This is a genomic window from Desulfotomaculum defluvii (genome assembly GCF_054657375.1).
On the sequence record NZ_BAAHYV010000008.1, the window covers coordinates 169531 to 601729 of the forward strand.

At 40.7% G+C, this 432199-nt stretch carries 430 protein-coding genes, 1 tRNA gene, 2 rRNA genes, 1 other RNA gene, 5 riboswitches and 4 other annotated features (1 of these 443 cut by a window edge); of the genes, 345 read left to right on the forward strand and 89 right to left on the reverse strand.

Annotation, left to right across the window (positions count from 1 at the left end; genetic code table 11):
• The 3 genes from ACYQ03_RS16225 to ACYQ03_RS16235 form a co-directional block, all read left to right on the forward strand.
• Positions 1–354: the final stretch of a hypothetical protein gene (locus tag ACYQ03_RS16225; protein WP_459911001.1), read on the forward strand. The gene continues 360 nt to the left of window position 1, outside the view; only the last 354 of its 714 coding nucleotides appear in the window; its start codon lies off the left edge, out of view; its stop codon occupies positions 352–354.
• A gap of 146 nt (positions 355–500) precedes the next feature.
• Positions 501–1172 carry a response regulator transcription factor gene (locus ACYQ03_RS16230; protein WP_459911002.1) on the forward strand — a complete coding sequence of 224 codons (672 nt, stop codon included), beginning with the start codon at positions 501–503 and terminating at the stop codon, positions 1170–1172.
• The gene (locus ACYQ03_RS16235) at positions 1169–2497 is read left to right on the forward strand and encodes a sensor histidine kinase (protein WP_459911003.1); all 1329 of its coding nucleotides are present in this window, start codon (positions 1169–1171) and stop codon (positions 2495–2497) included. The genes ACYQ03_RS16230 and ACYQ03_RS16235 overlap by 4 nt, the downstream gene beginning before the upstream one ends.
• A 102-nt stretch (positions 2498–2599) precedes the next feature.
• On the opposite strand, the gene ACYQ03_RS16240 is transcribed toward ACYQ03_RS16235, so the two are convergent.
• Positions 2600–3370: a DUF6544 family protein gene (locus ACYQ03_RS16240; RefSeq protein ID WP_459911004.1), complete on the reverse strand. Its 771-nt coding sequence runs from the start codon at positions 3368–3370 to the stop codon at positions 2600–2602.
• Between the two features lie 63 nt (positions 3371–3433).
• Positions 3434–5227, reverse strand: a complete 1794-nt coding sequence (locus tag ACYQ03_RS16245; protein ID WP_459911005.1) for a MutS family DNA mismatch repair protein — start codon at positions 5225–5227, stop codon at positions 3434–3436.
• A 188-nt stretch (positions 5228–5415) separates the two neighbouring features.
• Between ACYQ03_RS16245 and ACYQ03_RS16250 the strand changes: the two genes are divergently transcribed.
• From ACYQ03_RS16250 to ACYQ03_RS16280, 7 genes are all read left to right on the forward strand, one after another.
• Positions 5416–7068 (forward strand): putative bifunctional diguanylate cyclase/phosphodiesterase, encoded by a 1653-nt coding sequence (locus tag ACYQ03_RS16250; RefSeq protein WP_459911006.1) that lies wholly within the window; start codon positions 5416–5418, stop codon positions 7066–7068.
• Between the two features lie 418 nt (positions 7069–7486).
• Positions 7487–8149: a helix-turn-helix transcriptional regulator gene (locus ACYQ03_RS16255; protein ID WP_459911007.1), complete on the forward strand. Its 663-nt coding sequence runs from the start codon at positions 7487–7489 to the stop codon at positions 8147–8149.
• A 19-nt stretch (positions 8150–8168) separates the two neighbouring features.
• Entirely contained in the window at positions 8169–8552 is a 384-nt protein-coding gene (locus ACYQ03_RS16260; protein ID WP_459911008.1) for a RidA family protein, read from the forward strand.
• 26 nt (positions 8553–8578) lie between these two features.
• A complete protein-coding gene (locus tag ACYQ03_RS16265; protein WP_459911009.1) occupies positions 8579–9784 on the forward strand; it encodes a threonine synthase in 1206 nt (401 codons plus the stop codon).
• A 159-nt stretch (positions 9785–9943) separates the two neighbouring features.
• On the forward strand, positions 9944–11188 hold the full coding sequence (locus ACYQ03_RS16270; protein WP_459911010.1) for a dicarboxylate/amino acid:cation symporter: 1245 nt from the start codon (positions 9944–9946) through the stop codon (positions 11186–11188).
• Between the two features lie 142 nt (positions 11189–11330).
• Positions 11331–12710 (forward strand): N-acetylmuramoyl-L-alanine amidase family protein, encoded by a 1380-nt coding sequence (locus ACYQ03_RS16275; protein WP_459911011.1) that lies wholly within the window; start codon positions 11331–11333, stop codon positions 12708–12710.
• Positions 12711–12915: 205 nt separating this feature from the next.
• Positions 12916–13527, forward strand: a complete 612-nt coding sequence (locus tag ACYQ03_RS16280) for a LysE/ArgO family amino acid transporter (RefSeq protein ID WP_459911012.1) — start codon at positions 12916–12918, stop codon at positions 13525–13527.
• A 280-nt stretch (positions 13528–13807) separates the two neighbouring features.
• Here the strand turns inward: ACYQ03_RS16280 and rarD are convergent, their stop codons facing one another.
• The 3 genes from rarD to ACYQ03_RS16295 all read right to left on the reverse strand — a co-directional run bounded on the left by rarD (position 13808) and on the right by ACYQ03_RS16295 (position 17055).
• Entirely contained in the window at positions 13808–14770 is a 963-nt protein-coding gene (gene rarD, locus ACYQ03_RS16285) for an EamA family transporter RarD (RefSeq protein WP_459911013.1), read from the reverse strand.
• A gap of 22 nt (positions 14771–14792) precedes the next feature.
• On the reverse strand, positions 14793–15422 hold the full coding sequence (locus tag ACYQ03_RS16290) for a trimeric intracellular cation channel family protein (protein ID WP_459911014.1): 630 nt from the start codon (positions 15420–15422) through the stop codon (positions 14793–14795).
• Between the two features lie 142 nt (positions 15423–15564).
• Entirely contained in the window at positions 15565–17055 is a 1491-nt protein-coding gene (locus ACYQ03_RS16295; RefSeq protein ID WP_459911015.1) for an oligopeptide:H+ symporter, read from the reverse strand.
• 253 nt (positions 17056–17308) lie between these two features.
• On the opposite strand from ACYQ03_RS16295, the gene ACYQ03_RS16300 reads away from it, so the two are divergent.
• The 4 genes from ACYQ03_RS16300 to ACYQ03_RS16315 all read left to right on the forward strand — a co-directional run bounded on the left by ACYQ03_RS16300 (position 17309) and on the right by ACYQ03_RS16315 (position 20402).
• A complete protein-coding gene (locus ACYQ03_RS16300) occupies positions 17309–17713 on the forward strand; it encodes a hypothetical protein (protein ID WP_459911016.1) in 405 nt (134 codons plus the stop codon).
• A 96-nt stretch (positions 17714–17809) separates the two neighbouring features.
• Positions 17810–18271 (forward strand): stalk domain-containing protein, encoded by a 462-nt coding sequence (locus ACYQ03_RS16305; protein WP_459911017.1) that lies wholly within the window; start codon positions 17810–17812, stop codon positions 18269–18271.
• Between the two features lie 135 nt (positions 18272–18406).
• Entirely contained in the window at positions 18407–19129 is a 723-nt protein-coding gene (locus tag ACYQ03_RS16310; protein WP_459911018.1) for a YwiC-like family protein, read from the forward strand.
• 574 nt (positions 19130–19703) lie between these two features.
• Positions 19704–20402, forward strand: coding sequence for a response regulator transcription factor (locus tag ACYQ03_RS16315; RefSeq protein WP_459911019.1), 699 nt, complete (start codon positions 19704–19706; stop codon positions 20400–20402).
• A gap of 58 nt (positions 20403–20460) precedes the next feature.
• Here ACYQ03_RS16315 and ACYQ03_RS16320 read toward each other — a convergent pair whose 3' ends face one another.
• Both ACYQ03_RS16320 and ACYQ03_RS16325 read right to left on the reverse strand, forming a co-directional pair.
• A complete protein-coding gene (locus ACYQ03_RS16320; protein WP_459911020.1) occupies positions 20461–20838 on the reverse strand; it encodes a YlbF/YmcA family competence regulator in 378 nt (125 codons plus the stop codon).
• Positions 20839–20934: 96 nt separating this feature from the next.
• Positions 20935–21669 (reverse strand): YkgJ family cysteine cluster protein, encoded by a 735-nt coding sequence (locus ACYQ03_RS16325; protein ID WP_459911021.1) that lies wholly within the window; start codon positions 21667–21669, stop codon positions 20935–20937.
• Between the two features lie 548 nt (positions 21670–22217).
• On the opposite strand from ACYQ03_RS16325, the gene ACYQ03_RS16330 reads away from it, so the two are divergent.
• The 7 genes from ACYQ03_RS16330 (at position 22218) to ACYQ03_RS16360 (ending at position 31697) form a co-directional block, all read left to right on the forward strand.
• Positions 22218–22820 carry a 4Fe-4S dicluster domain-containing protein gene (locus ACYQ03_RS16330; RefSeq protein WP_459911022.1) on the forward strand — a complete coding sequence of 201 codons (603 nt, stop codon included), beginning with the start codon at positions 22218–22220 and terminating at the stop codon, positions 22818–22820.
• A 1-nt stretch (position 22821) separates the two neighbouring features.
• Positions 22822–23694, forward strand: coding sequence for a CoB--CoM heterodisulfide reductase iron-sulfur subunit B family protein (locus tag ACYQ03_RS16335; protein ID WP_459911023.1), 873 nt, complete (start codon positions 22822–22824; stop codon positions 23692–23694).
• Positions 23695–24110: 416 nt separating this feature from the next.
• The gene (gene sat, locus ACYQ03_RS16340; protein WP_459911024.1) at positions 24111–25286 is read left to right on the forward strand and encodes a sulfate adenylyltransferase; all 1176 of its coding nucleotides are present in this window, start codon (positions 24111–24113) and stop codon (positions 25284–25286) included.
• A 344-nt stretch (positions 25287–25630) separates the two neighbouring features.
• Complete coding sequence (aprB, locus tag ACYQ03_RS16345) at positions 25631–26074, forward strand: adenylyl-sulfate reductase subunit beta (protein ID WP_459911025.1); 444 nt, start codon at positions 25631–25633, stop codon at positions 26072–26074.
• Positions 26075–26110: 36 nt separating this feature from the next.
• On the forward strand, positions 26111–27985 hold the full coding sequence (gene aprA, locus ACYQ03_RS16350; RefSeq protein ID WP_459911026.1) for an adenylyl-sulfate reductase subunit alpha: 1875 nt from the start codon (positions 26111–26113) through the stop codon (positions 27983–27985).
• 315 nt (positions 27986–28300) lie between these two features.
• Positions 28301–29545, forward strand: a complete 1245-nt coding sequence (locus tag ACYQ03_RS16355; protein WP_459911027.1) for an FAD-dependent oxidoreductase — start codon at positions 28301–28303, stop codon at positions 29543–29545.
• Between the two features lie 4 nt (positions 29546–29549).
• Positions 29550–31697, forward strand: a complete 2148-nt coding sequence (locus tag ACYQ03_RS16360) for a hydrogenase iron-sulfur subunit (protein ID WP_459911028.1) — start codon at positions 29550–29552, stop codon at positions 31695–31697.
• Positions 31698–31831: 134 nt separating this feature from the next.
• Here the strand turns inward: ACYQ03_RS16360 and ACYQ03_RS16365 are convergent, their stop codons facing one another.
• Together ACYQ03_RS16365 and ACYQ03_RS16370 are read right to left on the reverse strand one after the other, a co-directional pair.
• Entirely contained in the window at positions 31832–33454 is a 1623-nt protein-coding gene (locus ACYQ03_RS16365) for a methyl-accepting chemotaxis protein (protein ID WP_459911029.1), read from the reverse strand.
• Positions 33455–33794: 340 nt separating this feature from the next.
• Positions 33795–33956 carry a hypothetical protein gene (locus ACYQ03_RS16370; protein WP_459911030.1) on the reverse strand — a complete coding sequence of 54 codons (162 nt, stop codon included), beginning with the start codon at positions 33954–33956 and terminating at the stop codon, positions 33795–33797.
• 623 nt (positions 33957–34579) lie between these two features.
• On the opposite strand from ACYQ03_RS16370, the gene ACYQ03_RS16375 reads away from it, so the two are divergent.
• From ACYQ03_RS16375 to larAH6, 3 genes are all read left to right on the forward strand, one after another.
• On the forward strand, positions 34580–35698 hold the full coding sequence (locus tag ACYQ03_RS16375; protein WP_459911031.1) for an HD-GYP domain-containing protein: 1119 nt from the start codon (positions 34580–34582) through the stop codon (positions 35696–35698).
• Positions 35699–35805: 107 nt separating this feature from the next.
• Complete coding sequence (locus ACYQ03_RS16380) at positions 35806–36948, forward strand: S1C family serine protease (RefSeq protein ID WP_459911032.1); 1143 nt, start codon at positions 35806–35808, stop codon at positions 36946–36948.
• Positions 36949–37223: 275 nt separating this feature from the next.
• Entirely contained in the window at positions 37224–38474 is a 1251-nt protein-coding gene (gene larAH6, locus ACYQ03_RS16385) for a nickel-dependent malate racemase, LarAH6 family (protein WP_459911033.1), read from the forward strand.
• A 45-nt stretch (positions 38475–38519) separates the two neighbouring features.
• Here larAH6 and ACYQ03_RS16390 read toward each other — a convergent pair whose 3' ends face one another.
• From ACYQ03_RS16390 to ACYQ03_RS16400, 3 genes are read right to left on the reverse strand one after another with little or no spacing between them, the layout of a single operon-like run.
• Positions 38520–39803 (reverse strand): polysaccharide deacetylase family protein, encoded by a 1284-nt coding sequence (locus ACYQ03_RS16390; protein ID WP_459911034.1) that lies wholly within the window; start codon positions 39801–39803, stop codon positions 38520–38522.
• 2 nt (positions 39804–39805) lie between these two features.
• A complete protein-coding gene (locus ACYQ03_RS16395; RefSeq protein WP_459911035.1) occupies positions 39806–40987 on the reverse strand; it encodes an MFS transporter in 1182 nt (393 codons plus the stop codon).
• Between the two features lie 15 nt (positions 40988–41002).
• Positions 41003–41461 (reverse strand): divergent PAP2 family protein, encoded by a 459-nt coding sequence (locus tag ACYQ03_RS16400; RefSeq protein WP_459911036.1) that lies wholly within the window; start codon positions 41459–41461, stop codon positions 41003–41005.
• Between the two features lie 229 nt (positions 41462–41690).
• On the opposite strand from ACYQ03_RS16400, the gene ACYQ03_RS16405 reads away from it, so the two are divergent.
• A complete protein-coding gene (locus ACYQ03_RS16405; RefSeq protein WP_459911037.1) occupies positions 41691–42740 on the forward strand; it encodes a glycosyl hydrolase family 18 protein in 1050 nt (349 codons plus the stop codon).
• 24 nt (positions 42741–42764) lie between these two features.
• Here the strand turns inward: ACYQ03_RS16405 and ACYQ03_RS16410 are convergent, their stop codons facing one another.
• Positions 42765–42920, reverse strand: coding sequence for a hypothetical protein (locus ACYQ03_RS16410; RefSeq protein WP_459911038.1), 156 nt, complete (start codon positions 42918–42920; stop codon positions 42765–42767).
• 248 nt (positions 42921–43168) lie between these two features.
• Here ACYQ03_RS16410 and ACYQ03_RS16415 point away from each other — a divergent pair, with 248 nt between their 5' ends.
• The 5 genes from ACYQ03_RS16415 to ACYQ03_RS16435 all read left to right on the forward strand — a co-directional run bounded on the left by ACYQ03_RS16415 (position 43169) and on the right by ACYQ03_RS16435 (position 48064).
• Complete coding sequence (locus ACYQ03_RS16415) at positions 43169–43393, forward strand: FeoA domain-containing protein (RefSeq protein ID WP_459911039.1); 225 nt, start codon at positions 43169–43171, stop codon at positions 43391–43393.
• A gap of 21 nt (positions 43394–43414) precedes the next feature.
• Positions 43415–45367 carry a ferrous iron transport protein B gene (gene feoB / locus ACYQ03_RS16420; protein ID WP_459911040.1) on the forward strand — a complete coding sequence of 651 codons (1953 nt, stop codon included), beginning with the start codon at positions 43415–43417 and terminating at the stop codon, positions 45365–45367.
• Entirely contained in the window at positions 45364–46605 is a 1242-nt protein-coding gene (locus ACYQ03_RS16425) for a D-alanyl-D-alanine carboxypeptidase family protein (protein ID WP_459911041.1), read from the forward strand. The genes feoB (ACYQ03_RS16420) and ACYQ03_RS16425 overlap by 4 nt, the downstream gene beginning before the upstream one ends.
• 68 nt (positions 46606–46673) lie before the next feature.
• Positions 46674–47123 carry a Fur family transcriptional regulator gene (locus ACYQ03_RS16430; RefSeq protein WP_459911042.1) on the forward strand — a complete coding sequence of 150 codons (450 nt, stop codon included), beginning with the start codon at positions 46674–46676 and terminating at the stop codon, positions 47121–47123.
• Between the two features lie 230 nt (positions 47124–47353).
• The gene (locus ACYQ03_RS16435) at positions 47354–48064 is read left to right on the forward strand and encodes a YetF domain-containing protein (protein WP_459911043.1); all 711 of its coding nucleotides are present in this window, start codon (positions 47354–47356) and stop codon (positions 48062–48064) included.
• Positions 48065–48215: 151 nt separating this feature from the next.
• Here the strand turns inward: ACYQ03_RS16435 and ACYQ03_RS16440 are convergent, their stop codons facing one another.
• The 6 genes from ACYQ03_RS16440 to ACYQ03_RS16465 all read right to left on the reverse strand — a co-directional run bounded on the left by ACYQ03_RS16440 (position 48216) and on the right by ACYQ03_RS16465 (position 53064).
• The gene (locus tag ACYQ03_RS16440; protein WP_459911044.1) at positions 48216–48584 is read right to left on the reverse strand and encodes a MerR family transcriptional regulator; all 369 of its coding nucleotides are present in this window, start codon (positions 48582–48584) and stop codon (positions 48216–48218) included.
• A 487-nt stretch (positions 48585–49071) separates the two neighbouring features.
• Positions 49072–49914 (reverse strand): Mrp/NBP35 family ATP-binding protein, encoded by an 843-nt coding sequence (locus ACYQ03_RS16445; protein ID WP_459911045.1) that lies wholly within the window; start codon positions 49912–49914, stop codon positions 49072–49074.
• A 217-nt stretch (positions 49915–50131) separates the two neighbouring features.
• Positions 50132–50284, reverse strand: a complete 153-nt coding sequence (locus ACYQ03_RS16450) for a hypothetical protein (RefSeq protein ID WP_459911046.1) — start codon at positions 50282–50284, stop codon at positions 50132–50134.
• Positions 50284–52269: a ferrous iron transport protein B gene (gene feoB / locus ACYQ03_RS16455; RefSeq protein ID WP_459911047.1), complete on the reverse strand. Its 1986-nt coding sequence runs from the start codon at positions 52267–52269 to the stop codon at positions 50284–50286. Before feoB (ACYQ03_RS16455) ends, ACYQ03_RS16450 begins: the two co-directional genes overlap by 1 nt.
• A 225-nt stretch (positions 52270–52494) precedes the next feature.
• Positions 52495–52713 (reverse strand): FeoA family protein, encoded by a 219-nt coding sequence (locus tag ACYQ03_RS16460; protein WP_459911048.1) that lies wholly within the window; start codon positions 52711–52713, stop codon positions 52495–52497.
• Between the two features lie 207 nt (positions 52714–52920).
• Positions 52921–53064, reverse strand: a complete 144-nt coding sequence (locus ACYQ03_RS16465) for a hypothetical protein (protein ID WP_459911049.1) — start codon at positions 53062–53064, stop codon at positions 52921–52923.
• Between the two features lie 180 nt (positions 53065–53244).
• On the opposite strand from ACYQ03_RS16465, the gene ACYQ03_RS16470 reads away from it, so the two are divergent.
• From ACYQ03_RS16470 to ACYQ03_RS16610, 29 genes are all read left to right on the forward strand, one after another.
• Positions 53245–54147 (forward strand): patatin-like phospholipase family protein, encoded by a 903-nt coding sequence (locus tag ACYQ03_RS16470; RefSeq protein ID WP_459911050.1) that lies wholly within the window; start codon positions 53245–53247, stop codon positions 54145–54147.
• A 133-nt stretch (positions 54148–54280) separates the two neighbouring features.
• A complete protein-coding gene (locus ACYQ03_RS16475) occupies positions 54281–55087 on the forward strand; it encodes a histidinol-phosphatase (protein WP_459911051.1) in 807 nt (268 codons plus the stop codon).
• A 255-nt stretch (positions 55088–55342) separates the two neighbouring features.
• Positions 55343–55771 (forward strand): division/cell wall cluster transcriptional repressor MraZ, encoded by a 429-nt coding sequence (gene mraZ / locus ACYQ03_RS16480; RefSeq protein WP_459911421.1) that lies wholly within the window; start codon positions 55343–55345, stop codon positions 55769–55771.
• A 75-nt stretch (positions 55772–55846) separates the two neighbouring features.
• Positions 55847–56788 carry a 16S rRNA (cytosine(1402)-N(4))-methyltransferase RsmH gene (rsmH, locus tag ACYQ03_RS16485; protein WP_459911052.1) on the forward strand — a complete coding sequence of 314 codons (942 nt, stop codon included), beginning with the start codon at positions 55847–55849 and terminating at the stop codon, positions 56786–56788.
• A 37-nt stretch (positions 56789–56825) separates the two neighbouring features.
• Positions 56826–57353: a cell division protein FtsL gene (gene ftsL, locus ACYQ03_RS16490; RefSeq protein WP_459911053.1), complete on the forward strand. Its 528-nt coding sequence runs from the start codon at positions 56826–56828 to the stop codon at positions 57351–57353.
• Between the two features lie 42 nt (positions 57354–57395).
• Entirely contained in the window at positions 57396–59534 is a 2139-nt protein-coding gene (locus ACYQ03_RS16495; protein ID WP_459911054.1) for a stage V sporulation protein D, read from the forward strand.
• A 124-nt stretch (positions 59535–59658) separates the two neighbouring features.
• The gene (locus ACYQ03_RS16500; RefSeq protein ID WP_459911055.1) at positions 59659–61128 is read left to right on the forward strand and encodes a UDP-N-acetylmuramoyl-L-alanyl-D-glutamate--2,6-diaminopimelate ligase; all 1470 of its coding nucleotides are present in this window, start codon (positions 59659–59661) and stop codon (positions 61126–61128) included.
• 191 nt (positions 61129–61319) lie between these two features.
• A complete protein-coding gene (locus ACYQ03_RS16505; RefSeq protein ID WP_459911056.1) occupies positions 61320–62696 on the forward strand; it encodes a UDP-N-acetylmuramoyl-tripeptide--D-alanyl-D-alanine ligase in 1377 nt (458 codons plus the stop codon).
• A 60-nt stretch (positions 62697–62756) separates the two neighbouring features.
• The gene (mraY, locus tag ACYQ03_RS16510; RefSeq protein WP_459911057.1) at positions 62757–63761 is read left to right on the forward strand and encodes a phospho-N-acetylmuramoyl-pentapeptide-transferase; all 1005 of its coding nucleotides are present in this window, start codon (positions 62757–62759) and stop codon (positions 63759–63761) included.
• A gap of 60 nt (positions 63762–63821) precedes the next feature.
• On the forward strand, positions 63822–65186 hold the full coding sequence (gene murD / locus ACYQ03_RS16515; RefSeq protein WP_459911058.1) for a UDP-N-acetylmuramoyl-L-alanine--D-glutamate ligase: 1365 nt from the start codon (positions 63822–63824) through the stop codon (positions 65184–65186).
• 35 nt (positions 65187–65221) lie between these two features.
• On the forward strand, positions 65222–66325 hold the full coding sequence (spoVE, locus tag ACYQ03_RS16520) for a stage V sporulation protein E (protein ID WP_459911059.1): 1104 nt from the start codon (positions 65222–65224) through the stop codon (positions 66323–66325).
• A 107-nt stretch (positions 66326–66432) separates the two neighbouring features.
• Positions 66433–67551, forward strand: a complete 1119-nt coding sequence (gene murG, locus ACYQ03_RS16525) for an undecaprenyldiphospho-muramoylpentapeptide beta-N-acetylglucosaminyltransferase (protein WP_459911060.1) — start codon at positions 66433–66435, stop codon at positions 67549–67551.
• A 409-nt stretch (positions 67552–67960) separates the two neighbouring features.
• Complete coding sequence (gene murC, locus ACYQ03_RS16530) at positions 67961–69343, forward strand: UDP-N-acetylmuramate--L-alanine ligase (protein WP_459911422.1); 1383 nt, start codon at positions 67961–67963, stop codon at positions 69341–69343.
• Positions 69344–69345: 2 nt separating this feature from the next.
• Positions 69346–70257, forward strand: a complete 912-nt coding sequence (gene murB, locus ACYQ03_RS16535; protein WP_459911061.1) for a UDP-N-acetylmuramate dehydrogenase — start codon at positions 69346–69348, stop codon at positions 70255–70257.
• A 15-nt stretch (positions 70258–70272) separates the two neighbouring features.
• Positions 70273–71526, forward strand: a complete 1254-nt coding sequence (murA, locus tag ACYQ03_RS16540) for a UDP-N-acetylglucosamine 1-carboxyvinyltransferase (protein WP_459911062.1) — start codon at positions 70273–70275, stop codon at positions 71524–71526.
• 93 nt (positions 71527–71619) lie between these two features.
• Positions 71620–72375: a cell division protein FtsQ/DivIB gene (locus ACYQ03_RS16545; protein ID WP_459911063.1), complete on the forward strand. Its 756-nt coding sequence runs from the start codon at positions 71620–71622 to the stop codon at positions 72373–72375.
• On the forward strand, positions 72372–73073 hold the full coding sequence (locus ACYQ03_RS16550) for a DUF881 domain-containing protein (RefSeq protein WP_459911064.1): 702 nt from the start codon (positions 72372–72374) through the stop codon (positions 73071–73073). The genes ACYQ03_RS16545 and ACYQ03_RS16550 overlap by 4 nt, the downstream gene beginning before the upstream one ends.
• Positions 73074–73080: 7 nt before the next feature.
• The gene (locus tag ACYQ03_RS16555; protein ID WP_459911065.1) at positions 73081–73785 is read left to right on the forward strand and encodes a DUF881 domain-containing protein; all 705 of its coding nucleotides are present in this window, start codon (positions 73081–73083) and stop codon (positions 73783–73785) included.
• Positions 73786–73787: 2 nt separating this feature from the next.
• Positions 73788–74129 (forward strand): small basic family protein, encoded by a 342-nt coding sequence (locus tag ACYQ03_RS16560; protein ID WP_459911066.1) that lies wholly within the window; start codon positions 73788–73790, stop codon positions 74127–74129.
• Positions 74130–74297: 168 nt separating this feature from the next.
• Complete coding sequence (locus ACYQ03_RS16565; protein WP_459911067.1) at positions 74298–75284, forward strand: cell division protein FtsA; 987 nt, start codon at positions 74298–74300, stop codon at positions 75282–75284.
• Positions 75285–75333: 49 nt separating this feature from the next.
• Positions 75334–76392 (forward strand): cell division protein FtsZ, encoded by a 1059-nt coding sequence (gene ftsZ / locus ACYQ03_RS16570; protein WP_459911068.1) that lies wholly within the window; start codon positions 75334–75336, stop codon positions 76390–76392.
• Between the two features lie 228 nt (positions 76393–76620).
• Positions 76621–76773 carry a hypothetical protein gene (locus tag ACYQ03_RS16575; protein ID WP_459911069.1) on the forward strand — a complete coding sequence of 51 codons (153 nt, stop codon included), beginning with the start codon at positions 76621–76623 and terminating at the stop codon, positions 76771–76773.
• 232 nt (positions 76774–77005) lie between these two features.
• A complete protein-coding gene (gene spoIIGA / locus ACYQ03_RS16580; protein ID WP_459911070.1) occupies positions 77006–77914 on the forward strand; it encodes a sigma-E processing peptidase SpoIIGA in 909 nt (302 codons plus the stop codon).
• A 33-nt stretch (positions 77915–77947) separates the two neighbouring features.
• The gene (gene sigE / locus ACYQ03_RS16585) at positions 77948–78673 is read left to right on the forward strand and encodes an RNA polymerase sporulation sigma factor SigE (RefSeq protein ID WP_459911071.1); all 726 of its coding nucleotides are present in this window, start codon (positions 77948–77950) and stop codon (positions 78671–78673) included.
• Between the two features lie 191 nt (positions 78674–78864).
• On the forward strand, positions 78865–79638 hold the full coding sequence (gene sigG / locus ACYQ03_RS16590) for an RNA polymerase sporulation sigma factor SigG (protein WP_459911072.1): 774 nt from the start codon (positions 78865–78867) through the stop codon (positions 79636–79638).
• Between the two features lie 105 nt (positions 79639–79743).
• Positions 79744–80013 (forward strand): YlmC/YmxH family sporulation protein, encoded by a 270-nt coding sequence (locus ACYQ03_RS16595; protein WP_459911073.1) that lies wholly within the window; start codon positions 79744–79746, stop codon positions 80011–80013.
• A gap of 271 nt (positions 80014–80284) precedes the next feature.
• On the forward strand, positions 80285–80848 hold the full coding sequence (locus tag ACYQ03_RS16600) for a LutC/YkgG family protein (protein WP_459911074.1): 564 nt from the start codon (positions 80285–80287) through the stop codon (positions 80846–80848).
• Positions 80849–80861: 13 nt separating this feature from the next.
• Positions 80862–83009, forward strand: coding sequence for an L-lactate dehydrogenase (quinone) large subunit LdhH (gene ldhH / locus ACYQ03_RS16605; RefSeq protein ID WP_459911075.1), 2148 nt, complete (start codon positions 80862–80864; stop codon positions 83007–83009).
• A gap of 278 nt (positions 83010–83287) precedes the next feature.
• A complete protein-coding gene (locus ACYQ03_RS16610) occupies positions 83288–83869 on the forward strand; it encodes a class I SAM-dependent methyltransferase (RefSeq protein ID WP_459911423.1) in 582 nt (193 codons plus the stop codon).
• 40 nt (positions 83870–83909) lie between these two features.
• On the opposite strand, the gene ACYQ03_RS16615 is transcribed toward ACYQ03_RS16610, so the two are convergent.
• Positions 83910–84044: a hypothetical protein gene (locus ACYQ03_RS16615; RefSeq protein WP_459911076.1), complete on the reverse strand. Its 135-nt coding sequence runs from the start codon at positions 84042–84044 to the stop codon at positions 83910–83912.
• Between the two features lie 107 nt (positions 84045–84151).
• Positions 84152–85210 (reverse strand): spore photoproduct lyase, encoded by a 1059-nt coding sequence (gene splB / locus ACYQ03_RS16620; RefSeq protein ID WP_459911077.1) that lies wholly within the window; start codon positions 85208–85210, stop codon positions 84152–84154.
• A 603-nt stretch (positions 85211–85813) separates the two neighbouring features.
• On the opposite strand from splB, the gene ACYQ03_RS16625 reads away from it, so the two are divergent.
• The 14 genes from ACYQ03_RS16625 to ACYQ03_RS16690 all read left to right on the forward strand — a co-directional run bounded on the left by ACYQ03_RS16625 (position 85814) and on the right by ACYQ03_RS16690 (position 101135).
• Complete coding sequence (locus ACYQ03_RS16625) at positions 85814–86593, forward strand: enoyl-CoA hydratase/isomerase family protein (RefSeq protein WP_459911078.1); 780 nt, start codon at positions 85814–85816, stop codon at positions 86591–86593.
• Between the two features lie 36 nt (positions 86594–86629).
• A complete protein-coding gene (locus ACYQ03_RS16630; RefSeq protein WP_459911079.1) occupies positions 86630–87838 on the forward strand; it encodes a thiolase family protein in 1209 nt (402 codons plus the stop codon).
• A gap of 384 nt (positions 87839–88222) precedes the next feature.
• The gene (locus ACYQ03_RS16635; RefSeq protein WP_459911080.1) at positions 88223–89596 is read left to right on the forward strand and encodes a sigma-54 interaction domain-containing protein; all 1374 of its coding nucleotides are present in this window, start codon (positions 88223–88225) and stop codon (positions 89594–89596) included.
• 427 nt (positions 89597–90023) lie between these two features.
• Complete coding sequence (locus ACYQ03_RS16640) at positions 90024–91166, forward strand: acyl-CoA dehydrogenase family protein (RefSeq protein ID WP_459911081.1); 1143 nt, start codon at positions 90024–90026, stop codon at positions 91164–91166.
• A 249-nt stretch (positions 91167–91415) separates the two neighbouring features.
• The gene (locus ACYQ03_RS16645; protein WP_459911082.1) at positions 91416–92372 is read left to right on the forward strand and encodes a CoA transferase subunit A; all 957 of its coding nucleotides are present in this window, start codon (positions 91416–91418) and stop codon (positions 92370–92372) included.
• A 5-nt stretch (positions 92373–92377) separates the two neighbouring features.
• On the forward strand, positions 92378–93253 hold the full coding sequence (locus ACYQ03_RS16650) for a CoA-transferase subunit beta (RefSeq protein ID WP_459911083.1): 876 nt from the start codon (positions 92378–92380) through the stop codon (positions 93251–93253).
• Between the two features lie 169 nt (positions 93254–93422).
• Positions 93423–94280, forward strand: a complete 858-nt coding sequence (locus tag ACYQ03_RS16655) for a 3-hydroxyacyl-CoA dehydrogenase family protein (RefSeq protein WP_459911084.1) — start codon at positions 93423–93425, stop codon at positions 94278–94280.
• A 480-nt stretch (positions 94281–94760) separates the two neighbouring features.
• Positions 94761–95252 (forward strand): transcriptional regulator NrdR, encoded by a 492-nt coding sequence (nrdR, locus tag ACYQ03_RS16660; RefSeq protein ID WP_459911424.1) that lies wholly within the window; start codon positions 94761–94763, stop codon positions 95250–95252.
• Complete coding sequence (gene nrdD, locus ACYQ03_RS16665; protein ID WP_459911085.1) at positions 95236–97266, forward strand: anaerobic ribonucleoside-triphosphate reductase; 2031 nt, start codon at positions 95236–95238, stop codon at positions 97264–97266. Before nrdR ends, nrdD begins: the two co-directional genes overlap by 17 nt.
• A 199-nt stretch (positions 97267–97465) precedes the next feature.
• The gene (gene nrdG, locus ACYQ03_RS16670; RefSeq protein WP_459911086.1) at positions 97466–97972 is read left to right on the forward strand and encodes an anaerobic ribonucleoside-triphosphate reductase activating protein; all 507 of its coding nucleotides are present in this window, start codon (positions 97466–97468) and stop codon (positions 97970–97972) included.
• Positions 97973–98212: 240 nt separating this feature from the next.
• Positions 98213–98902, forward strand: coding sequence for a GntR family transcriptional regulator (locus ACYQ03_RS16675; RefSeq protein WP_459911087.1), 690 nt, complete (start codon positions 98213–98215; stop codon positions 98900–98902).
• A gap of 220 nt (positions 98903–99122) precedes the next feature.
• Positions 99123–99905: a sulfite exporter TauE/SafE family protein gene (locus ACYQ03_RS16680; RefSeq protein ID WP_459911088.1), complete on the forward strand. Its 783-nt coding sequence runs from the start codon at positions 99123–99125 to the stop codon at positions 99903–99905.
• A gap of 222 nt (positions 99906–100127) precedes the next feature.
• Positions 100128–100820 (forward strand): spore coat protein, encoded by a 693-nt coding sequence (locus ACYQ03_RS16685; protein ID WP_459911089.1) that lies wholly within the window; start codon positions 100128–100130, stop codon positions 100818–100820.
• Between the two features lie 66 nt (positions 100821–100886).
• Positions 100887–101135, forward strand: coding sequence for a DUF1540 domain-containing protein (locus ACYQ03_RS16690; RefSeq protein WP_459911090.1), 249 nt, complete (start codon positions 100887–100889; stop codon positions 101133–101135).
• Positions 101136–101270: 135 nt separating this feature from the next.
• Here the strand turns inward: ACYQ03_RS16690 and ACYQ03_RS16695 are convergent, their stop codons facing one another.
• A complete protein-coding gene (locus tag ACYQ03_RS16695; protein WP_459911091.1) occupies positions 101271–102110 on the reverse strand; it encodes an MBL fold metallo-hydrolase in 840 nt (279 codons plus the stop codon).
• Between the two features lie 238 nt (positions 102111–102348).
• Between ACYQ03_RS16695 and ACYQ03_RS16700 the strand changes: the two genes are divergently transcribed.
• The 6 genes from ACYQ03_RS16700 (at position 102349) to ACYQ03_RS16725 (ending at position 107910) form a co-directional block, all read left to right on the forward strand.
• Complete coding sequence (locus ACYQ03_RS16700; protein ID WP_459911092.1) at positions 102349–103551, forward strand: MFS transporter; 1203 nt, start codon at positions 102349–102351, stop codon at positions 103549–103551.
• 136 nt (positions 103552–103687) lie between these two features.
• Positions 103688–103927 (forward strand): thioredoxin family protein, encoded by a 240-nt coding sequence (locus tag ACYQ03_RS16705; RefSeq protein WP_459911093.1) that lies wholly within the window; start codon positions 103688–103690, stop codon positions 103925–103927.
• A 146-nt stretch (positions 103928–104073) separates the two neighbouring features.
• Positions 104074–104646, forward strand: a complete 573-nt coding sequence (locus tag ACYQ03_RS16710) for a DUF2238 domain-containing protein (protein WP_459911094.1) — start codon at positions 104074–104076, stop codon at positions 104644–104646.
• A 380-nt stretch (positions 104647–105026) separates the two neighbouring features.
• A complete protein-coding gene (locus ACYQ03_RS16715) occupies positions 105027–105488 on the forward strand; it encodes a DUF4342 domain-containing protein (RefSeq protein WP_459911095.1) in 462 nt (153 codons plus the stop codon).
• A gap of 219 nt (positions 105489–105707) precedes the next feature.
• Entirely contained in the window at positions 105708–106391 is a 684-nt protein-coding gene (locus ACYQ03_RS16720; protein WP_459911096.1) for a response regulator transcription factor, read from the forward strand.
• Positions 106381–107910, forward strand: a complete 1530-nt coding sequence (locus ACYQ03_RS16725; protein ID WP_459911097.1) for a sensor histidine kinase — start codon at positions 106381–106383, stop codon at positions 107908–107910. The genes ACYQ03_RS16720 and ACYQ03_RS16725 overlap by 11 nt, the downstream gene beginning before the upstream one ends.
• Positions 107911–107952: 42 nt before the next feature.
• Here ACYQ03_RS16725 and rsgA read toward each other — a convergent pair whose 3' ends face one another.
• Positions 107953–109035 (reverse strand): ribosome small subunit-dependent GTPase A, encoded by a 1083-nt coding sequence (rsgA, locus tag ACYQ03_RS16730; RefSeq protein ID WP_459911098.1) that lies wholly within the window; start codon positions 109033–109035, stop codon positions 107953–107955.
• Positions 109036–109457: 422 nt separating this feature from the next.
• Here rsgA and ACYQ03_RS16735 point away from each other — a divergent pair, with 422 nt between their 5' ends.
• The 6 genes from ACYQ03_RS16735 (at position 109458) to ACYQ03_RS16760 (ending at position 114777) form a co-directional block, all read left to right on the forward strand.
• Positions 109458–109937, forward strand: coding sequence for a DUF4358 domain-containing protein (locus ACYQ03_RS16735; protein ID WP_459911099.1), 480 nt, complete (start codon positions 109458–109460; stop codon positions 109935–109937).
• A 30-nt stretch (positions 109938–109967) separates the two neighbouring features.
• Positions 109968–111374, forward strand: coding sequence for an MBOAT family O-acyltransferase (locus ACYQ03_RS16740; protein ID WP_459911100.1), 1407 nt, complete (start codon positions 109968–109970; stop codon positions 111372–111374).
• 19 nt (positions 111375–111393) lie between these two features.
• Positions 111394–113121, forward strand: coding sequence for a DHHW family protein (locus ACYQ03_RS16745; RefSeq protein ID WP_459911101.1), 1728 nt, complete (start codon positions 111394–111396; stop codon positions 113119–113121).
• A gap of 287 nt (positions 113122–113408) precedes the next feature.
• Positions 113409–113606, forward strand: coding sequence for a DUF1858 domain-containing protein (locus ACYQ03_RS16750; protein WP_459911102.1), 198 nt, complete (start codon positions 113409–113411; stop codon positions 113604–113606).
• Positions 113607–113619: 13 nt separating this feature from the next.
• Entirely contained in the window at positions 113620–114102 is a 483-nt protein-coding gene (locus ACYQ03_RS16755; protein WP_459911103.1) for a CopD family protein, read from the forward strand.
• A 21-nt stretch (positions 114103–114123) separates the two neighbouring features.
• On the forward strand, positions 114124–114777 hold the full coding sequence (locus tag ACYQ03_RS16760; protein WP_459911104.1) for a 4Fe-4S binding protein: 654 nt from the start codon (positions 114124–114126) through the stop codon (positions 114775–114777).
• A 339-nt stretch (positions 114778–115116) separates the two neighbouring features.
• On the opposite strand, the gene ACYQ03_RS16765 is transcribed toward ACYQ03_RS16760, so the two are convergent.
• The gene (locus ACYQ03_RS16765; protein WP_459911105.1) at positions 115117–116535 is read right to left on the reverse strand and encodes an aldehyde dehydrogenase family protein; all 1419 of its coding nucleotides are present in this window, start codon (positions 116533–116535) and stop codon (positions 115117–115119) included.
• Between the two features lie 221 nt (positions 116536–116756).
• Entirely contained in the window at positions 116757–117095 is a 339-nt protein-coding gene (locus ACYQ03_RS16770) for a DUF3870 domain-containing protein (RefSeq protein WP_459911106.1), read from the reverse strand.
• 183 nt (positions 117096–117278) lie between these two features.
• Positions 117279–117396, reverse strand: a riboswitch (molybdenum cofactor riboswitch).
• A 33-nt stretch (positions 117397–117429) separates the two neighbouring features.
• Positions 117430–117548, reverse strand: a riboswitch (molybdenum cofactor riboswitch).
• Between the two features lie 206 nt (positions 117549–117754).
• Between ACYQ03_RS16770 and ACYQ03_RS16775 the strand changes: the two genes are divergently transcribed.
• Positions 117755–119503: a DUF2339 domain-containing protein gene (locus ACYQ03_RS16775; RefSeq protein ID WP_459911107.1), complete on the forward strand. Its 1749-nt coding sequence runs from the start codon at positions 117755–117757 to the stop codon at positions 119501–119503.
• Positions 119500–120732, forward strand: a complete 1233-nt coding sequence (locus tag ACYQ03_RS16780; protein ID WP_459911108.1) for a hypothetical protein — start codon at positions 119500–119502, stop codon at positions 120730–120732. The genes ACYQ03_RS16775 and ACYQ03_RS16780 overlap by 4 nt, the downstream gene beginning before the upstream one ends.
• A gap of 30 nt (positions 120733–120762) precedes the next feature.
• Here ACYQ03_RS16780 and ACYQ03_RS16785 read toward each other — a convergent pair whose 3' ends face one another.
• A complete protein-coding gene (locus tag ACYQ03_RS16785) occupies positions 120763–121446 on the reverse strand; it encodes a Crp/Fnr family transcriptional regulator (RefSeq protein ID WP_459911109.1) in 684 nt (227 codons plus the stop codon).
• 20 nt (positions 121447–121466) lie between these two features.
• Complete coding sequence (locus tag ACYQ03_RS16790; protein ID WP_459911110.1) at positions 121467–122219, reverse strand: class I SAM-dependent methyltransferase; 753 nt, start codon at positions 122217–122219, stop codon at positions 121467–121469.
• A gap of 199 nt (positions 122220–122418) precedes the next feature.
• On the opposite strand from ACYQ03_RS16790, the gene ACYQ03_RS16795 reads away from it, so the two are divergent.
• The 5 genes from ACYQ03_RS16795 to ACYQ03_RS16815 all read left to right on the forward strand — a co-directional run bounded on the left by ACYQ03_RS16795 (position 122419) and on the right by ACYQ03_RS16815 (position 127611).
• Entirely contained in the window at positions 122419–122880 is a 462-nt protein-coding gene (locus tag ACYQ03_RS16795) for a NapC/NirT family cytochrome c (RefSeq protein WP_459911111.1), read from the forward strand.
• Between the two features lie 6 nt (positions 122881–122886).
• Entirely contained in the window at positions 122887–124170 is a 1284-nt protein-coding gene (locus tag ACYQ03_RS16800) for an ammonia-forming cytochrome c nitrite reductase subunit c552 (RefSeq protein ID WP_459911112.1), read from the forward strand.
• On the forward strand, positions 124170–125360 hold the full coding sequence (locus ACYQ03_RS16805) for a cytochrome c biogenesis ResB family protein (protein ID WP_459911113.1): 1191 nt from the start codon (positions 124170–124172) through the stop codon (positions 125358–125360). The genes ACYQ03_RS16800 and ACYQ03_RS16805 overlap by 1 nt, the downstream gene beginning before the upstream one ends.
• On the forward strand, positions 125357–126208 hold the full coding sequence (ccsB, locus tag ACYQ03_RS16810; protein ID WP_459911114.1) for a c-type cytochrome biogenesis protein CcsB: 852 nt from the start codon (positions 125357–125359) through the stop codon (positions 126206–126208). The genes ACYQ03_RS16805 and ccsB overlap by 4 nt, the downstream gene beginning before the upstream one ends.
• Before the next feature lie 170 nt (positions 126209–126378).
• Positions 126379–127611: a BsuPI-related putative proteinase inhibitor gene (locus tag ACYQ03_RS16815; RefSeq protein WP_459911115.1), complete on the forward strand. Its 1233-nt coding sequence runs from the start codon at positions 126379–126381 to the stop codon at positions 127609–127611.
• A 35-nt stretch (positions 127612–127646) separates the two neighbouring features.
• Here the strand turns inward: ACYQ03_RS16815 and ACYQ03_RS16820 are convergent, their stop codons facing one another.
• The gene (locus ACYQ03_RS16820) at positions 127647–127871 is read right to left on the reverse strand and encodes an FmdB family zinc ribbon protein (protein ID WP_459911116.1); all 225 of its coding nucleotides are present in this window, start codon (positions 127869–127871) and stop codon (positions 127647–127649) included.
• Positions 127872–128077: 206 nt separating this feature from the next.
• Between ACYQ03_RS16820 and ACYQ03_RS16825 the strand changes: the two genes are divergently transcribed.
• The 12 genes from ACYQ03_RS16825 to ileS all read left to right on the forward strand — a co-directional run bounded on the left by ACYQ03_RS16825 (position 128078) and on the right by ileS (position 140177).
• The gene (locus ACYQ03_RS16825; RefSeq protein ID WP_459911117.1) at positions 128078–129658 is read left to right on the forward strand and encodes an MBL fold metallo-hydrolase RNA specificity domain-containing protein; all 1581 of its coding nucleotides are present in this window, start codon (positions 128078–128080) and stop codon (positions 129656–129658) included.
• Positions 129659–129674: 16 nt separating this feature from the next.
• On the forward strand, positions 129675–130493 hold the full coding sequence (pgeF, locus tag ACYQ03_RS16830) for a peptidoglycan editing factor PgeF (RefSeq protein WP_459911118.1): 819 nt from the start codon (positions 129675–129677) through the stop codon (positions 130491–130493).
• A 21-nt stretch (positions 130494–130514) separates the two neighbouring features.
• Positions 130515–131225, forward strand: coding sequence for a winged helix-turn-helix domain-containing protein (locus ACYQ03_RS16835; protein WP_459911119.1), 711 nt, complete (start codon positions 130515–130517; stop codon positions 131223–131225).
• Positions 131219–132574, forward strand: a complete 1356-nt coding sequence (pnpS, locus tag ACYQ03_RS16840) for a two-component system histidine kinase PnpS (RefSeq protein ID WP_459911120.1) — start codon at positions 131219–131221, stop codon at positions 132572–132574. The genes ACYQ03_RS16835 and pnpS overlap by 7 nt, the downstream gene beginning before the upstream one ends.
• A gap of 132 nt (positions 132575–132706) precedes the next feature.
• The gene (locus ACYQ03_RS16845; protein WP_459911121.1) at positions 132707–133684 is read left to right on the forward strand and encodes a biotin/lipoyl attachment domain-containing protein; all 978 of its coding nucleotides are present in this window, start codon (positions 132707–132709) and stop codon (positions 133682–133684) included.
• A 17-nt stretch (positions 133685–133701) separates the two neighbouring features.
• Positions 133702–134379 (forward strand): YggS family pyridoxal phosphate-dependent enzyme, encoded by a 678-nt coding sequence (locus ACYQ03_RS16850; RefSeq protein ID WP_459911122.1) that lies wholly within the window; start codon positions 133702–133704, stop codon positions 134377–134379.
• A 13-nt stretch (positions 134380–134392) separates the two neighbouring features.
• Positions 134393–134830, forward strand: a complete 438-nt coding sequence (locus ACYQ03_RS16855; protein WP_459911123.1) for a cell division protein SepF — start codon at positions 134393–134395, stop codon at positions 134828–134830.
• 26 nt (positions 134831–134856) lie between these two features.
• Positions 134857–135111, forward strand: coding sequence for a YggT family protein (locus ACYQ03_RS16860; RefSeq protein ID WP_459911124.1), 255 nt, complete (start codon positions 134857–134859; stop codon positions 135109–135111).
• Entirely contained in the window at positions 135112–135903 is a 792-nt protein-coding gene (locus ACYQ03_RS16865; RefSeq protein ID WP_459911125.1) for a YlmH family RNA-binding protein, read from the forward strand.
• Between the two features lie 46 nt (positions 135904–135949).
• The gene (locus ACYQ03_RS16870) at positions 135950–136489 is read left to right on the forward strand and encodes a DivIVA domain-containing protein (RefSeq protein ID WP_459911126.1); all 540 of its coding nucleotides are present in this window, start codon (positions 135950–135952) and stop codon (positions 136487–136489) included.
• A 191-nt stretch (positions 136490–136680) separates the two neighbouring features.
• Positions 136681–136968 (forward strand): DUF167 domain-containing protein, encoded by a 288-nt coding sequence (locus ACYQ03_RS16875; RefSeq protein WP_459911127.1) that lies wholly within the window; start codon positions 136681–136683, stop codon positions 136966–136968.
• Positions 136969–137090: 122 nt separating this feature from the next.
• Positions 137091–137320 (forward strand) — a binding site (T-box leader).
• A gap of 55 nt (positions 137321–137375) precedes the next feature.
• Entirely contained in the window at positions 137376–140177 is a 2802-nt protein-coding gene (ileS, locus tag ACYQ03_RS16880; protein WP_459911128.1) for an isoleucine--tRNA ligase, read from the forward strand.
• A 242-nt stretch (positions 140178–140419) separates the two neighbouring features.
• On the opposite strand, the gene ACYQ03_RS16885 is transcribed toward ileS, so the two are convergent.
• The gene (locus ACYQ03_RS16885; RefSeq protein ID WP_459911129.1) at positions 140420–140689 is read right to left on the reverse strand and encodes an alpha/beta-type small acid-soluble spore protein; all 270 of its coding nucleotides are present in this window, start codon (positions 140687–140689) and stop codon (positions 140420–140422) included.
• Positions 140690–140874: 185 nt separating this feature from the next.
• The gene (locus ACYQ03_RS16890) at positions 140875–141360 is read right to left on the reverse strand and encodes a YhcN/YlaJ family sporulation lipoprotein (protein ID WP_459911130.1); all 486 of its coding nucleotides are present in this window, start codon (positions 141358–141360) and stop codon (positions 140875–140877) included.
• 195 nt (positions 141361–141555) lie between these two features.
• Positions 141556–141657: riboswitch (glycine riboswitch) on the forward strand.
• Positions 141658–141828: 171 nt separating this feature from the next.
• Between ACYQ03_RS16890 and gcvT the strand changes: the two genes are divergently transcribed.
• From gcvT to ACYQ03_RS16915, 5 genes are all read left to right on the forward strand, one after another.
• Positions 141829–142923, forward strand: a complete 1095-nt coding sequence (gene gcvT / locus ACYQ03_RS16895; RefSeq protein ID WP_459911131.1) for a glycine cleavage system aminomethyltransferase GcvT — start codon at positions 141829–141831, stop codon at positions 142921–142923.
• Positions 142924–142926: 3 nt separating this feature from the next.
• A complete protein-coding gene (gene gcvH, locus ACYQ03_RS16900; RefSeq protein WP_459911132.1) occupies positions 142927–143310 on the forward strand; it encodes a glycine cleavage system protein GcvH in 384 nt (127 codons plus the stop codon).
• 21 nt (positions 143311–143331) lie between these two features.
• Positions 143332–144672: an aminomethyl-transferring glycine dehydrogenase subunit GcvPA gene (gene gcvPA / locus ACYQ03_RS16905; protein WP_459911133.1), complete on the forward strand. Its 1341-nt coding sequence runs from the start codon at positions 143332–143334 to the stop codon at positions 144670–144672.
• A complete protein-coding gene (gene gcvPB, locus ACYQ03_RS16910; RefSeq protein ID WP_459911134.1) occupies positions 144669–146123 on the forward strand; it encodes an aminomethyl-transferring glycine dehydrogenase subunit GcvPB in 1455 nt (484 codons plus the stop codon). The genes gcvPA and gcvPB overlap by 4 nt, the downstream gene beginning before the upstream one ends.
• A gap of 216 nt (positions 146124–146339) precedes the next feature.
• Positions 146340–147305, forward strand: coding sequence for a cation diffusion facilitator family transporter (locus ACYQ03_RS16915; RefSeq protein ID WP_459911135.1), 966 nt, complete (start codon positions 146340–146342; stop codon positions 147303–147305).
• 39 nt (positions 147306–147344) lie between these two features.
• Here the strand turns inward: ACYQ03_RS16915 and ACYQ03_RS16920 are convergent, their stop codons facing one another.
• A complete protein-coding gene (locus ACYQ03_RS16920; RefSeq protein WP_459911136.1) occupies positions 147345–147719 on the reverse strand; it encodes a hypothetical protein in 375 nt (124 codons plus the stop codon).
• Between the two features lie 222 nt (positions 147720–147941).
• On the reverse strand, positions 147942–148841 hold the full coding sequence (locus ACYQ03_RS16925; protein ID WP_459911137.1) for a DMT family transporter: 900 nt from the start codon (positions 148839–148841) through the stop codon (positions 147942–147944).
• A gap of 203 nt (positions 148842–149044) precedes the next feature.
• Between ACYQ03_RS16925 and ACYQ03_RS16930 the strand changes: the two genes are divergently transcribed.
• The 3 genes from ACYQ03_RS16930 (at position 149045) to ACYQ03_RS16940 (ending at position 151307) form a co-directional block, all read left to right on the forward strand.
• Complete coding sequence (locus ACYQ03_RS16930) at positions 149045–149836, forward strand: basic amino acid ABC transporter substrate-binding protein (protein ID WP_459911138.1); 792 nt, start codon at positions 149045–149047, stop codon at positions 149834–149836.
• A gap of 96 nt (positions 149837–149932) precedes the next feature.
• Positions 149933–150598 (forward strand): amino acid ABC transporter permease, encoded by a 666-nt coding sequence (locus tag ACYQ03_RS16935; RefSeq protein ID WP_459911139.1) that lies wholly within the window; start codon positions 149933–149935, stop codon positions 150596–150598.
• On the forward strand, positions 150585–151307 hold the full coding sequence (locus ACYQ03_RS16940; RefSeq protein ID WP_459911140.1) for an amino acid ABC transporter ATP-binding protein: 723 nt from the start codon (positions 150585–150587) through the stop codon (positions 151305–151307). Before ACYQ03_RS16935 ends, ACYQ03_RS16940 begins: the two co-directional genes overlap by 14 nt.
• A 77-nt stretch (positions 151308–151384) precedes the next feature.
• Here the strand turns inward: ACYQ03_RS16940 and ACYQ03_RS16945 are convergent, their stop codons facing one another.
• The gene (locus ACYQ03_RS16945) at positions 151385–151660 is read right to left on the reverse strand and encodes a transcriptional regulator (RefSeq protein ID WP_459911141.1); all 276 of its coding nucleotides are present in this window, start codon (positions 151658–151660) and stop codon (positions 151385–151387) included.
• A gap of 198 nt (positions 151661–151858) precedes the next feature.
• Between ACYQ03_RS16945 and recJ the strand changes: the two genes are divergently transcribed.
• The 6 genes from recJ to ACYQ03_RS16975 all read left to right on the forward strand — a co-directional run bounded on the left by recJ (position 151859) and on the right by ACYQ03_RS16975 (position 159571).
• Entirely contained in the window at positions 151859–154522 is a 2664-nt protein-coding gene (gene recJ, locus ACYQ03_RS16950; RefSeq protein WP_459911142.1) for a single-stranded-DNA-specific exonuclease RecJ, read from the forward strand.
• A gap of 15 nt (positions 154523–154537) precedes the next feature.
• Positions 154538–155056 carry an adenine phosphoribosyltransferase gene (locus tag ACYQ03_RS16955; RefSeq protein ID WP_459911143.1) on the forward strand — a complete coding sequence of 173 codons (519 nt, stop codon included), beginning with the start codon at positions 154538–154540 and terminating at the stop codon, positions 155054–155056.
• A gap of 25 nt (positions 155057–155081) precedes the next feature.
• Positions 155082–157253, forward strand: coding sequence for a RelA/SpoT family protein (locus ACYQ03_RS16960; RefSeq protein WP_459911144.1), 2172 nt, complete (start codon positions 155082–155084; stop codon positions 157251–157253).
• A gap of 30 nt (positions 157254–157283) precedes the next feature.
• Entirely contained in the window at positions 157284–157733 is a 450-nt protein-coding gene (gene dtd / locus ACYQ03_RS16965) for a D-aminoacyl-tRNA deacylase (RefSeq protein WP_459911145.1), read from the forward strand.
• Between the two features lie 30 nt (positions 157734–157763).
• Positions 157764–158381, forward strand: coding sequence for an MBL fold metallo-hydrolase (locus tag ACYQ03_RS16970; RefSeq protein ID WP_459911146.1), 618 nt, complete (start codon positions 157764–157766; stop codon positions 158379–158381).
• Between the two features lie 275 nt (positions 158382–158656).
• Positions 158657–159571, forward strand: a complete 915-nt coding sequence (locus tag ACYQ03_RS16975) for a TIGR01777 family oxidoreductase (RefSeq protein WP_459911147.1) — start codon at positions 158657–158659, stop codon at positions 159569–159571.
• 137 nt (positions 159572–159708) lie between these two features.
• Here the strand turns inward: ACYQ03_RS16975 and ACYQ03_RS16980 are convergent, their stop codons facing one another.
• The 4 genes from ACYQ03_RS16980 to ACYQ03_RS16995 all read right to left on the reverse strand — a co-directional run bounded on the left by ACYQ03_RS16980 (position 159709) and on the right by ACYQ03_RS16995 (position 163630).
• Entirely contained in the window at positions 159709–159852 is a 144-nt protein-coding gene (locus ACYQ03_RS16980; RefSeq protein ID WP_459911148.1) for a hypothetical protein, read from the reverse strand.
• 107 nt (positions 159853–159959) lie between these two features.
• Positions 159960–160814: a putative beta-lysine N-acetyltransferase gene (gene ablB, locus ACYQ03_RS16985; RefSeq protein ID WP_459911149.1), complete on the reverse strand. Its 855-nt coding sequence runs from the start codon at positions 160812–160814 to the stop codon at positions 159960–159962.
• Positions 160815–160817: 3 nt separating this feature from the next.
• On the reverse strand, positions 160818–162041 hold the full coding sequence (kamA, locus tag ACYQ03_RS16990) for a lysine 2,3-aminomutase (protein ID WP_459911150.1): 1224 nt from the start codon (positions 162039–162041) through the stop codon (positions 160818–160820).
• A 320-nt stretch (positions 162042–162361) separates the two neighbouring features.
• Positions 162362–163630, reverse strand: coding sequence for a stalk domain-containing protein (locus tag ACYQ03_RS16995; protein WP_459911151.1), 1269 nt, complete (start codon positions 163628–163630; stop codon positions 162362–162364).
• Between the two features lie 659 nt (positions 163631–164289).
• Between ACYQ03_RS16995 and ACYQ03_RS17000 the strand changes: the two genes are divergently transcribed.
• Together ACYQ03_RS17000 and ACYQ03_RS17005 are read left to right on the forward strand one after the other, a co-directional pair.
• Positions 164290–165156 (forward strand): efflux RND transporter periplasmic adaptor subunit, encoded by an 867-nt coding sequence (locus tag ACYQ03_RS17000; protein WP_459911152.1) that lies wholly within the window; start codon positions 164290–164292, stop codon positions 165154–165156.
• Positions 165157–165197: 41 nt separating this feature from the next.
• Positions 165198–165851, forward strand: coding sequence for an HlyD family secretion protein (locus ACYQ03_RS17005; RefSeq protein WP_459911153.1), 654 nt, complete (start codon positions 165198–165200; stop codon positions 165849–165851).
• A gap of 82 nt (positions 165852–165933) precedes the next feature.
• Here the strand turns inward: ACYQ03_RS17005 and ACYQ03_RS17010 are convergent, their stop codons facing one another.
• The 7 genes from ACYQ03_RS17010 to ACYQ03_RS17040 are packed head-to-tail and all read right to left on the reverse strand — an operon-like array spanning position 165934 to position 172910.
• Positions 165934–167076 (reverse strand): bifunctional chorismate mutase/prephenate dehydratase, encoded by a 1143-nt coding sequence (locus tag ACYQ03_RS17010; protein WP_459911154.1) that lies wholly within the window; start codon positions 167074–167076, stop codon positions 165934–165936.
• Between the two features lie 21 nt (positions 167077–167097).
• Complete coding sequence (gene aroC / locus ACYQ03_RS17015) at positions 167098–168174, reverse strand: chorismate synthase (RefSeq protein ID WP_459911155.1); 1077 nt, start codon at positions 168172–168174, stop codon at positions 167098–167100.
• Positions 168164–169429: a 3-phosphoshikimate 1-carboxyvinyltransferase gene (aroA, locus tag ACYQ03_RS17020; protein WP_459911156.1), complete on the reverse strand. Its 1266-nt coding sequence runs from the start codon at positions 169427–169429 to the stop codon at positions 168164–168166. The genes aroC and aroA overlap by 11 nt, the downstream gene beginning before the upstream one ends.
• A gap of 1 nt (position 169430) precedes the next feature.
• Positions 169431–170495 (reverse strand): 3-dehydroquinate synthase, encoded by a 1065-nt coding sequence (gene aroB, locus ACYQ03_RS17025; protein WP_459911157.1) that lies wholly within the window; start codon positions 170493–170495, stop codon positions 169431–169433.
• Between the two features lie 20 nt (positions 170496–170515).
• Positions 170516–171349, reverse strand: a complete 834-nt coding sequence (locus tag ACYQ03_RS17030; RefSeq protein ID WP_459911158.1) for a prephenate dehydrogenase — start codon at positions 171347–171349, stop codon at positions 170516–170518.
• Positions 171346–172362 (reverse strand): 3-deoxy-7-phosphoheptulonate synthase, encoded by a 1017-nt coding sequence (gene aroF, locus ACYQ03_RS17035; RefSeq protein WP_459911159.1) that lies wholly within the window; start codon positions 172360–172362, stop codon positions 171346–171348. The genes ACYQ03_RS17030 and aroF (ACYQ03_RS17035) overlap by 4 nt, the downstream gene beginning before the upstream one ends.
• 35 nt (positions 172363–172397) lie before the next feature.
• On the reverse strand, positions 172398–172910 hold the full coding sequence (locus ACYQ03_RS17040) for a shikimate kinase (RefSeq protein ID WP_459911160.1): 513 nt from the start codon (positions 172908–172910) through the stop codon (positions 172398–172400).
• Positions 172911–173065: 155 nt separating this feature from the next.
• Positions 173066–173312, reverse strand: a binding site (T-box leader).
• A gap of 181 nt (positions 173313–173493) precedes the next feature.
• Between ACYQ03_RS17040 and ACYQ03_RS17045 the strand changes: the two genes are divergently transcribed.
• From ACYQ03_RS17045 to ACYQ03_RS17060, 4 genes are read left to right on the forward strand one after another with little or no spacing between them, the layout of a single operon-like run.
• Positions 173494–173973: a DUF6530 family protein gene (locus tag ACYQ03_RS17045; RefSeq protein WP_459911161.1), complete on the forward strand. Its 480-nt coding sequence runs from the start codon at positions 173494–173496 to the stop codon at positions 173971–173973.
• Between the two features lie 2 nt (positions 173974–173975).
• On the forward strand, positions 173976–174278 hold the full coding sequence (locus ACYQ03_RS17050; RefSeq protein ID WP_459911162.1) for a DUF2087 domain-containing protein: 303 nt from the start codon (positions 173976–173978) through the stop codon (positions 174276–174278).
• Complete coding sequence (locus ACYQ03_RS17055; protein ID WP_459911163.1) at positions 174278–174628, forward strand: GIY-YIG nuclease family protein; 351 nt, start codon at positions 174278–174280, stop codon at positions 174626–174628. The genes ACYQ03_RS17050 and ACYQ03_RS17055 overlap by 1 nt, the downstream gene beginning before the upstream one ends.
• Positions 174629–174659: 31 nt before the next feature.
• The gene (locus tag ACYQ03_RS17060; protein ID WP_459911164.1) at positions 174660–176102 is read left to right on the forward strand and encodes an MATE family efflux transporter; all 1443 of its coding nucleotides are present in this window, start codon (positions 174660–174662) and stop codon (positions 176100–176102) included.
• A gap of 105 nt (positions 176103–176207) precedes the next feature.
• On the opposite strand, the gene ACYQ03_RS17065 is transcribed toward ACYQ03_RS17060, so the two are convergent.
• Entirely contained in the window at positions 176208–176924 is a 717-nt protein-coding gene (locus ACYQ03_RS17065; protein WP_459911165.1) for an HAD family hydrolase, read from the reverse strand.
• Positions 176925–176944: 20 nt separating this feature from the next.
• The gene (locus tag ACYQ03_RS17070) at positions 176945–177310 is read right to left on the reverse strand and encodes a DUF896 domain-containing protein (RefSeq protein ID WP_459911166.1); all 366 of its coding nucleotides are present in this window, start codon (positions 177308–177310) and stop codon (positions 176945–176947) included.
• Positions 177311–177443: 133 nt separating this feature from the next.
• Positions 177444–177665: a binding site (T-box leader), on the forward strand.
• A 64-nt stretch (positions 177666–177729) separates the two neighbouring features.
• Between ACYQ03_RS17070 and hisS the strand changes: the two genes are divergently transcribed.
• From hisS to mnmA, 11 genes are all read left to right on the forward strand, one after another.
• On the forward strand, positions 177730–178989 hold the full coding sequence (gene hisS, locus ACYQ03_RS17075) for a histidine--tRNA ligase (protein WP_459911167.1): 1260 nt from the start codon (positions 177730–177732) through the stop codon (positions 178987–178989).
• Positions 178990–179123: 134 nt separating this feature from the next.
• Positions 179124–180926, forward strand: a complete 1803-nt coding sequence (gene aspS, locus ACYQ03_RS17080; RefSeq protein ID WP_459911168.1) for an aspartate--tRNA ligase — start codon at positions 179124–179126, stop codon at positions 180924–180926.
• Positions 180927–181228: 302 nt separating this feature from the next.
• Positions 181229–181418, forward strand: a non-coding RNA gene (gene ssrS / locus ACYQ03_RS17085) — 6S RNA.
• A 122-nt stretch (positions 181419–181540) separates the two neighbouring features.
• Positions 181541–182665: a S1C family serine protease gene (locus ACYQ03_RS17090; protein ID WP_459911169.1), complete on the forward strand. Its 1125-nt coding sequence runs from the start codon at positions 181541–181543 to the stop codon at positions 182663–182665.
• A 35-nt stretch (positions 182666–182700) separates the two neighbouring features.
• Positions 182701–183372, forward strand: a complete 672-nt coding sequence (locus ACYQ03_RS17095) for a response regulator transcription factor (RefSeq protein WP_459911170.1) — start codon at positions 182701–182703, stop codon at positions 183370–183372.
• Positions 183372–184823, forward strand: a complete 1452-nt coding sequence (locus tag ACYQ03_RS17100) for a sensor histidine kinase (RefSeq protein WP_459911171.1) — start codon at positions 183372–183374, stop codon at positions 184821–184823. The genes ACYQ03_RS17095 and ACYQ03_RS17100 overlap by 1 nt, the downstream gene beginning before the upstream one ends.
• Complete coding sequence (locus ACYQ03_RS17105) at positions 184810–185547, forward strand: tRNA threonylcarbamoyladenosine dehydratase (protein WP_459911172.1); 738 nt, start codon at positions 184810–184812, stop codon at positions 185545–185547. Before ACYQ03_RS17100 ends, ACYQ03_RS17105 begins: the two co-directional genes overlap by 14 nt.
• 352 nt (positions 185548–185899) lie before the next feature.
• On the forward strand, positions 185900–186340 hold the full coding sequence (locus ACYQ03_RS17110) for an RrF2 family transcriptional regulator (protein WP_459911173.1): 441 nt from the start codon (positions 185900–185902) through the stop codon (positions 186338–186340).
• A 31-nt stretch (positions 186341–186371) separates the two neighbouring features.
• Positions 186372–187616: a cysteine desulfurase NifS gene (gene nifS, locus ACYQ03_RS17115; protein WP_459911174.1), complete on the forward strand. Its 1245-nt coding sequence runs from the start codon at positions 186372–186374 to the stop codon at positions 187614–187616.
• A gap of 34 nt (positions 187617–187650) precedes the next feature.
• Positions 187651–188022 carry a Fe-S cluster assembly scaffold protein NifU gene (gene nifU, locus ACYQ03_RS17120; protein ID WP_459911175.1) on the forward strand — a complete coding sequence of 124 codons (372 nt, stop codon included), beginning with the start codon at positions 187651–187653 and terminating at the stop codon, positions 188020–188022.
• Positions 188023–188031: 9 nt separating this feature from the next.
• The gene (gene mnmA, locus ACYQ03_RS17125) at positions 188032–189126 is read left to right on the forward strand and encodes a tRNA 2-thiouridine(34) synthase MnmA (RefSeq protein ID WP_459911176.1); all 1095 of its coding nucleotides are present in this window, start codon (positions 188032–188034) and stop codon (positions 189124–189126) included.
• A 57-nt stretch (positions 189127–189183) separates the two neighbouring features.
• On the opposite strand, the gene ACYQ03_RS17130 is transcribed toward mnmA, so the two are convergent.
• Positions 189184–190308 carry a stalk domain-containing protein gene (locus ACYQ03_RS17130; protein ID WP_459911177.1) on the reverse strand — a complete coding sequence of 375 codons (1125 nt, stop codon included), beginning with the start codon at positions 190306–190308 and terminating at the stop codon, positions 189184–189186.
• 63 nt (positions 190309–190371) lie between these two features.
• Positions 190372–191061, reverse strand: a complete 690-nt coding sequence (locus tag ACYQ03_RS17135) for a phosphatase PAP2 family protein (protein ID WP_459911178.1) — start codon at positions 191059–191061, stop codon at positions 190372–190374.
• Positions 191062–191252: 191 nt separating this feature from the next.
• Here ACYQ03_RS17135 and ACYQ03_RS17140 point away from each other — a divergent pair, with 191 nt between their 5' ends.
• From ACYQ03_RS17140 to thiE, 17 genes are all read left to right on the forward strand, one after another.
• The gene (locus ACYQ03_RS17140; protein ID WP_459911179.1) at positions 191253–191426 is read left to right on the forward strand and encodes a hypothetical protein; all 174 of its coding nucleotides are present in this window, start codon (positions 191253–191255) and stop codon (positions 191424–191426) included.
• A 21-nt stretch (positions 191427–191447) separates the two neighbouring features.
• Positions 191448–191624, forward strand: a complete 177-nt coding sequence (locus tag ACYQ03_RS17145) for a YtxH domain-containing protein (RefSeq protein WP_459911180.1) — start codon at positions 191448–191450, stop codon at positions 191622–191624.
• 72 nt (positions 191625–191696) lie between these two features.
• Positions 191697–192728, forward strand: a complete 1032-nt coding sequence (locus ACYQ03_RS17150; protein ID WP_459911181.1) for an AI-2E family transporter — start codon at positions 191697–191699, stop codon at positions 192726–192728.
• 152 nt (positions 192729–192880) lie between these two features.
• Positions 192881–195514 carry an alanine--tRNA ligase gene (gene alaS, locus ACYQ03_RS17155; RefSeq protein WP_459911425.1) on the forward strand — a complete coding sequence of 878 codons (2634 nt, stop codon included), beginning with the start codon at positions 192881–192883 and terminating at the stop codon, positions 195512–195514.
• A gap of 149 nt (positions 195515–195663) precedes the next feature.
• Positions 195664–196458, forward strand: coding sequence for a basic amino acid ABC transporter substrate-binding protein (locus ACYQ03_RS17160; RefSeq protein ID WP_459911182.1), 795 nt, complete (start codon positions 195664–195666; stop codon positions 196456–196458).
• A gap of 226 nt (positions 196459–196684) precedes the next feature.
• Positions 196685–197053 carry a hypothetical protein gene (locus ACYQ03_RS17165; RefSeq protein ID WP_459911183.1) on the forward strand — a complete coding sequence of 123 codons (369 nt, stop codon included), beginning with the start codon at positions 196685–196687 and terminating at the stop codon, positions 197051–197053.
• Positions 197054–197243: 190 nt separating this feature from the next.
• Positions 197244–197504, forward strand: coding sequence for an IreB family regulatory phosphoprotein (locus ACYQ03_RS17170; RefSeq protein ID WP_459911184.1), 261 nt, complete (start codon positions 197244–197246; stop codon positions 197502–197504).
• 39 nt (positions 197505–197543) lie between these two features.
• Positions 197544–198491, forward strand: a complete 948-nt coding sequence (locus ACYQ03_RS17175; RefSeq protein ID WP_459911185.1) for an aldo/keto reductase — start codon at positions 197544–197546, stop codon at positions 198489–198491.
• A 17-nt stretch (positions 198492–198508) separates the two neighbouring features.
• Positions 198509–198922 (forward strand): Holliday junction resolvase RuvX, encoded by a 414-nt coding sequence (gene ruvX / locus ACYQ03_RS17180; protein WP_459911186.1) that lies wholly within the window; start codon positions 198509–198511, stop codon positions 198920–198922.
• Positions 198923–199004: 82 nt separating this feature from the next.
• Positions 199005–199268, forward strand: coding sequence for a DUF1292 domain-containing protein (locus ACYQ03_RS17185; protein WP_459911187.1), 264 nt, complete (start codon positions 199005–199007; stop codon positions 199266–199268).
• 162 nt (positions 199269–199430) lie between these two features.
• Positions 199431–200852: a VanW family protein gene (locus tag ACYQ03_RS17190; protein ID WP_459911188.1), complete on the forward strand. Its 1422-nt coding sequence runs from the start codon at positions 199431–199433 to the stop codon at positions 200850–200852.
• A gap of 439 nt (positions 200853–201291) precedes the next feature.
• A complete protein-coding gene (locus ACYQ03_RS17195) occupies positions 201292–202134 on the forward strand; it encodes a transporter substrate-binding domain-containing protein (RefSeq protein WP_459911189.1) in 843 nt (280 codons plus the stop codon).
• A 68-nt stretch (positions 202135–202202) separates the two neighbouring features.
• Positions 202203–202970, forward strand: a complete 768-nt coding sequence (locus ACYQ03_RS17200) for an amino acid ABC transporter permease (RefSeq protein WP_459911190.1) — start codon at positions 202203–202205, stop codon at positions 202968–202970.
• Positions 202971–202986: 16 nt separating this feature from the next.
• Positions 202987–203727 carry an amino acid ABC transporter ATP-binding protein gene (locus tag ACYQ03_RS17205; protein WP_459911191.1) on the forward strand — a complete coding sequence of 247 codons (741 nt, stop codon included), beginning with the start codon at positions 202987–202989 and terminating at the stop codon, positions 203725–203727.
• Positions 203728–203790: 63 nt separating this feature from the next.
• A riboswitch (TPP riboswitch) is annotated at positions 203791–203900 on the forward strand.
• A complete protein-coding gene (gene thiM / locus ACYQ03_RS17210) occupies positions 203887–204795 on the forward strand; it encodes a hydroxyethylthiazole kinase (protein ID WP_459911192.1) in 909 nt (302 codons plus the stop codon). It overlaps the preceding riboswitch by 14 nt.
• 13 nt (positions 204796–204808) lie before the next feature.
• Positions 204809–205612, forward strand: coding sequence for a bifunctional hydroxymethylpyrimidine kinase/phosphomethylpyrimidine kinase (gene thiD / locus ACYQ03_RS17215; RefSeq protein ID WP_459911193.1), 804 nt, complete (start codon positions 204809–204811; stop codon positions 205610–205612).
• A gap of 22 nt (positions 205613–205634) precedes the next feature.
• Positions 205635–206288 (forward strand): thiamine phosphate synthase, encoded by a 654-nt coding sequence (thiE, locus tag ACYQ03_RS17220; protein ID WP_459911194.1) that lies wholly within the window; start codon positions 205635–205637, stop codon positions 206286–206288.
• An 83-nt stretch (positions 206289–206371) separates the two neighbouring features.
• Here the strand turns inward: thiE and ACYQ03_RS17225 are convergent, their stop codons facing one another.
• Positions 206372–207466 (reverse strand): CotH kinase family protein, encoded by a 1095-nt coding sequence (locus tag ACYQ03_RS17225; RefSeq protein WP_459911195.1) that lies wholly within the window; start codon positions 207464–207466, stop codon positions 206372–206374.
• Positions 207467–207794: 328 nt separating this feature from the next.
• On the opposite strand from ACYQ03_RS17225, the gene ACYQ03_RS17230 reads away from it, so the two are divergent.
• Complete coding sequence (locus tag ACYQ03_RS17230; RefSeq protein WP_459911196.1) at positions 207795–208388, forward strand: hypothetical protein; 594 nt, start codon at positions 207795–207797, stop codon at positions 208386–208388.
• Between the two features lie 282 nt (positions 208389–208670).
• Here ACYQ03_RS17230 and ACYQ03_RS17235 read toward each other — a convergent pair whose 3' ends face one another.
• Positions 208671–209264, reverse strand: a complete 594-nt coding sequence (locus ACYQ03_RS17235) for a hypothetical protein (protein ID WP_459911197.1) — start codon at positions 209262–209264, stop codon at positions 208671–208673.
• Between the two features lie 244 nt (positions 209265–209508).
• Here ACYQ03_RS17235 and ACYQ03_RS17240 point away from each other — a divergent pair, with 244 nt between their 5' ends.
• The 11 genes from ACYQ03_RS17240 (at position 209509) to ACYQ03_RS17290 (ending at position 219424) form a co-directional block, all read left to right on the forward strand.
• Positions 209509–209688 (forward strand): hypothetical protein, encoded by a 180-nt coding sequence (locus ACYQ03_RS17240; protein WP_459911198.1) that lies wholly within the window; start codon positions 209509–209511, stop codon positions 209686–209688.
• Entirely contained in the window at positions 209658–211019 is a 1362-nt protein-coding gene (locus ACYQ03_RS17245) for an arsenic transporter (RefSeq protein WP_459911199.1), read from the forward strand. Before ACYQ03_RS17240 ends, ACYQ03_RS17245 begins: the two co-directional genes overlap by 31 nt.
• A 28-nt stretch (positions 211020–211047) precedes the next feature.
• Positions 211048–211707 (forward strand): hypothetical protein, encoded by a 660-nt coding sequence (locus ACYQ03_RS17250; protein WP_459911200.1) that lies wholly within the window; start codon positions 211048–211050, stop codon positions 211705–211707.
• 89 nt (positions 211708–211796) lie between these two features.
• Positions 211797–212537, forward strand: coding sequence for a P-loop NTPase family protein (locus ACYQ03_RS17255; RefSeq protein ID WP_459911201.1), 741 nt, complete (start codon positions 211797–211799; stop codon positions 212535–212537).
• A gap of 115 nt (positions 212538–212652) precedes the next feature.
• Positions 212653–213672: an endolytic transglycosylase MltG gene (gene mltG / locus ACYQ03_RS17260; protein WP_459911202.1), complete on the forward strand. Its 1020-nt coding sequence runs from the start codon at positions 212653–212655 to the stop codon at positions 213670–213672.
• Between the two features lie 30 nt (positions 213673–213702).
• Positions 213703–214926 carry a peptidase U32 family protein gene (locus ACYQ03_RS17265; protein WP_459911203.1) on the forward strand — a complete coding sequence of 408 codons (1224 nt, stop codon included), beginning with the start codon at positions 213703–213705 and terminating at the stop codon, positions 214924–214926.
• Positions 214927–214994: 68 nt separating this feature from the next.
• Positions 214995–216695, forward strand: a complete 1701-nt coding sequence (locus tag ACYQ03_RS17270) for a peptidoglycan D,D-transpeptidase FtsI family protein (RefSeq protein WP_459911204.1) — start codon at positions 214995–214997, stop codon at positions 216693–216695.
• Positions 216696–216755: 60 nt separating this feature from the next.
• Positions 216756–217523 (forward strand): helix-turn-helix domain-containing protein, encoded by a 768-nt coding sequence (locus tag ACYQ03_RS17275; RefSeq protein ID WP_459911205.1) that lies wholly within the window; start codon positions 216756–216758, stop codon positions 217521–217523.
• A gap of 107 nt (positions 217524–217630) precedes the next feature.
• On the forward strand, positions 217631–217948 hold the full coding sequence (trxA, locus tag ACYQ03_RS17280) for a thioredoxin (protein WP_459911206.1): 318 nt from the start codon (positions 217631–217633) through the stop codon (positions 217946–217948).
• 264 nt (positions 217949–218212) lie between these two features.
• Positions 218213–219001: a prolipoprotein diacylglyceryl transferase gene (gene lgt, locus ACYQ03_RS17285; protein ID WP_459911207.1), complete on the forward strand. Its 789-nt coding sequence runs from the start codon at positions 218213–218215 to the stop codon at positions 218999–219001.
• A gap of 159 nt (positions 219002–219160) precedes the next feature.
• On the forward strand, positions 219161–219424 hold the full coding sequence (locus ACYQ03_RS17290) for a DUF3243 domain-containing protein (RefSeq protein WP_459911208.1): 264 nt from the start codon (positions 219161–219163) through the stop codon (positions 219422–219424).
• A 54-nt stretch (positions 219425–219478) separates the two neighbouring features.
• Here ACYQ03_RS17290 and ACYQ03_RS17295 read toward each other — a convergent pair whose 3' ends face one another.
• Positions 219479–219685, reverse strand: coding sequence for a DUF3892 domain-containing protein (locus ACYQ03_RS17295; protein ID WP_459911209.1), 207 nt, complete (start codon positions 219683–219685; stop codon positions 219479–219481).
• 128 nt (positions 219686–219813) lie between these two features.
• A complete protein-coding gene (locus ACYQ03_RS17300) occupies positions 219814–221013 on the reverse strand; it encodes a dicarboxylate/amino acid:cation symporter (RefSeq protein WP_459911210.1) in 1200 nt (399 codons plus the stop codon).
• A 763-nt stretch (positions 221014–221776) separates the two neighbouring features.
• On the opposite strand from ACYQ03_RS17300, the gene ACYQ03_RS17305 reads away from it, so the two are divergent.
• The 4 genes from ACYQ03_RS17305 to ACYQ03_RS17320 all read left to right on the forward strand — a co-directional run bounded on the left by ACYQ03_RS17305 (position 221777) and on the right by ACYQ03_RS17320 (position 225035).
• Positions 221777–222403: an accessory gene regulator B family protein gene (locus tag ACYQ03_RS17305; protein ID WP_459911211.1), complete on the forward strand. Its 627-nt coding sequence runs from the start codon at positions 221777–221779 to the stop codon at positions 222401–222403.
• Between the two features lie 5 nt (positions 222404–222408).
• Positions 222409–222540: a cyclic lactone autoinducer peptide gene (locus ACYQ03_RS17310; RefSeq protein ID WP_459911212.1), complete on the forward strand. Its 132-nt coding sequence runs from the start codon at positions 222409–222411 to the stop codon at positions 222538–222540.
• Between the two features lie 74 nt (positions 222541–222614).
• Positions 222615–224297, forward strand: coding sequence for a diguanylate cyclase (locus ACYQ03_RS17315; protein ID WP_459911213.1), 1683 nt, complete (start codon positions 222615–222617; stop codon positions 224295–224297).
• A gap of 96 nt (positions 224298–224393) precedes the next feature.
• On the forward strand, positions 224394–225035 hold the full coding sequence (locus ACYQ03_RS17320) for a lactate utilization protein (RefSeq protein WP_459911214.1): 642 nt from the start codon (positions 224394–224396) through the stop codon (positions 225033–225035).
• Between the two features lie 13 nt (positions 225036–225048).
• Here ACYQ03_RS17320 and sigK read toward each other — a convergent pair whose 3' ends face one another.
• Positions 225049–225756 carry an RNA polymerase sporulation sigma factor SigK gene (sigK, locus tag ACYQ03_RS17325; protein ID WP_459911215.1) on the reverse strand — a complete coding sequence of 236 codons (708 nt, stop codon included), beginning with the start codon at positions 225754–225756 and terminating at the stop codon, positions 225049–225051.
• A 293-nt stretch (positions 225757–226049) separates the two neighbouring features.
• Between sigK and ACYQ03_RS17330 the strand changes: the two genes are divergently transcribed.
• The 35 genes from ACYQ03_RS17330 to ACYQ03_RS17500 all read left to right on the forward strand — a co-directional run bounded on the left by ACYQ03_RS17330 (position 226050) and on the right by ACYQ03_RS17500 (position 260662).
• A complete protein-coding gene (locus ACYQ03_RS17330) occupies positions 226050–227201 on the forward strand; it encodes an isochorismate synthase (protein ID WP_459911216.1) in 1152 nt (383 codons plus the stop codon).
• Between the two features lie 10 nt (positions 227202–227211).
• A complete protein-coding gene (menD, locus tag ACYQ03_RS17335) occupies positions 227212–228888 on the forward strand; it encodes a 2-succinyl-5-enolpyruvyl-6-hydroxy-3-cyclohexene-1-carboxylic-acid synthase (protein WP_459911217.1) in 1677 nt (558 codons plus the stop codon).
• Positions 228872–229663 carry a 2-succinyl-6-hydroxy-2,4-cyclohexadiene-1-carboxylate synthase gene (gene menH, locus ACYQ03_RS17340; protein WP_459911218.1) on the forward strand — a complete coding sequence of 264 codons (792 nt, stop codon included), beginning with the start codon at positions 228872–228874 and terminating at the stop codon, positions 229661–229663. Before menD ends, menH begins: the two co-directional genes overlap by 17 nt.
• Positions 229664–229717: 54 nt before the next feature.
• Positions 229718–230764: a 3-deoxy-7-phosphoheptulonate synthase gene (aroF, locus tag ACYQ03_RS17345; protein ID WP_459911219.1), complete on the forward strand. Its 1047-nt coding sequence runs from the start codon at positions 229718–229720 to the stop codon at positions 230762–230764.
• A gap of 39 nt (positions 230765–230803) precedes the next feature.
• Positions 230804–231646, forward strand: coding sequence for a 1,4-dihydroxy-2-naphthoyl-CoA synthase (gene menB / locus ACYQ03_RS17350; RefSeq protein ID WP_459911220.1), 843 nt, complete (start codon positions 230804–230806; stop codon positions 231644–231646).
• 40 nt (positions 231647–231686) lie between these two features.
• Positions 231687–233039: an o-succinylbenzoate--CoA ligase gene (menE, locus tag ACYQ03_RS17355; protein WP_459911221.1), complete on the forward strand. Its 1353-nt coding sequence runs from the start codon at positions 231687–231689 to the stop codon at positions 233037–233039.
• Positions 233040–234149 (forward strand): o-succinylbenzoate synthase, encoded by a 1110-nt coding sequence (gene menC, locus ACYQ03_RS17360; RefSeq protein WP_459911222.1) that lies wholly within the window; start codon positions 233040–233042, stop codon positions 234147–234149.
• 1 nt (position 234150) lies between these two features.
• The gene (locus ACYQ03_RS17365; RefSeq protein WP_459911223.1) at positions 234151–234534 is read left to right on the forward strand and encodes a PaaI family thioesterase; all 384 of its coding nucleotides are present in this window, start codon (positions 234151–234153) and stop codon (positions 234532–234534) included.
• Between the two features lie 211 nt (positions 234535–234745).
• Positions 234746–235249 carry a YqeG family HAD IIIA-type phosphatase gene (locus tag ACYQ03_RS17370; RefSeq protein ID WP_459911224.1) on the forward strand — a complete coding sequence of 168 codons (504 nt, stop codon included), beginning with the start codon at positions 234746–234748 and terminating at the stop codon, positions 235247–235249.
• Between the two features lie 46 nt (positions 235250–235295).
• Positions 235296–236171 carry a shikimate dehydrogenase gene (aroE, locus tag ACYQ03_RS17375; RefSeq protein WP_459911225.1) on the forward strand — a complete coding sequence of 292 codons (876 nt, stop codon included), beginning with the start codon at positions 235296–235298 and terminating at the stop codon, positions 236169–236171.
• A 79-nt stretch (positions 236172–236250) separates the two neighbouring features.
• On the forward strand, positions 236251–236778 hold the full coding sequence (locus ACYQ03_RS17380; RefSeq protein ID WP_459911226.1) for a shikimate kinase: 528 nt from the start codon (positions 236251–236253) through the stop codon (positions 236776–236778).
• Positions 236779–236905: 127 nt separating this feature from the next.
• Complete coding sequence (locus ACYQ03_RS17385) at positions 236906–238576, forward strand: GspE/PulE family protein (protein ID WP_459911227.1); 1671 nt, start codon at positions 236906–236908, stop codon at positions 238574–238576.
• A 133-nt stretch (positions 238577–238709) separates the two neighbouring features.
• Positions 238710–239930, forward strand: a complete 1221-nt coding sequence (locus ACYQ03_RS17390) for a type II secretion system F family protein (protein WP_459911228.1) — start codon at positions 238710–238712, stop codon at positions 239928–239930.
• A gap of 26 nt (positions 239931–239956) precedes the next feature.
• Positions 239957–240415, forward strand: coding sequence for a type II secretion system protein GspG (locus tag ACYQ03_RS17395; protein WP_459911229.1), 459 nt, complete (start codon positions 239957–239959; stop codon positions 240413–240415).
• Positions 240408–240929, forward strand: coding sequence for a hypothetical protein (locus ACYQ03_RS17400; RefSeq protein WP_459911230.1), 522 nt, complete (start codon positions 240408–240410; stop codon positions 240927–240929). The genes ACYQ03_RS17395 and ACYQ03_RS17400 overlap by 8 nt, the downstream gene beginning before the upstream one ends.
• Before the next feature lie 10 nt (positions 240930–240939).
• Positions 240940–241368 (forward strand): type IV pilus modification PilV family protein, encoded by a 429-nt coding sequence (locus ACYQ03_RS17405; protein ID WP_459911231.1) that lies wholly within the window; start codon positions 240940–240942, stop codon positions 241366–241368.
• Positions 241332–241967 (forward strand): PulJ/GspJ family protein, encoded by a 636-nt coding sequence (locus tag ACYQ03_RS17410; protein ID WP_459911232.1) that lies wholly within the window; start codon positions 241332–241334, stop codon positions 241965–241967. The genes ACYQ03_RS17405 and ACYQ03_RS17410 overlap by 37 nt, the downstream gene beginning before the upstream one ends.
• Entirely contained in the window at positions 241961–243451 is a 1491-nt protein-coding gene (locus ACYQ03_RS17415) for a bactofilin family protein (RefSeq protein WP_459911233.1), read from the forward strand. Before ACYQ03_RS17410 ends, ACYQ03_RS17415 begins: the two co-directional genes overlap by 7 nt.
• A 29-nt stretch (positions 243452–243480) precedes the next feature.
• Positions 243481–244443 (forward strand): type IV pilus biogenesis protein PilM, encoded by a 963-nt coding sequence (gene pilM, locus ACYQ03_RS17420; RefSeq protein ID WP_459911234.1) that lies wholly within the window; start codon positions 243481–243483, stop codon positions 244441–244443.
• The gene (locus ACYQ03_RS17425; RefSeq protein WP_459911235.1) at positions 244444–245118 is read left to right on the forward strand and encodes a hypothetical protein; all 675 of its coding nucleotides are present in this window, start codon (positions 244444–244446) and stop codon (positions 245116–245118) included.
• Positions 245081–245815 carry a type 4a pilus biogenesis protein PilO gene (pilO, locus tag ACYQ03_RS17430; RefSeq protein ID WP_459911236.1) on the forward strand — a complete coding sequence of 245 codons (735 nt, stop codon included), beginning with the start codon at positions 245081–245083 and terminating at the stop codon, positions 245813–245815. Before ACYQ03_RS17425 ends, pilO begins: the two co-directional genes overlap by 38 nt.
• An 88-nt stretch (positions 245816–245903) precedes the next feature.
• Positions 245904–247355, forward strand: a complete 1452-nt coding sequence (locus ACYQ03_RS17435; protein ID WP_459911426.1) for a TldD/PmbA family protein — start codon at positions 245904–245906, stop codon at positions 247353–247355.
• A 125-nt stretch (positions 247356–247480) separates the two neighbouring features.
• Positions 247481–247566: riboswitch (cyclic di-GMP riboswitch) on the forward strand.
• Positions 247567–247640: 74 nt separating this feature from the next.
• Positions 247641–249314, forward strand: a complete 1674-nt coding sequence (locus tag ACYQ03_RS17440; protein ID WP_459911237.1) for a GspE/PulE family protein — start codon at positions 247641–247643, stop codon at positions 249312–249314.
• Position 249315: 1 nt separating this feature from the next.
• On the forward strand, positions 249316–250398 hold the full coding sequence (locus tag ACYQ03_RS17445) for a type IV pilus twitching motility protein PilT (protein WP_459911238.1): 1083 nt from the start codon (positions 249316–249318) through the stop codon (positions 250396–250398).
• A 279-nt stretch (positions 250399–250677) separates the two neighbouring features.
• Entirely contained in the window at positions 250678–251883 is a 1206-nt protein-coding gene (locus tag ACYQ03_RS17450) for a type II secretion system F family protein (protein WP_459911239.1), read from the forward strand.
• A 184-nt stretch (positions 251884–252067) separates the two neighbouring features.
• Positions 252068–253114: a type IV pilus assembly protein PilM gene (gene pilM / locus ACYQ03_RS17455; protein ID WP_459911240.1), complete on the forward strand. Its 1047-nt coding sequence runs from the start codon at positions 252068–252070 to the stop codon at positions 253112–253114.
• Between the two features lie 4 nt (positions 253115–253118).
• Positions 253119–253838, forward strand: a complete 720-nt coding sequence (locus ACYQ03_RS17460) for a PilN domain-containing protein (protein ID WP_459911241.1) — start codon at positions 253119–253121, stop codon at positions 253836–253838.
• A 6-nt stretch (positions 253839–253844) separates the two neighbouring features.
• Positions 253845–254375, forward strand: a complete 531-nt coding sequence (locus tag ACYQ03_RS17465) for a type IV pilus inner membrane component PilO (RefSeq protein WP_459911242.1) — start codon at positions 253845–253847, stop codon at positions 254373–254375.
• A gap of 64 nt (positions 254376–254439) precedes the next feature.
• The gene (locus ACYQ03_RS17470) at positions 254440–255102 is read left to right on the forward strand and encodes a hypothetical protein (RefSeq protein WP_459911243.1); all 663 of its coding nucleotides are present in this window, start codon (positions 254440–254442) and stop codon (positions 255100–255102) included.
• A gap of 18 nt (positions 255103–255120) precedes the next feature.
• A complete protein-coding gene (locus ACYQ03_RS17475; RefSeq protein WP_459911244.1) occupies positions 255121–256224 on the forward strand; it encodes a hypothetical protein in 1104 nt (367 codons plus the stop codon).
• A 27-nt stretch (positions 256225–256251) separates the two neighbouring features.
• Positions 256252–256659 carry a type II secretion system protein gene (locus ACYQ03_RS17480; RefSeq protein WP_459911245.1) on the forward strand — a complete coding sequence of 136 codons (408 nt, stop codon included), beginning with the start codon at positions 256252–256254 and terminating at the stop codon, positions 256657–256659.
• A gap of 560 nt (positions 256660–257219) precedes the next feature.
• Complete coding sequence (locus ACYQ03_RS17485; protein ID WP_459911246.1) at positions 257220–257570, forward strand: GLUG motif-containing protein; 351 nt, start codon at positions 257220–257222, stop codon at positions 257568–257570.
• A 643-nt stretch (positions 257571–258213) separates the two neighbouring features.
• The gene (locus tag ACYQ03_RS17490; protein ID WP_459911247.1) at positions 258214–259620 is read left to right on the forward strand and encodes a pilus assembly PilX N-terminal domain-containing protein; all 1407 of its coding nucleotides are present in this window, start codon (positions 258214–258216) and stop codon (positions 259618–259620) included.
• A 111-nt stretch (positions 259621–259731) separates the two neighbouring features.
• On the forward strand, positions 259732–260145 hold the full coding sequence (locus ACYQ03_RS17495; protein ID WP_459911248.1) for a type IV pilus modification PilV family protein: 414 nt from the start codon (positions 259732–259734) through the stop codon (positions 260143–260145).
• Complete coding sequence (locus ACYQ03_RS17500) at positions 260138–260662, forward strand: PilW family protein (protein ID WP_459911249.1); 525 nt, start codon at positions 260138–260140, stop codon at positions 260660–260662. Before ACYQ03_RS17495 ends, ACYQ03_RS17500 begins: the two co-directional genes overlap by 8 nt.
• Before the next feature lie 372 nt (positions 260663–261034).
• Here the strand turns inward: ACYQ03_RS17500 and ACYQ03_RS17505 are convergent, their stop codons facing one another.
• The gene (locus ACYQ03_RS17505) at positions 261035–261496 is read right to left on the reverse strand and encodes an aspartyl protease family protein (RefSeq protein ID WP_459911250.1); all 462 of its coding nucleotides are present in this window, start codon (positions 261494–261496) and stop codon (positions 261035–261037) included.
• Positions 261496–261741, reverse strand: a complete 246-nt coding sequence (locus tag ACYQ03_RS17510) for a hypothetical protein (RefSeq protein WP_459911251.1) — start codon at positions 261739–261741, stop codon at positions 261496–261498. Before ACYQ03_RS17510 ends, ACYQ03_RS17505 begins: the two co-directional genes overlap by 1 nt.
• 534 nt (positions 261742–262275) lie before the next feature.
• On the opposite strand from ACYQ03_RS17510, the gene ACYQ03_RS17515 reads away from it, so the two are divergent.
• The 3 genes from ACYQ03_RS17515 to ACYQ03_RS17525 are packed head-to-tail and all read left to right on the forward strand — an operon-like array spanning position 262276 to position 264171.
• Positions 262276–263271, forward strand: coding sequence for a hypothetical protein (locus ACYQ03_RS17515; protein WP_459911252.1), 996 nt, complete (start codon positions 262276–262278; stop codon positions 263269–263271).
• Between the two features lie 19 nt (positions 263272–263290).
• Entirely contained in the window at positions 263291–263641 is a 351-nt protein-coding gene (locus ACYQ03_RS17520; protein ID WP_459911253.1) for a prepilin-type N-terminal cleavage/methylation domain-containing protein, read from the forward strand.
• An 11-nt stretch (positions 263642–263652) separates the two neighbouring features.
• Positions 263653–264171, forward strand: a complete 519-nt coding sequence (locus ACYQ03_RS17525; protein WP_459911254.1) for a PilW family protein — start codon at positions 263653–263655, stop codon at positions 264169–264171.
• Between the two features lie 242 nt (positions 264172–264413).
• On the opposite strand, the gene ACYQ03_RS17530 is transcribed toward ACYQ03_RS17525, so the two are convergent.
• The 4 genes from ACYQ03_RS17530 to ACYQ03_RS17545 all read right to left on the reverse strand — a co-directional run bounded on the left by ACYQ03_RS17530 (position 264414) and on the right by ACYQ03_RS17545 (position 268459).
• The gene (locus ACYQ03_RS17530) at positions 264414–265400 is read right to left on the reverse strand and encodes an ABC transporter substrate-binding protein (protein ID WP_459911255.1); all 987 of its coding nucleotides are present in this window, start codon (positions 265398–265400) and stop codon (positions 264414–264416) included.
• 18 nt (positions 265401–265418) lie between these two features.
• Positions 265419–266162 (reverse strand): ABC transporter ATP-binding protein, encoded by a 744-nt coding sequence (locus ACYQ03_RS17535; protein WP_459911256.1) that lies wholly within the window; start codon positions 266160–266162, stop codon positions 265419–265421.
• Entirely contained in the window at positions 266149–266913 is a 765-nt protein-coding gene (locus tag ACYQ03_RS17540) for an ABC transporter permease (protein ID WP_459911257.1), read from the reverse strand. The genes ACYQ03_RS17535 and ACYQ03_RS17540 overlap by 14 nt, the downstream gene beginning before the upstream one ends.
• 331 nt (positions 266914–267244) lie before the next feature.
• Positions 267245–268459 carry a hypothetical protein gene (locus tag ACYQ03_RS17545; RefSeq protein ID WP_459911258.1) on the reverse strand — a complete coding sequence of 405 codons (1215 nt, stop codon included), beginning with the start codon at positions 268457–268459 and terminating at the stop codon, positions 267245–267247.
• Between the two features lie 226 nt (positions 268460–268685).
• Here ACYQ03_RS17545 and ACYQ03_RS17550 point away from each other — a divergent pair, with 226 nt between their 5' ends.
• The 41 genes from ACYQ03_RS17550 (at position 268686) to ACYQ03_RS17750 (ending at position 307528) form a co-directional block, all read left to right on the forward strand.
• Positions 268686–269435 (forward strand): prepilin peptidase, encoded by a 750-nt coding sequence (locus ACYQ03_RS17550; RefSeq protein ID WP_459911259.1) that lies wholly within the window; start codon positions 268686–268688, stop codon positions 269433–269435.
• A gap of 123 nt (positions 269436–269558) precedes the next feature.
• Complete coding sequence (locus tag ACYQ03_RS17555) at positions 269559–269771, forward strand: sporulation peptidase YabG (protein ID WP_011877409.1); 213 nt, start codon at positions 269559–269561, stop codon at positions 269769–269771.
• 446 nt (positions 269772–270217) lie between these two features.
• Positions 270218–271588 carry a TldD/PmbA family protein gene (locus tag ACYQ03_RS17560; RefSeq protein WP_459911260.1) on the forward strand — a complete coding sequence of 457 codons (1371 nt, stop codon included), beginning with the start codon at positions 270218–270220 and terminating at the stop codon, positions 271586–271588.
• Positions 271589–271719: 131 nt separating this feature from the next.
• A complete protein-coding gene (gene aroQ / locus ACYQ03_RS17565; RefSeq protein WP_459911261.1) occupies positions 271720–272169 on the forward strand; it encodes a type II 3-dehydroquinate dehydratase in 450 nt (149 codons plus the stop codon).
• On the forward strand, positions 272166–273239 hold the full coding sequence (locus ACYQ03_RS17570) for a M24 family metallopeptidase (RefSeq protein ID WP_459911262.1): 1074 nt from the start codon (positions 272166–272168) through the stop codon (positions 273237–273239). The genes aroQ and ACYQ03_RS17570 overlap by 4 nt, the downstream gene beginning before the upstream one ends.
• A gap of 25 nt (positions 273240–273264) precedes the next feature.
• On the forward strand, positions 273265–273822 hold the full coding sequence (gene efp, locus ACYQ03_RS17575; protein ID WP_459911263.1) for an elongation factor P: 558 nt from the start codon (positions 273265–273267) through the stop codon (positions 273820–273822).
• Positions 273823–273905: 83 nt separating this feature from the next.
• On the forward strand, positions 273906–274322 hold the full coding sequence (locus ACYQ03_RS17580) for a CD1247 N-terminal domain-containing protein (RefSeq protein WP_459911264.1): 417 nt from the start codon (positions 273906–273908) through the stop codon (positions 274320–274322).
• Positions 274323–274568: 246 nt separating this feature from the next.
• On the forward strand, positions 274569–276278 hold the full coding sequence (locus ACYQ03_RS17585; RefSeq protein WP_459911265.1) for an FAD-dependent oxidoreductase: 1710 nt from the start codon (positions 274569–274571) through the stop codon (positions 276276–276278).
• Between the two features lie 276 nt (positions 276279–276554).
• Positions 276555–278183: a copper amine oxidase N-terminal domain-containing protein gene (locus ACYQ03_RS17590; RefSeq protein ID WP_459911266.1), complete on the forward strand. Its 1629-nt coding sequence runs from the start codon at positions 276555–276557 to the stop codon at positions 278181–278183.
• A gap of 458 nt (positions 278184–278641) precedes the next feature.
• Entirely contained in the window at positions 278642–279652 is a 1011-nt protein-coding gene (spoIIIAA, locus tag ACYQ03_RS17595) for a stage III sporulation protein AA (protein WP_459911267.1), read from the forward strand.
• Positions 279646–280164: a stage III sporulation protein SpoIIIAB gene (gene spoIIIAB, locus ACYQ03_RS17600; protein WP_459911268.1), complete on the forward strand. Its 519-nt coding sequence runs from the start codon at positions 279646–279648 to the stop codon at positions 280162–280164. The genes spoIIIAA and spoIIIAB overlap by 7 nt, the downstream gene beginning before the upstream one ends.
• Positions 280165–280181: 17 nt before the next feature.
• Complete coding sequence (gene spoIIIAC, locus ACYQ03_RS17605; protein WP_011877419.1) at positions 280182–280382, forward strand: stage III sporulation protein AC; 201 nt, start codon at positions 280182–280184, stop codon at positions 280380–280382.
• A 16-nt stretch (positions 280383–280398) separates the two neighbouring features.
• Entirely contained in the window at positions 280399–280785 is a 387-nt protein-coding gene (spoIIIAD, locus tag ACYQ03_RS17610) for a stage III sporulation protein AD (protein WP_459911269.1), read from the forward strand.
• 13 nt (positions 280786–280798) lie between these two features.
• Positions 280799–281968, forward strand: a complete 1170-nt coding sequence (spoIIIAE, locus tag ACYQ03_RS17615; RefSeq protein WP_459911270.1) for a stage III sporulation protein AE — start codon at positions 280799–280801, stop codon at positions 281966–281968.
• 11 nt (positions 281969–281979) lie between these two features.
• Positions 281980–282609, forward strand: coding sequence for a stage III sporulation protein AF (locus tag ACYQ03_RS17620; protein WP_459911271.1), 630 nt, complete (start codon positions 281980–281982; stop codon positions 282607–282609).
• A 41-nt stretch (positions 282610–282650) separates the two neighbouring features.
• On the forward strand, positions 282651–283274 hold the full coding sequence (locus tag ACYQ03_RS17625) for a hypothetical protein (protein ID WP_459911272.1): 624 nt from the start codon (positions 282651–282653) through the stop codon (positions 283272–283274).
• Between the two features lies 1 nt (position 283275).
• Positions 283276–283866: a SpoIIIAH-like family protein gene (locus ACYQ03_RS17630; RefSeq protein ID WP_459911273.1), complete on the forward strand. Its 591-nt coding sequence runs from the start codon at positions 283276–283278 to the stop codon at positions 283864–283866.
• Between the two features lie 468 nt (positions 283867–284334).
• Entirely contained in the window at positions 284335–286230 is a 1896-nt protein-coding gene (gene accB / locus ACYQ03_RS17635; RefSeq protein WP_459911274.1) for an acetyl-CoA carboxylase biotin carboxyl carrier protein, read from the forward strand.
• Positions 286231–286239: 9 nt separating this feature from the next.
• A complete protein-coding gene (accC, locus tag ACYQ03_RS17640) occupies positions 286240–287586 on the forward strand; it encodes an acetyl-CoA carboxylase biotin carboxylase subunit (RefSeq protein ID WP_459911275.1) in 1347 nt (448 codons plus the stop codon).
• A gap of 72 nt (positions 287587–287658) precedes the next feature.
• Entirely contained in the window at positions 287659–288072 is a 414-nt protein-coding gene (locus tag ACYQ03_RS17645; RefSeq protein ID WP_459911276.1) for an Asp23/Gls24 family envelope stress response protein, read from the forward strand.
• A gap of 173 nt (positions 288073–288245) precedes the next feature.
• Positions 288246–288782: an alkaline shock response membrane anchor protein AmaP gene (gene amaP, locus ACYQ03_RS17650; protein WP_459911277.1), complete on the forward strand. Its 537-nt coding sequence runs from the start codon at positions 288246–288248 to the stop codon at positions 288780–288782.
• Between the two features lie 24 nt (positions 288783–288806).
• Positions 288807–289028: a DUF2273 domain-containing protein gene (locus tag ACYQ03_RS17655; protein ID WP_459911278.1), complete on the forward strand. Its 222-nt coding sequence runs from the start codon at positions 288807–288809 to the stop codon at positions 289026–289028.
• Between the two features lie 74 nt (positions 289029–289102).
• The gene (gene nusB, locus ACYQ03_RS17660; RefSeq protein ID WP_459911279.1) at positions 289103–289537 is read left to right on the forward strand and encodes a transcription antitermination factor NusB; all 435 of its coding nucleotides are present in this window, start codon (positions 289103–289105) and stop codon (positions 289535–289537) included.
• Positions 289538–289616: 79 nt separating this feature from the next.
• The gene (locus ACYQ03_RS17665) at positions 289617–290468 is read left to right on the forward strand and encodes a sulfide/dihydroorotate dehydrogenase-like FAD/NAD-binding protein (protein WP_459911280.1); all 852 of its coding nucleotides are present in this window, start codon (positions 289617–289619) and stop codon (positions 290466–290468) included.
• On the forward strand, positions 290461–291867 hold the full coding sequence (gene gltA / locus ACYQ03_RS17670; RefSeq protein WP_459911281.1) for an NADPH-dependent glutamate synthase: 1407 nt from the start codon (positions 290461–290463) through the stop codon (positions 291865–291867). The genes ACYQ03_RS17665 and gltA overlap by 8 nt, the downstream gene beginning before the upstream one ends.
• Positions 291868–292187: 320 nt before the next feature.
• Positions 292188–293396, forward strand: coding sequence for an exodeoxyribonuclease VII large subunit (gene xseA, locus ACYQ03_RS17675; RefSeq protein WP_459911282.1), 1209 nt, complete (start codon positions 292188–292190; stop codon positions 293394–293396).
• A 27-nt stretch (positions 293397–293423) separates the two neighbouring features.
• Entirely contained in the window at positions 293424–294296 is an 873-nt protein-coding gene (locus ACYQ03_RS17680) for a bifunctional 5,10-methylenetetrahydrofolate dehydrogenase/5,10-methenyltetrahydrofolate cyclohydrolase (RefSeq protein ID WP_459911283.1), read from the forward strand.
• Positions 294290–294919, forward strand: coding sequence for a cyclodeaminase/cyclohydrolase family protein (locus ACYQ03_RS17685; protein ID WP_459911284.1), 630 nt, complete (start codon positions 294290–294292; stop codon positions 294917–294919). The genes ACYQ03_RS17680 and ACYQ03_RS17685 overlap by 7 nt, the downstream gene beginning before the upstream one ends.
• Positions 294920–294934: 15 nt before the next feature.
• Positions 294935–295180: an exodeoxyribonuclease VII small subunit gene (xseB, locus tag ACYQ03_RS17690; RefSeq protein WP_459911285.1), complete on the forward strand. Its 246-nt coding sequence runs from the start codon at positions 294935–294937 to the stop codon at positions 295178–295180.
• Positions 295170–296054: a polyprenyl synthetase family protein gene (locus ACYQ03_RS17695; protein ID WP_459911286.1), complete on the forward strand. Its 885-nt coding sequence runs from the start codon at positions 295170–295172 to the stop codon at positions 296052–296054. Before xseB ends, ACYQ03_RS17695 begins: the two co-directional genes overlap by 11 nt.
• Positions 296055–296817: 763 nt before the next feature.
• A complete protein-coding gene (locus ACYQ03_RS17700) occupies positions 296818–297381 on the forward strand; it encodes a hypothetical protein (RefSeq protein ID WP_459911287.1) in 564 nt (187 codons plus the stop codon).
• 27 nt (positions 297382–297408) lie between these two features.
• Positions 297409–299319, forward strand: coding sequence for a 1-deoxy-D-xylulose-5-phosphate synthase (gene dxs / locus ACYQ03_RS17705; RefSeq protein WP_459911288.1), 1911 nt, complete (start codon positions 297409–297411; stop codon positions 299317–299319).
• Positions 299320–299383: 64 nt separating this feature from the next.
• Entirely contained in the window at positions 299384–300187 is an 804-nt protein-coding gene (locus ACYQ03_RS17710) for a TlyA family RNA methyltransferase (protein ID WP_459911289.1), read from the forward strand.
• 30 nt (positions 300188–300217) lie between these two features.
• Positions 300218–300745: a hypothetical protein gene (locus ACYQ03_RS17715; RefSeq protein ID WP_459911290.1), complete on the forward strand. Its 528-nt coding sequence runs from the start codon at positions 300218–300220 to the stop codon at positions 300743–300745.
• Positions 300742–301608, forward strand: a complete 867-nt coding sequence (locus tag ACYQ03_RS17720) for an NAD(+)/NADH kinase (protein ID WP_459911291.1) — start codon at positions 300742–300744, stop codon at positions 301606–301608. The genes ACYQ03_RS17715 and ACYQ03_RS17720 overlap by 4 nt, the downstream gene beginning before the upstream one ends.
• Positions 301601–302185, forward strand: a complete 585-nt coding sequence (mnmM, locus tag ACYQ03_RS17725) for a tRNA 5-(aminomethyl)-2-thiouridylate-methyltransferase MnmM (RefSeq protein WP_459911292.1) — start codon at positions 301601–301603, stop codon at positions 302183–302185. Before ACYQ03_RS17720 ends, mnmM begins: the two co-directional genes overlap by 8 nt.
• Positions 302175–302633 carry an arginine repressor gene (argR, locus tag ACYQ03_RS17730; RefSeq protein WP_459911293.1) on the forward strand — a complete coding sequence of 153 codons (459 nt, stop codon included), beginning with the start codon at positions 302175–302177 and terminating at the stop codon, positions 302631–302633. Before mnmM ends, argR begins: the two co-directional genes overlap by 11 nt.
• Positions 302634–302639: 6 nt before the next feature.
• The gene (recN, locus tag ACYQ03_RS17735) at positions 302640–304334 is read left to right on the forward strand and encodes a DNA repair protein RecN (RefSeq protein WP_459911294.1); all 1695 of its coding nucleotides are present in this window, start codon (positions 302640–302642) and stop codon (positions 304332–304334) included.
• Positions 304335–304616: 282 nt separating this feature from the next.
• Positions 304617–305969, forward strand: a complete 1353-nt coding sequence (gene spoIVB / locus ACYQ03_RS17740) for a SpoIVB peptidase (RefSeq protein WP_459911295.1) — start codon at positions 304617–304619, stop codon at positions 305967–305969.
• A gap of 169 nt (positions 305970–306138) precedes the next feature.
• Entirely contained in the window at positions 306139–306909 is a 771-nt protein-coding gene (spo0A, locus tag ACYQ03_RS17745; protein WP_459911296.1) for a sporulation transcription factor Spo0A, read from the forward strand.
• Between the two features lie 259 nt (positions 306910–307168).
• Complete coding sequence (locus ACYQ03_RS17750) at positions 307169–307528, forward strand: hypothetical protein (RefSeq protein WP_459911297.1); 360 nt, start codon at positions 307169–307171, stop codon at positions 307526–307528.
• Between the two features lie 128 nt (positions 307529–307656).
• Here the strand turns inward: ACYQ03_RS17750 and ACYQ03_RS17755 are convergent, their stop codons facing one another.
• Complete coding sequence (locus ACYQ03_RS17755) at positions 307657–308181, reverse strand: CBO0543 family protein (protein ID WP_459911298.1); 525 nt, start codon at positions 308179–308181, stop codon at positions 307657–307659.
• A 303-nt stretch (positions 308182–308484) separates the two neighbouring features.
• Here ACYQ03_RS17755 and steA point away from each other — a divergent pair, with 303 nt between their 5' ends.
• From steA to ACYQ03_RS17790, 7 genes are all read left to right on the forward strand, one after another.
• The gene (steA, locus tag ACYQ03_RS17760) at positions 308485–309606 is read left to right on the forward strand and encodes a putative cytokinetic ring protein SteA (protein ID WP_459911427.1); all 1122 of its coding nucleotides are present in this window, start codon (positions 308485–308487) and stop codon (positions 309604–309606) included.
• Between the two features lie 11 nt (positions 309607–309617).
• Entirely contained in the window at positions 309618–310547 is a 930-nt protein-coding gene (locus tag ACYQ03_RS17765) for a copper transporter (RefSeq protein ID WP_459911299.1), read from the forward strand.
• Complete coding sequence (locus ACYQ03_RS17770; RefSeq protein WP_459911300.1) at positions 310504–311208, forward strand: glycosyltransferase family 2 protein; 705 nt, start codon at positions 310504–310506, stop codon at positions 311206–311208. The genes ACYQ03_RS17765 and ACYQ03_RS17770 overlap by 44 nt, the downstream gene beginning before the upstream one ends.
• 380 nt (positions 311209–311588) lie before the next feature.
• Positions 311589–312425 (forward strand): hypothetical protein, encoded by an 837-nt coding sequence (locus ACYQ03_RS17775; protein WP_459911301.1) that lies wholly within the window; start codon positions 311589–311591, stop codon positions 312423–312425.
• Between the two features lie 135 nt (positions 312426–312560).
• The gene (locus tag ACYQ03_RS17780) at positions 312561–313691 is read left to right on the forward strand and encodes a M20/M25/M40 family metallo-hydrolase (RefSeq protein WP_459911302.1); all 1131 of its coding nucleotides are present in this window, start codon (positions 312561–312563) and stop codon (positions 313689–313691) included.
• Positions 313692–313755: 64 nt separating this feature from the next.
• Positions 313756–313977, forward strand: a complete 222-nt coding sequence (locus ACYQ03_RS17785) for an ATP synthase subunit B family protein (protein WP_459911303.1) — start codon at positions 313756–313758, stop codon at positions 313975–313977.
• A 231-nt stretch (positions 313978–314208) separates the two neighbouring features.
• Positions 314209–315303 (forward strand): DUF3866 family protein, encoded by a 1095-nt coding sequence (locus tag ACYQ03_RS17790; RefSeq protein ID WP_459911304.1) that lies wholly within the window; start codon positions 314209–314211, stop codon positions 315301–315303.
• Positions 315304–315527: 224 nt separating this feature from the next.
• Here the strand turns inward: ACYQ03_RS17790 and ACYQ03_RS17795 are convergent, their stop codons facing one another.
• Positions 315528–315659, reverse strand: coding sequence for a hypothetical protein (locus tag ACYQ03_RS17795; protein ID WP_459911305.1), 132 nt, complete (start codon positions 315657–315659; stop codon positions 315528–315530).
• Positions 315660–315758: 99 nt separating this feature from the next.
• On the opposite strand from ACYQ03_RS17795, the gene ACYQ03_RS17800 reads away from it, so the two are divergent.
• The 3 genes from ACYQ03_RS17800 (at position 315759) to ACYQ03_RS17810 (ending at position 317586) form a co-directional block, all read left to right on the forward strand.
• Positions 315759–316427 carry a hypothetical protein gene (locus ACYQ03_RS17800; protein WP_459911306.1) on the forward strand — a complete coding sequence of 223 codons (669 nt, stop codon included), beginning with the start codon at positions 315759–315761 and terminating at the stop codon, positions 316425–316427.
• Between the two features lie 116 nt (positions 316428–316543).
• Positions 316544–317176 (forward strand): stage II sporulation protein M, encoded by a 633-nt coding sequence (gene spoIIM / locus ACYQ03_RS17805; protein WP_459911307.1) that lies wholly within the window; start codon positions 316544–316546, stop codon positions 317174–317176.
• Between the two features lie 119 nt (positions 317177–317295).
• On the forward strand, positions 317296–317586 hold the full coding sequence (locus ACYQ03_RS17810; RefSeq protein ID WP_459911308.1) for an alpha/beta-type small acid-soluble spore protein: 291 nt from the start codon (positions 317296–317298) through the stop codon (positions 317584–317586).
• Between the two features lie 53 nt (positions 317587–317639).
• Here ACYQ03_RS17810 and ACYQ03_RS17815 read toward each other — a convergent pair whose 3' ends face one another.
• Positions 317640–318095: a DUF441 domain-containing protein gene (locus ACYQ03_RS17815; protein WP_459911309.1), complete on the reverse strand. Its 456-nt coding sequence runs from the start codon at positions 318093–318095 to the stop codon at positions 317640–317642.
• 138 nt (positions 318096–318233) lie between these two features.
• Positions 318234–318464, reverse strand: a complete 231-nt coding sequence (locus tag ACYQ03_RS17820) for a hypothetical protein (RefSeq protein WP_459911310.1) — start codon at positions 318462–318464, stop codon at positions 318234–318236.
• Between the two features lie 197 nt (positions 318465–318661).
• On the opposite strand from ACYQ03_RS17820, the gene ACYQ03_RS17825 reads away from it, so the two are divergent.
• The 13 genes from ACYQ03_RS17825 to ACYQ03_RS17885 all read left to right on the forward strand — a co-directional run bounded on the left by ACYQ03_RS17825 (position 318662) and on the right by ACYQ03_RS17885 (position 329675).
• On the forward strand, positions 318662–318928 hold the full coding sequence (locus ACYQ03_RS17825; RefSeq protein ID WP_459911311.1) for a hypothetical protein: 267 nt from the start codon (positions 318662–318664) through the stop codon (positions 318926–318928).
• A gap of 72 nt (positions 318929–319000) precedes the next feature.
• Complete coding sequence (gene xerD / locus ACYQ03_RS17830; protein WP_459911312.1) at positions 319001–319891, forward strand: site-specific tyrosine recombinase XerD; 891 nt, start codon at positions 319001–319003, stop codon at positions 319889–319891.
• Between the two features lie 21 nt (positions 319892–319912).
• Positions 319913–321115, forward strand: coding sequence for a phosphopentomutase (locus ACYQ03_RS17835; RefSeq protein WP_459911313.1), 1203 nt, complete (start codon positions 319913–319915; stop codon positions 321113–321115).
• Between the two features lie 7 nt (positions 321116–321122).
• Entirely contained in the window at positions 321123–322439 is a 1317-nt protein-coding gene (locus ACYQ03_RS17840; RefSeq protein ID WP_459911314.1) for a pyrimidine-nucleoside phosphorylase, read from the forward strand.
• A gap of 153 nt (positions 322440–322592) precedes the next feature.
• A complete protein-coding gene (locus ACYQ03_RS17845) occupies positions 322593–323801 on the forward strand; it encodes a D-alanyl-D-alanine carboxypeptidase family protein (RefSeq protein ID WP_459911315.1) in 1209 nt (402 codons plus the stop codon).
• Between the two features lie 134 nt (positions 323802–323935).
• The gene (gene spoIIAA / locus ACYQ03_RS17850) at positions 323936–324274 is read left to right on the forward strand and encodes an anti-sigma F factor antagonist (RefSeq protein WP_459911316.1); all 339 of its coding nucleotides are present in this window, start codon (positions 323936–323938) and stop codon (positions 324272–324274) included.
• A 14-nt stretch (positions 324275–324288) separates the two neighbouring features.
• Positions 324289–324735 carry an anti-sigma F factor gene (spoIIAB, locus tag ACYQ03_RS17855; RefSeq protein WP_459911317.1) on the forward strand — a complete coding sequence of 149 codons (447 nt, stop codon included), beginning with the start codon at positions 324289–324291 and terminating at the stop codon, positions 324733–324735.
• Positions 324736–324751: 16 nt separating this feature from the next.
• On the forward strand, positions 324752–325534 hold the full coding sequence (sigF, locus tag ACYQ03_RS17860; RefSeq protein ID WP_459911318.1) for an RNA polymerase sporulation sigma factor SigF: 783 nt from the start codon (positions 324752–324754) through the stop codon (positions 325532–325534).
• A 194-nt stretch (positions 325535–325728) separates the two neighbouring features.
• Positions 325729–326181, forward strand: a complete 453-nt coding sequence (gene spoVAC, locus ACYQ03_RS17865) for a stage V sporulation protein AC (RefSeq protein WP_459911319.1) — start codon at positions 325729–325731, stop codon at positions 326179–326181.
• 22 nt (positions 326182–326203) lie between these two features.
• On the forward strand, positions 326204–327214 hold the full coding sequence (spoVAD, locus tag ACYQ03_RS17870; RefSeq protein ID WP_459911428.1) for a stage V sporulation protein AD: 1011 nt from the start codon (positions 326204–326206) through the stop codon (positions 327212–327214).
• 8 nt (positions 327215–327222) lie between these two features.
• Positions 327223–327579: a stage V sporulation protein AE gene (spoVAE, locus tag ACYQ03_RS17875; RefSeq protein ID WP_459911320.1), complete on the forward strand. Its 357-nt coding sequence runs from the start codon at positions 327223–327225 to the stop codon at positions 327577–327579.
• A 9-nt stretch (positions 327580–327588) separates the two neighbouring features.
• Positions 327589–328167 carry a stage V sporulation protein SpoVABEA gene (spoVAEA, locus tag ACYQ03_RS17880; protein ID WP_459911321.1) on the forward strand — a complete coding sequence of 193 codons (579 nt, stop codon included), beginning with the start codon at positions 327589–327591 and terminating at the stop codon, positions 328165–328167.
• Positions 328149–329675, forward strand: coding sequence for a spore germination protein (locus ACYQ03_RS17885; protein ID WP_459911322.1), 1527 nt, complete (start codon positions 328149–328151; stop codon positions 329673–329675). Before spoVAEA ends, ACYQ03_RS17885 begins: the two co-directional genes overlap by 19 nt.
• 159 nt (positions 329676–329834) lie before the next feature.
• On the opposite strand, the gene mobA is transcribed toward ACYQ03_RS17885, so the two are convergent.
• Positions 329835–330434, reverse strand: a complete 600-nt coding sequence (gene mobA, locus ACYQ03_RS17890; RefSeq protein WP_459911429.1) for a molybdenum cofactor guanylyltransferase — start codon at positions 330432–330434, stop codon at positions 329835–329837.
• A gap of 433 nt (positions 330435–330867) precedes the next feature.
• Between mobA and tatA the strand changes: the two genes are divergently transcribed.
• From tatA to ACYQ03_RS17930, 8 genes are all read left to right on the forward strand, one after another.
• Positions 330868–331074 (forward strand): twin-arginine translocase TatA/TatE family subunit, encoded by a 207-nt coding sequence (gene tatA, locus ACYQ03_RS17895; protein ID WP_459911323.1) that lies wholly within the window; start codon positions 330868–330870, stop codon positions 331072–331074.
• A 60-nt stretch (positions 331075–331134) separates the two neighbouring features.
• Complete coding sequence (gene fdnG / locus ACYQ03_RS17900) at positions 331135–334245, forward strand: formate dehydrogenase-N subunit alpha (protein WP_459911324.1); 3111 nt, start codon at positions 331135–331137, stop codon at positions 334243–334245.
• 29 nt (positions 334246–334274) lie between these two features.
• Positions 334275–335084, forward strand: coding sequence for a 4Fe-4S dicluster domain-containing protein (locus ACYQ03_RS17905; protein WP_459911325.1), 810 nt, complete (start codon positions 334275–334277; stop codon positions 335082–335084).
• Between the two features lie 44 nt (positions 335085–335128).
• A complete protein-coding gene (nrfD, locus tag ACYQ03_RS17910; RefSeq protein WP_459911326.1) occupies positions 335129–336295 on the forward strand; it encodes an NrfD/PsrC family molybdoenzyme membrane anchor subunit in 1167 nt (388 codons plus the stop codon).
• 22 nt (positions 336296–336317) lie between these two features.
• On the forward strand, positions 336318–337130 hold the full coding sequence (locus ACYQ03_RS17915) for a formate dehydrogenase accessory protein FdhE (protein ID WP_459911327.1): 813 nt from the start codon (positions 336318–336320) through the stop codon (positions 337128–337130).
• 37 nt (positions 337131–337167) lie between these two features.
• Entirely contained in the window at positions 337168–337917 is a 750-nt protein-coding gene (tatC, locus tag ACYQ03_RS17920; protein WP_459911328.1) for a twin-arginine translocase subunit TatC, read from the forward strand.
• Positions 337918–338190: 273 nt separating this feature from the next.
• Positions 338191–338364, forward strand: coding sequence for a hypothetical protein (locus ACYQ03_RS17925; protein ID WP_459911329.1), 174 nt, complete (start codon positions 338191–338193; stop codon positions 338362–338364).
• Positions 338365–338366: 2 nt separating this feature from the next.
• The gene (locus tag ACYQ03_RS17930) at positions 338367–338495 is read left to right on the forward strand and encodes a hypothetical protein (protein WP_459911330.1); all 129 of its coding nucleotides are present in this window, start codon (positions 338367–338369) and stop codon (positions 338493–338495) included.
• Between the two features lie 116 nt (positions 338496–338611).
• Here ACYQ03_RS17930 and ACYQ03_RS17935 read toward each other — a convergent pair whose 3' ends face one another.
• Positions 338612–338851, reverse strand: coding sequence for a hypothetical protein (locus ACYQ03_RS17935; protein ID WP_459911331.1), 240 nt, complete (start codon positions 338849–338851; stop codon positions 338612–338614).
• Positions 338852–338997: 146 nt separating this feature from the next.
• On the opposite strand from ACYQ03_RS17935, the gene ACYQ03_RS17940 reads away from it, so the two are divergent.
• Genes ACYQ03_RS17940 through ACYQ03_RS17950 form a run of 3 tightly spaced genes read left to right on the forward strand, consistent with a single transcriptional unit; the run spans position 338998 to position 342061 of the window.
• Positions 338998–339978: an acyl-CoA dehydratase activase-related protein gene (locus ACYQ03_RS17940; RefSeq protein ID WP_459911332.1), complete on the forward strand. Its 981-nt coding sequence runs from the start codon at positions 338998–339000 to the stop codon at positions 339976–339978.
• Positions 339975–341075: a CoA protein activase gene (locus ACYQ03_RS17945; protein ID WP_459911333.1), complete on the forward strand. Its 1101-nt coding sequence runs from the start codon at positions 339975–339977 to the stop codon at positions 341073–341075. The genes ACYQ03_RS17940 and ACYQ03_RS17945 overlap by 4 nt, the downstream gene beginning before the upstream one ends.
• On the forward strand, positions 341075–342061 hold the full coding sequence (locus ACYQ03_RS17950; protein ID WP_459911334.1) for an acyl-CoA dehydratase activase: 987 nt from the start codon (positions 341075–341077) through the stop codon (positions 342059–342061). The genes ACYQ03_RS17945 and ACYQ03_RS17950 overlap by 1 nt, the downstream gene beginning before the upstream one ends.
• Positions 342062–342119: 58 nt before the next feature.
• On the opposite strand, the gene ACYQ03_RS17955 is transcribed toward ACYQ03_RS17950, so the two are convergent.
• Positions 342120–342611, reverse strand: coding sequence for a DUF2935 domain-containing protein (locus tag ACYQ03_RS17955; RefSeq protein WP_459911335.1), 492 nt, complete (start codon positions 342609–342611; stop codon positions 342120–342122).
• Between the two features lie 130 nt (positions 342612–342741).
• Between ACYQ03_RS17955 and ACYQ03_RS17960 the strand changes: the two genes are divergently transcribed.
• The 19 genes from ACYQ03_RS17960 to ACYQ03_RS18050 all read left to right on the forward strand — a co-directional run bounded on the left by ACYQ03_RS17960 (position 342742) and on the right by ACYQ03_RS18050 (position 361247).
• A complete protein-coding gene (locus tag ACYQ03_RS17960; RefSeq protein ID WP_459911336.1) occupies positions 342742–344907 on the forward strand; it encodes a Tex family protein in 2166 nt (721 codons plus the stop codon).
• A 125-nt stretch (positions 344908–345032) separates the two neighbouring features.
• Positions 345033–345311, forward strand: coding sequence for a hypothetical protein (locus ACYQ03_RS17965; protein ID WP_459911337.1), 279 nt, complete (start codon positions 345033–345035; stop codon positions 345309–345311).
• A 156-nt stretch (positions 345312–345467) separates the two neighbouring features.
• On the forward strand, positions 345468–345635 hold the full coding sequence (locus tag ACYQ03_RS17970) for a spore protein P (protein WP_459911338.1): 168 nt from the start codon (positions 345468–345470) through the stop codon (positions 345633–345635).
• A gap of 349 nt (positions 345636–345984) precedes the next feature.
• Positions 345985–347319, forward strand: a complete 1335-nt coding sequence (gene lysA, locus ACYQ03_RS17975; protein ID WP_459911339.1) for a diaminopimelate decarboxylase — start codon at positions 345985–345987, stop codon at positions 347317–347319.
• 250 nt (positions 347320–347569) lie between these two features.
• Complete coding sequence (locus ACYQ03_RS17980; RefSeq protein WP_459911340.1) at positions 347570–350293, forward strand: CBS domain-containing protein; 2724 nt, start codon at positions 347570–347572, stop codon at positions 350291–350293.
• 28 nt (positions 350294–350321) lie between these two features.
• Positions 350322–350909 carry a site-2 protease family protein gene (locus tag ACYQ03_RS17985; protein ID WP_459911341.1) on the forward strand — a complete coding sequence of 196 codons (588 nt, stop codon included), beginning with the start codon at positions 350322–350324 and terminating at the stop codon, positions 350907–350909.
• A 17-nt stretch (positions 350910–350926) separates the two neighbouring features.
• Positions 350927–351916, forward strand: coding sequence for a tryptophan--tRNA ligase (gene trpS, locus ACYQ03_RS17990; RefSeq protein WP_459911342.1), 990 nt, complete (start codon positions 350927–350929; stop codon positions 351914–351916).
• Positions 351917–352029: 113 nt separating this feature from the next.
• Complete coding sequence (locus ACYQ03_RS17995; protein WP_459911430.1) at positions 352030–352794, forward strand: segregation and condensation protein A; 765 nt, start codon at positions 352030–352032, stop codon at positions 352792–352794.
• A 2-nt stretch (positions 352795–352796) separates the two neighbouring features.
• Positions 352797–353327, forward strand: a complete 531-nt coding sequence (gene scpB / locus ACYQ03_RS18000; RefSeq protein WP_459911343.1) for an SMC-Scp complex subunit ScpB — start codon at positions 352797–352799, stop codon at positions 353325–353327.
• A 141-nt stretch (positions 353328–353468) separates the two neighbouring features.
• Complete coding sequence (locus tag ACYQ03_RS18005; RefSeq protein ID WP_459911344.1) at positions 353469–354338, forward strand: Gmad2 immunoglobulin-like domain-containing protein; 870 nt, start codon at positions 353469–353471, stop codon at positions 354336–354338.
• A 215-nt stretch (positions 354339–354553) separates the two neighbouring features.
• The gene (locus ACYQ03_RS18010; RefSeq protein WP_459911345.1) at positions 354554–355219 is read left to right on the forward strand and encodes a DUF2953 domain-containing protein; all 666 of its coding nucleotides are present in this window, start codon (positions 354554–354556) and stop codon (positions 355217–355219) included.
• Complete coding sequence (ytfJ, locus tag ACYQ03_RS18015; RefSeq protein WP_459911346.1) at positions 355194–355646, forward strand: GerW family sporulation protein; 453 nt, start codon at positions 355194–355196, stop codon at positions 355644–355646. The genes ACYQ03_RS18010 and ytfJ overlap by 26 nt, the downstream gene beginning before the upstream one ends.
• Before the next feature lie 148 nt (positions 355647–355794).
• Positions 355795–357531: an ATP-binding protein gene (locus tag ACYQ03_RS18020; protein ID WP_459911347.1), complete on the forward strand. Its 1737-nt coding sequence runs from the start codon at positions 355795–355797 to the stop codon at positions 357529–357531.
• Between the two features lie 51 nt (positions 357532–357582).
• Positions 357583–358173: a nucleoside recognition domain-containing protein gene (locus tag ACYQ03_RS18025; RefSeq protein WP_459911348.1), complete on the forward strand. Its 591-nt coding sequence runs from the start codon at positions 357583–357585 to the stop codon at positions 358171–358173.
• Between the two features lie 5 nt (positions 358174–358178).
• Positions 358179–358709 carry a spore maturation protein gene (locus tag ACYQ03_RS18030; protein WP_459911349.1) on the forward strand — a complete coding sequence of 177 codons (531 nt, stop codon included), beginning with the start codon at positions 358179–358181 and terminating at the stop codon, positions 358707–358709.
• Positions 358710–358774: 65 nt separating this feature from the next.
• The gene (locus ACYQ03_RS18035; RefSeq protein ID WP_459911350.1) at positions 358775–359767 is read left to right on the forward strand and encodes a pseudouridine synthase; all 993 of its coding nucleotides are present in this window, start codon (positions 358775–358777) and stop codon (positions 359765–359767) included.
• A gap of 182 nt (positions 359768–359949) precedes the next feature.
• Entirely contained in the window at positions 359950–360189 is a 240-nt protein-coding gene (locus ACYQ03_RS18040) for a hypothetical protein (RefSeq protein WP_459911351.1), read from the forward strand.
• A gap of 65 nt (positions 360190–360254) precedes the next feature.
• On the forward strand, positions 360255–360710 hold the full coding sequence (locus ACYQ03_RS18045) for a hypothetical protein (protein ID WP_459911352.1): 456 nt from the start codon (positions 360255–360257) through the stop codon (positions 360708–360710).
• Between the two features lie 114 nt (positions 360711–360824).
• A complete protein-coding gene (locus ACYQ03_RS18050; RefSeq protein ID WP_459911353.1) occupies positions 360825–361247 on the forward strand; it encodes a HutP family protein in 423 nt (140 codons plus the stop codon).
• 480 nt (positions 361248–361727) lie between these two features.
• On the opposite strand, the gene ACYQ03_RS18055 is transcribed toward ACYQ03_RS18050, so the two are convergent.
• On the reverse strand, positions 361728–362921 hold the full coding sequence (locus ACYQ03_RS18055; protein ID WP_459911354.1) for a pyridoxal phosphate-dependent aminotransferase: 1194 nt from the start codon (positions 362919–362921) through the stop codon (positions 361728–361730).
• 220 nt (positions 362922–363141) lie between these two features.
• Here ACYQ03_RS18055 and aroF (ACYQ03_RS18060) point away from each other — a divergent pair, with 220 nt between their 5' ends.
• From aroF (ACYQ03_RS18060) to ACYQ03_RS18115, 12 genes are all read left to right on the forward strand, one after another.
• Positions 363142–364158: a 3-deoxy-7-phosphoheptulonate synthase gene (gene aroF / locus ACYQ03_RS18060; protein WP_459911355.1), complete on the forward strand. Its 1017-nt coding sequence runs from the start codon at positions 363142–363144 to the stop codon at positions 364156–364158.
• A gap of 227 nt (positions 364159–364385) precedes the next feature.
• On the forward strand, positions 364386–365054 hold the full coding sequence (gene cmk, locus ACYQ03_RS18065; RefSeq protein ID WP_459911356.1) for a (d)CMP kinase: 669 nt from the start codon (positions 364386–364388) through the stop codon (positions 365052–365054).
• 2 nt (positions 365055–365056) lie between these two features.
• Entirely contained in the window at positions 365057–365650 is a 594-nt protein-coding gene (locus tag ACYQ03_RS18070) for a lysophospholipid acyltransferase family protein (protein ID WP_459911357.1), read from the forward strand.
• A 23-nt stretch (positions 365651–365673) separates the two neighbouring features.
• Positions 365674–367692, forward strand: coding sequence for a bifunctional 4-hydroxy-3-methylbut-2-enyl diphosphate reductase/30S ribosomal protein S1 (locus ACYQ03_RS18075; RefSeq protein WP_459911358.1), 2019 nt, complete (start codon positions 365674–365676; stop codon positions 367690–367692).
• 331 nt (positions 367693–368023) lie between these two features.
• The gene (locus ACYQ03_RS18080) at positions 368024–368803 is read left to right on the forward strand and encodes a DUF1614 domain-containing protein (protein ID WP_459911359.1); all 780 of its coding nucleotides are present in this window, start codon (positions 368024–368026) and stop codon (positions 368801–368803) included.
• Positions 368793–370070 carry a stage II sporulation protein P gene (spoIIP, locus tag ACYQ03_RS18085; RefSeq protein WP_459911360.1) on the forward strand — a complete coding sequence of 426 codons (1278 nt, stop codon included), beginning with the start codon at positions 368793–368795 and terminating at the stop codon, positions 370068–370070. Before ACYQ03_RS18080 ends, spoIIP begins: the two co-directional genes overlap by 11 nt.
• A gap of 181 nt (positions 370071–370251) precedes the next feature.
• Positions 370252–371142 carry a YIEGIA family protein gene (locus ACYQ03_RS18090; protein WP_459911361.1) on the forward strand — a complete coding sequence of 297 codons (891 nt, stop codon included), beginning with the start codon at positions 370252–370254 and terminating at the stop codon, positions 371140–371142.
• A gap of 18 nt (positions 371143–371160) precedes the next feature.
• On the forward strand, positions 371161–371343 hold the full coding sequence (locus ACYQ03_RS18095) for a capping complex subunit for YIEGIA (RefSeq protein WP_459911362.1): 183 nt from the start codon (positions 371161–371163) through the stop codon (positions 371341–371343).
• Between the two features lie 61 nt (positions 371344–371404).
• Positions 371405–372733 carry a DUF512 domain-containing protein gene (locus ACYQ03_RS18100; protein WP_459911363.1) on the forward strand — a complete coding sequence of 443 codons (1329 nt, stop codon included), beginning with the start codon at positions 371405–371407 and terminating at the stop codon, positions 372731–372733.
• 268 nt (positions 372734–373001) lie between these two features.
• Entirely contained in the window at positions 373002–374321 is a 1320-nt protein-coding gene (gene der / locus ACYQ03_RS18105; protein ID WP_459911364.1) for a ribosome biogenesis GTPase Der, read from the forward strand.
• Between the two features lie 40 nt (positions 374322–374361).
• Positions 374362–374964, forward strand: a complete 603-nt coding sequence (gene plsY, locus ACYQ03_RS18110; protein ID WP_459911365.1) for a glycerol-3-phosphate 1-O-acyltransferase PlsY — start codon at positions 374362–374364, stop codon at positions 374962–374964.
• Positions 374965–374981: 17 nt separating this feature from the next.
• Positions 374982–376001: an NAD(P)H-dependent glycerol-3-phosphate dehydrogenase gene (locus tag ACYQ03_RS18115; protein WP_459911366.1), complete on the forward strand. Its 1020-nt coding sequence runs from the start codon at positions 374982–374984 to the stop codon at positions 375999–376001.
• A 168-nt stretch (positions 376002–376169) separates the two neighbouring features.
• Here ACYQ03_RS18115 and ACYQ03_RS18120 read toward each other — a convergent pair.
• Both ACYQ03_RS18120 and ACYQ03_RS18125 read right to left on the reverse strand, forming a co-directional pair.
• A protein-coding gene (locus ACYQ03_RS18120; protein ID WP_459911367.1) for an IS3 family transposase occupies positions 376170–377497 on the reverse strand; the annotation gives its coding sequence in 2 pieces (ribosomal slippage) (positions 376170–376859 and positions 376862–377497; 1326 coding nt in all).
• 126 nt (positions 377498–377623) lie between these two features.
• The gene (locus ACYQ03_RS18125; RefSeq protein ID WP_459911368.1) at positions 377624–377803 is read right to left on the reverse strand and encodes a hypothetical protein; all 180 of its coding nucleotides are present in this window, start codon (positions 377801–377803) and stop codon (positions 377624–377626) included.
• 378 nt (positions 377804–378181) lie between these two features.
• On the opposite strand from ACYQ03_RS18125, the gene spoIVA reads away from it, so the two are divergent.
• The 5 genes from spoIVA to ACYQ03_RS18150 all read left to right on the forward strand — a co-directional run bounded on the left by spoIVA (position 378182) and on the right by ACYQ03_RS18150 (position 383913).
• Entirely contained in the window at positions 378182–379660 is a 1479-nt protein-coding gene (spoIVA, locus tag ACYQ03_RS18130; RefSeq protein WP_459911369.1) for a stage IV sporulation protein A, read from the forward strand.
• Between the two features lie 295 nt (positions 379661–379955).
• A complete protein-coding gene (locus ACYQ03_RS18135; protein ID WP_459911370.1) occupies positions 379956–380402 on the forward strand; it encodes an ACT domain-containing protein in 447 nt (148 codons plus the stop codon).
• Positions 380403–380422: 20 nt separating this feature from the next.
• Positions 380423–381715 carry a homoserine dehydrogenase gene (locus ACYQ03_RS18140; protein WP_459911371.1) on the forward strand — a complete coding sequence of 431 codons (1293 nt, stop codon included), beginning with the start codon at positions 380423–380425 and terminating at the stop codon, positions 381713–381715.
• Between the two features lie 4 nt (positions 381716–381719).
• Positions 381720–382625, forward strand: a complete 906-nt coding sequence (gene thrB / locus ACYQ03_RS18145; protein ID WP_459911431.1) for a homoserine kinase — start codon at positions 381720–381722, stop codon at positions 382623–382625.
• A 52-nt stretch (positions 382626–382677) separates the two neighbouring features.
• On the forward strand, positions 382678–383913 hold the full coding sequence (locus tag ACYQ03_RS18150; protein WP_459911372.1) for an aspartate kinase: 1236 nt from the start codon (positions 382678–382680) through the stop codon (positions 383911–383913).
• Between the two features lie 40 nt (positions 383914–383953).
• On the opposite strand, the gene ACYQ03_RS18155 is transcribed toward ACYQ03_RS18150, so the two are convergent.
• From ACYQ03_RS18155 to proB, 4 genes are all read right to left on the reverse strand, one after another.
• Positions 383954–384082 (reverse strand): hypothetical protein, encoded by a 129-nt coding sequence (locus ACYQ03_RS18155; RefSeq protein WP_459911373.1) that lies wholly within the window; start codon positions 384080–384082, stop codon positions 383954–383956.
• 259 nt (positions 384083–384341) lie between these two features.
• Positions 384342–385187 carry a pyrroline-5-carboxylate reductase gene (gene proC / locus ACYQ03_RS18160; RefSeq protein ID WP_459911374.1) on the reverse strand — a complete coding sequence of 282 codons (846 nt, stop codon included), beginning with the start codon at positions 385185–385187 and terminating at the stop codon, positions 384342–384344.
• A 17-nt stretch (positions 385188–385204) separates the two neighbouring features.
• A complete protein-coding gene (locus ACYQ03_RS18165; RefSeq protein WP_459911375.1) occupies positions 385205–386452 on the reverse strand; it encodes a glutamate-5-semialdehyde dehydrogenase in 1248 nt (415 codons plus the stop codon).
• A complete protein-coding gene (proB, locus tag ACYQ03_RS18170; protein ID WP_459911376.1) occupies positions 386440–387540 on the reverse strand; it encodes a glutamate 5-kinase in 1101 nt (366 codons plus the stop codon). The genes ACYQ03_RS18165 and proB overlap by 13 nt, the downstream gene beginning before the upstream one ends.
• Before the next feature lie 38 nt (positions 387541–387578).
• Positions 387579–387788 (reverse strand) — a binding site (T-box leader).
• A gap of 160 nt (positions 387789–387948) precedes the next feature.
• On the opposite strand from proB, the gene ACYQ03_RS18175 reads away from it, so the two are divergent.
• The 6 genes from ACYQ03_RS18175 (at position 387949) to bshC (ending at position 395240) form a co-directional block, all read left to right on the forward strand.
• Complete coding sequence (locus ACYQ03_RS18175; RefSeq protein ID WP_459911377.1) at positions 387949–389067, forward strand: GNAT family N-acetyltransferase; 1119 nt, start codon at positions 387949–387951, stop codon at positions 389065–389067.
• Positions 389064–389567: a hypothetical protein gene (locus tag ACYQ03_RS18180; RefSeq protein WP_459911378.1), complete on the forward strand. Its 504-nt coding sequence runs from the start codon at positions 389064–389066 to the stop codon at positions 389565–389567. Before ACYQ03_RS18175 ends, ACYQ03_RS18180 begins: the two co-directional genes overlap by 4 nt.
• A gap of 217 nt (positions 389568–389784) precedes the next feature.
• On the forward strand, positions 389785–392106 hold the full coding sequence (locus ACYQ03_RS18185) for an EAL domain-containing protein (RefSeq protein ID WP_459911379.1): 2322 nt from the start codon (positions 389785–389787) through the stop codon (positions 392104–392106).
• A gap of 214 nt (positions 392107–392320) precedes the next feature.
• Positions 392321–392536: an FmdB family zinc ribbon protein gene (locus ACYQ03_RS18190; protein WP_459911380.1), complete on the forward strand. Its 216-nt coding sequence runs from the start codon at positions 392321–392323 to the stop codon at positions 392534–392536.
• Positions 392537–392950: 414 nt separating this feature from the next.
• The gene (locus ACYQ03_RS18195; protein ID WP_459911381.1) at positions 392951–393559 is read left to right on the forward strand and encodes an ion channel; all 609 of its coding nucleotides are present in this window, start codon (positions 392951–392953) and stop codon (positions 393557–393559) included.
• 58 nt (positions 393560–393617) lie between these two features.
• Positions 393618–395240: a bacillithiol biosynthesis cysteine-adding enzyme BshC gene (gene bshC, locus ACYQ03_RS18200; protein ID WP_459911382.1), complete on the forward strand. Its 1623-nt coding sequence runs from the start codon at positions 393618–393620 to the stop codon at positions 395238–395240.
• Between the two features lie 286 nt (positions 395241–395526).
• Here the strand turns inward: bshC and ACYQ03_RS18205 are convergent, their stop codons facing one another.
• On the reverse strand, positions 395527–396285 hold the full coding sequence (locus tag ACYQ03_RS18205; RefSeq protein ID WP_459911383.1) for an LCP family protein: 759 nt from the start codon (positions 396283–396285) through the stop codon (positions 395527–395529).
• A 160-nt stretch (positions 396286–396445) separates the two neighbouring features.
• Positions 396446–396568 carry a hypothetical protein gene (locus ACYQ03_RS18210; protein WP_459911384.1) on the reverse strand — a complete coding sequence of 41 codons (123 nt, stop codon included), beginning with the start codon at positions 396566–396568 and terminating at the stop codon, positions 396446–396448.
• A 210-nt stretch (positions 396569–396778) separates the two neighbouring features.
• Between ACYQ03_RS18210 and ACYQ03_RS18215 the strand changes: the two genes are divergently transcribed.
• The 3 genes from ACYQ03_RS18215 to ACYQ03_RS18225 all read left to right on the forward strand — a co-directional run bounded on the left by ACYQ03_RS18215 (position 396779) and on the right by ACYQ03_RS18225 (position 399632).
• Positions 396779–398302: a Ppx/GppA phosphatase family protein gene (locus tag ACYQ03_RS18215; protein WP_459911385.1), complete on the forward strand. Its 1524-nt coding sequence runs from the start codon at positions 396779–396781 to the stop codon at positions 398300–398302.
• Positions 398303–398673: 371 nt separating this feature from the next.
• Positions 398674–399471 (forward strand): exodeoxyribonuclease III, encoded by a 798-nt coding sequence (gene xth, locus ACYQ03_RS18220; RefSeq protein WP_459911386.1) that lies wholly within the window; start codon positions 398674–398676, stop codon positions 399469–399471.
• A gap of 84 nt (positions 399472–399555) precedes the next feature.
• Positions 399556–399632 (forward strand) — tRNA-Pro (locus tag ACYQ03_RS18225).
• Between the two features lie 105 nt (positions 399633–399737).
• On the opposite strand, the gene ACYQ03_RS18230 is transcribed toward ACYQ03_RS18225, so the two are convergent.
• On the reverse strand, positions 399738–400430 hold the full coding sequence (locus ACYQ03_RS18230; protein WP_459911387.1) for an aspartate/glutamate racemase family protein: 693 nt from the start codon (positions 400428–400430) through the stop codon (positions 399738–399740).
• A gap of 247 nt (positions 400431–400677) precedes the next feature.
• Positions 400678–401859 carry a CaiB/BaiF CoA transferase family protein gene (locus ACYQ03_RS18235; protein ID WP_459911388.1) on the reverse strand — a complete coding sequence of 394 codons (1182 nt, stop codon included), beginning with the start codon at positions 401857–401859 and terminating at the stop codon, positions 400678–400680.
• A 335-nt stretch (positions 401860–402194) separates the two neighbouring features.
• Between ACYQ03_RS18235 and ACYQ03_RS18240 the strand changes: the two genes are divergently transcribed.
• From ACYQ03_RS18240 to ACYQ03_RS18250, 3 genes are all read left to right on the forward strand, one after another.
• Positions 402195–403472 carry a stalk domain-containing protein gene (locus ACYQ03_RS18240; RefSeq protein WP_459911389.1) on the forward strand — a complete coding sequence of 426 codons (1278 nt, stop codon included), beginning with the start codon at positions 402195–402197 and terminating at the stop codon, positions 403470–403472.
• Positions 403473–403735: 263 nt separating this feature from the next.
• Positions 403736–404926: a DNA polymerase IV gene (gene dinB / locus ACYQ03_RS18245; RefSeq protein WP_459911390.1), complete on the forward strand. Its 1191-nt coding sequence runs from the start codon at positions 403736–403738 to the stop codon at positions 404924–404926.
• A complete protein-coding gene (locus tag ACYQ03_RS18250; RefSeq protein WP_459911391.1) occupies positions 404913–405233 on the forward strand; it encodes a hypothetical protein in 321 nt (106 codons plus the stop codon). The genes dinB and ACYQ03_RS18250 overlap by 14 nt, the downstream gene beginning before the upstream one ends.
• A gap of 25 nt (positions 405234–405258) precedes the next feature.
• Here the strand turns inward: ACYQ03_RS18250 and ACYQ03_RS18255 are convergent, their stop codons facing one another.
• Positions 405259–405996 (reverse strand): sulfite exporter TauE/SafE family protein, encoded by a 738-nt coding sequence (locus ACYQ03_RS18255; protein WP_459911392.1) that lies wholly within the window; start codon positions 405994–405996, stop codon positions 405259–405261.
• Positions 405997–406198: 202 nt separating this feature from the next.
• Positions 406199–406402: a DUF1653 domain-containing protein gene (locus ACYQ03_RS18260; protein ID WP_459911393.1), complete on the reverse strand. Its 204-nt coding sequence runs from the start codon at positions 406400–406402 to the stop codon at positions 406199–406201.
• 132 nt (positions 406403–406534) lie between these two features.
• Between ACYQ03_RS18260 and ACYQ03_RS18265 the strand changes: the two genes are divergently transcribed.
• Both ACYQ03_RS18265 and ACYQ03_RS18270 read left to right on the forward strand, forming a co-directional pair.
• Positions 406535–407836 carry a uracil-xanthine permease family protein gene (locus ACYQ03_RS18265; protein WP_459911394.1) on the forward strand — a complete coding sequence of 434 codons (1302 nt, stop codon included), beginning with the start codon at positions 406535–406537 and terminating at the stop codon, positions 407834–407836.
• Positions 407837–407939: 103 nt separating this feature from the next.
• Positions 407940–408380 carry a hypothetical protein gene (locus ACYQ03_RS18270; RefSeq protein WP_459911395.1) on the forward strand — a complete coding sequence of 147 codons (441 nt, stop codon included), beginning with the start codon at positions 407940–407942 and terminating at the stop codon, positions 408378–408380.
• 47 nt (positions 408381–408427) lie between these two features.
• Here ACYQ03_RS18270 and ACYQ03_RS18275 read toward each other — a convergent pair whose 3' ends face one another.
• The gene (locus ACYQ03_RS18275; RefSeq protein WP_459911396.1) at positions 408428–408952 is read right to left on the reverse strand and encodes a hypothetical protein; all 525 of its coding nucleotides are present in this window, start codon (positions 408950–408952) and stop codon (positions 408428–408430) included.
• A 244-nt stretch (positions 408953–409196) separates the two neighbouring features.
• On the opposite strand from ACYQ03_RS18275, the gene ACYQ03_RS18280 reads away from it, so the two are divergent.
• Positions 409197–409793, forward strand: coding sequence for a superoxide dismutase (locus ACYQ03_RS18280; RefSeq protein WP_459911397.1), 597 nt, complete (start codon positions 409197–409199; stop codon positions 409791–409793).
• A 133-nt stretch (positions 409794–409926) separates the two neighbouring features.
• Here ACYQ03_RS18280 and murI read toward each other — a convergent pair whose 3' ends face one another.
• Positions 409927–410727, reverse strand: coding sequence for a glutamate racemase (gene murI / locus ACYQ03_RS18285; RefSeq protein WP_459911398.1), 801 nt, complete (start codon positions 410725–410727; stop codon positions 409927–409929).
• Between the two features lie 251 nt (positions 410728–410978).
• Here murI and selD point away from each other — a divergent pair, with 251 nt between their 5' ends.
• Both selD and yedF read left to right on the forward strand, forming a co-directional pair.
• Positions 410979–412019 (forward strand): selenide, water dikinase SelD, encoded by a 1041-nt coding sequence (gene selD, locus ACYQ03_RS18290; protein ID WP_459911432.1) that lies wholly within the window; start codon positions 410979–410981, stop codon positions 412017–412019.
• Positions 412003–412593: a sulfurtransferase-like selenium metabolism protein YedF gene (gene yedF / locus ACYQ03_RS18295; RefSeq protein WP_459911399.1), complete on the forward strand. Its 591-nt coding sequence runs from the start codon at positions 412003–412005 to the stop codon at positions 412591–412593. The genes selD and yedF overlap by 17 nt, the downstream gene beginning before the upstream one ends.
• A 71-nt stretch (positions 412594–412664) precedes the next feature.
• On the opposite strand, the gene ACYQ03_RS18300 is transcribed toward yedF, so the two are convergent.
• Positions 412665–413816 (reverse strand): hypothetical protein, encoded by a 1152-nt coding sequence (locus ACYQ03_RS18300; protein WP_459911400.1) that lies wholly within the window; start codon positions 413814–413816, stop codon positions 412665–412667.
• Positions 413817–414035: 219 nt separating this feature from the next.
• Positions 414036–415103: an NAD(P)/FAD-dependent oxidoreductase gene (locus tag ACYQ03_RS18305; RefSeq protein ID WP_459911401.1), complete on the reverse strand. Its 1068-nt coding sequence runs from the start codon at positions 415101–415103 to the stop codon at positions 414036–414038.
• Between the two features lie 109 nt (positions 415104–415212).
• Between ACYQ03_RS18305 and ACYQ03_RS18310 the strand changes: the two genes are divergently transcribed.
• The 3 genes from ACYQ03_RS18310 to ACYQ03_RS18320 all read left to right on the forward strand — a co-directional run bounded on the left by ACYQ03_RS18310 (position 415213) and on the right by ACYQ03_RS18320 (position 416671).
• Entirely contained in the window at positions 415213–415419 is a 207-nt protein-coding gene (locus ACYQ03_RS18310) for a hypothetical protein (RefSeq protein WP_459911402.1), read from the forward strand.
• A 10-nt stretch (positions 415420–415429) separates the two neighbouring features.
• Positions 415430–415657 carry a hypothetical protein gene (locus tag ACYQ03_RS18315; RefSeq protein WP_459911403.1) on the forward strand — a complete coding sequence of 76 codons (228 nt, stop codon included), beginning with the start codon at positions 415430–415432 and terminating at the stop codon, positions 415655–415657.
• A 267-nt stretch (positions 415658–415924) separates the two neighbouring features.
• Positions 415925–416671 carry a hypothetical protein gene (locus tag ACYQ03_RS18320; RefSeq protein WP_459911404.1) on the forward strand — a complete coding sequence of 249 codons (747 nt, stop codon included), beginning with the start codon at positions 415925–415927 and terminating at the stop codon, positions 416669–416671.
• A gap of 44 nt (positions 416672–416715) precedes the next feature.
• On the opposite strand, the gene ACYQ03_RS18325 is transcribed toward ACYQ03_RS18320, so the two are convergent.
• Positions 416716–418029, reverse strand: coding sequence for a PhoH family protein (locus tag ACYQ03_RS18325; protein ID WP_459911405.1), 1314 nt, complete (start codon positions 418027–418029; stop codon positions 416716–416718).
• Positions 418030–418261: 232 nt separating this feature from the next.
• The gene (locus ACYQ03_RS18330; RefSeq protein ID WP_459911406.1) at positions 418262–418738 is read right to left on the reverse strand and encodes a MarR family winged helix-turn-helix transcriptional regulator; all 477 of its coding nucleotides are present in this window, start codon (positions 418736–418738) and stop codon (positions 418262–418264) included.
• Positions 418739–418945: 207 nt separating this feature from the next.
• Here ACYQ03_RS18330 and sdaAB point away from each other — a divergent pair, with 207 nt between their 5' ends.
• Both sdaAB and sdaAA read left to right on the forward strand, forming a co-directional pair.
• Complete coding sequence (sdaAB, locus tag ACYQ03_RS18335; RefSeq protein WP_459911407.1) at positions 418946–419611, forward strand: L-serine ammonia-lyase, iron-sulfur-dependent subunit beta; 666 nt, start codon at positions 418946–418948, stop codon at positions 419609–419611.
• Positions 419612–419630: 19 nt separating this feature from the next.
• Positions 419631–420509 carry an L-serine ammonia-lyase, iron-sulfur-dependent, subunit alpha gene (gene sdaAA, locus ACYQ03_RS18340; protein WP_459911408.1) on the forward strand — a complete coding sequence of 293 codons (879 nt, stop codon included), beginning with the start codon at positions 419631–419633 and terminating at the stop codon, positions 420507–420509.
• Between the two features lie 52 nt (positions 420510–420561).
• Here sdaAA and ACYQ03_RS18345 read toward each other — a convergent pair whose 3' ends face one another.
• The gene (locus ACYQ03_RS18345; RefSeq protein WP_459911409.1) at positions 420562–420771 is read right to left on the reverse strand and encodes a hypothetical protein; all 210 of its coding nucleotides are present in this window, start codon (positions 420769–420771) and stop codon (positions 420562–420564) included.
• 177 nt (positions 420772–420948) lie between these two features.
• Here ACYQ03_RS18345 and ACYQ03_RS18350 point away from each other — a divergent pair, with 177 nt between their 5' ends.
• Positions 420949–421665, forward strand: coding sequence for a class I SAM-dependent methyltransferase (locus tag ACYQ03_RS18350; protein ID WP_459911410.1), 717 nt, complete (start codon positions 420949–420951; stop codon positions 421663–421665).
• A gap of 184 nt (positions 421666–421849) precedes the next feature.
• On the opposite strand, the gene ACYQ03_RS18355 is transcribed toward ACYQ03_RS18350, so the two are convergent.
• Positions 421850–421996 carry a hypothetical protein gene (locus ACYQ03_RS18355; RefSeq protein WP_459911411.1) on the reverse strand — a complete coding sequence of 49 codons (147 nt, stop codon included), beginning with the start codon at positions 421994–421996 and terminating at the stop codon, positions 421850–421852.
• A gap of 109 nt (positions 421997–422105) precedes the next feature.
• Between ACYQ03_RS18355 and ACYQ03_RS18360 the strand changes: the two genes are divergently transcribed.
• Both ACYQ03_RS18360 and ACYQ03_RS18365 read left to right on the forward strand, forming a co-directional pair.
• The gene (locus ACYQ03_RS18360; protein WP_459911412.1) at positions 422106–422738 is read left to right on the forward strand and encodes a flavin reductase family protein; all 633 of its coding nucleotides are present in this window, start codon (positions 422106–422108) and stop codon (positions 422736–422738) included.
• Between the two features lie 97 nt (positions 422739–422835).
• Positions 422836–423468 (forward strand): CBS and ACT domain-containing protein, encoded by a 633-nt coding sequence (locus ACYQ03_RS18365; RefSeq protein WP_459911413.1) that lies wholly within the window; start codon positions 422836–422838, stop codon positions 423466–423468.
• A 55-nt stretch (positions 423469–423523) separates the two neighbouring features.
• Here the strand turns inward: ACYQ03_RS18365 and ACYQ03_RS18370 are convergent, their stop codons facing one another.
• Entirely contained in the window at positions 423524–424543 is a 1020-nt protein-coding gene (locus tag ACYQ03_RS18370; protein WP_459911414.1) for an alpha-hydroxy-acid oxidizing protein, read from the reverse strand.
• Positions 424544–424619: 76 nt separating this feature from the next.
• Positions 424620–425465 carry a L,D-transpeptidase family protein gene (locus ACYQ03_RS18375; protein WP_459911415.1) on the reverse strand — a complete coding sequence of 282 codons (846 nt, stop codon included), beginning with the start codon at positions 425463–425465 and terminating at the stop codon, positions 424620–424622.
• A 207-nt stretch (positions 425466–425672) separates the two neighbouring features.
• Here ACYQ03_RS18375 and hflX point away from each other — a divergent pair, with 207 nt between their 5' ends.
• The 3 genes from hflX to ACYQ03_RS18390 all read left to right on the forward strand — a co-directional run bounded on the left by hflX (position 425673) and on the right by ACYQ03_RS18390 (position 432071).
• A complete protein-coding gene (gene hflX, locus ACYQ03_RS18380; protein WP_459911416.1) occupies positions 425673–426926 on the forward strand; it encodes a GTPase HflX in 1254 nt (417 codons plus the stop codon).
• 421 nt (positions 426927–427347) lie between these two features.
• A 16S ribosomal RNA gene (locus ACYQ03_RS18385) occupies positions 427348–428877 on the forward strand.
• Positions 428878–429134: 257 nt separating this feature from the next.
• A 23S ribosomal RNA gene (locus ACYQ03_RS18390) occupies positions 429135–432071 on the forward strand.
• Together the 16S and 23S rRNA genes form the textbook arrangement of a ribosomal RNA operon.
• Positions 432072–432199: the final 128 nt, after the last annotated feature.

Consider the following 432199-nt stretch of genomic DNA (forward strand, 5'->3'; position numbering starts at 1 on the left):
TTGACCCGTGAACAGGCCCAGGAACAAATCAACAGCCTAGGTATTGAAAATTTTGGTGATAGAAAAGAATTTAACGGCCAACCTAAGTTATCAGATGAAGCAAAAGAAAAACTTAAAGCTATCCAGGAAGATGTTAAAAGCAGTAAGCTAACTAAAGAACAAGCCATAGAGGAAATGCAAAAATTAGGTCTTAACCCCAGAGTAGATGATCAGAAAAACAACTCCATGGCCCAGTTTAATATAGCACTATCAGCCAATGATGGAGCTAAAATCAAGGAATTATTGCCTCAGATGTTAGAACAATTAAAGGAAAAAAATCTGCAGTTGTCAAATAAAATAACAGAATCAAAATAAAGGAACAAACCAGACTCCCTCTTTACAGGGGGTCTGGGCTTTTTCATATAAACACAATTTGGTCACAAAAACCCAAGCTTCATGGCTCATACTCTCATGGCTCCTAAAGCTAAAGGCTAATTTATTACAGGCAGGATGTGTTAGATATGTATCAAATTTTTTTGGTGGAAGATGAACTTAACTTAAACCAAATCCTAACCTCCTATTTGCATAGGGAAGGATGGGAAGTACGACCATTTACAAATGGAGAATCTGCTTTGAAAGCTATGGATGAACGACCGCATCTCTGGGTTCTTGATATTATGCTGCCGGATATTGATGGTTACCAACTGCTGCGACGTATCAAAGTTGATTATCCCGAGATACCTGTGATCTTTATCTCTGCGCGGGATGCTGATATCGATCGAATTATGGGTCTGGAAATGGGCAGCGATGACTATTTAGCCAAACCGTTCCTGCCCAGGGAATTGGTTATTCGAGTCCGTAGAATTCTGGAACGCGTATATAACAAGTCTGTAGAGTTTAAAAAACCTATAATTATTTTGGAACCATACCTGCTGGATGAGGGTAAGCGTGAAATTAGTAAAGATGGACAGGTAATTGAGTTAACATCAAAGGAATATGATTTAGCAATGTTTTTTGCAAAACATAAGGGACAGGCTCTTTCGCGGGAGCAAATTATTAACTGTGTTTGGGGAGAGGACTATGTAGGGACTGACCGTTCGGTGGATGACTTGGTACGGCGGTTAAGGAAAAAGCTACCAGAGATGCGTATTGAAACTGTTTATGGTTATGGATACAGGGGGATGGCGGAATGAAAAGCTTATCGCTGACTGTTAGAATATGGCTAGCAATTTCAATGGTAAGCTTGCTGTTATATCTGACTGTATTAATTATCATGCCTTCTCTCATCCGAGGTTTTTTTACTGACAATATGATGGAACCACCACCCCCCGAACCCTTTAAGAATCAGGTAGAACCACTTAATGAACGGGGTTTTCATATACGTAGTTTTATTTTGCTGGAGGATGGATCAACCCTACCTTCACAGGCACGTCAGTCTTTACAACCGTCCTTTTTGCAAGAAATTAAACAAAAAGCCGAAACTCAGGAGTTATCCAAAAAACTCTATGAAAGCAAAAATGGTCCAATTGCCATTCGTTACGTTATAACCAAAGACATGGCCTACGAACGTCCTATGTATCAGGTTATGTTTTTAAGAAAGCCAGAAGAAGATAGATTTGTAAAGGACTTTTTATTTAACTTTATGCTTTACGTGGGACTTGCCCTGGTGGCCAGTTGGTTTGTCTCACTTTTTATCGTACGTTATTTAACCCGACCCCTTACGCTGATGGAACAACATGTAAAGCGCATTGCCAATCGGAATTGGCATGAGCCTTTGGATATAAAAAGAAATGATGAAATCGGTAACCTGGCTATGTCCATTGATAGTATGCGAAAGCAGCTTATTAAACAGGATGAAACGCAACAAACGATGTTGCAAAATATATCCCATGAACTAAAAACACCTGTTATGGTTATTCGTAGTTATGCCCAAGCTATTCAAGATGGAGTATATCCGAAGGGTGATTTGAATGGTAGTATCGAGGTTATAGATGAGGAAGGGGCAAGACTGGAAAAACTAATTAAACAACTGCTTTATTTGACACGTCTGGATTATCTGTCTAATAAGAATTCGCTACAGAAAGAGGTTCAACTTAAAAAGTTAATTGAAAAGATTGTTCAGCGACTAAGTCTCCAACGACCAGAAATATCTTTGCGGTTAAATTTGCAAGAAATAAGCATAATGGGCGATGAAGATACTCTGCAGGTGATGATAGAAAACCTATTGGATAACCATTTACGTTACGCAAAATCACTGGTTGAGATAAATCTGTGGTCTAGTAGTGATAAAAAGGAAGTAATGCTTACCCTCTGGAATGACAGTTCCCGGATCGAACCCCATATTCTACAGGAGATATTAAAACCTTTTCAGAAAGGGCATGAAGGTAAACATGGTCTAGGGCTAACTATCGTACGGCGGATCCTAAAACTTTATAATGGTGAGATTAGCCTAAGGAATGAAAAGGATGGGGTTTTGAGTATTGTAACAATGAACATAGTTGATAGCACCCCTTACTGATGCACTATCCTATAACAGGGCCCATGACTTGCTGTATTTTTGTCAGTGGTTTGTGACTGAGGGTCATGGACTTTAATATGAAAACCGATACTTGACTAGTTGTTAGGTTATGTTATATCGAATAGCCACAATTTTCCCTTTAAAATACTCATAATCTCCCTGTTCCGTATGCCATATTGACTTTAAGGAAGAGGGGAATCTTATACCATCCTTTTCAATATAATTTTCGGCAATGGCAGACCATTTCATCTTTTTGTATTCAGTACCCTTTTCTGAATAGTATCGATCATCTGTTTCAAAGCGAGTGAACTCTCCACGATCATTAAAGTAAAATAAACCACTAGCCTCTTGATTATTATATTTAATCACGGCTTTGGCTGTATTGGTGTCCATTGAGGTCCATGAAATATAATCCTGTAAGGCATAGGTAGGAACTAGAAAGCATTCAGCTAGGACGGTTACTAGGGCTGATTGATCTAGTTCCTTACTTTTTGCATTGGCAACTGGTATAAATTTCAAAAACTTAAATAACATATTTCCTTGGCCATCCTGGTATTTGTCTCTTCCTTCTAAGGGCAATAATCCCATTAATTTACCCTTCATATAAGCTATGCGGTTTGGTTCAGGGACAGAATTAAATTGATAACAGGTTAAACTCATCCAATTTTTATGGGGAGACATTTTAAAATATACATCTTTCCATATAACTTCAGCATTATTCATCTTTGGTTTACCAATGTAACCACAATGGCTAAAGAATCGTTTTACAGGTTTTGGCAACAAGGTAATGTCATTTTCTGTAAGGATATCAATTGTAGTATTTGCATACTTGGCCAACTCTTTTTTTATCTCTGACTCATAAAGATTTTTCATGACTCTACCTCATTTCTTTATATCTGTAACCGCCATTGGCTTATGCACAAGGCCTTTATAAAATTACACCTTAATGCCAACCATTTTCATTAGAGCAATGGCATTGGTGGTTTGAGAAACCCCTTTCTTAAGGTGATAATCAAAGATCATTTCGTTATCCACGATATTGTCTGTAAAATGGTAATTCCTGATATGTTGCAGGCTTTCAGATTCTAGTGTACTAAGTTCCAGGTCATGGGTGGTAACAAAGCCAATGACCGATTGTTCTGCCAGGTTTTTAATAATTGTTCTGGCACCTGCTATCCGATCCCGGGAGTTGGTTCCTCTAAATATTTCATCCAATAGGAAAATAATTGGTTTGCCTTGTTGAGCAGCTTCTATGACCATTTTTATTCGTTTTAGTTCAGCATAAAAAGATGAAATGTTTTGCTCTAGGTTATCATGAATGCGCATACTGGTGTAAATTTCCATTAGACAGCAACTCATTCCACTGGCACATACCGGTGCTCCTGAATAGGCCAATACTAGATTAATACCGACAGTGCGAAGTAGGGTGCTTTTTCCAGACATGTTGGAACCGGTAATAATATGGATAGTACCGGGGTGCGGCAAAGAGACGTTGTTGGCGACCCGAGATGCTTCATTAATTAATGGGTGTCCCAATTCAGTGGCTGAAAATGAGGGTTCGCCCTCAAAAACATTGGGAAAGACCCAATGCGGATTGTCATGGGCTAAAGTAGCCAGGCTAGAAAGGGCTTCAAATTGGCCGATAACTTGAAACCATTGTATCAAAGACTCACCATACTCAGATTTCCATTGGTCCATCGCCCGAATGGTATACAGATCACAAAAGATCAGAGCGTTAATAAAGTGATAGACTACAGAATTGCGTAGATTAATTATAGCTGCAATTTTTGCCAGGGCTTTGACTTGCTGCGAGGCCCTTTGATCTATCTGTATTAGATTTTTTTGGAGTTTCACCAGTAGTGGGGCTTGAAAATTCTCTTCCTCAATATGTCTTAAGAGCAGGGATAGACGTTCCAATTCTTCTGAAGCTTTTTCGGTGTCCTGCAAAGATTTGGCGATAAAAACTTGACCTACAATTGCCAATAGTACTTGCAGGATTAAAAAGGCCAAAGGAACGGAGGTAGAAACTATGCGATTAGACATTAAAATTAAAAAAATCAGGGTTGTTAATGGCAGTAGCCACAGTAGATAAATGTATTTTTTATTGGCCAACAGGGGTTTTTGTTGCACCCAATCCCAGAATTTAGCTAAGTCACTTTTTTGGTATTGGGTAATCATACCAAGGGCTTGTAATTGTTGTCGCCAGGATAAAAGGGGGGCTAGTTCTTGAATTGCCCTTTGACGAGAATTTATTTCCTCATAACTGGTCTTCTCAAGAAGTAACTTTGCCAGTGCTTGTTCCCCAGTGACCAGATTGGCGGCATTGATATATTGGAACAGGGAAGCTTGGCCAAAGATATTCAAATCTTCAGAATAGGGGTGTTCCGGTACCATGAATGACTGGCCCTGTGAAGAAAAACTTGTCCACTGACCCGAGAGTCTAGCCAAAGCCCAACTATTAATTTGAATTAAGTGTTCTAAATTAAGTATTTTTTTTCTGATTTTTTTATGCTTTTGTACCAATACTACAAACATGAAAATAAATGGAATAACATAATAATAAAAATACAATAAATCTTTTAGATAACCATAGGTACCTAAGCCTACTATGGTTAGGACTGTCAGACTACGGTATAGAACAAAAGAATTATCTTTCTTCCTTATCCTGGCAAGCTCATGATTGTAACGTTCCTTGCCTCTTTGATATATTTCCTCTATATCACTCTTCATGTAATTACCCCTAAAAAATTAAATTTCCACTTTATTCTATCATAAAAATGTAAACTCACAAAAATTCTTAAAAGCCTAGCTATAACTGTTATTTTTTTCATAATTTATAAAGGTTTTTTTGGAAAATTAATGGAATTAACATAATTAGTTTTGTTATTTCTGCAAAACGCAGAGAGGTGAAAATAACAGTGAAAGATCAACAGATTGGGCCATTGCAACTGACTAATGAAGATTTTCAAACCATCTTTAAAAAGGCTGCCATAGGTATTGTAATGACAGATACTCAAGGTAAAGTAATCAATAGCAATCCAGCACTGCAGCAAATGTTGGGGTATAGTGCAGAAGAACTAATTAATAAATCCTATAAAGATATTACCCATGCTGATGATTTAGAAGCTTGTATTAATTTATATCAACAAATATTAACAGGAAAATGTGACTCCTCTGAAATGATTAAACGATATATTCATAAGAATGGAAAAATTATATGGGTCCGACTTGTTGTATCTACTATTAGAAATAAATTCTATCTTAGTATGGTGGAGGATATTACCGAGCATAAAATGTTTGAAAAACAAATGGAATATCTAGCCACCCATGATTATTTAACTAAAATACCAAACCGTTATTTACTAGAAAAAAGATTAAAAACAGCAATTGAGAAGTCTAAGGATGGACGGGAAGTAGCTTTATTGCTCTTAGATGTAGATAATTTCACTTTGGTAAACGATGTACTGGGCCATGCAGGGGGAGATGAACTTTTAATATCGCTTGTGTCTACTTTACAATGCCATCTTGGGCAAGATGATTTTATTGCTCGATTATCGGGTGATGAATTTGCTTTGTTGCTAGAAGGAGTAGATATTAAGCAAGTTAATGAAAAAGCAGAAAAAATACGGATGTCCATTGAACAAGAAGAGATTTGTATTGTCAAACAAAGGGTTTGCTACTACTTAACAGTTAGTATCGGTGTTGTAGTGGTAGACGGAACCCTGGACATCAAAGAACTCTTGACCCATGCTGATATTGCTCTGCGTATGGCTAAAGAAAGGGGAAAAAATCGGGTCGTACTTATTTCTAATAATGAAACAGAGGTTGCCAATATTTCTAGGACAACTGAATTGGTTGATATTATCCGTACAGGAATTAGAGAAAACCGCTTTATCTTATATTTTCAACCCGTGCTTAATAATGATGAACAGCAAATTGTTCACCATGAAGTCTTGTTAAGACTAAAGGACACACAGGGACAGTTATTATCACCTGGTGAATTTATTCCCATTGCTGAAAAGTTTGGACTAATGCCCCAAATCGATCGGCTAGTGGTAGAAAGTACTATTAAAATTCTAAAAAGTCATCCAGAATTAAAACTATTTGTCAACCTTTCCGGTGTAAGTCTAGGAGATAAGAAACTGCTGCAAACCATAGAGGGAGAGATTTTTGTCAGTGGCATCAATGCCTCCCATCTGGGATTTGAGATAACAGAAACTGTAGCAGTAAAGGACTTTGTTCAGGCAGGGCACTGGATCAATAGATTAAGGGAACTGGGTTGTCCCTTTGCCCTAGATGATTTTGGTATTGGTTTCTCATCCTTTAATTATCTTCGTGAACTACCAGTGGATTATATTAAAATTGATGGGTCTTACGTTCGTAATATAGATCAAGACCCTACTCAACTGGCCTTTGTGCAGGCTATTCAAACTGTTGCCAAATCCCTTGGCAAGAAGACAGTAGCAGAGTTTGTTGAAAATGAACAAATTATCAATGAACTAAAGAAACTGGGAGTCAATTATTCGCAGGGCTATTATATTGGAAAACCTTTCGGGGAACCACAAATTTAAAGCAATCAACCAAAGGTATGGAGTTTAAGGACTAGCCATACCTTTTTTATTGTGTTGAAACAATATGGTAAGTATTATATTAAAAAAATATAGTAAGTTTACAAAAAATTAAAATAGCAGAAGGTTTTAATCTAGTCATGTAGAAGACATATACTCACTTAAATATTTCTTTGGGATATTAAAATTTTTTAAAGTGAAAAAAGTATTTTAGCAAGCATCTTTCAAGTGGTCAAAAAAATAATAAAAAACTAAAAATTTTTTCATAAACTTATTAAAATATTTTAAAAGAGCAGCAGGATTTTGTTGAAAAGAATAGAATTAATTTAGATATTGTAATCACAATCGCAAGGAAATGGGGATAGAAAAGCAGAGTTTTAGACGAAATTTGAAAGAGGGGTGAATCATAATAGATAGTCAATTGACAGACATTCATCCTCAGTTGCAGATTTTGATACCCATTGCTACGGGGTTGGTACAAACCTTTGGTAAGTATTGTGAAGTGGCGGTTCATGATTTGCGTACACCGGAAACTTCCTTGATTTATGTAGCAGGTACTATCACTAGGCGTGAAAAAGGTGCTCCCATTACAAACGTAGTATTGGAGGGTATAAGGAAATACGGTGATAGTTGTCCAGACCTAATTGGTTATAAAAACGTCACTAAGGATGGCCGAATACTAAAATCATCAACTATTTTTGCTAGGAATGAAGAAGGGAAAATTATCGGTTGTCTTTGCCTAAATTATGACATTAGTGATCTTTTAACCCATAGGGCACATATTGAAGATTTTGCAGGATTTGGGGATAAAGAGCAGCCCAGTGACAGTGGTGAAGACTTTGCATCTGATGTTACTGAAGTTTTAGGAAATATGATTGATCAGGTTATCAAAAATGTGAACATACCAGTCCAAAATATGCAAAAAGAGGACAAGATGCAAATTGTTCGTGAGCTGGATTTAAAAGGTGTCTTTATGATTAAAGGAGCAGTGGACAAAGTAGCAGCAGTTCTGGGTGTTTCTAGGTATACGGTATACAACTACCTTGAAGAGGATCGGTCCAACAGGACCAATAACATAATTTAGTTGAAAGGTGATGTGTTTTATGAACAAAGAAATTATCAGCACAGAAAAGGCACCGGCTGCAATTGGGCCTTATTCTCAAGGGGTCAAGGTTGGAAACTTATTGTTTATCTCCGGGCAAATCCCCATTGACCCTGCAACTGGCAATGTGGTTGAAGGAGATGTACAGGCACAAACCAAACAAAGCATTAAGAACCTACAGGGTATTTGTGAAGCAGCAGGAGCCAGTTTGAAAGATATTGTTAAAACAACCGTGTTTGTAAATGATATGAATCAGTTTGCCAAAGTAAATGAAACTTATGGTGAGTTTTTTAAAGAAGAGGCTCCTGCCCGGGCATGTGTAGAGGTTTCCTGCCTTCCTAAAAATGTGATGGTAGAAATCGAAGCCATTGTACTGGTTAAATAATAATTTCATCTTAGGAGGTCATTTCATTGAGTTACGTAACTTGTCTAGAGTGTGCTAAATGTGGCAAACACTACAACAGTGAAGAAGTACATCAGCTTTGCGAATGCGGTGGACCTTTAGTTGTTCAATATGATCTGGAAGCTGTTAAAGCAAACTTCCATAAGGAAGATCTTAAAGATCGAGAACCTAGCCTTTGGCGTTATTGGGAACTGCTTCCTATGAAGGATAAAAAGAATTTAGTTTCTTTGGGTGAAGGTATGACACCCATGATAAAAATGGAAAAAGCAGGTCCTGCCATTGGCTTAAATAACCTCTATTTAAAAGATGAAGGTATTATTCCTTCTGGTACCTTTAAATCCAGAGGAGCCACAGTTGGGGTTTCCAGAGCAAAGGAATTGGGAATTAAAACTTTAGCGATGCCCACCAACGGCAACGCTGGTGCTTCTTGGTCTACCTATGGTGCTAGAGCAGGTATCAAGTCCGTAATTGTAATGCCTCAGGATGCCCCAGAAATTACCCGTAACGAATGTGCCATTACTGGAGCTGATCTCTACCTAGTAGATGGACTGATTAGTGATGCTGGTAAAATTGTAGCCCGTGCTGTAGCTAAATACGGTTGGTTTGATGTTTCCACCCTAAAAGAGCCCTATCGCATTGAAGGCAAAAAGACCATGGGCCTGGAAATCGCTGAGCAATTTAACTGGGAGGTTCCTGATGTTATCCTTTATCCCACCGGTGGTGGTGTAGGTATTATTGGTATTTATAAAGCACTGAAGGAACTGCAGGCCATTGGCTGGATTGGTGAAAAGATGCCTCGCTTGGTGGCTGTACAAGCTGCTGGTTGCGCACCTATTGTTAAAGCATGGCAGGAAGGCAAAAAAGAATCTGAGTTCTGGAACAACGCACATACCTGTGCCTTTGGTATCACTGTACCCAAAGCCCTGGGTGACTTCATGGTACTTGATGCAATTTATAAAACAGATGGTTGTGCCATTGCCATTGAAGATGAAGATCTTCTTAAAGCCCAAGCAACATTGGCAGCACAAGAGGGTGCCTTTGTTTGCCCAGAAGGTGCTTCTCTGTACACTGCAGCACAAAAACTAAGGGAACAGGGTTGGATTAAAGAAGATGAGAAGGTTGTTCTATTGAATACTGGTACTGGTTTAAAGTACCCAGAGACTGTTAAAGTAGATGTTCCTCTGTTAAAACCTGAAGAGGATATTGAAGGCTAGGCTGGATTTAATTTATAACAACCCCTGACAAAACTAATTTGTCAGGGGTAATCAAAAAAGCTACTTGTAATTTTTATAACAATTATTGGGTGCTTTGCCTAAAGACTTTAGTTTCCCCCAACCAAATATAAATATAACAATATGATTGGAGGACGAAAAATGTCACAAGAGAAGAAAATGGGCTTACCAGCTAAGATGGGTATTGGTTTAATTGCGGGTGTAGTTGCGGGTGTTATTTTTCAAAAGGCAGGTTGGAGTGTTGATTATGTAAAACCAATAGGTGATTTATTTATTCGTTTAATACGCATGATCGTTATTCCTCTTGTATTTGCTTCGCTGGTGGCTGGGGCAGCCAGTATTGGTGATTCCCGAAAACTGGGAAGCATTGCAACCAAAAGTATCGCCTGGATGTTTGGTACCACTGCTGTAGCTGTAGGTTTAGGGCTCTTCTTTGCTAATTTAATAAAACCAGGTGTTGGCTTAACTCTTTCCACTGAAGGACTAAAAGCTAACGAAATAGCACCCCCCAGTGTAATAGATACCCTGCTTAATATTGTTCCCATTAACCCCTTACAGGCCTTTGCAGAAGGAAACCTATTGCAAATTATTTTCTTTGCCGTATTCTTTGGTTTTGCCCTCAATGCCCTCGGTGAAAGAGGCAAGCCCCTTTTGAATATCTTTGAAATGATCACCGATGTTATGATCAAATTAACTGGTACTGTTATGAATTTTGCTCCCTATGGCGTTTTTGCATTAATCACCTTTACAGTGGCTAAAAACGGTATCTCTGTATTACTTCCTTTAATTAAGTTAATAGCTGCAATGTATCTGGTCGCCCTTATTCATATCTTCCTAGTATACCTACTGCCTGTAAAATTCATTGCCGGTAAGAGTTGGTCAGAGTACTTTAAGGCCACTGCAGAGCCCCTGATGGTAGCCTTTACTACCTGCTCCAGTGCGGCTGCTTTGGCTCTGAATCTCAAGTCTGCTCAAAGATTAGGTGCATCTAAAAACGTTTCCAGCTTTACCATTCCCTTAGGGAATACCATTAATATGGACGGTGCCGCCATCTACCTTGGTTTAGCAGCTGTATTTGTATCTCAGGTTTATAATATTCCCTTAACTGGTGCAGAACAGTTAACCATTCTGTTGATGGCAGTATTGGCTTCCATTGGTTCCGTAGGTGTTCCGTCAATGGCACTGGTAGTTATGACCATGGTATTTACCTCTGTTGGCTTGCCATTGGAAGGTATAGCACTGGTGGCTGGTGTGGATCGTATTCTGGACATGGCCAGAACCACTCTGAACGTATTTGGTGACAATACCACTGCTCTGATTGTTTCTAAATGGGAAGGTGAACTTGGCGAAACCAACCTAGAAATGGAAGAGCAAGTAGCTGCATAATAAGTAAGGGTGAGGTTCTTGGAGCCTCACCCTTTTAGCTGTTTGGTTGGTCAACTACAGTAAACCCAATTTCCTAAAAAAATGTAAATTGCCCCCCTAAACTACTATATTTTACAGTATAATTTGATAGGGGAGGAGAGACATGAAAAGACTATATAGCATTATCATCGTTATTTGCTTCTTATTGGCGGCAACACCGGCCCTGGCAAAAACTCCAGAGTTGATAGTTAATAATCAATTGGTTAGAACAGACGTGTCACCACAAATTATTAACGGCCGAGTACTGGTTCCCTTAAGAGTGATCTCTGAATCGCTGGGTACCTATGTTGATTGGGAACAGAGTTCCCAAACTATAACTATTAATGACCAGAAAACTATATTAAAATTAAAACTCAATAATAAAACTTCATATATTAATGAGCAACCAATCCAACTGGATGTGGCACCGCAGTTGCTGGCCAATCGGACTATGGTACCCTTACGGTTTATCAGTGAACAACTGGGCGCCACGGTGAATTGGTTAGGCAGTGAAAAAAGAGTCGTTATCGAAAGGATTTTGCATACTGATCCCGATGAAGACGAAGATAATCCGAACGATGAGACTGTACCAGAAACTGCTAACAGAGAACTAACTGGCGTAACTCTAGTGGAAACTGAAGACCGAGCGGTGATAGAAGTAACGGTAGGGCAAGGCACTAACAAAGTCTTTGAATTAAAGAATCCTGATCGGATTGTATTTGACCTAACAGATACAGCCCAAAGGGTTACTGCGGACCCAGAGATAGAAAGTCAGTTCTTAGATGCCATTAAATTAGGTATCCATCCTAATAATGTAGCCAGGGTAGTACTTCAATTGAAGGATCGCAGTACCACTGCCTATGAAGCGAAGCAGGAAGAGGATAAGCTGATTATAACCTTAACTAAACGGGAGGCACCTCTCCCAGCAGTAGGGTACACTCATAAAGTGGTGAACGGTCAGAGTAATGTAGTTGTCATTGATCCCGGCCACGGAGGCAAAGATGTGGGGACCATCGGGGCCAGCGGTAGATGGGAAAAAACCGTTAACTTAGGCATTTCTCAGAAATTAAAAAGTATTCTTGAAAGCCACGGCTTTACTGTGGTAATGACCAGAGAAGATGATGGTTCATTCCTCTCACTGGATGAGAGGGTTCAATTGGCCAATAAGACAGATCCCCTTTGTTTCATCAGTATACATGCCAATGCTGCGGCTAACTCATCAGTAACAGGATTAGAAACCTACTCTTTTTATGGTAGTGATAAAACCCTGGCAAATTTAGTCCAGAGTGCTATTTTGGTTAGAACCAATCAAGTGAACCGTAAGGTAAAAGAAGCAGGGTTCTATGTTATTAAGTATACTAAGATGCCTTCGGTTCTAGTAGAGACAGGATTTATCTCTAATCAGCAGGAAGACAGTTTCTTATTCGATGCAAACAACCAAATGCTGATAGCTGAGGCCATTGCCGATGCAGTTGTTCAGTTTAAGGGTCTTTATAACAAATAGTTTTATAAGATCAGCCGGGGCTTTGTTACCCCGGCTGATCTTTATCATCATACTTAGTCTAATATACCACTGAAAATATAGGTCCTGTGTCTTGGGCCATGAGCTTTAGGCCCTTAGGTAAACAGGCATTAAAGAGCCCAAGGCCATCTCCCAAGGTCCTAAAGCTGATGGCAAAGTTTATACTTTCATTGTTAGGAGGATTCATATGGATGCCTTTATCCACGGGTTTTTGCTGGCCTTTGGTCTAATATTGCCCCTTGGTGTACAAAACGTCTTTGTTTTTAATCAGGGTGCCAATCAGCCTACCCTATGGAGGGCAGCGCCTGTCATTATTACAGCCGCAGTTTGCGATACATTACTAATAACTATGGCTGTTTTGGGCGTGTCAATTCTTGTTCTAAATATGCTCTGGTTAAAAACTGTATTGTTTGGTGTGGGGATTATATTTTTAATCTACATGGGCTGGAACACATGGCAAAGTACAACTGGAAGTAATGAACAGGAACAGCAAGAAGCTATGACGCCTAAAAGACAGATACTATTTGCGGCATCAGTATCTTTGCTCAACCCCCATGCCATTCTTGATACAGTAGGTGTGATTGGCACCAGTTCACTTCATTATACTGGTAGCAGCAAGTGGGTGTTTGCCTTAGCGGCAATTATTGTTTCCTGGCTTTGGTTTTTTGGCCTAGCAGTGGCAGGTAGATTGGTAGAGGAGATAGACAGGGATGGGAAGTGGCTGAAGGGATTAAATAAAATATCCGCATTAATTATTTGGGCAACAGCGGTTTACCTTATAATTACTTTCATTAGATAGACATTCATTACTCTGGAACGTGTATTAATAACCGATATTTGAGAAGGTGTGTAAGATGTTGTATCAGCGGGGGGAATAAAAACAAGATGCCGTCCCACATGCTATTACGCTGCAGGGCGGCATAGAAGACTCCTCAAATTTATTATGTACCTTGGTTTAAAAAAAATCAATAATAATGAAGTGTAATAACAATAAATGTTTCAAATCAGAAAGCACGATAATTTACCATATCATAATGCTTTCGCCATATCCTAAAGGGGTCTTATGACTTAGCGGTAGCTTAGTTTTTATAAGTAGCCTGTCGCTTTTTATCGGAAAACTTCCTGAAAAGGATATTTTCCAGTTGAACAAAGGGCATAGTTTTGGCTAGAGAAAAAATAAGTAAGGCAAACCAGATAATAGAAAATGAAAGTAAATGTGCACTGTTAAAGGGTTCATGGTAAATATAAACTCCCAAAATTAATGCCATTGTGGGAGAAATGTACTGTAAAAAACCTACTAAGGAGAGAGGCAGGTGTTTTGCTCCACTGGAAAACAGAATCAGTGGTACCGCTGTAACTACACCGGCTCCCATTAAGAGCAATGATATATGAGGAACATCCAAACCAAAGGAACTGACACCATTATTATGAGCATAATACAAATATAATAGGGCAAAGGGTGTCATCAACAGCGTTTCAACGGTTATGCCAGTGATGGCACTTACATTGACCATTTTTTTAATTAACCCATATAAGGCAAAGCTTGAAGCCAAGGTAATCACAATCCAGGGCATAGCACCGGAGTGCAAGGCCATATTCAAAACTCCGATGGCAGCTAAAAAGAAAGATAGCATTTGCCAAAAGGATAGTTTTTCTTTTAAAATAATGATCCCTAGCAAAACACTAAGCAAAGGGTTTAAATAATAACCTAGACTTGTTTCTATGATGTGATTATGATTAACAGCCCAAATATAGGTGAACCAGTTTACACTAATTAAAGCCGAGGCTAAAAACATGGTAAAAAGCACTTTAGGATGTATGACAATGTGGTGAAGTTCACTGATGAAGGATCGAAACTTGCCAATAACTAACAATAGTAAAAGGCCAAAAACAAAGGACCATAGAAAACGGTGGGCCAAAATTTCATGGGAGGGGACACTTTGTACCAGTTTCCAATAAACAGGTAAGATACCCCAAAGCAGATATGAACCTCCTACGGTTAGTATGCCATGGGAGTGACTGTTTGATTTTTTAATATCCATAGTAATTACCTCATTAGGTTGTTTAGAATTTAGATTGAAGTAGGGATGATCGTGGAGCCTTAACAAAGTTCCATTTTAACTTAATAGCAGCTAAGCGCAACACGAAGATAACACTTGCACTTACCAGAAGGTTTATATCCTCGGGGATCTTTAACTGATAGAGATAAACGTACAGGATTCCACCAACTACACAGATAAGAGCATAGAAATCCCTAACCAGGACAGTAGGTATTTGGCCAGCCAACAAATCACGAATAATACCGCCAACAGTTCCTGTGACCACCCCTAAAATGACTGCCCCAGTAAAAGAGGTATTGGTGGTTAAGGCTTTGGAAATACCTACACATACAAAGAGCCCTAAGCCTAAAGCATCAAAGATTAAAACTATAGAGTTAATCTTAAACAATTCCCGGTGGAAAAGGAAAACACACAAGGCGGCTGCCAGGGAGATATAAAAATAGGAGGGCTGGTATAAAAAGAATACTGGCGTATTGCCCAGTAGTACATCACGGGTTGTTCCACCACCAATGGCCGTGACGAAGGAAAGAACAATTATACCAAATAAGTCCATGTCTTTTCTTACTGCCACCAGAGCTCCTGTAGTTGCAAAGGCAAAGGTACCAATCATATCAAGTAATGCCAATAATGTCATGTTCATCCCTCTGTAAAATTAATACCCAGAATACATTTTATCAATAAGTAAGATATTTTCAACAAAAAGATTTTTTGCACATACTTATTTAATGATTTATAAAAAGATAAATCCCGGGATCAACCCCGGGATTTAGGTGGTCTTAGGCAACTTGCTGAATATTCATTTCATCTTCTTTGGGTTTACCTTCAATCATGCGACGAAGAATAGGTACTGTTAAAATCATTATCACTGCCACTACAGCGGTAACTTCACCAATTTGCAGAAATACCTTGGAGTAAATAGGCAAGGTTTGTAAAGGATCGGTGACACCTTCGGGAGCTGCAGTGAGAGAGGCCACCCAACCACCAATAACACCAGCGGCTGCGGTGGTAAGGAACCAGGCACCCATAACAAAGCCTACCATACGCTGGGGAACCAGCTTGGCTACCATAGCTAGACCTAAACCACTGATTAATAGTTCACCGATACTTTGAAATCCGTAACTGGCCACCAACCACCAAACGGAAACGATGCCCTGGGAATTTGCAAAGTTGGCACCCAGAGGCAGGATTAAAAAGCTAATGGCACATAGGACCATACCCAGAGCAAATTTACCCGGCATGGATAAGTCACGGCCTTGCTTACCCAAGACGGAGTAGAGGTAAGCAATAATTGGGCTGGCTAGAACAATCCAGAAGGGGTTTAGGGACTGGAATACTTCTGGGTTGGGAATGTTGATACCTAACAGGGAATGCTCCACGTTTTTGATAGCAAAAAAGTTTAGTGATGTAGGCATTTGTTGGTACAGGGTAAAAAACACAACCGCCTGGACCATCAGGATAACGGCAGCAATCATTTTACTGCGCTCATGTTCTTGGCTCTTGAAGATTTCTTTAAAAAAGATAGCGAATACAGTAATACCAACCAATAATAACAACCAATGTGCCACAGTTAAGTTTTGCAGCATATAGGTAGAGAAACCGATTAGGGCTACTTCACCTACTAAAACCAATGCAAGATTTCGTATATTTAAAGGAGCTAAGCCTGCAGGGGAATCAATACCATCAACTAACTTGCGGAAAAAGAAAAAGCTGGACAGAGAAAGGAATAAGCCAGCAGCACAGACATAAAAGCCTACGCTTAAACCATATTTTCCGCCCAAAACAGGAACCAAAATCATAGAAATAAAAGAGCCGATGTTTACCGACATATAATACAAAGTAAAGGCCCCGTCCAAGCGTGGATCGTCCTTAGCATACAATTTGGACAGTAAACTTGAAGGGTTTGCTTTAAACAATCCGTTACCCACAGCTACAAGGGCTAGGGAAATATAAACCAGACTTTTATCGAAGGTGGCCATACCAATTAAGATATAACCAAGCATCATAGTAATGGCACCCAATACAATGGTACGTTTAGTACCTAGTACCTTATCCCCAATAAAGCCTCCAATGGCCACAAAACCATATACCATTGCACTAAATGCACCGAAAATGGTAAAGGATTCTGCATCGCTCATACCGAGGGATTTAACAAAAAAGGTTGCTAATACAGCCTGAAGACCGTAGTAACCAAAGCGTTCCCACATCTCTAAAAAGAATATCATATAAAAGGGACGTGGTTGTTTTAAACTAGTATTGCTGTTAGACATATTTCTCCTCCTCAAAAAATATACAGGCCAAGACCATTGTCAAATAAATGTGCATATATTTGCACAGTGAATCAGACACAGAATATTTTACTATTATTACATTCGTTAGTCGATGTTATTTTTTATGTAATTTTCTTCCTACATTAAGGGATTAATTATAATAAATAACAGCAAATCCAGGCCTTGCTAATAATGTCCTAAATTGTGTTATAATAAATTCCTACTAGCTTAGCCACAATAAAGGAGGATATTTATGAAACATTTGTTGTCTTTTACGTTGCTAATTTGTCTTTTGCTTACAGGTTGTACCGTCAGTCAGGAAGATAGTCAAGCTATTAAAAAACAGCTAACTGAGCAGGATGTTCGTAAAGCAGTTAGTGAATTAGTTGAGGGTATTAACAAAGGTGATATGGAGGTTGTAAAGAAATATGTCGGAAATGCTACTCCTGTTGCTGAAAAACTAGTCAATAAATTAAAAAACAACGTTAAATTATCCGATATTCGAGACATATCAATAGAAGGTACTACTGCTCAAGCCACTGTGACTCTAGAAGTGGTTCCCTTGGATATGAAAAAAGATATTACCTTGAACTTTGATGTTACTGACGTCTTGTTATTAAATAATCCCTTAGGACTTTTGGCTGTTCTAATGAAGTGATAAAGTTATCTTTAGGGGGTTGGCAAGGATTGACATGAACCATCAAGTAGAAAGCTTCGTCTAATGAAGTAGGAGTAATCTTGAAAGGTGGTTTTTATGAAAAAGTTCTTGTCAGCATTGTTTACAATAGCCTTAACATTTAGCACTGTAACGACTGTTCCGGCATCTTTCAGTAAGAGTAATGCTACTTTTTACCTCAATATAAGTAAGTACATGATTGGCAGCACTCAATACGAAATGGATGCTGCACCATTTATCGAGGATGGACGAATATTTGTACCAATTCGCTTTCTGGCCTATGCCTGTGGTGTTTCAGACCAAGGTGTTCAGTGGAATGATGTTTTTCAAACGGTAACTTTGAAAAAGGGCAATACTACTCTGCAATTACAACTTGGCATTGACCAAGCTATTAAGAATGACTATGTAGAGGAACTGGATGTTGGTCCTATAATGAAAAATGGTCGCACCTTTTTACCCGCCCGTTGGATCGCTGAGGCGTTAGCTTATAAAGTGCAATGGAATGAGGCCAGTAAGACCGTGTTAATATCACAGACCTAGTAAAATTCAGTTGAAAGGTCATAGCATAAAATTACTCTTGTCAGTGATTTAGTCAAAATTACCGGTCTCCAATGTAATGTTTAGCACATACTTTTCATTCGCAATTAGCTATACTTACATCAGAGGTGAATGGAAATGACTATTGTTTTGCCAAAGGAACATGGGGCATGGGCTATGCTAGTTGTACCTTTCGTCGTGGGAGTAGTCACCAACGGACCAACCTGGTTGCATTTGCCCCTTTTTATAGGTGGGTTTTTCTTTTATTTATCTTCATACCCACTACTAATGATTATAAGGAATTCCAATAAGACTAATATTTTTGGCAAATGGTTAGCTATTTATGCTATTACCGGGGCTGTTTTCCTATTGATTCCATTATATTTTCATTGGGAGTTGTTGGCTTTAGGTTTACTTCTTATTCCTTTATCAGTGTTAAACCTATATTTTACGAAAGCTAAACGGGAACGTGAATTTGTAAATAATTTAAGTGCCATTGCATCTCTAGCGTTGGGAGCTGTGGCCAGTATGTATGTTTCTGTAGGTGCGTGGACATGGGAAGCCTTCTGGGCTTGGATTTATTGTGTTTTGTTTTTTGCTGGAAGTGTGTTTTTTGTTAAATCTAAAATTAGGGAAAAGAGCAATAGGTCATTTCTCTATTGCTCATGGTTTTACCATTGTCTGTTAGTGTTTATTCCTATGATCAATGCCCAATGGTTGCTTTCTTTGGCTTTTGTACCTAGTTTATACAGGTCCTTAGCATTTTGTAAAAGAGAAATGACCCCGTTGCAAATAGGTAAAGTTGAGATATTAAATTCAATATTTTTTACGATAGGTATAATTAGTTATTTAAGGTTGTAAAAACGTCTCATAATAAAATGTTGGCGGCTGTTCATTAACAAAGGAGAGAAATTTATTTAAATCATACCAGCGATTTTTTTGTTGCAAAATGGGCAATAAATTTTTGGCGCAAAGTAACGGTAATAAATGGGGTAAATTGGTATCAGGGCTAGGAACCAAGCCCATGACCATTTTTTAACCGGGGTAACATTTTTTTTACAGTTTGAACAATATTTTTTCTCACTCATTGGATCACCCAATTTCAATTCTTTCATAATTATATTTAATATTTTGCCCTAAAACCTAAAGGGTATGCCCCTCTGACCAACGTATTTTGTCACATCTTAGTGGATAAATTGTGTATAACTCTGTGGACAAGGGAATTTTTATGTGGATAAGTTGAAAAAAAAGAAAAACCCACAAAATATGGGTCTGGAAAAAGTGGCTATTTTATATTAACCTAATTTAAGGAAGAGTTTTACTAGACTATTGTACTGGATGGGATCTGCATATAAAAAAATAATTGTTAGTATAGAAGGATTTTATCCTGAATCTGTCCAAATTATTAGTAAAATGCTTCTGCTGGAGGTTAATCATGAGCAATGGGACCATATTAATTGCAGACGATGATCATAGAATTGTTAAAATTGTTTCTCATAGTCTGGAACAAGAGGGGTATAGGGTTATTACCGCTAAAAATGGTGAAGAAGCTGTTCAGTTAGCTACAACCATGAAACCAGATCTTGTCATTATGGATATTATGATGCCTCACCTTGACGGTTTAGAGGCTTCCCAGAAAATTAAAATGAAAGTTGATGTACCCATCATTATTTTATCTGCTAAAGATGATGTCGTGGATAAGATTGTAGGTTTCAAAATGGGTGTAGACGATTATCAGACCAAACCATTTAGTCCTGCGGAGCTAGCCCTAAGAGTAAAGGCTGTGCTCAGAAGAAGCAAGTTAGTACCGGAGGTAAAAAACAAAGAAGTATTAGAGTATCCAAATTTCTACATAGAATACGCCACACGTCTAGTTCGGATATGGGGACAGGAAATCACCTTAACGGCAAAGGAATTTGACATGCTATGGTTGATGGCATCCCATCCTAACCAAATATTTTCCAGATTGCAACTTTTAGAACAGATATGGGAAAGCCACTTTGAGGGTGATGAAGATACAGTTACGGTACATATTCGGAGACTCAGGAGAAAAATTGAGAGGGATGCGGCAAAACCAGAATTAATTAAAACAGTATGGGGAGTTGGCTATAAATTTGAAGCGGCCAAAGAATAGAAATTAAAAAACAATGACCTGCGTCACCGCAAGCCATTGTTTTTTATTTATCAATGGTTTAGTCAACATTGTCATCTTCGACAAATTGGGGCTGTTCTTTAGCACGGATACCTTCCCGTATCTTTGCACTTACTAAGGACATAATACCTTGGAATTTTTCATGTGCTTCAAAGGAAGCTTTGACTAAGGGGTTTTGGATGGCTTGAGCCTCTGCATCTTGCATTTTTTTCTTGTCATTCTCAGTTATCTCTAGGCCAGCCAATTTCTTTTTTTGAATCTCCATTTGCAGTTTTTGTAAACCCTCAACTAAATTACGAGCATCTTTGTCGTGCAAAAGACCAACTTCTGCCTTCTTCACATTTAAATATTCTTCAGTTTCTGACAGGAACTTTCCTAATTCCACACACATATCGAGAGCTGCATTGATTTTTGTCATTGTATCTACCTCCTAAATGATAGGTTCTTCACATGTAGAGTAAATCCTTCTGGGCATATCTAAGGAAATCCTAAATAAGACGAGAATAGGTAATCGCTAAAATTGGAAATCCAGAGCCTTGTTCAATATACCATCCAATAATTCCCTGCTGCCCTCGGTATATTGTTTCATGATCTTTATTTTACGGGCTCTGGCACCTGTACTTAGAACGGTATTAGCTAGGTGTATCGGATAGGGCAGTAGTGAGCCCTCTTGGTCAACTAAATCTTGAGGAAAATAATAACAGTCTAGAGTCCCAATCTGAGCAGCATAACCTGCCAAAGTTGATTTTGCCATGTACGAACCAACATCAGAAGTGACTTTGTCACACCAGGGAATTTCGTAATCAATAATTTCTTGAGGGATAACCAGATCATAGTCTTCTTTAAGTTTTTTTGCCAGTTGCTGCAAACCACGGTTACCTGTTTCGAAATCTTTTTTTGACAATAATCCGTAGGAACGACAAGAAAAGGGACGCACCTCATAAACCGAGCATTTCTTGTCATCATTTAAGAAAGGGCATTTTTGATTAGGATCTACCAATTCTAAGTAAAAATATTCGGCAGACTTTTTAACAATGCCCTGCCACTCTGACCTTTGGTTGTCTCTAATATATTTATATAAATTTAAATATTCGATAAAAAAGGCCGGAGGACTACCCCAATTGCAGCATGTAGCACAGCCGGTGCAGGATGTATTAGGGAGCGCTTCATAGACTTCGGCGAGTTTGGTAAATAAGTTGTTTTGTTCAGCTTTACTTAGAGCAGTATACAATTCTACCTGTTGCAGCATAGATCCATCTCCTTAATGTTTTTTCCTGACTATGTACTAATTATAACAAATAACTACCTAACTGGCGATGCTCGAATTTAAAAGAAGGAGTTAATTTTTATAAAGTTACTTGTGAATAAAAACAGGGTTGGAATATTTTTTGCCAAAACTTAAAGGAAAATGTCTTAATACCTAGAATATAGTTATTTAAAGCACAATCAAACGTCTAGTAAACGACAATTTTTTGCAGTAATTTCAAGCAAGTGGAGTAATTAACGAAATTTCTTTAAAATTAGAGGATAATTTCTGCTTGTCATAAAAATATAGTGGTGATATATTATGAAACATAATACATCAAATACTGCTTATTTTATTCAAAAAAATCCATTTTCCCAAAAGTAACTATATTTATTATAGTAATATACTAAGGAGGTGTCTCAGGGCATAACTGCGTTACTTCGTGTTCGGATATTCACAAGTTCAGAGGGCTAATCTTTCGAATATCCAATTTCAGATCGCTTTTGGCCAAGCTAACAGAAAAGAATGCCCGAAGGGAAGTGAGGGAATTCATGTCAGAAGCTATTGCAAAAGATAGAGGCGTGGTGAAGTATGATACCAAATTTACCAAAAGAGTTTATGAAATGGAAAATGGTAAATGGGTTAAGATGTGTATGCAATGTGGAATTTGCCCCACAACCTGCGCTCTCAAAGAAAAAATGGATCTTTCCCCAAGACGGATAATTCAGCTGATTCGGGCAGGTCGCAAAGATGAAGTGTTAAAAGCCAATACTATGTGGTTATGTACTTCATGTTATACATGTGCCTGTCGTTGTCCCCGCGGAGTTCCAATGATGGATGTAATGCACGATCTACGGCATCTGGCTGTGGAGAGTGGGTACATGCATAATTCCCAAGCAATGGCTGAGGTTTATGCAAAGGATGTTTCTAAGCGCGGACGCATTTGGGAAGGTGGACTCACCTTAAACTATGGACTTAAAATTGGTCTTAAAAGTTTTATTAAAATGGCCTTGGATATGCAGGATGTTGGTAAGAATATGATGCTTCATCGAAGGTTGACGTTATTACCTCCAAAGGGCGTCAAAAACCCTAATAAGTTACGGGATGTATTGAACCGAGCTTTAGAAATAGCCCAGAAGGAGGGTGGACACTAGTATGAAGTATACTTTTTACCCGGGCTGTGCCAGTGAAGGAACGGCTATTAGTTACCATCACTCTACTATTGCTGTGGCAAAGGTATTAGGGTTGGAAATGAAGGAAATCGAGGATTGGAATTGCTGTGGCTCAACTGTGACATCTAGTGTAATTGGTCAGTTTGCTGCTGATGTGTTAGCTTCTCGAAATTTGGCCCTAGCGGAAAAAGATGGTCGAGAAGATGTTGTGGCAACTTGTAGTTCCTGTTATGCTATATTAGGGAACGTCAATAAAAAGTTTAAGGATGAACAGTTTAAAGCCAAGGCTAATGATGCCCTTAGTAAAGATGGTCTAAACTACAACGGTGGGTTAAATGTACGTTTGTTGTTGGATGTAATGGTATCTGAAGTAGGTTTAGAAACTATTGCATCTAAAGTGGTCAAGCCTTTAAAGGGTCTAAAGGTAGCTGGTTATGTTGGCTGCCAAACAGTAAGGGCCCTTAGGGAATTTGACAACTGGGAAAATCCCACTTTTTTAGACAATATTATTGACTCCCTAGGGGCAGAACCTGTTGATTTCTCTCACAAACTAAAATGCTGCACCGGAGCAATGGCCTTAAGCTCTCCCGAGGTTACAGTTTCCGCACTATATCCGATTTTAAAAAGTGCCTATGATGCGGGAGCAGATTTAATTGTTACCCCATGTCCTCTGTGTCAAATGAACCTAGATGCCTATCAAATTAAGGTTAATAAAGTGTATGGGACCAACTATAACATACCAATTTTATTCTTCACCCAGCTAATGGCTCTTGCCTTTGGTTTAGATAATCATAAAGCAGCACTGGATTATTGCATTGTATCCCCTAATAAGGCTTTGCAAAGTATTGGTGCATAATGTGGAAGAATAGAAAAAAAGATAATTATTTTTTGCACAAAATCTTATAAAATTTATGAAAGTTAGCAGGAATATCGAAATATAGATAGAATAAGAAAGTAAAGAAAATCACAAACAAAAAGAAAGTACCTAATGGAACCCATTGCTAGATAGATAAGAATGGGGATGTTGAGAATGTAACGGGTTCACAATTGAAAGTCACATAACTCGTTCTATTGATTGCAGACTAAAAGTGGCGAAATTGACCTTAGCCAATTTTCAGTAATAAGCAATCCTGGCAGGTTAATTGATTGGAAAATTGGTTAATTGCTCGTTACGGAAAGAAACATCGACCAAGGGTGCATCTCCATAAGTGTTTGTATTCACAAAATAAGGACAAAGTCCAAGTATTACATCTAATAAGGGAGGCGTTGTTAATGGCATTAGTTCAACCCCATGGTGGCAAACTGACCCCGGTACTAGTACCTAGGGAGCAGCGTGCTGAATGGCAAGCAAAGGCTGAAAAACTGCCCGTAATTCGTATGAGTTCTCGTGAAGCTTCTGACTGCTTAATGCTCGGTATGGGTGCATTCTCTCCTCTGACTGGTTTCATGAAAAAAGCAGACTATGAGGGTGTAATTGATAACATGCACTTAGCCAATGGTTTGGCTTGGCCCCTACCTGTAACCCTAGCAGTTACTAAAGAACAAGCTGCTACCATCGAAATTGGCAGCGAACAAGCTCTGGTTGACGACGAGAGTGGCATCTATGTTGGTATTATCACTGTAGCTGAAAAATATGAATATGACAAAGTTAAAGAATGCAAAGCTGCTTTCTTTACCGATGACGCTGAACACCCCGGCGTACAAAAGGTTATGGAACAAGGCGAAGTATACATCGGTGGCGACATCGTAACCTTCTCCGAAATGGGCTATGCTACCAAATATGCTGGATATTATGCTCACCCAGCTGAAACCCGTGCATTGTTTGAATCCAAAGGCTGGAACACTGTTTGTGCATTCCAAACCCGTAACCCACTGCACCGCTCCCACGAGTTTCTGTGCAAAATCGGTAACGAAGTTTGCGACGGCCTGTTCCTACATCCCATCGTTGGTAAATTGAAGAAGGGTGACATTCCCGCGGAAGTACGTTTTGAAGCTTATAAAGCTCACATGAAGTATTACTTCAACGAAAAAACCATTGAAATGCGTGTATATCCAATGGAAATGCGTTATGCTGGTCCTAAAGAAGCTATCCTGCACGCTATCTTCCGTCAAAACTTTGGCTGCAGCCACATCCTTGTTGGTCGTGACCACGCTGGTGTAGGCAGCTACTACACTTCTTATCAAGCTCAGGAAATCTTTGATGCCTTTAAACCCGGCGAAATTCTTTGCCAGCCCATCAAAGTTACCTCCGCTTACTATTGCAAGAAGTGCATGGGAATGGCTACTGAAAAGTCTTGCCCACACGGACCAGAAGATCGTATCGCCATCAGTGGTACCAAAGTTCGTGAAATGTTTGGCCGCGGCGAACTGCCTCCGTTGGAATTCGGTCGTAAAGAAGTTCTGGAGATCCTCACTAAGTACTATCAAAGCTTAGATAATAATAAGTAATTCTTACTTGAGTTCCTTGCTAATTTGTAGGATGTAAATAAAACTAAATATGTTAAGAGTACACTTATATTCTACAATATACGACATATCGTTGTTGTCGGTAGCTTGACATAATTTGTCGAAATACAATGTATTGTCGAAGTTTGATATAGTGGCAGCCTCTAATAGGCCCTACTATATCAATAAGACAATATTGAAAATGTTCTACCTACAAACCCATCGGAGTTTTCCGAAAACGAGTTTATCGCAGGTGGTAAGGAGACAAGTATTTTAGACAAGGTATATTTATATTTAGTAATTAAAGACGTAAAGTCTTTAAATTTAAGCAATAGGGAGGTAAAAAAATGCCTAGCTTTGTAATTGCTGAAAAGTGCGATGGTTGCAAAGGTCAAGACAAAACCGCTTGCATGTACATCTGCCCCAACGATCTGATGGTTCTGGACAAAGGAAAAATGAAAGCCTATAACCGTGACGTATCCCAATGCTGGGAGTGCTACTGCTGCGTTAAGATTTGCCCTCAACAGGCTATCGACGTTCGTGGTTATGCTGACTTCGTTCCCATGGGCGCCAGCTGTGTACCTCTGAGAAGCTCCGACAGCATTATGTGGACTGTTAAGTTCCGTAATGGCATGCTGAAGCGCTTTAAGTTCCCCATCCGTACCACTGAAGAAGGTTCTGCTATTATCGACGGTGGCTATGCTTTAGATCAAGAAGATCTGAACAGCCCTGTTCTCTTTACTGAGCCCTATTCTATCGGTACTGCTGAACTTCCTGGCCTGAAGAAGTAATTGAGATAACTAACTATCGGAGGAGGTTAAAATATAATGCCGAACTTTGAAACTGTAGTAGTTAATACCGACATTCTTATTCTTGGTGGCGGTATGGCAGCTTGCGGTGCAGCCGTTGAAGCATCCTACTGGGCTAAGAAACAAGGTTTAAAAGTAACTTTGGTTGACAAAGCTGCTATGGACCGTTCTGGTGCTGTTGCAATGGGTCTGTCCGCTATCAACCAATACCTAGGTATTGCTAAAGGCGAAAACACCGTTGAAGATTATGTTAAGTATGTTAAGAATGACTTAATGGGTATTGCTCGTGATGACCAAGTCGCTGACATCGCTCGTCACGTTGACTCTTCCGTTCACCTGTTTGAAAAATGGGGTCTCCCCATCTGGACCAACGACGAAGGTAACTACGTTCGTGGTGGCCGTTGGCAAATCATGTTAAACGGTGAATCCTACAAGATTATCGTTGCTGAAGCTGCTAAGAAAGCTCTGGGTAGCGACAACATTTATGAGCGTGTTTACATCTGTGAACCCATCATGGATGGCGACAGAATTGCTGGTGCTATTGGTTTCAGTACCCGTGAAGAAAAAATTTATGTATTCAAGGCTAAAGCTGTTCTGGCTTCCATGGGTGGTGCAGTAGGCGTATTCAAGCCTCGTTCCACTGGTGAAGGTTTAGGACGTTCCTGGTATCCTCCTTTTAGCTCTGGTTCCTCTGCTTACTTCACAATGGCTGCTGGTGCTGAAATGACCTGTCAAGAAGTTCGTTTCATCCCTGTACGCTTTAAAGATGCTTACGGCCCTGTAGGCGCTTGGTTCCTACTCTTCAAATCCCGTGCTGTTAACGGTTTTGGTGAAGAGTATATGGTTACCCGTCGCAGTGAATTAGATAACTGGGGTCCCTATGGCAAAGTTAAGCCAATCCCTGCTAACCTGCGTAACTACCTCGGTATGCTGGATGTAAGCGATGGCAAAGGCCCCTTGTTCATGGAGACTGACGAAGCTATTAGAAACTTAGCTAAGAAATACGAAGACGATCCCAAGGCCTTCAAGAAGAAAATGAAGGAACTGGAAAGCGAAGCTTGGGAAGATTTCTTAGATATGACCATTGCACAAGCTCTGCTGTGGGCTGCTTCCAACATTGCTCCCGAAGAGAAACACTCTGAAATCGCTGCTGCTGAACCTTACTTCATCGGTTCTCACTCCGGTGCTTCCGGTGCTTGGGTTTCCGGTCCTGCTGACATTGCTCCTGCTGAATATCAGTGGGGTTACACCAACATGACCACCGTTAAAGGTCTGTTCGCTGCTGGCGATGCTTCTGGTGCTTCCAGCCACAAGTTCTCCTCCGGCTCCCATGCTGAAGGACGTATTGCTGGTAAATCAATCGTTCGTTTCGTAGTAGAAAACAACCAAGAGCCTAACATTGATGATGCTAAGGTTGAAGAATTAAAAGCTAAAATCCTTAAGCCTATGGCTGTTTGGGAAGAGTTCAGTGGCTTCTCCACCGATCCCGATGTTAACCCCAACTACATCCTGCCTAAGATGTACATGTTCCGTCTTCAGAAGATGATGGACGAGTACGCTGGCGGTGTTGTTGCTAACTTTACCACCTCCAAGACTCTGCTGGAAGTTGGCTTAGAGCTTTTAGGTATGCTGAAAGAAGATAGTCAAAAGCTTGCTGCCCGTGACCTGCACGAATTAATGAGAGCTTGGGAAAACATTCATAGAACCCTACAGGCTGAATCTCACATTCGCACTATGCTGTTCCGTGAAGAAACCCGTTTCCCCGGCTACTACTTCCGTGCTGACCTTCCCAAGTTAGATCCAGAGTGGGAAGTATTCTGCAACTGCAAGTATGATGCAGCTACCGGTGCTTGGGAAATGATTAAACGCCCCATCATCCGTCTGGTTGACTAATTAAGCACCTTATTATAGTTAAATAGATAGCTGAATAGTTATAAGGCCCGTGGCCCTACGGCCACGGGCTATTAAAAAAAGAAGGCCTGGGTGCAAAGCGCTTGTTGGGCCCTTTACTCCAGGTGGCCTAGAGGGTGCCTGGCTTTTTTGCATTTGTATTTTATATTAAATGGCTTCCGTGTGGCTAATATCAGGAAATACCTAATATTAGCCAGGCGGGAGCCGAGTGTTACTAAAAACCTGGCATGGCCTTAATTTTTACGTTTTAAGCACCTATCCAATGCATTGTTAACAACTGGACTAGGGAGTGAGAAAATGGCAAATAAAAGCATATTAGTAGTGGGTGGCGGTATAAGTGGTATTACCGCTGCTGTGGAAGCCGCCGAAGTAGGTTATGAAGTATTCTTAATTGAAAAGAATGCTTACCTGGGCGGTAAAGTATCCCAAATAAACGAATATTTCCCAAAATTATGCCCGCCAAACTGCGGTTTGGAAATTAATTATCAAAGAATTAAGAAGAATCCCAAGATTCATGTTATTACATTAGCTGAAGTTGAGGGTATTGCTGGTCAAGAAGGTAACTTCGATGTTTCTATTAAACTGAATCCTCGTTACGTGAACGAGGGTTGTACAGGCTGTGGTAAATGTTCCGAAGTATGTCCAGTTGAGAGAGCCAATGCCTTTAACTTCGGTCTTGATAAGACCAAAGCTATATTCCTGCCTCAACCCTTTGCTTACCCAATGAAATATATCATTGATAACACAGCCTGCACCGGTGCTTCCTGTGGTAAATGTGTTGAAGCATGTGAAGTAAAGGCCATAGACCTAAACATGGTTGCTAAGACCATGAATATCAATGTAGGTGCTATTATTTGGGCCACTGGTTGGGATTCCTACCCAGTAGAAAAAATAGCAAACTATGGCAGTGGCACTGTTACCAATGCTGTTTCCAATATTATGATGGAAAGATTTGCTTCCGTTACAGGACCTAGCCAAGGTAAAATTCTCCGTCCATCAGATGGTAATGAACCTAAGAACATTGCCTTCGTACAATGTGCTGGTTCCCGCGATGAGAACCATCAGAAGACTTGCTCATCAGTTTGTTGCATGGCAACTCTGAAGCAAATTGATTACGTTAAGAGACAATACCCAGATGCTAAGGTTACCATTTATTATATGGATATTCGCGCAATGGGTAAGCATGAGGACTTCTACAATAGGATTAAAGAGTATGATATTAACATGATTAAAGGTAAGCCTTCTGAAATTTTGGAAGATGCTGCTAAAGATGTTATCGTTATTGCAGAAAATCAAAATACCCAAGAGATTACCCAACTGAAGTATGACATGGTAGTATTGGCCACTGGTATGGCACCTGCCACAGTTGCTGCTAAAGTACCCGCGGCAGTGGCTTATGATGTAGACGGCTTTGTTCAAAGTGGTTCTGTACCTGGTATTTATGCTGCTGGTTGTGTAGCAAAACCGGGAGATGTAGCTTCTTCCGTTCAAAGTGCGACCGCTGCTGTTCTTAAAGCCATCCAATCTACGGTAAGGGGGTAAGACAATGGCTAAAAAACTAGGATTTTTCATGTGTACTGGTTGCGGCATTGGCGAAGCCCTCGATACAGCGGCTTTAACCAAAGTGGCAGCTAAAGAATATAAGGTTCCTGTATGCAAAGAACATGGATACCTCTGTTCTGCAGAAGGTGTTGAATTAATCAAGGCTGAAATTGAAGCTCAGGGTATAGATGGTGCTATAATCGCTGCCTGCTCTAGCCGTGTCAATGGTGATGTATTTAATTTCCCCGGTATCTTTGTGGAACGAGTAAACCTGCGTGAACAGGTTATTTGGAGTCACGAGGCAGACGATGAAGATACTCAAATGCTGGCTGAAGACCAGATTCGTATGGGATGTGAAAAGACAAAATCAGCTGAGGCTCCTACTCCATATATTGGAGAAAACCTTTCCAAGACCGTGTTGGTTGTTGGTGGCGGTTTAGCTGGCATGACCGCAGCTTTAGAAGCTGGTAAGGCTGGTTATCCTGTAGTTCTAGTTGAAAAAGAAGCAGCACTGGGTGGTTGGTTAAATAAAGTTTACAAAACAACTCCTATGGCTGCTCCCTTCACAGAGCCAGAAGACCCCAATGTTGCTGGTCGTGTGGCTGAAATTGAAGCAAACCCCAACATTAAAGTTTATACTGGTGCTGTAATTGAAAAAATTGCTGGTGGCCCAGGAATGTTCGATGCTGAAATTAATCAGGGCGGTACCATAGCTGCTGAGCGTGTCGGTGCCATTGTTTTGGCAACTGGAGCTAAGCCCAATGTAGACAGCCTCGATTATCTGGGTTATGGTAAATACCCTAATGTTATTACTCAGGTAGAATTTGAAGAACTTGCTAAGTCTGGTAGTATAGATGCCCAAAAAGTAGTCTTTATCCAGTGCGCTGGATCTAGGGATGTAGAACGTCTGCCTTACTGCTCTGCAGCCTGCTGCGTGGAAACCCTGAAACAAACTATGATTCTTAAGGAATTAGCACCTGAAGCTATGACCTATGTGTTCTATAAGGATGTTCGTAGTTCTGGTCAATACGAACATTTCTATAAGGCAGCCCAAGAAAACGGTGCAGTTTTTATCAAGGGTGAAATTAAAGAAGTCAGCGAAGCTGATGGTAAGTTAGTGGTTGAAGCCGAAGATATGTTGCTGGGCGGAGATGCAATGGTGGATGAGGTTGATTATGTTGTACTGGCAAACGGTATGATTCCTTCCACTAAAGCTGCTGAAGATGCTGCTGCTGCTCAGGAAGTTGCAGAAAACATCCTTAATCTGCAATACAGACAAGGTCCCGAATTACCTAACTTGAAATATGGCTTCCCTGATTCCCACTTTATTTGTTTCCCCTATGAAACCCGTCGTACTGGTATCTATGCCTGCGGAAGTGTTAGGGCACCTATGGATATGGCGAAGGCTGTCAGCGATGCAGCTGGTGCTGCCCTTAAGGCCATCCAATGTGTAGAAGTCACAGCTGGTGGAGCAGCTGTCCATCCGAGAAGTGGCGATCTGTCCTATCCTGAATTTGCATTACAGCGTTGCACTCAGTGCAAGAGATGTACTGAAGAATGTCCCTTTGGTGCAATTAACGAAGATGAAAAGGGTAACCCACTACCCAACCCTACCCGCTGCAGAAGGTGCGGTACCTGTATGGGTGCTTGCCCAGAACGGATTATCTCCTTTAAGAACTACTCGGTGGGTATGATTGGTAATATGGTTAAGGCAGTTGAGGTTCCCGAAGAGGATGAAGAAAAACCAAGAATTCTTATCTTGGCTTGCGAAAATGATGCTATCCCTGCCCTTGATATGGCTGGTATCAACCGCTTGAAGTATAACTCTTGGGTACGTATCATTCCCGTAAGATGTCTTGGTTCTCTGAACTTAGTATGGATTGCCGATTCCATGTCTAAAGGCTTTGATGGTGTAATGTTATTAGGATGTAAACATGGTGATGACTATCAATGCCACTTTATGAAGGGCTCTGAATTAGCAGAAATTCGTTTGTCCAAGGTTTCTGAGACATTGGATCGCCTTGGCTTAGAGTCTGACCGTGTTCGCATGGTACAGATTAACATTATGGATTATGCTGAACTTCCTAAGATCATTGATAAGTTCGCTGAAGACTTAGAAGAATTTGGACCCAACCCAATGAAAGGCTTCTAAATTAAATAGAATACTGACTGACGTCAACTCTTAAATATTTTAGGGTATGGCGTCAGTCTTAGTTTGCTTTAATTTATGTCAAAAAAGTTATGCTTTCTTTTGGACGCAAAATATAAAACCCCGCTAGCGGGGTTTTATATTTTGAATTTACTTACTACGTTGGTAAGTTGATCTGAAAGACCGGATAAATATTCGGCTGTAGATGCAACTTCTTCTATGGTGGCAGTTTGTTCTTGCGTAGTAGCAGCCACATTTTCAATGCTTGAAGTCAACTGTTGTATAGCTGATGCGACATCATTAATTTGTTCATTTAATCCTTGGATTGATGCTATAATTTCTTGGAAGCTGTACCCTACACCTTCAATGACCTGATGACCAAGTTTTACTTCACGGTTAGTTTTTCTAATATCTTCAGTAACTATTTCATTTTCCTTAACAATGGATAGGATTAAGTTGCTAATTTCCTTAGTAGCTTGGGCTGACTTCTCTGCTAATTTGCGTACTTCTTCTGCAACCACTGAAAATCCCCTGCCATGATCACCAGCTCGGGCGGCCTCAATGGCAGCATTTAATGCAAGTAAGTTTGTTTGATCTGCAATGTTGGTTATAAGCTCTACGATACCACGAATCTCCTGGGTTTTTATATTAAGCTCGTTAATAGACTGGAATACATTTTCGGATGAGGTTGTGATGACTTGCATTTGTTTTGTAAACTCTGTAAGTTCAGTATTTCCCTTAGTAGCATGATCTGAAACAATTTTGGAAGTAGAAGAAATAACTTGCATATTTTGATTAACCTTTTCTACAGTGGTAGCCATTTCAGACATAGCTGAAGCTGTTTCTATTGCACTGGCTGAGGTATGTTGAGAATGGCTGCTTAGATTAGATGCTGTATTATATAAATTTATTGTACTAAGGTTAATATTATTTATTAAAGTTCTTATGTTTTGTTTCATATGGTCAAAGGTCTTAGCCAGTTGACCTAATTCATCTTTCGCAGGATTAGAAGAATTAGAACCAGTAAAGTCACCCTCAGACATTTTGCCAGTAGCAGTAGCAAGTTGAAAAATAGGTTTGTTGATACCGACTGTTAGGAGTTTTGACATAGCTAAAGCAATAATAAATGCCACTATGTTTATGACAATTGCAGTCCTTTTTATGTCTTCGGTAAGATTATGAACAGAAAGAATTTCAGTATTCAATTCTTCATCATTGGTTTCTACAAATTGCTTTAATGTTTTATTAATTTCATCAGTATAGGGTAATAGCTTTTCAAGGGCTGCTGTTACAATTAAATCTGCTTCCTTTTGTTGTTCAAGGTTATCTGATTCCCAAGCAACATAATATAATTCTGTGGCAGGAATAAATTCACTTTCTACAATTTTTGCATATTCTTCAGAGCTACTAATTATTTGTCTAAGCTGCTCTTGTTTTGATGTTTCAATTATTGTCATTAACTTTTTTCCGTTAGCAAGCATTTGCTGCATATCATTTAGGTAATTTTGTTTTAACTGTTCATCGCCAAATCCATAAAAACCTCTTATATTAGAATTAGCACTTAAGAAATTAGCTTCGATGTTATGGGCCAGAGTAGCTTTAAGGTTAACTTCTTCAATTTCGTAAATCCTTCTATCAATATCTCTTGTTGCTAGAATACAGTTTAAGCCAATGGCCAGTAAAAGGATTTGGATCATAACAAAACTAAGGAGAATTTTCATACCCAACTTTAAATTCCGAAAAAAAGTTAATACCATCATTCGCCCACCTTTATTAAAGATTAAAATCCTGCATTAAAACTCAAAGCTTTCACAAGTATATAAGATAGAGCTTTACATGGTTTTTATGCTAGTGTACTATTTCAATGGTTTACTAAATTTTTCCTCTAAAATTTGAAGGGTAAATATAAAAACATATAATAAAAATCAAAACTATAAGAAGGATTATTATTTTTTTGTCAAAAACATTTAATTCATGCTAGAATAAATGTATTGCTGTTTTTACAAGTTGATTAACAACGGTAAGGAACTAAAATAAAAAAGGTCAGAGGCTACTACAGCCGTTGACCTTAATTAAAGATATAGAAAGAGTCTATACTAACTAATTTTTATCAGTAGCTATTGAATCCTCGCGACCAACTGCAAAAAACTTTTTCATAATCTCTACCATCTTCTTACTGGTTTCTATTTCATTATGAATATTGCAACGATCCATTTCAGCCTGCGCCCAGTTTATAAAATCGTTCATTGTCATATTTGTCATATAAATCCCTCCATGGTTATTATAGTTTTAGAATTCCGAAATGGAGACACATTAGAACACCAAAAATATGAGGTAACCCCGTTGGGAAATAACAAGAAAGTAAGTGACAACAATTCTTGAGTATTTTCTGTAAAGGGCAGCACCTCCTAAATATTTTTTTAAAATTCCGTTGCAACCTATTGCTAATGTGCCCTTGAAGTGCTACAATAACCATAAGGTAGTGACAACTTAGTTGTTGTCGTAATGATTATTGTAGTATATGAGTATTTTTTTACCAGGGCTGTCGCCTTGGCTGTCTTTGTTTCCGGAATTTGATTTGATACTAGCATAAATAAATAATCAATACAAGATTCATGTTTAAAAAACTCCCTTTAAAATGTTAAAGGGAGTTTTTTATCATGTAAGAACAAATAATTTTGACTGATATTGCAAAAAAATTTAATGTTTATACACAGGTTTATTCAATTTTGAACATGTGGTAGCCCAAAAATTGCACAAAACGACAACTGTAAGATCCTCCAAGCTTAAAATATTAGCAAGAACTCTGAAAAAAATGTGTTTTTTCAGAGGAATTTAATGTTAATAGTAGAATAGTTTACTGAGCATTTTTGTGGAGGTACATTATGCGACGGCTATCAATGGATTTCATTAAACCTGGCATGAAGGTTGGACGGCCAATTCGAAACAGCAGTGGTCAAATACTCTTAAATGCTGGGGTGGTACTGAGCGAGAAATATATATCGCGTTTAAAATTATTAGGTTTACATTCGTTATATATCGATGATGGTCTCTTACCAGATATTCAGGTGGATGATGTAATTCCCGAAGAGACAAGGGTAAAGGCAATACAACAGGTAAAAAGTTTACTGCAGGCACATTCAAAATCAATGGGTGGTGACATTTCAGATACAAGCAAAATTTATCCCACGATAAATGATATCATAGACCAGTTGCTGGATAATACAAAACTTATTGTAGAACTAGTTGATATACGAACGATGGATGATTATGTTTTCGCACATTCTGTGAATGTGTGTGTATTGGCATTAATGACAGGTATCTCTCTTGGTTTTGAGCGTCCAAAGTTATTTCATCTTGGTATGGGGGCTTTATTGCATGATATCGGGAAAATATTTGTGCCTAAAAATATCTTGGATAAGCCTGGCCGATTAACAGAGGAGGAATATGCTGAGGTAAAAAAGCACCCAGCCTATGGTTTGGATATTCTTAGCAAAAATCCCCATGTTAGCAGTCTTTCTCGTATGGTCGTATACCAACACCATGAAAGGTATAATGGAGAAGGGTACCCTCAGAACTTAAAGGATTCAGAGATTCATCAATTTGCTCAAATTACTGGTATGGTGGATATGTATGATGCTTTAACGGCAAATCGGGTGTACAGAGGGGCGTTTCCCCCCCACGAAGCCTATGAGATGATTGCTGGGTCTGGTAATTACTTATTTGATTTTAATATTATTCAACCTTTTTTATCAAACATTGCTGCATATCCCGCAGGAACAATTGTTGAATTGAGTTCTGGTGAAATTGCAGTGGTTGTTAGTACGAAAAAGGGCTTTTCCTTATATCCAAAAGTAAGGCTTTTGATAAATAGGGATAAAAACTCCTTTCAGGAAACAGTAGAGATAGATCTGCTTGAATGTAGAAATGTAACAATTTGTAAAGTTGTCAATGATATTGATTTTTCTAAGCTTGGACAGGAATTAAAAAACAAAAGTTTGTGAAAATCCTGGCCTAGTCAGGATTTTTAAATTTTCCAATAACTTCTCCAAAATTGATAAATTTATGAACAGATCAGATAATACTATAATATAACAGGGAGGTTGATTATATGTCCAAGTGGAGGAACATAGCGTTTTATACCTTGATTATAGCATTTCTATCAGGCATCATGTTTGCTGCAGGTTGTACCTTAATTAAGGATATTACTCCTAAGGAAGAAACAAGTCAGCGTCAGGAAGGAATAGCGGATGCTAGCCTTCCCGGAGTAGGGCCTGATACCATAGCTAATATTGTTGATAAGGTTAGTCCTGCTGTAGTTAAAATTACCACAGTGGTTGAAGTAGCAGGATATAACAATAATCCCTTCCAGAACGACCCATTTTTTCGACAATTTTTTGGAATAAGTCCACAGCCTCAATACCAGAGTGGTTTAGGTTCAGGTTTTATCATTTCAAAGGACGGCTACATCTTGACTAATGAACATGTTATTGATGCAGCTCAAGAAATAAGTGTACTTGTAAAAGGGCATCAAAAGCCCTTTGAGGCCAAGTTGGTAGGGGCAGATCCATCAATGGACTTGGCTGTGTTGAAGATAGAAGGAAATAATTTTCCTACCTTAAACTTGGGAGATTCAAACAAAATCAGGGTAGGTAATTGGGTTATTGCCATTGGCAGTCCCTTTGGCTTGGAAGATACTGTCACAATCGGTGTAATAAGTGCTAAAGAACGACCTCTAGAGATAGATAACCGCACCTTTGAGCATCTATTGCAAACAGATGCTTCTATCAATCCCGGAAACAGTGGAGGTCCCTTGCTAAACTTAAATGGTGAAGTCATTGGAATTAATACAGCCATTAATGCTCAGGCCCAGGGCATCGGATTTGCAATACCCACCAGCACCGTAAAAGAGATTATCGATGACTTGATTAAACAGGGCAAAGTACAAAGGCCTTGGCTGGGAGTACAAATTCAACAGGTTACACCAGACATTGCAAATTATTTAGGTTATGAAGGATCAACTGGAGCAGTGATCTTTGGAGTTGTACCGGGAGGACCAGCGGATAAAGCCGGTATTAAGGAAGGTGACATTGTTTTAACCATAGATGGCACTAAGATAGAAGACCCTAATACGCTGATTAAAACCTTGCAGAAGACGAAAATAGGTGCCAAGGTAGAAGTAGAAGTATTCCGCAAGGGAAAGACTATAAACATAAGTGTTGAAGCTGCAGAAAGACCAGCTAATATTAAATAAACATTGCTGTCAGTTATAAAATCTTAAGACACTACAGGTTACTGTAGTGTTTTTTATATTATGGCATCCAATATCTGAGATATTAAGGGCAAACTAAGGATAAAACCAATTATTCTTATAACAATCCATAACATATTCGACAAAAACATCAAATAAAATACAGTGGAATATAAGCAAATACACAAGGATTCAGGGTTTATGGTATACGACAAAAGCTGAAGGCTGATGGCTGAAGGCTAAAATACTGGGTACACTAACAAAGGCGGAGGTGTGCAATGGAAATAAATTTTGCTTACGGACGTAATATAATGACGGTTGCTATTGAGAAGACAAATATTGTCGACATTTTAGCCCCGGAACTACCTCTTTCTGTTGACCCAGTTCAAGAAATTTCAAGGGCCCTAAGAAATCCCATAGGCAGCCCCAGATTAAAGGAAATTATAAAAGATAAGCAGCCTGTTAACATTGCTATCCTTGTTACGGATATCTCCAGACCAATACCTTATCAAGATCTTCTTGATGCCCTTATGGAGGAAATACAGATAAACGTAACCCTAAAACAGCGAATAAAATTCATCATAGCAACCGGGGCTCACAGACCCAATACGGAGCAAGAAATTGAAACAGTTTTCGGTCAGCTGGCTAAAAATCACATCTTTATTAACCATGATTGTGATAACAATCTGGTAGAGGTTGGTTACTTAGCCGATGGCACAGAACTATGGATAAATAAAGAAGTGGTAGAAGCGGACCTGGTTATTGTTATTGGCTGTATAATGCCGCATAATCTGGCTGGTTTTTCTGGGGGACCAAAGTTGATTTTACCTGGCGTGGCCGGTAGAAAGACCATTGAGGAAAACCATAGCATGATGACACGATCCCAGGTGGGGCCTGGAAAAATTAAGAACAATCCCATACATAAACAAATGTTAGAAGCGGCAAAAATGGTGGGGGTGGACTTCAGCATACATGTAGTGTTAAATGATCAGAACAAAATTGTTAAATGTCTAACCGGTGACCTAGAAAAAGCCTGGTATGAAGGATGTCAGTACTGCAACAGTATCTATAGTTTACAGTTACCCGAACCAGTGGAGGTGGTAATTGCGGGGGCTGGAGGATATCCTCGGGATCTCAACCTCTATCAAGCTATAAAGGCACTGGTCAATGGTGCTAGGTTGCTGAAGCCAGGTGGGACTCTAGTTTTAATTGGAGAATGTACAGAGGGTATGGGTGAACCACTATTTGAGGAGTGGCTGAATAAGGGTAACAATCCAGAAGAGATAGTCAGTAGATTTGAACAAAAAGGATTCGTTTTAGGTGGACATAAAGCCTATGTACTGTGTCAGGAGCTAAAAAAGATAGAAGTTATTGTCATCTCTGAGTTTGCTAGAAACCAAAACCCTGTACCACATATGAAAAATGCTCAAGATTGGCATGAAGCCGAAAGGATGCTTGTTCAAAAACATGGTCCAGATTACCAAGCCATACTTCTTCCACAGGCAGGATTGGTATTTCCGCTCCCTTAGCTATTAGCTTTTAAAAACTCAAGGCTAATAGCTAAGGACTAAAAGCTAACGACTTAAATACCTATTCAAGAGCTCTTGCCGAGAAATAACTACCTTTTTTGGGACCAACTTGTTCCACTGGCGGTGAATATGGGATAGCCCACCAGGATGTAGTAAAAAAAGCAACCATCTCTGATACCAAGCTACAATAGTGCCAATAACTGGGGGCAAGTCGTAAACCGTAAAACCCAATTGTCTTGTTCCTCTGTGAATCATAGTAACACCTATCAGAGCCTTTGTCCCTTGACAGGCTGGATCTTGGTAAACAGCTTGGGCAAGTAGTGGTAAGGAACGGCGGGTTTCTCTTAATAGGCCAATGGCTGTTGCTTCCAGCGAACGGGCGCTTGTAGTAATTTTTTGTAGAAAATCATTATTTAAATGAAGCTCAATTACTTTATCACCGGGAGATAATAATGTACCATCTGGTAGCCTCATTTCTTTTCCTCGATAGTTTCGTATAGCCAGACGAAATAACACATGCTTATCATTACCTACCAACTTTAGACCCGCCATGCGAGCAAAGCAAAACTCCCAAATTTGCCATAACCTACGTAAGTTCTTCTTGATTATGCCAACGCTTCCATATCCTATAAAATCCTCCATATTGACGGCTTGAAGATTTTTTTCTTTAAGTTTTTGTAATATAAAGGGCAAGGCTTGTACCATTTGAGAAGGTCCCTTTGCTGATGCACCAAACCCTTCACTATGATCATGAAAGACAATAATTGATCCAGGCTTAACTTTGCGCGACACGATGTTCTGAATGCTTTCTGGCGAAGCCTTATGGTCCCAATCCCAGGTCATAAAACTCCACAGTATTGTCTTGTCTTTTGTACATAGGACATAAAGGTAGGTTACAAGGTTAAAGACACCCCAGGAAGGGCGAAAAAACTGTGGTGAATGATTAGTAATGGACTGAATAGATTTTCGTCCTAAATAAATTTCCCGCAGTGCTGCTAAAGGCCCTTGAAACCAGGCAAAACAGTGGTTATAACCATGGGTTCCCAGACTATGACCTTCAGATTTGATTCGATTAATTAAATCTGGATGTTTTTCAGCATGTTTGCCTACCAAGAAAAATGTTGCCTTAGCATTGTAAAGTCTAAGTATATCTAGTACTTGGGATGTATAGTAAGGATCGGGGCCATCATCAAAGGTTAGGGCCACTTTATCCCAGTTTTTACTTCCTTTGCAATAGGTCCCCACCTTAAGAATTCTACCAAAGAATGTTGGTAATAACATATAGAGCAAAATGACAATGCCAGCAAGTTCAAAGAGGTTAAAGGACATCTTTATTCACTCCTGGTTTTCATTATGTTTTCTAAGGGATAAAATACATAAAACAGCCCCATACTTGCAAGAACAAAGGCACTCATATAGATAGTTCCTGCTGGATAAAGAATAGAGGCAATGGCCCCACCCAGAGAAGGACCTAATGCAATACCCAGTCCCTCTAGGGTTGTAAAAATGCCCCAACCCGTAGCCTGTTGCTCCTCAGGAATTGCCCTTGCCAAAAGAGAATTCCAGGCTGGGAGGATTATGGCATAGGAAAATCCAACTAGGATTACCAAGAGAACAATGACTTTTAAATCTCGAATACTGGGAAAAAGAATTAGTAAAAAGGAACAGGAAAGAAAGCCTAATGACAAAAGCTTTGGTAATGGGAAACGATCAACCAATTTACCCATAGGAACCAGAAAGAGGACAGCCGTTGCACCACCTGCGCTTAGAAGTAAGCCATACTGTTGGGAGGTTAGTTCTAGTGTCTTGGTAGCATAGATGGGCAATATAGGTAGTAATAAACTGACGGCTAAAGTTTGTAAAAACATTCCCGGCAGTAAGATCTGAATCACCATGGGGTTTGCGGTTAGTTTTTTAATTTGATCCATTATTGTAAAATTTATACTGGTAGTCTTGGCAACAAAGGGAATAAGAAAACCAATAAATAGGCTGAAGCCCCATAAAATAATGCAACCGAGAAAAGTATTGCGGTAGCCTGCTGACAACACAAAATTAACTCCCACAGGACCCACACCCATTCCCAGAAGCCAGGCAGAAAAAACAAGCCCCATTCTGGCGGCCCGATCAGAACAACCGGTAGGAGCAACATTGCTGATAACTGCAAGCCATACAGGAGTAAAGCCAAGCCCAAAGAGACCAGATAGCAATAAAGCGGGCCAAACAGATTCAACGTAATATAGACCCAGCAAAGAAAGAAAGCTGATAAATAGTCCTAGTATTAATATAGGACGTCCTTGTTTATCCAATAGGGACCCTGCCAGGGATTTTAAAAGTGTTTCAGTAAGGTAATGTCCTGTCACTACAAGACCCGTAGTAAAAACTGAAAAACCTAAATAGTTAACAGAATAAAGGGGCCAAAAAGTTAGGAAAAAAGCACTTCTAGCTAATTCTGTAATAAATAACAAAACAATAAAGCCATAGTCCCTAGGTCGTAAATTTAATGAACTAAGCAAAATTCTATCTCCTTATTAAAAAACCACAGTTGCCATGATAACCCCGAGTATTGCCCCAGCCACTACTTCCGAAGGGGTATGGCCAATCAATTCCTTGAGGGCCTTTAGATTTTGTTTCCCATCCTGACGTCCCATTTCCTCAAGCATTTGGTTTAAAATCTTAGCATGAATACCAGCTGCCCGTCTGACACCCATAGCGTCGTACATTACAATAATGGCAAAAATAGCGGTAATGGTAAATAGAGAAGAAGACCAACCATATTGAAGACCTGCAGCGGTAGCCAGTGCCGTTACCATTGCCGAGTGGGAGCTGGGCATACCTCCGGCTTCAAAAAATCTGTTCAAGTTCCATTTTTTACTTTGGATGCTTGCTAGAATTCCTTTGGTTAACTGGGCAATCAGGAAGGCGGATAAAGGTGCAAATAGTATTTTATTTAGCCAGAGCCAGTAATAAATTTCTGACAATAGTTTCACCTCAAAACATACTTTACAGACAAATATAAATAATATATTCTCTAAGCTTTTTTGTAAATCCTTGCTGATTATGAATAATACCATAGAATAAGAAAACAACATCTATAAGAGGAACCAATAAGAGGAACCAATTGTCAGAACTGACAATATTATAGGGGTTCATCAAAGATTTGCTTCCTGTTAAGATTTAATATAGGGCTTAAGCCCAATAAATCTGACAGGAGGAATTATGACAAAAAGAAAGTGGACAACCTACGGACTGCTATTTCTGTACCTGTTAGCCTTTAATATTATGGTCTTCCCAGCTCCGGTTGAGGCAGGTCAGTCAAAACCAGTTGTCATGGGTTATTATGCAAAGGATTGGTATACAGACAAAGATTCATATAATTCCCTGGCCAAATATGCAAGCAATATGGATTATGTAGCAACTTTTTCTGCCAGAATAGATAGTAATGGTGATTTAATCACTGATTTTATGCCCACAGAGGGTGTAACTCTAGCAAAACAAAAAAACGTAAAACCTTTATTAGTCATACATAACATGTATAGCGGCGGAATGGATTCTGGCTCTGCAGCTGCGGTCTTGGGGGACCCTAATAAGAGATGGAAATTAGCCAATAATATTCTTTCGTTAGTTAAAAAATATGGTTATGCTGGCGTAAATATTGACTTGGAAGCGGTTCCTAGTCGGTATAGAAACGATTATAGTAAATTCCTATGGGAATTGAAGGGGCTACTAAAACCTGGAGGTTATACTCTTACAGCAGCAGTACCTGCTAAGAATAGTGATCTGCCTAATAATCAATGGTCTGGCGCCTACAACTATAAAGAACTGGGACAAGTATGTGATTACGTGATGCTAATGACCTATGACGAGCACTGGTTTGGTGGTGCACCTGGCTCAGTTGCTTCTTTGCCCTGGGTGCAAAGTGTATTAGACTATGCAGTCAGCCAAATGCCTGCACAAAAAGTTCTGTTGGGTTTGGCTGGCTATGGCTATGATTGGTCTTCGGCCAAAACGCGAACCGTTAAGTGGAAAGATATAAACAGCCTAGTTTATCAAAAAGGTGCCCAGGTTCGTTGGGACAATGCCAGCAATACACCCTATTTTTATTATTGGAATGGTACCGAACAGCATGAAGTATGGTTCGAAAATAAATACAGTCTTGGTATAAAATTGGGCTTGGTAAAATCTTATAAATTGGGTGGCGTTGGTTTTTGGCGATTGGGTTTTGAAGACGCAAGTTTTTGGCAAACAATTAGTCAAAAAATACGTTAACTATTAGGGAGGCATTATGCCTCCCTAAGCTTTATCCCGAATTACGGGCAAAAGAATAATTTTTTGGTTGTCGTCGTCGTTAACTATATTATTCAATTCGGCTTGGGCTGCACCTAACAGGCTCAATTGAGCCTCGGACAACGATGCAATTTTTAGACCTTCCAAATTTGCTTTAACCATATAAAAATGCCTCCTTTTCAGAACTATTGTTCCCAGTGAAACATAAACTAAACCAAGAAATTTTATCTCCAGTGGCGGTGCCAAGTCCACTAATGCAGGTGTATTGTACTGTAGTGTGTAAGCCTTAAGAAGGCCTTATGTCATGAGCCATTACAACAAAAAAACCTTGCCTTGTACTAAGGGTACAATTATAATTAAATTGACACTGATAACCATTATCTATTACATAAAGCTTTGGAGGGAATACCATGACACTGGATAAATGCAAAAGAGGGCAAAAAATTAGAATTATGAATATTCCTAATGAAATTATCCGGTCGCAGGCAATTCGGTTCGGTATTTCCGAAGGGGCCATTGTGACTTGCGAAGAGGTTGTTCCTGCAGGTCCTGTGGTGGTGGGTATGTTTAAACAGCAAATTGCCATAGGTCGTGAATTGGCCCGTAGCATTGCTGTTCAACCAGTTAATTCGTAAGATACAGATGAGGTTGAAATAATGCAAAATAAACAAACACCTACCAATGGGGTAATCGGAAAAAATATTATTCTGGTGGGTAACCCCAATGTGGGGAAATCACTATTTTTTAATTACCTTACGGGAAGCTATGTAGATGTTGCGAACTTTCCGGGTACAACAACCAATGTCATATGTGGACGCTGCGGTCTAGATGCAGTAACTGATACCCCGGGGATTTATGGGATTTCCTCATTCAATGAGGAAGAAAAAATTACCCGGGATATTGTTTTGCATGGGGATGTTCTAATTAATGTTGTAGATGCCCTGCATTTGGAAAGGGACTTATTCCTAACTCAGCAACTTATTGATACAGGTCGTCCGATGTTAGTTGCTTTAAATATGATGGATGAGGCTGAAAATCAAGGTATCAAAATCGACATTAAGGTGCTTAAGGAACTTTTAGGGGTCCCGGTTATTGCCACGGTTGCTGTGGAGGGAAAAGGACTGGATCAGGTATTAGAAGCCATTAAAGGAGCTAAACCTGGTAGGGTGTTACCTGTTGTAGAAGAAAAGTTAGCAGAACTGCCGGATACAATTCCTCGTGCCGAAAAATTGTTAGTACTGGAAGGGGACCCGATTGTTTCAGAAAGGAATGGTGTTGCACCTGGTCACTATCGAGCACTCTTTTACACTGAAAGACGTCACTGGATTAATAAACTGATATCAATGTCAATCAGAGAAACAAATACACGTGAGGTCTGGGGTTCTAGACTCAGTCGTTGGATGATCCAGCCAGTTACTGGCATTCCTTTGTTAATTATAACTTTGTGGCTACTCTATCAACTTATTGGTGTTTTTGTGGCCCAAACTGTGGTAGGATTTACGGAAGAGTTTATTATGGGTGAGTATTTTCAACCAATTGCCAAGGCACTGGTTGGAAAGTTTTTGACACCAGGTACACCTATGAGCGAAATTTTAGTAGGGCAGTTTGGTGTCATCACCATGACTGTTACTTATTTAATTGGTCTGTTGTTACCGTTGGTTTTAGGGTTTAATTTGGTCCTTGCCCTGTTAGAAGATACTGGTTATTTACCTAGGATTGCAACATTGTTGGACCGCATCTTAACCTTCTTTGGCTTAAATGGCCAAGCGGTAATTCCTTTGGTATTGGGCTTTGGTTGTGTGACTATGGCTTTAATGTCCACACGTTTACTGGGATCAGAACGGGAAAGGCTAATAGCTACCATTATTCTGGCATTAACAGTGCCTTGTTCTGCTCAATTAGCGATTATTGCTACCATGTTGGCCGGATTGGGTCCTGGCTTTGCAGTGGTTTACGGTATGTTAATCTTTAGTGTTTTTATTGCCGGAGGTACTCTATTAAATAGATTCGTCGCTGGTGAATCTTCCTCCCTTTGGATTGATCTTCCTCCCATGCGTTTACCTCGTATGGGAAATGTCCTAAGAAAGACCTGGATCAAGAGTAAAGAATTTATTACCGAAGCAGCGCCCTTGTTTGCTTTGGGGGCGTTAGTTCTTGGTCTACTTGATGTATCAGGTACTTTGGATACCATTGAAAACGTCCTAGTTCCCCTAACTGTAAACTGGTTGGGGTTACCTAAGGAGGCTGCCAGCGGCTTTATCATGGGAGTTATTCGACGAGAGTTTGGCACTGCCGGACTGTTTACATTTCCAATGTCTGATTTACAAAAACTTGTGGCCCTTACGACCATTACCCTCTTTGTTCCCTGCATTGCCTCGGCGATGGTTATTTTTAAGGAGCGGGGTTGGAAGGCAGGCACTACCATATGGATTGGCGTCATTGTCGTAGCATTTTTTGTGGGGGGTTTAATTAATCAAATGTTAAACTTTTTTACCAGCCAGTTTACCTCAGCTGCGCCGCTGACGATGCTAGCGGGTACTATTCTAATAGGCCTAGCATTATTACTAGGAATTAATTCTGTTATTCCTGGATCATCTAGGAGCAGGTGATATTGTTGCAGAAGAGAATTATCCACATTTTTATAGTAATGTTAGTTTTGTTAACCTTTAACTCCCAGGTCTGGGCTGGAGAACCGCAAATAATCGGGGAAACTGCAGTATTGCTGGATGCTAAGTCAGGTGCGGTACTATATGGTAAGGAGGAACATAAAAAAATGTATCCTGCCAGTACCACAAAGGTGTTAACCGCATTGTTGGCTTTGGAACACTCTGGCTTAACTGATCAGGTAACTATTGGTCCCAATCCTATTAAGGCAGGGGGAACATCTATCTGGCTACAGGATGGGGAACAACTTACAATGCAAGAATTGATCTATGCATTAATGTTGAACTCAGCCAATGATGCGGGGGTCGCCATTGCAGAGCATATAGCAGGTTCAGCGGATAAATTTGCAGAACTCTCCAATGAAAGGCTTCGTAAGATAGGTGCTAAAAATACCCATTTTACTAATCCTCACGGTATGCCGGATAAGGAGCATTATTCCACTGCCTATGATTTAGCTCTGATAGGCCGTGAGGCTTTAAAGAACGAAGATTTACGAAAAATTATGACTACTATTAATCATGAAATACCTAGGGCTGACCCAGAAGCCCAAAGGCATCTTTTTAATCACAACAAGCTTTTATGGAGTAAAACCTATGGCTATAAGGGTGCCACAGGTTTAAAGACTGGTTACACAGTTGAAGCAGGGCAATGTATAATAGCTTCTGCAGAGAGGGATGGTATGGAGTTAATTGCTGTGGTCCTACGCAGTGAAGGTTTTAATATCTGGACCGATGCAGTCAAGCTTTTAGATTATGGTTTTAACAACTTTACCAACCGTCAATTGGTCCAGGGTGGTACGGTGATGGCAGATGTACCAGTGAAATACGGTAATGGGTCTGTTAAACTGTTAACCAAGAATGATTTTTACTACAGCTTGCCTAAGGAAGGACAATTTGATCTCCATGTTACCACCGAACCAGCGGAAGATGTGAGGGCTCCAATTACCAAGGGTCAGGTTTTGGGAGCTGTGGTTATAAGGAACGGTGAAGAGGTTGTAGGTGAGGTTCCCCTGGTAGCTCAGGAAGAAGTAAAACGGGACTGGGGGACTACGCTAAAGGGCCTAATAAAATGGGGCTTACTGCCTCTATTGCTATTACTTTGGATACGTAGAAGAGTTTATCTAAAAAGAAAAAGGCAACAAAGATTGGCCCGTAGAAGAAAATATTATAATTATCTAGACTAGAGAAATGCATTGACACCCTAACTAAAAAGCAATATACTGGAAAAAAGTAGCCGGGTGGTGTTTTTCCTTTGAAGAAAATTATAACCCAGGTTGGGGAAAAATTAAGGGCCCATGAATATAAACTGACTCCTCAACGGCAAATTATTTTAAAGGTTATGTTAGAAAACAAGGACAAACACCTTAGTGCAGAAGATGTTTATAACCTTGTTAAAAGAAAAGCCCCCGATGTAGGATTGGCCACTGTTTATCGAACCCTGGAACTTTTTTTGGAGCATGAAATTATTCATAGCATAAATTTTGGTGATGGGCGCAAACGCTATGAATATGGGGATAACAGTGATGGACATCATCACCATCATGCCATTTGCCTTAAGTGTGGGAAAATTCTCGAGATTAATGAAGATTTTTTGGAAGAACTGGAAAAGCAGGTAACACAAGATTATGGTTTTATAGTAACAGACCATGAACTGAAAATTTTCGGTTATTGTAATGATTGCAAAGAAAAAGAAAAATCGTAACGAATAAAGGGATTACCTCTGGTGATCCCTTTTATATGTTTAAAAAGAATAGTTATAGAGCACCTTTAGTCAATAGTCGAATAACTTTTTCGTAGTGGAGAATGATAGTATAAAGATCCATTAGCATTAGCCCTTTAAGTGTCACAAAAGCACAGGGCTCGTGAATAGCTATTCCGCTCAAAGTGTAATAGTATGTGGGAGCATGGTGATGGATAATCGGAGTGGATATCATGGAAATTTACTTAGAGGTTGCGCTACGTGCTATTGGTGCATACTTTAGTCTGTTGTTGGTAACTCGACTAGTGGGTAAAGAACAACTTGGACAATTAACAGCCAGTGATTTTGCAAATGCGATTGCCATTGGGTCCATTGCAGCAGAAATGTCCTTTGATCATAAGGAAAATTTTATATACTATATCATTCCAATAATTATCTTTGGTAGTTTAACCTACATAAATAATTTACTATCGTTAAAATTTAGACCTGTTCGCAAATTGCTGGAAGGTGAACCAGTTATTGTAATACAGAATGGGAAAATATTAGAGAATAATATTCGTAAAGAACGGTACAACTTGGATAACCTAGTCATGCAGCTTAGGGAGAAAAATGTATTTAATATTGCTAATGTAGAGTTTGCTGTTTTAGAACCCAATGGGAGACTGAGCGTTTTGATAAAAAGTAACAGACAGCCCCTTACAGCCAGTGATTTAAATATTTCTACTCAATATCAAGGTTTGTCGTCGGAAATTATTGTTGATGGTAAGTTGATAATGAAGAATCTAAAACAGCACGGGCTAACCCAACAGTGGTTATGTGAACAGTTAAGTTTGCAAGGTATACATCGTATCGAAGATGTGAGTTTGGCCAGTCTAGATACATCTGGCAACCTATATGTTGACAAATACACGGATGATTTGCCCCAGGAAATTAAGATTACTTAAACTAGGTTAGCAATTTAATATAAATTAATCATTAAGATGGACTTGACATGAGCCATGGACTTTTTGTACATGGTTTACGAAAGAATATTTTGCTCCTGAGTAATTTTTTCGTCAATGATTTGTGAACGTAGGTCATGGCTGGTTAGTATGATTACAACAAGGGGCAATGATCACAAGTATTTTGAGATAAGCAAAAGGTGCCTTGTATCTTCCAACAGGGTTTGTTAGGATTTACTTGGGTTTCTTGGTCATTGATATTACCTATACAGTTATCAATAAACCAGCAAGGGTATAGCTGAATTACTTGTTTTACACTGGCAATATTTAACCCTTTTTTGTTAATAAGCTGATGAATAAATCTTAACCTAATGACATCGTTACTGCTGTATAAACGCTGTTTGTTGCGACGTTCTGGTTGAATCAAACCATTTCTTTCCCAAATCCGCAATGTTTCAGGGTGTACGCCTAATAATTCTGAAATTACACCGATATTTAGTTTTGGAACCATTTGATTGGTCATTTCATAAAACACCCACTTAACAACTAAATTCAACAATTATTAGCATACTACTTGCATAAAATATTATCAATATACTTTTTAATTTTTCAAACAAAACAAACTGCTGGTGGGTTTTAAGATATATACAACTCTGGGCAATAGGATTATTTGTTGGATGGATACAAAAAAATAAGGTTGAAAATAACTTTCAACCTTACAAATAGACATGATAGAGGAGAATTTCTAACTGGATAAATTATTTTCTAAAAATTAGACTTAATAATTATTTGTCACGGTTTCTCATTGATTGGCTTATTTTTACTGGTATCATTACTGTTATCATGAATAAGAATTAACTTTCCTCCGCAACTGCAAGTAAGTTGATTGGAACTTTTATAATACTTACGGAGGTATTCCACGATTTTTCCGCACCGGTTGCATCGAAATCGTATCATAGAATAAACCTTTCTCGGCAGGTCTGTTTACTTAATTAAACTATTAAGACATACTAGCTTGCCTTTGTTTTAACTTTTACAAGTACCGGAATATCCTCAAAGGCTTTGGTTTTAGTATTTTCTACAAGTCCTTGATCACATAACTTAGTAAACTCAGGATCAATGGGCAGAACCTCAAGTACCGGCAATTCATCCAAAGTATCTCCTTTTTGGAGGGACTTGCCAAAGATATCAAATTTTTCACCGCATTTAGGACAAGTTGCATAAGCCATATTTTGAACATAGCCCAGTAGAGGTGCTTCCATAACCCCGGCCATGCGTACAGCTTTCTTGACCACCATCACAGCCAAGTCCTGGGGTGATGTGACCACTACAATACTATCAATGGGAATTTGTTGCATTACGGTAAGGGGAACGTCTCCTGTACCTGGTGGCATATCAATCAAGAGGTAATCAAGTTCCCCCCAATTTACGTCGGTCCAAAATTGCTTAACAGCACCAGCGATAATTGGACCACGCCAGATAACTGGATCATCTTCCTTCTCCAACAACAGATTTAAGGACATAATACTAATGCCACTAGCACTGGTGGCAGGTAGCAATAATCCTTGACTTGCTGGAACTCTTTTGACACCAAACATTTTGGGGATACTTGGACCTGTAATATCTGCGTCCAAAATGCCAACTTTATAACCCATACGCTGTAAGTTTACAGCCATTAGGGCAGTAACCGAGGATTTACCAACGCCACCTTTACCGCTCATCACAGCAATGACACGACCGATCTTACTCTGACCACCGGGATAGAGTTTGGGTGGGGGACTGCATTTTTCTCCACCACATGTGCCCTCATTCATTTCTCCACAGCTTGAACAATTGTTACTTTCATTGCTCATGGTTTTACCTCCTCATTATGTAAAAAATATGACCAAAATTGGTCACTGTTGAGCAAAAATAATCAGCTAGCACATCTAAAAATATTATTGACATCAGTTCAAAACCATCTTATAACTATTATGAACCATTGTCAATAAGTTATAGCAACAAGATTGATCAAATGTAGTGGTAGAATAAATAAAGCCCTTACCAGTTAAGGTAAGGGCTTTATTTGGTTTACTTCTTAGAATTGCACTTAGAACAATTGCCTGAGCATCCGCCGGGAATCGGTTCACGGCAGCGGGGGCAAACCAAAGTCAATAGTTCCACAGGACAACCACAGCGAGGACAAATCCTTTGACTGCAGGTGGAATTAGTCTGTTCTTTCATTAGAACACACCCTTTGTGGTGGATTTATGAGCAGGATCTTGTTTTTTGATAAGTCTTGCTATCAATATTACTAGAGCAGTAAGACTTAAAACTACTCCAATAACTGAAAATACCTGTACCGGAGATGCCACACCAAGTAGGTTTGACAATTGAGCCACGATGCCACCGATGAAGAAAGCAATGAACCAAGTACTTAGCCACATCAGGGCAGCCTCTTTTTTACTACGTTCCTTAAACATTACCAGTATGGAAGCAATGCAGGGAACAAAAAGGGTAATGGTGACCAGTGAGACCACAGTTTGAATAGGAGCTAAAGACATATCAGCTAGGCCTGCAGCACCGAAATCCCGACGAACGATCCCCATAATAAAGGCTGTGGCAGCCTCTTTGGGTAATCCTAACCAGTTAACAGTAAGGGGCGAGAGAAGGTTTTGTAGCGCAACCAGAATACCGGTAACCTGAAAGGTACTAATCAAAAATGCACCCAAAGCAAAGAGTGGGAAGGCTTCTTTTAAAAACTGGTAAGATTTAATGCCAGTCTTTGTCAAAACATTTTTGGGCCGTGGTAGACGTAAGGGTGGTAGATCGATTAAAAGATCCGAAGATTGACCGGATAACAGAGAATTCATCAGTGTCCCTACCACCACTAGAACTGAGAAAATAACTAGGGAATACAGTGCCACAAACTCTGGACCCACCGCAGCCAGCATGCCAGCAATAACCCCTAATTGAGCAGAGCAGGGTATAGCTAACCCTAACAGAAAAATAGCAATACGTCGTTCACGATCAGATCCCAATAAACGGGTGGTAATGGTAGCCATGGTGACACAGCCCAAGCCAAGGATAAGAGGAATAACTGCCCTACCATTTAGGCCAATACTGGTCAGAACACGATCCACCAGAGTTGCTAGTCGGGGAAGGTAACCAGAATCTTCAAATATAGATAAAAAGAAATAAAAACCAATCACCAGCGGCATTAATAAGCCCAAAACATAAGTAAAGGTCATGGTTAATACACCGAATTCACCAATTAATATGGTTCCAATGGAGGACTGTTCACTGATGAACCTGCTAACTAAAGAACGGATTGCCGGTTCAAAATGTCCTATCATTATTGTTTCTTCCGTCAAACCTACCACTGTACCGGCCACAAACACACCAATCGTTTGATACATCCCATAGAGTGCCACTAATAGAATTGGGATCCCTGTCAATGGTTTAATCATCAACCGACTTAAAGTGTTACTAAAGGCAGTTTTCTTGCTAACATCCGTTATCACATGGCTAACGATTTGATTTACTCTCTGTCTACGCTGTAAGTAAATATACTCTCTTTTATTCATGGATTCCAAACCATGTCGCTCTGCAACTGCAGTATCACCCTCCATAATTAAAAGGGCTTCACCACGTGAACCTACCCGATTTACCAATTGATCTAATTCATTCTGGAGTTCGACATCGGATTGTCCTTGACGGGCCTGACATATATTATTTGCCAGTTCTTCCATACCTTTATTTCTTATGGCAATAGTCGGGATAACAGGCACACCCAATAATTGACTCAATAATTGATGATTTATTTTCATACCTTGTTTTTCAGCTTCATCCACCATATTTAGGGCGATTATAACAGGAACACCAGTATCAATTATTTGCTGAGTAAGAAATAGATCCCTTTCTAAGTAAACAGCGTTGACCACATTAATTACCATGTCTGCTGTTAAAATGACATCCCGGGCTACCCTTTCTTCGTCATTAAAAGAGGATATTCCGTAAACCCCAGGAGTATCTATGATGACATCCCCTTGATAATGTCCATGGGATATTTCTAGGGTGGTCCCAGGATAGTTGGATACATCTACATACATTCCGGTCAGATAATTAAAGAATACAGATTTACCAGCATTGGGATTACCGGCCAAAACGATGCGTCTAGCGCCCTCTGGTATATCAATTTGAATACTGCAACCGTGGCAGTGAGACATATTTGATTCACTCCTTCAAATTTAACTTATTAACCATCCAAGATCTAGTAGTCGCAAACCACTGGTGAAAAAACAGGGGGACGGGTCCGGTGTATTGCTATTAGCCGTTAGGCTTTAGCATTGACCCGACTAATTATTTAGCTAAAGACCTTTGCGTATAACAGATCTAACAAGTCTATGGATCTTCTGCTGAAGGCTAATAGCTAAAAGCTAAAGGCTAATAAGCTAATTCAGATCAATGTCAATTTCTTTGGCCAATTGACGCCCTAAGGCAATCTGTTGACGATTTTTGCGAATAACAATGGGACCTGCAGGAACTACTTCTTCACAAGTAAGCCATTCACCCTCGGCAATGCCAAAACGAATAGCTTGGACCCGGATGTTCTCATTTTGGATGTTATTAATCTTAAAGGACTGACCTCTTTTTATCCGGTCTAGAGTCATAGTAACCACTCCTTGTATTGATTATAAGAATCATTATCAATATTACCTTAAAAAAATAACTTGTTATGTAGATGCATTATTGAAAGACCTTAACAAGTAATTGAAAATGATTATCATTACTAAAGCCAGTATAATCCTTAGCTAACTAGTTGTCAATCCCTGATTTTAAGCTAAAAAAGCAACGCTACAGAGCGTTGCTTTTTTAGCTTATTTAGCTGTTTGAGTTAATGGATGTCTTTTTCCTTCACGAATATATCCTAACTTTAATTGAGGCATAGTAACATTGTTTCCCCAATGCCAAAGGCATCCTTTAGAACCGGGGGCTTGTTGTTTTATTCCCTGAATATCCATTATTAATTCCTCCCTGTTCGAATTTTTTTAGGTTCAACTATATTGTCCCCAGAACTGTAAGCTACATTAAAGTTTTTTGTCTGACAATATTTGTCTATTAATTATAATAATTTTAAAATCTATAGTCCTCACCTCCATTGGCTACTTTTCATAAAATGATGCAAATAGGTGGTGGAGGAAATGGCAAAAAAAATTGGCCTAGCATTGGGTGGAGGCTTTGTGTTGGGTGCTGCCCATGTGGGGGTATTAAAGGTTTTAGAAGAAAATGGGATAAAACCTCATGTGATTGCGGGGACCAGTGCAGGTAGCATGGTTGCAGCATTATATGCATCGGGTTGGACTGTTTCAGAATTGGAGGAGATGGTCCGTAGTTTAAAACCGGGCATGTTTATTGATGAATTGGCAGCCGTAGAGAATTTTTTTGTGATGTCTTTTCAGCTCTTATTGAATGCTTTTAGACTTCCTTATCCCTTTAGAGTTCCCTTGGGACTAATGAGAGGGGTAAAACTGGAGCGCTTCATTAAGTCAATGTTGGGAAAAAAAGTTTTTGAGAAGGTTCCTATGCAGTTAGCCATAACATCCGTTGATATAGCCAGTGGCAAAAAGGTAATTTTTCTTAGTCAGCAGGATCGCTTAAAATTAGTTTCCAGGGGAGACCAAGTGTTTATCAGCGGGGTTCCAGTATGGGAAGCAGTTCGTGCCAGTACTGCGGTGCCTGGTATTTATGAACCAAAGAGACTTTCGAATTACCTTTTAGTAGATGGTGGTTTACGGGAAAATGTACCTGCCCAGGTACTTAAAAGGCTGGGTGCAAATGTTGTGATTGCTGTGGATTTAGGTAATGATGGCGAAGAGTCAACTGTGCCTCGTAATGTAATTGAAATAATGGAACAAACCCTCGATATTATTCGTTCAGAAGCCCTTGAGCATGTTTTAGATGGTAATACAGATGTTCGTATCAGACCCTTGTTCAAAGGAGTCGGTGCTTGGGAATTTCAAAAAATACCCCACATTATTAGCCAGGGAGAGAAAGCTACTCGGGAGTTATTGCCAGAAATTTTAAGGGTTTGCGGTAGGCTTTAGGGTCAAGCCATTAGCTGTTAGCCGTTAGCTTGTTAAAGGTTTAAGCTAAAGGCTAATAGCTAATGGCTAAACAAATAAGCAAAGCTGTTATATAATAAGACATACTTTCTCCTAAAGGGAGTGTTTGTTAAACATGATACTAGACTACCATATCCATACTTTTCGTTGTGGACATGCGGTGGGAACTGTGGCTGAATATGTGGCAGAGGCTAGAAGAAAAGGTTTTCTGGAATTTGGATTTTCTGAACACTTGCCTCTTTATTGGATACCCGCAGAGCAAAGGGAACCTGATTTTGCCCTTTCTGATGAGGAACTTCCTATATATATTGCCGAGGTTCAACAGGTTAGAAAGGATAACCCTGATTTATCTATAAAACTTGGCATAGAGGCTGATTTTATCCCAGGGTATGAACAAGAATTAAAACAAATTCTTAGGTTATTACCCCTAGACTATGTATTAGGTTCGGTGCATTTTTTGGATAGTTGGGCCTTTGATGATCCGGGTAAAATTGAAGAATATAATAAGTATGATATCCATGATCTCTACCAATTGTATTTTCAATATGTTCAATTGGCTGCATCTTCCGGACTATTCGATATTATTTCCCATCCGGATTTGATAAAGAAGTTCGGCTTTAGACCTAACAATTCAATTGAAAATTTATACCGTCAGACCATTGAAGTAATTAAAGAAAATAATCTTTGTGTAGACGTCAATGCTGCAGGGTGGCGTTATCCCTGTGCTGAATTGTATCCCTCACCGGATTTTCTAAAGCTTTGCTTTGAATATGATATACCAATAACCTTGGGATCTGATGCTCATAAACCAGAGCAAGTGGGGGAGGGGCTAGACCGAGCGATTATGATTTTAAAAGAAATTGGCTATCGCCAAGTGGCCACTTTTACTGGACGACAGCGTTTTATGATGGAATTAGGATAAATCCATGCGACACCGGGGACGGTTCCCGGTGTCGCATTTTTTGTCCCAAAATCTTTGCGACAGGGAGAACCGTCCCCGTTGTCGCATTGGGGGACCGCCTAGGGTGTTTTGGGTATCCTTAGGGTATAGACTTTTTTAATAAAAGTTTTAAATTTTTCGTGGAAAAAGAAGGGATTTTTAACCCCGTAGCGAATAAAAAGTGGTGTAAAGTGGTAATAAGTGGTGGGAAATACCCAGAGAGTGGAGCAAGATAACATGTTCATGGGGGAATTCCAACACAATATCGACTCTAAAGGTCGACTTATAGTCCCAGCCCGCTTCCGTGAAGGCCTGGGTGACCGGTTTATTGTCACCAAGGGGTTAGACAACTGTCTTTTTGTTTATCCTCAGCAAGAATGGGCGGAGGTTGAACAAAAACTTAAGTCGCTGCCCTTTACCAGGGCAGATGCTCGGGCCTTTGTACGTTTTTTCTTTTCCGGTGCCACTGAGTGTGAGATAGACAAACAGGGGCGTATTTTGCTGCCAAATAATTTGCGCGAGTATGCAAAATTAGATAAAGAAACTGTAGTGGTGGGGGTATCCACTAGAGTAGAAATCTGGTCTAAAGAAGAATGGGAAAAGTACAATACTCAGGCTGCAGCTTCCTTTGAACAACTGGCCGAAAATATTGTTGACCTTCTTTAGTAAATGGATTTTATAATAGCTAAGGTCTGGATAGACTATTTAAAAATGAAACTGAATGAGGTTAGACCACAAAAAATGGAATTTAAACATGTCTCGGTATTGTTAAATGAATCCATTGAAGGCTTAAAGATAAATCCCCAGGGTATTTACGTAGATTGCACTCTGGGTGGTGCTGGACATAGTTTGGAAATATTAAAAAGATTAGGGCCGGAAGGAAAACTGATAGGGATCGACCAGGACCCAGCAGCCATTGCCAATGCTGCTGAAAAACTTCAGGGTTTCGCCGGTCAGTTTTATGGGATAAAAAGAAATTTTTTACAGCTAAGTCAAGTGCTTCAAGAAATGGAAATTGGTCTAGTGGATGGATTTTTGTTTGATTTAGGTGTTTCTTCCTACCAGTTGGATACACCAGAACGTGGTTTTAGCTATATGCACGATGCAGAACTGGATATGCGAATGGGGCCTGATCAACCTACCGATGCTAAGGAACTGGTTAATAGCCTCTCTGAAGAAGAATTAACCAGCATCATCCGTAAATATGGCGAAGATCGTTGGGCCAAAAGGATAGCCTCTTTTATAGTCAAAGAAAGAAAAATTAAGCCCATCACCACAACAGGGGAATTGGTGGCTATTATTAAGGCTGCGGTCCCTGCTGGTGCCAGAAGAGAGGGTCCTCACCCAGCTAAAAGAACCTTTCAGGCTTTACGAATTGCCGTTAACAATGAACTGGACATATTGGAAAATACCATCAAGGATGCTGTTGCATTCCTAAAACCCGGTGGCAGGATCTGCGTCATTACTTTTCATTCCTTGGAGGACCGGATCATTAAAGAAACCTTTAAGAAATTGGCCAAACCCTGTACCTGCCCACCTGCATTCCCTGTTTGTGTTTGCGGCAAAAAATCACAAATTAAGATTATAACCAGTAAGCCCATTGAACCCAGTCAAGAAGAATTATCAGGTAATCCTAGGGCGCGTAGTGCCAAGTTAAGAATTGCTGAAAAGCTAAATATTTAATGGGTTAAGTTCTATATTGGACGGAAGGTGCATATGCTTGAGTGTAGTACAGGAAAAATTTAGCTACTCATTGCCAAAGGAAAGACAATATGAGCAAAAAAGAGCCGGCAAGGAATTCTCCAAACGTGCTATCCGCAGGGGAAAAGCCATAGTTACCTGCTGCATTTTAGCATTGTTTGTTACCGGTATTACCGTAGCCTATTACTATTCTCAAGTTGCGGTACTGGGCTATGAAATCAGCAAGTTGCAAAATGAATTGTCTAAATTGCAGGCAGAGCAAGATTATCTGGAAACACAAGCTAACCAGTTAATGTCTTTACAAAGAATTGAGGCCATTGCCACCACTAAGCTTGGTATGGTGAAACCAGACACCGGCGAAGTGGTTCTGGTTGCCGCCTTGCCTAAGGACACTGATGCAAAGACTACAAAAGCCACCAATCCAGAAAAACCTCAGACAGTGCCGACAAATAACGTCGGTGAAAAGGACAATGGTGACGAGGTGAAAAAAGGAAAAAGTCCTGTTATTGAGGCCTTTGTTGATTTGGTAAGCGACTGGGAAAAGTAACTTAGGAGGCGATGACTGTTCGGCCCGCGGGGAGGAATCAGGGTGAAAACAACAAATATTCTTGTGCGTAGAAGGATTACCTGCCTTTTTCTAATGGCCGTTGCTTTACTATCTTTAATTATCTTTCGTCTTGCCTGGATCCAATTCGTAAGGGGAGATGAATTGCGACAGGAAGGGATTATTAACCGGATGCGAGATGTACCGGTGGAGGCAAAACGGGGCAGCATATTGGATCGGAATGGAAATGAACTTGTTACCAGTGTCAGCGCAGATTCCATTTACGCAATTCCCAACCATATTGAGAACCCTGATCAAGTTGCTTCTCAAATTGCTCCCCTTCTGGGAATGGATGTTGAAAAGGTAAAAAGTGTAATCACCAAAAAGTCCCGCTTTGAATGGATTAAAAGAAAAGTGGATTTTGAAGTTTCTCAAAAGATTAAGAATCTTAAAATAGAGGGTATTGGTTTTGCCGAAGAGAGTCGTCGCTACTATAAACAGGAAACCCTTGCACCCCATATCCTAGGTTTTACAGGTACTGATAATCAGGGGTTAATGGGAATGGAAGCAGCCTATGAAGAGGAACTCAAGGGGATTCCTGGCAGAATTGTCATCGAGCATGATGCTGCAGGAAGGGAAATCCCCCAGGCACTGCACCAGTATATACCCCCAACCCAAGGAAATAATCTGGTGTTAACCCTTGATCAAACCATACAACATTTTGTGGAAAGGGAATTAGACAAGATTGTAGCCACCTATAACCCGAAAATGGCTGTAATTATTGTCATGGAACCTAAGACAGGCAAGATACTTGCTTTAGGTAATCGCCCCACCTTTAGTCCAAATAACTGGCGTGAGGTTCCCCAGAGCGTCTGGGACCGGAACCCAGCTGTATGGTATAACTATGAACCTGGTTCTACTTTTAAGATTATTACAGCCTCCTCAGCATTGGAGGAAAATGCTGTTAAGGTAAGTGACCGCTTTTTTGACCCAGGTTTTTATCAGGTGGCTGATCGAAAAATACGTTGCTGGAAAGTAGAAGGGCATGGTAGTCAGAGTTTTGAAGAAGTGGTACAAAACTCCTGTAACCCCGGTTTTATACAGGTAGGACTTGATTTAGGAAAAGAAAGATTTTATAAATATATTCGGGCCTATGGATTCGGTCAATCAACGGGAATTGGCTTGCCCGGAGAGGCCAGGGGGATTATGATTCCTGAAAAGAATGCTACTAATTTAAATATTGCTACTATGTCCATTGGTCAATCCATTGCGGTAACGCCCATTCAGTTGATCACGGCAATAAGTGCAGTGGCCAATGGTGGCAAACTAATGAAACCACAGTTAGTAGAAAGAATTGAGGATCAAAAGGGGAAGATCATTGAAGAGATAAAGCCCCAAGAAATTCACCAAGTAATTTCAGAGGAAACGGCGAAAGTTACCAGTCAGTTATTGGAAAATGTTGTAATGAAAGGTAGCGGTAAAAATGCTTTTGTGGATGGCTATCGAGCCGCAGGAAAGACAGGCACCGCTCAAGTAGTATCTGAACGAGGTGGCTATGCCAGTGGTAAGTATGTTGCTTCCTTTGCTGGTTTTGCACCGGTTAATGATCCTAAAATATCGGTATTAATAATGGTTGCGGAGCCTCAGGGAGGTATTTACTACGGCAGTCAGGTAGCTGCGCCAGTATTTGCACCCTTAGCCAAGGATATTCTCCGTTACCTGGGAGTGCCGGAGCAAAAGAACTTACCCAAACCCAAGGTCAATCCCTGGGAAGTGGAGGAAGAACGGATCGAAGTGGTTGTGCCCAACGTTGTGAACCTGCCCCTGAATGAAGCCCAGAAGCTTCTTCGGGAAGGTGGGCTTGCCTTTGAGACACGGGGACAGGGAAAGGTGGTCTATGGTCAGATTCCAGAAAGCGGTGCCTTGGTGTTATCTGGAACGACAGTTATATTAGACCTTGCAGGTTCCGGGGGAGGTCAGGGGAAAGCCGGGGAACAAGTTTCGGTGCCTAACTTAAAGGGAATGACCATCCGAGAGGCAGGAAATTTACTGGAAAGCCTTGGCTTGAAGTTAGAACCTACGGGTTCCGGACTTGCCAATACCCAAAGTCCCGCAGTGGGCAGCAAATTAACCCGGGGTAGCGTTGTAAAGGTAGAGTTTAAACCACCGGAACAAAAACCATAATATGGGCCAAGGAAACCCTGGCCTCCCATACAGGGAGGTCAGGGTTTTTAAGGCAATTATTGGCATAAATCATTTTTAAATGGAAAGAATAGGAAGTATAATGGAAGGGTTAGGGGGGGGCATTTTGTTATTAAAAGAATTGCTAGAAGTAATTCCTGTTATTTCTATTAATGGTAATTTGGAAAGCTTGATTAAAGGTATTTGCTATGACTCACGTCAGGTATCCTCTGGGACACTTTTTGTGGCAGTAAAGGGTTACCAAACTGACGGGCATAAATATATTAATAATGCTGTTACTGCCGGTGCAGTGGCTGTTGTATATGAACATGAGGTTGCTTTACCCGCGGGGGTTACTGGCATAAAGGTGGCGGACAGTAGGAAGGCTCTGGCTTTATTGGCAGACCGATTTTATGGTCATCCCTCCCAAAGTCTTTCTATGGTGGGTGTAACTGGTACAAATGGTAAGACCACTACCACCCATTTGATAGCGGCTATTTGGAAAAAATCAGGAATTAAACCCGGCATCATTGGCACCATACACAATTTAATTGGGGAGAAGATTTTACCAGTCACCAATACCACACCGGAGTCCTTAGATTTGCAAAAAATCCTTGCTCAGATGGTTGAAGAAGAAGTCAAAGGTGTTGCCATGGAGGTTTCTTCTCATGCCCTTGCCTTAAATAGAGTAGCAGGCGTACATTATAATGTTGCTGTGTTTACAAACCTCACACAGGATCATTTGGACTTCCATAAAACAATGGATGAATATCTGGCAGCCAAAGCTAAACTTTTTAACCGAGACATTGAGTATGCAGTAATCAATGGAGATGACCCCGCTGCCGAAGAACTAAAGAAAAATAGCCAGGGCAAGGTCTATACCTATGGTATTGACCAAGATGTCGATGTGCGGGCAAAGGATATTCAGGTCACAGCCAAAGGAGTTCGTTTTGTTGCCTGTGGTCCTTGGGGGGAGCAGCAGCTCAATCTAAAACTAACTGGCCGATTTAATGTATATAATGCCCTAGCAGCCTATACTACCGGGATGGCTTTAGGAATGGATAGTGAAATTGTGATTAGTGCCTTAGAAAGTGTTATGGGGGTCTCTGGACGTTTTGAACTGGTGGATCAGGGCCAAAATTTCGCCGTAGTGGTGGACTATGCCCATACCCCAGATGGTTTAGAAAATATCCTAACTACAGCCAGACAGATTACCAAGGGTAGGCTGATTACTGTCTTTGGTTGTGGAGGTGATCGGGATCGAACAAAACGGCCCATTATGGGAGAAATTGCTGCCCGTTATAGTGACATTCCGGTGGTTACCTCTGATAACCCACGTACCGAGGATCCCCAGAGAATTCTTGAGGATGTGGTAGAGGGGGTTAGCCGGGTGATTTCCCCAGATAAATTTTTGATTATTGGTGATCGCCGGGAAGCCATTAACAAGGCCATTGAATTGGCCCAGGAGGGTGATGTGGTGGTAATTGCCGGAAAAGGGCATGAGGATTATCAAATCATAGGTACCACAAAATACCCTTTCGATGATCGGAAAGAGGCTGCTGCGGCGTTGGCAAGAAAAGCTAAAAGGATAGATTAGCTTTTAGCTTATAAGTGGCCATGAGCCGTGAGCCATGGGCCCTGGGCTTTTGTGAATGTATTGCTTAGGGGGATAACGATAGCACCCCCCGCTGATGCAATATCCCTATACGTCCCTTGTATTTTCATCAGTAGTTTGTGACTGAGGGTCATGGGGGTTAACATGAATAAACCAATGTCGGAGGTACTAATATGCTGACTTATACGGTGAGAGAGATTGCTGAAGTCACCGGTGGGACTCTGTTGCAGGGGAATCCGGCAACGGTGATAAGGGGTGCCACTACCGATAGTCGTAAGGCAAAGAACGGTGAAATATTTATAGCCCTACGGGGTCAGCGGGTGGATGGCCATGATTATGTGTCAAAGGCTATCGAGCAGGGTGCCAGTGCTTTGCTTATTTCCAATAATAAAGTCGGTATTGACTCACAAATTCCGCTAGTGCTAGTAAAAGATACGCTGCAGGCGCTGCAACAGTTGGCTAGCCATAACCGTGCCAGACTTAGTATACCTGTGGTGGCTGTTACTGGAAGTAATGGAAAAACCTCTACCAAGGATATGATCGCTGCGGTACTCAATACTCGCTATAAAACTCTAAAGACCGAGGGGAATTTCAATAATGAACTGGGTCTTCCTTTAACGCTGCTAAACCTTAATGAAACTCACCAAGCTGCGGTGGTTGAAATGGGCATGCGGGGACGAGGGGAAATCGATTTTTTAGCCCAATTGGCTAGACCAACTGGTGCTGTGATTACGAATATTGGCGAGTCCCATATGGAGCTGTTAGGTTCAGTTCAAAACATTGCTTTGGCTAAGACAGAAGTGCTGGCCCATATCGGCGACCAGGGCTTTGCCATTTTAAATGCAGACAGTCCTTACCTGAGGGATTTGGCCCAAGGTAGCAAGGGGAAAGTTTGGCTCTATTCCCTTGAACAGGCAGTGGAGCTTCAAGCTTCCAACCTGAAGCCAGAAGGTGCTGGAGTTCTCTATACTATTACCTATCCAGGTGGTTCAGGAGAAATATACTTGCCTGTACCGGGTAGTCATAATGTAATGAATAGCTTAGCTGCCGTTGGCGTAGGATTACAGTTAGGGCTAAGTTTTGCAGAGATAGCCCAAGGCTTAGCAGGATTATCCCTTACTCATTCAAGGCTAGAAATACTAAGGAGTAATGGTCTCACCGTCATTAATGATACCTATAACGCTAACCCATCTTCAACAAAGGCGGCACTTAGGGTTTTGGAAGAGACTGCCAGAGGTCGTAAAATTGCCGTATTAGGAAATATGTATGAGTTGGGCAACATGGAGCAATCGGGTCACTTGGAAGTGGGTAAAGCGGCGGCTGATATCCCGGTAGACTTTATGATTACAGTGGGTAATCTGGCTCAATGGATTGCCAGAGGCAGTTTGGCTGGAGGGTTGACCCAGGAAAGGGTTTATCAGTGTGCAGATAACTCTGGGGCGGTGGAAGTACTGCAAAGCCTTAAGAACCCTGGAGATACCATACTAGTGAAGGGATCCAGGGGTATGCATATGGAAGAAATAGTAAAAATACTAATAGGAGAAAATTAAAAAGGTAGAGTGGGAGGGTGTGACATCCCCCCCTTGCCTCACATAAGGAAGGGGAGCAAAATGGATTATATTGTGGTCTGGCAGGCTGCCGGGATCAGTTTGTTGGTTACCCTGCTGCTGGGGCCCATTACAATCCCCCTGCTGAAAAGGCTTAAATTTGGTCAAACTATTCGAGCGGAGGGACCCTCTGCCCATATGGCCAAAACAGGTACCCCTACAATGGGCGGTATTATGTTTTTAATTGGCATAGCAATTTCAGGGGTGTTACTACTAAAAAGTAATATTCCTGGCCGGGCTGAGGGGTTAGTGGTTTTAGCGGTTACCCTAGGGTACGGACTTATCGGCTTTCTGGATGACTTTATTAAAGTTGTGTTAAAACGAAACCTTGGCTTAAAGGCTCGAGAAAAAATATTAGGGCAATTAATCTTTGCTACAATTTTGTCAGTAGTTGCGGTGTTTCAACTTGGCCGAGGGACGGACTACACCATTCCCTACTCATCTGGTATCAGCTTTGATCCTGGTTGGTGGCCATTCTTTATCCTTACATTAATTGTGCTGTTAGGTACCAGTAATGGAGTAAACTTAACAGATGGATTAGATGGCCTTGCTTCAGGAGCTACGGTATTTACTGCCGCAGCCTTTGCTATTTTAGCCTTGGTTACGGGAAAGATTGGTACAGCCATTGTAATGGCTGCTGTTGTGGGTGGCTGTGTGGGTTTTTTATTTTATAACCGCCATCCAGCTAAGGTTTTTATGGGGGATACTGGTTCTCTTGCCCTAGGAGGTGCCCTGGGGGCAGCAGCCGTGGTCACGCGTAATGAGCTACTATTAGTAGTCATTGGTGGGCTTTATGTACTGGAAACCTTATCTGTCATTATCCAGGTAATCTCATTTAAAACCACTGGCAGACGTGTTTTTCGTATGAGTCCCCTGCACCACCACTTTGAACTATCTGGATGGTCTGAGAAAAAAGTTGTACGGAACTTCTGGATATTAAGTTTTCTATTTTCCCTTGTGGGTCTATTAGGTTCCCAGGATGTATGGAAATGGTTTTCTAATTGGTAGTGAAAGAGTAAACTTTAATAAAAGTAATTAATTAATGAAGTGTATAAAGGGGTATGAATTGTGGACTTAACAGATAAACGAATATTAGTAGTTGGAGCTGGAGTTAGCGGTCAGGCGGTATGTAAATTCTTAATCACTAAACAAGCCAAGGTAACCCTCACAGATACAAGATCCCGTGAGCAAATTGGGCAGGTGACGGAAGAACTCTCTAAGCTGGGAGTTACACTAATTTTAGAAAAATATCCCCAGGTACAGAAAGATCAATTCGATCTATTAGTAATGAGTCCTGGGGTCCCCCTAACGGTCTTACCGGTGGTCCAGGCCAAAGAAGCAGGCATTACGATTATTGGGGAGTTAGAACTGGCTTATAGATTTGCTAAGGCACCCATCGTGGCCATCACTGGTACAAATGGTAAAACCACCACCACATCACTGATTGGTCAATTGTTCAGGGATGCAAACTTTAAAACCTTGGTGGCGGGTAATATTGGACTGCCTTTGATCAGTGAAATTGAAAACTATACTGCTGAAGATATTGTAGTGGCTGAGGTTTCTAGTTTTCAATTGGAAACCACCAAAAAATTTGCTCCCAGGGTGGCAGTAATTTTGAATGTCACACCAGACCATCTGGACCGTCATGGCTCAATGGAGGAATATATAAAGGCAAAATCAATGATATATATGCATCAAAGTACCTCGGACTATCTAGTATTAAATTATGATGACCCCACATTGCGAGAATTGGCAAAGGACTGTCCTTCACAGGTAATATTTTTCAGTCGTCGGCATATCTTAGATAAAGGATGTTTTGTACAGGATAACCAAATAGTGGTAAATGGGGACGGGGGTTTCGAAAAGGTAACAGAGATCAATTCACTCCGCATACCCGGTGCCCATAATCTAGAAAATGCCCTGGCTGCCACTGCAGCGGCCTATGCCATGGGGGTTAGTGCTACAAATATTGCGAATACTCTTCGTGATTTTACCGGTGTTGCTCACCGACTAGAACTAGTAACAACTATTAATGGTGTGGATTATGTTAATGACTCAAAGGGAACAAACCCAGACGCTGCCATTAAAGCCTTAGAGTCCTATGATGTTCCCATTATCCTGATTGCCGGTGGAAAAAATAAGGGTGTTTCTTTTACTGACTTTGCCAAAAAGATCAAGGAAAGGGTACGGGTTTTAATTACCCTAGGTGTTCATGGTTATCAGATTGAGGAAGCAGCTAGGGAACAAGGTTTTAGCCAAATTTATGCCGTGGAAAATTATACCCAGGCAGTTAAGTTGGCCAGACAGCATGCAAAACCCGGGGAAGTGGTACTATTATCACCTGCCTGCACCAGCTGGGATATGTTTAGAAACTTTGAAGAACGGGGCGATTTGTTTAAAAAACTTGTGTTAGGAATGCAAGAAAAGGAATAAATTCATTGCTAGTTTATGGTGAGGGGGTAAAGTAGATGCGTTTAAAGAAGAGACCACCGGATTTTCTGCTTTTTCTGACAGTGCTCATGTTATTGTCCGTGGGACTTGTTATGGTCTTTTCTTCCAGTGAATATGTTACCATGGTACGCTATGGGGACAGTTTCTATTTCTTTAAACGGCAGCTATTATGGGCACTATTGGGTCTGATTGTCATGTTTTTTATGATGCATTTTGATTACTATCGTTTAAAACGCTGGATAGGACCCATCGTTTGTTTAGGGTTTCTTCTTTTATTAGCTGTCCTGCTTCCTGGCATTGGACAGGTGGTAAACGGGTCACGACGTTGGATTAATCTTGGCTTTATGGCCTTCTCACCGGCAGAATTGGTAAAAATATGCTTAATTATGTTTGTTGCCTTTGGTCTTTCCAAAAGGGGAGAAAAAATTAAGAACTTTAAAGACGGATTGCTCCCATATTTGATAGTCATGGGTGTTGCTGCTTTAATGATTTTGATGCAGCCAGACCTGGGAACAACCATTGTATTATGCGGGACTATTTTTATTATGTTCTTTGCTGCCGGAGCAAAACTATCTCATCTAGGAGGGTTAATGGGGCTAGGCGGCTTAGGGGTTTGTGCAGCTATTTATTTAGAACCTTATCGTATGCAACGTTTCCTAGCCTTTTTAGATCCTGAAAAAGACCCCCAAGGTACCGGCTATCATATCATCCAGTCTCTTTATGCCTTAGGATCAGGTGGTTTGTTTGGTATGGGACTGGGACAAAGCAAACAAAAGTTTCTGTATCTCCCAGAAAACCACACAGACTTTATTTTTGCCATATTGGGAGAAGAATTAGGTTTTATCGGTGCATCCCTTGTTGTCTTGCTGTTTATTATGTTTGTTTGGCGAGGACTTAAAATTGCAGTGACTTCACCGGATCCCTTTGGCAGTTTGTTGGCAGCGGGAATAACCAGCGGGATCGCCTTACAAGCCTTTATAAATATGGGTGTAGTTACAGGATCTATGCCGGTAACTGGGGTGCCTCTGCCATTTATTAGCTATGGAGGTACATCTCTACTTTTTACGCTCATGGGAATAGGAATTATTTTAAATATCTCCAAATATACAACGCCAAGGTGAGATTAGTCGTTAGCTATTAGTCGTTAGCTATTAGCTTTAGGAATAAAAGGGCTAAAAGCTAAAAGCTAACGGCTAATAGCTAAAATGCTAAAAAGAGGTGAAGATTATTGCGTGCCATTCTGACCGGAGGCGGTACTGGTGGTCACATTTATCCTGCTTTGGCCATTGCCAGAGGAATCCAAAATTATTTTTCAGAAGCGGAAATACTCTATGTAGGAACAAATCGCGGTCTTGAGGCTGATATTGTGCCCAAGGCCAATTTCCCTTTTCGGGCGATTACGGTTTCTGGACTACAAAGAAAAGTTTCCTTGGAAAATTTTAGAGTTCTTTGGCGGGCCTATCAGGGCTACCGAGAGGCTTCTTCCATCATTAATGATTTTCAACCAGATGTGGTAATTGGCACCGGGGGGTATGTTTGTGGCCCTGTGGTAATGGCTGCTGCTCGCAAGGGCATTCCCACTCTTATTCATGAGCAGAATGCTCTACCGGGTATTACTAACCGAATTTTAGCTCGATTTGTAGATCAGGTAACGGTTACCTTTGAGGATTCTCTTCAATATTTTGGTACTAAACCTAAGATTACCCTAACTGGCCTACCAGTCCGTCCGGAGATATTGCAGGCTGAAAGACAGGGTGCTTTAAATACCTTTGGCTTTAAAAATGATCGACTAACCATTTTGGTTTTCGGTGGTAGTCGGGGTGCTCGTAAAATAAACCAGGCAATGGTAGAGACCATTAAAAAATATGGTCAGGATCATCGTATTCAAATTCTGCATGCTACAGGTCAAGTGGGTTATGAGGAATTTATTCAGGAATTAACAAACAGTGGTATTGATGTGGAACAATATGGAAATATTATCATCAAACCTTATTTGTATAATATGCATGAAGCATTGGCCGCAGCCGATCTGATTGTCAGTCGCTCAGGGGCAGCAACCTTGGCAGAAATTACGATTCTTGGGCTACCTTCGATACTTATTCCTTATCCCTTCGCTTCTGAGAATCACCAGGAACATAATGCGCGGGCTCTGGTAGACCGAGGTGCGGCAGTACTGATCAAAGATTCAGAACTTGATGGTTTAAGGCTTGTAAGAACTATTGAGGATATTATTCAAGACAAAGAAAAATTAAAAAATATGGCACAGGCCAGTAGAAAGTTGGGCCGCCCTGAAGCACTTAATGATATTATAAAATGCGTGGAAAAAATTTTGCCGCGGCACCAATAGATAAGCCGGGGCAGTCTTTTATTACTATTACTGGCTGTGACATCAATACAATATGGCCATGGGCCATGTGCTGTGGGCCATGAGCCTAAAGCCCCCTAAGTAAAACATGCACAAAAGCCCAAGGCCCATGGCTCAGGGCACAAGGCCTTATCTCAGCCTATGATAGAGCTAATGGCTAAAGGCTAATCAATAAATTTACGTAGGAAATACACATCTGTTAAATTTTTGCATAGAAACAGGACAAGCCTGAGAAGTCTTAGCAGGGACGGGTTAGTAACACCTCCCGGAGAAACTGCATAATATGGCTTACAGAAACGCTCCTCAAGGGCTGAGTAACCTTTTTTATTTCCAGGAAAGAGTCAATGAAAAATCTGTGGGAGCAGTCTTGTTTCGGAAAGGAGTGAAGCAATTGCAGGGAGAACAAAAGAAAATTCATTTTATAGGGATCGGCGGAGCTGGCATGAGTGGTATTGCTACGGTGTTGCTAGGAATGGGCAAATATCAGGTGTCAGGTTCAGATATTAAGCATTCTGCGGTTATTAACCGTTTGGAGGCGCTGGGAGCTAAATGCAGTATTGGTCATACTGCCGGAAATATACACAAAGATATAGACACTGTGGTTTTTTCTACCGCCATATCTTCAACCAACCCGGAAGTGATAGAGACGAAAAAACTAGGTATCCCCCTTGTCAGAAGGGGTGAAATGCTGGCTATATTAATGAGGGAAAAGAAAGGCATAGCGGTGGCAGGTGCCCATGGAAAAACAACCACCACATCAATGGTAGCCTTAGTTTTAGAGGAAAACGATCTGGATCCTACCATAGTAATTGGAGGTGACTTGAGTAACATTGGTGGGAATGCCAAACTGGGCGGAGGAGAATACTTAGTAGCGGAAGCTGATGAGAGCGATGGGTCCTTTTTGTTATTGGATCCAAGTATAGCTGTTGTCACTAACATTGAAGATGATCACTTAGACTATTATGGCTCTAAGGAAAATATTGTAAAGGCCTTTAGGCAATTTTTAGGGCAAGTTCCGATCGAAGGAATGGTGGTTGTTTGTTTGGATGACCCCATACTAAAAGAGATTGTAACGGATTTGTCTTGTCAAATTGTAACCTATGGCTCATTAGGTTCAGGGGCTGATTATCAAGTAGAAGTTTTGTCAACTGAGAACGGGATAAATAAGGGAAGAGTTTATCTACAGGGAGAGAGTCTGGGCATCTTGGAGTTAATGGTGCCAGGCTACCATAATCTGTTAAATGCAATGGCTGCTGTGGCCGTCGGACGGTCATTTAACTTAGACTTTGAAAAGATAGCTGCTGCACTTAAGCAGTTTGAAGGAGCGAAAAGACGTTTTCAAGTAATTGGAGTAGTCAATGATATAAAGGTTGTAGATGATTATGCCCATCATCCCACAGAAATTAAGGCAACCCTGCAGGCAGCTAAAACTTCACACCCGGGAAGGATTGTTACAGTTTTTCAACCACACCGGTATACTCGAACTAGGCAATTATATAAAGAGTTTGGCCAATCTTTTACTGATGCCGATTTAATTATTTTAACTGATATTTATGCTGCCAGTGAACAGCCCATTGAAGGCGTTGATACAAAACTCATTATGGACGCTATCCCACCACGGGATGGGCAACAGGTTTTCTATTTACCTTCATTAAACGATGCAAAAAATTACTTAATAGCTAATGCTAATAGTGGTGATCTAGTATTAACAATGGGTGCGGGAGATGTTTGGACACTGGGAAGGGAACTGATAGAGAGACTGGGGGAAAAATAGACATGAACTATACTTCACTGGCAGGTGAACTTCAGTCACTGGTCCAAGGTAGTATCCGAACAAATGAACCTATGAAAAAGCACACCACCTGGAGAATAGGTGGAAACGCGGACATCTTTTTGGATCCCAGTGATAAGGAAGATATTCGTCAGGCGGTGGAGTTTGCTAGGGAGAGGTCCATTCCTTTTACCGTCATCGGTAACGGTTCTAATCTTTTAATAAAAGACGGTGGGATTAGGGGCTTAGTGATCAAAATTGGGCGGGGTATGGCAACCTATTCTATAGAAGGAACCAGAATTAAGGCTGGAGCCGGTATGATATTACCCGAATTGGCAGCAGCAGCTTGTAAGAATAGTTTAGGTGGTTTTGAATTTGGAGCTGGTATCCCCGGTTCCTTAGGTGGTGCGGTTGTAATGAATGCCGGAGCTATGAATGGCTGTGTGGCAGATGTTTTGGTTTCTATTGAAGTTATAGACCATAACAATAAATTTACAGTTATCCCCAAGGGGGAACTGGGTTTTGCCTACCGCACGAGTAGCTTACAAAACCAGGGTCTTATTTGTGTAGAAACTCTTTGGCAGGGTCATGCCAAGGAGCGGCGACAAATAGAACAGGAAACTAAGGAATACCTTGCTAAACGGAGACTAGCCCAACCCCATGGTTACCCCAATGTGGGCAGTGTATTTAAAAATCCTGAGGGTGATCATGCGGGAAGGCTTATTGAAGCCTGCGGTGGTAAGGGACTACGTATCGGAGAAGCCGAAATATCGACTAAACATGCCAACTGGATCTTGAATATGGGCAATGCCACGGCTCAGGATGTTCTTACTTTAATTGAAACAATTAAAAAGATGGTACAGGAACGTTTTGGTGTATTACTGCATTTGGAAGTAAGAGTATTGGGAGAAGATTAGGCGAGGTGACAACAAATGGAGAAATTCGTGATTGTGGGGGGGAACCGCCTAAAGGGGAGTATTAAGGCCAATGGATCTAAAAATGCAACATTACCAATTCTTGCAGCAACTCTACTAACCGAAGGGGTGTGTACTGTTCATCAAGTACCTAGGTTGAGAGATGTTTTGGTTATGCAAGAACTTCTCACCTATCTTGGTGCAAAGGTAACCTTTGAAGGAAATACTATGACTGTGGATGGCTCAAAAGTGCAACCCCAGGAGATATCAGAGGATCTTATGAGGAAGATGAGGGCATCTAATCTGGTTTTAGGACCTCTACTGGGGCGGTTTGGCAATGTTAAGATATCTCATCCTGGAGGCTGTAACATTGGTTCCCGTCCCATGAATCTACACTTTAAGGGATTAAATGCCTTGGGAGCAACCATTATAGAGAAATTTGGATATATCTCTGCGGGTGCTAACCAGTTGACTGGAACAGTAATTCACTTCGATGTACCCAGTGTTGGTGCAACCGAAAATATGATGATGGCTGGGGTTTTGGCAGAAGGGACCACAGTGCTTAGAAATGCTGCCAAGGAGCCAGAAATTGTTGATTTACAGAACTTTCTCAATGCGATGGGGGCAAGAATTGTTGGTGCCGGAACAGATATTATTCGCATTGAAGGGGTGAAAGAATTAGGGTCAGTAACCCATACCGTCATCCCCGATCGTATTGAAGCGGGTACTCATATGATTGCCGGAGCCATTACCCAAGGAGATGTTACAGTAACCAATGTAATACCTGAACATCTGGATCCAGTGATCTATAAGTTAAAGGAAGCAGGCGTTCAGGTAGAGGTGGGAGACGATTGGGTGCGGGTTCAGGGTACTGGGCAACTCAAAGCAGTGGATATTAAAACAATGCCCTATCCCGGGTTTCCTACAGATATGCAGTCTCAAATGATGGCATTATTAAGTGTTGCAGAAGGAACCAGTGTAATTACCGAGACCATATTTGAAAATCGTTTTAAACATGTACCCGAATTTCGTAGAATGGGAGCAGATATATACCTAGAAGGTCATACGGCTGTGGTCAAAGGCGTAAAAAGATTAACCGGCGCCTGTGTGGAGGCTACAGACCTTAGGGCAGGGGCAGCCTTAATTTTGGCCGCATTAGCTGGTGAAGATGGTACAGTATTAAGTAATATTGCACATATTGATCGAGGATACGAAAGAATAGAAATAAAATATAATTCTCTAGGAGCCCGTATTATAAGAGTCAATAGTTAATGACTCTTTTTTTAGTTTTGCCTTGGACAAGTATCATACTCTTAGTTATAATGAATGTAAAAACAAGTGAAAAATAAAGCAAGGAGTGGCATTGTGTATCGACCTCGGTCAGGTACCCCTCATAAAAACAACCACTTGGTACAAAGTGTTTTTTTTATATTACTGGTTACTGTATCTATGTATGTATTACTTCAATCACCATTATTTGAAATTAAAACAATTGTTGTTAATGGTAACCGACAACTTAAGAAAGAAGATATTATTCGCTACTCTGGTCTGAACAAGGGCATGAATATTTTTAAGATCAACCTGACCACCAGTAAAGAAAGGTTGGAACTGGTGCCTTTTATTAAAGAAGTTGAGCTAAAACGTTCATTACCCAATAAAGTTATTATTGAGGTTAATGAGAGAATTGCAGTGGCCTTAATTCCAGTGGAAAACGGTTTTATTAAAGTAGATTCAGATGGGGTATACTTGCAAAGGGGTCAAATTGCCTCAGCTCTACCCATAATTACAGGACTAGATATTATTTTGCAAGGGCCTGGAAAGGTTATTAAGTCAGAATATCTACCTGTGGTTTTAAAAGTTCTCTCCCAATTACCTCGGTCAGTGATCATGAAACTATCTGAGCTTAATCTGAATAAGGCTGGGCAAATAACCATTTATACCGTTGACGGGATTCAGGGCAGAATGGGTTTAATAAAAGATATTGAATACAAGGGTATTGTTTTTCAACAGGTATTATCTACACTACAACAATCTAATAACGAAATACAATATATTGATCTATCAAACCCACGGGTACCTGTGGTAAAGTACCTAAAGGAGCCGCAGGAGGGTCGGCAATGAAGCTAAAAGAGTACCAATGGGGGCTTGTTGTGGTTGGTATTGTCCTTGGATTAATGCTAACGATACAATATCGCTCCTATAATGATATTAATGAAACACCTCCCATTGCAAGGGTACAGGCCCTTGCCAATGAAATTAAGGAGAAAAAAGAAGAACGTTTAGTCTTAGAAAAAAGAGTAAACGATTTAAGGGAAAAATTAGATAATAAAGCTACAAATGAATCGGTTACCATACGTTCTGAATTAGAGACCTACCGCATATTAGCAGGTATTAAAGCGGTCAGTGGCCCTGGAGTAGAAGTTACGCTCAATGATAGTGATGTACCGCTGGCTCCAGGTCAGGACCCAAACCTATATGTGCTGCATGATGAGGACGTATTAAAGGTTCTCAATGAATTAAAGGCTGCTGGGGCCGAAGCCATAGCTTTAAATGGGGTAAGGTTAACGGCTACCAGTGAGATACGGTGTATCGGTCCAACGATTCTTACTAATAAAAATAAAAGGTTGCCTGCACCATTTACTATTACAGCCATAGGAAACCCAAAAACTTTAGAAAACTCGCTCTTTATGAAGGGTGGCGTGGTGGACCAGCTTAGAATATGGGGCATTAAAGTAGATGTACGTAAAAAGGACAACCTAGAAATTGCAGAATATACAGGTTCAACCACCTTTGAGTATGCTAAGTCCATTCAAGAGTAGGTGGATTATGAAAAAAACATTGTATACCTCGATTCTTTTAGTCTCTCTGATTTTAGGTTTTATGGTTGCATTTCAGTTTAGAACTGCTGGTAGGGTAGATTCCGGGGTACCTATAGACCGGGTTCAACTTCTGACCACTGAGCTAAAACAATTAGATAAGGAATATAGCACGCTTTTGGCAGAGGCTTATGATTTAGAACAAAAACTTAGTAAGGCAGAAAAGGGTTTGCCTCAGGCTTCACAGGCTGTTCAGGAAGAATTAGAAAAGGTTCGCCAACTTGCAGGTCTGACTAAAATGCAGGGTTCGGGTGTCGAAGTTACCCTTGCCTCAATCAAGGGAGAAAATGAGATGGGAGAAAATCTTTTTACTGTTCGGGATGAAGACCTGCTGAGGGTTATTAATGAACTTAGAGCTGCCGGAGCCGAAGCTTTGGCCATTAATGGTCAGCGTATCGTATCTACCTCTGAGATCAGGCTTGCGGGTGCCTTTATCGATGTCAATCTTACCCGGATATCAGCTCCGTTTTCGATATTGGCCATTGGGTCTCCTGGTCAATTGGAGAGTGCTCTTATTATTAAGGGAGGATTGGTCGATACTATGGAAGACTGGGGTGTTTCCGTAATAGTAAAAAAGAAGGACAAAATAATTATTCCAGCTTTCACTCATCGGATTAATTTGGAATATGCCAAACCACTTAAGGAGGCAATCTAACCATGTGGACAGGTGTTTTATTGGCCGCGGCTGGATTAGCCATAGGTATTTTGGCTGGTTTAAACCTTCCGTTGGTATTACCCCAAGTCTATGCCCAGTATCTGGGCTTGGGTGTGTTAGCTGCGTTAGATTCGGTTTTTGGCGGTATTCGAGCTGCTTTAGAAGATCACTATGATAATCATATCTTTGTCACAGGTTTTTTCAGCAACATCCTTTTAGCAGCTGGTTTGGCATATATAGGAACGAAATTAGGTGTACCATTAAGTACTGCCGCTGTTGTGGCCTTCGGTGTACGTTTATTTCAAAATCTGGCCATAATAAGGCGACATCTATTAAAAAAATAAGTATTTTTATTAAATAAGGAAAGGGAATTTTTATTACATGTTGAACTTACAATTTAAGTAAACAGTTTTTTGCAGAGGAAAGTATTTAAAACTTTCCGCCTGTTTGAGGGTAAACTAAGGCCGACGTACCCCTTAGGGTGGATGTTTAGCCAAGTTTTCTAATAGGAGGTGCCTGGCTTGGCCAGGAGATATTACATTGGTGGACTTGATATTGGCACAACCAAGATAGTAGCGGTTGTGGCTGAGATCAGCCCCAGCGGCTGCGCAGTAGTTAAAGGACTGGGGGAAAGTACTACCATTGGCATACGAAAGGGTTCCGTAACAGATAGTGTTTCGTTGAGTAAAGTCATTGAACAAGCTGTTAAGGAGTCCCAGGATATGGCCGGTGTAAAAATGGACTCTGTTTATGTTGCTTCCCAGGTTGTGCGGCAACTAACTGACCAATATAACATTGTGGATGAGAAGTTAACAGAGAGTATTAAAATGGCTGGTTTGGAAGTAGAAGAAATTGTGCCTGCTATTATTGCTTCCGCCCATGCAGTATTAACGGATACCCAGAAAAATATTGGAACAGTTTTGGTGGACATCGGTGGATCTATTACTGATATTGCTGTATTTGATCAAGGGCTACTAAAGTACACTGTTGCGTTGAATGTTGGCTGTGACCATATTTCTAGTGACTTAGCAGTGTGTCTACGCACCTCCATTAGTGAAGGAGAACGTATAAAGAGGATGGTAGGTTTAGAAAAGACCGAACCTCAATCCTATTTGGAAGTTAGCAGCTTGGGTGGTCATGAAAAAAGGAAGGTACCTACCAACACTGCTATAGATATAATACATTCACGGGTTCAAGAAATATTTGAACTGATTCACAAGGAATTGAACCATCAATTTCGTTTAAAAGCTTTAGCTGGTGGATTGGTTTTAACTGGTGGGGGGGCCCTTTTAAGGAATATTGTGAAGTATGCGAATTTACAATTAAACCTCTCTAAGGTGGAGATAGGTATTCCTGCAAAGATGGGTGTACCCAAAGAAGAATGGAATAGTCCTACCTATGCTTCATCCTTTGGACTAGTAATGTATGGTGCCCAAAGAAGTTCCCGCCGCTCAGAACGCCTTTCTGGATGGCGTGAAGTAATTAATAAGTTTATCTAGAAAAGGTAAAGCGGCTTCATTGTGATAATACGGAGGAGGATAAATTTATATGCTTGACTTTGAACTGGCTATGGATCATTTCGCTAATATTAAAGTAATTGGCGTAGGGGGCGGCGGTAATAACGCTGTCAATAGAATGATTAGTGCAGGCCTTAAGGGCGTTGAATTTGTTGCTGTGAACACCGATGCTCAATCGCTCTTCTTATCCCAGAGTGATAGTAAAATACAGATTGGCAATAAATTAACCAAGGGACTGGGTGCTGGTGCAAACCCCGAGATTGGTTGCAAAGCAGCTGAGGAGAGCCGTGAAGAGATCATGCAAGCTCTTAAGGGTGCAGATATGGTATTTGTAACTGCTGGGATGGGCGGTGGCACCGGGACTGGTGCTGCTCCTGTGGTGGCAGAGATTGCAAAGGAATTAGGGGCCCTTACCGTAGGAGTAGTAACAAAACCCTTTACCTTTGAAGGTAGGAAAAGACATAGCCAGGCTGAGTCGGGAATTGAGAATTTAAAGACTAAAGTCGATACATTAATTACAATACCCAATGACCGTTTGTTACAAGTTATTGATAAGAACACTTCCATCGTAGAGGCATTTCGTATAGCTGACGATGTGCTACGCCAAGGTGTGCAAGGTATATCTGACTTGATTGCTGTACCGGGCTTAATTAACTTGGACTTTGCAGATGTAAAGACCATTATGAAAGATGCTGGTTCTGCCTTGATGGGCATTGGTGCATCATCTGGGGAAAACAGAGCAACTGAGGCAGCCAGAGCAGCTATTTCCAGCCCTCTGTTGGAAACATCCATTGAGGGAGCCAGAGGTGTATTGCTGAATATTACTGGTGGTTCGTCTTTAGGCTTGTTTGAAGTAAATGAAGCTGCTGAGATTATTGCCCAGGCAGCTGATCCTGAAGCAAACATTATCTTTGGTGCTGTAATTGATGAAAGAATGAATGAAGAAGTAAGGGTTACTGTCATCGCCACTGGCTTTGATCATAAAGTGCCTGCCAAAAAGGAAACTAAGAAACAAGAAATGGAAACTATTAAGCCCTTTGCCAGTCACGACGACCTGGACATTCCAGCTTTTCTCCGTCGTCGAAGCTAGGGGAACTAAGGGCTGCTGCACAATGATTAACCTTTCTTGTGTAGAAATTCTGTAGGGAACGATTTCGTGTCGTTTCGTTATGGTTGTAACATGTAAAATGAATATTAAAAAAGAAGTGTCGCTAGCTACTAAAACGTGGTTTTGCGACACTTCGAAGTTTTTCTAACAGGATAACCTTCATCATGCAGGGTACACTATGTATAATTAAATACTAAAGGACGGTGCAATATGATGAAGGATATCCAATTAAACAAAGAAAACCTTACCAGGAAAGAAGGACTAGATAAGGTAAGAGGGCAGCAACAATTTGAAGACCCTAACAAGGGTCCTGCCCATAAAGATTCCAATCGTAACGACATAAATGACCCTCTGGGCAGGTAAAAATATATTTAAAAAGAAGGTTCAATCATGTAGAAATAAAGTGTAAAAATTTTCTTGGTCATTTCCAGATATTGACAAATTTTACTGACCCTGGCGATGTATAATGTTGCCAGGGTTTTTTATATTTAGCTGATGGCTAAAATAAATGGCATGTTTTGCACGGGTCAACTATAAAATGGTAATAGGGTGTTTTGAATTACAGAAAAGGGCTTAGGGTAAGAGGATCATTTTGATGAGACAAGTGGTTTATCTGGATGAAGTTCTTTTAGTAAATCTAGTTATGAACCTTACTGTACTGTGGCTAACAGCGCGGTTTACCGGATACAATTTGTCCCCAGTCAGAGTCTTAATGGCATCCACGGTAGGGTCTATTTATGCACTTGTGGTGCTTTTTCCGGGATTGACAATTATAAAAAATCTTTTAGCTAAATTGATTATAGCCTTGATTATGGTCTGGATTGCCTTTGGTTTCAATGGTTGGCATAAATTTAGCAGGAATTTTTTATGTTTATTTATTGCTAGCTTTTTCCTAGGAGGTTTAGCCTTAGGTCTTCATTACCTGTTGTCTACAAACCTAAATGTTACATCCGAGAACCTGATCCTGTCAACTAACTACCAAAAATGGTTAGTGTTGCTTACAACCATAGTGGTAGCCTTTTGTGTGGGTAAATGGGGTGCTTTGTTGTGGCGTAAAAAAATGGGACAAATGAATAATAAAATTCCTCTTACAGTCTATCTAGCGGGGAATAAAGTCTCTGTGGAGGCTTTGGTGGATACGGGAAACCATCTAGTGGAACCTATCAGTCAACGTCCGGTTATTATCATTGAATATGAAGCCATTAAGCCATTGCTCCCCAAAGAGATTAGTTGCTTGTACGCTGATGATTTGTTCCAAGATGGTGCTACCCTGTTGACATTGCTTTCAGACAGTCCTTTTATTCATCGTTTAAGATTGATTCCTTTTCAATCCCTTGGCAATGAACATGGAATGTTATTAGGCATTCGCCCTGACGAAATTGAAATAGAGTATAATGGTAAAATTCAAAAGATACAAAATGTATTGGTAGGAATTTATCATAAAAGATTAAGTTATGAAACTACCTATAGGGCTCTTTTACATCCACAATTATTGGCTTCTTAGGATCACTAGGATCGGGTTCAAGGAGGGAGATGCTTGAAAAACGCTTGGCAATTTAAAATTTTGATTCGACTTTACTTGGCCCGGGTAATACACTGGCTGGGCTACCAACAGGAGATTCACTATGTAGGCAGCAGTGAGGCTTTGCCGCCTCCGCTTTCTAATGATGAAGAAATCGATCTAATTGAAAGACTGGGAGATGGTGACCTTAAAGTTAAGAATGTGCTCATTGAGCGGAATCTCCGACTAGTAGTATACATTGCACGGAAATTTGAAAACACCGGCGTGGGAATTGAAGATTTAGTTTCCATTGGAACTATTGGTCTGATTAAAGCCGTTAACACCTTTGATCCACATAAAAAGATTAAACTTGCTACCTATGCCTCCAGGTGTATAGAGAATGAAATCTTAATGCACCTGAGAAGAAATAATAAAACCCGTTCGGAAGTTTCCTTCGACGAACCCTTAAATATAGATTGGGACGGAAACGAATTATTGCTTTCAGATGTATTGGGGACAGAAAATGATATTATTTATAAAAATATTGAGGAAGAAGTAGATAAAAAACTATTACATTTGGCTCTATTAAAACTTTCTGGTCGAGAAAGAAAGATAATGGAACTACGCTTTGGGCTTAATAATGGGACTGAAAGGACCCAAAAGGAAGTTGCGGATATGTTGGGCATATCACAGTCCTATATTTCACGACTAGAAAAAAGAATAATCAAACGCTTAAAAAAAGAAATTCATCGCATGGAGTGAAAATTTTAAAGTTAGAAATTGTAAGAAAAAGCCCCAAAAGCACACATTTTAGGTGTTTTTGGGGCTTTTTCGTGGAAGTTTGGGGATGTATATAAGAAATTTACCAAGGTAATAATGAACTTGTAAGGTTAAAAGGAAATCTGTTACCACTGGTACCACTGGTATTCGAAACAACGTTGGGAGGCCGATCAATGCTGGTCAACAAAGTCGAGATCTGTGGAGTGAACACATCAAAACTACCTGTACTCAAAAACACTGAGATGAGAACTTTGTTTGAAGCAATGCAGCAAGGAAATAAAGATGCCAGAAGCCAGTTGATAAATGGCAATCTTAGGTTGGTATTAAGTGTTATACAAAGGTTCACAAATCGCGGGGAATATGTGGATGATTTATTTCAGGTAGGTTGTATCGGCTTAATGAAGGCCATAGACAACTTTGACTTAGGTCAAAATGTTAAATTTTCTACCTATGCGGTTCCTATGATCATAGGGGAAATTAGGAGGTACCTGAGGGATAATAATCCTATACGAGTAAGTCGTTCACTCAGAGATGTTGCATACAAGGCCTTGCAGGTAAGGGATAGTCTCGTTAATAAATATTCCCGGGAACCATCCATTAACGAAATTGCTGGTGAATTAAAAATGCCCCGAGAAGATATCGTTTTTGCTCTAGATGCTATTCAAGAGCCAATCTCATTATTTGAACCCATTTATCATGATGGTGGTGATCCAATTTTTGTAATGGATCAAATCAGTGATGAAAAAAGTCTTGATTTGAGCTGGCTAGAGGAAATATCTATACGGGACGCCTTACGTAGATTGAGTGATCGGGAAAAGCATATTTTAACATTAAGATTCTTTGAAGGCAAAACTCAAATGGAGGTCGCTGACGAGATTGGTATATCCCAAGCCCAAGTATCACGTTTAGAGAAAGCAGCTTTAAGTCATATGAAAAAGTATGTATAACTTAAATGCAAGATTATCCAAAAAAGGGCCCATGGGGTCCTTTTTTTGTGTAGAAGTGAAGTGATATTGCATATAGATTAATAATAGGATAGGAGGTGGCAGGGTTTGATTAAGATTTCTGACCTGCGGGTAAGAGAAGTTGTTAACGTTGTTGACGGCAGAAGACTAGGGTTAATTAAAGATTTCGATATAGATTTAGAAGCGGGTCGTATTGCTGCCATTATTTTACCAGGACAAGGTCGGTTCTTAGGACTCTTTGGTCGGGAAGATGAACTAATTATACCTTGGGATAAAATTAAAAAAATTGGTATTGACATTATTTTAGTGGAAATACCACCCTATCATACCAATCGGGAGGACCCCTATCGTTACTAATCAAAGCACCCTGAGGGGAAAGATACAAAATTATCAGAAGAACGTGATTTGTCTATTAAAAAACGTTGCATTTTGTCGAAAATTCTTATATACTTTCAATATAATTAACCAATAAATAGGATAATGTTAAAGAAATGTTTAATTAACATTTCTTTACTTATGTCTAGTCGGATTAGCCAAGATTTTCTCCTGTTAATGGTCAGACCATCATGCCAAATTACCGTATTCTTTTTTAAAATAGTAATATTAAAACATTTGAGAGGTGTATTGTATGGACGTACAAGCAAAGACTACCTATGATGCCTTGTACAAAGAATTTAAGGAAAAGGCAGAGGCATTAGCCGCAGAAGTTTATCGTGTTTCTAACACTAACGAGGCCCATAAATTGGTTAGTAAGTTAATTGGTGAGCTAAAGATAAGTAAAGTTGTCTATGCCCCAGCGGAATTAGTGGAGGCTGTTGATATCAAAGCAATTGGTGATAACACTGGGGTTACCATGACCTTTGAGGATTTAAGACAAAATGCTGCTGATGCTGGTTTGGGTATTTCTCAACTGGATTATGCCATTGCAGAAACTGGTACATTGGCTGGTAATGCTACCAGTATCGAGAGCAGAATGGTATCAATTTTGCCACCTATCCATATGGCTTTCGTACGTACCGCAAATCTATTACCCAATTTAATAGAAACCGTTGCTACTTATAACAGGAACTTGGGAGAGCTGCCCCGTTACTTAACCTTTGTCAGTGGTCCAAGCCGTACCTCCGATATTGAACGCGTATTGACCATTGGTGTTCACGGACCAGGCAGACTGATTATTGTATTTATTGACTAAGGAGGGGCTAGCATTGTCTACAGGAAATTTAAAAAATAATATTCAAGCAGCACTAAATAATGATAACCTGACTGGTGCTTTGGGCCGCTTTGGAGAAGCCTATATACCTTCCCGAGAGAAGGCCTATGAAGGTAAAGATTTCGAAGCAATCCGGGAGAAGATTAGCCAACGCAAGTGCCATGCCGCTGAGAATATGGAAAAACTTGCTGAACAGTTTATTGCACAGGCTCAGAAAAATGGTTGCAAGGTATTTCGGGCTAAAACTGGTGATGAAGCTAAAGAATATATTGCTAAAGTTGCCAATGAACATCATGTGAAGACCATTATTAAATCAAAATCAATGGCTTCCGAAGAAATTCACCTAAATGATTATTTGCTTAAGAATACTGAAGTTGATGAAGTTGCTGAAACTGACTTGGGTGAATGGATTATTCAGCTCTGTGGACAGCGTCCATCTCACATGGTAATGCCGGCCATTCATATGACCCGTGGTGAAGTGGCAGAGGTGTTCTCCAAAGAGACCAACCAGAATTTAGAGCCAGATATTGCGAAGTTAGTTAAAGTAGCAAGAGAAAACCTACGCAACAAATTCCTTAAGTCAGGTATGGGTATCTCTGGAGCAAACATTGCCGTTGCAGAAACTGGTACTCTGGTTATGTGTACAAATGAGGGGAATGGTCGCCTAACAACCACGGTTCCACCTGTCCATGTGGTGCTGGTGGGCCTAGAAAAATTAGTAGAAAAATTCGAAGATGTAGGTCCTATTCTAGAGGCTCTGCCCCGTAGTGCCACCGGTCAGAAGCTAACCAGTTATGTAACAATGATGACTGGACCAACCGCAGCCATTGATCTGGATGGTAAGCTAATAGAGCAGAAGGAAATGCACATTGTATTAATGGATAATGGTCGTACCGAAATGCGTAATGACCCCATCTTTAAACAGGCTTTACAATGTATTCGCTGTGCTTCCTGCTTAAATGTTTGCCCGGTATTTCAGCAGGTTGGTGGTCACGTATACGGTCACGTTTACACTGGTGGTATCGGAACTATCCTAACTGCTTTCTTCAATAGTTTTGAAAAGGCTGGCGAACTTCAGAATCTGTGCCTGCGCTGTGAACGTTGCAAAGCCTTTTGCCCTGGCAAAATAGACATACCGGGATTGATTGCAGAATTACGTCGCCGTACTGTCAAAAAAGAAGGAATGCCTATGAGCCAAAGGCTCATTTTGGAGAAGGTACTGACCAACCGTAAGCTTTTCCACTCATTAATAAGAACTGCGTCGGTAGCACAGAAACCCTTTGTGAAAGGAAATGTAATTCGTCATCTGCCGCTTTTCTTCTCTGGACTAACTGAAGGACGCAGTTTACCTGCTGTGGCTGCCATACCACTCAGGGATAGGGTTAGTCATTCTAGACCCACTGGTAAGCCTAAGGCAAAGGTTGGGTATTATGCTGGCTGTCTGGGTGACTTTGTATATCCAGAGCAAGGAGAAGCTGCCTATAAGGTTCTTGATAAAATGGGTATGGAAGTTGTTTTCCCAATGGAGCAAACTTGCTGTGGTATTCCCGCAACACAGATGGGAGCTCCGGAAGTAGCACTAACCCTGGCTAAACAGAATATTGAAGCCTTTGAAAAAGAAGGGTTAGACTACATTGTTTCACTTTGCCCAACTTGTGTAGAGGTACTGAAACACCACTTCCTTGATCAGTTAAAAGATGATCCTGCATGGAAGGCTCGGGCAGAGAAGTTTGCATCAAAAGTCATTGACTTTTCCTCCTTCGTGGCCAAGTATGGCCAGGATCTAAAGTTCCGTAAATTAGGCACCAAAGTAACTTACCACGATTCCTGCCACATGAAACGGTCCCTAAAGGTGTGGCAAGAACCCCGTCAGTTGCTGAATAAAGTAGGGGTCGATTTTGTAGAAATGAAGGGCTGTGATGATTGCTGTGGTTTTGGTGGTTCTTACTCTGTTAAGATGCCAGAAATATCCAAGGCAATCCTCGAGAAGAAGGTCAACAATACTGCTGCCACCGGCGCAGAAGTACTAGCCCTAGACTGTCCCGGCTGTAAAATGCAAATTGCCGGCGGATTGGATGCTAAGGGCCAGAATATCAAGGTAAAACATACTGCTGAGTTGTTGGCAGAGGCCATAAAAGAGTAGTTGTCAGGCAAAGTGGTTGGAGCATTTCCAACCACTTTGCTGTTTGTAATATTATTAATCTTCGTTAAGAGATGGTACTGGCCATGGCCCGGTGCCGTCAGCCATGAGCTAAAGACCTTAAAACATGCACAAAAAGCCCAAAGCCCTTCTCAAGCTATCTTAAAGATGTGGGACGGCAAATATTTATACAGGAAAATAAAAAGCATAGTTGACGCTTCTTGACATATAATATTAGGTAAATCATAATTTTACTACCAGTAGATGCTAATAATAAGGTGGTGCGTGAATTGTCCCATGTATTTGATGCTGAAAAAATGGCCAAATTAGATAACCCCCGTCGAAAGGAACTCATACCACAGGAAAAGGTATTATCTTTATTGGGGGTTAAGCTTGGAGAAGTAATTCTGGATTTAGGCTGCGGTACTGGCTTTCTGACACTACCAGCGGCTCAGACGGTGACAGAAAAAGGATTTGTTTTTGGCCTTGATATACAAGAGACCCTTTTGGTGGAAGCCTTAGCCCGCAGCAAGCAACAAAACCTATTTAATATTGCCTGGGTTTTGACCTACCCGGATAAAATTACACTTCCCTCTACCAGTGTAGATTGTGTTATACTGGGCATGGTAGCCCATGAGGCACCTGATTTGGCGCAAACGCTGGCCGAGTGTAACAGAGTGCTCCGGCAGGGGGGGAGAATTGGTATTGTGGAGTGGAACCAAACCTTCACCGAAATGGGACCACCTCTTGAACACCGCCTAAAACCAGAAACCTTACAGAATATCCTGGAACAGCAGGGTTTTACCGGGATAGCTGTTGATGATATCAGCCAAGGAGTTTATGTAGTTGTAGGTACTAAGTAACAAAACGGGTCAGACTATAACAAGTCTGACCCGTTTTTCTTTACTTTTTAGTTTTATTTGCATCTGTAAATCTTTTTCTCTGCTCAGCACAGGGTTTGTGAGCATCTTTACAGTCTCCACAAGTGCAGGTGGTTCCCACACAGATAAGGCATTGGCAATCATTAGGGCATTTCAACAAGGAATTCCTCCCTTTTGATAGGATATGCAAGCCTATACAATTACCCATGACCCTCGGCCCGAGGCTCTCTCCCGCAGACCCTCAAGCAGAAGGCTGAGGGCAAATTACACTAAATACTCTACCTTAGCAGACGGAAAATATCGTCCTACCATGCTGTTTATAAATTCTTTTACCTCTGCCATGCTTTCCTTCGGATAAACATACTTACCATAGCCGAATTGACCGTACTTAAACTGCCTTGTTTCCTCCTTCATATCCAGTTGGGATTGTGGGAAGATATTTTTAATATTGCCTTTAGCTCGTTGGGTGAAGCGGTGGGTAATAAACTCAAAAGTTAGATCCTGACGGGACATGGGATCCAACACCCTGTTTAGTTCCTCAAAAAGCTCTAGATACCCCTGCTGCCAGCCTTCATAAAGAACAATGGGGGCTACTAGGAAGCCCAAGGGATAACCGGCCTGAGCTACCTTCTCGGCCGCCCTAACACGCTCGTACATGTTGGGGGTACTATGCTCAAATTGCTTAATTACATAGTCAGCATTAAGGCTGAATCGAAAACGAGTGTGTCCGTTATGTTTGGCATTCAACAAGGAATCTACATCCACAAATTTAGTAACAAAGCGAAAACGTGCATGTTCTTGACTGCCAAAAAATTCGATGGTTTGTTTTAAGGCGCCTGTATATCTCTCAACCGGGATGGGATCGGAAGTGGCCGCCCCTTCAAAGATGGTCTCCCTAGGCAGGTGCTGATGGATGTATTCTTTAGCCCGGCTCAATATTTCTTCAATGTTGACGTACACTCGAACGTAAGGTTTTTTCCCCAAGTTGGTTAGTAGGTAGCAATATTCGCATTTGCCGGGACAGCTGGTGACCAAGGGTAGTTGGTAATGGGCCGAGGGCTTGCAGGTTTGAAATTCCATTCCCCTCCGCACTCCCACCACTAGCGTTCGTTTGGACTCCAAGAAGGCTTCTTGGGGGTTTTTACCTGGTATGCCGGCAACTCGGTTATGGGAACCTGTCACAGTGACAGGGATGCCTTCGGACTGGAACTGATCCCTTAGGCGTTGCCCCAGTGCATATTCCAGAGCGGCTGGCTCTATAAAAACTCGTTTAGGAACAAAGATAGGACTTATGACGGGTCTTTCCAATAAAGCCTGTGTCATTGACAATCTTCCTTTTATAAAAACTTTAAATTAGTTTAACTCAAAATCCACTGGGATATGCTCTAAAAGTCTGATGCTCCCAATGGTAATGCATACTATTAAGTTTCCAATTAAGTTGGCTATTTGTCCATTGGCCAGTTTAAGCAGGCGTTGAATTTAGAAGCCGGATGGATTAAGAGGTTACGTCTGGTTCGTAAGTGTAGGGGTAAACTCCCCGGCAATATTCAACTTGTTATAGTTATGAACCTTTGGCCAATGGAGGCTTTTATATATGCTTTTTGCCTAATTTACCTTTCTTATGGCCAATAAACAAAAATATTTAATTCTCTATGTACATCAATTATTTATAAACCCCAGAAAAATAAGGCCTAGAGATGTCTCGATATTCTGGCATATTAGTTGCATTATACGAGGGTGAACCCTTTGTTGTTGTAAAAACTACCTGTCAAATTAATTACTACAAACAGGAGGTATAAGTAATGGAAGTTTTAAAGGGGTGATGATTGGTAATGGAGCTATAGGAACTGGAATCGGTACATGACCTACGTTAAGACTGGTAAAGGCTTTTATGAGTACATTTAGTAACTAAAAGGGGGAAACTTTATGGAACTTAATACTCTCTTATATGAAAAAGATTCCGGTATAGGGGTAATAACCCTCAACCGACCAAAAACCCTGAATGCATTGAATGACGAGTTGATTAAGGAACTATCTATCCTAATAGACAATATTAGCGAGGACGATGAGGTTCAAGCTGTAATAATAAGCGGCGGAGATAAGGTTTTTGCAGCAGGTGGTGATATAGCCTTCATGTTAAACGCAGGCCCATTGATGGCAGAGGAATTTATTGAGGCGATAAGAAAAACGGTCGATAAGATTGATCATCTGGATAAACCTGTAATAGCGGCAGTCAATGGTTTAGCCCTAGGGGGAGGATGTGAGCTGGCATTAGCTTGTGATATTCGTATTGCTGCTGAAGGAGCTACATTCGGTCAGCCGGAGATTAATCTGGGAATTATTCCAGGTGCAGGTGGAACCCAGAGGCTAACCCGTACGGTAGGACCGGGATGGGCAAAACATATGGTTATGACAGGTATGCTCATTGATACTGATACTGCCTTCAAGATTGGGCTGATTACAAAAATTGTTCCTAAAGATCAGCTCATGAACGAAGCTAAAAAGATAGCAAAAGTTCTTGCAACAAAATCACCGATAGCTATGAAAGAAGCCAAGAGATGCATTAATTATGGAATGAATGTTGATCTGCCTTCAGGTCTAACACATGAAATGAAATCATGGGTATTCCTTTTCTCAACTGAGGACCAGAAAGAAGGAATGAAGGCTTTCTTGGAAAAACGGAAACCCATGTTCAAAGGAATATAATACGGAGATTAATATTATTGGATGGAGGCTTCAATTATGAAAATTAATGATGTCGTAATGGTAAGCGCATGCAGGACTGCTATCGGAAAATTCATGGGAAGTTTAAAGAATGTACAGGCTAACGATCTAGCAATTACTGTAGGTAAGGAAGCTATCAAGCGTGCAGGAATTGATCCAGCCATGGTTGATGAAATTACCCTAGGGCAGGTTTATCCTCATATGCAAGGCTCGTTGCCTGCACGATGGGTAGGAATGGCCTGTGGACTTGATGTCAAAAGTAGTGCAGTCAATGTTAATCAAAATTGTACCTCTGGTATGCGGGCCCTTGAAATTGCAGCTCACAATATCATGCTAGGTAATACAGAAATTGCTTTGGTGGTAGGTACAGAAAGTATGACTAATGTTCCTTATATGCTACCAAATGCAAGGATGGGCTATAGGATGAATGCACAAACTGTTGAAGATGGCCTGATTCGTGACGCTTTATTCTGCCCTTTTACTGGTGCTCATATGGCCATAACCGCAGAAAATGTTGCTGAGAGATATAGAATTAGCCGCGAAGAATGTGATCAACTGGCGCTTATTAGTCACCAACGTGCTACCAAAGCAGTTCAGGATGGAACTTTTAAACAAGAGGTTGTACCAGTAGAGGTTAAAGGGAAAAAAGGACAAGTAGTATATTTTGAAAAAGATGAACATTTAATAGCTGATGCCAATCTTGAAGCAATGAGTAAATTGCCACCAGTATTTAAAAAAGGTGGAACAGTTACCGCTGCCAATGCTTCTGGCATCAATGATGGAGCAGCAGCAGCCATCTTGATGTCCAAGGAGAAAGCAAAGGAATTGGATATCAAGCCGCTTTTACGGTTAGTAAACATTTGTAGTGAGGGAATAGAGCCTACGGTTATGGGATTGGGGCCAGCAGTAGCTATTCCTAAAGTTCTTAAAAAGGCTAACCTAAATTTTGAAGATATTGACTACTGGGAAATCAACGAGGCGTTTGCTGCTCAGTTCTTGGGTGTAGGCAGGATGTTAAAAGAAGATTATGGCAAGGAGTTGACTTTAGATAAAGTCAACCATAATGGTTCTGGAATCGCTCTGGGGCATCCGGTTGGATGTACAGGTCTGCGTCTAATAGTATCTTTATACTATGAAATGGAACGCCTGGGACTGACTTTGGGTGGAGCTTCCCTGTGTGTTGGGGGTGGACCGGCTATGGCCTCCCTGTGGAGCAGAGAAATATAGTTCTCAAATAGAAAAAGCAATTGTTAAGAGATGTTTCGTATGACATGAATTTTAGGTAACTAAGTATAATTGGGCATCCCCTTATGGTAATTACAACTAATTGCATTACACAAAGCTTAATATAATACTGGAGTTCCTTAGTTTACAGGAATTCCAGCTTTTTTTTGTTATGGCTTTGTGAACGAAATCGGCGTTAATTTGTTTATGATACCCATTAAGCATGACAGGTTCCATTTTAATTAGATAAAGCGTGTTAATACCATATGGCCTTCTATATATACTAAAATATTTAGTTTAAATTAAAATAGTGTTTACATATTATGGTAATGTTATCATTGATGAAATATGGTAAGTTTTGATATAATATTCTGAAAAAGGGGGGGAGTGGTTTTGGAAAAAGGTTTGTTAGTAAGTGATTTGTTGGATAATAATGCTATGGTAGCTATAGTTTTAGATCGAAACGGGTCAGTTCTTTTTATTAACAAAACCTACTTGGTGATCCTTGGGAAAACCGAAGAAGAGATAGTTGGTAAATTTATAGGCGATATCACTCCCGAGAGCCGTGCAATTATCGTGCTTAAGACCGGTAAAGCTATTGTGGGTTATAACTGGTCGATAAATGGTTATAAGATGATAGCATGTGCTCTACCACTAATCAAAAACGGTGAACTTGTCGGTTGCTTCGCATATAGTCTATTTATGGATATATGGGATGCCAAAGATCTCATGGAAAACCTCATGTTTGAACTTAATATGTACAAGAATGAAGTTCATAACCTACACTCAGCCAGATACACTTTTGCGGATATTATTGGACAAGCTCAAGCGATACAGAATGTGAAAAACCTAGCGCAAAAGGCAGCTCTCCATCCATCTATCACAGTACTAATCAACGGAGATAGTGGAACAGGGAAGGAGTTGTTTGCACACGCTATCCACAAAGCCAGTAGCCGTTCTAAATTACCTTTTATTAGGGTCAATTGTGCAGCTATACCAGAAAATCTTTTGGAAGCTGAACTTTTTGGCTATGAGGAGGGCGCATTTACCGGTGCCAGAAAAAGTGGCAGCCCGGGGAAGTTTGAACTAGCTAATGGGGGAACGATTTTTCTGGACGAAATTGGTGAGATGTCATACTTGATGCAAAGTAAGTTATTGGTGTTCCTCCAGGAAAGAGAATTTGAGAGACTGGGAGGTCATCGCCCCATCCGAGTGAATGTTAGAGTCATAGCAGCTACTAACCGTAACCTGGAAATGATGGTTGAACAAAATAAATTCAGGGAGGACCTGTTTTATCGAATAAATGTTCTTCGCTTGGAGATACCTTCCTTGCGAGACCGAATTGAAGACATTCCACTATTGGTGAAATACCTTACCCCTAAGATAAACATCAATTTGAGAACCAACGTCACTGACATAACAGACGATGCTCTGGGTATTCTCAGCAAATATAATTGGCCGGGCAACGTAAGAGAACTGGAAAATGTGTTGGAAAGGTCCATGATACTGGCAGATATGGAGAGATCCTCCACCATTTCTCCTAATCATCTGGGCTTCATGAAAGTCAAGCTTGATTATCCATGCTCTGGTTCTTCTGGCAAGCTTAAAGAAGTTTTGGAGGAATATGAAAAGCAGGTTATCACTAAAGTACTTGAAGAAACCCGATATAATAAAGTAAAAACTGCCACGATCCTGGATATTGATATTTCGTGGCTTTACAAAAAAATTAAAAAATTTGGAATTACTTCTCATAACCTCTGATATATTCTACTGTGCAATTCGTTAAAGCTTTTTTCAAGGTTGGAGTAGTAAAGATGTTTAAATTATAAAAGCGTAAGTACCGTGCGTAAAGAATTTTAAGTGACTAAGGTCGCTTTTTTTTTTTGACATTTCACTAATAATTATTGTTTTTCCGGCCATTCATTGAAGGGTGTGTATATCGTGCCTTAGAGTTCCCTTCCGGTTAAATGCTAGTAGGGTTCTTGGCTATAAATTCCAATAATATGCATTCTAAATAAATAAATAATCCAGTAATTTCACGGTTTTCAGAAATTTTTTTGCTGGCACGCATTTTGCTGTGAACTTATTGTACAACTGGTAGAGGAGGTGGCTTTTTACACTTGCTTAACGGACCCAGGGATTTAGTTAATTAGAATTTTGTTTTATTTAAAATTAAGGAGGAATTAGTATGAGTTTTGGATTTACTTATGAAGAAGATCAGATGGAATTACAAAAAACAGTAAGAAAATTTACAGAGAATGAGATAGTTCCGGTAAGGCAGCACTATGATGAATCAGAAGAATTTCCTTGGCCGGAAGTCAAGAAAATGCATGAACTAGGGATAGCTTGCATGAACGCCCCGGAAAAGTATAATGGTATGGCCTTTAGCAATGTCACATTATGCATGGTTGTTGAAGAACTATGTAGAGGCTGCCTGGGAATAGCCATTAATCCGATTGCAAATATGCTTGCCTCTGAACCGGTTCTTTATGGTGGTACCGAGGAGCAAAAGGAGTGGTGGTATCCTAGTATCTGTGAGGGCGGTGAACTTGCTGCCTACGCAGTGACGGAACCGAATGCTGGTTCCGATGTGGCTGGTTTGTCAACCACCGCGAAAAGGGATGGGGATTACTATATTCTTAATGGTACAAAAATATTTATCACCAATGCAAGGCATGCCAGCAAGTATACGGTGCTTGCCACCCTTGATAAGAGCAAAGGCAACAGATCCCAGTGCTTCTTTATGGTTGATCGTAATACAGAGGGTCTGTCTATTGGCAAAGCAGAGCACAAGATGGGCATGCGTTGTTCAGATACATCTGAAATAATTCTAGACAATGTTAAGGTACACAAGAAATTCAGGATTGGGGAAGAGGGTGACGGTTTTAAGCTTGCCATGAAGGCCTTTAATTCTTCTCGCCCCTTTATAGCCTCTGCCTCAGTAGGGGTTGCCTCAGCGGCTTTCGAATTTGCACGGAATTATGCCAAGGAGAGAAAAGCATTTGGCAAAAATATCGCCAGTTTCCAGGCCATACAGTTTATGCTGGCCGATATGGCCATGGAGATAGAAGCTTCCAGACTATTGTACCAGAAAGCCGCTTGGCTCCTCGATGAAAAAATGATGGCTGCTGATCTATCTGCCATTAGTAAGTGCTTTGCTGCAGACATGGCTATGAGAACAACTACTAATGCTGTTCAAATACTGGGTGGCTATGGGTTCTGTAGAGAATATCCAGTAGAAAAGATGATGAGGGATTCCAAAATATTACAGATTTTTGAAGGTACTTCACAGATACAACGCATCATCATTGGTAAGAGTATTCTGGCTTAGGCCGAATTGGCAGGGAAAGACTTATTTTTTTAAAAAAGAAGTATCGTTGATTTTTCTTTTTTACGCTATCGATGAGCAAATTGCTAACATTGTTTACCACATCATAATGGTCCTACATTTTTTACTGTTGTCTATTTTAACTGACGTAAAAATCTTATGATTTTAACATTGCAATTATATGACAGAATGTTTGAACATTTATAGTATTTTCTTTTGGGCGCAATTCATTCGTTATGGAGGAGGGTTACTATGCGTTATGAGCCGATAGTTCCGGCGCCAGGAAGGGCCAAACCACCTGTCAACAAGATAATGACGGCCAAAGAAGCCGTATCCCGTTTTATTCATGAAGGATCTTACATGGGTATGTCAGTGAGTGCCGCTCCTGCTGCTCTTATATGGGAGATAGTGAGGCAGAGAGACAGGATTAAGAGTTTGGATCTAGTTACAACCAGCCAAATCGGGATGTCGTCTACCCTTATTGGTTCGGGATTGATAAGGAAAATTGAAATGGCTTATAACTGGGGAGGTATTGAAGGGGAAGATAAAGTATTCCGTAGAGCAGCAGAACACGGGATACCCCAGCCCCTTGAAATAGAGGACTACAGTAATTTTGGTGCTGCCATGCGCTGGCAGGCTGGGGCAATGGGATTGCCTTTCATGCCCACTAAATCACAGCTAGGCTCGGATCTTCTAAAATATAATCCAAAGATTAAAATAATTGACGATCCATACACCAAGAGCCCGATAGCCTTGGTTCCTGCCTCTAACCCCGATGTAGGGATTATGCATTGTGCGCGAGCTGATGAAATAGGTAATGTGCAGTGTTTGGGTTTATATGGCAACACAGATATACTGGCTAGGGCTTCTAAGCATGTTATTGTCACTGTTGAAGAAATAGTAACTCAGGATGAAATTCGACGAATGCCAAACCTTACCACGATTCCCTATTACTATGTTGATGCCATTGTCCATGCCCCATTTGGTGCCCACTGGAGAGAATCAAGTTTCTATTATCACCATGACCTTGCGTATGGACTCGATGCCTACAAGCAATTTGCTACCCAGGAAGGATACGAAGCATGGCTAAATAAGTATGTCCTTGGCACAAAAGACTGGGATGATTACTGCAAAATGGTAGGATACGATCGTCTTTACCGATTGATGCTTAGTGAACATAAATACCAGCGCTTTGGAGAGGTGAGGTGATTATTATGAGTAATTACGCAAAGGATTATTCCCTACCGGAATTAATGGCAGTTACAGCGGCCAGGGAAATTCAAGATGGGGAACTGGCATTCATTGGGGTTGGTATGCCCTTGATGGCAGCAACCGTGGCAAAATTTACTCATGCTCCTAACTTTAATATGATGGTAGAGTTTGGGGCGGTAGGCCCCTCTCCCAGGCGTCTGCCAATGTGCGTAAATTGCGCCGTTAATAATGAGCGAGCTTATTACACCGGTACCCAAAGGGAAGTTATGGGTGCGCAACAGGCCGGTTTTGTTGATGTAGCCTGCATAAGCGGCGCACAAATAGATAAGTTTGGTAATTTAAACTCAACATTTATTGGCGCTGATTATTATCATCCCAAAGTACGCTTGGCCGGGAGTGGGGGAGCCAATGACCTTGCTTCATCTGCCAATCGTATTTTAATAATGATGCGCCAGGACGGTAGAAATTTTGTGGAGAAACTTGATTACTTGACCTCACCAGGTTATCTTGATGGCCGTCCAGGTGCCCGTGAGCAGGCAGGATTACCGGGTGGAGGCCCTGTAGCTGTAATAACCACTATGGGAGTGTACCGATTTGATGTTGATACCAGGGAAATGTATCTAGAAAAAATCCATCCTGGGGTGAAACTGGAAAATATTAAAGCCGCTGTCAAATGGGACTTGGCGATATCCCCTAACCTTATTGAAACTGAACCGCCTACAGAAGAGCAAGTAATGATCATGCGTACGCTGGACCCGTTGGCTGTTTACCTAGGTAACGGACGCAGCCTCCTGGCGGGTGACTTCGAGACATTTATGAAGATGTTTGAAGATAGCTATGAACCGATGCTAAAGCTGATGAAAGAAAAGAAAATGTAAAAGTATTGAATTTCTTTTTGCACCATTATATTTCTGAATAATCAAATAATTATTGGCTGCTATTTTGAACTGTTAAAAATTTATTAGGTCAGGTATAGGTTGATACTGAAGTATTTTGAACATAAATTTTACTCATCTTATTGTATTAGGAAAAAGGGGGAGTCTTCTTATGGCCATTAAAAAGATGGGAGTATTGGGTGCTGGCACCATGGGAGCGGGGATTGCTCAAGTGGGTGCTCAGTCAGGGTTGCAGGTGGTATTGGTAGATATTGAACAGAAATTTGTAGATAAAGCACTGGCAGGTATGATAAAGAATTGGGACAAGAGTGTGGCCAAAGGTAAAATTACTGATCAGGATAAAGACGGCTACCTTAAAAATATAAAAATAAGTACCAATAATAATGATTTCAAGGATTGTGACTTAGTGATTGAAGTGGTAGTTGAAAACATTGACGTAAAGAAAAAGGTTTTCAAGGAATTAAATGAAATATGTGCAACCAATACAGTTCTTGCTTCGAATACTTCTGGATTTAGTATTACTGAAATCGGGGCAGCCAGTGGCAGACCAGATAGAGTGGTGGGAATGCACTTTTTTAACCCAGTACCCGTTATGACACTAGTGGAGGTAATTCCCGGGGTTGAAACTAGCCTAGCTACGATAGATTTAGCTATGGAAGCATGTAAAATAATAGGTAAAACTGCGATTAAGGCTAATGAAGCACCAGGATTTATTGTAAACCGTATTTTGGTTCCTTATCTTAATGACGCTGCCCACACTTACCAGGAAGGTGTGGCTTCTGTGGAGGAAATCGACGAAGCCATGAAACTCGGTGCCAACATGCCAATAGGGCCGCTGGCGTTGTGTGATTTGATAGGTATTGATACACTATTAATGGTAATTGAGTATTTCTACAAGGAATTCGGTGATCCCAAGTTCCGTCCATCTCAAGCCCTTAAACAAAAGGTTCGAGCAGGGCATCTTGGTGTCAAGACAGGTAGGGGATTTTACGACTATTCCAAACGTTAGAATGTAATCCCCTAAAGGAACGCAGGTATTTGCACATTTAAATTAACTATTTATCGCTACATGCGAATATCATAAATATCCTCCAGAGTTTCCTCGCTCATGTCATTAAATTATGTTATACCCCAGCAATTAAATTGCCGGGGTGCTTTTTTTTCCTTGGGCTTTTTTTCTTCTGGGAAAGGTCCTATTTCTTGTATGTAACCGTAACTTGCTTCAGCTATCCAGTCGTTTCATAGTTTTTGCTGGTGTTAACTGTCTGCCGGGGTAGGATTAAAGTCTCAAATTTACTTTTTACTTAACTATACAGAAAATCGAAGAAAAAGAAGGCTTGGACAAACTTTACTGGAATGGATAGTCATTATAACAGATAAATGGAAATTGACTCTCAACATATGGTGTTTTATAATTAGTCTCGCCACAATATCTTGGTGTCTTAGGAAAAATCAGGTGGCAAAGATCCAATGTTTAAGGGGTGACGAAATGATTTGTCCCTTCTGCAGCTTCCCGGAAAGCCGAGTTCTAGACTCCAGACCCGCCGATGAAGGCAATAGTATTCGACGCCGCAGGGAATGCGGTGAATGTGGTAAGAGGTTTACGACCTATGAAAGGGTAGACGAACGTCCACTAGTTGTGGTGAAAAAAGATGGACGGCGAGAGGTTTTTGATCGAGCTAAATTACTGGCAGGGTTTATGAAAGCCTGTGAGAAAAGATCTGTGCCTGTCCAGAAAATTGAGGATACTGTCCATCATCTTGAAAGGGAATTGCGAAGCAATGGGGAATTAGAAGTCCCTAGCCATGCTGTAGGGGAGTTAGTTATGAGCAGTTTATTGGAATTAGACGAAGTGGCTTATATTCGTTTTGCTTCGGTTTACCGACAATTTGGTGATATTTATAGTTTTCTTCATGAAGTAGAAAAGTTATTAAAAAGTAAGGAAGATAAAAAGGGGGCCCAAGATGTTTACAAAGATTAAGAAAAGAGATGGCCGTGAAGTTGTCTTTAACGAAAGTAAAATTACTGAAGCAATTTTTAGGGCTGCTAAGGCAGTTGGTGGAGAAGACCGTCAGACAGCAATGGAGCTTACCCTTGATGTCTTAAAATTGCTGAAGAAAAAATATAACGGTAATATTTTTGGTGTAGAAGAAGTTCAAGATATGGTGGAAAAGGTGCTTATTGAATCTGGCCATGCCCGTACAGCCAAGGCCTATATCCTTTACCGTCACAAAAGAACACGCCTAAGGGATGCCAGAAGTGATTTGATGGATGCAGTGGAGGAAATTTTGGAAGAGACCAACCGTGATAATGCCAACGTATCCAATTCTCCCTCTGCTAAGATGTTACAGATAGCAAGTGCTGCCAGTAAAAAATACTACTTAACAAGATTAATTCCCGAGGAGATGTCCCAAGCCCATGCCCGGGGGGATTTACATATACACGATTTGGACTTTTATGGAAAAACCCTTACCTGTATACAAATCCCCTTGGGCAGGCTATTAAAGGAGGGCTTTAACACAGGACACGGCTACATCCGGGCACCTAAGCGCCCCACCTCGGCCACTGCTTTGGCTGCCATTATCTTGCAGAGTTCTCAGAATGATATGCACGGTGGCCAGTCCTTTGCCTTCTTTGACCGGGATATTGCACCCTTTGTGGAAAATGCTTCTGATGAAGAGACTTATCAGGCTATGGAGGCACTGATATATAATTTGAACAGTATGCACAGTCGAGCTGGTGCCCAGGTGCCATTTTCTAGCTTAAATCTGGGTACAGAAACCTCTGAAGCTGCACGGAGGGTAACCAAAAACCTGTTACTGGCTTATGAGGCTGGTTTGGGTCGGGGTGAAAACCCAATCTTCCCGAATATTATCTTTAAGTTGAAGGAAGGAGTAAACCTAAATCCCGATGATCCTAACTATGATTTATTTCAGTTAGCTATTCGGGTATCATCCATACGCTTGAACCCCACTTTTAGTTTTATGGACTCTTCCTTTAACAAGGAATACGGTGACCAGGTGGGTTACATGGGTTGTCGAACCAGGGTTATGGCTAATCGTAAGGGTCCAGAAGTTACTGATGGCAGGGGGAACCTATCCTTTACGACGATCAACCTGCCCCGTATAGCCATTAAAGCAGAGCGAAACTTGGAAAGGTTTTACCAATTGTTGGATGACACTTTGGATTTAACCTTCCGTCAACTGTATCATCGTTTTACTGTGCAGGCTAAGTTAAAGGTCAAGGACATGCCCTTTGTGATGGGGCAGGGATTATATCTTGGTTCCCAGGGCCTAAATCCCTGTGATACTCTTGAAGAAGTAATTAAGCATGGCACTCTGTCACCTGGCTTCATTGGTTTGGCAGAGGCTTTGGTAGCACTGACCGGTAAGCATCATGGACAAAGTGAAGAATCCCAGGCCTTGGGGCTGGAGGTCATTTCCTACCTGCGTAGAAAGATTGATGAAGCCTCTGAAAGGTATGATTTGAACTACACATTGTTGGCAACTCCGGCGGAAAGTGTCTCTGGCAGATTCGCCAAACTGGATCGCAAGGAATTTGGTATTATTCCTGGTGTAACAGATAAAGATTACTATACAAACTCCTTCCATATCCCTGTAGGTTATCCCATTGGTATTTTTGAAAAGATTTCCTTGGAAGGCCCTTATCATAAATACTGTAATGCTGGTCACATTAGTTATATCGAAATGGCTTCACCACCGCAGCACAACCCACAGGCTGTGGAAGCCATTATTAAACATATGAAGGCCAGTGATATGGGTTACGCAGCCATTAACTTCCCGGTAGATTATTGCACCTCTTGCAGTTTAACCGGAGTTATTAATGAGGATAGCTGCCCACGCTGTGAATCACCGCAGATTCGCCGGGTTCGTCGTATTACAGGCTATCTTAGCACCGTTGATCGCTTCAATGATGCCAAGATAGCGGAACTTAATGACAGAACAACTCATGGGGGCTTTGATCCCAGGGGCTAGATACTGTAAATGACATGGGGACGGTTCTTTGACAGAGTTTTGATTTGTCAATGGAGCCGTCCCTGTGACACTAAGGCCAGGGGCCGTGGTTCATGAGCCATGAGCTAAAGACCGAAGCAAAACACGCACAAAAAAGCCCAAGGCCCTCTCAAAATATATCCCTAAGCTGATGGTTAACATTTTACAGGGTGGTGGAAAAATGAGTATAAAACTGCGTCTGGGTGGTATTACGGCCAATAGTGTAGTGGATGGGCCGGGGTTAAGAACGGTGGTCTTTCTGCAGGGTTGTCCCCGTCATTGCCCGGGTTGTCATAATGAAGAACTTCTCAGGCCCGAAGGTGGCAGAGAGGTAACTCTTGAAGAGGCGACGGAAGAAATAAAGGCTACCATTTCTCCCTTGACCCAGGGTGTTACCTTCAGTGGTGGTGACCCACTTATGCAGCTCCAGGCTTTGAAATACTTAATTCAATGGGTCAAACAGGAATTTCCTAGACTGGATATTTGGGTCTATACTGGTTATTGCTACGAAGATATAAAGGATTTATCAGTTTTGGAGCGAGTGAATGTATTGGTTGATGGCCCCTTTGTCAAGGAGCTAAAAAACTTGGATTTAATCTTTCGGGGCTCTGCTAACCAAAGACTTATTGATGTTGCCAAGACCCGACAGATTGGTCAAGTAGTAGAGTGGCAACCACAAGTATGGTAATAAGAACAGAAAGCACGAGGATCGTTTTCTGCTTCAGGTCGTCCCGGGGTCATAAAGCCTGGCCTTTGCTAGTCCAAAGGCCAATGGCTTATGGCCCAAATAAATCCCAAGGAAGTAAGAAACGTCTTCGTATTAACAGTTGCCTTGCTTGTAAGGTAAAAAAGGAAAATTTTAAGCAGGAAGATATTTTTTTTAATCGAATATGGTATACCAGTATACCAGGTGAAAGGAGTTCTTATCTTGACAGAGAATACTTTGCAACCAGTGGAGAGCGAACCCTATCCACAAATTAGGGATAAGGTTTATAAGCAGTTACGTCAGGCTATGTTAAAGGGTTTATTGCAGCCAGGAGAACGTTTGGTAGAGCGAAAACTGGCCCAGGAACTTGGTGTAAGCAGGACACCAGTGAGAGAAGCAATTCGGATGTTGCAGTTGGAAGGCTTGGTTGCTCACCTGCCACGGGTAGGTTCTGTGGTGGCCCAAGTTACTGATACTGAAGTATTAGAGATTTATCGAATCAGGGCAGTATTAGAAGGGTTAGCTGCACGAATGGCTGCGGAGAAAATAAACCCTGTACAGCTTCAACAGCTTACTGATCTGCTGGAGAAAATTGAGGAACTGGCAAAGGATGGGGACTTTGCTCAACTGGAAAAGGTCCATCAGGAATTTAATGATTTTATATACAAGGTAGCAGACAGTACACGCCTCTATGGGATGATTACTACCTTGGTGGACCATATCACTAGATATGTAAGAGTAGGATATTGTCACCCTGGGCGCATTGAGGAAGCCACCCGCGAACATCGACAACTTGTAGAAGCTATAAAAATGCGAGATGGTTCCTTAGCAGAAAGGGTTGCTAGAGAACATATAGACAATTCTAGGCGGGCCTATTTTAACGAAATTGCCTTAGTACGAAGAAGTTTTTAAGCAATAAATAGATTACCTCATGGTTTGTTGTATTTTAATACAGACATGGGTAATAAGTTATTTGTATATTTTTTCCTGGCCCAATAATTTATCTTTAGGTAATAGTCTTTAGCTGTTAGCCTTTAGCTTTTCGATGTGATATTTTAAGTTTGACAAACTCTAATCGTGCTAATGCTAATGCTAATGACCAATGGCTAATAGCTAATTGGAGGTAGTAGTAATGAATTTGTTAATAGGATTGGCAGCGGGGTTTTTTGGAGGTCTTGTGGGCCTTGGTGGTGGTGTGATCATGATCCCCCTTATGGTTGGCGTCCTGAAAATGGGTCAACATATGGCTCACGGTACCAGTCTAGTGGCACTGATTTTTACCGGGCTATCGGGGGCTATTACTTATGGTTTAAATGGTTCGGTGGATATCTTAGCTTCTGTGCTCTTGGCATCCACCGCTGTATTTACTGCCAGGGCAGGAGCACGCTTTGCCAATGCTCTGCCTGAATGGAAGCTGAAGAAATCTTTTGGTGGTTTTTTAATTTTCGTAACCATATTACTTTTGCTTAAACCTCATCTACCACAAATTTCATCACCTGACACTGATTGGCTAAAAATATTTATTTTATTGTTAACTGGTGGCTTTACTGGCTTTCTCTCTGGAATGATGGGGGTAGGAGGGGGTACCATAATGGTGCCTTCGATGGTATTGCTGATAGGTTTTAGCCAGTATACAGCCCAGGGCTGTTCCTTACTTGCCATGGTTCCTGTGGGGGCAGTTGGAGCTTATACCCACTGGCGTTTAGGAAATGTTTGTACCAGCATCCTTGCAGGATTGATTCCAGGCATTCTCATTGGTACATATCTGGGAGGTTCCCTGGCCCATATTTTGCCTGAAGGAGCTTTACGTATTATCTTTGCAATTGTGCTGATCAGGACTGGGGTAAAATATTTAAGAACACCTAAGCCCCAACCCAAGTTGATTAATAATGAGGATAAGGTTCCAGAATCTTAAACCAGCTGCATATAAAGTATCGTATCTGCATGGTTAGCTGTTAAAGATGCAATATTTTATACACTCCAGTGTATTTATATGGTTTATGACTGAAGTTCGTGACCCCTTAATATATAAGTTCCACGCCCTAATGGCTGTGGAATTTTTTTTGTTTTGATTTTTTTAGAATATTATCAACCATTGGTGGAAAATTAAATACAACTTAAATAAGGAGGCTAAACTATGACTGCCCAATACGGAGCACATGAAGTAATGGAATTGCACGAAGTTCTTACAGATGTAATTGATGGTATTAATCAATTTGAGCTTTACAGACCCCATGTAACGGACCAAAATCTTTCTTTAATAATGGATAGACAAATTAACTTTATGACCCAGGAATACAATGATATGGTTCAGGCCTTAACTCAAAAGGGAATGACTCAGGCTAGACAGTATAACGCTCCAATTACCAGTCAACCTGTTTACGGTTTAGACAACCCCAAAACACAAAGTCCTAACACTTCTTATAAAAGATTAGATAACAGGGATGTAGCCAGTGGCATGCTAGGTTGTCTTAAATCCTCTGCCATTCTAAAATCAATGGCATCATTGGAATGTGCTGACCTTAACTTAAGAAGAATGGTTCAACAAGGTTCCATTAACTGCTCTGAAATGGCCTACGAAATTTGGCAGTACATGAATCAGAACGGTTATTACCAGGTTCCTACGATGAAACAGATGACAACTGATACTATGATTAGCACCTATACCCCTACTAATATGCAAAACATGGAGACTCAGGGCAATGCTTATAACAATAACTTTAATGCTATGTCAAGTATGAATAATTATATGAGTAGTGTAAACATGAATACTCAAATGGATAACTCAGCCGATTTCAGCAATATTGCCCCGATGGGAAGCTATCAATAGTCTACACGATTTTGCTGTTTTGTTTAAATAACAAACTAAGATAATACTTAAAAAGGAGTGATACTTTTGAATCAACATATCCATTGTATTGTAAACGACTGTCACTATTGGGCCCAAGGTAACAAATGTGTAGCCAATGAAATATTGGTAGCCACTGATAAATTTGGCGCATCACAACCAGATAAGGTAGATGCTACTATGGCCACTCAGCTAACCCCAGAATCTGCTGGTACTTGTATGGAGACCTGCTGTAAATCCTATGTTCAAAAAGGTTCCTATAAAGCTACTGAGGATAGTATTAATAAAATGCAGTAGCCTCCGAAAATCAGTGCTTGCCAAGTGCTTGCACTGATTTTTTTTGAAATGTCGGTTCATATGTTTGCACCATTGTTTTAATAGTAATGGCTTGTTCAAGGAAAAAGGGCATGCACTTAGCCTCAGCGCATGCCCTTAAGTATTAGTGTGTTCAACAAAACGTCCTTGATCCGGGACGGCAATTTCATCAAAGTGGTCCACTAACATTTCTAAATGACGTGACAATTCTTCATCTTTCATAGGTTGTCCGTGACTTGGGAGAACTAATGATGGATGCAAATCCCTAAGATGTTTAACAGAATTTTTAGCTGCCTCCCAATCAGTAGTAAGGTATGCCGGAGGACCACTGATCTGTTCGCTTTGGCTTAATACGGAGAGGAGAGACTCCTGTTTAACTGTGGTAAAGGCATCAGCTGCTAGAAGTATACCATCCTTTTCACGGAAAAGAGAAACATGACCCTCAGTATGACCAGGTGTATGAATCCACTTCCAATCAGGTAAGCTAGGTACCAGACCATCTGCTGGCAGAGCCACAGCACGATAACCCAGGTCGATACTTGTATGAGGAAATGTTGGTGATATTGCTGCCACCATGCCACCGCCAACAGTTGGATCCGCTAAAGGATAATCCTTTTTACCTGTAATATAGGGCAATTCTAGTTCGTGGGCATAAACAGGAACATCCCATAGATTAGCCAGCTTAATGACCGAACCCACATGATCAAAATGCCCATGTGTTAGAACAATTGCTTGAGGACGACTACCCTTACCAAATCGCTTGTCCGCACATTCTAGAATAAAATCGGCTGAATTTTCAAGGCCTGTATCCACAAGCACCCACGTACTATTGTTAGAGTTTGGCTTACCGATCAAAAAGGCATTGACAATGGTAAATTGCAAAACCAAAATATCTGGTGCGACTTCCTGGGAAGAAGTCGTCATAGCAGATATTGCTTCAACTATTTGATTTCCCATATACATACCTCCAGCTATCAATTTAAGATAGTATGCCCAATATAATGGTTTTTAAAAGAGGTAGACCTGCTCGGTATATTTACATCATGTTACTGACAGTCTAGGCGGTTATTTTGAATTCTAATGAATAACCACAATATTTACTTTCCAGATGGCTTATTTTGTTGTAACATTTATTCAGTTAACAATTTTTAACAAGCTGTACCGATGTACAGCTTTTAATATTGGAGGTTAGTTTGTGGAAGATGATTTAATAAAAGGGCAACAGTTCACAGCAAGTCTAACAGTGGAGCAAGCCACCTCCATCTGGACAAAAAATTTTACCTTGCTATGTTTTGCCAACTTAGCTTTATTTATGAGTATGCAAGTGCTTCTCCCCACCTTGCCATTGTATATTATGGACATTGGTGGTAACCAAAGGGAAGTTGGTTATGTGATGGGTGCCTATACTATTAGTGCTATGATAATACGTCCTATTGCTGGCTGGTTAGTGGATAGCTACGGTCGCAAAAAGATTATGCTTTTGGGCATGTTCATGGTACTAATCTTCTCTGCAATGTACAAACTTGCAACGGCTCTTTCATTACTGATAGTAGTACGCGCTTTTCATGGTCTTGCCTTCGGCCTGGTTAGTACAGCCATAGGAACCATTGTGGCTGATAGTTTGCCTACTAGTCGTTTGGGAGAGGGTATGGGGTATTTTGGCTTGACATCTTCCCTTTCAATGGCCTTAGCCCCATTGGTTGGCTTATGGTTGGTAGGTAAATCAGGTTATCCGGGGCTATTTTTAATTGTGAGTCTATTGGCCTTACTGGCCTTTTGCTGTACTTTTCCTGTCCGGGGGTCCCATGCACCCATCAGTGTACCCAGTAGTTCAATTACTGGGATATGGGCTAGCTTACTGGAAAAAAAAGCACTACCTGCATCCGGTGTAGTCTTCTTTCTAGCCGTTGTTTACGGTGCGGTGATTTCATTTATTGCATTATTTGCCATTGAACGAGGCATTGGTGATATCGGTTTATTTTTTACTGCCATTGCACTAACGATGCTAATATCTCGCCCAATATCCGGACGCTGGACCGATAGAGGTGGAATGAATATGGTATTACTTATTGGCCATCTAGCCATACTTGTTGGTATGGTGGCCATTGGCCTGTCTCACACAATAGTGGGCTTTCTCTTAGCTGGTGCAGTTCTTGGCCTAGGTTTCGGGTTTTGCATTCCAACTTTGCAGGCCCTAGCCGTTCGTCAGGTACCAGTTCAAAGGAGAGGTGCCGCCACTGGTACTTTCTTTGCAGCCTTTGACCTGGGAATTGGTTTGGGAACAATCCTATGGGGCTATGTGGCAGCGGCAACCAGCTATCAGATTATGTTCTTCTCCACACTATTCCCATTGGCTTTGTCCGGGGCAATTTACGTTAAATTTAGAAGTCCCAAATGAACAATTTTTACCAATATCAGATTTACTAGAAACTTTACTCTCTGGAGAGAATAATAATCGGCAAAGTTAATCAAATAATGTAATTATATTATAAATTAATTATATAGATTTTTTTCAACTTGAGGGAGGTCTCTGAATGGAAATTAAAGTATTAGGAACTGGTTGTAAGAAATGCAATGAGTTGGATAAGCTGGTCCGAGAGGTGTTAAGTGAAACCAATGTTGTTGCCAAGGTGGAAAAGGTTGAGGATGTTGGGCAAATCGTACAATATGGTGTGATGCTTACTCCTGGGTTAGTCATTAACGGTAAAGTAAAAATGTCTGGCCGGGTGCCGGGCAAAGCAGATATAAAAAAAATGATTGAAGAAGAAATATAGGAACGAAGTGGTCGTTATAATAAAAAATTGTTATGGTACGTATTGAACCGGTCAGGGTTAACCTACCGGTTTTTTTTGTTTATCAGGTATAAGTATTAGTACCTAAGATAAATAATACATTATTAAACACGAAAGGCTGATTTTTCTTGGAGATAAAAAAAACCAGGTTAATAATTCATTTTTGCTATTTTACTATACAAACGCTTACAACTGTAGCTTTACTAGCAACGGATAGAGCAAATAACGCTTTAGAAGTAGCTGCTATTATCATATTATCTCTTGTCTATCTCTATATAGAAAATAAACTTGGGTTGTCCGTTAGTAATTATATAAGAGTCATGGTAAGCCTCACACTGATTGCCCATACCCTATTAGGCAAATTATTAAATTATTACCATAATATACCGGTGTTTGATAATGTATTACATATTTTTGGGTCTTATTCCCTTGCCTTATTTACCTATAGTATCCTTGAGCAATTGTTAAAAATAAAATTCACAAAAACATTAAACAAGTTTATTTTTGTTATGCTTATTGGAGGTAGTCTCGGTGCTGGCTATGAAATTTTTGAATTTATCTTGGACATAGGATTAAAACCTACCATTCCAAATCAAGCTGGTTTAAGGGATACCAATTTGGATATGATCTCGGATTTTATTGGATCTTTTATAGCAGCATACCAAACTTGCTACATTAAAAATCCAATAACCATTAAGTAATTAACATTCTAAGATTTTTGCAAACAAACATAATCTTTTTGAGTGGTTATGGTAACACATCCAAATATCTTCCATATTATGGAATATGCTTAATAGGAAGGAGGGTATATAATGGGTGGAACTAGTTATGGTGGTGGCTATTACAACAACTATGCATTTATTATCTTTTTAATTCTGATCTTGCTGTTCTTTGGTAATGGTTTTGGAACTTATGAAGCCTAAAGATAACTCTTTAGGGTAAGAGGCTCTGGTTTTTACCAGGGTCTTTTATTATTGTATTTTCTAATCAAACTCTAATCTTCAGCTAATTATTCTCTAGTTAACCCTCCCTATAATAACAGTATAAGACAAATTAAATAATTTGCTGGAGGTAGGAAAATATGATGAACTCTAATTTAGAACATATTGATGAGTTGAAAAGAAGGGCCAATGTGAGCTATGGTGATGCCAAAGAAGCTTTGGAACACTGTAACGGTGATTTACTGGAAGCCTTAATTTATCTTGAAAGAGAAAATAAGATTAAAACGGAGCAAAACCGTAGCTTTTCCACTAAAGTTAAGAGTCTCTTTCATAAAGCAAACAATACGAGGTTTGTCATAACGAAAAAGGGACGTACGGTTTTAGATCTATCTGTGACTGTCTCAATTATTATGACAGCATTTGCTTCTTATATAGTTATTCCAGTACTACTACTTGCATTGGTTACAGGTCATAAAATGAAGTTTGAGGGAAAAAATGGAGAGGATGTAAAGGTAAACGAAGCCCTTAATAAAATATCAAAGGCAGTGGATTCTGCGAAAAAGACATTAGCTGAAGAAGATCTAAATACTGCAACTAAGTAGATAAGAAAATATAATGCTTTTGAAAATAAACTACATTAAACCTGTAGGTTATTTTTGAATTCTGTTAGTTTGCGACAGAGAGAACCGTCCCCGGTGTCGCAATATTTAAAATAAGCCTACAAAAATAACCTACATTAAGAGTGTAGGTTATTTTTTAACTCTTTTATTATTTGAACGGGTATAATTACTTTATTACTTAACTGTATTAGGGGGGATATTGTGGCTGGGCAAAAAATATTAATCGTTGAAGACGAAGTGAAAATATCTAGATTTTTAGAGTTAGAGTTAACCCATGAAGGCTATGAAGTTGAACAAGCCCATGATGGTAGAACTGGCCTAGATAAAATACTAAACAAAGTTTTTGACTTAATCATATTAGACATTATGCTACCTTCGATAAATGGCCTGGAAATATTGAGAAGAATAAGGAAAAACTCTGATATTCCTGTGATTATACTGACGGCAAAGGACGAGACCATGGAAAAGGTGATGGGGTTGGATATGGGTGCAGATGATTATGTTACCAAACCCTTTGCCATTGAGGAACTTTTAGCAAGAATCCGTGTAGCATTAAAAAGAAAAGCAGCCACCACAAAGAATAAAATTTTACAGATCCATGATTTAAAGCTGGATGTAGATAAATATTTGCTTACTTTTGATAATGAACCAATTGAGCTAACCAAAAGGGAATTTGAATTACTCAAATATCTTTTGGAAAATAAGAACATTGTACTTACAAGAGATAGAATTCTTGAGACAGTATGGGGATATGATTACGCGGGAGATACGAACGTTGTGGATGTCTATATACGATACCTCAGAAGTAAAATTGATGATAAATTTAACAAAAAATTTATTCATACAGTCCGAGGGGTGGGGTATCTCTTAAGAGATGAAGAATAAGCGATTTTTATTGAATACCTTTATTCAGATAGCAAAATTTATATTTATTTTATTCTTTGAAATCTTGAAAATCATACCGGTGGTAATTAGTAAATCATACAAATGGCTAGTTAAAAGGCTGCGATTCTCCATTACGTTCAAAATCACTACGGTATATGCGATAATATTTTCCCTGCTGCTTTTAGTAATTAATACAGGCATCTGTACTGCAGCCATTGCTTATTTAGGGATAAGTGCTGCTGAAGATCTAAAAAAGGACCATCAAATAGTCGCCTCTTATCTAAGAGAAAGTAAAGAAATTCCCTCCGAAAACATTGAGTATTTGGCCAAACTAGGTCAGGTAGACATAACCATCTTCGACGAGGACAAAAAAGTTTTATATACCACTGCACTAGAAAACAGTGAACAAGTTTTTTATGATCAAGAAAAAAACAAGATCCATAATGAAAATTACTTTTTTTCACTAAATCCAATCAATCCCGGGACTTCTTACAACAATACACATCGTATATCAGGTTTTGTCTTAGTATTAAATGATGCAATGGTTTGGGATTCTCAAGAAATATATATTCAAATCTCAAATTATTTAGTGAAGGAAACCCTCAGTGTAGTTATTCTGGCAGTTACTCTTTTTTGCCTAACCATTATGGCAATCATTACTGTGATCATAATTGGCTGGTACAAAAGTAAAAAAATGCTTAAACCTGTAGAAACCATGACACGAACTGTTAAGAATATAACGATCAATGCTTTAGATACTAGGCTTGACGTTTCTGGTTCCCATGATGAATTGAAAGAGTTGGCAGAAACCTTTAATGGTATGTTGGATCGAATACAGTCTTCCTACGAGCAACAAAATCAGTTTGTTTCCGATGCTTCCCATGAGCTTAGAACTCCCATTGCTGTTATACAAGGGTATACTAATTTGTTAGACCGATGGGGTAAAAACGATCCAGCTGTTCTTGAGGAATCCATCGAAGCTATTAAAACTGAGTCAACAGACATGAAGGAACTGGTTGAAAAATTATTGTTTTTAGCCAGAGGTGATAAAAACACTCAGAAGATAGATAAAAAAGAATTTCCTCTAAATGATTTAATCGATGAAGTCATTAAAGAAACAAGACTAATTGATCATTGCCATGAAATAATAAATCTGTGCAATCACGAGCATATTTCAATTTATGCCGACCGCAAATTGATGAAAGAAGCCCTGCGGATTTTTATCGATAATAGTATCAAGTACACTCCCGAGGTCGGTAAAATTATGGTTAGCTGTGGTTCTCTAAAATCACAGTTGGTGCTCGTCATAGAGGATACCGGTATAGGTATTCCGGAAAAAGACCTTCCACATATATTTAATCGTTTTTATCGAGCAGATAAATCTAGAACAAAACAAACTGGTGGTAGTGGCTTAGGCTTAGCCATAGCCAAGTGGATCATTGATAAGCACGGTGGGACCATTAAAGTGGAGAGTAAAATTAATGAAGGAACAAAGGTTAAGATATATTTGCCCAAATAAAGGAATGGCGGAATAAAACCAGCCGATATTTGGGCAATATAATTAACTATTCCGCTTGTTCTTTGCCTTAAAAAAAGCTCTGGCTTGCTTCATAGCGCCCATACCACCGAACATTTTTTCAATTTTTTCCTGTTCGACTTGGCGTGAATTTAACCCTTGATATTTCATCTCAGTCTGAAGCTTGATATAGTTACTAAGACGTTCCGCTGAAAGAAGGTCTTTTTTTATTGCTTCCTTTACGGCACAGCCTGGTTCACTTTGATGCGTGCAATCACTAAAGCGACAGTTTTCTGCCAGTTCATCAATGTCTGCAAAGGACCTAGACAAGTCAGCGTGTTCTATTTGTAATTCACGCATACCGGGCGTGTCTATGACCACACCGCCATTTGGCAGAGCTATTAGCTGTCTATGGGTAGTGGTATGACGGCCTTTATCGTCCTCGCCAATTGCATTAGTAGCTAGTATTTCTTTACCCATCATACGGTTAATTAAGGTGGATTTGCCGACGCCGGATGAGCCTATGAATGCTACTGTTTTACCTTTGTCTATATATTTATAAAGTATGGTGTAGCCGTCATCTTTTATGCTTGTTGTCACCAGTATATCTACACCGATGGCTACAGCATTCACTTCTGAAAGTTTCTGGGATAGATCTTCGCAAAGGTCGACTTTTGTCAAAACCACAACAGGGGTTGCCATACTGTCCCAGGCGATAGACAAATATCTTTCTAATCGACGCAAATTAAAATTATTATTGAGCGACATGCAGATAAAAACCGTATCGATATTTGCTGCCACGATCTGGCCTTGCTTAGAAGTGCCTGCTGCCCTACGCTCAAAAACGCTTTTGCGGCGGAGAATGTGGTGAATGATAGCATGGCCATTCCAATCATTAACTCGGTCTACCATGACCCAGTCACCAACAACAGGATAATCTGAATTGACTGTGGCTGTATAGCCCAGCTTTCCCGAAACCTCTGCCTGAATCTCACCACTTGTGGTAACAACTTTATATAAATTTTTGTGTTGTACCGATACCCTAGCAAGGTATAAACCTTCATACATTGTAGCTTCTTGTTCAAAACGTTCAGTAAGCCCAAATTTATATAAATTAGTTATATTCATTTATTATTTGTCCTCCCATCTATTTCTTTTAGGTGCTGGGGAGGGCAGATCTTTATGCTATTCTGCAAACACCTCCCCAGATAATACCGACTGCAGTTTATATGTTTTATACATAAATTCATCTCCCTTCTTTGTTAGTATATCACATTTGCCTAGCACTAAATCTACATAGCGATGGCCTTAGGTTCTGAAAAAATACTAGCCATTAGCATAAGTTTTTGGATTTCCTATAGAGAGGGGCCTTGTGCCATGGGCTAATAAGGGGATCTAAGTTGATATTCAATAGTAGGCTGCCTTTTAATGCATTTTTAATTTTTATATAGTTGCCTGCCAACGGTTTATAGGTCTAATTGCCAGTTTTATACATATAACTAAAACTAAAAACAGGGGCTAACTAAAGCTAAAAAATGGGGGAATTTTGAGTGAGGAGCTATTATAAAAACAAGAAAATCCTTGTTGGTCTGCTTTTGCTCATATGTATACTGGGCGCCTTTGGCTGTGGTAAAGAGAAATTGAGTAATCCAACGGTGCAAGATATTAATGACAAAGTTAATCAAGGTGTGGATTTATCTAATCTAGTAGTAGCAGATTACCCAAAACTTAAGAAATTGTATGGCATTAGCAGGGCCGAGATAGAGGATTTTGTGCTTTACCGGGCACCTTCAAATATAAAAGCTGACGAGTTAGCCATCATCAAGGTAAAGGATCCTAAATATATCGATGGTGTAAAAGAAAAGGTTTTGCAAAGGGCAGCTAGGCAAGCAACTAGTTTCCGCGATTATGTTCCAGAAGAGTACTATTTGATAGAGAAAAAGATTGTCAAGGTGAAAGGTAATTACATTCTTTTTGCTGTATCCAAGGATGCTAAAAAAATAGCTGAGCTATTTGAAGATTCCATATAAATGGTAAACAGTTGGGGAGGTGTTATAATAGTGGTTTTTAGCAGCTTGTTATTCATATTTGTTTATCTACCCATCATATTGGTTGCCTACTATTTATCTCCCCGATGGCTGAAAAATTCAATTTTAGTTGTAGGAAGTTTATTTTTTTATGCCTGGGGTGAACCTGTCTATATAGTACTCATGATATTTATCTCAGTTTTTGATTTCTCAAACGGTTTATTGCTTAACAAATATAAAGAAAGGTCAGCAATCAGCCGGTTTATTTTAATTAGTTCGATAACTGTCAACTTAAGCGTGCTCGGTTTTTTTAAGTATTTTGGGTTTCTCATTGAAAATATTAATACGCTATTTAATCTACAGATCAATGTTACAGTATTGCCATTACCTATTGGGATCTCTTTTTATACCTTTCAATCCATCTCCTATGTAGTAGATGTTTATCTGGGGCGGGTTAAGGCACAGAAAAATTTAATTGCCTATGCCACTTTCGTAACCATGTTTCCACAATTGATTGCAGGACCAATTATTAAATATGTCGACATTGCTAGACAACTGGATAAGCGTCAAGAAAGTTTTGCTCTATTTGGGGAAGGAGCCACGCTTTTTATTATTGGTCTATCTAAAAAGGTTCTGTTGGCAAATAATATCGGCCTCCTTTGGCAGCAAATTAAGGCAACTCCTGTGCAGGAGATTTCCTTACTGACGGCCTGGATTGGAATTGTAGCCTTTACCTTTCAAATCTACTTTGACTTTAGTGGTTATTCGGATATGGCCCGGGGCTTAGGAAAAATGTTTGGTTTTGATATCATGAGAAACTTTAACTACCCTTACATAGCCAAGAGTGTTACGGAATTTTGGCGCAGATGGCATATTTCCCTTGGTTCTTGGTTTAAAGAATATTTGTACATACCTTTGGGAGGTAGTCGGGAAGGTAAGCTAAAACAATATCGGAATTTGTTCATTGTTTGGTTTCTCACAGGTTTTTGGCATGGTGCCAGTTGGAATTTCGTTTTTTGGGGTTTATACTTTTGTCTATTCGTTACTTTAGAAAAGTACTTTCTTTTGGCCTGGTTAAAGAACAAGCCTAATTTTCTGGGCCATATCTATACGCTGGGTATTGTTATTGTAGGTTGGGTATTCTTTGAATTCGATAGTCTCTTACAAGGCTTTACATATTTACAAATTATGTTTGGATTAGGTTCTTATAAATTGCTCGATGACCAGGCGATCTACTATCTATACACTAATGCATTCTTGTTAATTACCCTTTCGGTTTGCTCAACTCCTCTGGTGAAAAACCAAGTGGTAAATTGGCAGGAAAGAGTAAAGCTAGTCCAGAGCATAGCACTACCTGTGGTCTATTCTTTGCTGCTATTTTTTTGTACTGCTTACTTAGTTAATTTAAGTTATAACCCATTTTTGTATTTTAGATTTTAAATTTAATGAGGTGTTGGTCTTGCAAAAGTCTAAATGGCTACCTCAATATACCATTGGTATTATCTTATTGGTTTATCTGGGTGGTATGGTAGTTATTAATCTACTAACCCCAGATCGGAGTTTTTCAGAATTAGAAAACAGAGTCCTTGAACAAAGACCTAGTTTTTCCTTAGATGAACTCATTGAAGGGTATTTTACGGTAAATTACGAGAAGTATATCGCCGATCAGTTTGCTATGAAGGACTTTTGGGTAGGGGTAAAGTCTAGCCTGGAGAAAGCATTAGGGAAAAAGGAATATAATGGGGTTTACTTAGGAAAGGATGGTTACTTACTGCCAGCCTTTAAGGAACCAGATGAGCAAAGCTTTCAGAGCAAGTTAGAACTCATTAATACCTTTGGCAAGGCAACACCACAGATTAATAAATATTTCATGTTGATACCTAATTCTGAGGCTATCTTAGACAGAAAGCTACCTCCCTATGTAGCCTCTGACAGTGAACAAAAATGGTTGGCACGGGTGAAAAATTCTTTGGACAAAAGTATTCAATTTGTAGATGTTTTTGGGGCACTAGAAGCAAAACAAAATGAATATGTTTATTACAAAACAGATCATCATTGGACAACCAAGGGAGCTTATTATACCTATCAAAGGCTGATTAAGACCACGGGTGGAGTTCCCCATGCTGAAAGTTATTATAGTACCCAACAGGTAACTGATAGCTTTTACGGTTCTTTACATTCCAAAGCTGGTTTAAAGCAAGTCAGCCCAGATAGTATCGATCTCTATATTCCGAAGAAGCAAGAAAGCTATCAAATAGAGTATTTTGATGAAGAGGGAAAGGCACAAACTGCAAATTCTCTGTACAATCTAGAAAATATCAAGAAGAAAGACAAGTATAGCCTTTTTCTGAATGGTAATCATCCTTTGATCAAAATAACAACCAAAGGTGTCGACTCTAAAAAACTGTTAGTCATAAAAGATTCTTATGCCAATTGCCTGATCCCTTTTTTAACCAGTCATTATAGTCAAATCTTTGTGGTGGATCTAAGGTATTATTATGATAGCTTAATAACTCTCATAAAAGAGAATCACATCCGGGATATGCTTCTTGTGTATAATATTAATTCGTTTTTTGGGGATACCTCCGTGGAGAGTCTAATGGATTATACGGACTTTAATCAGTTAAATGAAATGACAACTGAGGCATCCGAGGGTGGTTATAAGGAATTCTTTAAGCAGGATGTGTTTATGGGGGATTCCATAACCGAAGCCATCTCTTACCTAGACCTGTTAGATCAAGCTAATGTTTGTGCCACGATAGGCATTAACATTAATGAAGCAAAATCTCAAATTAGTAGTATTAAGATAAGTAACCCAAGAAATATATATCTCTTATATGGGGTTAATGATATGGATGATCGCACTGATAGCAATTGGTTTGTGGGGCAATACAGAGAATTAGTGCGCAGCTTAAAGGTAAGATTTCCGGAGGCACAAATCTATGTACAATCCGTTTTACCGGTAGCTGCTAAGGTGGAACGGCAGAAACCCCATACCAACAATAGGCATATTTATAAATGTAATGAGGGTCTGGCCCAGATGGCGGCGGAAGAGCGAGTGGAGTTTATCGATATCGCTTCCCTAATAAATGACACTAACAAAAAGCTTTATGATTCCGATGGCATTCATTTTAAAGCCCCATTTTATCAACTATGGTTTAATTATTTAATTGACATCGTTACTTAACTATTGACCCACGTTGAAAATGCTTAGCTGTATCTGCCAAAGCAGGGGATAACGATAGCACTTGCTAATTCGTTGGGCCATGGCCCAAGGCTCTATAACCAACCCACTGTGACCAACATCACAGTGGGTTGGTTATATTTCTCACTGGTTGTCAAGAACAAAAGGAGTATCATGGTAACAAGATCAAAAACAAATCAGAACTTCCTGGCCAGGAAACTGACATTATCTTATAGCTTATATTCATTCACAAATTGAGCAAACTATAAATAGTTAAGGAGGAGTCATTAATGTCTAAAATTACGAGCGATATGACAATGGGATATATTGTAAAGGAATTTCCCCAAACTGTAGAAGTATTTCAAAGATATGGCATGGGCTGCCTGAGCTGCCCCACTGCCCAATTAGAATCCCTAGAAAAGGGTGCTATGCTGCATGGCCTGGATGTACAGGCACTGCTTGAGGAACTTAATAAAGCTGTAAAATAAGGGGCCAAATATAATGTTAACCTTGACTCAATTAGCCAGATTCTTTCATGATCTGGCTTTTACAACATGGATTGGCAGCATGATCTTTATGATGCTAGTACTTACACCTGCAGTGGGAGGGAAGGGAATACCTCCACAGTTTTTGCGTTTGATGGGAATTGAAAGGTTTAAAAATTGGGCCTGGGTCAGTATTGGCATATTAGCAATAACGGGTACCTATCGCATATACGGACGCTTTTATCAGTTTGACTTGTTTGTCATGACCAGCTATGGTAAACTGATGCTTCTTAAAATTAGTCTGTACTTGCTCATGGTATTGTTGACAGCCATTGTTAGTTTAAACTATGCTAAACGCATTCCGGCCGAGGCACCCCAAAGGCCCGGTGAACAGCCAACCCCAGGCTTTTCTAGAATGCAGAATCGGTTTATTTGGTTCTCTGCTGCAAACTTATTTTTAGGCATTTGCATTTTGTTTATTATGGCGATTATTCGCTAAGGAGAGGATAGGAGGTTGAGCTTGCAACATAAAGTAAACAATGGTGGTCAGGCTAACTTTGAAATGTACGAAATCACTAGGTGTCGCAACTGTCCCCATGCGGTTATCGATCTGGACCGCATGGAGTCTGTTTATAAAGAATTCTTTCAACAAATTGACTTTACCAATCAACAGTTGACCCGTCTGGGTAGTTTCAAAGCTATGCAACATCATATTTTTCGTGTAGCCCTGGCAGGTTGCCCGAACTCCTGCTGCAGACCACAAATAAAAGACTTTGCCCTGCAAGGACAGGCAGTGCCAGTGGTTGGAGAGGGCTGTGTAGACTGTGGATTATGTGTGACTGTGTGCCCTGATCAAGCTATCGTCCTAAAAGAACAAGGCCCCTACATTGATCGCTCACAATGTCTAAATTGTGGCAAGTGTGCCAAAAGTTGTCCCAATGGAGCTATAACTATTGGCAGTAAAGGCTATAGGGTCATTAGAGGTGGTAAACTTGGTCGCAGACCGCGGCTGGCGAAAGAAGTATGTTCCTTAACTGATGAGCAAGGAGCGGTGCAGTGGCTTAAACAAACAATTGAACTAATGAATAGAGAAGGTAAACCTGGGGAAAGGCTTGGTACTTTATTGGAAAGAATAGAAAAAAATGACGAGAAACTCTCGACACAAGTCGAATAGTGTCGTATAATCATTTTTGTGCAAAAGCATACCCCGCTTTTTTATTTTACTCGGCCCTGCCGAGTCTTTTTATTTTCCTTTGAAATACTTGCAAGAATCGAAACTGGTGCAATACACGCGTGCTATCGTTATCCCCAGAGGGACTTTGTCGGAGCGCCGATAATAACTCTTGACAAGTGCAGGGTGAAATCGGGGGCGCATTTTCATCAGTGGTTTGTGATTGAAGATCGTGTGCGGTTAGCAACAAAAAGAAAACCTGCGGAATTACCGCAGGTTTGCCTATGATAGGCCCAATACATGGAGTTCAATTATGAAAGTTTAGGGTTGATTCCCTAAAGGTTATTTATTAATAACGATAATCTTTTCTTCTGTCATCTCTTCAATGACATAACGAGGACCTTCTTTACCTATGCCACTCTGTTTCCAACCCCCATAGGGCATCAAATCTGCCCGGAAAGTAGAAGGATCGTTGATAATTACGCCACCTGCTTCTAGTTCTTCAGCAGCACGGATAGCTAAATCAAGGGAATTGGTGAAAATAGCAGCTTGAAGTCCATAATTGGAATTATTGGCAAGGGCGATAGCGTCGTCTATGTTGTCATAGCGCACTATATTAAAGACTGGCGCAAACAACTCATTGCAGCTACATTTCATTTTAGGTTGAACCTTAGTTAAGATTGTAGGTGCTAAGAAGGGCCCGTTCCGATGACCACCCACCAGTATTTCGGCACCTTCTGCCACTGCTTCTTGAATCCATTGTTCTGCCCGAATAGCTTCCTTTTCGCTGATCATGGGGCCAATGTCGGTGGTAGGGTCCAGAGGGTTACCCATTTTTAGAGTTTTTGTTAGAGCCACAGCCTTGGCACAAAACTCCTCATAAGCATCACTGTGTACATATACTCTTTGTACAGAGATGCAAAGCTGACCAGCATTGGCGAAGGCAGATCTAGTTAAGGATTCTGCTGCCCGAGAAATATCAGCATCCTTATGAACAATGGTGGGAGCGTTTGAACCTAATTCTAGTGAAACCTTTCTGAAGCCCACAGAATTTTTTAAATTCATACCCACAGCAGCACTACCAGTAAAGCTGTAATAGGCAATTCTTTCATCCTTAGCCAAAGCCTCACCTACCACAGAACCAGGTCCCATAACCATATTTAGATGCCCAGCAGGCAATCCCGCTTCAACAAATATTTCACACAGTTTTGCCCCAATGATGGGAGTTGCACTGGCTGGTTTGTAAACAACGGTATTGCCGGCAGCAATGGCCGGTCCAATTTTATGGCAGGTTAGGTTTGCTGGTACGTTAAAGGGGGTAATGGCACAAACTACCCCAACGGGGACTCTCATGGTCCAAGCAGTACGGTTTTCATTCCCCGGGGAACCAGCAATGGGAACAATTTCTCCTTGAACTCTTTTACTTTCCTCTGCTGAAACCAGAAGGGTTTGTGCTGCCCGTGCCACTTCTCCCTTTGCTTCTTGCAAAGTTTTGCCAACTTCCAGGGCTATTGTAAGGCCTAAATCCTCTTGACGCTCCATAAGTAATTCGCTGGCACGTTTCAGAATTTCATACCGACGGTAAGGAGCAAGTTTCTCCTTTTTATAAGCTGTATAGGCTGCAGTAACAGCTTGATCAATCTCATCAGGACCAGCAACGCATATTTCAGCTATGGCCTCACCAGTGGCTTTATTTAAAACTAGTTCTTTTTGATTAGTTTTTACCCATTCTCCATTAATAAATAAACCAATTTGATTCATTTTTTATCCCTCCAAAAATTAATTCTGCTGTTTCGAACTAGGTCTCCGGATATTTTTGTGTAAAATAACACCTCCTGTAGGGTTGTCCGGTTGGAGGAAAACCCAACCTCTAAAAACCCATAAAGTTCTTAGATGTTAGGCTCTTGCCGTTTTACAGACAAAAAGGAAGTGATAGACTTTTTGTCCGGAACGGTAAAACTAACTTTAATTTACCTATAAAGTTATAAGGTAACTTTCTTTTTGAAATTTTTATATTTGTTGTTTGCATCTTTTAAAGCGGCTATCAATGATTTTTTAGGTAATGCTTGATAGTACAAATCTATGTCTCGGATAATTTCTTCTAATCCTAGGATGAAGTTATGACCAATCAAAAGTTTTCGTACAAACTGTCTTCCTAATTCGGTTACAAGGGTACAGGATGCCTCCACAATCTGATCTGTTGCAATGTTTATGACAACTTCAACGGCGAAAACTTCAGTTTGCTTACCTACAGTGGAGCGTTCCGATGTTCTAGCATTACCAGTAACATAAACACAATTATCAAAACAACTTATTTCCATATGTTTAGCTTAGCCTCGCTCCATAAAAATATATTGTTATTACCTGAAATTAGATAGTTACAGGCAATTTTTATTAAAAAGAACCCCAATAGTTATGGGGGAACAGGCGCGAACCTGTATGAAAATAATTAAAGGGTTGGTTAGTACCCCTTAATAAGCAGCACTAACCAACCCTTTAAAATAAAGGCAGGTAAATGCTCTCCTTTCCAAAGGGGAGGCTAACCCGTTTCCAGATTAACCCTATCGTACAAAACACCGTAGTAAAAACCTTAGGCATTATGTATCGGAGAACAAAGAAAATAAATAAAACCGCATCAAGTGCGGTTTTAGGCATAACAAATATACCTTACCACCTTTCCGCACGGGAGGCACACCCGTTTCCAGGTGAACCCTATCGGCTAAGAGACCATAACCTTCGTCGTAGGATAACTTAGCTCGGAGGTAAATTATTAATTACATTAAATTTATTTTATGTAAGTTATTCTTTACAAAAACAAATAATCCTTCATGAGGGAGCAAAAAAATTAAAATAATTAGTATTACTACTGGATAGAATGCTCACAGCCAGGGTATAAAGCTAACTAGTCTAAGTAATTTAAAGGAATTTTCCTATAGTGCTGCGAATTTTATCAGTTAAAGAAGTATAGAGGTGGTGAAGTATGACAGAGGATAAACAGCTACTGGAAAAGATAGAGGTATTAACAGTCGAAGTGGATCGATTAAAGGCACGGGTGGCTATACTGGAAGAAAGTTCCAATAAACCAAAACAAGCTATGGGCCAAAGACCTGTGACCACTCTGTCAGATAACCATCTGAAAAACAGGATCAATGTTACCTCCCAGAAGATGAAAACCAGCCTAGTTAAGGAAAGCTTAGAGAGCCTAATTGGAGGAAAGCTATTGAACCGGGTGGGGGTAATCATTTTACTCTTCGGATTGGCTTATTTTCTTAAATATTCCTTTGACAATCAGTGGATTGGTGAACTGGGCAGAATGGTTATTGGTTACTTGACTGGTGTGGTTTTTTTGGTCAGTGGGGACATCCTAATGAGACGAAATTATCGCTATTTTTCCCAGGGTTTTACTGGTGGCGGTATTGGCATAGTCTACTTAACTACCTTTGCCGCAGCAAATTATTATCACCTAATTGGTTCCGGAACTGCCTTTGCATTATTGATTTTAACTACCATGGCTGGTGGTATACTTTCGGTCAGACAGCAAGCCTTGGGGGTTGCGGTGCTGTCCACAATGGCAGGTTTTTTAGCACCCTTTTTAATCGGCAGTGAAGAAGCTAACCCGGCAGCCCTATTAGGGTATATAACGGTGCTAGATTTAGCTATTCTCTACCTCGCCTTTCACAAGCAGTGGCGTATTCTTAATCAATTAGCTTTTGTGGGTACTGTACTGGTTTATGCTCTAAGCCAGGGGCTGAGCAATACTACTGACATCTGGTTAAATCAATGTTATTTAACTTTATACTTTATAATATTTGGCACCTTGGTTTTCTTATACAATGTGCGCCACCAAAGACCGACAGGTTCTCGAGACGTTTTGTTGTTAGTTCTCAATGCGGCTTTCTTTTTTTCAGCCAGTGCTGGGAATTTAGATGGACGGTATCGGGACTGGCTTGGTTTCTTTGCCATCACCTTGGCTTTACTTTATCTCATGGTAGCTTTGGGCCTTAAAAGGAGGAAAAAAGGAGATGATCTACTCTTCCTTTCACTGCTGGGTACGGGATTAGCCTTTGTCACCATTGCCATCCCTTTGCAACTGGAGGATCAATGGATCACTGAACTGGCTTGGCTGGTAGAAGCTTTGGTTTTAATCTATGGTGGTTTAAAGGTGAAAAACCTTTGGGTTCGTAGGGCAGGTCTTGCCTTACTGGTACTTGTAGCCCTGATAGTCCACATGGATGATTATCCCTATTTTGGGGTAGTTCAGTTACCGTTACCCCTGGTTAATAATTACTCTTTGGCGGCCAACCTGTCCATTCTAGGTTTCTTTTTTGTGGCCCATCTATTCTATCATGATCAAGATATTCCTGAACCGGAATGTAAATTAGTGTGGCCCGCAGCGGTGTTAGGTACTATTTTGGCAGTGAAACAGATAACCTGGGAGGTCGAGAATGCCCTTGCCTACTTTAGGCTGGACTACTCTTTGGCTTTTTCGATTTCCTTAGCTTGGGTTGCCTTTGCCCTTTTCTTGCTGGCATTAGGATTAATCCGGGATCTCAAAGGATTTCGCTATATGTCCCTGATCCTTTTTGGCCTTACCACTTGTAAAGTTATATTTTTCGATTTGAGCGGCTTGGACATGATTTTTCGCATCCTTATCCTCATCATTGTGGGAAGTATCTTGGTTGGGGTTTCTTTCATTTACCAACGTCGGGATAAAGGGGAACGAGTATGAGAAAAAGTTTATTACTAATTATAACTTTGTTATTTTGGGCTGTACCTGCCTATGCCGACTTTCAAGAAACAAATTGGCAATTTAATAAAACCGTCAAGGCTGATAAGGAAGGAATGCATGCCATACAGCTGGATTCTGACATATTGGCTCACACTAAAAATGATTTAGATGATCTAAGAATTACCAATGACCGGGGTCAAGAACTACCTTACCAGCTTTTACTGCCCACTTCTGAAATTTGCTATAGCCAAGGTAGTACCGGTGGGGTTAACTCTGATGCCGGAATTTTAAATAATGTGACGAAAGAAAATCAGTACTCCAGCATAACCTTTGACCTACACAAGCCCACCCTAAATAATATGATTTGGTTATCTGTGGATACAGATCAGGACTTCCTACGGGAAGTTAAAGTTGAAGGGAGTAGTGATAATAAGAATTGGCAACTGATACATAAAGATAAAATTTTTTCAGTGGCAAAAGATTTGCTGGATACAAAAATAGTGTACCCCCAGGTGGATTATCGACTGATCCGGGTTACTATTGATGCCGAGGGGCAAAAAACCTTGGCCATTACTGAAGCAAAAATCGGCTACACTCCAGTAGAGGAGAAAGACTTTTCTCCTTTGCCAGGTAAAATAAGTAAAATTGAACAGTATGAAAAGGAAACAATAGTGACCATCGATTTAGGAGTGAAGGGTTATTTTGTTGATCATCTAAATCTGGAGATTGCTGGGAGAAACTATGAACGAGACGTCGAAGTCTTTCACAGTTACGATGGGGATACATGGTTTGACTTGTCAGCTGGTCGAATTTATCATTATCAATGGTCGGATTACAATGCTATAGAGGGGGACCTGCCCATTAAACAAGCCTGTGGTAGATATATCAGGATGTTTATTCATAATCAAGATAGCCCTCCGTTAGAGATAAAGGACATAACTCAGTGGGGAGAGATACCTAAGATTTTGGTAGACCTTCCTGTAGGAGTAAGCCACCTCTGGTACGGCAACGTAGAGAGCAAGGCACCTCAGTACGATCTGAAGAAATTTTCCAATTTAGTAAATCAAAAGGATTTACCTTTATTAAAACCCAGTGACCAAGAGATTAATCAAAGTTTTGTACCAGTTGAAAAACCTTGGACAGAGAGAAATGGCTGGCTGCTAAATGGAGCCATTGCTGTGGCAGCAGTTGTTTTGGGTTTTGTTCTAATTCGAAATATGAAAAGCTAAACTAAAGCACCGTGCTCAGGCACGGTGCTCTTAACGTAATAAATCCTCTAACTTATTCTTATTTAACACTACAATCTGCTGCCGCTCCACATCAATGGCTCCGGCCCGCTTAAAGCTGTTTAACATCCGGTTAATAGTTTCCCGAGAACTACCGGTTAAGCTGGCCAGTTCCTGGTTTGTCAGGTTCATGTTGATGAGGGTACCGTACTCCTTTGTAATACCGTTTTCCTGGGACATTTTCAATAAGGTAAAGGCCAAGCGCCGGGCAGTATCATGTAGGGCTAAATTCATTACCTTTTCCTGGGCAGTTCGCAGGCGGCGGGACATGATGCGCAGCATACTGATAGCCATATTTGGGTTCTGGCTAATAAGTCTCTCAATATCTTTATTTCGCAGCACACCAACAACGCAATCCTCCTGGCATTCAGAAGTAGCCGGGTAATTGCCCCCTTCAAAAAGGACCACTTCTGCAAAGACCTCACCTGGGTTGACAAAATGTAAGATATGCTCACGGCCGTCTTCCAGCCTTTTGGTCAACTTTATAAGTCCCGATTTTAATACATAAAGTGCTTCACCTGGTTCACCCTCCATAAAAATGATGCGTCCCTTTTGGTAACTTCTTTCCAATAGAAGGTTGGATATTTCCAGTAATTGTTGCTCAGATAAGTCGAAGAAGAGAGGTACCCTTTGTAAATATTTTAAAGTAGTTTCCATCACAAAACTCCTATCAATGATTATAACTTAAAGGATCTTCTGCGGAAGGTTTGAATAACTGTAGCTTGACTATCCCAACCGTGGGGTTTGTGATTAAAGCCGCCAAACACTTGGGTATCTTCAAAGCCAACGGCTTGTAAAAGTTTTTCCAGATTCGAACGGGTTAAAGGACGTAAAGGTATCTGGTTTGAAACTAAACTACGTTGGCTGCCGTCGGGCTCGTTTTTTATGAGAGTTGTTTTAAAATCAATGATTGCATCAGAACGAAAATCGTATTGCCGGGTAAAAATGATGTTTGCTTTGTTGTTAACAATATCAGGAAGCTGCGTAATATTACCCTTGAGGATTCGATCATAGTTTACGGTTTGAATAATTAGTGTCCCCCCGTGGTAGAGCTTTTCTTTCATTTGAGTCAGAGCTGTAGTCAGATCTTTATCGGTTAAGAGATGGGGCAAGGAATTGCCGATGCAGATCACTGCATCAAACTTACCTTCTATATCTTCTAGGTTTCTCATATCACCGGTCACAAAGTTAACATCTAAACCTAATTTTCTGGCCTTTTCCCGGGCCAATCGAATCATTTCTTGTTCATAGTCTAGACCAACAACCGAAAGACCCCATTTTGCAAACTCCAAAGAATAGTTTCCCGATCCACAGGCCAGATCCAATACCCTACTTACACCCAAATCATCAAACACCTGCTTGAGGAAATCAAGTTGACCTTGACCCGTCGGAAAAATGAAGTCGTAATATTGACTCAATTCTTTGTACATATCAGCACCTCATAACAAACTTTATTTTTTTAATAGTTTGCCCTGCATAATTTTATATCATTGTAATGGAGTAAGAAAAATATAGCAATATTTTATAAATCAGCATTTCACTTGAGGTTCAAAGTATAAATAAGCAAAATCATGGAAAGTCTAAAGCAAGTTTCAAATAGAGGAATTACTTTACAAAGGAATTGGTTGCATGAAAAGGGTGTTGCAAATATTGCTGGTGCTGGCAGTGTTAGGCCTAGGAAGTATACTGGCAATTAAAATTCCATTTATTTCAAAACAATTGGATGGGCCTAAATTTTGTGGCAGTTGCCACATAATGGACCCCTGGGTTGATACCTATATGGCCTCTGAGCATAGTGAACACGCCACATGTGGGGATTGCCATATTCCACATAGTTTCATTCCCGGAGCCTTTTACAAAGCCTTTACAGGGACAAGGGATGGTGTATATATGATCCTTGGTCGAATACCGGACAGGATTGAAATAAGTGGTCACGGTTCCAATGTGGTAAATGATAACTGCCTCCGTTGTCACGCCAAAGTAATGGAGGTCGTTGGATATCCCAAGAATGACCGTGGTAAGGACTGTTACGACTGCCATCAAAACATACCACACAGCCGATACTGGTATCTACAGAAGGAGAGTGAATAATTAGCCATGAGGAACAAAAAATTGATCATAGCATTGTCTGTGGTGGTGGCGGCAATGGTTCTTGGGGCAGTATATACCGCATTTACCATAAATAATAGAACCTTAAGTGAAGCAGCCAAAAAGATTAACCCCAAGGAAATACAAGATAATTACGAAGCCAGTGAAGTGTGGGGTAAGTACTACCCAAGGCACTGGGAAAGCTTTAATGAAGGTGGTAAAACTGAAACTAAGACTAAATATGGCGGTAACAATAGAACCGATAAATTGGAAATCCAACCATACTTAAGGGTTCTTTATGCCGGTACTGGTTACGGAGAAGAGTTTTATGAACCCAGAAGTCACTTCTATGCGGTACAGGATATAGGAGCCATTAACCCCAAGCGAACTAAGACTGGTGGGGCCTGTTTAACCTGCAAGGCCACTGAAGTGCCTAGGTTGATCAATACCTATGGAGATGATTTTTATAGCAAACCCTTTAGTGAAATGTACAAGCTGGTGAAACATCCCATTGGTTGCTCTGATTGCCATGATCCGAAAACCAATGATTTACGAATCAGTCGGCCAGCTCTCATAGAAGCCTTTGAGCGTCAGGGTAAAGATATTACCAAAGCTAGCAGGCAGGAAATGCGCTCTCTAGTATGTGCCCAGTGTCATGTAACCTACTACTTCCAGAAGGATACCAAGAAGACTACCTTCCCCTGGGATAATGGTCTAAAGGCAGATGAAGTACTGGCCTACTATGAAAAAATAAATTTTACAGAATGGATCCATCCGGAGTCTCAGACGCCCATGTTAAAGGCTAGGCACCCTGATTATGAATTATTTCAGGGCAGTGTGCATGAGTCTGCGGGTGTGGCCTGTGCAGATTGCCACATGCCTTACATAGTCCAGGAAGATACCAAAATTTCTTCCCACTGGTTTACCAGTCCGGTACACACAATGGAGAAAAGCTGTACCCAGTGTCACAGGGAGGGCACAGAGCAACTAAAGAATATGGTTTATAAGATTCAGGACCAACACCACGAGATTTTGGACATCGCTGGTAATACTAATGTTAAGGCGGTTAATGCCATCAAAGAGGCAGCGGCTGCACCGGGTGTTGATGAGAAATTACTTGAGGAAGCAAGGCAGTTACATCGTCAGTCCCAGTGGATGTGGGATTGGGTTGCCACAGCCAATGGCATGGGTTTCCATAACCGCCAGGAAGCAGCAATGTTTCTGAGTAAGTCCATCGATTTGGCTCATCAAGCCATTCAAACAGCCGAAAAAGCACGGGGGTCTGCCGAATAATGATTAAAATATCTTCATCCATTATAGGGACATGGGGTTTTTTGACCTCCATGTCCCTAGGATTAATTCTTTTGTGTTTGTTAATTGCCCTTTCTATATTGGGAACCTTTCAGTCGGGGATCTTTGTTTCACCCTGGTTTCTAGGGTTAAGCGCCCTATTAACTCTAAATATGCTGGGATGTATGGCAAAGCGTATTAAAGGGCTGATAAAAAGAGAGCAAGGCGTTGTCAAGGTATTAACTAAGCAGGGTCAGCATAGAATTGTAACTTTGGAAAATTGCCCACCTCAAAAAGCAATCCAGGAGGCAACAAAAGAATTGCGTCGACTGGGATTTCGAATTCGAACCTCTAAGGTTAAGCAAGATCAATTACTGCTAACCGGTAAAAAGAAAACCTGGTCCAATTTGGCTTCTCCTCTGTTGCACTTGGCCATGATTTTCATCATCGCAGGCAGTGTCGTAGGTGCAATTTGGGGTCATGAGCAATATGTAGAAGTTACTGCTCCGGGGAGGGCAGAGCTAAGTCAGCAGGGTTTTCCCTTTGATATTCAGGTTAAAAAGTTTTCTATTGAACAGTATGAGGATGGGACACCCAAACAATATACTTCTTTAATTGAAGTTTTGTTAGCCAACGAAAAAAAACTGGAAAAAGCTGTTTCAGTAAACCATCCACTTAATTATCAAGGTGTCAAGATCTACCAGACATCCTACGGCTATCAATTGCAGGGTGCCGTAAGGGATGAGAAACATACCTTTAATTTTAATATCGAAGAAGGGGAACGAATTTTATTAGGGGGTCCTGCCCAGTTGGAATTGGAGGTTCGCTGGCCTAGATATGTTGTTTACAGCAATGGAATGCCCTTTTCCATGGGTATAGCAGAATTGGAAGTGCCAATCGATTTAATGGATAACCAAGTGGTCTTCACAAACCGTACCCCCTATACTGGTTTACAGATAAAGAAGGACCCAGGTTTACCCCTCATATGGTTGGGTTTTATCCTGTTCCTAATGGCATTACCCGTATGTCTTTATGTTAAGCCTAATCAAATTTGGCTGCTCCTAGGCCCAAGCACCTCAGGTACAGAGCTTCGATTGGCCGCCCAGCACCGAATATGGGGAAAGAAACAAGAAGAACAGCTATTAGAAAAACTAAGTGGGATTTCCCAGGAGGAGTGTTCTCTTCACACATGATACCAATAACTGAACAACTTACCTTTGATGCAACCCTTTGTCTTTATGCCCTAGGGGCCATGCTATTTTTGATTTATGCTGTAACCGAAAAATTGCCACTGGTTAAATGGGCCATCCTAACTGTGGGGATAGGTTTTCTAGCCCATACAGCAGGCCTGATCATACGAACTATAACCGTTCAACGGTTACCCTTTGTCAATATGTACGAGTTTGTTATCTTTTTTGCCTGGGGTGTTATTTTAGCCTACCTAGTCACCCAGCAAAAACATCCGGTACCTTTACTGGGTACGGTGGTTGTGCCAGTGGCGGTGCTGTTATTGGCAGCTGCTAGCATAATGAATGGCGCAGTGAGACCCCTGATGCCTGCTTTACAAAGTTATTGGTTACACTCCCACGTGGCTACGGCAGTGCTGGCCTATGGTGCCTTTGGGGTATCCTTTGGGATTGGTGTACTTTATTTAATCAGAGATACCCAGCCACTATCCCTTGGTTCCAGTGGGCCTGGCAATACAGCCTTAGCCCAGGGGGTCTCCCTACTACCAAACACAGAAACATTAGATAAACTACTGTACCGGGTGATTGCCTTTGGTTTTGTCTTCCTAACCCTGGTATTGATCACTGGAGCAGTATGGGCCGAACAGGCCTGGGGTACCTGGTGGAGTTGGGACCCTAAGGAAACCTGGGCACTGATCACCTGGCTGGTCTATGCCCTATTCTTGCATGGGCGTTTTACTAGAGGTTGGCAGGGAAGACGTACTGCCTGGCTTGCCATCTTTGGCTTTGTTGCAGTGATTTTTACCCTGTTTGGTGTTACCTGGCTGATGCCTGGGATGCATAGCTATAGTTAGTCTAATGCGTACGATTGTGCGACAGCGGGGACGGTTCTCCCTGTCGCAAAAATCATAAAGTCACAAACTTAAAATGCGACAGAGAGAACCGTCCCCGCTGTCGCATTCACACTTTCCTTTATTGCGGCATAGAATGTGCTAAAGACTTTTGTCGAAAGGAAGGGACAGTGATGGCAGTATATATTGTGCAACCAGGGGATACTTTCTCAAGAATAGCCCAGCAATATGGCATTTCAATCTCGGAACTTCAACAATTAAATCCTCAGGTTTCAAACATTAATCTGATTAATGTGGGACAACAATTAACGGTTCCCAATGGAGAAGAAGACATCATCAGTAACGAGAATCAAGAAGAAGCAGCTGAACTATCCAATCAGTTTGACAATCAAATTGAATCCCAATTAGCCACTCAGTACAGCACCACCATTAATACCGTCTTAAGGGTGCAAGGTATTAGTGGTGCCCAATATACTAGCAGACTAGTGAATGGTTTGCTGTATATTTTAGTGATTGGTGATGGTGATTTCGCCCGGGGGGAACGGATTCCCATTACTCTATACAAAATCAATGTAACCAACCGTCCCATTACTTTACGATATTCCACCGGCCAACGGTTTGATCTGATTGTCCGCAGGGCTGCCGACCTTGTTGAGGTTTGGCGTTACTCCCGAGGCAGATTTTTTACTCAACAATCCGGTACTGTAACAATTCGTCCAAATCAATATGCTATCTACCGTTATACTTGGGATCAAATTAATAATTTAGGTAACCAGGTTGCAGCGGGTAATTTTATTCTAGATGCTATTAATGTTGCCCAAGGTTTCAGAAATCAGTCCATAAGAGGAAGATTTAGAATTCGCGCTGGAGTTACACCGACACCACAACCCACAAGACCACCTGGTCCCGGTGCCTGTACTGGTGAAAACCTGCTAACTAATAGCAGTTTTGAAAGCTGGCGTACAGCTACTCAGCCAGCTGGCTGGAGTGCCAGTAATGTTCGTCGTTCTAACATTGCCTTTAGTGGTCGATACTCAGTAGAGATGGGTAATGACCCCAGTGAACGATCGACACTCTCTCAAACCTTTCCTATCACGGCTGGTAGTAATAACCGGATAAGTTTCCGGGTCGCTGAAGATGTCGAGGGTTCCCGCGTTGGTAACTTCCAATTTGGCATTCAAGCACTTTTCCGTGACAGGTCCGGTAGGGTGGTTGGTGTAGCTCCTCAAGGACCTTTTTCACCAGCTATTATTGAAGATGAACGCTTCGAATTATTTACCTTTACCACAGGGGATGTTCCCGGTACAGCGGTAAATGCAGAACTGGTATTCACCTTTACTCCCCGCCCTACCAACAGAAGCCGTATCCGTATTGATATGGCTGAAGTACGCTGCTTAAGTCTATAAAGAAAAATCCCCGGGGGAATTTTCATCCCCGGGGATTAGCTTCTACAGCCATCGCAATTACTGGAAGTACAACCACGGCAACTGTCACCACGGCTACCCGCTAGTGCGCCAGGATTGTTTAGAGTAAAACCAGACATTACCCTTATAGGGTTATCAGCTTTACAAGAAGGACAGGCAATGTTTTCTCCGTTTTCACCTAGGGAGCAGAGTTTCTGAAACCGATGGTCACAGTGTTTACAACGAAATTCATATATAGGCATAGTGAACACCTCCGTGTTAAACATCAATAGTATGACCATACTTAGAGTAAAAGTATCTTACAGATTTGTCAAGTTAGCTATTAGCCCTTTACTATTGGCCAAAAGCTAAGGACCAAAAGCTAAGGGCAAATAGCTAAAAAAATGAAGGTTTTCGTAATATTTTCAAGAAATAAGTAGTAGAGTTTAGAACGGGGGAGGTTATATAAATGTATATTCAGTTTTTGGGAGCAGCCCAAACCGTTACAGGTTCTTGCTTCTTAGTAGATACAGGTTCTACCCGTCTATTGGTTGATTGTGGTTTGTTTCAAGGCTCCAAGGAAATAAAAGAGCGCAACTACCGTAATTTTCCTCTGGCACCTTCTAGCGTTGACTTTATTTTATTGACTCATTCCCATATTGATCATAGTGGTCTGATTCCTAAATTTATCAAGCACGGCTTCAAAGGGAAAGTTATTGCCACCTCAGCCACTGTAGATTTATGTGAAATATTACTACCTGACTGTGGGCACATCCAAGAGATGGAGGTTGAACGAAAGAACCGTAAGTACCGTCGACAGGGACGGAAAACCATAGAACCTATTTATACCGCCGAAGATGGTGCCCGGGCGTTAAATTATTTTGAAAGGATTCAATACAATGAGGTGATTCCTATTAGTCCGGATATTCGGGTTTGTTTTAGAGATGCCGGACATATCTTAGGTTCTTCTATTATTGAAATGTGGGTAAAGGAGAATAACAAAGAAACTAAGATCGTCTTTTCCGGGGATATTGGTAATACAAACCAACCCTTTATTAAAGACCCTTCTTTTATTGCTGAGGCAGATTATGTCATTATGGAATCCACCTACGGCAACCGAGTGCATGAAGATATCGATAACAAATTGGAGCTCCTGCAAAAAGCCATTATTGATACCCATAAAAGGGGTGGCAAGTTAATTATCCCTGCCTTTGCCGCTGGGCGAACCCAGGATATTCTGTACAGTATCAATCAATTGCGTATAAAAAATGCCATTCCAGATATGCCACTTTATATAGATAGTCCTATGGCCATCCGGGCTACGGAAATTTTCCGTAATAATACGCAAATTTATGACCAGGAAACCAAGGAATTAATTGCCCTAGGACACAACCCTTTGGAAATGTCTAACATCAAGACCACCCTGTCTATGGAAGAATCAAGGCAACTAAATTTTTACAATGGCCGGGCCATCATTATTTCCGCCAGTGGCATGTGTGATGCCGGGCGAATTAAACACCACCTACGACATAATCTCTGGCGTTCAGAATGTATGGTTTTATTTGTGGGTTATCAGGCAGAGGGAACCCTAGGGCGTCGTATTCTCTCTGGTGAAAAAACAGTCCGGATTCACGGGGAGGAAGTTGCCGTCAAGGCGGAAATTCGCCATATCGATGGCTATTCTGCCCATGCCGACCAACCAGCCTTATTGAATTGGGTAAAACAGTTCTCCAAAGACTTAAAAAAGGTATTTGTGGTGCATGGTGAAACCACTGCTGCGGCTGAATTGACAAGATTAATTAGTACATCAGGGATTTCGGCACAAGTACCGGGTTGGTTAGAAAAAATCGACTTGACACCCGATCTGCCAAAACAAGTTGTGCCAGAAATTTTTGTTGATACCTGGCATAGCATTAATGAAAAGATGTCCAGAATTATGCAGGGAAATCTGTCTCCTACCCAGTATTCCGTGCTGTTACGCCAATTGGCCCAGTTTGAGGCCCAGATAAATGAGGTTGTACAGGAGGATGTTAACGAGAATATTAGCTAAGGAGCGGTTGAGTTAAATGCAGGGAATAACCGTTGACAAAAAGGATAATTGTCAGTTTATCCGGTTCAATGCTTTTGCTAAGGAAAATCGAATTGTCCATGGTTTTACTACAAGATTGGGGGGCGTTAGTGAGCGACCCTATCAAGAATTAAACATGGCCTTTCATGTGGGTGATAATCCAGAGCATGTTAGGACCAACCGTAAAATAGCTTGCCAAGCATTGGGAATTAACCATAAAGATCTTGTTGCAGCTGTTCAGGTACATGGCAAACGGGTCAAAGTAGTTGGTACAGAACACCGTGGACTGGGGGCCATTGATTATGAAACAGCCTTACCGGACACAGATGCTTTGATTACTAATGTACCCGGTGTGCCTCTTTCCAGCTATTATGCTGATTGTGTACCGCTACTTTTTTATGATCCAGTGAAAATATGCGTGGGGTTAGCTCATGCAGGTTGGCGCGGGACGGTACAGCGAATTGCCGCTGAAACAGTGCGGCAGATGATGAAGGCCTTTGGCTGTAGCTCCAGGGATATTCTGGTAGGAATTGGGCCAGCCATTGGTCCCTGCTGTTATCAAGTGGATAAACCAGTTCAACAAATGGTAGCCAGCCAGTTTAAAGAATGGCCAAAGCTGCTTACACCTGTAGGTGACAACCACTGGCAACTGGACTTGTGGGAAACCAACCGCAGTGCTTTATTGGAGGCGGGAATTGAACAGGAAAATATTACTACAGCCGGGCTGTGTACTGTTTGTCATAATGATATGTTTTTTTCTCATCGTGCAGAAAAAGGAAAAACTGGTCGGATGGCATCATTGATTATGATAAAGTAATCGAAAGAAAGGGGATAAGTAATGCCCAAGGTTCTTGTGGTGGATGATGAACAACCCATCCGTGAGTTAATTAAGTATAATCTTGAACGGGAAGGATTTGAAGTAATTCTAGCTGCTGATGGGGATGCGGCCTTGGTAATGGCCCAAAGAGAACTTCCAGATATTATATTATTGGATGTCATGCTGCCAGGTCAGGATGGTCTAGCTGTCTGCCGCACTTTAAATCAGCAAAGCACCACCCGTGTTATCCCCATCATTATGCTCAGTGCCCGGGGTGAGGAATTAGATAAAGTCTTGGGCTTGGAAATGGGAGCAGATGATTATATTACCAAGCCCTTTAGCCCACGGGAGCTGTTGGCCCGCATTAAGGCGCGCCTAAGGAGGCACACTGTAGAAAATAAGGCATCAGATGATGCGGGTAAAATTACGGTGGACAAGCTAACCATTGACCAAGAGCGGTTTATTGTATCATACAATGGCATAAAACAAGATCTTACGCCTAAGGAATTTGAGCTATTAAGGTATATGGCTAAAAACCCTGGCAAGGTATTTACAAGGGATTTCTTATTGGAGCAAATTTGGGGTTATGATTTCGGCGGTGACTCTAGAACGGTAGACGTTCATATTCGTCATATCCGACAAAAATTGGAGCAAATACCTAATGCACCTCAATTTATTGAGACTGTTAGGGGAGTCGGCTATCGTTTCAAGGAGGTAGTAGAAGGGTGTTAAAGGGGATTAGGCAGCGAACCTTAGCAAGTTATGCCTGCCTTTTTTTTATCTATCTTCTGCTTACTTTACTTTTTTCCTTTGGCATGGTCAATTTTCTTACCGTTCTGCTAGGAGCCTTTTGGATTACAGTTTTCATGGCTTGGTTGACGCTAAGACGGTTAATTAAGCCAGTTGAACAGATTACCTCTGCAGCCCAGGAAATGGCTGGGGGTTTTTTGGATACTGAGATCCGGGTAGAAGGTGAAGAGGAAATAGATGATCTGGCCTGGAGTATTAACTACATGGCCCGGCAACTTAGAAAAAATTTAAACGTAATTACCGAAGAAAGAAACCGTGCCCAAGCTATTTTAAACAGTATGGCGGACGGGGTCATTGCCCTAGATAAGCATGGTCATGTAATTTTGATCAACCCCGTGGTAGAGGGTATATTTAACATCAAAGCATCAAATTGGCTAGGGTATAAACTTATAAAAGTTATTCGTAATCACGAATTAGAAGAGCTTTTTAGAAAGGCGCTGCATGAGATGCAGCCGGTTGCCAATAGTGAACTACAGGTCTTAACACCAAAGCCTAAGTTGTTTCGTATCCATGTTACGCCCCTAAAGGGAAATAATGATGAGAAGATTGGGGTAGTTGGTCTTCTAACCGACGTAACGGAGAGACGGAAGTTGGAAAGTATGAGGACTGATTTTGCAGCAAATGTTTCCCATGAATTGAGAACACCCCTCACATCCATTAATGGTTTTGTGGAAACCCTATTGGATGGAGCCATTGAGGAACCAACAATTGCCCGAAAATTTTTGGAGATTATCAGTGCCGAAGGGAAACGCTTAGCAAATCTTATCGATGATCTATTAAAGCTGTCCCGTTTAGAAGATCGGAGCACTAAGCTAAGTAAACAACCTGTTGATTTGGCTGAGCTAATCAGGAATATGATGACGATGTTTGAAGGACGAGCCAAAGAAAAAAATATTACATTAACGACGGAGATACAGGATCATTTGCCCACCGTACCCGGAGATCAGGGGTTCCTATCGCAGGTCATGATTAATCTACTTGATAATGCCATAAAATATACCCTTCCCGGTGGAAAGGTTTATACTTCAATTACCTTTAACAAAGAAGAAGTGAAAGTGGCAGTGTCTGATACTGGTATAGGTATTCCAGAAGAAAATTTACCTCGGGTATTTGAGCGCTTTTACCGTGTTGACAAGGCCAGAAGTAGAGAGATGGGGGGTACAGGTCTAGGGTTGTCAATTTGTAAGCACATTGTTGAGACCCATGGTGGGAAAATTTACGCAAAAAGCAACTCCAAAGGTAGTACCTTTATTTTTACCTTGCCCTTGTAGGCACAGATATTTGCAGTAGAATAAGGAGAGTTAATCAATTGAAAATAGGAAAAAACGCCCTAATGGGTGTTTTTTTTACAAAGGAATTCTTTGCTACCCCGTCGAAAAGTTTTAACTGGCATATTTAGGCAGGTGATACTTTTGACCCCAAAAAATGCTAGCAAGTCAAAAAAAAGAGGTTCTAGAAAAAAGCTAGTGATAAAGGTGATATTTCTTTGTTTAGGTTTACTTCTATTGTTTTGGTTTTTGTTAGGTCTTAAGGGCTTTATATATAGAAGTTTTGCACGCATTGAAGCCCTAGAGCCTGGGCAACTTACAGGAAAAATTTTAGCAGAAGCCGTATTGATTAAGCATGAATACCTTATCCATGCTCCTCTAAAGGGAGTAATGAAGTATTCTATTTCAGATGGTCAAAGGGCAAAAGGGGGTACTACCCTTGGTATATTGGAAGCACCTAGTATGGATACTATCTCGGGATTAAAACAGTATGCCGTAAATGCTCCCCATGGTGGTATGTTTTGTAGACATATTGATGGACTGGAAACTATTTTAGTTCCTGGCAATTTAGATGTTGTTGAAATACCACCTTTGGATAAAATAAATACTGGCACTGATTCACCAGTAGGTGGAAATGTTGAAAAAGGTGCCCCTGTAGCCAAAGTGATTGATAATTTGGCACCAATATTTTTAGCCGGTGAACTTCAAACTGAGAATTTTAAACAGCTGCAACAGCTTAAGGACAAAGAACTAAAACTACAATGGGAAAATCAACTGGTTTCAGCAAAGGTAGATAAATTGTTAAACGAAGCAGAAAAGAAAGGTTTCATCTTGGTCTTAAAAAATTATCCAGATGAAATCCTACATCACCGAAAAATCAACTTTGAAATTATCACAGGGGAGACCGAGGGTTTACTTATACAGGAAGAAGCACTGGTAAGTAGGGATAACAAAGAAGGTTTGTATATTATTTGGAAGGGCCTTGTCCGCTGGGTGCCTGTGAATATAAATGGTCGTTTAGATGGACAAGCAGCAATTGAAGGTACGGATATACAGCCTGGTATATCCTATGTAGTCAATCCAAGGTTTGTCCGGGAGGGGGACAAACTTTAGAAAAGGCGGGAAAGACATTGAGTATCGCTAATAATCTTTCAGTTATAAAAGAAGAAATTATTGCAAGTGCGCTAAAGGTTGGGAGAGATCCCGCAGAGATTTCATTAATTGCAGTGACAAAGAATGTCTCTGCGGCCAAAGCAAAGGAATGTGTTGCTGCAGGGGTTCTTAATTTAGGAGAAAACAGAGTCCAGGAATTACAGAATAAGTTTCCAGAAGTACACGGGGCCCGTTGGCATTTAATCGGTCACCTGCAAACCAACAAAGTAAAATATATAATGGGTCAGGTTGCACTGGTACACTCATTGGATAGCTGGACGTTGGCTGAAGAGATTGACAAAAAATCATTGGCAGCGGGTATTGTAACACCAGTATTGGTACAGGTCAATGTGGCCGGGGAGGAAACAAAGTTTGGTCTAGCACCCCGAGAGGTGCGCGATTTTGTTTCAGATGCGGCAGCCCTATCCGGTGTTGTAATCCAAGGATTAATGACCATTGCACCTTTTGTGGATAATCCCGAGGAAGTTAGGCCAGTATTCAGACAGTTAAAAGAGCTTGCCAATGGTTTGCGGGATATTCCGGGAGTAAGTATGGAGCATTTGTCTATGGGTATGACCAATGACTATAAGGTAGCCATTGAAGAAGGGGCGACTCTGGTAAGAATAGGAACGGCTATTTTTGGCAGTAGGTACTAAAGGAGGGAATTGGATGGCTATAGGTATGTTTGATAAAATTCTGGGTTTTATCGGATTTGATGAAACGGAAGAACAACCAGAAGAAAGGGTGGCCGAAGATAAGAAAGAAAACCTGCAGCAGGTAAAAAGGAAAAACGCGCCTGTTGTTAGTATTCACTCAGGTCGTCAACTTAGAGTGGTTGTTTGTGCACCGGCATCCTTTGATGAGGCACACCAGATAGCGGAAAACCTAAAAAACCGGAGAGCCGTTGTGGTAAATTTAGAAAAGGCTGGTGTTGACCAGGCGAGGCGTATAGTGGATTTCATTAGCGGAGCAACCTTTGCCTTAAATGGTGACATGCAGAAGGTTGGGCAAAATATTTTTCTCTTTGTACCCAGTAATATTGATATAGCTAATGAGACAAGAAAAGAAACCAAAGAAAAAAGTATTTTTGCCTGGGCCAAATCATAAAAAGTTAAAAGATGACGGGGTGAACCATGTACAGTTTATTATCTTTTCTCGAGGTAGCTTTTTGGGTTTATGAGATGATGTTGTTAGCAAGAATTTTATTATCCTGGTTTCCACACAATCCACATAACTCAATAATCCGATTCCTTTACGAAACAACTGACCCATATCTAAATATTTTTAGACGAGTGATACCGCCCCTTGGGATGATTGATATATCTCCGATTGTAGCTTTCTTAGTACTAAGAATGATTCAATCCTTTATTTTTAACTTGGTAAGATAAATGAGGCTGGATCGCAAGTCCCTTGTGGGTCATGTAACTAGTTCTGATGAAAGGGCTATATTGACAAAGGTTTTAGACACAGTGGAAACTGTATTAAAAAATCATACTCCTCAGTTAACCCATTTTTATGACCCGTATCATACGGGTCTCATCATTTCATTGCTGGAAAGAATGCAAGACTTAGATTTTGCCACCTATGGTGGCTACGAAATAGCAGAAAGAGCCCGTACGGCCATTTTCCCAGACTATTTGGATGGTACAGACATCGATTATGAAATTACCATCTTGGAAGTAGAAGGTAATTTTAAAATGGTGAAGGTTAATCACCGGGATTTTTTAGGTTCATTATTAGGATTAGGCCTAAAACGTGAAATGGTTGGGGATTTAATTATTACCCCTAAGGGCTGTCAGGTGATGGTAGCTCAGGAAGTTGCTCCCTACCTAATGACAAATTTGACCAAAGTTCATAAAGTTGGGGTGGAAGTTAGGGAAATTGGCCCCATGGAGTTAGTATTACCGGAATTAAAAGTGAAAGAAATCAAAACAACTGTTGCCTCCCTCCGTTTAGATGCTGTGGCCGCAGCTGGTTTTGGCACCTCCAGAAGCCGCATTGCTAGGGAAATACAAGCGGAAAGACTAAACTTAAATTGGCATACTTGTTCAAATCTGGCTGCCCCGGTCCAAAGTGGAGATATGCTATCTATACGAGGGCGGGGGAGAGTAGAAATATCTGAGATTAAAGGAAACACCAAAAGTGGTCGAATAGGTATAGTATTAAAACGTTATTTATAGCTTGGGACAAGCTCCCAAGGTAAAATAGCAGCGGGGGTGTTTCAAAATGAGTTACTTGACGCCAGTGGAGATTCAGGCAAAGGAGTTTGCCAAAGTCCTAAGGGGCTATGACACCAAACAAGTAGATGCATGGATGCAAAAAATAAAAGACAACTATGAAAAAATGTATATAGAAAATCAGGAGTTAAAAGAGCAATTAAGCCAGAGTCAAGAAAGCATTGTCCATTACCGGGATTTAGAGGATGCTTTACAGCGCACCTTAGTGATGGCTCAAAAAAGTGCTGCAGATATGAAGAATAATGCTGAACAGGAATCTAGAATTCTACTAGAGCAGGCCAAACTTTCGGCCCAAACCATTACTCAGAAGGCTGAGGACGAGGCTGATTGTATGGTGAAGGATGCATCTCGTAAAGCCGAGGAGATGCTAAAAATGGCTGAAGCAAGGGTTGAAGCCATTTTGGTAGAATATCGTCATCTGGAGAAACAAGCCAATGTTTTTAGGGCAAAATTTAAAGCCCTGTTAGAATCCCAGATGGAGCTCGTTGAGGGGAAAATACAGGCAGTGGATGAGGGGAGCACGGCATAATATAGCTATTAGCCATTAGCTAAAAGCAAAAAAGCCCACAGCCATGGGTAAATGAGCTGACGGCTAATTTTAGTTTTAAACAAAATGTCACTTACGGTATCGTTGAATTGTCGGGACATTTTTCAGATAGCTAAAGGCTCAAAAGTAAAGTCTAAAGGCTCAAAGCTAATGGCTAATTGGGGGTGGACCGGATGATAGACATTAAAGAGGATCAAAATGGGGTTGTGGTAAAGGTACGGGTTCAGCCAAGGGCTTCTAAAAACAGCCTGGCTGGTGAGATGGAGGGAGCCTTAAAAGTTCGTCTGACTGCACCTCCAGTGGATGGGGCTGCCAATGAAGCTTGCTGTAAGTTTTTGGCGGGGGTTTTTGGAATAGCTAAATCTAACATTGAAATTATCTCAGGTCATACTGGTCGAAATAAATTGGTCCGGGTACGGGGAGTCAGTGAAGCAATGGTACGTTCTGTACTTAGCTGTTAGCCATTAGCTATTAGCCTTTAGTCGTAGACTAAGGCTAACAGCTAACAGCTAGTGCGACAATTATTTGCAAATGTTGACCTTCTGCTTGCTTTTGGTTATAATAATTCTGTTTATGAATATTTACAGAACCTTTGAATGGGATAGTAGATGGTTGGTAACTGTACAGAGAGTCCGGTACTTGGTGGAATCCGGATCAGCACCATCCTTTGAAGATCACCCGGGAGGTGCCCTGCTGAAACCTGAAAACAGGGAGTAGGTTAGGCCGGTTGCGTTGCCGTTATCAATGTATCGAGTGTTCAGGCTTAGCCTGTTCATGAGGGTGGTACCGCGGGTAAAATAGCTCGTCCCTTTTGGGACGGGCTTTTATTTTTTCTTAATTAAATGCAAAGGTCAGGAGTGAAATACAGGTGGATTATGGCAAAACTCTAAATTTACCTCAAACAGGTTTCCCTATGCGTGGAAACTTACCCCAGAGGGAACCGGAAACTCAAAAGTACTGGGAGGAGATTGACCTCTACAACAAAGTACAGGAAAAAAACAAAGGTAAAACCAAGTTCATTCTGCATGATGGCCCCCCTTATGCCAATGGGCATATTCACTTAGGACATACTTTAAACAAAGTGTTAAAGGATATGATTGTCAAATACCGTTCCATGAGCGGCTATGATGCCCCCTACGTACCAGGTTGGGATACACACGGTCTGCCCATTGAGCAACAAGCTATTAAACAATTGGGTCTTAACCGCCACCAAGTAAACCCAGTAGAGTTTCGAGCCAAATGTAAAGATTATGCTTTAAAGTGGGCTAACACACAAAGTGAAGAATTCCAACGTCTAGGGGTCAGGGGTGATTGGAAAAACCCTTATTATACCCTGATACCTAAATACGAAGCTACCCAGGTTCGTGTCTTTGGTGAGATGGCTAAAAGAGGTTATATCTACAAGGGCCTAAAGCCAGTATACTGGTGTGCCAGCTGTGAAACTGCTCTAGCTGAGGCAGAAGTAGAATATGCAGATAAAACTTCTCCGTCTATCTATGTAAAATTCCCTGTAAAGGATGGAAAGGGTGTTTTACCCCAAGATGCAGCGGTGGTAATCTGGACCACCACTCCCTGGACCTTACCGGCTAACGTAGCCATCAGTGTGCATCCAGAATTTGAATATGTACTGGCTTCTTTGAAGGGACAGAAAGTTGTTGTAGCCAAAGAATTACTAGAAGCCTTCAAACAAGCTGTGGAAGCTGAAGAGATTGAAGTTTTGGCCACCTATCAAGGGGAACAACTGGAGCGGATTATTTGTCAGCACCCCTTTATTGAAGATAGAGAGTCTCTGGTTATTTTAGGGGAACACGTAACACTGGAAGCAGGAACTGGGGCGGTACACACAGCACCAGGACATGGTGAAGAAGACTTCCAGGTTGGTAAAAAGTACGGACTGCCTGTATTGGCTCCTGTTAACAACCGTGGTAAATTTACCGCCGAGGGTGGTAAGTTTCAGGGTCAGTTTATTATGGATGCCAACAAGTCCATCGTCGAAGAATTAAAAGAACGGGATGCTTTAATGGGCCACGTTAATATTAAACACCAGTACCCCCACTGTTGGCGCTGTAAGCAACCTATTTTCTACCGGGCCACTGAGCAGTGGTTTGCATCGGTGGATGGTTTCCGTCAAGAAGCACTTGAGGCCATCCGCAATGTAAAATGGGTACCTTCCTGGGGTGAAGATCGTATTTACAATATGGTAGAGGGTCGTGGCGACTGGTGTGTTTCCCGTCAGAGGACCTGGGGTGTGCCCATCCCCATTTTTTACTGCAATGATTGTGGTAAAGAAATCATCACTGAGGAAACCATTACCCACATTGAAAGTCTATTTAGAGCACATGGTGCCGATATCTGGTTTGCCAAGGAAGCCAATGAATTGGTGCCAGTTGGTCTGACCTGTCCTCACTGTGGCAAGGGCAAGGATTTCAGCAAAGAAATGGATACCATGGATGTTTGGTTTGATTCTGGTTCAAGTCACCTGGCCGTGCTAGATCAACCTGAAATTTGGCCGGAGCTACAGCGTCCTGCGGACCTTTATCTGGAAGGCAGTGACCAGCATCGGGGTTGGTTTAACTCCTCTTTGTCAACATCTGTGGCGGTGACAGGAAAACCCCCCTATAAAGCTGTATTAACCCACGGCTTTACCGTGGATGAAAAGGGACGCAAGATGTCTAAATCTCTAGGTAATGTAGTGGATCCCTTAAAAATCTGCAGTCAGATGGGTGCAGATATCCTGCGGCTATGGGTATCCTCCGCCGACTACCGAGCTGATTTAGCCTTGTCCCAGAATATTTTAAAGCAGATGACCGAGTCATACCGTAAGATTAGAAATACTGCCCGTTTCCTACTGGGTAATATTTACGACTTTGATCCTGCTAAGGATAAGGTAGCCTATGAGAAATTGCCTGAGTTAGATCGTGTGGCCCTAATGGAACTACACAAGTTAATTAAGCAGGTGTTGGCTGCCTATGAAAATTATGAGTTTCACGTTGTTTACCATGCCATACACAATTATTGCGTTGTGGACCTCAGTGCTTTCTATTTGGATATTATCAAGGATCGTCTTTATACCGCCGTGCCGGGTTCCCTAGAGCGTCGAGCAGCCCAGACTGTTCTTTACGAGGCATTGGATGCTTTAGTACGCCTGTTGACTCCGGTACTGGCCTTTACCACCGAGGAAATTTACAAATACATGCCTGTGGTGGGAGAACGTGCTGTTAGTGTGCAACTGCTAGATATGCCCGAAGTGAATGTGGAGTATTTGGATATTGAGTTGGAGAAGAAATGGGATAAAATCCATGAAATTCGCAAAGAGGTATTAAAGGCTTTGGAAGTAGCCCGTCAGAATAAAGTTATTGGTAATGCATTGGAAGCCCAATTAGACCTTTATATGGCAGGAGAAGTGGCAGAAGTTCTTAAACCAATGGCCACTGAGTTAACTACGTTATTTATTGTTTCCAAAGTAAATCTGCACCCATTTACTGATGCCCCAGCAAATGCAGCAAAAGCAGAAGAAATGGAACTAGCTGTCCAGGTGACTGACGCCCCAGGTGCCAAGTGTGAGCGCTGTTGGATGTACCATGAAGAAGTGGGCAGCATCGCCGAACACTCCACCCTTTGCCCCCGTTGTGCTGAGGTGGTAAAAAGTACAGTGGCCAGTGAATTATAATTTGCCATCAACCCTCAGCCGTTAGCCTTCAGCTTTTTGCATTTTTTGCTTAAGAGTTATTTTGGTTCTGGCTGTGCGCCATGTGCCAAATATCCAATGTGCAAAAAGGCCCAAGGCTCATGTCTTATAGCTAAGGATTAAAAAAGGAGTGTCGTGAAACTATTTTTCAATAGCTAACGACACTCTTTTTGATATTTATTCTACAGCTATGACGTAAGTGGAACTGTAGGGAACGATAATCATTAATCTTTAGCTCGCAGTGCATCTAGATCAATAATACCCTTTTTTGCTCGCTGGGTAATAATGCCGCCGATCCGCCCTGACTCAGCTGATGTCAAGCCGCCCCAACCATCTTGCTTAACCTTATGGGCTAGGCCCAATTCTTCGGCAATCTCCAGTTTCAATAAATCCATCGGGGTGGGCTTCTTTTCCTTTTTCTTGCCGTCCCTTTGTACTTTACTGTCCTTTTTCTTTTTAATAGTATGATTTAACTTTTGAACCACAGAATCCATGCTAACCTCCCAAATTTGCACAAATGCACATAATGAAGTTTGGTCTTAACCACTGATCAAATACAGTGGCCATGTGCTAAAGCCCCTTGAACATAACATGCATAAAAAAGCCCAAGGCCCAAGGCTCATGGCCCAAGGCCTCTCCGGAAAGCTAATAGCTAAAGACTAAAAGCTAATGGTTAATTTTACTTGGTTCTAGGTGTCAGTCTAGTATTGATATCCTCAAATTCCTCATTAAAGGATGAGATAGGTTTCCCCTGGGAAATTCCCTGTCCTATTTTTTTGATTCTAGTCACGGTATCAATATCCGAGGTAACAATAACAGTGTAATTTTGATCAATATTTTTCACTCGATCAGTGACATTTTGTTCTATTTGGGCAGAATGGGTAGTCTCTAAATTTGCGTTTAAGTCTAGGCCCAAATAAATTCTCTTACCGGAGATTACTGCTGTGGAACCCTGCACGCCTTCCACTTGATTTGCTTCATTAACCACCCGATCTGCTAAATCCTGAGGGTAATTTTGATTCTGGGTGGTATTGTTATTAGGCTTAGCTGGGACCTGTTGTGTTGGATCAAGAGGCTTCTTGGCGGCAGTGCAGCCGCCAAAGACAAGGGAAGTACCCAATAATAATGTCAGGGATAATAATGTTAAATTTTTGAATTTATTCAAGTTAGCTCCTCCTTTGAATGATATTATTTTTATTATTTCTTAACTGCAATAGATTATGCTAACAATAGTTTACCTACCTGGTTACTATGATCTAATGTGACTTGATCCATGAGGAAGATATTATTTTCACATTAGTTAGAAAAAGAGGAATTTTTGAAAATAGGAAGAAATGTTTATAAAAATCAATATTTTTGGATGATGGCTGCGGGAGAGATCCAAGGGGGCGCCGAAGGAGCAATTCTGTTTATGGCTGTGTAAACAGGTTAAACTCTCAGGCAAAAGGACTGCGGTCGGACAAACTCTGGAGAGTACTGCTTATAATGGCGGACACCCAAGGGGAAGCTTCAAATGGAAGTCATCTCTCAGGTTACAAGGACAGAGTTATACCAGTAAGGGTATAGCTTTGTCCTTTTTGTTTTTACACTTAAAATATTTAGCCAAGAGACATAATAATAGGGAGGTGGAGGTATGCAGGAATTAAAACGTACGCCTTTATTCCAGGTGCATTTGTCTGCAGGGGCAAAGATGGTGGAATTTGGTGGCTGGCTAATGCCAGTCCAGTATGAAGGAATAATTAAAGAACATCAGGCTGTGCGTTCTGCTGCTGGGTTATTTGATGTTTCCCATATGGGAGAAATCCAAATATCAGGTTTAGCTGCTAGGGAATTTGTGCAGAAACTTATAACCAATGATTTATCGAGGCTAAAGCCAGGGTGTGCCCTTTATTCTCCTATGTGCAACTCCCAGGGGGGGACCATTGACGATTTATTGGTCTATCAGTTGGAAGAGCAGCAATATCTATTAGTAGTAAATGCTTCCAATATAGAAAAAGACTTTAACTGGCTTAAAAGAAAACAGACGCCGGATGTGGAGATAAAAAATGTATCCGAAATTACTTGTCAACTGGCCTTGCAGGGACCACGGGCTGAAAAAATCTTACAAAAGTTAACGGCGGTAAATCTCAATGAAATTAGATACTTTTGTTTTGTATACGGCACTGTTGAAGGAATAAATTGCCTTATTTCACGTACAGGTTATACAGGTGAAGCGGGCTTTGAACTTTACTTTCCAGCAGAACATGCAGAAATGCTCTGGCAGGCTATTATGACAACTGGAGCAGAGGAAGGAATTAAACCCGTGGGTTTAGGGGCTAGGGATACCCTACGGTTTGAGGCCTGCTTAGCACTTTATGGTCATGAGCTAACAGATGAGATTTCTCCTTTGATGGCTGGGTTGGGTTGGACAGTAAAATTTAGCAAACCTGAATTTATTGGGAAAGAATCATTGTTTCAACAAAAGGAAGCAGGGCCGGCATATAAATTAGTGGGCCTAGAAATGATTGATAGAGGGATACCCCGTCAGGGTTATGCCATTGTTAGAGAAGGCCAAGAGGTAGGTTGGATAACTTCTGGCACCTTTGCACCAACTATAGGTAAGAATTTAGGTTTGGGCTATGTGGCCGTACAACATGCTGCAATGGGTAATGAATTGTCTGTCATGATTCGCAACAAACCGATTAAAGCACGGATTGTAGAAAAACCATTTTATAAAAGGGAGGACTAAAAGATGAATTTGCAGGAAGATTTAAAGTACACCAAAGAACATGAATGGGTAAGAGTTGAGGGTAATCGGGCTATTATTGGTATTACCGACTATGCTCAGGATTCCTTGGGAGATATTGTATTTGTTGAACTCCCTTCGGTAGGGGAATCCATTGAGGCAGAAAACACCTTTGGCGTGGTGGAATCAGTAAAGACTGCCAGTGATCTGTATGCCCCAGTAAGTGGCAAGGTCCTGGAGATAAATGAAGAGCTCAGTGATGCTCCGGAGCAAGTAAACCAAGATCCCTATGGAAAGGGCTGGATGATTATTGTGGAAATGTCCGATACCTCTGAATTGGACAATTTAATGAATGCCCAGCAATATAAGTCTATGGTAACAGAAGCCTAAAAGGGGAAGAGGTTGGTTAATTTGAAATTCATTCCTCATACTAATGAAGAACTATGCCAGATGTTACGGGACATCGGCATTGAAAACACGGCAGAATTGTTTCAGGATATTCCCTCCCAAATTCGGTTTAACCGCGAACTTGCTGTGGAGGGTGGTTTAACGGAAATAGAATTACAACGCCATCTGTTTTCCATGGCCGGATTAAATCAAGGGGTGGAGGAAAATATTTGCTTTCTAGGTGCTGGAGCCTACGATCATTATGTCCCCAGTGCTGTGAAACATATCTTATCCCGTTCCGAGTTTTATACGGCCTATACACCTTATCAACCGGAAATCAGCCAGGGAGTTCTCCAAAGCATCTTTGAATATCAGAGCATGATCTGTCTGTTGACAGGCATGGATGCTGCCAATGCATCGATGTATGATGGGGCCAGTGCTTTGGCTGAGGCTGCTTTAATGGCCTGTGCTGCCACCCGGCGGGACCAAGTTCTGGTGGCCAAGACTGTACACCCGGAATATCGTGAAGTAATCAAGACCTACTTACGTGGGCCAGCTATCAAAATTTCGGAGATTGCTTACCAGCAGGGTTTGACCCAGACAGACGATCTTAATAATTATCTGGATAAAAACACAGCTGCCATCTTGGTTCAGTATCCCAATTTCTTTGGTTGTATTGAGGATTTGGTAGAATTGGCGGAGAGAGCCCATGCCGTAGGAGCATTACTTGTGGTTTGTGCTGATCCCATTGCCCTGGGATTACTAAGATCTCCGGGACAATGTGGTGCCGATATTGTTGTGGGAGAAGGACAAGCTTTAGGTATTCCCTTGTCCTACGGAGGTCCGTACCTGGGATTTATGGCCTGTAAGGAAAAACTTCTTCGCAAGATGCCTGGAAGAATTGTTGGTCAAACCGTTGATGTAGATGGTAAACGGGCCTATGTATTAACACTCCAAGCACGGGAACAACACATCCGTCGGGATAAGGCAACTTCGAATATATGTTCTAATCAAGCCCTATGTGCTCTGACAGCTACAGTCTATTTAAGTCTGGTGGGTCGGAGAGGATTAAGACAAGTGGCTGAGTTGTGCCTACAAAAGACAGCCTATACAAGGAATTTGCTGTCCTCTCTACCTGGTTATCAGTTAGCATGGCCAACACCAGTGTTTAAGGAATTTGTTATCAAAACCAAGGTATCACCAAAGGTGATTAATCAGAAACTCCTCCAATACAATATTCTAGGTGGTCTTGACCTGGGGCAGTACTATCCTGAACTAAAGGAGCATATGTTATTTTGTGTAACAGAGAAAAGAAGCCGCCAAGATATTGAACTGTTGGCGGAAAGACTGGGGGCAATATCATGACGGAAAAGTTAATTTTTGAACTTAGTTCACCGGGGCGTCCGGGGATTCTTTTTCCGGCCAATGATGTACCAGAAGTTTCCCCCAAAGAACTGTTACCTCCAGAATTTATCAGAGAACAAGAGGTACCTCTGCCGGAAGCCAGTGAAGGTGAAGTGGTTAGACACTTTGTAAGGCTATCCAGAATGAACTTTGGTGTAGACGTTGGTTTTTATCCCCTGGGATCCTGTACTATGAAATACAATCCCAAAATTGCTGAGGATGCAGCGGGGTTAAACGGCTTTGCCAATTTGCACCCCTATCAAGCTGAGGAACTTTGTCAAGGGGCATTACGATTAATGTATGAAACCCAGCTGGACCTGGCTGAAATTACAGGCATGGATGCCTTTACTCTGCAGCCAGCTGCCGGGGCCCATGGCGAGATGACTGGTATGCTGATTATTAAGGCCTATCTAGAAAGTAAGGGAGAAACTGGACGTACCAAGGTTATAGTGCCAGATTCTGCCCATGGTACCAATCCAGCAACGGCAACCCTTTGCGGCTTTCAGGTGGTAGAAGTGAAGTCTGACCAGCGGGGTGGCGTTGATTTGGATGCCTTAAAAAAAGTACTAGGCCCCGATGTGGCAGCCTTGATGCTAACAAATCCTAGTACATTGGGCCTTTTTGAAGAAAATATAAAGGAAATTGCAGACCTAGTACACCAGGCTGGAGGTCTATTATATTACGATGGAGCCAACCTCAATGCCATCATGGGCTATGCCCGACCCGGAGACATGGGTTTTGATGTGATGCACTTAAACCTACATAAGACCTTTGGTACACCCCACGGCGGTGGTGGGCCAGGTTCAGGTCCTGTTGGCGTAAAGGTGGCCTTGGAACCCTTCCTTCCTAAACCAGTGATTGTACAGCAGGATGGGAAATATCTGCTTGATTATCATCGCCCTCAATCCATTGGTCGAGTCAAAGCCTTTTATGGCAATTTTGGCGTGGTAGTAAAGGCCTATACCTATATCAAGGCACTGGGTGGCCGAGGGTTAAAAGAGGTTTCTGAGCATGCTGTACTTAATGCAAACTACCTAATGAAACAGCTCTCAACCCACCTTCAAGTTTCCCATCAAAGAATATGTATGCATGAGTTTGTAGCTTCACCTCCAGGGGATATGAAGGAGCGGGGCATAAAAACCCTTGATATTGCTAAAAGACTGTTGGATTATGGCTATCATCCGCCAACAGTATATTTTCCACTTATTGTAGAAGAAGCCATCATGATTGAGCCGACGGAAACAGAAAACAAAGAAACCCTAGACGAATTTGCCGATAATTTAATCAAAGTATTGGAAGAAGCTAGGAAAAACCCCGAGACTTTAAAAAATGCACCCTTTACCACTCCCGTGCGCAGACTGGACGAAGTAACAGCAGCACGCAAACCTCGCTTAGGATGGTTCCCAGAATAATCGCGGGCTTTGGATACTCTTGATTAAGAGTTTTGTACTATGATATACTGGCAACGGATTCCATGGGACTTCATCTGCACTCAAAGGATGAAGTCCCATTTTTTAGCTATTAGTCATTAGCCATTAGCCATTAGCCTTTAGTAATAAACTAAAAGCTAAAAGCTAAAAGCTAAAAACTAATAGCTAAAAGCTAATGGCTAAAAGGAGAGGATGCAAGTGGTTTCGGTCCAAGAGAAGAAAATGAAGGTAGCACGCCTCTCTATTATCTCCAACACATTTCTAACTTCGGGTAAATTGTTAGTTGGCCTCAGTATGGGGTCCATCGGGGTTATATCTGAAGCTATTCACTCGGGATTGGATTTAATTGCATCCTTTATAGCTTTCATGGCAGTGAGGCATTCGGGAAGGCCTGCTGATGAGGATCATCCCTATGGACATGGAAAATATGAGAATTTGGCCAGTATTATAGAGGCAATTTTAATCCTAGTGGCGGCTATAGGTATTTTTATTCAAGCTGTGCCTAAACTCTGGCAGGGTGGTCAGGAAATAGAATCCCTTGGCTGGGGGGCTGGTGTTATGGCTGTTTCAGCAGCAGTTAACTTTGTTATCTCGAGAAGGTTAATTGCTGTGGGAAAAGAAACTGATTCTCCAGCCCTAGTGGCAGATGGTTGGCACCTAAAAACAGACGTTTATACATCCCTTGGGGTTTTTGTCGGATTGGGGGCTATTTATCTTACGGGATATACCTTACTGGATCCAATTGTGGGAATTATTGTGGGAATCCTGATTGTGAAGGCTAGCTTTAATTTAATCAGGGAATCAATGGGGGTAATGCTGGATGTTAGTTTACCCTCAGAGGAAGAGGGAATAATAAAAAAAGTATTGGCCAAACACTCTGACCAATATATTGAATATCATAGTCTACGTACTCGCAAATCTGGTCCCTACCGATATGTCGACCTTCACTTAGTCGTATTACGGCACTTACCCATTGGTACAGTACACAAATTGTGTGATCAAATTGAGGACGAGATTGAAGGAGAATTACCCGAGGTACAGGTTTTAATTCATTGTGAGCCCTGTGAAGAGGCTAAAGAGATCCTAGAAGAAGTGAGTTGTCCTAGAGATATCTGTCTTGCAGAGGAATGTTCAGCAAGTTCAGAAGGGAAAGATAAAGCATAAAAATGCGACAAGGAGAACCGTCTCCACTGTCGCAAGTGGTTACCGTAAGGCTTCTTTCTGGAAGGATAGATTTTGGCTCCCCATAGGCAAAATGGTGTATGGGGAGATGGTTCCCGCAACACTAACTAGGTTTGGTGCCTTAAAATCAATCTTGATGGAATAAATTCTTTTGATATGGGAGCGAAAGTTCTTTATACTGTATAAGGGCTGGTTATTTTGAACATGCATTTTTAAGTTTTGAGGTAGTTCTATGACTAGAACTACAGGCTTAAATCGACGGTTTAGACCAACCGAATTGCGTGCGTCGATCATTGCCTCCAGCAAAGTACAGCGAATTATGTTTTCTGGCTGAAGTCCCTCTTTCATGACCTTTCGAATCTCATCAAGGGATCCTCCCAAAAAAACGTTAGCCATAGGGTAAGCTCCTTTCCGTCAAGCTAGTTACAGCATCATTAGTTAGTAGACTAATAATGCAAGAATAATGCCAGAAGAAATAAGCGAGATTATGGCCTACGGCATGTTCCGATGTGCACAAGGTGCAATATTAACAAATCTGAATGTTCTAAAAAAACACACAATGTTCTGAAATCGAACAAAAGTAGGAAGGGTTTTCCTTTCCTACTTTTACATTCTCAACTAATAAATTCCTTTACTTCCTTGGGTTTGAACCTTTGGTAATAGGTTGTCTTTAAGTTCAGCAATTAGCATACCAGCCAAAATTAGCAAGCAACCGATCCATTGGGGGAAAGATAATACTTCTCCGGCCCAAAGCCAACCAGTTGCCGCAGCAAAAACTGGTTCCATAATAAAAATAATAGCTGTATGAGTGGCAGAGGTAAATCGTTGCACTGAATTTTGAATTAAAAATGCTAGCGCAGTGGCAGGTATTGCTGTGATTAAAAGACCAGTCCAGACAGGACGGGTAAACTCAGTGGGCATGGTCTCCCAAAGAGCTCCACAAACCAGGCTGATGGCAGCCACCACTCCCACTTGAAGAATGGCCAGTAAGACTGGGTCATGCTGAGGAGCATATTTTCCTACTAGAATAATATGTGCTGCGTAGCAAATAGCACAGAAAAAAACTAAGATATCTCCTAGGTTTATATTTAAGTTGCTTCCCAAAGATAACAAGCCTAGTCCCAGTGTTGCACTGGTGATACCTAAGATAACTGCCAGATTAGGTAGTTTTTTTGAGATTAAAGCTGTAAACAACGGGACTAATACCACGGCTAACCCAGTGATGAAACCTGCATTGGAAGCAGTTGTATATTTCAAACCTATTGTTTGCAAGGCGTATCCCGCAAATAAAAAAACCCCAATAATAGAGCCAGCCTTAACAGTTTCAGCAGTTATATTTTGAAAACGTTTTCTATAAATTAAACCTAGAAAAGCAAAGGCTAGGGCAAAACGAATTCCGATAAAATAATAGGGGCCGATACCTGAAAGAGCGTCTTGTACTACCACAAAGGTTACACCCCAAATAAAGGTAACCCCTAACAGGGCTAAATCAGCCTGTATTTGCAATGCTTTTGTCACTTAACCGCCTCCTGTAAAACATTCCAGTTTATTTTCTCATTCAAAGATTTTGCTGTCAATTTAGAATCAAAATAAAAGAATTTATATAATTTTGTAAAGTGAAGAAGGAATTTGGCTAACTTTGCAGAAGTAAATTTTTATAATCACAGATAAATAAAAATTCAACGTTTAATAATTTGCACTACATTTGGGAGGGAATCGTAATGAAAAAATCTATCAAGTATGCATGGCTGATCGTATTAATGCTAGCTCTTGTAGTTTCTGTGGTGGGTTGCGGTGGCAATGATCAAACACCCGCAAAGGATGCTGCTGAAAAACCAAAACTAGTAGTAGCAGCGGATGCTACCTTTGCACCCTTTGAATTTACCGAAACAAGTACAGGTAAGTATATTGGCTTTGATGTAGAACTGATGGAAGCTATTTGCAATGAAGTAGGTTATGAGATGGAATTTCGTAGCATGGGTTTTGATGGTTTGATTGCTGCTTTACAGGCAAACCAAATTGATGCAGTTATTTCAGCTATGACAATTACTGATGAACGTAAAAAGGCAGTGGATTTCTCTGATCCTTACTACAAGTCTGGCCTGATTGTTGCTGTACAGGCAAGTAACAATGAAATTACTAGCTTTGAGGACTTAAAAGGCAAAAAGCTTGCTGTACAAAGTGGTACCACTGGTGCACTGCAGGCTGAGAAGATCACTGACAAGGATAAGATTACTTATTTCACCAGTTCTGATCAAGCTCTGCTGGAACTTAAAAACGGTGCCGTGGATGCAGTGGTAAATGATTATCCAGTGAGTGCTTATTTTATCCAGCAAGGTAATGATGAAATTAAGCTGGTAGGCGAGATTCTCTCCTCAGAAGAATATGGTATCGCAGTTCCCAAGGGAGAAACCGAGACCCTAGAGAAGATAAATGCTGGTTTGAAAGCAATCAAGGAAAATGGTAAATACACTGAAATTTACAAGAAGTGGTTTGGTGAAGAACCAAAATAAAGGTCGACGGACAACCAGATATCATGTACAATAGTGTATGCGTAACAATTCTGTTACGCATATATTTATGCAACGGAGAAAGAGGTAGGTGAGGCTATGGATATTTTGATGATTTGGCAGGATGCTTTGCCAATATTATTGATGGGTCTGAAAATGACCATTCAGTTAACAATTTTAGCTGTACTTTTTGGATGTATTATAGGTTTGTTTTTTGGGCTGGCAAAATTAAGCCGGATTTCCTTCATTAAAATTCCTGCTGTCATATATATAGAATTTTTCCGGGGATCCCCTTTGCTGGTGCAGCTTTTTTTAATCTACTTTGGCTTACCCCAGATCATTGGTCACCCGGTTGATAAGTTCTGGTCTGCTGTGATTGTCCTTAGCTTAAACAGTGGTGCTTACTGTGCGGAAATATTCAGAGCAGGGATTCAATCCATTGAAAGAGGACAGATGGAGGCAGCCCGCTCCTTAGGCATGACTCATGTACAAGCCATGCGGTATGTTATTCTACCCCAGGCCTTTAAACGGGTTATTCCGCCCCTGGGCAATGAATTTATTGCCATGATGAAAGATACCTCGCTGGTATCAGTCATTGGTTTGGCAGAGCTTGCCCGCAGTGGTCAGCTCTATATTTCAACCACATACAAAGCCTTTCAAATATGGTTCCTGGTGGCAATCTTCTATATTATTATGACTTTGTTGATATCTGAGTTCTTTGTGAACCGCATGGAAAGGAGGCTGCAGGCCGGTGATCGTAGCTAATAATGTAGAAAAAAGTTTTGGTAAGCTTCATGTTCTCCGGGGTATTAGTTTGCATGTAAAGGAACAGGAAGTTGTTGTTATTATTGGTCCTTCCGGTTCTGGCAAAAGTACTTTCCTGCGCTGCCTAAACCTATTGGAGGAACCAACTTCTGGAGACATTACCATTGATAATATGTGTTTAACTGATAAGAGTGCAGATATTAATAAAATAAGGCAAAATGTGGGTATGGTATTTCAACGGTTTAACTTATTTCCCCATAAAACAGCCCTTGAAAATATTACGATAGCACCCATGAAAGTTAAGGGTATGTCTAAAAATGAAGTCAATGCCATTGCGAAAGATTTATTGGCCAAGGTAGGCTTGCAGGATAAAGAAGAAGCCTATCCAGATCAACTTTCAGGTGGGCAACAACAAAGGGTAGCCATAGCAAGGGCTTTGGCTATGAAGCCCAAGGTTATGTTATTTGATGAACCGACTTCAGCCCTAGATCCAGAAATGGTTGGAGAGGTCTTGGGTGTTATGAAGGACTTGGCCCGGGAAGGAATGACAATGGTAGTTGTAACTCATGAGATGGGATTTGCCCGTGAAGTGGGTGATCGGGTTTTATTTATAGATGAAGGAAGAGTCATTGAACAGGGAACTCCTGAGCAAATATTCATGAATGCTCAGCATGAACGAACTAAAGCCTTTTTGAATAAAATTCTTTAATAAGCGTAAAGCAGGGAAGCCTCACCACTCCGTGGGCTTCCCTGTTTGTTTTGAACTTGAAGGTTTGTTCTCGTTATTTAGATAGCTTCCTTCATGAGCTCTAGGTAATCTTCACCTAGCTTGGTTAGGGAACATATTTTGCTCTTTCCCTCTGAAGTTACTTCAACCAGGCCGAGGGCGAATAATTGCATTACTACATGGTCTAGTACAGCTCTTTTAACTTTTGCTGTTAAGGAAAGTTCCTCTTTATTCATTTTTCCTTCGTCAATAAGAGCTCGTAGTACTCTTTCTGCTTCTACAGGTAGTCTGTTGTTAACTTCCTTGAAATATTGTGACATAGTAAGTTCAGTCATTATTTTGCAACCCCTTTGCTAACAGTTAGTTAATGTTATCTAATTAGAGTATTGACATAGAATTGCAAATTTATTCGTTAGTTTGGGAAAAATTATTTTTCTTTAGTATTTTAAACGAAAAAGTGCTTTTTCTTTACCTGATTGATTGACTGTTTTATAATTTAAACTATAATTTACTGAAATTAACGGGGGACTGTCATGAAAAGACAAAAAAAGTGGCAAGTAAAAACACCAAATCCCGCGTTGCAACAGATTCTCTCTATGGAATTAGGCATTTCTAAAATCCTAGCTCAGTTATTAATTAATAGAGGAATATATACAGTTGACCAGGCCAAGGCCTTTCTAGGTAGCGAATTAGACAGAGTGTATAGTCCCTGGCTAATGAAGGATATGGATAAAGCTGTTAATCGAATCCTTACTGCCCAAGAAAAAGGTGAGCCCATTTTAGTGTATGGTGATTATGATGTGGATGGCATAACAGGCACCACTGTTTTGGTTCTGGCCCTGCGTAGGCTTAACTGTAAGGTTGAGTATTTTATTCCCCATCGCTTGGAGGAAGGCTATGGTCTTAATAAGGATGCCCTAGAACGAGCTGTGGAACGAGGTATTGGCCTTGTTGTAACTGTGGACTGTGGTATAAGTGGGGTAGAAGAGGTAGAAGTGGCCAAGGCCTTAGGGCTGGATGTGGTTATTACCGATCACCACGAACCACCCGTACAATTACCTGAAGCATTTGCTGTCTTAGATCCCAAAAGACCCGATTGTAGCTACCCCTTTAAGGAGTTAGCTGGAGTAGGAGTGGCCTTAAAATTAATTCAAGGACTTTTTGAACAGGCTGGGCTAGGCCAACAGGACTGGGAAAATTACATAGATTTAGTATGCCTGGGAACTGTGGCAGATATTGTTCCATTACAAGGTGAAAACCGCATCCTAGTAAAGCATGGACTACCGCATCTCAGCAGAAGTAAGCGGCCCGGTTTACAAGCTTTAATCAAAATCAGTGGTATTAGGTCAGAAGTTTTGGGCACTAGAGAATTAGGTTTTGGTTTAGCCCCCCGTTTAAATGCCGCCGGCAGAATGGGTGATGCTGGTCTCGGTGTAGAACTTTTATTGGCGGAAGATTTTCAGACAGCAGATGAAATTGCCGAAGAATTAAATAGGGGAAACCAAGAAAGACAACAAGTTGAGTCTAAGGTTTTGGCAGAGGCTCTGGCCCTATTAGATGCTGAGCCAGAAATATCTCAGGGTAAGGTTTTGGTGCTGGCTTCTGAAAACTGGCATCCGGGTGTAATTGGTATTGTTGCATCTAGATTGGTAGATCGTTTTTATCGTCCAACTTTTATGATTAGTTTAGAAGCAGGAAAAGGAAAAGGCTCTGCCAGAAGTATAGCAGGATTTAATTTGTATCAGGCTATGGTTAACTGTCAGGATTATTTAGAGCAATTTGGCGGACACGCTATGGCTGCAGGTTTTAGCATACAGGAAGATAAAATAAAAGATTTTCGCAAAGCAATAAATGAAATGGCAGAAGAGACACTGACCGAAGAGCATTTGACCCCCAACCTTGATTTGGACGCATTAATCAACCTTACTGAGTTATCCATGGATACGGTTCAAGAGTTAGCTCAGTTATCTCCTCTGGGGCATTGCAACCCAGGGCCAATGTTAGGTTGCTGTCATGCTACAGTTATTAATTGCCGGGAAGTGGGCAAAAACGGCGGGCATTTAAAAATGAGAGTACGGGAAGAGCAAACTATATTAGATGGAATTGGTTTTAACCTAGCTTCCTATAGTGAAATGCTGGCAGCCAATGATACCGTGGATATGGCTTTTGTTCCTTCTATTAATGTCTGGAATGGTCGTTCTTCTGTTCAACTGGAAGTTAAAGAACTTAAGGAAACAGGTGAAGTGGTTCCTCTGATAAAGGAACTGAATCATGTGGATCGGGAATTAATAACTACATTAAGCAAATCTTTGAATTTACCTGAAGATATGCTTGCAGAAAGTTTGATTCCCTTAGGTGTTTTACATTTGTTAAAACCTCAGAGGAAAGAGTATGAAAGGACAGAAAGCATTCAGGACGATATTCAAATTCTAGATTACAGAAGCAGTCCTGATCGATTGTCAAAGTTGATGCAGTTGGTGGAATCAGAGGAATCCAGTCTCATTGTGGTGGAGAGTACAGCACAGGCCATTCAAGTAGCAACTTATCTTAGTGAAAGGGAATGTTCTTCCACTGGAGGTATTGGTGTTTATCACCCAGGTTTAAGTGGGGACCAAGTTGAACAATTAACAACATTGCTGCAATCCGGCAGAATAAACATACTGGTCGTTACGGCGTTTCATCCTTTAGGGGATCTTGATTTTGAGCAAGTTATTTTCTATTATTTACCTTATCAACCAGCAGAATGTCATCTCCATTGTACCAACTTCACTAAGCTAACTTTGCTGGGAGGGGAATATCAAATTGCTGAAGCGCTAGAACAAATATATGCATTGGCGCCGGAGCGACATGCACTGGGAGAGGTATATAAACTATTGCGCCAGGAGATGAGCCAACAGGGCAGCGGAGACATCTCTACAGAAAAGCTGTGTTTATGTTTAAGAAATTTTTACCCCAAGGCATCGATACATACGGTGGAAATCAGTCTCAGTATACTTCAAGATATGGGCCTACTTAAGTTTAAAAATCAGGGTAATGCTTATTGTTATAAACTAAACCTTAAGGCTAAAGGAGATTTACAAAGTTCACAAACCTTTAACTGGGCGCTTCATACAAAGGAAGAATGCCAGCGTTTTCAAAGAAAGTATCTAGCTGCAACTGACAAGGAATTAAAGAGTTTATTTATTAGCAGTTTATAAGGAGGAGAGTTAGCCATGGATTTTGCCAGCAAAATTCGCTTGATTAAAGATTTCCCCAGGCCGGGCATTAACTTTAGGGATATTACAACTTTGCTGCAGGATGGCGTTGCCTTTAAGCAGGCAGTGGATGCAGTGGCTGAGTTATGTCAAGATCTGGAGACAGACATCATTGCTTGCCCAGAGGCCAGGGGATTTATCCTGGGTGCACCGCTGGCCTATACCATGGGAAAAGGTCTGGTCTTATTAAGAAAGCCCGGTAAGCTACCTGGTAAAACAGTAACGCATAGTTACCAATTAGAATACGGCATGGATTCTTTAGAAGTTCATGAGGGTGCTATTTTGCCAGGCCAGAAAGTATTACTGGTGGATGATGTGCTGGCCACAGGAGGAACAATTATGGCTGGTGTGGAACTAATTAAGAAGTCAGGTGGTCAGGTGGCAGGTATTGCTTTTCTGATCGAGCTAATGGGGCTAAATGCCAGGGAGAAACTAAGTAACTTCCCTGTCTTAACATTACTGCAACTTGAGGCGTAATTATATAATTTATCGGAGGTGAAGCATGTCTTCACTGTTTGAATTAGAACAAAAGGTATTGCTGTATAATCCTTCGGCGGACATTGCTTTCCTCCGAGGGGCCTATAATTTTGCTGAAAATGCTCACAGAGGACAAAAACGAATCTCTGGTGAAGAGTATATTGTTCATCCTTTGGCTATTGCCATTATCCTAGCCGAACTTCAGTTAGATGTACAAACTGTAGCTGCAGGTCTATTACATGATGTTGTGGAAGATACAGGTATTACCTTAAATGATATTGAAAATACCTTTGGGCCGGAAGTTGCAACCATGGTGGACGGAGTCACTAAACTTGGTAAATTGCAGTATCAAACTAAGGAAGAACGGCAAGCTGAAAACCTGCGTAAGATGTTTCTGGCGATGGCCAAAGATATACGGGTAATATTAATCAAACTGGCCGATCGGTTACATAATTTGCGTACTTTGCAGTTTCAATCTGAACGCAAGCAAAAAGAAGTAGCAGAAGAAACCCTACATTTTTTTGCTCCCATGGCGCATCGTTTGGGAATTTACAGAATTAAATGGGAATTAGAGGATTTATCCTTTCGCTATCTGGAACCGGAACAGTATCAGAGGATGAAGATACAGATTGCAAAATCTAGGGCTAAACGTGAGGAATACATCCATGAAGTAATTAAGGAATTGGCTGCCAAGCTATCAGCGGTGAATATTAAGGCAGAAATTCAGGGAAGGCCTAAAAACCTATACTCCATCTACCAAAAAATGGTGGATCAGCAAAAGGAATTAAAGGATATTTTCGATGTCCAGGCAGTACGTGTTCTGGTGAAGTCTGTTAAAGATTGTTATGGTGCTTTGGGAATTGCCCATACCCTATGGAAACCCATACCTGGTCGTTTTAAAGATTATATTGCCATGCCTAAATCCAATATGTATCAGTCTTTGCATACCACTGTCATTGGGCCCAATGGAGACCCGGTAGAAATTCAAATTCGTACCTGGGATATGCATAAAGTGGCTGAATACGGGATTGCTGCCCATTGGAAGTATAAGGAAGGTGTCCAGGAAGAGAAGGACTTTGATAAGAAACTAGCCTGGATTAGACAGATGTTGGATGCCCAACATGATACCAGAGATGCCAGGGAGTTTATGGAGAACCTTAAGGTTGATCTTTTTTCCCAATCTGTTTTTGTCTTTACACCCAAGGGTGACGTTATGGAGTTGCCTGCCGGGGCAATTCCCTTAGATTTTGCCTATAGAATTCACACAGATGTTGGGCATCGTACAGTAGGAGCTAAAATAAATGGCAGGATTGTTCCTCTGGATTATAAATTAAAAAATGGTAATATCGTTGAGATCATTACTTCCAAGGTAAGTAACGGGCCCAGTCGAGACTGGCTTAATATTGTAAAAACCCCCCAGGCTAAAAGCCGTATTCGACTGTGGTTCAAAAAGGAAAGACGGGAAGAGAATATTAACCGCGGCCGAGATGCATTGGAAAGAGAAGCCCGTAAACAGGGTTTAGAACTGGAAATGGTTCGGGGTGATCGGCTGCAGGAATATGCTAAGAAATTGGTCCAGTCTTCTGTTGATGAGTTATATGCTGCCATTGGTGATGGACAGATTATTCCCAGTCAAATAGTCACCAAACTTCGGGAAGAACAGCGTATTGAAAAGGAACGTCGTCCCTTGGCTGAAGAAATGATGAAAAAGGCCGAAGGAAAGGTGGCAGAATGGGGCAAACCAACCCAAGGTATTAGGGTAAAGGGAATAGATAATTTACTGATCCGGTTAGCCCACTGCTGTAACCCAGTTCCCGGTGACCCCATTGTCGGTTATATTACACGGGGTAGAGGTGTTTCTATTCATCGAGCTGATTGCATTAATATTCAACCCATTCAAGGTGATGAACCGGAACGAATTGTCGAGGTAGGTTGGGATAAGGATTTCCAATCCCCTTTTCAGGTAAAACTAGAGATAACAGGGCTAGACAGAGCTGGTTTCCTAAACGATGTGCTAAATGTGCTACTTGATTTGAAGATTAATGCAAGTAGAGTAAACGCAAGATCTAAAAAAGATCAGGTGGCTACTGTAGAATTGGCACTACAGGTCCGTAATACTGAACAACTGGAGTACTTAATGAATAAAATAAAAAAAGTGAAGGATATTTATGGGGTTCATCGAGTATCAACGGGATAGTTTCGTCTTTCACTTTGGAGGTTTAGTTACATGCGTGCAGTGGTACAACGGGTTCAACGGGGTTCTGTGACCGTTAATGATGTGGTTGTTGGTAAAATTGGACGGGGATTGGTAGTACTGTTGGGTGTCGGGCAGGGAGATACCACTGATGATGCTCGCTATCTGGCAGACAAGATTAGTCAACTGAGAATTTTCGATGACGAGCAAGGAAAATTAAATCTCTCCATTCAAGATGTAGGAGGGAGTGTGTTGGCTATATCTCAGTTTACGCTCTTCGGTGACTGTAGAAAAGGGAGGAGACCCAGCTATATAGAGGCAGCAGCACCGGGTTTCGCTAAGGAACTGTACGAAAGCTTTGTGCAGAGATTGGTATGTAATGGTTTGTCCACTGCTACTGGTATTTTTCAGGAACATATGATTGTAGAAATTTTCAACGATGGTCCTGTAACATTACTGTTAGATAGTCGTAAACATTTTTAGGTTTCATAAAAGGATGGAGGGATGTTTTCGGTGATCATTGAAACTTTACCAGTTGGTAATATGGAGGCAAACTGCCATATAATTGGTTGTGAAGAAACTAGAAAAGCCATAGTGGTGGATCCTGGAGAAGAAGCAGATCGTATCCAGGCTAGATTAAACAAGCTTAATTTAAAGGCAGAAGCCATTGTGCTAACCCATGGTCACGTGGACCATATTGGCGCCCTTGGTGAACTTAAAGAGCTCACAGGGGCCAAGGTCATGATCCACACCCAGGATGGCGAAATGCTCACCAATCCGAAAAAAAATCTATCGGCCTGGATGGGGTATCAAATGAGTTTTCAACCGGCAGAGAGGTTATTAGAAGATGGAGATACCATTGAGGTTGGCAAGATAACCCTGGAGGTACTTCATACCCCTGGACACACCCCCGGCGGTATTTGCCTTAAGGCAGGGAAGGACCTCTTTAGTGGGGACACTTTGTTCGCCCAATCCATTGGCAGAAGCGATTTTCCGGGCGGCAGCCATACCACGCTAATTCGTTCTATTAAGAATAAATTACTTGTGCTTCCTGAGGATACTAAGGTTTATACAGGGCATGGCCCAGCTACTACCATTGGCCTGGAGAAAAGACATAATCCTTTCTTATAACAGCAACGCCACGGTTATCTGTGGCGTTGTTTTAGTAGCCTTTAGCTTTAGAGCTTTGGGAGAAGGACAGGACGTCGAATCTGAGGCGACCCTGATTTCGCCTGGAACCAGTCTTAGACTTATCGGCGTGGAGCCTAGAAGCGAACGGGGGATAACGATAGCCCCTACGCTGATGTAATATCCCCTACACAACCCTGTGAAAATAAAAGAATATCCTAATCAACAAGGAATAAAATTGTAGAGGTGTATGGAAGGTAAGCAAGGAGGGATAATCAGTGAATTTACTGATTACTGGTGGAACCGGTTTTGTAGGTTCATCCTTGGTCAAACATCTTACAGAACTAAACTATCAGGTTGTGATTGTCTCCCGAAAGGAACATGCTCCTGGATCAGGTATTGTTTATACTAAGGTTCCTGGCCCTAATCAAAGGTTTTCCCGAGGACTTATTGAGCAGTTGGATGGCGTTATCAATCTAGGGGGTCACAATATTTCTCAGGGACGCTGGAGTAAGGCTGTCAAGAAACGTATATTGGAAAGTCGATTGCAGTTAACCAAACAAATTGTAGATAGTATAGGCAGAAATAAAAGTGAGGGCTTGGCCTATCCTAAGGTGCTGATCAATGCATCAGCTGTAGGATATTACGGTACCCATCCCCAGCAGGTTTTTCAAGAAGAGAGTCCTAGGGGCAAAGGTTTTCTGGCTGAAGTATGTCAAGGCTGGGAGCAGGCAGCCCGGGAAGCCGAAAAATACGGTGTTAGGGTGGTCTTATTACGATTAGGTATGGTGCTTGGGCCAGGTGGGGCTTTGCAGAAAATGACACTACCCTATAGGTATGGCTGTGGAGGTTACATAGGTGGAGGTCAGCAGTGGTGTTCTTGGATTCATAGGGATGATGTGGTAAACATTGCTACTCAGGCACTGGAGGGGGGAACCTGGGAAGGGGTATATAACCTTTGCAGCCCCAATGCTGTTACCATGAAGGAGTTGAACAAAGTCATTTCTGACGTCTTAGGCAAAAGATCTTGGACTAGAATGCCCGCCCTTATGGCTAGGCTAGTAATGGGGGAAATGGCGGAGGAACTTCTAATCAATGGACAGAAAGTAATGCCCCGGAGACTTATGGCCAGGAACTACCATTTTAAATTCCCAGAGATACAGCCAGCTTTAAAGGATATATTAGGAACATAAAAATATTTGCCATCAGCCGTTAGTCTTCAGCTTTAGGAGCTTGGGAGAGACCGTGGGCCTTGGGCTTTTGTGCATGCATTGGTTAAGGATCATAGCCCATGGTCCACAGCACAGGGCACATGGCCAGTTAATATGGATTAATGGGTTTCATCATAGGATAGTGTAGTAACCTTAGTGAAGTCACCTTTCTCGACCTGGTGTGGAGTGGCAGATTTTTCTAAAAAATCTCGCATGCCAGCCGCAACTACCGGTTCCTGTTCTTTTTTATTTCTGTTAGCCATATTCATACTCAGCCCTTTCAATAAATTCATTATGCTAATATTCTTTTTCATTAAGTTGTAAAATATGAAGCCAAAAGCACTGAACTATCTTTGTCCAGTGCTTTTTGTTAGACTAATTTATGGCAATCAAGGGTAGGTTTTACCCAAATGTTCATATTTTCAAAATCCCCTGCAATATGGCAGTTGTTAATTAGGCTGCCCTGGAACTCATAACCAAGACGATGAAAGACCAAATTCATTCCATAGGAAGATGCACGGGCTAAGCTGTAAAGACAATGAATACCCTTTGTTTGACAATTTTCTTCCAATCTTTTTAATAAGATTGTATTTAAACCCATGCCACGGTAGTCTGGGTGAGTTGCACAATTGGTTAATTCTGCGTGGCTTTGGTTCCAGTCAATTTCTGCAGTTGCTACGCTGGCTAGGGTACTACCGTCATAGCATGTCATATATAGGTCACCTTTTTGGATTGCTTCATTCAGGTAATTTGAGTCATAAACCGGGGTAGGGTAGCTTTTAAATACAGTTTTAAACAACTCGGCTATTTTCTCAACATGTTGGCTAGTCGCAAATTTTATTGAAAACCTGTTTGGGAGGATCATATCATATTCTCTAGATTGTCCCAAGATTTTTTGCAACATTTGCTCTTCCTCGAGAAGAGAACCTGAAGTACGACGTTTCTCTAATAAATAGGTTGTTAAGAAATGAGCGTCTGAACCTTGAAAATAACCTTTTATTACCCCTTCTAGTTGAAAATCGTTACCTTGTAGGAGGGTTAAATCTTTTTCTTTGACTGGGAAAATAATTTTTTCAATGTTTTGTTTTTTTGCTAAGTCCAAGAGAAAGAAGCGTAAAGCTGGTGCATGATTAAAACTATATTCATTTACCCAAATGCGTCTGTTGAATAGATCTAAATTAGCTTGAAGAGAAAACTCAGGTTTGTTTATTGTAATGGTGTGCATGTTTTAACGACTTCCTTCTACAGCAATCATTTTTTCTTCTGCCTCTAGAGTAATTCTACCACTTTGCATTAAACCTGCAACGCCCAAATTAGAGGTTTTAATTTTTTCATCTTCCGCTCCTGGCTCGGTATAAAGATAAACTTTGCCCTCAAAATTTCTCAGAACAGTTTTTCCTTTACCCTGTGATAACAGATAATTTGGCCCTATGGGAATCTTACCCCCACCACCTGGGGCGTCAATGACGTAGGTGGGAACCGCAAGCCCTGAGGTGTGGCCCCGTAAACTTTCCATAATTTCAATACCCGTGCTTACTGAAGTTCTGAAATGTCCAATTCCTTCAGAAAGATCACATTGATACAGATAATAGGGACGAATACGAATCTTCATCAGGTCCTGTACCAACTTTTTCATAATGTCAGCACGATCATTTACGCCACGGAGTAAAACGGACTGATTATTTATAGGAATGCCAGCTTTAGCTAAGCGGGCAACTGCTGCTGTAGCTTCCGGAGTTATTTCCCGAGGGTGGTTAAAGTGTGTATTAATCCATACCGGGTGGTATTTTTCAAGTATATTACATAGTTCCTGAGTAATCCGTTGAGGTAAGACAACCGGTGTCCGAGTACCGAAACGGATAATTTCAACATGTTTGATGGCGCGTAACTTCTTGAGGATATATTCTAATTTCTCATCACTTAAAGTAAAGGGGTCTCCACCGGATATAACCACATCTCGAATAGTTGTGTTACTCCGTATATAGGAGAATGCAAGTTCTAGTTGGTTTTTTGGTAAAGATCGATCATTTTGTCCAGCCATGCGGCGCCGTGTACAATGACGACAGTACATGGAACAACAATCTGTAACCAGCAACAACACCCGGTCGGGGTAACGGTGGGTTAAACCTGGAACAGGAGAGTCCACATCCTCGTGTAAGGGGTCTCTCATATCTCCCTTCGTACAGACCAGTTCCTTGGCATTTGGTATAGCTTGTAGCCTTATAGGACATTGACGATCGTCAGCTCGAATTAAGCTTGCATAGTAAGGAGTTATAGCCATTCTAAATTTTCTTAGGCAGGCAGATATCCCATCTTTTTCCTTAGGAGTTAAAGTTACAAACTTTGAGAGTCTATCTACCGTGGTGATACGATTACTAATTTGCCAGTGCCAATCATTCCATTGTTCCTCGGTAGCATGCCATTTTTCCAATAGTTCTTTCAAACTATGCATAGAATACCCCCTTGTTTTTTGTATTTAAATCAAGTATTTTATACAAGCAATCTATCGATAGCATAATTGTAAAATGTTGCAAGACAACTTTTTGTAACAAACCAAGTTGTTTATTTGACAACTTATTATAACATATTGAGTTGTCAGTCAACAAATAACTAACCTATGTAAATCTCCGGTAATCCAGCGATGATTTTTGATATAAAGGTATAATTTTAAATTAGGATATAATTTTCATACAATTACTATCATATTTTCTAAATAAATACAAATCACACCTATATAAAAATCCCCCTACCTGAGTAAGGGGATTTACGGGTTTAGGAAGATGTAGTATTTTCCCTTAGGGATTGCCACATGTCCGGGGTAACCAGACCAAGACGCCATATAGCAATACCTTTAAGACGATGCTGCTTGGCAATACCCAGTTTGGTAAGCAAACTGGATGAAGTTTCATTGGGGATGGAGATTCCTAAATAAAGTTTGTCAGCTGGAACCACTTGCTTGGCAGCTTCTACGGCCTTATTGATAAGGTCATTTGGTTCTGGTTTAGAACCGTAATCATAGGCCATAATGATGATACTATCTGCCAATTTGCCTAAACTTGCATAGTTATATCCTTTGTAGGCACTGTTAGGAGCATGCAGAGATAGGGATAGCTTCAAGTCATTTTTCTTTAGTTCCTTTGCCAGTAACGATACGAAATGTGTAAAACGGTTTTGTACAGTTGCTAGTTGATCACCAGTATCCCGTAGACCTAGTCCTTCTAAGTCTAGATTTACACTTTGGTAGGTAGCTGTTGCTTCACCTACAATAGCCTCTACAGCCTTGTCCATGGCTGATTCATTGGCTAACAAATCAGTTAATGAATTATCTTCATCAGTCATATGGACAACCATTTGTGTTTTTAAACCATATTCATCAGCTGCTGCTAAAACCTTCTCATAATCTTCGGGTCTTTGCCAGCCAGTACGACTTTGAGTTAAGAGGCTGCCATCACGGTCAAGACTATACCAACCTAGAGCAATGTCTTTTACAACATCGGTGTTACCAGCGCTATGTTTCGGAAAGGGTTGTCCAAACAGGTTTGTCCAACTGCTGGTTTGCAGATCACCTAAAGCATAGTAGCCGACAACATCTAAGTCCCAAGGGAACGGTCTTTGATCTGATAGGATATAAATGGCATTATCTGTGGCATTCCAGGATACCTGGCAATTAAAGGCTTCACTAAAAAATCTTAAAGGGATCAACGTTCGGCCGTCAATAATTTGTGGAGGCACATCCAAAGTAATGGTAGAATCATTATGATTGGCATTTCTATTACCAATCTGCAGCATAATATAGGTGACAGCATCCTTTGCACGAATTGTTTGGTTAGGCCCATCCCAAGTAACCTCTACCTTTAGGGCTTCAGCCAGAGCACGAAAAGGGACTAAGGTACGATTATCTTGGACCATCGGTGGAACATCAAATTTTACCGCTGAACCGTTTACAAATACGGACATTTGCTGGGCTGCATTGGCAGAGCTAAATGGTGCAGAAAAAAAGGTAAATAAAACAAGGGTCATTAAACATAGAAAACGTCTCATTATAACGCCTCCAATAAAATAAAAACTTGAATACTTTTCACTTATTATTAGACGTTACATAGATCAAAAATGTAACAGGTGATGCACATACAGATTCAGAAGTCTCCTAAAACTATAATTTGGTCATAAATCAGGGTTGATTAATACTTAACCATTACCCATAACAATTTATAAACACCTTTAATATTCAGTGTCAGAAATGTATTTGGTATTAAGAGAGGATGAATACAGAACCTTTAACGAGCAAAAAAAAGAAAAAATCATAGAAGAACAATTTCTACGGTTTGCTAAACGATATCAGGGATTATAAAATTGTCTTGACAAGAATGTTTCCCTTGCGAGCTATGGGCTTAAATTTTGTTGAGCCATTGCGTGGGGAACTGCAAACGGTACCCTCTAGATTGGTATATGCTAGACATTTACATAATTACTGAACGGTAATGCCCTACTTACGTATATATTAGATATGTTAAGCAGGGTATTTTTTAAAAGAAAAACTTTGGTTACTTTTAACATGTCTACTACTCAAGGGGGTGTTTAAATCAATCCAATTAATGTGACTGCTAATTTGTGTCAAAAGGATGTGGGTAAATAATGAAGATAATAAATTCTAGGGTTGGCTTACAGGAGTAAGAAACGGCGAAATGGAGGAAAATGGAGTGACAAGAAGAAAAAGCCTTGCAGGTATACTGATATTATTATTAATTTTTCTAACTGGTTGTAACCAAAATACAGGAATCCTTCACCCTCAAAAGGCTCAGGTACAAGCTAGCACCAATACTACTTCAACTAGTAAGCCTACTGAAACAAAAGGGGACCAGGTTTCCATAAGCGGTAAAATTGAGGCAATGGAAACAGCCAATTTAGTGACCAAAGTAGCGGGTAAAGTGGCTTCAGTTCACGTAGATATTGGCACTCAGGTTAAGCCCGGACAGCTGTTGATCAGTCTTGAAGCAGCAGACAAAGCTGCTGAAATCGATGAAGCAGCAGCCCAGGTTAACAGTGCCCAGGTACAATATAATTTGGATCAAAAGAATTTCCAGAGGGGCAAAGAATTACTAACATCCCAAGCTATATCTCAGGCTGACTATGAAAAGACCTATGAAGGACCTTTACAAAAATCCGAAGCTAGCCTAAGGTTAGCTAATGCAACTTTTAAGAAAAGGCAGATAACTTATAATGATATGTTTATCAAGGCACCCTTTGCTGGTGTGATCACCGCTAGGAATATTAATCCTGGTGAAATGGCCGGAACACAAAATGTACTGCTTACTTTAGTTAACCTTAATCAAGTGATGGTAAAGGGTATTGTTAGTGAGTCCGAGATTAATAAGCTAAAGAATGGCCAGGAGGTACAGGTGAAAGTTTCTGCTGCGTCTGACCAGACCTTTATTGGCAAAATCAGTAACATTGCTCTGGCTGCGGATCCACAAACAAAGGGTTACTTAATTAAAGTTAGGGTTGACAACCCTGAATTTATTTTAAAACCAGGCATGTTTGCAGAGGTTAAAATACCAGCTAACTAGTTACATAATCAAACAGATCTAGCTTATTATGGGAGGTATTTATGAAAAAAAAGAAGATCTTAGGGGTGTTACTGGCAATGGTAATTACCCTTGCTGCAGTTACTTATTACTACTGGTATCAGAACAATCATTACGTAGCAACGGAGGATGCCAGGGTTGATGGTAATATTGTCAGAGTTAGTCCTCAGGTTTCCGGTCAGATCGTTGAGTTAACAGTGGAAGAAAACATGAGTTTACAACAGGGTGAAGCATTGGGAAGGTTGTCTGATATCGCCTTGGCTCCAGGGGCCAATCTAGATTTAACTGTCATCAAGTCACCAATCGCTGGTACTGTAATTAAGAAAATTGCCCATGTGGGGGAGATTGCCGTACCAGGGTCTCCTGTGGCTATGATGGTAGACTTAAATGACCTACATATCACTGCAAACATTGAAGAGAAGGACCTGCATAAAATTAATGTTGGTCAACAGGTTGAATATAACATTGACTCTTTTCCTGGAACAAATTTTACTGGTAAAGTTATATCTATTGGCGAGGCAGCAAATTCCGTTTTTTCGTTGCTGCCTCAGTCAAATAACAGTAATTCTTTTACCAAGATTACACAGAGAGTTGCCGTTAAAATTAGTATTGATGACTATCAAAATAAGCGTTTGCTACCCGGCATGAATGCAATTGTTAAAATACATCTTCAGTAAGAGGGTGGTTTGTCGAAAAAGCATAATATCAGCTCGGTAATTCCCCACCCAAATCCATGATGCTCTTTGGGTGGGGTTTCAACTAATAAATTTCGCTGTAACTGCCCAAAAAAATAAATTTTTCTAGACTGCCTTCCAATTCGGAAAGCAAATTTACCGTTTCTGTAGAATAAATTGAAGCATCAAAATCAAAGTAAAACATAAATTCGAAATTCTTGCCAATAATTGGACGGCTTTCGAGTTTAGTTAGGTTGAACCCCAGTGATGAGAATTTTGAAAGTAATGTACAAAGCGACCCCGGCTTGTGTTGAAGTGAGAGTATAAGACTAATTTTGTTTGCTCCGGGATAGATTTTCATATCTTTTGATATACAGATAAAGCGGGTAAAGTTATTATCTCTATTTTGAATATTACTAGACAGAATGTTAAGGCTATAAAGTTCGGCACAGGTTTCTGATGCTATAGCAGCGAGATCGGTTCGACCTGAATCAGCTACATACTTTGCAGCTGCTGCTGTGTTACTAAATACTGTGACCTTTATTTGAGGATAAGCGTTTAAAAAATCACTACACTGCCTGATTGCCAGTTCATGGGAAACAATTTCTCTAATATCGCCTAAATCAACGTTTTTCTTGGCGAGGAGAGTATGATTTATTTTTAGTCTAATACTGCGTACAATATAAAATTTATGTTTTTCCATTAGGTCGTATACAGGAATAACCGTACCTGCCAAACTATTTTCAACCGGTAAAACACCATATTCACACATCCCTTTTTCAACTGCCTTAAAGACAGCTGCAAAATCTTTAAAAAATGCTATCCTTGGAATTGAAAAAAGTTTATCACAGGCTTGTTGGGAATAAGAACCCTCGGTACCCTGGCAAGCAACATGTGCTTTTGTTGGAAAATGCTTTGTCAAATCATAGATTGCTGCATTAATTTCCTTTGCCAGTTGAGATTTGTGGGGGAAAAGCTGACTTTGATAGGCTCTACTTAGGTCGAAAAGGGTGTAAAACAGCCTCTTAGAATATGGTTCCATTTTTTCTCCGGCAAGTTCGGCAACGAGGTTTAAAACCTCACGTTCTCTACCGAGATCCGACACAGGCAGTTTATTTTGAATTTTGTACTTGGCAATTTCAGCTGCTATGTTCATCCGTTTCAAAAACAACTCGACTAATTGTACATCGATTTGATTAATTTGATCTCTTAGTTCCTTTAAATTCATTCCTTTGTCTCCTTCATCTGTTTAAAGCATTAGGTCAAGTAGTGCGATTGCCATTGCAGCCTCTACACAGGGAACTGCACGGGGTACGATACAGGGATCATGTCTTCCTTTAATTGAAATCATAGTGTTTGTTTTTTTTGAGAGACAAATGGAGTTTTGTTGGAGACCAATTGATGGTGTTGGCTTAAATGCAACGCGCATAATGATAGGCATCCCGGAGGCAATGCCACCTAAAATACCACCATGATGATTGGTCTTAGTTTTTACTAGGCCATTGTCATCATAATAAAATTCATCATTATTTTCTGAGCCCCGTAGTTTAGAAGATGCGAATCCGGTGCCAAATTCCACTCCCTTGACAGCTGGAATAGAGAAAAGGGCAGCTGCTAGTCTATTCTCTATGCCGCAGAATATCGGTTCGCCAACCCCGACAGGAACACCAACCGCACAGCATTCAATGACGCCACCAATGGAATCAGCTTGACCTTTGACCAGCTCGATTTGCTCAATCATCTGTTTGCCAATAACATCATTAAGCACAGCAAATTGCTTATTTTTAACGGCTACAAGCTCCGATGAATCAACCGATACAGGATCGAAGGATCGGTCTTCAATATCACCGATTGATTGTATATGTGCTCCAATAAAGATGCCACGGCGCTCTAATATTTGCAGAGAAACAGCACCAGCAAAGCAGATCGGAGCTGTTAGTCGTCCCGAAAAATGGCCACCACCACGAATGTCATTGGCTCCTTTATATTTCATATAGGCGCAATAATCGGCATGAGAAGGCCGGGGAACATCTAATATATTTGCATAATCCCCGGATTTACAATCAGTGTTTTCAATGATGGCACAAAGGGGCGAGCCACAGGTCTTGCCGTCCAAAAGGCCACTGATGACTTTTGCTTTGTCAGGTTCCCGTCGAGAGGTTGAAAATGTATTGTTACCGGGAGCACGGCGTAACATGAAACTTTGTACCCTTGCTAAGTCTATTTCTTCACCCGGCGGCAAGCCGTCAACTACAACTCCGATTGCCTCAGAATGTGATTGCCCAAATACCGTAATTCTTAAATTATCTCCAAAATTAAATGACATCTACTGTTCCTCCGAGCATTTTATAGTGGTCAAAGAATTGTGGGTAGGACTTTTCAACTGCCTCCGCACCTTCAATGATTAATTCCCTTTGACAAAGTTTTGCAGCGATAGCCATGGACATGACGATTCTGTGATCTCCAAAACCACTGACGATTCCACCCAGCAGTGGTTTGCCACCATGAATGATAAGTCCGTCCTCCTTCTCGGTAACATCTGCGCCAATCCGGGTTAGATTTTCAGTCATTGCCGCTAGGCGATCACTTTCTTTTATACGTAGTCGTTTGGCATTGTATATTTCTGTTGTCCCCCGAGCCGCTGTGGCGATCACTGAAATAATGGGAATTAAATCGGGAATTTCGGCGGCGTCAATATACTGTGCCGTGAGGTTTTTCCCTATTGTATGGGCTGTACCTTTTATAAAAGACACATCTGCAGCAAAACCTTTTAGTAGGTTGATAATCTCTTTGTCACCTTGAACTGATTCTTGATTAAGGCCGCTACATAGAATCTCATTGCCCTGTAGGGCTCCTGCGCAGATCCAAAAAGCGGCGTTGGACCAGTCTCCCTCAACACTAAGGTGTTGTGGTGAGTGATATTTTTGTCCGCCTTTGATTTGATAGCCATCTGATAGTTCTTCAATAACAACACCAAACTTATTGAGAGTTGACATTGTCATTTTGGCATAGGACTTTGATTCCAACTGCGAGGTGAGAACGATACGGCTGTCTTTTTCTAGCAGCGGTAATGCAAACATCAATCCTGAGATAAACTGTGAACTGACATCACCGGGCAAAGTATAGTTCCCTCCAGTTATTTTCCCACGAACCGTGAAGGGAAGCTTAGTCTTATCAAATTGGCAACCGTGACTTTGGAGTTGGTCAATAAGATGTTGAATTGGGCGTTCTGGCAGCCGACCATGTCCAGTGAAAGTGGCATTAACACCTAGTGCCGCGACCAGTGGAAGTAGGAAACGGAATGATGAGCCGCTTTCGCCGCAATCAAGGTCTGCTGTTTCAACCCTGTTAAGCCAAAGGGGTGAGACCTGCAAAAGGTCAGGTGCATCTGTACCTATCTTTGCTCCTAGGGATCTTAGACAGTTTATTGTCACATGGATATCCTTGGAGTAGGAACTAAGCTTGACAGAAGTTGGCTGATCAGCCAGGGCAGCTGAGATCAATATACGATGGGCGTCTGATTTTGAGGGGTTTGCTTGAACCCTACCTTTTAAATCCGATGGTGAGATACGAATATCCATGTTATGCCTCCTCACGAATACCTTGATTGATGAAATTATACAGGGAAGAAATCGGAATTTGATGCAGGATACATTGTCCTATTTTTCTGGGAATAACAAGGGTAATACTGTCTTGGCGGCGCTTTTTATCAAGTAGAGCTGCCTCTGAAAGCTGCTTAGCGGTAAAAGGGGATGAAACAGGCAGGTTATTTGCTAATAGCGATGCCTTAATAGGTTTTGAACAATCCAGATCGGAAAGTCCCAATTGCCATGCTGCTTGACTAATAGTTACCATGCCGATTGCAACCGCATGGCCATGGGTGATAGTATAGCCGCTGCAATGCTCAATAGCGTGACCTATTGTGTGCCCGAAATTAAGCAGCTGGCGATCACCATTATCGTATTCATCCCTCATTACCAAATCACGCTTAATTGTTACACATTGTTCAATAATGCTTGCCAAGTCCAGATGTGGATTTCCCTGAGCCAGTTTGTCAAACAGCTGAGGAGCCGATAAAACACCGTATTTAATAGCTTCGGCTATGCCGTCGGCAAAGACATTTTTCGGTAAGGTGGAAAAGCTGTCAGGATCGCAAAGCACCAAGCTGGGTTGATAAAAAGTACCGGCAAGATTTTTGCCTACAGCTAGATCGATTGCTGTTTTACCCCCAACCGATGAATCAATGGCAGCCAAAAATGTGGTGGGGATTTGAATAAGCTTAATGCCGCGCAAGTAAACAGAAGCAGCAAAGCCTGCTATATCTCCAGTCACACCACCCCCCAAAGCCACCACAATGTCGGACTTAGTCAGTTGGTTTTGTGCTAAAAACTCAAGAATTTGGCCGAAGGTTGTTAGGTTCTTTGAACTTTCCCCATGTTTAAAAACAAATTTACAAATAGAAAAGCCGGTTTCTTGCAATGATTTACAGACCGCATCTGAGTAAAGTGAATCGACAATATTATCTGTTACAATTGCAGCAGTGCAAGCAGTAACTCTTTTGCATATCTCCTGACCTGTCATAGGCAAAATTCCGTGTCCGATGATGATGTCATAGCTCCTAGATGCGTTAACGGTTACATTTTTCATAGAACCCCCCATTTCCCTCTTCAATTCATCATAGACTCTTTGATTATTCTTCCATCCTGTAGAAGTTTCTCAATTCTCTCCCGATCATTGGATTTAAGAGCATCACTATACTCAACAAGATGTTCGATCAAACTGTCCAGTTCACTTATAATGTTTTGTTTATTTCCTAGAAGAAGTTCGGCCCACATCTTTTCGTTTAGCTTTGCTACCCTTGTCATATCACGAAAGCTGCCTGCCGAAAACCCCTTGTGCTTAGGTGCTAGTTTGCTCTTAACATAGGCATTTGAAACGACATTGGCCAATTGGGATGTGTATGCTATCATCCGGTCATGCTCTGCAGGAGAGCATATCACTATGCTTGAAAATCCTAATTTCAGCCAAAATTGTTTAATCCATTCTAGCAGTTGGAGCGGCGTGTCGTTGTAGGGAGTAATAATCATGGATGCATTATTAAAAAGCTGACTGTGAGAATGTCCAAATCCGGAAAATTCAATTCCTGCCATAGGGTGAGAACCGATAAATACGAAATCATTTTCGTTAGCTACGTCCTGAAGAGCACCACAAACTAATTGTTTGATGCCTCCACAATCGGCAACAATACAACCCTTTTTAAATCTTCCTGCATTTGTTTGTATATAGTTGATAGTGTCATATGGATAAAGAGCTACAATAACCATATCACATTCCGGTAGCAGTTCCTCATTAAGAGAACCGTCAATTGCCCCAACCAGCTTGGCGCAATGAACAACTGATTCCTGTATATCAGTGCCAAACACTTTAAAATTGGTATGTTGTTTAATTGACTTGGCTAATGATCCACCAATTAATCCTAGACCGACAATGCCAATGTTCATTGCTTAATCCTCCTCATTAACTCTAATACCTCGCGTGCCTTGCATGCTAACTGATCGAAGGCGTCAGGTGTCAGCGATTGAGGACCATCACAAAGGGCATGACTTGGATCATTGTGAACCTCAATAATTAGTCCGTCTGCTCCAGCGGCGATTGCTGCAAATGTGAGGGGTTTTACCAAACTGGAGATCCCTGCGGCATGACTTGGATCAACAATGACAGGTAAATGTGTCTTCTCATGTAGTATAGGAATGGCTGATATATCGAGAGTATTTCTAGTTGCAGTTTCAAATGTGCGAATGCCTCTTTCACATAGAATAACATTATCATTGCCACCTGCCATAATGTACTCCGCACTCATTAGCAGTTCTTCCAAAGTATTGGCTAAGCCCCGCTTTAGTAAGATTGGCTTTTTAATCATGCCAAGCTCCTTCAGTAGTTCAAAATTTTGCATATTTCTAGCGCCTACCTGAATCACATCTACCTCTTCAAATAGGGGTAGGTGTGAGATGTTCATAAGCTCTGATACAATGGGCAGGCCAGTTAGCTTTTTTGCTTCAAGCAAGAGCTCAATTCCCTCAGCATGCATACCTTGGAAAGAGTAGGGTGAGGTGCGAGGCTTAAAAGCACCGCCGCGCAGCATGGTTGCTCCGGATGTTTTAACACTTTGGGCAACTGAACAGATTTGTTCACGAGATTCAACTGAGCATGGGCCAGCAATGATTTGAAAGTTGCCTCCTCCAATTTTAATGCCGTTTATATCAACTACCGTGTCATCAGTGTGAAACTTGCGGTTTGCTTTTTTATAGGGCTCCTGAATTCGCTGTACATTTTGCACGATGTCCAGGGATTTGATCAGATCAATATCAACGACACTGGTATCACCAATTAGACCGATGACTGTCTGGTGTTTTCCAACTATAAAATGTGTACTGATTTCCAAGCTTTCCAGCCAAGTAATAAGAGGTTCAACCTGTTTGGAATCTAGATTTTTCTCCTTAAGTGTTACAATCATTTTTTTTACCTCCTGAGTTTCAATTTTTCACATCTTTATCCCTTTAAAGTTTTAATAAAATTCAACATTTGTTGAGTGATTTCTTCAATATTTCTATACTCAGTGTCAACGGTATGATCAGCCAGATTATAGATCAACTGTCTTTTTAGCCACATTTTTTCCAGTTGTGATTTATCTTGTTTAAGCATAGGCCTATCTTTGCCCCCAGTCCTGGCTATTGCTGTATCTAGTGTTACATATAAATGAATAACGAGACCTAAATTTTTTATTATTTGCCAATTATCATCATTCATAGGAGTCCCACCACCAGTGGAAATCACTGTCTTTTGTTTTGAACATAACACTTTTAATAAAGCAGTTTCCTCTAAGCGAAAACACAATTCACCATAGTTCTTAAATATACTAGGAATATCCATTTTGGTAGTTTTTTCGATTTCTTTATCCATATCAATGAACTCATAGCCTAGCTCTTTAGACAACATGCTACCAACTGAACTTTTACCTGATCCCATGAAGCCAATTAAGATAATATTAGCTTTATCATTCAACTGTCTCCCTCCCTTCGTACACAAATAAAAAAACTCCCCATCCCGAAAAGGGACGGAGAGTTATATCCGCGTTACCACCCAAATTGGCTATTAAAGCCCACCTCAATAGGTACGGGAAAAACAGGTTGCCGGTAAAATAAAAAGATCCTCTATCCTCAAGGGACGGAGAATCATTATCCGCGGTACCACCCTAATTGCGTTGGCCACTTTTACCGGTACGGGACTGTTGATCCGATACCTCTTCCATGATAACGGTGGAAAACCCGTCTGTCCCTACTGGAAATTCAGAACAGCAACTCCGGAGTGAACTTCAATCAATCATACCTTAAAGAAGCTTCCAGTCTCGACTTCTTCTCCCTGTAAGGTTGGAATTGACATACTTTTCTCCATCATCATTTTTGAGTCATTGTATTGGAAATGATATTAACATAATAGATGCCATTGGTCAATAATTTTTTTGGTCCTTCCACAGGTTGATTATTAAAATTTTCGTAGACCTATTGACAATGTGTATTAAAGATATTATTCTAAACTAGTAGTTTAGTAATTTACTAATTTAGTAAAAACGAAATGGGGTCACAAAATGAAAATACCAACAAACTTAAAACATAAACCTGTTATTGTATCTGATAACTATGAAAATGTTGATGGAAGATATGCCTATCATACTGATGCTAAAGGTCTTTCATTAGGGTTAGCCCAATGGAATGACCGAGGCAAGGTTGATATTTCTGCTAAAGTATGGCGGCACACCGGAGGAAAATGGTCTAGACAATCGGAGGAATTGCCACTTCACCGTGTACTTGATCTGGCTATTCTTGTTTGCAGGGCAAAGCTTCATTTCCGAGAAGCCTACAGGTATGAAAAATTATATGATCCTGAAAAACCTGTCATAGACAGAGTTGGTTTACAGGGTGATGCCATGACAGTGGCTGTCTGTACTGAAAATGAAAAGATTGATGAAGATATTAAATTGTTTAGCCAGGCCCTTAGTGATGATGACGAGCTTATCGGCGAACGTTTAAAAACCTTATCTAGAATATTAAAAGAAATGGGTTATTAAAAATGATAACTGCAAAGAAAAAAATCAACATCTCAGTCTTCTTAGATGATGCTGGGAAAATAAGGCAACTGCCAGCACCAAACAGGACTAAAATACCTGTCCTAAGCTATTTAGCAAGTAAATTCGAAAAGGGCAGGGTTTACAGTGAAAAAGAGGTTAATGGAATTATCAATGGATGGCATACTTTCGGAGATTATTTTATCTTGAGAAGGTTACTGGTCGATTATAGGTTTCTCGGGCGAACAGCCAATGGAGCAAAATATTGGGTTATCCAGAAAGCAGATGAAAAGCAAGGTGATATTTGATGGACAGAAAAAAGGAATTAAAGGAACAGTATAAGCAAATGAAACCCCCTATGGGGATTATTATTATTCGTTGCCATGCTGATAATAAATGTTATATTGAGGTAACGCCAAATTTAAAGGGTAAAATGAACAGTGCCACCTTTCAATTAAAAAATGGTTCCCATCGCAACCGGGAATTGCAAAGGGCTTGGCAGGAACATGGTGAAGGGGCCTTTACCGTTGAGGTACTGGAAAACCTTGAATATGACAAGGATGAAACGAAAACCGATTACACGGAGGATTTAGCTTTACTTAAAATGATTTGGGAAGAAAAATTGGCCCAAGCAGGTATGGATTTTTATAAAAAATAAGATTCATTAAAAAGGGAGTTATTAAACAACAATGGATAAATCACCAACCGACATAGCAACCATTGAGAAACCCCCGGAAACAGACGGGGAAGCAGCCCCTTCCTACCACAAACAACATTTTGGCAGTCAACCAGTATGGCACTCTATGCTTATTTTTCTCGTACCACTAATCCTTAGTAATATATTACAATCGGTGGGCCAACTGGCTGGCAGCATTGTTGTGGGCAGGTGGCTCGGTGTTAATGCCTTAGCCGCCATTTCAGCCTTCTTTCCACTCTTCTTTTTGTTAATGTCTTTCTTCATTGGTATTGGGGCGGGCAGCTCAATTTTAATTGGTCAGGCCTATGGTGCACGTAACGAGGAAAAGATGAAGGTAATCGTCGGGACGACACTTACCTTCACTTTTCTTTTGGGCTTAGTCCTTTCTGTATTCACCGGCATATTCACTAGGGATATCTTGAGTCTGCTGGGAACTCCGGCCAATATCATTGACAGTAGTGTCCATTATGCTCGGATCTTGTTTTGGTCTATGCCAGTCATGTTTTTATATTTTGCCTACACTACCTTTATGCGCGGTACAGGCGATTCTAAAACACCCTTCTATACCCTGGTAGTTAGCACCGTACTAAACCTGATCCTGTTACCAATTCTTATCTTCGGTTGGTTAGGTGTACCAAAGTTTGGCCTCTATGGGGCAGCCTACGCATCTGTGGTATCGACGGTCATTACCTTTATTTTGATGCTCATCTACCTTGGTAAAATCAACCACCCATTACAATTTGATGCCTCAGTAAGGCAGCACCTGCGAATTGATGTCAGTATATTAAAATTGTTGTTGCGTCTGGGCATTCCCTCTAGTATCAATATGATATTGGTGTCACTTTCTGAAATCGCCGTTATTACATTTGTCAATCGATTTGGCTCTGATGCCACAGCAGCCTACGGTGCTGTAAACCAGGTTGTTAGTTATGTTCAGATGCCAGCGGTCAGTCTGGGTATAGCTGTCTCCATATTCGCCTCGCAATCCATCGGAGCCAATCAGCTTAATCGTCTTAAAGACGTGATTCGGGCAGGGGTTTTACTCAATTATGTTATCGGTGGAGTTATTATCATCTTGATTTATATATTTTCCCTAGACATTTTATCTTGGTTCTTAACCAGCGAAAACACCCAGCAAATTGCCCATAGTCTCCTCATGATTACCCTGTGGAGCTACTTGATTTTTGGCCATGCTCAGATTATCACCGCCACCATGCGGGCCAGTGGGACTGTCCTTTGGCCCACGCTGTTTAGTATTGTTTCAATCTGGTGTGTCGAAGTTCCAGTGGCCTATTATTTGTCCACCTTTACTACCCTTGGCATCCAAGGCATTTGGATCGGTTATCCTGCGGCATTTCTTGTTAATCTAGTTTTGCAATATGCCTATTATCACTGGTCATGGAAGAAGAAGAGCATCACCCGACTGATCCATTAACCCCCCCTGTAACCAGCTTTACCTTAAAAGTTTCCTAAATAGAAAGGAGTGTCAAAGCTACTTTTTAGTAGCAAGCGACACTCCTTTAGTTTTAATTAGGATGGGTTATTTAATTTTTGGTAATTTTTTTACAAAATTCATAAAATCCTCAAGGCGGCCTTCAAAATCTGTTTCATAGTCTGGTTGACCATGGTCAATCAGATTATCCTTCACTAAATAAGTATCAATGCCTAACTTTCCAGCCACTAGGTCCTCCTTTACATCATTGCCAACCATAAGGGTTTCTTCTGCTTTAGCACCGATACGATGTAAAATTTCCCGATAGTAATTAGGGTTGGGTTTGCAATAATGACTGTTCTCATAGGTGGTTACTAATGCCCAGGGAATATCCTCAATACCTGCCCAGCGCATCCGATGGGCAGTGGCCACATCGGGAAAAATGGGATTAGTGGCCAGGACCAATTGGTAACCCTTTGCCACTAGTTCTTGACAAATTTGCCGAGATAGGGATGTGGGGGTGGTGCATTGAATGAGTTCAGTAAATTTACTGGTGTAAAACTGGTCAAATAAAGGCATGATATCATCTGCTGAGAGATCAAATCTAGGTATAAAGTCTTCCATAAAGACTTCCTGATTGGTTTTGTTGGCACAGTTGTCACGGATCATAGCCTCAGTAGAAGCCCAGAGGTTTCGATATAACAACTTAGGATCTAGCAAATGGGAGCAAGCTTGGGTAAGCCGACCAAAATAATTAGTTAGAAAAATATTTAAATCCATTGGCAATAGGGTGCCATCCAGATCAAAAAGGATTGTTTTGTACATCTTTCCTCCGCTTTGGTTTTCTAGTGTAAATGACCTTTTTTGTCTCCGTGCTGACTGCCGCAACCACAATCACCTTTCTTATTTTGGGTGGCATGTTTATGGTCGTGGCCGCCACAACCACAGCTATCAGTATGACCGCTGTGATCATGACCACAGTTGCAATTTTCATCTTCAACAAATTTAATTCTTGAGAGTTGGTCAATGACCTGTCCACGGATCCCTTTAAGGTACTGTTGACGTAATTGATGCTGTTCCTCTTTTTCCGCTGGGGTTAGGCCTTCGGCCTTTTGTTTGCGGGCTAATAAATTAATTTTATCTATTAATTCTTTTGTAATAATGGAAATCACCTCAAATTTAGTATAGCATGTCCAGAGGATCAGGAACAAGTTGGCTACTAGTCCCGAAACTATTAATATTATGACACATATTGCTAATTATTAACATTTTCCAACAACCCTTAGGTTGTCTGACATTGACAAATTTCTTTCAATTGAATACAATAATTCTCAGGTTTATAAGGTTAAATCTATGATCGGGAGAGTAAGCATTAAGAAGCTTAAACAGGGAGGAAGGGCCCTAGACTGAAAGCTCTTCTCTAAGAATTTTTGCTGAAGAACACCCGGGAGTTACCACCGAAAGGATTTCCGATTAGGCTGGTACGGCACGACACCGTTAGCAGTCGACTTGAGAGGAACATTTTGTTCAATCAGGGTGGCACCACGGGAATAACCCGTCCCTGGCCATGCGTCGGCATGCCAGGGACGGGATTTTGTTTTTATAGATCGTTACAAGGAGGTTTACATTTGTGCTAACAACTAGGCCCAGAGGAACCAATGACATTTTACCAGGTGAAGTGGAAAAATGGCAGTTCCTTCAGCAACTCACAGGGCAGGTCTGCAGGGAATATGGTTATGGAGAAATTCGTACTCCGATTTTTGAACATACAGAGCTGTTTACCAGGGGTGTTGGCGAAACTACTGATATTGTGGAAAAGGAAATGTATACTTTTACTGACCGGGGAGACCGCAGTGTTACCTTGAGGCCCGAAGGTACTGCTTCCACTGTTAGGGCCTATGTAGAAAACAAGTTACATGCCCTGCCACAACCCTTGAAATTCTATTATATAGGTCCTATGTTTCGTTATGACCGTCCCCAAGCGGGAAGGTATCGTCAGTTTCACCAATTCGGGGTAGAGGTCTTTGGCTCCAATGATCCTGCCATTGATGCAGAAGTAATTGCCATGGCTATGGACATCTATCAGCGAATAGGTCTAAAAAAATTGGAACTACATTTAAATAGTGTAGGCTGTCCGGCATGTCGGCCAGTTTTAAGACAAAAATTACAGGAATATTTTAAACCCCACCTGGAAAATCTTTGTCCCAACTGTCAGGGACGATACGAGAGAAACCCCCTGCGCATTTTGGACTGTAAGAGTGAAAAATGCCAGGAATTTGGCAAAGATGCTCCTACTACACTGGATGTATTATGTCCTGACTGCAGCAGTCATTTTGAGGCGGTGAAGGGTTACTTAGATGAAGTGGGAATTTCCTATACCATTAATAATCGTTTAGTACGGGGTTTGGATTATTACACTCGCACCGCCTTTGAAATTATGACTCGGGATATTGGTGCCCAAAGTTCAATTGGTGGTGGTGGTCGCTACAATGGGTTAATTGAAGAATGCGGCGGTCCGGCAACTCCTGGTATTGGCTTTGCCCTAGGCTTGGAGCGTATTCTTCTTACGGCCGAGCGGCAAGGTATTGTGTTCCCGGTAAGCAGGGGCCCTCAGGTATTTATTGCAACTGTCGGTAGTGGCGTAGCAAGAAAGGCCTTCGGATTATTGCAGAATTTGAGACAACAGGGTATTACAGCGGAGCAAGATTACCTAGATCGCAGTTTGAAGGCCCAAATGAAATATGCAGGCAAATTGGCTGCAAGGTTTGTAATTATTCTTGGAGAAGAAGAATTTGACCGTGGTGTGGCCGTGGTCAGGGATATGCAGGCTGGTGAACAGCAAGAGGTAGCTTTGGGAGAATTAGTTTCATTTATTAAACATAAGGGATAGTCTATGGGGTCGCCATTAGTCATTAGCTATTAGCATTTGTTAAAGGTAAGTTTGCTAACATGAAGTCTAAAAGCTAATAGCTAACAGCTAACAGCTAAAGGCTAAAATCAAAGAAAGTATTGGAGGAAATATAGATGTCCGCAGAATCTATGAATGGCCTACATCGCACACTATACTGTGGTGAGTTGAGCCAGCAGCATGTTGGTCAGGAAGTTGTATTAATGGGTTGGGTACAGAGACGCCGGGATCATGGTGGTTTAATCTTTGTTGATCTAAGGGATCGTTCTGGGCTTGTTCAAGTAGTATTTAGTCCAGAAGTTGACCAGGAAGCCTTTATAAAGGCCGAAGGGGTTAGAAATGAGTATGTTTTGGCAGTGGTTGGCAAGGTAAACAGTCGTCCGGAGGGAACCATTAACCTCAATATGGCTACTGGAGAGGTGGAGGTATATGCCCATACCTTGCGTATACTTAACCGTGCTAAGACACCTCCATTTTATATTGAAGATAACATTGATGTGGATGAGAACTTGCGTCTAAAGTATCGCTATCTGGATTTGCGTCGTCCAGACATGCAAAGGTCTCTCGCCCTGCGTCACAGGGCTGCTAAGAGTATTCGAGATTTTCTGGATCAAAATGGCTTTTTGGAAATTGAAACTCCTATGTTAACCAAGAGCACACCAGAAGGTGCCAGGGACTACCTTGTACCAAGCCGGGTTAACCCTGGTAAATTTTATGCTTTACCCCAATCACCCCAGCTATTTAAACAAATTTTAATGTTAGCTGGTATGGAACGTTATTTCCAAATTGTGCGTTGTTTCCGGGACGAGGATCTGCGGGCAGATCGCCAGCCAGAATTCACTCAGATCGACCTGGAAATGTCCTTTGTGGAAGCGGAAGATGTGATGGGCCTTATGGAGAAAATGATTGCCAAAGTATGCCAAGACACCAATGGTCTGGATATACCTACACCTTTCCCAAGACTCTCCTATCAGGAGGCAATGGATCGTTTCGGTTCAGATAAACCCGACACACGCTTTGGTTTGGAGCTAAAGGATATAACACCCATTGCTGCCCAGTGTGGCTTTAAGGTGTTTAACAGTACAGCCGCCAGCGGTGGGCAAATTAAGGGGATTAATGCAAAGGGGTGTGGCACATTCTCCCGGAAAGAGATTGATGACTTAACTGCCTTTGTGGCTATATACAAAGCAAAAGGTTTAGCTTACTTTATTATCAATGAAGATGGTTCAGTAAAATCTGCCATTGCCAAGTTCTTTACCGAAGAAGAAATTGCTGCCATTATGGATAAAATGGAAGCACAACCTGGTGACTTATTGTTATTTGTGGCAGATAAACCGGCAGTGGTGGCGGCTTCTTTAGGAGCCCTGCGGGTTCATCTAGCAGAAAGACTAAAACTAATTCCTGAGGGAATGTGGAATTTCCTTTGGGTAACTGATTTCCCCTTGGTGGAATATGATGCCGAAGCAGGTCGTTTCTTTGCCATGCACCACCCCTTTACCTCACCAGTGGAGGAAGATCTGCCATTGTTGGAAAGTGACCCTGGCAAGGTACGTGCCCGGGCCTATGATATGGTATTAAATGGTGTAGAGGTAGGCGGCGGCAGTATTCGTATCCATCGCAGAGAGGTTCAGGAGCTTATGTTTAAGGCCCTGGGCCTTAGTCAAGAGGAAGCAAAGGAAAAATTTGGCTTTATGCTGGAAGCCTTTGAATATGGTGCTCCCCCCCATGGTGGCCTTGCCTTTGGTTTAGATCGCTTAGTTATGTTATTGGCAGGCAAAGACAGCATCCGTGATGTTATAGCTTTCCCCAAAACCGCCAGTGCAACCTGTTTGATGACCCAGGCACCAGACGTGGTAGATCCTGTACAGTTGGCGGAGCTTCATATACGCAGTACCGCACCTGTTAAAAAGAGCAATTAACTGAAGAAACTTACAAGTCCTAGTCAAGGTGATTGACTAGGACTTGTTGTTTGAAAAAGCCAGTTGCCATCAGTCTTCAACTTTAGAAGCCATGGGCCATGTGCCTTGAGCCTCTTAGGAAAACCAAACTTACCGAATTAGCACCCCCGCTGATGCGATATCCCATACACACTCCTATGTATTTTCATCAGTGGTTTTGACTGGTTGACATTTAATTTTAGCCAGGATAGCATTCGCAGACTTGCGAAACAGGGGCTGTTGTGTTAACATAATAATCAACAAGTGCAACTTTGAACAAGGTCTTTACCCTACTTTGTACGTGGCTTATCTGGGGTTTTGAGCCAACATTTTGAAAAACGGGAGCTCGGTTTCACGCAAGGGAATGTAAACCTTACTATTGCATAAGGAAACAGGAAAATGCGGAAGGGCACCCACCTGTTCGAGAACAGGTTCAAAAAACCTTGGGTACGTACACGGCACGGTGGGGTCTCCAATATATGCCAGCAAAACACCTCTTTGTAGGTGTTTTTTTATTTTTCTCTGCCCTTTTAAGGATCATTTAAGGTTATGGCCTTAGTATTAATCTATACTAAATAAATGAAGGAGGAGAAGAAATGTATTTGCATTGGAAAAAGTATAAAAAAACTCATGGCCTTATGCTGGCTAAATTTGGGCTTGTTGTTCTGTTATTTGTCGTAGGTATTCACTTTTCAAGTGGCCAAGGGCAATTACTTTCACTTGGCAATAGTTCTGCAATAGCTCAGCAGCAAGCAGAGGGAGTTATCCGTCCGGCTAATATCTCTGGTGTTGTTAAACAAACCTCACCTGCGGTGGTAAAGATTGAAACCATAATTCAAAGCAACGTCACTGCAAATCCGTATTTAAACGACCCCTTTTTTAGACAATTTTTTGAAAGTCGTGGCATGACCAATACACAGATACAAAAGGGCATGGGCTCAGGCTTCATTGTTTCTGAAGATGGCTATATCATAACCAATAACCATGTAATTGAAGGTGCCACAGAAATAAAGGTCATATTAACAACCAATAAAAGCTATCAGGCCAAAGTAATTGGCTCGGATAAGGAACTAGATTTAGCAGTGCTAAAAATTAGCCCCGATGAAAAATTAAAAACCCTTAAGCTAGGCAATTCAGATCAAGCAGAAGTAGGGGATTGGGTTATTGCCATTGGCAACCCTTATGGTTTGGATCATACTGTAACAGTAGGAGTTATCAGCGCTAAGGGAAGACCTGTAGCTATTGAAGACAAGAATTTCCGTAACCTTTTACAAACAGATGCCTCAATTAACCCAGGAAATTCTGGAGGCCCCTTAATTAATTTGCAAGGAGAAGTTGTGGGAGTTAATACAGCAATAAATTCCCAAGCCCAGGGTATAGGGTTTGCTATTCCTTCAACGACGGTGGCGTCCGTATATAATCAACTGATTACCAAAGGAACAGTGGCACATCCTTATTTGGGGGTAAATATTCAACCTACACAGGATCAGAGGGGTGTAATGGTTTCTGGCATTATTCAAAATAGCCCAGCCAATGCAGCTGGAATAAGAGTAGGTGATGTAATAGTAAAGTTTAATGGTAAAAATATTGAGACAACCCAGGGATTGCTTGATGCGGTAGCTGATTCTCAGGTGGGGGAAAAAGTGACCTTAGAGGTTATCAGTTCTGGACAAATGAAGGAAATTAAGATAATAATGGGAGATAAGAGCAATATAAAGTAATAGTTTGGTCAGCTTATAGAAGGTGAGGGGGATTTATGGGTGCCAGGATATTGGTTATTGATGACGACCCCAAAATAACGGCCATGCTTCAGAGAATTCTAACCTTTGAAGGATATCGGGTTGAGGTAGCTAACGATGGTTACACAGGAATGAAAAAGGCAAAGGTAAATCCCCCAGAGTTATTAATACTGGATATTATGTTACCTGGACTAGATGGTTGGGAGATTTGCCAGCGTTTTAGAAAAGATAACTTTACCCCTGTTTTAATCCTCAGTGCCAGAGATGAAGTAGAAAACAAGGTTAAAGGTCTTAATTTAGGAGCAGATGATTATTTAGGAAAACCCTTTGCCTTAGAAGAATTGTTGGCCCGTGTTCAGGCTTTACTTAGACGAAGAGCAACTACTGAAAGGGTTATGCAGTTTTCCGATCTTAAAATGAATTTACAAACCAGGGAAGTGCGTCGAGGGGGTATATTAATTACCCTTACCTCTCGGGAGTTTGACCTATTGGCTCAGTTTATGCAGCACCCTAACCAGGTACTAACCAGAGAGCAAATTATCGATAGAGTTTGGGGCTTGGAGTTCACAGGCGGCTCCAATGTCTTAGAAGTATATATTAATATGCTGCGTCAGAAGACGGAAGACTATGGGTCAAGGCTAATACATACTGTTCGGGGAGTTGGTTATGTCCTAAAGGAGCAGGAGTAATGACAATTAGGCTCAAACTTACCTTATGGTACAGCATAGTCATCGGCTTAACCTTAATTGCTTTCTCCATAATTATTTATACCTTTTTATCCTACAGCCTGGCACAGGAGATTGACAGAAATTTGGCGGGACGAGCCATGGGGGTAGTACGCTCTATTAAGGTCCTAGACCCAGGTTTACTTAGGTCTCAAAAAATTGTGCTGCCGGACGTAGATGTTTTTGGCTATCCAAACACTTATTTGCAAGTAGTCGATAGCAATGGCAATGTGGTGGCTAAATCCAGTAATCTATTTAACTATAATTTCCCTCTCAGTAGAGCTGCCCTGGCACAGTCTCAAAATGGTGAAAGCTTTTATGAGTGGCTAGAAGTGGGAGACCAAAGGATGCGCATATATAATTATCCTTTGGTAGCCGAAAATCGTGTAGTGGGATTGCTGCAAGTGGGGCAGACCTTTGCTGGCGTACAGGCTGCTTTGGGTAGGCTTAGATGGCTATTGTGGTTTATCAGTGGCTTAATGATCTTGGCTGCCGGTACTATTGGCTGGTGGCTGGCTAAGGCGGCCCTTAAACCGGTTGAAGACATATCAAAGACTGCAACCGTAATTCGCCAGGATTTGAATTTACAACAACGAATTGATTATCAGGGCCCCCGGGATGAACTTGGGCAGTTGGTGGAAACATTAAATAGTATGCTGGATAGCCTGGAAGCGGCTTATCAAAAGTTGGCAGAGTCCCATGATGCCCAAAAAAGATTTGTAGCTGATGTATCCCATGAATTAAAAACACCTTTGACCACCATTCGAGGTAACATAGATTTAATTAGGAAAATGGGCGATGAGCATCCAGATATTCGGCACGAGGCTATGGATGATATAGCCTCAGAGGCAGAACGCATGAGTAGGTTAGTGTTGGATATGTTGGTACTGGCACGGGCCGATGCAGGCCTTACCCTGCCCCTTAAGCCAGTGGTCCTATGTGATGTCATCCAACAGGTGGCCAGGCAGGCTAAGCTATTGGCCGGAGCCATTGATTTTAAGATCTCCCTGGCGGAAGAGTGTCAACAAACCGTAATTTTGGCTGATCCTGATTATCTTAAACAACTTGTATTTATACTATTGGATAACGCCTTTAAATATACAACTAAACCGGGAACCGTTGAGCTGCAAGTGAAATGTAATCAAGACCAAGTTCAAATTGAGGTAAAGGACAACGGTATGGGAATTGAACCTGACGAGTTGGAAAATATATTTGCTCGCTTTTATCGGTCAGATAAATCTAGACCGGTGGGAGGAACTGGTTTAGGTTTGTCCATTGCCAAGTGGATTGCCGAGCAGCATCAGGCAACGCTCAGAGTTAAGAGTATATTGCAAGAAGGAAGCACCTTTACAATAATGTTTCCGGTCTATGCATCAAATAAATTTAAAATAGGAGGGGCCCGTGAATCAACATAGATTTTCTCGCACAGAAATGCTGCTGGGGGAGGCTGGCTTAGCTAAACTGGCAGCTGCCAAAGTAATTATCTTTGGCATCGGTGGGGTAGGCTCCTATACTGTGGAGGCCTTGGCCCGGGCCGGTATTGGGGACTTAACCTTGGTAGACTTTGATACCGTAGATATTACTAATATCAATCGCCAGTTGCATGCTATGGACAACACCATTGGGGAATATAAAGTGGATTTAATGGCAGAAAGGATTCGTTTAATCAATCCCCAAGCCAAAGTAATTCCACTGAGGATGTTTTATACCCCAGAAAAGGGTGATGAACTATTAACCAAGGGTTATTCCTTTGTAGTGGATGCCATTGACAATGTAACGGGGAAAATTGACATTATCCAAAGGTGTTATAAACACAATATCCCTGTAATATCCAGTATGGGCGCAGGGAACAAACTGGATCCTGGTGCCTTTCGGGTAGCGGATATTTCGCAAACCTCCGTAGATCCTTTGGCTAGGGTTGTTCGCCGAGAATTAAGGAAACACGATATACATAAAGGAGTAAAAGTGGTTTTCTCCACGGAGCCACCAATCACACCCCAAACCCCAATATATAAATCAAACGCCGATTCCGATACCATGGTTAAACCCAATAAATCACTGGCCCCGGGTAGTATTTCCTTTGTGCCAGCCGCAGCGGGGCTGATTATGGCTGGGGCAGTGGTGAGGGAGATCATTTAGCTTTTAGCCATTAGCAATTAGCCATTAGCCCTTGGCTACCCTGAAAAATGGCCATGGGTCATGAGCCATGAGCCTTGGGCTGTAGGGGCGAACTGTGGTCGCCCGTTCCCTGGGTGCGCAACAATTAATCATCTAGTAAAGCTAAAGGCTAAAAGCTAAAAACTAGCAGCTAATCATTTGAGCTTATCTGCATAATACCACCTAAAAGGTGGTATTTTCTTAAATTAGATTTCTTAAACACTAATCTTGAGTGTTTTGGTCGGAATTAATATTGACAAGACTAAAAATAGCATGTTATTATATCCCCAGAAAACCGAGTGGTTTACTTGGGATTAGTGAGGGGGGATGTTGCTTGCGGCTGTCCACAAAGGGTCATTATGGGCTAAAGGCTATGTTTGATTTAGCCATGCACTACGGGTCTGAGCCTATCCCCTTAAAGGTAGTGGCAGAGCGGCAAAATATTTCTGAACACTATCTAGAGCAATTGATTGCGGTTTTACGGAAAATCGGTCTAGTGAAAAGTATTCGGGGTGCCCAAGGTGGCTATATATTGGCCAAGCCTCCATCGGAGATTAAGGTAGGAGATGTGGTAAGGGCCTTGGAGGGACCCATTGCACCATTAGATTGTGTTAGTGAATTTGAACCAACCTATTGTGAAAAAGAAAGTTATTGTATATCTAGGGATATTTGGGCTAGGGTGAGAGATAGCATAGCAGAGGTATTGGATTCTATTACTCTGGAAGATATGTGTTTAGAGGCACAAAAAGCTCAATATAACAGAACTGAGGCGTAATATATTCAAGGTATCTAAGGAGGAGCAAATTATGAGAAAAGTTTATTTCGACCACTCGGCAACAACCCCAATGGATCCTGCCGTTGTCGAAGAGATGATGAAATACTTAACCGAACATTTTGGCAACCCCTCCAGCATCCATGCCTTTGGACGTGAAGCACGCAAGGCAGTTGAAAAAGCTCGGCAGCAGGTAGCCACAGCCATTGGTGCAGCCAGTGTAGGAGAAATAACTTTTACCAGCAGCGGTACAGAATCGGATAATATGGTTCTGCGGGGTGTCGCTTATGCCAACCGTCAAAAGGGCAATCACATAATTACCACCGCTGCGGAGCACAGTGCAGTTTTGGCTTGTTGTAAGCAACTTGAAAGAGAAGGTTTCTCTGTAACGGTATTACCATTAGATCAATATGGCAGAGTTACAGCCCAACAGGTTGCCGATGCCATTACTGATAAAACTATTTTAATTTCCGTTATGCATGCCAACAATGAAATTGGTACAATTATGCCCATACGTGAAATTAGTGAAGTGGCCAAAGCTAATAAAATTCTTTTCCATACAGATGCCGTGCAAAGCGTAGGCAAAATTCCCGTAAATGTGGATGAATTAGGAGTAGATTTACTCACCTTATCCGGACATAAAATATATGGTCCCAAGGGTATTTCTGCCATGTATATTCGCAAAGGAACTTTTTGGCAACCCATTACCTACGGTGGTGGGCAGGAACGTCGCCGTCGCCCTGGTACTGAAAATGTTGCAGCCATTGTTGGTCTAGGAAAAGCCATCGAGCTGGCAACAGAGAGAATGTATGCTGATGCTGAACGTCTAACAAAATACAGAGATCGTATAATCAAAGAGGTATTAGACACAATTCCCAATACCATCTTGACTGGTCATCCACAGGAACGCCTGCCAAACCATGTGAGTTTCTGCTTTAGATTTATCGAAGGGGAATCTATGCTTTTGATGCTGGATATGAAGGGTATTGCTATTTCCAGTGGCTCAGCTTGTACCTCTGGTTCATTGGAGCCTTCTCATGTGTTAACTGCCATAGGACTTTCCAAAGAAGTGGCCCATGGATCCCTGCGTTTGACCATGGGTAAAGATAATACCGAAGAAGATGTGGACTACTTCCTAGAGGCATTGCCGCCAATCATTGAGAGATTAAGAGAAATGTCCCCACTAAGTGAAGGATGTAATCCCTGTGCCTGTGGTACTTGCACAGTGCATGATGAGGATCATCACCATGATCATGGGGAATATGAAGAAGAATATTAAAATATCTTGAACAGGGAATGAGGAGGTTTTTCTTATGTATTCCGAAAAGGTAATGGATCACTTTACAAGTCCACGTAATGTTGGTGAAATCGAAAATGCAGATGGTGCTGGTCAAGTTGGCAACCCTAGTTGCGGCGATATTATGAAAATAACCCTAAGGGTTGAAGATAATATTATTAAAGATATCAAATTTAAGACCTTTGGCTGTGGTGCAGCAGTTGCCACCAGCAGTATGGTAACTGAAATGGCAATGGGTAAAACCATTGATGAAGCTTTAACAATTACGAACAAGGCAGTGGCGGAGGCTTTGGAAGGACTACCTCCGGCCAAGATGCACTGCTCTAACTTAGCTGCAGATGCTTTAAAGGCAGCCATTGAAGACTACTTGAAAAAACAAAATGCGTAGGTGAAGCCTTTGGCAACCAAAAAAAGAGTACTTGTGGCGATGAGCGGCGGGGTTGACAGTTCTGTCACCGCCGCACTTTTGCAAAAACAAGGTTACGATATAGTTGGCGTAACCATGCAAATATGGGATCCTGAGGTTACAGTGGTGGGGGACGATTATGTGGGTTGCTGTTCCCTTACGGCTGTTGATGATGCCCGGAGAGTGGCAGATGTCTTAGGCATTCCTTACTATGTGCTTAACTTCCGAGAGCTCTTTACAGAAAAGGTTATCCAATACTTTGTGGATGAATATTTCCAAGGACGGACACCAAACCCATGTATAGCTTGCAATCGGTTTGTCAAATTTGAAGCATTATTGCAAAAGGCCAGACAGATGGGTTTTGATTATATTGCCACCGGACATTACGCTAGATTGGGCTATAGTGAGGAATACCATCGCTATACCGTACGTAAAGCACTGGATGAAAAAAAAGATCAAACCTATGTCTTATACGGTTTTACTCAGGATCAAATTGCTCATACCCTAATGCCATTAGCTGACTATACCAAGGATCAAGTGCGTGCCATAGCGAAGGAGTTGGGTTTACCAACTTACTCCAAACCAGAGAGTCAAGAAATCTGTTTTGTCCATGATAACAACTATCGTAATTTCTTGGATGAGCGTTCACAGGGTGGCATTAAGCCGGGTCCTTTCAAGGATTTGGCGGGTAATGTTGTTGGTGAGCATAAAGGAATCCCTTTTTACACCATTGGGCAACGCAGGGGACTTGGTTTAGCCACCGGTGAAAGAACTTACGTGGTGGATATTGACCCAGTCAATAATGTTGTGACAGTGGGATCTGAAGATGCTATCTGGGGGACTAAACTTATTGCCTCTGAGAATAATTTTATCCTCTTTGAAGAGCTTACAGGTCCCCGAGAATTGGAGGCACAGGTTCGCTACAATAGTAAACCTTCTCCGGCTGTTATTGAACCCATTGGAGATGGAATGGTAAAGGTAGTCTTTAAAAGTCCCCAGCGTTCCATCACGCCCGGACAAGCTGTAGTCTACTATCAGGGAGATTACTTAGTGGGCGGGGGTACCATTGAAAAAACCTTAAAATAAAAATGGTTAGGGGGTCAGGCTTGAACTATTCAAGTCTGACCCCTTTCGAATTTATATTTATTTAATTAAAGATACAATATTGTCATCCATGTAAGGCTTTAATTGGCTGAGGGGGATTTCAAATTCAGGGAAACCAGAGGCGTAAGGTGCAATTTCATATTGGTCAAAACAAACTACAAGATAATCCCCCTTGATATAGAAGGGTTGAGTATCACTAATTGTTTTAAAGGCTAGATCTCCCTGGAAAAAGAACCGTTCTCCACTTTCCTCACTGGCCTTAATTTGTTTAGCTACTTCTGGATTTATGATTTGCTTGTAATCGACATTATCCTTAAATAATTCTTTGAGAGTGATTAGTTTACCATTTTTAACGTCGATATTAAAAAATTGCCGATAGTTACTGCCATGAGCACCGCCGGTATAATCGCTAGACAAAATTATTAGAGCAAGCACATCCTTGGTTGGAATGGTTTGGTACTTAGTATACAAGGAATGAGTCCTAAAGGGATATTCTCCAGACTGTGAGGCTAATTTATCTTCTTGGGCTTGTTTTTCATGGGTTGCTTGGTTTTGGGTAGCGTCAAACATAATTTGTTTATTTAAGGACTCCTGCAATTCAGTATTTCTCAAACCACTAATAACAGGTAGTTCTATATCTACTATTAATATATCAGTTTCAGATTGGATTTTCTTGGTGGCAATTTTAGGCTGGTTTGGCGAAAGCTCTTCTTTAGAGAGCAATACGCTATTGGTGCTAGCATCCCATTGGACAGCATACCCCTGTGCTTCAGCAATGTAACGGGCTGGCAGATAGACACGACCGTTCCGCAAGAGGGGTGCAACGTCCATTGTGACATCGGTATTATTGATCTGGAGGAATTTGCTGCCCAGGGTGGCCACAATGGTTTGACCATTTAGTTGAATATACGCTGTATTATTAGAGATGTCATAGGAAACTTCTTTTTCACCAGCCCCAAGGCTATAACCTAAATAACGAAAGGGGACGTAGATTCTACCCGCTTCGGTAAAAGTCTTACTATCCATGTTTTTTTCCCTTCCATTAACGGTATATTTATTACTGTTAATTGGAAAGGTAACTTTATTGGCTGCTTCAGCCCATACACCGGTGCTGATTCCCAAAGTGAAACAGCAAGCTATGAGGGTAGCGGTAAGTTTTCTCATCAGTTTCTCCTTTAATATTTATTTAACAAATTATTAAATAAAACTAATAGTGACAATTCCCTATTACTTAGAGTAGCGGGTGGTTTGTAGGGCTAATATGCAAGCAATCAGCCAACAACAACCTGCGATATAGCCAGCTAACACATCGCTGGGGTAGTGGACACCCAGGTAAATCCGACTGATGCCAATGACCAGCACCAGCAGGGTAAGGCTTAAGGATAACAGATAACGCAGAGGGCGGCGGGTTATATTGTTCCACGCTAGGTAGGCAAGTAGGCCATAAAAGGCCAGACCAACCATAGCATGGCCACTTGGGAAACTGTAACCAGTGACTTCAACTAATGGGGCAATGTTGGGTCTAGCACGTTGGAATAGATACTTTAAATATTCATTGCTACCGTAACTTCCCAACAGGGCAACCAATACCAATGTACTATCCCAAAGGTGACCTTTCACCACCCAAAGCAGCAGTGCTGCTGTCAGGGCTATACCAATCAGCACTGTTGATGAACCCAGATAGCTGATAGATTTTAGAACCACTGTAGCAAAGGGGCTATTTAAACTATTGACTAGTTCAAGCAGGGTTTCGTCACACCACTTTAAGTTTTTATGTAGCATACATGTTGCTAGCCAGGAAAATAGCAGAATGAAAGTGACTTCCAATAGTGCTCCCACCAGCAAATATTTTCGGAAGCCTCGGGGTTTATTTTTTACCTCTTTAGATAAAATTAAATTAGGAAACAGTTTTATCACACTCCAGTGCAGGCTAGTTAAATTATAAAACTATTTTAATGAAGAAGCATTAGAAAATTGGAGTCAGACTTGATAATTTAAGCCTGATCTCTATATGTTCAAAAAGTTATGATACGGGTGCATTATTAGTTGTTTGTATGGCAATAATACTTTTAGCATATTTTAGGATTTAAGTAAGGGGGCCCTATAAAGTGAATTGCCCGGTTTGTGGAGGAAAAGCTATTGGAAAAGTTGGTATTGAACAGTATTACTGTTGGGATTGCTGTGTAGAATACCGCTTAAGCAAAGAAGGTGTAGATGTCTTCGAAGTGGCTGAAGATGGTAGCTTGGTTTCCTTTGACCCACACAATACAGGCTTGTATTAAGTCCTAGGGGGTGAGTTGGAGATGGGATTCTGGCGGGGAGTTATTACTGGTAGTCTGATTAGTGCAGCAATGGGAATGGTTTTTAGACCACAACGTAAACCCGAACAATTAATTATGAAAAGTACCCGTAATGCAAGTCGTCGAGCACAAAAGATGATGAAGGGTATGTCCAGAAAAGTAAACGACATGATGAAGTAAATCAAGGTAGTGGGGACAAAAGTCCTCACTTTTTTACACTAATAGTGTTCTTTATTCCTAAAGGAGGAAAATATGGCCTGGTGGAAGGAGAAGTATACCTATCGTTATCTTTTTCTTTCTTTATTGATTATCCTTATTTTATATTTTCTCTATCTTGTCCGGGGACTGTTTGTTCCTTTTGTTTTAGCTATCCTTTTGGTATATTTGCTAAACCCGTTGGTTGATCGCATGGAAAGACGGGGTTCTTCCAGGGTTGTGGCCATATTAACTCTATATTTGGGAGTCATTATTGTCATTACCAGCCTATTCATGTATGGCGTTCCGAGGATGGTTAATCAATTGGAAAGGCTAGTAGAAAGTATTCCTCTTTATACAGATCAGGTTGAGTTAATGGTAGAAAACCTTCAACGATCCTTTGCCGATAGTTCAGTACCTCCCGGAGTGCAAAGGATAGTAGAAGAGAGAATCGGCTGGGTTGAGGCAGAACTGTTGGCTGTAGTTCGCAAATCAATAGATTTATTAATGACAATCTTAAGTAACCTTTTTAATATAATATTGGCTCCGGTCTTAGCCTTTTACATCATGAGAGATCTAGAACTTTTAAAAAGTTGGGCTCGATCCATTGTTCCTAAAGAAATGGCTGCTGATGTATTTTACCTGGCCAAACAAATTGATTTAGTTTTTTCAAGTTTTATACGGGGGCATTTAACGGTTGTGGTGATCATTGGCGTCTTAACTAGCCTATCCTTTATGTTGATTGGTCTTGAATTTGCTACAATGCTAGGTATTATTGCGGGAATTACTGAACTAATTCCGTATTTTGGCCCCCTGATCGGTGCCATACCTGCAGTGGCCATGGCTTTGCTCCATTCAAAATGGATGGTTATTAAAGTTGTCTTAGCTGTTTTTTTTATTCAACAAATAGAAGGTAATGTTATTTCACCTAGGATTTTAGGTCAACGGGTGGGGCTTCATCCATTGGCAATTATTGTGGCTTTACTGGCGGGAGGTCATTTGTTTGGTATTGGGGGGATGCTCTTGGCGGTCCCAATGGCAGCAATTTTCAAAATTATTGTTTCTTTTGCTTGGCGAAAACTAAATTAATAATTATTTTAAATAGGTTTCAATGGATTGTAGATATCCGTTAGCTAGCTTGACCACTAGATAAAATTACTATAATATAAATATTTGAAGGATAATGTAGTAAGATGCAGCTTAATCGGGTTTATTCACCAATTGGGAGGTAATATAAATTGTTGACCGGAAAAGAAATTAGGGAAAGATACCTGCATTTTTTTGAGCAGCGTAGCCACCAAATTTTACCTAGTGCTTCACTGATACCCCATAATGATCCCAGTATCCTTTGGACTGCAGCGGGGATGGTACCCTTTAAACCTTTCTTTACGGGACAGGCTGTACCAGAATACAAAAGGGTTACAACCTGCCAGAAATGTATTCGTACCCCGGATATTGAATCGGTTGGACGTACAGCAAGACACCATACATTTTTTGAGATGCTGGGCAATTTTTCCTTCGGTGATTATTTTAAGGAGAGCATAATCCCTTGGGCTTGGGAATTTATTACAAAGGAACTGAACCTGCCCCAGGATAAACTATGGATTACCATTTATCAAGATGATGATGAAGCCTTTGAAATATGGCATAAGACTGTGGGGGTACCCGCAGAACGAATTGTTCGTCTAGGAAAAGATACAAACTTCTGGGAGATTGGGGTTGGTCCCTGCGGCCCTTGTTCTGAAATCTATGTAGATTTAGGTGAGGCTAGGGGTTGTGGATCTCCTGATTGCCAAGTGGGTTGTGACTGTGATCGCTATTTAGAGATTTGGAACCTGGTATTTATCCAATTTTTCCGGGATGAAGAGGGTAATTATTCACCCTTGAAAAACAAGGGTATTGACACCGGAATGGGTTTGGAGCGTGTGGCGTCAGTACTGCAGGGTGTAGCTTCTAACTTTGATACGGATATTTTCAGGGAAATCATGGACTTTACAGCCAACCTGGCAGGACAAAAGTATGGTCAGGATGCCGATATTGATTTAGCCCTCAAGGTAATCGCTGATCACTGTCGGGCAGTAACCTTTGCAGTTAGTGATGGTGCACTACCTGGCAATGAAGGTCGTGGTTATGTTATCCGTCGTTTGCTTCGCCGGGCTGTTCGTTTTGGCAGAGTCTTAGGAGTACACGAACCATTCCTTTATAAAGTTTCCCAGGCTGTTATTGAGCAAATGCGTGATGCCTATCCCGAGTTAAAGCAAAAGAGTGAGCATGTACTAAGGGTAATTCACACCGAAGAAGAAAGGTTCCTGGAAACCTTGGCTGCAGGCAGCGATATTCTTGGCACCTTGATTAGTGAAGCAAAGGTCAGAGGTACCAGTGAAATAACAGGTAATGATGCCTTTAGACTATATGATACCTTTGGTTTTCCTTTGGAACTCACTCAGGAAATTGCCGATGAACAAGGATTAACTGTGGATGTAGACGGCTTTAATGCTGCTATGGAGGAACAACGCAAACGCGCCCGCAGTGCCCGTCAAGAGACGGAGTACATCTCCGAGCGGGGTGTATTGTATAAAGCTTTACGGGAAGAACTGGGTGAAACCAGATTTAACGGTTACAGTACCCTAGAAACTGACTCTAACGTCATGGCAATTTTAAAAGATGGCCTGCAGGAAATATCTGCTGAGGCAGGAGAGGCAGTTGAGATCATTCTGGATGTTACTCCCTGCTATGCAGAGTCTGGCGGTCAGGTTGCCGATCACGCCTTGGTAAAAGGACCTGATTTGACAGTTGAAATTGTAGCTGTCAACAAACCTGTTGAGGGCTTAATAGTACACCGGGGCAAAGTTCTAACTGGAGTTCTTAAGAGACATGACTCTGTTAAGGTTAAGGTTGACCAACCACGGCGTCAAGATACCGCAAGGAACCACTCAGCAACCCACCTATTACATAAAGCTTTGAAGGAAGTATTGGGTGAGCATGTCAATCAGGCCGGTTCCCTGGTAGAACCAGATCGCTTACGTTTTGACTTTACACATTATGCAGCAGTAACACCTGAAGAGCTTCGCCGCATTGAAGATATTGTGAACCAGGCTGTCTTAGCCAATTATGCCATTGAGATTTTCGAAACTTCCCTGGCCAAGGCCAAAGAAATGGGAGCAGCAGCTCTCTTTGGTGAAAAGTATGGTAAGCAGGTGCGCGTGGTAAAAATGGGTGAATTCAGCATGGAATTGTGTGGAGGAACTCACTTGACGTCTACCGCTGAAGTGGGCCTGTTTAAAATATTTAATGAAACCAGTGTTGGAGCTGGCCTACGTAGAATTGAAGCAGTGACTGGTCTTGGTGTTATCAAATACCTTGGGGCCAAAGAGACTCAATTAGAGGAAATTGCCTCTGTTATAAAAAGTCCTGTTCAGGAACTGGTACGTCGTACAGAAGCTCTCATCCAGCAAAACAAAGCCCTGGAGCAAGAAATTGAGGCTCTTAGAAATAAACTAGCTAAGTCTGAAGTTCAAGATGTTTTAGGTAATGTAAAAAAGGTACAGGATATACCTGTACTGGCCTCAGTGGTAGCAGCCCCAGATATGGATAATCTAAGGGGTATGGTAGATATGCTTAGGGATAAAATGGGCAGCGGCGTTATACTGTTGGGAAGCACTGCTGGAGAAAAGGTTAATTTAGTGGCTGCAGTTACCAAAGACCTACATGGGCGGGGTCTACATGCTGGTAATTTGGTAAAAGAAATTGCCAAAATGGTTGGCGGTGGCGGTGGCGGCAGGCCAGATATGGCCCAAGCAGGCGGCAAAAACCCAGAGAAATTATCAGAAGCAGTTGAGGCTGTGTGCCGTGTAGTAGAAGGACATTTGAAGTAATTATAAAAATGCGTAGCACCTTGAAGGGTGCTACGCATTTTGTTATCAAAAAAAGATAATTATAAGAAGGGGAATGTAGAAATTTGTCGAATCGTAATTTGGTTGCTACCAAGTTTGTTTTTTACAATTTATTAGGGGAGGAAACGGTTTTGAAAAAGGTATTGAAGTATGCAATGACTGGCTTAGCCCTGCTGGCCCTAGCCTTAGTGGTGGTTGGCTGTGCAGGAAAAGAGGAGGCAAAGTCACCTGCCCAAGAGGGTGGAAATAAAAAACTAGTGGCTGCTGCTGATGCAACCTTTGCACCCTTTGAGTTTGCCGATGCCAGCGGAAAATATGTGGGGTTTGATTTAGACCTGATTGACGCCATTGCAAAGGAAATGGGTTATCAATTGGAATTTCAGAGTATGGCCTTTGATGGCATTATTCCTGCTCTCCAGAGCAGTCAGGTTGACTGTGCTGTCACTGCCATGACCATAACTCCAGAACGTCAAAAAGTAGTTAATTTTAGTGAACCCTATTATAAGGCTGGTCAGATTGTAGTAGTACAAGCCAGCAACAACGAGGTTAACAGTATTGTAGATTTAAAGGGTAAGACCATTGCAGTACAAAGTGGAACCACTGGTGCTATGGAGGCCGAAAAAGCTACCGATAAGGGAAAAGTGACATATTTTACAGGCGCTGATCAAGCACTTCAGGAATTGAAAAATGGTGCCGCTGATGCTGTCATTATTGACTACCCAGTTGCAGCATATTTTATCCAACAGGGTAACAAAGAGGTAAAGATGGTAGGGGATATTATGTCCTCTGAAGAATATGGTATTGCCGTTCCCAAAGACAAAGAACAAATCCTAGATGATATAAATACTGGACTGAAAAAGATAAAAGAAAACGGCAAGTACGCGGAGATCTATAAAAAGTGGTTTGGAGAAGAACCCAGAGCCTAATTCAGTATGAAAGCTTGGGGGTATTCCTTTAGGGTCAACTGTTAGCTATTAGCCATTGGCGCAAACATAAAAGCTAAGAGCTAATGGTTAAAAGCCTGCCCCCCAGGGTCCAAGGCATCTAAAACTTATGGCTGAGGGCAGATGGCTAAGAATGTAACCTTCTCTTCTAATGTTTCATATGATGAAAGATCAGAAATCTTTGTTTATTATGGAAGGGGGGTTCTTGATGTTCTTTCAACCAAGAAGGCCCGGTCCCCCACCAAAGGGGATGCCAGTGCAAACCGGTATACCAGGTCTAAATTTAAACTTAAATGTTGATCACGTTCAAGTGATGGGAACTTTATTAATGATGGGCTTAAGTCGTCGCCCAGGCTTTAAAGAAGAAATGGAAGAATTTATGCTTTTTATGCAGAAAATGCAGGAAGCAGCCGAAACTATTTCCATACAGATGGAGAGTATGCATAAGGAATATTCAAAGGTAAAAGCCAGAATGCAGGAAAATACAGCAAGTGTAAAGAGAGAAAACAGTAGACAAGAAATGGTACCCTATAACAACCCACTCCTACACCACCTATTCAAATTAATGTCCTATTAGTCAAGTCATTTGCAAATCCCCCCGAGGTAGACAGTAGTATTTATAACATACTACGGTCAAACTTAAGGGGATTTGTTGTTTAATCAGAAGTATATTATATAAATATTTTTTGATTTTTAAAGGAAAATGCAAGGTTATGTTGAATTAATATTCCTATTAAAGGAAATATTAGGACTGGGAGGTCTTTGCCGTGGCTCAAGATTTTTCGCAAGAAACAGTAATGTTTAAAGTCCAGGCGGAAGAAGTTAACCAGGCCCGTGAAATACTTCTGACTGTTTATGCCGCGTTAAAGGAAAAAGGCTATAACCCTATAAACCAACTGGTAGGATATTTATTATCAGGAGATCCTGCCTATATCACTAGTCATGGGAATGCTCGTAGTATGATCCGTAGATTAGAACGGGACGAGCTACTGGAAGAACTTGTTAAAAACTACCTGGAGCAGAAATAACCCCTAATAGGGGTTTGTTTTTGTTAAGAGGTGTATATTATGGAATATAAAACACTAGGGGGCACAGGATTGAAAGTGTCCCGTTTATGTTTCGGGGTCCTGACTATCGGTCCCCTACAGGCTAATCTTCCCCTAGAGCAAGGAGCAGCAGTTATTACCAGTGCTTTGGACAGAGGCGTAAATTTTATGGATACCGCAGAGTTATATGGAACGTATCCATATATTCGTGAGGCCATCAAAAACAGAAAGCAAGAAGTGATTATTTGTAGTAAATGTTATGCTTATACAAGAGATGGCATGAAAGAAAGCCTAGAGGCTGCATTGGAAGGAATCGATCGGGATTATATCGATATCTTTATGCTCCATGAGCAAGAGTCACTCCTTACCATAAAAGGGCATTGGGAGGCCATTGAATATCTGCTGGAGGCCAAAAGCAAAGGTTTGGTACGGGCTGTGGGCATCTCTACCCACCATGTGGCTGCAGTAAGGGCTGCTGTAGACATACCGGAGCTTGAGGTCATTCATCCCATTATCAATATGTCCGGTGTGGGAATTGCAGATGGGAATGTAGAAGATATGCTGGCTGCTATTAAAATGGCCCATGCTGCAGGGAAAGGCATCTATGGAATGAAAGCATTGGGAGGGGGCAATTTGTTATCGCATGCCCAAGAGGCATTTAACTTTGCACTGGGTATTCCAGAGTTGGCTTCAATTGCCGTAGGCATGCAAAATATTAATGAAGTGGATTATAATACTCGCTTTTTTAGTAAAACTTATATACCAGAGGATCTACAGGAGAGAGTAGTAAGGCAGCCCCGTCGATTACATATTGATGATTGGTGTGAAGGATGTGGAGCCTGTGTGAAAAAGTGTGGAGCTTCAGCCTTACAATTAGATGGGGGGAAAGTAAAGGTAAAGGTAGAACTATGTCGCCTGTGTGGTTACTGTGGTGCTGTATGTCCACTTTTTGCCATCAAAGTTATATAGGAATGGAGACTTTTGAGATGAGAATTATGGGGCTGGATGTGGGGGATAAAACCATAGGGGTTGCCATAAGTGATCCTTTGGGTTGGACGGCCCAAGGATTGGAAGTTATCCGTAGAGATACATTAGAAAAAGATTTTAATCGTTTAGGCCAAATTATAAAGGAATACTCGGTAGAGAAAATATTAGTGGGTATGCCCAAAAATATGAATGCAACCATTGGCCCACAGGGTGAAAAGGTTTTAGCTTTTATTGAACAATTAAAAGAAAATACTCATTTGCCCATCAAGACCTGGGATGAACGATTGAGTACTGTGGCTGCAGAGAGAATGTTAATACAGGCCGATGTCAGCCGTAGTAAAAGAAAAAAGGTAATTGATAAAATGGCAGCCGCTGTTATTTTGCAGGGTTATCTCGATGCAGGTGCGAACTAAACTAAGCATAAGAGGGAATTTCTTGACAGAAATTGTTTTTTTGGATACAATACAGACAACTTTTGGAAACGAGGTGCAAATTATGCCAGAACAAGACGAAGTAATTACCCTTATTGATGAAGATGGAGCTGAACATGATTTTAACGTTATTGACGTTATTGAGGTAGAGGGTTCCGAATATGCAATATTACTTCCCGTTGAAGATGATACTGACGAAGCAGTCATTCTCAAGTTTGCTAAAGACGAGGATGATAATGAAATTCTAGTAGATATCGAAAGCGACGAAGAATGGGAAAAGGTTGCCGATGCATGGGAAGAAATGGTAACTGCTGAAGACGGCGAGTAACAAAAATAAATGCGACACCGGGGACGGTTCTCGGTGTCGCATTTTTTATTGCCTTTTTGCGACCAAGAACCGTCCCCGGTGTCGCAAAGAAAGTTTTAGGAATAGCAGATGCATGTCCCTAGTAAGATATAGCTAGGTACAGTTTTGGGAGGGGGTATTGTTGTGGGGCCGAAAAGAAAAAAATTATTAGCATTTATATCTTTGCCAGTAATTATGATGACCGTTGCAGTTTTCTTAGCAGCCCATATGAGCTTTGCTCCCCAAGATAAAATACTGCCCGGCATATGCATCCACAACATAGATATGTCTATGTTAGGTTATGAACAGGCAATGGACTCATTAAAAAAGCTAGAACAACAATACCAAAAACCAATAAAAGTAAAATACAAGGATCTACTCTGGGTCTTGCCCATGGATCAAGTGGGTTTGAAAATAGATTGTGAGAAAGAGGCCCGAAGGGCTTTGGTCATTGGACGTCAAGGGTCCCTGTGGCAGCAGTTTTTGGAGCGTAGACAGGCCTTTCAAGGTATAAGGTTAAAACCTGAAATTTCTTTGGACAAAAGTTTGCTGGAAAAACTTGTGGCAGAGGCAACTGAAGTTATTATCCTGCCTCCCCGGGAGGCTGGTTTAATTATAAAATCAGATCAGACAGTGGAGATATCTCCAGGCCATAGTGGCAGGCTAGTGGATATCGATCAGTTAGAATCCGACATTAAAGAAGCGTTGCTGACAGGAGGTTTAGCACCCATTGAACTGAAGTTAATTGAGGTTCCGCCCACACGAACCACAGAAGAAATCAAGGCCATGGGAGTGGACTCCCTATTGGGTATGTTTTCCACTCAGTTTGATCCTAATAAAGTTAACCGAGCCTATAATGTTAGTGTAGCTGCAGCGGCCATTGATGGTTTGACCGTCAGCCCCCAGGAGGTTATTTCCTTTAATGAAGTTGTGGGTCCCCGTAGTACCGAAGCAGGATATAAAAATGCTCCAGTGATTATTAACAATGAAATGGTGGACGGATTGGGTGGTGGCGTGTGTCAGGTTTCAACTACTCTTTATAACGCCGTATTGTTGGCGAATTTAGAGGTCGTTGAAAGAAGCAATCATACAATACCCATATCCTACATTCCCATTGGCAGAGATGCCACGGTAGTTTTTGACACCATTGATTTTAAATTTAAGAATAATACAGACTACTGGCTATATATCCAATCCTATGTTAAGGGTGGCACCCTAACCATCAAGATCTTTGGTAATTCGGAATTTAAAAGAGATGTAGTAATCCGCAGTTGGGTTGAGGAAACCTATGATCCCAAAACAATAACTGAGGAGGATTATGGTATACGAATGGGGGATAGGGTAGTGCGTCAAAAAGGTGCCCAGGGTTACAGGGCAACCGGGGAGCGCATCGTGATGAAAAACAATAAGGTGATTAAAGTGGAAAAACTACCTACCAGTATATATAAAGCAAGAAACCAAATTATTTCCCAGGGTATGGCACCTCCAGGTACAATCCTCAAAAGCCCAAAACTGCCGGTGCATAATGAAGTTGAAGAAGAGGTTTATGACGACCTTCAAGAATAATGGTTAAAACAATAGTGAAGAGTTGTAAGTATCTTATTAAGCAAAATAAAAATCAAGTAAGGTCTTGATGAAGAGACATACTTACACTATTAATCATTGTATTATTAGAAATAAACCAAGAACTATAAAGCATAATTATATAGTAATACCAGATTTGTTATTATATAAAACCGCATGCAATTTTAGTATGCGGTTTTATTTGTTATATATTATAAAATTATGGAATTATATGGATACTACACATTGATAATACTTACAACTTAGGTGTTGCTTATGGTCATATAGAATTTTTCTTGTAATCACCTATGATTAATGATACAATTATTTAAATATAGGGAATATTTATACAATTTTATTTTTTAACTTTCTATTTTTAGGTTGACCTTGTAGTATCGTAATAGTATATTAAACTTATTATAATAGGGGGAGAGAATGAGTCATGAAGAAAAAAATACTTTTATTATTAGCAATGTCACTATCAATAATTATGTTAGTAACAGGATGTGGATCTGACAGTAATTCAGAAACTCAAAAAGAGCCAGCTGCAAGTGAAACATTTAAGGTGGGACTTGAATGTGGTTATGCACCATTTAACTGGACACAAATGGATGATTCAAATGGTGGGGTTAAAATTGATGGTAGTAAAGAATATGCAGGTGGCTACGATGTAGAAATCGCTAAAAAGATTGCCGAGGGTTTAGGAAAAGAATTAGTTATTGTTAAAACTGAATGGGATGGCCTAGTACCAGCATTAACATCTGGTAAAATTGATGCAATCATTGCAGGTATGTCACCAACAGCAGAACGTAAAAAGACCATTGACTTTTCAGACATCTACTATAAATCAGATTTAGTTATGGTTGTTAAAAAGGGTGGCAATTATGAAAGCGCTAAGTCTATTCAAGATTTCAAAGGAGCAAAGGTTACTGCCCAATTAAATACCTTCCACTATACAGTAATCGATCAAATTGAAGGTGTAAATAAACAACCAGCTATGGATAACTTCCCGGCCATGAGAGTTGCTTTGGAGTCAGGAATTATTGATGGATATGTCTCAGAACGTCCAGAAGGTGTTAGTGCTTCCGCTGCTAATCAAAACTTTGCCATGGTTGAATTTACAGAGGGCTTTACTACATCAGATGATGATACTGCAATTGCAGTTGGTATTGCAAAAGGTAGTCAATTAACTGAACAAATCAATAAAATATTAGCAGGTATCCCAGAAGAAGAACGTACAAACATTATGGATACTGCTATTAAAAATCAACCGGCAGCTGAATAACCAGTATGTGAAACCGGGCGCATTATTATGCACCCGGTTTTATGACGCCTGTCGTAAGGAGGAGAAAAATGAGCTTTGAGTGGATAGTAAAGATTGTTTCTGACTACGGGCCAATGTTCATTCGGGGTGCGGGTATAACACTCTTAATTTCTATAATTGGTACTATTATAGGATCATTTATTGGTTTATTAGTAGGGGTTGTGCGTACTATTCCTCTACCAGAGCGGGGGGCCAAAAGAATTACCCTGCAAATTATTAATGCTTTACTTTCAGCCTATATAGAATTCTTCCGGGGCACACCTATGATTGTACAAGCCATGGTAATTTATTATGGTTCTGCTTTAGCTTTTGGTGTGGATATGAACCGGCTGGCGGCAGCAATTTTTATTGTATCTATTAATACAGGGGCTTATATGTCCGAAATCGTTCGTGGTGGTATTATATCTATTGATAAGGGACAATTTGAAGCAGCCCATGCCATAGGTATGAATCATTTTCAAACGATGATTAATGTTGTAATACCACAGGTAATTCGCAATATTTTACCGGCAACAGGCAATGAATTTATTATTAATATCAAAGATACCTCTGTGCTTAACGTAATTTCTGTATCGGAATTATTTTTCCAAACCAAATCAGTTGCAGGCAACAACTTCAGATATTTTGAATCATTCTTTGTGGCGTGTGTTATTTACTTTATTATGACCTATACAGTAACTAGAATTTTACGTTACTTTGAAAAGAAATTAGATGGGCCAGATGATTACATTCTGTTAGGTAATCAAATGCAATTAGAAAGACCGGAAGACAAGCTGCGTAAAACACAAACTAGTTAGACGGAGGAGGGAGCATATGGAAAAAGTTATTGATATTCAACACTTAAGTAAATCCTTTGGAGCCCACGAAGTCTTAAAAGATATAGATTTTTCAGTTAGCAAAGGAGAGGTTGTCTGTATCATAGGTTCATCTGGCTCTGGTAAATCAACTCTTCTTCGTTGCATTAATTTGTTAGAAAAACCAAGTGGGGGCCAAATTATATATAAAGGGGAAAATATATTAGATGATAAGCATGATATTTATGCTTACCGCACCAATTTAGGTATGGTTTTTCAGCAATTTAACCTATTTAATAATCACAATGTTTTAAACAATTGTGTAGTCGGACAAATAAAAGTACTAAAACGTTCTCGGGCTGAAGCAGAAAAAATAGCTATGAAATATTTAAAAGTTGTTGGCATGGATCAATATATTAACGCAAAACCAAGACAATTATCAGGTGGTCAAAAACAACGGGTGGCTATTGCTCGAGCACTTTCTATGGAACCAGATGTGATGTTGTTTGATGAACCAACATCAGCCCTTGACCCAGAGATGGTAGGAGAAGTCCTCAAAGTTATGAAGGAACTAGCTGAATCTGGTCTTACCATGTTAATCGTAACTCACGAAATGGGATTTGCAAAAGAGGTATCTGACCGTGTAGTATTTATGGATAAAGGAGTTATTGCAGAAGAAGGAAGTCCGGAGCAAATTTTTAATAATCCAGTACAAGAACGCACCAGAGAATTTTTAAAACGAACCTTAACTCAGATTTGATCAAAATACTTTGTTGTTATAGAACTATTGCCAGTGGCTTGATTGATTGGTATACTTTAAAAAATATATAAATCCGGGAGCTTGTGGAAGCACGCTGAGAGTACGACTAAACCGTCGTTGACCGGTTGAACCTGTTGGATAATGCCAGCGTAGGGAGTGATGAGAAAAGTATGGGCACTTTGCTTACGCATTGTGCTCTTTTTTATGTCACTTTCAGGAAGTACTAAAATCGTAGAAGGGAAGGGAATGTATCGTATGAATCTACAAAACATTGCCATTACATTGCAAAAGGTGAGGCAGGTAAACCCTCTGATACACAATATTACTAATGTTGTGGTAACTAATTTTACTGCCAACGGACTATTGGCCTTAGGCGCCTCACCGGTGATGGCCTATGCAGTGGAGGAAGTGGCCGATATGGCTAGCATTGCGGGAGCCCTAGTTCTCAATATTGGGACTTTAAATGAAAAAGAGATCGAAGCGATGCTTCAGGCGGGTAAATCGGCAAATCAGCATAACGTTCCAGTTGTGTTTGATCCGGTTGGGGCAGGAGCCACTGCTTACCGAACTGCAACAGCACGAAGGATTGTAAAAGAAGTCAAGGTATCTGTACTAAGGGGAAACGCTGGGGAAGTGGCCAATGTTATTGGCGAAAACTGGGACGTCAGAGGTGTTGATGCGGGTCAAGCCAAGGGAGATGTAGTTTATCTAGCTCAAAGCGCCGCCAAACAGCTGGATACAGTGGTAGTGGTAACGGGTAAAGAAGATGTAATCACCGACGGTCAAAGGACCTATGTGGTCAACAACGGGGATGCCCTATTAACTAGGGTAACGGGAACTGGCTGTTTACTTTCCTCAGTTATTGGAGCCTTTTGTGCAGTGGAGCAGGAACTGCTTTTGGCATCGACGGCTGCACTGGTGAGCTATGGGGTGGCAGCAGAAATTGCCGCCACTCTTAAAGGACAGGAAGGACCAGGTAGTTTCCAAATTGAATTCCTAAATCAATTGGCCAAAGTATCTAATGAGGAAATTATTAAATATGGTTCTGTAATAACTAATTTGAAGTAAAAGAGGAACGACTATGAACAAAACATTTAAGGCATTGACCATTGCTGGTTCGGACAGTGGTGGTGGTGCCGGTATCCAAGCAGATTTAAAAACATTTCAGGAACTAGGGGTCTATGGTATGTCTGCCCTTACAGCCATTACTGCACAAAACACTCTGGGTGTACAAGGGGTCTATCCTTTGCCAATAGAGGCTGTGCAGCAACAAATCCGGTCCATCGGTGAAGATATGGGGACAGATGTTGTCAAAACCGGTATGCTTTTCAGTAGTGAAATCATTCAAGTGGTGGCTGAACAAATAAAACATTATCAATGGCAAAATGTTGTGGTGGATCCCGTTATGATCGCCAAGGGTGGTGCATCTTTGCTGCAAAGTCAGGCGGTAGTTGCATTAAAAAAATACCTATTGCCATTGGCAACCATCATCACGCCCAATATTCCAGAGGCTGAGGTATTAACAGGAATGACCATAATAACCTTGGAGGATCGGCAGGAAGCTGCCAAACACCTGCAGCATCTGGGTGCTGCCTATGTTGTTATCAAGGGTGGACATGATGAAGGTGAAACTGATGTTATAGATTTGTTATATGATGGTCAGGGATTCACTTACTTTACAGGTAAAAGGGTAAATACCAAGAACACCCATGGTACGGGGTGTACCTTTGCTTCTGCCATCGCTGCACAACTTGCCAAGGGCATGCATATAAAAGATGCAGTCAAAACTTCTAAGGCTTTTATCCAAGCTGCCATAGAAAATCAAATTGAAGTGGGTCACGGAAATGGACCAACTAATCATTGGGCATACAGGAAAAGAAGCTAAGAAAGAAAAGGAGAGGTAGACCATGTCAATAACTTCAGATTCCAAGATGCGGGAGTTATTAAAGGTATATTTCATATTAGGAAGTACAAACTGCACAAAGGACCCCTTAGAAGTAATCCGTCAGGCCATTGAGGGAGGTATTACATTATTTCAGTACAGGGAAAAGGGTACAGGTGCTTTGGCCGGAGAAGAAAAGTATAAATTGGCTAAAGATTTGCAACAAATTTGCCAACAGTACCGCATCCCCTTTATCGTTAACGATGATGTGGATTTAGCCCTCTCCCTTAATGCAGATGGTGTGCATATTGGACAAGAGGATGAATCCGCTGAGATTGTTAGGAGAAAACTAGGCAACAAAATTCTGGGGGTCTCTGTTCATACCAGGGAACAGGCTTATCAAGCGATCCAACAAGGTGCAAATTACCTTGGCATTGGTCCTGTTTTTCCTACCACAACCAAAGAAGATGTTAAAGGGGTTGAAGGAACAGCACTTATCACAAACCTGAGGCAAGAAGGACTAACTATTCCCATTGTAGGTATCGGTGGAATTAATGCGGCAAATGCCCATATAGTAATGGAGGCTGGGGCAGATGGGGTTTCTGTCATTACAGCCATCAGCTTAGCAGACTCCGTTATTGACAGTACCAGGAAACTCTGTCTCGCTGTTGAGTGTTAAAAACAAGGTAGTGTTGCATTATTGCAACACTACCTTGTTTTGGCCCATGGCCTTTTTCCAATGTTTTAAAGCTGAAGGCTATTTCAAACTAACTCCGACAATTGCTCCTTTAAATAACAATTTCTGTCTTTAATAAAACGAACGATATACTCAGGTTCTGCTTCGAACTTTTCAATATCCTCACGTTTATATGGATCTAGGAGGATGTGCGGGCGAAGCATGTTATATATAGTAGTAATCCTTGGTTCAAGTAAATCCTGGGTAAAAAGAGTTTCAAGAATTTCCTCCAATAATATGCGGTAGCGATGGCGAAAATCAGAGATATCCAGAATACGTGCCGTAAGTGTATTAGAACCCTGAATAGGAACATAATTATAGTCCATTTCCTTGCCATGGCAACTGCGGCCCCAGGTACCATCATAGTCCCAAGGGATTAGTTCAAATAAACCGGTAGCGGAATTACGATATAGGGCATAGTTTTGAATAAATCCGTCGTAGTTCTGAGTACATACTACTCCTGCCAACCAGAGCAAATATCGTTCTATATCGATATATTTGATAATCTCCTTGCCAAAATCTGACCGTGGAATAGTATTTACTTTGAAGATCAATTCACGAAGATACCCATCGTCTGCTGTGGAGCCAAGCTTTTGCTTATATCCGGCCAAAAGTGATTTTTTAACATCATAGTTATCAGGGTCTAATAAGGAAAAATTTGCATCATCATTATGGGCATAGTATATGGCCCCGGTTGGTAAATTCCTTTTCTTTAAAAATTGTTCATCTACTGATTCCAAATGAAGATAGATACCTTTAAAGTAACCATTCAAATTTAATAGAACAAATTTTGCTTCAGGGCTTAAAATGTTTAAACTTCTAAAAAAATCAAGAGAAAGTTTATTGCGAAGTAAAGAAGGGTCTAGGTACTCAGCATTCAAATGAATTTCTCTTGCTCCTGAGAAATTGCGGGGTTTTTTGAAAAGGATATGGTAGGACTTCTTTGGTAACTCACGGGTAAGGGCACCTCTATAAGAAATTTCAATTTTATATGAACTTTGGTTTACTTTTAACTGGGCGGGTACATGTTCATTACTCCATATATCACTGCGAAGTTCCCGAAGATCCTTAGGGTTAATAAAAAGAGAATAGGATGGTATATTTGCCGTGCCGTCACTCATAGATACAATCTTCCTTTCACCAAGTCTTATTAACCATTTTATAAAGTATTTATTGGAATGTTACCTGGCAATAGAAAGTGACCACGTTTTGATTCAATTTGATTTCACTCAATTAGCACAAATCGTAAAAGAAACCATATTATGTATGAAAACCTATATAATGTAGGGAATTTTTCATAAGGGAGTGTTATTATGCGCGAGTTGAGTGAAAATGAACTACGGTTACTACTTTGCGATCAAAATGTTGCTGAACTTAAGAACATGTTTATGAAAAATAACCCCTGGAATTCCTGCTGTAATTCTGAGGGCTCGAAGGGATCTAAGGGTAGTGACTGTTCAGATGGGTCTGATGGGTCCAAGGGTAGTGATGGCTCCGATGGCACTAAGGGGTCAAAAGGATCGAAGGGTTCAAAGAAGTCCAAATGCAGTAAAGGCTCCAAGGGCTCTAAGGGGTCAAAAGGATCAAAGGGTTCAAAGAAATCCAAATGCAGTAAAGGCTCCAAGGGCTCTAAGGGGTCAAAAGGATCAAAGGGTTCAAAGAAATCCAAATGCAGTAAAGGCTCCAAGGGCTCTAAGGGGTCAAAAGGATCAAAGGGTTCAAAGAAATCCAAATGCAGTAAAGGCTCCAAGGGCACTAAGGGATCAAAAGGCTCGAAGGGTTCAAAGAAATCCAAGTGCAGTAAAGGGTCCAAGGGCTCTAAGGGGTCAAAAGGCTCGAAGGGTTCAAAGAAATCTAAGTGCGGTAAAGGCTCTAAGGGTTCCAAAGGATCAAAAGGTCATAAAAAATCCAAGTGCAGTAAAGGTTCTAAGGGATCCAAGGGCCATAAAAAATCCAAGTGCACCCATTGCTCTAAAGGATCAAAAGGTTGGAAAGTTCCCAAACACTCTAAAGGCTCCAAGGGTTCTAAAGGTCATAGAGTAAAAAAATTAAAAATGTGGTAATATCAATAAAATATTAAGGGAGTGTCGCAAACTACTGTTTAGTAGCAATGCGGCCCTCCCTTTACTGTGAAAAAATATAGCCGTCAGACATCGGTTTTAGAAGCATTGGTAGGGGCCCATGCACTTATGGCCTTCAGCTTCAAGATAGCCCTGGAAAGGCCATGAGCCATGAGCCTTATGCCATGGGCTTTTTGTAATGCCTAATGCCCAAGGGTCTTTAGCTCATGGCTCATGGCACACGGCCCATGGCCCGCTGTATTACTTATTTGTGGGACTTGCTTTTGCATTTAATTCTAACATCTAGTAGGAAAAACTCTTTGCCTTTGGTAACCAGACCTTTTTTGTCACGATCCATTACAAAAAAGTCACTTACATCCTTTACTTTTACATCAAAAACATTAAACTTGCAAATATCGCCAGCCTTAACCCCTGGAACATTTATAACTGCAGTAAATTCATAAGTGTCTTCAAAGAAATGTACGATACCTTCTTGGTAATCCACTCGTTTGCAGGCGAATTTCTTGTAATCTATAATATCCTTTTTACATTCATCCTGACAGCCTTTTTGTTTTCCATCTTTGTTGTTGCCTTTTTCGTTATGATCTCTTTTTTTATTTTTTCCATCATCTTTTTGACATTGATCATCCTTCTGGTGATGGAAATGTGGGTGCAAATACAATACAGTTTTTTCAATTATCCCCTTGACCAATACTTTATCACAAAAAGTGATATAATGAGTGACCTTCGCATCAAACTTTTCCCCCACTATCTTCGACATGGGAGGTTTCACTTTAGTGATAGATTCACAAATTACTTTAGTAGAACCTTGATAAACTACATCTACCGACTGATTCATATAAATCACCCTCCTAAATAATGCCAAGGACAACAAAACATAGGTCCTTTGGTATATATGACATTATATGGATTTATTTAGGAAGGGTTACTGTACTGCATTGGTTTCTTAGAATTAAACCTTGGTTGATAAAACCAATAAAGTAAAATATTACCAAATTATATATATTAACAATATGTAACTGCATCCATTACTTCCACATATTGTAATACATCCAATGAAATTTGTGGAAAGGGTGGTAAAAATGCTCATTACTGCATTGTTTATCTTAATTGCGGGTTTTGCCCTGTATTTCCTAGTAGCACCTGAAGAAAACCAAACAGAAACTATACTAATAGACCAATTACATGAAGAGGTTTATAAAAACCAATGTCTGTACAGGGGTCAGGGCAGATGCTTAGCACCGCGGCAGCACTTACGTTAACTGTATTTATTGTCACAGTATTATTCTTAATCTGGAGGCCCCTAGGTATCAATGAGTCTATTCCCACGGCTATTGGAGCATTATGTATTTTCTTAATAGGGACAGTAAACATCTCAGATATTCACCACATACTGCAAATTGTTACTGGTGCCTCTATTACCATTATTTCAACTATAGTCATGTCAATTGTATTAGAGAGTGTAGGTTTTTTTCGGTGGGCTGCCTTTAATATTGTTACCAGATCTAATGGATCTGGTATATTACTCTATTGGTATATTATTTCTTTATGTTTTCTAATGACTCTATTTTTTAACAATGATGGGAGTATTCTAATTACTACACCAATTATTATTCAAGCCTTATCAATGTTAAATCTTAAACCTCATCAGAAAATACCTTTTCTGTTAAGCGGTGCTCTAATCGCCACAGCTTCCAGTGCACCCATTGGTGTCAGTAATTTGGCAAATCTCATTGCTTTAAAAATTGTTGGGTTAGATCTCAATACCTATGCACAAATAATGTTGCCTCCCTCTATGCTTGGATTAATAACACTGAGTCTCCTACTTTTTTATTATTTCAGAAAGGATATTCCAAAAAACCTTAATGCCGTACCGAGGTATGTTTCACCACCACATAGGCAGCACAATAACATAATCTCTCCGCACCCATTAACGCAGATAAACCATGTTGTTGCTGTAGATTGGTCGATGTTTAAAGTCTACATGACAATAATTGTATTTGTCAGAGGAGGGTTTTTTGTCCTATCAGATCTGGGGATTCCTATAGAGTGGATTGCAATTTTTGGTGCAGTATTAATGATATTTATCAGATGGTATCAACAGGGTACTGGTATGAAGGATGTAATCATAAAAACACCTTGGCATATCCTTATATTTGCCTTTAGCATGTACGTTATCATTTATGGGTTGCATAATGTTGGTTTCACTTCAATACTCATAGAAATATTCAAGCAGCCGGTTTTCAATGATCATTACTCAGCTATATTAATTGTAGGTTTAACTCTTACAGTATTATCAAACATATTTAATAATCTGCCTGCTGTTATGCTGGGGACACTGGCCCTTACTGAAATGAGCTTAGATCCTTTTACTCTGCAAATAGCCTATTTAGCTAATATTTTAGGCAGTGATATTGGTTCCTTAATTATGCCTATGGGGACATTGGCAACTCTGATATGGATGTATATTTTAAAGAAAAACAATATACCCTTTACCTGGAAGCAATATATCAGTGTGACGATTGTTGTTATCCCTATCAGCCTGCTGATAAGTTTAATAAGCTTATATTTTTGGGCAGAATTGCTTTACTAATCTGTTAGTTAAGGGGTGAATCAAGGCCATGGATTTTTTAACAGACAATATTGGAAAGCATATGATAATAGAACTTGCAGGAAAGACCCAGGAAGGGATTCTTGTGGATTGTGGTTTGGATATTGCTGTCCTATTCAATGGGCAAAATTATGTCTATTTACCAGTAGCTCATATACGTCACCTAAGACTATGTATTTTCAATAACTTAGATCCACCTAACACCATCATTGGGCCAATCAATGTTTCTACCGATAGGATTTCTTATCGTCAGATTTTAGAAAGAGCCAAAGGACTATTTATTGAAATAGCTGTTGTAGGGGACCATTTAATATATGGGTATATCAAAGAAGTTTTTATTGATTATCTTGTTTTCTTTTCGCCAGTTTACAACACCATTCTGGTACCATTTGAACATTTAAAATGGTTATGCTTACTTAACAGTGATCAAACATATTACACCTTAAATGTACAGGATATTAACAAAGGAACCATCTCTTTTAACACAGCTCCTACTTTCAAAGAACAATTTCAGCATATCATAGGAAGGATCATACAAATAAATATGGAAAATAGCCCTTATAATAGCGGCTTACTAAAGGATATAACAGGTGAATTTATTAATTTGATTACAGCTAAAGAAGAAAGGGTTTTTATAAATATTAAACACATACAATTAATACAGCTTTAGAAATAGAATTTTTTATTACTATGGAAAATTTCCCGGTCCTCTGGCATATAAATTTACCCAAGGATATTTGCGTTCAAGGAGGGGGCTCGGTGAAAAAAATAGTTATCTGTGGTCGTAATGATGGTGGGAAATCAACTATTTTAGGTGAACTTTATAAAGGTTTAAAAAACAGGAGTTACAAGCCTTTGGCAATTGGTTCAGGTGTACAGGATGAAAAACCTTATTTGCATAAAGGGATAGACCCTAGTTATCTTACTATTGCTGTTCCTGAACCAGGGAGAGATATTACGTCAGATATCGACAGAGTCATTCGAAATGCCCTTAATCAGATTAAGGAAAAGAATAAACTAATAGAGAATGCCCGTAAAGCATTAGAAGAACTAAACAAAGTACGCTCAGTACTGGAATTAGGTAACCTTTCCCAAAAAGATATTCCTCAAACAGCGGTACTGCCAGATGTGGTCTTAATTGAAGCAGTGGGAATAAACGATGGCTATAAGTCAGAGGAATGCCGTAGGCTGGCAGATGTGCTGGTAACCATTATCCCGGCTGGATTAAAGGGAGAAATTATTATGGAAGCGGGTAACTTTCTACTGGATGAAGCAGACATATTGGTAGTAACTAAGATTGATGAGACACCACGGGATGTTACTTCTACTACTTTAAAGTTGTTGCAGCGGATTTACAGGACGAAGCCTATCATACCAGTTGTAGCAACTAAAGGAGTTCATATGAACTTGGTTCTAGATGAAGTAGTTAAAGGGTTGGCCGACCCCATGGTATTATTTGAGCCCATTTTACCAGAAGAAAACAGTAAGAGAATCAACTAAGTCAATAGGAAAGGCATCTCTAAATCAAGAGATGCCTTTCCTATAATACTCATTTCTTGTCTGTTTTAGAAGATAAGTGTTATAATTGGACATATTATTTAAGGTTGTGTTGTTGTTGGCAAAAAGATACCGTGCAAAAAAACGTCTATATTTTTTGGCTACTCTGGTACTGATGTGTATTATTGTTTACAATGCCCTTGGCACCTTAGAACCAGTTGATCCAGTCGGCAAATCCTCAGATACCTTGGTGCGGATTGCACCCAATACTTCCACAGGTCAGATCTCTATATTGTTAAAACAACAAGGTCTGATTCAAAATGCCCAGACTTTTAAATACTATACTCGTTATCAAAAGTTGGATAATCAAATTAGAGCGGGTTATTACCTACTGAACCCAGCCATGTCTGTGGATGAAATTTTGCATATACTGGTACGTGGTAAAACGGCTTCCAAGGGATTTACTATACCCGAAGGTTACACCATAAAACAGATCACAGACACATTGGCTAATAAAGGATACATCCAAGAAGAATTATTTACTGATTTATTGCGTAAGGGTCAATTTCCTTATTCCTTTATAAAGGACTTGCCAGCCGGTGGAAATAGATTAGAGGGATATTTATTTCCAGAAACATATAATGTAAGTTTAGATAGCACCGAGAAGGACATTATAAATGTGATGCTGGCTGGTATGGAGAGGCAGATTAAGGAACTCCAATTAGAAGAAAAGTCTAAAGAAAAAAATCTATCCTTACATCAGGTCATAACCATCGCATCGATGATAGAACGGGAAGCCAGGATAAATAAGGATCGAGCATTAATTTCCAGTGTAATTCATAATAGACTTAAAATTGGTATGCGGCTGCAAATTGATGCCACTGTGGAGTATGCCCTAGGCGGGCATAGGGATAAAATATTTTATAAGGATTTAGAGGTAAATTCACCCTATAATACTTATAAAATTCCTGGGTTACCGCCTGGACCCATTGCTTCACCTGGGAGAGAGTCGCTGCTGGCAGCAGTAAACCCAGAAGAAACTGATTATCTTTATTATCTAGCTAAACCAGATGGATCCCATGTCTTTGCCAAAACCTTGGCTGAGCATAATCAAAATAAGCAAAAATACTTGAATTAGCTTGATTTTATTTTTATAGAGGTGACCATTTTGAGAAGGATAGAACTATTAGCTCCGGCAGGGGATCTAGAAAAGTTAAAAATTGCTGTTCTTTACGGTGCAGATGCGGTCTACCTAGGTGGGCAGCAGTTTAGTCTAAGGGCGGGAGCCGCCAATTTTAATAATGAAGATTTAGTTAAGGGTGTCCAATTTGCCCATCAACACAATGTAAAGGTCTATGTAGCAGCCAATATTTTTGCCCATAACTCAGATCTAACTGACCTGCCAGAGTATTTACAGTTTCTTGTGGCAGCCGGGGTTGATGGAGTAATTGTCAGTGATCCTGGTATTATTGATACCATTATGCAGTTGCAAATAAAACTTCCCATTCACCTTAGTACCCAAGCAAATACTACCAACTGGGCTAGTGCAGCTTTTTGGAAACGGTTAGGTATTGAACGAATTGTTCTTGCCCGGGAGTTGTCATTGCAAGAAATAAAGGAAATAAGGCAACGAGTTGATATTGAGCTAGAGGCTTTTATTCACGGGGCCATGTGTATGTCCTATTCAGGTCGTTGCTTACTTAGTAATTATATGACCGGAAGGGATGCAAATCGAGGCGATTGTGCGCAATCCTGCCGTTGGAAGTATCACTTGGTAGAAGAAAAACGACCGGGACAATATTTTCCAGTGGAAGAGGATGAAAGAGGTACCTATTTCATGAGCAGTAAGGATTTATGCCTTATGGAATACATTCCTCAGATGGTAGAGGCAGGGGTTACTAGTTTCAAGATTGAAGGGCGAATGAAGAGTATTCACTATTTGGCTACAGTTGTGAAGGCTTATCGACAAGCCCTTGATACCTTTATTAAAAATCCAGCAGCCTACCAAATTAAAGAGCAATGGTTAGATGAAATTCGTAAGGTTAGCCATCGTGAATACACCACAGGATTTTTACTGGGGGATCAAGGCAGAACTGCTACGGTTGAGCCAGGACAAAAAAGTTATACCCGCCTGGCTGCCTTTGTGGGTCTGGTACTATCATATAACCAAGAAAGTCAGAGAATTATTGTCGAACAAAGGAATAATTTTAAAGTTGGGGACAAGCTAGAAATTATGACCCCTTCTGGTGAAAACAAAAGCCTTAGGGTGACGGCAATGTTTGATGGGGAGACAGGCGAACCCCTGGAGGTTGCCCCTCACCCGCAGCAAATTGTTGAATTGTCGGTTCAGCAAAGGGTTGAGCCCATGTCCATGTTAAGGAGAATTGAATAAAGCATAAACATTCCAAAATTTGGTGAAGCTAATAGTAGCACACTCACCAACCAAAGGAATGTTAACCAATGGGTTATTTTCAACAAAAGAGAATAGTTAAGACCTTTTACCTAATCCTATTTTTGTTTATACCCCTTATCGTACATCTTGGTATTATTCAACTAATCCACGGTGATGAATACAATAAGAAGGCGTTAGAACAACGTAGCTTAAAGGTTGCACTGGAGGAGATACCAAGGGGGCGAATTCTGGATAGATATGGGGTGAACTCTCTAAATAGGGGAGGGAAAGTACCAAAGATTGTTCTTTACCCCCAACTTATTAAGAATAAGGAAGAAGTAATCGACCAATTAAGTATTATTCTTGATTGTTCAGCCCAGGAACTGGTACCCTTGTTTGAGGGGAACAGTGGTTTTCTGCCCCATAAGCTTAGTCAAAAACAGATAGCCGCAGTAAAAGATTTAAAAATTCCAGGACTTTTGGTGGAAGATATATATTTTCGATATGGGGAAACACCGCTGGCTTCCCATGTGGTTGGACACTTAGGAAGAATTTCTGAACAGGACAAGCTGGAACAACTTAATAGTTTGGGCAGTAAAAAGTATAATTTATCGGATTTAATCGGTAAAACTGGCCTAGAGTATTATTATGAGGCTAAGTTAAAGGCCGGTGAACCAGCCAGTTTTACTAGAGCTTATGTTGACGTATACCGTAATTTGATTTCTGGCCTTGGTATTCACAGGGAAAGTGAAAATGATACTGGACGACAGGATGTAATTACAACCTTAGATATCCAAATTCAAGAGGCTGTAGAAAAAATTATGGATGAGCGGGTCCAGCGCGGTGCAGTGGTGGTGATGGACGCACGTACTGGTGACTTGCTTGCATTAGCCAGCAGACCAAACTTTAACCCAGCAAATATTTCTTTATTTTTATCAGAAGATCAAGATACTTTCATAGATCACTGTACGGCTTTGTACCAACCTGGATCTATCTTTAAAGTTGTTGTGGCTGCGGCAGCCCTGGAAGAGAAAATCGTAAAACCAACAGATACCTTTATTTGTTTGGGGGACAAGGATCATTTAATCAGCTGTTGGCAAAAAAACGGCCATGGTCCCATTACATTTGAGGAGGCCTTTGCAGAATCTTGTAATCCAGTGTTTGCTGAACTTGGTTTAAAGTTAGGGTCAGAAAAACTTATTCATTATGCTAGGGCCTTAGGTCTGGAATCACAAGACATTATTGGCTACCCTGTACCCAAGGATAGTCGGCAAAAACTCGATTTAATAAGTCAACCTTACAATTTAGTAAACAGCAGCATAGGCCAGGGTCCTGTTTTGACCACACCTATACAGCTAACGGCAATGTTAAATACCATTGTAAATAATGGCGTTTATATAAAGCCTAGGCTGGTCAAAGGAATTAAAAACGAAAGGGACCAATATACCCAGCAATTTTCCTTAGGAGACAGTCACAAAGCCATTTCCTCTGAGACTTCAAAGGAATTAAAAAGACTATTAGGTCTTGTTACTTCCCAAGGGGTTGGAAAAGAAGCCTTTGTTACGGGCTTCGGAAGCGCTGGGAAAACTGGTTCTGCGGAGCTTGCCACAGAATCAGGAAAGGTTAATGCTTGGTTTGTTGGATATGCTCCCTACGATAACCCTCGATATATTGTGACTGTATTGGTGAGAGAGGGTATCAGTGGTGGTAGTACAGCTGCTCCAGTGTTTAGGCAGATAATGGAACAAATTCTATCGCCGTCTCATTGACGCTGTATTAAAATTAGCGTAGAATGTTAGTATATTTTGTGTAGTATGGGGGATAAAGCCATGATAGTGCGGGGGGATCAAATTAGAGCCTTAAGGGAAGAAAGAGGCTACACATTACAAGACCTGGCTCGCCGGGCAAAACTATCGTTATCCTATTTGAGCGAAATAGAACGGGGTTCTAAAAGACCATCCTTAAAAACAATAGACAAATTAGCTGCGGCCTTAAATGTTTCGAAAACCCAGTTGGTTGAGGGAGAGATTACAGATTCTGGCCTTGGACTTGGCGAGAAAATTAGAATTATTCGTAATGAAAGCGGTCTCTCTTTACAGGAACTGGCAGATAAAATTGGTATATCTTTATCATATCTTAGTGAAATTGAAAGAGGTACGGTGTATCCAGCACTAAATACCTTGAAAAGGGTATCAGAAGGGTTGGGAGTGCCAGCCACTGCCTTGATGGGGCATGAGGGCTCCCTAGGGTATAAATTAAAGCATCTAAGAGAAGAATATGGATTGACCCAGGCTCAACTGGCTAATTTGGCTGGTGTAACTGCAGGACTAATTGGGCAAATTGAACAAGGCAAAGTACAACCATCTCTAAAGACATTGGAAAAATTATCTGAGGTGATGGGTGTTTCTCCATGTTATTTTATCATGGAGCCTGGTGCTGTAGATCAAATGGTAAGTTTAATGAACCCAGAATTAAGGGAATTGTTAATTCACCCCAATGTTCAAGCGGTATTGGGTTTGGTTTGTAATTTGAATGAGAAAGAACTTCAGTTTATTTTAAACTTTATTCAAATGTTTAAGAAATCTGAGTTAACCTAAAAATTTTTAAAGTATATTGCTAGCGAAGAGTGAATATAGTATCATTAATATGTGTTTGGCAATTGATATTTTTATGCAACTTATATGATACAAGGAGGCGGATTTTCATGGCATTAGAATTAAATGCTGCTAATTTTGAAACTGAGGTTCTTAAATCTGACATTCCCGTACTCGTAGATTTCTGGGCAGCTTGGTGTGGACCTTGCCGTGCTATAGCACCAGTAGTAGAGCAATTAGCTACAGAGTTTGCTGGTAAAGTTAAAGTTGCGAAAGTAAATGTGGATGAGAACAGGGAGCTGGCTCAGCAGTATGGAGTAATGAGTATTCCTACTATTATATTCTTTAAAAATGGCGAGAAAGCCGATCAAGTAATTGGTTTTACTGGTAAAGCAGATCTTGAGAAGAAACTAAACGCTATTCTATAGTTATATTAAATCCTCCGCTCGTTTCGAGACGGAGGATTCAATATTTTGGCCGTCATCCTTTGGTCCATAGATTTCTGCTAGACTATGATAAACCAAAGAGATCTTACTCCCTTGCCGAACGCAAACCTAGGTGCCTGGCTCTTGCCGCAGAAAAAACTCCCGAACTAAGCTAACCCCACAAGCGAGCAAGTGCCCTGGCACCACTTACCTGGGAGTTGGTTTACATAAAACGTCATCTTCAGTATTTGTAAGGAGTTGACTTATTTGCATCAGATACTTTTTTATATTGGTGATTTCCCCCTGCGCTCCTTTGGTGTAATGCTTTCGTTGGGGATCATGGCTGGCTTAATTGTTTCTTTAATGGTAGCCAAAGGGCAAAGACGATATTATGAAGAAGTAATGGATTTAGCCTTTTATGCAATACTAGGAGGCCTTGTTGGAGCAAGGGTCTGGGAGGTTATGTTTAGTTGGGACTATTATTCCCAACACTTAATTGAGATCCCAGCTATTTGGCAGGGTGGCATATCGGTTCAAGGATCGATCATAGGTGGTTTGCTGGCAGTCATATGGTATTGCCAAAAGAATAATATAGCAGTATGGGCCATGATGGATACCTTGGCACCCGGTGTCTTGGTCGGACAAGCCATTGGACGTATTGGCTGTTTTTTAAATGGTTGTTGTTATGGACTTCCCAATGAACATTTAGGTATTGTGTACCCAGAGGGTACCGATGCTTACTTTGCCTTTGGGTCGCAACCACTTTTTCCAGCAGTACTATTTGAAGCAGCTTGGGACTTGGTGTCTCTGGGCATATTATTAATATTTTTTAAGCGCAGGCCCTTTGATGGTTTTATAGCCCTAAGTTATTTTGTACTTTATTCAGTGGGGCGATTTACCCTTGAATTTTGGCGAGGTGACAGTCTGCGAACCATTATGAATTTAAAAGCAGCCCAAGCATCCTCGGTTATTACAATCTTAGTTGCACTAGCATTGATGTATTATCTGTATCAACAAAAAAATGCCCTAAGAGATAAAAGGAACCTTAAGGGATAGATTATTAGCTGTTAGAGCTATTAGCAGTTAGCCATTAGTCTTAGCTATTGGCCACTAGCTAAATGCTAAAAACTAATTAGAGGCATTGGCCTCTTTTTCTGTTTATAAAAGAATTTGATTTTGATTATAGGACAAAATAGTATTCGGGAGGTGAAATTAATGGAAATTGGACACAACTGGCATAAATGGAAAGAGATTTTGGGTGATGCAGTGGGGTTGGGAGAAAGAGTAGGTATGGAGGAAGAAACCATTAATAATGCTGCTTACCGCTTAGGTGATTTTTTTGCAAATAGGATGGACCCTGCTAATCATGAACAACGTTTAATGAAAGAATTATGGGATGAAGGAAATGATGAGGAGCGAAAAACTTTGGCTTCTCTTATGGCCCGTGTCTCTCACAAAACCAGTTACCGTAACAATTAAGAAGAGGAGCAGGCGCTCCTCTTCTTAATTGTGCCTTGATCCTAACCACCTATGCTATACAAATCTAGGCAATTGGGTTAATTCCATATCCCCCAGATGAGAAATATATTGTTCTCCATTGTGTCTGGCCTCAATTTTAGCCCCTTTAATTTTACCTGATTTAGCAAATTCCACAGCCTTTTCCATGCTATAGGTATTTCCATTAATCATCACATCAGTAACTTCACCTGCTGCATTTACTTTTACCTCACGAATATCCATCTACAATCACTCCTCTTTTCTAGTGCTTGTAGTTATTATGACTTTAAATACTTACCTTTATTAATATATATAGTAAAGTTGATTATTAAATAGCAAAGGAGCCCATTGACTCCCTTGGTTAATCTACGTTAAGCAATTTTTTCTTGGAGAGGTTCCGTAACAGGACCTCGAGCAAATCTGTCAGCAAGTAGAGCAATGGCACCATCGCCAGTTACGTTGCAGGCAGTACCAAAGCTATCCTGGGTGAGGTATAACGCGATCATTAGACCTAGTTGTGCCTCGTTGAAGCCTAACATGGTTTGAAGCAGTCCCAGAGCTGCCATGACAGCACCACCGGGTACACCAGGAGCCGCAACCATGGTAACGCCAAGCATCAGAACAAAGGGGAACATCATACTAAAGATTGGATTTAAACCGGACATCATCATAACAGCCATGGCACACAAGGTTAGGGTAATGGTACTACCAGATAAATGAATGGTCGCACACAGGGGAACTGCAAAATCCGCTACTCCCTCCGAAACACCGTTATTCTTAGCAGAGCGCAGGGTTACCGGTATTGTGGCCGCAGAAGACTGGGTACCAATGGCAGTCAGATAAGCTGGCACCATGTTTCTTAATGCTCTAAAGGGGTTTTTGCCCGTAGCAGCACCTGCCACTGTGTACTGGAACAACAGCATGGCCAGATGTGTTAATATGATGATGGCAAATACCCAGCCGAAAATTGTCATAATTCTAACCACTTCACCGGCGTAAGTCATATTGGCAAAAATGCCGGCAATGTGTATGGGCAGCAAAGGGATAATTACACTTTGAATAACCTTTTCTATAATTTCCTGGAAATCTTTAGTCACTTGATATAGGGACTTACTTTTAATGTAGGCCATGCCTAGACCAAAAAGAAAAGCCGTGATCAATGCTGTCATGACACCCATGATGGGAGGCATATCAACTTGGAAAAAACCTTTGACCAAGGCCTCCTCAGGGTTAGAAGCTTGTCCACCCACTGCATTGACAATTCGTGGCAATAATCCTGTTCCCACTAGGAAAGCTAAGGTACCTGCAATAACTGTGGAGGCATAGGCCAGCAGTGTGGTGATACCGAGCAACTTACCTGCACCTTTACCCAGTTCGGCAATTCCAGGGGCCACAAAACCAATAATAATCAGAGGGATAACATAGGATAAAAACCCGCCAAAGATACTGTTGAAGGTTGCTAACAAACGAACCAGGGCATCAAATTGCAAAATTTCTTTGGAAAAGTAACCAACGAAAATACCAAAAGCTAAACCAATGACTAATCTGGTTAAGAGTCCCATTCTCCTCATTTGTTTGCCTCACTTTCTCAATTATATTGGATAATAAGATCTAACATAGTTGTGCCCACATAAAATGATTTAATGAACACAACTGTGTTTCATAACCAAAGTAATGTTACAATTTTTTATTAAAATTACAATGTAAATTTACACAAAGATAAAATTAGCATAAATCGAAAAATAATATTTTCATAAAAATAACATTAAAAAATAAAAAAAGTTGTTGACTATTATGTTTAATTTTAAATAAAGAAGAAGGAATAAGGTAAAGATTGGCGAATCTATCAATACTCGGTAATATAAACATCTTTGAAGAGGAGACATAATATGAATGAGGTACCGATGTTTTTATATATTCTGTTAGCTTTTTTAGAGGCCCTTGGTGTATTTATTTTTATATTTTCCTTTTCAAAAATAAATTACTCCAAAAAAGAACTACTAATTATTTCTTTAATATATGCAATTTTCACCCTGCTAATCAGGAAACTCCCTATTAGCTTTGGTATACATTCCTTGATCTTTATTTCTATAACGGGGGGGTTTTTAAGTTATTACTACAAACAAAGACTTTCAATAATGTTGTTTAGTCTAATAACTGTTTTCTCAATAATTTATGTTTCAGAATTATTGGTTGTGTTAGTGATTTCCAAGGTGCTGTTAGTAAATCATGAAGCAATATTAAGCAAACCCCTGTGGTGGTTTCTTTCAGGGCTACCTCATATCCTATTATTATTATTATTAGCCTATTTAATAAAATCGAGGAGATAGTCTAATGTCTTTAGGGAAAAAGGCAGCTAAATACCTGATAAAAAATAATAATATTGAGGATGAAGATCAAAAAGAAATTCTTATTTATGGGGCAGAGGTGTTTTTTGGTACTTTCTTTGGTATCATTTTTACTCTGCTAATAGGGTATGTACTGGGTTTACAGTTTCAAATATTTTATATGTTGTTAATTTCCATACTCATAAGAAAAACAACAGGAGGGGCACACAGTAATGACCCCTTAAATTGTTTACTAATTACAGTAATAATCTATAATGTTATTGCTTACTTTTCATTGCTTACCATAAATGTTATAAAAAGCTATATGCTATTAACCATTACTATTATTTTTATACTTGGATTAATAATTATCTATTTGAAGGCACCAGTTGAGTCTCCACAAAAACCTTTAGGCAAACAACAAAGAAAAACACTACGGGTTTTATCTTTAGTATTTGTAGGTGTAATTTACGTTTTGCAACTTTTGTTTTACATCAATAATATTCACCCTTTAACGAACTATTCTGTTAGTATGATTATGCTTTGGCAATATTTTATGCTTACTACTTGGGGACAAGGATTGATGAATTTAATAGATCATTTTCTCTTTACTTATTGCTTTTGGAGGAGGTGATATTTATGAAAAGGCTGAAATCCTTAGTATTTACTTTGGTTACGATTACCTTTACTCTATCAGCATTTATCAATGCTGTTTCAGCATGCTCAGCAGGCCACTATCAGCCAAAATTACCCAAAGCTTTAAAAAAATAGTTAACTAAAAAGCAAAAGAGTGATTTTCACTCTTTTGTTTTTGTAATATATTTTCTCTACTAGAGTGTGATATTATGAATGACTGGCAAACTAAAAGGGAAGAAAATTTAAAAGAGGTTCGTATTACAACATACATCCTCTGTTTTATGGTTTTTACTTTGGCTATATTAATGACAGCTTGGAATGCGTCCTTGGCTCTGTCCATAGAAGATATATTTGCCTTTTATCTAGAAAATTTTATCCTAATTATGTGTTTTGCTCTAATTCTATTGGCTTGTATCATTGTCATTAAGCTAAATTTTATTTACTCTGGTTTTATGTTCCTGTGTCTTTTAATATTTGCATTTATTGGCTATTACAATATTACTTATGTTAAAGAAATGCTTATAATTCCTGTTGCCTACATCGCCTTTATCAAAAACAAATTTTTTGGTTGTTGCCTAGCCGTAATAAGTGGCATTTTATTATGTTTTCGGGACTTTTGGACCTATGGGTCTACTTTTCCTAACCCAAACCTTGAATCAGATATTATCTTTACCGGTGTTATGTTTATCTGTGCTTGGCTTATTGGTAGCATAGCAAGTATTGAACTGGACTCTCGAAATCACTTATTAGCGTTAGCCAATAAAGATGGCTTAACAGCAACCTACAACCATCGCTATTTCCATGTCTATTTTAAGCAAACCCTGGCAGAAGTCAAGAGATCTAATGGTTCTCTTAGTCTTCTGATTTTTGATATAGATTACTTTAAGTATTACAATGACACCTTTGGTCATCCGGCCGGGGATGCCGTTTTAAAGGACCTGGGGCAAATACTACTGCAGCAAGTACAGCAGCCCGGTATCGCAGCACGCTACGGTGGTGATGAATTTTGCATATTACTCCCCGGCAATGACTCTAAAGCTGCATTACAATTCGCTAGAAAACTTAAGAAAACTATTGAAGATCACTTTGCAGAGAATGATCAGTTTAAGCAATTGCCAACAGGTAAATTAGGCATTACCTTAGGGCTGGCCAGTTACCCGGAACATACAAAAACAGGGGATGACTTATTAGATCTGGCTGATCATGCTCTCTACAAGGCTAAGAAGACTAGTAAAAATAAAATAGAACTTTATTTTAATGTTTTAGATTCACTAAAAGGAATGTGTGATCAATCTGAAATGGGCCTACTAAGTTCTACTAAAACCCTTCTAAGTATCATTAATGCCAAGGATCGTTACACCTATGGCCATTCTGAAAGGGTGTTAGAATACGCAACGAAACTGGCCCAAAGGTGTGGACTAGATGAGGAAGAAGTACGATTAATTCAGTATGGAGCTTACCTGCATGATATCGGAAAGATAGAAGTAGATGTTAATATCTTAAATAAAACGGATAATCTTTCAGAAATGGAATGGGAAGTCTTAAAGCAGCACCCCTATTGGGGCAGTGAGTTTTTAAGATCCATAAAGTCCCTTGAAATAGTAAGGCCCTATGTCCACTACCACCACGAGAACTACGATGGCACAGGATACCCCGTGGGCATGAAGGGCAATGATATCCCCCTAGGGGCAAGAATCATTCGTATTGCTGATAGTTTTGACGCCATGACTACCGACAGGCCCTATAAGAAAGGGAAGTCCTATCTAGAAGCCTGCAGTGAAATTACCGTGTTAGCCGGAAAACATTACGATCCTGAGTTAAGTAAAATATTTGTTCTTATGATAGAAACCGATTATCAAATTGGTCATGCAGCCTGCTCTGTAGAACAGTAAAGGTACAGTCTTTAAGAACAAATGGGTAGTAAGTTAAGGATTTGTTCTATATAATATATTTGTACCATTTTCTAAGAGAAAGGAACGGAAGATATTATGACTGTTCATCAATGGCATAGGGATACAATAGGACAAAAAGCTGTACAGGCATTAATTAAAAATCAGTTTGATGCTGTATATTTTCCAAGTAAAGAAGAAGCAGGGGAATATATATTAAAATTTATCTCCCCCGGTGCCCAGGTGGGTTTTGGTGGTTCCATGACCTTAACAGAGGGTATGGGATTGGTGGAAAAAACAAAGGCCAAAGGTGCTGAACTCTTAGTACATGGTGACCCCCAACTTTCTGCTGAGGAGAAACTAGAAGTTATGCGGCAGCAACAGATATGTGATGTTTTTTTAACCAGTACCAATGCCGTTACCCTAGATGGTTGTTTAGTAAATATTGATGGCAATGGTAACAGGGTAGCTGCCATGACCTTTGGCCCCAAAAAAGTGGTTGTAGTGGCGGGAGTTAATAAAATTTGTAAGGATATAGAGGCTGCCTTCGGTCGGTTACAGTCCATAGCTGCTCCCAAAAACAACAAACGGCTTAATTTGGAAAATCCTTGCACTATAACTGGTAGTTGTGCCAATTGTCAAAATGCATCTAGGATTTGTCGCATCTACTCTGTACTAAAGAAAAAACCCTCTTTAACTGATATAACTGTTGTAATTATTGGTGAAGAATTAGGATATTAAAAGAAGGCTGCCTTTATTGGCAGCCTTCTGCTGTAAATTCCTTAGTTAATTTATTTAATGCTCTTTTTTCAATACGTGATACATAAGAACGGGAGATTCCTAGAGTACGGGCAATCTCCCGTTGTGTTTTCCTAACAGTTGAACCTAAACCAAAACGCATTTCCAGCACTCTTTTTTCACGGGTTGTTAATTTACACACTTTTTCTAACAGCCGGTTCTTTTCAAAGGTTAATTCAACAGTATCCGCAACCACTTCCGGATCAGTACCTAGAATATCTATAAGACTAATTTCATTACCCTCTTTGTCGACACCTATGGGGTCATATAAAGAAACCTCTGCTTTTACCTTCTTGATAAATCTTAGGTGCATAAGGATTTCATTTTCAATACACCTGGCTGCGTAGGTTGCTAAACGGGTTCCTTTGTCAGGTTTGAAGGTATTAATGGCTTTTATTAATCCGATCGTGCCAATGGATATTAAATCATCCACATCTTCCCCCGTCGAATCAAATTTTTTAACAATATGTGCAACCAGGCGTAGATTTCTTTCGGTTAAAATATTTCTTGCTGGTTCGTCTCCATTAGCAAGCAAAGCTAGGTAATGTGCCTCTTCCACTTCGTTTAAAGGCTGGGGAAAAGTGTTGTTGGCAATATAAGAAACCAGAGCGATTAAACCGTTGATAACCGAAAGAGCAGTGACCGTCCAAAGGCCGGGTAGCATCCATGAATCCCCCCTATAAAATTGAGTCAACAATATATGATATGAGGGGAATATTATTTGGTGTCTGTCCGGTCTGAACAATGAAGTGCATATTCACGGATAACGATAGCACTTGCCGCCTAAGATCCTGACAGAAAATTAGATAAAAAACTTTAATTACCCTTTCTCCAATTATTGACTTTTGAGAAAGGAGATTTTAAGATAAGATTTAATAAAATGAACCGGTGTTCATTTTTTTGAAGGAGAATTGTTTTTAGAAAAACATTTCAGATTAAATGATGGAGGTGAATAATTTGAGATATTTAGAAAAACAAATTAAATTAGATAATTCTCTTTCCTTCTGGACCCACTTTAAAAATCAAGAACGTTTTTTATTTTATAATCCAGAAAAAAAAGAGTATATTCTAGGGGCAAAACGCTTAAAAACTTTCTCTGTGAGAGAAAAGCCAAAGGATTATTTATATACTTTTTCATCAATGACATTCTTTGATTCAATCAAAGATGAAAAGTGGGCAGGTTTTGGTGATGAGACTATTGCATTTGAATATTATCTAGTTGATAAAGACGGAAAACAGACATTTTACTACCTTAAAGATTTAGTTCAAATTAAAAATCAAGAAGTAAAAATATGTCAACACAACCACTCCTATAAAGATGTAGCAGATGATTATGAGGATTGGAAAAAGTTATTCACAACTGCAAGTAAGGCGATATCAAAGAACGAAGTAAATAAGGTTGTTATATCAAGAGAAGTTAAGATTCAATGTGATACTACAATAAATGTAGAGAGTGTATTGCAAAACCTTATAAAAAATAATATAAATAGCTTTGTCTTTGCTTATTTTAAAGATGGAAAAACCTTTTTGGGTGCTACACCAGAGATTTTGGTTCAAAAGGAGAAAAATAATATTTTAAGTTATGCCTTGGCAGGTACTGCTTTACGAACTGAAAAAAATGATGAACTACAAAAAACAATGTTGTTAGCCGATGATAAAAATCGTTATGAACATCAAATCGTTACTGATTCTATTGTAGAAGTTATGAAGAAGTTTACACATGAGGTGACAGTAGAGAAAACAACCATTTTAACACTTAATAACTTACATCATTTGTATACGCGTATTTATGCAAAGGATAAAGATAGTACATTGTATGAATGGGCAAGGCGATTACACCCTACCCCTGCCTTAGGAGGAAATCCTGTAGATAATGCATTGCAACTAATTAGACGGCACGAAAAACATGAAAGAGGATTGTATGGTGCTCCAATTGGTGTAATGGATGAGAATGGTGATGGTATTTTTGTGGTAGGAATACGATCCGCACTTATTTATGAAAATTTAGCCTTTGTATATGCAGGTTGTGGTGTAGTAGATAAATCTAATTGCGAAATTGAATATAACGAGACTAAATATAAATTAAGAACAATAACAGAAAGTCTATAGGTACAAGGGTATGACAAATTATATTGCGGCATTAGTAGACGAATTGTATCAATTAGGTTTGCGTGAAGTTGTAATAAGTCCTGGATCACGTTCTACACCATTGGCATTATTATTTTGTGAACACCGTTTTAAAAGTTATGTAAATATTGATGAGCGCTCAGCAGGTTTTTTTGCACTTGGTATTGCTAAAGAAAATGAAAGGCCAGTTATATTAGTTTGTACATCTGGATCTGCAGTGGCAAATTATCTACCAGCCATTGTTGAAGCCAAGCATTCACGAGTACCATTAATTGTTTTAACAGCTGATCGTCCACCTGAATTGCGCCACGTTGGTGCACCTCAGACCATTGACCAAACTAAAATATTTAGTAATTTTACAAAATATTATGAGGAATTATCACTGCCTGAAGAAAATGAAAATATGTATCGCTATGTACGTGTAGTTATGCAAAGGGCATATACAAGTATTATGACTCCAAAATATGGGGTAGCCCATATTAATGTACCAATACGTGACCCTTTAATTCCGAATTTAAGCAAGTTGGATTTTAGTCAAGGACGGCTAGAAAATACATTCGAATGCTTAAAAGGAGAAAGCTGTTTTTTATTTGACCATTCAATTATAGAAAATAAGAATGGAATTATTATTTGTGGTGGAGATGCTTATGCAAATTATCATCAAGAAGTGATTAAATTAGGGGAACAGCTAAAGGCACCAATATTAGCAGATCCTATTTCAAATTTAAGAAATTACTTAAACGATATCATTATCGATAGTTATGATGCATTTCTTAATAATGACTTAATAAAAAAAGAATTAAAACCTCAATTTATTATTCACTTTGGACAAGTTCCCGTATCCAAACGATTGCAGCAATTTTTGTCCATGCATCAAGATGTTTTATATCTACAAGTTGATGAAACCTTCGATTATCGTAACCCTGCTCTCTCGACGAAAAAATATATTGTGTCATCACCAGGATTATTTGCTAAGTCTATTTGTATAGAAAATGGCAACACAGAATATTTAACTAAATGGTGTAACTATCAAAAAAAGATGCGTCAACAATTGAATGATGTAAAAAATGAGATGGATTTATTAGAAGGGAGGTTAATTCAGAAGATACAAAATCTATTGCCCAGAACAACTCGATTAGTTGTTGCAAATAGTATGTTAATTCGTCATATGGATTACTTTTTTGAGTCCCGTAATCAAGACATCAAAGTATTATGTAATAGAGGGGCTAACGGAATTGATGGTATAGTTTCTACAGCAATGGGTGTATCCACTGCAAATAACACTACTGTTTTATTAATTGGTGATTTGTCGTTTTACCATGATTTAAATGGATTATTAATTGGCAAAACACATAATTTAAATCTTGTTATTATATTATTCAATAATGATGGGGGAGGGATTTTTAGATATTTGCCACAAAGTAAAGAGAAACATTTTGATTATTTATTTTTAACCCCACATGGTATAAATTTCGAAGGGCTAAGAACTTTATACGGAATAACTTATTATGAAGCAAAGAATTATGATGAGTTTGAATGTGCTTTCAAACAAGCAATGACTATGTATGGCATTAAGTTAATTGAGGTAAAAATTGATTCCCAGCTAAGTAAATTATTGCATGATAAGTACACAACACTAAAGGGTTATTCTGATGTTTATTACAATTAAAGATATTAAATATAATATTCAAGTAAAAGGTAAAGGAAAACCTATTGTTTGTTTACATGGATTTTCTGAGAATTTAAGCACATGGGATTTCCTTGAATTAGAAGGATATCAATTGATATTAGTAGATTTAATCGGACATGGTGAAAGTGATAAACCACACCAGAGTAAATGTTATCGTTTAAGGGTAATACTCAGACATTTAAATAAGCTAATTTATCAATTAGACATTAAAAAATATTCAATCTTAGGCTATTCCATGGGAGGCCGCATTGCATTAGCCTATGCACTAGTTTACCCAAATGAGGTTGAAAAGTTAATTTTAGAAAGTGCTTCTTATGGTGAATGTGGATTATTAAATCGCTTAAAACGTCGGAAAAATGATCTAAAACTTGCAAAAGGTATAAGAGAAAAGGGCATAGAGTGGTTTAATGAATATTGGTCAAATTTAAGCATTTTTGTATCACAAAAAAGATTACCAAAGTCCGTATTAAATGAAATAAGCAAAAGACGTTTAGGCAATGTAGCCCATGCACTTTCCAATACATTACTATGCACTGGACAAGGGAAATTTCCTTGTCTAAAAAACAAAATAGTTTATTTATCTAAACCCATCTTATACATTAGTGGGCAATATGATAAAAAATATCAACAAATAGGCAATGATTTTGCAAAGTTAGGTTCTAATGTAAAGCATGTCTCAATCAGGGGTTGTGGACATAACACTCACATCGAAGATCCTAATACCTTTAAAAACGTTTTAAGTGAGTTCTTATAAGCAACCTTTTAGAGCCCGGTTGTGAAAGCCAAGGTCTATGGGGGAGGGGAAAAAATGATTATAACCCTAAAAAAAAATAATCCAGCACAGGTTGAACCTCTTATTACTTGGCTAGAAAGCTTAGGCATCAGTCCACATTTTATCGTTGGAAAACAACAGACAGTCATTGGTCTAATTGGTGATACTGGTGTTGTTAATATTGATTTAATCAAATCCTTTGACATTGTTCAAGATGTTCGGCGAATCAAGGAACCATATAAAAAAGTCAACCGCAAGTTTCAAAATGATGACACGGTAATTGATATAAATGGTAACAAAATTGGAGGTGGCAACTTTCAAATAATTGCTGGCCCATGCTCGGTTGAGTCATGGGAACAAATCTATTCAGTTGCCCAAAGTGTTAAGACATCTGGTGCAACCATACTGCGTGGTGGTGCCTTTAAGCCTCGTACATCACCATATTCTTTTCAAGGCATGCAAGCTGAAGGAATAGAACTCTTGCTCGAAGCAAAAAAGCTAACTGGGCTTCCAATTGTGTCAGAGCTTATGAATATTTCACACTTGCCGCTATTTGAGGAAATAGATGTAATTCAAGTTGGTGCCAGAAACATGCAAAATTTTGAATTACTTAAAGAGCTTGGGATGTTAAAAAAGCCCATTTTACTTAAGCGCGGTTTAGCCAATACAGTTGAAGAATTGCTGCTAAGTGCGGAGTATATCATGGCCGGTGGCAATGAGAATGTTATTTTATGTGAAAGAGGTATCCGCACATTCGAAACTGCAACAAGAAACACCCTTGATATATCAGCGATTCCTGTACTTCATCAGAAGACACATTTACCGGTTATTGTTGACCCCAGTCATGCCGCGGGCATATCCTACCTGGTTAAACCCCTTGCACTGGCTTCAGTAGTTGCCGGAGCGGACGGGCTCATAATTGAGGTCCATAATGATCCAAGCCACGCCCTTTGTGATGGTGCACAATCATTGACACCTTATGAATTCTCTGACTTAGCTAGGGTAGTTCGGGAGGTTTTACCGTTTGCCCCGCCGAGCTACACTTATTGTTCCACCCCAAATAAGGTTATATGTCCTGCCTAAATTCCATTTTTAGCAAGAGATTATAAGGAGGAGTAACTGATGAATAAATTCCCTTGGGAAAAGTTAAACCGGAATTATAAAGACGTTATATATGAAACCTATGAAGGAATTGCAAAGATTACAATTAATCGTCCAGAAGTACGAAATGCGTTTCGCCCTGGAACAATCATAGAATTAATTGATGCTTTTACACTGGCCCGTGAAGAAAATAAAATAGGTGTAATTATTCTAACAGGTGCAAATCACGGCCAGGGTCAGGATAAAGAAGCCTTTTGTTCTGGTGGAGATCAAAGGGTACGTGGACATGGAGGCTATGTGGGAGATGACCAAATTCCCCGTCTAAATGTGTTGGATTTGCAGCATTTAATTCGGATTATTCCAAAACCAGTTATTGCCATGGTCAATGGGTATGCAATTGGTGGTGGGCATGTATTGCATATGGTGTGTGATTTAACAATTGCTTCTGAAAACGCTAAATTTGGTCAAACAGGACCCAAAGTTGGTTCCTTTGATGGTGGATATGGTGCGGGGTATTTAGCACGCATTGTTGGCCATAAAAAAGCACGGGAAATTTGGTATTTATGTCGTCAATACACTGCCAGGGAATCCCTTGATATGGGATTAGTGAATACAGTGGTTCCCTTTGATCAATTAGAGGAAGAAACAGTAAAATGGGCAAAGGAAATCTTGCAACATTCACCAACTGCGCTGCGTTTCTTAAAAGCGTCATTTAATGCAGATACAGATGGATTAGCTGGCTTACAGCAATTAGCGGGAGACGCTACACTGTTATTTTACACAACAGACGAAGGAAAGGAAGGACGAGACGCCTTTAAAGAAAAAAGAAAGCCAGATTTTGATAAGTTCCCCAAGTTTCCATAAGAATAGTAAAAATAGATTAATCTTAAATAAAGGAGACAGTATGAATTGGCTGGAAAGGCATAATAGGGAAAAAACGAACAAAAATTTCATCAATAATCTTACATTTGGAGAAGTTTATAACCGTGTAACAGATTTGGCTAAAAAACTATCTTCATATGTAAAAAATGAGAAAAGAGTTGCCATTTATTCCAATAACTCAGTTGATATGGTACTCTTCTTTTTAGCACTTCAATTTTTGCAAGTAGAAATATTGATGATCAATGTACGTTTGACGGATCAAGAAATAACGAAACAATTACAATCATTAGGCATTAAAGTTATATTTTCTTATGATAATAAATTTATATCCTTTAATGAAGTATATCAAAGTAAACAGGAAGATATAACATTAGTTAAAGATTTTAGCAGTGAAAATATAGCAGTTATTATGCACACTAGTGCTACAACAGGTGAATTTAAAGCGGTTCCCATTCGATGGAAACAATTTCATGCCCATGTAAAGGCATCTGAAAAAATTCTAGGGGTAGTAGATAATGATAATTGGCTTGTTATACTACCGATGTATCATATTGGAGGACTAGCCATCTTAATACGGAGTCTATACAATGGAACGCAAATTACTATCTTAGATAAATTTGATGAAGCAGAAGTGATAAAACTAATTGAAAGTAATGAAATTAATATGTTGTCTATTGTACCGACCATGTTAAATAGAATAGTTGATAGAATTGAAAAACATAGTTTACGTGTAGTGTTGATAGGTGGTGAATTTATGCCTAATGCTCTGGTTGAGAAATGCATAGGTAAAAATATTCCTATATACAAGACCTATGGAATGACAGAGGTGACAAGTCAATGTGCAACTTTTTCTGTTTTAGAATATCCGGAAAAAATTGATGCAGTGGGATTGCCCCTTGAGCAAGTAGATATTTGCATTGCAAACCCTGATGAAAAAGATATAGGTGAAGTTTTAATTAAAGGTCCCATGTTAATGGATGGATATCTTGGCAAAGAAAATATTATTGGTTATTTTAATACGGAAGATATTGGCTGCCTTGATCAAGATGGATTTTTATATATATTGGATCGTCGTAAAAATATTATTATATCTGGTGGCGAAAATATTTATCCAAAAGAAATTGAAAATGTTTTATATGCACATCCTAAAATAACTGAATGTGCAGTTGTTGGCAGAAAAGATGAAAGGTGGGGACAAGTTCCTGTTTTATACGTGGTTTCTTCTTTAGATGAAACGGAAATATTTAATTATCTTGTAAATAAACTAGCCAAATACAAATTACCTAAAAAGATTATCTATCTGGATAGGTTACCGAGAAATTCATTAGGTAAAGTTTTAAAAAAGGACTTAGACAGCCAGATAGAGGTTGATTAGATGCAAATTGTAAGAATAGAGCTTTTTCATGTTAGCATACCCCTGAATTTCACATTTAAAACATCACAAACCACCATAAATCAGCGGGAGATAATTATAATAAAAGTAACAGATGAACTTGGAAATATAGGTTATGGTGAAGTGGTTGCCTTTAATAAACCATTTTATACGAAGGAAACACTGATGGATTCTAAATATGTATTGATCAATGCCTATCTACCAAAGCTAATCTATCGAGATATTTCACACCCATTTGATATTCACAAATGGATTAATTTAGCATACCCTATGGCACTGGCAGGATTAGAAAATGCTTTGGTAGATTTGTATGCTAGACGCCAAAATAAGGCCATTATGGATATTTTATTTAGTGAAGAAACTAATGATAAGATATACTCAGGAATTGTATTAGGAGATCAGGATGTTCCAAACCTTATTAAACAAATTAAACATTATCAAGAAGAAGGATATACTCGCTTTAAAATAAAGATCAAACCAGAAGACGGATTTATTAAGTTAAAGGCTATTAGGGAAAAATATCCGAATATAAAATTACTGGCAGATGCCAACAAGAGTTATCAGATTGAGCAAATGGAGAAAATAAAGGAATTAGATGAGCTAAATTTGCTTTGTCTGGAAGAACCTTTAGATTCAGTTGATTTACTAGCATATCAGCATCTTCAAAAAGAAATGCAGACCCCCATATGTTTAGATGAAAGTGTTCAAACAATTGAAGATTTAAAAACAGCAATTAAGTTAAAGGCCTTTAAAGTATTAAATATAAAGGTAGGACGGGTTGGAGGAATATATTATGTTAAGCAAATGATAGAGATATGCAGAAAAAATCATATTAATTATTGGATAGGGAGTATGCTTGAAAGTGGTATTTCTAAAATACTGCATGTTCATTTAGCAAGTTTAAAAGATACGTTTATCCCCGGAGATTTATCATCGTCAAAGCGTTATTTTAAAAAGGATTTGATTAAACCAGAAATTAGGGCTGAAAATGGTATGATTAAAATTCCAAGGGGTTGTGGTTTAGGGGTAGAAATTGATGAGAAGCTATTAGATAAGCTTACATTTGACTATATTAATTTTGGCGGTGAATAGCATGAATTTAATAGAGGGATTAAATATTGAATATATCAATGTGGACGCAAGTAATTTTGAGGCTAAAATGAATTTAACACACTTTCATGATCAAACCTTTGGTTATTTACATGGAGGGGCAACAATTGCATATGGAGAAACCATTGCGGGTTATGCCTCAAATAAAAAAATAAAAGATAATCAAGTGGCAGTAGGCCAATGCATTACTGCAAATCATCTAAAACCCAAAAAAATTGAAGGATGTATTATAGCAAAAGGAAAACTTATGCACAAAGGAACAACATCCCATGTTTGGAGTATTGAAATGTTTGATGAGAATAATAACTTGATTTCATATTTGACAGTTACAAATGCTATTATCAAAAGGGACAAAACGATGTTCTAACCATCTATTTTTTGGCAGGATGTTAACAAGGTTAGACCGCTGTATAAATAGTATAAGGTTAAAATAGCTATACTGCCAATAACCTAGCTGCATAGGTGCCAAACGGGTTTCTTTCTGATTGGGTCTTTACAAGTTGACGAGGGATGCCAGATAAAGGTAAAATAAGCACAGCAACTTATTATGAACAAAATTATGCAAAACGGGGGAGATCATGTTATCAAAGCTTTACCCTAAGCAATATGCACACTCTTTATTTGATATTAATTTGAATGACCTAAAAAAGCAGGGTATAAAAGCAATTCTCTTTGATATTGATAATACGCTTATCCCTTGGGATAGCAAGGATTTGGATCCCAAAATAGAAAAATGGTTTCGAGGCCTGATACATGATGGTTTTAAGGTGTGTTTTGTATCTAATAACGATGAAAAGAGAGTTTCTGCCTTAACGGGATCCTTGCAGGTGCCCGGTGTACATAAAGCTGGTAAACCCCGGCGTAAAGGTTTAAGGAGAGCATTAGGACTATTAGGAACTGGTATTGAGGAAACTGCTTTAGTGGGGGATCAAGTTTTTACCGATGTCTTAGCAGGTAATCGGTTGGGTTTATATACCATTCTTGTGGCACCTCTGGCAGGTAAGGAGTTTATCGGAACTAGGGTCAACAGGAAGCTGGAAAAGCTAGTTTTAGGGCACATCAAAAAACATCCTACTAAATAATGCTTGGTCAGAGGCCAAGCTTTTCTTACATCTGGGAGGGGGATTTATGGGATTTTCCGAAATCAATGGAAATACTCGTGTTTGTGGCTTGTTTGGTTATCCGGTGGAACACTCCTTTTCCCCGGCCATGCATAATGAAGCATTTTGCCATTTGGGCTTAAATTGGGTATATTTACCCTTTGCTGTTAGCATAGATAAATTGAAAGAGGCTGTAACTAGCATTTGTTCACTAAATCTGGTTGGTGTCAATGTAACAGTTCCACATAAACAAAGGGTACTACAATTTGTGGATGAATTGGAACCAGCTGCCCGGATCATAGGGGCAGTTAACACCATAGTAAACCATAATGGTAAGCTGATAGGCTACAATACCGACGGCCAAGGATTTGTACAGTCCTTGGCCAGTGAAGCCAATTTTTACCCCCGGGGAAAAAAGGCAATTATCATTGGTGCAGGGGGAGCTGCTCGGGCTGTGGCGGTACAATTGGCCCTTTCAGGCCTTCAGTCCCTGTACATAACAAACCGCAATCAAGAAAAGGCGGAAGAATTGGCTTGGCACATTAATAAATCCGCCGCTACAGCTATAAGTACAATTCCCTGGGAGAGCAACCTTTTGGAGCAAAGTGTAGCAGCATCAGATTTGGTTGTACAAGCTACATCCCTAGGAATGAGTCCCCATGTGGACCAAGTTCCAGTATTTCCCTTTCATGTATTGACGTCTCAACACTTGGTTTATGATCTAATCTATAACCCTGGCCAAACATCATTTCTTAAGAAAGCTGCTACCCAGGGCAGTAGAACTATGAATGGCTTAGGGATGCTGCTTTATCAGGGGGTTCTGGCCTTTCAATTGTGGACTGGAGTAAAGGCGCCGGTTGAGGTTATGAGATATAGGTTGCTGCAACAGTTTGATCCAAAATAAGAGTAACCTAGAGGAGAACCTAAATAGTGATTAAAGAAAGACTTAACCACTGGAAACAATGGGTTAGGCAGGTGTAATAATGAAGAATATTGTTTTAGTGGGATTTATGGGCTCCGGAAAAAGTTCAACTGGTCGTCGACTAGCCCGTAAACTCGGCTATGATTTTATAGATACAGACTATGCAATCGAAGAAGTTACTGGACTGACGGTGGAACAGATTTTTGCCAAACATGGTGTAAAGCGTTTTCGGGGTGAAGAGGCATTATTGGTAAGTAAATTGGCAGATAAAGAAAATTTAGTCATCGCCACTGGAGGCGGTCTGGTGCTTAATCCCCAAAATATTGAAAAACTCAAGGCAAACGGTATTTTTATTCTATTAAAGGCTTCTCCGGAAACGATCTGTAAAAGAGTAAAAAACAAAAGAACTCGTCCGCTGTTGGCTAGGGGAAATTTAAAACATAAGGTAACCAAGTTACTTGAGGATCGGCAGGACGCTTACCAAATGGCCGATTATTCCGTTAACACTGATCATTTAGATCCAGATACTATTGTCCACATAATATACCAATATCTTTTGGAAAGAGGAGTCATTGTTAGGAACCATTAATATTGCCTGAGTTGATTAGTTTGCTATTAGTCCAAGGTAATTGGCAATCTTTTCTGTGCGTGACTTAAAGTAAACTGAGCTAATTTTAATTGCTTAGTTCTGTACAGTGATGCTGAGGTGATGTGGTTTGTTAAAAATTACACCCAAAAGTTTGATTGGAGACATATTAGTTGAAAAGAATTTAATTAGCCAACAGCAACTGGTGGAAGTTCTGGATATCCATCGACAAAGTGGGCAACCCTTGGGGCAAGTGTTAGTTGACCTGGGTTATGTTAACCAGGCGCAAATCTCTGAAATATTGAACCTCCAGGAGCATGTATCCAATCCGATCATTAATATACAAGAATTCGATCAAAGCCTCTTGAAAATCTTCTCGGAAGACATCCTGCGTAGATATAAAGTATTCCCCCTTTATAAAAAGGATCATCAAGTTACGGTTGCTATGGCAGAACCGTCCAATGTGATTGTTATCGACGATTTAAAGGTTATTTCTAGTTGTGATATTGTTCCAGTGGAGGTACAGGAACAAATCATAGAGTTGGTCATTGACTACTTCTTTGATACTTACAAAAATGAAATGACTATTAGGGAACCAAAGGCAGTTTGGGCCCACGAAGAAGACGGGGAAGTTTCGATAATTCAGTTAGTTTTTCAAATTATCAATAGGGCCATTGAGCAAGAAGCCAGTGATATTCACATCGAACCCATGGAAATGAGGGTTAGGGTTAGATACCGCATCGATGGTATCTTAGTTAAGGTAATGGATTTGCCAACGGAAATTGAAAAGACTGTGGTTTCCAGAATTAAGATTATGTCCCAACTGGATATTGCCGAAAAGCGATTACCTCAGGATGGACGTATTCAATATGAAATAGATAATTGGAAGTACGATCTTAGGGTTGCCACTATGCCTACGGTCTACGGAGAAAAGGTAGTTATTCGGATTTTGAATTCCGATAACATTAAAAAATTCCAACTTGCACAACTTAGTTTTTCCCCCTCTAATCTTGAACGCTTTCGTAAATGTCTGATGGTCGTCAGTGGGATGGTATTAATTACCGGACCCACCGGCTGTGGTAAAACAACTACTCTTTATGCTGTGTTGAATGAACTAAACAACGAAGAAAGAAATTTTAGTACCATAGAAGATCCGGTTGAATATCGTTTAGAGGGTGTTAATCAAACCCAGGTCAACACAAAGGCAGGCATGACCTTTGCTAGAGGGCTAAGGGCCCTATTACGACAGGATCCAGATATTATGATGGTTGGTGAAATACGGGATCGAGAGACTGCGGAAATTGCTACCAATGCGGCCAGTACTGGACACCTGGTACTTTCAACCTTACACACCAATGATGCCATAGGTGCCTTTGATAGGCTTATTCATATGGGTTTGGAATCCTTTCAAGTAGCATCCTCTGTTCTTTGTGTGGTAGCTCAGCGATTAGTTCGTAAACTATGTCCCTTCTGCCGAGAGGAATATGTACCTCAAAGGAATTCCCCAGAGTATCTTTTCCTAGGGGAGACTCCCTGGCAGGAAAATTTGTTTTATAAACCTAAGGGTTGTGTGCGTTGTAACCAGATTGGCTACCGAGGTCGTATGGCCATCCATGAGGTTCTACAAGTCAATAACAGTCTTCGGACACTGTTAGCGGAAAGAGCTCTCCTGGATGTTTTGAAAAAAGCAGCCATTCAGGGAGGGATGACACCCCTAAAAATAGATGGCTTGGAGAAGGCCCGGCAGGGTTTAACTAGCATACAAGAAGTGATGCGGGTAGCTTACTATGAACAAAGTTAAGAAATGGCTTAATAAGAAATTTATATAAATATAAATATAATACCTGAATCTAGCAGGAATTTTTTTCTTTTTGTAGAAAATACAGATTAATTTGTAAATGATTTATTTTTTATGAATTTTGTAGGTGGTTCCTTTGGCTTTGATCTTTAAGTATAGGGCCAGAAATTACGTCGGAGAATCTGTTGCTGGGGATACAGAAGCTCCAGATAAATATGCAGCTATTCAAAAGTTACGAAATAAGGGACTGTTTGTTACAGAAATCTGGCAAGCCACCAATGGTGTTCACTTCCTTGGCAATATTAGATTAGGCCCAAGGTCTAAGGTAAGCAGTAAGGAATTGGCCCTGTTTTGCAGACAATTTGCTACTTTGAGCAGCTCTGGTATACCCATCATCCAGAGTATCAATATCTTAGCAGAACAGACGCAGCATAGGGCATTAATAAAGTCTTTAGATGATATTGCCGAAAGTTTGCAGGCTGGTAATTCCCTGGGCCAAGCCTTAGCACATCATAGAGAGTTATTTCCCGCATTTTTTATCAATATGATTGAAGCAGGTGAAATAAGTGGATCCTTAGATCATGTTCTTGAACGATTAGCTGGTTATTTTGAGAGCACCTACGAATTAATGGAAAAGTTTAAAACAGCCATTACCTATCCCATGTTTGTATCGGTCATATCCCTGATTACCATTGGTTGTATTTTTATATTTGTCCTTCCTACCTTTGCACAAATTATCATCGATTTACAAACTCCTGTTACCTTGCCTACCTTCATAGTCCTTCAACTAAGTAAATGGTTACAAAAAAGTTGGTATTTTTTAATAGTGATACCCTTTTTATTAGGGCTTTTGTATAAAAAACTTAGCCTCAGACCGCAAAGCAAAGGGCAGTTAGATCACTTCAGCTTGAAAGTTCCCATATACGGCACCATTATCAAACAGATCAATATTGTAGGAATCTGTAGAACCCTTGCTATTCTATTAGAAAGTGGCATATCCCTAGTTGAAAGTTTGGAGATGATCAAATCTCAAGTACAAAATGTAGTTTTTGCAAAGGCCCTGGATCAAGCTATCGAAAGTCTCAAAGAAGGAAATGGCTTATCCATACCCCTTAAGGGAAACTCCAATTTCCCCCCTATGGTAGGTAGTATGATTGGGGTTGGAGAAGAAACCGGTGAGCTGGATACAATTTTACATAGAATTACGAACTTTTATGAAAGGGAAGTGTATCGATCCATAAACCGCCTGATGACATTAATGGAACCTATCTTAATCTGCCTGGTGGGAGGGATTGTGAGTCTGATCATGATCTCTATTTTAATGCCTATTTTTAGCATCATGGATTCTATTCAGTAATTTACCACATAAAGGAGAGAAGAATTGTGAAGGGGTTAAGAAGTGCTCGAGGTTTTACGATGATTGAGATATTAGTGGTAATAGCCATGATAGGCATTTTAGCAACAATTTTTGTTCCTAAAATAACTGATCAATTGGATAAACCCAAGAAGAGTCGGGCCATGATCGAGATTAAGACCATGAAAAATGCCTTAGATATGTATTTTGCAGAAAATAATATTTATCCGACTACTGCCGAGGCAGTTACTGAGGTTATGAATGAGAGTGGCGTTTTAGGTGGTAAATTTGGGAAAAAAAGTGATCCCTGGGGTAATCCCTATTGTCTTAATATTAAAAAGGATAGTTATAGTATTTGGTCTGGAGGGGCTATAGATAAAACAGACGATAATATTTATACCAAGCATGACGATACAGAAATTTATGTTGATGGGAAAGATGAGGCTATGCCCGAACTCACCATTTCCTCCAATAAAGCAAATGATTAGGTGGCAGCCGGGACAAAGGCATGAGAGGTGGGCTTCTAAAATTTTTGCAGGGGGCTTTGGTGAAAAGGGCTTTTCCCTGGTTGAAGTCATTCTTGCCCTCCTCTTTATCTCAGCAATCTTAGCCATATCTATACCGAAACTTAATAATACTTTAGCCCATTTTCAAACAGTTACCATCGTACGTAAGCTTGTCTCTGACATTCAATTTACGCAGCAATTGGCTGTAAAAAGCGAAGATGCCTATGCCCTCTATGAAATTGTATTCAAACCTGATAGGGAACAATACCTTATTAAACACGGTCCCAGTATTTTAAGAACCGTGACATTTCCACCCAATGTGGATTTGGTTGCTACTAATTTGAGTCAATCAGGAATGCAGGATTTTTTAACCTTTACAATTCAGGGTAACCCCCTCAAGGCCGGAACCATAACGATTCAAAACCGAAAGTCAGGTAAAGGTTATTTCATTCATATAACTGTACTAACAGGCAGGGTTAGAGTTGCCACAACCTAGGGGGTAAGCCATGCAGGGATGTAAAGGAATCAGCCATAGCAAAGGTTTCACCATTATAGAAGTGCTGGTGGCCATGTTTATATTAATGATGGTTTTGTTGCCCCTGTCCACAACTTTGTCTCTAACAAACCGTGGCAACATGGAGAATGAACTTCATTTAAAGGCCTTACACTTGGCCAAAGCTAAGCTTGAAGAAATAAAGGCACTGAATTGGCTGGAATTTAAATGTATCTACTTAGATGACCCTTCTTACCTAAATCAAGAGGAACCTGGTCAGTTTGGAGCAGAGTACGGTCTTAGCCCTAACCAATTTACCTATCGCAGCCAGGTCTTACCAGGAGAGAGCAATCTAAGCTATACCCTCCAGGTAACTGTTTATTATAAGGAAGCGGGAAAAGAAAGATGGGAGACCCTTTATACCGAAAAGCTCCGCAGGTAAAACAAATCAATTTGAGCCACTCCGGTTTTACCCTAATAGAAGTTTTGATAGCAATGGTTATCTTTGTATTAGTAATCAACATGGCCTACGGATTGCTGCTTAGCAGCCTGTCCTCCTATCATCGCTTGAGTCAGGGTACTGATAATATGGCCCAAATAAGAATTGCCATGAACCGTATGGAAAGGGAGCTGCGGGAAGCCCGCTGGCTAACCACTAACTCTAGTCCTTCGATACTAAAATTTCGTATTCCCAATCATATGACTGAGAGTAACAAACAAATTCCTATCAAATATGACAGAGATAAAATCATCTCCTACTATGTTAATGATGGGGAATTAATGCGCCGTATCTATGACATCCCAATTACTGGTTTTGATGGAGAAACCCCTAACCGTGGGGATCCCACAAGCCGTTTGAATGAAGGGGTTAATATTATAGCGCGAAATATTGAATCATTGGAACTCTTCTACTTACCGGAAAATGCACCTGATAATTCTTATAAAACCTCAGTGAGAATTACGATTAAAGGTCAAGGCTCCCTGAACAAACCTGTTATATTAACCTCTATGGTTGGGGTAAGGGCTGAAAGAGGATGGTGATCTATGGAGCCATGGTAAAGGATGCAAGGGGTCAGGCTCTTATCTTTGTTTGTATGCTCCTGATGCTATTAAGTATTGTTTGCTCCGCTGCACTTAAACTAATACATACAGAAAAGCTCACCATGGCTGGCTCTCAGGAAGAATTACAGGCCTATTATTTGGCCGAGGCAGCCGTGGAAAAGGTGTTTTCCATTCTTAAAAACAACGTGCTGGTATTAGAGTCAATGGCAATGAACAAGACCTACGGTAAGTTTGAGTTAGAAGGTTTGCAAAAAGTACTATCGGGTCAAAATGCAGCCAGTGTTCAGTCTTTAAGAAATTTATTTGGTTTATCTTATAAAACCCTGGAAGTAACTAAGCAGAATGGTACATCCTATACTCCTGTACAAAATACTAAGGCTGGCAGCATCCAAACCATAAATATTACCAAAACATCTGCCACAAGCAATGGCTATCAGCTTAGGATTGAGGCGTCAGCTAAATATGGCACTGCCCAAAAGTCCTTGGTGACCAATATAAAGGTTGGCTTACCCTTGAACAGGTACCAGGGAGTTTTTGTCCAAGCTTCACCTAACATCACCAATAACTCTCGCTTGCAATCTCCCCTATATATTTTAAGTGAAGTTCAATTCCAGCCTGTTGGTTCCTTTGATAATAACATTTATATAAAGGGTAATTGTCTCCTTCAGTCTGGCACTAATATCACAACTGCAACCCTCAAAGTTTTGGGTAACGTTACTTTGGCTAGCGGGGCTCAAATAAATGGACAATTACTGGCCAGTGGTGATGTTTTATTGAATGGTGATATTGTGGGTGGGTTGGTCAGAAGTGGGGGGAATGTTACCGTAGGAGATGGTCATGTCGGCCACCCCATATTATTGGAAAATGGAGAATTGGCGTGGGATGGGGATATCTATGCCACTCGAACCATCACACCGGAAAGTTCTCTTCAGTTTGGTACCGCCTTTGCCAATCAGTTTCAGTACATTAGCCACACCTTTCTGGATTACCCCAACCTAGATCTTACTTGGTATGCTAACAACTGTGATTACTTTTATGTCGGAGATCAAGTTTTTCGGGCCGAGGACTTAACCGAGGGCATTCATTATGTGCAGGGGAATGTAACTCTTTCAGGGTTCTATCAAGGAAATATTACCCTTATTTCTTCTGGTTTCATTACCATTCCCGCTGCTGCATCTTTGCAAGCAAATAAACTTGGAAGGGACTCCTTTTTTATCCTAGCCAAGGACAAAGTACAAGTGGAAAGTCAAGCCCAGGTTGAGGCCCTGGTCTATACTGCTGGGACTATGCAGTTGGCTAACCAGGCACTACTGGCGGGGACAGTTATCTGCAAAGATTTTAGCTGTCATGGTGCTGCAATTTGTAATCAACCACTACTTAACAGTGTTCATCCTACCTGGACCACCACAGAAATTGAAATCCTTGCCTGGCAAGAAAAATACCCAGTATTTCCTATGAATTAAGAGGTGTAAGTTGTAAGGTGAAAAGTTTATTGCGGAAACTAATCAGGCCTAAGCCCTGCTTAACGGCAGTGGATATCGGAACCCAGGAGATAAAGCTTATTGAACTAAAACTAAGTAACGGAGTCCCCCTGATTCACAAATACGCCAGTATGGCAACTCCTCCCCTAAGGGAAGGCAAGTTAGCTGAGGAGGAAACAGCCCAGGCCCTTACCCGTTTAACCGACCTTGCAGGCATCAGCAGCAGAGAAGTTATCACAGCCATATCCGGTGCTAAGGTAATTACAAGGCAAATGAAACTACCTCCTATGGAGGATGGGGCTTTAGAAGAGACCGTAAAATCCGAGGTCTCAAAATATATACCTTTGCCAGTGGAGGACCTGACATTACGTTATGTAAAATTAGGACTTGAAAAAGGTGAAGCGGAAGATCAACTGAATATTATGTTGATTGCCGTTCCCACTGCTTTAGTAGAACAATATTACCATATCTTTTTCATGGCAGGTTTGACCCTTAAGGCCATTGATTTACAAGCCTTTGGACTTTGGCGCCTATTTGGTAGGACTGAGAGCACTAGGACCCTAGCTGTTTTGGATATTGGTTCAACCTATTCCCAGGTTTTAGTAATGAAAGAAGGCAAGATCAAGTTCCTTAGGGGCATAACCATCGGAAGTCAAGCCTTTATACAGGAAATTGCATTCTTAAATCACCCTGAGGCCCCAGGCGGTATGCATAACCTAGCACTGGAACTAAAAAGATCCTTAGATTACTATTGTAGTCAAAGGGGCGAAGAAACCATTCAACGGGTCATTTTAACCGGAGGCGGCTCTAAACTTAATGGCGTGGAGCAATATTTAAGCAGAATTTGTAGTGTACCAAGTCAGATCGAAATACCAGCCCATTGGCGGAGTTATGACCAAGATTCAGAACAAAATACACCCTATGATCCTTCCTATGCAGTTTCTCTAGGCCTGGCTCTAAGGGAGGTTATTTGAATGTACCGTGTGAATCTCCTCCCCCCTTACCTGGAACCACAGAACCCGAAGGATTATCGGAGGAAACTTGGCTTAATCTTGCTGGTTAGCCTATTATTTTTACTCCTCTTCCTAAGCTACGGGATCTTTTATACAAAGCTTACATTACTGCATAGACAAGTGGAACAGCAAACAAAACTATTAGTTCAACAACGAGACAAAAGCAAACGAATAGAAAATTTAATGGTCCTAAACAAAATGAAGCAAGAACAACTTGTTGCCCTTTCTGGCATCGCCAGTAACCGACTGCAATGGTATGACCTACTACAAGATTTACCTCTAGCACTGCCCATGGATACTTGGGTTACAGGTATTGAAATCAAAAGGGTTGAAGGCATCTCCACGGCAGGAGGATTTGTATCTTCTGTTTTAGGTCCCCATAACGGAATTGCACAGGAGAATCTAAAAACAAAGACTAGCGAGACAATTAACAACATCCCCCAGTCGCCACCAGTTCCGAATATACTGTATATCTATGGTGCCTGTTGGGCCATAGGCTCCGTGGGCGTGTTGGTGGACAACCTAAGCAAATTGCCCTATTTCCACAATGTAAAACTGGTGGAAGCAAAATATGATCGGGAAAAGGGAATGATAAAGTTTGAACTGGTGGCTAAAATTAAAATTCCTCAGTCCTAGGGAGAAAGTACTCCTCCTAGGCCTCCTTGGCATGCTGGTTTGCCTGGGTTTTTACAGCTTGGTTTTGGAGAAGCAAATTAATCAATATACAGATCTGGATAGCAAGCTTCAGCTTACCCAGCAAGAATTAGCTAAGGCCCAAAAGCTATTGGCAGGGGAAAAACAGCAACAGGAAAGGGCTAAGGAAGTGGAAACTAAACTTAACTCGGTCCTATGCCTGTTTAATACTCAGGTGCACACCGGGAATGTCCTGGCCTATTTAAATTGGCAAGCCTATAAAAGGCATACTTTCCTACAAGATCTTAAGCCCTTGCAGGTGGTAGATAAGAAATATTATTTTGAGATTCCCTTTACCTTAAAGGTTCAAGGTAACTACCAGTCTGTTGTGAACTATATTCAGGTACTAGAAAGCTTACCTAATGTATCAGAAATTCGCAGGGCGGAATTTCGCCCGGTTGACAATATAACCACGAGTTTAGAAACCAACACAGACATTACAGTAGAAATAGACATGGTAATTTTTTCAGCGAAAGATGCAACCAAAGCCCTAGTGGAAGGTAAGGAACTGGCAGAACGCTGGAAGGTTGGACGGGATGATGCCTTTCAATGGTTGGAACCTCTTTCTCCACTGGATGAGATGACAATTCCCTATTCAGGAACCCTTCAAGACAAACAGGAACTAATTGGCAATGGATAAAATATAATATAAAATGATACACATAGATTCTCTTTAATAGGTAGAAACTAGAAAAAATAGTCTGTGGAATTTTAGGAGGGACCCAATGTTGGTTGATAAAAACGAATTACAAGAGGTCTTAAATGTTGCCCTAGCCAATGGCGGCGACTTTGCTGATATTTTTATCGAAGAGAAACAAACAACTGGTATTGGTATGGAGGCTGGTAAAATTGAACGGGTTAACTCAGGTCTGGATGCCGGAGCTGGTATCCGGGTGTTATCTGGGGAAGTCACAGCCTATGCCTATACCAATGACCTGAGTAAAGCTGGTCTGCTGGAGGCAGCTAAAATTGTCAGTCATGCTGCCAAGGGTAATAAAAAAGACCTTAATTTAGATTTAACTTCTATTAAACCACTGGTTAACTTTGAAATTAAAACTCGACCGGAAAGTGTTCCCACCACTGCTAAAGTGGATTTGGTAAAACAGGTGGAAAGAGCCGCCAGAAGGGTGGATACAGAAAAAATCAAGCAGGTCATCGTTGGTTACGGTGATACTGTACAAAGGGTAACCATCGCCAACACCGAAGGTACCTTTGTGGAAGATGAAAGAATCCGTACCAGGATAATTGTCAATGTGGTGGCTTCGGAAGACGGTGTGATCCAAACAGGCTATGATGCCATCGGCAGTCACGCAGGTTTTGAATTGTTTGAGCAACACAATCCCGAAGAATTTGCCCGGGTTGCGGCCCAGCGGGCAGTCAATATGCTTAGTGCTGTACCTGCCCCCTCTGGTAAAATGCCTGTGGTAATGGCTGGAGAAGCCGGTGGCACCATGGTTCACGAGGCCTGCGGTCATGGACTGGAAGCCGATTTGGAACAAAGGGAACTGTCGGTTTACACCAACAAGAAGGGTCAGCAGGTGGCCAGTGAATTGGTAACGGTGGTGGATGACGCCACCTTAGACAATCGTTACGGTTCCTACCGTTTTGATGATGAAGGGGTACCATCCCGTAAGGTTACACTTATCGAAAATGGTATCCTAACAGACTACCTTTATGACCATTTGACAGCCACCAAGGAAGGTCGGGAGTCCAATGGACATGGGCGCCGGGAATCCTACCAGCACAAGCCAATACCTCGTATGGCCAATACCTACATTGCCTCTGGCAAAGAGGATCCAGAAAAAATAATTAAAGACTATAAAAGTGGTTTGTTGGTCAAAAAAATGGGCGGTGGTCAGGTGAACACCACAACCGGAGATTTTGTCTTTGATGTAGCTGAGGGTTATTTGATTAAGGATGGTCAAATTAGCCAAATGGTCCGCGGCGCGACCCTTACGGGCAATGGTCCTGAAGTATTACGTATGGTGGAAAGGGTTGGGTCCGATCTGGGCTTTACTATTGGTACCTGTGGTAAGGATGGCCAAGGGGCGCCGGTTTCCGATGCCCAACCTACCATGGCCATCAAAGAACTGGTAGTGGGGGGTACCGCCCACGGCGATGATACTCAACAATTGAGCAGGCAGTTAGAAAAATGCTCTGGAAAGATTAGAAGAATCTAAAAAATAGGACGGCTATGGTCGTCCTATTTTTTGCATTTAAATTATTTTTAGATATTTTTATATTTAGATTATTTAATTCAACAGGATATTTATAAGAAAAGTAGAATATCATTAACCAATATGTAGAATATTTGAGGCATACTTCCTGAAAGGGAAGGACGCAAAGCTTCGGGCCTAAAGACATTAAGTCTATGGTAGCCGGGTTGCCTTAGGCTTAAAAAACGAAACCTAAGTTTTATTACGATTGGTTTCGTTTTTTTTGTATTAATATATTGGGGGAAGGTTATGAAATTTACCCGTAGTTTTTTAGGAACCTGGTTAGTTAATGAAGGTATTATTAGTCAAAAACAACTGGAAGAAGCCCTAGACTATCAAAAACAAAACCCAGGTGCTGGTGTTCTGGGTAAGACTTTGGTCCAGTTGGGGTATTGTTCGGAGGACGATATAGCTCGAATTATTGCGAAGCAAGCGGGGGTTCCCTTTGTTTCGCTTGAAAATCACACCATAGACCCCGCCGCTGTTGCCACCGTATCTATTGAAGTAATGAAACGCTATAAAGCATTTCCCATTGGCTTTAGTGAAGGTAAGCTATTGGTGGCGATGCAAAAACCTACGGATATTGTAGCCGTTGATAATTTGCGTGCTTTAACAGGTTTTGAAATTATGCCGGTATTTTCTCCTGATAGTGAACTGGAAGTGGCCTTTGAAAAGTATAGCCGAGAAGCTATGGAATTCAACAAAGTTGAAGAAGAAACACAGCAGATTGAAGAAATAACAGCCACTATAGATGACGATCAGAAACCAGCTGTCCAGTTGGCCAATATGATTTTATCCCAGGCTGTGGCCGCCAAGGCCAGTGATGTTCACATAGAGAGATACGAACAACGTATGAGGGTGCGCTTTAGAATTGATGGCGTCTTGCATGATATCATGGAACCGCCGGTAAAGATGCACGCTTCCTTGGTATCTCGGATTAAGGTTATGGCCAATATGGATATTGCCGATCGTAGGTTGCCCCAGGATGGACGGATGTCCCTGAAAATCGAAGGGAGACCCATTGATATTCGTGTGGCTACCTTACCCACAGCCTATGGTGAAAGATTGACCATGCGCCTGTTGGATGGCTCCGCCAGGATGATTACCCTGGGGGAACTGGGCATAGCTAAAGAAATTCTTGAAAAATACCGTGAGGTTATTAATTTACCTTATGGTTTTATATTAGTTACAGGTCCCACCGGAAGTGGAAAAAGTACTACCCTATATGCCAGCCTAACTGGGGTGGATCGGGTCGGTAAAAATGTTATTACCATTGAAGACCCTGTTGAATATCGTATTGAAGGAGTTAATCAAATTCAAGTTAATCCCCAGGCAGGTCTTACCTTTGCTTTGGGCCTTCGTTCCATCCTGAGAAGTGATCCGGATATTATCATGGTGGGTGAAATCCGGGACCAAGAAACCGCTAAAATTGCCATTGAATCAGCCATGACCGGTCACATGGTCTTTGCTACCTTACATACCAATGACGCACCTGGTGCCATTAGCCGCCTAACGGAAATGGGTATTGAGCCCTTTCTTACTGCGTCCTCCTTAGTATGTGTTTTGGCCCAGAGGTTAGCACGGGTACTCTGCCCCCATTGTAAGGAAAAGATCCAGTTAACCAGAAAGGATTTGGCCAAAATTCCTGACTTTCCCTTTGCAGCAGGTGAAGACGAAGTTACCCTGTATAAACCGAAGGGATGTATGAGGTGCAGCAACACTGGCTTCCGCGGCAGGTTAGGTATTTACGAACTATTATTTGTTACAGAAAAAATCCAACGTTTGGCTCTGGCCAAGGCCTCAGCTAAAGAAATAACTAAGACTGCCCTAGAAGAAGGTATGGTCGTTCTAAGGCAGGATGGTTTACTAAAGGTCAAACAAGGTATTACTTCCCTGGAAGAAGTATTAAGGGTGGTTGTGTAATATGGAAAACCGAAAAGTACCGGATATCAATGAGATATTAATGCGTACCGTAAATATGAAAGGTTCAGATTTGCACTTAAATGTGGGCACCTCTCCGGCAGTTCGTGTATATGGTGAACTTGTACGCATGGAAGATGTACCCAGGCTGATGCCCAAGGATATTGAAAATATCATTTATCCTATTTTACAGCCCCACCATCGGGAACAACTGGAGAAGAATTTAGAACTGGATTTTTCCTATTCCATTCCGGGAGTTAGCCGTTTTCGAGGCAATATTATGTGGCAAAGGGGAACCTTGGCCGTCAATTTTCGGGTGGTTTCCATAGATATTCCCAAACTGGCTGATCTAGGTTTACCGCCCACGGTGAAGGAGTTTTCCCGCTTGCCTCGGGGGTTGGTGCTGGTAACCGGACCCACCGGCAGCGGCAAATCCACTACCTTGGCTTCAATTATTGATCTAATAAATGAACAAAGAAGCTTAAATATTGTTACCATAGAGAATCCCATTGAATTTTTGCACAGTCATAAAAGGTCCATTGTCAAACAGCGGGAGGTGGGTATTGACACTCACTCCTTTGGCAACGCTCTCCGTCATGTCCTGCGCCATGACCCGGATGTTATCTTGGTGGGGGAGATGAGAGATATCGAAAGTATCTCCATAGCACTTACTGCTGCGGAAACTGGTCACCTGGTATTTTCAACCCTGCATACCCAAACAGCCACCCTGGCTGTACACCGTATTGTTGATGTGTTTTCCGACAGTATGCGCAATCAAATCAGACAGCAGTTGGCAGACTCATTACAGGCTGTCATTGCCCAGCAGCTTATACCCCAGGCAGACGGCAAAGGAAGAACTATCGCAGTGGAACTATTACTTACCAATCCCGCTGTGAGAAATTTAATTCGTGAAGGTAAAGAGCATCAACTTTATACGGTCATGCAGACATCCCGTAACAGCGGTATGCAGACCATGGATCAGGCCCTGGCTAACCTTTGTTTATCAGGAAAAATCACCCGTAACATGGCTCTCGAACGCTGCGTTGACAAAATCGAACTGGAACGAGCTTTGAATAGGGGGTTTTAGCTTTTAGCCATTAGCTGTTAGCTGTTAGCTGTTTGCTGTTAGCTGTTAGCTGTTAGCTGTTAGCTTTAACTAACCAAAGGGGTCTGACTCCCGTGCAAAACGACAATCTAGGTGCCTGGCACCGTTGAACCAATACAGGCGTTTAGCTTTTAGGTCTTTTAGTTAAGAGCTAATGGCTAACGGCTAATAGCTAATAGCAAAGACCAAAGGACTACCCCTAAGTCAAACGGTAATAGCTAGAAAATTACCCTAACCTAATTTAACAAAGCAGGTGGTAGAATGCCTTTATATTCCTATGAAGCAATGGATAATTTGGGCAACATGATAGAAGGAAAAATAGAGGCAGAGGACCAGTGGACTGTGGCAACCCGATTGAGTAAGATGGGCTACACCACCCTAGCAGTGGAAGAAATTAAGGAGTCCACTAATAAAATTACCTTTGGCAAGCGTAAGGTTAAAATTGGCGAGTTGGCCTTTTTCAGTCGTCAACTGGCAGCTATGCTTTTGGCCGGTATTCCCTTGACTCGCTGTCTTTATACCCTAAGCGAGCAAACCAGTAATCAAATGCTGGCTGCCTGTGCCGGTGATATTGCTACTAAGGTAGAAAGTGGTACTGGTTTTTCAGAAGCTATGGGTTCTCATAAAAATATTTTTTCACCCATGTATATTGAGATGGTTAAGGCAGGGGAACTCAGTGGTTCCTTAAATGAAATCTTAACCAGACTATCTATCCAACTGGAGAAGGATAAGCTGCTAAAGGATAGTTTAAAGGCGGCTACTTTTTACCCTTCTGTAGTTCTGACCTTCGCTGCCCTGGTAATTATTGCCATGATGTTTTTTGTGGTGCCAATATTTATGGGTATGTTTCCTCCGGGTATGGAATTACCCCTACCTACTAAGATTGTAGTGGGATTCAGTAATTCCTTGCGGAACTACTGGTATCTACATGTCATAGGCTTTGTATTGACCATTCTGGGTCTAAAAATATATTTAAACAGTGAGTTGGGTCGTAAAACCTGGGATGAAATCAAATTTCGTCTACCCATCTTTGGAGAACTCTTTAAAAAGGCCACTATAGCTCGCTTTTGTCGTATGCTGGCAACATTACTTGGCGGTGGTATTCCGGTTTTGCAGGCCCTAGAATCTGCCGGACCATCCTCCGGCAGCAGACAGGTAACGGAGGCCATCCGCCTCACAGGTACACGGATTCAAGAAGGGCAAAGTATCGCCACACCCCTAAGAGAAAGTAAGTTCTTTCCGCCAATGGTAATCAATATGATTGCGGTGGGTGAGGAAACAGGCCAACTGTCAGCCTTACTGGGCAGAGTGGCTGATTTCTACGAGGAAGAGGTGGCCACCATGACCAAAGGTCTTTCTTCTATCCTGGAACCCCTGTTACTGATCATAGTTGGTATTACCATCGGTGCCATTGTCATAGCTATTTATCTGCCTATTTTTACTGTCGTAACTTCCGTAGGCCAATAGACGTCTAAATATATAGGCCATGGGCCGTGAGCCATGAGCCACGAGCTCAAAAACACCCTTAAACCTAACATGCACAAAAAGCCCAAGGCTCATGGCTAAGACAAAGAAGCATCAAAATGAAAACAAGCAAAAAAAGCTAAATGCTGACGGCTGAAGGCTGACGGCTAAACTGTGAGGTTATCTTATGGCACTTTTTAAACCCGCCGGGGCAGTGGGTCTAGAAATAGATACCGGAACAATCAGGGCTGTGGAGTTAAGGGGCACCCTTCGCTCTGCTTCACTGGTTACCGCCGGACAAATTGCTATTCCGAACCCTGCTGTGGTTGATGGGATTGTTGTTGATGTACAAACTGTAGCCCAAGCGTTAAAGGATTTATGGGATAATCTTGGTATTGGTAGGCGTGAAGTTGTCTTGGGCATCGGTAATCAAGGGGTTTTTATGCGCTATACCTCATTTCCTAAAATACCGGATAAAAAACTGGCCCAGGCCCTGCGTTTTCATGCCGGGGAGTATTTTCCCATTGATAATTCCCAACTTGTTTTTGACTACGCCCTCCTTGGTGAGGATAAAACAGAAAAGAACAGCAAATTAAAGGTACTGCTGGTGGGTGTCAGGAAAGATTTGTTGGATATAACTCTGAGATCTTTGGAGGCTGCCCAACTGCAACCCCAAATTGTTGATGTTTCCTATCTTGCTCTACTAAGAACCTTGAGCCAAGAGCAGCTTGCAGCTAGTATTGTGCTGGTAGACCTAACCAATGGTCTTACTACCATTCAACTGGTAAATGAAGGTATACCGCGTTTTTCTAGGGTAATATCCCATTCTCTACAAACCTATGCCCGTGAACTAAGATTGTCCTTGGCTGACGAGGCATTGATCTCCCGGCCATTGATGGCTGCAGCCAGTGATATGGAAGTTGATAGATATACTGGCTTTAACCTTGCTGAGGACTGGTGCATTAACCTGGCCAATGAAATTCGTTCCTCAGTTAGTTATTACCTGGCTCAGGCCAATGCAGGTTCAGTGGAAACTGTTATCCTCAGTGGCAGAGGGGCTGCTATTCCCGGACTTGCATCACGCCTGCAGGAGGAACTGGGAGTGCAGGTTGAGGTATTGCATCCCTTAGCAAATCTTCAACAAAGTCTGCACAGCACCGACTTAGAAATAGCCCAGCATGATGCAGCCTTTGCCTCGTGTATAGGGCTGGCCCTTCGGGGATTGGGGGCATAGCTAGATGGACATTAGAATTAATTTATTACCCCAGGATTTAAAAAACCGTTTTGAACAAAGGAAAAAGCAGCAAAGGGTTATGCTCCTAGCTGCAGTTATTTGCCTGATCTTTATTTGTATTGTGGTAGGGCTCCAAATAGCAATTAAAAAAATCAATCATGACTTAGCGCAGCTAGAGCAACAAAAAGTGGCATTGGAAAAACAAGTATCCATACTAAAACCCTATTTGGAACTTCAGGCCAAGAAAGAACAGGTGGATAACCGTGTAAAAAAAGCCCTGGGAACTTTTCCTGACTACCCCTTAATGCTGGAACAGATTGGCCTATATTTGCCGCCTGATATCTGGCTAGAGGAATTTTCTGTTGGTACAGACCAGAAAAATGGCCAGAAGGAAGCTCCAGATAACGAAATGTTAAACAAGGTAAATCAAGTGGCAGAGACTATGGTGGGCCAAGATCATCAAGTTGCGGAAGATCAGACAGACAAGAAAGAAGAACAAGAGGTATCCTACGCGGAAGTATTGATCAGGGGTAACGCCTTAAATAATTTTGCAGTGGCCAATTGGCTAAAAGACCTGGAGCAGCTACCCCAGCTAAAGGATATTCGCTGCCAATCTACTGCCGAGGAAGAAACTGCAGGGGAACTGTTCACTACCTTTGAAATTAAAGCCTTCCTGGTAGTGCCTAAAGCTGCACAATCAACAGGCCATAAAGCGGGTGAGTAATTTAGCATGAAGCAAAAGAAACCGCAACAATATTTTACTGCCCTGATTATAGGTATTGTCGGTGCTCTGATGGTTTTCTTTATCTATCAGCAGCTAGCATCCTTGAAAATGGCCCGGCAAGAGGCGGTAGAATTAGAGACAACCCTAAGACAAACCAATACGCAAATTCAGTCACTGAAAAAGCTTAAGCAACAGGCGGTAGATTTACAAGCACAAATAGTTGAATTGGAACAGGTTATGCCTACAGCACCCTTGGAGGACATGCTGATCAAAGATCTACAGGCCAAAGCCAGTAGTCATGATTTACAGTTGCTGCAAGTTTCCTTTGATCAATATACCAACAAGAAGGATTTTATAGAGATGCCCTTTGCTTTATCCCTAGAGGGTCAATATCTAGACCTAATAGGCTTTTTAAAGGATCTGCAAAGGGGGCCCAGGGCTGTCTTGGTTAAAGATATCAACATTACAAAGGTTGACCCTGACTTGCCCCTCATTAACATTGATATAACTGCCTGTACCTTTTACACTAATAGTTAACAATCAAACAATATATTTCCATTATTTTAAAACTTGGCTTTTTAGCCGGGGGGAAGTTTATTATATGCAGAAGAAAAGCCTGAAAGATATTGAAATCAATAAAGAACTTTTTCGGCAGATTTGGAAAAAGCTTAACGAAACAAAGGTTGAAGATATTTTACCCTATCTTAGGAAAAACAAAGGGGTGGCCCTGGGGTTAGTATTATTTGTAATAATCCTGGTCGGAGGAATCTATCTGGTTAAGTTCAATATGGACGTCTTACAATCCGGCAATGGGGGCAAAACCGCCGAAGTTTCCCCACCCGAGGGTGTCGATCCCAAATTGCCAGTATCCACCTTCTTACCCCAGGAAAAAAGAACCCTTGATGCAGCAGCCACAGTAAAGGATCCCTTTGCTGGCAGAATGAAGTTAAAGGGCATCATGACCGGTGGAGGGGGAAGCAACCTGGCCATTATTGAGCTGAATAATACTTCCTATATTGCTAAACCAGGAACAGAATTAAGCAAGGGGTTATTTGTGGAGCTAATAAAACCCGATGAAGTGGTACTTAAAACCAAAGATGAAAGAATGTATCTAAAGTTTGATGGCCGGGCCAAAACAGAGAAAATCAATACAGACAAGGAAAAAACAGAGGAACAGGCAAAGAAACAGGATACCGAGACTACCACTACAGCTGATAGTAAAAATGATACTGCTAGTAGTAATAACGACAGTGATAAGCAATAGCAGAAAGGGGGTCGGGCAATGCAACATCACATGATAAAAGTAATCCAAAAGACATTAATTATTACTTTTATGTTAACAATTTTGTCATATAATTTCAGTATAGCAGGAGCCTATGCTGATGGAACACTTGTGCCCAGTAACGAAGACCTCCCAACCTTCACAGAAGCGGCCACTGACACTGGCAGCCAGGGGGGATTCTCCCTAGACGTCAGGGGAGCAGACCTTAGGGATGTTCTTTCTGCCCTGGCCATGAAAATGGGAGTCAACATCATCCTCCTGGGTACCGAACCCACAGAAATAGATTTTCAGGTCCAAAATATCTCTGCCAAAGGAGCCTTTGAACTACTCATTCAAAGCCAGGGCCTGGCCTATGTACAGAACGGCGACATTCTTATCGTGGGCACACCGGCAGATTTGGAAAAAGATTTCTTTAGCCAGATGATCTTAACCAGATTTGATACATATTATATAACAACCGATAAAGTACAACAGATGATTGGTGAGTTGGGCGTGCAGGGAGTAAAAAGTCTTCTGGTGGATACCAACCCCAATATTATCTGGGTCCAGGGCACAGCCCAAGCCCTAGATAAAGTTCACGAACTAATTGCTAACGTAGATGTGGAAGATGTCCAAGAAAAACCCCTGGACGAACAACAAGCCAGGTTTGTATATACACTAACTAACGTCGTAGCAGCAGATGCTGCCGCCCGCTTGGAGAAGTTTGGGTTTGAAGATATTGTGACCATTGCCACTGATGGTGACAGATATGGTCATGAACTCATGGTGATCTGCCCTAAAAAGATAGAAATAGAAGTGAAGACTGCACTGAATAGTATAGATGGCACCCGTAAGAGAACTAGGGCACCGGTTCTTACAGCCAAGGGAACCTACGCCCACCAAGCCCTAGTCTCTGCCCGGGATCTCCTTAGTGAGATTAGTGGAGTATCTTCTGGGAGTATGAATATTTCACGCAACCTGGGACCCAGCTCAGAACCCATCCACGTGCTGTGGGTAGAAGAATCACCGGATAAGATTAGGATGCTGAAGGATTTAGTGACGGAGATGAAGTTGGAGGAGATTACACAAGGGGATTCTGATAAAAAGGATTCTGATGAAGATTAATTATTCTTTGAAAGGGGGTGAATTTGGATGTTGAAAATTGCGAAGGTGCTAAGGAATAGGAAAGGCTTTACTTTGGTGGAATTGATGGTGGTTGTTGTAATTATTGGGGTTTTGGCGGGGATTGCTGTGCCAGTATATAATGGAGTTACTGAAAATGCAGCCAAGCAGGCCCATAATGCAAATGTTAGAACTTTAGTAGGTGCTGCAAACAGTGCTATTGCATCTTATGGTACACCTAGTGCGACGGTCACATGGACAGCACTTACTTCTGGAGCTGACAATTATTTGTGTAGCAAGTGGGTTCAAGCCCCGTTTCCTTCATTACCTAAAGGAATGAAAGATGCTTGGAAAGATTCTCAAACAGCTTATACTGTAACATTAAATACTGATGGGACTGTAACAGTTACTCCCAATTTAGTTAGTGACTCAGAATAGGCACATACACGGGGGTGGAACCTGAAGTCCCTATACTCGGCGAAACAGGATTCCTGCAGAGCAGGTCTCCTGTTTCGCAAAAGTACCCGGTACCCTCAAAATTCGACAAGTCTGCTCGGGTAAATACCGGAAGGCCTAACGGCACTTCCGATATTTACCAATAGGGGCCTGTCCCTACATACGTTACCAACTTAACGAACTAAAGCATTTTACAAGCAACTCTCCCGTTGGGACAACGAGGGAGTTGTTTGTTCTTAAGCGTAAATGCTCACAGTGGGAGTGTAAAGCCTATTGCATCAGCGGGGGGTGCTATTGTTATTCCCCATTAGCTCCTGACGCCGACAGCTCTAATGTTCGCGAAGGTACCCGGTACTCCAAAAATTTAACAACAGTAAATTACACTAACATATACTAGGCTTTAACAAGTTACATATTATTACAGTAATTACGCCTCTTATTATGAATCCAGCAGGAGGTTTATTTTATAGATAGTAGTAAACTAAGGGGCTGTAAAAAAATTACCATTCGTAAGATATTTATATAGTATAGGATTTAAGGGGGTGTTTAGCATAAAGAAGAAAAAAATAAGGAATGTTCATATTGGTGGAATAGCCGGTTATAGCAATGGTGGAGTAATCAAGGATTGTAATTTTAATGGTACAATAAAAATTAATGGAAATGCAAAAAATGTTGGGGGCATAGTTGGGTACGCAGAAGAAACCATAATTGAGGATTGTCATTCACAAGTGAACATTGAAATTATGGGAGACGCAGAAAATGTTGGTGAGGTAGTAGGTTGCTCTATCAATTCCAAAATTTGTTACAGCAATAGCTTGTCAAATTATCTTTTAGATGCCAGAAGAGAGCTGAAAACCTTAATCTTTCTCCCCATCAATATACTGATGCTGTAACACAAATTAATTTAATGGAGTCCGAGCTAGCATCAGACGAATTCAAGTATTCCAAATTAAAAGAGTGCATTAAATCCTTTCGTAACATACTTGAAGGGGCAACTGGGAGCATTCTTGCATCAGAACTGCTTTGTCTTCTAGATAAAATTATAATTTAATTTTACTCGGTGAACAGGATTCCTGCAGAGTAGGTCTCCCGTTCGCAAAGGTACCCGGTACCCCTAAAATTCGACAACAGTGCTGCTTGGGTAGGTTTTATTGTACTGACTTACGCTATTAAAACCTTGTAATAGAGGTCTTTACTCTGACTTGTTAAAATATTAACCTTGAGGTATAGACGGATAACATACTCACGTATATTAGCCAACAAACTACTTATTATTCCAATTACCCTCTTGTTATTAATTAGCGGGAGTAATCTATTAAAATGCAAAAAGGAACGAGGAAAGTCATATATCATAGTGAGCATTAAAAACCCATAAAATTTAAGAGTTATAGTGGTGAAACTATCCTATATAAGATATTATATTAGAAAACTAGTAAAAAACTTTAGGAAAGCATCCATGATTCAATGGCAGAATCTATTAACAACCGATTATCAGAGAAAGTTTGTTATTGACCTTCATTGAGGGAGGTAGATGAGATGTTGTTAAAAAATCAAAAGGGAATTGCACTAATTTCAGTCCTTATAATTCTAACAATAACATCCTTGCTAGGTACTACGGTATGGTATGCCAGTTCCCAGGAGACTTTAGCCTCGGAAAGGGTTGAGGACCAGACCCAGGCCTTTTATTTTGCCCAGGCAGGCGTGGAAATGGCTATCAGCTATATAAAATATCGTTGTGAAGCTGAAATGGCTGGTACGCTTGAACTATCAAGTTTTAACAAAATAAGTTATTACAGACATCTTAACGGCACATTTAAAGAAGAACAAAATACTAAAACTCATAATGTTGAATATGATCTTTCATATAATGATCAAACAGAAGAATTTACTATTAAATCTGTTGGTATTGTTAGAAAGGGTCAGAGTTCAGGGGCCATACAGGCACAAGATGATTTAGAATATGGCATTACCAAGGGCGCCATTTTATCAATTATTAGACGTGGCTCTGGGGGAAGTGGAGGTCCCATTGCTTTGTTTGCTAACGAAATTGAAAGGTTACATGCTACGGTAATTGGTAATGTAGTAGCCAATAATTCTCTAAATTTTTGGCCACAAGGTGAGATTGACGGTGATCTATACATTGGTCCTAATGTTAACAAACCAGACGAAAAAAAGGTGTCAGGTTTGATTAATAAACTTCCTTCGGCCATGAGTTTTCCACTGCCTGAATTTCCTCAGAAACCAGAGTTAGAACATAGGGATTATTTTATACCTAATAAGATAGAAAATGGTTTTTATGACGCAATAAATATAACTGAACCGACAACAATAGAGGTTGGTAATGATGTAAGAAGAATATATGTTAATGAACTCATAATTAATAATGATATAACCATTAATGGTAGTGGGAAGTTAGAAGTTTATGCTGAGAACATATCATTTGGCAAAGAAAATGGTAAAGGTAATGGTAATGGAAATAGTAAAAAAGTCAGTATAAATGGTACAGGGGATGCCAATGGTTTTATTTTATATTATTCAGGGAATGAGGACCTAAATATCGAAGGAACTTTCGTTGGTTCCCTTTATACAAAAACTGCTGGTTTATCTATAGGTAATGAAAACAGTAAAGATGATATTCACGGAAGTTTTATTATAGGTGGTACCAATCTTAACATAAAAGGTGATATGGATACTAAAGCCAGTCTTATCTATGCGCCATATGCAAATTTAGATCTTAATAAGGCAAATCCCAATATTATTGGCACTGTTGTTGTCAATAGCTGCTCTATAGGTAGTGGAAATAAGAAAAATGTTATCACTAGCGACGATTCACTTGATATAGCATTTTTTAATTCTCTAAACTGGGAATCAGGTCAACCCCCTTCATTGTCTATGACACAGGAAGAATCTTGGCGAGGATATGGTGAATGGAAAAAAATATAATTATCTAGATTAGAACGTTCATAAAATTGCAATCTCTTCTAATCTATTTTAATCAGTTGAATAATCCATATTAATGACAACTTAGAAACAAAAGCAAAGTGAAGTGAGGATATGAAAAGTATCTCAAAAAACAAGGGCTTTACTTTAGTGGAATTATTGATTTCCATGGCTGTATTAACTATCCTTATTGTAGCTTTTACCACATTTTTTAGCTGGAACACCACAAGTATTTTTGAAACCGGAGAGAGGGATAAGGCACTGGCCAATGCGGAGAACGTCCTGGAAGAACTATTCTATAAAGAAGACCAAGAAGGTTACTTTACCAATGGAACTTATTTGGAAGAACTAGAATTAGTTCCGTATGAAGAGGTTGCTGACTATAAAAACCGGGATAGAAATATTTTTGTAGAACCCTATAGTAGTGAAACTGAGAATGGCTATAGTGTAACGGTTGTGGTCTTTTACCAGAACGGACAGCGGCATGTAACAATTTCTTCGTTCATAGAGGCTGATATAGATGAATAAGGGGGCTTTACCAATTTCTTCAGGGCTAAAAGAGGAAAGAGGACTTACTTTAGTTGAGTTATTGATTACCCTAGCTATTTTAAGTATAGTACTGGCAGTTGGCTACTTATTTAATTTTTATGTAAACAAATCCTACACTGTTTCATCAAATCAGTCGGAGGTTCAGTTTTGTGTTCGTATGGCCAGTGAAAGTATAGAGAACATGGTACGCGGGGCCAGTGAAATAATGATTTCTCAGGATGTCACAAGTGCTGAGGGTAAGGAAGTTATCTATATAGAAGAAGGCACTATGATGCATTATCAAGATGGCTTACCTCCCAAAGATATTCTTGATGGCTATTCCCAAGATGTTAATTTATCAATAACTTTTAATAAAATAGAAAATGGCATTTTAGGGTATACAATAAGTGGGAAAATTAACGAGGAACATCCTTATGTGATGACTAAGGAAGTACGCACATTAAAAATTTCCGAGATTGTTGGTAATTCTGGAAATAGTATAGTTTTCAAACAATAAATTTAAAACCCTGAGATTTTTAATTCCGGAAGGTCTCCCGGGGACTCCTAATTTTACCAAAGGTGACTCATAATATAAAACTCCCCATATCCTTCTGCGAGACATTCAGAGATAGGGGGAGTTTTTATTATTTTTTGGATTATGGAGTTACTATTCGGCGAACAGGATTCCTGCACAGCAGGCCTCCCGTTCGCGAAGGTACCCGGTACGCGAAGGTACCCGGTACCTACAAAATTGTACCTACAAAATTCGACAACCATTAACTCATTAAAAGTAAACACCGGACGTCCTAATGGCGCTTCCGATATTTACCAATATTAACGGAAATAATGTTAAAAGGGCAATAAAAAAATCCCGCTAAGGGAATACAATTTACACTGCTTCAAATATTATTAAGTTTTTTAAATCTAAAACCACGCCTGCTTCAATTAACAAATCCAAACCTAGTAATCCATTAATTCCTACACCGAAATCAATTTCGCCAATATCTATCTTACAGTTCTCAACCCTAAAACCATTAAACTCTACACCATCAACCTCTACACCATCAACCTCTACACCATCAACCTCTACACCATCAACCTCTACACCATCAACCTCTACACCATCAACCTGTTTAATCACTGCAAATTGCTTACCACCAATGCCAACACTAATAATAATTTCATCGTCATCATCAATGATAAGTCCAACGTCCTCGACGGCATCGGTAGATAATATAGAATTGGCAGCACCCGTATCGATTACTATTTTATCAATGTTTTTTACTCTTCCTTTATAATAAACCTTTAAAAATGTATATAGTAACCCATTTTTAAACTTTAATTTAGTCATCAAATTATACCTCGAAAGCCTGGAGAAAACCTAATTCTAATCCTAATTTCTTCCTTAGAGGTATGATAAACTAAGGTATCGCCCTTGCTTTTTACAAGTTCCCTAGTGGCTTCCTTAGGATCGGAGATACTACGGATCACAGCTACATCATCTATAACTTCGTAGTTATCTTCAATATGTGATTGTAGGATTTTCATTTGCACAAATTGGTTAGGAAAAAGTTTGCGAACCTCTGCCCACATCATAACTTAATCACACCCTTTTGGATTGATTATATCATATAGTAACAGTCCTGTCCCCCACTTGCTCGGTCTGGAGAAAAACCAGAATCCCCTCCCCGGGTCTTCCAATTTTCCCCAGAAAGGGACTGACCTTCTATGCGTTGCCACTTTAACGGCGAACAGGATTCCTGCACAGCAGGCCTCCCGTCCGGAAGGTACCCGGTACCTACAAAATTCGACAACCATTAACTCATTACAAGTAAACACCGGAAGGCCTAACGGCACTTCCGATATTTACCAAATGCGGACTGTCTCTACATACGTTACCAACTTAACGGACTAAAACGTTTTACCAAGTAACTCTCCCACTTTATGGCCATAGTGGGAGATTTTTTACATTACTGTCTCCACACAAGTTATAAAGTAGGGAGTCTTGTTCCTACTTGGTAAATTTATTTGTGTGTGGTCCCACTTAGGTTTCAGTAGAATATGATAAATAAATTTATTAGCTTTTGTGGCATATAGAAAAAATTACCCTATAAGATAAGGGGAAATTTTATGATATTGAATAATCAAAAGGGTGCGGCTATGATTGTAGCTCTAATGGTTTTACTAGTGGTAGCACTTCTTGGCACTGCATTATGGCAGTACAGTTCCACTGATAGATTGCAGGTTTTTCGTGACGAAAAAAGAATGCAGGCCTACTACATTGCCAGGGCTGGTGCCGATGCAACAAGGTCCAAGATTAATACAATATTAGGCCTAATCGTTTGGGAAAATGACCAGCCAGTTGTACTTCGAAATACAAATAATGATTTTTTTGAAAATGGAAATTTTGAAGTAGTTACGACTATTGAAAAAATAAAGGACTCGGAAACGAACTTGGATATAGGTAAGAAAGTAAAAATACTATCCACGGGAACAGTACAAGATGTAAGTGAAACCGTTGAAATAAATATTGACATCATGTCAGGTGTACTTCCATCAGAATCTAGCTCTGTTTTCCCTAGTACTGTTGAAGAAGATGATTGGTTAAACGGATCCAATAAAAATGATACGGCAGAACCCAACTGGGTAGAAGTTAGTAACCCTAAGGATACCACAGGGCGTATTAAGAGTGATCTTGGTAGTTACTTAGCTGTTGGATTTCCTGAAAACCTAGTGGTTGAGCATCAAGAAGGACAACAAAGTTTTAATTTACACGCAGAAAACTTTTGGTTTAAGAATGATACTATCAGCCTATGGATTAAACAGGGCAATATACTTAATCTACATTCAGATACTATTGTTTTTGAGGGAACTGTGGAGCTTGATGGGCCACATGATAAAAATTTTGGTGTAGTAGGTCTTTATACTTCTACTAATTCAGGTTATGGTAAGGTCTATTTTTATAAAGATGTAGTAAATCAGGGTGGGCAACAAATAGTACCTAAAGGTGCGTATTATTTTAAAAACGGTGTCGAATTATGGGGCAAACCGAATGTTACACCTGCCTTGGGGACCGGATTAATACCCATAGAAGATACTGGTAATTCTGATACAACGTGGAAATAACCGGTAGGGAGTTAAGACTATGTATAAACCTGTAAGAAATATTAAAGGTTTTACACTTATGGAAATAATGATTGCCATGTCCGTTATAGCTATAATTATTGCTGCCTTTGCACCTTTGTTAAGCAGCAGCTATTCAGCTATTTTTTCTGCAGGGAGGCAAAGTAATACATTATATACAATTCAGCAGAAGTTGGAGAGTGATATTGCTGGATATGACAATACCGGAGAAGAAACATTGAATCTTTACTTTACAAATTTCACTTTAAATGTTCAAGGGGCAAAAATTATAAAAAACGAAAAATATACTGAAAGCAATGGTCAGGAACGAACAATTAAAGTTGAAACCTTTGTAGCAAATAAAAGTAATTAATGGAGGTAAACATGACTACAAAATATCTCCATGAAAAGATTGGCTTAACCCTAGTTGAAATTATGATCACTTTAGCATTGTTAGGTATTGTCCTGGCTGTTGGTTATTCTTTTTATTTTGTTGGCAAAAATAGTTTTGACCAGGGTGAAAGTCAATCCAATATACAGAGAGATATTAGGTCTGCAGCAGCCAAAATCACAAAAGAAATTCGCAATGCAGATCAAATTAGTAATAGTCCCAATACATTTTCTGGACAAAAATATTATTCCATAAGACTTGAGGGTAATCAAATAATTATCGATATGGTAAATAGTAATGGTTTCATAACAAGACAGTCTATAACCAGTCCGGTAATAAATACACTTTTCTTTGAACTTAAGCCAGCGAAGGTTCTTAGGTTCGATGTGGTTGGAAACAATGGTAAAATGTCAAAGGATTATAGGATTTCGTCAGAAGTCTATCTAAATAATTTAAAAAGCGGTACTATAGGCCAAATAACTTCGATATATTTTACGAAACCCGTTGAGTAAGCATGGCAAAGGGACGTTTAGTTTGCCACATTCGGTTGCCCGGATAAAATCCGGAAGGCTAAAAGTCTTTCGAATTTTTCCAAATAGGGAATGTTCCCACACATGTTACAAACTTAACGAACTAAAGTGTTTGATCATTGCAAATCCCTGTTTGATTGTACTATATTGACTCCGAATAAAAACTCCCCCTACCTTTCTACGAGACATTAAGAAGATAGGGGGAGTTTTTATTATTTTTTGGATTATGGAGTTACAATGAGATCCTTAATATCGATTTTATTAGTTAACATGTCGTTTTGCAGCAAGAATTCCTGGGTTTTTTCAAGGTCTTCGAGATCTTTGTCTGTGATGGAGGGGTTAAAATCATACCAGCCGTACATTTGCTCGACGTCCGCCAGGGAGATGCCGGTTTCCTCGGCAGCCATGGCATAAACTTCTTCGTGTTTTTCTTTCATGTATTGAAGACTTTCTGCATGCACCTTTAAATAGCGCTGCACCAGATCGGGGTGATTTTTGTAAAAGTCGCCAGATACAGCTATAACAATGGTAGCATCCAAGAGACCTTCGCCGGTGGTGATAATCCGGGCACCGCTTGTCAGGGCACCTGGTACTGCTGGGCCGGCAATGAGGGCAGCGTCGACATTACCAGATTGCAGGGCAGATAAGGCGGAAGGTATGGGCATATTGATGTATTCTACATCTTCTGGTTTTAGGTTATTTTCCTGCAGACTAGCCAAAAGAAGTTGGTGTAGGATGGTACCTTTAGGACCAGCAACCTTTTTACCCTTTAGGTCGGCTACAGATTGAATATTTGGGTCTTTGGCCATGATGGTAAAGGCTTTGGGCGCTCTGCTGTACATACCAATAATTTTTAGATCAACGCCGTTGGCTGCTGCCAGTATAGCAGAAGTGCCGCCCAAGGCGTTGCAAAAATCCAAAGATCCCGAAGCAAGGGCTGCTGTCATTTTTGGCCCCTCGGTAATTTCCGGAAAGGCTACTTGTATGTTATCCTGTGCAAATTCTTTTTCAAATAATCCCATTTTCTTTTCTACAATGGAAGGAACATTAAGTGGGAGTTTCACATAGGAGATTTTAATGCTTTCAACCTTTTGTTGAGCCTGATCATCCTGTGCTGAGGAAGGAGTGGTTTGAGCTTGCTGTCCACCGCACCCTGTCAGTACCAGTGTTGTCAGTATAAGTATAGCAATCAATTGAAAAATTCTTTTCATAACTTCACCCTATTTCGTTTATTTTCCGGTAATTGTGCGTAAAATTTGTTCCCGTATCTGGAAAAAATTCTGCGAGAGTGGGTCACGAGGATAGTCCAGGGGCACTGGAACATCTTCAATTATGCTTCCTCCATCGAAAATCACCACCCGTTGGCCAAGAAAGACAGCCTCATCCACATCATGTGTAACAAAAATAATGGTCTTTTTCTCTAATAGAAAGATATCAATCAATTCGGTCTGCAAATTTTTTCTGGTAAAGGCGTCCAGTGCCCCCAGTGGCTCGTCCATCAGAATGATGTCAGGGTCGTAGCAAAGAGTTCTTCCCAGAGCAACCCTCTGGGCCATACCGCCGGAGATCTGTGACGGATAAGCATCTTTAAATTTTTTCAGACCCAGCAAGTCTAAAAAGTGGGCAACAGTTTGACTTACCTGCTGGCGATCCTTTTCTTTAATAAGAGGGAGGGCCATATTTTCTTGCACCGTTAACCAGGGCATCAGCCTGGGTTCCTGAAAGACTATGCTAATTCTTTCTTTTCCTGTGGCCCTTTCCTTTTCTGGTGCAAGGAATGAAATGTGGCCCTTAGTAATTTGTTCTAAGCCACAAAGCAGCCGCAGTAAAGTGGTTTTACCAGAACCGCTTTTCCCCACCAGGGTGACAAAACTACCGTCTTTGATCGTTAAATTAATATTTGAGAGGGCTTTTATTTCTTGATCATGAATGGTGTATGTTTTGCTAAGATTTTCTATGTTAACTCCTGCCATAAGATACCCTCTTTCCAGTCCAAGGGAGTAGGTAATTAGTTAGTTTAAAGAAACTAAAATCAATAATATAGCCGAACAAGCCGATGGTAAGAATGCCCACAATAATAATATCTGGACGAGAAAGCTGTTCCGCTTCGATGATCATATAGCCAATGCCTGAGGATGCTGCAATCAGTTCTGCCCCAATCAGTGACCGCCAGCTGTAGCCTAACCCCAGTCGAAATCCCACAATGATGGAGGGGAGGGCTGCAGGCATAATAATCCGTGAAAACTTGTCCCAGGTGTTAAAGCCAAATACATCGCCCACCTCCAGCAGTTGTTTGCTGCAGCCTAAGATACCGTTGGCAGTGTTTAGAAAGACAGGGAAAAAGGTAGCCAAAATAATCACCGCAAGCTTGGAAGCCTCTTCAATGCCAAACCAGAGAATGAGAATCGGGATGCAGGAAATGGGCGGAATGTGTCCTAGAAAATCCAGCACAGGATCAATAAAAGGTGCCAACCTCCGGTTCATGCCAACCAAAACAGCCAGCGGGAAGGCAAACATAACAGTTAAGAGAAAACCTGCAAAGACCCTGTACAAGCTAATGGCGATATGATCAAGCAATACGCCGCTGGCAGAAAGGTCAAGAAATGTTTGCCAGATCCTAGAGGGAGGGGGAATAATATACTGGTTGATAGATTCTGTGGCTGAGCCAATAAACCATAGCATTAGAATCATTAGTGGAATGACAATACCCCTTAGCCGCTGCATAAATAACCTCCCCAAAAAAAGAAAACCTCTTAGGTTATATCGATAATGACTTTTCAATTTAATTATATAGTAACATAGATTCAATTTCTAAGATGCAGTTCTTTGTTATACCTTGTATTTTATGATCCCTAGTAAAAGTTTTGGTGCCGGTTGTTGTATAAGTGACTTTTTCAACAACCGGCACCGTCTTTCATTACCTGTTAGGCTTATTTGATTTAAATAACAAGATTTGGCTATACTACCCTTCTTGGCTCCCTGCAGCACTAAAGCTAATTTGGCCACAAAGATGGGTGTTATGTTGTTACACTTTAGGTGGTTGATGAAAATAGCTTTACTCTAGGTTAAGCTTCATAAAGAATACCTCAACATCATCATTACGGTTTTGGGTCCATTTAAGTTTATCAATGCACCAACCAGTGATCATTACACTATTGTCTGTTTGCTGGATAGAAAAACCGAGGTCAAATTTACTGCCAGCCAGGGTTTTCTCCCATAATTTCTGACCTGTTTCGTCAGTTTTGACTAGGTAAAGATCATATCCCCGCCCGGCCTTGGGGTTGGTCCAACCGGCCAGCAGGAAGCCACCATCTTGGTATTGCTGTACTGATTTAGCCACAGCCCAGCCATTTCCCCGATAGGTTTTCTGCCACTGTTGATTACCCGAGGTGTCAATTTTTATTAGGTAAGCGTCGGAGCCCGTTGGGTTAGAGGTGGAAGTTTCCCCGGCCAATAGGTAACCACCGTCAGATGTTTCCTGCAAAAAATTCACACAGTCCAGGCCGCTGCCACCTAATGTCTTCGTCCATAGCTTTTTTCCCTTGCTGTCAACTTTAGCTAAATAGATATCTAGACCACCTGTTTTTGTGGAACTGGTCTGTCCTGCCAGCAGATAGTCTCCATCCTTGGTTTCTAAAACTTGGACTCCGGTATCAAGGTTTTTGCCGCCAAAGGTCTGCTCCCATTGCAGTTTACCCTGGTCATTGGTTTTGATCAGGTAAATATCTTTATCCCCGGCCCCGGAGGAGTTTGTTTCCCCCACCAGGATATAGCCCCCATCGGAGGTTTCCTCTACCCATTTAGCACTATCGTCGCTGCTGCCACCCAGGGTTCTTTGCCATTTTTGCTGCCCTGCGGCGTCGGTTTTTACCAGGTAGACATTTTTATCCAAGCCCCCCCAGTTGAAGGATTGGCTAACACCAGTCATAATAAAACCACCGTCTTTGGTTTGGTTTATGGAGAGGAGCCGATCTTCGCTACCCCCACCATAGGTTTTTCGCCATTTTAATAAACCCTTCTCATCAAACTTTAGCAGCAATGCATCATATTTGCCACTTCCTTGGAGATAGGAGGACATGGTTTCAGCCACCACAACGTAGCCCCCATCCTCTGTTTGGAGGGCTGTGATACCCCGATCTACCTCTTTAGTGCCTTCTACCTTTTCAAACTCCGTCAACAATTGATTGGCCCAAGCCTGTGTTGAATAAAAGGTCAGCCAAAATAACACTGCAAAAAGTACTAGAAAACCGGATGTTATTTTTCTAAACATTATGTATTTACTCCTCCACTCGTCGAGAGTTATTACCGGCGCTCCGCCAAGGTCGCTCAGGGGGATAACGATGGCACTTCTAAATTCGGTGAGTTTTGTTTGCACTAAGGAACCCAGGCCATAGTTCATGGCACAAGATTATTTTCATACTATTATACAAGGGTTTTTTCAGGCAGAGAAGAAATAAAATACCAATAGTTTAATTTGCGTTACTTGGAGGAGTAAAGTGGTTGCTTTTTACGTTTTTGTATTTATCATCGGTCTGGTGGTGGGCAGCTTTCTCAATGTTTGCATCTACCGGGTTCCCCTGGGGGAAACAGTGGTTACTAAGCCCTCCCATTGTTTGAATTGTAGTACCCCTCTTAAGCCCTGGGATTTAGTACCCTTGTTCAGCTATGTCTTATTAAAGGGTAAATGTCGATACTGTGGGGTGAAAATATCCTGGCAGTACCCCTTGGTGGAGCTGGTTACCGGGGTAATCTTTTTGGCCACTGTCTTTAATTGGGGTATCTCCTGGGAAGCCCTAGCCATGTTAATATTTTTTTCCATGCTGGTGGTCACTACAGTCATTGACCTTTACCATCAAATTATTCCCGATGGGGTGCTGCTGGTAGGCGGAATACTGGGGATGCCAATGGTATATTTGCAATCCCTGGATCAATTAAAGTGGGGTTTGATTGGATTCTTTGCAGCAGGGCTGTTATTTTTGTTAATTGCCATTGTCTCCAAAGGGGGGATGGGCGGTGGTGATATTAAATTGGCTGCAGTGATGGGACTTTATCTGGGGTTAAAGTCAGTGGCCATAGCCCTTTTCCTTTCCTTTTTATTAGGTGGCTTGATTGGCATGTTATTATTGGTAACAGGCATCAAGGGACGTAAGGACCCAGTTCCCTTTGGTCCCTTTTTGGCTGTGGGTGCAGTTTTATCAGCCTTTTGGGGTGAGAGAATGATTGATTGGTATCTACGTTTTTTATAAATCTAAACTATTGCCAACGAAAAGTGAAGAAGGTGGCCAGACACAACTTCCTGCCCGAAGTCATATGTTAATGTAAGAATAATGGCAGGTATGTTTATGACCTTTTTCTATAGGGGGTAGTAGGTGGTGAAAATTGGTGATATTGTAACAAGGAAGATTTACGGGGAAGATATGCAGTTCTGTGTTTTGGGTTTTTATACCAATCAGAGGACTGGTGAAAAGGTAGCAATTCTGGCCCTATTAGATCCTAATCTTATTGTAGAAGCTTCGGTGCAGGAGCTCAATCCGGTCTCGGCCAGAAAACTCTTTGCTTTAACCCAGAATTTTGTGCACTAGAAAAGCCTCGGCTTGCTGCTAGACCTGGGCAAGCTGATTCCTTTCCGTCAGACCATCTACCTTTATCTTATTGGTGTAAATATTGGTGTAAATAATGTCGAAAGCCGCCGTTATGGCGGTTTCGTTTTTGCATAGTTTTTTAGCGGTGTTTTCTTATAGTCTCCGTTCAGGTTCATTATGCAGCATATTTTCACAGATACTCTGGATATTATTATTCAAGCTTGGAAGTATTTTTTTTCTCTAGAGATAACATATTATACACAGCTACTACTTTTTTTGGATATAATTAACACTAAATGATGAATAAAAATGGAACCTTAAAGTACGCACATTTTTCTATTAACAACAACTAATCTGTAGTGTAATTAATTTCCAGATTGTTTTAAATATCTAGTGACAGGAAATCAGTTCTAATAACCTAAAGTTTTAAGGTAACAATAATTAAGATGAGTGAAAGGAGCTGGGTATTTGCCTTGAGTGATAAATATATTACCATTGCGCAAAATGCTGTCCAAAGGGCAACGGCTGAGGGTGCAGCAATGGCTGAGGCCTTCTTGCTCAGTGGCAAGGAGTTATCCATTGAAACTAGGAACGGTGAAGTAGAGACCATGAAATTGGCCGAAGACAGGGGCCTGGGTATCCGGGTTATAACAGATGGAAGGGTAGGCTTTGCCTATACCACTGATTTTAGTACTTCAGGTCTGGATCAGATTGTTCAACAAGCCTTGGCCAATGGTGCCAATACAGAACCAGATAACTATCATACTCTTCCACGTATAAGTGAACCGTATCCGGCCTTAGATATTTATGATCCTGCCATCCGTGATGCTTCTGTAGAGGCTAAAATTAAAATGGCAGTGGAAATGGAAAATGCCGCTAAGCAACAGGACAGCAGAGTTAAGATTATCGAAAGTTCGTCCTATCAGGATGGTGAAATGGAAGTAAGTATTGTAAACTCCCTGGGGTTGCAGGCACATTATCAGGGGGCTTACTGTGGTATCTATTTATCCTTGGTGGCCGGTGAAGGGGAGGATAGCCAAACTGGTTTTGCCATGAAATATGGTTTAAAATATGCAGATCTGGACCCAATATTCATTGGTAAAACTGCGGCGGAACGGGCCGTGCGCATGCTAGGGGCCAAGCCGGTCAAATCCCAGCGAGCTGCTGTTGTTTTAGATCCCTATATTGCCACCAATTTTTTAGGCCTACTGGCACCGGCTTTATCCGGAGAAGCTGTACAAAAGGGTAGGTCTCTATTTGGGGGTAAGATAGGTCAGGAAGTGGCCAGCAAATTGATTACTGTGGTAGATGATGGCAGGCTTAAGGGAGGTATTGCCTCTGCTCCCTTTGATGGGGAAGGAGTACCTACATCTGAAACCATTTTAATTGAACAAGGAAAATTAAAGGGCTTTTTGCATAATACCTATACAGCTGCCAAGGAGGGTATCTCTTCAACTGGTAATGGTGTACGGGGAACCTTTAAGGGTACGCCGGAGGTGGGAACCACAAACTTCTTTATCCAACCGGGGAAAGTTAGTGCGGAGCAAATAATTAAAGAGGTTAATAATGGGCTTTACGTAACCGAGGTCATGGGCATGCATACGGCAAACCCCATATCGGGAGATTTTTCCCTGGGTGCAGCAGGAATTTGGATTGAAAATGGTAAGCTGACACAACCCGTCCGGGGTGTTGCCATTGCAGGTAACATTATGGACTTGCTGGGTTCAGTGGATGCTGTGGGCAATGATCTGGAGTTTTTTGGGGGCAAAGGGGCACCTACCCTGCGTGTGGCCTCAATGTCTCTCAGCGGCAGCTAGGCCAATGGGCACTTTCCAGTGCCCATTCTATATTTCTCAAAGAAAATGAAAACTTTTTGTTTTGTTACTATCTTTGCAAGAGGATATGTAATATGGTAAAATGTGTGTCGGTATGTGGGGAGAATAAAATTATGAACATTCTTGTATTGCATGGGCCCAACTTAAATCGATTGGGTAAAAGGGAACCAAAGGTTTATGGTCATACTACCCTAGAACAAATCAATGGTCAGATCATAAATTTGGCCCAGGAATTGGGAGCCGTGGTAGAAACCTATCAATCCAACCACGAGGGAGACCTAATAGATCGACTACAGGCAGCTTCGGAAAAGATGGATGCTGTGGTGTTTAACCCTGGGGCTTTTACCCATTATAGTATAGCCCTGCGGGATGCAGTGGCTTCCCTTGACATTCCTGTGATCGAGGTGCATTTATCGAATATACATGCCCGGGAAGAATTTCGTCAGAAATCTGTTATTGCAGCGGTGGCAGCCGGTCAAATTAGCGGTTTTGGTTCGGCAAGTTACTTGCTTGGTGTTCGGGCAGCCGTATCCCTTGCACAATCCAGGAGGAATCAAAAATGATCCAACGTTTAACCAGACTACGTCAAAAAATGTCTGAACAGGGGATTTCCCATTTATTTGTTACTAAACCGGAGAATCGTTTTTACCTCAGTGGTTTTACCGGTACCACTGGGGTTTTGTTGATTGGCCAAGCCACTGCGGATTTTTTAACTGATTTTCGTTACATAGAACAGGTTAAAATACAAAGCCCGCATTTTAATGTGGTTAAGGTTGATCAAGTGTCGCCCTTTGGATTACTTTCCGACATATTGAGGAATTATAAAAGTGACAAGCTGGCCTTTGAGGCTGACCATTTAACCCATAAACAATATCAGGAACTCAAGAACCAACTGCCAGGCATTGAACTAGTGCCCTGTGAGGAATTGTTGGAAGATTTACGGATGATCAAAGATGAAGTTGAAATCGATGTTATTCGTAGTGCTATGCAAATAGGGGATAAAGCCTTTAACCATATTTTGAAATGTATAAAACCCGGTACTTCGGAGTTGGAATTGACCCTGGAACTTGAATTCTTTATGCGTAAACTTGGGGCTTCGGGCACGGCCTTTGATACCATCATGGCTTCCGGTCCAAGATCGGCTCTGCCCCATGGTGTTGCCAGTGAACGTCTACTGCAAACTGGGGATTTTCTAACCATGGATTTTGGTGCCTTATATCAGGGTTATAACTCCGATATGACCCGCACAGTGGTATTGGGCCAACCCGACAGTAAGCAGCAAGAAATTTATAATATAGTTCTGGAAGCCCAAATGGCTGGATTGGCAGCGGTGAGGGCAGGGGTTCCAGCAAAGGAAGTGGATGCCGCAGCCCGGGCAGTGATTTCAAATCATGGGTACGGAGAATATTTCGGCCATGGTACTGGTCATGGAGTGGGTATTGCTATTCACGAAAGTCCCAGGTTGAACACCAAGGATGAAACCATTTTACAACCGGGCATGGTTGTGACAGTTGAACCAGGCATTTACCTTCCCCAATGGGGCGGGGTGCGTATAGAGGATAGTGTGTTAGTGACCGAAAATGGTTGTGAGATACTCACTTCTTCACCTAAAAAAGAGCTAATTAGATTGTAAATTTAGTTTTAGGAGGGCGATTACGTTGATCTCTACCAGTGATTTTAGGACCGGTTTAACGGTCGAAATTGAAAACAACGTTTATCAAATTATTGAATTCCAGCATGTTAAACCCGGAAAAGGTGCTGCTTTCGTACGTACCAAAATGAAAAATATGCGCACAGGGGCTGTTATTGAAAGAACCTTTAACCCTAACGAAAAATTGGCTCCAGCTAGAATTGAACGTCAAGAAGTCCAATATCTATATAATGATGGTGAAAACTATAACGTGATGAATATGGAAACCTACGATCAATTCACTGTTTCCAAAGAAGATATGGGTGATGCAGTGAAGTGGTTGAAAGAAAATATGACTCTAACCATTGCCAGCTTCAATGGCAGCATTATGGGTGTAGATCTTCCCAACACTGTTGAACTGGAAGTTGTCGAAACAGCCCCTGGCATTAAGGGAGATACTGCTTCTGGCGGTGGCAAACCAGCCACTTTGGAAACAGGCGCGGTGATCAACGTACCCTTCTTTATCAACGTTGGAGATGTACTGCAAGTAGATACCCGTACCGGAAACTATGTAAAACGGGTATAATATCCTCTGATGTTTAAAACCCCCTTACATGAGGAATAATACTGTAGGGTTACTACGGTACCAAATGTAAAGGGGGTTTTTTCATGGATAGTTTAAAATCAAAGGTAGCGTATCTACAAGGACTGGCTGACGGAATGGATCTGCCAGTGGAAAACAAAGAAGGACGGTTACTGAACGGCATTATAAGTGTTCTAGAAGACGTAGCCGAAGAATTAGAAGGCCTAGAGGAAGCCCAGGAGCAGCTGGAAGATTATGTAGAAACCATTGATGAGGATCTCTACACGCTGGAGGAAGACCTTGGTAGTTGTGAATGTGAAGAGGGCGACTATGTAGAGGTTGAATGCCCCGGCTGTGGTGAAACGGTCATGTTTGAGTCAGATATACTGGAAGACGATGACGTTATAGAAGTTACTTGCCCAAATTGTGATGAAGTGGTGTTCGTCAACGATGTCGATGATTCTGAACCCCTGGAAGGCAAGGACGGCACCAGACATTCCTAATCAATATATAGCAACAAACAAGACAGGGACTTAGGGCCCTGTTTTTTCTTTTAGCCTTTAGCTTTTAGCCGTTAGCTGTTAGCTTTTGGGCTATTCACCGGTGCAGGCACTTGCACTCTTGTAAATTTTTAGCTTGGTTAGAAGTTTTACTGCGGCAAGAGACCTGCAAAAAGCCCCACGGCTATATGGACTATTGAATCCATTCGACAAATGGAGTTATAATAAGAATGTTGAAATAATGTAGAAATGGGGGAACTACACTTGGCTAGCAAAAAAATACTGATCATTGGTGGTGTGGCCGCTGGCCCCAAAACAGCAGCCCGTGTTCGTCGTTTAGATCCCGAAGCACAAATAACAATCCTGGAAAAGGGTAAGTACATATCCTATGCCGGTTGTGGCATGCCTTTTTATCTTTCTGGCAAAATTCACCAATTTGATGAATTGTATTCTACCTCCTATGGTGTAAAACGTGATCCTGAATTCTTTAAAACTGAGCGTGGTGTGGATGTATTTACCGGAGTAGAAGCTATTTCTATTGACCGTGCTAACAAGAAGGTTGTTGCCCGGGATGTGGAAACTGGTGAAGAAAAGGTTTATGAATATGATAAATTAGTATTAGGTACAGGATCCTACCCCATTACTCCGCCCATTGAGAATCTTGATTTAGCAGGGGTATACCGCCTAAATCACCTTACAGATGCTGAAACAATTAAGAATGCCTTGGATGCTGGTGAAGTAAATGAAGTTGTTGTCATTGGTACTGGGTTTATTGGTATGGAAGCTGTGGATGCCATTTTCAACCCCAGACGTGCCGTAACCGTGGTAGAATTCAAAGATACTTTACTACCTGGTATCCTCGATCCTGATATGGCCAAAATACTCTATAAGAACTTCTATGAGCAAGGCCTAGAAGGACGCTTTGGAGAAAAGGTTCTAAAGTTAGAGGGCGAAGATGGTCGTGTAACTAAAGTTATCACCGATAAAGGATCCATTGACGCAGATGCAGTTATTTTAGCTGTGGGTGTGCGTCCCAATGTTAAGTTGGCTCAAGAGGCTGGTCTCACCATTGGTGAAACAGGTGGCATTGTTGTAAATGAATATTTGCAAACTAGCGATCCAGATATATATGCACTGGGTGACTGCGCCGAAAATGTTAACCTAATAACCGGTAAAAAGGTCTTTGCACCTATGGCTACCTATGCTAACCGTCAAGGTCGTGTGGTGGGTGATAATGTTACTGGAGGTAAGTCTACCTTTAAAGGTGTCCTAGGAACCGGTGTATTGCATTGTATGGATATGAATGTTGCCCGGACAGGTTTGGGTGAAGTACAAGCCAAGGCCCTGGGCTATGATATTGAAACCATTACTGTGGCTACCTTTGATATGACCCACTATCATCCCAGCAGCAATAAGGTTATTATCAAGATGATTGCTGAAAAGGGTACCCAAAGGGTTCTCGGCATGCAGGGTATAGGTAAAGGTGAAGTGGCTAAACGGGCAGACGTAGTGGCAACCATGCTCCATTATGGTGGTACCTTGGATGATCTGCTAACTATAGACCTTGGCTATGCACCTCCCTATAACACACCCATTGATCCCATGGTCCATGCCGGTAATGCCTTGAAGAATAAGCTTGAAGGACTAGCTAAGACCTATACACCGGCGGAAGTGCAAGCAAAAATAGAAAAAGATGAGGACTTTGTCCTGCTGGATGTTCGTCCACCTCATCAGTTCATTATGCGCAACATTAAAGATAAGCGTACCCAACAGTTGACCCTAAGTGAAATAAGGGAAAAACTGGATCAAGTGCCAAGAGATAAAGAAATCGTTACTGTATGCGTCATGGGCAGCCGTGCCTACGAAGGTGCCCGGATCCTTGAGGGTGCTGGATTTAATAACGTAAAATTCATGGAAGCCGGCATGGAAGGCTGGATCTTTGATATGGACGATTTCTAGGAACACTAAGGGACCTGTGCAGATTGCATGGGTCTCTTTTTTGCTATTAGCCGTTAGCTTTTAGTCGTTAGCTCTTAGTCATTAGAGCATGCGGTAAGGGTAAAGTAACAGGATGAAGATACAAGGTAGCACGTACCTCAGGAATAAGACTAAAGGCTAAAGACTAAAAATCTAGCTCAATGGTTCTATTTAGTTGTTAATTAAAAGGGTTTTTATGAATAGATCAAGAAGATTTTAAGGAATGAGATATTGATACCTTTATGAAGGAGGGGACAAATGAAAAAATATTTTATTCTGTTATTATCTCTCGTGGTATGTTTTTCTTTTATCGTTCCTGCTGGAGCTGAGGAGTTATCCAGGGATAAAAGGGCTTTGGTGGAGAGGATTAATACCAGTCTGAGCGAGATGAATACAGACCTATCGTCCACTGCTACAGGTTCAGCTGAATACAAATTGAATCAACTGGGTGGCGAGGCCCTGATGATGTTACCACAATTGGCTGGTATGCAGGGTGCTAAGGTATCCTTTGACTATAGCTTAAATGCACCTGCGGATCAAATGGGTATGCAATGGAAAATGAATTATCAAGGGAAAACCTACCAGGGTGATCTTTACTTTGATGATTCCAGGGTTATCTTTACCAAAGATTTTCTTGAGATGATCAAGGAGATAAACCCTGCAGCAGACCTACCTGACTTAAATACAATGCCTCAATATCTTTATGTAGATCAACCTGAGTTTGCTCAGATGTGGACCAGCCCTTGGCTGGGTTCTAAAATTAATCTTATAATGCCGCTGCAAAGCGAATTGCTAACCTTTATCCTAGAGGGAGTACCAAACAACACTATCAGCAGTTACGGTAACGATTTAAGGATTTCCATAGACCAACAACAATTTGCCGCCTGCTTAGCAGGTATTATGGAGAAAATCCAAAAAGACCCGGAACGCTTTGCAGACCTGGTGGCAAAATATGTCACAACCTTGGATCCGAGTCAGAGTTACGATGTGATAAGGTCGGATATTCTTGCAGATATTAAGGTGGAAAATAATCAAGTTCCCACTGCTGATGAAATGATCAAGTCAATGGCAGAAGCTGGTTTTGAGTTTAATAATTTGACCTATGTCATACCCAGGGGTAAAAATGGCCCCAGCAGTTTTACTCTGAATATGAAAATGAAGGATCCTACCACCGCCAAGGATTTAGGTGAAATGAATTTCAAGGTTGATCAGGTAAAATCAGGCGATAAAATAAAAGGCACCATGGATTTTGACGTAAAGGGTGTTGTAAAAGAGCAAAACATAGCTTTTAGCTTTAAGTTGGCAGGGGATTATGATCAAACCAAAACTAATGCTACATCAAATATGTCCTTGACCATTGATACTACCCAGGGAGCCATGAAAATGTTTAATCTGGGGATGGACATAATCTCCCAGGCCAAAGTTGATAAGCATGTGAACATTGCAGTACCGGTATTAACACCGCAAAACAGTCTTAACCTTGATCAGTTGACCAGTAAAGAGGAACAGGAAACAGTGCAAGCAAAGATGTTTCCTGGTCTAGAGAAGCCAGTGGATGTAGCCATAAATGGTAAACCCCTGAAATTTGATGTCCAACCCATTATTAAGGAAGGTCGCACCATGGTACCCCTAAAGGATCTTGCCGAGGCTTTAGGGTGCAGGTTAAATATGATCAATGATCAAGAACTATATCTGGTCAAGGGAAATAAATATCTGCTAATGAAGATCGGTGAAAGAAAATACACGCTAAATGGTAAGACGAAAATACTAGATGTGCCAGCCTTTGTTAAGAACGGCAGAGTTCTTGTTCCCATCCGTTTCATCGCCGAAGGGCTAGATTGCCAGGTGAAGGCGGAGGAAAATACGGTATATATCATGAGCTATTAGCCGTTAGCCATTAGCTGTTAGCTTAAGGATATTGATTTGGTTACCGGTAGGCTGATAAATTAAATATTTGACATACATTCTAGTTTCTTCCGTCAGCTTTGCTGCAACCTTCCTCTACGAGGAAGGTTTTTTATTATCCCCTTTTTAGAGGGGGGATGCACAGCTTGTTTTAATACAACTAATAGACACAAATGCCGTTAACGGCACCAGCAAAGGATGAAAACTATGAACAATTACGGGCGACCAGAGGTCGCCCCTACGAACCCACGGTTTATGGCTAATAGCTAATCCAACCGAGGTGCCTGGCACCGTCGAATGACTGAGCTATTTTCAGGATATCTAAAAGCTAACAGCTAATGGCTAAGAAGGGAGTGCTATCTATGGCACTCTTTTTTCTTTTGTTTTTGGCATAAAATGGTTTTCCTCTCCATATGTATAGGATAGGGAGGGGACAAACTATGTCTGTCTTGAGGCAATTACAAGTCCTTGATACTAATAGAATACCCCTGGAAGAGGTGCTTAATCTACTACCCCCAAATTTACGTCAATTACTGGCTGAACTGCCCATGTCCATTAAAGAAGAGGTAGAAGAAATTCGGGTTAGGCAAGGGCGGCCATTGATGTTGGGGTTGGCCCAGGGGGACTGTTTCATTAGTGAAAAGGGTACGGTGACTAGTTCCCTAGCGGATGCCTACGTTGTTAATAATCTAGACGTAGAAAGAGCTACCCAACTAGTTAGTAGAAGTTCCTTATATGCCCTAGAAGAAGAGCTAAGGAATGGTTTTATTACCTTGCCTGGAGGCCATCGGGTTGGTATCACCGGCAAAGTCCTAACGGATCAGGGGGGAATAAAAAATATTAAATATATTTCTGGTTTTAATTTTCGTATCTCCAGGGCAATAATCGGAGCGGCAGATAAGGTCTTACCCTATCTTATTTCGCCGGAGGGGCGATTTTATCATACAGTACTGGTATCGGCACCCCGTTGTGGTAAAACCACTATGCTAAGGGATATGATCCGAAGACTCAGTGAGGGTATTCCTGAACTGGGTTTTGCCGGAGTAACCGTTGGTGTGGTGGACGAGCGTTCCGAAATTGCCGGTTGTTTTAGGGGAATTCCCCAGCGGGATATCGGACCTAGAACCGATGTTTTAGACGCTTGTCCTAAGGCAGCGGGTATGATGATGCTGCTGCGTTCCATGGGCCCAGCAATTATAGCCACTGATGAGATTGGGCGACAGGAGGATGTTGCAGCACTGGAGGAGGTGCTAAATGCCGGGGTTAAGGTTCTTACTACAGTCCACGGCTCTTCTCTGGAGGAACTGGCTGATCGTCCAGCTTTGCAATATCTTTTTAAAATAAAAGCTATTCAAAGGTTCGTTTTATTAGGTAGGACCAGGGGAGTAGGGACTATAGAAGACATCATTGACGGCCGAACCATGAGGTCGTTGGGGGTGAAAATATGTTGAAATTAATTGGTGCAGCCGTAGTGGTGTTTTTTTGTACTTTAATCGGCATGACCATAGCCAGCAGCTATAGCCGAAGGCCCGGTGAGATACGGTCCCTATTGAATGCTCTGCAGATCTTAGAAACGGAGATTTCCTATGGTGCAACGCCCTTACCAGATGCCCTAGCCAATGTTGCGGCACGCTGTGACCAGAGGGTGGCATTGTTGTTTAGCCGGACCAGTGAAGAACTAATGAGTTTACGGGGCATCACTGCCAGGGAGGCCTGGGATATTGCCCTGTCTGAATATTATCCGCAGTCAGCTTTGTATAAAACAGACCGTGCTATTCTTATGGAATTGGGAGCCAGTCTAGGCATATCCGATCGAGAAGATCAAGTAAAACATCTAGTATTGGCTAAGGAACAATTAAAGCTGGAACATGTCAAAGCCGAAGAAGCTTCCCAAAAAAATACCAAGGTTTATAACTACTTGGGCTTCCTAGGAGGCCTTACCGTGGTACTAATCCTTATTTAAGAGAGGGGATATGATACATGGGCAATATTGACCTAATTTTTAAAATTGCAGGGGTTGGTCTATTGACAGCGGTTTTGACAACATTGCTTAAGGAATATAAAAAGGATGATTACGCTGTTCTAGCGACTCTGGGAGGATTGACGGTAGTTCTTTTTTGGGTGGTACAACTTCTGGGAGGGTTGTTTGATCAAGTAAAATCAGTCTTTAAGTTGTTTTAGAGAAGGGGTCAGGGCTATGGATATTTTACAAATCGTTGGACTGGGTTTAGTTGTTTGTATCCTTGCTATCATCCTGCGCCAGCAAAAGCCGCCCATGGCTACATTATTGACCATGACAGCAGGAGTCATCATATTTTTAATCATGATGCCGCAAATTACAGCAGTTTTTAATGTTCTTCGGGATCTGGCAAGCCAAGCTAACGTTAGCATGGCTTATATGGGTACCATTTTGAAAATTGTAGGGATAGCCTACATTGCAGATTTTGGCTCCCAGATTTGTCGGGACGCCGGGGAAAGTGCTCTAGCTCTCAAAATAGAATTTGCAGCCAAGATTATTGTACTGGTGATGGCAGTACCAATCATAGTGGCGGTGCTGCAATCCCTGATAAAATTGGTGCCTTAAGGTGGGAGGAAGGTTGCCAAAATTTATTTATACCTGGATATTGATATGTTTGCTCTTGGCTCCGGTACCAGTTCAGGCAGCATCGGAACCACAAAGCCTAAGCACAGAGGGGCAATTGGCTGAGCTGGAGATGGGCAAACTGGAAGAGTTTATGGAACATCTTAACTCGGAAATTGAGGGGGCAGTTCCCTCACTAAACTTTAAAGAACTGGTGATACAAGTAATTAAAGGGGACTTAGATTGGCAGGTATCAGATATTTTTACTGGCCTTTTAAAGTTCTTCTTTAAGGAAGTGGTGGCCAATGCATCACTGTTGGGTAAGTTGGTGGTTCTGGCAGTTATTTGTGCAGTATTACAAAACTTAATGTCCGCCTTTGAAAAGGGAACTACCGGAAAATTGGCCTATGCAGTTAGTTATATGGCCCTGGTGACCTTAGCCATAGGATCCTTTACCCTGGCCGTCAATGTTGGCATGGAAGCCATTGATAATATGGTTCATTTTATGCAAGCCTTAATGCCCCTTTTATTAACTCTTTTAGCTGCAATGGGGGGAGTTGCTTCCACCGCTATTTTCCATCCAATTATTTTTGGCTCCATAACCACCATTGGTACAGTGATAAAGGTGATCGTTTTTCCATTATTTTTTTTCTCCGCCATATTGAACATCTTAAGTAACCTTTCAGAAAAGTTTCAAGTATCTCGTTTGGCAGACCTTTTAAAAACTGTAGCTATGAGTGTATTAGGATTGTGTACAACTATCTTTCTCGGCATCTTTTCCATCAAAGGTGTAGCTGGTTCTGTTAGCGATGGGGTTGCCATACGTACTGCGAAGTTTGCTACAGATGCCTTTATTCCGGTGGTTGGTGGAATGTTCTCAGACGCTCTGGATGCGGTCATCGGTTCATCCCTATTAATTAAGAATGCAGTGGGTATTGTTGGAGTTGTGATTATCTTTATTCTGACCATAATGCCTATGCTAAAAATTTTTGCTGTGGCCTTTGTATACAAGCTGGCTGGAGCTTTGATTCAGCCGGTGGGGGATAAGCAAATGGCTGATTGTCTTACAGTACTCGGGAAAAGTCTACTAAGTATTTTTGCAGCAGTGGCTACCGTTGGCTTAATGTTTTTCTTTGCCATAACCATCGTTGTGGGAATGGGTGATCTAATGACCATGTTACGTTAATAAGAGGGGTGATGGTGTTATTGGAAAGTATTAAAGAACTGGTACAAGTTCTAGTCATCATCATCGTTATGGCTGTATTTTTAGAAATGTTGCTTCCTAACAGCGATATGCAGGGTTATATCAAGATGGTTATGGGTTTGTTGATAATTGTCGTGGTGCTGGAAGCAGGGGCAAATTTAATCAAGCAAGATTTTAAGTTTGAATTACCCGCCCAGACTTCTAGAACCGAGGGACCACCCTTGGAGAGTATTATCAGCGATGGTCAAAGACTGGCTGGGATACAAAAAAAAGAAGCCATGGATGAATATCGACAAGGTATTGAAAAACAGGTGTTGGCTCTGGCAAGGCTACAAAGCAATATCAATGTAGCTGGAGTTCAGGTAACAACTGCTGATAATCCAGAAGATCCAAATTACGGCAGATTGACCAGTGTGGTATTGGAAATATCAAAGGAACCAGTCAACGATACGGATGTACCAAAGGTAGAACCCGTAGAAATAACTGTTGGCGTCAATGGTTTGACTGAAGCCAAGGAAACCTCAAAGTCTAATCATGGGGAGGCCCTGCAGGTCGCTCGTAATGTAGCAAATTTTTATAACATTCCCCTTGATCAAGTGAAGGTCGTTGAAAGCAAGGAATAAAGGAATTGAAATGTGAAATGCCTAATAAAGGAGGCTGTTCTATGAGCTGGTTGAAAAAACTAGTTGGAGACGGCGAAGTTGATGGACCTAAAAAAGAGCAATTAAAGAAGATTAAATTTATGGTTTTAGGTGCTGCCCTTGGTATTGGATTGTTGTTTATGGGTAGTTTAGGGAACGAGAAACAAGCCCAGTCATTACCTCCTACACCAGATAAGGTGGAGCTAAAAGCAAGTGACAACCCAAGGACTCAAACAGCCATGGCATCCGAAGAGGACTTTATGGCAGAAAAGCTATGCGAGATGCTGGAACAAGTAGATGGGGCCGGTAAGGTAAAGGTAACCATTCGCCTAGAAAATTCTACCCAGACGGAATATGCGATTAATACATCCACTGGTAAGAAGACCACCCAGGAAAAAGACCAGTCCGGTGGAACGAGAACCCTAACCGAAGATACTGATACAGGTCAACTGGTATTAGTGACACGCAGTGGTGAGGAAACCCCAGTCCTGAGTAGAGAGATTGCCCCTGCAGTGGCTGGAGTACTGGTTGTGGCAGATGGGGCAGATGATCCTAACGTTAAAGCAAAGCTATTCCGGGCTACTCAGGTAGCCCTAGGGATTGAACCGCACAAGGTTATTGTCATGGCCAGAAAGGCGGGTGCATAACATGTCTAAACGTTTCTGGTTTCTAGGATTACTAACAGTGGCAGGCATTGCTTTATTGGCCGTAGGGTCCCAGGGTGGCATAGATAAAGTTAAGGAGAATGCTAAGCTGACGAACAGTCCAGTGATGGAAGAGAGTGCCGTTAATCAGGGTACTACTCTACCCGATAGCACTCCTTCGGGTAACGCCGTTGAAGTACAGCAAGAAAAAACTGACTCAGGGATAAATGATGTCATGAAGGATACCAGCGGTTTCTTTGTGGAGTATCGTTTAGAGAGGGAAAGAAGCCGTGGACATCAAATAGAGATAGCCAGAGAAATTATTAATAACACCAATTCGGACCCTGAGATCAGGAAAAAAGCCCAGGAACAAATGTATGTTATCAGCAATAATTTGCAGAAGGAATTGGAAGTAGAAAGCCTAATTCGTGCTAAAGGTTATCAAGATTCTGTGGTATTCTTAGAAGGGAAAACTGTTACCGTTGTTATTAAAGCAAAGCAGCTCAATCAAGAGGATGCAGTTAAAATCACCGACCTTGTTTCCCGCAGCACCCAGGCTCAACCGCAAAATATAGTGATAATACCGAAGAATTAAATTTAGCCATCAGCCATCTGCCTTCAGCTTTTAGTTTTTAGCTTTTAGCTTCTAGTCATATTGAAACCAACATGCTATCGCAACTGCCCCTCTGAGGAAGGTGACAGCGAAGCTATAAAATGAATATCCTTAAGCTAACTGCTAACTGCTAACTGCTAACTGCTAACGGCTAACGACTATCGACTAACGGCCCACTGCCTATAAATAACCTATGATAGAATGACAAATGTTGGCTTAAGGACAACGGTAGTAGAATAAAAATTTTTTGATTTTTAGGAAGGCTTTTTCACAAATCTATAGAATATTGTATACTTGTGTTTCTTTAGTAGCCAATCCTCCGGTCCTTCTATATAATCATAATAGAATAAAAAAAACTTTTTTCGGCAACTGACGAATAGCTCAGGTTGTTGCAGAATAACAATAACCTGAGTTTTCTGTTATCTTTGCTGGGGGAGGAGGTTCGATAAGATGAGTCAACATTTAAAAATCACTGACACGACACTGCGTGACGGACACCAGAGCCTGTGGGCAACCCGTATGGCTACTGACGATATGCTGCCCATTATAGAAAAGTTGGATCAAATGGGGTATCATTCTTTGGAGGTTTGGGGAGGCGCAACCTTTGATGTTTGCTTACGCTTTTTAAATGAAGATCCCTGGGAACGTCTCCGGTTGATAAAGAAACATGTTAAAAATACCCCCCTGCAAATGCTACTACGGGGACAGTCTTTGCTGGGATATATGCACTACCCTGACGATATATTAGAACCTTTCATTTATAAAACAGTAGAAAATGGTATGGATATTATTCGGATTTTTGATGCTTTGAATGATATTCGTAATATGGAAAAGGCTATAGAGGTTACTAAGAAGGCTGGAGCCCATGCCCAAGCAACGGTGGTTTATACTGTTAGCCCAGTACATACTACCGAGCACTATCTCGAAACCGCCCTGCGGTTAGAAGAATTGGGCGCTGACTCAATCTGTATTAAAGATATGGCGGGTCTGTTGGCGCCATTTAAATCTTATGAACTTGTTAAATTATTTAAAGCTCATCTTAGTGTACCTGTGCAATTACATTGCCACTATATCGGCGGTATGGCAGTGGGTGCCTATCTAAAGGCAGCTGAAGCAGGCGTAGATGTAGTGGATACAGCTTCTGTTCCTATGGCCTTTGGTGCCTCCCAGCCCCCTGTAGAGACTGTGGTAAGGGCACTGAAGGGAACCCCCTATGACACAGGATTAAGTATTAGATCCCTGTTTGAAGTGGCTCAGTACTTTGAAGATGTGCGAAAGGTACTGGGACAGCAACGGGGGGTCACCCGTATTACTGATATGCGAGTATTTGAACACCAAGTCCCAGGAGGCATGATTTCCAACCTTGTTTCCCAGTTGGAGGAGCAAAAGGCATTACATCGGTTAGAAGAGGTATTGGAAGAAATACCTAGAGTTAGGGAAGAACTGGGTTACCCACCTCTGGTTACCCCAACTAGCCAAATCGTTGGAACTCAAGCTGTATTAAACGTATTAACAGGGCAAAGATATAAGTTGATTCCTGGTGAAGTGAAACTCTATATCGAAGGCTATTACGGTAAACCTCCTGCCACCATAGACCCTGCCATTAGCCGCAAGGTATTGGGGGAAAAGGAAGCCATTACTTGTCGCCCCGCAGACTTATTAGAACCAAAACTGGATAAACTAAGAAATGAGATTAAGGATTTAGCTATTAGTCAGGAAGATGTATTGAGTTATGCATTGTTCCCCCAGGTAGCCCGGAAGTTTTTTGAAGCACGTAAAAGGGGAGAAACAGGCCCTCAGCGGAAGGAAGCCTCCATTAAACCGGGAGCACCTGCCGATGTTAGTGGCACCAAGAGTACCAAGGAGGACAATAACATGAATCTTAATGAGTTAAAAGAGCTAATTAAAGTATTAGATCAAACGGATATTACCGAAATAGATCTGGAGAGCGATGGTACTAAAGTATCCATTCGTAAGGGTGGAAAAGTAACAGCCAATGTTGCACCTGCCGCAGCCCAGGCAGCAGCGCCAGCTCCAGCCGTTGAAGCAGCTAAAACTGAAGTGGTTGCAGAAGCTCCAGTGGCTGTAACCGAGACCTCAGAGGATTTAATTTCTATTACAGCGCCCATGGTAGGTACCTTTTACAAGGCACCATCCCCGGATTCAGAGCCCTTTGTAAAGGTTGGGGACGTTGTTGAGAAAGGCCAACCCCTTTGCATCATTGAAGCCATGAAGCTGATGAATGAAATTGAAGCTGAACAAGCTGGTGAAATTGTGCAAATTCTTGTTGAAAATGCTCAGCCAGTGGAATACGGACAAAAATTGTTCTTGATAAGAAAAAAGTAGGGAGAACGCATGTTTAAAAAGATATTAATTGCTAACCGGGGTGAAATTGCCCTACGTATTATTCGTGCCTGCCGGGAGTTAAACATAAAAACAGTTATAGTTTACTCTGAAGCTGACCGGGATAGTTTACCTGTGCGACTGGCAGACGAAGCATATTGTATCGGGCCGGCTCCTTCTGGTAAAAGTTACTTAAATATTACTAATATTATAAGTGCAGCTGAAGTATCTGGGGTGGATGCAATCCACCCCGGGTACGGCTTTTTAGCTGAAAATGCAAATTTTGCTGAAATATGTGAAGACTGTGGTATTACCTTCATTGGACCTTCCCGTCATGCCATTGAATACATGGGCAATAAAGCACTGGCCCGCAGCACCATGATTAAAGCGGGAGTTCCCGTTGTGCCTGGTTCCGAGGGAGCTGTCAGTGATGAGGAAGAAATTATTGCTACAGCAAAAGAAATTGGTTATCCTGTATTGATCAAGGCTTCTGCAGGCGGCGGAGGACGCGGCATGAGAGTAGCTCAAAGTGAAGCAGATTTGCTGAAAGCCATCAATACTGCCAAGAACGAAGCCCAAGCAGCCTTTGGCAATGGGGATGTGTATCTAGAGAAATATGTGGAGCAACCCAGACATATAGAATTTCAAATTCTCGGGGATCAAGAAGGCAATATTGTTTACCTTGGGGAAAGGGATTGCTCGGTACAACGAAGGAACCAAAAAGTTATTGAGGAGGCTCCATCCGTTGCCTTAACTTCAGAACTTCGGAGAAAAATGGGTGAAATGGCTGTTAAGGCAGCCCAAGCAGTAGATTACTACAATGCTGGAACTGTGGAGTTTCTATTAGACATTAATGACAATTTTTATTTTATTGAAATGAATACCCGCATCCAAGTTGAGCATCCAGTTACAGAATTAATTACCGGCATAGATCTAATCAAAGAACAAATCCGCATTGCCGCTGGGGATTCTTTGGGCTATGGTCAGGATGATATTCGTATTGATGGCTGGGCCATTGAATGCCGTATTAATGCAGAGGACCCGGACAAAAACTTCATGCCCCATCCGGGTACCATAAATTTATATCACCCGCCAGGGGGTCCTGGGGTTCGCTTGGATAGCGCAGCCTTTGCCGGTTATGCTATTCCACCCTTTTATGATTCCATGATAGGCAAACTCATTGTCTGGGGCAGAGACAGGGATGAGGCCATTGCTAGAATGCAAAGGGCCTTGGATGAATTTATCATAGAGGGAGTACCGACTACCATTTCCTTCCACAAGAAGGTGTTAAATAACGCTTTCTTTCGCCGGGGTGAAGTCTATACAAACTTTATTCAACGCCGTATTCTGCCCGACTAGTGATTCAGTTGCTGTGACTAGTCCAATATGCTATAATTCCTATGAAGGATTGGATAATATTGGAGGTGTACCATGTCAGATAATAAGCGTGATATCGTGGTTATGACTCCCCAGGAAGGTCTGGGTGGTATCCGCATTTCAGATGATGTTGTAGGCGTGATCGCAGGCATGGCAGCAACCGAGGTTTCTGGTGTTGCAGGTATGAGTGGCGGTTTAGGTGGCGGCATTGCAGAAATGCTGGGCAGAAAGAACCTGTCCAAGGGTGTAAAGGTTGAAGTTGGCGAAAAGGAAGCTGCTGTTGACCTATTTGTGATTGTAGAGTTTGGTGTTCGTATTCCCGATGTGGCCACCCAGATTCAAATGAATGTTAAACGTGCCATCGAAGGAATGACAGGCCTATCTGTGGTTGAAGTAAATATCCACGTACAGGGAGTTACTTTTCCTAATGCAGATACAAAAGAAGATGAGGTCAACCGCGTAAGATAAAACTAAAAAATAAGTACAATAAATCGGAACCAATTAGTATTGGTTCCGCATTTTATATTCCAGCTATTAGTAAGTAAAGCTAAATTTATTATTTAAGCTAGAAATAGTATGTTAGTAGAATTTGCTTTTATTTTGCAACAGTTCATAGTATTATAAAAAAGGGAGGGGATTTAATGAGCCCCTTTGACCGTATTTTACTGATTATTTACAGCTTTATAATAACTATAGTTTGCCTATTATCTTTGGTTATTGTTTCCGGGTGGTGGCAAGAACCCGTATATTATTTATTGCATAGCCCCTATGTTTATGATGTACAGGTTTATCTTTCAGCATTTATTAGTTTGTTATTGCTTATGGGTTTACGATTGTTGTGGGTATCCTTTACCAGGCAAAAAAATGGTAAAGCAGTGGTTCACGACTATATGCTAGGACAAGTAAGAATATCTATTATGACTATTGAAAATTTGGTTAAGAAGGCAGTATATCAAATACACGGTGTAAAAGAGGTTAGGCCCCGGGTAGTGCAAACCTCACGGGGTATGGGACTGCATATCAGGGCTATAGTAGCTCCGGATATCAGCATTCCCGAAGTGAGCCGAGAAATACAACAACGTGTACAGGAATATATCTTGCAAACCACTGGGATAACCGTTAATGATATCAAGGTCATCGTGGATAACATATCCAGCACCCGCCCTAGGGTAGAGTAAAAACCCAGCCAAAGGAGGGCGAAAATGCTTACAAAACTGTTTGAGAAAATTATCGAAAACCATAAGGGAAAAGCTATAGGGATTTTTCTCGGACTGGCATTTGGCTGGTTTGCCATCAGTTACGGTTTTTTCAAAGCTTTATTTGTGGCCCTTTGCATCATCATTGGTTATTTTATAGGTAGAGGGGTAGATGAAAGATTTGATTTCCGGCGAGCCATTGATTGGCTGTTTCGGGACCGATGGTAACAAGGAAACATTTATTTAATTAAAGATAGTTGGGAAAACTAAGAACAAACATTAGATTTTGAGGGGGTCCTAACTTGGGCAGAAGGCAGGCCAGAGAAACTGCACTGCAAGTATTATTTCAAATTGACTTAGGCAAAACCGAACCAAACCTTGCGCTTACCAATACTGCAGAGGAGTTTGGGGCTGGTCCCCAGGAGATTGAGTTCGCCCGACAATTAGTTATGGGCACCCTGGAGCACATAGAGGAAATTGACGCCATGATTAGCAGTGTTAGTAAAGAATGGCATTTAAACCGTATGGCTAACGTAGATCGTAATATTATGCGGCTGGCCCTCTATGAAATTAAGTATCGGTCTGATATACCAGAGAATGTTTCTGTAAACGAGGCTTTGGAATTGGCTAAGGTGTTTGGTAGTCCAGATTCCGCCCGGTTTGTGAACGGGATCTTAGGGCAGTTATTAGATAAAGACAATAACGAAGCAATAACAGCGTTTAGCGATCGAGATTGAAATTTAAAGGTATGGTGCCTGATTAAATCTTGATGCTGATAGACCTAACTTTTTATGCTTCGGAGAGGAGGAGATCAAGTTGTATCAAATCGTATCAAAGAAAACTTTAGCACCAGCTATTCATGAGTATGAAATTTTGGCGCCTAAGGTGGCAAAAAAAGCCCGGGCAGGGCAATTTATTATTGTAAAAGTGGATGAAAATGGTGAAAGGATTCCCCTCACCATTGCTGATTTCAACCGGGAAACCGGAACAGTGACCATTGTTTTCGCTGAGGCAGGTTATTCTACCAAAAAACTTGGTCAATTAAATGCTGGGGATGTTGTACAGGATTTTGTAGGACCCTTGGGCGTTCCTTCCCATGTGGACAAGTTTGGTACAGTGGTAATGGTAGCCGGCGGGGTGGGAGTTGCTCCTGTTTACCCTATCGCCAGAGAAATGAAAGCTGCAGGAAACCATGTTGTGGGTATTATGGGTGCCCGGAACAAAGATTTAATCTTCTGGGAAGAACGTATGCAAGAAGCTTGTAGTAAATTACTTGTCACTACCGATGACGGTTCCTATGTACGTAAAGGCTTTGTTACTGATGTCTTGCGTGAATATATTGAAAAGGAAGGCAAACCTGCCATGGTTATGGCCATTGGTCCATTACCAATGATGCGGGCTGTCGTCAATTTAACTAAGGAATATGACATTAAAACCATGGTCAGCCTAAACTCCATTATGGTTGACGGTACAGGTATGTGTGGTGCTTGCCGTGTCACCATCGGTGGTGAAACAAAATTTGTCTGCGTGGATGGACCTGAATTTGATGGCCATCTGGTGGACTTTGAAGAACAAATGATTCGGTCACGTCAATATAAATCCGAGGAGCAGCAAGCCCTGCAGAAGACCAGTTGTGGTTGTGGTGGAGGAGGTAAATGCCATGGCTAAACAAATTATCCCTAAAAAACATGCAATGCCTCATCAGGACCCTTTGGAAAGGGCTAAGAATTTCAACGAAGTAGCCCTAGGCTATACTGAAGAGTTAGCACTGGCTGAAGCTGAACGCTGCCTTAACTGCAAGAGACCAATGTGTCAGCAGGGTTGTCCTGTAAGCGTGGATATTCCGCAGTTTATTGCTTTAGTTAAGGAACGTAAATATGATGAAGCTGCCAAGGTTATTAAGCGTACAAACGCTTTACCTGCTGTTTGTGGGCGGGTATGTCCTCAGGAGAACCAATGTGAAAAGTTCTGTGTGGTTGGTAAAAAGAATGAACCAGTAGCCATTGGGCGTCTGGAGCGTTTTGTCGGCGATTATATTGTAAATAAAGAGGCTGAAATTGAAAAGACAGATTCCACTGGCTACAAAGTTGCCATTGTTGGTTCTGGTCCGGCGGGATTAGCTTGTGCCGCAGACCTGGCTCGGCAAGGACATGGTGTTACCATGTTTGAGGCTTTGCATACTCCCGGTGGTGTATTGATGTATGGCATTCCTGAATTCCGTTTGCCCAAAAACATTGTTCAGAAGGAAATCGAAAACTTAAAGAAAATGGGAGTAGAAATTGAAACTAACTCTATTGTTGGTCAAATCACTTCCCTAGCCGAGTTATTCCAAGAGGAAGGTTTTGATGCTGCCTTCTTGGGCACCGGAGCAGGTACCCCCTACTTTATGAACTTACCCGGGGAAAACTTAAATGGTGTATATTCTGCTAACGAATTTTTAACTCGTTCTAATTTAATGAAGGCTTATCGTTTCCCAGAGTGCGATACACCGATTAAGGTAGGGAAAAAGGTAGCTGTATTGGGTGGCGGTAACGTTGCCATGGATGCGGCCCGCACAGCTCTCCGCCTCGGTGCTGAAGAAGTATATATAGTATATCGCCGTTCTCGTGCCGAACTGCCTGCCCGTCTGGAGGAAGTGGAGCACGCCGAAGAGGAAGGAGTCAAATTCCTCTTCTTGACCAACCCAACTAAGTATGTAGGCAGTGATGAAGGTTGGTTAACTGGTTTGCAATGCATAAAAATGGAACTTGGTGAACCAGATGCTTCTGGTCGTCGGAAGCCTGTTCCTATAGAAGGTTCAGAATATGTTTTACCAGTGGATGTGGCTATAGTAGCCATTGGTCAGGGGCCGAATCCCCTGCTAACTAGTACAACACCAGACTTAGAAACCAATAAGCGCGGTAATATCGTTGCAGATGAATTTGGTAAAACCTCTAAGGAAGGGGTCTACGCAGGTGGGGATGTTGTGACTGGTGCTGCCACAGTTATTAAGGCTATGGGCGCCGGTCGTGTAGCTGCTAATAGTATTCATGAGTACCTGATGACCAAAGGACCTAAGAAAAACTAGTTCCGCTAAAGTAAAAGTGTATCGCTTCTAAGGGGGCGATACACTTTTAGGTTACAGGGTTTAGTAAATTTTAGCCATCAGCTTTTGGGAGAGGGTCATGGGGCTTGGGCTTTTTGGAAAAACAAAGCTCATCGAATTAGCATTCCCCCGCTGATGCAATATCCCCTACATACCCCTTGTATTTTCATCAGTGGTTTATGATATAGGTCATAAGAAGTTAATAAAAAAGAAAAAATATAAAGTTGAAAGCTTGACAATTTGGTAAAAAAACTTCAAACTTTTGCCAAGTGATTAAAAATTTGTTATGAAAGGGATATTCTATGAAAATCCTTTCAGTTTCAGAACTGACCAAATACATAAAGGACAAGTTTGAAAAGGATTTCTTTCTGTCAAATCTATGGGTTAAGGGTGAAATATCCAACCTAAAGCTGCACAGCTCCGGACATATTTACCTAACCCTAAAGGATAAGGACAGTAGTTTGAAAATAGTTATGTTCCGCTCCCGGGCCAGGAGGCTGCTGTTTCGTCCAGAAAATGGCATGTCGGTAATCATTCAAGGTTACCTCTCCATCTATGAAAGGGATGGTACCTATCAGCTCTATGCTGAGGCTATGGAGCCAGACGGTATTGGAGCCCTTTACATTGCCTTGGAGCAATTAAAACAAAAACTAGCTGCCCAGGGGCTTTTTGATAAGACTAGAAAGAAAGATATTCCCAGGGTCCCTAATGTAATTGGCATTGTCACTTCTCCCACTGGGGCAGCAATACAGGATATGCTAAATATTATTCGACGACGTTGGCCCCAGGTGCAGATCATAGTTGCTCCTGTTTTAGTACAGGGTGAGGGGGCACCAGCATCAATTAGTGGGGGTATTGGACAAATGAATCGCCTCGGGGCAGTGGATGTTTTAATTGTTGGTAGAGGCGGTGGGTCCCTAGAAGAATTATGGGCCTTTAATACAGAAGTAGTGGCCATGGCCATTGCCAATTCTAAAATTCCGGTAATTTCAGCGGTGGGACATGAAACAGATTTTACCGTAGCAGATATGGTGGCTGATTTACGTGCACCCACTCCCTCAGCAGCAGCAGAATTAGTGGTACCAGATTGTAATGAGGTGGGACGCTATTTAGATACTCTGGAGAAAAGGCTGGTTAATGGGATGGGTAATTACCTAGAGAGGGCCAGGCAGAAGGTAAAGGGCTACTTGTCAACACCTTCCCTACAACGACCTTTCTTAATTACCGGTAACAGGCAACAAACATTGGACATGCTGATAAATAATTTGCATCGAAATGGGCAGTTATGTTTAGCTGAGAAAACTACTAACTTAGTTAATTTAGCTGGCAAACTAAATGTCCTTAGCCCATTGGCTACCCTTGCCAGGGGATATGGTATCTGTACCACAAACAAAGGAGAAATTATAACCAATGCCGACAATGTGGAAATTGGGCAATCGGTGGAGGTTATTCTCCATAAGGGTAATATTTTGTGTCAGGTTGAGGAAAAACGAGTTAGAGAATTAGACTAATTAGAAATTTCCTGGGAAGGAGCCAGAATGACGATAATCTTAGATGGGAAAAAGGTTGCAGCTATACTTAAAGAAGAATTAAAGAGGGAAATTACCACTGTTAAAGAGATAGGGTATGAACCCAAATTAGCAGTGATGCTTGTAGGGGAGGATCCTGCCTCGGTGGCCTATGCCAAGTTTTTGGGCAAGGTTAGTAGTAACGCAGGAGTTCTTTTTGAACTTTATCAAATGGTAAAGAGCTCCAGTGAAGAAGAAATAAAGCAAAAGATAAACAAGTTAAATTGTGACCCAGCTGTCCATGGTATTTTAATGATGATGCCGTTACCACCCCATGTTAACAAACAACGAATTATGGAAGAAATATCGCCCTTGAAGGATGTGGATGGATTACATCCCTTCAATCGGGGACATTTAATTAGTGGGGGTAAATGTCTGCACCCGGCTACTCCCTTAAGTTGCTTAGAAATCCTCAAGCGTTCAGGTATCTCCCTGGCAGGTAAGCATATGGTTGTTGTGGGTCGGGGTGAAACAGTAGGTAAACCACTAATTTTTATGGCACTGGCAGAAAACTGTACGGTCACTGTCTGTCATAGTAAAACTGATGACCTGAGCAAGTTCACCAAGCAGGCGGATATTGTCATTTCAGCAGTGGGTAAGCCAGGTTTAATTACAGCTGACATGATTCGACCAGGTGCCGTTGTGGTAGATGCAGGTATCTCTGATATAGATGGTAACATTATTGGCGATGTTGACTTTGAACAGGTTAAGGAAATAGCCACAGCCATCACACCGGTACCAGGGGGTGTGGGCAGTTTAACCACAGTCTTAATGTTAAAGAATGTGTTAAAGGGAATTGAGTTGCAAATGGAGTCGAAGATAGGGGTGAAGCCTACTTGTTAAATTACCTTAATTGGACCGTGGATGAACTTTTTACAAAGGCAGCAGCAACGGAACCAGAGCCTGGTGGTGGGGGTGTTTCTGCAATATCTGGGGTTCTTGGCCTGGGCATGCTTACCATGGTTGCTCAAATCTCTTTAGCCAAAGAAAAGGATCCGATACTGATAGGCAAATTTAAAGAAATCCTTGGGGCCCTTGGGGAAAGTTCAGCACGTCTAAAGACCTTGACCCAGCAGGATATGCAAGCCTACCAGGAGTTTATGAGGGCCCTGTCATTACCCAATAAAACACCGGAAGAAAAGGACCTGCGTCAAGAAAAGAAACAGCAGGCGGCTATATTATCGGCAAAGGTGCCAATGGAGATGGCCAAAAGCTGTCTGGTTGGATTGCAAGTGGCCAAAGATTTAGCCTCCATTGGCAGCAAGTATGCCATCAGTGATGTGGGAGTTGGTGCTAATTTACTTGAAGCAGCCCTAAAAGGAGCTTTACTCTTGGTAGATGCCAATATCCCATATATCTCCATGGCCAATAAAGCCGACGAGCTTAAGCAGCAAAGTGAGATCCTTTTACAAGAAGCAGCAGGGTTGAGTCTGAACACTCTTAAAATAGTACGGGAAAGAATGTAACACTGGGGGATAATGATGGAAGAAAAAAATCAAACCTTTGAGCAAGCCCTGGCTAGGTTGGAAGAAGTTGTGAGGGAGTTGGAGTCAACTCAACTTCCTCTAAATCAGGCTTTAGACTTATTTGCTGAAGGCATTGCTTTATCCAAATACTGTAACAACTTATTAGAGCAGGCAGAGCAAAAAATAAGTATTCTAATGGCAGATGGTGAACTTAAAGAAGCACCCATTGCCCTGTCAGGGGGAATATCCCGTGACCTTTAATGAAGAACTAAAACATTGGGCCAAACAGGTAGATGTAGCTTTGGATAAGTATATGCCATCCCCAGAGACTTATCCAACAGTAATTCATGAAGCCATGCGTTATAGTGTTTTTGCAGGGGGCAAAAGATTAAGGCCAATTCTGGTACTGGCAGCAGCCCAAGCAGTGGGGGGGAGTGCAGACAAAGTAATGCCTGTGGCCTGTGCCATGGAACTTATTCATACATACTCATTGGTGCATGATGATCTGCCGGCCATGGATAATGATGACTTTAGACGTGGGCGTGCCACTAATCATAAGGTTTACGGGGAAGCTATGGCCATACTTGTGGGTGATGCCTTACAAACTTTGGCCTTTGAATTAATTGCCCAAGCCGCAGAAAATCTTCCTGCTGAGGCAGTAAATAAAGTCACCTTAGAAATAGCCCGGGCAGCTGGTTCAGTTGGGTTAATTGGCGGTCAAGTAGTTGATCTGTTGTCTGAGAATCAAACTATAAATGGGGACACCCTAGAGTACATTCACCGGCATAAAACAGGTGCTTTATTTAGGGCATCAATCCGTGCAGGTGCCATTCTGGGAGGAGCAACTGCCAGTCAATTGGAATCATTAACCCTGTTTGCCGAGCAAATGGGCTTAGCTTTTCAGATAAAAGATGATTTGTTGGATATTGAGGGTGATGAGGCTAAAATTGGTAAGCCCTTAGGTAGTGATGTAAAAAATCAAAAATCTACCTACCCAGCTATTTATGGTCTAACCAAGACTAGGGAAATGGCTGCAGCATCGGCAGCAGAAGCAATCAATGCATTAAAAATTTTTCATCAAGAAGCGGAATTTTTGCGTGGGATTATGCATTTTATTATCAATAGGGATTATTAAAACCAAGCCTGAGTGATTGCTTATTTGAAAGAATGAGTTTTTATCGAAAATCTGTCTTTCTTAATGATGGTGGGTCTAGTTTAGTTGAAATCAACATTTGAGACAAAAGTTTTCACATGGTATACTTCTTAACGTGCTTAAAACATATTTTAAGTGATGCAGTATCCTAGTCAACATTACCTTTCTGAAGACGGGCCTAAAAATCCGTTAAGGGCACATCGATGAAGTTCCTGGTGCTGGCTTTCGACGCCCAGTTGGGGGCTGGTACTGGGAGTTAAGGGGATGGGGCGACCTGCAATGGCATGTGGGCATCGACCCCCTCCCCGTGGAGACCCAAGTGCGTGGAGAGTCGGAAACGACAAACTATGGCTTGGTTGTTAACCTGCATGTGGTAGGAAGCTGCGTGCAGTGTAGCCTGACTTGAAGTGGCACTGGTGGATACCTCTGGTACAATAACAGCATACGGGCCCGTATCTGTTATTGTGGGTTGAAACCTTTGCTGCAAAAGAGTCTAAGAGAGATTAATGTTGTCGAGGAAAACTCCTAGGCTGTTCGGCATATGCCGAGGCAGGTCAGGGATTAAAGTGTGGACTAAGTGGTAATCTAGCTCTGAGAGCGGCGACGCCTTGGATAGGGTTTAATGGGAAACCGCCGGTTTGGCGACAGCCGGTACCGCTATGGGAAAACCTGCTGGACCTAAGCCACAACATTTACCTGATCTGCTACTCACTTATAATAATTTACATATTTGAGGTGGGAATTTTTGGGAAATAATAAATCCAATGCTTCTGGTCGTTACGTATTTTTCATATCTATTGGTTCTTTTACATTAGCTGTTATTTTCTCCTTATTGTCTGAAACTATGACAAGGGTTGTAAAAAGTGTTATTATATCCTTGTCAGGATTACTCTTTATTATACTAATAGGAATACTTGCTGATATTATTGGGACTGCAGTAACTGCTGCTCAGGAGGCACCTTTTCATGCCAAAGCCGCCAAACGTATTCGCGGGGCAAAAGAAGGTGTTTTTTTATTACGTAATGCAGATAAAGTTGCCAACATATGTAATGATGTGGTCGGAGATATTGTAGGAACAGTAAGTGGTGCTTTAGGTATATCAATTATGGTTAAAATAATCAATAGTAATCCAAAAATTGATGCCTTTTGGGCAAACATTGTTATGACTGCTCTGATTGCATCAGTAACAGTTTCTGGTAAGGCTTTGGGAAAAACACTAGCCTTATCAAGGGCAAATGATGTAATATTCTTTGTAGGAAAGTTTTTGGCTTATTGGAACATTTCTGATAAAAAGACGAAAAAGAAGTAATTGGTTTTTAAAGAGGGTGGACATGTATTGAACTCTTTACTAAAAAATATTATAAGTCCTAAAGATTTAAAAAACTTAAATATGAAACAGTTACAATACTTAGCTTCTGAAATCAGAGAGGCCATCATTAAAACTGTTTCAGAGACAGGTGGCCATTTGGCACCTAACTTAGGGGTAGTGGAGCTTACCCTTGCTTTACATTGGGTATTTGATACTTCCCAGGACCGACTAATTTGGGACGTCGGACACCAGAGTTATGTACATAAATTGCTGACTGGTCGTTTAGCCCAGTTTCCAACCTTACGTCAATATGGAGGTATCAGCGGCTTCCCTAAACCCATGGAAAGTATCCATGATGCCTTTGCCACTGGTCATAGCAGCACCTCTATATCAGCAGCCCTAGGTATGGCTTTAACTAGGGACTTAAAGGGTGAAAATTACTCTGTTGTTGCCGTTATAGGTGATGGATCTATGACAGGAGGTATGGCCTTTGAAGCCATGAATCATGCTGGTCACCTAAGAAAGAATATGATAGTTGTCTTAAATGATAACGAAATGTCTATTGCTCCTAATGTGGGGGCTTTGTCAGGATATTTAAGTCGGATCAGAACAGACCCTAAATATTCTAAGGGTAAAGATGAGATTTCAGATCTTTTACAAAAAATACCCCATGGTTCCAAGCTGCTTAAATTAGCTGATCGATTAAAGGATAGTTTAAAATACCTGGTGGTTCCTGGGATGTTGTTTGAAGAACTTGGTTTTACTTACCTAGGGCCAGTTGATGGCCATGACATCAAGTCTGTTATTACCTTGCTGCAGCAGGCAAAGACTGTTAGCGGCCCGGTTTTGGTGCATGTAATAACCAGAAAAGGCAAAGGATATCAGCCCGCTGAGGAAAACCCAGATCGTTTTCATGGGGTAGGTCCCTTTGATCCAGAGACTGGTACGATAAACAAAGTAGACGGACCTCCTAGTTATACTGAAGTCTTTGGTAAAACCCTTGTTAAGCTGGCCCAAGAGGATGAAAGAATAATAGGAATAACTGCAGCTATGCCCAGTGGCACAGGACTAAACTTTTTTGCTAAGGAGTTTCCTAATAGATACTTTGATGTAGGTATTGCGGAACAACATGCCATTACCTTGGCCGCAGGAATGGCAGCGACGGGATATAGGCCTGTGGCAGCCATTTATTCAACTTTTATGCAAAGGGCCTATGATCAGGTCTTACATGATGTTTGCATGCAAAACTTACCAGTTACCTTCGCCTTAGACAGGGGAGGTCTGGTTGGCGACGATGGTCCTACTCATCACGGCGTTTTTGACCTGTCCTTCTTAAGGAATGTACCTAACTTAATAATTATGTCCCCTAAGGATGAAAATGAATTGTGCCACATGCTGAAAACTGCCATAGACAATGATGGTCCTGTTGTAGTGAGATATCCCCGGGGCAATGGTTTAGGGATTTCTATAGATAAGGATTTACAAACCATTCCCATTGGCAAAGCTGAGGTTGTAAGAGAAGGAACGGATGTTCTTTTGCTGGCCATTGGCAATATGGTACAGGAAGCATTAACGGCGGCGGAGAGTTTAAGTGACCAAGGTATTGAAGCTACGGTGATTAATGCGCGCTATGCGAAACCCTTGGATCATGAACTGATCTTAAAATATGCCCAAAGGATAAAGCATGTAGTAACCATAGAAGAAAATGTCCTTGCCGGTGGGTTCGGTAGTGCTGTTCTTGAACTATTTGAGTTATCTAATCTTACAGATATTAAAGTTAAAAGAATGGGTATTCCAGATGAATTTGTAGAGCATGGAACACAAGAGATATTAAGGGCTAATTATGGCTTGACTGCCGAAGGAATTACCAATGTAGTTCGCAACAGTGATGTACAAACCATGAAAATCCGTTCGTTAAAGGCCATTATCAAAAGGTAGAAGGTCTATGAAAAATTAGTAAATAAAAAAATTAGTATATGAAAAACGTTGGAGGCTATTTAATTTGGCTGTTACCAGAGAACGTTTAGATGTCTATCTCGTAAACAATGGTTTTTTTCCGAGTAGGGAAAAGGCCCGCGCCGCGGTGATGGCCGGGCTTGTTTTTGTTGATGGGGAACGGGTTGATAAACCTGGGTATCCAGTTAAAGCAGAGGTCAAGGTGCAAGTACATGGCAACAAGTTGCCCTATGTTAGCCGTGGTGGCTTAAAGCTGGAAAAGGCTATCAAGGAATTCGATATTCATTTAGAAGATCGAGTGGTTATTGACATAGGTGCATCTACTGGTGGGTTTACAGATTGTGCTTTGCAAAATGGGGCTCGCTTAGTCTATGCTGTTGATGTGGGCTATGGACAACTGGACTGGAAGCTTCGCTCCAATCCAAAGGTGATTAGCCTGGAGCGTACCAACGTTAGGTATCTAGAGCCTGAAGCCTTGCAGGAACGGCCCAGTTTTGCCACCATTGATGTTTCCTTCATTTCCTTAGCCCTAGTACTGCCCCGGGTAGACCTCCTAACTGAAGCCGTTGCCGAAGGAGTTGCTTTGATCAAGCCGCAATTTGAGGCAGGTAGGGAGCGGGTAGGCAAAAAGGGAGTGGTTCGTGACCCGGCTGTCCATGTGGAAGTAATTGAAAAGATACTGGGGATTGTTAATAACTTAGGGTGGCAGGTGTCAGGTCTGGACTACTCCCCAGTACGTGGGCCCGAAGGGAACATTGAGTACTTACTATACTTCCTCAAGGGACATCAGGGAACGTGCAGTGATCCTAAGGTGCACGAAATTGTGGCACGGTCCCATGGTACCCTGTAGTCACCAAATGGAGCTGTTGGAGGTGTTCTCTTGCTTCCAGGCGACTTTCTTATTATTGGGGTTATTCTTGGAGCTATAATCATCTATAATTTTCTTAAACAAGGACAATCCTATATTGCTAGAAGAAGAGTACTTAAAGCAGGTAAGGCAGAAATTGCTGCCAGAAAATATTTAGAGTCAGAGGGTTATACTGTACTGGCTGTACAGGAGCGGGTTCCAGTAGTTACAAAGGTAAATGGAAAACCCTATAAAAGTCATATCAAAGCTGACCTAATAGTACAAAAAGGAAAACAAATATTCGTGGTGGATGTAAAAACAGGTGAAACAGCCCAAAAACCGGTTTCGCCGGACATTAGAAGGCAATTGTTGGAGTATTTTTTAGTTTACCGGCCTGATGGGGTTCTGGTTCTAGACATGGATAACCAAAAGTTATATAGGCTTGAATTTGAAATTGATTTTCCTTCCCCAAAGGGATTTAATCCCGTACCTTATATCATCTCCTTTTGTATGGGAATAGTCTTCACCTATATTTTACTTAAAGGGGGAACTATCAGTTGAACACCATCGGACTGGTGGTCAACAGCAGTAAGGGCGAAATATCAAAACCAGTTAGGGAGGTTATTTCTTGGCTGGCTGAGCAGCAGATAAAGGTTTTATATAATGAGGAAAGTGCCACATTAATGGGGTGTCCTGAACAAGGTATGCCCACCCGAGACCTTGGTAATCATTGTGATTGTATTATGGTTTGGGGTGGTGATGGGACACTATTGAACTGTGCCAGACAAACAGCATCAACTGGTACCCCAATATTCGGTGTTAATTTGGGGCGTCTTGGCTTTTTAACAGAAATAGATATTCCTGATCTTAGGGAAAAGCTGCAAGCCTTAATTGCTGGACATTATTACATTGAGGAAAGAATGATGCTTGAAGCCAGTGTAGTACGTGGTGGTAAAGTTATCGAAAAATCCCTATGCTTGAATGACGCTGTAGTATCTAAAGGCGCCTCTTTTCGCATGGTTCAATTAAATATTTTGGTTAATGATGAATTTGCAGGTAATTTTGCTGCAGATGGTGCTATTATAGCCAGTCCTACTGGTTCCACTGCCTATTCTCTCTCAGCAGGAGGACCCATCATATCACCGGATATGGAGGCAATATTAATCACTCCCATTTGTCCCCATTCCTTGGCAAGCCGCCCCATTGTCATATCACCGGAAAGTAACGTTGAAATACAAGTGTTACCCTGTGTTGATGATGTGGGACTAAATTTGGACGGACAATATGGCGTAGCTTTGAAGGCAGCGGACAGAATCATTGTTAGAAAGGCACCCATTAAAGCCCGATTCTTAAAAATTGAAAGAACAGGATTTTTTAAAGTTCTTAGGGAGAAATTAAAGGAGTGGCAGAGCGGACTTGAGTAATTGGTTTACGGTAGCCAGAATCGGGCACGAATTTTTAGGAGAGGTTTTAAGTCAGGGTGATGCTGCCATAGATGGAACAATGGGCAATGGTCATGATACTTTATTCCTTGCCCAAAGGGTAGGACCCCAAGGGAAAGTTTATGCCTTTGATATACAGGAGCAGGCTGTTCAAAGGACCAGGGAAAGATTAGTGTCACACGGATCTCTAGATCAGCGGGTAGAACTAATCCAGGACGGACATCAGAATGTGCGGCGGTATATTGAACATCCTATTCGGGCGGCAATCTACAATCTAGGTTATCTGCCAGGGGGAAATCACGAAATTATTACGGAAACCCAAACAACCTTAAGGGCCGTCGAAGATACACTTGATTTACTTGTTTCTGGGGGTAGAATGGTTATTGTTGTTTATCCTGGACACCCTGGAGGGAAACTGGAACAAGAATCTGTTGAATATATGGTTTCTAAGTTAAATCCACTTAAATTTAAGGTTTTAAAAATGACCCTAATTAACCGTCCTCCCTCAGCACCAGGGGTTATATTTATTGAGAAGGTGGCGGAAAAAAGTGAAAACTAGAAGACAAGCTAAAATACTTGAATTAGTAAGAGAAAGACCCATTGAAACCCAGGAAGAGTTAGCCGCTGCCCTTCGGGCCGAGGGCTTTGAAGTAACCCAGGCAACAGTATCCAGAGATATCAAAGAACTAAGTTTGATCAAAATACCAGGGGAGAATAACACTTCTTATTATGCTTCTCCCGAGGAACCAATGATTAGAAGAGGCGGCGAAGACAGGTTAAAACGTTTAGTTCGCTTGTCACTTAGCGATATTAATTCCAGTGAAAACCTAATTATTATTAAGACACCACCTGGGGAAGCCCAGGGGATGGCATCAGCCATAGATCATGCCCATTGGCCGCAAATTATTGGGACAGTGGCCGGGGATGACACCATACTTGTTATTGTAAAACCAAAAGAGGCTACACCAGAGGTTGTGCAGAGGTTCCTTGAATTAGCAAGGGGGTAGTTATCTGTGCTCCAATCACTATATATAAAGAGTTTTGCACTCATTGATGATGTCGAGGTAAATTTTGATCGCGGCTTAAATGTGATTACAGGGGAAACAGGAGCGGGTAAGTCAATGCTCATTGATGCCCTACAAGTTGCCTTAGGCAGCAGGGCATCAGTGGATTTTATCCGGGCCGGTAGAGATAAAGCCACTGTACAGGCTACCTTTGACATTTCAGAAATACCTTGGTTAAAACAAAAACTAGAAGATGTAGGAATTGATTACGAAGAGGATAATTTACTAATCCTTGCCCGAGAATTAAGTCGTAGTGGTAAGAATGCTTGCAGAGTTAATGGAAGAATCATTAACTTAGGGGTTTACAGAGAAGTCGGCAGCGGCTTAATTGATATGCTGGGCCAGCATGAGCAGCAATCTCTCTTAAATCAGGAAAAGCACCGCTGGCTGCTGGACAGATTAGGTGGTCAAGATGTCCTTAATCAGTTACATAAAGTTAGTGAACTTTACAAACAATGGAGGCAAGCCACCGCACAGGCCAATGAACTGGAAACAAGTGCCAGGGAAATTGCTCGCAGGCTGGATATGTTAACCTTTCAAACAAAAGAAATAGAGAAGGCAAACCTAGTAGAAGATGAAGAAGAAGAACTTATTGCTGAACGGCGACTATTAGTTAATGCAGAGAGAATTTTACGCCTAAGTGGGGAAATCTATGACTATCTCTACGGAGGTGAGTCCGTAGTAACTCCAGCAGTGGATACTGTGGGTAAAGCTGCTGCTAGCCTAAAGGAACTGGTGGAAATTGATAACGGTATAGCCAGTTTACAGGAGAATTTAGATGCAGCTCTATATCAGTTGGAAGATGTGTCTCGGGAAATATCCTCCTATCGTGATCAATTAGAATTTAATCCTGAGCGTTTAGATGATATTGAAAACAGACTCTCTTTAATCAAACAACTAAAATATAAATATGGTTCTTCTATAAAAGAAATAATTGAATTCAAAGAAGCGGCATTGACAGAAATAAATCAGTTATCTAACAGCACGAAACATGCAGAGGAACTTAAAGGAACAATCAAAGAATTAGAGCAACAATGGCATCGATATACTAAGGAACTTACCAAACTACGCCGGGAAGCTGCTAAAAGGTTAGAGGATCAAGTGGCACAGGAATTAAAACATTTAGAGATGGCTGGTCTTGATTTCCGAGTAGGGATGGAAAAACAAACTGGGATTAGAGCACAGGGGGTGGAAGAGGTAGAGTTTCTTATTGCTCCCAATCCTGGTGAACCTTTAAGACCCTTGCAAAAGATTGCCTCCGGTGGTGAACTCTCCAGAATTATGTTAGCATTAAAGGTACTTTTATCTGGAGTGGATGAAGTACCTACCCTTATCTTTGATGAAATTGACACAGGAGTGGGTGGTAAAGCTTTACAGGCTATTGGAGAAAAATTGGCACTAATTGGAGAAAATAGGCAGGTCATATGTGTAACCCATGGAGCCCAGGTAGCATGTTTTGCTGACACTCATTATCTAATCAGTAAATCAGTTGTTAATGGCCATACAAAAACTTCAGTGGAGAGATTAGATCAAGCAGGCAGAGTAGAGGAAATTTCTAGAATGCTGGCAGGACGCGAAATAACGGATATTGTCAAGGATCATGCATCACAAATGTTAAAAATGTCTGCTAGTTATAAAAAATAATTTTAGCTAATAGCTGAGAACGGCTGCAATTGCGGTCGTTTTTGTTTTTTTATTGGAAACGGAAAAGTAAACAAAACTTTCAAAAAGCATCTCATGGGGTGATTTTATTGAATTCGGCAATTTACGGCAAAAAAGCCATGAGTAAAAGCTTTTTTAAGAGGTTATCTTAATCTCACAAAGAATTTTTAATGTTTTTTCTTAATATCTTTATTTTCCATTGATTCCTTATAAACGGGGGTGATCATAAAAAGTTATTAGTAAAAATAAAAGGAGGGGCTGTACTTGGACTACCGGAAACAGAAAGTACCAGCATTATTACTGGTGATTATATTCTTGGGCCTTTGTTTACAGCTACCATTTCAGTTTTTACAAAACATACCGTTACACCAGCGAGTCTTAGTGGGAGAAAAGATTAATCTTGAACTTAATTTACCCACTTTTTTTACAAATCAATTTAAATTTGAAATAGATGGTTTAAAACCTTCAACATTTTATTTAGGAGAAACTGCACCGGTTGCAGCAAAACCAGGTGACCTTAGGGTAGAGGTGAAATTATTTGGCTTAATTCCTGTTCGACAAATGATGGTCAGTGTGGTGCCAGAGGTTAAAGTAATACCTGGAGGCCAAGCTATTGGAATCATGGTGGATACAGAAGGTGTTATGGTTGTTGGTAGGTCCTCAATTATAGATGATAAGGGAAAGCGTCATAACCCTGCTGCCGATGCGGGTGTCGAACTGGGAGATATATTAATACAAATCAATGGCCAGAGGGTAGAAACAGAGGGGCAGGTTAGGGATCTAATTAATAACCTAGGTCAGTCTGGAAAACCCCTAAAAATGGTTTTAATAAGCAAAAATTCAAACAAGCCCTATAATACAACTGTAACACCTATATTCTGCAACGAAACAAAACGATACCGGGTGGGTTTGTTTGTTAGGGACAGTACAGCTGGAGTAGGAACAATGACTTTCTACCATCCAGAAACAAGGTCCTATGGTGCCCTTGGACATATCATTACCGATATTGATACCTGTCAACCTATCAATCTCAACAGTGGTAAAGTTGTAGGGGCAAATATAGAAGGAATTAGAATGGGAAAAAAGGGACATCCCGGTGAAAAGCTAGGGGTATTTAGGGCGGAGGAAGAAATAACTGGGAATATAACTAGAAATACCAATTGTGGCATTTTTGGTAGGCTAGACAAAGACCCTAAAAACATTTATAGTAAAAAAGCCATTCCTGTAGCAATGGCTTCGGAAATTAAAGAAGGACCAGCAGAAATATACACAGTCATAAAAGGAAATAAAATTGAAAAATTTAGTATTGAGGTGCAGCAAGTTATGCCTAATGGCAAAGCAGAAGGTAAAGGGATGATCATTAAAATTAATGATCCTAGGCTACTTGCGAAAACCGGAGGGATCATCCAAGGAATGTCAGGAAGCCCTATAATCCAAGACAATAAGCTGATTGGAGCAGTTACACATGTTTTTGTTAACGACCCTGCACGGGGTTACGGGGTCTTGGCAGAATGGATGTTGTATAATTCCAATACCATTTTAAAACATGTGGGTGCAAGAAAAAACGAACAAAATGACGATAGAGGTATAATCGCCTGCTTAAAACAAAGAAAATAACAGAATTCAACCATTTTTCTGTCGAATCAAGGTATTTTAATCAAAAAAGTAAAAATTTACCTTTTTAAGAAGGAGTTTATACCCCGCCTGTCGAAACTAAAAGAGCATCAGAAGTAGATTCCAATATATAGAAAATAAAGAGAAAAAATAGGAGGCGGGGTTTTAAATTATGATGAGAAAGGCTATAAAAGTATTAATTGCTGATGATAACAAAGATTTCTGTGAATTGCTTAAAGAATTTATCAATCAGCAAGACGACTTTTCACTAGTAGGCATTGCCAATAATGGCTTGGAGGCTTTGGAAATAATTAATTCCCAAGCACCAGACGTTATGGTTTTAGATATAATTATGCCTCATCTAGATGGTATTGGAGTTTTGGAGAAAATATCTACTGGCTCTGTTACCCATAAACCAAAAGTAATTATGTTAACTGCCTTTGGTCAAGAAAGTGTAACTTCTCGGGCCGTGGAACTTGGAGCAGACTATTATATATTAAAACCCTTTGACTTTGCTGTATTAGCAACCAGAATTCGGCAACTGGCCGATGGAGTAGCGGTGGCCCAGTATATCTCTCCCAGTAAACCTCGTAATCTCGATGTTGCAGTAACTAATATTATTCACGAAATGGGAGTTCCTGCCCACATTAAAGGATATCATTATTTACGAGAAGCTATCCTATGTGTCATCAATGACGTTAATTTGTTAGGAGCAGTTACGAAGGAACTTTACCCTATGATCGCTCAAAAATATCAAACCACACCTAGTCGTGTAGAAAGAGCAATTCGTCATGCCATCGAACTTGCTTGGGATCGCGGTAATATCGAAATGATGACAAAGTTCTTTGGCTACACCATTAACCTTGAACGTGGCAAGCCAACCAACTCTGAATTCATCGCCATGGTAGCAGATAAATTGAGAATAGAGAGTAAAGTAAGTTAAGTCAGTAAATTCAAAGCTTTTTTAATGGTAAAGCAACCAATAGCTAGAAAATAAATATGAAAGTGCAATTTAAACCAAGGAATTTTTGCTTTTGATAATCTTAACTAACACCACTTATTTATTTGTTTGAGCAAAACCAACAAATATAAGGGGTGTATTTTTATGACTATTTTTCAGGGAAAAATTTATAACAAAATTCAAAACTATAATAAAGGGATATATCTCCAAATGTCAAAAATTATCAAATGAGGTGATAAAAATGGCAGATTTTATAGTGAATCAACAAGGTGCTAAAATATTTATGGATATTAGCAAACAACCGAAATTAATTATTCCTATCTTACAATCTACTGAAGAAAAAGGACTAGTAGTAGAAGTACTTTCATTAGGGTTAATGCCAAAAGGTCAAGATATGATTCCCATTGTGACAATTAAACAGGATAATAAAATTGAAGCATATGTTTTACCTGGAGAATTAACTCCATGGGCAGGTTTTTATCAATCATTGGCCCAGAAGACAGGTATTAATATGTTTCCATGCAAGTGTGAATTTGGTTATTTACAAGACTTAGAAAGATATTTTGCAGAACTCTTAAATCAGGAAGAATCCATTAGTTAAAATAACCTGTAACCAGCTAGTTATTAGATAGTTTTTTTGTCCATTAATTTTAAATTAAACCAACTAACACCGCTTACTTATTGGTCTTTGAGAACCAATGAAAAGGGGTGTTTTTTCTCCTTAGATACCTAAGGAAACTTTCTTTCTTCAATAGGTATATCTATAGGGATATTAAAATATATCACGATGAAAACCACAACAACTGCTGACAGTATGTATGCTAATAGAGGGTTTTTATAGTGTACACGAATTATTGGAAACATTGCACAAAGAAAGAGAGCTGACCAACCTAAATTCCATCTATTATAATAAGTGATTGTATGAAATTTTAAACCAATCCATTCAACAACTAAATAAATAAGAATATATTTAGATATGTGAAAAATCTGGGGTTTTAGCTCTGTTGGGTAATTTGATAAAAATATTAGAGTTGTTAAAGGAAATATAATAAAGGTATATATGAGTCCAGTAAATGTATAGTTACTAAACTCATGTGGTTGAATCCTCCACAGAAAGTAACTAGCACAAATGGTATGATATAACAGGTTACCCAGAGCAACAAAGAGCATTGTGCAATGGTACTGTTTCCAGTTCTTCCAATCAGAATATTTCCATGCTAACAATACTATGGTTATTAGGATTGCAATCTGCATTATTAAATCTCCTAATAATATGATATATAATAATTCCACATCTAAATATTTTTCATACCCGAATAATTTCTACACACGAAATTGATTAGGGGTTTTTTGTATGTATAACTGATTATTCCAATAAATTAATTAGATTGTTAAACTTATCAATGGATAAGCTAATGATAAGGAAATAATAAAATATTAATATAAATTGTAAAATTATAACATACCAGTTAAATGTTAGAATAAAAATTTGGACTGTACTTGACTTAACTATTTTATAACATTAGAATGAAGGTGTTAAGGTGGTGATTTGTGCAAGTGCATATAAGATCAATCGCCCGGGTAGATAAAAGAACAAAAGATCTAGCTAAAAGAATTCATGCCAATGAAATTGCAGTAATATGTCATCATGAATTGGACAAAGTAGCAGCAGATTCGTTAATAGCAGCAAAGGTTAAGGCTGTTATAAATGCTGTACCATCATTAAGCGATGATTACCCAAACCTAGGTCCAGTAACACTTCTTGAGGCTGGCATTCCCATTATTGATAATGTTGGTAAAGATATCATGGAAAAGGTTCAAGATGGTGTTGAATTGGAAATTAGGGATGAGGTTGTCTATCTAGGTAGAGAAGTTTTAGCCAAGGGAACTACTTTATCACTTCACCAAGTTAAAGAACACATGGAGCAATCCCGAAGCCGTATGGATCGTGTATTATCCCGCTTTATTCATAATACTTTGGATTATGCAAAAAATGAAGTGGATTTCGTTTGTGGTGGATTACGTATTCCCGAAGTGAATACAACCTTTAAAGGTAGGCATACCCTTATTGTTGTACGGGGACACAATTATAAACAGGACTTAAACGCCATTAAATCCTACATTGATGAACTTCACCCCATATTAATTGGTGTAGATGGGGGGGCTGATGCGTTACTAGAATTTGGTTATAAGCCTGATTTAATTATCGGTGATATGGATAGTACCACAGACAGGGCACTTTGCAGTGGTGCGGAGCTAGTGGTTCATGCCTATCCTGACGGCAGAGCACCGGGGATGGAAAGAATAAATAACCTCGGTCTAGCGGCCAAAGTTTTCCCAGCCCCTGGAACCAGTGAAGATATTGCGATGATGTTAGCGTATGAAAAGGGTACCGAACTAATCGTAGCAGTGGGTACACATTCGAACATGTTAGACTTTTTGGAGAAAGGTCGCAAAGGCATGGCCAGTACCTTTTTAGTGCGCTTAAAAGTTGGTGATATATTAGTAGATGCCAAAGGAGTTAGCCAACTTTATAAGAGCCGAGTTAAAATGAAATACGTTGGTCAAATATTATTGGCCGGACTTGTTCCGTTGGCAGTGGTTATTGCCATGGCGCCACCCACCAGGGAGCTGTTTCGTTTACTGGTACTAAATGTACGCTTAATTTTTGGAATTTAGGAGGAAGTCCTTTGATTATTGATTATCGCTACCATATTGCTTCATTGGTGGCTGTTTTTATTGCTTTGGGTATAGGTATTTTGGTAGGTAGTGCTGTGTTAGGTAATGAGGGTATTGTTGAACGTCAAAAACAATTGGCTGATCGTTTAGAGGTTCAACTGGAAGAACTAAGAGAAAAGAATGAAGCTGTGCAAGCTAGGGCCAATAACCTCGAAATTGATAATAATATTCAAAAACAATTTGAGAAGCAGGTACTACCCCCTCTGGTGGCTGGGAAATTAGCTGGTAAGCGTTTGGCCATCATAGAGACCAATAGTTATGGCTTCCGTGATGACTTAATTAGCACCCTAACTATGGCCGGTGCTACTGTACAGTCCGTAACAACAGTGCTAGAGGGCTTTGAATTGGACGGAAGAAAAGACCGTCTCGTCAATGAATTAAACCTAAAAGAAGCTAACGATGAGGAACTTATAAGACACCTGTCTACAGAAACTGCTAGGGGTATTTTAACCGGTGAAAAACAGGCTATGTTAAATACCTTAGCTCAGGTTGATTTGCTTAAGTTGTCCGGAGATTATGGTGTGCCAGTAGACGGCATAATATTCATTGGCGGGAGCCAAGATCAATTGTTAGTGAAGACAGAGGTTTTGGACTACTCCATGATTGACTATTTTCTTCAACAAAAACTTCCGGTTTTTGGTGTTGAAGAAACAAATGTAAGTTTTTCCTATATGAAGGCTTATCAGAAAAAGAGAGTTAGTACGGTGGATAACGTTGAAACGGTTCCCGGCCAATTGGCCCTCGTAATGGCCATTGCAGGGAAACCAGGACATTATGGGGTAAAGCCCACTGCCAAACAGTTACTACCAACCTTTGAATCAACTGGAGGTGTAGGAAGTGGCCAGTCAGGTCAAAGTGTCAGTGGTAATACCCGCCCATAATGAAAAGGATAAGATTTCCGATACTGTGAAAGGAATTCGAAAAATTCCTGAGGTATCGGAAATCATTGTTATAGATGATGCATCTACGGACGAGACCTCGAAGCTCGCAGTGCAGGCTGGAGCTACTGTAATTAGGTTGATGCAGAATATGGGTAAAGGTGGAGCACTAAATCAAGGCGTTGCAAAGGCTACTGGGGATATAGTGGCCCTTTTAGATGGCGATTTAGGAAAAAGTTCTAGCGAGGCAAGGGCTCTTATTTTACCTATATTAAATAATGTTGCTGATATGACTATTGCTCAATTTCCCCGGGCCCAAAGGAAGGGTGGCTTTGGTCTGGTCAAAAATTTGGCCCAGTCTGGTATTCGTTACTTTACAGGCCTAGAAAGCAGTGCTCCCTTGTCAGGTCAAAGGGTAATGACAAGACGTGTACTGGAAACAGTTATTCCCTTTGCATCTGGTTATGGTGTTGAAGTAGCCTTAACCATTAAGGTAGCAAGGGCTGGCTTTAGGGTTCTTGAGGTCCCTACCCAAATGTCCCATTCTGAAACCGGGAGAGATTTAAAGGGTTTCATGCACCGGGGGAAACAATTTGTTCACGTAGCAAGGGTTCTTACTGGATGCCTATTAAAATACGGCTTTACCCCAAGAAGCTTGAAATAAATTATATTTTTATGGATATAATCCAAATATATACTACTAATAACTATACAAAATATATTGCACCAGCGGGGGGTGCTATCGTTATCCCCCGTTCGCTCCTGAGCTCCATGCCGATAACTCTAAGACTCGTTCCGGGTGAAATCGGGGTCGCCTTAGATTCGACGTCCTGTCTCAGCTAAGGCTGCGCGCTCGTCCTTGAGCGCGCCCCCCGATTTCACCCTCCACTCGTCAAGAGTTATTATCGGCCCTCCGCCAAAGTCGCTCAGGGGGATAACGATAGCACTTACTAATTCGGCGGGTTGGTCTTTCCAAAAAACACAAGGCCACTCCAAAAATTATCGAAAGCTGACGGCTGAAGGATTACCGGTAGTGAGGTATACATGAATCAACAAATATATTTCCACTTACTTCTTTCTATTGTAATTTCTTATATAATTGCAAGGATGATCCTACCAAGTATTTTAAGACTGATAACTGAGGCGGGATATGTTCGGCCTAATTTTCGGGGGGATCAGATACCAGTTGGAGTAGGCTTGGTATTTTTTTTAAGTGCTATTTTGCCAACTGGCTTATTAATATTTGTCAACCGTGATATTTATCAAATTGGTGGATTACTATATTTATTTGTCCTCGGCTCAATGACTTTACTGGGTATGACAGACGACATTTTTGGTTCCAGGGCGGATAGTGGTCTTAGGGGACACTTAAAGAAGATGCTACGGGGAGAGTTAACCACCGGTGGCTTAAAACTCGTTGTTGGGGGCATTATGTCCTTGGTGGTGGCAATAAACATTAGTAATCATTGGCAGGAAATTATTGTTAATACCCTTGTTGTTGCCTTATCTGTTAATGCTATTAATCTGTTGGACCTTAGACCTGGTAGAGCTGGCAAGGGCTTTTTATTAGCGGGGGTAATACTGGGTTTAATTAGTTGGTCTTCATCTCACTTAGTATGGTGTGTTATTACTGCAGGTGCACTATTAGCATACCTGCCCAGTGACCTAAAGGCCCGGGCCATGATGGGTGATACCGGTTCCAATGCCTTGGGTGCCACAATTGGTATTACATCTGTGCTGGTTTTGCCTGAGAATCTAAAAATGGGCTATTTAATACTATTAATTGCTTTTCATATATTTACAGAAAAGTATAGCTTAACAAAAATCATTGAAAAGAACAAAATGCTTAATTATTTAGACCAGCTTGGGCGAAATCAATAATGCCTGACTGGTTTTTTGGCCTACCGAAGGGACCGAATGAGTCAGGATTTGTCTCTTAATGCTTTCTGGCTTGACTTTAGTTTCCCGATATATTAATTTGGTTGACAGTGGTAGTAAAATATGGAGGTGTCCTCTTTGGTAAATGAAAATCGAATTATTGATGAGTTTATAGAATTAGTGCAGGTGGATAGTGAATCTGGTGCGGAACGTCAGCTTGCAGATTTACTAAAAGCTAGACTAAAGGATCTGGGGCTTGAGGTAAGGGAAGATAATGCCGGTTCTTTTATTGAAGTTGGTCAGACTACAGGTAACATTATAGGTACTTTACCGGGCAATGGGGGAAATGGACCGCTTTTATTGTTATCTGCCCATATGGATACAGTTAAACCTGGAAAGGGTGTTCAGCCTAGAAGAGAAAATGGCAAAATAATTTCTTCCGGTAATACGATTTTAGGTTCAGACGATAAGGCAGGAATTGTGGCTATACTGGAGGCCCTCAGGGTGATTAAGGAAAACCAGTTACAGCATGGAGGTATTCAGGTAGCTTTTACCATAGCCGAAGAAATGGGACTGGTCGGTGCTAAGGGATTAGACTATAATTTGCTTCAAGCAAAATTGGGTTTTGTTTTAGACAGTGGTGGAGCTCCAGGCGAGATCATTATTAAGGCTCCTACCCAATATAGTTTTACAGCTACTGTAAAGGGTAAAGCAGCCCATGCAGGGATTGCCCCAGAACAAGGTATCAATGCTATTGTCGTAGCTTCCCATGCCATTGCAAATGTAAGGCTGGGACGTATTGATGAAGAGACAACTGCTAACATAGGTGCTATTTCCGGTGGTCTAGCAACTAATATTGTTCCAGATAAAGTGACTGTAGAAGGAGAAGCTAGAAGCCTAAATCCCGTCAAGGCCAAGGCCCAAATTGATCACATGGAAGAGGAATTTGTTAAAGCGGCTGCTAAATTCGGTACCAGCGTAGATTTCAATGTGCTTAAGCAATATGACCACATTAATTTAGCTGCGGATTCATTACCCGTACGTATTGCTTTAAAAGCAGCTGAAAGTGTTGACCTAAAACCACATCTGGCCCAGACAGGGGGCGGCAGTGATGCCAATGTCTTTAACGGTAAGGGCATTGCCTGTGCCAATCTTGGTATTGGGATGTCCAAGGTGCACACAACAGAAGAATTTATTACCGAGGAACACTTGATCCAGAATGCTAAATTTATTGTGGAAATTATCAAAGTGACTCAGGAAATTGTATAGCTATTAGCAGTTAGCCATTAGCCTTTAGTTAAAACAAAAGCTAAATGCTAAAGGGAGTGATTATATGGAAAGTATGGGTTTTAATGCAACCCTGCTGGCTCAAATGTTTAATTTTTTAATATTAATTTTACTGTTTGTCACCCTGAGTGTAGTTATCATCAAAGTTGTCCGGCGCACTGGAAGGGTAAACCCAGAAAACAGTCGACTTGAAAAAATAGAAGAAGATATTCAGGATATTAAAAAAAATATGCAAAATATTGCTAAGAAGTTAGATCAGAAACAATAGAGCATGTTAAGCCCGTTAGGGAGGAGATCACGTTAGCAAAGCTTACAGGGGGAGTCTCCCAAAATAACTAAAAAGGTGTCTCAGACTTATTCAACATTGGTGCCTGACACCATTGTTGAATAAGTTTAAGTAGTGCCTATGGCTGGTTAGCAAAGAAATAATCTGTCAATAATATGTAATGTAGGGTGACTAATTAGTTTACATAAATCCTCAGTCAAGGGGGACTTTGTTTTGATTCGTATCCGAAGGGGCGTGGCCAAGGAGATTATCTCCTGTAGACCCGGCATTACTGAACTTTGGGTGTCGGTGGAGGGCAACAGAGAAAAGGCTATTAATTATGATAACCTTACTGGACCAGTTAAGGCTGGGGATGAGGTTTTATTAAATACCACCGCTGTTTATAAGAAGTTGGGCACCGGAGGTGCTCATTTTGTTATGGGGAATTTATCCCAAACTGATCGAGATGTCCCTGAAGAAGGACATATCATGAAACTGCGCTACAGCCCCTGTCAGGTCAAGATCCTTGCTGTAGAAGAGCCGGACAGCCCCTATGCAGATGTAATGCAACAGGTCGAGTCCTTGGAGGGAACTCCGGTTATAATCGGTACACTTCACAGCATGATTGCTCCTGTGTCAGCTGCCATCAAGAAGTTGACTAATAGCGCAGTGAGGGTTGCTTATTTAATGACTGATGGGGCTGCTTTACCCATCAGTTTGTCCAAAATGGTCAGGGAGCTTAAAAACAAGGGTCTCATCGATACAACCATTACCTGTGGTCATGCCTTTGGGGGAGACTTAGAAGCAATTAATATTTATACGGGCTTATTGGCCTGTAAAGCAGTGGCTAAAGCTGATGTAATCATTGTGGCCATGGGGCCAGGCATTGTGGGTACTGGCTCACGCTATGGCTTTACCGGGGTTGAACAGGGTGAAATTATTAATGCCATAAATATCCTCGGTGGGAAGCCCATTGCAATTCCCAGAATCAGCTTTGCTGATAACCGTGAGCGACACTGTGGTTTAAGCCATCATACCCGGACAAGTCTGGGAAAAATTGCTTTGACCAAGTCCACCGTTGTATTACCAAAACTTGAGCCAGACAAGATGGCATTAATTCTCAAACAGCTTGAAGACAGTACAATTAGCCAGAAACATGATGTAGCCATTATTGATGCTACCCCTGCTCTGGAAGCATTACAACAATACGGTATCAAGGTTACAACCATGGGCCGTTCCGTAGAGCAAGATCCCGAGTTTTTCCTGGCCGCTGGCGCAGCAGGGGTTTATTTTAGCCATCAGCCTTCAGCCATCAGCCGTCAACTTTAGATAGCCTTTGGCTATTAGCTGTTAGCATTTTGAAGGTGGCCTTGAGCCGTGGGCCATGGGCCTTGGGCTTTTCTGTGCATGGTCTTTAGCTTATGGCCCATGGCACACGGCACGAGACCCTAAAAGAACCCTAAGTTGGGCATGCAAAAAAGCTGATGGCTGACGGCTAAGTCTTTTAGCTAACCGCTGTTTCTAACTGTAGGCCATGATGTTAAAAGCACAAATCAATTCAGCTTTGCATGAATCAGATTTTTTACTGTTCCATATTCCTTGGCGTATTCTTGAATTAGTTTACATAAATCCCTGGCCTTACAGAGGAAATAAATTCGGTCTGAATAAACATAAAGTTGTGACATGTTGGTACCTCCTAATATTTATGGGACAGTATATGAAAAGAGTACTTGCTTTATGTACCACATGAGGTAAGTTTAATTGACGATTGAAGGGAGTTTTTTATGAAATTACTCACCCTGAGTGCCAATGCCAGTGGAGCGGCAAAGGCAGCCCGGGAGGGAATGGTGGTAATGGTTGTGGATATTATTGATATGTCTACAACTTTAGAAGCAGCCATTGATGCCGGAGCTTTGGCAGTACTGGGGGCAAGCCCAGATACGGCAAAACCACCAGTCAGCCTGAACCCAGAAGCAATTGGTAGAAGAGCAGCTAGACTGGCTTTAGAAGCAGCTAGCAGTGTAGTATTAATAACGGAACCCAGGATTGGTTCCGATGCGGACCGATCCCAAAACGCTGCACGCTTTCTGGAGGGTGTTCGTCAAGGAGGTGCAAAAGTAACTTCTATCATTCCAAATCTTGGGGCAGAAACACCTAAAATTTGTAGTCTAACCGGTAGTATTGTAGTAGCTGCCACAGGAACAGGAGGAGTTGCCTATGATGCTGCCCTTACCGCAGGAGCACCTGAGGTTATCACCGGAACTGTGGCTAGGACAATGAAAAAAAGAGGGTCTGCTCCGGCCATGGCTGCGGCGCAGAGGGCTATAGAAGCTGCTGTAAAACATAACACAGGGATTTGTGTTGTTGCTGCCAGTGCTAATTCCATGGAAGATGTACTTGCCGCAGAGTATATTATGAAAAAAATCATAGAAGTAGGTTTTTTATCTAGATAATTATGTTTACCCTGGTAATAGCCAGGGTTTTCTTAATCTAAGTACTAATTACCAGACAGACCCGCATAAATATGTACAGAAACCTCAAGAGAGATGGACATAGCGGGGGTGTTGGTTTGGCAAGGACATTTAAAAAATTATGTAAGTCTTCCCTTCGCAACAGTTGGCCAATTTATTTTTTGGCCTTTATAACCTTGGCCACAGGTATGTTTTTTGGTTCCTTAGGTGTCCATGCCCTGCAGGTTGATACATCCGGACAACTTTCACAATACCTAGATGATTTTGTTAACAAGGCCAGTAACGTGATCATAGATCGACCTCAGGTTGTGAAAAATACTATTTTCAATAATTTATTATTTATTGGTATTATATACTTTCTTGGATTGACCGTAATTGGTACCCCTGCTATCTTAGCACTCTTATTTGCCCGGGGTTATTCATTAGGTTTTACCGTGGCTTTCTTAACCAGAGAAAAGGCTGGTGAAGGGATTATTCTTACCTTAAGCTCAGTGGCCCCTCAGAACATCTTGCTAATCCCGGCAATTTTTTTAGCAAGTGTAGCAGCACTATCATTTTCCTGGTTACTTATCAAGAGGTTTGGCAATTCAAAGTTACCAGTTATGTCTGGACTCATTGGGTATCATGTCTTGATGTTAATTGTCTGTAGCATATCTGCTGCTGCAGGTCTAGTGGAAGCCTTTATTACTCCAGAATTAATTAAGGCTGCTGCAAATTTTATAAAAATGTAAAAGCTGTTTTTTAAAAGAAAAATGTTTTAAACATAACTCTTTCTTGTACGGGGCATAATATTTAATGACAAAGGGAATGCTAATTTTTTTAAAAGCCAAATTTCTAGGAGGGAGACGACATGTCGAAGGAATTGACCCGGGTAGATGTGCCGTATGATCTTATTAGAAGTACAGCTTTTTCAGGTTTAGTTCCTAAAGAATTGGTTCCCTATGTAAAACCAGCTCTAGCAGAATTTAGAAATGAAATGGCCGCGGAGTTGGGGATACCAAATTATGATAAAATAGACAAAGGAGAACTACCCAGCCGGCTTAATGGTGAAGTGGGTGGTGGTATGACCAAAAAAATGGTCGCCTTTGCGGAGGCAGTATTAGCCTGGCACTATAAAAATAGGTATTTAATAACAGAATAATATACGTGTAACCAATAAGGTTCCAGCCAACCATGAGAAGGCGGAACCTTATCTTATTTAAACCAGTAAAAAGCTTCTAAAAAAAGAGCGGTTAGGCCAGCTGCCATAAGAGGACCAATGGGGATACCGCCTAAGAAAACTATTCCCAAGATGGATCCCATCACCATGCCAAAGATAAGTTGAGGATCTAATTTTAGTAATTTAAGACCTTCCCCATTCATATGGGTGGCCAAAGCACCTCCAATTAAGGCTAACAATCCTTGGGGAGAAATAGTTTTTTCAACTAGGTCCCTATAGATAATGTTGTCGTGGGCCAGAGGAACTAAAACCGACAACATTAAAAAAATCAAACCGACTTCCAAACCTCTTCTTTCCAAGATTACCATCAATCGGTTTAATTTACTTAATCTTAGGACCAATAATATACAACCTGCAGTAGCTAGTAGTGTAGATTCTGCAAAAAAGCCCATTAATATTAATACTAATAAGATAACATTGGCCCTTTGCATTAGCTTTCTCCCCCTATAAACCATTTTTATCCATCTAAGAGATCCTATGCCGTTTTAAGTGTTGTATATGCTTAGAAAACTTTGTTGGCAAGCAAAACTTTATCTCGATTTAAAAAAATAGACCCCCAGAAGGGCCTATTATTTTTGTAAGTTCATTAGTTGTGTATGAAAAGACATCAAACTGGTGTGCATGGTTTGATAGCCACCACGAATATTTTCTATGGACCGCTTTGTTTCCAAAATTAAGTTTCTAGCATTGTCCAAATGGCTTTCCAGATCTTTTTCTGTACCTAAAATTAATAATATTAAAATTAAAAAAAGAGTATATGGACTTTGGGCATCCAAAAAACGATCTTGATTTTGATCCATAGGGGCACCTCCGGTCTTTTTCTATTTTATACCAAGGTATGACTAGGTCAATGGTTTTGTGACTTACCAAATGTCCAAAGTTGTAAATAGTCTAAAACTACCCATTATTGCATAATTTCATAATAACCTACCATGAAGATAAATCACAAAAATTTGGCCCAAGGCCCACAATCCTATTTAAGACTGGAGGGGAAAAAGTGCGGATTTATCTAATTACCGGACTTAAACGAAAAATATTAAAAGTCATGAGATTCACTCTGGTTTTAACTATAATTGCTATATTATTAGTTCAATTGGTAGGCATATTGAAGGGAACCGGGGTTTACAACAGAGAGGAAATACCCAATGGCAATTCGATGAAGGTTGTAAGCCCTGTTACAGATGCTTGTGGTGAGGATGAAAGGACCCATGGCCTGGAAAATATCTTGGAGCATTTACTAAAGTATCTACAAGATAAAAAATAAAAAGGAATTATATGGTTTTTGTTGAAGTAGTCCAAACAAAATGGACTATTTTTTATGTTAAGGGGGAGGAATATGGAACGCTGGTTGGAAGAATTTATTCGTTACCTGTCAGTTGAAAGGGGTCTGGCCCAAAATACCTTAGCCTCCTACCGAATAGACCTCAGTCAGTACTTAACCCATTTAAGAAATCAAAGTGTTACTTCTCTGGACCATGCTGATAAAAATCATATTTTATCACATCTTTATAAGCTGCAAAAGGATGGCAAGGCACCTTCAACAATTTCTCGCCATTTAGCAGCATTGAAACATTTTTATCGCTTTTTGGTTTCAGATGGTTTAGTATCTGAGGATATTACTATAAGTCTAGAATCACCTAAGTTAAAGCAAAGATTACCACACGTACTTTCTGCAGAGGAAGTAGAAAACTTATTGTGTCAACCACAATTGGCTGATCCCGCTGGTTTAAGAGATAAAGCTATGCTTGAATTAATTTATGCAACAGGAATTAGAGTATCTGAGATGGTTTCATTAAATATAAATGATGTAGAGTTGGATATGGGTTATGTAAAGTGCTTTGGTAAAGGTGCAAAGGAAAGAATCATACCCCTTGGTTCAGTTGCAGCTAAATACGTCCGGGAATATTTGGCAAGATCTAGGGTCAAACTAACAAAGGGTAAAACGGAGCACCAAGCCCTTTTTGTGAATGTGCAAGGTAAAAGGTTAACTCGTCAAGGTTTCTGGAAAATTATCAAAAAGTATGCAAAGGAAGGGAAAATTAATAAAACCATAACGCCACATACGTTAAGACACTCCTTTGCTACACACTTACTAGAAAACGGGGCAGACCTAAGGGCTGTTCAAGAAATGCTTGGTCATGCTGATATATCGACCACGCAAATTTATACACATCTAACTAAACTAAGACTCAGAGAGGTTTATACTAAAGCTCATCCAAGGGCCTGAGATTATTACGAGGTGATTCTGTTGACAGAAAGAAAGGTTAGAAGAGTTACATTAATTGTACTAGATAGTGTCGGTATTGGAGAGTTACCCGATGCCGGCGATTACGGAGATAAGGGGAGTAACACCCTAGCCAATGTGGCAAAGGCGGTACAGGGAATAAATTTACCACAACTTGGTAGGTTGGGGCTTGGAAATATACATTCAATAGAGGGTGTAAAACCAACTGCCAATCCATTGGGCGCATATGGTAAAATGGCCGAAAAATCTATGGGAAAAGATACTACCACAGGGCATTGGGAACTGGCAGGTATCATTTTAGAGAAACCATTTCGAACTTATCCAAATGGTTTTCCCAGCGAAATTATTTCAGAGTTTGAAAATAAAATTCAACGCAAAATATTAGGAAATGTTGTTGCCTCTGGCACGCAAATAATAGAGGAATTAGGAAAACAGCATATGGAAACTGGTTTTCCTATCGTATATACCTCAGCAGACAGTGTCTTTCAAATAGCTGCCCATGAAGATATTATTCCAGTGGAGGAACTCTATCAAATTTGTGAAATTGCAAGGAAAATGTTAGATGGGGAACATAAAGTAGGTCGCGTCATAGCTCGTCCCTTTGTGGGTACTCCGGGTTCTTTCAAACGTACTGCCAATCGACATGATTATGCCGTGTCTCCTCAGGTACCTAATATTTTAACTGTCCTTCAGGATGCAGGTATTAAGACGATGGGAGTAGGAAAGATATTTGATATATTTGCAGGGGTTGGTATCTCCGATACCATCAAAACCAAGGATAATATGGATGGCATTGATCAAACCATTAAATTTATGAAGGATACTGAAGAGGGATTAATTTTTGCAAATTTGGTGGAATATGATTCCCTTTATGGCCATCGCAATGATCCGACGGGCTATGCCAGGGCACTGGAAGCCTTTGATCGCAGATTACCAGAAATCCTGGCAGCAATGCTGCCAGATGAGGTATTAATCATTACCGCGGATCACGGTTGTGATCCAACCACCATCAGTACCGACCATAGTAGGGAATATGTGCCATTGCTGGTTTGTGGTAAGCAGATTAAAAGTGGCGTTGACTTAGGGGTAAGGGCTTCCTTCAGTGATGTTGCGGCTACATTAGCCGATTTTTTCGGAGTAACTTTTAATGTTGGAAAAAGCTTTGCGCCCGAATTATTTAAGAATCAAGGCCTAGAAAGAAGGTAGTACAGTCATGCGAATGGTTGATATTATCCTAAAAAAAAGGCGGGGACAGGAGCTTAGCTCTGAAGAAATAGAATTTTTTGTGCAGGGTTATACCCAAGACCATATACCAGATTATCAGGCGGCAGCCTTTCTCATGGCTGCATTTTTTCAAGGCTTATCTCCCCGGGAAACAGGTGACCTCACTATTTCTATGGCCCGCTCCGGAGATCAGGCAGATCTCTCTGGAATTCCAGGGATAAAAGTAGACAAGCATAGTACTGGTGGGGTTGGAGATAAAGTTACATTGATTCTTGGCCCTTTAGTAGCTGCAGCAGGAGTACCAGTGGCTAAGATGTCAGGCCGCGGTTTAGGGCACACCGGAGGCACCATTGATAAATTGGAATCCATTCCCGGCTTTCAAGTAACCATGGACAATCAAAGCTTTTTGCATCAAGTAAAAGAAATTAAATTGGCAGTTGTGGCCCAGACTGGACATTTAGCCCCGGCAGATAAAAAATTGTATGCTTTGCGAGATGTCACTGCCACTGTAGATAGCATTCCCTTAATTGCTGCCTCAGTCATGAGCAAAAAGATAGCAGCCGGTGCAGATGCCATTGTCTTAGATGTAAAAGTGGGCAGTGGTGCCTTTATGAAAAATTCTGCAGAGGCCTTTGTCTTAGCTAGGACCATGGTCGAAATTGGTCACCATCTGGGGCGGCAAACAGTGGCCTTAGTCACGGATATGGATCAACCACTGGGCTTTGCCATAGGAAATGCTTTGGAAGTAAAGGAGGCCATAGAAACTTTACGAGGTAACGGTCCTGCTGACTTAAAAGAAATATGCATCCACTTGGGCAGTGAGATGCTTAATTTAGCAGGTATAGAAAAGGATAAATTTGCAGCCCGAAGAATGTTGGAAGATTTATTGGCAAAGGGTAGTGCATTAAAGAAATTTCAAGAATTCGTTCGGGCCCAGGGCGGCAATCCTAGTGTAGTAGATAATCCCAGCCTGTTACCCCATGCATCCCTGATACATCCAGTGACTTCGTTATTCGAAGGCTATGTGAAAGAGATCCAATCGGAACAGGTTGGCGTGGCAGCCATGTGGTTGGGGGCTGGCCGGACCACTAAGGAATCGAACATAGACCTAAGTGCGGGATTAGTGTTAAGGAAAAAAATTGGTGACTACGTACACAAAGGTGAGGTTATAGCAGAGCTGCATTATAATGACAACAAGGAAATCGCCAAGGCTTCAGATCTGCTCAGTCAGGCCTATGTTTTACAAAGTGAACCGGTCGTAGCTAAAGAAATATTGTTAGGTAAGATAACGGAGGATGACCTTTAGATATTTAGCTATTAGCCATTAGCCATTAGTCGTTAGCCAAAAGCTAAAAGCTAACCTCTTTTCCATAAACTCCCTCTATTGTTTAAAGCATATTACATGCTTAAAAGATAACAATAATAGCAGCAATGATTAGTGACTATAGGGGGAAAGGTTATGAAAAGAAAAGTAAAAAAATTTGGGACAGCATTGATCTCTTTAATCTTAGTTTTATTATTGGGCCTAGGTAACGCCTTTGCACAGCCTACAGCCCTAGAAGGATCTAAACCTAATCCTTCTAAAGAAAAGACCCCTTCTGCACAGTTGGAGACCTCTGCTGAGACTGCAGTGCTATTGGATTATAGTTCGGGGCAAGTTTTATTAGATAAGGATATGCATAAATCAAGGCCAATGGCCAGTGTAACTAAGTTAATGACTATGCTACTTATTTGTGAGGCGGAAGCCCAGGGAAAGATCAAAACCAGCGATAAGGTTATAGCCAGTGAACATGCCTGTAGTATGGGCGGATCACAAATTTTCTTAGAGCCCGGTGAAGAGTTGAGCGTAAAGGAGATGTTGATTTCCATTGCCACTGGGTCTGCCAATGATTCAAGCGTAGCCATGGCTGAATATATTGCAGGTTCCGAAGAAGAATTTGTGTCTATGATGAATGAAAAAACTAAGGAGATGGGTTTGAAAAATACTCATTTTTCTAATCCCACAGGTTTACCTATTGAGAATCATTATACCTCGGCCTATGATATGGCCCAGGTTCTTCGGGAGTGCTTGCGTTACCCATTGTTTAGGGAGGTATCATCGATCTACGAGTACGATTTGCGTGGCGGTGACTTTAAACTATGGAATACTAACAAACTATTAAAATGGTATGCTGGTGCAGATGCCGGAAAGACTGGCTGGACCAATGAAGCAAGTTACTGTCTAGCTGCATCAGCCAAACGTGATGGCCTAAGATTGGTTTCTGTTGTACTGGGTTGTCCTATGCCAAGAACTCATTTTCAAGAAACCATTAAAATTTTTAACTATGGCTTTGCCAAATATAAAGCTGTGACATTGGCTGAAGCTGGGCAAGTTGTTAAAGAAATTAAGGTTGATAAGGGTATTGAGGATAAGGTTAAAATTATGACCAAAGACTCAGTGGGAGTGGTAGTTCCCAAAGGACAGGAAAAAACTGTACAAGGTAATATAAACCTGCCGGACCAAATAGATGCACCGGTTAAAAAGGGGCAAGTAGTTGGCCAATATGTAGTAAATAAGGATGGCCAAGAAGTTTTACAGGTGGATTTGGTTGCAGCACAGGATGTTATGAAAGCTTCACCCTTGAAGTTATTAAATGATATGTTAGATCGTGTTTATAGTATGGAGTAAATTTTGACTTGTAAAAGCAGCCCTTTGAAAGGGCTGCTTTTCGACATTCATTTTGGAAAAAATTAGAAGGTAATTCTGAATCTTGGTAGAAATATGGAAAATATAACCAATTGGTAGAAAGGGGAGAGTACCACATGCACTTGGATATGGAACAACAACAGGACACCTTGTTAGTTCGTTTGGGAGGAGAAATGGATTTTGGTGTGGCTGATAAAATGCGCAAAGCTTTAGATAATGAATTAGTTGACAGGCGAGCAAAGAATTTAGTCCTCAATCTATCTCGGGTAACTTTTATTGATAGTTCAGGTTTAGGAGTGATATTAGGACGTTATAAACGTTTAGCTAATTGTGGAGGAAAAGTGATTCTAGTTGGTGCGCAGCCCCAGGTGCGTAGGATACTAGAGCTTTCTGGCCTTGTACAAATAATGGAAGAATATCCTGACGAAAGTATGGCCCTAGCGAAGATTGTTTAGAGGAGGTGATGATGGTGAAGATTCTCAACCGTTGTTCAATTGATTTTACTAGTATTCCCGAAAATGTTGGCTTTGCCAGGGTGGCCATAGCGTCCTTTGCTTCACAACTTGATTGTACGCTGCCGGAACTTGAAGAAATAAAGGTTGCAGTGTCGGAGGCCGTGGGAAATGCTATCTTACATGGCTATAGAAATAAACCGGACCATATAGTCCATGTAACGGCAACTATTTATAAAGAAGGGTTAGAGATTAAAGTATCGGATGAGGGGGTTGGTATCAGGGACATTGATCTTGCGATGCAGCCAGCTTATTCTACGGATCCAGAAAGAATGGGTCTTGGTTTTGTTTTTATGCAATCATTTAGTGACCGTATGCAGGTGGATTCCCAACCCGGGAAAGGTACAACTGTTATGATGTTTAAGCAAATTGGTTTACGTGGTGCCCGGGCCCGGGCCAATTAGCAAAGGCGGGATAGCCGTGAGTTCTTCCAGACTCCTAGAAATGAACCTTCCCCGTTTCCCTTTGTTAGGTGATAAGGAAATGAGAGATCTACTCAAAAAGGCCCAATCTGGCAATAGTGAAGCCCGGGAAAGATTAGTTAATTGTAATTTGAAATTAGTTTTTAATCTGGTACAGCGGTTTAATAACAGGGGTTATGAATTGGAGGATTTATTTCAGATTGGCTGTATTGGCTTGATGAAGGCCATTGATAAATTTGATTTAACCTATGATGTAAAGTTTTCCACCTATGCTGTACCTATGATTGTGGGTGAAATCAGACGTTTTCTAAGGGATGATAGTCCGGTTAAAGTAAGCCGTTCCCTTAAGGAAACAGCCTACAAAATTCAGCAAACCAGGGATCGCCTGACAGCAAGACTTGGCCGAGAACCTTCGATTAACGAAATTTCAGAAGAACTTGGGTTTAGCCGGGAAGATGTTGTTAATGCCCTTGAGGCAGCTCAAATGCCAACATCAATTTACGAAACGCTGCATCAGGATGACGGTGACCCCATCTATATCCTGGACCAACTCAGTGGAGAGGAAGATGGCGATGCACCATGGTTGGAAAAGCTAGCCATCAAGCAAGTACTAATTGAGTTACCGGAAAGGGATCGACAAATTTTGTTATGGAGATTTTTTGAAGATAAAACCCAGTCCGAAGTAGCACTGCGGCTTGGTCTTTCACAGGTGCAAGTCTCTCGTTTGGAACGGCAGGCCCTAAGAAAACTTAAAGAATTAATGCAACAAACAGGTAGTTAACTTAACATAAAAGTGAAGCAAGGGTACGGTTCTCCTCCTTCCCGCTGGGGAAAGCAGGAGGACCGTACCCTTGCTTCGTGTTGTTTAATTTGATCAAAGCATAAAAGATATTTTAAAACACATAATACCTAATGAAATGGCAAAATACCATTGGTTTCCCTAAAAAATAAAAAGGTGGTGTGTAATGAAATTTAATGGTTTCCTCGGACCATTTCAAGATTAGGCAAGGAAAATATAAAGATTTGGTACGTCAGGTTAGGCCAAAGCCTACTGTTTTAAAAAACAGTATTATGGCCTTTGGCGTGGGCGGTTTAGTGTGTACCTTTGGTCAGATTATTACTAATTACCTTAGTAAATTAGGATTGGATGCACAAGATGCGGGACTGGCAACATCAGCTATATTGATATTTCTGGCAGCCTTATTAACAGGCTTGGGAATCTATGATGAAATAGCAAAATACGCAGGGGCCGGCACAATTGTACCAATCACAGGTTTTGCTAATTCTATGGTTGCCCCGGCCATGGAATATCGCGGTGAAGGGATGGTTTTTGGCGTAGGTGCAAGACTATTTACGATAGCTGGCCCGGTACTTGTTTTTGGTCTTGTTGCAGCTTGGTTTGTTGGTCTAGTAACCTACATTTTTTAAACAAAATTGGGGGTGTTGAAGGATAGTGGCGTTAAAAAAACAGGGTCTACAGACCGTTGTTTTTAATAATCCGCCAGTTATTGTTGCTTCAGCCTGTATGGCAGGGCCCAAAGAAGCCCAGGGCCCACTGGGCCAAACCTTTGATAAAACTATTGAAGATTTATATTATGGTGAAAAGACTTGGGAGAAAGCTGAGCAAAAAATCTTTCAAGAAACCTTGGAGATGGCCATAAACAAGTCGGGACTAAAAGCTCAAGAAATAGATTTTTTGTTGGCAGGTGACCTCACAAATCAAATAATTGCTACGAATTTTACCGCTAGAAATATAGGTATACCATTTTTAGGTTTATATGGAGCTTGTTCAACCATGTATGAGGGCTTAGCCTTAGCCAGTATGTTAATAGACGGGGGCTATGCAGAGCACGTATTAGTAGGGGCTTCCAGTCATTATGCCACAGCAGAAAGACAATTTCGCTTTCCAACAGAGCAGGGAGTACAAAGATCAATGTCTGCTCAATGGACTGTTACTGGTGCTGGCGCCATTGTATTGGCAGCACAGGGGGAAGGACCAAGGATAACCCGTGCTACCATTGGGAAAGTTATTGATTTTGGTGAAGGTGATGCAAGTGATATGGGAGCCGCCATGGCCCCGGCTGCTGCAGACACAATAATAAGGCATCTTTTAGATACAGGCCGAACACCAGGGCACTATGACCTAATTGCCACAGGGGACCTAGGTAAATACGGCAGGGAACTGGTGGTAAGATTAGCTGAACAGCATGGCGTTAGGTTATCGGATACTTATCAGGATTGTGGGGTACTTATTTTTCATGAGAGACAGGATACCCACGCTGGAGGTAGTGGTTGTGCCTGCTCGGCTGTGGTGACCTGTGGGTTTCTACTAAATGAAATGATAGGTGGTAAATTACGTAAGTTTCTTGGCGTTGGCACAGGAGCTTTATTATCACCCTGCAGTTGCCAGCAAGGAGAAACCATACCCGGTATTGCACATGCGGTCGCCATCGAAATATAGGGGGTAATATGTTGCTGTTCAAAGCTTTTTTGGTGGGGGGAACCATATGTTTAATAGGACAGCTTCTGATGGATTTAACCAGTCATAAAGTTACCCCCGGCCACATTTTAGTTGGCTTTGTAACCACTGGAGTGATTATTAGTGCTTTGGGGTTTTACCAACCCCTTGTGGAATTTGCCGGGGCGGGTGCCACCGTACCCCTAACCGGCTTTGGACACCTGATGGCCCAGGGTGCTATCGAAGGGGCAAAAAATTTTGGCTTTTTAGGAGTTTTTAAGGGCGCATTAAGTGCTGCAGCCGGTGGGATTACTGCAGCAGTGGTATTTGGCTATCTGGCTGCCCTGGTTTTTAGACCTAAGGGGTAGGTGTTTTTAATGAATCAAAAAAGAAATGTAATTCTCGTTACTGATGGAGACCAAATTGCTCGACGAACCTTGGAAGTGGCAGCTAGAAACATAGGGGCTCGGTGTATATCTATGTCAGCAGGCAATCCCACTCGTTTGACAGGCCAGAAGTTGGTCGAATTAATTAAATCTGCTGCCCATGATCCAGTAATTGTTATGTTTGATGATAAAGGGGCAGAGGGACAAGGCTTTGGAGAAAAAGCAATGATGGAAGTGTATAACAGTCCTGAAATAAATATCTTGGGGGTTCTGGCTGTTGCATCCAACAGTGGATGCTGTGACGGTGCCAAGGTCGAGGTATCAATTACTGATTCGGGAGCAGTGGTGAAGGGGCCAGTCAATAAATTTGGCAGAACGACCAAGAGAAAAGAACTCCAGGGCGATACAGTGGAAATAGTAAATGATCTAGATGTACCGGTAGTTGTTGGTATCGGTGATATTGGAAAAATGTATGGGGCCGATGATTACCATTACGGAGCTCCTATTACTACTAGGGCATTGCAGGAAATCATAGAAAGGAGTGGTTTTAATTGGGAGCAGCTACAGTAGAAAAGGAAGCACCTAAGGTATCTCCAAACCTTGAAAGAAATATAGCTTACCTCAATAATATTTTAGGCTATGGTAAAAGCTTCGATATTGTATTGAGAAGGTTTAATGTAGCTGGTAAAGAAATCGCTATGTACTTCGTCAATGGCTTTGTCAAAGATGATGTAATGGCCTTGATTTTACGAAACTTGGATGAGTTAAAAAGACCAGATGTTACTCCAGGTAGCTTGAAAAAATTATTTAATGAGCACATCAATCACATTCAAGTTGATACTGTGGGGGAATTGGAAAAAGTCATTGACCAGGTTTTGAGCGGACCCCTAGCCCTATTAGTAGAAGGGGAAGAGCAAGCTCTGATTATTGATTTGCGGATGTATCCTTCCCGTTCACCCCAGGAACCTGATCTAGAAAAGGTAGTACGTGGTCCCCGGGATGGTTTTGTAGAAACAGTATTAATGAATACCTTATTAATTCGCCGGAGGTTAAGAGATCCTCGCTTAAGAAACGAAGTGCTCCAGATTGGTACCCGTTCTAAAACAGATGTAGTTATTTCCTACATAGAGGATATAGCAAATCCTGAGCTGGTCAAAAATATTAAAGAAAAGTTGCAGATGGTGAAAATTGATGGGATCCCTATGGCGGAAAAGGCTATACAAGAATTAATAGAGCCAGGGAAATATGGTAATTTTTTTCCCAAGGTGCGTTTTACTGAACGCCCAGATGTGGCTGTGTCACATATGTTGGAAGGCCGTGTATTGATTATGGTTGATACATCACCCAGTGTTATTATTGCTCCTTGTACCTTGTGGGACCACCTGCAAGCTGCAGAAGAGTATAGGCAAGGTCCGCCAGTTGGCGTATACATTCGTTGGGTGCGTTATGTCGGGGTTTTAGGAGCATTGTTTTTATTGCCTCTTTGGTTTCTCTTTGTCTTGCAACCGGAGTTATTGCCTCCAGCGCTAAAGTTCATTGGACCTAATGAACCAGGAAAAATTCCTATCATTATCCAGTTTTTATTGGCAGAACTAGCTATTGATATGATCAGGTTGGCCACTATTCATACACCTACTCCATTGGCCACTTCTACAGGTATTATCGCTGCAATATTAGTAGGCGATGTAGCCATCACTGTGGGTTTATTTAACGCTGAGGTTGTTATGTACACAGCCATTGCCGCAGTGGCCTCCTTTATGATTCCCAGTTATGAAATGAGTTGGGCCATTAGGATGGTAAGACTTCTTCTTTTACTGGCTACCGCTGCCTTCCGTTTACCAGGTTTGATTATTGCTACCTTAATAGTTTTCATTTATCTCATGCGAACTAAATCTGTGGGAGTTCCTTACCTTTGGCCATTAGTTCCCTTTGATTATAAGGCCATGAAGTCTGTACTGGTTCGTACGCCAGTGGAAATTCAAAATCAAAGACCCTCAATTTTTCACCCGAAAGATAAGATTCGACAGGCAGTACCTGAACCTGCTCGCAAACCTGATAAACAAGACGGTCAATCCTAATAAACAAGGGTCTATTGCACAATGGAATCGTTCTTGGGTAGATATTAATGTAAGGGAGCGACCCCCGTGTCGTTCCCTGTGGGGTGGCACATACATTATTTCTGTTAGATCGTAAAAAAGTGTCGATTACCTACTAAAGAGTAGTTTTGCGACATCTCCTTAAAGTTTAAGGGCCAGTTGGTATTCTTCTGGTGTGTTGACATTAAAAAAAATTTTATCCCAGTTATAATCGGTCTGATCATTTATGTCATAATATTTCACCTGAACTAAATCGTAGAAGGCTTTAATTCTTGATCTTTGTTGCTGTAAGGTTTGTTCAATGGCAGGGATACAATCTTTTCTATAGGCCGCGTGCAAGGGTTGGAAGTATTCGCCTTGACGGGGAACCACAGCCTGAAATTGTTCTAGGTAATCTGTTAATTTGACTGCGAATGACGGATCAAAAAAGGGCATATCACAGGCAATAAAAAATGCACCCTTTGTGGTAATATTTTTTAATCCGCTATGTATCCCGGAAAGGGGACCTCGATTGGGAAAAATATCGGGGAAAATTGGCATATAGAAGTTTAAGTATTGCTCGATATTGTTACTAATAATAATGGTTTCCTTAAAAAGAGGGTGTAGTTTGTCAATGATAATTTCGAGAATCGACTTGCCATGTATTTCTAATAGTGCTTTGTTTGTTCTCATACGACTGCTGCTGCCCCCTGCTAAAATAACCGCAGAAAATGGACAAGTATTACCCAAAAGTATGCACACCTCTCTGATTGAATATTTAAAATAGTCTATGAATACACTTAATATAAAATAATTATAATTGTGAAACATATCCCCAACGTAATTAATTTCGTCAAATAAAGAAAAAATTTAGAATAGTGAAAAAAATAACCCTTAAATCAACGCAGTAAAATAGGTAAAATATAGTCGTTTAACAATATATTTATTATTATACTTGTCCTATTGTACTTTGAAAAGCCGGTGTAAACTCTAGAAAACAGATTATTTTATGTGGCGGTTTTAAAGAAGGTATCAATACAACTATAAACCCAATGATTATTAAGTATTTAAGGACTGTGGGACAAAATAGGTTGCCAAACATGTCCTATCTTTGGCATAATAATTATAGTATGACTTATTTTATTTTTCGCATAATGTGAAACTTGTCCCACACAAAATAAATTTAGAAAGGGGGTTGAACGTCTTCTTCGAGGGAATTTTACAACCAACTCACCTGATACTTATCTTAGTTGTTGTTTTAATTATTTTTGGACCTGGCAAATTACCAGAGGTTGGTAAAGCCATGGGTAAAACTGTAAGCGAATTTAGAAGAGCTACTTCAGCAAGTTTTGAGCAAGAAGAGAAAAAAGATAAAGATGCTCCAGCTAAAGAAGAAAAGTAGCTTCAAGTGTAACCCACAATAAAGAGAGAATCCCGGTTAAACCGAGGGGGTTAAAATTACATGAGAAAAATAAGCAGGCGCGACTTTTTAAAGAATTTAGGACTAGGGACCGCTGGATTAACTTTATTGGCAAGCCCTGCAGTGGCCTCAGAGTCTCATGAAAAAATTACTGGGATGAACCTACCTTCTAAAATCAGAAAGGTAAAAGAAACCTTTACAGTTTGTGCATTCTGTGGTTGTGGCTGTGGGATTATTTTATATGCCAATAATGACAACAAGATTGTATATTGTGAAGGTGATCCAGATCACCCCATTAATGAAGGTTCCATTTGCTCAAAGGGTAATGCAATTATTGATACCTATAACACTATTGAAAAGAAAGGCAACCGTGTTATTAATAGACTTCGTATTACCAAACCTCTCTACAGAGCTCCTGGCAGTACCCAATGGGAAGAAAAAAGCTGGGATTGGGCTCTAGCTGAGATTGCCAAGCGAGTTAAAAAGACACGGGATGAATCCTTTGAGGAGAAAGATGAAAAGGGTGTTACTGTAAATAGGAATACCACCATTGCTACCTTTGGTAGTGCTTCATTGGATAATGAAGAAAACTATCTACTGCATAAAATGTTTAGATCGTGGGGGCTTATAAATATTGAGCACCACGCCCGCCTCTGACACTCCTCTACAGTAGCCGGTCTGGCTGCTTCCTTTGGACGGGGTGTTATGACCAACCACTTTATCGATTTTAAAAATACTGATGTTTTCCTGATGATAGGCTCCAACTCTGCTGAAAACCATCCACAAGCAATGAAATGGATTATGAAGGCTAAAGATAAGGGAGCCAAGCTGATTGTTGTTGATCCTAGATTAACCAAGTCTGCTGGCCTTGCAGATATTCATGCACGTCTCCGTCCCGGAACAGATATTGCTTTTATTAACGGATTAATTAACTATATAATTGAAAACAACCTATATTTTAAAGATTATGTTCTTAATTATACCAATGCCAGTTTCTTGATTAACCCTGATTATAAATTTGAAGATGGTGTATTTTCAGGACTGGTTGAAAAGGACGATAGTAAGACCTATGATACCAAGACTTGGCAGTATCAAATGGATGGGGACCCTGTAAAGGATGGTATTAGGGAAGAAGCTATCAAGAAAGATCCTACTATGCAGGATCCTAACTGTGTATTCCAAATTTTGAAAAAACATGTAGGTCGCTATGATATAAATACTGTTTCTCGTATTACGGGTACTTCCGAGGAAGTTCTGAAGAAGACCTATGCATTATTTGCCTCTACCGGCAAAGCTGATAAGGCGGGTAATGTTATCTATGCTATGGGTATTACCCAACATACCTATGGCTCCCAGAACTGTCGGGTTCTTTGTGTGCTGCAGCTTCTCTTGGGTAACATTGGTATTCCCGGTGGCGGTGTGAATGCTCAACGTGGTGAATCTAACGTACAGGGCTCCACAGACTTTGCTATGTTGAACCATCTGCTTCCTGGTTATAACCCTATGTTTTACGCTAGCAAGCACTCTACCCTGCAAGACTATATGGATAAAGATGTGCCGAAGACTAGCTTCTGGTCCAATCGTGGTAAGTTTGTCGTAAGTATGTTAAAGGCTTGGTACGGCGATAAGGCCACCAAGGATAATGAGTTTTGTTTTAACTATGTGCCTAAACATGATGGTAAAAACCGTACCCATATGGGTATTTTTGAACAGATGTCCCAGGGTAATATTAAAGGGATGATTGCCTGGGGTCAAAACCCTGCTGTAGGTGGTCCTTCTTCATTCCAAGGACGTAAAGCACTGGAAAATTTAGATTGGCTGGTGGCTGTGGATCTGTTTGAGACAGAAACCTCCGCCTTCTGGCATCGTCCAGAAGCTGATCCTGCTAAGATTAATACCGAAGTATTTTTCCTTCCCGCAGCGATGTCTTATGAAAAGGAAGGTACTGTTACTAACAGTGGGCGCTGGTTACAGTTTCGTTATAAGGCGGTCAATCCACCCGGGGAAGCCAAAAGTGATCTATGGATCGCGGATAGGCTATTTAAAGCAGTAAAAAAAGAGTATCAGAGCGGCGGTAAATACCCTGATCCAATCTTTAACATGGTTTGGAATTATGACAAACCTGGCGAAGATGAACCCAACATTGATCAAGTGGCCTTGGAAATCAATGGTTTTGAAGTTGGTTCCAATAAAGCCTTGGAGAGCTTTGGCAACCTGAAAGATGATGGATCCACAGCTTGTGGTTGTTGGGTTCATACAGGCTACTGGGCTATGGATAAGGAAGCCAATACCGTTGCTGCGAAACGCCGGATTAATAAAGATAAATCTGGCTTAGGGCTGTTTCCTCAATATGGCTTTGCCTGGCCTGCAAACCGTCGGATTGTTTATAATCGTTGCTCTGCGGACGCTGCGGGTAACCCATGGAATCCTAAAAAACCTCTCATTAAGTGGGATGCTTTGGCAGGTAAATGGGTTAATGCCGATGTACCTGACTTTAAAGCAGTTGAACCGGCAAAGGTTCCAGGTGGTCAACCAACACCAGTACCTCCTGAAAAAACTGTTTCTTTCCTTATGCAAGAAGAGGGTCGGGGACGTTTGTTTGCAGTGAAAGGAGTTAACGACGGACCTCTACCAGAACATTATGAGCCTATCGAAAGCCCTGTGCAAAATATACTCTCTAAACAGCAGACTATGCCTTTAGCTACTCGATATAAGGGTGATTTTAGTAAAATTGCCGATACAGGTAGTGACAAGTATCCCTATGTAGGTACGACCCATAGAGTAATTGAACACTATCAGAGCGGTGCCGTTACCCGTAGCTGTCCCTCCTTAGCAGAAGTTTCTGCTCATATGTTTGCCAATATCTCGCCAAAACTGGCCCGGAAGATTGGTGTAAAAACAGGTGATGATGTCATAGTTGAAACAGTACGTGGTGAAATCACCTGTAAAGTTGCAGTTTCTGGTGTCTGTGTACCTCTTAACGTAAATGGTAAAGAGGTTGAAGTAATTGGTATGCCCTGGTGCTTTGGTTATCAAGGTATTGCCACTGGAGCATCGGCCAACGATCTGACACCCAGCGTAGGCGACCCGAATACCAATATTCCGGAATATAAAGCTTTCTTGTGTAATATTAAGAAAGCCAGCAAACATTAATGAGCACTGCAAAATGGGGGTGTAATTAAATGTCTAAAGGTGTATTAGTTGATATAACTAAATGTATGGGCTGTAAGGCTTGCCAAGTAGCTTGTAAGCAGTGGAATGATTTACCCTCCAGTAATCCTACATTTAAGGACGGACTGACCAGCCCGCCGGATATGGATGGATATACTTATACCACAGTCCGTATTGAAGTAATTGAAAAAGAAAACGACTATACCATGCGTTCAGCCAAGCGACAGTGTATGCATTGTGATCATCCTGCCTGTGCATCAGCTTGCTTTGCAAAAGCGCTACAGAGGGATCCCAAGACAGGTGCCGTAGTTTATTATCCTCATCTATGCGTTGGCTGTCGTTACTGCATGTTGGCATGTCCCTTTGATATCCCTAAATATCAATGGGATAAACAATTTCCATTAATAGCAAAATGTCAATTTTGCTTTGATCCCGATGGGAAATACGATCGCCTAGGCCATGGTTTAGGACCTGCCTGTGTAGAAACCTGTCCCACAGGAGCTTTAAAATATGGTGAACGGGATGAACTGCTTAAAGAGGCTTGGCAGCGTATTAACAATGATCCAAAATATCTAAAAAAAGTTATGGGTGAAAAAGAAGCCGGTGGCACATCCTGGCTCTATATTTCCGATGTTCCCTTTGAAACCTTTGGTTTCCGTGCAAATTTGGGCACCAAGCCGTTACCAGAGTATTCCCACAACTTCCTCAAGTGGACGCCGATTATTGCCGTGGGCTGGGGTACTCTATTAACTGCCTTGTACCATTACACCAAACGGCGTGAACAGATAGCTTCGGAAAAGGATACAAATGTTCACATGTAGGCAACGGAAAAGGGTAAACCAAATGGTTATTGGGGGGGAAAATAATGTCGGCAAATAAAGGTTTGCTACAGGAAATAAAGGAATATAATTGGAAATTTACCATGACGTCCACTCGCAAAGTATTATTGTTACTGGCTGGACTTGGTATAGTTTGTATGCTATTCCGCCTTGCTGTGGGCATGGGTCCAACAACTAACCTGAATGATCAGTGGCCCTGGGGTCTTTGGATTGGTTTTGACGTACTGACCGGTGTGGCTTTGGCTGGTGGTGGTTATGGTACTGCCATTATTGTGCACGTGTTGCACCGTAACAAATATCACGCCATTGCCCGAAGTGCAATGTTAACTTCGTTACTAGGTTACTTACTAGTAATGGCTGGATTATTCATGGATATTGGTCAATGGTTTAACTTCTGGCGTCCCTTTGTTTCTTGGGGCCATACGTCAGTTTTATTTGAAGTTTTCTGGTGTGTGTCCTGCTACACCACGGTTCAGGTACTGGAATTTGGTGAAGTAGTAACGGAGAAGGTTGGTACTAAATATCATGGTATGTTCAAAAAGGCTTTGCCTGTTTTGATGATAATTGGTATTATCTTCCCGACCTTGCACCAATCCTCACTGGGTGCATTGTATCTAATTATGGTGGATAAACTTTATCCCTTGTGGTGGTCACCCTATTTGGGACTGCTATTCTTAATGTCCTCTTTCTTTGTGGGACCTGCCATGATTTGTGTGGAAACAGCCTTAGCCGGTCGGGCCTTTAAGCACGAAGTGCCCATACACGTGTTACGGGGACTAGTGCGCATTTCTGGGGTATTTATGATCCTTTACCTGGGATTAAAGTTCTTTGATCTGGCTAACAGGGGTGTATTTAACCTGATGTTTAAGGGTAATTTAGAGGGGAACTTATTCCTCCTCGAAATTATTCTAGGTGTCATAATTCCCATTTTTATTGCCTTTAGCGGACTCAGCAATACCCGGAAAGGTCTTGTTACCTTTGGGGTATTAGTTAGTGGCGGCTTGATTTTCAACCGTATGAACGTTGTCTTTACCGGTATGTCCGCGGCCATTGGCGGTTGGTACTTCCCATCTATCATGGAATGGGCAGTTAGTATTGGTCTAGTGGCCATAGGCTGCTTAGTATATTGCTTTGCTGCTGAAAACTTTAATGTATTGGATCATGAAGAGCATCATCATAAGGTGACTGCCTAAAACTATCAAAGGAGCTGCTCTAATGGAGATAAGGGAAAATGCAGAAAAACTGGCCAACTTTTATTTAGAAGTAATGGAACAGGAAAATGAATTTGAGTCATTAGAGTGGAAAACTTATATTGATGCACAACAAATTAGCCGGTGGTCCCAAGGAGAAGCGGCTTTGGCTATTGTTCCACCGGGCATTGATACCGAAAAGGTATTTGAACGGCTTATTACTGTGGCCCAGGCCTGCCAGAAATGGCAGGCTGGACCTCAGCCTGTTTCTGATGAGTTTATCAATGCACTAAGGGAATTGAATTCTTCTGAGAGAAAGAGTTTGATTGAAGCAGTTTTTCTATTAGATGGAAATAAGCATGCTTGGGCTAATAGGTTGGCAGTGCCAATGGATCTCCTTGATTTTATAGTCTTAGCTACATTTAAACCAATTTTAAAATCATATGGAGAAGCATTTTTAAGCTGGGTTCCCCTGACTGAATGGAGCTATAGCCACTGCCCGGTTTGTGGAGATCAACCTACCATGGCTAAGTTAGTAGGGAAAGAAGGGCATCGTAAACTTTATTGTGGGCGTTGTGAGACTGAATGGCGATTTAAGCGGATTGGTTGCCCCTATTGTAAGGAGGGTAACTCCTCACAGACAACATTTATCACACCGGATAATTATAAACAATACCGTGTTTACCTGTGTGATAACTGTAAGAGCTATCTAAAGACCGTAGATGAGCGGGTTGTAGGGGAAGTGGATTTGTTCTGTGAAGATTTAGCCACTGTGGAATTAGATCAGCTGGCCCAAGCTGAGGGTTATCAACGGGGTGATAAGAGACAGCAAGCATAAAGACAGGACTTTATTGGCACCACAGGGGGGTAGCAATTTGCTTGAAGAAAAAGATCAGACGATGATGGAACATTTAGAGGAACTGCGCCGGGTGCTAATCATCTCCTTAGTTGCCACTGTTGTTATGGCTGGAGTATGTTGGTTTTTTAGTGATAAGATTTTGGAGATCATCCTTCAGCCGGTTCTAGCTACTGGTAATAAAATGCATTATATCGGTATCATGGAAGCTTTAATGACGAAGGTTAAACTTTCCTTTTTCCTTGGCTTTCTGACTGCCCTACCTGTTACATTGTGGCAATTTTGGTCCTTTATTATGCCGGCACTGCGCAAAACAGAAAAGATTTACTTCACCATCTTTGTTGTGGTGTCCTATTTGTTTTTTATCGCAGGCATATTATTTTCTTTTTACACAGTATTTAGCATTGGCGTTAAATACCTGTTACACTTTGGCGGAGAAGAACTTTTACCTATGTTAACCATTGGTAATTATGTGTCCTTTGCCATGATGTTTATCTTACCTTTTGGTGTGGTATTCGAGCTTCCTTTGGCAGTTTTCATCTTAGCACAACTGGGGGTTATCGACTATCAGTGGATGGTTAAGAAAAGGAAAATGGCTATTCTTTTCTCCGTGGTAGCAGGTGCAGTGCTGGTACCTTCTCCGGACATAATCACACCTTTAATGATGGCTACACCTATCTATTTGCTCTTCGAGTTGAGTGCCTCTATTGTGAAACTTGTGGACTGGTTAAAGAGGCGTAAAGCTAAGAAAAAGGCACTGGAAGGCTAACAGCTCATTAGCTATTAGCTATTAGTCGGTTAGTTAGTTGCTTGAAGTTCTTATCAACTCTTCAAGGCAGATAGAATAAATAATAAATAAAAGCTAAAGAATGAGGGCTAAAAAAGAGGTTGTTGCACTATAACCAAGTCTAGTGTAACAGCCTCTTTTTCTACGATAATTTACTGGTCATAACTGTATTTGAATACAGTTTTTTATAAACATAATGAAGCAAATTATTGCTCAAATTAATACTGAAGTCCAGTACAGAAGGAGGTAAAGAAGATGAAGATTAAAGCCAATAAACAAAGAGCCTTCAACACCAGTACAATGACTTCCAGCAGTAACTATAATGCTAACAAAGACACAGAATTTGCAGAGGAAATTGGAGCTGTGGGTAAACCCAAGGAAAAAGACACCCAAAAAATGTGGATCAATAAATTATCTGGGGGGATATAACAATGGCTAGAAAAAGAAGAGATCAAGGTATGTTACAGGGAGCAATGAAAAAGACAGGAAATATGATGGAAGAACTTGGCACAGAGCTTGGTTTAACAGAACAACCCAAGGAGAGTAAGCGTAGAAAGTAAGACAAACAATAAGAAGTTCTCGACTGCGACAGTGGGGACGGTTCTCGCTGTCGCATTTTTTTATCAATAAATATTTTGCGACAGCGAGAACCGTCCCCACTGTCGCACTAACAATTTTAATCTCTGGGTATAAATCCAATGGTTTTATGTTGTTTACGGGTAGGCTTTAACTTTGCTAGAATGTAAACCTCCTTTTGCTCCGCCTGATTAAAGTACATACTTACGAAAGAATAATCCTCCGCTAGCAACTTATTTGCTTCCTCAATACCATTCACCCTAATCAATTCTGGTGTAAAATCACTGTTTCCTACTGAAATGCCGCCCATTGTTCCAGAACTGCAGGTACTGCAACTCATAGCCAATCCCCCTTTTTTAGCAGATTATAACGAGATATATTTCATTTAGCTAAATATATTATAGCAAGTTTTTCTTGGGAAGCATATCCAAGAGAAATTTTGCCAATAATAATTGATGGATTGTTGCGTAGGAGGAGGAAATGTGAATGTCTGTTCGGGTAGGAATACCTAGGGCGTTGCTTTATTATTATTATTTCCCGCTGTGGAAGGAATTCTTGGAACAACTAGGTGCAGAAGTTATAGTTTCTGACCTTACAACCAAAAGAATACTTACTAGGGGGGTAGAGCATTGTGTGGATGAAGCGTGCTTACCTATAAAATTAGCCTTTGGTCATGTGCAAAACCTGGTGGACAAAGGCGTGGATATAATTTTTTTACCCCGTATGGTCAGTGTGGCCCAGAGAGAATATATTTGTCCAAAGTTTCTCGGTTTTCCTGATATGGTCCGGCAAAACATTAACAATTTACCAGTTGTCATAGATACTACGATAAATTTAAGAAAAAAACAGGGTAATGTAAAGGATTTTGCTCAACAAGTTGCTGCATATTTTGACAAAGGATTTATAAAAGCCCGGCTAGCTTTTGGGCAAGCCATGAATAAACAAAAACAATATCAAGACTTATTAGAGCAAGGCCTATTTCCAGAGGAAGCCATGGCCATCTTGAGAGGTCAAGAACGTAAATTTAACAAAACTAACAACGATCTAACCATTGCAGTAATTGGTCATCCTTACAACATTTATGATCCTTTTATCAGTATGAACCTATTAAATAGATTAAATAAAATGGGAGCGAGAGTGTTAACAGCGGATCATTTAACAGAAGAAATGATTGATCAAGGGGTTAAAAAACTCCCTAAGAAGCTGTTTTGGACCCTTTCTAGGAGAGTAACTGGTGGGGCCCTACATTTCCATGATAACGGCAAAGTAGATGGTATCATTCATGTGGCTGCCTTTGCCTGTGGACCCGATTCTATGACAGGGGAGTTAATCGAGAGATTCATTCGAAGGGAAGGAAGAATGCCCCTTTTGAACATTAATTTAGATGAACATACTGGTGAAGCAGGGATTATTACTCGGGTCGAAGCCTTCTTAGATATGGTGCGCTGGAGGAGGGCAATTGTATGAAGGTAACCTTTCCACATATGGGCTATATGTATGTTTCACTTAAGGGAATGCTGGAATATCTGGGGATTGAGGTTATTGTACCGCCCCATTGCAGCAAAAGGACATTAACCCTAGGTGTGAAGAATAGCCCTGAATTTGCCTGCCTACCTATGAAATTGAATGTAGGCAATTTTATAGAAGCTAGTGAACTGGGTGCAGACACCATTATGATGGCAGGAGGCTGTGGGCCCTGTCGTTTTGGATATTATGCATATGTTGAAAATGAAATATTAAAGGATTTGCAGGTGAATTATAATTTAGTGGTCTTGGAACCACCAGAAAAACATATTGGGGAACTGCTGGGACGTATCAGAAAAATTACAGGCAATCAACCTTGGATCAAGGTTATAGAGGCCCTAAGATTTGGCTATCTCAAGGCCAAGGCAGTGGATATAGCAGAAAGATTATCCTATCAAAAACGTCCTAGGGAATTGATCCGTGGTGCAACAGATCGAGCTCTTAAACTAGCTATTGATGAAATTGATGCGGCAAAAAACCCAAGAGAATTAGTTCTGGCCGAGACTAAAGCCCGGGAAGTCATGGAAGGGGTAGATATAGATCCTGGTCGTCCAGTTTTGAAGGTAGCATTAATTGGTGAAATTTACACTCTACTGGAGCCCTTTGCCAATCTAAATATTGAACGTCATTTAGGCTATTTAGGCGCAGAGATAGATAGGTCAATGATGCTCAGCGAGTGGATAAATGATCACTTGTTTATGGGATTGCTTAGGAATTTACCCAGTAGTAAGAGATTTAACAAGGTTGCATCTCCTTACCTGAATCATTTTGTAGGGGGACATGGTCAGGAAACAGTTGGATCCGCCGTTTGGTATGCCCAGCAGGGTTATGATGGGGCCCTGCAAGTTTTACCCTTTACCTGTATGCCGGAAATTGTAGCCCAGAGTATTTTACCAAGGGTAAGCGAGAGAACGGGTCTACCTATTATGACGCTAATTATGGATGAACATTCTGGTGAAGCAGGTATGATCACTAGATTAGAGGCATTTATTGATCTGTTGCAGAAGAAGAATGAACTAAAGGAGGCATTTACATCCTAGTGAAAGGGTATCTGGGAATAGATGTTGGCTCTGTTAGCACCAATATCGTTTTTATGGACGAAAATAATAATATTCTGGAAAGTTTATATCTTCGGACCAACGGGCAACCGGTGGCAACTGTCCAGAGTGGATTAAAGCAAATTAAAGAAAAACTACCAGCCAATACAATGGTCAGGGGTGTTGGAACCACTGGTAGCGGTCGACAACTAACAGGAGTGGTAGTAGGATCAGATGCTATAAAAAATGAAATAACTGCCCATGCAATAGCTGCGTCACATCTTGTTCCAGGTGTACAAACAATCTTGGAAATCGGTGGGCAAGATAGTAAGATTATTATACTTCGTAACGGAGTGGTTACGGATTTTGCTATGAATACGGTTTGCGCAGCAGGAACAGGGAGTTTTCTGGACCAACAGGCCAGTCGATTAAATATTTCCATCGAAGAGTTTGGGGATATTTCTCTCCAAGGAAGGAATCCAGTACGTATTGCTGGTCGGTGTGCAGTTTTTGCAGAATCTGATATGATTCATAAACAACAAATGGGATATAATCTTGATGATATTCTAGCAGGACTATGTGAAGCCTTGGTACGAAACTATTTAAACAACGTAGGAAAAGGCAAGGAAATACTGGGACCTGTGGTCTTCCAAGGTGGTGTTGCTGCCAATGCAGGAATGAAAAAGGCCTTTGAAAGGGCCCTAGGGCTGGAAGTACGTATACCCAAATACTTTAATGTTATGGGCGCAGTGGGTGCAGCCTTGCTGGCTAAAGATGTGACAGCCAAAGGAATACCTACTAGCTTTAAGGGCTTTGGGATAGCAGATTTGGAATATAAAGCCGGTAGTATTGAATGCAATGGTTGTCCAAATCTCTGCGAAGTAATTGAAATGACTGAACAGGGCAAGATTATTGCCCGTTGGGGAGATCGATGTGGTAAATGGTCCAATGCTTTAAGTACTGGCGAAGTCGTGGGAAATCTTAGCTAACAGCACAATAGATTAGGGGAAATGCCCGTTGCTTAGCGGGCATTTCCTGTTTCCTTATTTAAGCCTCGGGATCAGTGGAAACTGAATACATATTCGAATAGGGAGTGGGCTGTTGCGAGAGTTGCTGCAATAGGTTGGCAATTAATCGATACATATAAGTTTGTTCCTGTTCAATATGGTGCACCAGAGTTTGCCAAACTGGTTGGTTAGGGCCAAGGGTTTGTAGCTGCTGCAGTATACCAATAAACTCTTGATCATAGTGTAAAAACTGCTGCATTAAGTTAGCGGTTTGCTGGGCTAAGGTGTAATTGTGCATAGGGTTATTCCGATATTGGGGGCTAGAACCTAAAAGCTGACGCGCCTGTTGATTAATAGACATAAAACATTGTCTTACGCGTTCTAGACCAGCCACAATATTGGGCGGCAGTGTAATGTTAAGGCATTGGGCCACATTGGTTAAGAAAATGGGGTGCTCACTGCTAATCTCAGACCACATAATTAATTCCCTAAGCCCACACTCAACATTGCTTAGGTAGGTGTAACAAAACATAAAATCCCTCCTTTTGTATTTTGTTACAACTTATGGCAATAGGATTGATTATGTGCTTGCAATTGAAGGATGCAGTAGGCACAATATAGAAAAAGTGATATTTAAGAATAAATAGGATAGGGGAATAAGAATGCCTAAAGAATCAAACCTGTATCAGCAAATTGCTCGGGAAATGGCAGTTAGGGAAAAGCAGGTAGAACAGACAGCTAAATTACTGGATGATGGAAACACTGTTCCATTTATTGCCCGTTATCGTAAGGAAATGACAGGTGAACTGGATGAAGTTCAAATTAGAAAAATATTTGAGCGTTTAACATCCCTTAGAAACTTAGAAAAACGTAAGGAAGAGGTTATTCATTCCATAGAGGAGCAGGGTAAACTTACAGAGGAACTTAGGACAAAGATTGAAACTTCAGAGTCTATAACAGCAGTGGAAGATTTGTATCAACCATATCGTCCTAAACGAAAAACTAGGGCCAGTGTGGCCAGGGAAAAAGGATTGGAACCCCTGGCACAATGGTTGCTAAAGGCAAACACTGGTGCAGAACCTTTGGCAGAAGCAGCAAAATATCTAAATTCAGAGGTAGGGGTAAATAGTCCGGAGGAAGCCCTAGGGGGTGCTATGGATATCATTGCAGAAACTGTATCAGATGATCCAGACACCCGTGGTTGGTTACGGGCTTTTACCTACCAACGTGGTGAATTGGTTACGGAAGTTAAGAAGCAAGAGGCAGATGAACGCGGTGTTTATCGCATGTATTATGAACACAGAGAACCAGTAAAAACAGCACCCCCCCACCGAATCCTGGCTATAAATAGGGGAGAGAAGGAGGATATCCTAAAGGTAAGGATAGATGTTTCTGAAGAGACTGTTCTGGAGAACCTAAAACGTCGCTGGATATCGGCCCAATTCGGGGTAGCAGAGATCATTCAAGAGGCAATAAAGGATGGTTATAGGAGGCTGCTAGCTCCGGCTGTGGAAAGAGATATACGCAACCAGTTGACCGAGGTGGCGGATGAACAGGCTATCTCAGTATTTTCCAAGAATTTAAAGCAGCTTCTTTTGCAACCCCCTGTAAAGGACAAAGTTGTGTTGGGTTTGGATCCCGCTTACAGGACTGGCTGTAAATGGTCCGTAGTTGATAATACAGGTAAATTATTGGAAGTAGGAGTAATCTATCCCACGCCACCTCAAAAGAAGGTCCAAGAGGCTAGAAATGAAATATGCCGTTTGGTAAATAAATATCAAATAGATGTTATTGCCATTGGAAATGGTACAGCATCGAGGGAAACCGAACAGTTTGTAGCAGAGCTAATAAAGGATAATGACTGGCAAAGGGTGCAATACATTATTGTCAACGAAGCAGGGGCCAGTGTATATTCTGCATCAGAATTAGCTGCTAAGGAATTTCCAGGGCTAGATGTGGCCCAACGTAGTGCTGCTTCCATTGCCCGTAGGTTACAAGATCCTTTGGCTGAGCTGGTGAAGATTGAGCCTCGGTCTATAGGAGTGGGGCAATATCAACATGATGTGGCTCCTAAGAGACTAGAAGAAAGTCTTAAGGGGGTTGTTGAATCAGCTGTAAATATGGTGGGGGTTGATTTAAATACAGCATCACCTTCACTGCTGTCTTATGTCTCGGGAATAAATTCCACAGTGGCCAAGAATATAGTTCAGTACCGAGAAGAAAATGGTAAATTTACTGAAAGAACTCAGGTGAAAAAAGTACCTAGGCTAGGGCCGAAGGCCTTTGAACAAAGTGTAGGATTTCTTCGTATAATAGAGGGCATCAATCCCCTAGATAAAACAGGTATTCATCCCGAATCCTATGGTGTCGTAAAGAATTTGCTGAAAGAAATTGGCTGTTCAGAAAGTGAGATAGGAAGTCTTGAAATAAAAGAGAAGTTAACATCCTTAGACATAGATAAAATGGCAGAAAAGCTGAAGACGGGTGTTCCAACCCTTAGGGACATTATTGATGGGTTACTGCGTCCAGGTAGAGATCCCCGGGAGGATTTACCAGGACCGCTCTTCCGTAGCGATATTTTAAAAATCGAAGATTTACTGCCAGGTATGACTCTCAAGGGTACAGTACGAAATGTTGTAGACTTTGGTGTGTTTGTAGATGTTGGCTTAAAGAATGATGGTTTAGTACATCGTTCAGAACTGAGTGATCGACGTTTCCGTCATCCCCTTGATATTGTTTCAGTGGGAGATGTTGTAGATGTACAGGTTCTCTCGGTAGATCTAGAACGGGGAAGAGTTTCATTATCTATGAAACAAGTAAGTTCCTAGTATTTTTCTAATTTTTAACCAAATTTTGACTCTTCGGACAAAAAAACATTTAATTTTCAGCGTAAAAAATGTATAATATTATCATTAACGTATGCTATTTCCTTCAAAAGAAGGGTAGGGTGTAGATGATGCTGGCTGACCGAAGAGAATTGTTATGGAGAATTGAACGGGCAATGCTTTCCATGCAAGCCTTAGGCTACAATGCTGAACAAATTGAAAAAGTGCTCGAAGATGCTTTTAATAATAAACCTCAAGGGTCCTATAGTAATGATGAATTAGTACCATTGGTTGAGAAGCTAGAAAAAAGAGTTCATCAGGCTAAAAAATGGATTCTTTATTTAAACAGTGGTAGTTGTGGTATAAGCCCGATTGTTCAGTCAAAAACGTCTTCCTGCGATATGTAGAGTTATTTTATTAATAGTTAGGTATTTAATTTTATCATTAGGTAGTCAAACTGTAACACTAGTAAATGGCCTTTATACCACTATTTACCTGTTGCCCCATTGCCTTTTTTCCTATATAATTAATAGCCTAGCTAGTATATAGGGAGGGGTGCTTTTATGTCCGATAACACCGTTCATGATTACGTATTGTCTTCTGAAGAGCTTAGAGAAATTTGGGAGAAATACGGTAAACCCGGTGAAGTTGCACCAGGTACCAAGGCTACCAAAAAAAGAAATGCTCGTAGAAGCCAAAATAATACAGAATCAGTTGATGAATCCAACTAGTTGCGAGAGGTTTCTTACTGCCAGTGCAGGAAGAAACCTTTTCTTTTTAATTAGCAAGTATACAGCATTATAAAGGCGGTTTCCTTGACGCCCTTTTTTTTAACATGATATAATTTTTGCAGCTATCGTTAGCCATTAGCTATTAGCCATTAGGACAATAATAAAGCTAAAGGCTAAGAGCACTTTTAAATAAGATTATTAGGCGGCCCCTAGAAGTAGTTGAGGCCGTTTTTCTAACAGTTTTATCAAAAAGAAGCTATAGATGAAAACCCCCTTACCAAAATAAGGAACCACCCTTTTTGTGGCAGAGCTGCTCATAGATGGATATTATATTTCAGGAGGGAAACAAATGAGATTGCAGGGAACTATGCGAATAAATAATAAGGAACACTTAGAAATCGGTGGTTGTGATACATTAGAATTGGCAAGGGAATTTGGCACACCCCTTTATGTTATTGACGAGGCACTGTTTAGGCAAAACTGCCGGGCTTATTACGAGGCATTTACAGAGACCTATGGAGCTGAAGTCATATATGCCAGTAAAACATTAAGTAACATTGCCATTTGCACCATCGTGGGGCAAGAAGGTTTGAGTTTAGACGTTGTTTCTGGTGGAGAACTGTATACAGCTGCCAAAGCACGCTTCCCAATGGAAAGAGTTTACTTCCATGGTAATAACAAATCTCCTGCTGAGCTCCGTATGGCGCTGGATTATAGGGTTAATAGGATCATGGTTGACAATTTAAGTGAATTGGAACTATTAAATTCCGTTGCCGGTGAAATAGGTGTTACAGCACCAATTATTCTTAGGTTAAGTCCTGGAGTAGAGGCCCACACCCACGAATATATTAAGACCGGCCAAATTGACTCTAAATTTGGTTTAGCCATTGATAATGGCATGGCAATGTCCGGAGTAAAACTTAGTCTAGACTTGCCCAATATTCAACTCAAGGGTTTCCACTGCCATATAGGTTCACAGATTTTTGAGTTAGAATCCTATGCCCATGCTGCCGATGTGATGATGGCCTTTGCCAAGAATGTTTATTTAGAAACAGGATTTATTCCTGAGGAACTAAACCTTGGCGGTGGTTTAGGTATCTATTACTTTGCGGGAGACCAACCCCGTTCTGTTAAGGAGTATGCAGATATCCTGATCGGGGCTATAAAAGAAAAAGCAGACGAATTTGGCCTGCCTGTACCTAAGGTAATGGTAGAACCTGGTCGATCTATTTCTGGTCCATCTGGAACCACCCTTTATACCATTGGAACAATAAAAGACATTCCTAATGTTCGTAAATATGTATCCGTGGACGGTGGTATGGGTGATAATCCACGCCCAGCATTATATCAGGCTAAGTATGAAGCATGTGTAGCCAATAAAATGAACGAAGAACCCGTTGAAAAGGTCTCCATTGCAGGCAAATGTTGTGAATCGGGAGATATGCTGATTTGGGATATTAATTTGCCAGTGTTGCAGGCTGGTGATATTTTAGCTATTGCTGGTACAGGGGCCTATAATTACTCTATGTCTATGAACTACAATAGACTTCCTCGACCTGCGATGGTATTAGTTAATGAGGGTAAAGCAGACTTAATTATCAAACGGGAAGATTACTCGGATTTAATTCGTAATGATGTAATACCTGAAAGAATATGCAGTTCTTTAATTAAGTTAGCGAAGTAAGGCCATGGGTTTTGAGCCTTAGGCCTTTGTGCATGATATACTATGGGGTCTTTTAGCTCATGGCCCATGGCACACGGCCCATCTCCGCTTTAAATTTACAAGTGTTTTTTGAGATCCTAAATCAGGACGGTAAGTACAAAGTTAACTGTCAGTTTAGCACCCCGGTTGGGTGCTTTTTTCTTTCTGTTTGGTATGATATAATTTAATGTATTTACATAAAAATACACTTTTTTCCTAGGGGGTCTACCGAGTGGAGATAATTACAACTCATGTGAATACAGACCTTGACGGTCTGGCGGCTATGGTAGCAGCCCAAAAATTATATCCTGGGGCAGAATTGATTTTCCCCGGAAAATTATCTCGTAATGTTGAAGAGTTTTTAGCACTACATAAAGACACCCTCAAAAATGTTCGCAATATCAAAGACATTAATATTAATAAAGTAAAGCGTCTTATTATGGTAGATACTAAAAGCCCTGGCCGGGTATCTAAGTTAAAGGAATTATTTAGCCGTACGGATGTGGAGGTACATATTTATGACCACCATCCACGGGCAGAGGGTGATGTTTGTGGTAAAATCGAAATTGTGGAAACCGTGGGGGCCGCTACAACTCTCTTAATTGAAAAAATTCGGGCTAAGGGTTTAGAAATTACACCCTTAGAGGCAACCATTATGGCCCTGGGGATTTATGAAGATACTGGCTGCTTAGTCTTTACCAATACCACGCCAAGAGATATCAGGGCTGCTGCCTTTCTATTGGAACAGGGGGCAAACTTGGCTGTGGTAGCTGATTTCTTAGGACGTCCCTTAACCCAAGAACAAAAGTCCTTGCTTAAAAAGCTTTTGGTAACAGCAGAACACCATCAGATCAATGGGACAAAGGTTCTTATTGCCCGGGGAAATGTGGATGAATTTGTGGGGGGACTAGCTCTCCTAACTCATAAATTGTCTGAGATCGAGCGCACTGATGCAGTCTTTGCGGTGGTAGAGATGGAGGATCGGGTGCACCTGGTAGGACGCTGTGCTCTCAAGGAAGTAAATTGTAGGGAGATTATGGTTGAATTTGGCGGTGGTGGACACCCAGCTGCGGCTTCTGCAACCATCAAGGGTAAAACCGTTGATGAAATAGCGGAACAACTCTTGGAATTAATCAAGAAAAAGATACAACCTCTCCTTACGGTTAGAGATATTATGTCCAGTCCCGTAAAAATGGTATTTCCTGAAACCACCATTGAGGAAGCCGGTAAAATTATGCTCCGCTATGGACATACTGGTTTACCAGTGATAAAGGACGGTAACTTAGTCGGTGTAATATCTAGAAGAGATGTAGAAAAGGCTACTCACCATGGACTGGGGCATGCTCCGGTTAAAGGCTATATGACTGTTAATGTAGTAACGGTAAACAAAGATGTTAATATTCATGATGTGCAAGATTTAATGATCGAAAAAGATATAGGAAGACTACCAGTTGTCGAAGGTAATATGGTCATAGGGATTGTTTCTCGTACTGATGTGCTGCAAACCTTGCATGAGGGTTTTAAGGGACGCTACTCCACAACCTATAATAATAAAAAAAGTAACCTAGGAACTAATATTAGGCCCGATATGCAGCGGGTGCTACCTGGGCGCATTATGAATATCCTGAACAAGGCCGGCCAGGTAGCAAAGGAACTAGGGTATGAAGTATATGCTGTGGGAGGCCTAGTAAGGGATGTATTGCTAAAGGTAGAAAACCTGGATGTGGACCTAGTGGTGGAAGGTAACGGAATAGCAATGGCCAACGAATTGGCTAAGGTTATTGGAGGTAGAGTACGACCCCATGAAAAATTTGGTACCGCGGAAGTTATTTTCCCCGATGGTTATTGGGTAGATGTGGTTACGGCAAGGGTGGAGTATTATGAATATCCTGCTGCCTTACCACAAGTAGAGCAGTCCTCCCTTAAACATGATCTCTATCGGAGAGATTTTACCATTAATGCTATGGCAGTGGCGCTTAACCCAGAGCGCTTTGGGGAATTGGTAGATTATTTTAATGGTCGGGAAGATTTGCAAATAGGGGCAATTCGAGTTTTACATAATCTTAGTTTTATTGAAGATCCTACTCGTATTCTTAGGGCCATCCGTTTTGAACAACGTTATGATATGGCCATAGAATCACAGACCCTACGCTTGGTAAAAGAAGCTGTGAGGGAAAAGGTTATTTCACGCCTTTCCACAGAACGCATGTGGGGGGAACTCCGTCATATATTGGAGGAAGCTGATCCAGAGCATATGCTAGACCGGATGTCAGAATTAGGAGTATGGGATTACCTTTTCCCGGAAGTTACTTTTTGGGAAGTTCAATACGTGATTAGTGAAATTCCTCAGGCCTTGATGATATTACGCAACTGGGGTTGGGCTGAGCCTGCGGAGAAATGGTTACCTTATTTTCTGGCTATTTTACATTTAACTACTCAGGAAATAGCCTATAGGATTTGTGAACGTTATAATCTAGGTCGCCGACAAACGGACAAAGTATTGGATACCATTGCCTATGGCCGGGTGGCGTTAAGAAGACTATCCACCACTGAAGAAGTACCCCTTTCAGATTTAACTAAGATAGTCCAAACCTTACCTAGGGAAGCATACCCATTATTCTTAGCCTTACTCGAAGATAAGAATGCCATTCGCCGTTTTCGCTTAGTTATGGAATCCGTACATAAAAATAAACCCATGGTGAATGGTAGAGATATTAGGGAAATGGGATACCAACCAGGCCCCATGTATCGACGGGCACTGGATGCTGTTTGGCGTGCGAGATTAGATGGACAGATTCATACAAGGGAAGAAGAATTAGAATATGTAAAATCTTATCTGGTTCATAATAATGCACCCAAGATACAGCCTAAACAGCCAAAGCCACCTATCCAGGAAGGTGGACCAAGCCAGGGTAAAAAAGGAAAGAAAAAGAAGGGAACGAAGCCTATTGTTTAATTTTCCCACATTACAGGAATTATTATTAATGGCACCTCCCATTTTGTTTGCTTTAACCTTGCATGAATATGCCCATGCATACACAGCCTATCGTTTAGGGGATAAAACTGCTTACTACGAAGGTAGGTTAACCGCAAATCCTCTCAAACACCTGGATCCACTGGGAACATTACTGTTGTTTATTGCAGGTTTTGGTTGGGCTAAACCGGTACCAGTTAATCCCTTTTATTTTGATGACAGAAAAAAGGGAATGATGTTAGTATCCTTAGCGGGACCTATGACAAATTTACTTTTGGCGGTAATAGGTTCCATATTGCTAGGATTACTCACCCCCACAGGCGGCTTAGCCTTTATGCTCAGCTATTTTATATACATTAACGTTCTGTTAGCCGTTTTTAACCTAATACCGATACCGCCTCTGGATGGGTCGAAAATATTAGCTGGCCTACTTCCTGGCCCCCAGCAGTGGCTCTATCAATTGGAGCGCTATGGCACTGCTATCTTGTTCTTGTTAATTTTTCTTGGTGCGTTAAGCCCTATTCTAAGGTTTTTTATTTACCCCATTGTGGAATTGTTAACTGCACTGGCAAATTTAATTGCCAGGTTGCCACTATAAACTAAAGGAGAATGCTTATGGCTTTAAAAGGAGTTATCTTAAGTGAAATGAGACCTACGGGCCGACTGCATCTAGGGCACCAGAGTGTGCTCAATAATTGGGTGCGCCTGCAGGAAGAATACAAATGCTATTATGGTGTAGCAGATTGGCATGCACTTACCACAGGTTGGGAGGAAGCTAAAGAAATACATTCCAACACCATAGAAATGGTTGCAGACTGGTTAGCAACTGGCCTAGACCCAGAAAAATGTGTTATCTTTAGGCAGTCATCGGTACTTGAACACGCTGAATTGCATTTGCTTTTTTCAATGGTTACCCCGCTTTCCTGGTTGGAAAGAGTACCAACCTATAAGGATCAAATTCAAAAACTAGGTGAACTTGGAAAGGATATTAATACCTATGGCTTTTTAGGCTATCCACTACTTATGGCGGCAGATATTTTGGTTTATAAAGCCAATGCAGTGCCGGTGGGAGAAGATCAAATACCCCATATTGAACTAACAAGAGAAGTGGCCAGGCGCTTTAATCATTTGTTCAAACCAGTATTTCCTGAGCCCCAGGCTATCGTTAATAAAGATGTGGCAGTATTGCCCGGTGTTGATGGAGCCAAAATGAGTAAGAGTTATCATAATTACATTTCCATTGGTGCGGAGACTGAAGATATTAAAAAGAATGTCAATATGATGGTCACAGATCCAGGCCGTATTCGCAAAACAGACCCAGGTAACCCGGATGTTTGTGTGGTTCACAAATTCCATCGAATCTACAACTCTGGTATCCTGGAGGGTATTGAAACTGAGTGCCGGGCCGGTCAAATTGGCTGTGTGGCCTGTAAAAAACAGTTGGCAGGAGCCCTAGAGCAGAATTTAGGACCAATCCGGGAGCGCAGAGAACAGGTACTGGCGAAAAAGGGTTATATTGATGAAGTATTGCGGGCCGGTGAGGAAAAAGCTAGGGAGACTACCAGAAGGACACTGGCAGAGGTTAGGGAAGCCATTTTTGGTTAGTCGTGTGCCATGAGCCATGGGCCTTTGGCCTTGTGTAGATATACTGTAGGGAACGACCCCCGTGTCGTTCCCTACAGTTCCGCTTACATTATATTTGTAAAATGAAATTGCGAGTGATTTTTTTGTCCTATGCGGTTAAACTATCAACCTTTGAGGGTCCCTTGGATTTATTACTACACTTAATTGATAAAGATCAGATTAATATCTATGATATCCCTATTTCCCAAATTACCTCCCAGTATCTTGCCTATATTGAACAAATGCAAACCATGGATATGGAGGTGGCCAGTGAATTTTTGGTGATGTCAGCCACCTTAATATCCATTAAGGCGAGAATGCTCTTGCCCCGGAAAAAGGTAGGGCAAGAAACAGAGGAGGATGCTGGACCTGATCCGCGAGAAGAATTAGTGCAAAGACTGCTGGAGTACAAAAAGTTTAAAGAGGTGGCCTCTTTTTTAAAGAACCAAGAACTGCAGGCTGGCAAGGTCTACACAAGAACCAATCAAATTGATATGTATCAGCACCTTTTTAGACCCCAGGATCCTCTAAGTGGAGTGACCTTAGAAAAACTCTTAACTTCACTGCATAAAGTGCTACAACGAGCCGGAGCAAGTTTGACTATACCAATGGAGATTACTCGGGAAGAAATTCAGGTTCCTGAAAAGATGCGTCAACTGATGGCAAAACTTATCTTTTACCCGGAAGGAGTAATCTTTACAAGTCTTTTTGCTCATAATGCAAATCGGACGGAAATTGTTGTAACTTTCATGGCTATTTTAGAGTTATTAAAGGTAGGGCAAATAACCGTAGCCCAGAATGAAACCTTTGGTGAAATAACCATCTTGCGTCGAGCTCAGAATTTATCTGAGGAGGCATAGGATTGGCAGTATTATTTAAAGATCAAACAAAATCTGCACTGGAAGCACTCTTGTTTGTGGCCAGTGAACCGCTTACGGTGCAGGCACTGGCACGAATAACAGAAATTGATGTGGCAGATGCAAGGGAATTATTACTGGAATTGGCCCAGGAATATGGGGCAAGGCCAGGAGGTCTGAAAATTGTTGAAGTAGCAGATACTTGGCAAATGTGTACTAGATCTGAATGTGCCCCGTATATAGAGAGACTGTATCGCAAAAGTGGCACAGGATTATCCCGGGCGGCCATAGAAACCCTAGCCATTATTGCCTATAGACAGCCTATAACCCGATCAGAGGTTGAACTTATTAGGGGTGTGAAGATAGATTCACCGATCAATACCTTGTTGGAAAGAAATTTAATCGAGGAGAAGGGTAGGCGTGATGGTCCTGGACGACCTGTGCTTTATGGCACAACCCATGAATTTTTAAAACATTTTGGTTTGAAGGATATTTCAGATCTTCCACCACTGGAAGAATTTTTGGTGGAAGAATAAAATTTTTTTGCGACAGCGGGACAGTTTCCGCTGTCGCATTTTTTTTAAAACCAATTATGAAAAATGAAGTAAATTGGCCAAATACGCATAAATCACCAGAAAGTGCTAAAAATATAAATAAAAACCACTGGAGGAGATTTTATGAGAAGTATTTTACGGGGCTTATGTCTAGTATTAATATTACTGATACCTCTGGGTTGTGCCCCTGCCAAAAAGCCGGAGCCCAAGCCAGAACCTAAAACCATTGTAGTGCCCGATGTATCTAGAATAACTTTTGAAACCCTTGATTTTGATAAAGCTCCTGAAATTGTTAAGGCCTTAGCAAAAAATCATCAAGAGAAACATTTTGCTACTTGGACAGCAGTAAATGGTACAAATTATGTTGTGGTAAGTCGTCAAAAATTACCTACGGGCAAAGATATTGAAATTACTGAAATTGAACGTAGAATTCCGGCAAATGATTTTGATTGGGTTAATGTTAAGTTAAATTATCGTAATTCATTATTAGAGGAGAAAGACAGTAATAAAGATGAACAAACGGAACCTATAGTTGCTTCTTTTACCCTGGACAGGCCTGTAAAAGCTCTTGGTTTCGAGATAGAAAGAGAAAAAGTACAGGAGCGTATCCCTGCTGCTCCCTCTCCCCAGTTAACCCCCCAACAAGCAGTACCCAATAAAACCATGGAAAAGGGCTTAAAATTAGACATCCCTAGTCCAGGCGAACAGGTTAAGGGGTCCATAAATGTTTCAGGAACTGCTATTGGCATAGATGGCAGTATTAGAATCAGAATTAAAGATTCCAGCGGGTTGACCTTATCAGAAAAACCTGTGCAAATTAATGGAAATAAATTTAGTGGAGTTCTAAACTTTAGTTCACCGGCTAATGCTGAGAAAGGTACGGTGGAAGCCTTCGTCAATGGTGAAGGCGGAGTTGAGAAAGATATCGTCTCGGTCCCTGTTACCATCTTGCCAACTACCACCAATGAACCTGAACCCCTAGGTGCACCGTAGATCATAATAACACTCGTAATTTGAAATCGCCAACCATTTATTTAAAATGCATGTAAGTGGAGCAGAATGGATTAGCCATCAGCCCTCCACCTTCAGCCGTCAGCTTTTCTGCTTGTTTTGCTCAGGGGTCTTTTTGGGCTCTTTTAAAAATTAATCCATAAGTTGAAGGCTGACGGCTAATCGAAAATGAGAGGAGTGACCAAGGTCTGTTAGCATTGTATGGTTTTATCGGATTAGTATTGTTAATGACTTTGGTCTTCTTTTCTTACATGAAGGTGCATTTTAAGTATTTTCGCGTTGGGGAAGATGACACCGTCAGTCTTGAATTCTTACTGTTAGGTTTTATAAACTATAAACTGGAAGTTCCTGTAATTATCTTTCAGCAAAAACTTTCGGGGATTTACCTGAAAACAAGAACGGAATTGGAAACTGGCGGTGAATACTCTAAAGAATTAATGGGTAGGCAGGGAGAGCACACTATTACAAGCATAAAGGAAGCGGTGGAGCTTTACCACCGCTGGTGCCCTTTTATGAAGGCAATAAGAGAGGATATTGAGTACCTATTGGAGCACCTAATTCTGGAACGTTTTATTTGGAAACTGAAAATTGGTACTGGTGATGCAGCTGCCACAGGTATAATTACTGGTTTTGCCTGGAGTATTATGGGGGGGTTGACGTCACTATTTTATAAAATGGTTGCTCCAGGGAGACCAAAACCGGAGCTGCAGGTTGAACCAAACTTTAATAAAGAAATATTTTCAACAGCTTTTGACTGCATATTTAAAATTCGCATTGGAAATATTATGATTACTGGTATTAAAATTCTGTACAAAAAGGTAAAGAGACGGGGGGTGAATGATGTTGTCAGAACATCCCATTGAAGGTTTAATGAAAACTGCTATGGAAAGTATTAAGGAAATGGTTGATGTAAACACCGTGGTGGGTGATCCTGTGGAGACCCCCGACGGCAGTGTTATTATTCCTGTTTCCAGGGTAGCATGTGGCTTTGCTGCTGGTGGTGGTGAATATTCAACAGGAATGAATAGTAGTAAAGGTAATGGTAACGGTAACGGGGAGTCAGTTGGTTCACCCTTTGGTGGTGGTAGTGGTGCAGGTGTCTCCGTGCAGCCAATGGGCTTTTTGGTAGTTGGTAATGGCCAAATACGTCTATTGCCTGTGGATGATAGTCACGCCTTGTTTGACCGCTTAATTGATGCAGCACCACAAATGTTAAACCAAATTCAAAGCATGTTTAATAAAGGTGGCAAAAAAGTTCAAGAAAACATTAACACACAACCTATTGTTTAAGGAAAGTGGGGAAAACTTCCCCACTTTTAGTTTTGCTAAAAAATTTAAAATAGTACCTTTGTCATAAAAGTTATATACAAATTCGCAGGAACCCTGATCTTGATTGTCGAACAAAGATAGAAGTTCTAAAAGAACGGAGGATGTTTGGTTGATTGATCGATTGATTTCGGTACCGCACCTTAATCAGTTAGTGATGTATTCAATTTGGGAAAGATATATTAAGGGAGAGATTGTTGATTCTAAAAATATTTTCTCAGAGACCTATAAAGCATGGTTGCGTTGTACTGAATATAAAATTGACCCATATCAAATAAAGACGAACAAAATATCAGAGGAAGTACTTCAAACTAGGAAATCCATGTTACAGGATGTACTGGATCTTCTTGAACCCCACATTCAAACTATCAAAACCACCCTTAGCACACATAGTGAAACCTTTCTTATTCTAATAGCAGACACTGAAGGTTTTATCTTAGAATCCTTTACAGGCAAAGATACCACAAGGGAATTTATTAATGTTCCTTTTTCGGCCGGTATAAGTTATACTGAACAATCCATGGGCAATAATAGTATTGGTTCTGTTTTGGCCACTGGGATGCCTCTGGCAGTCATTGGAGCAGAACATTATGTAAAGGACTTTCACCGTTGGTCCGGTGTGGGATCACCAATTATCGGAGAAAAAGGTGATATTATAGCGGTACTGAGCGTTATTATGCCCTGTGGGATGGAAAGTCCTTATACTTTAAGTTTAACCGTAGCAGCGGCCAAAGCAGTTGAGGCAACCATTAAGCAGAACCAATTGGAAAAGAACCTTTTAGCTACCGGAAAGGCACTACGGGTTTTAATGCAGCAGAGTGACATTATTTTTAATGCCATGTCCCAGGGTGTTATTATTTTAAATAGTGATGGAATTGTTACTTTTTTTAACAGGGCGGCAGAAAAAATATGGAACATAGATGCCAACGAAATAATTGGTAAGTCTTTCTCCTGCTTTAGACGTTGTCCACATTCAAAACCTCTATTAATTAGTACTATCCAGATGGCAAAGCCCATTACAAATATTGAGTGTAAATGTCGTAATGCCCAAGGTGAGAAGTCTATTTTGGTAAATACCAGTTTACTACTGGATGAAAAAAATTCTGTTTCTGGTGCCATAGGGATCTTTACAGATGTTACAGACATACGTCGCCAGGAGGCTCGCATTAGAGAACAGCAGAAACTTGCCGTGGTTGGTCAGATGGCTGCGGGCATGGCCCATGAAATAAGAAATCCTCTGACTGCTGTAAGGGGTTTTGCTCAATTAATGAGTGAAAAAATGGGAGAAGAACATATAATTTATAAAGAATTTATGGAGATTATGGTTCGGGAAATAGATCAAGCTGATAATTTTATTAATAATTTTCTTCAGTTAGCTAAACCAAAACCACCCCAAATGCAGTCCTGCTCATTAAACGATTTAATTATTAGTTTCGTAAGAATATTTGAAACCCAGGCCTTTCTTCAAGGGGTAAAGATAACCACTGAATTAAAGGATTTACCCACAATTATTATTGACAAGGATCAAATCAAACAAGTACTTTTAAATCTCTGTCAGAACGCCCTCCAAGCTATGCATCAGCAAGGAACTATCATTATATCCACTTGCTATCATGGAACAGAAAATGAAATTAGTCTGTCTGTCAAGGATAATGGACATGGTATCCATCAAGATAACCTGGACAAACTGGGAACCCCCTTCTTTACCACTAAGGATAAGGGAACAGGGTTGGGTTTATCTATATCCTATACCATCGTTGACAAACACAGAGGTCGTATTGAAGTAGAAAGTCAATTAGGTGAAGGGACTTGTTTTACAGTTTATTTACCAGTGGACGAACAGTTCTAATTGGCCAACCCCCCTCATAAATATTTCTAGGAGGACAAGGGGGGGAGTTTTATGGTAAATTATGTATGGCTGTTTATGATTGTTTTTGGTATTCTCGTAGCAGGTGCCCAAGGACACATAGAGGTGGTTACAAAGGCAGCTTTGGATGGAGCACAGGTGGCAGTAAAAACTTCCCTTAGTTTAATTGCCATTATAACCTTCTGGTTAGGTATTATGAAGCTTGCAGAGGCAGCGGGTTTAATACAGGGTCTAGCTAAGTTAGTAAGGCCCATAACTAGATTTTTATTTCCCAGTGTTCCAAAGGACCATCCCGCTATGGGGGCCATCGTGATGAATATTAGTGCCAATATTCTGGGGCTGGGTAATGCAGCCACCCCTATGGGTTTGATTGCTATGCAAGAATTGCAAAAATTAAATCAACAGCGCCCAGATACCGCATCAGAAGCAATGTGCACATTTTTAGCTCTAAATACTGGCTGTATTACAATTATTCCCACAACAATAATTGGCATTCGTGTGTTATATGGAAGTCAAGATCCCACAGAAATAGTTGGTACAACTATTTTTGCAACTCTCTGCGGCATGACTGTTGCCATCCTGGCAGACAGAATTTTGAGAAGTCTGTATAGGAATAGGTGGTGAATCTGATGTATGAAGTAATAAATCAGATTTCACGTTGGGCTATACCAGTCATACTGCTAATTATTCCTCTACTGGCCTTTATAAAAAAGGTACCTGTTTTTGAAACCTTTGTGGAAGGTGCTGAATCTGGTTTCTCCACAGCCGTTAAAACCATACCTTTTCTTACAGCTATGTTAGTCGCAGTAAGTATATTTCGTGCTTCTGGGGCTATGGAATTGTTAGCTTCTTGGTTGTCACCAATATTAAGTTTTCTGGGGATACCTGCCGATATTTTGCCCCACGCTGTCATGCGCCCCCTATCTGGTGGGGCAGCCCTAGGCATTGCCACAGAGGTTATCAAGACCCATGGACCAGACAGTTTTGTCGGGCGACTGGTATCAACCATGCAAGGCAGCAGTGATACTACTTTCTATGTACTAACTCTTTACTTCGGTTCGGTAGGAATTCGTAAGTACCGTTATGCAGTTGCCTCTGGTTTAGCAGCGGATTTTACCACCCTGATTTCTTCAATTATGATTTGTAAATTGATGTTTTAGTAGTACTCGGTCCGGGTATGATACAATTGATCAGGTTACTATAAAACAAGGAGATCTAGCACTATATGATGGAAAGGTTACAAAAGATACTGGCTCAGGCAGGAGTAGCTTCCCGCCGTCACTCTGAAGATTTAATTGTTGCTGGTAAAGTAAAAGTAAATGGTAAAGTAGTTACCGAGCTAGGTATTAAAGTAGACCCTTTACGGGATAAAATTGAGGTAAAAGGCAAACCCCTCCCTCAGCGAGAAAAAAGGGTTTATTTACTAATGAATAAACCCAGAGGATATGTAACAACCCTCAATGATGAACGGGGACGCAAGACAATTGCAGATTTACTGGAAGGGGTTGACCAAAGAGTTTATCCCGTCGGACGTTTAGACTATGATTCTGAGGGACTTCTTTTATTAACCAATGATGGTGAACTTACCCAGGCCGTTACTCACCCCAAGCATAAAGTTAAGAAAACTTATCTGGTTAAGGTTGATGGAGTTCCAGAAACCGAGCAACTGAAAGAAATGGCTAGGGGCTTGGTGCTGGAAGATGGGCCTACTGCACCGGCTGATGTAAGACTTGCAGGCATTGGTGATAACAGGGCTTTACTGGAGATCTCCATTCATGAAGGACGTAACCGACAGGTACGGCGAATGTGTGAACATATTGGCTACAAAGTTCTCCGGTTGAGGAGAATTCGTATTGGGACCCTTGAACTGGGCAACTTGCAATCAGGGGAAGTAAGGGAGCTAACCAAGAAGGAATTAAGGGAGTTAGCTAGGCTGGTAGGGGTAAAATTTGATTATCAAGATATGCACCAAACCGGCGGACTAAATAAAAAAGGGCTAATCCGAAAAAGTAAGATTAACCCCGTTAGGGAAAAGACCGCCGAAAAAAGTAGTACGGTGTCCAGAAAGTCAAAACCCAGTGGAAAGTATGAGCCAGGAAGGGACAAGAGCCCTGCTGATAGAAAAACTCAATCCAGGAAAACAAGTGTTAGTGGTTACCAGGAAAAAAGAGGCCCAAAGGGAAGTAAAAATAACTTTGATAAAAAAATCAGTAGATAGTAAAGTAACACGGCCCCAAGCCGTGTTTTCCTTATTAAGGCATAAGTCCCCCTTAGCTTGGCAAGAATATAATTAGCCATTAGCTAAGGGCTAAAAGCTAAAGGCTAAAAACTGAAGGCTAAAAACTGAAGGCTAAAAACTGAAGGCTAAAAACTGAAGGCTAAGAAGTGGGAGGATTAATTATGCCCTATTGCAGGCGATGTGGTAATTACGAAAGTTTTGCCAGTTCTCACTATTTACCCAGTTCACAAACAGCAACGGCACCACCCTATGGGTTGATGGGGAACTTTAATCAAGAGGGTTATCTGACAACGATGGAATGCCAAGGTGCCAGCTTGGATGATGCCCAGGAAGCCTTTGAACAGCAGAAAATTTATTTTGACACCTGTCCAAACTGTGGTTGCCATGATATCCAGTGGTAACACTTAGCAGGAATTTTCTCGCCTAAATCGAATTTTTTAAATAGGCTTGGCGAGGAGGTATTTTTTTGAATCTACAGAATGAAGACATTATGTACCGTCCCTTACGGGTTAAGGTTCGTTTGGATTTTAAAGGTGTCGGAAAACCGGGACGCTTTTTATTTGGAGGTAAACCTGGTGATAAGGCTGCAGAAGATTTAAGGGAACAACAGGTTGCCGTTTTTCGAAACGTGCCCATACAAGGTATTCAGGTTGAAGAAATTGATATGAGTGCTGAAGTCTATGTAGTACAAGATGAATTTACCAATTCCGAGGTAGCCTATGCACCTGTAATAATACAACTACGGGCTGAGACGTTAGAAGATGTGGTAAGATTTATTGCCAGAGATGATTTCCGAAAAATTGAAATCATTGACCCGCCTAATTTAGCACTGACAAAGTATGATGTAGAGAGACTATTATTTAGAGTGGCCGAGGAAATGAGATCCTACCGTACCATACTGGAACGCAAGTTTAACCGTTAGAGCGATGATGAATATGGAAAACATTGCAATTGAACATGAGCTATAATATAATCTAGGCAGTTAGCAGGTAAAAAAAGGAATACACTGAGGGTGTTATTTTTGGAGGTGGGTTCTTTGAGTCTCCACGGTAGTAGAAAAGTGGCTAAAGCAGCCATAGAAATGTCCATGACCGAGTCCAGAGAGCAAGAAAAAGAGTACAAGCTTAGGTTTTTACATGACGGAATTAAAACAGCTGCGGTAGACTATGGCGGTGATTTTATCTCCTCTGTTAATCGTATTATAGAAAGGTCTGTGGTTGCAGCCAAAAGAGAAGGCGTGATCAAAGAAATCCATGCCGATGAAGGAGCTGTGGCTGGTGCTACTCGTGAAGCTCTTTCTATGGTTATGGCCAAAGCTATGGGGTTAAACGTAGGTGGTAAGATAGGGATTGCCAGGCAGGCAGATCATATTAGTGTGGCAGTATTTTTTGGGGTAGGGCTTTTACATCTAGATGAAGTGTCTATAGGTTTAGGCCATCGGGCTGTGTCAACCCCCTAAAAATAGTTGAGCATAGGAAAACTAAGGCTGACGATAAGAATAGTCGTCAGCCTTAGTTTTTGAAAGGTATTATTTTTCTACACTATAGCCGCCATAACCGTAGCCGCCGAAGAACAGCAAAATCAAGATTAAGAATACGATGAAGGAACTATTATTATAGTAGCCGCCCATCTTGTACCCTCCTAACTAAAGATATTGTTCGTTATAAAATTGTACGATAGGTCTACTTCTCTACTTCATAGGTTCCGTAACCGGGGCCACCCAGCAGTAGAAGAATGAGAATAAGGAAAACAATAAAACTGTAATTTCCGTAACCGTAACCGCTCATTATAACGCCTCCTGTAAAAATTATTTTTCTTGGGGTAACTCTGCTACATAATAAGAAAAAGGTATGGAAAGTGTTACACTTCTCAAGAAAAAACCTTGAAGTGAACATTATATAAAAAAGGAACCGGATCCAATTGATCCGATTCCTTTTAATTAAGCTTTTTTCATACCTAGTTCTTTGGCTAACTCTGTCCAAGCTGGTAAGGATCTCTTTATAGTATCCATTTCAATGCAATAAGACAAACGGAAATACCCTGGAGTACCAAAGCCACCGCCCGGAACTAATAAGATATTATACTTAGCAGCTTTTTGACTAAATTCAATATCGTCGTTTAGTGGTGATTTGGGAAATAAGTAAAAGGCTCCTTGGGGTTTATTAATTTCAAAACCCAATGAAGTCAGGTGGTTATAGAGTACATCCCGTTTTTCTTGGTATTCTTGGATGTTTACAGACTCCCTTTGTAGTCCTGTTACCAGACGCTGCATCAAGGCAGGAGCATTTACAAAACCTAAAGTACGGTTGCAAAAAACAAGACCATCTACTAAGAGATCACCTTTATTAATTTTGGGACTAACGGCGAGATAACCAATACGTTCACCTGGTAAAGCGAGATCTTTACTGTGAGATGTAACCAAGATTGCATTTGAAATTTGTGCAAACACCGATGGAACTTTTACACCATCGTATACAATTTTAGCATAGGGTTCATCTGAAAGAACAAATATCGGACGGCCAAACTGTTGAGACTTTTCCTCTACTAGTTTGCCAAGGGATGCTAGTACTTCGGCTGAATAGACAACACCAGTTGGGTTATTTGGTGAGTTAATAATAATTGCTCGGGTTCGATAATTGATAGCAGAGCTCAGTACATTTAAGTCTGGGAGGAATTCCTCATTTGTAGGAACAACTTTTAAAACTCCACCATGATTATCTACATAAAAACCATATTCTACAAAATAAGGCGATAGAGCAATAACTTCATCTCCGGGATTAAGAATAGTTTTGAGGGCTACATTAAGACCACCGCCTGCTCCTACGGTCATGACAATATGCTTAGCTTCAAAGGGCAGGCCTGATTGTTCCGCAAGAACTTCAGCTACCGCGGCCCGGGTTTCAGGGTAACCTGCATTGCTCATATAACGGTGCATCCCTGGAATAGGATTAAGTGCAAACTCTTTTAACAATTCTTTGAATTTTTCGGGTGGTTCTACGGAAGGATTACCGAGGGTAAAATCAAACACATTTTCAGGGCCATGAATTTTTCTTAAACGGTCACCTTCTTCAAACATTTTACGAATAAAAGAACCATTACCTAAGGATGATGCAATTTTATCTGAAATTACCATATATTAACCCCTTTCACAAAATTATTACCAATATTTTATCATTAGAATAATAATTTTCCAAAAATATTTTTCTGAGTTGATATAATTAAATTAGCCGTTAGCTATTAGTTATAGCAAAAGTCCAACAGCTAAAGCTAAAGACTAAAAGCTAAAAGCTTGTTTCTATGGTTATATTAGTGAATGATAGAACCGAAGTCTTTGGGACGGAAGGAGAAGTGTGGTGATTGTAGTAATGAGTCAAAGAGCCAAAAAGGAAGATATAAGTGCTGTTTTGGACAGGCTTAACAAAGCTGGTTTTGCAAGCCATCTCTCCGAGGGAGTGGAACGAACCATAATTGGTGCCATTGGGGATAAGACAAGAATGGGTGATTTCGCCTTGGAAGCTATGCCTGAGGTCGATCAAGTGGTGCCAATTCTAAAACCATATACGCTGGTTAGTAGGGCTTTTAAGGTAGAGGATACAATAATTAAGGTGGGGGACCTTGAGATCGGCGGTGATCAAATTCACATTATGGCTGGGCCCTGTGCAGTAGAGAGCAGGGAACAGCTATTTGAAGCAGCGGAAGTAGTGAAAAGGGCCGGGGCAACTATCCTAAGGGGAGGAGCCTATAAACCTCGCACCTCACCTTACGCTTTTCAGGGGTTAGAAGAGAAGGGGCTACAATACCTTGCGGAAGCCAGGGAAAGAACAGGTCTAAAAATTGTTACTGAAGTAATGGATGCCAGTACCCTGCCAATGGTAGCTGAATATGCAGATATTCTGCAAATTGGTACCAGGAATATGCAAAATTACTTTCTTTTACGGGCAGTAGCAAAGTTGAATAAACCCGTTTTATTAAAAAGGGGTGTATCTGCTACTATCCAGGAGTGGTTAATGTCTGCAGAATACATTATGGCTGGGGGTAATTATAATGTTATTCTTTGCGAAAGGGGTATTAGAACCTATGAGAACTCCACTAGGAATACCTTGGATTTATCTGCAGTGCCAGTAATAAATCATTTATCTCATTTACCCATAATTGTTGATCCAAGTCATGCCCTTGGAAAATGGAGGTACGTATCCTCAATGGCTAAGGCCGCAGTGGCAGCTGGGGCTGATGGATTATTAATTGAAGTCCATCCAAATCCTTCTGAAGCATTGTGTGATGGGCAACAATCCTTGACACCAGATAACTTTCGTCTCTTAATGGAGGAAACAAAAATGGTGGCTCAGGCAATAGGTAAAGTTATTTTCTAATAGTCATCAACCTCAGCTAAAGGAACCTGAGCTATGGGCTGTGTGTATGTTTTATATAGTAGATCTACTATTAACCATGCATTAAAACAATTGAAGGTAGAATAATAACAGCTGGAAGAATTTATCCTCTTCTGGCTTTTTTCTTAAAAAAAAGGAGTTTTTATCTATGCGTCGAAAATTTTTAAGGATGTATTAGGGCTTTTTAAAGTTCATTGGGGGTCTATTGATTGACTAAACATAAGTGTATTGCCATTGATGGTCCCGCTGGGGCAGGAAAGAGTACAGTAGCCAAGCGAGTGGCAGAAAAGTTAAACTTAGTTTATATTGATACAGGTGCTATGTATCGAGCCATTACCTTAAAGGCTTTGCGTGAAGGAATGGATTTAAAAGATACTAAAAATTTAGAAGAATTGGCTAGGCGGACCAAGGTAACTCTATTGGCAGGTCCTAAGCAAGCAGTTCTTTTAGATGATTCAGATGTAACAGAAGAAATCCGTTCCCCAGAAGTAACCCATCATGTTTCATCAGTTGCGAAAATAGCAGGTGTAAGGGAAATACTTGTCAATCGTCAAAGAGAGATAGCCAGAGAAACAGGCGTAGTTATGGATGGTCGGGACATTGGCACTGTGGTTATGCCCAAAGCAGAGGCAAAGTTTTATCTAACAGCTTCAGCGGAAGAAAGAGCAAGGCGTCGGGCTAAAGAAATGCTTGATCGTGGATATAGTGTGAATATTGAAGAGTTAATAAACGAAATTGAAAAAAGGGACTCTATAGACAGCAAACGAGACATTTCTCCACTGGTTCCCGCAGAGGATGCAGTATTGATTGACAGCTCTGGCATGACCATAGACGAAGTTGTACATTCCATCATCACCTGGGTTAAGAAAGGAAATTAATTATGTTTTATATATTGCTCAGGTTTATAATCCGACATATTCTTCTATTTTGGAGAAGATGGAAAATTGTCGGACTTGAGAATTTACCTGTTGATGGAGGAGTATTAGTAGTTTCTAATCATGTTAGTAATTTAGATCCGGTTGTAGTGGGCTGTGCCTTAACTAGACGAATTCATTTTATGGCTAAGATTGAATTATTTAGAATTCCAATACTAAATACAATTATCACTTTACTAGGAGCTTTCCCTATTGATCGTGAAAAGTCGGATCGTAATGCTATTCGCAAGGCTCTGGAGCACTTAAAAAACGGTAATGTGGTAGGAATATTTCCCGAAGGAACAAGAAGCAAAACAGGGGAACTACAAAAGGCCCATGTTGGTGCAGCTATGCTGGCAGTAAAAGGTGATGTACCCATATTGCCTGTTGCTCTAATAGGAACAAGAGGCTTTTTCAATAAAGTTATCGTCAAGATTGGGAAACCTGTTTATATGCCGGAACTTTGGCAAAGTCGTCCCAACAAAGAGAAACTAGAGTTATTGAGCAGCAAGGTGATGAAGGAAATTGAACAGTTAATAAATCATAGTAATGGAATATAGGATTTTTAGTACGGGGTGATTTCTTGCAGATTAAATTGGCTAAAAAGGCAGGTTTCTGTTATGGAGTTAAAAGGGCGATAGATTTAGCCCTATCTAAAGTAAAGGAAGAAAAAGGGAATATTTATACCCTTGGCCCATTAATTCATAACCCCCAGGTGGTACAAGATTTAGCAAAGCAAGGTGTGCAGGAAATTACCGCTCTTGACCAGATAGAGGAGGGAACAGTAATTATTCGTTCCCATGGAGTAGGGCCTGAAACATTAAAAATTGCCCAAAAAAAGGGTTTAGAAGTACTCGATGCAACTTGTCCCTTTGTGGCAAGAGCCCAGAAACAGGCACAGGAAATGGCAGACCAGGGACTTCCTGTATATATTCTGGGTGACCCCGGGCATCCTGAGGTGCAAGGTATCTTAGGTTGGACAGAGGGCAAAGGGATTGTAATAGAAAGTCCAGATGAAATTAGTCGGATTGAACACCCCAAGGTTGGAATTGTGGCACAAACAACACAACCATTAAAGAATTATCAGGCATTACTTGAATCACTTCAACAAAAGGGAGTGGAAATCGATGCCCGTAATACCATATGCCATGCCACTGGTGAGCGTCAAAGGGCTGCAATGGAATTGGCCAGGGAAGTAGATGTTATGGTAGTGGTTGGTGGTAAGAATAGTGCCAATACAAAAAAACTAGCCAGACTATGTCAGGAAACCGGGACACCAACTTATCATGTAGAATCTGCAGAGGAGCTACGTGAGGAATGGTTCAGGGGTCATGAATTATTTGGTCTGACAGCGGGTGCTTCAACACCTGACGCAATTATAGAGGAGGTTAAAAAGAGGATGAAGGAATTGGATCAGATGACTACCGAGGAAGAAGGCATGAGCGAAGCCATGGAGGTAAAGTCTCCGCAAGCAGGCGAACTTGTAAAAGGTGTTGTTGTTCAAGTAGGTATGGATGAGGTATTGGTTGATATTGGGGCAAAATCTGAAGGGGTAATACCTCGTAAGGAAATGTCCTTTTATGGTGTTGACAATCTCCAGGAACTAGTCAAGGTTGGAGATGAAATAGAATGCCTTGTTATTAAGGCAGAAGATAATGAAGGTAAAATTATTTTATCCAAAGAACGCGCCGCCGCAGAGAAGGCCTGGGATGGCTTGGAAGAGGCTATGGAAAAGGGCACAATTATTAAAGGGGTTATCCGTGAAGTTGTTAAAGGCGGTATGCTGGTGGATGTTGGTGTCCGAGCCTTCTTACCAGCTTCCTTGGTAGAAAGGGGTTATGTAGAAGATCTTTCTAACTACCTGAACCAGGAAGTTGAAATACGAGTCATTGAAATGAACAAGCCCCGTAAGAAGGTAGTTGTGTCTAGAAAAGCTGTCTTGGAAGAACAATATGCACGCAAACGGGAAGAATTGCTTGCAACCCTTCAAGAGGGACAAGTAGTAAAAGGAATTGTTCGCCGTCTTACTAATTTTGGTGCCTTTGTGGATCTTGGAGGTCTAGATGGCTTACTGCATATTTCTGAGATGAGCTGGCATCGGATTAATCATCCTCAAGAAGTTGTAAAGGTTGGGGATGAATTGGAAGTTATGGTATTAAAGGTTGATAGTGAAAATGAAAAAATCTCCTTAGGCTTAAAACAAGTTTTACCAAATCCTTGGGATAATATTGAAGAGAAGTATCCTGTGGGTGGTGTGTTCAACGCCAAAGTCGTTCGTTTGGCTCCCTTTGGTGCCTTTGTACAATTAGAACCAGGTATAGAAGGCCTTGTGCATATTTCTCATTTAGCAGACCATCATGTTGAAAAGCCCAGTGATGTTGTTAAGGAAGAAGAAGAAGTTCAAGTTAAAGTGCTAAGTATAGATCCCACTGAAAAACGCATACGTTTATCCATCCGTGAGGTGAATAGCGAAGGACGCCCTGCTCGGGAAGCACGCCCTCAGAAGCAACGGGAGACTTCAGAGCAACCTATCATACAAGAAGCACCCGAAGATAAAATAACCCTAGGTGATGTTTTTGGTGATATGTTTAAAGATAAATAGTAAATAAAAGGAACGGTTGCCATGGCAACCGTTCCTTTTATTTGCATATTAGTAGTTCATGACCATCAGTCACAAAACCGCTGATGAAGAAAATAAGGTCCTGTACCGTGAACCATGAGCTAAAGATCCTTGAGCATAACATACACAAAAAGCCCAAAGCCCAAGGCTCATGGCACAAGAGGCTATTTTAAGCTAAAGCAAAAGCTGACGCCTAAAGACTGGGTGTAAGTCTTAGTTTTTCTAAGGGGTGACAGATTAGACTTGCATAAATTCACCACCAGAGGGAAATCTATTTTTTAGATTAGAATAACCACTCAAAGGAGGAAAGAATATGGATCGTTTTCCCCTGGGACTTATTGTGCTTATTGTCGTATCTCTACTCATCTTCTTTGGTATTGCTCAACGGGCATTGGACCGTATGAGATTATCAGACAAAGGTGCCCTAGCAGTAATTTTAGCCCTAATTGTTGGTAGTTTTATTAACATTCCCATACCAGGTCTTAGGGTACCATTGGAGATTAATGTAGGAGGGGCTTTAATCCCAGTGGCCTTAGCAATTTACCTTCTGGCCAAGGCGGGAACAGGTAAAGAAGTCACCAGAGCGTTGATTTCATCAGTTTTAACAGGTATTGTCATTTACTTTATCAGTACCCGTTTTATGAGTGGTCTCGGAGAACCAGCCGGGGGTGCTTTGAATTTTGTAGATCCTCTTTATGTTTTTCCCATCATTGCTGCTATCATAGCCTATCTGGCTGGCAGGTCCCGACGAAGTGCTTTTATTGGTGCCACCTTAGGTATTATTTTGTGGGATGTAGCCAACTACTTTTATATGTTACAAAATAACGCCACTAATGCCACTAAAAGCATTGGAGGTGCAGGTGCCTTTGACACCATTGTGATTTCAGGTATTTTGGCTGTTTTAATAGCAGACTTAATTGGCGAAACAAGGGAAAGGTTACAAGGAGGTCCCGCTTCCCAGGGGAAGCCCGATGCCCTATTGGCAGGTTTACGCAAACCAGAGTTTGAACAGAAGGATAGAAAGAAAACCTCTACAGAAAAGGAAGGTCATGATTCTTTAGATCGGAAGGAGGTAGACCGCCTTGAAGACTAAGCAATTCCGCTTTATTGTAAGTGTCTGCTGTATCCTTATGGGTATAGGTATCATCGGTAGACTATGTTTTGCGGAGATGGTCCTACCTGCCTGGAACCCAGCTTCAATCCTATCTGGGGAAGAAGTGGACCATGCTGTGGGTAAACATATCGAAATTTTTGATGAAAAAGGTAACCTCATAAGTCAGGCCTGCCGAGGAGTAGCCACTGGGGACGAGATAATCAATTCAGAGGGTCAGCACTATAGGATTGTTAAAGTTACTAAGGATAAGGCCACGGTAAAATCCCTAGGCATGGATAAGAGATTTTTAGCCTGGAATGAATTTTTTACAGATGAAAGACTAGCCATGGCGGCTGCATCCCCCAAGAAAGGTACCGTAGGGGTTTATCATACCCATAGCGATGAAGCCTATGTACCCACCGATGGAACAGAAAGTATTCCTTTTAAGGGCGGTATTTATGATGTGGGTGAATCCTTTGTTCAGAGACTTAAAGAAAAAAGCGGTGCCCAAGTTGTCTATGATAAAACACCCCATGACCCCCATGATAATGCAGCTTATCAGCGATCCAGACGTACAGCTTCAAAGATTATGCAGCAAAACCCCATTGCCATCATAGATGTACATCGGGATGGCATTCCTGATCCCAATTACTACTCAGCAAAAGTATCTGATACTGAGGTTAGCAAACTGAGACTGGTAGTTGGTCGACAAAACCCTAATATGCAAGCAAACCTGGATTTTGCCAGAAGGATGATGGCTTATTCCAATAAAGTCCATCCGAAAATTGTTAAAGAAATATTCATGGCCAAGGGTAACTACAACCAGGATCTTATGCCCACGGCTCTCCTTATAGAGGCAGGGACACATACTAATACTAAAGAGCAGGCAGAAAATGGTGTAACCCTGTTTGCAGATGCTGTGCCCACGGTATTGGGTATCGAGGGTGGCCCAACTACACAAGCACCAAAGCAGGCACCTGGCGCTGGTATAACCGGTGATGGGGCCACAGGTTCAGGTGGCTGGAAGGCTGTTGGTTGGATATTGGGTCTTACCCTGATCCTTGGTGGAGGATTCCTATTAATTAGCACTGGTAGTTTAAAGGGGCTATCAAACCTTGGTAAAGAATTTACCAACTACCTTGGTCCCCTTAAGAAAATCGTCAATAGAAAGACTGTAACAAAAAGTAAGGATCAACCTCAAAAAGCCCAAAATGATGTGGCAGATAGAGCTGTAATAGATCATAGGGACGATGTAACGGAAGATTAAAAAAAGGGCTGCCGACTTCTTAGGGAGGCGGCAGCTTCTTTTAGCTTTTAGTCTTTAGCTATTAGTCATTAGTCATTAGTCTTTAGCTCTTAGCTTTTTGTATGATCGAGGCTCATAGCCCGTAGAGCTTAACAGCTAACGGCTAACAGCTAATAGCTAACGGCTATTACGGAGGTATGATATGGAGAAATATTTACTAGTTGTTGTTGTTGGTATTGCTGCTGGTTTTTTGTCAAGATTGTCTCTTTTAAGGGTGGATTATCGCCAGTACCCTGGGTATCCCCATGGTTTTGTGACGCATATTTCATTAGGGTTTATTGCTGCTTCACTGGGGGCCATAGCAGTACCTGCTCTAATAGAGCCAGACTATGCAGCCTTTACTTTCTTGGCCCTGGCAGCACAGCAATTTCGCGATATAAGAAGTATGGAGAGACAAACCTTAGAGAGTCTGGAAGAAAGTGAATTGGTACAAAGGGGTAAGGATTATATTGAAGGAATAGCTCGTACCTTTGAGGCTCGAAATTATTTAGTTATGGCAACGGCCTTTTTGACTTCCTTGATTGTACAATTTGTTGGATTAATCGCCGGTGTTGCAGCGGGTATTGTTTTAGTTTTAATTAGCTTACTGTTTAAATCAGGAGATACAATTGGAAACATCTGTGAAGTAGTACCTGCCAAGTTACATTTTAAAGATACGGTTTTATATGTGGATCATATTAATATCATGTCTGTGGGACTTAAGGACCGGCGCAGGAAAATTCTCGAGGATGGGCTGGCAGTGTTAATAAAGCCTAAAAATGATGATGCTAGGGCCACCATTCATGATATTGGCCAAAGATTAGCCATAGCTCACACTGCAGGAACTATTTTAGGAATTAAAAAAGATGTCGATTTGCCCGAATTTACTCCAATGTTAAGAAAAGACCCAGATACTGGACAAGTAGGGTTTTATATTGTTCCTAATGAACCTGATATTAAAGCTTTAATTGAAGCAGTAAAAAAGGCGCCAGTTCTGGAAAGTGCGGCATCCAGACCCCTTAAATCTAAGGCTGGCAAGTATGCGGCAGATTAACAATAGGGGGGAATAACAGTGTCAAAGGGAAGTATTGTAGCTGCTGTTACCATAGCACCGGATAATATTCAAGGAGATGTTCCGATTATTATAGCTAAGGATGAGGATGACAGAGAAAAACTTGCTGGTCATATTGCCAATGTGTTACAAAGTACTGTTCACGATTTAGGAAACGGAACCTATATTATCGTTCAACACTAAACTTGACTATCATTGGAAGATGGTGGATAATTGATGCAGTACGTCCATAGGGAGATTTGAGATGAAGAATAACGGATTACTTATAACAGAAATTGATAAGGATAGTATTGCTGATGAGTTAGGTATTCAACCGGGGGATCGGCTAATAGCCATTAATGATGTACCACTTCGGGATTTTTTAGATTACCGATTCCTTTGCGCCAATGAGGAACTAATAGCAAAAGTAGTTACAGCCAATAACGAACAGTGGGAGATAGAAATCGAGAAAGACTATGATGAGGATCTAGGTCTGGCTTTTGGTGAGCACTCTTTCGGTCCCACAAGACGGTGTCATAACCGCTGTGTCTTTTGTTTTGTGGATCAAATGGCTCCAAGTATGCGTGAAACTCTTTATATAAAAGACGATGATTATCGTCTTTCTTTTTGGCAGGGAAACTTTGTTTCTTTAACCAATGTAAAAGAGGACGAACTTAGACGCATAATTGAGCAAAAGCTAGGACCATTATACATATCTGTCCATACAACAAACCCCGAGTTAAGGTGCCGTATGTTAAACAATCGACATGCGGGAAAAATATTAGAGCAACTAAGACTGCTTGCTGAGGGCGGCATTGAAATGCAGACCCAAATCGTGCTTTGCCCAGAGATCAATGATGGGGAAGAATTAAAAAGATCCATCAATGATTTAGCTAAACTATGGCCCCAGGTTCACTCCTTAGCAGTTGTTCCAGTTGGTCTTACAAAGTATAGAACAGGCCTTGCTAACTTGAGGACTTTTACAGTTGCAGAAGCCCAGGAAGTTATTACTATGATTGAGGGCTATCAGCAAGAATTTCTAGAAAACTGGGATTACCCCTTTGTCTTTGCCTCTGATGAATTTTACGTTATGGCAGGAAAACCTATCCCACCTAGAGAAAATTATGCTGATTTTCCCCAAACAGAAAATGGAATTGGTTTGGCTAGGTTGTTTTTGGATGAGTGGGAAGAAATACAAGAAGAATTACCCAATGAAATTGAAGGTGAACTTACAGCAACCCTGATAACTGGCACATCGGGGGAAACTTTTTTAAGACCAGTAACAGATAGATTAAATCGTATAAAGGGGTTAAAAGTACAACTGGAGGTTGTTCCAAATCATTTTTTTGGAGAGAGCGTTACAGTTGCAGGTCTTTTAACTGCTGGGGATATCATTAGGGCCTTAAAGGGCAAAAATATAGGGGATAGGCTCGTACTTCCTTCGGTTATGCTTAGGGATGGAGAAGATGTGTTTTTAGATGATCTAACTGTAAATGATGTATCCCAACAATTAGGTGTAACTGTGGTTGTGGCGGAAGGACCCAGGGATCTGGTTGAGGTAGCATTAGGGATTAAATCGATAGTGAATTGGTGAAACTTAGATTAATACAATCAGATGTAACATACTCATAATAAAAATAAAGTAGGTAAGTGAACAAACGGAACTGATTAAGTCATTAGCTATCAGCCGTCAGCTTTTGTGCATGTTAATTTTAGGGGTCTTGGATTTGACCCCTAAAATTAACATGCACAAAAAGCCCAAGGCTCATGTCTCACGGCCAATTATGAGCTAATAGCTAAAACAGCCCATGGCCCTTAAGCTGACGGCTAAAAATTTACTTTTGAGAAAAGGGGGAAAACCCTTGCCCAAACCCATAGTAGCCATTGTAGGAAGACCTAATGTAGGAAAATCAACACTCTTTAACCGTATCGTTGGTGCCCGTATTGCCATAGTAGAAGATATGCCCGGAGTTACCAGGGATAGATTATATCAGGATGCCGAATGGCAGGGTCAGGAATTTACCTTGATTGATACCGGAGGCTTAGATTTTGCAGAGGATATTATAACCTCACAGATTAGAAAGCAGGCTGAATTAGCAATAAATGAAGCCGATGTTATCTTGTTTGTTGTGGATGCCAGGGAAGGTTTAACTGCCATAGATGAAGAAGTTGGGAAAAGCCTAAGAAGGGCTGAAAAACCTGTTATTCTGGTGGCCAATAAAGTTGAACATTTTGATAAGATACCTGTCTATGATTTTTACCAACTGGGACTTGGCGAGCCTATACCCGTATCTGCAGCAGAGGGCTTAAATACTGGTGATTTACTGGATGAATTGGTAAGAATTTTACCTCAACAAGAGGAAGAAATCTATCCACCGGACACAATTCGTATTGCTGTTATTGGTAGGCCTAATGTCGGTAAGTCATCCTTGGTCAATGCCATTTTAGGTGAAGAGCGGGTAATAGTCAGTGACATTCCCGGTACCACAAGGGATGCCATCGATTCCCCCTTTCAAAGAAATGGAAAAAACTATGTCCTCGTTGATACTGCTGGTATGAGACGGAGAAAGAAAATTGATCTTCCGGCTGAAAGGTATAGTGTAGTCCGAGCTTTGAGAGCAGTTGACCGCTGTGATGTGGCCTTGATGGTATTTGATGCCACAGAGGGAATAGCAGAACAGGATAAAAGAATTGTTGGCTATGCCCATGATAAGGGAAAAGCTATTGTTCTGGTAATGAATAAATGGGATCTTATTGTCAAAGATGACAAGACTATGCATAAATTTGAAATAAAGATACGTGAGGAATTAGCGTTTTTGAGTTATGCACCTATTTTATATATTTCGGCTTTAACAAAGCAGCGATTACCAAAGGTCATTGAAACTGTTGACTTTGTGGCTGAGGAAGCCAGTAAACGGGTAGCCACAGCTGACTTAAATAATTTAATTCGGGAAGCAACCCAACATAATCCACCTCCTGCGGATAAGCACCGTAGACTGAAGATATTTTATACAACTCAGGGTGGTGTGAAACCACCAACCTTTATTTTATTTGTAAATGAACCTGAAATCATGCATTTCTCATATCAGAGATACTTGGAAAATAAAATAAGAGATACCTATGGTTTTGAAGGAACCCCAATTCGTTTTTTCCTTAGGAAAAGGGAAGGAAAGGATATATGATCAGGTTTCGATAAGTTTTAATGATTCGGAGGAATAGGTATTGGTTACTGTAACCACACTGATGATCATTGTTGGGGCATATTTGATCGGTTCGATTCCCTTCGGCTTTCTTTTAGCTCGCCTTTGGAAGGGGATAGATATCCGTCAATATGGAAGTGGTAACATTGGAGCAACTAATGTATGGCGTACACTTGGTAAAGTTCCTGGCCTGATTGTGCTAATTCTAGATATGATAAAGGGTATTTCAGCTGTGTTGCTTGCTAAACAGCTAGAAAATACCGATATCATTGTTATGGGTGCGGCCCTTGCCGTAATGGCAGGCCATAGTTGGCCCTTATGGCTTAAATTCAAGGGAGGCAAAATAATTGCTACAGGTGCCGGTGCAATATTAGCCCTAGCACCAATTCCCTTAATCTTAGCTTTTTTAGTATGGCTAATCACAGTAGGTATTAGTAGATATGTCTCTTTGGGTTCTATTCTAGGGGCTATCTCGTTACCCTTTTGGATGGCTATATTAAATCAAAACAAAAGTTATTTATTCTTTTCTTTAGTAGTTGCATTTTTTGCTGTGTGGAAACATGCAGCTAATATCAGACGGATTATTAACGGCACAGAGTTTAAAATTGGACATAAGAAGACATAGGATTGGGGGGACAGAGGATGACCAAGGTAGCAATGATTGGGGCTGGTAGTTGGGCAACAGCTCTGGCCCAGGTGCTGGCCCAAAACAACAATTCTGTGGTACTTTGGGCAAGAAGAGATGAACTGGCCCAGCTGATAAACGAAGGAGAAAATAAAAGATATCTACCGGGTGTACGACTAAACCCTTCTATTGTAGCAAGTACCGATCTGGAGAAAGTTCTCTATCAAGCCGATACTGTGGTATTTGGAGTACCTTCACATGGCTTTCGTAGTATGTTAAAGGAAGCTATTCCTTTTATGAAACAGGATATGGTTATTATTAATGTTGCCAAGGGACTAGAAGAAAGTACTCATTCTAGATTATCTGAGGTATGTGCCAGTGAACTGGGAGAGGGAGCCTTAAAACGCTATGTAGTTCTTTCAGGTCCTAGCCATGCAGAGGAGGTAGGTTTAAATATACCGACGGCGGTGGTTGCAGCATCCCAGGATATTAAAATCGCAGAATTTGTCCAAGATCTTTTTATGTCCCAAGATTTTCGTGTCTATACTAACCCTGACTTAATAGGTGTTGAATTAGGGGGGGCATTAAAAAACATTATCGCCCTAGGCACGGGTATTGCCGATGGGTTGGGCTTTGGAGATAATACCAAAGCAGCTATGATGACCCGGGGGTTGGCGGAAATTACTCGACTGGGTTACAGTATGGGGGCAAATCTGCTAACCTTTGCTGGGCTGGCAGGGGTAGGAGATTTAATAGTTACTTGTACTAGTATGCATAGTAGAAACCGAAGGTGCGGTATCGCCATTGGCCAGGGAAAGAATATCCAAGAAGCTATAGGCAGTGTAAATATGGTGGTTGAAGGTATTCGTACCACTGGTGTTGCTTGGCAATTAGCTAAAAAGCAGGGAGTGGAAATGCCTATTACCGATCAAACTTATAGGGTGCTGTTTCAAGGACTTTCCCCTAGGGATGCGGTTCTTAATTTAATGGGAAGAGGCAAAAAGAATGAAGTTGAAGAAATAGTTCTCACTAAATAACTACGGTAGACTAAATATACAAAATGGACCTATTGCACAAGATTAATTGTTCATGCAATCTGGAGTTGCGCTTACGTTATATCTGTAAATGAATATGAAAAAAAGTGTCGCTAGCTACTAAGTAGTTTTAAAGTGGACCCTATGTCAAGGACAGTTTAAAAAAGAGAATTAGGCTGCTAAAAGCTGGTTCCTGTATTGTACAGGGGCCAGCTTTTTTAATCCCCATTGATATCTATGGTTGTTATAGTAATTGATATAGTGGTCAATTAGTTTTTCTACTTCTTGAAACGTATTACAGGTTCGATAATCAATTTCATCCTTCATGTGACCAAAGAAGGATTCTTGTGGAGCGTTGTCCCAACAGTTGCCACGCCTAGACATAGATTGGCCTAAACCATATTTCTTGAGAAGCCTCTGGAACGTTGGACTGGTATAATGGCATCCTTGATCGGAATGAACAAATGCTTCAGAATGCAGTAGTTCACTGCTATGATTTATCAAGTTTTCAATGGTTTTTGTGGCAATATCTAAGGTGATGCGCTCAGATACATGATAAGAAAGAATTTCATTTGTAGAAGCATCTTTAATTGTTGATAAATAGGCCATTTTAGATACACCAAATGGAAGATATGTAATATCAGTTAGAAGTACCTTTCCAGGAATACGCTGTTTGAATTGTCTATTTAAAAGATTGGGAACTACCCTATGTTCTTTTGTGGCTTTTGCCATCCGTCGGTAAGGATTAGCCTTCCTGATTGGACATTTAATATTATATTTACGCATGATTCTTTGTATCCGTTTTCTATTAAACACCAATTCGAATTCCTGTTCTAATACCATTTTTATTGAACGTGAGCCTTCTTGTATCCATGCTTGTAATAGGCTTTAAGAATCATATCCCTTGCATGGAGGTCTTTTTCTTCCTGTAACTGTCGAGTTTCTTCAGACGACAAGTAATTGTAATACCCAGACCGTGAAACCCCCAACATATCACAGAAATACGATACCATACCCTTCATTTTATATTTTGAAATGGTGTCGTTAATTAACTGAAATATATCACTTGTTGCGAGACTTTTTCCTGTGTTTACCATCCTCCTTTCGATTTTGTCTAACTTTTTTAGCAGTTCTATTTGCTCCTCGAGTAACTTTATCTTTGCCTCCTGGCGGGTAATAATTTCTTCTTGTGAAAGTTCATTAATCCGTGGACGACCGGAATTTTCTGTACGAGTATCTCTTAGTCCTAAGATTTCATCTTCATTATAGGACCTAATCCATCTGTAAGCAGCCTGCTCATATCGCTTTACTCCAATAATATCAATATCGAATCCAGCATCCATAAATATAGCTCGAGGCAACTTACCCTTCAAGTATTGGTCAATGAACAAACGCTTAAAATCATTGGTGTATGTGATGGAACGTTCAGAAACCTTAGCAACATAGGGGTTTGTCTCCAGTTTTTTGATGTCATCGGATGAAAATATAATTTTGCTCACTTTATCCTTCCTCCTGTTGCTATGATTGTACAAAAAAAGAACCCTATGGGTAAAACACTTTTTTTCAAGTGTTCATTCCATAGGGTCCATTTTAAGTTTTGCGACACTTTCTTTTTATATTTAATTTTACTTTCTATGCCACTTGCCTCCAAAAAGTTTACCCAAATCAAAGGGGGTATGAGGCATGACAGGTTTTTGGGGTTGATGAGTAGTTGGTTTTTTCTGGGTAGGTGGTTTTACCATAGGTTGATCTTGAATCGGTTTTTTTCCAGGTTTATTCATTCCAGGGCCAAATCCATATCCCATTATGATAACCTCCTTTTTTAGTCAATATATGGGAAGAATTCAAATTGGTGACATTTAGGCTTGCTGGATAATAAAAATTTTACGAACTACTATGCCAACAGTCATAAAGGGACAAATATTAAATATCTTTAAAACAATAGAAAGTAAATAGTAGCCCGTAAGAGACGGTATAAATTTATGTCATAAAGTACCTCATGGTACATATATATATAATGTTAATGTATGCCAATGGAAAAAAATTCAGGAAGAGGGGACTACCTTTTCCTCCAAGATCAGCTTTTCCGGTCTCTACGGTCCATTATCGCGGAGGAGGGATGCAGTATTTCAATATATATTTCCCTATAAATTTTTTTGAATTTTGAAGGAGGGGATAAACTAATGGAAAAGATGGATATCTTCCGCGATATAGCGGAGAGGACCGGGGGAGATATCTACCTCGGTGTAGTCGGCGGGGTGCGGACCGGTAAATCCACTTTTATTAAAAGATTTATGGAATTGGCAGTAATTCCCAATATTAAAAACGTGTATGATAAAGAACGGGCCAAAGATGAGCTTCCCCAGAGTGGAGCAGGCAGAACGATTATGACAACAGAGCCTAAGTTTGTCCCGAACGAGGCAATTGAAATTACAGTTAATCCTAGCCTCAAAGTAAACATGAGGCTAGTGGACTGTGTAGGTTACCGTGTACTGGGAGCCCTTGGTTATGAAGAAGAGGAAGGCCCACGCATGGTAACAACTCCTTGGTATGAGGAACCAATTCCTTTTCAGGAAGCGGCTGAAATTGGTACGAGAAAGGTTATATCCGAACATTCGACCATTGGTGTTGTGGTAACCACTGATGGAACAATAACTGATATTCCCAGGGAAAATTATATTGATGCCGAAGAGAGGGTAATCGAGGAACTTAAGGATATTAATAAACCCTTTGTGATCTTACTAAATACTATCAAGCCCCAAGCCAGTGAAACCCTTCAAATAGTAACCGAATTGGAAGAGAAATATGATGTTCCGGTTTTACCTATTGACTGTGCAGAACTAAAACAACAAGATATCATAAAGATACTGGAACAAGTTCTCTTTGAATTCCCAGTTAACGAAGTTAATATAAGCCTGCCTCTATGGATTGAAGAACTTGATGGTAAGCACTGGCTGAGACAGAGTTTTGAAGATGCAGTTCGGGATACAGTGCGTCATGTCCGTCGTTTGAGGGATATTGAGACAGCTGTAAACAACCTAGACGGCTATGACTTTGTTCATCAAGTCAACTTGAGGCAGATGAATATGGGTACAGGATCAGCCTCCATTGAAATGGTTGCCAAATCAGATCTTTACTTTAGGGTATTATCTGAAGAAACTGGCTTTGAAATTGAAGGGGATCATCATCTGTTTAGACTTATGAAGGAACTGGCAGTAGCTAAGCGGGAGTACGATAAAGTAGCCACTGCATTAACAGAAGTTCGCGATACGGGGTATGGAGTTGTTACACCTAGACTGGATGAAATGAATTTAGAAGAACCGGAATTAATTCGCCAGGGTAATCGTTTTGGCGTCAAACTTAAAGCCAGTGCCCCTTCATTACATGTTATTCGGGCGGATATCACTACCGAAATTACTCCAATCATTGGCACAGAAAAACAATGCGAAGAATTGGTACAGTATATGTTAGCTGGCTTTGATGAGAATCCACAAAAAATCTGGGAGTCAGAAATCTTTGGTAAAACATTGCACGACCTAGTCCGTGAAGGTATTCAAAATAAGCTGCACAGAATGCCAGAGAATGCCCAGGTTAAGCTTCAAGAGACTCTACAGAGAATTGTCAACGAAGGTAGTGGCGGTCTAATTTGTATAATAATATGACCAATAGTGGATACAACCCCGGGGCAAAAATTAGGCCCATGGGGTTGTTTATTTTTTGTTGGTTTGGATATTATTAAAAAGTATTTATAATTACTATCCTGGGTTGAGGAAAAATATGTCGTAATTTGTTAATAGAAGGAAAACTGAGGATTGATGGTTAAGAATGACTTATTTATTAAAAAATATTAATGATCCTTTAAAAAAGGGTTTGAAGGTATATTTCTTGTTTGTTATAATGTCTACTGTATATAGATAATTATCCGCCCAAAACGGACTGAATGAGAGGTATCAAGTAGTGACAAAAAAAGACCAGAGATACTACTTAGTACAGGAGGATATTTTACCTGAAGCAATACTGAAAACCGTTATGGCCAAGGATTTATTGCTCAAAGGTGCTGCAAATACCGTCAATGAGGCGGTTGAAAAGGTGGATTTAAGTAGAAGTGCCTTTTATAAATACAAGGATAAAGTATTTCCATTTCATCAGTGGAGTCGTGGAAAGATTGTAACCCTGGCCCTGCTCATGGAGCATCAACCCGGTGTCCTTTCTACGGTACTAAATATAATTGCCTCTGTTAAAGGTAGTATTTTAACCATTAATCAAAATTTGCCTTTACAGGACCTTGCTAATGCTACTCTTTCCATTGAAACCGCAGAGATAAACCGTGATTTGGAAGAACTTCTGCGTATCATTGGTGAAGTAAATGGTGTGCGAGATGTACGTGTGGTGGGTCAAAATTAGACCTTGAGGAGGATATTGCTATGGATAATGTTATTGAAATAGGTCTGTTGGGTTTAGGTACCGTTGGTCGAGGGGTATATCGTATTCTTGAGGAAAATAAGGATGTCATACAACAACGGGCAGGAATAAAAATAGAGGTTAAAAAGATATTGGTACGCAGTTTGGACAAAGAACGTGGCATATTTATCCCAGAGGAGCTGTTAACCACTGATCCGAAGGAGTTAATAGCGGATCCGGATATTAAAATCATTGTTGAAGTACTAGGTGGCATTAATCCCACTCTAGATTACGTATTAGAGTCCCTCAACAGTGGGAAAAGCGTGGTTACTGCCAACAAGGACATGGTGGCAGAGTATGGTCAACGTCTGTTTAAAGCAGCCGAAAATGGCAACTGTGATTTGCTATTTGAAGCCAGTGTAGCCGGTGGAATACCAATTATTCGCACTTTGAAACAAAGTTTGTCAGGGAACTGTATTGAGGAAGTTTATGGCATCATTAACGGAACAACTAACTATATGCTTACAAAAATGTTTCAGGAGGGTTGTGACTTTACAGATGTTCTGGCAGAAGCTCAGTCTAAGGGATATGCCGAGTCAGATCCCACTGCTGATGTAGGGGGGTTTGATGCTGCAAGAAAATTAGCTATTTTAGCTTCTATAGCTTTTAATACAAGGGTACCCTTAAAGAAGGTCTATACCGAAGGTATTAATAATATATCAGTGGCTGATATTACTTCTGCCAGAGAACTGGGTTATAACATTAAATTATTGGGTATTGCTAAAGAACGGCAGGAAGGAATTGAGGTTAGGGTTCATCCAACCTTTATACCTAAGGATCATCCACTGGCAGCGGTGGGAGATGTTTTTAATGCTGTATTCGTACGGGGAAATGCCGTCGGAGATACCATGTTTTATGGTAGGGGAGCAGGCGAACTTCCAACGGCCAGTGCAGTGGTAGCAGATATAATGGATGCAGCAAGGGATATCCTACGAAATGTCCCGGGCCTGATTGGTTGTACATGTTTTAGGGAAAAAACTGTTTTAGATATTGGCAATATCTATAGTAAATACTATATTCGTCTAAAAGTAGCCGATAAACCAGGGGTATTGGCCTCAATAGCTTTAGTCTTTGGCAATAAAGAGGTAAGTCTTAAGTCTGTTATACAAAAAGAGGCTACCGGAAAGACTGCCGAACTCGTTTTAGTAACACACCGAGTACTTGAACAAAATGTCCAAGATGCTCTAATGGATATTAAACAATTATCTTCTGTTTTAGAAATTTCCAACGTAATCCGGGTAGAAGGAGAAGAGTAGCGTGGTGATACAAGAAACTATTAAGGTCAGAGTTCCGGCTACTACGGCCAACATGGGACCAGGTTTTGATTGTTTAGGAATGGCCTTAGAACTTTACAATGAAATTCACATGACTCTAGCTCCGGGGGAAAAAACCATTGATATCGAGGGAGAAGGGTTTGCAGATATAAAAAGGGATGAAAGCAATATTGTCTGGCGAGCTGCCCAAAGGGTTTTTAGAGAGGTTGGTTTTGAAAATCCCGGCCTAAGGATTAAACTAGTTAATCAAATTCCCACCTCCAGAGGACTGGGAAGTAGTGCTGCGGCAATTGTTGGAGGATTAGTAGCAGCCAACCAACTTATTGGGGGTAAACTAAATCAGGACCGATTACTTGCTTTAGCAACCGAAATGGAAGGACACCCTGACAATGTTGCCCCTGCCCTCCTAGGAGGAATTATCATATCAGTCTTAGCAGAGGGAGAGGTAAATTACCTAAAGATTAATCCGCCTGAAGACCTAAAAACAGTGGTTGCTATCCCTGCTTTTAAGTTATCCACTAAAGCTGCACGGGAAGTACTACCCAAAAATGTTAGTTTAAAAGATGCCATATTTAATCTTAGTCGTGCAGCTATGCTGGTTGGTGCCTTCTGTGAGAAACGCTTAGATCTGTTAGCTATAGCTGGGCAAGATGCTTTGCATCAACCATACCGTTCCAGATTGGTACCGGGTATGAATGATGTTATTAGTGCAGCAAAACAGGCAGGTGCCCTAAATGTAACCTTAAGTGGAGCAGGGCCTACAGTGATTGCTTTAACCAACCAGAGGTCTGAAGAAATTGCCAGCTCCATGGAGGAAGCCTTTTTAAATGCCGGAGTAGGTTGTAAAATAAAAGTTCTTAAACCTGCGGTTGATGGAACAATGATTTTGTGATTTAATATTTTATATAGTTAAAGCATTTTGCGGCAGAGAGGCGGTAACTAGAATGTTGGTTGTCAAAAAATTTGGCGGGAGCTCAGTAGCAGACCCCGAGCGTATAAAAAGAGTAGCCAGACGGGTTGTTGAAGAACACAAAAAAGGAAATCAAGTTGTAGTAACTGTTTCAGCTATGGGTGATACTACCGATGATTTAGTAAGTTTGGCGAAACAGATAACTAATGAACCATCAGAACGGGAAATGGACATGTTACTTTCAACCGGTGAACAAATATCCATAGCACTGTTGTCCATGGCAATCAGAGATTTAGGGTCTGATGTAATATCCTTAACTGGTGGACAAGTAGGTATCTATACAGATGATGTACACACCAAAGCGAAGATTCTAAAGATCGAAACCAATCGAGTTAAGGAAGAATTAGAGCAAAATCGCGTGGTTGTTGTAGCTGGATTTCAGGGAATTAAATCTAACCGAGACATTACAACCTTAGGCCGTGGCGGTTCAGATACAACAGCAGTGGCTCTGGCAGCCGCTCTTAAGGCTGACATATGTGAGATCTTTACAGATGTGGATGGGGTCTATACCACTGACCCAAGGTTAGTACCTGAGGCCAGTAAACTCACTAATATTTCCTTTGATGAAATGTTGGAACTGGCAAGTTTAGGGGCACAGGTATTACATCCCCGTTCAGTAGAATTAGCTAAACAATATGGAATCCCTATTCATGTTCGTACTAGTTTTGATCATAGAGAAGGAACTATTGTTGAGGAGGCACCAGATATGGAAAATGCACCAGTGGTGAGTGGAGTTGCCTATGATTATAATGTGGCTAAAATTGGCTTGTTTGATGTACCGGATCAACCTGGTATAGCTAAGAAAATATTTAAGGCTTTGTCTGCACAACATCTTAACGTGGATATGATTATCCAAAGTGCTATGCGGAATAACGTTAATGATATTGGTTTTACCACAACCCAGGATGATCTTCGAAAGGCCCTGCAGACTATTGAAGCTATCAAGCAGGAAGTTGGCTTTGCTGGATACACCCATGATGAAGATGTGGCTAAGGTATCCATTGTGGGAGCAGGAATGATTTCACACCCAGGTGTAGCTGCGGATATGTTTGAAGCTTTAGCCGATGAGAATGTCAACCTGGAAATGATTACCACATCAGAAATTAAAGTATCCTGCGTGATAAAGAGATCTGATACAGAAAAAGCAGTTCGTGCTCTTCATAAGAAATTTAAGCTGGATAACCTAGAAGAGGCAAAAAACTATAAATAAAGCAATCCCCGCAACCTGCGGGGATTATTTTTTAATGGGGTCAGCCATCGGAACCTCTGGCAACATAAATGGGGCCTTCACCACAATCGGTTGGTGCTTGAACCTGAGCTTTTCCTTTGTTAACCTTTTGCGCTGGTTCCTTTAGTTCCTTTGATAATTTATCTTCCATATTAGCTCACCCCCTGTTATTAGCTTGCGCTAGACAGGGGGCTTTTAATCGCTTGGGGATAAGAACTGTATAGTAGGCCAGTGATTAGCTATTAGCTTTTAGCCATTAGCCTTTAGGTATTAACCTGGATAGGATAGTGCATCAGTGGGGGATAACGATAGCACTTGTTAATTTGTTAAGAGGTAGTTTCCAAATAAGCCCAGGGCACATGGCTCATGGTCTTTCCAGATTTTAAAGCTAAAGGCTGAATGGCTGACAGCTATTTATGAGCATACTGATTTTCAATAATAACTCGGCCCAGCTCCTGGGAACGGCGGGTTGCTCTAAGAATTGCTTTCTTGATGGTATTTTGGAAATCCCCCTTATTCAGTTCATTAATTCCTGCCATAGTTGTACCATTGGGGGAAGTAACCTGGCGTCTCAATTCCTCAGGGTTTTCACCTGTTTCCATAAGCATTTTTGCAGCACCCAATAACGTTTTTAAAACTAAGGGACGTGCTAGTTCCCGGGGAATACCAGCAGCCTCTCCAGCCTTTTCCATAGACTCCACCAGATAATAAATATAGGCGGGACCGCTGCCCGAGAGACCAGTGACAGCATCTAACAGATGTTCTTCTACAACTACCACTTCACCCATAATCTTAAATATTTCCTCCCCTAACCTTAGTTGATCAGAGGTTGTATAACGGCCGCCACTGAGTCCTGTGGCAGACTCCAATACAGCACAGGATGTATTGGGCATGGCACGGATTACAGGGATTGGTATAGCAAGGCTATCCTCAATCAGTGAGGTTGGCACACCAGCCAGGACTGAGATAACGATTTGTTTTTCGCCAATGCTACCTTTTATTTCTTCAAGAGCATTAAATACATCCTGGGGTTTCATTGCCAGTACAATAATATCGGCTGCGGCCACAGCTTTTTTCTTATCAGTTACAGGAACTATACCATAGTAATTGCGTAGATAATTTAAACGCGCCTCATTACTACGGTTGGCCACATGGATGTCACCGGGGCGTATGCTTCCTGCTGATAATAATCCTTTTATTATAGATTCACAAATATTGCCGGCACCGATGAAGAAAAAGGTTTTTCCTTCTAACATTTTATAACCTCCTAACACTATGACCTTATCTGGCCGGTTCCTCTCACAACATATTTATAGCTGGTTAGTTCCCTGAGGCCCATAGGACCACGGGCATGTAGTTTTTGTGTACTAATACCGATTTCTGCGCCAAAACCATATTCAAAGCCATCTGTAAACCTTGTTGAAGCATTATGGTAAACTGCTGCTGCATCTACCCTGCGTAAAAATTCTACTGCAGTCCCTTGATTATTTGTAACAATACATTCCGAATGACCAGTGCTATACTTTTGAATGTGATCTAAGGCATCTTGTAAATCTTTTACTACTTTAATGGCTAGAACAGGGGCTAAAAATTCCGTCGACCAGTCACTTTCGTCGGCCTTATTAACCTCTGGAACCATTTCTATAATTTTTGAACAGCCTCGTATTTCTACACCTCTGGAGGTTAATTCTTGGATGGCTTTAGGTAGCCAAACTTCGGCAATCCCTTGGTGAACCAGTAGTGACTCCGCGGCATTACAAACCCCGTAGCGCTGACACTTGGCATTTAGGATAATATCCAGAGCCATTTTAGGATCGGCTTCGACGTCTACATAAACGTGACAATTGCCAACACCTGTTTCGATAACAGGAACAGTGGCAGTTTCTATTACCCTGCGGATGAGGCCTGCTCCCCCTCTAGGAATTACTAAATCTAACAGGCCATTAAGCCTGAGCATTTCATCCACGGCACTGCGGTCATCGGAATCGACAAATTGTACTGCATCTTCTGAAATTGCAGATTTAGCAAGACCTTTTTTAATAGAATTGACTAGGGCTCGGTTGCTATTTAAGGCACTGGAACCTCCCCTTAGTAGTACAGCACTACCAGCTTTCAGACATAGGGCGCAGGTATCAACGGTGACGTTAGGGCGGGCCTCATAGACCATACCAACAACACCCATAGGTACACGAACCTTAGCAACCTCTAAACCATTGGGTCTCTGCCACTGCTCCACAACCTGCCCAACGGGGTCTTCTAAATCAATTACCTGCTTAATGCCTTCCACCATATTTTCAATACGGGTGGAGGTGAGGGCCAGTCGGTCTAAAAGAGATGGATTTAGACCAGCCTTTTTACCATTTTCCAGATCCTTTTCATTGGCCTGCAGAATAGTATTTATATCCGCAAGCAATTGACAAGAAATTTCTTCTAAAGCATTATTCTTGGCAGCAGTATCTAATACGGAAAGTTCTGCGGCGGCTTCCTTTGCTAATATTGCCAGTTTCCTTACATCTGACATGTCGAAAAACTCCTTTCACAAACTAACCAGTCTCGATTAATAACTTCCAACCCATGGCGGTCATCTTTGATAGCAAGTCGTAAATCATCGGAAGATAGGTTTGTAATGCCCTTGGCCAGTTCAACACCTTGTTCATCAACAATGGATACAACGCTTCCTACTTGGAAATCACCTTTAATATTGGTTACACCCACCGCCAGTAAACTTTTATGTCTTTCTGTAAGTGCCTTAACAGCACCTTTGTCAATGGTTAAAATACCCCGTGTAATGCTGCCGTAAGCGATCCACTGTTTGCGGCTTCTGAGAGTATGATCAGAGGGTTCAATGGAAGTGCCAAGCTTTCTACCTGCTGCAATACCTAATAGAATACTAGGATCCTTTGCGCTGGCTACCACGGTTCTCACACCACTACGGGCAGCAATACGTGCAGCAGATAATTTTGTTTTCATTCCTCCGGTACCTATGGTGCTACCACTGTCTCCAGCGACCTTAATAATATTTTCATCCACCTGCCGAACCACGGGAATTAATTTAGCATTTGGATCCTTCCGTGGGTCACCGCTATAAAGTCCATCGATATCCGTCAGTAGAATAAGCAGATCTGCTTCAACTAGTCCTGCCACCAAGGCGCTTAGAGTATCATTATCTCCAAAACGTATTTCAGCAACAGTTACTGTATCATTTTCATTAACTATGGGAAGTACATGACTATTCAATAATACATTTAGTGTATTACGAGCATTTAGATATCTACGACGGTCTGCAAAATCAGCCCGTGTAAGAAGTATCTGACCAACTTTAATGCCTTGGGCTTGGAATAACTCATTATACTTTTCCATTAGTAGTCCTTGACCCACAGAGGCAGCAGCCTGCCTTTCGGGCATGGTTAAATTGGTGCGATTCCAACCAAGGTGACCTAAGCCCGTGGCAACGGCACCGGAAGATACCAATATCGGTTGCCAACCTTGCTTAAAAAGTTCAGTCACAGCAGTGGCCAGGGCCTTTAACCTTGTTATGTCCAATAGTTTTTCACTATTTGTTAGGCTACTGCTGCCAATTTTTATTACAATTCTCCTGTTGTGTTCCAATCTTGTAGCCTCCTTAAAAAATAAAAAACCTTTCGCCCCCAAAGGACGAAAGGTAACTTTCGTGGTACCACCTTAATTAATGCAAAAAATGCATTCACTCTAATGCCCTATATCGGGGGCCACCGGTTCAGTTATCCAGAACAGCTCAGGAGTGGGATTTCAAGATCTTATCCTAAGGAATCTTCCAGCCAATGGATTCCTCTCTCTGTAAGTCTGGGATCTCTACTTTTCTCCTTCATCACTAAGTATTTAGATAATATCATTATAACTTTTCTAAAACAGCAAAGTCAAGAAAACCAAGCAGAATTAAGGTTTACATAAAAAAGCAATTAGGCGACCAGCGGCTGCACCCTAAGGGTTTATAAAACATACCATAAAAAAACAAGTAGATATTATGGGGGTTTAGTTTTGTTTAAGATTGTTAAAGTAGAAAGGGTGGAACACTGGAGAAGATTTTTTCAATTGCCTGACTCAATTTACCGAGGTGATCCTTTATGGACGCCTTTACCCATGGAGAACCAAAAACAAATGTTTGATCCCCAGAGAAATCCAGTGTTGCGGCATGTAAAATATGAATGTTTTATAGCTATTCAGGATGAAAAAACAGTTGGTCGAGTTATTGCAGCAACTGACGATCTACTGGAGGATAAGCAGGTAGGGTTATTTGGTGGATTTGAATGTATCAATAGCACCGATGTGGCCAATGAATTATTTAAGGCTGCCACGAAAAGCCTTTTAGATCGTGGCAAAAGTATTATTCAGGGCCCAGCTACCATGAATACTTCACAGCAAGTGGGGCTGCTGGTAGATGGTTTCCATAACCCGCCCCAAATGACGATGCCTTATAATCCATCATACTATAGCTTTCTGTTGGAGGATATCGGTTTTTACCCTTTACTAGATTTATTATCCTATCGGTGGCAGAGGGAAGAGGAAGTTAATCGCCATAAATTGTATGCTGTAGCTAAGAGGGCCTCCAGGATTCCAGGAATAAAATTGCGTCCATTGAACCTGATGGACCCATGGGGTGAAGGTAAAAAGCTGGCGGAACTACACAATCAAACAATGATACAACAGTGGGGTTATGTACCGATGGATCAGGAAGAAGCCGCGTCTTTCCTTGCTGGTTTAAGAAGCTATACCGACCCTGAAATGTTATTTTTTTGTGAAGTCCATGGCATACCAGTAGGGGTATGTTTAATGATGCCTGATCTAGGGCCAAGAATTCGTGCGTCAAGAAGGTTTGGCTTGCCAATAGCTATACCTTTGCGGGAGTCAAAATCATTGAGGGTGGGGGTATTAGCAGTGGCACCCGAATATCGACGAAGGGGTGTAGCTGCGTTACTAATTGAGAGAGCAATTCTTATAGGGTACAGGAAAGGGTACTGGCGGGCAGAATTATCACTAATCATGGATTCCAATATGAATATGAATCAAATTATAACAACAACTGTTGGGAGTAAGGTAATTAAAAAATTTAGAATTTATGAGAAAACATTAGATTCCAATATGAGGAAAAAATTGTGACCTATTTTATGTTTATGCGTATTATGGAAAATAAAAGGATAGAAAGGAGATCCATCATGTTTAGATTCCCCTTAGGTGACCCACGTTTAGCTTTATTCGGACTTACCATGTTTAGTCATTCTAATCCAGGATTGGAAAAACAATTAGAGTTCTTTGCCAATATGTTAGAAGCAACCCGGAATTCCCTGGCAGTTATACGGGGAGAAATGCATAATTATCAGGCTTCTATGACATCCCTAGTACCTCAAAAAATGGAATACTCGACCCAACCTGTGCAGGAGCAAGAGGATATTCCCAGCAATTATACCAATCCGAACCAACCAACGGGTGAGGAGGTATTGACACAGCAATCAGCATACTCTAATGTTACTACCCTGGATGTTAAAGAGGAGGTTGGTAACCAGTTAGAAAAACAACTGGATCGCTTAGCGCAAGATAACCCAGAAAAAATAAATGCTTTTTTAAATGAGTTAGAGCAGTTGATAAAAAAATATCGTTAGATAAATTCCACGGTAAGCACCGTGGTTTTTCTTTGGCATAGCGTGAAGAAAAATTTCCTGCATATCAACCGGAACGTAATCATATTGAATGAAACTCCCAGTGCCATCAGTTACCTCACTAAAGAACTAATAAAGTTTTTTTAACTCATGGTTAACAGTAACTTAATGTGGTTCATATAAAATATAAATAACCATAATCAGGTAGGAGGCTCTAACCTTGGTTATTTTAGATCGAATAAAAAAAATGAAAAGACTGTTAATAGAGGCTACTACCCCTAAAAGCTTGTTGCTTCAACTGTTGCAGGGTTCTTCTCTGCTTGACACATTAAAACGGATGGTGGACAAGGATTCAGATATAATTCTTCTTTATGTTGATATTGCTAATTTTCATCAGGTTGTACAAACCTCTGGCAGTTCAATAGCTAGACAAATTATTAATATATTACATAATGCATTAAAGGATAAAACAGCGTTATTTGTAAATTGTTGTGGGGATATTCTAGTGGAACACCTTTGGGGAGATGATTTCCTGGTGCTTTGTCAACAGAATGTCCCTGTTTCATATGAGCAACTTAATAAAGTGTCTACTGCCTTACGCTTAACTTTAGAGGAAATATTAAAGGTAGAGTTAATTAAATTAACTGGCATTAATCTGAAACTTCATTTAGGTTTCACCGTAATTAATGGCTGCAGCAAGCTTACCCCAGAGCAAGCACTGTACAATGCCCTGAAAGAAGCACAAAGGGTGGCTAAAGGTTCTTGGAACCAGCAAACAGTACACATGCTGGGGGAATTTAATAATTTGTTAGAGAAAAAGGATTTTCAGATTGTTTATCAGCCTATAGTTTCACTACAAACTGGCACCATCCTAGGATGGGAGGCTTTAACCAGAGGGCCCAAAGACAGTGCCTTTATGTTTCCTACTGTAATTTTTAATTTTGCTGAAGAAGTGGGTCTTTTATTCCCTCTAGAAAAGGTTTGCCGGGAACTGGCTATCAAGAATTTTGGTCAGGCATATGGTAATCAAAAGCTTTTTCTCAATATCCATCCCTATATAGTTAATGATCCGCAATTTGTCAAAGGTGAAACCAAAAAACTACTAGATGATAGTGTGCTTACAGCAAGCAACCTGGTATTTGAAATTACTGAACGTCAGAGCATTAACGACTTTGGCCGGTTTAATAAGACCTTAGCTCATTATCGTGGGCAGGGTTACCAGGTGGCGGTGGATGATGCTGGTGCCGGCTTTTCAAGCTTGCAAACCATTGCAGAAATTAGACCGGAATACATCAAAATAGATGCTTCACTAGTTAGGGATATTCCAACTAATAGAGTAAAGCAGGCACTCTTAGAAACCTTTGTTACCTTTGCAGAAAAAATTGGTTGCAGTATAATTGCCGAGGGAATTGAAACCGAAGAAGAATTAACTACTCTATGTTCCATTGGTGTACACTATGGACAGGGGTATTTTCTAGCGCATCCATCATTCCCTAAACCAGATATATCACCACCAGCCCTTAAAAAAATTATTTCCCTGGCCAGCCGACCTCCAGCAGGGGTGTGGCAAAAGGCCTTCCCCATTGGGGAAATAAGTACACCAGCTGTACAAATACCTGTAAATACTCCCGTTAAAAATTTAAAGGAAATATTTGATACAAATGACCCCTTAAGCGGTTTTGTGGTCACTGATTTTGGTCTGCCTGTTGGATTAATCATGCGTCACCACCTAGATCGCTATTTAGGAACCCAGTATGGAGTAGCCCTTTACTTTGAACGTCCTGTTTCTTTGATCATGGATAAGAGGCCACTGATGGTAGATTTATCTCTTCCTATTGAACAGGTATCCCAGTTGGCCATGAACCGAGATAAACTCAAACTCTATGATAATGTAGTAGTAACCAGGGAGAATGCACTTTTGGGAGTTGTCTCGGTACAAACACTTTTGGATACCATGACAAAAATTCGTATCGAGGTAGCAAAGGGTACTAACCCCTTAACCGGACTGCCAGGCAATCTTTCTATTGAGAAGGAGATTAATAGCAGAATTCGTGAGAAAAATGACTTTGACTGCATTTATCTTGACCTTGATAACTTTAAGTCATACAACGACCGTTATGGCTTTGAAAACGGTGATCGATTACTCTTAATGGCCGCTAGACTGCTTTCCAGTGTGGTTTATAAATATGGTAACCTAACAGATTTTGTGGGGCATATAGGCGGGGATGATTTCGTGGTATTAACCAAAAAGGACAGCAGTGAATGGATTTGCCAGAAGTATATAAGCTATTTTGATCGTTTGGTTAAGGGGTTGTATACACCGAAGGATAAACAAGAGGGTGGGTTTTATGGACAGGACCGTCAAGGTCAAAAGATGTGGTTTCCATTGGTCTCTGTATCTCTGGCTATTGTAAACTGTTCAGGGATTAGCTCTTCAGATGAATTAGCGAAAAATGCTGCACAGTTAAAGAACTTTGCCAAAAGCAAGAATGGTAGTATTTATGTTCGCAACCAACGAAAAATATTCTATAACAGGATCTAATTGTACCATTGGGTTGAATCTCAATTAAAATGAATGCAGAAGCAAGTATAATTAATCTAAATATAGGGGCATAAACCTATATACTCAGGCTCTTCATACTATGAAATAAGATATTGGTAATAATATAATCAGTTGCATACATCAGGTACAAGGAGTTTTGATCAAATTGTCGAATAACATAATTTTGTTATAGATACGTTGGAGGTGAAAGATCATGCCTATTTTTGAATTTTCCTGTAAAGCATGTGGCAAGTTTTTTGAGAAATTGCAATTAGTTGGTAGAGAAGAACAAATTAAGTGCCCAGATTGCTCCAGTGAGAATGTAGAGAAAAAGATTTCTGCTCCATTTTTGCCAAGTTCCGTTGGCAAACCCGCTGACAGCGGTTCCTGCAGTACTCCCCAGAAAAGTGACTGCCAAACTGGCGGTTGAGGCATATAAAAAGTTACAGTTGTAACAGTAATAAAAACCGGGGTATAGCCCCGGTTTTTATTTTTTCAGATTCTAACTTGTCCCTAGCTGAGAATATAGATATTAGTAGGGAAGGTAGGGAAGGTTATGAGTCTTAAGGAGCTATTTAATAGTTTTGCAGTAGTTTTCGTGCTTTTGGGAACGGTCTTTCTCCTCTTACATTCCTTTGCATCTGTTTCCAGATTCCAGCAAAAACAAACAGTCATTAGCTTTGACTTTTTTTATTTATTTCGACATATATTAGTATTTTTAAAATATTCCCTTCTATCAATCACACATATGTCGCCATTATTGTTTTTATTTTTAATAATATATGGTATATTATTATCTTTTTATTTTTGGTATCAAAGGGTTGTTTTAGGCATAGTTGGTATTATGGGACTTAGTATATTAACAACTATTATCTCTTTGGGGGTTATTGCACTTATCTTGTCGCCAATCCTATTCATGACCCAGAGATATTTATATGATGCTGTTATAGAGTCTCGCATTTTCAGAATTGCCATCTACTCTGTGCTGGTTCCCTTTCTTTATATATTTGTTATTCATGACTTAACCACAGGACCTTTGATAGAAGGCATTATGCTATTTGGCATAATCATTAGTTATTATCAAATTTTTAGAGGCATCATCTATTGTCTACAATCCCCGAGAATGTTTTTTTCCTATTGGGACAGCCGATTTCTCCCCATTTTTATGATTGTTTCATGGTTAGTTGTAATTATTTTAAACCTCTACACAATGATTTTACTGGTATCTAACACAGATCCCTTTTCGTTTATTGATAATACTGGTCCGGTTACAGAACATCTTAAGCTCTTATATTTTACAATTATTACCTTCACCAGTGTAGGGTACGGAGACATAACACCTAGGGGAAATTTTGCAGTTTTTATCACCATGATTATTTCAATAACTGGCTTTTTGTACTCAGCCCTATTTGTGGGGAGTTTATTAGCAGCGTTCACCTCTAGTAAAAGGTAAGGAAGGAGTTTCTAAGTAAAAGTAGAAAAGTAGACAATACCCTACAGGAGGAATTATTGTGCACATTGAGTTAGTAGACTCTTATTATTCTCAACCTTTAGCTAGAACATATTTGTGTGACTTTTCCCAGGTAAAACATTTTTTCGAATATGACCCAAAACAATGGCTGGAATATGAAAGAAGATGCAGGTATTTAGAAAAAAAGCCTAAGAAACATCTAACGGAGCTTGCTGGGATTTTAAAAGAATTCAACCTAGCATTGGGATGTGGAGAGAGTACTCTACATAATATTGATCTTCTAAAGCAAGGACAGGCCTTAACAATAGTTACTGGTCAGCAACCGGGAATACTAACTGGCCCCTTATATACCATCTATAAGGCAATGGGTGCCGTTGGATTGGCCCAAAAACTTTCTGTGGAACTTAAGCGACATGTTATCCCAGTGTTTTGGATTGGTGCTGATGATCATGATTATGAAGAAATTAATCATATCTATATTCCTACGTCAAAGGGTCCTAAAAAGATTGCCCTAGTGAAGGAAGCTCAAGGCAGGGTTTCAGTTGGAAATATGCCAGTACCTGATATTAATTTACTTGTTCAAGAACTTGAAGAGTTGTTACCGCCAATTGGGTGGAAAGCGGAGGGAATTAATTTTATACAACAAACAGCACATCAATCTACCAACCTAGCGGAATGGTTTGGCAAAATAATGACCTTTCTTTTTAAAGATTTTGGTTTAGTTTTTATAAACCCTGTGCTACCCAAGATTCGAAATATTAGTGCTGGCTTATTTAATGAAGCTGTTACCACGGCACCGGAAGTAAATCAGCAGCTTCAAAATGGTTGTCATCAAATCCTAGCTTGTGGCTATAGCCCCCAAGTACAGAGCGAAAAGAATAAACTACACCTATTCTTATATAACGAACATGGTTGTCGAGAAGCATTATTTTATCATGGAACCTCAATTACAAACAAAGAAAATACAAAGACCTGGACAAAGGACCAACTTGCATTGCTATGTTTAACGAATCCAGAGTTGTTCAGTCCTGATGTGGTTTTGCGTCCAATAGTTCAAGAAGATCTTTTACCAGTGTTGGCTTATGTGGCAGGTCCTGGAGAAATCAATTACTTGGCCTTATTCAAGGAAGTTTTTCGCCATTTTCATATGAAAATGCCGATCATTTTTCCCCGTCCCAATATTACTCTAATAGAGCCCCTCATGGAGAAATTAATAAAAAAATATAATATTCCCTTAGAATATTTAAGCATTAGTTTAGAAAACTTTTTGGAAAATCATCTTCGAAAAACTGATGAGCTAGGAATTGACAAGATTTTTGATAACTTTAGATCCTTACTAAAGCAAAAACATGGGGAAATTCTCAGAGAGCTGCTGACGTTAGATCCTAATCTTAAGGGATATGGAAAAGACAATTTAGGTCGTTTACTAAAGAGAGTTAATTCCTTTCAGGAAAAGGCAATGCAATATCACAGAAAAAATAATCAAATTGCAATTCAACAAATACAGAAAATCCAGCATATGACATATCCTATGGGCCAATGGCAGGAGAGAACCTATAACATATTTCCCTATGCTATGAAATATGGGCTACAGATGATTAAGTCAATATATAATTTACTTGATATAATGGATACGAGACATAAAATTATATTTTTGGATTAGGAAGCTATTAGCTTCAGCTGGAAAATGAAATGAAGTTTTTATCATAAGTTGAAGGCTAATGGCATTTTAGGGGAGACAGTAATGTTAGCAGTAAGTTTCTTTTTTATATTAACCGGTGGAATTATAATTATAGTTAGCACAGTTGGATTTTTCCTGAATTTTTTATCCAAGGATTATGCACAGGGAAAAAAATGGGGCCTACCCTTTTGTGGAGGGTTCCTTAGTCTTTTACTTGGTATGTTAATGGCAATGTCTTAACTACAAATAATAAGTGCCTAGAGGAGCTCTAGGCACTTATTTCATTTATAATGTTTTTCCAAGTGGCAGGCTCTACATAGCGATATCTGTAACCGTCTAAATAATAATCTTTGCCATACAAGGCCTTCTTAGTTAAAATTGTTGGACCTTGATGACTGATAACCCGATAAAGTTTCAACATCATGTTAGGGGGAATATCACTATTAACCTCAGTGGTAAAAATCCATAGGAGCTGGGGAACCTTTTTTATACCATTTGGTGAGATGATGGTAGAGGCCATAGCCCTTAACACATCCTGGTCGTCTTTGCGGCGCTCGGTTCGAGTATCTTCAAAGGCACAAAGCACTGTAGTGTCTCGACCATTTACATTAAAGGTCCCAATCAGCTGACTTGCCTGTTCCACAACCTGTTGGTCAAAGGCAATAAATCCATTAATTTTAATCCCTAAAGCATTCTCTAACCGTTTTCTTAACCCATCTCGCCCCTCTTGATTCCATACCAGACCAATGGTGGATTGTTCATTTCCTGTCCCCTGCAGGGAAGCAAATATAGGAAGACTAAGAATGTTTATATTACCATTATTAGAATCAAAGGTCATCAAGGTTAAGGCCTTAAGTCTTTGTCTCTCTGTCCAAATACACAAGATATGAGAGGTATGCTGTTTATCATAGGCAGCTTCCAGTGACCTAGCGGGGATAAATACGATTGCAAAGATAACTAAAAGGCTAAAGGAAACTATATGTAACTTTGAAAGTTTAGCTGGCGATAGAAGATAGGAGTTTTTCATAGGCCTTATTATGTTAAAATATAACAGTTTATATTCTTTTAGGAATTAGTTTATTTCACTTGTTCATTTACCCTTTTTAAACCAAGTGGTTAAGAAAATTAAACTAAAGAAATCCAATAGTACTAATTGTAAAATAATAAATACAGGGTTGTCCCTGTACTTATTTGTTTTTGTCTTCGTTTTTTTCGGGTGTTTGAAAAAAGTTATTACGAAGAATTTTACCGCTGGTAGCTCTGTAATTAATACCAGCAAAACCTTTTTCCATAGGCTTTTCGTTATTCATTTTATCCCCTCCTTGTATAGTTATTTTGTACCTAAGAAATAAAAATAGTCTATTTAAATTTTTACAATAACACATGACTTGGGATATTCACCAGACAAGTTTATTTAAAAGTTCATTGGTAACCATTGATATATTTTGTTACAATAAAATAATAGCTGTATAGCTTGTTTAGATTAGATAATAATTTGCTTTATTTATTGGGAGGGAAATATGTCCAGAAACATCGGTATAATTGATCTGGGAACCAATTCAATTAGGCTTATTCTTATGAAAATTGACAATAGCTGTTCCTATAAATTATTGGATGAAATAAAAGAGACCCCAAGAATAGGGGAAAATATGGGTCCTGAAAGGATTATCAAGGGACCTGCAATGGAAAAGGCTATCCAGACAATTCGATTGTTTCAAAGGTTTTGTCGAGCTAACCAGGTGGATAGTATTTATGGGGTAGCAACTGCTGCTATTAGAAACGCAGTAAATGGTAATGAAGTTCTTGAAACCATTATGAGGGAAACGGGTGTATCCTTTAGAATTCTATCAGAGCAGGAAGAGACCCATTATGTGTACTTGGGTGTTGTTAATAGTCTTGAATTTAATGATGCTCTAATTGTGGACATCGGGGGAGGTAGTACTGAATTAATTTTCTGCCGGGATCGGAGACTGGTCCACTGGACCAGTATTGCATGGGGTGCTGTAAACCTTACTGAAACCTATCTTTCAACACCTGTACCGTCTCCTGATCAAATTTTAAACCTAGAAAAGCAACTTAAAGAACAATTAACAGCAGTGCCCTGGTTAGATTCTGCCAGGGGTTTGGAAGTTATTGGTGTAGGGGGAACTTTCCGTAATTTGGGCCGGATGGATCGTAAACGAACCCGTTACAGCCTAAACCTAATACACAACTATAGGATTCATTCAGAGCGTGTTAAGGAATTATACCAACAACTACAAAGCATTCCCGTTGAAGAACGAAAAAGAATTCCGGGCTTGTCCAAGGAAAGGGCTGACATTATTGTCGGTGGCATGTCCATAATTTCTAAATTAATAGAGCACATGGGAGCACCCGGGGTAAGAATTAGCGGATCGGGTCTAAGGGAAGGTGTTTTCTATGATTACCTGTTCCGGGAGTGGCCAGAACCAATTGTAGAAAATGTAACAGAGCATAGTGTGCAAAATTTCATGGATTTATTTCAAGTTAGAAGATCCCATGCTGAGCATGTGGCAAAATTATCCTTATCACTGTTTGATCAACTGAAACCTTTACATGGGTATGGTTTGTGGGAGAGAAAAATTTTACGGATAGCAGCCTTGCTTCATGATGTGGGAAATATTGTTAGCTATTATAATCATCATAAACATACTATGTATGCCCTTCTAAACACGAGAATTAATGGTCTTTCCCACCGGGAGTTGGTTTTAGTAGCATTGATTGCTGCTTGTCATGGAAGAATAGATCTTAAATTTAAACTACAACAGCATTCCGATGTACTTTTCCCCCAAGATGGCAACCTTGTCCGGAGATTAGGGGTACTGGTTCGGATGGCAGAAAACCTTGATAGGTCAGAAGCTGGTGTCATTGACGATGTATTATGCACCATCAAGGAGAAAGAAGTACACATAGAATGTGTCACCAGGGAAAATCCAGATCTGGAAATCCGTGAACTTTATAAGAAAGTGACTAACTTTAATAAGGTTTTTGGCAAAAAGTTTAAATTTCCGAAGCAAGATAATTAGTCCTTATCATAACAAAATTACAAAAGTAAATATAGAAGAAAAGGATATACAAAGGGACTCTTATGAATATGATTATCATAATAGGAGGCAAGTATCGAAGACACCACTGATACTGAAGAACCACCAGTACAATGACAAGAGTGGTTCGGGAAAATAGAGAGGAGTGTGTGCCTCTAGATGTGGTTGGTTGCCGGGTTATTCCTGAGTCTAATGTTATGTCTTAAAACAGTACTGACGGAAGGTGAGAAAAGTTAATTGGATTTTTAAAATTGCGGAATTCCGCAATTTTTATTTTTAAATCAGTCTTCGGCTAGTAGATCCTGATGTAATAAAGTAGAATAATCTTATATTGAGTATAAGGAATGGTTATTATGAAATTTAAAGTTGCCAGCTTTAATATTAATTCTATCCGGAGTCGTAAGGAACTTTTATTAGATTGGTTACAAGCCAATAAACCAGATGTTGTTTGTCTGCAGGAAACCAAGGTTAGAGATATTGATTTTCCTGAGGAATTTTTCCTAGAAAAGGGTTTTCAAGTGATATTTAAAGGACAAAAATCTTATAATGGTGTAGCAATAATCAGTCCCCACCCAATAATAGCTTTGGAAAGTGAATTAGGGGATATTGCTGAACCAGGCGAAGCCAGATTGTTGGCAGCTTTAGTTAAAGGCATCCCAATAATTAATACCTATATACCTCAAGGACAAGCACCAAACAGTCCCAAATTTGCTTATAAAATTGCCTGGATTAGGGCTATGAGAGATTATTTTAACAAAAATTTTTCCCCTGACAGACCTCTTCTTTGGTTGGGTGATTTTAATGTTGCCCCTGAACCAAGGGATGTGCATGATCCTAAGAGGTTGTATGGTAAAGTTGGTTTTCATCCAGAAGAGCATTTGGCTTTACAATATGTGAAGGAGTGGGGGTTACTGGATGTATTCCGCATGTATGAACAAGAGACAGATTATTTTACCTTTTGGGATTATAGAATACCCAAAGGGGTAGAGAGGAATCTAGGCTGGCGTATCGATCATATTTGGGCCACGGAACCCATGGCAAAACAGTCTACTGGGGCTTGGATTGATAAGGAACCCAGACAAAGGGAAAAGCCCTCTGACCATACTTTTATTATTGCGGAATTTGAATTGCCGGATGATGCAAATAGATAAGTTTTTATGTTGACTTTTTTTATGGCTTTAGCTATAATTACATTTGTCGACAGGGCAAGTAGTTCTGTTTGAAAACGTAATAATCGGGGCGTAGCTCAGTTTGGGAGAGCGCTACCTTGGGGTGGTAGAGGTCGCAGGTTCAACTCCTGTCGCTCCGACCAGTGGAATAACCCCACAAAACACCTGAAGCCTTATAAAGCAAGGCATCAGGTGTTTTTGCTTTTTATAGAGAAGATAATCAAATTTTAGGTTCTACGTGGGGCGATTTAAGCCAAAGCAAATTCTACTGCAGAAACAGCATGGATTGTTGTAGTATCAAATACAGGTATCCTTACGTCTTCCTGTTTTATTAGTAGAGGTATTTCGGTACACCCCAAAATAACCCCTTCTGCACCTTGGGAGCTTAAATTTTCTATGATTTTAATAAATCTCTCTTTGGATTGTTGATAGATTAATCCCTTACACAGTTCCTGATATATAACATTATGAACAATTTCTCTCTCATACTCCTCTGGAATAATAACCTCGATATTATGTCTATCTTTAAGTACTTGTCTATAAAAGTCACCTTCCATGGTAAATTTTGTTCCAAGTAATCCAATCTTTTTTATGCCTTTAGCCACAACCTTTTCACCAGTTACATCGGCAATATGCAAAACCTTTATATCAGCTTTGTTTTCTATATCGTCAGCCATGAGGTGCATAGTGTTCGTGCCGATAACTATAAAATCTGCACCACCTTTTTTTAGCTTTTGTGCTATATTAACCAAGACATTGGTTAACTCTTTCCATTTGTTCTGGTGTTGTAAGACTTCAATTTCAGCAAAATCTACTGAATACAGTAAGCATTTTGCTGAATGTAGCCCGCCAAGCTTGGCTTTGACAGTTTGATTTATGATTCTATAGTACTCAAGTGACGATTCCCAACTCATTCCTCCGATTATGCCAATAGTTTTCATAATAACTCTCCCCTAGTCTTTAGTTTTTAGATATATTCAAGGGAAGGGCAGAAAATCCTTTTTAAGAAGTGCTGCTGTTAGCTTTAATGGTAAACCGGTACAAGGCACTTGTTGTAGGGGTGATAGGTCAACTCCTGTTACTCTGATCAATAAAAAACAAGGCCCTTCAGTAATCGAAAGCCTTGTTTTGAGAAAAAAAGTAACCGAGTCCTAGAGCACAATATTCAAGCCTGCCCTGGACTAATTACTAAATCACTTGTTTTTTCTTAAATTCTTCAAGTTCCTCATGGGTGTAGCCTACAGCTGACAAAACTTCTTCATTATGCTCACCTAGCTTTGGAAAGGTAAGCTTAACTTCCCCCGGAGACTCAGATAATTTGATTGGAACACCTGTTAGAACTATATCCTTGCCATCCGAATTATCACTAGTTAGTTTTAAAATCATCTCCCGTGCTGCTACTTGAGGATGTCTGCACATCTCATCAAGGGTGAGCACAGGTGTCAGACAAATGTCACTGGTAGCAAAGAAATCAACCCACTCATCCCGAGTTTTTTCTAACATGATCCCTCGTATATCTTCTTGCATCTCTAATTGTCGCTCAGGTATCAATTGAGTTTCAATATATTCTTTTCTATTAATTTTTTGACAAAATTGGACCCAAAATTTTTCCTCTATTGCTGCTAAACTTATATATTTCTGATCTTTGGTTTGATAAATATTATAACAGGCATAGCCTCCAGTTAGCAGGTCATTACCCCTTTCTGGCAATTTTTCCGAACCGGACCATTCCCCCAAGGTATAGGACAGAAGACTGATAGAGCCATCTAGCATGGCTATATCACAAAGTTGCCCCTTACCAGTCCTAGCCCGGTGGATTAATGCGAGTAGAATGGCACTCACAGCGTATAAGGTGCCACCTGCAATATCAGCAATCTGAACCCCGGACATTGCTGGCTGCCCCTGATAAGTGCCAGTTAGCTCAGTAACGCCAGCTAAGCTAAGGTAGTTAAGGTCATGTCCTGCAACATCGCGAAGGGGCCCACTGATGCCGTACCCAGTGATGGCACAATAAATAATTTTTGGATTTATCTCCTTAAGCTTTTCGTAGTCTAATCCTAATTTTGACATTACTCCAGGACGAAACTGATCTATAACTACATCGCAGGTAGTTACCAGTTGCTTAAAAATGGTTTTACCTTCTTCTTTTTTTAGATCCAGCGTGATACTCTTTTTATTTCGATTAACAGTATAAAAACGAGCACTTTCTCCATTAATTAATGGTGGGAGCCAACGACCCAAGTCTCCCCCCTTGGGGTCTTCGACTTTAATAACTTCCGCTCCGAAGTCAGCTAATATCTGAGTGCAGAATGGTCCAGGAAGATATCTCGATAAATCTAATACTTTTACTCCTTCTAATGGTAGTGTCATAAGATCACCCTCCTATACGGGATAATAGGTTTATTTAGACTCGTTATTCTAATTTATGCATAAAAAGTTTACCGAAGCACGTTATTATTTAAAATATTCAAAAAATACTTTTTAGAATGTATCTAGAATACATGACGCTAATTGGCCAAATGACAGTAAATTTAAGCTTTTGCTTTTTAGTATTATGGAGTAGCAGATTTGTTTGCCTATTTATAGAACATATAAAGAGCTCTAGTTGTTTAGAGCTCTTTTATATTTACTAACATGTTTATCAAACAATTGCATATTTATCAAGGGAACAAAGATACCCAAATACCCAGGGAGATGCTTGTGATTTGAAAAAGATTACTATTTGTTCCCTATGTTTTATAATCCTTATGGCTTTCATAATCTGGATTCAATACCCAGTTGAAGCTCAATTTCAACCGGCCCCAAATAGCCGGGAGAGCGTTCAACCTGAAAAGAGTACGGTAAAGTATAGGTCCAATTTGACCTATGCCCCCAGTATGGACAATTCCGTAAAGGGTCTTACCGCTAAAGGTGCTATTTTAGTCAATTATGATACCGGACAAGTAATATATGGTAAGCATGAACAGGAACCTTTTCATCCTGCATCCATCACAAAACTAATGACCCTTTATATTGTGCTGGAAAAGATAAACCAGGGACTACTTCAGTGGCAAGACCCTGTGCAGATCACTGAAAAAGTTGAAGGGGTTAATGAGGCCCAGGTATTTTTGAAAAAGGGTGAAATCCTAAGCCTACGGGAGCTGGTAAAAGCTACGTTGGTTGCCTCTGCCAATGATGCTGCTGTGGCCCTGGCAGAAAAAGTAGCGGGGAGTGAAGAAGCCTTTGTTAAGCTGATGAATCAAAAGGCAATGGAATTAGGTCTTGAAAATAGTCATTTTATCAATGTCTCCGGTTTACCTGGAGTAAATAATTCCAGCCACTATATGTCTTGTTACGATATTGCCCTATTAGCAAAAATAATATTAGAAAAATACCCAGAGATATTAGAGATTTCTAAATTAACGAATACCACAATTCGCAACGGAGCTTTTTCTATTAAGAATACCAATAATCTGTTAACACTTTTTACAGGAACTGATGGTTTAAAAACTGGGTATACTGACATGGCCCGTTGGTGTTTGGTGGCTACAGCTCAAAGGGATGGTCAGCGTTTTATCAGTGTTGTTCTAGGAGCACCTACCAAGGATAAAAGAAGTGCCGATACAGTGACGTTATTGAGTTATGGCTTTCAGTACTACCAAAGGGTAAAGGCCATTTATATTAATGGCGTGCAAGGTAAATTTAATCAAGCTCCCCTAGCCGTTGATGGAACCGTTTTAGCACCGATTAATAGCTTGGCGGCTACTATGGATTTACAGGTAACGCACAATGAAGAAAAAATCATAATTAATGGCCAGGGTACAGAAGTTGAACTTCAGGTAGGATCCAGTAAGGCCATTCTGAACAAGCAGACAGTGGAATTACCACAACCAGTACAAAGGGTAAAAGGAAATATTATGGTGCCTCTTAGGTTTTTAACACAGTCCTTTAAAGGAGAAATACAATGGGATAAGATAAATAAAATTATCTATATTAACAGGTGAACAAAGTAAAAAACAACAAGGGCAAAGCCCTTGTTGTTTTTTAAAAAAGCCTTATATGATTTAGGGAGTAGTGTCTAAAAATACCTTTACCAATAACGACTGTCACAAAACTAGCCTATTGCAGTAGGTTTAATTCTTTGCAAGTATCTAAAACGATTTCTACACTAACATTATTTTACAATAAATGCAAATAACAACCCATTGCGTAGGAACAAATGTTTGGTATAATTAAGTAAAGACCAAATAAATGTTCGGCGGTGGCTATGTCTAGAGTTATACTTTTATGCGATATGAATAGTTTCTATGCCTCGGTTCACCAGGCCATGGATTCCAAGCTTAGGGGGAAACCAGTTATTGTCGGGGGAGATCCTGCCCAAAGAAGGGGAATTGTTCTAGCAGCCAGTTATGAGGCTAAGAAATACGGTATTAAAACAGGGATGATTATAAGTGAAGCTAGGGCTCTGTGCCCCCAGGCTATTTTTGTTTCACCATCCCATAGGGACTATGCAGCCTTTTCCAGTTGGATTAATAATATTTTACGGGAATACAGCGACCTAGTGGAACCTTTTTCCATCGATGAAAGTTTTGTGGATATTACTGGGTGTTTGAAAAACTTAGGGACGCCCCAAGAGATAGCCCAAGAGATTCAAGCCAGGATTAACCAGGAAGTAGGTGTGGGCGTAAATATTGGTATTGGTTCTTCTAAATTGGTGGCCAAGATGGCCTCGGAATTGGAAAAACCAAATAAGATTATCTCCCTTTCACCCAGTGATTGGCCCAGCAGGGTATGGCCGTTACCCGTAAAGGAGTTGTTTGGCGTGGGCTCTAGAATAGGGAAATGGTTAAATCAAATTGGTATTAAAACCATTGGGGATTTGGCAACCATGCCGGTTGAGTTATTAAGAAAGCGATATGGATTAGTGGGGGAAGTTCTCCATTGCTCCGCCCAGGGTATTGACTCCAGCCCAGTAGATCCAGGTTCCATGGATGTAGTTAAAAGTGTGGGTAATCAGATAACCCTGCCAAGGGATTATCGTGGCTTAGAGCAAGTTAAGGTTGTTGTTCTGGAGTTAGCAGAGGAAGTGGCCCAGCGAGCTCGTAAAGCAGGACTGATAGGAAGGAGAGTTAGCCTAACTATAAAGGACCCGAATTTTTTTACTGAATCTCATTCCAAGGTTTTATCTTATTATACAGATATCACCCAGGAACTTTATGAAATGGCTGTGTTTTTATTAGAACAATACTGGGGTAACAAAGAAGTGAGAGCTAGATTAGTAGGCTTAACTCTCTCAGAGTTAATACCCAAACAGGAGAAACAATTGGCGATCTTTTCAGGGCAGGAGAAACAGGAACGGATTGATAGAGCTACAGATTTAATTAAGTCTAGATGGGGGCGACAAAGCATTCAACGGGCTGTTTCACTGACAGAATGTGGGGTATATGATGGACGATAAAGTTAAGAATTACTATAAGAACAACTTTTTATTCACCGGACATAGAATGGTTTTACCCGGAGCTGGTGAAAAGTTTAAGCACTCCTGCCAGCACTGCAAATACTTTGTTACTGTGGTGGGTCATCAGGAGACCAAAAAGGTGTGTTTGGCCGGAGTTAAAGCTTATCAGAGGGGACATAAAAGGGTGCCTGACAGTATTGAAATTGTAGAACTCATGTTGTTACTGGGAAAAGAAACTCTGCAGGAGTTGTTGGGCAAAGGGAAGGAGCATCTTATAGCCTGCGGCACCTTTGAGCAAAAAATATAAAACCCGATGATTCGGGTTTTATATTTTACCAAATGGTAGAAATAACAGAATAGAGCGCGGTACTTAAAACCAGCATGGAAACACCATGCTGAAATTTAGCTTGAGGTACCAAGGGGAAAATGAGGTAACCTAAATGACCACCTAGGAGGGCAAAGGGTACCAGTGAGATAGCTGTCAGAGCAACGCTTTTATCAATGGCTCCTAGGCAGAATAATAATATTAAACTGCTCATATAAACTAATACAAAATAGGCTGCAGTGGTGGCACGAAAACGATCTTTAGGCAGTTTTTGATTGCTTAGGAAGAGAATAATGGGGGGCCCAGGCATACCAATACTTCCAGTAAGGAAACCTGAAAGGGAACCAACTGTGCTTTCCCATATTTTACCTTTGACGTTTTTAAGAGTAATGCCACTAATTAAAATCAAGCTAAAAATGGCTGTTACAATGCTAATGGACAGTTTTAATAAATGCATATCAAAATATAAAAAGATATAAACACCCAAGGGGATTCCCAGTAGACTGCCTAGGAAAAGATTTTTAACCACTGGAACCATAATAACCTGGCGCACTTTAAAGGTTAGGAAAGAAAGAGATACGATAGAGATCATGATATTAATTCCCACTGCAGTGTGGGGTTCGTATACTAAAAGTAGTAGGGGTACTGAAATAAGGGCAAAACCAAAACCAGTAATACCCTGCAAAGTAGCGGCCAACAAAATGATTAGGGCTGATGCTAACCAGATAGTTAAGTCACCAGGCATTAGGGTCATCTCCTTGATGTAAAAATTACGTAGAAATATATTAAATCAACATGTTTTTTATATTAACAAGTTATCTAACAATAAAATAGAAGGCTATGGTCCAAGGGCCATGGGCTAAAGATCCCTAGCCAAAACATACACAAAGAAGCTCAAGGCTCATGGACCTAAACTTATAAAGCTGAGAGCTGAAGGCAAAGATATTTTAACCAATAAATTCAAATCGGTCCTTTAATTGACCATTTCTTTCAACTTTCTCTGTAAACATCTCCAAAGGTCTTACCCAAAGGCTGTTATCCCTTTCGCAACGATAGACAACCATCGGTTCCTCGGTTTCAGAATGTTTTGCCAGGTAAAGCACTTCATAATAATTTCCCTTAAAGTGTTTGTATCTCCCAGGCCTGATCATTTTCCACCTCCGGGTTAATGTATAATATAGGCTTCTGCATGGAAATTGGTTATTCCTGTTTTTGAACAAATTAAAATGTCTGGCAATTTTGAGGTATAATGTAAATAAAAACGTTAATTAAGGATGTGAGCCATGAAGCAAATACAATTAAAATATAACTTGGATGATAAGCTCCCCTTGTGGGAATTAATTTTGTACGGGCTACAATGGTTAGCTATTACGGTACCTACCATTATTATTATTGGTCAGGTTGTAGCGGGACTTCATTTTTCTAATCTAGGCCAACAGGTAATCTACATCCAGAAGTTATTTTTTCTTACGGGGTTAAGTCTTTGTCTGCAAATTCTTTGGGGACACCGATTACCAGTTGTTATTGGTCCTGCAACGGTCCTGCTGGTAAGTATCGTTGCAAGTCAGGGGAAAAGCCTAAACACAATCTATTCCGCAGTTTTGGTAGGTGGTGTTTTCTTAATATTATTAAGTAGTACTGGACTCTTTGCTAGAATAAAAAGTTTGTTCACCTCCCGAGTAATTGCCGTTATACTTCTGCTAATAGCTTTTACTCTAATACCAACCATCATGAAATTGATTATGCCAACAAATTCTCCAATTACCCCATTAACTAATTTTTCCTTCGCAATGGTTTTTACCTTTTTTATGTTTACTGTGGCTAGGTTTCTTAAGGGTTTTTGGAAATCCACTTTTCTTATCTGGGCAATTATTACGGGCAGTATTTTTTACTGGTTGACATTTGGCTACATCCAGTCAAATCCCCGGGAAAGTCTTTCGTTGATTGGTAATTTTTTTTATGACATGAATTTTTCCCTAGCTTGGGATACTGGGGTCATTATTGCCTTTATAATTAGTTTTTTAGCATTGGTTATTAATGATCTTGGCTCCATTCAGGCGGTAGGGTCTTTATTAAAAACCGATGATATGTCAAAAAGAGTCAATCGGGGGGTAACATTTACGGGCTTTGCAAATGTTTTTGCAGGTTTTCTAGGGGTTATCGGACTTGTTAATTTTTCATTTAGCCCAGGCGTTATACTTTCAACTGGCTGTGCCTCTAGATACACTCTTTTGCCTGCAGGTATAGGTTTAGTGTTGTTGTCATTTCTACCTACCTCTGTTGCCTTTATTGGGGCTATACCTTCAGTAGTTATCGGTAGTGTTATGATTTATATCATGTGTTCACAAATATCAGCGGGTTTATTGGTTAGTTTTAATACCATGGCTGAATTCAAATTTGACGATGGAATTATTTTAGGGTTGCCCTTGATGTTGGGAGTAATAGTTTCTTTTTTTCCTGCGGAGACAATCAATACTTTTCCAGTTACCATTAGGCCAATAATAGGTAATGGTTTTGTGGTAGGTGTAATTGCTGTTTTTATTATGGAACATATAATTTATCGGGTGAAACAGGAACCTAAGTAACATAAGAAATTTGTATACGGTTGTTTTTTTCTGTTTAAATCTGTATTATTAATAACAATGGACAAAATAGGTATGGGTCTGTTATGCAAAGGAGGAACCATTTGTGAGTAACGAACCGAACATTAAAGTTATTGAACCTACTGGTGGTAGTATTGGAACAATTAAACCTCGCAAGGCCAAGCCAACAATTGGGATTATTCTAGAAAACCCTGAATTTGAAATTCTGTATAATACAATTAACCCTAATAACAGGATAGCACCTGCCCATACAGGAAAATTTGAATACCGTTGGGTTTATTCTGGAGAGGAAGATGCTTATCTATTATATGTTGCCTATACGGATGGTATTGGATTTGCAATTAAATTTCAAAGGAATAAAGCCGGCCAAATTTTAGAGAAACTACAAGAGCTTAACACAAAATCACCAATGTTTGGTATTATCCTTCGTTTTAAAGAACATCATAGCCCTGACATATTTGATGATTCTATCACTATGATTGGTTTAGAGTTTGATAAAGATCCTACAGCAACTTGGCCCAAATAGAGTAAAAAAGTGAACCGAGAAAAATTATTCCCGGTTCACTTTTAATTTTATCTGCGGGTCTCCTCAATAAACAAGTTATTTAGGCGAGTTTTCGAAATAATATGGTAGACTCCTTCTTGGACTTCAATTTGCCTTACCACACCACTCTTAAAAGCTTGAAACTCCAGAACTTCCTTGTTCTGTTGTTCTAAAGTATTTACCATTTCATTTATTTTTTCTTTAAGTTGTTTAAATTGTAGATTATCGGCTAAAGATTCTTCCAATTCTAGGGTAAGTAATACTGTGGTGGACATTAACTTACTAACCTCATCGTCTCCAATATAAATGAATGTATTTAGGTCTGTAAGTTCTTGACCACGATTTTTTACCTGGATAGTACCCTTTTCCTCCAGTTTTTGCAAAGCATCAATTAGAATAGTAGGCAGCAGTAGCCCCATCTCATCAGCAATTTCTGCTACACTTTTTACACAAATACCATCTACGGATTTATCACGGATAAAGTTTCCGACCCTTGTCAGCAATCCTTTAGATATTCTACGAGGTTTACAACCACAAGCGTTTTTTTCAGTCATAGAAAATTACCTCCTAATAAAAGCTATCTTACTTATTAAACCAAACAAACTTTCCTCTGTAAATATATGTTTAGATAGTGCCAAACCTTGGGTTATATATTTTATTTCACCTAATCAGTATAAAGGTACTAATAAATATGGTGAAAGGAAAAGTAAGTACAATGTAATAATACCGTAATAAATGATTTTAAAAAGTATATTATAATTACTATGACGTTAATTATAAGTAAGGGGAGGATTAATAATGACCCATCAATTACCGAATTTACCTTATGATTATAATGCCCTGGAACCCCATTATGATGAGCAAACTGTAAGACTACACCATGACGCTCACCACAAGGCCTATGTTGATGGCCTAAATAATGCTGAGGCTAAACTAGTCGAGGCTCGGGAAAAGGGTGACTTTGCCCTGATAAAACATTGGGAACGTGAACTTGCCTTTCATGGTTCTGGTCATATCCTACATACCCTGTTTTGGGAGAATATGACTCCCAATGGAGGTGGGCCTGCTACGGGTTTAGTAAGCGAAGAAATTAATAAGTTCTTTGGTAGCTTCGAAATCTTTAAAAAACAGTTTTCAGCTGCGGCAGTTGCTGTAGAAGGGTCTGGTTGGACCCTGTTATGCTATAACCCAATATTTAATAAGCTTGAAATTCTAACAGCTGAAAAGCACCAAAACTTAACTCAATGGGGTGTCATCCCCCTGCTGGCTCTGGATCTTTGGGAGCATGCTTATTACTTGAAATATCAAAACAAACGGGCAGCCTTTGTAGAAGCATGGTGGAACTTAATAAATTGGGAAGATGTTAATCAGCGATTAAATTCCTGCCTAGGTTAATTTTATAACAAAATGCGGTAGATTTTTTCTACTGCATTTTATTTTATTTAGATATCACAAGCATGACGCCATAGCTTCAAGGCATTAGCATACTAGTGCCCTAGGCTATGGCGTCAATAAATTCAATGAACAGTTATATTAGAGGGAGGGCTGTAACACTTATGTTATTTCTAAGCCATAGAGACTGAATAACTTCTCTAACCGCAGCTTGACTTCCACTGGTGTAAAATTGTTCACTGCCAAGAAAACCATCAGTTATTGTTAGATTATGTTCATTTAGTACCCTATTTACTTGTCTAGCAACTGCCTGTCCTGTGTCAATAATAGATATCCCGGGGCCTGCCAGGCGTTCTATCATGGGACGTAAAAAGGGGTAATGGGTGCAACCTAATACGATAGTATCGGCTCCCTGATCTAACACTGGTTGGAGAAAACTGCGTAATTTTTGTTCTGTTTCTGGTGCAGCTAGTTTCCCACATTCAATTAATTCTACCAATCCCGGGCAGGGTTGAGTGATAACCTCGGTATTTTCAGCATAGCGCTTAACCAGAGTAGCAAAACGATCACCAGCAATGGTTACACAGGTGGCCAGAACACCAATTTTACCATTGCGTGTTGCAGCTACTGCTGGCTTAACACCTGGTTCCATACCAATTACAGGAACATTCAATAACCCACGCAAATCTTCCAAACCTGTTGAGGTAGCAGTATTACAGGCAACCACAATTATTTTAGCTCCTTGAGAAACTAAAAACTGGCCAATTTTCTTTTCGCGCTGTTGAATGATTTTGGGGTCTTTGTCCCCGTAAGGGCAGTAAGCAGAATCTGCATAATAGAGTATGTCCTCCAGAGGAAGAAGCTTGCGGATATCCCTGGCCACTGATAATCCACCTACACCTGAGTCAAATATACCTATGGGGGCCCGCTGAGACAAAGAAATCACCTCTAGAATTATTGGTAAATGCTGTAATTAATTATACCCCTCTCATCTTATAGAAGCAAGGTTAGTTTCTGGTTTACATAAAAAACAAACTATAAATAACGGCAATATTTATAATCAACCAAAATATTATAACAAAAAGTAATATAAAATCAAAAGGGAAGTATATAAAGTTTGGCGAAGGGCTAATAATGTTTAGAAAAAGGGGAGGGGGAAAGACCTTGGCCGAGCCAAGATTAACACAAATGACGAAAGCTGCAGGGTGAGCAGCCAAGGTGGGGCCAGAGGTGCTGGCTCAAGTTTTACGATATCTGCCAAGCAAAACTGATCCAAACTTGTTGGTTGGACTGGATACTTCCGATGATGCAGCTGTTTATCGGCTAAATAGCGAATTGGCCACCATTCAAACCGTGGATTTTTTTACTCCCATGGTTGATGACCCGTATTTGTTTGGTCAGATTGCAGCTGCCAATGCCCTAAGTGATATCTATGCCATGGGTGGAACACCATTATTGGCACTCAATATAGTATGTTTTCCTTCCTGTTTAGCCCCGGAGATACTGGGAGAAATATTACGGGGAGGTGCCGACAAGGTTTCTGAGGCAGGTGCAATTATTGCCGGCGGGCACAGTGTTCAGGATGATGAGCCCAAATATGGTCTGGCTGTTACCGGATTGGTTCACCCGGAGAAAGTTTTTAGTAATGGTTCAGCCCAGGCAGGAGACCTTTTAATTCTAACTAAACCTTTGGGTACAGGGATTATTAATACAGCTATAAAAGCTGATATGGTATCAAAAGAAATATATGACCGGGCTGTTAATACAATGGTCACCCTAAATAAAGATGCTGCCGCCGCCATGGTAGGGATTGGGGCTTCCGCTTGTACAGATATAACTGGTTTTGGCTTTCTTGGACATGCAGCAGAAATGGCTAAAGCCAGTGGCTTAAGTTTAACCGTATTTGCTGAGGAAGTACCTATCTTACCTGGAGTAAAGGAATTGGCAAGAATGGGTATTATACCTGGGGGTGCCTATCAAAATAGGAAGCACCTGGGTGAATCGATCTTTATTGAGGAAAGTGTAGCTCGGGAAGAAGTGGACATTCTTTTTGATCCACAAACATCGGGGGGGTTATTAATCGCGGTACAACCTAAGCAAGCAAACAGACTCTTAAAGGAACTGCACCTGCGAGGGGTTTTAGATGCCCGAGTAGTTGGGGAACTTAAAGCACTTACAAAGCACTTGATAAGCATCGTTAGGAGAGGATACAGTGATAAGGGAAATTAATAACCGAGGTTTGGCTTGCCCGCAGCCTGTAATTAATACCAAAAGAGCTCTAGAGGAAATTGACCAGGGTACGGTTGTTTCCATTGTTGATAATGAAATAGCCTTTGAAAATGTAAAAAGATTTGCTGAAAATGCAGGGTATGAAATAAATACAAAAGAAAAGAATGGGGAGTATTATATTACCATTATCAAGGGTGAAGGAACTGGGCCAGTTGAAGTGGTATCCACATCCTGTGAAACAACATCAGTGGTATATCTTATTACCAGTAATACCTTTGGCAACGGGGCAGAGGATCTGGGTGAAACCCTAATGATTAGCTTCTTTAACAGCCTGTTGGAAAAAAATCCACCGAGAATGATAATGCTGGTTAATTCCGGAGTAAGACTGGCCATCCAACAATCACGGGTACTAGAGCAGTTTAGCAAGCTTGTGGCTAAGGGGACAGAAGTTATCGCCTGTGGTACCTGTTTAGATTACTATAAGTTAAAGGATCAGTTAGCCGTGGGACGTACTACCAATATGTTAGAAATACTAGAGAATATGACTGGCGGAGATAAGGTCATAACAATATAGCTATTAGCTGTTAGCCATTAGCCATTACAAAGTAACAAACTAAAGCTAAAGGCTAACAGCTAATTTCCAGCTTAACTAACAGTTAAAGTGGAGCTGGGGATAGCATCTGCCTGTGGTGCAAATTCACAGACCAAGCTCAGGCCTGCTTTTAAGGGCATTTTTAGACGAAACTTTTTCATAGAACGTTTATCAAGGACTGTGTTTGGTATATAGACGGCACCGGACAGGTTTTGAATACTAGTGGGGACACTTTCTTTATCCACCTTATAAGTAAATTTACATACCTGAGTGTCCTTGGTGGGGGTTACCGAAATTATTTTTAAATGGACAACATCCAATGGTTTATAGGTGGTGGCTGGAACCACAGATTTAATTGTCCTTATTTTCCTTTCGTAAATGGTGAGAGCTGCGTCCAGGAGGGCCTTATAGCCAACATTATATTCTATAATGACAGGGTAACCATTAATAGTAGCTAATGCAGTTCTTTGCATATGTCTTGCCATTGGAATCATTATTTCAGTACGAAGTAATTCATTGAAGATGGTAAAAAGATCATGACTATGTTCGGGTTTTAATTGGCTCTCAGGTGATGCCTGAAGCAGGTTGATGATCTCTTGAAAGTCAGCAAATTTTTTTGTTTTTTTCGCAAGCCCAGAAAGGATAAAATTGCCCTGTTCATCCATGATATTAGACATGGCGCAACATATTTTATGATGCCAATAACCTATCGGGTTTCCAGCAAAGAAGTCCGGTAAGTGAACAATATAGATACCATGAGCATTTGCATATTCCCAAGCCTGATATGAGAATTCACCGGATACAAAGATGCCACCAACGTAATTAACCGTAAGGGTTTCCCTAATTTTTTTCCCCCCATAAATACGATGAAATAGATCTCCTCGGTTGTTATCTAATAGGTCACGGATAAGTTCACGTCGTGAGGGTAATGTTTGTTCAAGGTCCAACAATGTTCCTTTTAAATTTCTAACTAATTGCATGTCAAAAATATTATTTGGCGTCACTGGTCCGCGGGCTGACACTAAAAGAACTGTATTTAAGCAGAATGGGCTATTATTCAAATCTATTCCAATAACCCCAACCTCATGCTGAGTTCCTCTCCCACCTAATCTTCTCCTTGGGACACCAGCAATATAACCATTATTTCGCAAGATATAAGCTACTAAGTATTCAAATAACTTATCCCCAGGAATATTAAGAGACAATGGTAACCTCCTCCATAATTAATACTTTGGTCTACATTAAGTATGACCAAAAAGGAAATGTTTATGAGTAGTTCCAGCTATTGTAAATAAAAGACATAAATAATTTTAGAGAAGATAGTCCATATTATTATCACCGGACTGGTTGTACAACCAGAGGCATTGACCTCAGTCCGTTAAAGGAAACCCTCCTTAATTTGGAGGGTTTCTGGATTTTTATGTTTATATATTTTTTTTGTCAATGTACTGCATATAAAGATCCACAGCTTTTAACGGATCGAGGTTTGTTTGGTATAAAGAAATTTTCATGAGAGGATTACCTATCAAGCGAATAGCTCGGTCGAGACCCTTGTTATCAAATTTGTTCCAGAAGCGACGAAAACGAGCTTGCCTCTCAATAATCTTACTTATTTCTTTCATTTGTCTTTGAAAATTGTGATTCAAGGCAATGGAACGGGCTGCCTCTACGCCACTTATAATACTGGAAAAAATGCCTTGGCCTAGCCAACTGGTAACAAAACCTCCACTGTTTCCTACAAACAAGGTATTACCAACTCGCTGAGGATAAACAAAGCTAGTATTGTAAGGTATATCCCAAAGTAACATGATTTCAGGATTAAGTTGTTCTTGATCAAGAAAGTTTTGCCAAAAAGTAGGTAGCTCATCTTGGCTGGTATTAGAAACATTTAATAGTAAGGTGGCTCTTTCAGGCCCCATGGGTGCCATGTAGGCATAACCACTCTTGGTATATTCTCGATTAAACCAGAATCTTATTTCTTCGGGGTTGAAATGGCCTAAAATAGTAGCTCCCCTGATCCAAGAATTGTAGGTACTTTGCCATGTTTCTAAATTTTTTGCGTATTCTCCATCACCAGTTGCCACAACGACATAATTGTATTGTTTAATCAGATCTTCCGGTTTAACTGGACTTGTAAATTGAATGGGACTTTTTAATTGATTTGCCATTTGGGATTCAATGGAGTATATTTCTTGCCCTCGTAATAGACTATATCCCAGATGTCCTCCAATGGTAAATGCTGAACTTGGTCCTTGAACTCTCATAGAATGGATCTCGCTGACTGTTTTTAGATCTATGCCATATTTTTTTTTCAGAACATCTAAGGGTTTTTTAATAGGGCGAAAAATAAAATCCAGTAATAGGGGTGAGTAAGAAAAAGGGCTACCAATACGATGCTTTTTTTCAAAGATTTGAGGTCGGATACCACGTTTTTCGAGTTCAATGGCACAGGCTAGTCCAGCTATACCTGCACCTATAATAGCTACTTTCATATTGTCCTCCTATTGTTGGCATTATCTAGATATTCTTTGCCGAAGGTATAATAATATGTCTAAAAATAAACAATGCTAAAGAGACAAACGGAATATGGGGTGACTGATTTTGCCGAGACTTACTCAACAAGAAATTCAAAATAATGTTTTTAAACAAGCCTATGATAGAGAGGTATTCCGTCTAGCAAAATATGATTTTTTAGTTAATACTGTTAAAGATAAGCGACTTAAAAAACTATTTAAGATATTTAGTAAGACAGCCAGTAGTCATATCGCAGAGCTTAAACAGGAAATGCAAAAATTAGATATAAAGTAAGGAGGCACCAATGGATAGCCTTGAATTTTTAAATGACGCCCTAGAAGACAAAATTAATAATCAAACATTTTATAATGAGGCAGCAGTAATAGTACGAAACCCATCGGCCAGACAGTTATTTTTAAGGCTGAGAGATGAAGAAATGAAACACATTGAAATACTGCAGAAGGAAATAGTGGCAATTGATAATAAACCCTTTACTGTAACTAAGATATTAGCAAAATTGAAGAACAGCTAGATTAACTCATTTTATTTTAGATTTTAGCTATTATCTAAGTGGGAAACTAATAAAAACCATAAGGCTGTAGAAAACCCTACAGCGATTGTCAGAAGTGTAAAAAGCCAAAGTTCCATTTGCTTTCCCCTTTCAGTTATGTATTAATTCCCCTGGCCTGCTCCCAATATGCGTAATACTTGGGAGAATTAGTTGTAACACATAAATACTTTTTCCGTAATATATACCAGGGTCGATTTTTTATTATGTATATGAAAGGGGTTATAGCAGGTGGCAGGTGATCGTGAGTCGGGGTACAATGCATATTCACTTTTTCTCATTTTCATCCTTTTATATTTATCACAAAAAAGTATTAAAGCCAGTGCTTACCATCAAGATAGTAACAGTGAACAGCAAGGGACATCTCTAAATGAAAAATTTGCAGTATTAGTGCCTGATGGTGGAGTAATGGAGTATGCTCCTAGTCAAAAAGAATCTATGGAAGAATCTATGGAAGATCAAAGCGTTGTTGAGGAAACAGTAGCTAACGAAGTAGAAGAAATAGAACCAGATTTAACCCTAGATCCAATAGTTGGAGGAAATGAAGAATTTCATCTAGGTGAACCCGAAGAAATATCGGATGAAGCTGAACCTATGGAAAATACAGTTGCACCTATTGATGAAAAAGAAGAAGTTGTAGAACAGATAAAGGATATAGAAGAATTAAATGAAGTAGAAGAACTAAATGATGTAGTAGATGAAATAAAAGAAGAATCCATACAGGATATTCTGCCTATAGTTATACCTGAACCAATTGAGGAAGTTTCTTTGGCTGAACCTCCAAAGGATATTGAAAATATTAAAGATATTCCTATGGAGCAGGAAGTGAACATTAAAGGTGATGAAAAAGAAGTCGTTGAAGATGAGCCTGTACTGGGTGGGCAAAGTAATTTGTTTTTAAAGCCAACCGTAATGAATAGTGTAAAAACAAAAAAACAACAGACAGGTCCAAAAATTTCTTTTAAATATGGTCAATAGATTATAAAAAGAACAGGTGTTGGCGTACCAACACCTGTTCTTTTTTATGGCAATAATTTTACTCCTAGGGCAGCTAAACGACTGCGTTCTGTTTTGCTTAGCGAAATGTGGGCATACAAATCTTGATTTTTAAAGGCATCTATCAATGTGACAAATCCATTACTGGTGGCTGTAAGACGGTAATTGTCAATTTGTTGAATATCACCAGTTAGTACAATTTTACTTCCTATACCTGCCCGTGTGATGATAGTTTTAATGTTTTCTTTGGTCAGATTTTGTGCTTCGTCAACTAGTATCCATTGCTTGGGAATTGAACGACCTCTAATATAGGTTAGTGCCTCAAGTTCGATAAAACCTTCTTCCATAAATTTTTCCACACGTTCCGAGGGTGAACATCTATCATCATGCTTAGTGGCCACAAAGGTGCGTGTTAAAAACTCCAAATTATCATATATTGCAGCCATCCAGGGCGTTAGTTTTTCCTTTTTTGTGCCTGGTAAGGCACCAATATCCCTACTATGTGGAATTAACGCTCTAGTTACGATTAATTTAGAATATAGTCTCTGATTTACTACCTGTTGTAATCCGGCTGCCAGTGCTAATAATGTTTTGCCTGTTCCGGCTGGCCCCAAGATACTAACTAGTTCAATTTTCGAATCTAATAGTGCATCCATTAAGAAAGATTGTTCTAGGTTCCCCTCCATCGGACCCAAACCAAAGGCATGAAGATCCCTGCGGAGTGGCTGGATAAAACCTTTGCTATATCGTCCTAAATGTCGTCCGCCGAGACTATCTTCCATACAGACATATTGATTCTCTAATAAGTTCTTATTTATTTGAATACGTCTTAATTGATAAAAATCTTGTACTTCCTCATAGGAAACGCTTAATGAGTCCCATCCCTTATAAAGCGAATCCAGATCAACTTGTTCAGCAGTATAGTTTTCTGCAGCAACTCCTAGTGTATCGGCGATAACTCGCTGGCAAATGTCCTGTGTAATTAACGTAACCGGAGAATCTTGTTCTTCTTTAAAGCCTTTGGCTATAGCTAAAATTCGTGTATCTACTTTATCCTTGGGGAGGTATTCTGGTAAAAGTACGTTGCAATGATTGACTTCTACCAGTATTTGATGTCCACTGGGTAGTGATACACCCTGGTGTAACTGGGGCCTTAGGCTGTCGAGAAAACGAATTGCTTGCCGGGCACAATGTCCTCGATTATCTTCCAGCCCTTTAAAGCGGTCTAACTCATTAATAACTGCAAGGGGGATGACAATTTTACATGGTTTCATTGAAGAGATGATTTCTTTAATGGGACGATCAAGCAAGACATTGGTATCGAGTATCTTAATGTGCACATTTTCCCCTCCTGGCCACTTTATTTATCTTTTTTATATTTGTCCAGTATTAGGCTAATAGGGAGCCCGTAGCTAGTTTGTTCTCTAGGCTCTAAAACACTTTAAGGAGTAAGGCTTGAACCAAGTTTTTCTAATAAACAACTTATCCAATAAAAGTTTCTTTTAGAACTACATACTCGGTTTTAACTAGGACAAGAAATAAAAAAACCACCCTAAGGGGTGGTGAAGCTAATTAGTCAATATTACTTTTAATAGAATTTATTGACTGGGTTTCTTTTTGCATTAACAGGTTAATTTTTTCTAATCCGTTGATTAGTCCAATAATTTCTTCATTGGACATATAAACTAGGAATCCACCTAAATAATTAGTCCTCATGAGGGACAAATTATGGTTTAATTCATTAATTTCAGGGGACAGGTCTATATGTACTACCCTACGGTCCTGTTCATTCCTTTTTCTTATAACTTTACCTTGCTTTTCTAGCCGGTCAACAATTCCGGATACAGTACTTTTAGCCAGACCTAATCGTATACTTAGTTCACTTAGGGTAATACCTGGATTTTGAAATAGTTCTTGCATTAAATGAAGTTGTGGAACAGTTAGTCCACATCCAATTGTTTGAGACATCATATATTGACGAAACTTTCGATTAAGAGTTCTTATTAAAAAACTTAAATGCTCAGCTTGGTGAACTAACTCTTGCTCCATATGCCCACCCCCCGTTTACAAAAGAGTTGAAAAATTAACTATATTTAGAATAACATTATTTTCTTTCGGAGTAAATACTAACAAGTGAAAACAGAACTAATATTCTGAATAATAAATTTTTTAGGATTGTTTTTACTAATGAATAATTTTCACAAAACCAAATAAAGTTCTGTCGGTTTTATAAATAACCTATTGAGGAGATTTTTTATGCACTATAACTCTATATTTGATATTATTGGCCCAGTCATGGTAGGACCTTCAAGTTCTCATACTGCAGGCGCAGCGAGAATTGGTAAAACTGCACGAGTAATCTTTGGTAGAACACCATACAGGGTCGAGATTACACTATATGGATCCTTTGCTCAAACCTATAGGGGACATGGAACAGACCTTGCACTGGTAGCAGGTATTTTGAATCTAGATGCAGACGATGAAAGAATTATAAATTCTTTGAAGTTTGCGAAGGATTCTGGGGTAGATATAGTCTTCAGGACCGTGGCCGAGGAAGCAGAAGATCATCCTAATACGGCCAGGGTTTTCTTAAGTGACGATCAGGGGTCACTGGAGGTTGTAGGTATTTCTGTTGGTGGAGGGAAAATTAAAATAACAGAAATTGAAGGATTTAAAATATCATTAAGTGGAGAACAGCCAACTTTATTGGTGTTTCATCATGATCGTTATGGAGCTATCGCCAAGGTAGCCCAGATTTTAGCCAATAATGAGATTAATATAGGTCATATGGAGGTAGCTAGGAGGTCAAAGGGTGATCAGGCATTAATGGTTATTGAAACTGACCAGGATTTGCCTGAAGCAACCATAGAAGAGGTTAAGATCATTGATCCTGTATATCAAGTTGCTTTACTTATTCCATAAAGACGAGAGGGGAAAATATATGAAATTTCGTACAGTCTCTGAGTTAGTACATATTGCCCAAGAACAGGGTAAATCCATAGGTGAAGTGGTGATTGACCAAGAGGTTCGTGAGACCGGTCGCCCATTGGAAGAAGTATTATCAATAATGGAAAAAAGTTTGCATGTTATGAAAGCGGCAGTTGAAAAAGGAATTAGTGAAGAAGTAGTCTCTCGAAGCGGCATAACTGGAGGAGATGCTAAGAGGTTAGCAGATTATGCCAATAGTGGTAAAAGCCTAAGTAAAGGGGTTGTGCTCGATGCTGTAAACTATGCACTGGCCACTTCAGAGGTCAATGCATCTATGGGACTTATAGTTGCTACACCAACAGCGGGGTCCAGTGGAGTTCTTCCAGGCTGCCTATTAGCAATGGGAAAACATTTAGGTAGTTCCCAAAAGGATATGGTTGAGGCATTGTTTAATGCTGGTGGTATTGGTTATGTTATTGCGAATAACGCTACCATATCTGGAGCTGCTGGCGGCTGTCAAGCAGAAATTGGTGCCGCAGCAGCAATGTCAGCCTCAGCCGTAATCCAAATGGCAGGTGGGACACCAGAGCAATGCTCTCACGGAGCAGCTATTGCTTTGAAAAATTTGCTCGGATTAGCTTGTGACCCGGTTGCAGGACTAGTGGAAGTTCCCTGCGTTAAAAGAAATTCAATGGGAGCGGCGGTCGCGATAGTAGCAGCAGACATGGCATTGGCTGGAATAAAAAGCGTAATCCCTTGTGATGAAGTCATTGAAGCTATGTATAAGATTGGGACTATGTTACCTTCATGTTTACGTGAAACTTCAATGGCAGGTTTAGCTAAAACCCCAACTGGAGAGGAATTAAACAAGAAGGTACATAATTTAAGTTAAGAATGATAATGGGTGATGGAAAAATTCCATCACCCTAAATATATTACATAACTTAGCCAGCGATAACTTGTACATCCTCAAGGGCGGCTCGTATCATTGCTTCAATCACCCTAGAAATTGGTAACCCAGAATCCTTAGATATTTTTTTAATGTGATGAATGGTTTCATTATTGCTAATAATATTTATCTCTTGAAAATCATTAAGATAAATAACTTGCTCCTGTGAGATGGTATCAATATGTTTTTGTAAATTACTCAGCATTCACTACGCCTCCAATTTTTATTGTTGCAAGAAATCAATTCCCCATTAAGGTAGTAGATACCTTCGGAGAATTCTGTGTAGCTTTGTCGATATGAAAGAGGCTTTCGACATTAATTCTATGGGTATGGTTATTATGTCGTAGAATAGGATAGACATATTTTAGGTAAAATATATTCTATGGATGATCAAATTTACCTAAAAATGGTTACTATGGAACAAAATCACTGGTGGTATAAGGGAAGAAGAGAAATTATTGGAAAATTATTGCTGCCTTTCCTAACTCGTCAAAGTAATATTCTTGATGCTGGATGTGGTGCTGGTGGCACAATGGAATATATGTCAAAATATGGTTCAGTAGTAGGAGTAGATATTTCACAAGAAATGGTGGAACACTGTCGTAATATTGGTCTAGCTGCTTACTGTGAAAGTATAGATAATCTTCCCTTTGAAAACCAGAGTTTTGACCTAGTATTATGTTTAGATGTTCTGGAACATTTGCCTAATGAGCAGTCAGCATTAAAAGAATTAATAAGGGTAGTCCGTCCTGGAGGAATACTAACTTTTTCTGTGCCAGCCTTTAGCTGGCTGTGGGGTAAACATGATGATTTAAATAATCACTATAGGAGATATAATCGGGGGGAACTTATCAAGCTTATCGAAATGTTTGATCTCACAATTGAAAGAATTACTTATTTTAATTTATTTCTTTTGCCACCTATATGGTTTATTAGGAAAATGAGTAAACAGTCATTTCAAAAACGAACTGATTTTGAATTTGGCACAGGGATTATTAATCAAATATTGTTATCTGTTTTAAGAATTGAGAAGTCACTTTTAAAGGTTGTTAATATTCCCATTGGTGTATCCCAAATTGTGGTGGTTAGAAAAAAATGATAAAAACCTAAACTTAAATTAAAATAAGGCATGTCTAATAGACATTGCCTTTATCTTGGCATATCTCGGTGATTATAAACTTTCCGAGACATAAGGGCAAATTTGCCTATAACCATTAGCTATGCCCTATTGATGCGCCTGGTTATTCCCTTTAGAGTATGATGTAAGCAAATTTTTTTAAAACTTAAGGATTTTGTACTTTGGGCGTAGTTTCCTTAGGGTCATCTTTTCGGCAACCGCCACTTCCCTCGCCAATAAAAATTTCACCTAGTGAAACTTTATAAGGTTTAGGTTTTAGTCCATATGGATTATTATTTTGCTTTTGTTTCATAGTATTTCCCCCTTTAGGCTTATTGTTTCCTAAGTTGAAAACAATATGTCAAAACATATATCAAACAATATAAAATGACCATGGCCCAGTAATATTAAGGAGGCAAATCATGGCACAAAAGAATTGGCAAATATATTTATGGAAATGTTCATTATGTGGTTCAAAATCCTATGGCAAGAAACCACCGGCCCAGTGCAGCAAATGTAATAGTGAAGCTAACCGGCATGTACTCATACCTAAAAACGATCAGTTTAAAAATCCTGATGTTAACGATTATTTAGGCATACCAAACCTTAATAGTTTTTTGTATTTAGTGGGGTCATCTCTTAGTGGTAAGTCTAATGTTATGGTTTGTAGTAGTGTAACTCAAATAAGTTATTGGCCTCCAAGGTTTGGTGTTGCTATTAATAAAAATAATCTGTCCCATGACTTCATTAAGGAAAGTGGTTATTTCTCTCTTGCTCCATTAACTAAAAATCAAGTTAATTTGGTTGATTTTTTTGGACGAAACTCAGGACGACAAGTAAACAAACTGGAACATTATAATTATAAACTCGTACATACTGGCAGTCCCGTTATTGAAGATTGTATAGGTTATTATGACTGTGAGGTTGAACATAAATCCACAGTAGAATTTGATAGCCATACTTTATTTGTGGCTGTAGTACTGGAAGGTAACATAAAAATAAATGAAACTCAATTAACTTATTATGATTATCAACAAAATTTAAAATCTCAATAGAAAAATGATTATATTTTGATAATTATACAACATTTACTTGCAGCTATTTATTCTATCCTTTAAAATTGGTGTAATAAAGGTTAAAGGGGGTAGGCTAATGTTTGTTAAAGATTGTATGACCACATCACCAATTACCATATCTAAAAATACTCCTATTCTCGAAGCTCTGGAAAAAATGAAGAAGTTAAAAATACGACAGCTACCTGTTACTGATAAAGGGCGGTTGGTTGGGTTAGTTACTGAAAGGGAATTACTAACGGTCACTCCATCCCCGGCTACTACCCTAAGTGTTTTTGAAATGAACTACCTTCTTTCTAAAATGGTGGTTGGTGAAGTTATGGTAAAGGATCCGATTACTGTGAATCCCGATACTACTATAGAAGAAGCAGCACTAATTATGAGAGAAAATAAGATTGGCAGTATGTTGGTTATGGAAGAGGATGAACTAGTAGGCATTATTACACAAACTGATATTTTTGATGCTTTTATAGAGTTTTTCAGTATAAAAAGAGCCGGGACAAGATTGGTGTTACAAGTCCATGACCGGGTGGGTGCTATAGCAGATTTAACCGAAATTATAAGAGATATGAATATTAACATTAGAGGGCTTGTTATTCATAGAAAAGATAACGATATTGTTCACATGGTTGTGAGAGTTAGCACAGTAGAACCAGAACCTTTGGTTAAGGAATTAGAGGCAAGGGGAATTCCTGTAATATCAGTTAATTAGTAAAAATAATTAGTAAAAATGAATAACGCCTCCGACAAAATCGGAGACGTTATTTTTATGCCCTATAGAGAACATTTTCATTAATTTCTTTGATGGTATTACAACCTGTTAAAATCATGGCTTGTTTTAGTTCCGAAGACATTTTGTCTAGGATTAATTTAACTCCTTCTGTTTGACCACCAAAGGCACCAACTACCAAAGGCCTTCCTACCAGAACTGCATCTGCTCCTAGGGCAAGAAGTTTTAAAACATCTACACCTGTACGTATACCACCATCGGCAATAATTTTAACTTTTCCTTTTACGGCAGCGGCTATAGAAGGTAGCACCTCGGCCGCTCCTGGTGTAAAGTCAAGTATGCGTCCACCGTGGTTAGATACTACAATAGCACTAACTCCTGCCTCTACGGCAGCTTCAGCTTCATCAACAGTCATAATCCCTTTTAGAATAAAGGGGAGATGGGTAGCAGCCACGAGTTCTTTTATTTCTGCTTTTGTTTTGGGGCCTACTGGCTGACCCTTAAGAGCCATGGTTACTAGCCCTGCACCATCGATATCTACCCCTACAGCCTTAGCACCTACTTTTTCCGCCTGTCTAATACATTCTATAATTACTTTTTGCTCCCTAGGTTTAATGATCGGAATACCATGTCCTTGTTCAAAGGATATAGCTTCTAAACCAGAGTTATACATTGCCGGGTCAGCTCCGTCACCAGTCCAACCAAAGGTTCCTGCTTCCTTGCTACCCGAAACAATCATGCTAATAAATTCTTTTTCTGACAGTGAACCTCCCATATTATAAGGAGTACCAGTCATGGGTGCTGCCATAATTGGAGAGGAAAGTTTGCAACCGAATAATTCGATTTCTGTATTGGGGTCCTTGGCATTGTGTAAAGTGCGCATATTCAACTGATAAGCTGCTAGAGCTATGAGGTTGTTTCTAAAACTAACACCTGTACCAGTACCACCCATACCAGGGACTTCACCTGCGCATGCACGACCGTCACATACAGGGCAAACCCGACAATAGCCTTTTAGTTTTTCTTTAGCTTCAGTTCTTAGTGATTTTAGGTCCATAGTTAATTCACTCCTGATAATTTGTATTTTGCATATTCTTTTTTAGTTTCAATGAAATGATTAGATAAGCCAGTCATCAGGTTTTGGTTGAATCAGTTGAAACAGTATCAGATGGATTTGAGTAGAGATAAAGCTCCCTTGTGTCTGGTTTCCACTGAGCATCAATGTGGAAGATTTGATCAATTGTTGATAGTGTAATAAATGTATTACCGTCAACAACTTGTGGAGCATCATTTAAAGTAAAGCTTTGACCATTAATTAATGTAACTTGCCCGTTGGGGGTTAGCTCTACAATATAGCCCGGTTGTATTACGTTAATTGTCTTTGCTGCAGTATCCCAGTTAACTGAGTAACCAAATATTTGACATAGGAGTTTCAAAGGTATATAAGGCTGATTTTGTTTGGAAAAAAGTTTACAATTATCCCCAACTGCTATTTCCTCATTATTAAGGTATAACTTTATAGGCTTGGTGTCAACAAATCCTTCGATTAAATTGATGTCATTCCAGACAATAATAACCGGTGTACCCACTGGTATTTGATCATAAAGCCATAAAATATCTTTATTATGAAGTCTAATACAGCCGTTAGAGGCATAGGTGCCAATGGATGAGGGATTACTATTACCATGTATACCGTAAGATCCCCCTGGGGCACTGAGACCAAGCCAACGGGTTCCGAGGGGGTTATAGGGACTTCCGCCAGGAATATTCTTTTTGTAATAGGGCGGGTTTACTAGTTTGTTTACCACCTTAAAGTTACCCTCTGGTGTAAAACTTCGCTGTCTGCCAGTGGCCACGGGGAATACTTTTGTAAGCAAACCATCTACATAAAAGCCCAGTTGGTTTGTTTTTTTGTTAATGATAATCAACTTACTCTTTTCAGTGGCTCCAGCGCTGGGCACAAAAATTAAGAATGACATAGCCAAGCAAAGAACCAATGCCGTTCGCCAGAAAAACCTACTTTTAACTAACGTAAATAACCCTCCTTATATAGTTTTTATACATACTATTAAACTATAGGATTGTCTATGAAGAAAAAGATTGTTTTTTTTGCGGCAAGATATTAGGTTGATAGATAGGTTAACAAAAGTTATAATCGAAAAGAGATTGAAAAGGAGAGCGTAGGATTGTACGAGATATCAACTGATATTGAGGAAAGAGCTATTTTGGTAGGGGTTAAACTGCCAGGTTCCAAAGAACACCAAATTCAAGAATCATTAGATGAGCTGGCCAGTTTGGCAGATACTGCAGGTGCAGCAGTCGTGGGGAGTTTTGTGCAAAATCGTCAGTATATCGACTCGGCAACCTTTATTGGTAAGGGCAAGGTTGAGGAACTGGCAGAATACTGTCAGGAAACCGATGCCAATATGGTTATTAACGATAGAGAGTTATCACCTGCCCAGGCCCGAAACCTTGAGGAACGTTTAGGAGTTAAGGTTATTGATCGAACACAATTGATCCTAGATATTTTTGCACGCAGAGCTCAAACAAAAGAAGGAAAATTACAAGTAGAATTAGCGCAGCTTAAATATTTATTACCACGATTAATAGGTCTCGGGACCCAACTATCACGCTTAGGTGGTGGTATTGGAACCAGGGGTCCTGGTGAAACCAAGCTTGAGGTGGACAGAAGAAGAATTAGAAAGCGAATATCAGATCTTGAACAGGAGTTAAAGGAAGTACAACGACACAGAAGCCTATTAAGAAAGAATAGAACAAATGAGCCCTTTCCCGTAATTAGTCTTGTTGGTTATACAAATGCTGGGAAGAGTACTTTATTAAGAACCCTAACAGGAGCAGATGTTTTGGTGGAGGATAAACTGTTTGCCACCTTGGATCCCACTACACGTTGTATTTCTTTGCCCAATAATGATAAGGTTCTAATATCAGATACAGTTGGATTCATTCAGAACTTACCCCACCACCTAGTTGCTGCTTTTCGAGCAACCTTGGAAGAAGTTCAAGAGGCTGATTTACTTCTACATGTAGTTGATGCATCCCATCCCAATTATGAAGGGCAAACCCGTGCTGTCGAGGCAGTTTTACAATCGCTTCATGTTCTAGATAAGCCAATAATAACGGTGTTTAACAAAGTAGATTTAGTAAAAGACATGCAAGAACTCCCCTTTACTGAAGATCCAAGGGTTTATATCTCAGCAGCTAATAATCTAGGAATTAAACAACTTTTAGATACGATAACTACTGTTTTAAAACAAAGATACTCTGTATTAAAATTAACTGTTCCCTACGATAAAACTAACCTAGTGGCAATACTTCATCAAAAGGGAAAGGTTTTGCAGGAAAAATATATCTCTCAGGGAATCGAGATAGAAGTAGAGATCAATAATGTTTGGGCTGCTAGAGTTCAAAAACAGCTGTAATTATTAAATATGTTAATAAGATACATTTAGGATACATTCCCTAATAAAAATTGATTTCTTAACTTGACTCTTCAAAAGTGATATGCTATTATAAAAAACGTTGTAGGGCTTGTCCAAGTGAATTGAACAAACTAACAATAGCTAATAATTACCACTTGAAAGTAGTTGATTAGAGTGGTAAGATAAAGTTCCGGTCGCAAGATCGGGACAAGTTAAAACAAAATGGTCTTTGAAAACTAAACAGAAGATGATGGATGAAAAACAGGTCAAGTCAAAAGTCGAGATACCCCCTAACGGGGATAAGACACTCGAAACTAAGACGACCACAAAAAACATCCTCGTCAAGCGTTATTAAATGACGCTAGCGAGTAAATCTAGGATAAGTAAAGAGCCAAAACTCTTTAAGATATTTTTAAAATATTTTACGGAGAGTTTGATCCTGGCTCAGGACGAACGCTGGCGGCGTGCCTAACACATGCAAGTCGAACGGAGATTAGAATGAAGCTTGCGATTTCTAATTTTAGTGGCGAACGGGTGAGTAACGCGTGGATAACCTGCCTGATAGACCGGGATAACAGCTGGAAACGGCTGCTAATACCGGATACGCTTGCGGAGTCGCATGACTCTGCAAGGAAAGCGCATACGCTATCAGATGGATCCGCGTCCCATTAGCTAGTTGGTGGTGTAGAGGACCACCAAGGCGACGATGGGTAGCCGGCCTGAGAGGGCGATCGGCCACACTGGGACTGAGACACGGCCCAGACTCCTACGGGAGGCAGCAGTGGGGAATCTTCCGCAATGGGCGAAAGCCTGACGGAGCAACGCCGCGTGAGGGAAGAAGGCCTTCGGGTTGTAAACCTCTGTTTTCAGGGAAGAAGTCAGTGACGGTACCTGAAGAGTAAGCTCCGGCTAACTACGTGCCAGCAGCCGCGGTAATACGTAGGGAGCGAGCGTTGTCCGGATTTACTGGGCGTAAAGGGCGCGTAGGTGGTTCATTAAGTTAGAGGTGAAAGTTCGGGGCTCAACCCCGTGATTGCCTCTGATACTGGTGGACTTGAGTGCAGGAGAGGGGAGCAGAATTCCCAGTGTAGCGGTGAAATGCGTAGATATTGGGAGGAATACCAGTGGCGAAGGCGGCTCTCTGGACTGTAACTGACACTGAGGCGCGAAAGCGTGGGGAGCGAACAGGATTAGATACCCTGGTAGTCCACGCCGTAAACGATGAGTGCTAGGTGTTGCGGGTATCGACCCCTGCAGTGCCGCAGTTAACACAATAAGCACTCCGCCTGGGGAGTACGGTCGCAAGACTGAAACTCAAAGGAATTGACGGGGGCCCGCACAAGCGGTGGAGTATGTGGTTTAATTCGACGCAACGCGAAGAACCTTACCAGGGCTTGACATCCTCTGAAAGGCGTAGAGATACGTTTTCTTGACTTCGGTTAAGCAGAGAGACAGGTGGTGCATGGTTGTCGTCAGCTCGTGTCGTGAGATGTTGGGTTAAGTCCCGCAACGAGCGCAACCCCTAACATTAGTTGCCAGCATGTAAAGATGGGAACTCTAATGTGACTGCCGTTGACAAAACGGAGGAAGGTGGGGATGACGTCAAATCATCATGCCCCTTATGTCCTGGGCTACACACGTACTACAATGGCCGGTACAGACGGAAGCGAAGCTGTGAAGTGGAGCAAACCTGAGAAAGCCGGTCCCAGTTCGGATTGTAGTCTGCAACTCGACTACATGAAGTCGGAATCGCTAGTAATCGCAGGTCAGCATACTGCGGTGAATACGTTCCCGGGCCTTGTACACACCGCCCGTCACACCACGAAAGTTGACAACACCCGAAGCCGGTGAGCTAACCGTAAGGAGGCAGCCGTCGAAGGTGGGGCCGATGATTGGGGTGAAGTCGTAACAAGGTAGCCGTATCGGAAGGTGCGGCTGGATCACCTCCTTTCTAAGGAGAAATCAGCAACAGCTGATTATCTAAGGTCGGACATTCATCATCTAATCTGTTTAGTTTTGAGAGACCAAAACAACCAGAAACTTCCGGTTGTTTTTCAGACTCTCATGCATTAAAATCATAAATCCAGCCTAAAGGCTGGTGAGAAGTGTTCTTTGAAAACTGAACAGCGAAACAAGTAAAGCGTCGACATAAAAACAATTTCAGTAGGTTACCAAAAGTAACCGAGCCGAAACAAGCAAGTAAGATTTGGTCAAGAAAGAAAGGGCATACGGTGGATGCCTTGGCGCTAAGGGCCGAAGAAGGGCGCGGTAAGCTGCGAAAAGCCACGAGGAGCCGCAAGCAGGCATTGAATCGTGGATACCCGAATGGGGCAACCCGGCGGAGTAAACCTCCGTCACCCTATGCTGAATATATAGGCATAGAGGAGGGCACCCGGGGAACTGAAACATCTAAGTACCCGGAGGAAAAGAAAGAAATATCGAACCCCCAAGTAGCGGCGAGCGAACAGGGGCGAGCCTAAACCAGATTTCTTCGGAAATCTGGGGTTGCGGGACCCTCATCACGTGAAGAATAGTCCTAGTCGAAGACACCTGGAAAGGTGCTGCACAGAAGGTAAAACACCTGTAGACGAAAGGATGAAACTTGCAGAGGGAATCCCAAGTACCGCGGGACACGAGAAACCCCGTGGGAATCAGGGGGGACCACCCCCCAAGGCTAAATACCCATAGCGACCGATAGTGAACCAGTACCGTGAGGGAAAGGTGAAAAGCACCCCGGGAGGGGAGTGAAATAGAACCTGAAACCGTATGCTTACAAGCTGTCAGAGCACATTAAAAGTGTAATGGCGTACTTTTTGTAGAACGGACCGGCGAGTTACATCTAACGTGCAGGTTAAGGCAGAAAAGCCGGAGCCGAAGCGAAAGCAAGTCTTAATAGGGCGATATGTACGTTGGAGTAGACCCGAAACCTGGTGATCTACCCATGTCCAGAGTGAAGCTTTAGTAAAATAAAGTGGAGGCTCGAACCGACCTTCGTTGAAAAGGAGGCGGATGAGGTGTGGGTAGGGGTGAAATGCCAATCGAACCAGGAGATAGCTGGTTCTCCCCGAAATAGCTTTAGGGCTAGCCTCGGTGTGAGAATAGCGGAGGTAGAGCACTGAATGGGCTAGGGGCCTTCACGGGTTACCGAACCCAATCAAACTCCGAATGCCGCTATATTGTAACCGGGAGTCAGACTGCGGGTGCTAAGATTCGTAGTCAAAAGGGAAACAGCCCAGACCAACAGCTAAGGTCCCAAAGATATACTAAGTGGAAAAGGATGTGGGGTTGCTAAGACAACCAGGATGTTGGCTTAGAAGCAGCCACCATTTAAAGAGTGCGTAATAGCTCACTGGTCAAGTGACCCTGCGCCGAAAATGTAACGGGGCTAAGTATATCACCGAAGCTTTGGAATGTAGTAATACATTGGTAGGGGAGCGTTCTTACAGCGTTGAAGCAGTACCGTAAGGAGCTGTGGAGTAGTAAGAAGTGAGAATGCCGGTATAAGTAAGCGAAAAGGCAGGTGAGAATCCTGCCCGCCGAAAACCTAAGGTTTTCTGGGGAAGGTTCGTCCGCCCAGAGTAAGTCGGGACCTAAGCCGAGGCCGCAAGGCGTAGGCGATGGACAATCGGTTGAGAATCCGATACCACCAGATACCGTTTGAGGATGGAGTGACGCAGGAGGGTAAGTTAAGCCAGCGGCTGGAAAAGCTGGTCCAAGCCCGTAGGGAGTAAGGTAGGCAAATCCGCCTTACACATATCCTGAGAGGTGATGGGGAGCGAAAACAAGTAGCGAAGTAACTGATCCCAAACTGCCAAGAAAAACTTCTAACGAGGTAAGCTGGTGCCCGTACCGCAAACCGACACAGGTAGGTGGGGTGAGAATCCTAAGGCGCGCGAGAGAACCCTCGTTAAGGAACTCGGCAAAATGACCCCGTAACTTCGGGAGAAGGGGTGCCTCGATATCGTGAAAAACACACGTTTGGAGCGAGAAGAGGCCGCAGAGAAAAGGCCCAAGCGACTGTTTACCAAAAACACAGGTCCCTGCTAAAGCGAAAGCTGACGTATAGGGGCTGACGCCTGCCCGGTGCTGGAAGGTTAAGGGGAAATGTTAGAGCAATCGAAGCATAGAACCGAAGCCCCAGTAAACGGCGGCCGTAACTATAACGGTCCTAAGGTAGCGAAATTCCTTGTCAGGTAAGTTCTGACCCGCACGAAAGGCGTAACGATTTGGGCACTGTCTCAACGAGGGGCTCGGTGAAATTGTAATGACGGTGAAGATGCCGTCTACCTGCGACAGGACAGAAAGACCCCGTGGAGCTTTACTGTAGCTTGACATTGGGTTTTGGTATTTGATGTACAGGATAGGTGGGAGACTGAGAAACTTGCACGCCAGTGTAGGTGGAGTCAACGTTGGGATACCACCCTTTAGATATTGAAATTCTAACTATAGACCATGAAGCTGGTTTTAGGACAGTGTCAGGTGGGCAGTTTGACTGGGGCGGTCGCCTCCCAAAAGGTAACGGAGGCGCCCAAAGGTTCCCTCAGTGCGGAAGGAAATCGCACGTTAGAGTGTAAAGGCAAAAGGGAGCTTGACAGCGAGACCAACAAGTCGAGCTGGTACGAAAGTAGGGCTTAGTGATCCGGCGGTTCTGAGTGGAAGGGCCGTCGCTCAACGGATAAAAGCTACCCCGGGGATAACAGGCTTATCTCCCCCAAGAGTCCACATCGACGGGGAGGTTTGGCACCTCGATGTCGGCTCATCGCATCCTGGGGCTGAAGTAGGTCCCAAGGGTTGGGCTGTTCGCCCATTAAAGCGGTACGTGAGCTGGGTTCAGAACGTCGTGAGACAGTTCGGTCCCTATCCGTCGCAGGCGCAGGAAACTTGAGAAGAGCTGTCCCTAGTACGAGAGGACCGGGATGGACGGACCGCTGGTGTACCAGCTATCGTGCCAACGGTAGTGCTGGGTATCTAAGTCCGGAAGGGATAAGTGCTGAAAGCATCTAAGCACGAAGCCCCCTTCAAGATGAGGTTTCCCACTACGCAAGTAGATAAGATCCCATGAAGACTACATGGTAGATAGGCCGGAAGTGTAAGAGCAGTAATGTTTTCAGCTGACCGGTACTAATAGATCGAGCTCTTGACCAAGAATTAGCCTTGTGCCATGTGCCATGTGCCATGTGCCGTGAGCTAAGGTAGAAATAAATGACGCAGTTACTTCAACGCTGTTTAGTTTTCAGAGAACACATAGGTTTAGTAAAAAAGGAAAAGCCCCA

What these genes read in the sequence shown, in the direction of transcription:
- ACYQ03_RS17405 (WP_459911231.1), top strand. Translation starts at nt 240,940, where the DNA reads ATGCAGGGATGTAAAGGAATCAGCCATAGCAAAGGTTTCACCATTATA.
- ACYQ03_RS16435 (WP_459911043.1), top strand. Translation starts at nt 47,354, where the DNA reads ATGGAAATTTACTTAGAGGTTGCGCTACGTGCTATTGGTGCATACTTT.
- ACYQ03_RS17585 (WP_459911265.1), top strand. Translation starts at nt 274,569, where the DNA reads ATGGGGGAACTACACTTGGCTAGCAAAAAAATACTGATCATTGGTGGT.
- ACYQ03_RS17905 (WP_459911325.1), top strand. Translation starts at nt 334,275, where the DNA reads ATGTCTAAAGGTGTATTAGTTGATATAACTAAATGTATGGGCTGTAAG.
- ACYQ03_RS17295 (WP_459911209.1), bottom strand. Translation starts at nt 219,685, where the DNA reads ATGGATATTCGTGAGGTAAAAGTAAATGCAGCAGGTGAAGTTACTGAT.
- ACYQ03_RS16935 (WP_459911139.1), top strand. Translation starts at nt 149,933, where the DNA reads ATGGATATTTTGATGATTTGGCAGGATGCTTTGCCAATATTATTGATG.
- ACYQ03_RS17800 (WP_459911306.1), top strand. Translation starts at nt 315,759, where the DNA reads ATGAAATTACTCACCCTGAGTGCCAATGCCAGTGGAGCGGCAAAGGCA.
- ACYQ03_RS16475 (WP_459911051.1), top strand. Translation starts at nt 54,281, where the DNA reads ATGATACTAGACTACCATATCCATACTTTTCGTTGTGGACATGCGGTG.
- ACYQ03_RS17535 (WP_459911256.1), bottom strand. Translation starts at nt 266,162, where the DNA reads ATGGCAGGAGTTAACATAGAAAATCTTAGCAAAACATACACCATTCAT.
- ACYQ03_RS18365 (WP_459911413.1), top strand. Translation starts at nt 422,836, where the DNA reads ATGTTTGTTAAAGATTGTATGACCACATCACCAATTACCATATCTAAA.
- ACYQ03_RS16470 (WP_459911050.1), top strand. Translation starts at nt 53,245, where the DNA reads ATGGCAAAAAAAATTGGCCTAGCATTGGGTGGAGGCTTTGTGTTGGGT.
- ACYQ03_RS18195 (WP_459911381.1), top strand. Translation starts at nt 392,951, where the DNA reads ATGGGACTTAGTATATTAACAACTATTATCTCTTTGGGGGTTATTGCA.
- ACYQ03_RS18375 (WP_459911415.1), bottom strand. Translation starts at nt 425,465, where the DNA reads ATGTCATTCTTAATTTTTGTGCCCAGCGCTGGAGCCACTGAAAAGAGT.
- ACYQ03_RS17625 (WP_459911272.1), top strand. Translation starts at nt 282,651, where the DNA reads ATGAGCTGGTTGAAAAAACTAGTTGGAGACGGCGAAGTTGATGGACCT.
- ACYQ03_RS18230 (WP_459911387.1), bottom strand. Translation starts at nt 400,430, where the DNA reads ATGAAAACTATTGGCATAATCGGAGGAATGAGTTGGGAATCGTCACTT.
- ACYQ03_RS18280 (WP_459911397.1), top strand. Translation starts at nt 409,197, where the DNA reads ATGACCCATCAATTACCGAATTTACCTTATGATTATAATGCCCTGGAA.
- menC (WP_459911222.1), top strand. Translation starts at nt 233,040, where the DNA reads ATGCAAATTGTAAGAATAGAGCTTTTTCATGTTAGCATACCCCTGAAT.
- ACYQ03_RS17960 (WP_459911336.1), top strand. Translation starts at nt 342,742, where the DNA reads ATGCCTAAAGAATCAAACCTGTATCAGCAAATTGCTCGGGAAATGGCA.
- ACYQ03_RS17100 (WP_459911171.1), top strand. Translation starts at nt 183,372, where the DNA reads ATGACAATTAGGCTCAAACTTACCTTATGGTACAGCATAGTCATCGGC.
- recJ (WP_459911142.1), top strand. Translation starts at nt 151,859, where the DNA reads ATGAAAAGACAAAAAAAGTGGCAAGTAAAAACACCAAATCCCGCGTTG.
- ACYQ03_RS18005 (WP_459911344.1), top strand. Translation starts at nt 353,469, where the DNA reads ATGAGAAGTATTTTACGGGGCTTATGTCTAGTATTAATATTACTGATA.
- ACYQ03_RS17530 (WP_459911255.1), bottom strand. Translation starts at nt 265,400, where the DNA reads ATGAAAAGAATTTTTCAATTGATTGCTATACTTATACTGACAACACTG.
- ACYQ03_RS17045 (WP_459911161.1), top strand. Translation starts at nt 173,494, where the DNA reads ATGAAAATACCAACAAACTTAAAACATAAACCTGTTATTGTATCTGAT.
- ACYQ03_RS16555 (WP_459911065.1), top strand. Translation starts at nt 73,081, where the DNA reads ATGAAAAAAACATTGTATACCTCGATTCTTTTAGTCTCTCTGATTTTA.
- spoVAEA (WP_459911321.1), top strand. Translation starts at nt 327,589, where the DNA reads ATGAATCAAAAAAGAAATGTAATTCTCGTTACTGATGGAGACCAAATT.
- ACYQ03_RS16280 (WP_459911012.1), top strand. Translation starts at nt 12,916, where the DNA reads ATGGATGCCTTTATCCACGGGTTTTTGCTGGCCTTTGGTCTAATATTG.
- thiD (WP_459911193.1), top strand. Translation starts at nt 204,809, where the DNA reads ATGAACAAAACATTTAAGGCATTGACCATTGCTGGTTCGGACAGTGGT.
- gcvT (WP_459911131.1), top strand. Translation starts at nt 141,829, where the DNA reads ATGCAGGAATTAAAACGTACGCCTTTATTCCAGGTGCATTTGTCTGCA.
- spoIIGA (WP_459911070.1), top strand. Translation starts at nt 77,006, where the DNA reads ATGAGACAAGTGGTTTATCTGGATGAAGTTCTTTTAGTAAATCTAGTT.
- ACYQ03_RS16370 (WP_459911030.1), bottom strand. Translation starts at nt 33,956, where the DNA reads ATGACAAATATGACAATGAACGATTTTATAAACTGGGCGCAGGCTGAA.
- xerD (WP_459911312.1), top strand. Translation starts at nt 319,001, where the DNA reads ATGGAACGCTGGTTGGAAGAATTTATTCGTTACCTGTCAGTTGAAAGG.
- sat (WP_459911024.1), top strand. Translation starts at nt 24,111, where the DNA reads ATGGCATTAGTTCAACCCCATGGTGGCAAACTGACCCCGGTACTAGTA.
- ACYQ03_RS16235 (WP_459911003.1), top strand. Translation starts at nt 1,169, where the DNA reads ATGAAAAGCTTATCGCTGACTGTTAGAATATGGCTAGCAATTTCAATG.
- ACYQ03_RS16860 (WP_459911124.1), top strand. Translation starts at nt 134,857, where the DNA reads ATGTACAGTTTATTATCTTTTCTCGAGGTAGCTTTTTGGGTTTATGAG.
- xseB (WP_459911285.1), top strand. Translation starts at nt 294,935, where the DNA reads ATGGAAGAAAAAAATCAAACCTTTGAGCAAGCCCTGGCTAGGTTGGAA.
- ACYQ03_RS16300 (WP_459911016.1), top strand. Translation starts at nt 17,309, where the DNA reads ATGAAACATTTGTTGTCTTTTACGTTGCTAATTTGTCTTTTGCTTACA.
- ACYQ03_RS18345 (WP_459911409.1), bottom strand. Translation starts at nt 420,771, where the DNA reads ATGCTGAGTAATTTACAAAAACATATTGATACCATCTCACAGGAGCAA.
- ACYQ03_RS16645 (WP_459911082.1), top strand. Translation starts at nt 91,416, where the DNA reads ATGCGTTATGAGCCGATAGTTCCGGCGCCAGGAAGGGCCAAACCACCT.
- ytfJ (WP_459911346.1), top strand. Translation starts at nt 355,194, where the DNA reads ATGATGTTGTCAGAACATCCCATTGAAGGTTTAATGAAAACTGCTATG.
- trxA (WP_459911206.1), top strand. Translation starts at nt 217,631, where the DNA reads ATGGCATTAGAATTAAATGCTGCTAATTTTGAAACTGAGGTTCTTAAA.
- ACYQ03_RS16600 (WP_459911074.1), top strand. Translation starts at nt 80,285, where the DNA reads ATGGACGTACAAGCAAAGACTACCTATGATGCCTTGTACAAAGAATTT.
- ACYQ03_RS18155 (WP_459911373.1), bottom strand. Translation starts at nt 384,082, where the DNA reads ATGGAAGATAAATTATCAAAGGAACTAAAGGAACCAGCGCAAAAGGTT.
- ACYQ03_RS16335 (WP_459911023.1), top strand. Translation starts at nt 22,822, where the DNA reads ATGAAGTATACTTTTTACCCGGGCTGTGCCAGTGAAGGAACGGCTATT.
- ACYQ03_RS16240 (WP_459911004.1), bottom strand. Translation starts at nt 3,370, where the DNA reads ATGAAAAATCTTTATGAGTCAGAGATAAAAAAAGAGTTGGCCAAGTAT.
- murA (WP_459911062.1), top strand. Translation starts at nt 70,273, where the DNA reads ATGGAGAAATTCGTGATTGTGGGGGGGAACCGCCTAAAGGGGAGTATT.
- ACYQ03_RS17480 (WP_459911245.1), top strand. Translation starts at nt 256,252, where the DNA reads ATGTTGAAAATTGCGAAGGTGCTAAGGAATAGGAAAGGCTTTACTTTG.
- ACYQ03_RS16960 (WP_459911144.1), top strand. Translation starts at nt 155,082, where the DNA reads ATGTCTTCACTGTTTGAATTAGAACAAAAGGTATTGCTGTATAATCCT.
- accB (WP_459911274.1), top strand. Translation starts at nt 284,335, where the DNA reads ATGAGTCAACATTTAAAAATCACTGACACGACACTGCGTGACGGACAC.
- ACYQ03_RS16655 (WP_459911084.1), top strand. Translation starts at nt 93,423, where the DNA reads ATGGCCATTAAAAAGATGGGAGTATTGGGTGCTGGCACCATGGGAGCG.
- aroA (WP_459911156.1), bottom strand. Translation starts at nt 169,429, where the DNA reads ATGGATATTCGTATCTCACCATCGGATTTAAAAGGTAGGGTTCAAGCA.
- ACYQ03_RS17505 (WP_459911250.1), bottom strand. Translation starts at nt 261,496, where the DNA reads ATGACTAAATTAAAGTTTAAAAATGGGTTACTATATACATTTTTAAAG.
- ACYQ03_RS17095 (WP_459911170.1), top strand. Translation starts at nt 182,701, where the DNA reads ATGGGTGCCAGGATATTGGTTATTGATGACGACCCCAAAATAACGGCC.
- spoIIIAD (WP_459911269.1), top strand. Translation starts at nt 280,399, where the DNA reads ATGGATATTTTACAAATCGTTGGACTGGGTTTAGTTGTTTGTATCCTT.
- ACYQ03_RS18355 (WP_459911411.1), bottom strand. Translation starts at nt 421,996, where the DNA reads ATGAAACAAAAGCAAAATAATAATCCATATGGACTAAAACCTAAACCT.
- ACYQ03_RS17795 (WP_459911305.1), bottom strand. Translation starts at nt 315,659, where the DNA reads ATGTCACAACTTTATGTTTATTCAGACCGAATTTATTTCCTCTGTAAG.
- ACYQ03_RS17240 (WP_459911198.1), top strand. Translation starts at nt 209,509, where the DNA reads ATGCTCATTACTGCATTGTTTATCTTAATTGCGGGTTTTGCCCTGTAT.
- aroC (WP_459911155.1), bottom strand. Translation starts at nt 168,174, where the DNA reads ATGTCATTTAATTTTGGAGATAATTTAAGAATTACGGTATTTGGGCAA.
- ACYQ03_RS16955 (WP_459911143.1), top strand. Translation starts at nt 154,538, where the DNA reads ATGGATTTTGCCAGCAAAATTCGCTTGATTAAAGATTTCCCCAGGCCG.
- ACYQ03_RS18165 (WP_459911375.1), bottom strand. Translation starts at nt 386,452, where the DNA reads ATGTCAGATGTAAGGAAACTGGCAATATTAGCAAAGGAAGCCGCCGCA.
- ACYQ03_RS17290 (WP_459911208.1), top strand. Translation starts at nt 219,161, where the DNA reads ATGGAAATTGGACACAACTGGCATAAATGGAAAGAGATTTTGGGTGAT.
- ACYQ03_RS17005 (WP_459911153.1), top strand. Translation starts at nt 165,198, where the DNA reads ATGAAAAAAAAGAAGATCTTAGGGGTGTTACTGGCAATGGTAATTACC.
- ACYQ03_RS17010 (WP_459911154.1), bottom strand. Translation starts at nt 167,076, where the DNA reads ATGAATTTAAAGGAACTAAGAGATCAAATTAATCAAATCGATGTACAA.
- ACYQ03_RS16310 (WP_459911018.1), top strand. Translation starts at nt 18,407, where the DNA reads ATGACTATTGTTTTGCCAAAGGAACATGGGGCATGGGCTATGCTAGTT.
- ACYQ03_RS16575 (WP_459911069.1), top strand. Translation starts at nt 76,621, where the DNA reads ATGATGAAGGATATCCAATTAAACAAAGAAAACCTTACCAGGAAAGAA.
- ACYQ03_RS17590 (WP_459911266.1), top strand. Translation starts at nt 276,555, where the DNA reads ATGAAAAAATATTTTATTCTGTTATTATCTCTCGTGGTATGTTTTTCT.
- ACYQ03_RS18140 (WP_459911371.1), top strand. Translation starts at nt 380,423, where the DNA reads ATGGATAATGTTATTGAAATAGGTCTGTTGGGTTTAGGTACCGTTGGT.
- ACYQ03_RS17820 (WP_459911310.1), bottom strand. Translation starts at nt 318,464, where the DNA reads ATGGATCAAAATCAAGATCGTTTTTTGGATGCCCAAAGTCCATATACT.
- ACYQ03_RS16375 (WP_459911031.1), top strand. Translation starts at nt 34,580, where the DNA reads ATGCGACGGCTATCAATGGATTTCATTAAACCTGGCATGAAGGTTGGA.
- ACYQ03_RS16815 (WP_459911115.1), top strand. Translation starts at nt 126,379, where the DNA reads ATGGCAGTATATATTGTGCAACCAGGGGATACTTTCTCAAGAATAGCC.
- ACYQ03_RS17145 (WP_459911180.1), top strand. Translation starts at nt 191,448, where the DNA reads ATGGGATTCTGGCGGGGAGTTATTACTGGTAGTCTGATTAGTGCAGCA.
- ACYQ03_RS17525 (WP_459911254.1), top strand. Translation starts at nt 263,653, where the DNA reads ATGACTACAAAATATCTCCATGAAAAGATTGGCTTAACCCTAGTTGAA.
- ACYQ03_RS16885 (WP_459911129.1), bottom strand. Translation starts at nt 140,689, where the DNA reads ATGGATTCTGTGGTTCAAAAGTTAAATCATACTATTAAAAAGAAAAAG.
- ACYQ03_RS17175 (WP_459911185.1), top strand. Translation starts at nt 197,544, where the DNA reads ATGGAATATAAAACACTAGGGGGCACAGGATTGAAAGTGTCCCGTTTA.
- thiE (WP_459911194.1), top strand. Translation starts at nt 205,635, where the DNA reads ATGTCAATAACTTCAGATTCCAAGATGCGGGAGTTATTAAAGGTATAT.
- ACYQ03_RS16755 (WP_459911103.1), top strand. Translation starts at nt 113,620, where the DNA reads ATGTTAACCTTGACTCAATTAGCCAGATTCTTTCATGATCTGGCTTTT.
- ACYQ03_RS16715 (WP_459911095.1), top strand. Translation starts at nt 105,027, where the DNA reads ATGATGAACTCTAATTTAGAACATATTGATGAGTTGAAAAGAAGGGCC.
- ACYQ03_RS18370 (WP_459911414.1), bottom strand. Translation starts at nt 424,543, where the DNA reads ATGGACCTAAAATCACTAAGAACTGAAGCTAAAGAAAAACTAAAAGGC.
- ACYQ03_RS16820 (WP_459911116.1), bottom strand. Translation starts at nt 127,871, where the DNA reads ATGCCTATATATGAATTTCGTTGTAAACACTGTGACCATCGGTTTCAG.
- ACYQ03_RS17320 (WP_459911214.1), top strand. Translation starts at nt 224,394, where the DNA reads ATGACTGTTCATCAATGGCATAGGGATACAATAGGACAAAAAGCTGTA.
- ACYQ03_RS16460 (WP_459911048.1), bottom strand. Translation starts at nt 52,713, where the DNA reads ATGACTCTAGACCGGATAAAAAGAGGTCAGTCCTTTAAGATTAATAAC.
- ACYQ03_RS17200 (WP_459911190.1), top strand. Translation starts at nt 202,203, where the DNA reads ATGAGCTTTGAGTGGATAGTAAAGATTGTTTCTGACTACGGGCCAATG.
- ACYQ03_RS17460 (WP_459911241.1), top strand. Translation starts at nt 253,119, where the DNA reads ATGGACATTAGAATTAATTTATTACCCCAGGATTTAAAAAACCGTTTT.
- ACYQ03_RS16505 (WP_459911056.1), top strand. Translation starts at nt 61,320, where the DNA reads ATGCTGACTTATACGGTGAGAGAGATTGCTGAAGTCACCGGTGGGACT.
- ACYQ03_RS17315 (WP_459911213.1), top strand. Translation starts at nt 222,615, where the DNA reads ATGAATGACTGGCAAACTAAAAGGGAAGAAAATTTAAAAGAGGTTCGT.
- ACYQ03_RS16305 (WP_459911017.1), top strand. Translation starts at nt 17,810, where the DNA reads ATGAAAAAGTTCTTGTCAGCATTGTTTACAATAGCCTTAACATTTAGC.
- ACYQ03_RS16380 (WP_459911032.1), top strand. Translation starts at nt 35,806, where the DNA reads ATGTCCAAGTGGAGGAACATAGCGTTTTATACCTTGATTATAGCATTT.
- ACYQ03_RS16450 (WP_459911046.1), bottom strand. Translation starts at nt 50,284, where the DNA reads ATGAAAGAACAGACTAATTCCACCTGCAGTCAAAGGATTTGTCCTCGC.
- menB (WP_459911220.1), top strand. Translation starts at nt 230,804, where the DNA reads ATGAATAAATTCCCTTGGGAAAAGTTAAACCGGAATTATAAAGACGTT.
- spoIIIAA (WP_459911267.1), top strand. Translation starts at nt 278,642, where the DNA reads ATGTCTGTCTTGAGGCAATTACAAGTCCTTGATACTAATAGAATACCC.
- gltA (WP_459911281.1), top strand. Translation starts at nt 290,461, where the DNA reads ATGGCTAAACAAATTATCCCTAAAAAACATGCAATGCCTCATCAGGAC.
- ACYQ03_RS18215 (WP_459911385.1), top strand. Translation starts at nt 396,779, where the DNA reads ATGTCCAGAAACATCGGTATAATTGATCTGGGAACCAATTCAATTAGG.
- spoIIIAC (WP_011877419.1), top strand. Translation starts at nt 280,182, where the DNA reads ATGGGCAATATTGACCTAATTTTTAAAATTGCAGGGGTTGGTCTATTG.
- ACYQ03_RS17970 (WP_459911338.1), top strand. Translation starts at nt 345,468, where the DNA reads ATGTCCGATAACACCGTTCATGATTACGTATTGTCTTCTGAAGAGCTT.
- ACYQ03_RS17065 (WP_459911165.1), bottom strand. Translation starts at nt 176,924, where the DNA reads ATGTACAAAACAATCCTTTTTGATCTGGATGGCACCCTATTGCCAATG.
- ACYQ03_RS16440 (WP_459911044.1), bottom strand. Translation starts at nt 48,584, where the DNA reads ATGACCAATCAAATGGTTCCAAAACTAAATATCGGTGTAATTTCAGAA.
- ACYQ03_RS17030 (WP_459911158.1), bottom strand. Translation starts at nt 171,349, where the DNA reads ATGAACATTGGCATTGTCGGTCTAGGATTAATTGGTGGATCATTAGCC.
- ACYQ03_RS16995 (WP_459911151.1), bottom strand. Translation starts at nt 163,630, where the DNA reads ATGAGACGTTTTCTATGTTTAATGACCCTTGTTTTATTTACCTTTTTT.
- ACYQ03_RS17465 (WP_459911242.1), top strand. Translation starts at nt 253,845, where the DNA reads ATGAAGCAAAAGAAACCGCAACAATATTTTACTGCCCTGATTATAGGT.
- ACYQ03_RS16260 (WP_459911008.1), top strand. Translation starts at nt 8,169, where the DNA reads ATGAACAAAGAAATTATCAGCACAGAAAAGGCACCGGCTGCAATTGGG.
- ACYQ03_RS17205 (WP_459911191.1), top strand. Translation starts at nt 202,987, where the DNA reads ATGGAAAAAGTTATTGATATTCAACACTTAAGTAAATCCTTTGGAGCC.
- ACYQ03_RS16465 (WP_459911049.1), bottom strand. Translation starts at nt 53,064, where the DNA reads ATGGATATTCAGGGAATAAAACAACAAGCCCCCGGTTCTAAAGGATGC.
- ACYQ03_RS16560 (WP_459911066.1), top strand. Translation starts at nt 73,788, where the DNA reads ATGTGGACAGGTGTTTTATTGGCCGCGGCTGGATTAGCCATAGGTATT.
- ACYQ03_RS16930 (WP_459911138.1), top strand. Translation starts at nt 149,045, where the DNA reads ATGAAAAAATCTATCAAGTATGCATGGCTGATCGTATTAATGCTAGCT.
- ACYQ03_RS17055 (WP_459911163.1), top strand. Translation starts at nt 174,278, where the DNA reads ATGGACAGAAAAAAGGAATTAAAGGAACAGTATAAGCAAATGAAACCC.
- ACYQ03_RS16625 (WP_459911078.1), top strand. Translation starts at nt 85,814, where the DNA reads ATGGAACTTAATACTCTCTTATATGAAAAAGATTCCGGTATAGGGGTA.
- ACYQ03_RS17185 (WP_459911187.1), top strand. Translation starts at nt 199,005, where the DNA reads ATGCCAGAACAAGACGAAGTAATTACCCTTATTGATGAAGATGGAGCT.
- aprA (WP_459911026.1), top strand. Translation starts at nt 26,111, where the DNA reads ATGCCGAACTTTGAAACTGTAGTAGTTAATACCGACATTCTTATTCTT.
- ACYQ03_RS16405 (WP_459911037.1), top strand. Translation starts at nt 41,691, where the DNA reads ATGACAAAAAGAAAGTGGACAACCTACGGACTGCTATTTCTGTACCTG.
- ACYQ03_RS17165 (WP_459911183.1), top strand. Translation starts at nt 196,685, where the DNA reads ATGTTCTTTCAACCAAGAAGGCCCGGTCCCCCACCAAAGGGGATGCCA.
- ACYQ03_RS17150 (WP_459911181.1), top strand. Translation starts at nt 191,697, where the DNA reads ATGGCCTGGTGGAAGGAGAAGTATACCTATCGTTATCTTTTTCTTTCT.
- ACYQ03_RS17500 (WP_459911249.1), top strand. Translation starts at nt 260,138, where the DNA reads ATGAATAAGGGGGCTTTACCAATTTCTTCAGGGCTAAAAGAGGAAAGA.
- ACYQ03_RS18210 (WP_459911384.1), bottom strand. Translation starts at nt 396,568, where the DNA reads ATGAATAACGAAAAGCCTATGGAAAAAGGTTTTGCTGGTATTAATTAC.
- rsmH (WP_459911052.1), top strand. Translation starts at nt 55,847, where the DNA reads ATGGAATTTAAACATGTCTCGGTATTGTTAAATGAATCCATTGAAGGC.
- mraY (WP_459911057.1), top strand. Translation starts at nt 62,757, where the DNA reads ATGGATTATATTGTGGTCTGGCAGGCTGCCGGGATCAGTTTGTTGGTT.
- ACYQ03_RS17275 (WP_459911205.1), top strand. Translation starts at nt 216,756, where the DNA reads ATGATAGTGCGGGGGGATCAAATTAGAGCCTTAAGGGAAGAAAGAGGC.
- spoVE (WP_459911059.1), top strand. Translation starts at nt 65,222, where the DNA reads ATGCGTTTAAAGAAGAGACCACCGGATTTTCTGCTTTTTCTGACAGTG.
- sigK (WP_459911215.1), bottom strand. Translation starts at nt 225,756, where the DNA reads ATGCTACCCGGCCTTTGGACGGTCACTGCTCTTTCGGTTATCAACGGT.
- ACYQ03_RS16330 (WP_459911022.1), top strand. Translation starts at nt 22,218, where the DNA reads ATGTCAGAAGCTATTGCAAAAGATAGAGGCGTGGTGAAGTATGATACC.
- ruvX (WP_459911186.1), top strand. Translation starts at nt 198,509, where the DNA reads ATGAGAATTATGGGGCTGGATGTGGGGGATAAAACCATAGGGGTTGCC.
- rarD (WP_459911013.1), bottom strand. Translation starts at nt 14,770, where the DNA reads ATGGATATTAAAAAATCAAACAGTCACTCCCATGGCATACTAACCGTA.
- ACYQ03_RS16750 (WP_459911102.1), top strand. Translation starts at nt 113,409, where the DNA reads ATGTCTAAAATTACGAGCGATATGACAATGGGATATATTGTAAAGGAA.
- ACYQ03_RS17090 (WP_459911169.1), top strand. Translation starts at nt 181,541, where the DNA reads ATGTATTTGCATTGGAAAAAGTATAAAAAAACTCATGGCCTTATGCTG.
- aroF (WP_459911219.1), top strand. Translation starts at nt 229,718, where the DNA reads ATGATTATAACCCTAAAAAAAAATAATCCAGCACAGGTTGAACCTCTT.
- sdaAB (WP_459911407.1), top strand. Translation starts at nt 418,946, where the DNA reads ATGCACTATAACTCTATATTTGATATTATTGGCCCAGTCATGGTAGGA.
- ACYQ03_RS17845 (WP_459911315.1), top strand. Translation starts at nt 322,593, where the DNA reads ATGAAAAGAAAAGTAAAAAAATTTGGGACAGCATTGATCTCTTTAATC.
- ACYQ03_RS17545 (WP_459911258.1), bottom strand. Translation starts at nt 268,459, where the DNA reads ATGTTTAGAAAAATAACATCCGGTTTTCTAGTACTTTTTGCAGTGTTA.
- ACYQ03_RS17130 (WP_459911177.1), bottom strand. Translation starts at nt 190,308, where the DNA reads ATGAGAAAACTTACCGCTACCCTCATAGCTTGCTGTTTCACTTTGGGA.
- ACYQ03_RS17060 (WP_459911164.1), top strand. Translation starts at nt 174,660, where the DNA reads ATGGATAAATCACCAACCGACATAGCAACCATTGAGAAACCCCCGGAA.
- ACYQ03_RS16825 (WP_459911117.1), top strand. Translation starts at nt 128,078, where the DNA reads ATGTATATTCAGTTTTTGGGAGCAGCCCAAACCGTTACAGGTTCTTGC.
- ACYQ03_RS17245 (WP_459911199.1), top strand. Translation starts at nt 209,658, where the DNA reads ATGCTTAGCACCGCGGCAGCACTTACGTTAACTGTATTTATTGTCACA.
- ACYQ03_RS17945 (WP_459911333.1), top strand. Translation starts at nt 339,975, where the DNA reads ATGAAGGTAACCTTTCCACATATGGGCTATATGTATGTTTCACTTAAG.
- spo0A (WP_459911296.1), top strand. Translation starts at nt 306,139, where the DNA reads ATGATGAGAAAGGCTATAAAAGTATTAATTGCTGATGATAACAAAGAT.
- ACYQ03_RS16765 (WP_459911105.1), bottom strand. Translation starts at nt 116,535, where the DNA reads ATGAATCAAATTGGTTTATTTATTAATGGAGAATGGGTAAAAACTAAT.
- ACYQ03_RS17515 (WP_459911252.1), top strand. Translation starts at nt 262,276, where the DNA reads ATGATATTGAATAATCAAAAGGGTGCGGCTATGATTGTAGCTCTAATG.
- nifS (WP_459911174.1), top strand. Translation starts at nt 186,372, where the DNA reads ATGAGAAAAGTTTATTTCGACCACTCGGCAACAACCCCAATGGATCCT.
- ACYQ03_RS17365 (WP_459911223.1), top strand. Translation starts at nt 234,151, where the DNA reads ATGAATTTAATAGAGGGATTAAATATTGAATATATCAATGTGGACGCA.
- ACYQ03_RS17630 (WP_459911273.1), top strand. Translation starts at nt 283,276, where the DNA reads ATGTCTAAACGTTTCTGGTTTCTAGGATTACTAACAGTGGCAGGCATT.
- pgeF (WP_459911118.1), top strand. Translation starts at nt 129,675, where the DNA reads ATGCAGGGAATAACCGTTGACAAAAAGGATAATTGTCAGTTTATCCGG.
- amaP (WP_459911277.1), top strand. Translation starts at nt 288,246, where the DNA reads ATGAGCCCCTTTGACCGTATTTTACTGATTATTTACAGCTTTATAATA.
- ACYQ03_RS17785 (WP_459911303.1), top strand. Translation starts at nt 313,756, where the DNA reads ATGGAAAGTATGGGTTTTAATGCAACCCTGCTGGCTCAAATGTTTAAT.
- murB (WP_459911061.1), top strand. Translation starts at nt 69,346, where the DNA reads ATGAACTATACTTCACTGGCAGGTGAACTTCAGTCACTGGTCCAAGGT.
- ACYQ03_RS16360 (WP_459911028.1), top strand. Translation starts at nt 29,550, where the DNA reads ATGGCTAAAAAACTAGGATTTTTCATGTGTACTGGTTGCGGCATTGGC.
- aroB (WP_459911157.1), bottom strand. Translation starts at nt 170,495, where the DNA reads ATGAAAAATGTAACCGTTAACGCATCTAGGAGCTATGACATCATCATC.
- nrdD (WP_459911085.1), top strand. Translation starts at nt 95,236, where the DNA reads ATGTTTACAAAGATTAAGAAAAGAGATGGCCGTGAAGTTGTCTTTAAC.
- ACYQ03_RS16410 (WP_459911038.1), bottom strand. Translation starts at nt 42,920, where the DNA reads ATGGTTAAAGCAAATTTGGAAGGTCTAAAAATTGCATCGTTGTCCGAG.
- ACYQ03_RS16365 (WP_459911029.1), bottom strand. Translation starts at nt 33,454, where the DNA reads ATGATGGTATTAACTTTTTTTCGGAATTTAAAGTTGGGTATGAAAATT.
- ACYQ03_RS17840 (WP_459911314.1), top strand. Translation starts at nt 321,123, where the DNA reads ATGCGAATGGTTGATATTATCCTAAAAAAAAGGCGGGGACAGGAGCTT.
- ACYQ03_RS18125 (WP_459911368.1), bottom strand. Translation starts at nt 377,803, where the DNA reads ATGGGATATGGATTTGGCCCTGGAATGAATAAACCTGGAAAAAAACCG.
- ACYQ03_RS18235 (WP_459911388.1), bottom strand. Translation starts at nt 401,859, where the DNA reads ATGACACTACCATTAGAAGGAGTAAAAGTATTAGATTTATCGAGATAT.
- ACYQ03_RS18035 (WP_459911350.1), top strand. Translation starts at nt 358,775, where the DNA reads ATGATGGAAAGGTTACAAAAGATACTGGCTCAGGCAGGAGTAGCTTCC.
- ACYQ03_RS16835 (WP_459911119.1), top strand. Translation starts at nt 130,515, where the DNA reads ATGCCCAAGGTTCTTGTGGTGGATGATGAACAACCCATCCGTGAGTTA.
- ACYQ03_RS17680 (WP_459911283.1), top strand. Translation starts at nt 293,424, where the DNA reads ATGACGATAATCTTAGATGGGAAAAAGGTTGCAGCTATACTTAAAGAA.
- ACYQ03_RS16550 (WP_459911064.1), top strand. Translation starts at nt 72,372, where the DNA reads ATGAAGCTAAAAGAGTACCAATGGGGGCTTGTTGTGGTTGGTATTGTC.
- ftsZ (WP_459911068.1), top strand. Translation starts at nt 75,334, where the DNA reads ATGCTTGACTTTGAACTGGCTATGGATCATTTCGCTAATATTAAAGTA.
- ACYQ03_RS17935 (WP_459911331.1), bottom strand. Translation starts at nt 338,851, where the DNA reads ATGAGTTGCAGTACCTGCAGTTCTGGAACAATGGGCGGCATTTCAGTA.
- ACYQ03_RS16770 (WP_459911106.1), bottom strand. Translation starts at nt 117,095, where the DNA reads ATGGAAATAAGTTGTTTTGATAATTGTGTTTATGTTACTGGTAATGCT.
- ACYQ03_RS16870 (WP_459911126.1), top strand. Translation starts at nt 135,950, where the DNA reads ATGAGTTACTTGACGCCAGTGGAGATTCAGGCAAAGGAGTTTGCCAAA.
- sdaAA (WP_459911408.1), top strand. Translation starts at nt 419,631, where the DNA reads ATGAAATTTCGTACAGTCTCTGAGTTAGTACATATTGCCCAAGAACAG.
- mraZ (WP_459911421.1), top strand. Translation starts at nt 55,343, where the DNA reads ATGTTCATGGGGGAATTCCAACACAATATCGACTCTAAAGGTCGACTT.
- ACYQ03_RS18250 (WP_459911391.1), top strand. Translation starts at nt 404,913, where the DNA reads ATGATGGACGATAAAGTTAAGAATTACTATAAGAACAACTTTTTATTC.
- spoIIAA (WP_459911316.1), top strand. Translation starts at nt 323,936, where the DNA reads ATGCACTTGGATATGGAACAACAACAGGACACCTTGTTAGTTCGTTTG.
- ACYQ03_RS17810 (WP_459911308.1), top strand. Translation starts at nt 317,296, where the DNA reads ATGTCGAAGGAATTGACCCGGGTAGATGTGCCGTATGATCTTATTAGA.
- ACYQ03_RS18055 (WP_459911354.1), bottom strand. Translation starts at nt 362,921, where the DNA reads ATGGTAATTTCAGATAAAATTGCATCATCCTTAGGTAATGGTTCTTTT.
- xseA (WP_459911282.1), top strand. Translation starts at nt 292,188, where the DNA reads ATGAAAATCCTTTCAGTTTCAGAACTGACCAAATACATAAAGGACAAG.
- ACYQ03_RS16230 (WP_459911002.1), top strand. Translation starts at nt 501, where the DNA reads ATGTATCAAATTTTTTTGGTGGAAGATGAACTTAACTTAAACCAAATC.
- ACYQ03_RS18190 (WP_459911380.1), top strand. Translation starts at nt 392,321, where the DNA reads ATGCCTATTTTTGAATTTTCCTGTAAAGCATGTGGCAAGTTTTTTGAG.
- ACYQ03_RS18090 (WP_459911361.1), top strand. Translation starts at nt 370,252, where the DNA reads ATGGAGAAATATTTACTAGTTGTTGTTGTTGGTATTGCTGCTGGTTTT.
- ACYQ03_RS18100 (WP_459911363.1), top strand. Translation starts at nt 371,405, where the DNA reads ATGAAGAATAACGGATTACTTATAACAGAAATTGATAAGGATAGTATT.
- thiM (WP_459911192.1), top strand. Translation starts at nt 203,887, where the DNA reads ATGAGAAAAGTATGGGCACTTTGCTTACGCATTGTGCTCTTTTTTATG.
- ACYQ03_RS17370 (WP_459911224.1), top strand. Translation starts at nt 234,746, where the DNA reads ATGTTATCAAAGCTTTACCCTAAGCAATATGCACACTCTTTATTTGAT.
- ACYQ03_RS16795 (WP_459911111.1), top strand. Translation starts at nt 122,419, where the DNA reads ATGAAAAGGGTGTTGCAAATATTGCTGGTGCTGGCAGTGTTAGGCCTA.
- ACYQ03_RS16945 (WP_459911141.1), bottom strand. Translation starts at nt 151,660, where the DNA reads ATGACTGAACTTACTATGTCACAATATTTCAAGGAAGTTAACAACAGA.
- ACYQ03_RS17775 (WP_459911301.1), top strand. Translation starts at nt 311,589, where the DNA reads ATGAATCAACAAATATATTTCCACTTACTTCTTTCTATTGTAATTTCT.
- ACYQ03_RS16725 (WP_459911097.1), top strand. Translation starts at nt 106,381, where the DNA reads ATGAAGAATAAGCGATTTTTATTGAATACCTTTATTCAGATAGCAAAA.
- ACYQ03_RS17470 (WP_459911243.1), top strand. Translation starts at nt 254,440, where the DNA reads ATGCAGAAGAAAAGCCTGAAAGATATTGAAATCAATAAAGAACTTTTT.
- ACYQ03_RS17580 (WP_459911264.1), top strand. Translation starts at nt 273,906, where the DNA reads ATGGATAGTTTAAAATCAAAGGTAGCGTATCTACAAGGACTGGCTGAC.
- spoVAC (WP_459911319.1), top strand. Translation starts at nt 325,729, where the DNA reads ATGGTTTCCTCGGACCATTTCAAGATTAGGCAAGGAAAATATAAAGAT.
- trpS (WP_459911342.1), top strand. Translation starts at nt 350,927, where the DNA reads ATGGCTTTAAAAGGAGTTATCTTAAGTGAAATGAGACCTACGGGCCGA.
- dinB (WP_459911390.1), top strand. Translation starts at nt 403,736, where the DNA reads ATGTCTAGAGTTATACTTTTATGCGATATGAATAGTTTCTATGCCTCG.
- ACYQ03_RS16775 (WP_459911107.1), top strand. Translation starts at nt 117,755, where the DNA reads ATGACAGAGGATAAACAGCTACTGGAAAAGATAGAGGTATTAACAGTC.
- ACYQ03_RS18265 (WP_459911394.1), top strand. Translation starts at nt 406,535, where the DNA reads ATGAAGCAAATACAATTAAAATATAACTTGGATGATAAGCTCCCCTTG.
- ACYQ03_RS17270 (WP_459911204.1), top strand. Translation starts at nt 214,995, where the DNA reads ATGGGTTATTTTCAACAAAAGAGAATAGTTAAGACCTTTTACCTAATC.
- ACYQ03_RS18315 (WP_459911403.1), top strand. Translation starts at nt 415,430, where the DNA reads ATGGATAGCCTTGAATTTTTAAATGACGCCCTAGAAGACAAAATTAAT.
- ACYQ03_RS17250 (WP_459911200.1), top strand. Translation starts at nt 211,048, where the DNA reads ATGGATTTTTTAACAGACAATATTGGAAAGCATATGATAATAGAACTT.
- ACYQ03_RS17195 (WP_459911189.1), top strand. Translation starts at nt 201,292, where the DNA reads ATGAAGAAAAAAATACTTTTATTATTAGCAATGTCACTATCAATAATT.
- ACYQ03_RS16325 (WP_459911021.1), bottom strand. Translation starts at nt 21,669, where the DNA reads ATGCTGCAACAGGTAGAATTGTATACTGCTCTAAGTAAAGCTGAACAA.
- lysA (WP_459911339.1), top strand. Translation starts at nt 345,985, where the DNA reads ATGAGATTGCAGGGAACTATGCGAATAAATAATAAGGAACACTTAGAA.
- spoIIIAB (WP_459911268.1), top strand. Translation starts at nt 279,646, where the DNA reads ATGTTGAAATTAATTGGTGCAGCCGTAGTGGTGTTTTTTTGTACTTTA.
- ACYQ03_RS17475 (WP_459911244.1), top strand. Translation starts at nt 255,121, where the DNA reads ATGCAACATCACATGATAAAAGTAATCCAAAAGACATTAATTATTACT.
- ACYQ03_RS17310 (WP_459911212.1), top strand. Translation starts at nt 222,409, where the DNA reads ATGAAAAGGCTGAAATCCTTAGTATTTACTTTGGTTACGATTACCTTT.
- ACYQ03_RS17925 (WP_459911329.1), top strand. Translation starts at nt 338,191, where the DNA reads ATGAAGATTAAAGCCAATAAACAAAGAGCCTTCAACACCAGTACAATG.
- feoB (WP_459911047.1), bottom strand. Translation starts at nt 52,269, where the DNA reads ATGTCTCACTGCCACGGTTGCAGTATTCAAATTGATATACCAGAGGGC.
- ACYQ03_RS18080 (WP_459911359.1), top strand. Translation starts at nt 368,024, where the DNA reads ATGGATCGTTTTCCCCTGGGACTTATTGTGCTTATTGTCGTATCTCTA.
- ACYQ03_RS16790 (WP_459911110.1), bottom strand. Translation starts at nt 122,219, where the DNA reads ATGTACAAAGAATTGAGTCAATATTACGACTTCATTTTTCCGACGGGT.
- ACYQ03_RS17750 (WP_459911297.1), top strand. Translation starts at nt 307,169, where the DNA reads ATGGCAGATTTTATAGTGAATCAACAAGGTGCTAAAATATTTATGGAT.
- ACYQ03_RS17645 (WP_459911276.1), top strand. Translation starts at nt 287,659, where the DNA reads ATGTCAGATAATAAGCGTGATATCGTGGTTATGACTCCCCAGGAAGGT.
- ACYQ03_RS17400 (WP_459911230.1), top strand. Translation starts at nt 240,408, where the DNA reads ATGATTAGGTGGCAGCCGGGACAAAGGCATGAGAGGTGGGCTTCTAAA.
- menD (WP_459911217.1), top strand. Translation starts at nt 227,212, where the DNA reads ATGACAAATTATATTGCGGCATTAGTAGACGAATTGTATCAATTAGGT.
- ACYQ03_RS17440 (WP_459911237.1), top strand. Translation starts at nt 247,641, where the DNA reads ATGAAATTTACCCGTAGTTTTTTAGGAACCTGGTTAGTTAATGAAGGT.
- aroE (WP_459911225.1), top strand. Translation starts at nt 235,296, where the DNA reads ATGGGATTTTCCGAAATCAATGGAAATACTCGTGTTTGTGGCTTGTTT.
- ACYQ03_RS16805 (WP_459911113.1), top strand. Translation starts at nt 124,170, where the DNA reads ATGATTAAAATATCTTCATCCATTATAGGGACATGGGGTTTTTTGACC.
- dtd (WP_459911145.1), top strand. Translation starts at nt 157,284, where the DNA reads ATGCGTGCAGTGGTACAACGGGTTCAACGGGGTTCTGTGACCGTTAAT.
- ACYQ03_RS17450 (WP_459911239.1), top strand. Translation starts at nt 250,678, where the DNA reads ATGCCTTTATATTCCTATGAAGCAATGGATAATTTGGGCAACATGATA.
- gcvH (WP_459911132.1), top strand. Translation starts at nt 142,927, where the DNA reads ATGAATTTGCAGGAAGATTTAAAGTACACCAAAGAACATGAATGGGTA.
- ACYQ03_RS16295 (WP_459911015.1), bottom strand. Translation starts at nt 17,055, where the DNA reads ATGTCTAACAGCAATACTAGTTTAAAACAACCACGTCCCTTTTATATG.
- gcvPB (WP_459911134.1), top strand. Translation starts at nt 144,669, where the DNA reads ATGACGGAAAAGTTAATTTTTGAACTTAGTTCACCGGGGCGTCCGGGG.
- pilM (WP_459911240.1), top strand. Translation starts at nt 252,068, where the DNA reads ATGGCACTTTTTAAACCCGCCGGGGCAGTGGGTCTAGAAATAGATACC.
- ACYQ03_RS16315 (WP_459911019.1), top strand. Translation starts at nt 19,704, where the DNA reads ATGAGCAATGGGACCATATTAATTGCAGACGATGATCATAGAATTGTT.
- accC (WP_459911275.1), top strand. Translation starts at nt 286,240, where the DNA reads ATGTTTAAAAAGATATTAATTGCTAACCGGGGTGAAATTGCCCTACGT.
- ACYQ03_RS16640 (WP_459911081.1), top strand. Translation starts at nt 90,024, where the DNA reads ATGAGTTTTGGATTTACTTATGAAGAAGATCAGATGGAATTACAAAAA.
- proC (WP_459911374.1), bottom strand. Translation starts at nt 385,187, where the DNA reads ATGTTAGAAGGAAAAACCTTTTTCTTCATCGGTGCCGGCAATATTTGT.
- nifU (WP_459911175.1), top strand. Translation starts at nt 187,651, where the DNA reads ATGTATTCCGAAAAGGTAATGGATCACTTTACAAGTCCACGTAATGTT.
- ACYQ03_RS17445 (WP_459911238.1), top strand. Translation starts at nt 249,316, where the DNA reads ATGGAAAACCGAAAAGTACCGGATATCAATGAGATATTAATGCGTACC.
- ACYQ03_RS16650 (WP_459911083.1), top strand. Translation starts at nt 92,378, where the DNA reads ATGAGTAATTACGCAAAGGATTATTCCCTACCGGAATTAATGGCAGTT.
- ACYQ03_RS16415 (WP_459911039.1), top strand. Translation starts at nt 43,169, where the DNA reads ATGACACTGGATAAATGCAAAAGAGGGCAAAAAATTAGAATTATGAAT.
- spoIVA (WP_459911369.1), top strand. Translation starts at nt 378,182, where the DNA reads ATGGAAAAGATGGATATCTTCCGCGATATAGCGGAGAGGACCGGGGGA.
- ablB (WP_459911149.1), bottom strand. Translation starts at nt 160,814, where the DNA reads ATGCACACCATTACAATAAACAAACCTGAGTTTTCTCTTCAAGCTAAT.
- aprB (WP_459911025.1), top strand. Translation starts at nt 25,631, where the DNA reads ATGCCTAGCTTTGTAATTGCTGAAAAGTGCGATGGTTGCAAAGGTCAA.
- aspS (WP_459911168.1), top strand. Translation starts at nt 179,124, where the DNA reads ATGTCCGCAGAATCTATGAATGGCCTACATCGCACACTATACTGTGGT.
- ACYQ03_RS18260 (WP_459911393.1), bottom strand. Translation starts at nt 406,402, where the DNA reads ATGATCAGGCCTGGGAGATACAAACACTTTAAGGGAAATTATTATGAA.
- ACYQ03_RS16980 (WP_459911148.1), bottom strand. Translation starts at nt 159,852, where the DNA reads ATGGCTAACAGAAATAAAAAAGAACAGGAACCGGTAGTTGCGGCTGGC.
- ACYQ03_RS16245 (WP_459911005.1), bottom strand. Translation starts at nt 5,227, where the DNA reads ATGAAGAGTGATATAGAGGAAATATATCAAAGAGGCAAGGAACGTTAC.
- aroQ (WP_459911261.1), top strand. Translation starts at nt 271,720, where the DNA reads ATGAACATTCTTGTATTGCATGGGCCCAACTTAAATCGATTGGGTAAA.
- ACYQ03_RS16320 (WP_459911020.1), bottom strand. Translation starts at nt 20,838, where the DNA reads ATGACAAAAATCAATGCAGCTCTCGATATGTGTGTGGAATTAGGAAAG.
- ACYQ03_RS18255 (WP_459911392.1), bottom strand. Translation starts at nt 405,996, where the DNA reads ATGCCTGGTGACTTAACTATCTGGTTAGCATCAGCCCTAATCATTTTG.
- ACYQ03_RS16270 (WP_459911010.1), top strand. Translation starts at nt 9,944, where the DNA reads ATGTCACAAGAGAAGAAAATGGGCTTACCAGCTAAGATGGGTATTGGT.
- aroF (WP_459911159.1), bottom strand. Translation starts at nt 172,362, where the DNA reads ATGATTGTAACACTTAAGGAGAAAAATCTAGATTCCAAACAGGTTGAA.
- ACYQ03_RS18205 (WP_459911383.1), bottom strand. Translation starts at nt 396,285, where the DNA reads ATGAAAAACTCCTATCTTCTATCGCCAGCTAAACTTTCAAAGTTACAT.
- ACYQ03_RS17225 (WP_459911195.1), bottom strand. Translation starts at nt 207,466, where the DNA reads ATGAGTGACGGCACGGCAAATATACCATCCTATTCTCTTTTTATTAAC.
- ACYQ03_RS16390 (WP_459911034.1), bottom strand. Translation starts at nt 39,803, where the DNA reads ATGTCCTTTAACCTCTTTGAACTTGCTGGCATTGTCATTTTGCTCTAT.
- ACYQ03_RS16785 (WP_459911109.1), bottom strand. Translation starts at nt 121,446, where the DNA reads ATGGAAACTACTTTAAAATATTTACAAAGGGTACCTCTCTTCTTCGAC.
- ccsB (WP_459911114.1), top strand. Translation starts at nt 125,357, where the DNA reads ATGATACCAATAACTGAACAACTTACCTTTGATGCAACCCTTTGTCTT.
- ACYQ03_RS17510 (WP_459911251.1), bottom strand. Translation starts at nt 261,741, where the DNA reads ATGATGTGGGCAGAGGTTCGCAAACTTTTTCCTAACCAATTTGTGCAA.
- ACYQ03_RS17915 (WP_459911327.1), top strand. Translation starts at nt 336,318, where the DNA reads ATGGAGATAAGGGAAAATGCAGAAAAACTGGCCAACTTTTATTTAGAA.
- ACYQ03_RS16920 (WP_459911136.1), bottom strand. Translation starts at nt 147,719, where the DNA reads ATGGCTAACGTTTTTTTGGGAGGATCCCTTGATGAGATTCGAAAGGTC.
- ACYQ03_RS17655 (WP_459911278.1), top strand. Translation starts at nt 288,807, where the DNA reads ATGCTTACAAAACTGTTTGAGAAAATTATCGAAAACCATAAGGGAAAA.
- ACYQ03_RS16695 (WP_459911091.1), bottom strand. Translation starts at nt 102,110, where the DNA reads ATGGGAAATCAAATAGTTGAAGCAATATCTGCTATGACGACTTCTTCC.
- ACYQ03_RS18115 (WP_459911366.1), top strand. Translation starts at nt 374,982, where the DNA reads ATGACCAAGGTAGCAATGATTGGGGCTGGTAGTTGGGCAACAGCTCTG.
- sigG (WP_459911072.1), top strand. Translation starts at nt 78,865, where the DNA reads ATGCTGGTCAACAAAGTCGAGATCTGTGGAGTGAACACATCAAAACTA.
- ACYQ03_RS17490 (WP_459911247.1), top strand. Translation starts at nt 258,214, where the DNA reads ATGTTGTTAAAAAATCAAAAGGGAATTGCACTAATTTCAGTCCTTATA.
- ACYQ03_RS17560 (WP_459911260.1), top strand. Translation starts at nt 270,218, where the DNA reads ATGAGTGAAAGGAGCTGGGTATTTGCCTTGAGTGATAAATATATTACC.
- ACYQ03_RS17520 (WP_459911253.1), top strand. Translation starts at nt 263,291, where the DNA reads ATGTATAAACCTGTAAGAAATATTAAAGGTTTTACACTTATGGAAATA.
- feoB (WP_459911040.1), top strand. Translation starts at nt 43,415, where the DNA reads ATGCAAAATAAACAAACACCTACCAATGGGGTAATCGGAAAAAATATT.
- ACYQ03_RS16800 (WP_459911112.1), top strand. Translation starts at nt 122,887, where the DNA reads ATGAGGAACAAAAAATTGATCATAGCATTGTCTGTGGTGGTGGCGGCA.
- ACYQ03_RS18150 (WP_459911372.1), top strand. Translation starts at nt 382,678, where the DNA reads ATGTTGGTTGTCAAAAAATTTGGCGGGAGCTCAGTAGCAGACCCCGAG.
- nrdG (WP_459911086.1), top strand. Translation starts at nt 97,466, where the DNA reads ATGAGTATAAAACTGCGTCTGGGTGGTATTACGGCCAATAGTGTAGTG.
- ACYQ03_RS18030 (WP_459911349.1), top strand. Translation starts at nt 358,179, where the DNA reads ATGTATGAAGTAATAAATCAGATTTCACGTTGGGCTATACCAGTCATA.
- ACYQ03_RS18070 (WP_459911357.1), top strand. Translation starts at nt 365,057, where the DNA reads ATGTTTTATATATTGCTCAGGTTTATAATCCGACATATTCTTCTATTT.
- ACYQ03_RS16680 (WP_459911088.1), top strand. Translation starts at nt 99,123, where the DNA reads ATGAATTTGTTAATAGGATTGGCAGCGGGGTTTTTTGGAGGTCTTGTG.
- ACYQ03_RS17755 (WP_459911298.1), bottom strand. Translation starts at nt 308,181, where the DNA reads ATGCAGATTGCAATCCTAATAACCATAGTATTGTTAGCATGGAAATAT.
- splB (WP_459911077.1), bottom strand. Translation starts at nt 85,210, where the DNA reads ATGACACAGGCTTTATTGGAAAGACCCGTCATAAGTCCTATCTTTGTT.
- ACYQ03_RS18330 (WP_459911406.1), bottom strand. Translation starts at nt 418,738, where the DNA reads ATGGAGCAAGAGTTAGTTCACCAAGCTGAGCATTTAAGTTTTTTAATA.
- ACYQ03_RS17235 (WP_459911197.1), bottom strand. Translation starts at nt 209,264, where the DNA reads ATGAATCAGTCGGTAGATGTAGTTTATCAAGGTTCTACTAAAGTAATT.
- ACYQ03_RS18275 (WP_459911396.1), bottom strand. Translation starts at nt 408,952, where the DNA reads ATGACTGAAAAAAACGCTTGTGGTTGTAAACCTCGTAGAATATCTAAA.
- ACYQ03_RS16445 (WP_459911045.1), bottom strand. Translation starts at nt 49,914, where the DNA reads ATGAGCAATGAAAGTAACAATTGTTCAAGCTGTGGAGAAATGAATGAG.
- ACYQ03_RS18350 (WP_459911410.1), top strand. Translation starts at nt 420,949, where the DNA reads ATGGATGATCAAATTTACCTAAAAATGGTTACTATGGAACAAAATCAC.
- ACYQ03_RS17300 (WP_459911210.1), bottom strand. Translation starts at nt 221,013, where the DNA reads ATGAGGAGAATGGGACTCTTAACCAGATTAGTCATTGGTTTAGCTTTT.
- ACYQ03_RS16630 (WP_459911079.1), top strand. Translation starts at nt 86,630, where the DNA reads ATGAAAATTAATGATGTCGTAATGGTAAGCGCATGCAGGACTGCTATC.
- larAH6 (WP_459911033.1), top strand. Translation starts at nt 37,224, where the DNA reads ATGGAAATAAATTTTGCTTACGGACGTAATATAATGACGGTTGCTATT.
- ACYQ03_RS17985 (WP_459911341.1), top strand. Translation starts at nt 350,322, where the DNA reads ATGGCACCTCCCATTTTGTTTGCTTTAACCTTGCATGAATATGCCCAT.
- ACYQ03_RS18025 (WP_459911348.1), top strand. Translation starts at nt 357,583, where the DNA reads ATGGTAAATTATGTATGGCTGTTTATGATTGTTTTTGGTATTCTCGTA.
- ACYQ03_RS17940 (WP_459911332.1), top strand. Translation starts at nt 338,998, where the DNA reads ATGTCTGTTCGGGTAGGAATACCTAGGGCGTTGCTTTATTATTATTAT.
- ACYQ03_RS17380 (WP_459911226.1), top strand. Translation starts at nt 236,251, where the DNA reads ATGAAGAATATTGTTTTAGTGGGATTTATGGGCTCCGGAAAAAGTTCA.
- ACYQ03_RS18360 (WP_459911412.1), top strand. Translation starts at nt 422,106, where the DNA reads ATGGCACAAAAGAATTGGCAAATATATTTATGGAAATGTTCATTATGT.
- menE (WP_459911221.1), top strand. Translation starts at nt 231,687, where the DNA reads ATGAATTGGCTGGAAAGGCATAATAGGGAAAAAACGAACAAAAATTTC.
- ACYQ03_RS17620 (WP_459911271.1), top strand. Translation starts at nt 281,980, where the DNA reads ATGGTGTTATTGGAAAGTATTAAAGAACTGGTACAAGTTCTAGTCATC.
- ACYQ03_RS16275 (WP_459911011.1), top strand. Translation starts at nt 11,331, where the DNA reads ATGAAAAGACTATATAGCATTATCATCGTTATTTGCTTCTTATTGGCG.
- nrfD (WP_459911326.1), top strand. Translation starts at nt 335,129, where the DNA reads ATGTCGGCAAATAAAGGTTTGCTACAGGAAATAAAGGAATATAATTGG.
- ACYQ03_RS16685 (WP_459911089.1), top strand. Translation starts at nt 100,128, where the DNA reads ATGACTGCCCAATACGGAGCACATGAAGTAATGGAATTGCACGAAGTT.
- ACYQ03_RS17570 (WP_459911262.1), top strand. Translation starts at nt 272,166, where the DNA reads ATGATCCAACGTTTAACCAGACTACGTCAAAAAATGTCTGAACAGGGG.
- ACYQ03_RS16875 (WP_459911127.1), top strand. Translation starts at nt 136,681, where the DNA reads ATGATAGACATTAAAGAGGATCAAAATGGGGTTGTGGTAAAGGTACGG.
- ACYQ03_RS16865 (WP_459911125.1), top strand. Translation starts at nt 135,112, where the DNA reads ATGAGGCTGGATCGCAAGTCCCTTGTGGGTCATGTAACTAGTTCTGAT.
- ACYQ03_RS16855 (WP_459911123.1), top strand. Translation starts at nt 134,393, where the DNA reads ATGGCTATAGGTATGTTTGATAAAATTCTGGGTTTTATCGGATTTGAT.
- ACYQ03_RS17930 (WP_459911330.1), top strand. Translation starts at nt 338,367, where the DNA reads ATGGCTAGAAAAAGAAGAGATCAAGGTATGTTACAGGGAGCAATGAAA.
- menH (WP_459911218.1), top strand. Translation starts at nt 228,872, where the DNA reads ATGTTTATTACAATTAAAGATATTAAATATAATATTCAAGTAAAAGGT.
- ACYQ03_RS16290 (WP_459911014.1), bottom strand. Translation starts at nt 15,422, where the DNA reads ATGACATTATTGGCATTACTTGATATGATTGGTACCTTTGCCTTTGCA.
- kamA (WP_459911150.1), bottom strand. Translation starts at nt 162,041, where the DNA reads ATGCATAGTTTGAAAGAACTATTGGAAAAATGGCATGCTACCGAGGAA.
- ACYQ03_RS17415 (WP_459911233.1), top strand. Translation starts at nt 241,961, where the DNA reads ATGGTGATCTATGGAGCCATGGTAAAGGATGCAAGGGGTCAGGCTCTT.
- ACYQ03_RS17305 (WP_459911211.1), top strand. Translation starts at nt 221,777, where the DNA reads ATGTCTTTAGGGAAAAAGGCAGCTAAATACCTGATAAAAAATAATAAT.
- ACYQ03_RS17815 (WP_459911309.1), bottom strand. Translation starts at nt 318,095, where the DNA reads ATGCAAAGGGCCAATGTTATCTTATTAGTATTAATATTAATGGGCTTT.
- nrdR (WP_459911424.1), top strand. Translation starts at nt 94,761, where the DNA reads ATGATTTGTCCCTTCTGCAGCTTCCCGGAAAGCCGAGTTCTAGACTCC.
- ACYQ03_RS16780 (WP_459911108.1), top strand. Translation starts at nt 119,500, where the DNA reads ATGAGAAAAAGTTTATTACTAATTATAACTTTGTTATTTTGGGCTGTA.
- rsgA (WP_459911098.1), bottom strand. Translation starts at nt 109,035, where the DNA reads ATGAATATAACTAATTTATATAAATTTGGGCTTACTGAACGTTTTGAA.
- ACYQ03_RS17495 (WP_459911248.1), top strand. Translation starts at nt 259,732, where the DNA reads ATGAAAAGTATCTCAAAAAACAAGGGCTTTACTTTAGTGGAATTATTG.
- xth (WP_459911386.1), top strand. Translation starts at nt 398,674, where the DNA reads ATGAAATTTAAAGTTGCCAGCTTTAATATTAATTCTATCCGGAGTCGT.
- ACYQ03_RS17965 (WP_459911337.1), top strand. Translation starts at nt 345,033, where the DNA reads ATGATGCTGGCTGACCGAAGAGAATTGTTATGGAGAATTGAACGGGCA.
- ACYQ03_RS18040 (WP_459911351.1), top strand. Translation starts at nt 359,950, where the DNA reads ATGCCCTATTGCAGGCGATGTGGTAATTACGAAAGTTTTGCCAGTTCT.
- ACYQ03_RS16705 (WP_459911093.1), top strand. Translation starts at nt 103,688, where the DNA reads ATGGAAATTAAAGTATTAGGAACTGGTTGTAAGAAATGCAATGAGTTG.
- spoVAE (WP_459911320.1), top strand. Translation starts at nt 327,223, where the DNA reads ATGTTGCTGTTCAAAGCTTTTTTGGTGGGGGGAACCATATGTTTAATA.
- ACYQ03_RS18305 (WP_459911401.1), bottom strand. Translation starts at nt 415,103, where the DNA reads ATGAAAGTAGCTATTATAGGTGCAGGTATAGCTGGACTAGCCTGTGCC.
- ACYQ03_RS17050 (WP_459911162.1), top strand. Translation starts at nt 173,976, where the DNA reads ATGATAACTGCAAAGAAAAAAATCAACATCTCAGTCTTCTTAGATGAT.
- ACYQ03_RS17410 (WP_459911232.1), top strand. Translation starts at nt 241,332, where the DNA reads ATGGGAGACCCTTTATACCGAAAAGCTCCGCAGGTAAAACAAATCAAT.
- ACYQ03_RS17425 (WP_459911235.1), top strand. Translation starts at nt 244,444, where the DNA reads ATGTACCGTGTGAATCTCCTCCCCCCTTACCTGGAACCACAGAACCCG.
- ACYQ03_RS16355 (WP_459911027.1), top strand. Translation starts at nt 28,301, where the DNA reads ATGGCAAATAAAAGCATATTAGTAGTGGGTGGCGGTATAAGTGGTATT.
- ACYQ03_RS17540 (WP_459911257.1), bottom strand. Translation starts at nt 266,913, where the DNA reads ATGCAGCGGCTAAGGGGTATTGTCATTCCACTAATGATTCTAATGCTA.
- ACYQ03_RS17955 (WP_459911335.1), bottom strand. Translation starts at nt 342,611, where the DNA reads ATGTTTTGTTACACCTACCTAAGCAATGTTGAGTGTGGGCTTAGGGAA.